Origin of the sequence: Asticcacaulis sp. EMRT-3 (assembly GCF_030027245.1) — a bacterium.
Classification (GTDB): Bacteria; Pseudomonadota; Alphaproteobacteria; order Caulobacterales; family Caulobacteraceae; genus Asticcacaulis.
The window spans coordinates 1,942,084-2,403,456 of the sequence record NZ_JASERT010000001.1; the positions used below are offsets into that span (position 1 = coordinate 1,942,084).

Annotated in this window: 403 protein-coding genes, 2 tRNA genes, 6 pseudogenes, 1 CRISPR repeat array and 2 other annotated features (2 of these 414 cut by a window edge); of the genes and pseudogenes, 215 read left to right on the top strand and 196 right to left on the bottom strand. The window is 60.5% G+C overall.

Going from position 1 to position 461,373, the window contains the following annotated elements; all coding sequences use genetic code 11:
- From QB905_RS09375 to moaA, 9 genes are all read right to left on the bottom strand, one after another.
- On the bottom strand, positions 1–162 hold the 5' end (the start) of the coding sequence (locus QB905_RS09375) for an arsenate reductase/protein-tyrosine-phosphatase family protein (RefSeq protein WP_282974646.1). 366 nt of this gene lie to the left of the window's left edge; only the first 162 of its 528 coding nucleotides appear in the window; it begins with the start codon at positions 160–162; its stop codon lies off the left edge, out of view.
- 202 nt (positions 163–364) lie between these two features.
- Positions 365–1,066, bottom strand: coding sequence for a response regulator transcription factor CtrA (gene ctrA / locus QB905_RS09380; protein WP_282974648.1), 702 nt, complete (start codon positions 1,064–1,066; stop codon positions 365–367).
- Between the two features lie 313 nt (positions 1,067–1,379).
- Positions 1,380–1,703: a hypothetical protein gene (locus QB905_RS09385; protein ID WP_282974650.1), complete on the bottom strand. Its 324-nt coding sequence runs from the start codon at positions 1,701–1,703 to the stop codon at positions 1,380–1,382.
- A 98-nt stretch (positions 1,704–1,801) separates the two neighbouring features.
- Positions 1,802–2,185 (bottom strand): response regulator, encoded by a 384-nt coding sequence (locus tag QB905_RS09390; RefSeq protein WP_282974651.1) that lies wholly within the window; start codon positions 2,183–2,185, stop codon positions 1,802–1,804.
- 119 nt (positions 2,186–2,304) lie between these two features.
- Complete coding sequence (locus QB905_RS09395) at positions 2,305–3,906, bottom strand: response regulator (RefSeq protein WP_282974653.1); 1,602 nt, start codon at positions 3,904–3,906, stop codon at positions 2,305–2,307.
- Positions 3,903–4,478 (bottom strand): chemotaxis protein CheB, encoded by a 576-nt coding sequence (locus QB905_RS09400; protein WP_282974654.1) that lies wholly within the window; start codon positions 4,476–4,478, stop codon positions 3,903–3,905. Before QB905_RS09400 ends, QB905_RS09395 begins: the two co-directional genes overlap by 4 nt.
- On the bottom strand, positions 4,478–5,347 hold the full coding sequence (locus QB905_RS09405; protein WP_282974655.1) for a CheR family methyltransferase: 870 nt from the start codon (positions 5,345–5,347) through the stop codon (positions 4,478–4,480). Before QB905_RS09405 ends, QB905_RS09400 begins: the two co-directional genes overlap by 1 nt.
- Positions 5,332–8,850 carry a response regulator gene (locus QB905_RS09410; protein WP_282974657.1) on the bottom strand — a complete coding sequence of 1,173 codons (3,519 nt, stop codon included), beginning with the start codon at positions 8,848–8,850 and terminating at the stop codon, positions 5,332–5,334. Before QB905_RS09410 ends, QB905_RS09405 begins: the two co-directional genes overlap by 16 nt.
- 202 nt (positions 8,851–9,052) lie before the next feature.
- Positions 9,053–10,078: a GTP 3',8-cyclase MoaA gene (gene moaA, locus QB905_RS09415; RefSeq protein ID WP_282974659.1), complete on the bottom strand. Its 1,026-nt coding sequence runs from the start codon at positions 10,076–10,078 to the stop codon at positions 9,053–9,055.
- Between the two features lie 179 nt (positions 10,079–10,257).
- Between moaA and QB905_RS09420 the strand changes: the two genes are divergently transcribed.
- From QB905_RS09420 to lpdA, 20 genes are all read left to right on the top strand, one after another.
- Positions 10,258–10,860: a histidine phosphatase family protein gene (locus QB905_RS09420; RefSeq protein ID WP_282974660.1), complete on the top strand. Its 603-nt coding sequence runs from the start codon at positions 10,258–10,260 to the stop codon at positions 10,858–10,860.
- 85 nt (positions 10,861–10,945) lie between these two features.
- Complete coding sequence (rbfA, locus tag QB905_RS09425) at positions 10,946–11,449, top strand: 30S ribosome-binding factor RbfA (RefSeq protein ID WP_282975609.1); 504 nt, start codon at positions 10,946–10,948, stop codon at positions 11,447–11,449.
- A 175-nt stretch (positions 11,450–11,624) separates the two neighbouring features.
- Entirely contained in the window at positions 11,625–12,575 is a 951-nt protein-coding gene (gene truB, locus QB905_RS09430; protein ID WP_282974662.1) for a tRNA pseudouridine(55) synthase TruB, read from the top strand.
- A 23-nt stretch (positions 12,576–12,598) separates the two neighbouring features.
- A complete protein-coding gene (gene rpsO / locus QB905_RS09435) occupies positions 12,599–12,868 on the top strand; it encodes a 30S ribosomal protein S15 (RefSeq protein WP_282974663.1) in 270 nt (89 codons plus the stop codon).
- A 218-nt stretch (positions 12,869–13,086) separates the two neighbouring features.
- Positions 13,087–15,336, top strand: coding sequence for a polyribonucleotide nucleotidyltransferase (pnp, locus tag QB905_RS09440; protein ID WP_282974665.1), 2,250 nt, complete (start codon positions 13,087–13,089; stop codon positions 15,334–15,336).
- A gap of 177 nt (positions 15,337–15,513) precedes the next feature.
- Positions 15,514–15,837 carry a hypothetical protein gene (locus tag QB905_RS09445; RefSeq protein WP_282974667.1) on the top strand — a complete coding sequence of 108 codons (324 nt, stop codon included), beginning with the start codon at positions 15,514–15,516 and terminating at the stop codon, positions 15,835–15,837.
- 93 nt (positions 15,838–15,930) lie between these two features.
- Positions 15,931–16,269, top strand: a complete 339-nt coding sequence (locus tag QB905_RS09450) for an ArsR/SmtB family transcription factor (protein ID WP_282974668.1) — start codon at positions 15,931–15,933, stop codon at positions 16,267–16,269.
- 11 nt (positions 16,270–16,280) lie between these two features.
- Positions 16,281–16,874, top strand: coding sequence for an SRPBCC domain-containing protein (locus QB905_RS09455; RefSeq protein ID WP_282974670.1), 594 nt, complete (start codon positions 16,281–16,283; stop codon positions 16,872–16,874).
- A 3-nt stretch (positions 16,875–16,877) separates the two neighbouring features.
- Positions 16,878–17,339 (top strand): SRPBCC domain-containing protein, encoded by a 462-nt coding sequence (locus QB905_RS09460; protein WP_282974672.1) that lies wholly within the window; start codon positions 16,878–16,880, stop codon positions 17,337–17,339.
- A gap of 90 nt (positions 17,340–17,429) precedes the next feature.
- Positions 17,430–18,143 carry a YceI family protein gene (locus tag QB905_RS09465; protein ID WP_282974674.1) on the top strand — a complete coding sequence of 238 codons (714 nt, stop codon included), beginning with the start codon at positions 17,430–17,432 and terminating at the stop codon, positions 18,141–18,143.
- Positions 18,140–18,604, top strand: coding sequence for an SRPBCC family protein (locus tag QB905_RS09470; protein WP_282974675.1), 465 nt, complete (start codon positions 18,140–18,142; stop codon positions 18,602–18,604). The genes QB905_RS09465 and QB905_RS09470 overlap by 4 nt, the downstream gene beginning before the upstream one ends.
- 11 nt (positions 18,605–18,615) lie before the next feature.
- On the top strand, positions 18,616–19,035 hold the full coding sequence (locus tag QB905_RS09475; protein WP_282974677.1) for a VOC family protein: 420 nt from the start codon (positions 18,616–18,618) through the stop codon (positions 19,033–19,035).
- Between the two features lie 32 nt (positions 19,036–19,067).
- Positions 19,068–19,553, top strand: coding sequence for an SRPBCC family protein (locus tag QB905_RS09480; protein WP_282974678.1), 486 nt, complete (start codon positions 19,068–19,070; stop codon positions 19,551–19,553).
- Between the two features lie 393 nt (positions 19,554–19,946).
- The gene (gene sucC, locus QB905_RS09485) at positions 19,947–21,149 is read left to right on the top strand and encodes an ADP-forming succinate--CoA ligase subunit beta (protein WP_282974680.1); all 1,203 of its coding nucleotides are present in this window, start codon (positions 19,947–19,949) and stop codon (positions 21,147–21,149) included.
- Positions 21,150–21,154: 5 nt separating this feature from the next.
- Positions 21,155–21,514, top strand: coding sequence for a hypothetical protein (locus QB905_RS09490; protein WP_282974681.1), 360 nt, complete (start codon positions 21,155–21,157; stop codon positions 21,512–21,514).
- A gap of 2 nt (positions 21,515–21,516) precedes the next feature.
- Positions 21,517–22,404: a succinate--CoA ligase subunit alpha gene (gene sucD / locus QB905_RS09495; RefSeq protein ID WP_282974683.1), complete on the top strand. Its 888-nt coding sequence runs from the start codon at positions 21,517–21,519 to the stop codon at positions 22,402–22,404.
- A 212-nt stretch (positions 22,405–22,616) separates the two neighbouring features.
- Positions 22,617–25,574, top strand: a complete 2,958-nt coding sequence (locus tag QB905_RS09500) for a 2-oxoglutarate dehydrogenase E1 component (protein WP_282974685.1) — start codon at positions 22,617–22,619, stop codon at positions 25,572–25,574.
- A gap of 48 nt (positions 25,575–25,622) precedes the next feature.
- On the top strand, positions 25,623–27,134 hold the full coding sequence (odhB, locus tag QB905_RS09505; RefSeq protein ID WP_282974686.1) for a 2-oxoglutarate dehydrogenase complex dihydrolipoyllysine-residue succinyltransferase: 1,512 nt from the start codon (positions 25,623–25,625) through the stop codon (positions 27,132–27,134).
- A 147-nt stretch (positions 27,135–27,281) separates the two neighbouring features.
- A complete protein-coding gene (locus tag QB905_RS09510) occupies positions 27,282–28,187 on the top strand; it encodes a hypothetical protein (protein WP_282974687.1) in 906 nt (301 codons plus the stop codon).
- 97 nt (positions 28,188–28,284) lie between these two features.
- A complete protein-coding gene (lpdA, locus tag QB905_RS09515) occupies positions 28,285–29,694 on the top strand; it encodes a dihydrolipoyl dehydrogenase (protein WP_282974689.1) in 1,410 nt (469 codons plus the stop codon).
- Positions 29,695–29,736: 42 nt separating this feature from the next.
- Here lpdA and QB905_RS09520 read toward each other — a convergent pair whose 3' ends face one another.
- From QB905_RS09520 to QB905_RS09530, 3 genes are all read right to left on the bottom strand, one after another.
- Positions 29,737–31,284: a tryptophan halogenase family protein gene (locus QB905_RS09520; protein WP_282974690.1), complete on the bottom strand. Its 1,548-nt coding sequence runs from the start codon at positions 31,282–31,284 to the stop codon at positions 29,737–29,739.
- A gap of 74 nt (positions 31,285–31,358) precedes the next feature.
- A complete protein-coding gene (locus tag QB905_RS09525) occupies positions 31,359–32,285 on the bottom strand; it encodes a tyrosine recombinase XerC (RefSeq protein WP_461781780.1) in 927 nt (308 codons plus the stop codon).
- Between the two features lie 221 nt (positions 32,286–32,506).
- Positions 32,507–33,190 carry a DUF484 family protein gene (locus QB905_RS09530; protein WP_282974692.1) on the bottom strand — a complete coding sequence of 228 codons (684 nt, stop codon included), beginning with the start codon at positions 33,188–33,190 and terminating at the stop codon, positions 32,507–32,509.
- Between the two features lie 91 nt (positions 33,191–33,281).
- Between QB905_RS09530 and QB905_RS09535 the strand changes: the two genes are divergently transcribed.
- Together QB905_RS09535 and QB905_RS09540 are read left to right on the top strand one after the other, a co-directional pair.
- The gene (locus QB905_RS09535) at positions 33,282–35,468 is read left to right on the top strand and encodes a primosomal protein N' (protein WP_282974693.1); all 2,187 of its coding nucleotides are present in this window, start codon (positions 33,282–33,284) and stop codon (positions 35,466–35,468) included.
- A gap of 66 nt (positions 35,469–35,534) precedes the next feature.
- A complete protein-coding gene (locus QB905_RS09540; protein ID WP_282974695.1) occupies positions 35,535–35,804 on the top strand; it encodes a DUF3144 domain-containing protein in 270 nt (89 codons plus the stop codon).
- A gap of 5 nt (positions 35,805–35,809) precedes the next feature.
- Here the strand turns inward: QB905_RS09540 and QB905_RS09545 are convergent, their stop codons facing one another.
- Positions 35,810–38,359, bottom strand: a complete 2,550-nt coding sequence (locus QB905_RS09545; RefSeq protein ID WP_282974696.1) for a family 20 glycosylhydrolase — start codon at positions 38,357–38,359, stop codon at positions 35,810–35,812.
- Positions 38,360–38,703: 344 nt separating this feature from the next.
- Between QB905_RS09545 and QB905_RS09550 the strand changes: the two genes are divergently transcribed.
- Complete coding sequence (locus QB905_RS09550) at positions 38,704–39,441, top strand: GntR family transcriptional regulator (RefSeq protein WP_282974697.1); 738 nt, start codon at positions 38,704–38,706, stop codon at positions 39,439–39,441.
- 104 nt (positions 39,442–39,545) lie between these two features.
- Positions 39,546–39,701 carry a DUF3309 family protein gene (locus QB905_RS09555; RefSeq protein ID WP_282974699.1) on the top strand — a complete coding sequence of 52 codons (156 nt, stop codon included), beginning with the start codon at positions 39,546–39,548 and terminating at the stop codon, positions 39,699–39,701.
- Positions 39,702–39,753: 52 nt separating this feature from the next.
- Here the strand turns inward: QB905_RS09555 and ahpF are convergent, their stop codons facing one another.
- The 3 genes from ahpF to QB905_RS09570 form a co-directional block, all read right to left on the bottom strand.
- Positions 39,754–41,343, bottom strand: a complete 1,590-nt coding sequence (gene ahpF / locus QB905_RS09560; protein ID WP_282974700.1) for an alkyl hydroperoxide reductase subunit F — start codon at positions 41,341–41,343, stop codon at positions 39,754–39,756.
- A 162-nt stretch (positions 41,344–41,505) separates the two neighbouring features.
- The gene (gene ahpC / locus QB905_RS09565; RefSeq protein WP_282974701.1) at positions 41,506–42,069 is read right to left on the bottom strand and encodes an alkyl hydroperoxide reductase subunit C; all 564 of its coding nucleotides are present in this window, start codon (positions 42,067–42,069) and stop codon (positions 41,506–41,508) included.
- A 79-nt stretch (positions 42,070–42,148) separates the two neighbouring features.
- Positions 42,149–42,754, bottom strand: coding sequence for a carboxymuconolactone decarboxylase family protein (locus tag QB905_RS09570; protein WP_282974702.1), 606 nt, complete (start codon positions 42,752–42,754; stop codon positions 42,149–42,151).
- A gap of 193 nt (positions 42,755–42,947) precedes the next feature.
- On the opposite strand from QB905_RS09570, the gene QB905_RS09575 reads away from it, so the two are divergent.
- Both QB905_RS09575 and QB905_RS09580 read left to right on the top strand, forming a co-directional pair.
- Entirely contained in the window at positions 42,948–43,865 is a 918-nt protein-coding gene (locus QB905_RS09575) for a hydrogen peroxide-inducible genes activator (RefSeq protein ID WP_282974704.1), read from the top strand.
- A gap of 17 nt (positions 43,866–43,882) precedes the next feature.
- Entirely contained in the window at positions 43,883–44,269 is a 387-nt protein-coding gene (locus tag QB905_RS09580) for a hypothetical protein (RefSeq protein ID WP_282974706.1), read from the top strand.
- 2 nt (positions 44,270–44,271) lie between these two features.
- Here the strand turns inward: QB905_RS09580 and QB905_RS09585 are convergent, their stop codons facing one another.
- Genes QB905_RS09585 through QB905_RS09595 form a run of 3 tightly spaced genes read right to left on the bottom strand, consistent with a single transcriptional unit; the run spans position 44,272 to position 46,914 of the window.
- A complete protein-coding gene (locus tag QB905_RS09585; RefSeq protein WP_282974708.1) occupies positions 44,272–44,652 on the bottom strand; it encodes a type II toxin-antitoxin system death-on-curing family toxin in 381 nt (126 codons plus the stop codon).
- The gene (locus QB905_RS09590; protein WP_282974709.1) at positions 44,649–44,876 is read right to left on the bottom strand and encodes a hypothetical protein; all 228 of its coding nucleotides are present in this window, start codon (positions 44,874–44,876) and stop codon (positions 44,649–44,651) included. The genes QB905_RS09585 and QB905_RS09590 overlap by 4 nt, the downstream gene beginning before the upstream one ends.
- A gap of 43 nt (positions 44,877–44,919) precedes the next feature.
- The gene (locus QB905_RS09595) at positions 44,920–46,914 is read right to left on the bottom strand and encodes an NAD(+) synthase (RefSeq protein ID WP_282974710.1); all 1,995 of its coding nucleotides are present in this window, start codon (positions 46,912–46,914) and stop codon (positions 44,920–44,922) included.
- 234 nt (positions 46,915–47,148) lie between these two features.
- Between QB905_RS09595 and QB905_RS09600 the strand changes: the two genes are divergently transcribed.
- Entirely contained in the window at positions 47,149–48,360 is a 1,212-nt protein-coding gene (locus QB905_RS09600; protein ID WP_282974712.1) for a threonine ammonia-lyase, read from the top strand.
- Positions 48,341–48,880: an FKBP-type peptidyl-prolyl cis-trans isomerase gene (locus tag QB905_RS09605; RefSeq protein WP_282974714.1), complete on the top strand. Its 540-nt coding sequence runs from the start codon at positions 48,341–48,343 to the stop codon at positions 48,878–48,880. Before QB905_RS09600 ends, QB905_RS09605 begins: the two co-directional genes overlap by 20 nt.
- 49 nt (positions 48,881–48,929) lie before the next feature.
- On the opposite strand, the gene pgi is transcribed toward QB905_RS09605, so the two are convergent.
- The 5 genes from pgi to QB905_RS09630 form a co-directional block, all read right to left on the bottom strand.
- Positions 48,930–50,543 carry a glucose-6-phosphate isomerase gene (gene pgi / locus QB905_RS09610; RefSeq protein WP_282974716.1) on the bottom strand — a complete coding sequence of 538 codons (1,614 nt, stop codon included), beginning with the start codon at positions 50,541–50,543 and terminating at the stop codon, positions 48,930–48,932.
- 31 nt (positions 50,544–50,574) lie between these two features.
- The gene (locus tag QB905_RS09615) at positions 50,575–51,540 is read right to left on the bottom strand and encodes a glycosyltransferase family 2 protein (protein ID WP_282974718.1); all 966 of its coding nucleotides are present in this window, start codon (positions 51,538–51,540) and stop codon (positions 50,575–50,577) included.
- A gap of 151 nt (positions 51,541–51,691) precedes the next feature.
- Positions 51,692–52,846, bottom strand: a complete 1,155-nt coding sequence (queG, locus tag QB905_RS09620) for a tRNA epoxyqueuosine(34) reductase QueG (RefSeq protein WP_282974719.1) — start codon at positions 52,844–52,846, stop codon at positions 51,692–51,694.
- Positions 52,847–52,848: 2 nt separating this feature from the next.
- Positions 52,849–53,550 (bottom strand): FtsZ-binding protein FzlA, encoded by a 702-nt coding sequence (fzlA, locus tag QB905_RS09625; protein WP_282974720.1) that lies wholly within the window; start codon positions 53,548–53,550, stop codon positions 52,849–52,851.
- Between the two features lie 9 nt (positions 53,551–53,559).
- Positions 53,560–54,555: a cation diffusion facilitator family transporter gene (locus QB905_RS09630; protein WP_282974722.1), complete on the bottom strand. Its 996-nt coding sequence runs from the start codon at positions 54,553–54,555 to the stop codon at positions 53,560–53,562.
- A gap of 219 nt (positions 54,556–54,774) precedes the next feature.
- Here QB905_RS09630 and QB905_RS09635 point away from each other — a divergent pair, with 219 nt between their 5' ends.
- Together QB905_RS09635 and QB905_RS09640 are read left to right on the top strand one after the other, a co-directional pair.
- Complete coding sequence (locus QB905_RS09635; protein WP_282974724.1) at positions 54,775–55,971, top strand: citrate/2-methylcitrate synthase; 1,197 nt, start codon at positions 54,775–54,777, stop codon at positions 55,969–55,971.
- A gap of 464 nt (positions 55,972–56,435) precedes the next feature.
- Complete coding sequence (locus tag QB905_RS09640) at positions 56,436–57,239, top strand: undecaprenyl-diphosphate phosphatase (protein WP_282974726.1); 804 nt, start codon at positions 56,436–56,438, stop codon at positions 57,237–57,239.
- 10 nt (positions 57,240–57,249) lie between these two features.
- Here QB905_RS09640 and QB905_RS09645 read toward each other — a convergent pair whose 3' ends face one another.
- Positions 57,250–58,236, bottom strand: a complete 987-nt coding sequence (locus tag QB905_RS09645; protein ID WP_282974727.1) for a complex I NDUFA9 subunit family protein — start codon at positions 58,234–58,236, stop codon at positions 57,250–57,252.
- Positions 58,237–58,481: 245 nt separating this feature from the next.
- On the opposite strand from QB905_RS09645, the gene QB905_RS09650 reads away from it, so the two are divergent.
- The 9 genes from QB905_RS09650 to QB905_RS09690 all read left to right on the top strand — a co-directional run bounded on the left by QB905_RS09650 (position 58,482) and on the right by QB905_RS09690 (position 68,526).
- Positions 58,482–58,568: transfer RNA gene (locus QB905_RS09650), tRNA-Leu, on the top strand.
- Between the two features lie 174 nt (positions 58,569–58,742).
- Positions 58,743–59,960 carry a tyrosine-type recombinase/integrase gene (locus QB905_RS09655; RefSeq protein WP_282974729.1) on the top strand — a complete coding sequence of 406 codons (1,218 nt, stop codon included), beginning with the start codon at positions 58,743–58,745 and terminating at the stop codon, positions 59,958–59,960.
- Positions 59,908–60,507, top strand: a complete 600-nt coding sequence (locus QB905_RS09660) for a hypothetical protein (RefSeq protein WP_282974730.1) — start codon at positions 59,908–59,910, stop codon at positions 60,505–60,507. Before QB905_RS09655 ends, QB905_RS09660 begins: the two co-directional genes overlap by 53 nt.
- Positions 60,508–60,693: 186 nt before the next feature.
- Positions 60,694–60,888, top strand: coding sequence for a helix-turn-helix domain-containing protein (locus tag QB905_RS09665; RefSeq protein ID WP_282974731.1), 195 nt, complete (start codon positions 60,694–60,696; stop codon positions 60,886–60,888).
- Between the two features lie 34 nt (positions 60,889–60,922).
- A complete protein-coding gene (locus QB905_RS09670) occupies positions 60,923–61,384 on the top strand; it encodes a helix-turn-helix domain-containing protein (RefSeq protein ID WP_282974732.1) in 462 nt (153 codons plus the stop codon).
- Positions 61,381–62,478, top strand: a complete 1,098-nt coding sequence (locus QB905_RS09675; RefSeq protein ID WP_282974733.1) for a site-specific integrase — start codon at positions 61,381–61,383, stop codon at positions 62,476–62,478. The genes QB905_RS09670 and QB905_RS09675 overlap by 4 nt, the downstream gene beginning before the upstream one ends.
- Before the next feature lie 201 nt (positions 62,479–62,679).
- Positions 62,680–64,476 (top strand): site-specific DNA-methyltransferase, encoded by a 1,797-nt coding sequence (locus tag QB905_RS09680; protein ID WP_282974735.1) that lies wholly within the window; start codon positions 62,680–62,682, stop codon positions 64,474–64,476.
- A gap of 4 nt (positions 64,477–64,480) precedes the next feature.
- Positions 64,481–67,057, top strand: coding sequence for a DEAD/DEAH box helicase (locus tag QB905_RS09685; protein WP_282974736.1), 2,577 nt, complete (start codon positions 64,481–64,483; stop codon positions 67,055–67,057).
- A gap of 461 nt (positions 67,058–67,518) precedes the next feature.
- Positions 67,519–68,526, top strand: a complete 1,008-nt coding sequence (locus QB905_RS09690) for an FUSC family protein (RefSeq protein WP_282974738.1) — start codon at positions 67,519–67,521, stop codon at positions 68,524–68,526.
- A gap of 4 nt (positions 68,527–68,530) precedes the next feature.
- Here QB905_RS09690 and kdsA read toward each other — a convergent pair whose 3' ends face one another.
- The 3 genes from kdsA to QB905_RS09705 are packed head-to-tail and all read right to left on the bottom strand — an operon-like array spanning position 68,531 to position 71,162.
- Entirely contained in the window at positions 68,531–69,394 is an 864-nt protein-coding gene (gene kdsA / locus QB905_RS09695) for a 3-deoxy-8-phosphooctulonate synthase (protein ID WP_461781781.1), read from the bottom strand.
- Positions 69,394–70,176 carry a 3-deoxy-manno-octulosonate cytidylyltransferase gene (locus QB905_RS09700; protein ID WP_282974739.1) on the bottom strand — a complete coding sequence of 261 codons (783 nt, stop codon included), beginning with the start codon at positions 70,174–70,176 and terminating at the stop codon, positions 69,394–69,396. The genes kdsA and QB905_RS09700 overlap by 1 nt, the downstream gene beginning before the upstream one ends.
- Entirely contained in the window at positions 70,173–71,162 is a 990-nt protein-coding gene (locus QB905_RS09705; protein WP_282974740.1) for a KpsF/GutQ family sugar-phosphate isomerase, read from the bottom strand. Before QB905_RS09705 ends, QB905_RS09700 begins: the two co-directional genes overlap by 4 nt.
- Positions 71,163–71,295: 133 nt before the next feature.
- Between QB905_RS09705 and QB905_RS09710 the strand changes: the two genes are divergently transcribed.
- From QB905_RS09710 to QB905_RS09725, 4 genes are all read left to right on the top strand, one after another.
- The gene (locus QB905_RS09710) at positions 71,296–72,258 is read left to right on the top strand and encodes a DUF817 domain-containing protein (protein WP_282974741.1); all 963 of its coding nucleotides are present in this window, start codon (positions 71,296–71,298) and stop codon (positions 72,256–72,258) included.
- A 215-nt stretch (positions 72,259–72,473) separates the two neighbouring features.
- Complete coding sequence (locus tag QB905_RS09715) at positions 72,474–73,370, top strand: DUF3034 family protein (protein WP_282974742.1); 897 nt, start codon at positions 72,474–72,476, stop codon at positions 73,368–73,370.
- A gap of 96 nt (positions 73,371–73,466) precedes the next feature.
- The gene (locus QB905_RS09720; protein WP_282974744.1) at positions 73,467–73,973 is read left to right on the top strand and encodes a group I truncated hemoglobin; all 507 of its coding nucleotides are present in this window, start codon (positions 73,467–73,469) and stop codon (positions 73,971–73,973) included.
- A 15-nt stretch (positions 73,974–73,988) separates the two neighbouring features.
- Positions 73,989–74,360 carry a c-type cytochrome gene (locus QB905_RS09725; RefSeq protein WP_282974745.1) on the top strand — a complete coding sequence of 124 codons (372 nt, stop codon included), beginning with the start codon at positions 73,989–73,991 and terminating at the stop codon, positions 74,358–74,360.
- Between the two features lies 1 nt (position 74,361).
- On the opposite strand, the gene QB905_RS09730 is transcribed toward QB905_RS09725, so the two are convergent.
- From QB905_RS09730 to QB905_RS09740, 3 genes are all read right to left on the bottom strand, one after another.
- Positions 74,362–76,152, bottom strand: coding sequence for a bifunctional protein-serine/threonine kinase/phosphatase (locus QB905_RS09730; RefSeq protein ID WP_282974747.1), 1,791 nt, complete (start codon positions 76,150–76,152; stop codon positions 74,362–74,364).
- A gap of 291 nt (positions 76,153–76,443) precedes the next feature.
- A complete protein-coding gene (locus QB905_RS09735) occupies positions 76,444–78,423 on the bottom strand; it encodes a M1 family metallopeptidase (protein ID WP_282974749.1) in 1,980 nt (659 codons plus the stop codon).
- Between the two features lie 141 nt (positions 78,424–78,564).
- Positions 78,565–80,328, bottom strand: coding sequence for a DEAD/DEAH box helicase (locus QB905_RS09740; RefSeq protein ID WP_282974751.1), 1,764 nt, complete (start codon positions 80,326–80,328; stop codon positions 78,565–78,567).
- A 660-nt stretch (positions 80,329–80,988) separates the two neighbouring features.
- Here QB905_RS09740 and QB905_RS09745 point away from each other — a divergent pair.
- The 3 genes from QB905_RS09745 (at position 80,989) to QB905_RS09755 (ending at position 83,344) form a co-directional block, all read left to right on the top strand.
- On the top strand, positions 80,989–81,474 hold the full coding sequence (locus tag QB905_RS09745; protein WP_282974753.1) for a hypothetical protein: 486 nt from the start codon (positions 80,989–80,991) through the stop codon (positions 81,472–81,474).
- Between the two features lie 74 nt (positions 81,475–81,548).
- Positions 81,549–82,118 carry a molybdenum cofactor biosynthesis protein B gene (moaB, locus tag QB905_RS09750; RefSeq protein WP_282974755.1) on the top strand — a complete coding sequence of 190 codons (570 nt, stop codon included), beginning with the start codon at positions 81,549–81,551 and terminating at the stop codon, positions 82,116–82,118.
- A complete protein-coding gene (locus QB905_RS09755; protein WP_282974757.1) occupies positions 82,118–83,344 on the top strand; it encodes a molybdopterin molybdotransferase MoeA in 1,227 nt (408 codons plus the stop codon). The genes moaB and QB905_RS09755 overlap by 1 nt, the downstream gene beginning before the upstream one ends.
- Positions 83,345–83,388: 44 nt before the next feature.
- Here QB905_RS09755 and QB905_RS09760 read toward each other — a convergent pair whose 3' ends face one another.
- Positions 83,389–84,387 (bottom strand): sugar kinase, encoded by a 999-nt coding sequence (locus tag QB905_RS09760; RefSeq protein ID WP_282974758.1) that lies wholly within the window; start codon positions 84,385–84,387, stop codon positions 83,389–83,391.
- Between the two features lie 272 nt (positions 84,388–84,659).
- Positions 84,660–86,582, bottom strand: coding sequence for a phosphoglycerate dehydrogenase (gene serA, locus QB905_RS15325; protein WP_282974760.1), 1,923 nt, complete (start codon positions 86,580–86,582; stop codon positions 84,660–84,662).
- Positions 86,583–86,790: 208 nt separating this feature from the next.
- Here serA and QB905_RS09770 point away from each other — a divergent pair, with 208 nt between their 5' ends.
- Complete coding sequence (locus QB905_RS09770) at positions 86,791–87,693, top strand: Hsp33 family molecular chaperone (protein ID WP_282974762.1); 903 nt, start codon at positions 86,791–86,793, stop codon at positions 87,691–87,693.
- Between the two features lie 24 nt (positions 87,694–87,717).
- On the opposite strand, the gene phoB is transcribed toward QB905_RS09770, so the two are convergent.
- The 5 genes from phoB to proB form a co-directional block, all read right to left on the bottom strand.
- Positions 87,718–88,407 carry a phosphate regulon transcriptional regulator PhoB gene (phoB, locus tag QB905_RS09775; RefSeq protein WP_282974765.1) on the bottom strand — a complete coding sequence of 230 codons (690 nt, stop codon included), beginning with the start codon at positions 88,405–88,407 and terminating at the stop codon, positions 87,718–87,720.
- Between the two features lie 79 nt (positions 88,408–88,486).
- Positions 88,487–89,182: a phosphate signaling complex protein PhoU gene (phoU, locus tag QB905_RS09780; RefSeq protein ID WP_282975612.1), complete on the bottom strand. Its 696-nt coding sequence runs from the start codon at positions 89,180–89,182 to the stop codon at positions 88,487–88,489.
- Positions 89,183–89,327: 145 nt separating this feature from the next.
- Positions 89,328–90,893, bottom strand: coding sequence for a sensor histidine kinase (locus QB905_RS09785; RefSeq protein ID WP_282974767.1), 1,566 nt, complete (start codon positions 90,891–90,893; stop codon positions 89,328–89,330).
- 98 nt (positions 90,894–90,991) lie between these two features.
- Positions 90,992–92,269: a glutamate-5-semialdehyde dehydrogenase gene (locus tag QB905_RS09790; protein ID WP_282974769.1), complete on the bottom strand. Its 1,278-nt coding sequence runs from the start codon at positions 92,267–92,269 to the stop codon at positions 90,992–90,994.
- 333 nt (positions 92,270–92,602) lie between these two features.
- Positions 92,603–93,745: a glutamate 5-kinase gene (proB, locus tag QB905_RS09795; protein WP_282974771.1), complete on the bottom strand. Its 1,143-nt coding sequence runs from the start codon at positions 93,743–93,745 to the stop codon at positions 92,603–92,605.
- Between the two features lie 151 nt (positions 93,746–93,896).
- Between proB and thrC the strand changes: the two genes are divergently transcribed.
- The gene (gene thrC / locus QB905_RS09800; protein ID WP_282974772.1) at positions 93,897–95,303 is read left to right on the top strand and encodes a threonine synthase; all 1,407 of its coding nucleotides are present in this window, start codon (positions 93,897–93,899) and stop codon (positions 95,301–95,303) included.
- 95 nt (positions 95,304–95,398) lie between these two features.
- Positions 95,399–96,952, top strand: coding sequence for a hypothetical protein (locus QB905_RS09805; protein ID WP_282974774.1), 1,554 nt, complete (start codon positions 95,399–95,401; stop codon positions 96,950–96,952).
- Here the strand turns inward: QB905_RS09805 and thrB are convergent.
- Together thrB and QB905_RS09815 are read right to left on the bottom strand one after the other, a co-directional pair.
- Positions 96,949–97,920 (bottom strand): homoserine kinase, encoded by a 972-nt coding sequence (gene thrB / locus QB905_RS09810; RefSeq protein ID WP_282974776.1) that lies wholly within the window; start codon positions 97,918–97,920, stop codon positions 96,949–96,951. The genes QB905_RS09805 and thrB overlap by 4 nt on opposite strands.
- A gap of 134 nt (positions 97,921–98,054) precedes the next feature.
- On the bottom strand, positions 98,055–98,306 hold the full coding sequence (locus QB905_RS09815) for a GlsB/YeaQ/YmgE family stress response membrane protein (protein WP_461781782.1): 252 nt from the start codon (positions 98,304–98,306) through the stop codon (positions 98,055–98,057).
- Positions 98,307–98,632: 326 nt separating this feature from the next.
- On the opposite strand from QB905_RS09815, the gene QB905_RS09820 reads away from it, so the two are divergent.
- Complete coding sequence (locus QB905_RS09820) at positions 98,633–99,622, top strand: cysteine synthase A (protein WP_282974779.1); 990 nt, start codon at positions 98,633–98,635, stop codon at positions 99,620–99,622.
- 91 nt (positions 99,623–99,713) lie between these two features.
- Here the strand turns inward: QB905_RS09820 and gcvA are convergent, their stop codons facing one another.
- Positions 99,714–100,676 carry a transcriptional regulator GcvA gene (gene gcvA / locus QB905_RS09825; RefSeq protein ID WP_282974781.1) on the bottom strand — a complete coding sequence of 321 codons (963 nt, stop codon included), beginning with the start codon at positions 100,674–100,676 and terminating at the stop codon, positions 99,714–99,716.
- A 106-nt stretch (positions 100,677–100,782) separates the two neighbouring features.
- Between gcvA and QB905_RS09830 the strand changes: the two genes are divergently transcribed.
- Positions 100,783–101,871: an NAD(P)/FAD-dependent oxidoreductase gene (locus tag QB905_RS09830; RefSeq protein ID WP_282974782.1), complete on the top strand. Its 1,089-nt coding sequence runs from the start codon at positions 100,783–100,785 to the stop codon at positions 101,869–101,871.
- A gap of 100 nt (positions 101,872–101,971) precedes the next feature.
- Positions 101,972–102,493 carry a YcxB family protein gene (locus QB905_RS09835; protein ID WP_282974783.1) on the top strand — a complete coding sequence of 174 codons (522 nt, stop codon included), beginning with the start codon at positions 101,972–101,974 and terminating at the stop codon, positions 102,491–102,493.
- A gap of 176 nt (positions 102,494–102,669) precedes the next feature.
- Here the strand turns inward: QB905_RS09835 and QB905_RS09840 are convergent, their stop codons facing one another.
- The 3 genes from QB905_RS09840 to QB905_RS09850 are packed head-to-tail and all read right to left on the bottom strand — an operon-like array spanning position 102,670 to position 103,784.
- Positions 102,670–103,056 carry a type II toxin-antitoxin system VapC family toxin gene (locus QB905_RS09840; RefSeq protein WP_282974785.1) on the bottom strand — a complete coding sequence of 129 codons (387 nt, stop codon included), beginning with the start codon at positions 103,054–103,056 and terminating at the stop codon, positions 102,670–102,672.
- A complete protein-coding gene (locus QB905_RS09845) occupies positions 103,053–103,286 on the bottom strand; it encodes a type II toxin-antitoxin system Phd/YefM family antitoxin (protein WP_282974788.1) in 234 nt (77 codons plus the stop codon). Before QB905_RS09845 ends, QB905_RS09840 begins: the two co-directional genes overlap by 4 nt.
- 36 nt (positions 103,287–103,322) lie before the next feature.
- The gene (locus QB905_RS09850) at positions 103,323–103,784 is read right to left on the bottom strand and encodes a group III truncated hemoglobin (RefSeq protein WP_282974790.1); all 462 of its coding nucleotides are present in this window, start codon (positions 103,782–103,784) and stop codon (positions 103,323–103,325) included.
- A 176-nt stretch (positions 103,785–103,960) separates the two neighbouring features.
- Here QB905_RS09850 and cysG point away from each other — a divergent pair, with 176 nt between their 5' ends.
- From cysG to QB905_RS09890, 8 genes are all read left to right on the top strand, one after another.
- Complete coding sequence (gene cysG / locus QB905_RS09855) at positions 103,961–105,367, top strand: siroheme synthase CysG (protein ID WP_282974791.1); 1,407 nt, start codon at positions 103,961–103,963, stop codon at positions 105,365–105,367.
- On the top strand, positions 105,364–105,663 hold the full coding sequence (locus QB905_RS09860) for a DUF2849 domain-containing protein (RefSeq protein ID WP_282974793.1): 300 nt from the start codon (positions 105,364–105,366) through the stop codon (positions 105,661–105,663). The genes cysG and QB905_RS09860 overlap by 4 nt, the downstream gene beginning before the upstream one ends.
- 14 nt (positions 105,664–105,677) lie before the next feature.
- Complete coding sequence (locus QB905_RS09865; protein WP_282974795.1) at positions 105,678–107,321, top strand: nitrite/sulfite reductase; 1,644 nt, start codon at positions 105,678–105,680, stop codon at positions 107,319–107,321.
- Between the two features lies 1 nt (position 107,322).
- Entirely contained in the window at positions 107,323–107,859 is a 537-nt protein-coding gene (locus tag QB905_RS09870) for a DUF934 domain-containing protein (protein WP_282974797.1), read from the top strand.
- A 26-nt stretch (positions 107,860–107,885) separates the two neighbouring features.
- Complete coding sequence (locus QB905_RS09875; RefSeq protein WP_282974798.1) at positions 107,886–108,632, top strand: phosphoadenylyl-sulfate reductase; 747 nt, start codon at positions 107,886–107,888, stop codon at positions 108,630–108,632.
- 420 nt (positions 108,633–109,052) lie between these two features.
- Positions 109,053–110,474 carry an allophanate hydrolase gene (gene atzF, locus QB905_RS09880; RefSeq protein ID WP_282974800.1) on the top strand — a complete coding sequence of 474 codons (1,422 nt, stop codon included), beginning with the start codon at positions 109,053–109,055 and terminating at the stop codon, positions 110,472–110,474.
- Entirely contained in the window at positions 110,471–114,040 is a 3,570-nt protein-coding gene (uca, locus tag QB905_RS09885; protein ID WP_282974801.1) for an urea carboxylase, read from the top strand. The genes atzF and uca overlap by 4 nt, the downstream gene beginning before the upstream one ends.
- A gap of 74 nt (positions 114,041–114,114) precedes the next feature.
- Positions 114,115–114,258, top strand: coding sequence for a hypothetical protein (locus tag QB905_RS09890; protein WP_282974803.1), 144 nt, complete (start codon positions 114,115–114,117; stop codon positions 114,256–114,258).
- On the opposite strand, the gene QB905_RS09895 is transcribed toward QB905_RS09890, so the two are convergent.
- On the bottom strand, positions 114,215–116,134 hold the full coding sequence (locus QB905_RS09895; RefSeq protein WP_282974804.1) for a glycoside hydrolase family 2 protein: 1,920 nt from the start codon (positions 116,132–116,134) through the stop codon (positions 114,215–114,217). The two genes, QB905_RS09890 and QB905_RS09895, sit on opposite strands and share 44 nt — an antisense overlap.
- Positions 116,135–116,270: 136 nt before the next feature.
- Between QB905_RS09895 and QB905_RS09900 the strand changes: the two genes are divergently transcribed.
- From QB905_RS09900 to QB905_RS09910, 3 genes are all read left to right on the top strand, one after another.
- Positions 116,271–116,579 (top strand): 4a-hydroxytetrahydrobiopterin dehydratase, encoded by a 309-nt coding sequence (locus QB905_RS09900; protein WP_282974805.1) that lies wholly within the window; start codon positions 116,271–116,273, stop codon positions 116,577–116,579.
- A gap of 131 nt (positions 116,580–116,710) precedes the next feature.
- Positions 116,711–117,406 carry a response regulator transcription factor gene (locus QB905_RS09905; protein WP_282974808.1) on the top strand — a complete coding sequence of 232 codons (696 nt, stop codon included), beginning with the start codon at positions 116,711–116,713 and terminating at the stop codon, positions 117,404–117,406.
- A gap of 182 nt (positions 117,407–117,588) precedes the next feature.
- The gene (locus tag QB905_RS09910; protein ID WP_282974811.1) at positions 117,589–117,771 is read left to right on the top strand and encodes a DUF1328 domain-containing protein; all 183 of its coding nucleotides are present in this window, start codon (positions 117,589–117,591) and stop codon (positions 117,769–117,771) included.
- Between the two features lie 77 nt (positions 117,772–117,848).
- On the opposite strand, the gene QB905_RS09915 is transcribed toward QB905_RS09910, so the two are convergent.
- The 5 genes from QB905_RS09915 to QB905_RS09935 form a co-directional block, all read right to left on the bottom strand.
- Complete coding sequence (locus QB905_RS09915) at positions 117,849–118,601, bottom strand: sensor histidine kinase (protein WP_282974812.1); 753 nt, start codon at positions 118,599–118,601, stop codon at positions 117,849–117,851.
- 242 nt (positions 118,602–118,843) lie between these two features.
- Positions 118,844–119,191: a hypothetical protein gene (locus QB905_RS09920; protein WP_282974813.1), complete on the bottom strand. Its 348-nt coding sequence runs from the start codon at positions 119,189–119,191 to the stop codon at positions 118,844–118,846.
- An 8-nt stretch (positions 119,192–119,199) separates the two neighbouring features.
- On the bottom strand, positions 119,200–119,409 hold the full coding sequence (locus QB905_RS09925; protein WP_282974816.1) for a hypothetical protein: 210 nt from the start codon (positions 119,407–119,409) through the stop codon (positions 119,200–119,202).
- Positions 119,410–119,465: 56 nt separating this feature from the next.
- Positions 119,466–119,612 (bottom strand): hypothetical protein, encoded by a 147-nt coding sequence (locus tag QB905_RS09930; RefSeq protein ID WP_282974818.1) that lies wholly within the window; start codon positions 119,610–119,612, stop codon positions 119,466–119,468.
- A 186-nt stretch (positions 119,613–119,798) separates the two neighbouring features.
- A complete protein-coding gene (locus QB905_RS09935; RefSeq protein ID WP_282974820.1) occupies positions 119,799–121,103 on the bottom strand; it encodes an OmpP1/FadL family transporter in 1,305 nt (434 codons plus the stop codon).
- A 198-nt stretch (positions 121,104–121,301) separates the two neighbouring features.
- On the opposite strand from QB905_RS09935, the gene QB905_RS09940 reads away from it, so the two are divergent.
- On the top strand, positions 121,302–121,655 hold the full coding sequence (locus QB905_RS09940) for a DUF2147 domain-containing protein (protein ID WP_282974822.1): 354 nt from the start codon (positions 121,302–121,304) through the stop codon (positions 121,653–121,655).
- An 81-nt stretch (positions 121,656–121,736) separates the two neighbouring features.
- Positions 121,737–122,297: a lipocalin family protein gene (locus QB905_RS09945; protein WP_349252565.1), complete on the top strand. Its 561-nt coding sequence runs from the start codon at positions 121,737–121,739 to the stop codon at positions 122,295–122,297.
- 337 nt (positions 122,298–122,634) lie between these two features.
- On the opposite strand, the gene urtE is transcribed toward QB905_RS09945, so the two are convergent.
- The 6 genes from urtE to QB905_RS09975 form a co-directional block, all read right to left on the bottom strand.
- Positions 122,635–123,351 (bottom strand): urea ABC transporter ATP-binding subunit UrtE, encoded by a 717-nt coding sequence (gene urtE / locus QB905_RS09950; protein ID WP_282974823.1) that lies wholly within the window; start codon positions 123,349–123,351, stop codon positions 122,635–122,637.
- Positions 123,348–124,094: an urea ABC transporter ATP-binding protein UrtD gene (urtD, locus tag QB905_RS09955; protein WP_282974824.1), complete on the bottom strand. Its 747-nt coding sequence runs from the start codon at positions 124,092–124,094 to the stop codon at positions 123,348–123,350. Before urtD ends, urtE begins: the two co-directional genes overlap by 4 nt.
- Positions 124,091–125,134, bottom strand: coding sequence for an urea ABC transporter permease subunit UrtC (urtC, locus tag QB905_RS09960; RefSeq protein WP_282974826.1), 1,044 nt, complete (start codon positions 125,132–125,134; stop codon positions 124,091–124,093). The genes urtD and urtC overlap by 4 nt, the downstream gene beginning before the upstream one ends.
- Before the next feature lie 10 nt (positions 125,135–125,144).
- On the bottom strand, positions 125,145–126,038 hold the full coding sequence (urtB, locus tag QB905_RS09965; protein WP_282974828.1) for an urea ABC transporter permease subunit UrtB: 894 nt from the start codon (positions 126,036–126,038) through the stop codon (positions 125,145–125,147).
- Between the two features lie 321 nt (positions 126,039–126,359).
- The gene (gene urtA, locus QB905_RS09970) at positions 126,360–127,601 is read right to left on the bottom strand and encodes an urea ABC transporter substrate-binding protein (RefSeq protein WP_282974829.1); all 1,242 of its coding nucleotides are present in this window, start codon (positions 127,599–127,601) and stop codon (positions 126,360–126,362) included.
- 110 nt (positions 127,602–127,711) lie between these two features.
- Positions 127,712–128,422, bottom strand: a complete 711-nt coding sequence (locus tag QB905_RS09975; RefSeq protein WP_282974831.1) for a TorF family putative porin — start codon at positions 128,420–128,422, stop codon at positions 127,712–127,714.
- Between the two features lie 286 nt (positions 128,423–128,708).
- Between QB905_RS09975 and QB905_RS09980 the strand changes: the two genes are divergently transcribed.
- Positions 128,709–131,894 (top strand): hybrid sensor histidine kinase/response regulator, encoded by a 3,186-nt coding sequence (locus tag QB905_RS09980; protein WP_282974833.1) that lies wholly within the window; start codon positions 128,709–128,711, stop codon positions 131,892–131,894.
- The gene (locus QB905_RS09985; protein ID WP_282974834.1) at positions 131,891–132,802 is read left to right on the top strand and encodes a DNA-binding response regulator; all 912 of its coding nucleotides are present in this window, start codon (positions 131,891–131,893) and stop codon (positions 132,800–132,802) included. Before QB905_RS09980 ends, QB905_RS09985 begins: the two co-directional genes overlap by 4 nt.
- Positions 132,803–133,026: 224 nt before the next feature.
- Here the strand turns inward: QB905_RS09985 and QB905_RS09990 are convergent, their stop codons facing one another.
- On the bottom strand, positions 133,027–134,052 hold the full coding sequence (locus tag QB905_RS09990; protein ID WP_282974835.1) for an alpha/beta fold hydrolase: 1,026 nt from the start codon (positions 134,050–134,052) through the stop codon (positions 133,027–133,029).
- A gap of 199 nt (positions 134,053–134,251) precedes the next feature.
- Between QB905_RS09990 and QB905_RS09995 the strand changes: the two genes are divergently transcribed.
- Entirely contained in the window at positions 134,252–134,773 is a 522-nt protein-coding gene (locus QB905_RS09995) for a hypothetical protein (protein WP_282974837.1), read from the top strand.
- A 10-nt stretch (positions 134,774–134,783) separates the two neighbouring features.
- Positions 134,784–135,641 (top strand): bifunctional DNA-formamidopyrimidine glycosylase/DNA-(apurinic or apyrimidinic site) lyase, encoded by an 858-nt coding sequence (gene mutM / locus QB905_RS10000; protein ID WP_282974839.1) that lies wholly within the window; start codon positions 134,784–134,786, stop codon positions 135,639–135,641.
- Positions 135,642–135,662: 21 nt separating this feature from the next.
- Here mutM and QB905_RS10005 read toward each other — a convergent pair whose 3' ends face one another.
- Positions 135,663–136,220, bottom strand: a complete 558-nt coding sequence (locus QB905_RS10005) for a TlpA family protein disulfide reductase (RefSeq protein WP_282974841.1) — start codon at positions 136,218–136,220, stop codon at positions 135,663–135,665.
- Between the two features lie 238 nt (positions 136,221–136,458).
- Here QB905_RS10005 and rpsT point away from each other — a divergent pair, with 238 nt between their 5' ends.
- The 6 genes from rpsT to QB905_RS10035 all read left to right on the top strand — a co-directional run bounded on the left by rpsT (position 136,459) and on the right by QB905_RS10035 (position 144,511).
- Complete coding sequence (rpsT, locus tag QB905_RS10010; protein ID WP_282974843.1) at positions 136,459–136,728, top strand: 30S ribosomal protein S20; 270 nt, start codon at positions 136,459–136,461, stop codon at positions 136,726–136,728.
- A 962-nt stretch (positions 136,729–137,690) separates the two neighbouring features.
- A complete protein-coding gene (dnaA, locus tag QB905_RS10015; RefSeq protein ID WP_282975614.1) occupies positions 137,691–139,115 on the top strand; it encodes a chromosomal replication initiator protein DnaA in 1,425 nt (474 codons plus the stop codon).
- Positions 139,116–139,228: 113 nt separating this feature from the next.
- Positions 139,229–140,350 (top strand): DNA polymerase III subunit beta, encoded by a 1,122-nt coding sequence (dnaN, locus tag QB905_RS10020; RefSeq protein ID WP_282974845.1) that lies wholly within the window; start codon positions 139,229–139,231, stop codon positions 140,348–140,350.
- A 216-nt stretch (positions 140,351–140,566) separates the two neighbouring features.
- On the top strand, positions 140,567–141,718 hold the full coding sequence (gene recF / locus QB905_RS10025; protein ID WP_282974847.1) for a DNA replication/repair protein RecF: 1,152 nt from the start codon (positions 140,567–140,569) through the stop codon (positions 141,716–141,718).
- Between the two features lie 14 nt (positions 141,719–141,732).
- Positions 141,733–144,210 (top strand): DNA topoisomerase (ATP-hydrolyzing) subunit B, encoded by a 2,478-nt coding sequence (gyrB, locus tag QB905_RS10030; protein WP_282974849.1) that lies wholly within the window; start codon positions 141,733–141,735, stop codon positions 144,208–144,210.
- Positions 144,211–144,361: 151 nt separating this feature from the next.
- Positions 144,362–144,511: a hypothetical protein gene (locus QB905_RS10035; protein WP_282974851.1), complete on the top strand. Its 150-nt coding sequence runs from the start codon at positions 144,362–144,364 to the stop codon at positions 144,509–144,511.
- Positions 144,512–144,632: 121 nt separating this feature from the next.
- Here QB905_RS10035 and purU read toward each other — a convergent pair whose 3' ends face one another.
- The 5 genes from purU to rimP form a co-directional block, all read right to left on the bottom strand.
- Positions 144,633–145,511 carry a formyltetrahydrofolate deformylase gene (gene purU, locus QB905_RS10040; RefSeq protein ID WP_282974853.1) on the bottom strand — a complete coding sequence of 293 codons (879 nt, stop codon included), beginning with the start codon at positions 145,509–145,511 and terminating at the stop codon, positions 144,633–144,635.
- A gap of 94 nt (positions 145,512–145,605) precedes the next feature.
- Positions 145,606–148,662: a translation initiation factor IF-2 gene (gene infB, locus QB905_RS10045; protein WP_282974855.1), complete on the bottom strand. Its 3,057-nt coding sequence runs from the start codon at positions 148,660–148,662 to the stop codon at positions 145,606–145,608.
- Positions 148,663–148,837: 175 nt separating this feature from the next.
- Entirely contained in the window at positions 148,838–149,599 is a 762-nt protein-coding gene (locus QB905_RS10050) for an RNA-binding protein (RefSeq protein ID WP_349252566.1), read from the bottom strand.
- The gene (gene nusA / locus QB905_RS10055; RefSeq protein WP_282974857.1) at positions 149,571–151,217 is read right to left on the bottom strand and encodes a transcription termination factor NusA; all 1,647 of its coding nucleotides are present in this window, start codon (positions 151,215–151,217) and stop codon (positions 149,571–149,573) included. Before nusA ends, QB905_RS10050 begins: the two co-directional genes overlap by 29 nt.
- A gap of 3 nt (positions 151,218–151,220) precedes the next feature.
- Positions 151,221–151,850 carry a ribosome maturation factor RimP gene (gene rimP / locus QB905_RS10060; protein WP_282974859.1) on the bottom strand — a complete coding sequence of 210 codons (630 nt, stop codon included), beginning with the start codon at positions 151,848–151,850 and terminating at the stop codon, positions 151,221–151,223.
- Between the two features lie 180 nt (positions 151,851–152,030).
- Between rimP and cimA the strand changes: the two genes are divergently transcribed.
- Positions 152,031–153,617: a citramalate synthase gene (cimA, locus tag QB905_RS10065; protein WP_282974861.1), complete on the top strand. Its 1,587-nt coding sequence runs from the start codon at positions 152,031–152,033 to the stop codon at positions 153,615–153,617.
- A gap of 218 nt (positions 153,618–153,835) precedes the next feature.
- On the opposite strand, the gene trmB is transcribed toward cimA, so the two are convergent.
- The 16 genes and pseudogenes from trmB to QB905_RS10145 all read right to left on the bottom strand — a co-directional run bounded on the left by trmB (position 153,836) and on the right by QB905_RS10145 (position 169,137).
- The gene (gene trmB / locus QB905_RS10070) at positions 153,836–154,522 is read right to left on the bottom strand and encodes a tRNA (guanosine(46)-N7)-methyltransferase TrmB (RefSeq protein WP_282974862.1); all 687 of its coding nucleotides are present in this window, start codon (positions 154,520–154,522) and stop codon (positions 153,836–153,838) included.
- 187 nt (positions 154,523–154,709) lie between these two features.
- Positions 154,710–155,885, bottom strand: a complete 1,176-nt coding sequence (gene metK / locus QB905_RS10075; protein ID WP_282974864.1) for a methionine adenosyltransferase — start codon at positions 155,883–155,885, stop codon at positions 154,710–154,712.
- A gap of 176 nt (positions 155,886–156,061) precedes the next feature.
- Positions 156,062–156,481 carry a helix-turn-helix domain-containing protein gene (locus QB905_RS10080; RefSeq protein WP_282974866.1) on the bottom strand — a complete coding sequence of 140 codons (420 nt, stop codon included), beginning with the start codon at positions 156,479–156,481 and terminating at the stop codon, positions 156,062–156,064.
- A gap of 81 nt (positions 156,482–156,562) precedes the next feature.
- On the bottom strand, positions 156,563–158,203 hold the full coding sequence (gene lnt / locus QB905_RS10085) for an apolipoprotein N-acyltransferase (RefSeq protein ID WP_282974868.1): 1,641 nt from the start codon (positions 158,201–158,203) through the stop codon (positions 156,563–156,565).
- Positions 158,196–159,080, bottom strand: coding sequence for a hemolysin family protein (locus tag QB905_RS10090; protein ID WP_282975616.1), 885 nt, complete (start codon positions 159,078–159,080; stop codon positions 158,196–158,198). The genes lnt and QB905_RS10090 overlap by 8 nt, the downstream gene beginning before the upstream one ends.
- Positions 159,073–159,585 carry an rRNA maturation RNase YbeY gene (gene ybeY, locus QB905_RS10095; protein WP_282974869.1) on the bottom strand — a complete coding sequence of 171 codons (513 nt, stop codon included), beginning with the start codon at positions 159,583–159,585 and terminating at the stop codon, positions 159,073–159,075. Before ybeY ends, QB905_RS10090 begins: the two co-directional genes overlap by 8 nt.
- Before the next feature lie 5 nt (positions 159,586–159,590).
- Positions 159,591–160,565 (bottom strand): PhoH family protein, encoded by a 975-nt coding sequence (locus tag QB905_RS10100; protein WP_282974871.1) that lies wholly within the window; start codon positions 160,563–160,565, stop codon positions 159,591–159,593.
- Positions 160,566–161,948, bottom strand: coding sequence for a tRNA (N6-isopentenyl adenosine(37)-C2)-methylthiotransferase MiaB (miaB, locus tag QB905_RS10105; protein WP_282974873.1), 1,383 nt, complete (start codon positions 161,946–161,948; stop codon positions 160,566–160,568).
- Between the two features lie 162 nt (positions 161,949–162,110).
- A pseudogene (locus QB905_RS10110) lies at positions 162,111–162,709 on the bottom strand (transposase); the annotation flags it as partial.
- 1 nt (position 162,710) lies between these two features.
- A pseudogene (locus tag QB905_RS15330) lies at positions 162,711–162,803 on the bottom strand (transposase); the annotation flags it as partial.
- A 426-nt stretch (positions 162,804–163,229) separates the two neighbouring features.
- Positions 163,230–163,739, bottom strand: a complete 510-nt coding sequence (rimM, locus tag QB905_RS10120) for a ribosome maturation factor RimM (RefSeq protein ID WP_282974876.1) — start codon at positions 163,737–163,739, stop codon at positions 163,230–163,232.
- A 96-nt stretch (positions 163,740–163,835) separates the two neighbouring features.
- Entirely contained in the window at positions 163,836–164,297 is a 462-nt protein-coding gene (rpsP, locus tag QB905_RS10125; RefSeq protein ID WP_282974879.1) for a 30S ribosomal protein S16, read from the bottom strand.
- Positions 164,298–164,320: 23 nt separating this feature from the next.
- Entirely contained in the window at positions 164,321–165,910 is a 1,590-nt protein-coding gene (ffh, locus tag QB905_RS10130; RefSeq protein WP_282974881.1) for a signal recognition particle protein, read from the bottom strand.
- A gap of 227 nt (positions 165,911–166,137) precedes the next feature.
- Complete coding sequence (locus QB905_RS10135; RefSeq protein ID WP_282974883.1) at positions 166,138–167,406, bottom strand: glycosyltransferase; 1,269 nt, start codon at positions 167,404–167,406, stop codon at positions 166,138–166,140.
- 57 nt (positions 167,407–167,463) lie between these two features.
- Positions 167,464–167,691 (bottom strand): hypothetical protein, encoded by a 228-nt coding sequence (locus QB905_RS10140; RefSeq protein WP_282974885.1) that lies wholly within the window; start codon positions 167,689–167,691, stop codon positions 167,464–167,466.
- Positions 167,692–167,937: 246 nt separating this feature from the next.
- Complete coding sequence (locus tag QB905_RS10145) at positions 167,938–169,137, bottom strand: LL-diaminopimelate aminotransferase (protein WP_282974887.1); 1,200 nt, start codon at positions 169,135–169,137, stop codon at positions 167,938–167,940.
- Between QB905_RS10145 and QB905_RS10150 the strand changes: the two genes are divergently transcribed.
- Positions 169,136–169,267 (top strand): hypothetical protein, encoded by a 132-nt coding sequence (locus tag QB905_RS10150; RefSeq protein WP_282974889.1) that lies wholly within the window; start codon positions 169,136–169,138, stop codon positions 169,265–169,267. The two genes, QB905_RS10145 and QB905_RS10150, sit on opposite strands and share 2 nt — an antisense overlap.
- Positions 169,268–169,332: 65 nt before the next feature.
- Here the strand turns inward: QB905_RS10150 and QB905_RS10155 are convergent, their stop codons facing one another.
- Entirely contained in the window at positions 169,333–170,985 is a 1,653-nt protein-coding gene (locus tag QB905_RS10155; protein ID WP_282974890.1) for a methyl-accepting chemotaxis protein, read from the bottom strand.
- Positions 170,986–171,074: 89 nt separating this feature from the next.
- Positions 171,075–171,473, bottom strand: a complete 399-nt coding sequence (locus tag QB905_RS10160; protein WP_282974892.1) for a hypothetical protein — start codon at positions 171,471–171,473, stop codon at positions 171,075–171,077.
- 250 nt (positions 171,474–171,723) lie between these two features.
- On the opposite strand from QB905_RS10160, the gene QB905_RS10165 reads away from it, so the two are divergent.
- From QB905_RS10165 to QB905_RS10175, 3 genes are all read left to right on the top strand, one after another.
- Positions 171,724–172,029, top strand: coding sequence for a hypothetical protein (locus QB905_RS10165; RefSeq protein ID WP_282974893.1), 306 nt, complete (start codon positions 171,724–171,726; stop codon positions 172,027–172,029).
- Positions 172,030–172,086: 57 nt separating this feature from the next.
- Positions 172,087–172,401, top strand: coding sequence for a hypothetical protein (locus QB905_RS10170; RefSeq protein WP_282974895.1), 315 nt, complete (start codon positions 172,087–172,089; stop codon positions 172,399–172,401).
- Positions 172,402–172,494: 93 nt separating this feature from the next.
- Positions 172,495–173,199 (top strand): SURF1 family protein, encoded by a 705-nt coding sequence (locus QB905_RS10175; RefSeq protein ID WP_282974896.1) that lies wholly within the window; start codon positions 172,495–172,497, stop codon positions 173,197–173,199.
- Positions 173,200–173,462: 263 nt separating this feature from the next.
- On the opposite strand, the gene QB905_RS10180 is transcribed toward QB905_RS10175, so the two are convergent.
- A complete protein-coding gene (locus tag QB905_RS10180; RefSeq protein ID WP_282974898.1) occupies positions 173,463–174,494 on the bottom strand; it encodes a cellulase family glycosylhydrolase in 1,032 nt (343 codons plus the stop codon).
- An 89-nt stretch (positions 174,495–174,583) separates the two neighbouring features.
- Between QB905_RS10180 and dnaG the strand changes: the two genes are divergently transcribed.
- The 4 genes from dnaG (at position 174,584) to QB905_RS10200 (ending at position 181,002) form a co-directional block, all read left to right on the top strand.
- A complete protein-coding gene (gene dnaG / locus QB905_RS10185) occupies positions 174,584–176,464 on the top strand; it encodes a DNA primase (protein WP_282974900.1) in 1,881 nt (626 codons plus the stop codon).
- Between the two features lie 128 nt (positions 176,465–176,592).
- Positions 176,593–178,689 carry an RNA polymerase sigma factor RpoD gene (rpoD, locus tag QB905_RS10190; protein ID WP_282974902.1) on the top strand — a complete coding sequence of 699 codons (2,097 nt, stop codon included), beginning with the start codon at positions 176,593–176,595 and terminating at the stop codon, positions 178,687–178,689.
- Between the two features lie 159 nt (positions 178,690–178,848).
- A complete protein-coding gene (locus tag QB905_RS10195; RefSeq protein ID WP_282974904.1) occupies positions 178,849–179,958 on the top strand; it encodes an N-acetyltransferase in 1,110 nt (369 codons plus the stop codon).
- A 207-nt stretch (positions 179,959–180,165) separates the two neighbouring features.
- On the top strand, positions 180,166–181,002 hold the full coding sequence (locus tag QB905_RS10200) for a sulfite exporter TauE/SafE family protein (RefSeq protein ID WP_282974905.1): 837 nt from the start codon (positions 180,166–180,168) through the stop codon (positions 181,000–181,002).
- Positions 181,003–181,098: 96 nt separating this feature from the next.
- Here the strand turns inward: QB905_RS10200 and QB905_RS10205 are convergent, their stop codons facing one another.
- From QB905_RS10205 to QB905_RS10220, 4 genes are all read right to left on the bottom strand, one after another.
- Positions 181,099–181,581, bottom strand: a complete 483-nt coding sequence (locus tag QB905_RS10205; protein ID WP_282974906.1) for a hypothetical protein — start codon at positions 181,579–181,581, stop codon at positions 181,099–181,101.
- A gap of 89 nt (positions 181,582–181,670) precedes the next feature.
- The gene (locus QB905_RS10210) at positions 181,671–182,201 is read right to left on the bottom strand and encodes a hypothetical protein (protein WP_282974908.1); all 531 of its coding nucleotides are present in this window, start codon (positions 182,199–182,201) and stop codon (positions 181,671–181,673) included.
- Positions 182,198–183,832, bottom strand: coding sequence for an alpha-L-fucosidase (locus tag QB905_RS10215; RefSeq protein WP_282974910.1), 1,635 nt, complete (start codon positions 183,830–183,832; stop codon positions 182,198–182,200). Before QB905_RS10215 ends, QB905_RS10210 begins: the two co-directional genes overlap by 4 nt.
- On the bottom strand, positions 183,829–185,259 hold the full coding sequence (locus tag QB905_RS10220; protein WP_282974912.1) for a sialate O-acetylesterase: 1,431 nt from the start codon (positions 185,257–185,259) through the stop codon (positions 183,829–183,831). The genes QB905_RS10215 and QB905_RS10220 overlap by 4 nt, the downstream gene beginning before the upstream one ends.
- Before the next feature lie 337 nt (positions 185,260–185,596).
- Between QB905_RS10220 and QB905_RS10225 the strand changes: the two genes are divergently transcribed.
- From QB905_RS10225 to QB905_RS10255, 7 genes are all read left to right on the top strand, one after another.
- A complete protein-coding gene (locus QB905_RS10225) occupies positions 185,597–186,649 on the top strand; it encodes a LacI family DNA-binding transcriptional regulator (RefSeq protein ID WP_282974915.1) in 1,053 nt (350 codons plus the stop codon).
- A 270-nt stretch (positions 186,650–186,919) separates the two neighbouring features.
- Positions 186,920–188,092 (top strand): fumarylacetoacetate hydrolase family protein, encoded by a 1,173-nt coding sequence (locus QB905_RS10230; RefSeq protein ID WP_282974917.1) that lies wholly within the window; start codon positions 186,920–186,922, stop codon positions 188,090–188,092.
- 31 nt (positions 188,093–188,123) lie between these two features.
- On the top strand, positions 188,124–188,873 hold the full coding sequence (locus tag QB905_RS10235; protein ID WP_282974919.1) for an SDR family NAD(P)-dependent oxidoreductase: 750 nt from the start codon (positions 188,124–188,126) through the stop codon (positions 188,871–188,873).
- Positions 188,874–189,060: 187 nt separating this feature from the next.
- Positions 189,061–190,002, top strand: coding sequence for an SMP-30/gluconolactonase/LRE family protein (locus tag QB905_RS10240; protein WP_282974921.1), 942 nt, complete (start codon positions 189,061–189,063; stop codon positions 190,000–190,002).
- Between the two features lie 14 nt (positions 190,003–190,016).
- Complete coding sequence (locus QB905_RS10245) at positions 190,017–191,801, top strand: IlvD/Edd family dehydratase (RefSeq protein WP_282974924.1); 1,785 nt, start codon at positions 190,017–190,019, stop codon at positions 191,799–191,801.
- 247 nt (positions 191,802–192,048) lie between these two features.
- Entirely contained in the window at positions 192,049–193,485 is a 1,437-nt protein-coding gene (locus QB905_RS10250; protein WP_282974926.1) for a sugar porter family MFS transporter, read from the top strand.
- A 73-nt stretch (positions 193,486–193,558) separates the two neighbouring features.
- A complete protein-coding gene (locus QB905_RS10255) occupies positions 193,559–194,404 on the top strand; it encodes an aldose 1-epimerase (RefSeq protein ID WP_282974928.1) in 846 nt (281 codons plus the stop codon).
- Positions 194,405–194,418: 14 nt separating this feature from the next.
- Here the strand turns inward: QB905_RS10255 and QB905_RS10260 are convergent, their stop codons facing one another.
- The 18 genes from QB905_RS10260 to QB905_RS10345 form a co-directional block, all read right to left on the bottom strand.
- The gene (locus QB905_RS10260; protein WP_282974930.1) at positions 194,419–195,399 is read right to left on the bottom strand and encodes an aldo/keto reductase; all 981 of its coding nucleotides are present in this window, start codon (positions 195,397–195,399) and stop codon (positions 194,419–194,421) included.
- 118 nt (positions 195,400–195,517) lie between these two features.
- Complete coding sequence (locus tag QB905_RS10265; RefSeq protein WP_282974932.1) at positions 195,518–195,796, bottom strand: hypothetical protein; 279 nt, start codon at positions 195,794–195,796, stop codon at positions 195,518–195,520.
- A gap of 133 nt (positions 195,797–195,929) precedes the next feature.
- On the bottom strand, positions 195,930–198,638 hold the full coding sequence (locus QB905_RS10270; protein ID WP_282974933.1) for a glycoside hydrolase family 3 C-terminal domain-containing protein: 2,709 nt from the start codon (positions 198,636–198,638) through the stop codon (positions 195,930–195,932).
- A 104-nt stretch (positions 198,639–198,742) separates the two neighbouring features.
- Positions 198,743–199,294 carry a molybdenum cofactor guanylyltransferase gene (gene mobA / locus QB905_RS10275; RefSeq protein WP_282974934.1) on the bottom strand — a complete coding sequence of 184 codons (552 nt, stop codon included), beginning with the start codon at positions 199,292–199,294 and terminating at the stop codon, positions 198,743–198,745.
- Positions 199,291–200,070 carry a uroporphyrinogen-III C-methyltransferase gene (gene cobA, locus QB905_RS10280; RefSeq protein ID WP_282974936.1) on the bottom strand — a complete coding sequence of 260 codons (780 nt, stop codon included), beginning with the start codon at positions 200,068–200,070 and terminating at the stop codon, positions 199,291–199,293. The genes mobA and cobA overlap by 4 nt, the downstream gene beginning before the upstream one ends.
- A gap of 247 nt (positions 200,071–200,317) precedes the next feature.
- Positions 200,318–202,987 (bottom strand): nitrate reductase, encoded by a 2,670-nt coding sequence (locus tag QB905_RS10285; RefSeq protein ID WP_282974937.1) that lies wholly within the window; start codon positions 202,985–202,987, stop codon positions 200,318–200,320.
- A gap of 175 nt (positions 202,988–203,162) precedes the next feature.
- Positions 203,163–203,498, bottom strand: coding sequence for a nitrite reductase small subunit NirD (gene nirD / locus QB905_RS10290; RefSeq protein ID WP_282974938.1), 336 nt, complete (start codon positions 203,496–203,498; stop codon positions 203,163–203,165).
- Positions 203,495–205,990 (bottom strand): nitrite reductase large subunit NirB, encoded by a 2,496-nt coding sequence (gene nirB / locus QB905_RS10295; RefSeq protein ID WP_282974939.1) that lies wholly within the window; start codon positions 205,988–205,990, stop codon positions 203,495–203,497. The genes nirD and nirB overlap by 4 nt, the downstream gene beginning before the upstream one ends.
- A 231-nt stretch (positions 205,991–206,221) precedes the next feature.
- The gene (locus tag QB905_RS10300) at positions 206,222–207,436 is read right to left on the bottom strand and encodes a nitrate/nitrite transporter (protein ID WP_282974940.1); all 1,215 of its coding nucleotides are present in this window, start codon (positions 207,434–207,436) and stop codon (positions 206,222–206,224) included.
- Between the two features lie 12 nt (positions 207,437–207,448).
- The gene (locus QB905_RS10305) at positions 207,449–208,579 is read right to left on the bottom strand and encodes an alginate export family protein (RefSeq protein ID WP_282974941.1); all 1,131 of its coding nucleotides are present in this window, start codon (positions 208,577–208,579) and stop codon (positions 207,449–207,451) included.
- Between the two features lie 660 nt (positions 208,580–209,239).
- The gene (gene purH, locus QB905_RS10310) at positions 209,240–210,853 is read right to left on the bottom strand and encodes a bifunctional phosphoribosylaminoimidazolecarboxamide formyltransferase/IMP cyclohydrolase (protein ID WP_282974942.1); all 1,614 of its coding nucleotides are present in this window, start codon (positions 210,851–210,853) and stop codon (positions 209,240–209,242) included.
- Between the two features lie 242 nt (positions 210,854–211,095).
- Complete coding sequence (locus QB905_RS10315; RefSeq protein ID WP_282974943.1) at positions 211,096–211,512, bottom strand: glycine zipper 2TM domain-containing protein; 417 nt, start codon at positions 211,510–211,512, stop codon at positions 211,096–211,098.
- 222 nt (positions 211,513–211,734) lie between these two features.
- Complete coding sequence (locus QB905_RS10320; protein ID WP_282974944.1) at positions 211,735–213,009, bottom strand: MFS transporter; 1,275 nt, start codon at positions 213,007–213,009, stop codon at positions 211,735–211,737.
- 6 nt (positions 213,010–213,015) lie between these two features.
- Positions 213,016–213,567, bottom strand: coding sequence for an isochorismatase family protein (locus QB905_RS10325; RefSeq protein ID WP_282974945.1), 552 nt, complete (start codon positions 213,565–213,567; stop codon positions 213,016–213,018).
- Positions 213,568–213,579: 12 nt separating this feature from the next.
- Positions 213,580–214,044: a MarR family winged helix-turn-helix transcriptional regulator gene (locus tag QB905_RS10330; RefSeq protein ID WP_282974946.1), complete on the bottom strand. Its 465-nt coding sequence runs from the start codon at positions 214,042–214,044 to the stop codon at positions 213,580–213,582.
- Positions 214,045–214,294: 250 nt separating this feature from the next.
- The gene (mtgA, locus tag QB905_RS10335; RefSeq protein ID WP_461781799.1) at positions 214,295–214,966 is read right to left on the bottom strand and encodes a monofunctional biosynthetic peptidoglycan transglycosylase; all 672 of its coding nucleotides are present in this window, start codon (positions 214,964–214,966) and stop codon (positions 214,295–214,297) included.
- Positions 214,967–215,086: 120 nt separating this feature from the next.
- A complete protein-coding gene (locus tag QB905_RS10340) occupies positions 215,087–216,076 on the bottom strand; it encodes a WD40 repeat domain-containing protein (RefSeq protein ID WP_282974948.1) in 990 nt (329 codons plus the stop codon).
- Positions 216,077–216,263: 187 nt separating this feature from the next.
- The gene (locus QB905_RS10345; protein WP_282974949.1) at positions 216,264–217,328 is read right to left on the bottom strand and encodes a CobW family GTP-binding protein; all 1,065 of its coding nucleotides are present in this window, start codon (positions 217,326–217,328) and stop codon (positions 216,264–216,266) included.
- A gap of 301 nt (positions 217,329–217,629) precedes the next feature.
- Between QB905_RS10345 and QB905_RS10350 the strand changes: the two genes are divergently transcribed.
- From QB905_RS10350 to QB905_RS10405, 12 genes are all read left to right on the top strand, one after another.
- Positions 217,630–217,929, top strand: a complete 300-nt coding sequence (locus QB905_RS10350; protein WP_282974950.1) for a hypothetical protein — start codon at positions 217,630–217,632, stop codon at positions 217,927–217,929.
- A gap of 210 nt (positions 217,930–218,139) precedes the next feature.
- Positions 218,140–218,658, top strand: a complete 519-nt coding sequence (gene rplU, locus QB905_RS10355; protein ID WP_282974951.1) for a 50S ribosomal protein L21 — start codon at positions 218,140–218,142, stop codon at positions 218,656–218,658.
- 25 nt (positions 218,659–218,683) lie between these two features.
- Positions 218,684–218,953 carry a 50S ribosomal protein L27 gene (gene rpmA, locus QB905_RS10360; RefSeq protein ID WP_282974952.1) on the top strand — a complete coding sequence of 90 codons (270 nt, stop codon included), beginning with the start codon at positions 218,684–218,686 and terminating at the stop codon, positions 218,951–218,953.
- A gap of 262 nt (positions 218,954–219,215) precedes the next feature.
- Complete coding sequence (locus QB905_RS10365; protein WP_282974953.1) at positions 219,216–219,818, top strand: GNAT family N-acetyltransferase; 603 nt, start codon at positions 219,216–219,218, stop codon at positions 219,816–219,818.
- A 72-nt stretch (positions 219,819–219,890) separates the two neighbouring features.
- On the top strand, positions 219,891–220,931 hold the full coding sequence (gene obgE / locus QB905_RS10370; RefSeq protein WP_282974954.1) for a GTPase ObgE: 1,041 nt from the start codon (positions 219,891–219,893) through the stop codon (positions 220,929–220,931).
- Between the two features lie 74 nt (positions 220,932–221,005).
- Entirely contained in the window at positions 221,006–221,629 is a 624-nt protein-coding gene (locus tag QB905_RS10375; RefSeq protein ID WP_349252567.1) for a nicotinate-nucleotide adenylyltransferase, read from the top strand.
- Positions 221,630–221,804: 175 nt separating this feature from the next.
- Positions 221,805–222,191: a ribosome silencing factor gene (rsfS, locus tag QB905_RS10380; RefSeq protein WP_282975617.1), complete on the top strand. Its 387-nt coding sequence runs from the start codon at positions 221,805–221,807 to the stop codon at positions 222,189–222,191.
- On the top strand, positions 222,191–222,682 hold the full coding sequence (gene rlmH / locus QB905_RS10385) for a 23S rRNA (pseudouridine(1915)-N(3))-methyltransferase RlmH (protein WP_282974956.1): 492 nt from the start codon (positions 222,191–222,193) through the stop codon (positions 222,680–222,682). The genes rsfS and rlmH overlap by 1 nt, the downstream gene beginning before the upstream one ends.
- Positions 222,683–222,760: 78 nt before the next feature.
- Positions 222,761–223,912, top strand: a complete 1,152-nt coding sequence (locus QB905_RS10390) for a murein hydrolase activator EnvC family protein (RefSeq protein ID WP_282974957.1) — start codon at positions 222,761–222,763, stop codon at positions 223,910–223,912.
- A 117-nt stretch (positions 223,913–224,029) separates the two neighbouring features.
- Positions 224,030–225,559: a S41 family peptidase gene (locus tag QB905_RS10395; RefSeq protein ID WP_282974958.1), complete on the top strand. Its 1,530-nt coding sequence runs from the start codon at positions 224,030–224,032 to the stop codon at positions 225,557–225,559.
- Positions 225,560–225,769: 210 nt separating this feature from the next.
- Positions 225,770–226,927: a divergent polysaccharide deacetylase family protein gene (locus QB905_RS10400; protein ID WP_282974959.1), complete on the top strand. Its 1,158-nt coding sequence runs from the start codon at positions 225,770–225,772 to the stop codon at positions 226,925–226,927.
- Between the two features lie 2 nt (positions 226,928–226,929).
- Positions 226,930–227,418, top strand: a complete 489-nt coding sequence (locus QB905_RS10405) for an RNA pyrophosphohydrolase (protein WP_282974960.1) — start codon at positions 226,930–226,932, stop codon at positions 227,416–227,418.
- Positions 227,419–227,565: 147 nt separating this feature from the next.
- Here the strand turns inward: QB905_RS10405 and QB905_RS10410 are convergent, their stop codons facing one another.
- The 6 genes from QB905_RS10410 to QB905_RS10435 form a co-directional block, all read right to left on the bottom strand.
- Positions 227,566–228,576, bottom strand: coding sequence for a cupin-like domain-containing protein (locus tag QB905_RS10410; protein WP_282974961.1), 1,011 nt, complete (start codon positions 228,574–228,576; stop codon positions 227,566–227,568).
- Positions 228,577–228,582: 6 nt separating this feature from the next.
- Entirely contained in the window at positions 228,583–230,478 is a 1,896-nt protein-coding gene (locus tag QB905_RS10415; RefSeq protein ID WP_282974962.1) for an NPCBM/NEW2 domain-containing protein, read from the bottom strand.
- Between the two features lie 14 nt (positions 230,479–230,492).
- Entirely contained in the window at positions 230,493–231,347 is an 855-nt protein-coding gene (locus QB905_RS10420; RefSeq protein ID WP_282974963.1) for a spherulation-specific family 4 protein, read from the bottom strand.
- Complete coding sequence (locus QB905_RS10425; RefSeq protein ID WP_282974964.1) at positions 231,344–232,855, bottom strand: tryptophan halogenase family protein; 1,512 nt, start codon at positions 232,853–232,855, stop codon at positions 231,344–231,346. Before QB905_RS10425 ends, QB905_RS10420 begins: the two co-directional genes overlap by 4 nt.
- 490 nt (positions 232,856–233,345) lie before the next feature.
- Complete coding sequence (locus QB905_RS10430) at positions 233,346–236,729, bottom strand: TonB-dependent receptor (RefSeq protein WP_282974965.1); 3,384 nt, start codon at positions 236,727–236,729, stop codon at positions 233,346–233,348.
- Between the two features lie 277 nt (positions 236,730–237,006).
- Positions 237,007–239,892 carry a TonB-dependent receptor gene (locus QB905_RS10435; protein WP_282974966.1) on the bottom strand — a complete coding sequence of 962 codons (2,886 nt, stop codon included), beginning with the start codon at positions 239,890–239,892 and terminating at the stop codon, positions 237,007–237,009.
- A gap of 280 nt (positions 239,893–240,172) precedes the next feature.
- Between QB905_RS10435 and agaR the strand changes: the two genes are divergently transcribed.
- The 8 genes from agaR (at position 240,173) to QB905_RS10475 (ending at position 250,603) form a co-directional block, all read left to right on the top strand.
- Positions 240,173–240,961, top strand: a complete 789-nt coding sequence (agaR, locus tag QB905_RS10440; RefSeq protein WP_282974967.1) for a transcriptional repressor AgaR — start codon at positions 240,173–240,175, stop codon at positions 240,959–240,961.
- 334 nt (positions 240,962–241,295) lie between these two features.
- The gene (locus QB905_RS10445) at positions 241,296–243,410 is read left to right on the top strand and encodes a glycoside hydrolase family 36 protein (RefSeq protein ID WP_282974968.1); all 2,115 of its coding nucleotides are present in this window, start codon (positions 241,296–241,298) and stop codon (positions 243,408–243,410) included.
- Complete coding sequence (locus tag QB905_RS10450) at positions 243,407–244,327, top strand: EamA family transporter (RefSeq protein WP_282974969.1); 921 nt, start codon at positions 243,407–243,409, stop codon at positions 244,325–244,327. The genes QB905_RS10445 and QB905_RS10450 overlap by 4 nt, the downstream gene beginning before the upstream one ends.
- A 111-nt stretch (positions 244,328–244,438) precedes the next feature.
- Positions 244,439–245,734: a D-tagatose-bisphosphate aldolase, class II, non-catalytic subunit gene (locus QB905_RS10455; RefSeq protein ID WP_282974970.1), complete on the top strand. Its 1,296-nt coding sequence runs from the start codon at positions 244,439–244,441 to the stop codon at positions 245,732–245,734.
- Positions 245,727–246,914, top strand: a complete 1,188-nt coding sequence (locus tag QB905_RS10460; RefSeq protein WP_282974971.1) for an SIS domain-containing protein — start codon at positions 245,727–245,729, stop codon at positions 246,912–246,914. Before QB905_RS10455 ends, QB905_RS10460 begins: the two co-directional genes overlap by 8 nt.
- A 2-nt stretch (positions 246,915–246,916) precedes the next feature.
- Entirely contained in the window at positions 246,917–247,900 is a 984-nt protein-coding gene (locus QB905_RS10465; RefSeq protein ID WP_282974972.1) for an N-acetylglucosamine kinase, read from the top strand.
- Entirely contained in the window at positions 247,897–248,535 is a 639-nt protein-coding gene (locus QB905_RS10470) for an HAD family hydrolase (protein ID WP_282974973.1), read from the top strand. Before QB905_RS10465 ends, QB905_RS10470 begins: the two co-directional genes overlap by 4 nt.
- An 82-nt stretch (positions 248,536–248,617) precedes the next feature.
- On the top strand, positions 248,618–250,603 hold the full coding sequence (locus tag QB905_RS10475) for an enterotoxin (RefSeq protein ID WP_282974974.1): 1,986 nt from the start codon (positions 248,618–248,620) through the stop codon (positions 250,601–250,603).
- Positions 250,604–250,895: 292 nt separating this feature from the next.
- On the opposite strand, the gene QB905_RS10480 is transcribed toward QB905_RS10475, so the two are convergent.
- The 8 genes from QB905_RS10480 to QB905_RS10515 form a co-directional block, all read right to left on the bottom strand.
- Positions 250,896–251,777, bottom strand: coding sequence for a MurR/RpiR family transcriptional regulator (locus tag QB905_RS10480; RefSeq protein ID WP_282974975.1), 882 nt, complete (start codon positions 251,775–251,777; stop codon positions 250,896–250,898).
- A gap of 43 nt (positions 251,778–251,820) precedes the next feature.
- Entirely contained in the window at positions 251,821–253,098 is a 1,278-nt protein-coding gene (locus QB905_RS10485; RefSeq protein WP_282974976.1) for a sugar MFS transporter, read from the bottom strand.
- 34 nt (positions 253,099–253,132) lie between these two features.
- Positions 253,133–254,605: an N-acyl-D-amino-acid deacylase family protein gene (locus QB905_RS10490; protein WP_282974977.1), complete on the bottom strand. Its 1,473-nt coding sequence runs from the start codon at positions 254,603–254,605 to the stop codon at positions 253,133–253,135.
- A gap of 12 nt (positions 254,606–254,617) precedes the next feature.
- The gene (locus QB905_RS10495) at positions 254,618–255,892 is read right to left on the bottom strand and encodes a type III PLP-dependent enzyme domain-containing protein (protein WP_282974978.1); all 1,275 of its coding nucleotides are present in this window, start codon (positions 255,890–255,892) and stop codon (positions 254,618–254,620) included.
- Positions 255,892–256,662 (bottom strand): SDR family oxidoreductase, encoded by a 771-nt coding sequence (locus tag QB905_RS10500; protein WP_282974980.1) that lies wholly within the window; start codon positions 256,660–256,662, stop codon positions 255,892–255,894. Before QB905_RS10500 ends, QB905_RS10495 begins: the two co-directional genes overlap by 1 nt.
- 140 nt (positions 256,663–256,802) lie before the next feature.
- Positions 256,803–257,192, bottom strand: a complete 390-nt coding sequence (locus QB905_RS10505; protein ID WP_282974981.1) for a RidA family protein — start codon at positions 257,190–257,192, stop codon at positions 256,803–256,805.
- Between the two features lie 463 nt (positions 257,193–257,655).
- Positions 257,656–258,495, bottom strand: coding sequence for a TonB-dependent receptor domain-containing protein (locus tag QB905_RS10510; protein WP_349252580.1), 840 nt, complete (start codon positions 258,493–258,495; stop codon positions 257,656–257,658).
- Positions 258,492–260,399, bottom strand: coding sequence for a TonB-dependent receptor (locus tag QB905_RS10515; protein ID WP_282974982.1), 1,908 nt, complete (start codon positions 260,397–260,399; stop codon positions 258,492–258,494). Before QB905_RS10515 ends, QB905_RS10510 begins: the two co-directional genes overlap by 4 nt.
- 60 nt (positions 260,400–260,459) lie before the next feature.
- Between QB905_RS10515 and QB905_RS15250 the strand changes: the two genes are divergently transcribed.
- From QB905_RS15250 to QB905_RS10590, 15 genes are all read left to right on the top strand, one after another.
- Positions 260,460–260,750, top strand: coding sequence for a hypothetical protein (locus QB905_RS15250; protein ID WP_349252568.1), 291 nt, complete (start codon positions 260,460–260,462; stop codon positions 260,748–260,750).
- A 176-nt stretch (positions 260,751–260,926) separates the two neighbouring features.
- Complete coding sequence (gene cas3, locus QB905_RS10525) at positions 260,927–263,575, top strand: CRISPR-associated helicase Cas3' (RefSeq protein ID WP_282974983.1); 2,649 nt, start codon at positions 260,927–260,929, stop codon at positions 263,573–263,575.
- Positions 263,576–264,388: 813 nt separating this feature from the next.
- Entirely contained in the window at positions 264,389–265,945 is a 1,557-nt protein-coding gene (casA, locus tag QB905_RS10530) for a type I-E CRISPR-associated protein Cse1/CasA (RefSeq protein ID WP_282975619.1), read from the top strand.
- Positions 265,945–266,529 (top strand): type I-E CRISPR-associated protein Cse2/CasB, encoded by a 585-nt coding sequence (gene casB / locus QB905_RS10535; protein ID WP_282974984.1) that lies wholly within the window; start codon positions 265,945–265,947, stop codon positions 266,527–266,529. The genes casA and casB overlap by 1 nt, the downstream gene beginning before the upstream one ends.
- 31 nt (positions 266,530–266,560) lie before the next feature.
- Positions 266,561–267,655, top strand: a complete 1,095-nt coding sequence (cas7e, locus tag QB905_RS10540; RefSeq protein WP_282974985.1) for a type I-E CRISPR-associated protein Cas7/Cse4/CasC — start codon at positions 266,561–266,563, stop codon at positions 267,653–267,655.
- A 3-nt stretch (positions 267,656–267,658) separates the two neighbouring features.
- Positions 267,659–268,480, top strand: a complete 822-nt coding sequence (gene cas5e, locus QB905_RS10545) for a type I-E CRISPR-associated protein Cas5/CasD (RefSeq protein ID WP_282974986.1) — start codon at positions 267,659–267,661, stop codon at positions 268,478–268,480.
- Positions 268,477–269,148: a type I-E CRISPR-associated protein Cas6/Cse3/CasE gene (gene cas6e, locus QB905_RS10550; RefSeq protein WP_282974987.1), complete on the top strand. Its 672-nt coding sequence runs from the start codon at positions 268,477–268,479 to the stop codon at positions 269,146–269,148. Before cas5e ends, cas6e begins: the two co-directional genes overlap by 4 nt.
- Positions 269,149–269,150: 2 nt before the next feature.
- Positions 269,151–270,008: a type I-E CRISPR-associated endonuclease Cas1e gene (cas1e, locus tag QB905_RS10555; RefSeq protein WP_282974988.1), complete on the top strand. Its 858-nt coding sequence runs from the start codon at positions 269,151–269,153 to the stop codon at positions 270,006–270,008.
- Between the two features lie 72 nt (positions 270,009–270,080).
- Positions 270,081–270,368 (top strand): type I-E CRISPR-associated endoribonuclease Cas2e, encoded by a 288-nt coding sequence (gene cas2e / locus QB905_RS10560; protein ID WP_282974989.1) that lies wholly within the window; start codon positions 270,081–270,083, stop codon positions 270,366–270,368.
- Positions 270,369–270,486: 118 nt separating this feature from the next.
- Positions 270,487–272,888: direct repeats of the CRISPR family, unit length 29 nt; unit sequence CTGCTCCCCGCACCCGCGGGGATGAACCG.
- 59 nt (positions 272,889–272,947) lie between these two features.
- Positions 272,948–273,127 carry a GTP cyclohydrolase II gene (locus tag QB905_RS10565; protein ID WP_282974990.1) on the top strand — a complete coding sequence of 60 codons (180 nt, stop codon included), beginning with the start codon at positions 272,948–272,950 and terminating at the stop codon, positions 273,125–273,127.
- Between the two features lie 106 nt (positions 273,128–273,233).
- On the top strand, positions 273,234–274,235 hold the full coding sequence (locus QB905_RS10570; RefSeq protein WP_282974991.1) for a YncE family protein: 1,002 nt from the start codon (positions 273,234–273,236) through the stop codon (positions 274,233–274,235).
- Between the two features lie 2 nt (positions 274,236–274,237).
- Positions 274,238–275,590 carry a TolC family protein gene (locus tag QB905_RS10575; protein ID WP_282974992.1) on the top strand — a complete coding sequence of 451 codons (1,353 nt, stop codon included), beginning with the start codon at positions 274,238–274,240 and terminating at the stop codon, positions 275,588–275,590.
- Positions 275,587–276,624, top strand: coding sequence for an efflux RND transporter periplasmic adaptor subunit (locus tag QB905_RS10580; protein WP_282974993.1), 1,038 nt, complete (start codon positions 275,587–275,589; stop codon positions 276,622–276,624). The genes QB905_RS10575 and QB905_RS10580 overlap by 4 nt, the downstream gene beginning before the upstream one ends.
- Positions 276,624–279,713 (top strand): efflux RND transporter permease subunit, encoded by a 3,090-nt coding sequence (locus QB905_RS10585; RefSeq protein WP_282974994.1) that lies wholly within the window; start codon positions 276,624–276,626, stop codon positions 279,711–279,713. The genes QB905_RS10580 and QB905_RS10585 overlap by 1 nt, the downstream gene beginning before the upstream one ends.
- Before the next feature lie 91 nt (positions 279,714–279,804).
- On the top strand, positions 279,805–280,122 hold the full coding sequence (locus QB905_RS10590) for a PepSY domain-containing protein (protein WP_282974995.1): 318 nt from the start codon (positions 279,805–279,807) through the stop codon (positions 280,120–280,122).
- Between the two features lie 61 nt (positions 280,123–280,183).
- On the opposite strand, the gene QB905_RS10595 is transcribed toward QB905_RS10590, so the two are convergent.
- Together QB905_RS10595 and QB905_RS10600 are read right to left on the bottom strand one after the other, a co-directional pair.
- Complete coding sequence (locus QB905_RS10595) at positions 280,184–281,533, bottom strand: ATP-binding protein (protein WP_282974996.1); 1,350 nt, start codon at positions 281,531–281,533, stop codon at positions 280,184–280,186.
- 7 nt (positions 281,534–281,540) lie between these two features.
- Positions 281,541–282,194, bottom strand: coding sequence for a response regulator transcription factor (locus tag QB905_RS10600; RefSeq protein ID WP_282974997.1), 654 nt, complete (start codon positions 282,192–282,194; stop codon positions 281,541–281,543).
- 231 nt (positions 282,195–282,425) lie between these two features.
- Here QB905_RS10600 and QB905_RS10605 point away from each other — a divergent pair, with 231 nt between their 5' ends.
- Positions 282,426–284,717, top strand: coding sequence for a TonB-dependent receptor (locus QB905_RS10605; protein WP_282974998.1), 2,292 nt, complete (start codon positions 282,426–282,428; stop codon positions 284,715–284,717).
- Positions 284,718–284,786: 69 nt separating this feature from the next.
- Complete coding sequence (locus tag QB905_RS10610) at positions 284,787–286,178, top strand: metallophosphoesterase family protein (protein WP_282974999.1); 1,392 nt, start codon at positions 284,787–284,789, stop codon at positions 286,176–286,178.
- A gap of 334 nt (positions 286,179–286,512) precedes the next feature.
- Here the strand turns inward: QB905_RS10610 and QB905_RS10615 are convergent, their stop codons facing one another.
- The 5 genes from QB905_RS10615 to QB905_RS10635 form a co-directional block, all read right to left on the bottom strand.
- Positions 286,513–286,806 carry an ATP synthase F1 subunit epsilon gene (locus QB905_RS10615; protein ID WP_282975000.1) on the bottom strand — a complete coding sequence of 98 codons (294 nt, stop codon included), beginning with the start codon at positions 286,804–286,806 and terminating at the stop codon, positions 286,513–286,515.
- A gap of 1 nt (position 286,807) precedes the next feature.
- Positions 286,808–288,256: a F0F1 ATP synthase subunit beta gene (atpD, locus tag QB905_RS10620; RefSeq protein ID WP_282975001.1), complete on the bottom strand. Its 1,449-nt coding sequence runs from the start codon at positions 288,254–288,256 to the stop codon at positions 286,808–286,810.
- Between the two features lie 69 nt (positions 288,257–288,325).
- On the bottom strand, positions 288,326–289,201 hold the full coding sequence (locus QB905_RS10625; protein ID WP_282975002.1) for a F0F1 ATP synthase subunit gamma: 876 nt from the start codon (positions 289,199–289,201) through the stop codon (positions 288,326–288,328).
- 134 nt (positions 289,202–289,335) lie between these two features.
- Positions 289,336–290,868 (bottom strand): F0F1 ATP synthase subunit alpha, encoded by a 1,533-nt coding sequence (gene atpA, locus QB905_RS10630; protein ID WP_282975003.1) that lies wholly within the window; start codon positions 290,866–290,868, stop codon positions 289,336–289,338.
- Positions 290,869–290,873: 5 nt separating this feature from the next.
- Positions 290,874–291,428: a F0F1 ATP synthase subunit delta gene (locus QB905_RS10635; protein ID WP_282975004.1), complete on the bottom strand. Its 555-nt coding sequence runs from the start codon at positions 291,426–291,428 to the stop codon at positions 290,874–290,876.
- A gap of 315 nt (positions 291,429–291,743) precedes the next feature.
- Between QB905_RS10635 and QB905_RS10640 the strand changes: the two genes are divergently transcribed.
- The gene (locus QB905_RS10640; RefSeq protein ID WP_282975005.1) at positions 291,744–292,478 is read left to right on the top strand and encodes a TerC family protein; all 735 of its coding nucleotides are present in this window, start codon (positions 291,744–291,746) and stop codon (positions 292,476–292,478) included.
- Positions 292,479–292,586: 108 nt separating this feature from the next.
- Here the strand turns inward: QB905_RS10640 and QB905_RS10645 are convergent, their stop codons facing one another.
- Entirely contained in the window at positions 292,587–293,456 is an 870-nt protein-coding gene (locus QB905_RS10645; protein WP_282975006.1) for a glutamate racemase, read from the bottom strand.
- A 151-nt stretch (positions 293,457–293,607) separates the two neighbouring features.
- Here QB905_RS10645 and QB905_RS10650 point away from each other — a divergent pair, with 151 nt between their 5' ends.
- Together QB905_RS10650 and QB905_RS10655 are read left to right on the top strand one after the other, a co-directional pair.
- Positions 293,608–294,843, top strand: coding sequence for an argininosuccinate synthase (locus QB905_RS10650; RefSeq protein ID WP_282975007.1), 1,236 nt, complete (start codon positions 293,608–293,610; stop codon positions 294,841–294,843).
- 215 nt (positions 294,844–295,058) lie between these two features.
- Positions 295,059–295,595, top strand: a complete 537-nt coding sequence (locus tag QB905_RS10655; protein ID WP_282975008.1) for a CC0125/CC1285 family lipoprotein — start codon at positions 295,059–295,061, stop codon at positions 295,593–295,595.
- Positions 295,596–295,633: 38 nt separating this feature from the next.
- On the opposite strand, the gene QB905_RS10660 is transcribed toward QB905_RS10655, so the two are convergent.
- Positions 295,634–296,401 (bottom strand): DUF6065 family protein, encoded by a 768-nt coding sequence (locus QB905_RS10660; protein ID WP_282975009.1) that lies wholly within the window; start codon positions 296,399–296,401, stop codon positions 295,634–295,636.
- 62 nt (positions 296,402–296,463) lie between these two features.
- On the opposite strand from QB905_RS10660, the gene QB905_RS10665 reads away from it, so the two are divergent.
- The 4 genes from QB905_RS10665 (at position 296,464) to QB905_RS10680 (ending at position 298,733) form a co-directional block, all read left to right on the top strand.
- On the top strand, positions 296,464–296,973 hold the full coding sequence (locus QB905_RS10665) for a prolyl-tRNA synthetase associated domain-containing protein (RefSeq protein ID WP_282975010.1): 510 nt from the start codon (positions 296,464–296,466) through the stop codon (positions 296,971–296,973).
- Between the two features lie 207 nt (positions 296,974–297,180).
- Positions 297,181–297,555 carry a GxxExxY protein gene (locus tag QB905_RS10670; RefSeq protein ID WP_282975011.1) on the top strand — a complete coding sequence of 125 codons (375 nt, stop codon included), beginning with the start codon at positions 297,181–297,183 and terminating at the stop codon, positions 297,553–297,555.
- A gap of 85 nt (positions 297,556–297,640) precedes the next feature.
- Complete coding sequence (gene trxA / locus QB905_RS10675) at positions 297,641–298,513, top strand: thioredoxin (RefSeq protein WP_282975012.1); 873 nt, start codon at positions 297,641–297,643, stop codon at positions 298,511–298,513.
- A gap of 10 nt (positions 298,514–298,523) precedes the next feature.
- Positions 298,524–298,733 carry a Trm112 family protein gene (locus tag QB905_RS10680; protein ID WP_282975013.1) on the top strand — a complete coding sequence of 70 codons (210 nt, stop codon included), beginning with the start codon at positions 298,524–298,526 and terminating at the stop codon, positions 298,731–298,733.
- Between the two features lie 581 nt (positions 298,734–299,314).
- On the opposite strand, the gene QB905_RS10685 is transcribed toward QB905_RS10680, so the two are convergent.
- On the bottom strand, positions 299,315–300,595 hold the full coding sequence (locus QB905_RS10685; protein WP_282975014.1) for a UbiH/UbiF/VisC/COQ6 family ubiquinone biosynthesis hydroxylase: 1,281 nt from the start codon (positions 300,593–300,595) through the stop codon (positions 299,315–299,317).
- A gap of 180 nt (positions 300,596–300,775) precedes the next feature.
- Between QB905_RS10685 and QB905_RS10690 the strand changes: the two genes are divergently transcribed.
- From QB905_RS10690 to QB905_RS10705, 4 genes are all read left to right on the top strand, one after another.
- Positions 300,776–303,208, top strand: coding sequence for an FtsK/SpoIIIE family DNA translocase (locus QB905_RS10690; RefSeq protein ID WP_282975015.1), 2,433 nt, complete (start codon positions 300,776–300,778; stop codon positions 303,206–303,208).
- 405 nt (positions 303,209–303,613) lie between these two features.
- Positions 303,614–304,282, top strand: coding sequence for a LolA family protein (locus QB905_RS10695; RefSeq protein ID WP_282975016.1), 669 nt, complete (start codon positions 303,614–303,616; stop codon positions 304,280–304,282).
- 205 nt (positions 304,283–304,487) lie between these two features.
- Complete coding sequence (gene xth / locus QB905_RS10700; RefSeq protein ID WP_282975017.1) at positions 304,488–305,288, top strand: exodeoxyribonuclease III; 801 nt, start codon at positions 304,488–304,490, stop codon at positions 305,286–305,288.
- A gap of 1 nt (position 305,289) precedes the next feature.
- The gene (locus QB905_RS10705; protein ID WP_282975018.1) at positions 305,290–305,712 is read left to right on the top strand and encodes a hypothetical protein; all 423 of its coding nucleotides are present in this window, start codon (positions 305,290–305,292) and stop codon (positions 305,710–305,712) included.
- A 221-nt stretch (positions 305,713–305,933) separates the two neighbouring features.
- Here the strand turns inward: QB905_RS10705 and QB905_RS10710 are convergent, their stop codons facing one another.
- Both QB905_RS10710 and QB905_RS10715 read right to left on the bottom strand, forming a co-directional pair.
- Positions 305,934–306,371 carry a ribonuclease E inhibitor RraB gene (locus QB905_RS10710; protein ID WP_282975019.1) on the bottom strand — a complete coding sequence of 146 codons (438 nt, stop codon included), beginning with the start codon at positions 306,369–306,371 and terminating at the stop codon, positions 305,934–305,936.
- Positions 306,372–306,392: 21 nt separating this feature from the next.
- Positions 306,393–307,079, bottom strand: coding sequence for a response regulator transcription factor (locus QB905_RS10715; RefSeq protein ID WP_282975020.1), 687 nt, complete (start codon positions 307,077–307,079; stop codon positions 306,393–306,395).
- A gap of 47 nt (positions 307,080–307,126) precedes the next feature.
- Between QB905_RS10715 and QB905_RS10720 the strand changes: the two genes are divergently transcribed.
- Positions 307,127–307,666: a L,D-transpeptidase family protein gene (locus QB905_RS10720; protein WP_282975021.1), complete on the top strand. Its 540-nt coding sequence runs from the start codon at positions 307,127–307,129 to the stop codon at positions 307,664–307,666.
- 4 nt (positions 307,667–307,670) lie between these two features.
- Here QB905_RS10720 and QB905_RS10725 read toward each other — a convergent pair whose 3' ends face one another.
- Complete coding sequence (locus tag QB905_RS10725) at positions 307,671–308,357, bottom strand: YggS family pyridoxal phosphate-dependent enzyme (RefSeq protein WP_282975022.1); 687 nt, start codon at positions 308,355–308,357, stop codon at positions 307,671–307,673.
- Between QB905_RS10725 and QB905_RS10730 the strand changes: the two genes are divergently transcribed.
- Positions 308,351–308,986 (top strand): thiamine phosphate synthase, encoded by a 636-nt coding sequence (locus tag QB905_RS10730; RefSeq protein WP_282975023.1) that lies wholly within the window; start codon positions 308,351–308,353, stop codon positions 308,984–308,986. The genes QB905_RS10725 and QB905_RS10730 overlap by 7 nt on opposite strands.
- Here the strand turns inward: QB905_RS10730 and QB905_RS10735 are convergent.
- Positions 308,983–309,435 carry an NtrZ family periplasmic regulatory protein gene (locus QB905_RS10735; protein WP_282975024.1) on the bottom strand — a complete coding sequence of 151 codons (453 nt, stop codon included), beginning with the start codon at positions 309,433–309,435 and terminating at the stop codon, positions 308,983–308,985. The two genes, QB905_RS10730 and QB905_RS10735, sit on opposite strands and share 4 nt — an antisense overlap.
- Positions 309,436–309,915: 480 nt before the next feature.
- On the opposite strand from QB905_RS10735, the gene QB905_RS10740 reads away from it, so the two are divergent.
- The 6 genes from QB905_RS10740 to QB905_RS10765 all read left to right on the top strand — a co-directional run bounded on the left by QB905_RS10740 (position 309,916) and on the right by QB905_RS10765 (position 317,684).
- The gene (locus QB905_RS10740) at positions 309,916–310,455 is read left to right on the top strand and encodes a DUF3576 domain-containing protein (protein WP_282975025.1); all 540 of its coding nucleotides are present in this window, start codon (positions 309,916–309,918) and stop codon (positions 310,453–310,455) included.
- A 28-nt stretch (positions 310,456–310,483) separates the two neighbouring features.
- Entirely contained in the window at positions 310,484–313,039 is a 2,556-nt protein-coding gene (gene leuS / locus QB905_RS10745; protein WP_282975026.1) for a leucine--tRNA ligase, read from the top strand.
- A 1-nt stretch (position 313,040) separates the two neighbouring features.
- Positions 313,041–313,619, top strand: coding sequence for an LPS assembly lipoprotein LptE (lptE, locus tag QB905_RS10750; RefSeq protein WP_282975027.1), 579 nt, complete (start codon positions 313,041–313,043; stop codon positions 313,617–313,619).
- Entirely contained in the window at positions 313,616–314,668 is a 1,053-nt protein-coding gene (gene holA / locus QB905_RS10755; RefSeq protein WP_282975028.1) for a DNA polymerase III subunit delta, read from the top strand. Before lptE ends, holA begins: the two co-directional genes overlap by 4 nt.
- 205 nt (positions 314,669–314,873) lie before the next feature.
- A complete protein-coding gene (locus tag QB905_RS10760; protein ID WP_282975029.1) occupies positions 314,874–316,430 on the top strand; it encodes an alpha-N-arabinofuranosidase in 1,557 nt (518 codons plus the stop codon).
- A 36-nt stretch (positions 316,431–316,466) separates the two neighbouring features.
- Positions 316,467–317,684, top strand: coding sequence for a glycoside hydrolase family 27 protein (locus QB905_RS10765; protein WP_282975030.1), 1,218 nt, complete (start codon positions 316,467–316,469; stop codon positions 317,682–317,684).
- Positions 317,685–317,741: 57 nt separating this feature from the next.
- Here QB905_RS10765 and QB905_RS10770 read toward each other — a convergent pair whose 3' ends face one another.
- The 3 genes from QB905_RS10770 to QB905_RS10780 all read right to left on the bottom strand — a co-directional run bounded on the left by QB905_RS10770 (position 317,742) and on the right by QB905_RS10780 (position 323,085).
- A complete protein-coding gene (locus QB905_RS10770) occupies positions 317,742–319,676 on the bottom strand; it encodes a glycoside hydrolase family 127 protein (RefSeq protein WP_282975031.1) in 1,935 nt (644 codons plus the stop codon).
- 173 nt (positions 319,677–319,849) lie between these two features.
- Positions 319,850–320,923: an alpha/beta hydrolase gene (locus tag QB905_RS10775; RefSeq protein ID WP_282975032.1), complete on the bottom strand. Its 1,074-nt coding sequence runs from the start codon at positions 320,921–320,923 to the stop codon at positions 319,850–319,852.
- 23 nt (positions 320,924–320,946) lie between these two features.
- Positions 320,947–323,085, bottom strand: a complete 2,139-nt coding sequence (locus QB905_RS10780; protein WP_282975033.1) for an alpha-N-arabinofuranosidase — start codon at positions 323,083–323,085, stop codon at positions 320,947–320,949.
- Positions 323,086–323,652: 567 nt separating this feature from the next.
- Between QB905_RS10780 and QB905_RS10785 the strand changes: the two genes are divergently transcribed.
- A complete protein-coding gene (locus QB905_RS10785) occupies positions 323,653–326,304 on the top strand; it encodes a glycoside hydrolase family 3 C-terminal domain-containing protein (protein ID WP_282975034.1) in 2,652 nt (883 codons plus the stop codon).
- Positions 326,305–326,591: 287 nt separating this feature from the next.
- On the opposite strand, the gene QB905_RS10790 is transcribed toward QB905_RS10785, so the two are convergent.
- The 10 genes from QB905_RS10790 to hemE form a co-directional block, all read right to left on the bottom strand.
- The gene (locus QB905_RS10790) at positions 326,592–327,491 is read right to left on the bottom strand and encodes a ParB/RepB/Spo0J family partition protein (RefSeq protein ID WP_282975035.1); all 900 of its coding nucleotides are present in this window, start codon (positions 327,489–327,491) and stop codon (positions 326,592–326,594) included.
- Between the two features lie 43 nt (positions 327,492–327,534).
- On the bottom strand, positions 327,535–328,326 hold the full coding sequence (locus QB905_RS10795) for a ParA family protein (RefSeq protein WP_461781800.1): 792 nt from the start codon (positions 328,324–328,326) through the stop codon (positions 327,535–327,537).
- A 52-nt stretch (positions 328,327–328,378) separates the two neighbouring features.
- Positions 328,379–329,005: a 16S rRNA (guanine(527)-N(7))-methyltransferase RsmG gene (rsmG, locus tag QB905_RS10800; RefSeq protein ID WP_282975621.1), complete on the bottom strand. Its 627-nt coding sequence runs from the start codon at positions 329,003–329,005 to the stop codon at positions 328,379–328,381.
- A gap of 14 nt (positions 329,006–329,019) precedes the next feature.
- Positions 329,020–330,882, bottom strand: coding sequence for a tRNA uridine-5-carboxymethylaminomethyl(34) synthesis enzyme MnmG (gene mnmG, locus QB905_RS10805; RefSeq protein ID WP_282975036.1), 1,863 nt, complete (start codon positions 330,880–330,882; stop codon positions 329,020–329,022).
- Between the two features lie 84 nt (positions 330,883–330,966).
- On the bottom strand, positions 330,967–332,295 hold the full coding sequence (gene mnmE / locus QB905_RS10810; protein WP_282975037.1) for a tRNA uridine-5-carboxymethylaminomethyl(34) synthesis GTPase MnmE: 1,329 nt from the start codon (positions 332,293–332,295) through the stop codon (positions 330,967–330,969).
- Between the two features lie 14 nt (positions 332,296–332,309).
- Complete coding sequence (locus QB905_RS10815) at positions 332,310–332,570, bottom strand: DUF6489 family protein (RefSeq protein WP_282975038.1); 261 nt, start codon at positions 332,568–332,570, stop codon at positions 332,310–332,312.
- 213 nt (positions 332,571–332,783) lie between these two features.
- Positions 332,784–334,193 (bottom strand): transcription termination factor Rho, encoded by a 1,410-nt coding sequence (gene rho, locus QB905_RS10820; protein ID WP_282975039.1) that lies wholly within the window; start codon positions 334,191–334,193, stop codon positions 332,784–332,786.
- 367 nt (positions 334,194–334,560) lie between these two features.
- Positions 334,561–335,019 (bottom strand): CopD family protein, encoded by a 459-nt coding sequence (locus QB905_RS10825; RefSeq protein WP_349252569.1) that lies wholly within the window; start codon positions 335,017–335,019, stop codon positions 334,561–334,563.
- A 2-nt stretch (positions 335,020–335,021) separates the two neighbouring features.
- On the bottom strand, positions 335,022–336,068 hold the full coding sequence (gene hemH, locus QB905_RS10830) for a ferrochelatase (RefSeq protein ID WP_282975040.1): 1,047 nt from the start codon (positions 336,066–336,068) through the stop codon (positions 335,022–335,024).
- A 1-nt stretch (position 336,069) separates the two neighbouring features.
- Entirely contained in the window at positions 336,070–337,113 is a 1,044-nt protein-coding gene (gene hemE, locus QB905_RS10835; RefSeq protein ID WP_282975041.1) for a uroporphyrinogen decarboxylase, read from the bottom strand.
- A gap of 526 nt (positions 337,114–337,639) precedes the next feature.
- On the opposite strand from hemE, the gene QB905_RS10840 reads away from it, so the two are divergent.
- Genes QB905_RS10840 through dnaQ form a run of 5 tightly spaced genes read left to right on the top strand, consistent with a single transcriptional unit; the run spans position 337,640 to position 341,340 of the window.
- Positions 337,640–338,506, top strand: coding sequence for a pyruvate, water dikinase regulatory protein (locus QB905_RS10840; RefSeq protein ID WP_282975042.1), 867 nt, complete (start codon positions 337,640–337,642; stop codon positions 338,504–338,506).
- A 47-nt stretch (positions 338,507–338,553) separates the two neighbouring features.
- Entirely contained in the window at positions 338,554–339,150 is a 597-nt protein-coding gene (locus tag QB905_RS10845; protein ID WP_282975043.1) for a Maf family protein, read from the top strand.
- A complete protein-coding gene (locus tag QB905_RS10850; protein ID WP_282975044.1) occupies positions 339,147–340,004 on the top strand; it encodes a shikimate dehydrogenase family protein in 858 nt (285 codons plus the stop codon). Before QB905_RS10845 ends, QB905_RS10850 begins: the two co-directional genes overlap by 4 nt.
- Entirely contained in the window at positions 340,001–340,600 is a 600-nt protein-coding gene (gene coaE / locus QB905_RS10855) for a dephospho-CoA kinase (RefSeq protein WP_282975045.1), read from the top strand. The genes QB905_RS10850 and coaE overlap by 4 nt, the downstream gene beginning before the upstream one ends.
- Before the next feature lie 41 nt (positions 340,601–340,641).
- Entirely contained in the window at positions 340,642–341,340 is a 699-nt protein-coding gene (gene dnaQ, locus QB905_RS10860) for a DNA polymerase III subunit epsilon (protein ID WP_282975046.1), read from the top strand.
- Positions 341,341–341,402: 62 nt separating this feature from the next.
- Here dnaQ and secB read toward each other — a convergent pair whose 3' ends face one another.
- On the bottom strand, positions 341,403–341,936 hold the full coding sequence (gene secB, locus QB905_RS10865; protein ID WP_282975047.1) for a protein-export chaperone SecB: 534 nt from the start codon (positions 341,934–341,936) through the stop codon (positions 341,403–341,405).
- Between the two features lie 184 nt (positions 341,937–342,120).
- On the opposite strand from secB, the gene QB905_RS10870 reads away from it, so the two are divergent.
- Positions 342,121–342,738 carry a Tim44/TimA family putative adaptor protein gene (locus tag QB905_RS10870; RefSeq protein WP_282975048.1) on the top strand — a complete coding sequence of 206 codons (618 nt, stop codon included), beginning with the start codon at positions 342,121–342,123 and terminating at the stop codon, positions 342,736–342,738.
- Positions 342,735–343,961: an MltA domain-containing protein gene (locus tag QB905_RS10875; RefSeq protein WP_282975049.1), complete on the top strand. Its 1,227-nt coding sequence runs from the start codon at positions 342,735–342,737 to the stop codon at positions 343,959–343,961. Before QB905_RS10870 ends, QB905_RS10875 begins: the two co-directional genes overlap by 4 nt.
- Positions 343,962–343,966: 5 nt before the next feature.
- Here the strand turns inward: QB905_RS10875 and QB905_RS10880 are convergent, their stop codons facing one another.
- Together QB905_RS10880 and QB905_RS10885 are read right to left on the bottom strand one after the other, a co-directional pair.
- Positions 343,967–344,371: an MAPEG family protein gene (locus QB905_RS10880; protein WP_282975050.1), complete on the bottom strand. Its 405-nt coding sequence runs from the start codon at positions 344,369–344,371 to the stop codon at positions 343,967–343,969.
- 219 nt (positions 344,372–344,590) lie between these two features.
- Positions 344,591–347,941 carry a TonB-dependent receptor gene (locus tag QB905_RS10885; RefSeq protein WP_282975051.1) on the bottom strand — a complete coding sequence of 1,117 codons (3,351 nt, stop codon included), beginning with the start codon at positions 347,939–347,941 and terminating at the stop codon, positions 344,591–344,593.
- 461 nt (positions 347,942–348,402) lie between these two features.
- Here QB905_RS10885 and QB905_RS10890 point away from each other — a divergent pair, with 461 nt between their 5' ends.
- Positions 348,403–349,980, top strand: a complete 1,578-nt coding sequence (locus tag QB905_RS10890; protein WP_282975052.1) for an alkaline phosphatase D family protein — start codon at positions 348,403–348,405, stop codon at positions 349,978–349,980.
- 217 nt (positions 349,981–350,197) lie between these two features.
- Here the strand turns inward: QB905_RS10890 and QB905_RS10895 are convergent.
- From QB905_RS10895 to QB905_RS10910, 4 genes are all read right to left on the bottom strand, one after another.
- Positions 350,198–351,441, bottom strand: a protein-coding gene (locus tag QB905_RS10895; protein ID WP_282975053.1) for an IS3 family transposase whose coding sequence is annotated in 2 segments (ribosomal slippage) — positions 350,198–351,150 and positions 351,150–351,441 — 1,245 coding nt in all. Because the reading frame shifts where the segments join, the coding sequence is not laid out codon by codon here.
- Positions 351,029–351,157, bottom strand: a sequence feature (AL1L pseudoknot). Its footprint overlaps the gene before it by 129 nt.
- A gap of 306 nt (positions 351,442–351,747) precedes the next feature.
- Positions 351,748–351,823, bottom strand: a tRNA-Ala gene (locus tag QB905_RS10900).
- A gap of 53 nt (positions 351,824–351,876) precedes the next feature.
- Positions 351,877–352,047: a hypothetical protein gene (locus tag QB905_RS10905; protein WP_282975054.1), complete on the bottom strand. Its 171-nt coding sequence runs from the start codon at positions 352,045–352,047 to the stop codon at positions 351,877–351,879.
- 114 nt (positions 352,048–352,161) lie between these two features.
- A complete protein-coding gene (locus QB905_RS10910; RefSeq protein ID WP_282975055.1) occupies positions 352,162–354,192 on the bottom strand; it encodes a potassium transporter Kup in 2,031 nt (676 codons plus the stop codon).
- Positions 354,193–354,408: 216 nt separating this feature from the next.
- On the opposite strand from QB905_RS10910, the gene QB905_RS10915 reads away from it, so the two are divergent.
- The 5 genes from QB905_RS10915 (at position 354,409) to QB905_RS10935 (ending at position 359,108) form a co-directional block, all read left to right on the top strand.
- Positions 354,409–354,858, top strand: coding sequence for an Rrf2 family transcriptional regulator (locus tag QB905_RS10915; protein WP_282975056.1), 450 nt, complete (start codon positions 354,409–354,411; stop codon positions 354,856–354,858).
- A gap of 10 nt (positions 354,859–354,868) precedes the next feature.
- Positions 354,869–355,666: an SDR family NAD(P)-dependent oxidoreductase gene (locus QB905_RS10920; protein WP_282975057.1), complete on the top strand. Its 798-nt coding sequence runs from the start codon at positions 354,869–354,871 to the stop codon at positions 355,664–355,666.
- A gap of 162 nt (positions 355,667–355,828) precedes the next feature.
- Complete coding sequence (murJ, locus tag QB905_RS10925) at positions 355,829–357,481, top strand: murein biosynthesis integral membrane protein MurJ (RefSeq protein ID WP_282975058.1); 1,653 nt, start codon at positions 355,829–355,831, stop codon at positions 357,479–357,481.
- A gap of 8 nt (positions 357,482–357,489) precedes the next feature.
- On the top strand, positions 357,490–358,509 hold the full coding sequence (gene trpS / locus QB905_RS10930; RefSeq protein WP_282975059.1) for a tryptophan--tRNA ligase: 1,020 nt from the start codon (positions 357,490–357,492) through the stop codon (positions 358,507–358,509).
- Positions 358,510–358,550: 41 nt separating this feature from the next.
- Entirely contained in the window at positions 358,551–359,108 is a 558-nt protein-coding gene (locus QB905_RS10935) for a copper chaperone PCu(A)C (RefSeq protein WP_282975060.1), read from the top strand.
- Between the two features lie 183 nt (positions 359,109–359,291).
- Here the strand turns inward: QB905_RS10935 and QB905_RS10940 are convergent, their stop codons facing one another.
- Positions 359,292–360,002, bottom strand: a complete 711-nt coding sequence (locus QB905_RS10940) for a MarC family protein (RefSeq protein ID WP_282975061.1) — start codon at positions 360,000–360,002, stop codon at positions 359,292–359,294.
- Positions 360,003–360,082: 80 nt separating this feature from the next.
- Between QB905_RS10940 and pyrF the strand changes: the two genes are divergently transcribed.
- Positions 360,083–360,778 (top strand): orotidine-5'-phosphate decarboxylase, encoded by a 696-nt coding sequence (gene pyrF, locus QB905_RS10945; RefSeq protein ID WP_282975062.1) that lies wholly within the window; start codon positions 360,083–360,085, stop codon positions 360,776–360,778.
- Here the strand turns inward: pyrF and QB905_RS10950 are convergent.
- Positions 360,775–360,996 carry a DUF1674 domain-containing protein gene (locus tag QB905_RS10950; RefSeq protein WP_282975063.1) on the bottom strand — a complete coding sequence of 74 codons (222 nt, stop codon included), beginning with the start codon at positions 360,994–360,996 and terminating at the stop codon, positions 360,775–360,777. The genes pyrF and QB905_RS10950 overlap by 4 nt on opposite strands.
- 116 nt (positions 360,997–361,112) lie before the next feature.
- Between QB905_RS10950 and QB905_RS10955 the strand changes: the two genes are divergently transcribed.
- From QB905_RS10955 to QB905_RS10970, 4 genes are all read left to right on the top strand, one after another.
- Positions 361,113–362,537, top strand: a complete 1,425-nt coding sequence (locus tag QB905_RS10955; RefSeq protein WP_282975064.1) for an RsmB/NOP family class I SAM-dependent RNA methyltransferase — start codon at positions 361,113–361,115, stop codon at positions 362,535–362,537.
- A gap of 241 nt (positions 362,538–362,778) precedes the next feature.
- Positions 362,779–363,444, top strand: coding sequence for a ribulose-phosphate 3-epimerase (gene rpe, locus QB905_RS10960; protein WP_282975065.1), 666 nt, complete (start codon positions 362,779–362,781; stop codon positions 363,442–363,444).
- Positions 363,445–365,193: a heparinase II/III family protein gene (locus tag QB905_RS10965; RefSeq protein ID WP_282975066.1), complete on the top strand. Its 1,749-nt coding sequence runs from the start codon at positions 363,445–363,447 to the stop codon at positions 365,191–365,193. It abuts the gene before it with no gap.
- Positions 365,194–365,281: 88 nt separating this feature from the next.
- Positions 365,282–365,662, top strand: a complete 381-nt coding sequence (locus QB905_RS10970) for a glycine zipper 2TM domain-containing protein (protein ID WP_282975067.1) — start codon at positions 365,282–365,284, stop codon at positions 365,660–365,662.
- Positions 365,663–365,718: 56 nt separating this feature from the next.
- Here the strand turns inward: QB905_RS10970 and QB905_RS10975 are convergent, their stop codons facing one another.
- Positions 365,719–367,920: a glycoside hydrolase family 3 C-terminal domain-containing protein gene (locus QB905_RS10975; RefSeq protein ID WP_282975068.1), complete on the bottom strand. Its 2,202-nt coding sequence runs from the start codon at positions 367,918–367,920 to the stop codon at positions 365,719–365,721.
- Positions 367,921–368,166: 246 nt separating this feature from the next.
- On the opposite strand from QB905_RS10975, the gene QB905_RS10980 reads away from it, so the two are divergent.
- Positions 368,167–369,429, top strand: a complete 1,263-nt coding sequence (locus tag QB905_RS10980) for a cyclopropane-fatty-acyl-phospholipid synthase family protein (protein ID WP_282975069.1) — start codon at positions 368,167–368,169, stop codon at positions 369,427–369,429.
- A 26-nt stretch (positions 369,430–369,455) separates the two neighbouring features.
- Here QB905_RS10980 and QB905_RS10985 read toward each other — a convergent pair whose 3' ends face one another.
- From QB905_RS10985 to QB905_RS10995, 3 genes are read right to left on the bottom strand one after another with little or no spacing between them, the layout of a single operon-like run.
- A complete protein-coding gene (locus QB905_RS10985; protein WP_282975070.1) occupies positions 369,456–369,869 on the bottom strand; it encodes a DUF2177 family protein in 414 nt (137 codons plus the stop codon).
- Positions 369,870–369,872: 3 nt separating this feature from the next.
- A complete protein-coding gene (locus QB905_RS10990; protein WP_282975071.1) occupies positions 369,873–370,532 on the bottom strand; it encodes a ChrR family anti-sigma-E factor in 660 nt (219 codons plus the stop codon).
- Positions 370,529–371,170, bottom strand: a complete 642-nt coding sequence (locus QB905_RS10995) for a sigma-70 family RNA polymerase sigma factor (protein ID WP_282975073.1) — start codon at positions 371,168–371,170, stop codon at positions 370,529–370,531. Before QB905_RS10995 ends, QB905_RS10990 begins: the two co-directional genes overlap by 4 nt.
- A gap of 197 nt (positions 371,171–371,367) precedes the next feature.
- Between QB905_RS10995 and QB905_RS11000 the strand changes: the two genes are divergently transcribed.
- The 9 genes from QB905_RS11000 (at position 371,368) to QB905_RS11040 (ending at position 385,653) form a co-directional block, all read left to right on the top strand.
- Positions 371,368–372,777 carry an NAD(P)/FAD-dependent oxidoreductase gene (locus tag QB905_RS11000; protein ID WP_282975074.1) on the top strand — a complete coding sequence of 470 codons (1,410 nt, stop codon included), beginning with the start codon at positions 371,368–371,370 and terminating at the stop codon, positions 372,775–372,777.
- A complete protein-coding gene (locus tag QB905_RS11005; RefSeq protein ID WP_282975075.1) occupies positions 372,774–373,571 on the top strand; it encodes a DUF1365 domain-containing protein in 798 nt (265 codons plus the stop codon). Before QB905_RS11000 ends, QB905_RS11005 begins: the two co-directional genes overlap by 4 nt.
- A 2-nt stretch (positions 373,572–373,573) precedes the next feature.
- The gene (locus tag QB905_RS11010; protein ID WP_282975076.1) at positions 373,574–374,428 is read left to right on the top strand and encodes an alpha/beta hydrolase; all 855 of its coding nucleotides are present in this window, start codon (positions 373,574–373,576) and stop codon (positions 374,426–374,428) included.
- A 77-nt stretch (positions 374,429–374,505) separates the two neighbouring features.
- A complete protein-coding gene (locus tag QB905_RS11015; RefSeq protein ID WP_282975077.1) occupies positions 374,506–375,849 on the top strand; it encodes a glycoside hydrolase family 53 protein in 1,344 nt (447 codons plus the stop codon).
- Positions 375,850–376,004: 155 nt separating this feature from the next.
- Positions 376,005–376,586, top strand: a complete 582-nt coding sequence (locus tag QB905_RS11020; protein WP_282975078.1) for an RNA polymerase sigma factor — start codon at positions 376,005–376,007, stop codon at positions 376,584–376,586.
- Entirely contained in the window at positions 376,573–377,520 is a 948-nt protein-coding gene (locus QB905_RS11025) for a FecR family protein (RefSeq protein ID WP_282975079.1), read from the top strand. The genes QB905_RS11020 and QB905_RS11025 overlap by 14 nt, the downstream gene beginning before the upstream one ends.
- Before the next feature lie 188 nt (positions 377,521–377,708).
- The gene (locus QB905_RS11030) at positions 377,709–380,612 is read left to right on the top strand and encodes a TonB-dependent receptor (protein WP_282975080.1); all 2,904 of its coding nucleotides are present in this window, start codon (positions 377,709–377,711) and stop codon (positions 380,610–380,612) included.
- Positions 380,613–380,878: 266 nt separating this feature from the next.
- Positions 380,879–383,350: a beta-galactosidase GalA gene (gene galA, locus QB905_RS11035; protein ID WP_282975081.1), complete on the top strand. Its 2,472-nt coding sequence runs from the start codon at positions 380,879–380,881 to the stop codon at positions 383,348–383,350.
- Positions 383,351–383,538: 188 nt separating this feature from the next.
- Entirely contained in the window at positions 383,539–385,653 is a 2,115-nt protein-coding gene (locus QB905_RS11040; RefSeq protein ID WP_282975082.1) for a right-handed parallel beta-helix repeat-containing protein, read from the top strand.
- Between the two features lie 146 nt (positions 385,654–385,799).
- Here QB905_RS11040 and QB905_RS11045 read toward each other — a convergent pair whose 3' ends face one another.
- From QB905_RS11045 to QB905_RS11060, 4 genes are read right to left on the bottom strand one after another with little or no spacing between them, the layout of a single operon-like run.
- Positions 385,800–386,213: a Fur family transcriptional regulator gene (locus QB905_RS11045; protein WP_282975083.1), complete on the bottom strand. Its 414-nt coding sequence runs from the start codon at positions 386,211–386,213 to the stop codon at positions 385,800–385,802.
- 10 nt (positions 386,214–386,223) lie between these two features.
- Entirely contained in the window at positions 386,224–386,682 is a 459-nt protein-coding gene (rimI, locus tag QB905_RS11050) for a ribosomal protein S18-alanine N-acetyltransferase (protein WP_282975084.1), read from the bottom strand.
- Entirely contained in the window at positions 386,682–387,326 is a 645-nt protein-coding gene (tsaB, locus tag QB905_RS11055; protein WP_282975085.1) for a tRNA (adenosine(37)-N6)-threonylcarbamoyltransferase complex dimerization subunit type 1 TsaB, read from the bottom strand. Before tsaB ends, rimI begins: the two co-directional genes overlap by 1 nt.
- A 1-nt stretch (position 387,327) precedes the next feature.
- On the bottom strand, positions 387,328–387,894 hold the full coding sequence (locus tag QB905_RS11060; protein ID WP_282975086.1) for a NifU family protein: 567 nt from the start codon (positions 387,892–387,894) through the stop codon (positions 387,328–387,330).
- Positions 387,895–388,146: 252 nt separating this feature from the next.
- Here QB905_RS11060 and QB905_RS11065 point away from each other — a divergent pair, with 252 nt between their 5' ends.
- The 10 genes from QB905_RS11065 (at position 388,147) to rpoN (ending at position 397,760) form a co-directional block, all read left to right on the top strand.
- Complete coding sequence (locus QB905_RS11065) at positions 388,147–388,812, top strand: dienelactone hydrolase family protein (RefSeq protein WP_282975087.1); 666 nt, start codon at positions 388,147–388,149, stop codon at positions 388,810–388,812.
- Positions 388,813–389,767: 955 nt separating this feature from the next.
- Positions 389,768–390,160 (top strand): IS66-like element accessory protein TnpA, encoded by a 393-nt coding sequence (gene tnpA / locus QB905_RS15335; RefSeq protein ID WP_461781760.1) that lies wholly within the window; start codon positions 389,768–389,770, stop codon positions 390,158–390,160.
- A complete protein-coding gene (gene tnpB, locus QB905_RS11070) occupies positions 390,157–390,510 on the top strand; it encodes an IS66 family insertion sequence element accessory protein TnpB (RefSeq protein WP_282972945.1) in 354 nt (117 codons plus the stop codon). Before tnpA ends, tnpB begins: the two co-directional genes overlap by 4 nt.
- A gap of 68 nt (positions 390,511–390,578) precedes the next feature.
- Entirely contained in the window at positions 390,579–392,117 is a 1,539-nt protein-coding gene (gene tnpC, locus QB905_RS11075; protein WP_282972944.1) for an IS66 family transposase, read from the top strand.
- A gap of 88 nt (positions 392,118–392,205) precedes the next feature.
- Positions 392,206–393,096 carry an HNH endonuclease gene (locus tag QB905_RS11080; protein ID WP_282975088.1) on the top strand — a complete coding sequence of 297 codons (891 nt, stop codon included), beginning with the start codon at positions 392,206–392,208 and terminating at the stop codon, positions 393,094–393,096.
- A gap of 236 nt (positions 393,097–393,332) precedes the next feature.
- Positions 393,333–393,953: a ribonuclease D gene (locus QB905_RS11085; protein ID WP_282975089.1), complete on the top strand. Its 621-nt coding sequence runs from the start codon at positions 393,333–393,335 to the stop codon at positions 393,951–393,953.
- 25 nt (positions 393,954–393,978) lie between these two features.
- A complete protein-coding gene (gene lptC / locus QB905_RS11090; RefSeq protein ID WP_282975090.1) occupies positions 393,979–394,680 on the top strand; it encodes an LPS export ABC transporter periplasmic protein LptC in 702 nt (233 codons plus the stop codon).
- Positions 394,681–394,717: 37 nt separating this feature from the next.
- Positions 394,718–395,290 (top strand): LptA/OstA family protein, encoded by a 573-nt coding sequence (locus QB905_RS11095; RefSeq protein WP_282975091.1) that lies wholly within the window; start codon positions 394,718–394,720, stop codon positions 395,288–395,290.
- An 83-nt stretch (positions 395,291–395,373) separates the two neighbouring features.
- Positions 395,374–396,096 carry an LPS export ABC transporter ATP-binding protein gene (gene lptB, locus QB905_RS11100; RefSeq protein WP_461781801.1) on the top strand — a complete coding sequence of 241 codons (723 nt, stop codon included), beginning with the start codon at positions 395,374–395,376 and terminating at the stop codon, positions 396,094–396,096.
- Positions 396,097–396,239: 143 nt separating this feature from the next.
- A complete protein-coding gene (rpoN, locus tag QB905_RS11105) occupies positions 396,240–397,760 on the top strand; it encodes an RNA polymerase factor sigma-54 (RefSeq protein ID WP_282975093.1) in 1,521 nt (506 codons plus the stop codon).
- 254 nt (positions 397,761–398,014) lie between these two features.
- Here rpoN and QB905_RS11110 read toward each other — a convergent pair whose 3' ends face one another.
- Complete coding sequence (locus QB905_RS11110; RefSeq protein ID WP_282975094.1) at positions 398,015–398,266, bottom strand: hypothetical protein; 252 nt, start codon at positions 398,264–398,266, stop codon at positions 398,015–398,017.
- Positions 398,267–398,659: 393 nt separating this feature from the next.
- On the opposite strand from QB905_RS11110, the gene hpf reads away from it, so the two are divergent.
- Together hpf and ptsN are read left to right on the top strand one after the other, a co-directional pair.
- The gene (gene hpf, locus QB905_RS11115) at positions 398,660–399,274 is read left to right on the top strand and encodes a ribosome hibernation-promoting factor, HPF/YfiA family (protein ID WP_282975095.1); all 615 of its coding nucleotides are present in this window, start codon (positions 398,660–398,662) and stop codon (positions 399,272–399,274) included.
- A gap of 146 nt (positions 399,275–399,420) precedes the next feature.
- Complete coding sequence (ptsN, locus tag QB905_RS11120; RefSeq protein WP_282975096.1) at positions 399,421–399,885, top strand: PTS IIA-like nitrogen regulatory protein PtsN; 465 nt, start codon at positions 399,421–399,423, stop codon at positions 399,883–399,885.
- Between the two features lie 28 nt (positions 399,886–399,913).
- Here ptsN and glmS read toward each other — a convergent pair whose 3' ends face one another.
- Positions 399,914–401,752, bottom strand: a complete 1,839-nt coding sequence (gene glmS / locus QB905_RS11125) for a glutamine--fructose-6-phosphate transaminase (isomerizing) (protein ID WP_282975097.1) — start codon at positions 401,750–401,752, stop codon at positions 399,914–399,916.
- Positions 401,753–402,047: 295 nt separating this feature from the next.
- Between glmS and glmM the strand changes: the two genes are divergently transcribed.
- Positions 402,048–403,673: a phosphoglucosamine mutase gene (gene glmM / locus QB905_RS11130; protein ID WP_282975098.1), complete on the top strand. Its 1,626-nt coding sequence runs from the start codon at positions 402,048–402,050 to the stop codon at positions 403,671–403,673.
- Positions 403,674–403,914: 241 nt separating this feature from the next.
- Here glmM and fsa read toward each other — a convergent pair whose 3' ends face one another.
- Both fsa and QB905_RS11140 read right to left on the bottom strand, forming a co-directional pair.
- Entirely contained in the window at positions 403,915–404,568 is a 654-nt protein-coding gene (gene fsa / locus QB905_RS11135; RefSeq protein ID WP_282975099.1) for a fructose-6-phosphate aldolase, read from the bottom strand.
- 40 nt (positions 404,569–404,608) lie between these two features.
- The gene (locus tag QB905_RS11140) at positions 404,609–404,818 is read right to left on the bottom strand and encodes a hypothetical protein (RefSeq protein WP_282975100.1); all 210 of its coding nucleotides are present in this window, start codon (positions 404,816–404,818) and stop codon (positions 404,609–404,611) included.
- On the opposite strand from QB905_RS11140, the gene rimO reads away from it, so the two are divergent.
- Positions 404,817–406,223, top strand: a complete 1,407-nt coding sequence (rimO, locus tag QB905_RS11145; protein ID WP_282975101.1) for a 30S ribosomal protein S12 methylthiotransferase RimO — start codon at positions 404,817–404,819, stop codon at positions 406,221–406,223. The genes QB905_RS11140 and rimO overlap by 2 nt on opposite strands.
- 50 nt (positions 406,224–406,273) lie before the next feature.
- Here the strand turns inward: rimO and trxA (QB905_RS11150) are convergent, their stop codons facing one another.
- Genes trxA (QB905_RS11150) through QB905_RS11180 form a run of 7 tightly spaced genes read right to left on the bottom strand, consistent with a single transcriptional unit; the run spans position 406,274 to position 416,259 of the window.
- Positions 406,274–406,600 carry a thioredoxin gene (trxA, locus tag QB905_RS11150; RefSeq protein WP_282975102.1) on the bottom strand — a complete coding sequence of 109 codons (327 nt, stop codon included), beginning with the start codon at positions 406,598–406,600 and terminating at the stop codon, positions 406,274–406,276.
- 54 nt (positions 406,601–406,654) lie between these two features.
- Entirely contained in the window at positions 406,655–410,161 is a 3,507-nt protein-coding gene (addA, locus tag QB905_RS11155; protein WP_282975103.1) for a double-strand break repair helicase AddA, read from the bottom strand.
- Entirely contained in the window at positions 410,154–413,168 is a 3,015-nt protein-coding gene (gene addB / locus QB905_RS11160; RefSeq protein ID WP_282975104.1) for a double-strand break repair protein AddB, read from the bottom strand. Before addB ends, addA begins: the two co-directional genes overlap by 8 nt.
- Positions 413,165–413,875 carry a nucleotidyltransferase family protein gene (locus tag QB905_RS11165; RefSeq protein ID WP_282975105.1) on the bottom strand — a complete coding sequence of 237 codons (711 nt, stop codon included), beginning with the start codon at positions 413,873–413,875 and terminating at the stop codon, positions 413,165–413,167. The genes addB and QB905_RS11165 overlap by 4 nt, the downstream gene beginning before the upstream one ends.
- Positions 413,872–414,975: an N-acetylmuramate/N-acetylglucosamine kinase AmgK gene (gene amgK, locus QB905_RS11170; protein WP_349252570.1), complete on the bottom strand. Its 1,104-nt coding sequence runs from the start codon at positions 414,973–414,975 to the stop codon at positions 413,872–413,874. Before amgK ends, QB905_RS11165 begins: the two co-directional genes overlap by 4 nt.
- A complete protein-coding gene (gene tsaE / locus QB905_RS11175) occupies positions 414,972–415,451 on the bottom strand; it encodes a tRNA (adenosine(37)-N6)-threonylcarbamoyltransferase complex ATPase subunit type 1 TsaE (protein ID WP_282975106.1) in 480 nt (159 codons plus the stop codon). Before tsaE ends, amgK begins: the two co-directional genes overlap by 4 nt.
- Positions 415,444–416,259, bottom strand: a complete 816-nt coding sequence (locus QB905_RS11180) for a 1-acyl-sn-glycerol-3-phosphate acyltransferase (RefSeq protein WP_282975107.1) — start codon at positions 416,257–416,259, stop codon at positions 415,444–415,446. The genes tsaE and QB905_RS11180 overlap by 8 nt, the downstream gene beginning before the upstream one ends.
- Positions 416,260–416,338: 79 nt before the next feature.
- Between QB905_RS11180 and QB905_RS11185 the strand changes: the two genes are divergently transcribed.
- Positions 416,339–416,476 (top strand): hypothetical protein, encoded by a 138-nt coding sequence (locus tag QB905_RS11185; protein WP_282975108.1) that lies wholly within the window; start codon positions 416,339–416,341, stop codon positions 416,474–416,476.
- Between the two features lie 173 nt (positions 416,477–416,649).
- The gene (locus QB905_RS11190; RefSeq protein ID WP_282975109.1) at positions 416,650–417,414 is read left to right on the top strand and encodes a hypothetical protein; all 765 of its coding nucleotides are present in this window, start codon (positions 416,650–416,652) and stop codon (positions 417,412–417,414) included.
- Positions 417,415–417,782: 368 nt separating this feature from the next.
- Here the strand turns inward: QB905_RS11190 and rplS are convergent, their stop codons facing one another.
- From rplS to QB905_RS11220, 6 genes are all read right to left on the bottom strand, one after another.
- Entirely contained in the window at positions 417,783–418,226 is a 444-nt protein-coding gene (rplS, locus tag QB905_RS11195) for a 50S ribosomal protein L19 (RefSeq protein ID WP_282975110.1), read from the bottom strand.
- 44 nt (positions 418,227–418,270) lie between these two features.
- A complete protein-coding gene (gene trmD, locus QB905_RS11200; protein WP_282975111.1) occupies positions 418,271–419,011 on the bottom strand; it encodes a tRNA (guanosine(37)-N1)-methyltransferase TrmD in 741 nt (246 codons plus the stop codon).
- A 26-nt stretch (positions 419,012–419,037) separates the two neighbouring features.
- On the bottom strand, positions 419,038–421,377 hold the full coding sequence (locus QB905_RS11205; protein ID WP_282975112.1) for a TonB-dependent receptor: 2,340 nt from the start codon (positions 421,375–421,377) through the stop codon (positions 419,038–419,040).
- A 212-nt stretch (positions 421,378–421,589) separates the two neighbouring features.
- A complete protein-coding gene (locus QB905_RS11210) occupies positions 421,590–422,279 on the bottom strand; it encodes a pentapeptide repeat-containing protein (RefSeq protein WP_282975113.1) in 690 nt (229 codons plus the stop codon).
- Between the two features lie 331 nt (positions 422,280–422,610).
- A complete protein-coding gene (mdh, locus tag QB905_RS11215; protein WP_282975114.1) occupies positions 422,611–423,573 on the bottom strand; it encodes a malate dehydrogenase in 963 nt (320 codons plus the stop codon).
- Positions 423,574–423,701: 128 nt separating this feature from the next.
- Positions 423,702–424,205, bottom strand: coding sequence for a hypothetical protein (locus QB905_RS11220; protein WP_282975115.1), 504 nt, complete (start codon positions 424,203–424,205; stop codon positions 423,702–423,704).
- Between the two features lie 395 nt (positions 424,206–424,600).
- Between QB905_RS11220 and sdhC the strand changes: the two genes are divergently transcribed.
- From sdhC to QB905_RS11250, 6 genes are all read left to right on the top strand, one after another.
- Complete coding sequence (gene sdhC, locus QB905_RS11225) at positions 424,601–425,056, top strand: succinate dehydrogenase, cytochrome b556 subunit (RefSeq protein WP_282975116.1); 456 nt, start codon at positions 424,601–424,603, stop codon at positions 425,054–425,056.
- Positions 425,053–425,439 (top strand): succinate dehydrogenase, hydrophobic membrane anchor protein, encoded by a 387-nt coding sequence (gene sdhD, locus QB905_RS11230; protein ID WP_282975117.1) that lies wholly within the window; start codon positions 425,053–425,055, stop codon positions 425,437–425,439. Before sdhC ends, sdhD begins: the two co-directional genes overlap by 4 nt.
- Before the next feature lie 3 nt (positions 425,440–425,442).
- Positions 425,443–427,245: a succinate dehydrogenase flavoprotein subunit gene (gene sdhA, locus QB905_RS11235; RefSeq protein ID WP_282975118.1), complete on the top strand. Its 1,803-nt coding sequence runs from the start codon at positions 425,443–425,445 to the stop codon at positions 427,243–427,245.
- Complete coding sequence (locus QB905_RS11240; protein ID WP_282975119.1) at positions 427,245–427,772, top strand: hypothetical protein; 528 nt, start codon at positions 427,245–427,247, stop codon at positions 427,770–427,772. The genes sdhA and QB905_RS11240 overlap by 1 nt, the downstream gene beginning before the upstream one ends.
- Before the next feature lie 13 nt (positions 427,773–427,785).
- The gene (locus QB905_RS11245) at positions 427,786–428,562 is read left to right on the top strand and encodes a succinate dehydrogenase iron-sulfur subunit (protein WP_282975120.1); all 777 of its coding nucleotides are present in this window, start codon (positions 427,786–427,788) and stop codon (positions 428,560–428,562) included.
- Between the two features lie 215 nt (positions 428,563–428,777).
- Positions 428,778–429,098: a 2Fe-2S iron-sulfur cluster-binding protein gene (locus QB905_RS11250; protein ID WP_282975121.1), complete on the top strand. Its 321-nt coding sequence runs from the start codon at positions 428,778–428,780 to the stop codon at positions 429,096–429,098.
- Between the two features lie 3 nt (positions 429,099–429,101).
- Here QB905_RS11250 and QB905_RS11255 read toward each other — a convergent pair whose 3' ends face one another.
- From QB905_RS11255 to dapF, 5 genes are all read right to left on the bottom strand, one after another.
- Positions 429,102–429,788, bottom strand: coding sequence for a MarR family winged helix-turn-helix transcriptional regulator (locus QB905_RS11255; protein WP_282975122.1), 687 nt, complete (start codon positions 429,786–429,788; stop codon positions 429,102–429,104).
- Between the two features lie 115 nt (positions 429,789–429,903).
- The gene (locus QB905_RS11260; RefSeq protein ID WP_282975123.1) at positions 429,904–430,635 is read right to left on the bottom strand and encodes an inner membrane-spanning protein YciB; all 732 of its coding nucleotides are present in this window, start codon (positions 430,633–430,635) and stop codon (positions 429,904–429,906) included.
- A complete protein-coding gene (gene ftsY / locus QB905_RS11265; RefSeq protein ID WP_282975124.1) occupies positions 430,632–431,582 on the bottom strand; it encodes a signal recognition particle-docking protein FtsY in 951 nt (316 codons plus the stop codon). Before ftsY ends, QB905_RS11260 begins: the two co-directional genes overlap by 4 nt.
- Positions 431,579–432,850: a tRNA (N(6)-L-threonylcarbamoyladenosine(37)-C(2))-methylthiotransferase MtaB gene (gene mtaB / locus QB905_RS11270; protein ID WP_282975125.1), complete on the bottom strand. Its 1,272-nt coding sequence runs from the start codon at positions 432,848–432,850 to the stop codon at positions 431,579–431,581. Before mtaB ends, ftsY begins: the two co-directional genes overlap by 4 nt.
- Positions 432,847–433,680, bottom strand: coding sequence for a diaminopimelate epimerase (gene dapF / locus QB905_RS11275; protein WP_282975126.1), 834 nt, complete (start codon positions 433,678–433,680; stop codon positions 432,847–432,849). Before dapF ends, mtaB begins: the two co-directional genes overlap by 4 nt.
- A 92-nt stretch (positions 433,681–433,772) precedes the next feature.
- Here dapF and QB905_RS11280 point away from each other — a divergent pair, with 92 nt between their 5' ends.
- Complete coding sequence (locus QB905_RS11280) at positions 433,773–434,147, top strand: DUF1330 domain-containing protein (protein WP_282975127.1); 375 nt, start codon at positions 433,773–433,775, stop codon at positions 434,145–434,147.
- Here QB905_RS11280 and QB905_RS11285 read toward each other — a convergent pair.
- Both QB905_RS11285 and QB905_RS11290 read right to left on the bottom strand, forming a co-directional pair.
- Positions 434,122–435,321: an IS256 family transposase gene (locus QB905_RS11285; protein ID WP_282973492.1), complete on the bottom strand. Its 1,200-nt coding sequence runs from the start codon at positions 435,319–435,321 to the stop codon at positions 434,122–434,124. The genes QB905_RS11280 and QB905_RS11285 overlap by 26 nt on opposite strands.
- A 370-nt stretch (positions 435,322–435,691) precedes the next feature.
- Positions 435,692–436,024 (bottom strand): annotated as a pseudogene (locus QB905_RS11290) (transposase); the annotation flags it as partial.
- 55 nt (positions 436,025–436,079) lie between these two features.
- On the opposite strand from QB905_RS11290, the pseudogene QB905_RS11295 reads away from it, so the two are divergent.
- Positions 436,080–436,528: pseudogene (locus QB905_RS11295) on the top strand (transposase); the annotation flags it as partial.
- Positions 436,364–436,492: a sequence feature (AL1L pseudoknot), on the top strand. Its footprint overlaps the pseudogene before it by 129 nt.
- A gap of 71 nt (positions 436,529–436,599) precedes the next feature.
- Here the strand turns inward: QB905_RS11295 and QB905_RS11300 are convergent.
- On the bottom strand, positions 436,600–437,799 hold the full coding sequence (locus QB905_RS11300) for an IS256 family transposase (protein WP_282973106.1): 1,200 nt from the start codon (positions 437,797–437,799) through the stop codon (positions 436,600–436,602).
- Positions 437,800–437,952: 153 nt separating this feature from the next.
- Here QB905_RS11300 and QB905_RS11305 point away from each other — a divergent pair.
- Both QB905_RS11305 and QB905_RS11310 read left to right on the top strand, forming a co-directional pair.
- A pseudogene (locus tag QB905_RS11305) lies at positions 437,953–438,639 on the top strand (IS3 family transposase); the annotation flags it as partial.
- A gap of 57 nt (positions 438,640–438,696) precedes the next feature.
- Positions 438,697–439,670, top strand: a pseudogene (locus tag QB905_RS11310) (IS3 family transposase); the annotation flags it as partial.
- Positions 439,671–439,918: 248 nt separating this feature from the next.
- Here QB905_RS11310 and QB905_RS11315 read toward each other — a convergent pair.
- On the bottom strand, positions 439,919–440,425 hold the full coding sequence (locus QB905_RS11315) for a TIGR02300 family protein (protein WP_282975128.1): 507 nt from the start codon (positions 440,423–440,425) through the stop codon (positions 439,919–439,921).
- Positions 440,426–440,580: 155 nt separating this feature from the next.
- On the opposite strand from QB905_RS11315, the gene aroA reads away from it, so the two are divergent.
- The 7 genes from aroA to mscL all read left to right on the top strand — a co-directional run bounded on the left by aroA (position 440,581) and on the right by mscL (position 446,075).
- Complete coding sequence (aroA, locus tag QB905_RS11320; protein ID WP_282975129.1) at positions 440,581–441,813, top strand: 3-phosphoshikimate 1-carboxyvinyltransferase; 1,233 nt, start codon at positions 440,581–440,583, stop codon at positions 441,811–441,813.
- 56 nt (positions 441,814–441,869) lie between these two features.
- Positions 441,870–442,100, top strand: coding sequence for a type II toxin-antitoxin system Phd/YefM family antitoxin (locus QB905_RS11325; RefSeq protein ID WP_282975130.1), 231 nt, complete (start codon positions 441,870–441,872; stop codon positions 442,098–442,100).
- Positions 442,097–442,516 (top strand): type II toxin-antitoxin system VapC family toxin, encoded by a 420-nt coding sequence (locus QB905_RS11330; protein ID WP_282975131.1) that lies wholly within the window; start codon positions 442,097–442,099, stop codon positions 442,514–442,516. The genes QB905_RS11325 and QB905_RS11330 overlap by 4 nt, the downstream gene beginning before the upstream one ends.
- Entirely contained in the window at positions 442,513–443,127 is a 615-nt protein-coding gene (gene cmk, locus QB905_RS11335) for a (d)CMP kinase (protein WP_282975132.1), read from the top strand. The genes QB905_RS11330 and cmk overlap by 4 nt, the downstream gene beginning before the upstream one ends.
- Before the next feature lie 48 nt (positions 443,128–443,175).
- Positions 443,176–445,068 carry a 30S ribosomal protein S1 gene (rpsA, locus tag QB905_RS11340; protein WP_282975133.1) on the top strand — a complete coding sequence of 631 codons (1,893 nt, stop codon included), beginning with the start codon at positions 443,176–443,178 and terminating at the stop codon, positions 445,066–445,068.
- Positions 445,069–445,338: 270 nt separating this feature from the next.
- Positions 445,339–445,635 (top strand): integration host factor subunit beta, encoded by a 297-nt coding sequence (locus QB905_RS11345; protein WP_282975134.1) that lies wholly within the window; start codon positions 445,339–445,341, stop codon positions 445,633–445,635.
- Positions 445,636–445,664: 29 nt separating this feature from the next.
- Positions 445,665–446,075, top strand: coding sequence for a large-conductance mechanosensitive channel protein MscL (gene mscL, locus QB905_RS11350; protein ID WP_282975135.1), 411 nt, complete (start codon positions 445,665–445,667; stop codon positions 446,073–446,075).
- A gap of 33 nt (positions 446,076–446,108) precedes the next feature.
- Here the strand turns inward: mscL and QB905_RS11355 are convergent, their stop codons facing one another.
- Complete coding sequence (locus QB905_RS11355) at positions 446,109–447,056, bottom strand: glucokinase (protein WP_282975137.1); 948 nt, start codon at positions 447,054–447,056, stop codon at positions 446,109–446,111.
- Positions 447,057–447,189: 133 nt separating this feature from the next.
- Between QB905_RS11355 and QB905_RS11360 the strand changes: the two genes are divergently transcribed.
- The 5 genes from QB905_RS11360 (at position 447,190) to QB905_RS11380 (ending at position 452,483) form a co-directional block, all read left to right on the top strand.
- A complete protein-coding gene (locus QB905_RS11360) occupies positions 447,190–447,840 on the top strand; it encodes a phosphoribosylanthranilate isomerase (protein WP_282975138.1) in 651 nt (216 codons plus the stop codon).
- Positions 447,841–448,045: 205 nt separating this feature from the next.
- Positions 448,046–449,263, top strand: a complete 1,218-nt coding sequence (gene trpB / locus QB905_RS11365) for a tryptophan synthase subunit beta (protein WP_461781802.1) — start codon at positions 448,046–448,048, stop codon at positions 449,261–449,263.
- Position 449,264: 1 nt separating this feature from the next.
- Positions 449,265–450,083, top strand: a complete 819-nt coding sequence (gene trpA / locus QB905_RS11370; RefSeq protein WP_282975140.1) for a tryptophan synthase subunit alpha — start codon at positions 449,265–449,267, stop codon at positions 450,081–450,083.
- 37 nt (positions 450,084–450,120) lie between these two features.
- On the top strand, positions 450,121–451,047 hold the full coding sequence (locus tag QB905_RS11375) for an acetyl-CoA carboxylase carboxyltransferase subunit beta (protein WP_282975141.1): 927 nt from the start codon (positions 450,121–450,123) through the stop codon (positions 451,045–451,047).
- 134 nt (positions 451,048–451,181) lie between these two features.
- Positions 451,182–452,483, top strand: a complete 1,302-nt coding sequence (locus QB905_RS11380) for a bifunctional folylpolyglutamate synthase/dihydrofolate synthase (protein WP_282975142.1) — start codon at positions 451,182–451,184, stop codon at positions 452,481–452,483.
- A 19-nt stretch (positions 452,484–452,502) separates the two neighbouring features.
- Here QB905_RS11380 and QB905_RS11385 read toward each other — a convergent pair whose 3' ends face one another.
- The 3 genes from QB905_RS11385 to QB905_RS11395 all read right to left on the bottom strand — a co-directional run bounded on the left by QB905_RS11385 (position 452,503) and on the right by QB905_RS11395 (position 454,555).
- Positions 452,503–453,411: an aldo/keto reductase gene (locus QB905_RS11385; protein ID WP_282975143.1), complete on the bottom strand. Its 909-nt coding sequence runs from the start codon at positions 453,409–453,411 to the stop codon at positions 452,503–452,505.
- A gap of 180 nt (positions 453,412–453,591) precedes the next feature.
- The gene (locus tag QB905_RS11390) at positions 453,592–454,212 is read right to left on the bottom strand and encodes a carbonic anhydrase (protein ID WP_282975624.1); all 621 of its coding nucleotides are present in this window, start codon (positions 454,210–454,212) and stop codon (positions 453,592–453,594) included.
- Positions 454,213–454,276: 64 nt separating this feature from the next.
- Complete coding sequence (locus tag QB905_RS11395; RefSeq protein WP_282975144.1) at positions 454,277–454,555, bottom strand: hypothetical protein; 279 nt, start codon at positions 454,553–454,555, stop codon at positions 454,277–454,279.
- A gap of 136 nt (positions 454,556–454,691) precedes the next feature.
- Here QB905_RS11395 and QB905_RS11400 point away from each other — a divergent pair, with 136 nt between their 5' ends.
- Positions 454,692–456,344: an MFS transporter gene (locus QB905_RS11400; RefSeq protein WP_282975145.1), complete on the top strand. Its 1,653-nt coding sequence runs from the start codon at positions 454,692–454,694 to the stop codon at positions 456,342–456,344.
- Positions 456,345–456,347: 3 nt separating this feature from the next.
- On the opposite strand, the gene QB905_RS11405 is transcribed toward QB905_RS11400, so the two are convergent.
- The 4 genes from QB905_RS11405 to QB905_RS11415 all read right to left on the bottom strand — a co-directional run.
- The gene (locus tag QB905_RS11405) at positions 456,348–456,629 is read right to left on the bottom strand and encodes a BrnA antitoxin family protein (protein ID WP_282975146.1); all 282 of its coding nucleotides are present in this window, start codon (positions 456,627–456,629) and stop codon (positions 456,348–456,350) included.
- Positions 456,595–456,867 carry a BrnT family toxin gene (locus tag QB905_RS15340; RefSeq protein WP_461781783.1) on the bottom strand — a complete coding sequence of 91 codons (273 nt, stop codon included), beginning with the start codon at positions 456,865–456,867 and terminating at the stop codon, positions 456,595–456,597. Before QB905_RS15340 ends, QB905_RS11405 begins: the two co-directional genes overlap by 35 nt.
- Before the next feature lie 106 nt (positions 456,868–456,973).
- Positions 456,974–459,076 (bottom strand): penicillin-binding protein 1C, encoded by a 2,103-nt coding sequence (pbpC, locus tag QB905_RS11410; RefSeq protein WP_282975147.1) that lies wholly within the window; start codon positions 459,074–459,076, stop codon positions 456,974–456,976.
- A gap of 192 nt (positions 459,077–459,268) precedes the next feature.
- Positions 459,269–461,373, bottom strand: the 3' end of a protein-coding gene (locus QB905_RS11415; protein ID WP_282975148.1) for an alpha-2-macroglobulin family protein. The gene runs 2,881 nt beyond the window's last position; 2,105 of the gene's 4,986 nt are visible here — the last part of the coding sequence; its start codon lies off the right edge, out of view — the gene reads right to left on this strand; the stop codon is at positions 459,269–459,271.

Sequence of the window (461,373 nt, forward strand, 5' to 3'; positions counted from 1 at the left end):
ATAGGGGCTGATGGCCGGAACCGGCGAAAACCCCGCCGACCAGGCCTGAAAACGCCCCGCGCCTAAGCGATTGAGCAGGGCTTCGGCCAGAATAGAACGCGCCGAATTGTGGGCGCAGATGAACAGCACATTATAGGCACGCAAACTCTCAGTCATCGTCATACCACCCCATTTTGCAAAAAAGACCGTTTCTTTTTCGCCCTATGCGGATAAGACTACCACTAAGAGTTTATTCCCGGATTGACGAACAGTATGAAGAAAAGAACAATGTTTTGCTTTCCGGGTTCGCCTTTCCAGAGTTCCAAACGCAAAAAACCCGCCGCGAGAGGACGGCGGGTTTTTTATCTTGTATAACCGGCAGGGATCAGGCGGCGACGATCGAGCCCTGATCGTGCGGATCGCGCAGCACATAGCCGCGGCCCCAGACGGTTTCGATATAGTGGTTGCCATCGGCGGCCACGGCCAGCTTCTTGCGCAGCTTGCAGATGAACACGTCGATAATCTTCAGTTCGGGCTCATCCATCCCGCCATAGAGATGGTTGAGGAACATTTCCTTGGTCAGCGTCGTGCCCTTACGCAGGGACAACAGCTCCAGCATTTCGTATTCCTTGCCGGTCAGGTGAACGCGGTTGCCCGCCACTTCGACCGTCTTGGCGTCGAGATTGACCAGGATGTCGCCCGTACGGATGACCGACTGGGCGTGGCCCTTGGAACGGCGCACCACAGCATGGATGCGGGCGATCAGCTCATCCTTGTGGAAGGGCTTGGTCATGTAGTCGTCGGCACCAGAGCCGAGCGTCTTGACCTTGGTGTCGATTTCCGACGTGCCCGACAGGATCATGATCGGTGTGTTGATCTTGCCGACGCGCAACTGGCGCAGCACTTCCAGACCCGACATGTCGGGCAGGGAGAGGTCGAGCAGGATCAGATCATAGTCATAGATCTTGCCCAGATCGATGCCTTCCTCACCGAGGTCGGTCGTATAGACGTTAAAGCCTTCCGATTTGAGCATCAGTTCGATGCTCTGAGCGGTCGCGCTGTCGTCTTCAATCAGCAGTACGCGCATATAAGCCCCTCCCGGCTTGAGGTAACAGGATGGCGAAGGCCAACATGCTCTCGCCTGTTAACCTTCATGCTAAACAGGAAATCCCTTAAGATTCGTTAAGCTTAACATCTGCTATTTGGGGTAAGGTGATTTGCGAATCGGCGGCAAGGGGCGCGAGTCAATGATTCTCTTTATTCACAGGATTTTTACGAGCCTTTTTTGCAACTGAGTCATTTGAATCACACAGGTGATATTTTTATCCGCAGACAGGCCTGAAACGCAAAACGCGGAGGCCGTGCGGCCCCCGCGCTGCATACTATCAAGACGGCTGTATTTATTTCGCCGCGACAGGCGGTTCACACAGCGTTTTGAGCCGGTCGGCAAAGTTCGGCTCGTGACGTTCCGAAGCGCCAGCGGCATCCACCAGGCAGGCGCGCGCCCGGCTAAGATCGATCGTGCCATCGTCCACCGCCGTCAGCACGCGCGTCAGATAAGCCTGCAAAGCCGGTATATCCTTCTGACCTTCGCCGGTAAAAAACCGGGTCAGGGATTCCGCCGTCTGCGCCGGATCGAGTACGCTGGTTCGGAACATCTCCAAAACGCGACCAATATTGATATCGAGTCCTTGCTGGTCGGACTCTTTCTTCATGAAGAACATAGGCAGCCTCCTAACCGAATGGACGCCTAAGATAACACAGCTATGTCACGCCTTGAACCCAGGCCGTATCTTGCGCGATCACGAAACCGCGACTGACTTTACGCCACCTTTGTCCGGGCGATGTCGCCCAGCACCGCTTCCAGTTTTTCGATGGCGAGCGGCTTGACGAGATGGTGGTGAAAGCCCGCCTCGGCGGTCAGGCGGCGGTGTTCGCTTTCGCCCCAGCCGGTCTGGGCGATAAAGATCGTGTCGGCCAGTTCGGGCAGGGCGCGCAAGGCCCGGCACAGATCATAGCCGCTCATGCCGGGCAGGCCTATATCGAGCATCATCACATCGGGACGGAAATCACCGGCCTCTTCCAGCGCCGCCCTGGCGGTCAGGGCCAGCCGGTAGTCGTAGCCGAGCACCTCCACCAGCCAACCCGTGGTCTGCGCCAGCGCCTCGTTGTCCTCAACGATCATCACGCGCATCGGATCGGCCATGTGTTTCCTTTCAGTTGGCGGGAAGAACTGTCCGCACAATGGTAATTATCGCGTAAGGACAAAGTAGCAAGCCCGGTGGGTCTTTGCAAAAAAGCCATAATGGCCCGTCGCCGGTCTGATCAGAATGTCGCCCGCTCCAGTAGTTCGACCAGCTTGTCCAGACTGACCGGCTTGGTGATATGGTGGTCGAAACCGGCGTCGAAAGCTTTTTGCCGGTCGCTTTCCTGCCCCCAGCCGGTCTGGGCGATGATCAGCTTACCGGCGGTTTCCGGCATGGTGCGTAAGGCACGGCACACCTCATAACCATCCATGCCCGGCATCCCGATATCAAGCAGAATGACATCGGGCCGAAGCTGGCGCGCCACATCCAGCGCCGTGTGCCCGTCATGCGCCACGGTCGATATATGGCCGGTCAGATCGAGCATCCAGCGCGTGGTCTGGGCAGAATCGACATTATCATCGACGATCAGCACATTGAGCGGGCGCTGGCTTTCCGGCGCCACCGCCACGGCGGCGCTGACCGCCTCGCCCTCGCCGCGCGCCAGAGGCAGGCTGACCGTGAAGACCGAACCCTTGCCAGCCCCTTCCGAGGTGGCGCGCGATGTGCCGCCGTGCATATCGACCAGCTTGGCCACCAGAGCCAGACCAATGCCAAGCCCGCCTTGCGAACGGTCGAGGTGACGGTCAGCCTGGGTGAACAGCTCAAATACCCTCGGCAGCATATCGGCGTCGATGCCGAGGCCATTATCCTTGACCGCAATATCGACAAAACCACCGCGCGGCGTGATGCTCAGACCGATGTCGCCGCCTTCGGGCGTATATTTGGCGGCGTTATTAAGCAGGTTGGACACCACCTGAGCCAGGCGCGTCAGATCGCCATCGACCCACAGGGGCATTTCGGGCACATCATAGCTGAAATGGTGGTGATTGGCATCGATCAGCGGCCTTGAGGTTTCGATGGCGGCGTGGATCGCCTCTTGCAGGCTCATGCGCACGCGCCGCAGATCGATCTTGCCACGGCTGACGCGCGACACATCGAGCAGGTCATCGATCAGCCGCACCAGATGGGTAAGCTGGCGATCCATCATGCCGCGCACCTCTTCGGCGCGCGGGCCTTCGGGGGCCATGCGCAGGATTTGCAGACCATTCCGGATCGGGGACAGCGGGTTGCGCAGTTCGTGCGCCAGTGTGGCCAGAAACTCATCCTTGCGCTGATCAGCCGCCTTCAGCGCCTCGGCGTGAGCGCGGCTGTCCTTGAGCAGGCGGACATTTTCCTCGGCGAACGCTTTGAGATTGTCGCGCTGCACGGCGATCTGGCGGCGCTGGGCGTACAGCTCACAAAACACCGCCACCTTGGAGCGCAGAATATCGGGCTCCAGCGGCTTTTCGAGAAAATCGACCGCGCCCGTTTCATAACCGCGAAACCGGCGCTGACGGTCGGTGGAACCCGCCGTCAGGAAGATGATCGGAATCTGCCGGGTGCGCACATTGCCGCGCAGGGTTTCGGCCAGCTCGAAGCCGTCCATGTCGGGCATCTGCACATCGAGCAGGGCCAGGGCCACCTCATGTTTGAGCAGGAGTTCCAGCGCCTCGGTGCCGGAGCTGGCCTTGAGCATCTCCAGCCCGTCACGTCGCAAGACCGCCTCCAGCGACAGGAGGTTTTCCTCGCGGTCATCGACGATCAGTATCTGCACCGGTTTGTCGTAAGGGGCGAAGCTCATGCGCAGGCCACCCGGATCAGTTCGGAGGCGATCATGTCCGGCATCAGCACATGCGCCTGCGGCACCGCGACCAGCGCCGCCTCCGGCATGGCAGAGGCAAAGGCCGTCTGCGGATCCTGTACGATCACCCGGCCACCCGCCTGCGCCACAGCGCGCGCACCGGCGGCCCCGTCTTCGTTGGCGCCGGTCAGCACCACCGCCATCAGGCCCTCACCATAGACATCGGCGGCGCTTTCGAACAACACGTCGATCGACGGCCGCGAAAACAGCACCGGCTCGTCGGCGGACAGCGACAGCCGCCCATTGGCCTCGACCAGCAGGTGATAATCGGGCGGCGCAAAATAGATATGACCGGGCAGTATGTCCTCCTTATCCTCGGCTTCACTGACCGTCAGGGCGCAGGTTTCCGACAAAAGCTCGGCCATGATGCTCTTGCGGTCGGCGGGCAGGTGGATCACCACCATGACCGGCAGGGGAAAGGTTTTCGGTAAGGCTGGCAGCACGCTCGACAAAGCGCCCAAGCCCCCCGCCGAGGTGCCCATCACCACCGCTTTCAAAGCCTTTGCACCCATCAGGCGCGCTCCCGCTTCTGATAGATGCGCTCTTCACGCGCGAAATCGGCAAAGGCGTCGGCATGGCGCGAAAAGCGCAGGGTTTCCTTGGAGCCGAGGCCCAGAAAGCCCTTATGGGCCAGCGAGCCCTTGAACAGGCCGATGGCGCGATCCTGCAATTCGCGGTCGAAATAGATCAACACATTGCGGCACGAGGTCAGGTGGGTTTCGGCGAACACCGCGTCCGTGGCCAGACTGTGATCGGAAAAGACGACATTCTTGCGCAAGGATTTGTCGAACGAGGCCGCACCATAGGCGGCGGTATAATAGTCGGACAAGGATGAACGCCCGCCCGACAGCCGGTGGTTTTCGGTAAACAGCCGGATGCGGTCGAGGCCATAAACCCCGGCCTCGGCGCTGCGCAGGGCCTCGGCATTGATGTCGGTGGCGTAGAAGAGGGTACGGCTTTCCAGCCCCTCTTCGCGGAACAGGATGACAAAGCTGTACAATTCCTCGCCGGTCGAACAGCCGGCAATCCATACTTTAAGCGACGGATAGGTTTTCAGATGCGGCACCACCTTTTCGCGGATGGCGCGGAAATAGGCCGGATCGCGGAACAGTTCGCTGACCTGCACGGTCAGGAACGGCAGAAGCCGGCCCATCATACCGTCATCATGCAGCACCAGATCCTGCAATTGCGAGAAGGTGGCGCAGGCAAAATGTTCGCGCGCCTGACTGAGCCTGCGCTTGACCGAGGCCATAGCGTAACCGCGAAAATCGTAATGATATTTCTGAAACACCGCCTCCAGCAGCAGGCGCAGTTCGATATCTTCCGTCTTGAGCGGGATGGCGGCGCGCGGCGACAGCGCGGCGTTTAACGGGGCATCCATACACGCACCAGAGAAATCAGCTTCTCGACATCGATCGGCTTGGCCATATAGTCGTTCGCACCGGCATCGAGGCAACGCTCCTGATCGTCCTTCATCGCCTTGGCGGTCAGCATGATCACCGGCAGGCGCGCCCATTCGGGCCGCTTGCGGATTTCGCGCGTGGCCGTCAGCCCGTCCATTTCCGGCATCATCACATCCATCAGCACCAGATCGATAGCGTCCGGCGCGTGCTCGCCTTTTTTGAGCTTGCCATTGGCGGTCTGCAAGGCTTCAAGCGCCTCCTTGCCATTGCGCGCGATCTGCACAATGGCACCGAGCGGCTCGAAAATATTGGTGACGGCATAGACATTGCGCACATCGTCCTCGACGATCAGAATGCGGCGGCCTTCCAGCATGGCATCACGGTGGCGTGCTTTTTTGAGCAGGCCCTGCTGTTCGCTCGACAGCTCCGACACGACCTGGTGCAGGAACAGGGTCACCTCGTCGAGCAGGCGTTCGGGCGATTTGGCGCCCTTGATGATGATCGAACTGGAATAGCGGCGCAGGCGCTGCTCATCATCATAAGACAGATCGCGCCCGGTATAGACGATGACCGGCGGGAAGGAATAGGCGTCTTCCTGACTCAGGGTTTCGAGCAGGGAATAGCCGGTGGCGTCGGGCAGGTTGAGATCCAGCACCATGCAGTCAAAGGTCTGGGACTTGAGCAGTTCGAGACATTCCGCCGCCGTGCCGACCGCCACGGTTTCGACATCGCCGCTTTTGAGCAGGCGCGCCACGCTGTCGCGCTGCACGTCGTCGTCCTCGACGATCAGGATGCGCCCCACCTGACGCGACAGGCGCGTTTCGAGCTGCGAGAAGGCATCCACCAGCTCCTCGCGCTTGACGGGCTTGAGCATATAGCCGACCGCGCCCAGCGAAAGCGCCGTGTGCATATAATCATTGCCCGATACCACATGGACGGGAATATGGCGGGTCTTGACGTCGCGCTTGAGGTAATCGAGCACCGAAAGGCCGGAATGATCGGGCAGGCCTATATCGAGCAGGACGGCATTGGGCTGATATTGCGTCACCGCCGCCAGGGCTTCTTCGGCACTGGCGGCCACCACGCACTGAAAGCCCTGCTCACAGGCCAGGTCATACAGGATGCGAGCGAAGAGGTCGTCATCCTCAACGATCAGCAGCGTGCGGCGTTCATGGCCCAGCACCTCGCGGTCATCGCTGAAATGCCCGGCAGTCCGCCCGCCCGATTTCGCCATTTTCCCCGATTTCACCGCTTCGCTCAGAGCGGCCAGATCGTTCAGGGCCGGATCATTCCGCGTCGCCGCTTTCGGCTCAGCCGAGGCCACGGGCAGGATTTCGCGCATCGCCACCAACGAGGGATCAAAGGCCAGTGGAATATCGATCGAGAAGGTTGAGCCCTTGCCCGGCACGCTGGTCAGGCTGACCTGTCCACCCAGCAGGCGCGCCAGTTCGCGCGAGATCGACAGGCCGAGGCCCGTGCCGCCATAGCGGCGGTTGATCGTGCCGTCCGCCTGGCGAAAGGCGTCGAAAATTTCCTGCTGATGTTCCTCGGAAATACCAATGCCGGTGTCGGTCACGGACAGTACAATGCGATCCTTGCCCGCCGGTGCCAGCTTCAGTTCGACCGAACCCTTGCCGGTGAATTTGAAGGCATTGGATAACAGGTTCTTCAGCACCTGTTCGAGGCGCTGGCGGTCGGTGTCGATGGAATCGGGCAGGATTTTGGCGATGTTCGTCTTGAAAGCCAGCCCTTTTTGTTCGGCCACCGGCTCGAACAATTGCTGCATATCGCGCACCAGACGGCGCAAAGATACCGGTTCGGGGCGAATATCCATCTGACCGGCCTCGATCTTCGACAGGTCGAGAATATCATTGATCAGGGTGAGCAGATCATTACCCGATGACTGGATGGTGCGGGCGAACTTGACCTGCTCCACGCTCAGATTACCATCGGGATTATCGCTGAGCAGCTTGGCCAGAATCAGCGACGAATTGAGCGGTGTGCGCAGTTCGTGGCTCATATTGGCCAGAAAGTCCGACTTGTAGCGGCTGGCCTGTTCAAGTTCGGCGGCCTTGACCTCCATATCCATTCGGGCGCGGTTGAGGTCGTCCTTCTGGCTTTCGAGAATGCTGGCCTGTTCTTCGAGCTGGGCATTGGTCTGTTCAAGCTCGGCCTGCTGCTGTTCGAGGCGGGCGTGCGATTCCTTGAGGGCGCGGCTCTGCTCTTCCAGCTCTTCATTATTGACGCGCAATTCCTCGCTCTGGCTTTGCAGCTCTTCTGACTGACGCTGTGTTTCTTCGAGCAGGTTTTGCAGGTGAACGCGGTAATTGGCCGATTGCACGGCCACACCGATCAGTTCGGACAGGCGGCGCAGCAATTCTTCGGTCTGGGGTGGCACGGGGTGCAGGAAGCCCAGTTCGATCACGGCCTGCACACGGCCCTCATTGACGGCTGGCGCGATCATCAGATGGCGCGGCCGCCACTGACCGAGCGCTGCGCCGAGCGCCAGGTGGCTTTCGGGCAGGTCACGGACGATGACCGTCCGGCCTTCATCGGCCACCTCGCCCAAAAGGCCGTCACCGAGGCTGAAATGACTGGGCACATCGTTCTTTTCCGGCACGCCATAGGTGCTCATGCGCTTGTAAAGCCCGGCGCCTTCGCTACCGACATTGAGCGTGTAAAAAGCGCCGGCCTGGGCACCCAGATATTCAGCCAGGAAGCTGAGCAGACTTTCGCCAAGCTGATCGAGACGCTGCTCGCCAACCCCGACTGCGCTCATGCCGACCACGCCCGTCTGTAACCAGGCCTCACGCCTGCGCTGGGCCGCAGCACGCATAATCATCCAGGTAATCAGCCCGGCCAGCAAAACACCGATCAGGGCCGTAACGGCGATACTGACCACGGCCACATCATAGGCCCGGGCCATTTCGCTGACGCGAAAGACCCGTTCCTTCTGCACTGAGGTCTGCATCTGCGCCACCTGATTGCGGATGGCGTCCATATCCTGCTTGCCCTGATCGCTCTCGACAATGCCCACGGCTGCCGCCGCCCCAGACTGGCGGCGCACCTGGATGCTTTCGCCCAGCTCCTGCAATTTGGCGGCGATATGCAGCTTCATCAGCGCCAGGCGCTGCTGGATTTCCGGGTTGTTTTTTGTCCGCGACTGAACCTTGAGCACCTGCTCCTCGATCACGGTCAGGGCTGCGTCATAGGGTGCCAGATAGCTGTCCTGCCCGGTCAGCAAATAGCCGCGCTGGCCGGTTTCGGCGTCCTTCATCGTCGATAAAATCTGATTGAGGCCCAGCAAAATGTCATGGGTCTTCGAAATCTCGGCGGAATCACGACTGAGTGTACGAATATTCAGATAGGAAACGGCACCGCTGATCACGAAGAACAGGGTCACCAATGACAAACCCAGCGACACGGCCATATCCGTCCGCACCTGGCGTTTGCCCTGAGGCGAAGTCGTCTTGTTACGCATTCAGTATTTTCCTGTCCCGCCCCGTACATCCTGTTTCGGCTGACGCCAGCAGGCTTTAATCGCCCGTGTCAAGACAGGTCATCGCCTGACCACCTCTTACCCTGTTCCCTGACGCGACCCTATGGGGCTCGGCGCAAGCATCCAATAAGAAGGCGCATCATGAAAGTAAAATTTCTATAAAGATAGACACTTGACGCCGTTGTTACCCGCCCGTCATCGACATGGTGCGCGCCGGACTGTAGCGGTGCAGCGGCGCATCCATGCCCGGCGCGGCGATATAGAAATCATGGGCGCGCGGCTTGTGCGCCAGTGCCTGGGTCACGGCCGTTTCGAGCGCCTTGTCCGCATCCGGCGCATCACGCAGGGCCGCGCGCAGATCGACATGATCCTCCTGGCCAAGGCACATATAGAGCCTGCCCGTACAGGTAATCCTGACCCGGTTGCAGGTATCGCAGAAATTATGGCTGAGCGGGGTGATCAGGCCGATCTTACCGCCGGTTTCGGCGATGCTGTGATACCGCGCCGGGCCGCCGGTAGTTTCATCGAGCGCCTCCAGCGTCCAGAAGCTTTTCAGTTCCGTCAGCACATCTTGTAGCGACACGAACTGGTCTTCGCGCCCGCCCACATCCTCGCCGAGCGGCATGGTTTCGATCAGCGATACCGCCATATCATTCTGGTGGGCGAAGGCGATAATGGCGGGAATTTCAGCGCGATTATCCTGCGCCAGTGCCACCACATTTAGCTTGACGCGGACGCCGCAGCCTTGCGCGGCTTCGATGCCCGCCAGCACGCGCGCCAGATCGCCGCCGCGCGTCAGCCGCCGGAACACATCGGGTTGCAAGCTGTCGCACGACACATTGATGCGCCGGATGCCCGCCTGCGCCAGTCGTTCGGCGTGGTGTTCGAGCTGGGTGCCATTGGTGGTCAGGGTCAGTTCTTTCAGACGCCCGGCATGGACGTGCTCACCCAGTCGCAGCAGGAAATCGCCGATGCCCTTGCGCACCAGAGGTTCGCCGCCCGTCACGCGCAGGCGCTCGACACCGCGCCCGATCAGGAAGGCGCACAGACGTTCCATCTCGTCGAAGCTCAGCAGGTCGCGGCGCGGCAGAAAGGCCGGATGTTCGCTCATGCAGTAGGTGCAGCGCAGGTCGCAACGGTCGGTCACCGACAGCCGCACATAGCTGATGCGGCGGCCAAAGCCATCGATGAGGGGCGCGTGCACGGACATGGCCCTAAGCTAGGGCCGTATGGCAGCCTGCGCAATATAGAACAGACTTACAAAGCCAGAAAAGCCTCATCTTGCCTTTACCGCCGCGCCTGATCGCTGCTACGGTCGCGCCGCATGGGCGGCTGACCGGTTTGCTCCCCAAAGGGTCAAACCGCAATCTTCGATCAATTGGAGTGATTATGAACGCATCAAGCCCAAACAGGCCACACATCTATCTGATCCGCCACGGCCGCACCGAATGGTCGGTGTCGGGCCGCCATACCGGCCTGACCGACCTGCCGCTCACCGCGCAGGGCGAAGATCAGGCGCGCATGATAGCACCGCGCCTCGGCAAGATCGATTTTGCCCACGTCCTGACCAGCCCTTTGCAACGCGCCCACCATACCTGCCAACTGGCGGGCCTTGGCGCGCAGGCCGAGATCACACCCGATCTGGCCGAATGGGATTATGGCGACTACGAAGGGCTGAAATCGCCGGAAATTCAGGCGAAGCAACCGGGCTGGACTATCTTTCGTGATGGCGGGCCTGACGGCGAAAGCGCGCAAGCCGTCAGCGATCGCGCCGACCGGCTGGTGGCCAGACTGTCCGGCATGGAAGGCAATATCGCCCTTTTCTCGCACGGCCATTTCGGACGCGCCCTGGCCGCCCGCTGGATCGGCCTGCCCCTGATCGAGGCTGAACATTTCACGCTGGGCGAGGCCGCCATGAACATATTGGGCTATAATCCCAGCCACCCCGATGTGCGGGTGATTTCGCTGTGGAACCTGCCGCCGGAACTCTGACTGCGGGCGTAGATGTGGCGGGTGGCGCGAAGCTGTCAGGTCACGTCCGGCATTTTTGCATGGAAAATCCACCAAAAACGCCTATATGGGCGCGATGAAGAAAGCTTATCCTAAAGACAAGGGGGCCGGACGCGGTTCTGCGAGCCGCCCCCCCGCCGATCTCGGCCCGACCCAACGCCAGTTGCGCGCCGGCGAACTGGTGCGTCACGCCCTGGTCGAAATCCTGCGCGAATACGAGATTCACGACGAGGAACTGCAAGGCGTCTCGATCACCGTCACCGAGGTGCGCTGCTCGCCCGACCTGCGCCACGCCACGGTGTTCGTCGAGCCGCTGGGCGCGGGCTTAGGCGGCGTTACCATCGCGCCTGAGAAGATCGGCCCCGCCGTTGAGGCGCTCAACCGCCACGCCAAGTTCCTGCGCGGCGTGCTGGGTCGCGTGATCGACATGAAGTTCACGCCCGCCCTGCGTTTCCTGCACGACGAAAGCTTCAACGAAGCCGCCCGCATCGATGCCCTGTTCATGCGCCCGGAGATAGCGCGTGATCTGCGGCATGATGATGGGGACGAAGGCGAAGACAGCGAAGATTAAGTCAGAGCCCCCACCACCCCGCCCTTCGGGCGCGGCCCCCCGCCCCACCAAAGGTGGGGAGGTATAGAAACCGGCGCATCTTCCTTATACCTCCCCAGTTTTACTGGGGAGGGGGACCGTGAACGCAGCGAGCGGTGGTGGGGTTTCTTGCTTCCTTTTAACACAACGGAATCCCATGCCCCGTAAGAAAAAAGGCGAACCGATCCACGGCTGGATCTGCTTCGACAAGCCGCTCGACATGACCTCGACCTCGGCGGTCGGCAAGATTCGCTGGCTGTTTCAGGCGCAGAAGGCCGGGCACGCCGGTACGCTCGATCCGCTGGCCACCGGCATCCTGCCGATTGCGCTCGGCGAAGCCACCAAGACCGTGCCCTATCTGATGGAAGCCGACAAAACCTACAGCTTCACGATTGCTTTCGGCACCACCACCGACAGTTATGACGCCGAAGGCCGGGTCACCGCCACATCTGATGCGCGCCCGACACAAGAGGCCATCGAAGCCGCCCTGCCCGCCTTTATCGGCGTGGTCGAGCAGGTGCCGCCCGCCTTTTCGGCGATCAAGGTCGATGGCCAGCGCGCCTATGATCTGGCCCGCGCCGGTGTCGAGGTGGAGCTGAAAGCCCGCGAGGTCGAGATTTTCGACCTGACGCTCGACGCCTTTCATGGTGATTCCGCCGATTTTACGCTTCATTGCGGCAAGGGCACCTATGTCCGCTCGGTGGCGCGTGATCTGTGCCTCGAACTCGATGTCTGCGGCCATGTCAGCCGCTTGCGCCGCGAAAGCGTCGGGGCGTTTGAAACAAAAGATGCAATAACGCTGGAAAAGCTGGAAGATTTGGTGCATAGAGGCGCCCATCTTGAGGCTTTGCTTGCCGTCGGGACAGCGCTGGACGACATCCCGGCTCTGCCCGTGACGCAGGACGAGGCTTCCAGATTGAAGCAGGGCCGTGACCTTGCCCTCTTGCCCCGCCAGATAGATTTTATCAGTGAGGCGCTCAAGGCCCGCCGCGCGGCTGGCTATGAGGCGTTTCCCGATACGGTTCAGGCAGTGCTGAAGGGTCAGGTGATCGCGCTTTGCGAAGCGCGCGGCGGGCTTTTACACCCGGCGCGTATTCTCAACCTTTAGCCCTTATTTGAAGGAGCATCACGATGTCGATTACTGCTGACCGCAAGTCGGAAGTCATCAAGGCCCACGCCCGCACGGAAAATGACACCGGCGGCGCAGAAGTGCAGATCGCAATCCTGTCGGAGCGCATCGCTAACCTGACCGAGCACTTCAAGGAACACAAGAAGGACAACCACAGCCGTCGCGGCCTCCTGAAAATGGTGTCGCAACGCCGTCGTCTCCTCGACTACCTGAAGAACCGCCACGCGGACCGCTATCAGGCGATACTCGAAACCCTCGGCCTGCGCCGCTAGGTTTCACACTCTCTTAAGGGCCTGAAGGCGACTTCGGGCCCTTAAGCTTATTATCCCCTCCCCACACATGGGGGAGGAAAAGCTACACACCCCGCGAAGCCATGACGGTTTCGCCGACACATACGGGCTGATTACGTAAAGCCCTTATCCCGCGCTGTCCCGATGACAGCAGGTGCGGACGGCATGGGGCCGTCACGTACCGGAACGAAAGAAACGCAATGTTTGACATCAAAAGAAAATCCATCGACTGGGCCGGCCGTAAGCTGACGCTCGAAACCGGGCGCGTCGCCCGTCAGGCCGATTCGGCCGTGCTGGCTACCTACGGTGAAACCACCGTTCTGGCCACCGTCGTGTACGCCCGCAAGCCGAAGCCCGGTCAGGACTTCTTCCCGCTCACCGTCAATTATCAGGAAAAGACCTTCGCCGCCGGCAAGATCCCCGGTGGTTATTTCAAGCGCGAAGGCCGTCCGTCGGAAAAAGAAACCCTGGTTTCGCGCCTGATCGACCGCCCGATCCGCCCCTTGTTCGTCAAGGGCTTCAAGAACGAAGTGCAGGTCGTCTGCACCGTCTTGTCGCACGACATGGAAAATGATCCCGACATCGTCGCTATGGTTGCTGCTTCGGCGGCCCTGACCTTCTCCGGCGTGCCCTTCATGGGCCCGATCGGCGGCGCGCGCGTCGGCATTATCGACGGCGAATACGTGCTGAACCCGACCGTTGACCAGATCAAGGAGTCCGACCTCGACCTCGTTGTCGCCGGTACGCAGGACGCCCTGATGATGGTGGAATCGGAAGCCAGGGAATTGTCGGAAGACAAGATGCTCGGCGCTTTGATGTTCGCGCACCGTGGTATGCAGCCGGTGATCGACGCCATTATCGAAATGGCCGAACACGTCGCCAAGGAGCCTTTCGACTTCGAACCGGAAGATTTCTCCGGCATCGTGGCCGACATCAAGAAGCTGGTCGGCCAAGACATTCGCAACGCCTACACGATTCAGGAAAAGCACCCGCGCCACGAAGCCGTCGGCGCCGCCAAGTCGAAGGCCGCCGAAGCGCTGGTCGTTTCGGAAGCCAATCCGAATGGCGTCGATGCCGCCAAGTTCGGCGCGGCCTTCAAGGAATGTGAAGCCGACGTGCTGCGCCGCGACATTATCGAACACGGCAAGCGCGTTGACGGTCGTGCCGTTGACAAGGTTCGCTCGATCGTTTCGGAAGTCGGCATCCTGCCGCGCACCCACGGTTCGGCCCTGTTCACGCGCGGCGAAACGCAGGCTCTGGTCGTGGCCACGCTGGGCACCGGCGATGATGAGCAATATATCGACTCGCTGGAAGGCACCTACAAGGAGAAGTTCCTTCTCCATTATAACTTCCCTCCGTATTCGGTTGGCGAAACCGGCCGTATGGGTTCGCCCGGCCGTCGCGAAATCGGTCACGGCAAGCTGGCCTGGCGCGCGGTTCGTCCGATGCTCCCGTCTGCGGCGGACTTCCCCTATACGATCCGTCTCGTGTCAGAAATCACCGAGTCGAACGGTTCCTCCTCGATGGCGACCGTCTGTGGTTCCTCGCTGGCCCTGATGGACGCCGGCGTGCCGCTGAAGTCGCCGGTTTCGGGTATCGCTATGGGCCTCATCCTGGAGCCGTCCGGCGAATACGCCATCCTGTCCGACATCCTGGGTGACGAAGATCATCTGGGCGATATGGACTTCAAGGTGGCCGGTTCGGCAGGCGGCATCACGTCGCTGCAAATGGACATCAAGGTGGCCGGCATCACCGAAGAGATCATGACCAAGGCGCTTCGCCAGGCCAATGCAGGCCGTCTGCACATCCTGGAAGAAATGAACAAGGCGATCTCCGGTGCCCGCGAAGAACTGGGCGAGTTCGCGCCCAAGATCGAAACCATCAAGATCCCGACCGACAAGATCCGCGAAGTGATCGGCACCGGCGGCAAGGTCATCCGCGAAATCGTCGAAAAGACGGGCGCGAAGATCGACATTGCTGACGATGGCACGATCAAGATCTCGGCTTCGGAACAATCGAAGATCGACGCCGCCCGAGATTGGGTGAAGTCGATTACCTCCGAACCCGAAGTGGGCGCCATCTATAAGGGCAAGGTCGTGAAGGTCGTTGATTTCGGCGCATTCGTGAACTTCTTCGGCGCCAAGGACGGCCTCGTCCACATTTCGCAGATCAAGGCGGAAAAGGTCGGCAAGGTTTCGGACGTGCTCAACGAAGGCGACGAAGTGAAGGTGAAGTTCCTCGGCTTCGACGATCGCGGCAAGACCAAGCTGTCGATGAAGGTTGTGGATCAGGAAACCGGTGAAGACCTGACGGAAAAGCTGGAAGCTGAACGCGCGGCGCGTAATGCCGAGCGCGCGGCTTCGGGCGAAGAGCCGGAGCTGGAAACGGCTGACGGCGGCGAAGAGCGTGGTGAGCGTTCGCGCCGCCCCCGCCGCCCCCGCCGCGACTAATGACGGGGTGCCTTGGTTCCTTCGTCTTTGATTTAAATAAAGAAAAGGCGATCCCAGTGATGGGGTCGCCTTTTTCTTGATCAGCGACAAGGCCCGCACCGCCGGTATAATTCCTGATGGCAATTTTACGTGACGGGCGGCAAATTGGCATATTCGTTACTGCACAGGTTGTCCGCCATGAAACCCCGTCATCTGCTCATCTTCACCTTTAGCGCCGCCGCCGTGCTGGCCCTGTCAGCCTGCGCCACCCGCCCGATGGGCCATGCCTCTGATCCGGCCTTTCTGCGCGGTCTGATCGATGGCCTGCTGGCGCCGATCTCATTCGTCCTGTCGCTGTTTTCCAATACGATCCGCATGTACGCTTTTCCCAATATCGGGCGCTGGTACGATTTCGGCTTCCTGATCGGCATCTCGGTCTGGGGCGGCGGCGGGGCCACAGTGACGCGCAACATCTATATCGACCGCCGCACGGGCCGGAAGATCGAGGAAATCGACACCTGATACCAGCGGGAAAATCGGGCCGGAAAATCGAGCTTGACACCCTTTGGTCGGGGCACTACTTAACCAAACAGTTATTTAACCACTGAGTTAATCATGACCGAAGACTCTCTCAGTCAAACCCTGACCGCGCTTGCCGATCCGACGCGGCGTGCCATACTGGCGCGGCTGGCTCTGGGCGAGGCCTCGGTCACCGAACTGGCCACGCCGTTTGATATGAGCCTGCCGGCTGTTTCCAAGCACCTTAAGGTTCTGGAAAAAGCCGGGCTGATTTCGCGTGGCCGCGAAGCCCAGTGGCGGCCCTGCAAGCTGGAGATGGCACCCTTAAAAGCCGTCGATAGCTGGATCGGCGACTACCGTAAAATGTGGGAGGCCCGCCTCGACCGGCTGGACGCCTATCTCAAAACCCTCAAGCCCGATGGCGAACTGAATTAAGGAGAGACGCCGTGACGCAACTGGAACAGCCTGCCTCAGAGGCCGAGGTTTTCACCCTTGAGCGCGTCTTTGCCGCCTCGCCCGCCTTGCTCTGGGACGCCTGCACGAAGCCTGAGCATCTCGGCCAGTGGTTCGGCCCTCCGGGCACTACGGTCAAGGTGAAGACGCTCGACCTGAAGCCGGGCGGCGTATTCCTGTACGGCATGGAAATGCCCGGCGGCGTCGTCATGTGGGGCAAGTGGGTGTTCCGCGAGATCGACGCACCGCACAGGCTGGCCTATGTCGTGTCCTTCTGCACGGAGGATGGCACGCCCGTGCGCCATCCGATGGCCCCTTTATGGCCGCTGGAGGTGCTGGCCGTGCAGACTTTCGAGGCCCTGCCCTCAAGCAGCGAAGCGGTAGGGCAAAAGGAGAATCCGCCCTCAAGCAGCGAAGCGGTAGGGCAAAAGACTCTCGACAAGACTTTGATGAAAAGCCGTTCTTACCCGATCAACGCTACGTCTGAGGAACGCGCCGTCTTCACCGCCGGTCACGCCTCGATGCAGATGGGCTTCAGCGGCGCGTGGATGCAGCTCGACGCCTGGCTGGCCAGGCACAAGGATTAGATCATGCGCTCCGCCAATCCCGACACCTTCGCCATCGAACGCAATTTCGGCCATTCGCTGAAGCACCTGTTCTGGGCCTTCGCCACACTGGAAGCCAAACGCAAATGGTTTGGCAATGAAGATACGTGGGAGGTCGAGCACCATCTGCTCGATTTTCGCCCCGGCGGCTCGGAAAGCTGGTACGGTCGCCAGGGTCCGGATGCGCCGTGGATGCGTAATATCATGCACTATTACGACATCCTGCCCGATGAGCGCATTATCGTCGGCTACAGCGTGGAGATGGACAGCAAGCTGATCACCGTGTCGCAGCAGGTGCTGGAATTTACGGCGCGCGGCGCGGGCAGCCGCCTGCGTCTGACGGAGCAGATTCTCTATCTCGACGGCCATGATCACCCGCAGGAGCGCTTTGCGGGCACGCAGGGCATACTGACGGCGCTCGATCACTGGCTCGCCAGCAGGCTGTGACACCATGCTGATCGTCATCGTCCTTTTCGCCGCCGCCTTCATCGTCACCTGGCTGATCCTCAGGCTTTTCCGTCCAAAGGAACCGAACGCATGAAACCCTCCTTGTCCACGCTTGTGCCCGTCGCGCTGATGGCGGCTCTGGCGGCCTGTTCGCCGCCCGCGCAAAAGACAGGGCCGACGGCCTCCGCCAGCGCCTCGGCCTTAGCAGCCCCTTCCGTGGCTGGCCTGCCCGCCGGGGTCTATCATAGCGACCCCACCCACACTTCGCTGACCTTCGAGGTCAGTCATATGGGATTCTCGCACTATACGGCGCGCTTTGCCAGTATCGACGCGCAGATGCAGTTCGATCCCGCCCATCCCGATCAGGCGCAACTGACGGCCATGATCGACCCGCAATCTCTGCAACTGAACGCCCCGCCCAAGGGCTTTCATGACACGCTGATGGGCAAGGGCTGGTTTGAAGCGGGCCAGTTCCCCGACATCCGCTTCATCTCAACGAACATAGCCATGACCGGCCCGGACACCGCCGATGTGACCGGCAATCTCAGCCTGCACGGCGTCACCAAACCGGTGGTGCTGCATGTCCGCTTCAATGGCGGCTATCCCGGCATGGCGGTTTATGACCCACACGCGCGGCTCGGCTTTTCGGCCACCGGCCAGCTCAAACGCTCGGATTTCGGTATCAGCTTTGGCATTCCGCAGCCCGGCTCCAGCCTCGGTGTCGGCGACACGGTCGATTTCCAGATCGAAAGCGAATTCACCGGCCCGGCCCTCGCCAGCGCACAGGACACAGCCTCGTCATGACCTATTCCAGCCTGCACCACACTTTTGTCATCGAACGCCTGATCGCGGCTCCGCCCGCGCTCGTCTTCTTCGCCTGGGCGGATGGCGCGGCCAAGGCGCAGTGGTTCAGCGGCCCGAACGACTGGAGCCTGATCGAACGTGTACATGATTTCCGCGAAGGCGGCGTGGAGCGGCTGAAAGGGCGCTGGCCCAGCGGCAAGGTGGCCGATTTCCAGTGCCGTTTTCATGATATTGTGCCCGACAAACGCATTGTTTATTCATACGACATGTATCACGACGACAGGCGTCTGTCGGTGTCGCTGGCTACACTTGATCTTAAGCCGGAATCGGACGGCACACGGCTGACACTCACTGAGCAGATTACCCATCTTGACGGCTATCCCACCCCGGAAGACCGCGAAGAGGGCACCCGCCATCTGATCGAAAGAGCCGCCGCCTTTATCGAGGCGCAAACCCAATAGAGGATACGCCCATGATTACCAGCATCATTCCCCACCTCGCCTTCGATGGCACCTGCGCTGAAGCCTTCGCCTTCTATGTCGGGGTTTTAGGCGGCGAAATCACCTTCATGATGACGATGGGGGAATCGCCGATGGCCGATCAGGTGCCGGTCGAGCAGCACGGCGCCATCATGCACGCCACGATCAAACTGGGCGATGGCCTGCTCATCATGGGTGCCGATGCGCCTTCGCAGATGTACCACGCGCCCGCCGGCACCAGCGTCAACCTGACCTATCCGACGGTCGAGGAAGGCGCGCGCGTTTTCAAGGGATTAAGCGAAGGCGGTCATGAATATATGGCGTTCGGCGAAACCTTCTGGTCGAAGGGATTCGGCATGTGCATTGATCGCTTCGGCCAGCACTGGATGGTCAATTGCGGCGAGGTGATATGATGGAAACTCAAGCGGAGCGACTGGAGTTTTCCATGTCGCGCGTCTTTGCGGCGCCGGTAACGCGGCTGTGGCACGCCTGGACGAACGACGCCGTCATGACCCGGTGGTGGGGGCCGCATGGCTATACCGCCACGGTGCGCATGGATGTGCGCGAAGGCGGGGCTTTCGAACTGACCATGCACGGCGATGATGGCGTGGCCTATCCGATCGAGGGCATCTATCTGGCGGTGAATGCGCCACACAGCCTGGTGATGGAGATGCGGCTCGATAATCATCCGGCCAACTGGCATGATTATCTGGCCGAGCTTTATACCAAGGCCGGTGGCCTGCCGGAAGACCGGCTCAGCCTGCGCGTCGTCATGCGCGTCACCTTCACGGCGCAGGACGATCAGCACACGCGCCTTGATCTGGTGCAGACCTACGAAAATGAAGCCATGCGCGACGCCTTCGTACAGATGGGCAATGCCGGTGGCTGGGCCCAGAGCTTTGAGAAGCTGGACAAGTTGCTGGCCGGTTAGCGTGGCCGACGGCGCACAAAAATAATTTTTGCATCGCGTCTAAAAACACCTGACAGCGCTGTCTGGCAGGCACGCCTTGCGTTAGCGCTAACATGCTTGTCCCATCAGGGGCGGCGGCACATTCATTTTTGCTGATCCCGCTCAAATTTTTGTGAGTGAGCGGTTGCACACAGGCGCTGGGGTCTTTATAAAGCGGGCCGATCACAAGATGCGTCTCAGGGGACGAGCCCACGCCCATTTTTCAACACGGCGTTCGCCCTGATGTCGTCTGAGCCGGAATTTCCAGCTCTTTAACGTCAACATCAGAGCCGATTTCGCTCAATTTTAACCAATTGAGCAGACCAGCTCTTCCAGTTTTGAATTTGCCAGTTTTAAATTAGCAAGATCGGTTTCATGAATATTCACGAGCATCAAGCCAAGGCCGTCCTGAAAGAGTTCGGCGTGGCCGTTCCGCGCGGTTTTGCCGCCTTCTCCCCCGAAGAGGCTGAAAAGGCCGCCAGGGAACTGGCCAAGGACGGTTCCAAGGTCTTCGTCGTCAAGTCGCAGATCCATGCGGGCGGGCGCGGCAAGGGCAAGTTCGAGGGCCTCGGCCCCGATGCCAAGGGCGGCGTGCGCGTCGTCAAGTCGCCGGAAGATGTCAAGGCCAATGCCGATGAAATGCTGGGCCGCGTGCTGGTAACGCACCAGACGGGCCCTGCCGGCAAGCAGGTCAATCGCCTCTATATCGAAGAAGGCGCGGACATTGCCAAGGAACTGTATCTGTCCTTGCTGGTGGATCGCGTATCGTCGCGCGTTTCGGTCGTCGCCTCCACCGAAGGCGGCATGGATATCGAAGACGTGGCGCATAATACGCCCGAAAAGATTAACAGCTTCACCATCGACCCGGCCACCGGCGTCTTCCCGACCCACGGCCGCACGCTCGCCAAGGCGCTGGGCCTGAAGGGCGATGTCGCCAAGCAGGGCGCGAAGCTGCTCGGTCAACTGTACGCGGCGTTCAACGCCAAGGACATGGACATGCTGGAAATCAACCCGCTGATCATCACGGGTGACGACAAGCTGATCGTACTCGACGCCAAGGTGTCGTTCGATTCCAATTCCCTGTTCCGCCACCCCGACATTGTGGCTCTGCGCGACGAAAGCGAAGAAGACCAGAAGGAAATCGAAGCCTCCAAGTACGATCTCAGCTACATCGCGCTCGATGGCGAAATCGGCTGCATGGTCAATGGCGCAGGGTTAGCTATGGCCACGCTCGACATCATCAAGCTGTACGGCTCCGAGCCCGCCAACTTCCTCGATGTCGGCGGCGGCGCTACCACGGAAAAGGTGACGGCGGCCTTCAAGATCATCACCTCCGATCCGAAGGTGAAGGGCATTCTCGTCAATATCTTCGGCGGCATCATGAAGTGCGACATCATCGCCGAAGGCGTGATCGCTGCTGTGAAAGAAGTCGGGCTGAAGGTGCCGCTGGTCGTGCGCCTCGAAGGCACCAATGTCGAGCTTGGCAAGACAATCATCAATGACAGCGGGCTGAACGTGATCGCCGCTAACGATCTGGCCGATGCGGCCGCCAAGATCGTCAAGGCTGTGAAGGGTTAAGTTTAATGTTTTCAGCAGATGAGCGCGTTTACCCATACTTTGTGTGTTGGGACAAAAAACCAAACCCACTAAAAGACGTCGCTCGTCACGCTGCTAGATTTGATGACTATGATGAGGCGAAAGATTTCTTCGACATAAAATGCAAAAATTTACCTGACGAGTACATCTGGATGGGAGTCATCGGATGTTCGGCTGGTGAGCATGGTGCGGTCGAAGACTATTTCTATCTCGACTGGTCGAAAAATGTCACCACTGCGGCAACTCCAATCAAAGGTTTGGGCGTCAAGCATGACGACTGGAAGCCATTCACAAATCCGCCAGCGGCAATTCGCTTCACGCCGCAAGTCGCACTCTCGAAAGTTTAACTATGTCCGTCCTTATCAATTCTGAAACCAAGGTTATCTGTCAGGGCATTACCGGCGCTCAGGGCACCTTCCACTCGCAGCAGGCCATCGCCTATGGCACCAGGATGGTCGGCGGCGTCACGCCGGGCAAGGGTGGCCAGAGCCACCTCGACCTGCCGGTGTTTGACACTGTGGCCGAGGCGCGTGAGCGCACGGGTGCCACCGCCACCGCCATCTATGTGCCGCCCCCCTTCGCCGCTGACTCGATTCTGGAAGCGATCGAAGCCGAGATGGAACTGATCGTCTGCATCACCGAAGGCATTCCGGTGCTGGATATGGTCAAGATCAAGCGCGCCCTGTCGGGCTCGAAGTCGCGCCTCATCGGGCCCAACTGCCCCGGCGTTCTGACCCCCAACCAGTGCAAGATCGGCATCATGCCGGGCAATATCTTCTCGCCCGGTTCGGTGGGCGTTGTGTCGCGCTCCGGCACCCTGACCTATGAAGCCGTGTTCCAGACCACCAATGCGGGCCTCGGCCAGACCACGGCGGTCGGCATCGGCGGCGATCCGGTCAAGGGCACTGAATTCATCGACATCCTTGAAATGTTCCTGGCCGACGAAGCCACCAAGTCGATCATCATGATCGGCGAAATCGGCGGCTCGGCCGAAGAAGACGCCGCCCAGTTCATCGCTGATGAGGCGAAACGGGGTCGTAAAAAGCCGATGGCCGGTTTCATCGCGGGCCGCACGGCCCCTCCGGGCCGCCGCATGGGCCATGCCGGTGCCATCATCTCCGGTGGCAAGGGTGGTGCGGAAGACAAGATCGCCGCGATGGAAGCGGCGGGCATCAAGGTCGCCCCCTCCCCGGCGGCACTCGGCGAAACGCTTCTGAGCGTTTTGAAGGGTCTTTAAATAGTCTGATTCATGCCCCAGAGCCTTATGGCCCTGGGGCATGATTTCAGGTATAATGTCAATCGAGGCGGTGTCGTCATTGGCCCCTCTCTTAACCCGCTCTCAAGCCCTAAGGGTGGTTGAGCAACACAGTCCTGACGCAGCAAACCGGCAGGGCTACATATGCAGAAAGGGAGGCGGTGTCGTCATTGGCCGTCTCGATGGTTGCACACATGGCAGACGATTCCAGTCGGCTTAATCAGGTGTTCGCGGAGACTTCGTTTCTCTACGGTACGAACGCCATCTTCATCGAACAAATGCAGGAACAGTGGGCGCGCGATCCAAATTCGGTTTCCCCCGAATGGCGCGCCTTTTTTGATTCCCTGATGGATCGTCCCGATACGGTCAACGCCAATGCGGACGTTGCCGACTGGGCCAGACCCTATGCCGGGCCGCGCGATGAGCTGACCTCGGCGATGGACGGCATGTGGCCCGCCGTGCAGGCCAAGGTCGAAAAGGGCCTCGCCGCCAAGACCCCCGCCGCCAGCCCCGCCGATCTGCAAGCCTCGTCGCGCGATTCGATCCGCGCCCTGATGCTGATCCGCACCTATCGTATCCGCGGCCATCTGCAATCGAACCTCGATCCGCTCGGCCTTGAGCCGAAGGGCGACAATCCCGAATTGCACCCCGGCTATTGGGGCTTCACCGACGCCGATATGGATCGCACCATCTTCATCGATGGCGTGCTGGGTCTGGAATCGGCCACTTTGCGCGAAATCCTGGCCATCGTGCGCCGCACCTATTGCGGCAATATTGGCGTGCAATATATGCACATCGCCGATCCGGCGGAAAAGGCCTGGGTGCAGGAACGCATCGAAGGCCGCGACAAGGAAATCACCTTCACCAAGGAGGGCAAGATCGCCATCCTGAAGAAGCTGATCGAAACCGAGGGTTTTGAACGCTTCTGTCACCGCCGCTTCCCCGGCACCAAGCGCTTCGGTCTCGATGGCGGCGAAGCCATGATCCCGGCGCTGGAGCAAATCATCAAGCGCGGCGGCGCACTGGGCCTGAAGGACATCATCTTCGGCATGGCCCACCGTGGCCGCCTCAATACGCTGGCGGGCGTGATGGGCAAGCCCTACCGCGCCATCTTCCATGAATTTCAGGGCGGCACCTCCCTGCCTTCGGACATCGAAGGTTCTTCGGACGTGAAGTATCATATGGGTGCGTCTTCCGATCGCGCCTTTGATGGCAATAATGTCCACCTGTCCCTGACCGCCAATCCGTCGCACCTCGAAATCGTCAACCCGGTCGTGCTGGGCAAGACGCGCGCCAAGCAGGCGGCGCATCTGAAAACGCGCGAGATCGAGGTCAATCCCGACCGCAGCATGGCGATGGGCCTGCTGATCCACGGCGATGCGGCCTTTGCAGGTCAGGGCGTCGGCATGGAATGTTTCGCCCTGATGGACCTGAAGGGCTATCGCACCGGCGGCACGATCCACTTCGTCATCAATAACCAGATCGGTTTTACCACGGCGCCGCGCTTCTCGCGTTCCTCGCCCTATCCGTCCGATGTGGCCCTGATGGCGCAGGCGCCGATCCTGCACTGTAATGGCGACGATCCCGAAAGCGTGGTCTTCGCGGCCAAGATGGCCACCGAATTCCGCCAGACCTTCGCCAAGGACGTGGTGATCGACATGTTCTGTTATCGCCGCTTCGGCCATAATGAGGGCGATGATCCGACCTTCACCCAACCGATCATGTACGCCAAGATCAAGAACCATCCGTCAACGCGCGAGTTGTATGCGCAGCGGCTGGTCAGTGAGGGCGTGCTGTCGCAGGCGGATGTCGATGGCTTCATCGCCGAGTTCGACGCCTTCCTCGACGCCGAATTCGACGCTGGCAAGAGCTACAAGGCCACCAAGGCCGACTGGCTGGACGGCAAGTGGTCGGGCCTTGGCCTGCCCGAAGAAGACGAGCGCCGTGGCTCCACCTCGGTGCCGCGCGCCAAGCTTATTGAAATCGGCACCAAGATCACCACCATTCCCAACCATATCGACATCCACAAGACCTTGAAGCGCGTCATCGAAGCGCGTCAGCAGATGATCGCCACCGGTGAGAATATCGACTGGGCCACGGCGGAATCTCTGGCCTTCTGCTCGCTGCTCGACGAAGGCTTCCCGGTGCGCCTGTCCGGTCAGGATTCGATCCGCGGCACCTTCTCGCAGCGCCATTCGGCCTTTGTGGATCAGACGACGGAAGACCGCTACTTCCCGTTCAACCACATCCGCGACGGTCAGGCCATGTATGAGGGCATTGATTCGGCCCTGTCGGAAGAGGCGGTGCTCGGTTACGAATACGGCTATTCGCTGGCCGATCCGAACACGCTGACCCTGTGGGAAGGCCAGTTCGGCGACTTCGTCAACGGTGCGCAGGTCATTATCGACCAGTTCATCACGTCGGGCGAACGCAAGTGGCTGCGCATGTCGGGCCTCGTCATGCTGCTGCCGCACGGCTATGAAGGCCAGGGCCCCGAACACTCTTCGGCCCGCCTTGAGCGCTTCTTACAAATGTGCGCCGAAGACAATATGCAGGTCGCCAACTGCACCACGCCGTCCAACTATTTCCACATCCTGCGCCGCCAGATTCACCGGCCCTTCCGCAAGCCGCTGATCCTGATGACGCCGAAATCGCTGCTGCGCCACAAGAAGGCCGTGTCGTCGCTGTCGGAAATCGCCGAAGGTTCTAGCTTCCACCGCGTCCTGCACGACGACGCCGAGCGCAGACCCGACGTGGCGGGCATCAAGATCGCCGCCGACGACAAGATCCGCCGCGTGGTGCTCTGCTCCGGCAAGGTCTATTATGACCTGCTCGAAGACCGTGAAAAGAAGGGCATCAAGGATGTCTATCTGATGCGTCTGGAGCAGTTCTATCCGTGGCCGATGAAATCGCTGATGACCGAGCTTGGCCGTTTCAAAAACGCCGAACTGGTCTGGTGTCAGGAAGAGCCGAAGAATATGGGCGGCTGGACTTTTGTGGAACCGTGGCTCGAAATCACGCTCGACAAGCTGAACATCAAGGCCAAGCGCGCCCGCTATGTCGGTCGCCCGGCCTCGGCCTCGACCGCTGCCGGTACGATGAGCCGCCACCTCAAAGAACTCGAAACCTTCCTGAATGAGGCCTTCGCGTAAAGCGCGAGGATCTTCCTTTCCGATCTGAATTTCTGGAGCCTGATACCTATGGCTGACATCCTCACTCCCGTTCTGGGCGAATCCGTCACCGAAGCCACCATCGCCAAATGGGCCAAAAAGTCCGGCGAAACCGTCAAGAAGGACGAAGTCCTCGTCGAGCTGGAAACCGACAAGGTTTCGCTCGAAGTGGCCTCGCCCGCTGACGGCACGCTGCAAATCCTCGTCGGCAAGGGCGAAACCGTCACGCCGGGCACCGTGCTGGGTTCGGTGGGCGGCGCATCCGCTACCGCTTCGGCTCCTGCCGCTGCGCCCAAGGCCGCTGCCGCACCGGCCGCCGCAGCCCCCTCTTCTGGCACCCCGGCTTCCAGCAATCTGATCGAGGTGAAAACTCCGGTCATGGGTGAATCGGTGGCCGAAGGCACGATCGCCACCTGGTCGAAAAAGGTCGGCGACGCCGTCAAAAAAGACGAAATGCTGGTCGAGATCGAAACCGACAAGGTGGCCGTCGAAGTGTCGGCCCCTGCCGATGGCGTGCTGGCCGAAATCGTGTCGCCGGATGGTGCCACCGTCACGCCCGGTCAGGTGATCGCCCGGCTCTCGACCGATGGCAAGGTGTCCGCCGCAGCCCCGGCGGCTGCCGCTCCGGCACCTGTGGCTGCCGCTGCCGCCACCTCCACAGACAAGCCTCTCTCTCCCGCCGTGCAGCGCATCGTGTCGGAAACCGGCCTCAACCCCAATACGGTTGACGGCACCGGCAAGGATGGCCGTGTCACCAAGGGCGACGCTTTGGCGGCGCTGTCAGCAGCACCTGTTGTTTCGGCTCCCACCGTGCCCGCCGCTTCGGCTCCGCGCCCGGCAGCGGCCCGCGAAGACCGCGTGAAGATGACGCGTCTGCGCCAGACCATCGCGCGCCGCCTCAAGGAATCGCAGAATATCGCCGCCCAGCTCACCACCTTCAACGAGGTGGATATGAGCACGGTCATGGCCCTGCGCTCCACCTATAAGGACGTGTTTGAGAAGCGTCATGGTGTGAAGTTGGGCTTCATGTCCTTCTTCGCCAAGGCCGTTGTGGCGGCGCTGAAGGATATTCCGGCGGTCAATGCCGAAATCGATGGCACCGATCTGATCTACAAGAACCACTATGATCTCGGCATCGCCGTCGGCACCGAAAAGGGTCTGGTCGTGCCGGTTCTGCGCGATGTTGACACCCTGTCCCTGGCCGGTATCGAAAAGGGTATTTCGGCGCTCGGCAAGCAGGCGCGCGACGGCACCCTGACCATCGACCAGCTTCAGGGCGGCACCTTCACCATCACCAATGGCGGCATCTATGGGTCTTTGATGTCCACCCCGATCCTCAACATGCCGCAGGCCGGTATTCTGGGTATGCACAATATCGTGCAGCGCGCCGTGGTCGTGAACGGTCAGGTCGTGGCGCGTCCGATGATGTATCTGGCCCTGTCCTATGACCACCGCATCGTCGATGGCAAGGAGGCCGTGACCTTCCTCGTCAAGATCAAGGAAGGGCTGGAAGACCCGCAGCGCTTCATCCTCGACATCTAGTTTTATCAACTATTGATTACAAACAGCCCCGTGCCTTTCCGGCGCGGGGCTTTTTTGCGCCCCCGATTGGCACCCTCAAAACGGCGTCTGGCGTAAAGGCAGAAAATGGATTAGATTCTGGCTATATAAAAAATAAGGGGGAATAGGATGCGCCATTTTTCCATCAAAGCCGCATGGCTTTGCGCGGGGCTTCTGGCCGGGGCTTTTCCGGTCGCCGCCATGCCGCATCAGGTCAGCCATCTTGATAATTTCACGCAAGACGACGCGGTCAAGGCCCTGCCGTGGGTTCAGGCGGCCATGACCACGCCGATGATGGATATGCTGGCCAAGGCCAATATTCACAATCCGCAGATCATGCTGGAATATGGCCTGGCCCTCGAACTGGGCAGGCCTTCGGTTTCGCAAAACATGGCTAAGGACGACCGCGAAAAACTGAAACGCGGTTTCCGCGCCATGCTCGATCTCTATCTCAACAAATCGGATAAGTTCGACATCAATTTCGACGAAGACGCCATGCTCGACCAGCCGGAATTCTGGAGCTATCTGGCCAAGCACGTCGGTCGCCCCAAGCCGCTTGTCGATGTGCGTGCCGCCGCTGAGGCCGCGCAACAGGCCACAAATGCCATGAGTGCGAACGCATCCGATCCGACCGGCGCCGATCTGGTCTGGCTGCCGGATGTTGATGATCAGGATCAGGAATTCAACCTCGGTGATAATGATCTTGTTCTGCCGCCGCATGTGGTCAATGCCGCCATCAGTTGCGCGGAATCGGCCATGGGTTTTGCCCGCATGGGCAAGATCCAGACGATTGCCATTGCCGCCACCAAACTGACCCCCGGCCAGTTCGCCACAGTGCAGCAAAATGCCGCAACGGCCTACCGTACGGCCTATGCCGAGGGCGTCATGGCGTGCAGTTCGCCCGACGCCTTCATGCAGGTGGCCGGTTTCGCCCGCCAGCATCTGGGGGCGCTCGGCGCCATGACCGACGATCCCAATGCCCGGCCGGTGAGTCTGACCGCCACGCCGGTGCCTGCTTCGCAGGCCACGCCCTGAAAAAATTCGCCTTTTCCGCGTTTTAAAGGCTTGACCATTGCGGTGCAGGCTCCTAGCTACGAGGCAAAGATTTCCTTGTACTGAAAAGGGCCACAACATGGCTGACGACCTCAATTTCGACGTGGTGATCATCGGCGGCGGGCCGGGCGGTTACAATGCGGCGGTGCGCGCCGGGCAACTGGGCCTGAAGACGGCCATTGTCGAGATGCGCGGCGTGCTGGGCGGCACCTGCCTCAATGTCGGCTGTATGCCGTCCAAGGCTCTGCTGCACGCCTCGGAATTGTTCGATCAGGCGGCCCATGAATTTGCCGGCATCGGCATCGAGGTCAGTGCGCCCAAGCTCAACCTCGTCCAGATGATGAAGGCCAAGCAGGACAGCGTCACCGCCCTGACCAAGGGCGTGGAATTCCTGATGAAGAAGAACAAGGTCAGCTATTTTGTCGGGCGCGGCCAGATTGCCGGTGCAGGCAGGGTAACGGTGACCGGCACTGATGGCGCGACCCAGACCCTGGCCACCAAAAACATCGTCATCGCCACCGGTTCGGAGCCGACGCCTCTGCCGGGTGTCGATGTTGACCAAAAGCAAATCGTCGATTCCACCGGCGCGCTGTCGCTGCCCGCCGTGCCGAAATCGCTGGTCGTGGTCGGGGCCGGTATTATCGGCCTTGAGCTGGGTTCGGTCTGGCGTCGTCTGGGCGCGCAGGTGACCGTGGTGGAATTCCTTGACCGCATCACGCCGGGCATGGATACCGAAATGGCCACCGCCTTCCAGAAGTCGCTGACCAAGCAGGGCATCAGCTTCAAGCTCGGCACCAAGGTGACGTCTGCCAAGACCAGCCCCAAGGGCGTCGATCTGACGCTGGAGCCCTCAGCCGGTGGCGCGCAGGAAAAACTGACCGCCGATGTGGTGCTGGTGGCGATTGGCCGCCGCCCGTTCACCAAGGGGCTGGGCCTCGATACAGTCGGCGTGGCCACCGATGCGCGCGGCTTTATCCCGACCGATCATTTCAAGACCCAAGCACCGGGCGTCTGGGCGATTGGCGATGTCATTCTGGGCCCCATGCTGGCGCACAAGGCCGAAGAGGACGCCGTGGCCTGTATCGAGCTGATCGCTGGCAAGGCCGGTCACGTCGATTACAATCTGGTGCCGTCGGTCGTCTATACCGCGCCGGAAGTGGCCTGGGTGGGCCAGACCGAGGAGCAGGTCAAGGCGTCGGGTGTGGCGTATAAAACCGGCAAATTCCCGTTCACCGCCAATAGCCGCGCCAAAATCAATCACGAAACCGACGGCTTTGTGAAGTTCATCGCCGACGCCAAGACCGACAAGGTGCTGGGCGTGCACATGATGGGCCCGCAGGTCGGCGAAATGATCGCCGAAGCCTGTGTGCTGATGGCCTTCTCCGGCGCTTCGGAAGACCTGGCGCGCATCTGCCACCCGCACCCGACGCGCTCGGAAGCCGTGCGCCAGTCGGCGATGGGCGTCGAAGGCTGGGCGATGCAGATGTAGGAATAGCTCCAGAAGGTTCGCCGGTTTCGACCCGGCGGCCTTTCAGGATGCGCTGGCGAAACCGTGGGCGCGTAACCGTTCGATCAGGGCACGATTGTCGGGCAGATCGCGCGCCGCATAGGCGCCGAAATTCTTCACACGCTCAAAAGCACGCTCGGCAGCCTCGACTTGTGGAAAGCTGGGTCTTTGCGCCTCGATGTCGGTGGGGTAGCCAAGGCCATAAAGAATATACTGGTAGCTGCCGAGCGGAAACGGATCGATCTCGCTGTTAATGTCAAAGCGCGACGGCGGGCGGTGCTTCCACATCTCAAGCAACTCAGCCAGGTGGTCGGGCAGGCTGGCCGGATCGGCATTGTCGCGCCAGAACGGCTCCTCGCGCTGACTCAGGCAATAGTGTAGCTTCAGGAAATTCAGAACGCTCTGGCAGCGTGCGTCCATCAGGGCATTAAACTGGCGCGCGGCGGCATCAATAGGCCCTGAGCGCGGCAGGAAATCGACCAGATAGCTGATGGCGACCTCGATGAGCAGGATGCCGGTCGCCTCCAGCGGCTCGAAAAAACTACCCGACAAGCCGATGGCCACGCAGTTCTTGACCCACGGTGTGGTGCGATAACCGGCTTTGAACCGGATCACGCGCGGTTCCAGATCGCGTGCGGCCGCGCCGATATAGTTTTTGAGAACCTCAACCGCCCGCTCGTCGCTCGAATGCTGCGAAGAATAGACGTAGCCGATGCCGCGCCGGTTGCCGAGGCCGATGTCCCAGGTCCAGCCCGCCTCATGCGCCGTGGATAGGGTGAAGCTGGGTATGGGCGCGTCAGGCGTCGCATAGGGGGCCTGCAAGGCAACGGCGCGATCGGTCAAAAGGTGTCTGCCGACGCTGACAAATGGCGCCTTGAGCGCATCACCGATCAGGCGGGCACGAAACCCCGTGCAATCGACGAAAAAATCAGCCTCCAGCTCACCGTGTTCCGCTGTGGTGACGCTGGCAATCGCGCCATCGGAGTGCAGGCGCACATCTTCGATGCGGCCTTGCAGGTGGCGCACGCCCAGGTCTTTGGCGCGGCGTGTCAGGAGGGCCGCAAAACGCGCGGCGTCGAAATGGTAGGCATAGTTGAGGCGATGACCGTAAGAACCATCGGCCAGGGTTTTGGGGGCGCGGTGCTTATGGGCCGCCGCACACTGAAACGCCACAGCCTCGGCATAGGGCAGGCGCGTCTTCGGGTCCTGCAACAGCCAGTACGGCATGAGCCCCGCCCCCTCAGTGGGATAGGGCGCGTCGAAAGGATGCAGATAATAGCTGTGCTGGCCATCCTTTGGTGTATGCAGCCAGTCGATGAACTTGACGCCCTGCTTGAAGGTGGCGTCAGCCTCGCGCATGAACTCGCTCTCGTCGATGCCCAATGTCTGAAGCGTGATGCGCAGGGTGGGGAAGGTGCCCTCACCCACGCCGATCGTGCCGATGTCGGGGCTTTCAACGAGCGTGATGCGCGGGCACCCCGCCCCATTGCCATAGACCTTGGCCAGATAGGCCGCCGTCAGCCAGCCCGCCGTGCCGCCACCTGCGATCAGAATCTCTTGTAACCGTTTCATGCGGGCGCAACTCGTCTGGATCTATGTCTCAGGCGTAACATGCCGATAATGTGGCGACAAGTTGATGAGGTGGCTCACCCCTTCGGATGGGCCGCCGCGTAGGCTGTGAGCAGTTTTTCGGTATCGACCTGGGTGTATTTCTGCGTGGTCGAAAGAGAGGCATGGCCGAGCAGTTCCTGAATCGAACGCAGATCGGCCCCCGAACCGAGCAGATGGGTGGCGAAGGAATGGCGCAGGGCGTGCGGCGTGGCGCGGTCGGTCAGGCCCAGCCGTGAGCGCAGATGCTGCACCGAGGCCTGCACATGGCGCGGCGATAATGCACCACCGCGTTTGGCGCGAAACAGCCGGTCTTCTGCCTGCAAAGCGAACGGCTGTTTGGCCCGATACATTTCGACCGCCTCGCGCACAGCAGCCAGAACCGGCAGGACGCGCATCTTGTTGCCCTTGCCCGTGATGCGCAGCGTATCGCCCAAAGGCGCGTCCTTCACCCGCAGCGACAGCGCCTCGGAAATGCGCAAACCCAGCCCATAGAGCAACAGATAAACCGCTTCGTCGCGGGCCTTTTCCCAAGGCTCGCGGTCTGAATCCATGCGCGTTTCATTGAGCAGACCACGCGCTTGATCCTCATTGAGCGGTCGCGGCAGGGTGGCTTTCAAACGCGGCCCGCGCATCAGGCTGACCTGTGCATTGGGCCGGTCGTGGTGCAGGTCGAGATAGGTGTGAAACGATTTGATGGCCGACAGATGCTGGGCCAGAGAGCGCGCCGACAAAGGTTTTTCCTTGCCGCGCAAATGGCCCATCCAGCCGCGCAGATCGCCGCCCGACACCATCACCACATCCTCAAGCGTCAGGGCCGCGGACACCGTGCCGCCCAGCCAGGCCAGATAGCCGCGAAAGGCGTGGGCATAGGCTTCGAGGGTGCGCGGGGAATAGCGACGCGCCTTCAGGCTGTCGAGCCAGGCGCGTTCGGCATCCGCCAGATTGAGAGGGGTCACAGACACAAAAAACACCCCTCTGCGCCGGGGCGGCCTCCCTCCCCGTCCTTGCGGACTGGCGGGAGTGGTGAGAGGGCTGTCTCCTTGCCGAACCTTGGGGGGGCGTCGGGAAGGGAGGCCTCATAGGCGCAGAGGGGCATCTTATGATCTCAGATATAGGCCGACTTGTGGGTGATTTTAAGACCAAAGCGTAAGGAAATCTTTATCCTCACGTCAAGTTGACCGGATCAGGCCAAAACAGGCCAGCGCTCGGCCACGCGCTCCACCACGCGCGCCACAAAGGCCACCAGTTCGGCCCCCATATCGGCCGAAAAGCCGTCATAATCACTGGAACCAAAAGCCACCAGTCCTGGCCGGCCTTCGCGCCACAGGGCAATGCGCAGCACAGCGGCGCTCTTGACGCGGCTGACCTCTTTATCGAACAGGACACGGCAGACCCCTTCGGGGCCGAGCAGCGACAGAGCATTTTCGCCGATAATATAATCGACGCCGCCATAATCGAGCGTTTTCCAGCCCAGCGGCACGGGCGCTGTGTCTTCCATGGCGATGACGGCGGCGGTCAGGCCGAAGCGGTGGCGCGCCTCTTCATTGAGCCGGCGCGCCAGATCGGAAGGATTGCGCGCCTCCATCAGGCTCAGCACCAGGCCGTGGGTTTCGCTCTGGGCGTCGAAATTGGCCTTGGCGGTCACTTCGAGCTGACGGCGGACATCCATATCCTTGAGCGCGCGCTGTTCGAGGCGCGACAAGGCCGCCGGGCCAAAATCGATCAGATGACGCTGGCGCGCCTGCAAACCCAGAGCTTCGAGCAGGGCCTTGTCACTTTTCAGGGCGTCGGCGTGCTTCATCAGATGGCGGCGCAGGGCCTGCCAGTCGTCAAGATCGGGATATGTCACGCCGCCTTCTGTGCTCATCGGGCCACCTTAGAATGGCCATTCCGCTCTGTGAAGCGCTTTTGCTGCGCGGTTGTGACAAAGCGCGAAATTTCGTGTTAGAGGCTTGTGGATGAGTCCCGCTCCTGCCTCCATTGCCCGCATCGTTGTTCTGGCGCCGATGAATGAAGCGCTCGATTACCGCGTGCCCGAAGGTATGACGCTTATGGCTGGCGATCATGTCATCGTGCCTCTTGGCCACACGAAGGTGCGCGGCATGGTGATCGGTTTTGCGCCACCCGAAGACGAAGAGCGCCCCAATCTCAAGGCCGTTGAGCAAAGGCTGGACGATCCGCCCGCACCTGAAAATTCGCTGCATTTCTGGCTATGGGCGGCCAACTGGACCCTGACCCCGCCGGGCGTGTTTCTCAATGGCTGTTTGCGCGCGTTGAAAAACCCGCGCCCGCAGGCCAGACAGGGCTATGTGCTGACCGGACAAGCGCCCTCACGCATGAGCAAGGCCCGTCAGGCGGTGATCGATACGGCCCTGATGCCGATGGGTCTTTCCGAACTGGCCCTGGCGGCGGGGGTTTCGACCGCCACGGTTTCCGGGCTGGAAAAGGACGGCGTGCTGCGCAAGATCGACCTGCCGGGCGCGCAAAACCTGCCCCAGCCCGATCCTGATTTCGCCCCGCCGCGCCTCAATGAAAGTCAGGCGGCAGCGCATGAATTGCTGCGCATGGAACAGGCGAAGCACGGCTTTGCGCCGGTGCTGCTCGATGGCGTTACCGGCTCCGGCAAGACCGAGGTCTATCTCGAAAGCGTCGCCGATGTGTTGCGCGATGACCCCGACGCGCAGGTGCTGATCCTGCTGCCGGAAATCGCCCTCACTCAGGCGGTGATGGGGCGATTACAGGCGCGTTTCGGGGTGGAGGTGGCGCAGTGGCACGCCGACATCGCCAATTCGGGCCGCCGCCGCATCTGGGAGGGGGTGGCCGAAGGCCGGGTAAGGCTGGTGGTGGGGGCGCGTTCGGCCCTCTTCCTGCCCTATCGGCGGCTCGGCCTGATCGTCATCGACGAGGAACATGACGGCTCCTACAAGCAGGAAGAAGGCACACGCTATCACGCCCGCGATCTGGCCGTTTTCCGCGCCCGCCTCGATGGGGCGATGGTGATCATGGCCTCGGCCACGCCGTCGCTGGAAACCCTGACCAATGCGCAAACGGGCCGTTATGGCTGGATCCGGCTGGAGCAGCGCCACGGCACGGCGCGCCTGCCCGACATCGGCCTGATCGATATGAAGGCGCACCCGCCGGAGAAGAATCGCTGGCTCAGTGATCCGCTGGTGGCGGAGATTCAGGCCACTTTGCAAAGAGGCGAACAGGTGATGCTGTTCCTCAACCGGCGTGGCTATGCCCCGCTGGTGCTGTGCAAGGCGTGCGGTGAGAAGATGACCTCGCCCAAGACCGATTCCTGGCTGGTTGAGCATCGCGGGTCTTCGGGTTCGAGTGGACGGCTGGTCTGTCACCTGACCGGCTTTTCGATGCGCAAACCCAAGGCCTGCCCGCATTGCGGCGCTGTTGATAGTTTGATGGGCGTCGGGCCGGGGGTGGAGCGGATTCTGGAGGAGGTGACCGAGCGTTTTCCTGAGGCGCGGGCCGAGATTTTCTCGTCCGACACCACGCCCGATCCCGGTACTTCGGCCTCACTGATCCGCCGCATCGAAGACCACGAGATCGATATTGTCATCGCCACCCAGGCCGCCGCCAAAGGGCATAACTTCCCTCATCTGACGCTGGTCGGCATTGTCGATGCCGATCTCGGCCTGAAGGGCGGCGATTTGCGCGCCGCCGAGCGCACCTTCCAGCTTTTGCAGCAGGCGACGGGGCGGGCCGGGCGCAAGCTGAAGCCGGGGCGGGCCATTATCCAGACCTATGCGCCCGAACATCCGGTGATGCAGGCCCTGATGCGACAGGATCGGGACGCTTTTTATGCTTACGAATCCATGTCGCGCGAGATGGCGAAATTCCCGCCCTTCGGACGGCTGGCCGCCTTGATACTTTCCGCGAAAGATCAGGATCTGCTCAATAGGTTTTCGCGCGAACTGGCTTTGTTCATCCCCAATAGCGACGGCATCGAGGTCTATGGCCCCGCTGATGCGCCGCTTGCTTTGGTGCGCGGCCAGTGGCGCAAGCGCTTTTTGGTGCGCGCCGACCGCAACCGCGATGTGCAGGCCTTCGTGACCCACTGGCTGGCGGCGATCAAGCGCCCCAATGCGGTGCGGCTGGTCGTTGACATCGACCCCTACAGCTTCCTGTGATTGACTTAAGTCCTACTTCGCGCATATTTGATCATAAATAGTCAATTTACATCAGGAGACGCGCCAATGGCCGCATCGGATCAGGAACAGTTTGTCAGCATGGCCTCAAGCCATATAGATCTGGCCAACAGCCACCATAAAAGCGCCGATCCCGAACTGGTGGCCGTGGCCTTCAACCATGCCGCCGCGCGCTATTCGGTGTTTGTCGTCTCGCAGGTGGAGGGCGACAATCTGGTGCCCGACCGCGACACCATTATCATGCGCCTGACTGACCAGTACCGCGACATGCTGAACCAGCATTATGACGAATATGCGCGCTTGGCCGGGGCCGGATAGCCCGTTTACGGCACGCTGACCGTCCGGCTATAGCGCTTGCCGTCCGGCGATACCGACCTGAGCGCCACCGGGCCGCTCACCGCCACCGCGCCACGGTAAGTCTGCCAAGGGCCATTATTCACGCGATATTCGATAGCCAGATCACCATAGGCGATATTGGCCTCCAGCACACCGCCCGTAATACGCGCGCCCGGCGGCGGCAAGCGGTAGATGATCCCGGCGCGGTCCAGTTCGGCCAGATGTGGCGTCAGCTTGGCGTTAAAGCTCTGCCAGTCGGCGTCGAGCGCGGCTTGCGACACCTGACCATCGCCATAGCTGTAAGACGTGCCCGGTTTGTAATCAGGCTCCCAGTCCGCCCTGTGCCAGGCGCGTTCGGCCAGAGCCAGGGTACGCGGGAACAGCATGTAATCGGCAATGGCGTTGGAGCGCACGGTTTCGCTCCATAACTGGCCCTGCATACCGGCAATCTTGTGGCCATCGGTCAGCGGCGTGGTGTCGGCGATGGTGGCGGGCTGGTCGAGCCCGTTCTTCATCACCGAGGCATTGGCGGGCAGATTGGCCGGCAGGAAGCTGAACACCTTGTACAGCGAGGTGCCGCGCGACGCCCAGTCATAGCCGCGCTCTTCGGGATCGGGCGCATAGGGCATGTCGAAATAGAGGACTTCCGGCGTTGACATCACCACGTCCCAGCCCTGATTGGCCTGGCGCTGCGCATCGGCCACGCCGCCGGAAAACAGTCCGCCCCACGAATTGGACTGCACGCGCGCGGGCATTTGCGCCGGATCGACCGAGCCCATGCCGTCGCTCCACCCCGCCGGTTCTATGCCCTTTGAAGCCAGAATCTGCGACACCTTGACGATGAAGCGATTGCCCAATTGCTTGAGATCGACGCCTTCCTCCTGCATCAGCGTCTGACAGGCGGGCGAATCCTTCCAGGCACCGGCGGTTTCATCGGTGCCGATATGATAGATGCGCAAAGGCGCGCCCGCCTCTTCGTACATGGCCTTGATGGCGTCGATCACATGGTCGATGAAGTGATAGGTCGAGGGCAGGCAGATATTGAGCGTATTGTCGTCATAGTGTTGCACGCTGTCATAGACGGTGGTGTCGGCCGGATCGATCAGGCGGTATTCGGCGGCGGCCTCAGGCTGACCGGCGGCGATCAGGCGGCGGTAACGCGCCTCCATCGCACGGATAGCGGCGCGCGAATGACCCGGCATGTCGAACGACGGGATCACCTCGATATGACGCGCTTTGGCGTAGCGGAGGATGTCGATATAGTCAGCGCGCGTCAGATAGCCATTGACGCCGCCATCGCTATTGGGCTTTCCAGTTGGCCCTGCGCCCAGTTCCGGCAGCAGGCAATGGTTCTCAGCCATGTCGTTACAACGCTGGCCGCCAATATCGGTCAGTTCGGGCAGGCCGGGAATGACCAGCCGCCAGCCCTCATCGTCACCGAGATGCAGATGCAGTTTGTTCAGCTTGTCGCGGCCCATTTCGTCGATGATTTTCAGAATCTGCGCCTTGCTCTCGAAATTACGCGCCAGATCGAGATGCAGGCCGCGAAAGCCAAAGCGTGGCGCATCCGTTATATCGAGCGGACGCAGGCGATCATGCTCATAGGCGGCCTGCTCACCCAGCGATTCCAGTGCGTAAAAAGCCCCGGCGGAATCCGCAGCGGTAATGGCGATGCGGCCGTTTTGCGCCAGCATATGATAGGATTCGGGCGCGCCCTCACCCGTCACGCTAATGCTGACCGGCAGGCCTTTGGCGCTTTCACGGAAGGGCAGATCGGCCAGGGCGGCGGCAATATCGGCGCGCTCCAGCCCCTTCAGGTTCAGATGGATGCCGCGGCGCAGATCAAGCCGCGCGCCGGGCAGGTGCTTCGCCGCTAATGGCGTCGGCAGGATGATGACATCGGGCGCAGACGCGGCGGCTTCATGGGCGACATTTTCGGCGAAGGCGCGCTGCGGCGTCAGCCAGCGGGTTTCGTCGCCCGCTATAGCGGTTTCCAGCCTGGCCGCGTCGGTCATGGGGGCGACGAAGGGCAGGTTTTCCATATCGGTGGCCGGATCATAGACCGGCTTCGTGGCGGCGATGATGCGCGCCTTCAGGCCATCGGCGGCGATATAGGCATTGGGCATGGCGTGAAAACGCGAATAGAAATGCCCCTCGGCCATCAGTTTCAGCGCATAGGTCTGGCCCGGTTGCAGCACCGCATCCGGCTTCGGCGTCAGGCGGTACAGATCGCCATTGATGTGGGTGAGGTCAAACGGGCCGGTATCGGTGCCCGCCGCGTGGATGGCATTGACCATGCCGAAATAAAGCGACCAGCCGGATGGCGGCAAGGTGGCAGGCAGGGTCAGGTCGATCTCACTGGCGAATTCCGCCGGGCCTGCATGATTATCGAGAATCGTATAGCGATAGCCGAGATGATCAGCAAAGGCATCGAGCGCGGCCTGACCTTGCGCCGGGGCCGCGACGGACGAAGAGGCGGGCATGAGGATCAGCAGAGCCAGACCGGCCAGCTTCGTTGCATTGCCTATGGTGATCATGCGGCCCTCCCGGCTTTATCGTCATGGCAAGGTGGCGCAGGGCCGATGACTTGTCAATCGCCGCGATAATACCTCTATGGAATAAATTTATATCCTATGTAATACCAATTGGCGTCACACATCGACCATACCCGACTCCATGCGATGGCTTTTCCGCGCAATTCGCTTGAAAAGTAAGCCGTCTGTTGGCCCGAAGCCTCGAATAACCGCACTCGCCAAACTTGACGCGACCATACCAATGCCCTAGGGTCAAGCCGGGTGGAAAGCTGTGCGATCCCCCGCTCAACGGATGCCGCCGTCAGAATTCGAGCATTCGCCCTAAAAGCGTTCGCAGGAGAGCGAAGATGTCATTTGTCGATACGGTCGGCGCCCTTGTGGCCGACGATCCGGCACCGCTGTACATGCAGTTGCAGAAGATCCTGCGCGACGCCATTATAAGCCGCCTCATCAATCCCGAAGCCGCCATTCCGGCTGAGCGCGATCTGGCCGAAGAGTTCGGCGTGTCGCGCCTGACCGTGCGCAAGGCCGTGGACGGACTGGTCAGCGAGGGCCTGATCACACGGCGCAGGGGAGCAGGCACCTTCGTGGCGGCGCGCATCGAAAAGAGCTTTTCCAAGCTGTCATCTTTTTCCGAAGATATGATTTCGCGCGGGCGCAAACCCCATTCGGAATGGCTGGCGCGCTCGGCAGGGGCTGTGACGCCGGAAGAATCGCTGTCGCTCGGCCTGTCGCCCGGCAGCCTCGTCTATCGCTTTCAGCGCCTGCGCTATGCCGACGGCCTGACGATGGCGCTCGAATATTCGACCATCCCGGCCTATTGCCTGCCCTCCATCGAAAGCGTGGGTGAGTCACTTTACGGCGCGCTGGAAGCCGCTGGCCATCGCCCGGTGCGCGCCCTGCAACGCCTGCGCGCCATCGCTTTCAGCCATGATCAGGCGCATAGTCTGGGCATCAAACCGGGCGATCCGGGCCTGTTTATCGAGCGGCGCGGCTTTCTGGCCGATGGCCGGGCGGCGGAATTCACCCATTCGTGGTATCGCGGTGATGCCTATGATGTGGTGGCCGAACTGAACCGCGCCTGATCAGAGCCACGCTGGGTTTTTATATACCGCCCCGCCCTTGCCCATATCGCCCTTACCGGCGCGCCCCTATTCTGCCTCTTATCATCATAAGAGGAAACACGCCCATGCTCGGCACCATTCTGCTCGTTGTTCTTATACTGTTGCTGCTTGGCGCCCTGCCGACCTGGCCACACAGCCGTAGCTGGGGCTATGCACCGAGCGGCGGCCTGGGTCTGGTGGTCGTCGTCGTCATCATTCTGGTCTTGCTGGGCCGGATTTAGACATCGGGAAAATCGCGGGGGCGCGCCTGAGCGCCCCCTTTTTTCATGTCCGTCAGGCGGCTAAGGTATCCGCCGGAGCGGTTGAGCGGATCAGGTAATCGAAGGCCGACAAAGCCGCTTTCGAGCCTTCGCCCATCGCGATGACGATCTGCTTATAGGGCACAGTAGTGGCGTCGCCCGCCGCGAAAATACCCGGCACGGACGTTTCGCCGCGCGCATCAACCTCGATCTCGCCGTGCTTCGACAAGGCAACCGCCCCGCCTTTCAGCCATTCGGTATTGGGCACCAGACCGATCTGGACGAAGATGCCTTCCAGTTCGATGTCGTGCAGCGTGTCATGCAGACGGTTTTTATAGGTCAGGCGCGTCACCTTATCGCCATCGCCCTGCACTTCGGTCGTCTGGGCTTCGGTCAGCACGGTCACGTTCGGCAGGCTATAGAGCTTGCGTTGCAAAACCGCGTCGGCGCGCAGTTCCGGAGCAAATTCCAGCAGGGTGACGTGAGACACGATACCGGCCAGATCAATGGCCGCCTCGACGCCGGAATTGCCGCCGCCCACCACCGCTACGCGCTTGCCCTTATACAGAGGGCCATCGCAGTGCGGACAATAGGCCACGCCCTTATTGCGGTATTCGGCCTCACCCGGCACACCCATCTGACGCCAGCGCGCCCCGGTGGACAGGATGACGGTACGCGCCTTGACCGATGCGCCGTTTTCCAGCTTCACCTCGGCCAGGCCGCCCGGAACCGCCGCCGGGATCAGGGCCGTGGCCCGTTGCAGGTTCATGACATCGACCTCATAGTCGCGCACATGCTGCTCCAGCGCCGTGACCAGCTTGGGGCCTTCGGTGTGCGACACCGAGATGAAGTTTTCGATCGCCATCGTATCGAGCACCTGCCCGCCAAAACGTTCGGTCAGCACGCCCGTGCGGATGCCTTTGCGCGCCGCATAGATGGCCGCCGCCGCGCCGGCAGGGCCGCCGCCGACGATCAGCACATCGAAGTCCGACTTGGCGCTGATCTTCTCGGCCTCACGCTTTTGCGCGCCGGTGTCGATCTTCGCCAAAATTTCTTCCAGCCCCATGCGGCCCTGCGCAAAGGGCTGGCCATTGAGGAGGACGGTCGGCACGGCCATGACCTTGCGGTCTTCGACCTCCTGCTGAAACAGGGCGCCGTCGATAGCCACATGGCTGATCTTCGGATTGAGCACGCTCATCAGGTTCAGCGCCTGCACCACATCGGGGCAGTTCTGGCACGACAGCGAGAAATAGGTCTCAAAGCGCAGCTCGCCCTCGATCTCCAGCGTCTTGACCTGTTCGATCACATCGGCTTCAACGCGCGGCGGATGGCCGCCCACCTGAAGCAGGGCCAGCACCAGCGAGGTGAATTCGTGGCCCATCGGCAGGCCGGCAAAGGTGATGGACGCATCCGTACCGGGGCGGGTAATGTCAAACGACGGCACGCGCGCGCCACCTTGCGACACATTGAGGCTGACCTTATCGGAGGCCGCGACAATGTCTTCGAGCAGGTCGAGCAGTTCGCGCGATTTCGCCCCCTGATCGACATGGGCGATCAGTTCGATGGGCACGCGCAGGTTCTCAAGATAGGCTTTCAGTTGGGCCTTCATGCCGGAGTCAAGCATGTTCGTACTCCTTCAAATTTAAGGAAATCATTGTCCATATTCAGGCTCCGCGAAGCCCGGATAAGGAGAATGTGAAAAGCGCCCGAAGGGCCGCCCCAAGGGGCGCTTTTCTCACCGTCAAAGGGGGTTCGTGGGGGAAAGATCGTTTCCCCCACGCCTTAATTAGATCTTGCCGACCAGATCAAGCGAAGGCGCCAAAGTCTTTTCGCCTTCTTCCCACTTGGCCGGGCACACTTCGCCGGGGTGCGAGGCCACATATTGCGCAGCCTTGACCTTACGCAGCAGTTCGGCGGCGTTGCGGCCAATGCCCTCGGCGGTGATTTCCATGAACTGGATCACGCCGTCGGGATCGACGAGGAAGGTGCCACGGTCGGCCAGACCGATACCTTCGCGCATGACCTCGAAATTGTTGGTCACGACGCCGGACGGATCGCCGAGCATGGCATAGTTGATCTTGCCGATGGCGGGCGAGGAATCGTGCCAGGCCTTGTGCGAGAAATGGGTGTCGGTCGAGACGGAGTAGATTTCGACGCCCATCTTCTGGAAGGTGTCATAGTGATCGGCAAGGTCTTCCAGCTCGGTGGGGCAGACAAAGGTGAAATCGGCCGGATAGAAGAAGAAGATCGACCACTTGCCCTTCAGATCGGCTTCGCTGACATCGAAAAACTTGCCCTTTTGATAAGCGGTGGCCTTGAACGGTTTGATGGTGGTATTGATGAGGGCCATAGACATTTCCTTATGGGATCGGGGTGGGTGGGGTGGTTGACAGATGGGAAACTAGAGTCGCTTGCGCAACAAGTAAAATCTATTTTATTTTATTTGTCGATAAAATATTTTTATTCTGAGTGGCCGAAATCGACTTGGTTGCTGGAATAGACAGGGGCGCCAGGCTGGCCTCGGCGCGCAAAACGGCCGATATGGCATTGACCACCGAGGCAATGCGCAGAGCAGTCTGAATCTGGATGAGACTGACCTCATGTTCACGCAGCACCTTTTCGTGGCTGTCAAGGCACAGGCCGCAGCCATTGACCGCTGACACGGCCAGCGACCACAGTTCGAAATCGATCTTGCTGACGCCGGGATTGCGCAGGATATTCATGCGCAGCTTCGATGGCAGGCCTTCATAGGCCTTGTTGTGCAGCAGATGCAGCGAACGGTAATAGACATTGTTCATGCCCATGATCGCCGCCGCCGCCCGCGCCGCGATCACCGCTTCGGGTGACAAGAGCGTGGCCGCCTGGGCTTCGAGATGATGCACGACGGGCATAACCCCGATGGCATGGGCCGTGGCTAAAAATGTGCCCCATTTCTGCTGATCGTCGAGCGTCGTCTCAGCGGCCAGAACGGTCAGATTCTGGGCCAGATCGGCGGCATAGGGCGGGATCAGAGCGCACAGGGTATCGAGCGACATTGTGTCAGATCATCCTTGGGCATAGGGAAAAGGCCGATTTTACACGCGGCCAGTCAGACTGTTTAAGTGTGGCACGTCTAAAAATCCAATTAAATGTTTTTGGCATTTTTATAAATTTGTCTTATCTTAATACGGGCCGAAGAGATCGGCCATATTTATAGTTGCTTGCCACTTTTTGGGAAACCGCTTTTCCATGCTCCCCACCTTGCGCCAATTGCAATATCTGAAACTGCTCGCCGAGCATAAGAGCTTCATGGCGGCGGCGGAAGCGGCGTTTGTGTCGCAGCCCGCGCTTTCATCCGGCATGGCCGAACTGGAAAAGACACTGGGCGTGCGGCTGGTTGACCGGTCGCGCGGACAGGTGATCCTGACAGCGGTCGGCGAAGAAACCCTGAAACGCGCCGAAGACATATTGGCGCGCAGCGAGGATCTGGTCGAGGCGGCGCGCGGTGCCAACCAGCCCTTGACCGGGCGCTTCCGGCTCGGCGTCATCCCGACCATCGCGCCTTTTTTGCTGCCTAAGGCTTTGATGCGTCTGCGCGAAGAGTTTCCGCAGCTTCGCCTCTTCCTGCGCGAAGACCAGACGGCGCGCCTGATCGCGGCGTTGAAATCGGGGGCGCTCGATGCCGCCGTCATCGCCCTGCCCTATGACCTGACCGGCCTCGACCACGCCTTTATCCTGAAGGACGAAATCCTGGCCGCCATGCCGTGCAATCATCCGCTGGCGCAAAAGACGCGCATTTCGCCCGAAGCGCTGAAAGGCGAGGAACTGATCCTGCTCGAAGACGGCCATTGCCTGCGCGATCACGCCCTGGGCGCCTGTTCGTGGACATCGCCTTCCGGCACGGCGGAGACGCTGGCCACCTATAACCATAATGGCGGCGGCTTCGCGGCCACTTCGCTGAATACGCTGGTGCAGATGATCGGGTCGGGGCTGGGCGTGTCTTTGCTGCCGGCGATGGCGGTCGAAGCCGGACTGGTGCCTGCCGCCGATGTCAGCGTGCGCCCGCTCGAATCCGATCATGCCTTCCGCGACATCGTCGTCATCTGGCGGTCGGGTTCGAGCCGCGCCACCGAGGCAAAGCTTCTGGCCGAAAAGCTGAAGGCGTAGGGATGCGGTTTATCTGTTTGTCATTAGCTATGCTGGCGCTCGCGGCCTGTTCCAAACCAGCGCCGCAAGCGCCTGCGCCCGTGGCCGCGCCTGCCCCGGCCTATGATCCCTGGCCCGGCACCTATGAGGGCGACCTGATGGTGCGGATTTCCAATATCCACAAAGTCACGCTCGTGGCGGCCAGCAAGGACTGCACCGGAGATGTCGGCCTGGCAGGCGGTGAAACGCCGCAGGACATAGCGCCCGATCACTTACGGCTGGTGCTGAAACCCGACGCCGCCACCACCTGCACCATCGATATAGTCCGCGCGGGCGACAAGGTGACCGTCAGCGAAAGCGGCATCTGTGCGGCTTATCACGGCCTGACGTGCAGCTTTAACGGCACGGCGACGCGGGTGAAGTAGGGTCAGAGCGCCAACGGAACGGCATGTTGCCGCAGCCACGGCTCCAGGGCTTCAAAACGAAAACTGTGCGTTTCGTAAAGGCCCGTGACGAAGGAGATGGTATCGGCGACGTCTGTTTGCAAACGATAGCCGTTTATGATCAGAAAAACGTGCATGGCGGCAAAGGCTGTCCGCTTATTGCCATCAATGAAGGGATGGTTTTGCGACAGGCTTTCCCACAGCGCGGTCGCTTCCGCGATCAGATCGTCGTAATAGCCCGTTTGCGGACGGAAAAGCGCCGCCTGCAACTGGCCGGGATCACGAACGCCGCTGGCACCGCCGAACCGGGTCAGTTGCACATCATGGATAGCCAGAACATCCGCGAGAGTCAGGTAGCGCGTCACTCAGCCAGCTTCTTATAAAGTGGGCCGAACTGATCCAGACTCATATTTAAGGCATCTCCAACGGAAATTGCAGGCGTTTGCCGCGTTTCCAGCAGCTTGCCAACCGCCTCCTCGATCAGGGACTGCAACTGGCGGCCTTCTGATCGGGCCAGGGCGCGCAGTTCGGCCAGCAGGGCGCTGTCCATCTGGGTGGCGAATTTCTCACGGGGCTGATGTTCGGTCATGACGCTCTCCTGCCTGTATCCTATCATGAAATTTCATGACAAGCTAGAGTTCGGGTACATGGGCCCGCAGCTCATCGAGCCATATTTTCGCATTCGCATCCGACGGCATCCGCCAGTCGCCGCGCGGGCTGAGCGCACCGCCGGTCAGAAGCTTGGGGCCATTGGGCATGGCCGAGCGCTTGAACTGCGACACGGTGAAAAAGCGCCAGACGAAAACCTCCAGCCATTTTCGGATCATCGGCAGATCATATTTATCGCGCCATGCCTGCCAGCTCAGGAAGGCCACTTTCGAGGGTTTCATGCCATAGCGCGTAATATAATAGAGGTTGAAATCCTGAAGCGCGTAAGGCCCGACCTTGTCCTCGGTCTTCTGCACCACCCCGTCCTCGACCGGCACCAGTTCGGGTGAGATTTCGCGCGTCACCACCGAGTCCAGAATCCGTGCGGTTTTCGTGTCGAACTCTTTCCGCGCCGCCCATCGGATCAGGTGCTGGATCAGGGTCTTGGGCGCGCCGCCATTGACATTATAATGGCTCATCTGGTCGCCCACTCCGTAGGTACACCAGCCGAGCGCCAGTTCCGACAGATCGCCCGTGCCGATCACGAAGCCCTTTTTCTCGCCCGCCAGCCGGAACAGCAAATCGGTGCGCAGCCCCGCCTGGACATTCTCGAAATTGACATCATAGACGCGCTCACCGCGTGAAAACGGATGGTCAATATCCAGCAGCATCCGTTTGGCGGCGGGGCGAATATCGAGCACATTGCTGGCAACGCCCAGCGCCTTCATCAGCTTTAAAGCGTCATTGCGCGTGCCGACCGTGGTGCCGAAACCGGGCATGGTATAGCCGTGAATCTGCGCGCGCGGCAGGCTTAAGCGATCAAATGCCTTGCAGGTGACGATCAGGGCGTGGGTCGAATCAAGCCCGCCCGACACCCCGATCACCACGTTCTGCGTGCCCGTGGCGGTCAGGCGCTGCATCAGCCCATGTACCTGAATATTGAAGGCTTCATAACAGTCTTCATCCAGCCGTTCGGGATCATTCGGCACATAAGGAAAGCGCGCTACGCTGCGATGAAAATCAGTCAGGCCGTGCGGCTGATAAGCGAACATCTGCGGCGGCAGCGACAGCGGCGGCAGGGACTTCTGCGCATCATGAAAGGTGCCGGTGCGCAGGCGCTCAGACACGATGCGCGTGGCATCAACATCAGCCAGTGTCATCGTATCGGAACGGAAGCGCACCCCCTCGGCGATCAGCCCGCCCATCTCATAGACCAAGGACTGGCCATCCCAGGCGAGGTCGGTAGTCGATTCCCCCGGCCCGGCGGCGCTATAGGCATAGGCGCAGAACAGCCGCTCCGACGCGGCGGCGCACAGGGCTTTGCGGGTACGCGACTTGCCGACCGTGACCGGTGAGGCCGACAGATTGACGATGACGGTGGCACCATTCAGCGCCAGCCGCGTGGACGGGGTTTGCGGCACCCAGACATCTTCGCAGATTTCGACGCCGAAGGTGAAGGCCTCAAAACCGGCCGCCGTGAAGACCTGATCCGTACCCACCTGTGTCGCCGCATCGTTCAGATTGATCAGGACGGATGGCAAATCCGCACCGCTGGCGAAGTAGCGGCGCTCATAATATTCGCGGTAATTGGGCAGATAGGTCTTGGGCACTACGCCGAGCGCCCGCCCCTGATGGATGACGACGGCGCAATTATAGACCGCGCCCCTGATCAGCAGCGGCGCGCCCGCCACCAGCACCGGACGGATGTCAACTGAGGCGCGGATCAGCTCATCGACCGCCGCCTTGACTGCGCCGAGCAAGACTTCCTGCGTGAACAGATCATCAATCGCATAGGCGCTGAGACTGAGTTCGGGGAAGACAACCAGATCGGCCCCCGCCGCATCGGCGCGCCGCGCTAAGCTAAGATGTTCGGCCAGATTGGCGCCGGGATCGGCGATATGCACCTTCGGCGTCACGCAGGCGATGCGCACAAAGCCATGTGTGGCGGGCGAGAAAAAATCCGGCTGTTTTTGCGGCATTTTGAAAATCCGAAAGCGAGTATGGCTCTTTAAATAGGCAATTTATGTGTGCATATCACGTCCAAAGTGAAAACAAGGTTCTATTTCGACATTTTTCTACGTGCTCATGCTCATATTGATATTTTTAATATCATACGAAACCATAATCTTTGCCGCACAGGCCGCATTTTTTCAAAGCCTTGCCCGTGCGGCTCTGGTAAGAGGACGGCCTTATTCCTTAGCTACCCACAGATCATGACCGAACCGCGCGTCACATTCGCCGATATTGAAGCCGCCGCGGCGCGGATTAACGGTCATATCGTCCAGACGCCTTGCGCCTTTTCGCAGCGCCTGAGCCATGCCTTTGGCAGCAAATTGTGGGTCAAGGCGGAAAACCAGCAATATACCTCGGCCTTCAAGGAACGCGGCGCGCTCAACAAGCTGTTGCAGCTCGATGCCGACGAGCGCAAGCGCGGCGTTTTCGCGGCCTCGGCGGGCAATCATGCGCAAGGTCTGGCTTATCACGCCACGCGGCTCGGCATTCCGGCCACCATCGTCATGCCCAGAGGTACGCCGTTTGTGAAGATCGAGAAGACGCAAGGCTTCGGCGCGCAGGTGGTGATCGAAGGCGACGATTATGACGCGGCTTCCGCCGCCGCCCACCAGTTGTGCGCGGAAAAAGGCGGCGTCTATGTCCATCCGTTCAATGATGCGGACGTGCTGGCCGGGCAAGGCACGCTGGCCATCGAAATGCTGGCCCAAGCCCCCGAACTCGACACGCTTCTGGTGCCGATTGGCGGCGGCGGACTGATCGCCGGTGTGGCCATCGCCGCCAGGGCCATCAAGCCGTGGATCCGCATTATCGGTATCGAAGCGGCCATGTATCCCAGTTTTTCGGCGCGCCGTCAGGGCCTGCCCGCCATCAGCGGCGGCTCAACCATCGCCGAGGGGATTGCGGTCAAGGCGGTCGGCGACCTGACCTTTGCACTGGCCAATCCGCTGGTGGATGATGTCATCGTCATCGATGAGGCCGATTTCGAGAGCGGCATAGCGGCCTTCGCCAATATCGAAAAAACGGTGGCCGAAGGGGCGGGCGCGGCGGGTCTGGCAGCGGTGATGCGCTATCCCGAACGCTTCAAGGGCCAGAATGTCGGCCTGATCCTGTGCGGCGGCAATATCGATATGCGCCTGCTGGCCTCGGTGCTGCAACGCGAACTGGTGCGCGGCAAGCGTCTGGTCACCTATCGGATTTTGGGTGATGACCGCCCCGGCATGTTGTCTCTGGTGGCCGATGCCATCGCCAGCAAGGGCGGTAATATCGTCGATGTGGCGCATAACCGGCTGGGGCTGGATGTGCCGGCCAAGGGGGCCGAGTTCGACATCATGGTTGAGACGCAAGGCCCGCGCCACGCCTTTGAAATTTCTGAAGCCCTGAGGAGCACCGGCTATGCGTTACGCATGGATTAAAAAGACACTTCTGCCATCCCCCCTGTTTCTGGCCCTCGCCTTAACAGCCTGCGGTCAGGCCATGGATAAAAGCGCCAATGCCCAGGCGATGGACGCCTATGAGGCGTCGGTCGATGCCGCCGCTGCCGCCAATCTGAAGACCGGACAGGCTTTTCTGGCGAACATCGCCAAGCAGCCCGGCGTGGTCAAACTGCCTTCGGGCGTGATGTACAAGATCATTTCGCGTTCGCCCAATCCCGGCCCGCAGCCGACGATCGACGATACGGTGACCATCAATTATGAGGGCAAGCTGGTCGATGGCACGGTATTCGATTCCTCCTACGCCCGCAACCAGCCCGCCACCTTCCCGCTCAACCGGCTGGTGCCCGCCTGGCAGCAGGCGATTCCGCTGATGCATGTCGGCGACGAGATCATGCTCTATGTGCCATCGAGTCAGGGCTATGGCGAGCGCGATATGGGTGAAATTCCGCCCAATTCGGCGCTGGTCTTCCATATCCAGTTGCTGGCCATACCGAAATAGGCTTCGCCCTCTCATGTGCAGGCGGGCCAATGACCCGCCTGTAACCGTCCTAGCCCTTGATGCGTTCGATCAGGGCGGTTGTGCTGGGATCGTGGGGCGCAATGTCTGCGCCTTGAATATCCTTGAGCACCTTGACACCCAGCGTCTTGCCCAGTTCCACGCCCCACTGGTCGAAGCTGTTGAGCCCCATCACAATGCCTTCGGCGAAGGTCTTGTGCTCATAAAGCGCCAAAAGCGCGCCAAGCGTTTCCGGCGTCAGCGCGTCAAGCAGGACGACTGTTGAGGGCTTGTTGCCAGGGCAGACCTTTTGCGGGGCGATCCGGGCGGTTTTTGCGGCGTCCAAACCTAAGCTGCGGCACTCTTCCTCGGAGGTTTCGAGCGACTTGCCGACCATAAAGGCCTCGCTCTGGGCGATGACGTTCGACAGCAGTTTTTGCTGCATGTCGAGCGGAGCCTCGGCATTTTTGGCGGCGGCGATGAATTCCAGCGGCACCACGTCTTCCGACTGATGCAGCATCTGGAAAAAGGCGTGCTGGGCATTGGTGCCTTCGTCGCCGAACACGACAGGGCAGGTCTTGTTGTCGAGCAGGACGCCTTGCGGCGAGGTGCGCTTGCCGTTCGATTCCATCTCAAGCTGTTGCAGGAAGGCGGCGAGGCGGCGCAGGCGGTGCACATAGGGGATGACGGCGCGCACAGGGCGATCCAGGCCGATGCGGTTATAGATCTGCGCGGCGGCCAGCAGGACGGGGGCGTTTTTCTCAAGCGGCGCATGGAGGAAATGCTGATCCATCTGGTGCGCACCGTCGAGCAGGCGCTGATAGACATCGAAGCCGAGCGCGATGATCACCGACAGACTGACCGCCGACCACAGCGAATAGCGTCCGCCCACCCAGTCCTTGAAAGCGAACACGCGGTCGGGTGCGATGCCATAGGCACCGGTCTTGTCGGGCGCGGCGGACACGGCGGCCATATGCGATGTGGCGGCGGCCTCACCCAGCCCCGTCACCAGCCAGTTGCGGGCCTCGATGAAATTGGTCAGGGTTTCCTGCGTCGAGAAGGTTTTCGACACGGCGATGACGAGGGTTTCGGCCGGATCAAGGCCCGTCAGGGCCAGGGCCAGTTCCGAGCCATCGACATTGGCGACAAAGCGCACATCGATGTCAGGCTGCAAGGGCTGCAAGGCCTGAAAAACGAGGCGCGGGCCAAGATCGGAACCGCCGATACCAATATGGATGATGGTCTTAAAAGCTTTGCCGGTCGCGCCGGTGATCTTGCCTGAGCGAATACCCTCGGCATAGTCGCGCATGGCGTCGCGCGCCGATTTGACATCGCGGGCAATCTCAGCGCCGCGCAGGCGCAGGTTTTCAGCGTCACTGTCGCGCAAGGCGACATGCAGCACGGCGCGGCCTTCGGAGACATTGATTTCCTGGCCCGCCCACATCTTGTCGCGCGCCGTCGCCAGACCGCTTTGAGCGAACAGGGCGATGGCCGTATCAAAGCCCGCCTTCGTCCAGCTCTGCTTTGATACGTCGATATGAATACCCGCCACATCAAGGCTCATATGGCTCAGGCGCTGCGGATCGTCACGAAACTGATCGACGATTTTCGCATTCGCGTCGGCATGGGCCTGGGCGTTCAAGGCGGCGAAAGTGGACGAGGTCATGGGCTGTCTCCTGTTTTCGGTGAGATGCGATTTAACGGAAATCCGTCTCTCGCCGGGCGATCCTGACCGGGTTCCATGTCAAGCTTTTGGCCAGTCGTAAAGCCGTTATCGTGCGCGTCGCCTGAATATTTTTACGCGCCCGCAAAATGGGTCCGATGCCCGAAAGCGCCGCCGCCAAAGCTCGCCACGGCAAGCCGCCACGGCCTTTCAGCGTGTCTTTTATCGCGCCCAGAAGCGTAAGACCAATATGGATTGGCAGGCTGATCCATAAGAAGGGCGATGGCATGGATTTGATATAGAGCCACAGGCGGTTGCGGTAGCCGTGCCACAGGGCGAAATCGGAACGCACGCCGCTGGAGGCCGAACCGACATGCAGGGTGCGCGCCTGCGGCACGAACAGGGTGCGCTCACCGATCAAGCGGGCACGAAAGCCGAGATCGGCGTCCTCGCAATAGCAGAAGAAATTTTCATCAAAGCCGCCCAGGCGTTCAAACAGGCTGCGCCGGATGATGAAGGCCGCGCCGCACGGCGCAAAGACCTCGGCTATGCGCAAAGCGTGAGGCACACGATGACCAATCCCGGCGCGATAGGGGAAGCCAAAAAAGGTCAGGGCGTCGCCGGCCCCATCCATGACCAGCGGGTTTTCGGCGCTCAGTTGCAGGGCGGTGAAGATCGAGACATCGGGATGGGCCTCAATGGCCTCCTGCATGGCCGCCACCCAGCCGGGCTCTATAAAGGCATCGGGGTTGATAAAGCCGATCCATTGCGTAGTGGCTGTCGCGGCGGCCAGATTCATGCCGCGTGCAAAACCGAGATTGTCACCGTGGGCGATCTGGCGCACCGCCGGAAACCGGGTCGCCAGCGCCTTCAGATCGAGATCGTCCGAGCCATTATCGGCGTGGATGACCGCCGCTTCCTGAGCAACGAGCGCCGACAGGCAGCGTTCGATCAGCGCGCCGGATCTATAGCTTAAGGTGATCAGGGTCAGGGTGCTCATGGCATATACCTTCCCCCTCTCCCCACCCGAGGGGAGAGGGTTGGGGTGAGGGGTAGAATTACGAGGGCACGCAGATCAGGCGGCCGCAACCCCTCACCCGGCCCTGACGGGCCACCCTCTCCCCTCAGGCGGGGCGAGGGATGGAGCCAGATCATGCCCATGCCGCCTCCCATTCCGCCCGCAACTCCGGGTCGGTTTCAGAGGGCGCATAATGGCGCTTTATTTCGGAAAATTCCGTAGCATTCACCCCCTGCCGCAGGGCCCAGACCGCCGCGCCGCGCACCACAGGGCTTGATTCCGCAAGCTTTTCCAGCAGCACCTGTTTTATTTCTACGTTTTCAGAATTATAAAAAGCATTGCCGAGCGCATAGACGACATTGCGCACAAACGACTCGCGGCCAATACGCTTGACCGGTGATTTGGAAAACAGCGCGCGAAATCCGGCGTCATCGAGTCGCGCCAGATCGGTCAGGCGTAAGCCATCAAAACCTTCACGGGTGTGCAGGCGAATATCGTGCGCAGTTTGCGCGAACTTGTTCCACGGGCAGGCGGCCAGACAGTCATCGCAGCCATAGATGCGGTTGCCGGTGGCGCGACGGAAATGTTCCGGCCATGCGCCGCGATATTCGATGGTCAGGTACGAGAGACACTTGCGCGCATCGAGCCGGTAAGGGCCATCAAAGGCTTCGGTGGGGCAGATGTCGAGGCAGGCGCGGCACGACCCGCAATGATCGGCCTCAGGCGCCTCTTCGGCCAGCACGCGGTCGAACAGGATGACGCCTAAGAACAGCCACGAGCCAAAATCGCGCGACACCAGATTGGTGTGTTTGCCCTGCCAGCCCAGCCCCGCCAGTTGCGCCAGCGGCTTTTCCATCAGGGGCGCGGTATCGACGAACACTTTCAGCTCGCAGCCCGTTCTGGCCACGATGGCGGTGGCCAGTGTTTTCAGCTTTTTCTTGATCAGATCGTGATAATCTTCGTTGCGTGCATAGACGCTGATATTGGCAAGATCCGTATGGGCCAGCTTGGCCAGCGGGTCAGAGTCCGGCCCATAATTATAGCCGAGCACCAGCGCCGATTGCGCGTTCTCCCACATGTGGCGCGGGTGTTTGCGCCGCTCCAGCGTCTCGTCCATCCACTGCATCTGGCCGTGATAACCGGCGGCCACAAAGGCTTCGAGCCGCTGCGACGCCGCCCAGATTTCGGGCAGGGCGGTAAATCTCGCCACCGAAAAACCGAGCGCAAAAGCCTGCTGACGGATCGCCTCGACTTCGACCTGCGAAGAGGCTTGGGCGGGCGCGTCCACGGCTAGAAGTCGAGTTCTTTATAGTGGGCGGAAGCGGGCACGCCGGGCAGTTTATCGGCCAGAAGCGGGCGGAAACAGGGGCGCGACTTGATCACCATGTACCAGGTCTTGAGATGGGGATAGCGCGTCCAGTTAATCTCGTCGAAATAGTCGATGATGCTGAGCTGGGCGGCGCAGGCGAAATCGGCATAGCTGAGCGTACGCCCCGCCAGCCAGTTGCGCGCCATGAGCAGGCTTTCGAAATAGCGCAGATGGTCTTTCAGCGCCTCACGGCCCTGACGCATGGCGGCAATGTCGGGCGCGCCCGCCCCCATCAGCCGTTTTTCCATTTTTTCATGCAGCAACAGCGCATTGACCTCGTAATCGAACTTGCGCTCGAACCAGCCGACCAGACGCCGCGCCTCGGCGCGCTCATTGACATCGGCAGGCAACAGCCTCGGTTCCGGCACCGTCTCTTCGAGATGCTCTAAGATCGCGCGGTTTTCGCAGACGCGGCGCGTCGGGCCGGGCGCGCCCTCTTCCGGCGTTTCGATCAGGATCGGCAGCAGGCCCGATGGATTGAGGTGCAGGATGTGATCGTCCGGCTCCCAGTAGCGCACCGGGATTTCCTCGAAGCCGAGTTTTTTCTCGCCCAGAGCCAGGCGCACCAGGCGCGAATGCGGATCGAAGGCGAAATGATAGAGCTGGCGGACAAGGGAGGTCATCGCCAAAGCTTATGCCTTATTCGCCTGAGAGGAGTCAAAGCGTGTTACGGCCTGCGCGTCGTCTTCCTGTTGGAAAACGCCGCTGTGCGGCTCGGCCTGACCTTTCGGATCGGGATGGATGATGATGTCGGCATTGGGATAGGCGTCGAGCAGGCGTTTTTCAGCCGTAATGATGATGTGATGCGCCTCCACCAGGTTGAGGCCCGGCGGCATTTCGATATGGGCCTGAATAATGATGTAAGGCCCCGCCAGCCGGGTGCGCAGGTCATGCACGCCGAGGATGGCGGCGTCGGCAAACAGAAGCGCCTTGATGCGCGCCACATCCTCATCGGCCAGCGCCTCGTCCATCAGGTGCGAAGCGGCCTCGCGCAACACCTGCACGGCACCCCACACAAACCAGCCCGCCATGACAAAACCGGCCACGGCGTCGAGAAACGCAAAGCCGAGGATCGCCGCGACCACGCCCATGACAGCGATCAGATTGGTGATCAGGTCGGTCACGTAATGCATTCGGTCCGCCGACACGGCGACGGACTGACGGGCGCGCAGGGCCATATTCTGTACGGCCACCAGCCCCAGTGTCAGCACGATCGAGATCAGCAGGACGGCAATGGCCAGGCCCGTATGTTGCAAGGGTTCGGGATGCAGGATATGGCGCACGCAATCCTGCATGACCAGCGCCGCCGAAAAGAAGACGAGCCCGGCCTGAAACAGGGCGGAAAAGGCCTCGGCCTTGCCATGCCCGAACGGGTGCTCCTTGTCGGGTGGGGTCTTGGCGTAGCGCACGGCGAAGAAGGTGATCAGCGAGGCGATCAGGTCGAGGCCGGAATCGGTCATCGAGGCCATTACCGACAGCGAACCGGACAGGATCAGGGCATAGAGCTTGACCAATACCAGTACCAAGGCCACGCATACCGACAGGCCTGAGGCCAGCATGACCAGGCGTTCGGGGTTGAGGGTGTGAAAATTCAGCCCATTAAGGCGCGTCTGTGGCGATCCGGTCATGCAAATGTCTTATCATCCCGCCAGTGTGACGCAAAGCCTGTAAGCAGGTCGGCACCCCTGAAATCTTCTGCTAAGATGCTGGCCGGGAAACTTTTATTGCGTACACGCAAAACTTGTTAACAATAGGTAAATGCGGCGTAGCCAGACTTGGCAAAACGTGGCAAACTGCCGAAATCAATCTTGATTTTAATCAGAATTAAAGTTTGCAGGGCGCGTATCATGTCACGAGTCTGGATCAGCCGCTCCGAAGCGCTCAAGCGTCTCGAAGTCAAGCCGCAAACCCTCTATGCCTATGTCAGCCGGCAGCGCATCGCCGCCAAGAATGATCCCGCCCATCCACGCATGAGTCTGTATGCGCTCGATGATGTCGAGCGGCTGACGCGGCGCGCGCCGGGGCGCAGCACCCAGCGCGCCCAGGCCCCCACCCCCATGCCCAGCCTGTCCGGCGGCACGGTGACGCGCGGCGAGGCCGCCATCGATACCGAGATTTCGATCACGCTGGAGGGTCGCCACTATTATCGCGGCCATGACAGCCTGAAACTGGCGGCGCGCGACAATTTCGAGGCCGTGGCCGCCCTGCTCTGGCAAAGCCCCACCCCCAATCCGTTCGGCCCGCTCAAACCGCGCCCCGATGTCAATTTTCCCGGCGGGCCGCGCACGCGCGTTTTGTCGATGCTCAGTCGCCGCATGGAGGAAGACGCGCTGGCCGATGTCGATCCGCAGCGCGATCTCAGGCTGGAAGCCGCCAGCCTGATCAATGAAATGGTCGATTCGGTCACCAATGGCGGGCCGCGCCTGTTCTTCCACCAGCGACTGGCCCGCGCCTGGAAGGTGTATGACAATGCCGATGTCGATCTGCTGCGCCGGGCGCTGGTTTTATGCGCCGATACCAGCCTTGATGACTCCACCCTGGCCGTGCGCGTCGCCGCCGCCGCGATGGGGCCGCTGGCCGGGCCGGTGATGGCCGGTTTCGCCACATTGATGGGGCCACGCCTCGGCGGACGGATTTCGCGTGCCGAATCCTATGTCACCCAGGTGCGCCGCCACGGCAATCCGCAGGTGCTGGCCAGGTCGTTGCTTGATCGTGGCCTCGAACTGCCCGGTTTTGAAAAGGGCCCCATGCCGTCGGAGCAGGATCGGGCGCGCAACCTGATCGACGCCGCGCCGCAAATGGGTGCCGATCTCAAGACTATTCTTAAAGTGGGCGAAGACCTGACCGGCCAGAGCGCCGGCATGTCGCTGGCCCTGGCCCTGATCGGCCGCCATCTCGACCTGCCGCGCGAAGCTCCCATGACGCTTTACGGTCTGGGCCGGAGCGCCGGCTGGCTGGCCCATGCCATCGAGCAGATGCAGACCGGTGCCGCGCCGAGGGCCCGCCTGCGCTATATCGGCACCTATCCTGAGATCGAAGCCTAGAGCGGGTTGCATTCTGATTGAATCGGTCAAAGGCATGCAACCCGCTCTACATTTTACGTTTTTCCGCATCTCGCATTCAATTTGTAAGTCAAATGAAACGCTCGTTGCTCCAGGACGGATGGAGACGGTTACGGCGGCTTTAGAGCCAGATGCCCCACCACCACGAGCCCTTCTTTGCGCGGCTTAACCGTGAGCTGGCTCGCGGTCCCCCTCCCCGAATTTGAAGACAAATTCAGAGAGGTATAGGAGGTTGACGATCTATACCTCCCTGAAATCCTGATTTTGGGGAGGGGGACCGCACGAAGACGCGAAGCGGCTGAGATGTGGTGGTGGGGGTTCTTGAGACGCAAGGCTAAAACCATCGGCAAAGACTTTAAGCGCTGAATGTCGATCCGTTCTAAATTTCAGTACCCCGCCGTGCAAAATCCCTCTAAGAGGATTTTCGTCGGTAACAGGGGATATTCATGCATAATCTGATCGCAGCGCTGCTCGGCCTGATAGAGGGGCTGACCGAGTTTATTCCGGTGTCGTCCACCGCCCATCTGCTGATCGCCGCCAAACTGCTGCACTTTGAATCCGCCGCCGATGCGTTCGAGGTGCTGATCCAGCTCGGCGCGATTCTGGCCGTGGTCGTCTTCTATTTCGCCAAGCTGTGGAACGCGGTCGTCACCCTGCCCAGTTCCGCCGATTCGCGCCGCTTTGCCTTAAGCGTGCTGATCGCCTTCGCCCCCGCCGTGGTGCTGGGCGTGGGCCTGCATTCGGTCATCAAGGCCATGTTCGAGCGCATCGACATCATCTGCTACGCCCTGATTATCGGCGGCATCCTGTTGTGGGCGGTTGATCGTTTCGCGCCCAGACCCGTGCATGACGACGCCACCAAGCTGGATCTCAAGACCTCGATTGCCATCGGCTTTTTCCAGTGCCTGGCCATGATTCCCGGCATGTCGCGTTCGGGATCGACCCTGATCGGGGCGCTTCTGTTCAAGGTGGAGAAACGCGCCGCCGCCGAATTCAGCTTCTTTCTGGCCATCCCCACCATGCTGGGCGCCTTCGCCTTCGATTTTTTCAAATCCTACAAGCTGATGAGCGCGGATGATTACGGCGTCATCGCCATCGGCTTTGTGGTCGCCTTTATCTCAGCCCTGTTCGTCATCAAGCCGCTGCTGGCCTTTGTCAGCAAGCGCGGCTATGGCGTCTTCGCCATCTGGCGTATCATTGTGGGCGGCGGCGGGCTTTTGCTTTTGCACTTCACCCATCTGCTCGGCTGATACGGACTTTTCAGGCCTGGCTTTCCGCCATAACAGCAAACTGGCCGTTCTTGCGGAAGCGCCACAGATAGGTCGGCACGATCGATTCCACCGCCGTGGCGGCGATACCGAGATCCCTGAGCCCCAAGGCATTGGCGGACACCACATTGTCGGTTTTCAACATGATCACCTGATCGCTGGTCAGCGGCGGGGCGGGCACCAGCAGCGGCAGAACGCCGTGCAGACCGGCCTGAATGTCACCGGCCACGCCGATCAGGCTGGCCACGGCGAACGGCATCCACACCTGCGCACGCGGCGTCATGATTTCCTGCGCCACATATTTGACGAGCTGGCTATAGGTCAGCACTTCCGGCCCGCCCAGTTCATAGGTCTGGCCATAGGCGTCCTCATTGCCGACCAGACGGGCAATGGCCTGAGCCACATCACCGACATAGACCGGCTGGAATTTGGTGGTGCCGCCACCGATGGCGGGCATGACGGGCAGGCTCTTGACCTGCCTGGCCAGCGAGGTGAAGAAACCGTCCTGCGGCCCGAAGATCAGGCTGGGGCGCACGATCACCGCCGAAGGCATGGCCTTGCGCACGGCCAGTTCGCCCTGCCCCTTGCTGGCGGCGTATTTCGAGGGCGATTTCGGATCGGCACCCAGGGCCGACATCTGCACAAACGAGGTGATGCCGCGCGCGGCGGCCGCTTCGGCGATGGTGGCGCTGGCTTCGCGGTGCAGGCTGTCAAAGCTCTGACCGCCGCCCTGCAACAAAATGCCGGTCAGATTGACCACGGCGTCGGCGTTTTCCAGCGCGGCAGCCACCTGATCGGCCTTGCGCGCATCGCAGCGCACCACCTGAATTTGCCCCACATCGCCCATCGGCTTGAGATCATAGGCGATGGTCGGTTTGCGCACGGCCACGCGCACGCGCCAGCCCTGCTTCGCCAGGGCGCGAACCACCTGCTTGCCGACAAAACCCGAACCGCCGAAAACCGTGACCAGTTGCACCATGCGCGACATCCTCAAAAAAGCGGGCTTAAAATTACACCGAAATTCTGGCGCGACGCCTTGCGCCCGCAAAGCGCACGCCGCAGAATGTCTCGATAACCCAAGGTTTTGATGCAGGCAACCGGTTAAGGCCGCCCATCGGAAACTTTTGTGAAAACTTGGCACAAAAGCCGTTGACCACCGAAATTTTTCCCCCTATAGGTCGCCGCCTTCACTGGCAACGGTGAGGACTACCACCTAAGAATAGTGCCCAGGTGGCGGAATTGGTAGACGCGCTGGCTTCAGGTGCCAGTGGCTTAACGGCCGTGAAGGTTCGAGTCCTTTCCTGGGCACCATTAGGTTATCCGGCAATGTCCGGATTTGTTTGAAAATCCCTTTAAAATATGGTAGTTTGGCGGAATAAACATCCGTCCAAATTCGTTTGCGTCCGGCTTCATCCGGTACAATTGCGGGTAACGGTGCGGGTAACAAGGCCCCTTTACCCATCGCCAGCAAATGTCGTTACCCACATGCCCCTTTCCGACACCGCCATCAGAAGCGCTAAACCCGGCGCAAAGCCTTACAAGCTATCGGACGGCAACAGCCTCTATCTCCTGGTGATGAAAAACGGCAGCCGCCTCTGGCAAGTCCGTTATCGCTTCGACAGCAAGGAAAACGTCCTTTCGCTAGGGCAATACCCGCACGTTACCCTCAAGACGGCACGGCAGAAGCGGGATGAGGCCAAGGAATTGCTGGCGCGTGGCATTGATCCTAATGCGGATAAAAAACGCAAGGTTGTTGAAGCGGCTGTCGCGGCAGGCAATACGTTCGACACCGTAGCGCAGGAATTCATAGACCTGAAAGTGCGTGACGGACTTTCAGACGCCACCACTATCAAGCTTAAATGGTTTAGATCGCAGCTTGAAAAAGACATTGGCGGGCGGCCCATTGCCGAAATTGAGCCATTGGAGATTCTGGCCGCGTTACGGAAGATCGAAAAGAAGGGTAATTATGAAACCTCGAAACGCACGCGCGCCTTTGCCGACCGCGTTTTTCGCTATGCCATCATCACAGGGCGCGCAAAGACCAATCCCGCAAATGGATTAGGCGACGCGCTTATTTCGGGCAAGGTCAGGCACCACGCGGCCTTGATTGCTCCTAAGGCTGTGGGAGACTTGTTACGCGCGATAGAGGCTTACGATGGCAGCATCTTGACGAAACTGGCCCTGAATATGCTGGCGCATGTGTTTGTCCGTCCGGGTGAGTTGCGCCATGCCGAATGGGCGGAATTTGATCTTAAACGAAAGGTTTGGCTTATTCCGGCAGCCAAGATGAAAATGCGCGCCGATCATGCCGTGCCACTGTCAACGCAAGTCCTGGCGCTTCTGGAGCCATGCGCAAAATTCAAAACCGCCAGCAAATATCTGTTCCCGTCCTTCATGAGCGGCTTGAAACCCATGTCGGAGAACACGCTGAACACGGCTTTGCGTCGCATGGGCTATACGAATGATGAGATGACGTCTCATGGTTTTCGCAGCACGGCCAGTACCCTGTTGAACGAATCGGGCAAATGGTCGCCGGACGCCATAGAGCGCGCTCTTGCCCATAAGGACAGCAATACCATAAGAGGTATCTACCATAGGGGCGCGCATTGGGATGAGCGCGTGCAGATGATGCAATGGTGGAGCGACTACCTTGAGCAACTCCAAACCGGCGGTGAGGTCATCGCCCTACGCCGCGACGGCTAGAAAGCATCCGGGCTACAAATATCGCAAACGCGATCCGGGTTCTGGTGGTGCGCGCACAGGTGCAGGGCGGCGACCTGATCTGTCGCCAGCTCTGCGGCAAATTCTTTTGAACCGTTGCGAAACCTTGTATGGAAACGAGGCGCGCACATACGGATTAAGGGTCTGGGCAAGCGATATTTTGAGCATCTGGCTAGAAGAAACCTATCCGCCCCGTGCAAATTATGTTTGGTATCAACTCACTCGCCGCAATGTTCGCATACAAGATCATGAATTCCTGCTACAACTGATCTATAGCCCCGAACAGTTATACAGCGATGACGGCAAGCTGAACTTCGATGTAGCCTTCCGCCAAAATATCCTGCGCAATTTCGCCAACATAATTGAAGTATCCGTCCCCTTGACGGACGAATTGCCCTTAGGGACAAGAAAGGCCGTTCGGCGACGGATAGCCGTTCGCGTCATTGACGAAGCGAAAATCGAGCCACCCTTATCCGTGGACTTCGTTTTGAATGCCTGGAGAACCTTCCGCGCCACCGCTCGCGATTAGAATTATCCCCAAGCTTATTACCCATCTGTGGATACAGTGAACAAATTAACGCCATTTGTGCATAGATTTTTAAAAAATCACATTATATTCTTGATTATATTTATATATTTGACCTTTCTATATGCCTTGGCTTGGTCAACGACTCTTGGCTCTTTGGTTGCACCCCCCAACTTCAGGTGCATTCACATGGACGCTTTCCCTTCTGAAAAACTCACTTTCCGCGTTGACGAAGCCATCAAGGCCACCGGCCTTGGTCGCTCCCTTTTGTACGAAGCCATGAAGTCCGGGCTTCTGGAATCCTTTAAGGTGGGCGGTTGCCGCCTGATCGCGCGTAACGCCTTGCTGGACTTTCTTGATCGACATTCACGAGGCGGGCATTAGGCCGCCCGCATTGGCACGCTCATATAAGCTGCGCATGGCTGGTATCCGGCGACACCGTAATTACACGGTTGAGGAACTGGCCCGCGCCCTTGGCAAAACCACACAGACCATACGACGCTGGATCAAGAACGGCCTGCCCGTCCTGACGGACATTCGCCCCGGCCTGATCATGGGTGTGGACGTGATCGACTATATGGCCAGTCGCAAGCCTACCCGCCAAACCTGCGCGCCGGACGAATGCTATTGCTTCCGTTGCCGCATACCCCGGCCCTGCGCGGGCGGCATGGCGGAATTTGTGCCGATGACCGCCACCACAGGCGATTTGCGCGCCCTGTGCCCGCATTGCTCCACCCTGATGCACAAGCGGACGTCAAACGCCGCCCTTTCTGTCTTGAGCGCTCTTTTGGATATTTCATTTCCGCAAGGCGTCCCAACTCTAAGCGCACCCTTGCCACCCTCCCTAAATGATCACTTCAAGACAGGAGCCAAATCTTGAAAAAGTTTCACCCGAAAAACGAACGCATCAAGCACGAATATATGGGCTATCTGGAGGGGCCAAAGCAGATGAGCGCCGCCAGTGTGGATCAGGTTGCCGCCGCTCTGGCGCAGTTTGAAAACTTCACCCGGCACAAGGATTTTGCCACCTTCAGGAACGAACAGGCCACGGGATTCAAAAACCATCTGGCAGGGATGATCAATACCGCCACCGGCAAGCCTCTGGCGACCTCTACCCTTCATGCACGCCTGATGGCCCTGAAGGCGTTTTTTGAATGGCTATGCTGGCAACCGGGCTACAAGTCCAAAATCCGCTACCATGACATTGAATATTTCAATCTGTCGGCCAATGACACGCGCATCGCCAAGGCCAGCCGGGAACGGCCTGCGCCGTCTATGGAGCAAATCCGCCACGCCCTGTTCGCCATGCCGCATGAAACCGATGTGCAAAAGCGTGACCGCGCGGTGGTGGCCTTCACGATCCTGAGCGGTGCGCGCGATAATGCCATTGCCTCGCTGAAGCTGCGCCATATGGATATGGTGACGGGCAAAATCCATCAGGACGGGCGCGACGTGCGCACCAAAAGCCGCAAGACCTTCACCACCGTCTTTTTCCCCGTGGGTGACGATATTGAGGCGGTGGTGCGCGAATGGGTGACTTTTCTGACGACAGAGCGCCTGTTCGGCCCGGACGATCCGCTTTTCCCGGCAACAAACGTGAAGTTAGGGTCAAGCGGGCAGTTTGAAGCTGCGGGCTTACGTCGCAAGCCCTGGGCCAGCGCGGCGATGATCCGTAAGATTTTTCAGCGCGCGTTTGAGGCCGTGAATCTGCCCTATTACAATCCACACAGCTTGCGCAAAACACTGACCATCCTGGGCGAATCGGTCTGCATAACCCCGGAAGACTTCAAAGCCTGGAGCCAAAACCTGGGCCACGAACAGGTCATGACCACCTTTTACAGCTATGGCAAGGTGTCGCCACACCGGCAGGCGGAAATCATTGCGGGCTTGGGCAAGGGGGCAAATGATCGTGACGGAGACGTTTCGATGGAGGAGGTGGACAGGGTTTTGAATTATTTACGCAAAAACGCCTAACGAGGGGGGGGCACTGTCAAAACCTGTTTCGATCTGACGGACGACCGGTGCAACCTACAGCGCAAGCCCTAACACAGATTTTTGCCCCTGTGCCTGTGTAGGGCTTGGCCTGACTTTTCGCTTCAAACTCTTCACGCCGCTTGCTTTGCGGGCCAAATGCCGATTCTATGCGCCAGACGCATAATGACGGGGTGGCCGGACGTGACCGAACTGAATTTCAAGGGCAAGGAATTTGTCTATAACCACCATCTGGCGGTGCCGTTCCGGCCTCTGGAGCCGGATGCGGCCAAGGGCATTGGCCCGGTTGATCTGAGCGGCAATCTGATCATTCAGGGCGATAATCTGCACGCCCTGAAAGCCCTTCTGCCCATGTATGCGGGTAAGGTGGACTGCATCTTTATCGACCCACCTTACAATACCGGCAACGAAGGCTGGGCCTATAACGATAACGTCAATGCGCCGATGATCAAGGCATGGCTGGAGTCCAACCCTATCGGCATTGAGGATGGCCTGCGCCATGACAAATGGTGCGCCATGATGTGGCCGAGACTAAGGCTGCTACATGAGCTTTTGGCGGAGACAGGTAGCATCTGGATTACGCTAGACGACAATGAAGTGCAGCGAGGCCGAGAAATTCTCGATGAAATTTTCGGCCCGGATAAATTCATAGCTTGTTGTGTATGGCAAAAGAGATATTCAAGAGAAAATCGTGAAGCAATAGGTGACGTACACGATTACGTACTCGTTTACTCAAAATCTCCCGGCGCTTTTAAAGCGCTCCGCAATAAGATTGAACCCACCGAAGAACAGCTCCAAGTATACAAGAATCCAAACAATGATCCCAAAGGTCGGTGGCGCGGAATTCCGATGACTGCTCAAGGGTTCAGAAAAAATCAAATGTACACTGTCACGACGGACACTGGGGTGGAGCATATTCCACCAGAAGGTCGTTGTTGGAGTATGATTGAAAAGGAATTCAATCTGTTGCGTGAACAGGGAAGAGTTTGGTTTGGACAAGATGGAAATGGTCAGCCTAACATCATTCGTTATGCAGATGAGATTGAAGGTTTTGTGCCTTGGACTTGGTGGCCAAGTTCAGAAGTTGGACATACGGACGAAGCGAAAAAGGAAATGCACGAAATTTTTGGACGTGAAGATGCCTTCTCCACCCCCAAACCTTTGCGTCTCATCTCTCGAATTGTCGGAATTGCCACCAAAAAGGATTCAATCATCCTCGACTCCTTCGCCGGATCAGGCACCACCGCCCATGCCGTTTTGGAAGCCAATCGGCGCGACGGTGGCAATCGCAAATTCATCTTGGTCGAGATGGAAGACTATGCCGACCGCCTGACCGCCGAGCGGGTGCGGCGCGTGATCAAGGGTTATGATTTTCAGGGCACGCAAAAGACCGAACTCTTACGTGAATCCCTAAACTGGCGCACGCTGACCAGGGCCGCCGATCTGGTGCATAGGGTGGACGGGATCGAAAACCTGCACGCCCATGAATATGACGCCATCAAAAAGACGGTGAAGGACGGCGAACTGATCGTCACTGGCGAAAAGACGGTGGCCGAGCGCACCGAGGGCTTAAGCGGCAGCTTCACCTATTGCACGCTGGGCGCGGCGATTGATCTGGACGCGATCCTGACCGGCGATGCCTTGCCGTCCTTTGCCAATCTGGGTGCGGCCCTGTTCCATATGGCAACCAACCGCGCCTTTGAACCTTCCGGCATGGAGGAGGCCAGCTTCTATCTGGGCACGACCGAAAGCCAGCATGTGTGGCTGATCTATCAGCCTGATCTGGAGTGGCTGAAATCGCCAGATGCGGCCCTGACCTTGAGCCGCGCCAAAGCTTTCGCCGCCGCAAAAGCGGATGGCAAAAAGCATCTGGTCTTCGCGCCCGCGCGCTATGTCAGTCAGAAGCTGCTGGCCGAACAGAATATCCCGGTTGAATTCGTGCCCCTGCCGTTTGCGCTCTATCGTATGGAGCAGGTATAGGGCCATGCTCAGGACGCTGGATTATCAGGACAGGGTGCTGAAGGCGCTGGACGCCTATCTGGACGCGCTCAATGACGAAAAGCAGAAGGCGGACAAGATTGCCGAGGTGGCGGCAAGCGCCGGTATCGACATTCCCATACCTGATTTTGCCGAAAAGACATGGAACCGCATTAACCGCCCGCGCGGCCATATCGCCTATTCACCGCGTCATGATGGCGTGGGGCGGCCCGTGCCGGACGTGGTGCTGAAAGTGCCGACCGGTGGCGGCAAGACCCTGCTGGCCAGCTATGGGCTGTCGCGCGTGTTCGGGCGTTATCTCAACCGCACCACCGGCTTTGTGCTGTGGATCGTGCCCAATGAAGCCATTTACACGCAAACTCTGAAGGCGCTGTCTGACCGGCAGCACCCTTACCGGCAGGTGCTGGATCGCGCCGCCGCCGGTCGCGTCAGGATCATGGAAAAAACTGACCGGCTGGACGCGCGCGACGTGGAGGGCCAGCTTTGCGTCATGCTGCTGATGCTGCAATCGGCCAACCGCGAAACGCAGGACTCGCTGAAGATGTTTCAGGAGCGCGGCGATATTCATGGCTTCTTTCCGCCCGAAGGCGATCAACTGGCCCATGCTGAATTGCTAAAGCAAGTGCCGAACCTTGACGCCTATGGCGGCACGCATTGGGCGCTGATCAAGGATTCGCTGGGCAATGCGTTGCGCATCACCCGACCGGTGGTGGTGCTGGACGAAGGGCACAAGGCTGTATCCGATCTGGCTTTCAGAACGCTTTACGGCTTCAATCCGTGTTTCGTGCTGGAACTGACCGCAACGCCGCATGACGTACAGCCCAAGGGCGGCAAAGACCCCAAGGCCGCGCGCTATGCTAATGTGCTGGTGGAAGTTTCCGGCAAGGAACTCGATAATGAGGGCATGATCAAGATGCCGCTCAATCTCGATACCCGGCAGGGCACGGACTGGCACGCCACGCTGAACGTGGCCGTGGACAAGCTGAACACATTGGATCGTGACGCCCGCCAGTTGCAGGCCGATAGCGGCAGATATATCCGCCCTATTATGCTGGTGCAGGCGGAGCGCGTCGGCAAGGATCAGCGCGACAGTGGCCGGATACATGCCGAGGACGTGCGCGAATGGCTGATGAAGCTGGGCTTTGATGAAGCTGAAATCGCGGTCAAGACCGCTGAAACGAACGACCTCAATCAGCCCGAAAACCAAGACCTGTTATCGCCGCTCAACCGCGTGCGCGTGATCATTACCAAGGCCGCCCTGCAAGAAGGGTGGGATTGCCCGTTTGCCTATGTGCTGTGTTCGCTGTCGGCCAGTTCTAATCTCCGCGCCATGACACAGCTTGCGGGCCGAATCTTACGCCAGCCGCACGCGCTCAAAACCGGCGTGGCCGCACTGGACGAATGCTACATCATTACCCATCACGCCGAGACGGCAACGGTGGTGAGCGCCGTTAAGGAAGGTCTGGAGCGGGACGGCCTGGGCGATCTGGTGGTGGAGGTCAATCAAACGACCGGCGACGCCGAAACACGGCCTGCCCGCCGCATCGAACGGCGCGGAACATTCAAATCGCTACATATCTATCTGCCCAAGGTTTTATGGGTGGAGGATGGCCGCGCGCGCGATCTGGATTATGAAACCGATGTGCTGGCCGCTATCGACTGGCGCGGTTTCGATCCGGCGCACATTGCGGACACTGTTCCCGAAAATGCCCGATCCGCCGAAAGCCAGCTTCAGAAAATCAGCCTGACCGATACGCCCGAACATTTCACCACCACCGACCTGACAAGCGGCGCTGAAGCCATGCGTTTCGATCCGGCCTATGCGGTGCGGGCCATATCCGATCTGGTGCCCAATCCTTTCGTGGCGCGTGATATTGTCGGCTCTATGCTCTCACAACTGAAGGCAAGGGGCTTTACGGCGGATAAGATCGCCGCCCTGTCTGGTCTGATTGTTGATGAGCTGCGCAAGGGGCTGGAAGTCGAACGCGACCGGCGCGCCGAAAGTCGATTTAAGGCGCTTGTGGCCGATGGCCGGATTCAGTTCCGACTGCGCACAGATGGCAATAACTGGCCCATGCCCTTCACAATGGAGACGGTGGAACCGGAAAATGCGCGACAGCTATTGGGCAAGACCGGCGGCCCACTGGAGCGAAGCCTGTTTGCGCCGGTCTATGAAAACGAACTCAATGGCGAAGAACGAAACGTCGCCGTGCATCTGGACAGCGAAAAGACCCTGATCTGGTGGCACCGCAACGTCGCGCGCGCGCAATATGCGCTTCAGGGATGGCGGCGCGGGAAAATCTATCCCGACTTTGTTTTCGCCGTACAGCGCACAGGCATGGCAAACCGTATTGCCCTGCTGGAAACCAAGGGCGACCATCTGGACAATGGCGACACCGCTTATAAACGCGACGTACTGGCGCTTATGTCGGATAGCTTCGCCTGGGATCACAGTGTGAGCGCCGGAACTCTGGAACTGGTGAATGAGGGTGAAACGGTGGAATGCGCGCTGATCCTGATGAGCGATATTCAGACGAAGTTGCCGAAATATCTGGCGTCATAGGGGACAAAGGCACCGAAAAAGTATATGATGTGGCATGGCTGCCTAAAAAACGGTAAGCCTATGATTTAAAAGGACTCGTACCTGCACAGCAAATAGGTTTGCGGGTAACAATGCGGGTAATAGAGAATTTTTGAATTCTCTTTAAATATTGAATTCAAATAGTTATTTGCCCATTGTGAGTCCTTTCCTGGCACCATCTTTCTTCGTAACGATGATTTTCCGTTACCAAACAAGTCATTACAAACATTCCCCACCATCAGACTCACCTACTGTCACAGCGCTCTGTCACAGCAGGACGGTCTTAGATCTTCCGAAAACTGTTACAAGGCAACGGTTAGACAGCTTTCTGACTGTTGCAGCAAACTGTATCCGCATGCGGTAGAACCCGACGATTCTGACGATCTGGCCTATGATGGTGCCTGCCCATCGTCTTTTTATCGCTACGCCTGTAGATTGTCCGCATGACCCGTCTGAAAGCACATGCTGAAAAGCTGATCGGTTATTTCCAGCCGTTCGACTGGCACCATGCGCTGGTGGCGGCGCCTGGCATGGCGGCCTGTCTGATCTATGGCCTCGTCACCGGCGACACCCTGACCGCCGCCATTGCTGCTGGCAGCGCTTTTTCCGTCGGCTTCGGCCTGCGCCGTTATCGCCAGACGCGCTCCATGCTGGGCTGCGTGGCGCTGATGACGGTGGCGGCGCTGATCGGTTCGCTGACCGCCGGAAATTTCGTCATCTATCTGGTACTGATGGCGGCGGCTTCGGCGGCCTGCGCCTGTTGCGCCCTGATCGATGACGACCTGTGGTGGGTGACGTTACAGGCCACGATCGCGCTCTTGCTGGCCAGTCATTATGCCGGGGATGCCCACGCGGCTTTCTTACGCGCCGGCATCGTCATGGGGGCGGGCCTGTTCCAGATGGCCTGCGTGATGATCCTGTACCGGCTCATTCCGCTCAGCCAGCCGAAACCTGTTCTCAATATCCCCATCCCGGCGACACGCAAGGCCCTGACCATCTATGGGTCGGTGGCAGCGCTGAGCGTGGTCGTGGCCATGCTGGTGGCTTACGGCGTGCATCTCGACAAGGCCTATTGGGCACCGATGACGGCCCTGATCGTGCTGAAACCGAAATACCACCTGACGCGCCAGCGCGGCTTGGAGCGTTTGATGGGCAATCTGGCCGGTTGCACGGCGGCAACGGGGCTGACCTTCCTGTTGCCGGTCGGGGCGCGGCTCGATATTCTGCTGTGCGTGCTGGGATCGGGTGCGGCCTATGCGCTGATCAAGGCGCGTTATGCGGCCTTTTCGCTGGCGGTGAGCTTTACGGTCGTGATGCTGCTCTATTCGGCGCACGCTTCGGCTCTGGCCGGTTCGGAACAAAGGCTCTACGCCACGGTGATCGGCGGGGTGATCGCGATTGCGGTCATGTGGCTGGCCAGCCGGACGGTGGCGCGCGACTACGCCATGTGAGGCGCTACTTCCCCTTGGCGAGATCATCAAACGCCCGCAACACGCCGATCAGTGCCTGCATCTGGTCGATCTGAATCATATTGAGGCCATCCGAAGGCGCATGATCGGGATCTTCGTGGGTTTCGATAAACACCGCCGACACGCCGATGGCGCAGGCGGCGCGCGCCAGCACCGGCGCAAATTCGCGCTGGCCGCCCGAGGTCGTGCCCTGACCGCCCGGCTGCTGCACCGAATGGGTGGCGTCGAACATCACCGGATAGCCGCTGCGCGCCATGATCGGCAAACCGCGGAAATCGCTGACCAGCGCATTATAGCCGAAACTGGTGCCACGGTCGCACAGGATGATGCGTTCATTGCCGGTCGAGGCGATCTTGCCCGCCACATTCTGCATGTCCCACGGGGCCAGAAACTGGCCCTTCTTGACATTGATGGCGCGGCCGGTTTCGCCCGCCGCCAGCAAAAGATCGGTCTGGCGGCACAGAAAGGCCGGGATTTGCAGCACATCGACCACTTCGCCCACCGGCGCGCATTGATGCGTATCATGCACATCGGTCAGCACCGGACAGCCAAACTGTTCGCGCACGCGCGCCAAAATGTTGAGCCCCTCGTCCATGCCGATGCCGCGCTGCGTGCCGATCGACGAGCGATTGGCCTTGTCATAGCTCGACTTGTAGATGAATTTCGTGCCCGTCGGCGCGCAGGCCTCGGCGATCCGTTCGGCCATCATCAGGGCGTGGTCGAGGCTTTCGATCTGGCAGGGCCCGGCGATCAGGGCGAAGGGTTCATCGCCACCGATCTTGATCTTCGGCTGGCCGAAATCACCGACCTCGATGACGCGGGTTTTGACGTGTTGCGGCTGGATGGACATTATAAAACACTTTCAATTCTGGCCACATCGACCGGGTTGTTCAGCTCCCAGAAAACGCGCCCGCGCCCGTCCACCTCGACGCATCGGATCGGCGTGCCGTTTTCGAGAAAACGCAATTGCTCCAGCCCTTCATGGCTTTCCAGCGGCCCGACCGGCCAGCCGCCATAGGCGCGCAGGGCCTCGGCGCGATAGGCATAGACCCCGACATGATGAAACACCGGAATGATGTCGTCCGGGCCAAAAACCCGACCCGTATAGGGAATGACTTCCTTGGAAAAATAGAGCGCATTCATATGCTTGTCAAAGACCGCCGTGGTGCCGCCGACGCGGCCCGCCTGACGATCCTCAACGAAATTGGCATGGGTGACCGCGTCGCAACGCAGCACCGGCGTGGCCATTTCGACATTCTTATGATCGCGCATTTCATGGATCAGCGCCTCGACGAACCATGAGGGCGTCAGGGGCGCATCGCCTTGCAGATTAACGTAGAGATCAGCACCTTCCGGTAGCTTGCTCATCGCGTCGGCGCAGCGCTCGGTGCCGTTGGCGCAAGCTTCCGAGGTCATGATCACCTTCGCGCCAAAGGCTTCGGCGGCGTCTTTGATGCGCGTATCATCGGTGCAGACATAGACACTGTGCGCATCGGCCACCGAACTGGCCGCCTCATAGCTGCGCTGGATCAGGCTCTTGGCCACGCCATCCTTGCCCGTCAGCATGACCAGCGGCTTGCCGGGATAACGCGACGAAGCATAGCGCGCCGGGATCAGGATAATCGTCTTCATGCTACACCGGCCCTCAGGCAATCATGGATATGGATCAGGCCGAGCGGAGTCCTGTCCGCATCGACGACGAAAAGCGAGGTGATCTTGCGCTCGTTCATCACGCCCAGCGCCTCGGCGGCCAGGGCGTCGGGCGCGATGGTCAGCGGGCCTCTGTGCATCACCTGAGCGGCGGTCTTGTCCATCAGCCCGTCCATATGGCGGCGCAGATCGCCATCGGTGATGATGCCGGACAGCTTGCCGTCTGCATCGGTAAGGCCGACCGCGCCGAAGCTCTTGGCGGTCATGACCAGAAGCGTATCGCTCATCGGCGTGGTGGCGGGGGTCAGCGGCAGGGCGTTGCCCGCGTGCATCAATTGCTCCACCTTCAGCAGTTGCGCGCCCAGCTTGCCGCCGGGATGGAAGGTCTTGAAATCGGTCGGCTGAAAGCCGCGCTTTTCCATCAAAGCCACGGCCAGAGCATCACCGAGCGCCAGCGTCATGGTGGTGCTTGTGGTGGGCGCCATGCCGATGGCGCAGGCTTCGGGCGCGGCGGGCAATAACAGCGCGACATCGGCCGATTTCAGCAAGGTGGAACCGGGGCGCGAGGCGATGCCGATCAGCGGAATGGCGAAGCGGCGCGTATGGGCGATGATGTCGGACAGTTCTGCCGTCTCGCCCGAATTGGACATGACGATCACCACATCGTCGGGCGTAATCATGCCGAGATCACCGTGCGACGCCTCGGCGGGATGGACGAACTGCGCCGGGGTGCCGGTCGAGGCCAGTGTGGCGGTGATCTTGGCCCCGACATGGCCCGACTTGCCCATGCCCGACACAATCACCCGGCCTTTAGCGGCGAACATCACCTCAACGGCGCGCACGAAGCTTTCGTCGAGCAGCCCGGCGAACAGCAAAAGCGCCTCGCCCTCGGTGCGCAAAACCCGCGCCCCGGTGGCCAGCAGGGCGGTGCGGCTGTTGATGTCGGCGGCGGGCGCAAGCTTGGTCATTCAGGTTCTTCCGTTTCCAGCCTATATGGCGGGTGCCGCCGTCTTAGCAAGATCGGCGCACACGGACAATGACGATCATCTTCCCTCAAGCGGTATAACCGTGTTAGTCATATCCAAAACGGGGGCAACATAGATGACTGAAACACACCCGAACCTGAAGGGTGGCATGACCCCACCCGTTCATCCGCTCGCCCCCTATCTGCAACCCGTCAGGCGCTGGATACGCATCACTTTACGCCGCCTGCCCGCGCCTCTGGCTGAGTTTGTGCTGTTCGGCCTGAAAATGGCGTGGTCGTGTTTGTTTGGTGCCGCCATGCTGACGCTGATGATCGTCAGTTATTTTCTCTGGCATTTCATCTGGCCCGCCCATCCGCTCATTTACCGCTATGATTTCCTGTTCGGGGCGGCGCTGGTCATACAGGCCCTGATGCTGTGGACGCGGCTGGAAACCTGGGACGAGATGAAGGTGATCGGCCTCTATCATCTGACCGGCACGGCAATGGAGGTTTTCAAAACCCATATGGGGTCGTGGACCTATCCCGAACCATCGCTTTTTCATATCGGCGGCGTGCCCCTGTTTACCGGCTTCATGTATGGCAGCGTCGGCTCGTTTATCGCCCGCGCCATCCGCGTATTCGACATGCGCTTCTCGCACTATCCGAAGCCTTGGGTCACGTGGCTGCTGGCCATTGCCATCTATCTCAACTTTTTCAGCCATCACTATATCTATGATTTCCGCTGGCTGATTTTCGCCGTTCTGGCCGTGGTCTTTTTCCGCTGCTTCGTGTTTTTCCGCGTCGATCGTGAAACCCGATCCATGCCGTTTTTGCTGGCGGGCACATTGACCGCCTTCTTTTTGTGGCTGGCCGAAAATATCGGCACCTATACCCACACCTGGCGCTATCCGGGTAAGCACTGGCATCTGGTATCGATCCAGAAGATGAGCGCGTGGGGACTGCTTTTGGTTCTGGCCTTCGTGACGGTATCTTTGGTGTTTCCGGTCAAAGCACCCGATACCCAGGCCCAGCGCAGCGGCGGCTATCGCCTGTGGTGGGCCGGTTTATTCCGGTCGTCAGGGCGTGCGGTTTCGGAATAGATTTCAGGCCGCGCCCTATCCCAACCAACCTCCAAAAATATTGACGCAAGGGAATCTTTCCGCATTCGCGATCCAATCTGTCCAGCGCGGCGTAGATTGTGACAGGTCAGAAACCTGCAAGGCCACAAACCTGCAAGGCTTGGAAACCTGTTCGAAGGGAAATGCGGCCCATAACAGCCACCTTCCCGCCACGGCAGTCTTGGAGAGGGCACGCCATGTCAATAAAAAAACGAAAATACGGCCTGCTGTTGAGCGCGGCCGCGCTTGTGGTCGGCTTAGGTGCGGGTCTGGCAGCCGCCGCCGACGCACAGTCGCTGGATACCAGCGGCAAGTTATTGCTGACCGGCGGGGTCAGCCAGATCGAAGGCGCGGCAGGCGGCGGATTGACGCCGTGGGCTGTCATCGGCGGTTACGAAACCGACGGCCAGATCGGCGGCAATGTCTTTTACACCGATGTCGGCACGCAGGATTACAACATCAAATCCTATGGTGCTCTGGTCGGCATCCATAACCGCGTCGAATTTTCCTATGCCCGGCAGGATTTCGACACGCGCAATGTCGGCGCAGCACTCGGCCTCGGCTATGGTTACACGATCAGCCAGGACACGTTTGGCGTGAAGGTGCGCGTGCTGGGTGACGCCATTCTCCAACAGGATTCGTGGTTGCCGCAGATCTCGGTGGGGGCGCAGTTCAAGTCGAACAAGAATGGCGCGCTGGTCAAGGCGCTGGGCGCGCGCGATGATCACGGCACCGACTATTATGTCAGCGCCACCAAGCTGTTTCTGGCCCAGAGCCTGCTCGTCAATGCCACGGTGCGCGAAACCAAGGCCAATCAGTTCGGCATTCTCGGCTATGGCGGCATCGATGATCATTACCATACCGAAGTGGAAGGCTCGGTGGCCTATCTGCTGACGCGCCAGATCGCCATCGGCGCCGAATTCCGCGCCAAGCCCGACAATCTGGCCGTGGCCCACGAAGGCAATGCCTATGACGCCTTCGTCGCCTATGCCCCCACCAAGAACCTGTCTTTCACCCTCGCCTATGCCGATCTCGGCAATATCGTCACCCGCAAGCAGCACGGTCTTTACCTGTCGCTGCAAGCCGGTTTCTAAAGCGCGGAACGCACTTTAGATTTTTTTGTTTTAACGCGCATCTCGATCCAAAAAGTGCATCACACTTTTTGGGATGCGCTTGAGAGGAACGCCGCTATGAAAATGTCCCTGTTCAGCGCCGTTGCCGCGGCAGCCCTGATCACCGTCTCCGCCCATGCGCAAATGGCCGATTCCTCTGCCATGAGCGCCGCGCCAGCCGCCAGCATGACGCCTTCCGCCGCCACGGCCCCGGTGGTTTCGCCCGATGGCTCGCTCTATAAGACCTTCGGCGGTCATGACGGTCTGGTCAGCCTGATGAACGATACGATGGATAATCTGGTCGCCGATCCGCGTACCCACGACTTCTTCGTGGCCGCCGATCAGGCCCACATCAAGGCCGAACTGGTCGATCAGTTCTGCCACATCATGGGCGGCGGATGTGAATATACGGGCCGCGACATGAAGACCGTCCATGCCCAGCTTGGCATTACACACGCCGATTTCAACGCCCTGGTCGAAGACCTGCAAAAGGCGATGGACAAGCACAAGATTCCGTTCGCGGCGCAAAATAAGCTGCTGGCGGCGCTGGCGCCCCAGCACCGCGACATCGTCACCGCGCCCTGATCCGAAGATCATCCCATGAAAATCCAGACCTGCATGGCCACCCTCGCGGTGGTCATGCTGACCTGCGCCCCGGCGCTGGCCGCCGATAACCCACAGGCCGCTTTGGGCGAAAAGCTCTATCAGCAGCGCTGCGCCGCCTGTCATGCGATAGATAGCAATGGCTATGCGCCGCGCCATCGCGGCGTGGTGGGCCGCAAGGCCGGTTCCCAGCCCGGCTATAACTATTCCAGCGCGCTTAAAAACTCCGGCATTGTGTGGAGCGAGGCCAATATCGACCTGTGGCTGCAAGGCCCATCTAAGATGGTGCCGGGCACGCGCATGGGCTTTCACGACGACAATGCCACTGAGCGCGCCGCCATCATCGCCTATCTGAAAACGCAGAAATAGATCACCCGTTGGGGTGGGCCAGCCACGCCAGCAGATGCACCAGCCACGGATCGGGCTGCCAGCCGGTGCGCCAGCCCGCAATGACCAGCGCCAGAGCCACGGCCAGAGCCAGACTGATGCCGCGCCAGATGCCGACCTGATGGCGGGCAAACCACGAATGCTTGCGGAAGAAATCGGGCGAGGCTCCGTAAGCCCCGGTTTCCAGCTTGAAGGCCATCTCAAAGCCATCCTGAAAACGGTCATCGGGATTGGGGGCCAGCGCCTGCACGATCAGGCTGTCGAGCCATGACGGCAGATCAGGGCGCTTTTCGGTCAGCGGCGCGGGCCGCGCAAACACCGGCTTCTGGCCCGTTTCGATCTCGCCAAACGGATAGGCCCCGCCGGTGAACATGCGATAGAGGGTGACACCCATCGAAAAAATGTCGGAGCGTTCATCGCCCGGCTGGCCCTGAAATTGTTCGGGGGCCTTATAGCTGGGCGTGCCGGGCACAAACACCGTGTCCTTGTCGAGATTGGGGATGCGCGATACGCCCAGATCGACCAGTTTGAAGCCGCCATCCTGCATCAGGATGATGTTTTCCGGTTTAACGTCGCGGTGAATAATGCCCGCCCGATGCAGCGAACCCAAGGCCTTGGCCAGACGGGTGGCGATGCCGATTCCCTCGTTCAGGCTGATTTTCGGGGTGCGCAGCAGGCGATGTTCGAGGGTTTCACCGACATAGAATGGCTGGGCGATATAGAGGCAGGTCTGGCGGCCCGTCGGCAATTGCAGCACCGTGCCGACCCACATATGCTGAACGCGCGACGCCACCCATGCTTCGCGCATAAAGGCCGAGCGCGCCGACGATTCCGCACCGATCGTATGGGGCTTGGGGAATTTCAGCACCACCATCGCCTGGCCGGGGCGCGGCTCTTTCAGGTCGCGGGCGCGGAAAACCCGCGAATAGAGACCGTCGGCCAGTTGTCTTTCCAGCCGGAACCCATCGACCAGATCGCCGACACTGGGCGGATCGAGCATGGGCAGCCTGGCGATGGCGGCGTCGAGATCCTCAATCGAGGCCGGGGCCAGGTCGATAATGTCGATGACCAGCGCGGTGGTGTTGTCGTCGCCGCCGCGCCCGATGGCGCTGGCCACCAGCTTTTGCGCGGTTTCCTCCGCAGAGGTGCGCCCGTCGAGGATCAGGCCAATATCGGTATTGCCGAGCATCCCGTGCACACCATCGGAACACAGCATCAGCCGGTCATGCGGGGCCAGATCATAGGCGCCGTAATCGATGCGCACCGCCTCTTCGGCCCCGACGGCGCGGCTGAGCAGGGTCGTGTCCTCGCCGCTGCCTTCGGGGCGATGATCCTGGGTCAGTTGTTCGAGCTGGCCTTCGCGCAAACGATAAAGCCGCGTATCGCCAACGTGGAAGCTGTGCAGCCGCCGCCCCTTGATGACCACGCCGGTAAAGGCGCAGGCCATACCCTTCAGGTTTTCATTCTTCTGGCCTTCGCGGAACAGCCAGTAATTGATGCTTTCCAGCGCGCGGGCGGCGGTCTTGCGCGGTGACAGAATTTCGCTCTGGCCGAGATAATCATCGATGAAGGTGCGCACCGACAGCTCGGCGGCCACGCGCCCACCCTTGCGCCCGCCCACGCCGTCGGCCAGCGCCGCCACCGCCCCATGATGGTTACCCGCAGCCTCATCGAGATAGAGGGCGGCGAAATCCTGATTATCGTCGCGTTTGCCGATGTCGGAGGCGAAACCGGAGGCGATGTTCAGGCGCGAACTGGCGGTGACGGGCGTCATGCCCCATTACTGGACGAGGTTGCGCGTTTCGTAAATACGCGAACTGTGCACCGCCGTAAAATCACCGGCCCGGCGTGGCTTTTATGCCTCCTCGTCCTGCCCCGTTTCCGGGAAGGTGGATTTTTTCACCACGGATAAGACAGATTCATCTTCCCTTATCCGTGGCCAGTCTTCCGGTTGAATGGAGTAAGATTTGGGCCACGAAAAACTTTTGCAAGCCTTCCCGCGACGGAGCCTTGGCAGACAGGCGCATCGGAACTCACTGGCCTGAGCGAAGAGGCTGATCCGCGCTTACGGCATCAGTTTTTCAACACTGGCGCGCGTGATCTGGTGATAGCCCGGCCTGGCTTCGGCATAGGTCTTTTTCGCCATATCGACGCCCCAGTCCGCCTGCGCCAGCAACGCCTTATAGAGCGGCATGACATATTTCAGACGGCCCTGCGCGATCAGGAAATCGTGCAAAACGGGCATGGCGGGCAGATAATGATGCTGCACGGCCAGCATCAGCCAGTCGAACAGGATGTCGTCATTATGGCTTTCGGTAAAGGCAAACGCTTTGTCGAGCGCCGCCATCTGATCAAGGCTCAAGGTGTCGGGCAGTTGCGTCAGGAAATACTGCCATTGTGGCGATGTCCAGTCGGTGGTGACGAGATCGTCCGGGGCCGTGCCGTTCATAAAGGCATCGGCCTGCGCCTTCACCTGATCGAGCAGGCGCGAGGTCGGTGCCACGGCATTATCGGGCAGGCCCTTATCGTAAAGCCACTGGCGAATCTTCAGCGATTTTTCGAGATTGGCGTCATTGTGCAGCAGGTTTTCGCGCAGATCGACCACAAAGGCATCGGTGGTCATGCTGTGGAAGGCATAGCGCTGAAAATAGCCCTTCAGATAGGCATCGAGCCGGGCGCGTCCGAAATGGGCCTCCAGCATCCGCAGGAAGGCCGCGCCCTTTTGATAGGGAATGTCGCTGACATAGTCTTCAGGATTGACGCCGCTGAGATCGGGATGCAGGCGCGTGAAATCGCCGTGGTTTGATTCACTCAGCTCCTTCAGCGTGGCCTGCAAATCCTGCCAGCCCAGCACCCTTTGCATATCGGCGCGATCCTTGCCGTACACCGCCTCCATGATGCGGTTTTCCGCATAGGTGGTGAAACCCTCATTGAGCCAGAAATCTTCCCAGGTGGCATTGCTGACCAGATTGCCCGACCACGAATGGGCCAGTTCATGCGCCACCACCGATACCAAAGAGCGGTCGCCCGTCAGGACGGTGGGGGTCACGAAGGTCAGGGTCGGGTTTTCCATGCCGCCATAGGGGAAGGACGGCGGCAGAACCAGCACATCATAGCGACCCCACGGATAGGGGCCATACAGCTTTTCAGCGGCATCCAGCATGGCCTGCATATCGGCGAATTCATAGGCCGCCTTGTCGAGCACGGCGCGCTCGGCATAGACGCCGGTGTTGCGGCCCTCAGATTTAAAGCCGATGTCGCCAATGGCCAGGGCGATCAGATAGGGTGCCACCGGCTTGTCCATATCGAAGCGGAAGGCGCGCAGCGAAGGATGGCCATCCACCGGCTCGCCCTTCGGCGTCAGCCGGTCGCCCCCCATCACCGCCACCAGATTGGACGGCACGACGATACGCGCCGTATAGGTCTGGCGGATGGCGGGCGAATCCTGCGTCGGGATCCAGCTTCTGGTGTTGATCTCCTCGCCCTGGCTGAACAGGAAGGGCAGCTTCTTACCGGCGGTCTGGGCCGGATCGAGCCATTGCAGGGCCGTGCCGCCCGCTTCGGTGGCGTAACGCACCACCACGGTCTGCGCGCCCTGCGGCAGTTCGATGGTCAGAGGGCGGCCCATTATCTCATTGCCCTTGCCGAGCGTGTATTTCAGCGGCGCACCGGCGGCATCCGTCACATCCTGAATATCGAGGGCGCGTGTATCGAGGATCACCTGCTTGGCATTGGCCTCGGTCACCAGGGTCAGGGTGGCGGTGCCCTCCAGGGTTTTCTTGGCAAAGTCCGCCGTCAGGTCGAGATCGACATTCTTGACGCGCGCCTCCTGCGGCCGCGCCCACGAATGATCATCGAGCGTGCGCGCCACCATAGCCATCGGATCATTATTCTGCGCATTTTTGGCGGTGCAGCCCGTCATAACGAAAAGCGCGATCAGGATCAGTCCGAACAGGACGAGGCTCGCCGGAGCGGTGAATCCGGCCACGCTGAAACGGATCCCGGCGAAGGCTGTCGTGCGGGCGGCCGGTTGGGCGGCTTTCATCTGGGGCGGAATCCTGGTTAAAACGCGTGCGCGGCTATTTAAGGGCAAACCACCTCATCACACAACCGTGAAAATGGCGCAAAGGCCCGCCGATGGTCGCCATCGGCGGGCCTTTGCTGCTTTTCAGATTTTAAGCGCAGATCAGGCGCGCGAACGACGCTTGAACTGGGCACCTTCCGAACGCGGCTTGGGCGGTTCGGAATAGTGGGTCGCGCGATCACCGCCGAAGCCACCCTTGCCCATGCCGCCCTTGGACGCATTGTCCTTGCGGCCGTGGGCGGGCTTGCCGCGCGGCTTGACCTTAACGGGCTGGCCATCGACGTGCGAGCGGGCCGGACGGTCATCACGGCGATCATCACGATTAAAGGCTGCGGGGGCGCGCGAAGGCTCAGCGCTACGCGCCTTGAAAGGCTTTTTCGCCTTCTGGTCGGGGCGCAGCGTATCGAGCGCGCCGCGTTCCGTGGCCATCGGATCATAACGTTCACCCGCCGGGCGCTCATTGCGCTCACCGAACGGCTTGCCGCCCGGCTTGCCTGCATAGGGCTTGCCAGCAAAAGACGGACGGCCCGCGGCATGATCGGGGCGGTTACGGCCGCGCTTATGGACGAATTCGGCGTCCGGGTCGGAATGGCGCGCTTCGGGATTCGGGCCACGGCCACGACCGGAACCGGGACGCGGATCGCCCTTCTTGCGGTGTTCGGGCAGGCGGTCGGGCGTCGAGGGCTTTTCGGTATTGCCCGAAGCCAGAATGGCCTCGTCGAGCAGTTTCAGCGCATTGTCCTTGCGGCGGTCGAACGACGGAATGCGCTGGCGCGTGACGCGCTCGATGTCTTTCAGCAGACGGCGTTCATCATCGGCGCACAGGGTGATCGACACGCCCGATTTACCGGCGCGCGCTGTGCGGCCGATGCGGTGGACATAGGCTTCGGCCACGTTGGGCAGCTCGTAATTGATGACGTGCGACACGGCATCAACATCGATACCGCGCGCGGCGATGTCGGTGGCGACCAGCGCGCGCACCTTACCGGCGCGGAAGGCTTGCAGGGCGCGTTCGCGCTGGCTTTGATTCTTGTCGCCGTGGATGGCGGCGGCTTCGACGCCACCGGCCTGCAAATAGGCGGCGACGCGGTCAGCCGAACGCTTGGTGCGGGTAAAGACCAGGGTGCGGTCGAGCTTGGCTTCGGCATAAAGCTCGCTGAGCAGAGCACGCTTGCACTGGGCTTCGATGAAGATGACGCTCTGCTCAACGCGCTCCGCCGTGGTGGCTTCGGGCGTGACCTCGACCTTTTTCGGATCGGTCAGCAGTTCCGAGGCCAGAACACCGGCCTCCTTCGGCATGGTGGCCGAGAAGAACAGGTTCTGGCGCTTGTGCGGCAGGCGGGCGGCAATCTGGCGGATCGGCTTGACGAAGCCCAGATCGAGCATCTGGTCGGCTTCGTCGAGCACGAAGAAACCGACGCCGCGCAGATCGACGCTCTTTTGTTCGATATGGTCGATCAGGCGACCGGGCGTGGCCACCAGAATATCGAGACCGGCATTGAGCGCCTTATATTGCGGGCCGTATTTGACGCCGCCATAGATGGTGGCGATCGACAGGCCCAGGCCATGCGAATAGGTTTTGAAGCTTTCGGCGATCTGCGAGGCCAGTTCGCGCGTCGGCGACAGAACCAGCACGCGGGCGGTCTTCGGCGCCGGAATCTGGCGGTTGGTCAGGATATGTTGCAGGATCGGCAGGGCGAAGGCCGCCGTCTTGCCGGTGCCGGTCTGGGCGATGCCCAGCAGGTCGTGTCCGGCCAGCAAATGGGGGATAGCCTGGGCCTGAATCGGCGTCGGCGTTGTATAGCCCTGCTTTTCGAGGGTCATCAGAAGGGTGGGCGACAGGCCCAGGTCTTTAAAGTGCGTCACGCAAGGACAGCTTTCTACAGAACGGCGTACACAGACGCCGCGCCCGTCTCCGGTCAGCGGAGGGGCGATGAATGGGCGAAGCGTTCGCGTGACACGGTTCGGATGACATAGACAGGCCATCATGAAAGACGGCCTTGAGTGCTGGCGATATGCACCCGCCATTCAGCGGGCATATCTCACGCGGCCAGCGGCGCCTCGGAGGAAGCGCTTTATATTTTTCGCAACTGCGAAGGGCGCTACATGCACCCAAGTGCAGAGAAAGTCAAGAGTGGTAATATAGTATAAACGTCTCTTTTAAAAACTGACTTCGCGGTCACAATATCACAACGGTTTGTAAACCAAGGCCCGCTAAACTGAACACAGGCGTCGCCTTCAGGCGGCCAGCGGACGAAGATTCGCCTGCCGACCCCAGCCGTGCCTGACAAAAAGGTCGGGCAAAAAAATCAGGGCAAAAAAGCCCGAAAAAGTGCCGTTTCAGTAATCCAGCTTATAAGTATCAGCGTATCCCCTATTGGCCGATTTTGCGGTCGATCGCTTAGAGCGCTTTTCGATCTGATAGACTCAAGATCGGCGCTCTCAGTTTTGTTTTATCGCTCTTCCTTATCCAAAAAGTGGAGCCACTTTTTGGGGAAACGTTCTAATTGCAGGGTACAGACCGCCATGACCACGCCTTTCCGCCGCCCCGTTTCCGTTCCCGGCCAGCCCGCTTCCGGCCAGTCCGCTTTCGGCCAGCAGGCAGACAAGGTTGAAATCATCATGCCCGATCAATATGCTGACCGCCGCGCCGAACCGCGTTTCGTCTGCGATGATCGCGGCGCGCTGCTATTGCTGGCCGAGAACAAGACCGTACCCTGCCGCATCCTCGATCAGAGCGCTTCGGGGGCGCGCGTGGCGATGGAAAACCTGACCGAAATCCCGGCGGAAATCTGGCTGCTCGATCTCGACACCCATACGGTCAGGCGCGGCACGGCGGCCTGGAGCATGGCCAACCGCATGGGGTTGAAGTTCAACTTCGTGCAAGGCCTGAAACCCGGCGAACCGCGCCCGGCCAAGGTGCCGCAGGGCGTGTTCGACGCCTGGCTGCGCCTCAGCAATGCGCCAGACCCAAAGGGCGAAGACGACAGCGACACCCTTTATTTCGATTGATAAAAGGCAATGGCTTGAGCGCCGCTGCCGCAGGCGCTACATCTGCCTCTCAGCATCGGGATGAAGAGGCGATCATGACGGCGATCACGGATAAGGACAGGCTCTGGCTCGGCGGCGGGCGCATCGACGAAGACCGCGCCTTCAAACCGGTCAACATCGCCGTCCTGACCATTTCCGACACGCGCGACGCAGACAGTGACACATCCGGCGATGTGCTGGCGGCGCGCATCGAAGCCGCCGGTCACCATCTGGCGGGCCGCGCCATTGTGCGCGACGACATTGAGGCCATCCGCTCTCAGGTGAAGGCCTGGGTGAAAAGTGGCGGGATCGACGCCATTGTTTCCACCGGCGGCACCGGCATTACGGGCCGCGATGTCACGCCCGAAGCGGTTGAGCCGATCCTTTCCAAGCGCATCGAAGGTTTTTCGACCCTCTTTCACATGCTCAGCTATCAGACGGTCGGCCTGTCCACCCTGCAATCGCGCGCTCTGGCCGGGATCATCGATGGCGTCTTCATCTTCTGCCTGCCCGGTTCGAACGGGGCGGTGAAGGACGGCTGGGACAAGGTGATCCGCTGGCAGCTCGACAGCCGCCACGGCCCCTGCAACATGGTGGAACTGATGCCCAGACTGAAAGAAGTCTGATGGGCCAGATGCTCACGATTGACGAGGCCATCGATCTGGTGCGCAAAGCCGCGCCGCTGATGCCCGAACAGGAGGTGGCGCTGCACAAGGCGGCGGGCCGCGTTCTGGCTGCACAGGTATTAGCCCGCCGCGATCAGCCGCCCTTTGCCGCCTCGGCGATGGATGGTTATGCGGTTGTGGCCGACAGCCTGACCCCCGACATCCCGCTGCTGCGCCTCATCGGTGAAAGTCAGGCGGGCCAGCGCTTTTCCGGCAAGGTGGGCGTGGGCGAGGCCGTGCGCATCTTCACCGGCGCGCCCGTGCCCGAAGGCGCCGACACCATCGTCATTCAGGAAAACACCGAACGCCATGATGACTGGCTGACCATCCTGCCCGATGGCCGCACCACCGCCCCGCGCCATATCCGTCCGGCGGGGCAGGATTTCCGCGCCGGCGAAGCCCTGCTTGAAACGGGCCTCAGGCTCGACGGCTGGCGGCTGGCGCTGGTGGCGGCGGCGGGTCTGGCCGAGGTCGCCGTGCGGCGCAGGCCCGAAGTGGTGATCTTATGCACCGGCAATGAACTGGTGCAACCCGGCGAAACGCCGAGGCCCGACCAGATTTTTGAGTCCGGCTCGCACGCCCTGATGGCCCTGATTACGGCCTGGGGCGGCAAGGCCAGCTTTGTCGGCGTGGCGGGCGATCATCTCAAGGGCCTGCACAAAGCGTTGAAAAAGATCATCAAAGAGGATGCGCCCGATCTGATCGTCACGGTCGGCGGGGCCAGTGTCGGTGATCTTGATCTGGTGCGTCCGGCGCTCGATAAGCTGGGCCTGGAACGCGCCTTCGACAGCGTGAAAGCGCGCCCCGGCAAGCCGACCTCGTTTGGCCAACTGGCGGGCGGCACGGCGGTTTTGTCCCTGCCCGGCAATCCGGCCTCAGCGCTCGTCATGGCGCAATTGCTGCTCAAAACCTGGCTGGAGGCGGCGCTTGGCATGAAGGCGGGGCCGCAATTCGTCAGTGCCGTGCTGCAAGGCCCCGTTTCGGCGGCCGGGCCGCGCGAAACCTTCCTGCGCGGCAGCCTGACCTCCTCCTTGCAGGGCCAGTTGCAGGTCAGGGCTTTCGCCGATCAGGATTCGTCGCTGGTCAGCGTGTTTGCCCAGGCCGATGCGCTGATCCGCCTGCCTGCTAATACCCCGCCGATGAGCGCCGGGGCGCGCGTCGAGGTGCTGCCGCTGGAAAGGCTGTAGGTTTTCACCACGGAAACGAAGTTCGTTTCCGTGGTGAATCTCGCTTACCGCCGCACGTCAAAGCCGCCATCGCTCAAAAAACCGTCGAGATCGGACGCCGTGGCCAGTGACAGATCACCGGGCTGGGCGTGTTTCAGGCAGCCATTGGCAATGCCGTAATCGAGCGCCTTCTGGTCGCTATTGCCGTGGATCAGCCCGTGCAGCACGCCTGCGGCAAAGGCGTCGCCGCCGCCGATACGGTCGATAATGCCAGCCACGTCGTACATGGCGGTTTCCAGCGTATCGTCGCGCGTGAACATCAAACCCGCCAGACGGTTATGGTCGGCGCTGACCTGTTCGCGGCGCGTGCAGACCAGACGCTTCAGGCGCGGCCAGGTCAGGAAACCATGATCGGCGGCGGCGCGCGCATCGGCGAATTTTTGCCCCGATACCAGCTCGATGTCGCGGTGACCGCCGAAGATCAGATCGGCCTCATTCATCAGTTGGCCGATCAGTTTCGGCGCATCACCGCCCCAGGCCTGCCAGAGCTTGGGCCGGTAATTGCAGTCGAACGACACGGATATGCCCTGCTTCTGCGCCGCCTGCATGGCGGTGAGCGCGGCGCGGAAACTGGCTTCGCCGAGCGCCGCCGTAATGCCCGACACATGCAGCCAGCAGGAGCCCGCAAGCGCGGCCTTCCAGTCAAAGGCGCTGAAATCGGCCTCGGCAAAGGCTGAGCCTGAGCGATCATAGACAATATCGGACGGGCGATGAATCGCCCCCGGCGTCAGGAAATAGAGCCCCATCCGGCCGTGCGCAAAGGCCACCTGCGCCGTATCGACGCCCCAGCGGCGCAGTTCGTTGCGCGCAGCAATGCCGAGCGGATTTTCCGGCACCACGCTGATCATGCGCGTGGCATGGCCCAGCCGGGCCAGGCCGACGCAGACATTGGCCTCGGCCCCGCCGACATGCAGGGCGAGATCGGGCAGGGTTTCCAACTGGCGGCCTTCAGTGGCGCTCAGACGGATCAGCAGTTCGCCAAAGGCGGTGAAGTCGGTCGGCATGGCATGTTTCCCTTTTCGGGTTTTTTAGAGCGGTCTGCATTCTGATTGAATCGGTCAAAGGCATGCAACCCGCTCTACATTTTACGTTTTTCCGCATCTCGCATTCAATTTGTAAGTCAAATTAAACGCTCGTTGCTCTAGTGCGCCGGAGCGGGAATGAGAAGCTGCTTTGGTGTTCCGGTCGCGGAAACTACCCCACCACCACATCTCAGGCGTCACCATGTACGGTGACGCCCTCGTGCGGCCCCCCTCCCCTGCGATCTGGGGAGGAGCTAAATCAGCGAACGGAACTTCAGCGTACCACCCACCGCCTTCAGCTCTTCGAGCGCTTCCTTCGGATAGCCGCGATCGACATCGACGATGACATAGCCGAGGCTTTCATTGGTTTTCAGGTGCTGGGCCAGCACATTGAGATCATACTTGGCCATGATGGCGTTAATCGCGGCCATGACGCCCGGCACGTTCTGATGCAGGTGTAAGAAGCGATGGCGGCCCTGCACTTCCGATAGCTGGACGTGCGGCATATTGACCGAGAAGGTGGTGTCGCCGCGATTGAGGAAGTTGAGCAGACGTTCCGAGGCGAACTGGCCGATGGCTTCCTGCGCCTCTTCGGTCGAACCGCCGATATGCGGCGTCAGGATGAGGTTTTTCAGGCCCATCAGCTTTGACTCAAACGGATCGTCATTGGTGCGCGGCTCTTCGGGGAAGACATCGACCGCCGCGCCATACAGCTTGCTCGAGTCGAGCGCTTTCGCCAGCGCATCAATATCGACGACATGGCCGCGCGACAGGTTGATGAACAGGGCATTGTCCTTCATGCGGGCAAACTGCGCCGCACCGAACATATTCTTGTTTTCCGGGCGGCCATCGACGTGCAGGCTGACCACATCGGCCTCGGCCAGCATGGCGTCGAGCGAGCGATAACGGCGCGCATTGCCGAGCGTCAGTTTTTCGGCCAGATCATAATAGATGACGCGCATCCCGAAGGCTTCGGCCAGAATCGACAATTGCGAACCGATGGCGCCATAGCCGATAATGCCGAGCGTCTTGCCGCGCACTTCGTGGGCGCCGGTGGCCGACTTGTCCCACTTGCCCTGGTGCATGGCCACCGACTTGTCAGGGATGCTGCGCGTCAGCATGACGGTCAGGCCCATCACCATCTCCACCACCGAGCGCGTATTGGAATAGGGGGCGTTGAAAACGGCGATGCCCTTTTCCGAACAGCCCTTCAGATCGATCTGATTGGTGCCGATGCAAAACGCGCCGACCGCCATCAGCTTGTCAGCGTGGTCGAGCACCTTCTTCGTCAGATTGGTTTTGGAGCGCAGGCCCAGCACATGCACGCCCTGAATGGCCTCGATCAGCGCATCCTCGTCGAGCGCGCCCTTGACGGTGGTGACATCATAGCCTTCTTCGCGGAAGGCGCGGATGCCGTCGGGGTGGATGTTTTCGAGCAGCAGCACCTTCAGCATCGAGCGCGGGAAGGAATAGCGGCCCTCATAGCCCTCGGCGTGCAAAACCTCATCGAACGAAGCGGCGACATGGGTGGAAACGCCATCGACCGCGCCGACGACGCGCGGGCGCGCCACGTTTTCGGTGAAGGCGTAAAAGCGTGTCGCCGCCCCGCCCTGATAGACTTCGTAATCGGTCCAGCCATCGCCGATCATCACGATGTCGCCCGACAGGCCAAGCTGGCGCACAGCCGCGATCTTGCCGCCGTCCTGCGACAGGGAATTGGCCTGATCGACGCCGGTGGCCACGCCATCGGCATTGAACAGCAGGCGGTTGGCCAGCACATATTCGGCCTCGATGCCCAGTTCGGCTACCACGGGATCGATAAATTCGTGAAAACCGCCTGAAATGATGCGAAACTTGCCGGGATTTGCCGTGAAAACCGCCTTATTGCGTTCGATCGAGGCCGTGATGCGGCCCTTCAGCACCTCGATCAGCGAGGCAATATCCTCGCGCGTCGGTTTCAGGATCTGCACGCGGCGTTGCAGGGCGTCGGCGAAGCTGATCTCGCCCGACATGGCCTGATCGGTCAGGGCCTTGATGCCGGCCACATCGGCCTGACGGGCCGGATCGGCCGCCGACAGCAACTCGGCCAGCACGTCGAGCGCCTCGACCTGTGTGAAGGTCGAGTCGAAATCGAGCACCAGTGTGGCGTGGTTCGGAGCGGAGAAGCTTGCATTCATGTCGGTCACGCCTATCTTAGGCAGCGGCCGCGCTCAACGATGACGGCGACCGTCGCCCTGTTCTGAATTTGTGATTGCCGATAGGCCAAAAGTGCCCGCCGCACAACCCGCCACGGTCATTTATTATGGCGCGGCGGCAGCGAATTCTTTAAGAGGGGCGCAAATCCCGAATAGCTAAAGTCCCATCCGTCCTCCTCCGTGTGTTTTTATGTCCGAAATCGAATATCCATTTGAAGATTATTCCGCCCGTTTCGTCATCGAAACCCATCCGGTGCATGGCCGTCTGGTGCGCATCGGCGATACGCTCGACCAGATCCTGAAAGCGCATGATTATCCTGACCTGATCGCCGGATTGCTGGGCGAGGCCTGCGTGCTGGCCGTGCTGGTCGGTTCGTCGCTGAAGTTCGAGGGACGGCTGATCATGCAGGCGCAGGGCGATGGGCCGGTGCGTTACGTGGTGGCCGATTACGATACGCGCGGCGGTTTGCGCGGTTTCTGCCGCTTCGACGCCGGTGAGCTGGAGGCGCTGGTCGCCGCCCATGAAGGCAGCTTCGTGCGCCCCGGCGCGAAAGACCTGCTGGGCAAGGGCACCTTCATCATGACGCTCGATCCCGAAAACCAGATGGATCGCTATCAGGGCGTCACGCCTATTGAGGGCGAAAGCCTGGCCCTGTGCGCCGAACACTATTTCGCCCAGTCCGAACAGGTGCCTACCCAGGTCAAGCTGGCCGTCGCCGAAGTGAACGGGCCGGACGGGCCGAAATGGCGCGCCGCCGGCGCCATGATTCAGGCCATAGCCGGTGACCAGACGCGCGGCGAAACCAAGGAATCGTTCGATCATATCCGCGCCCTGTTCGCCACATTGGGCGAGGACGAACTGACCGATTTCGACCTGACCGCCGATAAGCTCCTGTACCGGCTGTTCCACGAAGACGGCGTACGGCTGGCCCCGGCCAAGCCGGTTTTCCGCCTGTGCCGCTGCTCGCAGGAACGGGTCGAAGATCTGGTTCTGTCGTTTTCCGAGGACGAGCAAAGGGAGATGCGCGAGGCCGATGGCCGGGTGCATATCACCTGCGAATATTGCTCGAAGACGTTTTACGTCGAGGGCTGATACACCAGACGGGCAGCGAGGTTCTTAACCTTGCAGGTCGAGGGAATAACCCGCCGAGCGCACCGTGCGGATCGGGTCGAAATCGTCGCGGTCATTGAGCGCCTTGCGCAGGCGGCCGATATGGACATCGACGGTACGCGCCTCGACATAGACATCATTGCCCCAGACGGCGTCGAGCAGTTGTTCGCGTGAAAAGACGCGCCTCGGATACTGCATCAGATAATCGAGCAGCTTGTATTCAGTAGGGCCTAAGTGAATATCGCGGCCGGCGCGCTGCACGCGATGCGACAGGCGGTCAACGATGATCTCGCCAAACTCGGCGCGGTCTTCCGACAGGGCCGGGCGGATGCGGCGCAGGACGGCGCGGATGCGCGCCATCAGTTCGGTCATCGAAAACGGCTTGACCACATAGTCGTCGGCGCCGGTATCGAGACCGCGGATACGGTCGCTTTCTTCCGAACGCGCCGTCAGCATAACGATGGGCAGATTGCGCGAGGCGGGCACCTGACGCAGGCGGCGGCACACTTCTATGCCCGACACCTTGGGCATCATCCAGTCGCAGACCAGAAGATCGGGCTGACGCTCCTTGACCATGACCAGCGCCTCGTCGCCATCGGTGGCAATGCCAACCTCATAGCCTTCTTTTTCGAGATTATAGCTGAGCAGGGTCGCCAGAGCGTCTTCGTCTTCGGCGATGATGATGTAGGGCTTCATGCAGGGCTTCCAGCTTGGTATTTGGCAAGGGCGACTGCCCGCCGCCGCTGACGCGGCGAGCCTCGCGGCCTTTGAGCGGTTAAGACGGCGACAGCGTATCGCCCTTGGGACGATCCTCGACATAGTCTTCGCCGGTCAGCTCGTAATGGATATGCTCGGCCATATTGGTGGCGTGGTCGCCGATCCGTTCGAGATTCTTGGCCATGAACAGAAGATGGGTGCAGGCCGAAATCATGCGCGGATCGCCCATCATATAGGTCAGCAGTTCGCGGAACATGGCGTTGTAATGCTCGTCCACCTCGGTATCGGAGGTCCAGACGCTTTGCGCCAGATCGATCTTGCCGCCCTTATAGGCGTCGAGCACATCGCGCAGGCGCGACGACACCAGCTTGCCCATGCGCTCGATCGAGCGCGTCAGCGGGGCCATCGGCTCGGCTTCGGAAATGACGATGGCGCGCTTGGAAATGTTCTTGGCCAGGTCGCCGATGCGCTCCAGCGAGGTGGCGATCTTCATGGCCGCCACGGTCTTGCGCAGATCGTCGGCCATCGGCTGGCGCAGGGCGATCAGGCGGATGCACTTGCGCTCGACATCCTTTTCCAGTTCGTCGAGGCGGTGATCGCGCGCCACGACACTCTGGGCCAGCGCCACATCGCGGCGGGCTACGGCCTCAACAGCGTCGGCCACCTGTGCCTCGGCCAGGCCGCCCATCAGAACGACCTCTGCCGATAACTGGTCGAGTTCGTCGCCATAGGTTTTGACGATATGCGGATTCATGTTCAGGGCCACCGTTTGTCCTCGAAATTCAGGGTTACAAGACGCCGGATAAGCGTCGCCATAATCCCGGATCATAGCCCACATACGGGCATTCTGTGACAGTTTTATAATGACAGGGCTGATGAACCCTTAAAATTATGACAGTTCAGCCCGCATCCTTGAATTCGCCAGCCGCGCCCTTTCTTTCGTCTTCCACCACGAGGCGCGGCACGGGCTGGCCGACCCCGTAAGCGCCCTTTTGCGGCAGCCACACCGAAAAGGCCGTATAGGTGGCGGGCGGCGCGGCGGGCAGGCTGGCTATATGGCTGTCCGCAGCCCCGCCTTTGGGCGCAGGCGGCGTGCGTTCGAGATGGGCCAGATCCTCATCGCTGAAACCATTGGCGCCGATGCTTTCGACCGCCAGTCCGCCGCGATGGCGGTTGACGATGTGCTTGACGATGGCCAGACCCAGCCCCGTGCCCAGCCGGTCGCCCGATTTCTGGCCCTCGACACGGTAGAAGCGTTCGGCCAGTCGCGGCAGGTGTTCGCGGCGGATGCCGGGGCCCTGATCGCGGATGGTGATGCAGGCATAATAGTCGTGCATATTGCGGTCGGGCCGCAGCAGAACCAGACGCGCCGCCTGCGGTTCGCACGGCGTGGCCGCGTCCTGAAGCCGCATGTCGAAGCGCACCTTCACACTGACCTCGCTGCCAATGGGAGCATATTTCAGGGCATTATCGACGAGATTCTGCACCACCTGCACGATCTGATCGCGTTCGCCGGTAATCGGATAAAGACCGGGGCGCGGACTTTCCAGCTTCAGCCGCACCTTCTTCTGCTGGGCGATCACGGTCAGGCTGTCCACCACGTCGCTGACGGCCAGCACCAGATCGGTTTCGCCCGCAGGCGGCACATGCTCGTTCATCTCGATGCGCGACAGGGACAAAAGATCATTGATCAGCCGCCCCATGCGCTCGGCCTGAGCCGCCATGATCGGCAGGAATTTCTCCCGCGCCATCTCGTCGTCACGCGCCGGGCCGCGCAGGGTTTCGATAAAGCCGCTGATCGAGGCCAGCGGCGTGCGCAGTTCGTGGCTGGCATTGGCCAGAAAATCGGCGCGCATCTTTTCCATGCGGCGCACATCGGTTTCATCGCGGATCACCACCACGGCCAGACGCTGAAAACTGGCCTCACCTTTCATGGCGCCATCGACCGGCAGGGGAGCGGCGAAGGCCCGCCAGAAGCGATCACGCGCGCCGCCATTGGTGTCGAAATCGACGCTGCCGGTCAGGCCGCCGAACAGGGCTTCATCGACGCATTCCAGCACTTCGGGATTGCGGATGGCGCTGACCAGACTGCCGCCTTCGCCGCGAATCTGAAACGTGGCCTGCGCCGCCGCATTGGCGAACACGATCCAGCGCGCGGCGATGTCGTCCGGCTCATAACCGGCCACCACCATGACCGGCTCAGGCAGGGCGCGCAGCACCTCCTGAAAGCTCGGCCCCTGCGGCTGCACCTTGACCAGCTTTTCCGGCGCCTTCAGCGCGGCGATGCGATCTTCGGCGTCCGACGCCTGCACCACCGAACGGAACAGGGTGTAGGCGATCACCAGCAGGGCCACATAAACAATGAACGGCTGCAACTCGGCCACAAAAGCCATAGCGATCAGCACGGCCACGCCGATGACCGTGCTGAAGGGGATCACGTCCCAAAGAGAGCGCCGCTTCGTCATGAAGGCCCTTGTCGGTTTACGCATAATGTTCAGAGAACAGCGTCATTAACCTGATACGGCGAAGATTGTGTGACGGGATCGTAAAGGGCCGGTTAAGTTTACGGCCGCACCTGACCATCGCCGCGCACCACATATTTGAAGGTGGTGAGCTGCTCGACCCCCACCGGGCCGCGCGCGTGCAGGCGGTCGGTGGAAATGCCGATTTCCGCGCCGAAACCGAACTCGCCGCCATCGGCATATTGCGTCGAGGCATTCCAGATCACGATGGCCGAATCGACCTCATTGAGGAAGGTTTCGGCAGCTTGCGCATCCTCGGTGATGATGGCTTCGGTATGGCCCGAACCATAGGTCTGGATATGGTTGATGGCCTCGGCTTCGTTCGCCACCACGCGCACCGACAGGATGGGCAGCAGATATTCGGTGCGCCAGTCCTCTTCGGTAGCCGGCTTCATCGAGGCGACGATAGCACGCGCCGCATCGTCGCCGCGCAGTTCGCAACCCTTCGCTTCCAGCGCCGCCGCAATGTCGGGCAGCAGGGTTTGCGCCACCGCCTCGTCGATCAGCAGGGTTTCGGTGGCCCCGCATACCGAGACGCGGCGCATCTTGGCATTGACGACGATCTCGACCGCTTTTTTGGCATCAGCGGCAGCGTGGACATAGGTGTGGTTCAGCCCTTCGAGATGGGCCAGAACCGCCACGCGCGCCTCGCGCTGCACGCGCTCGACCAGTGAGCGCCCGCCGCGCGGAATGATCAGATTGATGGTGCGCTCAAGCCCGCCTAAGATCAGGCCCACGGCGTCGCGGTCGGAGGTCGGCACCAGTTGCACGCAAGATGCGGGCAGACCCGCCGCCCGGAAGCCGTCCTCAAAGGCCGCATAGATGGCCAGGGCCGAATTGAGCGCTTCCGAACCGGTGCGCAAAATGGCGGCGTTCGACGAGCGGATGCACAGGGCGGCGGCATCCGCGGTGACGTTGGGGCGGCTTTCATAGATGATGGCGATCACGCCAATCGGCGTGGTGACGCGGGCGATGTCGAGCCCATTGGGCCGCGTCCAGCGCGCCAGTTCGCGCCCGACCGGATCGGCCAGAGCCGCGACCTCTTCAAGGCCCTTGGCCATCGCCTCGACGCGCGCCGGATTAAGGATCAGGCGTTCGATCATGGCGTCGGTCAGGCCCTTATTGCGGGCAAAGGCCTGATCTTTTTCATTGGCGGCCAGAATTTCGGCTTCACGCGCCCGGATGGCTTTGGCGGCCTCGACAATGGCTTTCGTGCGCACATCTGGCCCGGCCAGACGCAGGGCTTCGGCCCCGGCCCTGGCTTTTTCCGCCATGCCGGTCATCAATTGCTGTAATGATAAGGCGCTCTGGTCGTCCATGTCGAAATCCTTGTTACGCCGCGACTATATAGCGCAAAATCAGGAAAATACGAGATGTTCCGTGTGAATATCGTTTGTTGTCATACCTCCCCACCTTTGGTGGGGAGGGGGACCGCGAGCCAACACAAGACTTCACCGCGCAAAGAAAGGCTCGTGGTGGTGGGGTTCTTCACTGACTTTCTGAAAATTAGAGAAGCAAAAACCCCCACCACCGCATCTCAGCCGCTTTGCGGCTTCGTGCGGTTCCCCTCCCCGGCAAGCCGGGGAGGTATAAGAAGAATTTTTGAATGTAATCAGAGTCGCTTCGGCATGATGAGTTTCTGAATGCGCCCCCTACACCAAAGCCATATCGTCACGATGGATCACTTCATCGCCGGACGTGTAGCCCAGTATCCCCTCAATCTCCTGGCTGCCGTGGCCGCGAATGCTGAGAATGGCTTCGGACGAATAGGTGACGATGCCGCGCGCGATTTCCGTGCCCGCAGGCGTGATGATCGATACGCTGTCGCCTTTTTCAAACGTGCCCGTCACCTCGACAATGCCTGAGGGCAGAAGCGATTTTCCATTACGCAGCGCCTTTACCGCGCCGTCGTCAAGCCTCAGCTTACCCGCCGGTTCCACCGTGCCGGCGATCCACGCCTTATAGGCGGCGCTCAAACTGGCCTGCGGCAGGAACAGCGTGTGTTTGCCCATCCGGGTCAGGGGGTGGGCAATGTCACCAAAGGCGATCAGGGTGGCGCAGCCCGCCGATCCGGCGATTTTGGCGGCGGCGATCTTGGTGGCCATGCCGCCCGTGCCGACGCCCGCCGCGAGATTGGCGCCGCCCGCCATCGCCTCAATCGACGCATCCAGCTTTTCGACCACGGCCATATGCTGCGCATCCGGGTTGCGGCGTGGATCGTCCGTGTACAGACCATCAATATCGGACAACAGCACCAGCGCCTCGGCCCGCACCAGTTGCGCGGCGCGCGCCGCTAATCTGTCATTGTCGCCATAACGGATTTCTTCGGTCACCACCGTGTCGTTTTCATTGACGATGGGCACGCAATCGAGGCCCAGCAGGGTGTCGATGGTGGCGCGGGCATTGAGCCAGCGGCGGCGTTTTTCGGTGTCTTCGCGCGTCAGCAAAACCTGCGCGGTTTTCAGGCCCACGGCGGCAAAGGCGGCGTCCCACGCGCTCATCAGCTTGGGCTGACCGGCGGCGGCGGCGGCCTGTTTTTCATCGAGTTTCAGCTTTTTGCGCGTGAGGCCGAGATAGCGCCGCCCCAGAGCCACCGCACCCGACGACACCAGCACGACGGCTTTTCCTTGCGCATGGAGCGCATCAATGTCGGTGGCCAGACCGCGCATCCAGCCATCGCGCGTGTCACCCGAAGCGGCATCGACCACCAGGGCCGATCCGACCTTGATCGTGACGCGCGTGGCGGTGCGCAAAACGTCCGGCAGGCCCAGCGGCGAATTTACGGTATCCGACATCTAAAGACTTTTCCTGACCGGCATAAAATGTTAGGGCGCGCTTTGAAAACTATCGCGCTTTTACCGGCAAAGGCCGAAGCTGCGCAAGCTGCAATCAGCCATGCGGGGCCTTAAGCTGTCTCAGAGCCCCGTCACAGGAAATGGTCATAACATGAACTATATCGGCACAAGAGGCTTTCACGAACCGCGTAGCTTTGCAGGCGCGCTGCTCGATGGCTTAGCCCCCGATGGCGGGCTCTATGTACCGCAAACCTATCCGAAGCCCGGTTTCGACCTGGCCGCCAGCGCGGCGGGCGATTATGGCGCGCTGACCGAAAACCTGCTCAATCTGTTCGGCGTCGATGTGCTGGGGGCTGAGGCGGTCAAACTGGCGGCGGCGCGCACCAAGGCGGCCTTTCTGCGTGACGGTCAGACGCCGCTGACCCAGCTTGACGACAATCTGTGGCTGCTCGAACTTTATCACGGCCCGACGCTCGCCTTCAAAGACATGGCGATGCAGATGATCGCGCCGCTCACCGACGCGGCCCTGGCGCAGAACGGCGAAAAACTGACTCTGGTGACGGCCACGTCGGGCGATACAGGGGCCGCCGCTGTGCGCGCCTTTGCGGGATCAAAGCACGTCCGGCTGGTGGTCTTCCATCCGCTCGGCCGTGTGTCGCCGGTGCAGCGTTTGCAGATGACGACGGTGGAGGCCGATAATGTGCTCAATGTCGGCGTCGAGGGCGATTTCGACGACTGCCAGCGCATCGTCAAGCGCCTGCTCGGCGAAGCGAGTTTGAAAGAACGCGGCCTGATTTCCAGCGTCAATTCGATCAACTGGGGCCGTCTGCTGGGCCAGACGCCCTATTATCTGGCCGCGGCAGCAGCCAGCGGCGCGGATAAGCCCGATTTCGTGGTGCCGACCGGCAATTTCGGCGATGCGTTTGCGGGCTGGGTGGCGCGCAGGATCGGCGGTAATGTCGGCGATCTGCACGCGGCGGTCAATTCCAATGACGCCCTGGCGATGGTGATCAATTCCGGCCACTATCTGCGCCGTCAGGCCGTGGAAACCGCCTCGGTGTCGATGGATGTGCAAGCCCCGTCCAATTTCGAGCGGCTGGTGTTTGAAGCCTCAGGCCGTCATGCGGCGGGCACGCAAAGCTTATTCAACGATTTCAACGCCACCGGTGATGTGCATCTGTCGCCCGATCTGCAAGCGTCTCTGCAAGCCGAGGTGAGCGCCAGCAAGGTCGATGAGGCCACCACCAAGGCGACGATCAAAACCGTTTATGAGCGCTATGGCAAGGTGATCTGCCCACACACGGCGGTGGCTGTGGCGGCGGCTTTTGAGCGCGGTTCGGCCTCAAGAAGCGAAGCGTCAGGCCAAAAATCTCATCAACCTCAAATCGCTCTGGCCACGGCCCATCCGGCCAAGTTTCCGGCTTTTGTCACCGATGCGCTCGGCTTCGCCCCCGAAGTGCCCGAAGCGATTGCCCGTCTGCACGGCCAGAAGGAAACCATTCAGGTCATTCGCAATGACGAATTCGCCGCGCTGGAAGTGGTCAAAAGTTTCGGTTAGGGCTTTCGGTTAAGCGTTTCATATCTGACATATTTCCCGCATAGTCTTGCCGGGATCGCTTGTTAAGCCTGCGACCTGATTATGGGAGCCTGTTCATGCGTCATCATCTCTATCTCGGCTGCGCCCTGCTGGCCCTGACGACTTTCGCACCTACAGCCTTCGCCCAGATGGGCGGCGGCATGGGCGGTGAGGGCATGGGTGGCCAAGGCATGGGCGGAGGAGGCCGGGGCGGTGGCGGTCATCATCGTGGCGGCGGCCAGTCGGGCGATGCGCAAAAAGATGCCCCCCCGATAAACGCCATGCCTGCGCCCCCGCCGCAATTGCCGGTAGCCATGCGTCTGACCGGCGTGGTCAATATTATCGGCGAAAGCAAGGCGGGCTCGGATGTGACGCTCAACAGCGACAAGCCCGATGTGTCGGTCATCTTCATCAGCCGCGGCGGCAGCCTCACCTTGAAAAACGCCACCCTGACCAGCCACAGCACGGTATCCCTGCTCGATGACAGCCGGGGCAGCGGCCTCAATTCGGCCCTGTTGCTCAATGAAGGCAGCAGCGCAACTCTAACCGGCGGCAGCATCACCACCACGGGCTCCGGCGGCAATGCCGCCTTCGTGGTCGGGCCGCAATCGCGCCTTGACCTGCAAAACCTCACCATCACCACCCGCGCCGGCAATGCTTACGGCGTCGAGGCCAGCGCCGGGGCGCAGTTGAACGCCACGGGGCTCACCATCCACACCGAAGGCGATCAGTCGCCCGCCATCGCCAGCCAGGGTGGCGCGCCGATGACCCTGTCCAGCCTGATCCTGCATACGATGGGCCCCAATTCACCGCTGGTACTGGCCGGTGGCGATATGACCGGCGACGGGCTGAAGGGCATGGCCGAACGTTCAGACGGTCTGGCTGTTGAGGGCGCGCACAAGATCAGCCTCAGCCATGCCGACCTGCAATCGGCCAACTATGCCGTTTCGGTATCCGGGGCCGAAACTCATGCCGGCGCGCCACGCGGCGCGGCGGGCCATGCGCACCCCGCCGGGGACGATCAGGACATGGACGGGCCGGATGCGCCTGCCGATGAGTCCACCGATCCCGATGCCGGCAAGGTGGTGCCGATTGACAAGCTGCTGATTCCCGCGCCCGATGCCGCCGTGCACCGTGCCGAGCTTGATCTTCACGACAGCCATCTGGCGGGCAGCGAAGCCGCGCTTCTGGTCAGCAATGCCCGCGCCCATATCGTGCTGACAGGGGTCACCCTCGACAGCCCCGTCATCCTGCGCGCCGCCGCCGGACAGGGGGGCGAACTGGGCCGCAATGGCGGCGAGGCCGAGCTGGAGCTGCACGGCGAAACCCTGACCGGCGATTTCGCCACCGATGTGATTTCAAGCATCCGTGTCAGCCTGCTCGACCAGTCGCACCTGACCGGCAAAACCACAACCAATACCGATGTAACGCTTGACGCGGGCAGCGACTGGATCCTGCCCGGCGACACCCATGTCGGCAAGCTGGTCATCACGGGCACGACCGCGCCCGATGCCATCAGCAATATCCAGTCGGGCGGCCACACCCTCTATTATGATCCGCACCGCAATCCGTGGCTGGCGCACAAGAGCTGGCCCCTGCCCGGTGGCGGTCAGCTCACACCGGACATCTAAACTGTGAAATAGGCGTGACCGTCGCCGATACTGCGATGATAATCGAGACGGCGATAGAAGGCTTCCGGGTCTTTCGGCTTCACCACCCATGACGGATCGTGGTTGAGCAGATCATAAAGCCGCGTCAGGGTAAAGCGCACCGCCGAGCCGCGCGCCAGCAGGGGCAGGGCGGCAATCTCGGCTGCGGATAAGGGACGCGCGGCGTGATAGGCGCTGATGAAGGCCGCGATCATATCGGGTTCGGCCTGCCCGCCCGGCGTAAAGCCCCAGGCATTGAGCGCCACGGCCAGATCATAGGCGAAGCTGTCGGTGCAGGCATAATAATAGTCGATGACGCCGGTGACGAGGCCGTCATCGCTCATCAGCACATTGTCGGGAAAATAATCGGCGTGGATCGCGCCTGAGGGCAGGTTCTGCGGCCAGCTTTCACGCAAGACCGCCAGTTCGGTGCGAAACTCAGCCAGAATATCAAGGGGGCGCGGCGAGGCGGTGGCCTTCGGTTCGCAGCGCGCGATCAGGTCTGGCCAGACCTGCGGCCCCATCGCATTGGCCTTGAAAACCGGAAAATCACCGCCCATCAGGTGCAGTTTCGCCAGATATTCACCGGCGGATGCGGCGTGGCGCGTATCGGGATTGCGCGGCCAGCGGCCCGGCAGCCATTTGATCAGGGCGCAGGGCTTGCCATTGATCTCACCCAGCGCCTGACCATCGCGCCTGAGCGCAGGCCCCGGTGCCGGATAGCCTTTTTGGTCGAGATAGAGGGTGTAGTCCATGAACCACGGCAGGTCATCGATGGGCGTGGCCGCCTCGAACAGGGTCAGGGCGTAAAGCCCGCTGGTGGTCTGCACCTTGAAATTGGTGTTGGAAACGCCTTCCTCAATGCCTTCGAGATGCACCAGTTCGCCGATGTCGTAGGCGCGCAGATAGTTGCGGGCGTCCTCCGGCGACACTTGTGTAAAGACGGCCATGAAAAAGATACCTCAGGAATTGGCTGCGCCCGCAGCGCCGATGCGCGGCTTAAAGCAGGAAAGCCTGCCATAGTCGAGACTATAGCAGGCTTTTTAGGCTTCGATAAAGCGGGCCGATTCCGGCAGGGCCGTCCTTAAACCGTCCGGTTGCGGTTAACCGCCCCGAACAGAAACAGAAGCACCACGGCGCCAAGCGTCGAGATCAGGATCGAACCGACAAAGCCGTAAAAGGCGATGCCCAGCAATCCGGCGATAAAACCGCCGATGACCGAGCCTAGCAGGCCGATGATCAGATTGCCGATCAGTCCGCCGCGTCCGCCGGTGATCATATGGGCCAGCCAGCCGGCAATGAGGCCGACCAACAGGGCGGCGATTAATCCATCCACATGCATAGCTTATCCTCCAGTAAGATTGAACCTGAGCCGAGGCTACATCCTTGCGGCGTAAAAAGGCGATACGCTTCCGAAACCGCGAATGATGGGGATGCAGAGCCTGCCGCACCCGGAGAAACACTAAATCACGCCATTAGAATCCATCGCTTGGGTTCGGCGGGCATTTTTGCTAGAGCGGTTTGCATTCTGATTGAACCGGTCAAAGGAATGCAACCCACTCTACATTTTACGTTTTTCCGCATCTCGCATTCAATTTGTAAGTCAAATTAAACGCTCGTTGCTCTAGCAAACTGCGGCTTTCCATCAAAAAGGACTCCGACATGCCCGACATCGCACCTTCCGTCGTCGATCTGATCGGCAATACGCCCCTGATCCGCCTCAAGATCGCCTCTGAAGAAACGGGCTGCGAGATTTACGGCAAGGCCGAATTTCTCAATCCGGGCCAGTCGATCAAGGATCGCGCCGCGCTGTGGATCATCCGCGCCCATGAAAAATCGGGCGCGCTGAAGCCCGGCGGCACGATCGTCGAAGGCACGGCGGGCAATACCGGTATCGGTCTGGCGATGGTGGCCAATGCGCTGGGCTATAAGGCCGTGATCGTAATCCCGCGCACCCAGGCGCAGGAAAAGAAGGACGCCATTCGCGCCTTCGGGGCCGAACTGATCGAGGTCGATGCCGCGCCCTATGCCAACCCCAATAATTATGTGCGCTATTCGGGCCGTCTGGCCGAGGAGATGGGCGCTGTCTGGGCTAATCAGTTCGATAACACCGCCAATCGTCAGGCCCATTTCGACAGCACCGCCCCGGAAATCTACCGCCAGACCGATGGCAAGCTCGATGGCTTCATCTGCGCCGTCGGTTCGGGCGGCACGCTGGGCGGCGTCAGCCTGTATATGAAAGCGCAAAATCCTGCCATCCATATCGGTCTGGCCGATCCTTATGGCGCGGCGCTCTACAGCTATTACACGACCGGCGAACTGAAATCGGAAGGCTCGTCCATCTCCGAAGGCATTGGTCAGGGCCGCATCACCGCCAATCTGGAAGGCATTACGGTCGACCGCAGCTACCGCGTGGCCGATGAGGAATGGCTGCCCCTGCTTTACCGTATGATCCGCGAAGAAGGCCTGTGCCTCGGCACCTCGGCGGCGCTCAATATTGTCGGCGCGATGAAGATGGCCCGCGACCTCGGGCCCGGCAAAACCATCGTCACCGTGCTGTGTGACTATGGCAACCGCTACGCCTCGAAAATCTTCAACCCGGAATTCCTCAAGGAAAAGGGTTTGCCCGTGCCGGAATGGCTTGCGGCCTGATCAAGTGACGTTTGCGCAAACAGTTTTGGCCCCTTCATCCTTCCCCGTTTACGGGGAAGGTGGCGGCGCGTCAGCGCTGACGGAAGGGGGATTAAATGTCCATTGCCGCGAAGACCGGGCGTTCGCCGGTGATCGCCGGGGCCGAACCGGCATCGGCGGCCTGTTCGCGCAGCCAGTCCATGAAACGCACCTGACCGGGGCTGGGATCGCGCGTCTGCGGCCAGACCAGATAATAACCGTATTGCAGGGGCGCATCCTGCTCATCGAACAGGACGCGCAGACGGCCCGCCGCCAGATCGGCCTCGGCAATCGTGCGCTTGGCCAGGGCGACGCCGCGACCGGCCACCGCGCCTTCGATCACCATCGACGACTGGTTGAAGCGCGGGCCGCGCGACGCATCGACGCCTTCAACGCCGTGCGCCTTCAGCCACATCGCCCAGTCGGGGCACGACGGATCAGTCTCGAAACCGACATCGTGCAGCAAAACATGGTGGGCCAGATCAGCCGGTTTTCGGATCGGCGCGGCGTCAAACAACAGCGGCGAGCAGACGGGCAGCACCGACTCGGTCAGCAAATGCTCGACATGCAGATTGGGATAATGGCCATTGCCGTAGCGCACGGCCAGATCAATATCGGACACGGCGAAATCGACAGGCGCCATGTCGGCGCTGACCCAGACATCAATATCCGGATTAGCGGCGCTAAAGTCATACAGGCGCGGCATCAGCCATTTGGCGGCAAAACTGGGTGCCGCCGACACGGTGACGCGGCCCTTGGTAACGCCCGATTTCATCAGCCGCGTGGCCTCGAACATCTTCTCGAAGGCTTCGCGCAGGATCGCCGCCGACGCCTTGCCCGCTTCGGACAGCACCACGCGGCGGCCATCGCGTACGAACAGCTCGACGCCGACATGCTCTTCCAGCAGGCGGATCTGCTGCGACACCGCGCCGGGGGTAACGAACAGCTCCTCGGCGGCCTGTTTGAAACTTTCATGCCGCGCGGCGGCTTCGAACACCCGAAGCGCCGACAACGGCGGCAGACGATCTCGTGACATGATCTACCCTTGAACTTCTCTCTTCACCGCGCCCTCTATAGCGCATTATCAGTTTAAAAAAACTAATCTTGCCTTAGGGCCAAGCGAAAATCCGGAGACTATCAAAATGACTGACGCCAATCCGCTGCACCAGATCGAGGCGCTTGAAGCGGGCCAGAGCTGGACCACCGACGTGGTGGTGATCGGCGCAGGGCCCGTGGGCCTGTTCAGCGTGTTCGAACTGGGCCTGCTCGACATCAAATGCCATCTCGTCGATATTCTCGACAAGGTAGGCGGGCAATGCGCCGAACTTTATCCCGAAAAACCGATCTATGATATTCCGGCCTGGCCGATCATTTCCGGCGACGACCTGACCAAGCGTTTGCTGGAGCAGATTCATCCGTTCGGCGCGAAATATCACCTGGGCGAAATGGCCGTGGCCATCCGCAAGCTGGAAGATGAAGACCTGTGGGAACTGACCACCGACCAGAAGACGGTGATCCGCGCCAAGTGCATCGTGGTGGCGGCGGGCGGCGGTTCATTCCAGCCGAAAAAGCCGCCCATCCCCGGTATTGACGGTTTTGAGAACCTCGGCGCGGGCAAGGGCGTCCATTATGCCGTGCGCAAGATGGACGCCTTCCGCGACAAGGAGATCGTCATTTCCGGCGGCGGCGATTCGGCGCTCGACTGGGTGCTGAATCTGCAACCGATCGCCAAAAAAGTGACGCTGATCCACCGCCGCGATGATTTCCGCGCCGCGCCGCACAGCGTGGCCAAGATGCGCGAACTGGTGGCCGAAGGTAAGATGGACCTCGTCATCGCTCAGGCCACGGCGCTGAAGGGCGAAACCTCGCACTATCTCGACGCCGTGCTGATCGAAGACGCCAATGGGGTGGAATCGGAACTGAAGGCCGACGCCTTCCTGCCCTTCTTCGGCCTGACCATGAAGCTGGGCCCTGTGGCCGAATTTGGCCTGAACCTACATGAAAACCTGATTCCGGTCGATACGGAAAAGTTTGAGACATCGACGCCGGGCATCTTCGCCATCGGCGACATCAACCACTATCCGGGCAAGCTGAAGCTGATCCTGTCGGGCTTCCACGAAGCCGCCCTGATGGCGCAAAAAGCCTTCCGCTATGTCTATCCCGACAAGAAGCTGCGTTTCCAATACACGACCTCGTCGTCGGAACTGCAAAAGAAGATGGGCGTGAAGTAATGGGGTTTGGGGCCTGTGGCCCCAAGTTATCAGCGCCCCTTCGTCATCGACGGAGGGGCGCTGTCATGATAATGCCTGTCTAAAATACCAGGAGGGGAAAATGATCGAATGGCAAACAACGCCGTATGTCCTGACGAAAGAGGAGTTTCTGGAATTTCAGAAATTTCATTCGCGCCAAGGCAAGACAAAACTTGCCAACCTGTATATTCGTTTACCGGTTTACGCACTCCTGCTCGGCCTGCTTGTGTGGGCAGGCATATTAGGCATCATAAGTTTTTGGGCGATATTGCCGTTGGTCGTAATTATTGTCGGATTTACCTTCTATTCTGGCTACACAAACAAAGTCGCATGGCAGCGCATACAGTCAGACCCTGCCTTCGGCTACCCTTCCACCGCACGTATCAACAAGGATGAGATCAACTGGGGCAATCACGCATCACAGGGAAATCGAACCTGGATAACAATCTATAAAATCGCCGAAACTGATAATGCGATCCTGATTTATATCCGTGAAAATATGGCGATCATTATTCCCAAACGCGCCTTTGCAACCTCCGATGAAGCCAGCGCATTTTTTCACAAGGCGATTGAGTTTCAGCAGGCTGCGCAATCCGTATTTTGATATTACACCAGCCTGCCCGCGCCGGACGTTTACCGCGATCCGGATGCGACTGCCGACGGCGTAAGGCTTCTGGCCTTGCAGCGATCCCAGCGCCGGTAAAGATACCCCACCACCACATCGCTGCGCTCGTGGTCCCCCTCCCCGAAATCAGGGATTTCAGGGAGGTATAGGTCTTGTCACACCAGCCTGACCGGCCCCGGATATTGCGCTACCACCGCATCCGAGGTCAGCAGCGTAATCCCCTCGTGCTGCGCCTGCGCCACCAGTATCCGGTCAAACGGATCTTTGTGAATCTCCGGCAGGGTATCGACCATGACAGCGTGGGCCGACAGGATGGGTACTTCCTCATAACCATTATCGAGCAGGCCGCGCCGCAACAACCGCGCATCGACGCGGAAATCCTCACGTCCCAAGCCGCTCTTGATCGCCACCTCCCACAGGCTGGCGGCGCTGAATAAAAGCGTGTTGGCCTCGTCCTCGATCAGGCGCACGGCTTCAAGCGGCAAGCGGTCGGGCATCCCCGCCGCCCACAGCAGCAGATGTGTGTCGAGCAGCAGTTTCACAGGCCAAACAGGCCGCTGATCTCAGCCTCCGCCATGCGATCAAAATCATCCGGCACCTGGATGTTTCCGGCCATAAACCCCAGGCGTGTCTTGTGCGGCGGCGCATCAATGGCCGTTACCTGCGCCATCGGTTTGCCCGCCTTGGCGATGACAAAACCCTGCCCTTTGGCGGCCTGATCGACAAGGCGCGACAAATGGGTCTTGGCTTCGTGAATATTGACGGTCGGCATGGCTGGCATTCCTAAACTAAGTCCGGTTAGTCTAGTCTATTTTCCGCGCGCGTGCAAATCCTGCTCCGGGCGATAGAAAAGCCCCAGTTTCAGGCTTTCGCCGATGCGGCTGGCGCGCACCATGAAATAGTCAACGGCACGTTCATCAGGGGCCAGATCGCGCAGGGTCTGCTCGAACAGGAACAGCCATTCGCCGAAATGCGCCGCTTCGATGGTTTTGACGCGCATATGGGCCTGCATCGGCCTGCCCGTATAAACGCCTGCATTCAGCGCCACCGATGCCCAGAACAGCTTCAGCCTGGCCAGATGATCGGGCCAGTCGTGCACCGCGCCATCAAACACCGGCCCAAGATGCGGATGTTGGCGCACGCGGCGATAAAATTCATCGACCAGACGCGCTATAAAGGCTTCGTCGATACCGATGGCAGCCGCATCTTCACGGATTTTCTGACGGGCTTCGAGGGCCTTGGGCGAGGTTTGCGGCGGTGTTTCGATCATGGCAATACCTTAGCGTCTTAGTCGGAATTGACAAGATGCTGCACCGCGACCGATTGTCGCCCGTTTAGTGCGCCTAAACCTATCCGCCATAAAGGATCGCTTTTCTTTATCGGCCCGGAACCTTAAATACACGTCTCAAGCCCGCATGGTGCGGGCGTTTTCGGATGAAGCCCGTCATGTTGTCTTTGCCCCTGTCCTGGCCGTTGCAAGGCAAGCATGTTGTGCTGGTCGGTGCGGGCGCGTGGGCGGTACGCAAGCTGAACCTGCTGAGCCGCACCCCCGCTACCCTCACCGTTTTCGCGCCCACCGAGCCGCTGGACTTCAGCGGCGCGCGTATTGAGGCGCGCTGGCCCGAAGCCGCCGATCTGGAAGGTGCGGCGCTGATCGTCGTCGCTTTCGAGGATCGTCCACTGGCCGAACGGGGCGCTGATTTGGCCCGCGTCGCCCGCGTGCCGCTCAATGTGGTTGATTATCCTGACCTTTCCGATTTCCATTTTCCGGCCATTGTCGATCGCGGCGCTATCAGTATCGGCATTGCGTCAGGCGGCACCGCGCCGGTTCTGGCGCGCGAAACCCGCCGCAAAATCGAAGCGGCCATCCCGCCTTCGGAAACGCATGTCGCTGAATTTGCGCAAGGCCTAAGCGCGCCCCTGCGCCAGATGTTCGCCAATGTCGATGATCGCCGCCGCGTCTGGGAAGAGGTGCTGGCCTCTCCCGCCGCCGAACTGGCCCGTTCCGGTCAGGTGGCTGAGGCGGTAGCTCTGGCTTTGGCGTCGCTTGAAAACCCTAAAGCCCGCACCGGCATTGTTCATCTGGTCGGCGCAGGCCCCGGCGATCCCGAACTGCTGACCCTGAAGGCGCTGCGCCTGCTGTCCGAAGCCGATGTCATCGTCTATGACCGGCTGGTCGGTTCGGCCATCATGGATCTGGCGCGCCGCGATGCCGACCGGTTTTATGTCGGCAAGGCGCGTTCCAACCATTCGGTGCCGCAGGAACAGATTCACGAACTGCTGGTCGAACAGGCGCGTCTGGGCAAGCGCGTCGTGCGCCTCAAGGGCGGCGATCCGTTCGTCTTCGGGCGCGGCGGCGAAGAGGTGCAGGCCCTGCGCGACGCGGGCATCGAGGTGCAGGTGACGCCGGGCATTACGGCGGCTCTTGGCTGCGCCGCCTCATCGGGTGTGCCGCTCACCCACCGCGACCATGCCCAGAGCGTCACCTTCGTCACCGGCCACCTGAAAGACGGCGACCCCGCCAATCCGCTGTCGCTCGACTGGTCGGCCCTGTCAGCCCCGCATCATACTTTGGTGGTCTATATGGGCGTGGCGACGGCGCACGAGATTTCGACCAAGCTGATGCGTCATGGCCGCCTGCCCGATACGCCGGTTCTGGTCATCGAAAACGGCACGCGCGCCGATGAGCGCTGCACGCTTTCGCAACTGGACGGGCTGGAAAGCGCCGTCGCCGCCATTACCGGCCCCGCCCTGCTGATCATCGGCGAGGTGGCGGGCCTTTATCACGACAAGGCGGCGCTCCACGCCGTCATCGCCGAAGCTGACAAAGAACAGATGAGACTGAACGCATGAAACTTCTGACCGCAAACCGCCTGTGGGACGGCACGACGCTATGGTATGGCGCCGATGGCTGGGTTGAGGACGGGGCGCTGGCCGTGTCGCTTGAGGATGAACGCGCCGACGCCTTACTCAAAGACTGGCTGGCGCGCGAAACCGAGGTGGTCGGCCCCTATCTGATCCCGCTGACGCCCGAAGATGTGCCGGTGCAACGCGAGCATGTGCGCGAATTTGTCCGCGCCAATGGCCCGACCACCGGCCCCCTGACCGACGGCATTGCCCGCGCCTATCAGCGCGCCGATATATTTTAAAGGTTCCGTTCTGCATGTATATTTATGACGATTTCGATCATGCCTTTGCCCGCGAGCGCGTGGCGCAGTTTGCCGATCAGGTGAAGCGCCGTCTGGCCGGTGAGATCACCGAAGATCAGTTCAAGCCGCTGCGCCTGATGAACGGCATCTATCTGCAACTGCACGCCTATATGCTGCGCATCGCCATCCCTTACGGCCTTTTGTCATCGAAGCAGGTGCGCAAATTAGCCCATATCGCCCGCACCTATGATCGCGGCTATGGCCACTTCACCACGCGCACCAATCTGCAATTCCACTGGCTGAAACTGGCCGACGCGCCGAAGATTCTGGAAGAGCTGGCCGATGTCGAAATGCACTGCCTGCAAACCTCAGGCAACTGCATCCGCAACACCACCACCGACCAGTTCGCCGCCGCTGCGCGTGACGAGATCGAGGACCCGCGTCCGTGGTGCGAACTGATCCGTCAGTGGTCGTCGAACCACCCGGAATTTTCGTTTTTGCCGCGCAAGTTCAAGATCGCCGTCACGGCTGCCAAAAAAGACCGCGCCGCCATCCGCCTGCACGATATTGGCCTGCACCTGACGAAGGACGGCTTCGATGTCTATGTCGGCGGCGGCATGGGCCGTACCCCGGCGCTGGCCCACTGCATCCGCAAAGCCTTACCCGGCAGCGAACTGCTCAGCTATCTCGAAGCCTGCCTTCGCGTCTATAATCGCTATGGCCGACGCGACAACAGCTACAAGGCGCGCATCAAGATACTGGTCGCAGCCCTCGGCCCCGACGAATATAAGCGTCAGGTCGAGGCAGAATGGGCCACGCTCGACAAGAGCCTGATCGACCCGCCGCAAGCCGAGATCGAGCGCATCCGCGCCTTCTTCCCCATGCCCGAACTGGCTCCGCGCCCGTTCGATCAGGCGGCGCTTAACCGCGCCCGCGCCGCCGATCCGCAATTTGCCCGCTGGGTGAAGAATAACCTCAATGCGCACAAGAACGACGATTATACGTCGGTCACCGTGTCGCTGAAGCCGATTGGCAAGACGCCGGGCGATGCCTCGGCCGACCAGATGGATTTGCTGGCCGATCTGGCCGACCGCTTCGGCAATGGCGAACTGCGCGTGACGCACGAACAGAATGTCGTGCTGCCGCATGTCGCCAGGGCCGATCTGTATGCGCTGTACAGCCAGCTCGATACGCAGGATTTGAGCACGGCCAATATCGGCAAGATCACCGACATTATCTGCTGCCCCGGCCTCGACTACTGCTCCTTGGCCAATGCACGCTCGATCCCGCTGGCGCAGGCAATCTCGAAGCGTTTCGATGATGCCGAAGTGAATGACAGGATCGGCAATCTGTCGATCAAGATGTCGGGCTGCATCAATGCCTGCGGCCACCACCATAATGGCAATATCGGCATCCTGGGCGTCGATAAGCAGGGCGTCGAATTCTACCAGATCCTGCTCGGCGGTCGCGCCGATGAAAACGCCGCGCTTGGAGTCATCACCGGCAAGGGCCTGCCCGCCGAAGCCGTGCCCGCCGCCATCGAGCGCGTGGTGCAGCTTTACCTGCAACTGCGCACCGATGAGTCCGAGCTTTTCATCGACACACTGGCCCGTGTTGGCCGCGACGCCTTCGCCGAAGCCCTGCATGAGCCCGCCTGATATGAGTTCCGATATGAACCTGCCCACGCCCAATTCCGCCTCCGCCCCCACCCTGATCACGGTTAGCGGTGACACGCCTGCCAATGACTGGGTTGTGCTGGCCGATGACGAGCCCATCGGTTCGGATGGCCCCTATGTGCTTGGCTTTGATCGTGCCTTGTCCGAGTTGGACGGGCTGAATGGCCGCTATGGCGTGCGCGTCCTGCCCGGTCAGGATGTGCGTCAGCTTGCGTCCTGGCTCGACAAGATCGCCCTGTTCGAGGTGGCCTTCCCCGGCTACCGCGACGGGCGCGGCTATTCGACGGCGCGCATCCTGCGTCAGGACTTAAGCTTTACCGGTCCCGTCCGCGCTGTCGGCGATGTGCTGCGCGACCAGCTTTTGCTGATGGCGCGCTGCGGCTTTGATCAGTTCGTGATCAAGGATCACGACCCGGCGGGCGCGCTGACATGGGCGCTCGGCAGCTTTACGACCTATTACCAGAGCGCGGCGGACGCCCATCTGCCCACCTGGGCCCTGCGTCACCAGATTTCGGCGTAAAATAAAAACGCCGCAAGGACAATACCATGACGGTTTTGATCGATATTCTGAAAGACCAGACACGCAGCGACAACAGCCTGCGCGCCGAAGCCTTGAGTGCGCAATATGAAGGCATGAGCGCGCAGGACATCTTGCGCGACGCCATTCGCAACCAGTTTTTGGGCGACATTACCCTGTCTTCGTCGTTCGGAGCCGATTCGGCGGTGCTGCTGCACATGGTGTCGGAGATCGATCCGGGCCTGCCGGTCATCTTCCTCGATACCGAGCGCCATTTCTTCCAGACCCTGCAATATCGTGACGAGTTGCAAAAGCGCCTCGGCCTGACCCATCTGATCAATCTGCGTGCCGACAGGGACGAGGCTGCGGAAGAAGACGCCAAGGGAACGCTGTGGCGCTCCAATCCCGATGCCTGCTGTGATCTGCGAAAGGTGCGCCCGCTCAACCGCCTGATGGAGGGCTACGGCGCGTGGATTTCGGGCCGCAAGCGCCACCAGAGCGCCACGCGCACCAGCCTGCCCATCGTTGAATGGGATGGTAGGCATTTCAAGGTCAATCCGCTGGCCAACTGGACGGCTGACGACATCAGCGCCTATTTTCGGGCCCACGATCTGCCGCCGCATCCGCTGGTGGAGCAAGGCTTTCCGTCCATCGGCTGCTTTACCTGCACCAAGCCGGTGGCGGCAGGCGAAGATGCGCGCTCAGGCCGCTGGGCCGACTCGGAAAAGGTCGAGTGCGGGATCCACAATCCGATCTATGGCGGCGACGGAATCTAAGCTATTTACATTTTTCCGCATCTCGCATTCAATTTGTAAGTCAAATTAAACGCTCGTTGCTCTAGGCGCTCTGGGACGGATCGAGATTCACCCTCCTCCCCTGTAGCACAGCGTACGGGGGAGGTGCGTTGCCTGCTTTCAAATCTCCAGGCCGCTATTCAGGAAAAGTGACCCCGTCAGCTTTCGCCGACACCACCCCATCTTCAATTCGCTCGACAGGAGGGGTGTGCCGCTTGTCACCCGCCTCTCCATTCATGGGAGGTGTCGAGCCAGCGAAGCGCGTCGAGACGCAAGCGGTCACTTGCTTCAGCAAGGGGCTGAATGTCGATGCCCTCGGCGGGTTACATACGTCAATCGACGTATGTAACCCGCCCGCCCGGAATGCCAGTTTTACGGACAAGACCTGTGCGTGGAGTTCCGATGGCCGACCCTTCTTCTTCTGATCTTACAGGCCGCAGTCTCGATGACTGGGTGATGGCGGGCAGCGATCCCACGGCTTTGCGCGCCGATCTGCTGGCGCTGGTGGCCGCGCTTGATCCCGCCGATCCGGCCTGGATCAGCCGCGTGACGCCAGAGGCGTTGATGGCGCAGCTTGACGCCGCCGCGCGCCGCCAGGACGCCGGGGCGGATATGCCGCTGTTTGGCGTGCCCTTCGCGGTCAAGGACAATATTGACGTGGCGGGATTTGATACCACGGCGGCCTGTCCGGCCTTTGCCTATAGACCGGACAAAAGCGCCACCGTGGTCGAACGCCTGATGGCGACGGGCGCCCTCATGATCGGCAAGACCAATCTCGACCAGTTCGCCACCGGCCTTGTCGGTACACGCAGCCCCTATGGCGCGGTGCCCAACAGCTTCGATCCAGCCTATGTGTCGGGCGGTTCCAGTTCCGGCACAGCGTCTGTGGTGGCGCGCGGTCTGGTGCCGTTCGCGCTCGGCACCGATACGGCGGGTTCGGGGCGCGTCCCGGCAGGGGCCAACAACCTCGTCGGTTTCAAACCGACACGCGGCGCGTGGAGCACCAAGGGTCTGGTGCCCGCCTGCCGCACGCTTGACTGCATCACCGTCATGACCACCTGCGTCGCCGACGCCGTGCGCGTTGATGAAATTGTGCGCGGCTATGATGCGGGCGATGCGCTGTCGCGCCAACCCTTGCGGGCGCGCGAACTGCCTGTGCGTCCGCGCCTGGCCATCCCCGCCGATCCGCAGTTTTTTGGCGATGCACAGGCCAAGGCGGCGTGGGCGGTCAGCCTTGCCAAGCTTGACGCCGAACTGGTGCCGGTCGATTTCGCGCCGCTGCATGCCGTCGCTGCCCTGCTCTATGAGGGGGCGTGGGTAGCCGAACGGCTGGCGGCCATAGAGGGCTTTTTCGATGCTCACGCCGCCGAGATGGACCCGACCGTGCGCGCCATTATCGGCGGGGCCAAGGGCATGAGCGCCACTGACACCTTCCGCGCCTTTTACCGGCTGGCCGAACTGGCAGGCCCGGCGCAAGCGCTGATGGCCTCGGTCGATGCCCTGCTGGTGCCGACCGTGCCGGCTCACCCGACCCTCGCCGCCGTGGCCGCCGATCCGGTGACGCTCAACAGCCGCCTTGGCACCTACACCAATTTCGTCAATTTGCTCGACTGGAGCGCCGTGGCCGTGCCTGCCGGTTTCCGCGCCGATGGCCTGCCGTTCGGCCTGACCCTGATCGGCCCCGTCTGGGCCGAGCGCGCCCTGGCCTCAGTGGCCGCCCGCTGGGAAGCCCGCTTCAACCTGCCACGCGGCGCTTTTTCACGCTTGAGGCCCAAGGAGATTACCACCATGCCCGCACACCCCGGCGCTGAGGCCGCGCAATGATCCATACCGTCCTGATCGCCAATCGCGGTGAAATCGCCGTGCGCATTATCCGCACCCTGAAAAAAATGGGCGTGCGCAGCATCGCCGTCTATTCCGAACCCGACCGCAATGCGCGTCACGTCCGCGAAGCCGATCTGGCCGTGGCGCTGGGCGGGGAAAAGCCCGCCGAAAACTATCTGCGCGGCGAAGCCATCATCGCGGCGGCCAAAGCCACCGGTGCGCAGGCCATTATCCCCGGCTATGGCTTCCTGTCGGAAAACGCCGATTTCGCCGATGCCTGCGAGGCAGCGGGTCTGGCCTTTTGCGGGCCAACGGGCGACCAGATGCGCGGCTTTGGCCTGAAACACGCCGCCCGCGCCCTGGCCGAAGCCGCCAATGTGCCGCTGACCCCCGGTTCTGGCCTGCTCAAAGACCTCGATGAGGCGCGCGCCGTGGCGGCACGGCTGGGCTATCCCGTCATGCTCAAAAGCACGGCGGGCGGCGGCGGCATCGGCCTGACGCGCTGCGACGACGAGGCGGCGCTTGATCACGCCTTTGAAAGCGTGCGCCGTCTGGGGCAGAATTTCTTCAGCGATTCCGGTGTCTTTCTGGAACGCTTCGTCGAACGCGCCCGCCATGTCGAGGTGCAGATTTTCGGCGACGGCAAGGGTGGCGTGGTGGCTTTGGGCGAGCGCGACTGTTCCTTGCAGCGTCGCAATCAGAAGGTGGTGGAAGAAACGCCCGCGCCGCGCCTGCCGCCTGCCACAAGGCGGCATCTGCTCGACTGCGCCGCCGCCCTGGCGCGTTCGGTCAATTACCGCTCAGCCGGTACGGTCGAATTCATCTATGACGAGGCCGTCGATCAGTTTTACTTTCTGGAGGTCAATACGCGCCTTCAGGTCGAACACGCCATTACCGAGGCCGTGACCGGCATTGATCTGGTCGAATGGATGATCCGCACGGCGCAGGGCGATGCGCCCGACCTGTCACGCGATTATCCGGCCAGCGGCGCGGCCATCGAGGTGCGCATCTATGCCGAAGACCCGATCCGCAACTTCGCCCCCAGTCCCGGCCTGCTGACCGAGGTGGTCTTTCCGGCGGAGGCCCGCATCGACACCTGGGTCGAGGCGGGCACCGAGGTGTCGTCCTTTTATGATCCGATGATCGCCAAGCTGATCGTCAAAGGCGATGACCGCGCCGACGCCATTGCCCGCCTGAACGCCGCTCTGGCCGCCACGCGACTGGGCGGGATCGCCACCAATCTCGACTATCTGCGCGCCATCGCCGCCGACGCTGAATTCGCCGCCGGACAGGTTTCGACGGCCCGGCTCAACAGCTTTGTCTATACGCCGAAAGCCATTGAGATCATCGAACCCGGCACCTATACCACGGTTCAGGACTATCCGGGCCGGGTCGGGCTGTGGGACATCGGTGTGCCGCCGTCCGGGCCAATGGACGACCGCGCCTTTCGCCTCGGCAACGCCATTGTCGGCAATGACGAAAGCGCGGCGGGCTTCGAGGCCACGATCAGCGGGCCGGCGCTGAAATTCCACGCCGATGGCGTCATCGCCCTGACCGGCGCGGCCTGCGATGCGCGGCTTGATGATCAGCCGATCGGCTTCTGGCAGCCGGTGGCGGTGAAGGCCGGACAGGTGCTGCGTATCGGGCGGGTATCGAGCGGCTGCCGCACCTATCTGGCGGTGCGCGGCGGGCTGGACGTGCCCCTGTCGCTCGGCAGTCGCTCCACCTTTGTGCTGGGCCATTTCGGCGGCCATGCCGGGCGCACCCTGCGCGCGGGCGACATCCTGCCGGTGGGCGGACTGGAAACCGCCGAACCAAAAGCGCTCGATGCGGGGCTGATCCCGGCCTATGGCGATCACTGGGAGATCGGGGTTTTATACGGGCCGCACGGTGCGCCCGACTTCTTTACCGAAGCCTCGATGGACGCCTTCTTCGCCGCCGACTGGACCGTGCATTATAACTCGAACCGCCTTGGCGTCCGGCTGGTGGGGCCAAAACCCGAATGGGCGCGCAGCGATGGCGGCGAGGCGGGGCTGCACCCGTCCAATATCCACGATTGCGAATATGCTATCGGCAGCATCAACTTCACCGGCGACATGCCGGTCATCCTGACGCGCGACGGGCCGAGCCTCGGCGGTTTTGTCTGTCCGGTGACCATCGCCCACGCCGAATTGTGGAAGGTCGGCCAGGTCAAGCCCGGTGACCGCATTCGCTTTCGCCGTATGGATTTCGCGCAGGCCCTGGCGCAGGAACACCAGCAGAATGCTGAGATCGCCAGGCTGGAACCCGTGGCCGCGCCCGCGCCCTTGCCATCAGCGCTTTCAGGGCCAGTGCTGCACCGCATCGAGGCAACCGGGACGACACCACTCGTCACCTACCGGCAGGCGGGTGACAAATATATCCTCCTCGAATATGGCCCGGTCGTGCTCGATCTGGCCTTCCGGCTACGCATCCACGCCTTGATGGAAGACCTGACAGCGCGGCCCGTGGCGGGCATACTGGAACTGTCGCCCGGCGTGCGTTCGCTGCAAATCCATTATGACAGTCTGGTCATTGATCAGCCGGCCTTGCTGGCGGCCCTGCTGGCGGCGGAGGCACGGTTACCCCCGGCGGACAGCATGAGCGTGCCGAGCCGCATCATCCATCTGCCGATGGCCTTTGAGGATTCGGCGACGCTTGGCGCAGTCAAACGCTATCAGGAGACGGTGAAACCGACAGCGCCCTGGCTGCCCAGCAATACCGAATTCATACGTCGTATCAATGGCTTGGATACGGTCGATCAGGTGCGCGACATTCTGTTTTCGGCCAGCTATATGGTGTTGGGTCTGGGCGATGTCTATCTTGGTGCGCCGTGCGCCGTGCCGGTCGATCCGCGTCACCGGCTTTTGACCTCGAAATATAATCCCGCCCGCACCTATACGGCCGAAGGCACGGTCGGGATCGGCGGCATCTATATGTGCATCTACGGCATGGACTCGCCGGGTGGTTATCAGCTTGTCGGGCGCTCCCTGCCGATCTGGAATCAGTTCCTGAAGAATGAGGCCTTCATCGACGGCAAGCCGTGGCTGCTGCGCTTCTTCGATCAGGTGCGGTTCTATCCTGTCAGCGAGGCGGAACTGGAGGTTTTACGGGCTGATTTCCGCGAAGGACGGCATAAAATCGAGATTTCCGACAGCGTTTTCAGCCTGGCTGAGCATAAGGCCTTTCTGGCCTCGATTGCCGATGAACTGACCGGCTTCACGGCGCGTCAGCAGGTGGCTTTCGCTGCCGAGGTGGCCTTGTGGGGCGAAGAAGACACCAACGGCGTGATCGAGGACAGGCCGCCGGAAGCGGTGGTTGATGCGGGCCATATCGGGGTGTCGGCGGCGATCAGCGGCAATGTGTGGAAGATCGCGGTGGCGGAAGGGGCGAGTGTCAAATCCGGCGATGTGCTGGCGGTGCTGGAGGCGATGAAGACCGAGTTTCATATCTATGCCCCATCGGATGGGGTGATTAAAAACCTGTCGTGCCGTGAAGGCCGCCCGGTCGATGCCGGCGCGATCCTGATGACGCTGGCACCCGTCTAATTGTGCAGGCGGCGGTTCCTTCGGACTGGACGCCGCCGCTTTGCTGCTGCACAACAAGGCTACGGAGATACGCCATGCCCTATGTCTTAAGCCCGTTCGATGCCGCCTCGACCGACTGGCGGCGGCTGGTGGGGCGGCTGATCGTCAAATGGACGAAGGCGGCGGGCGCGCCGCTTATTTCGCTGCGGCGGCGGCCCTGGCCTTGTAATAGTCGCTGAGCACGAAGAAGGCCATTTTGCGGTTGCCGTTTTCGTCCATCAGGCCTTTGCGGTTCCAGCCCTGCTGATAGATGTTCTGACGGCGCGGCGAACGGAAGTCCTTGAGAATCCACGGCGACATTCCCGCCAGAAACGTCATATTATCGGCCATAGCCAGGGTCGCCTTATAATAGCTGGCCTGATAATCCTCGCTGAAACGGTGCTGCTGCTCAGGATCGTGATAGCCGAATTTCGCACCCGCGCCGAATTCGGAGAAGATGACCGGCTTGTTATAGTCGGAATGCCAGACGGTTTTGCGCACATCGGCAAGCGTATTGCTGCCATACCAGCCATTATAGGTATTGATGCCGATCACATCGAGATCGGCGGCCAGCGGATCCTTGATCGAGATGTCGGTCGGGCCATTGACGGTCGCCGTGTTCAGCGCCGCCGTCACCAGCCGCGTGCCGTCCAGATCGCGGGCTTCTTGCGCCAGCGTGCCGAGGAAATGGTTGCGCGCATCCGATATGGGCGTTTCGTTGCCGACGCTCCACAGGGCGATGGAGGCGCGGTTGCGGTCGCGCAGGATGTTTTCGGCCATCATGGTCTGGGCGGTTTTCAGCGTGGCCGGACTGGTGAAATTGACACTCCAGTAAACCGGGATTTCGCTCCACACCAATATGCCCATCTTATCGGCCATGCGCGTGGTGATTTCATTGTGCGGATAGTGGGCGAGGCGGACATAATTGCCGTGCAGCCCGTCCTTGATCTCGGTCAGCAGGGCGCGCGACGCTTCTTCGGTGATGCGCCGTGATGGATTGGGGCCGAACTCTTCTTCGTGCATCGAAATGCCGCGCAGGAAGATCGGCTTGCCATTGAGCAATATCTTGGTGCCCTGCACTTCGATGGTGCGGAAGCCGATCTGGTCGGTCAGGGAATCCTCGCCTGCTTTCACCGTTACATTATAGAGGACGGGCGTGTCCGGGCTCCATAAACGCAGGCCCTTCGGCGCGGGCGCGCTTAAACTGACGCGGCCATTGGCGTCGGTCGTGCCCTTCATGTCGAGCTTCGTGCCCGCCACCGTCACCTCGACGGCCTGACCGGCTTTTCCACCTTTAGTATTTGGGCCATCCAGCGCCACATCGGCCTTGATCTGGCCGTCCTTGGTCAGGCGGATGAAGTCGTCGTCAATATAGGTGGCGGGGGTGGCGATCAGCTTCACATCGCGGGTAATGCCGCCATAGGTTTCCCAGTCGGTGACGGTCGGCGGAATCGTGTCGGGCGTGCGCGTGGAATCGACACCGACGACGAGATTATTGTCCCTGGCCCGGAGAATGCCGGTCACTTCAAAGGTGAAGGGCGTGAAGCCGCCATCGTGTTCACCCAGCCGATGGCCGTTCAGATAGACCATCGTGTGGTAATCGGCGGCGTCGAAATGCAGGAAGACGCGCCCATCCTTGCGGATCAGGCCGGGGCTGGCATCGAAGCGTTTCTGATACCACATCAGGCCATTATAATAGCGCAAGGTCGGATCATAGGCGATCCACGACGACGGCACCTCGCCCAGCGGCGCACTGCCGAGATCATATTCAAACAGGGCGTTGGGATCGGCCTTTTCAGCATCGGCCACCACGATGTCGGCGCCGCGTCCGTGGCGTACATCGGTCGATTTGCCGAGGAAATCGGCCAGCCCGTCCTTGTAGGGATCAACCGAATAGTGCCAGGCACCAGCCAGATCGAGGCCTGTGCGCAGATCGGCATCGACCATGACGAGGGGGGGCACGATGGCGCTGTAAGCGGGATTGGCCGCCGGGCCTGCCGGATTGGCGTGCGCGGCGGCAAACGGCGTGGCAGCCAGCCACAGAGTGGTGAAAAACAACGCTTTGCGTGCGGCCATGATCGGTTCCTCTTATATATTTGCCGGAGACGCTACCCCCGGATGTCACCGGTGGCAAGTCCGCCAGCTTCTTTTGTGCGACCGCCGTGACCCCGGCCTTAAAAGGGTCTATAGAGGTGCGGAAGGAGTATGCGCCATGCCCGGATGGCTAAGCCCGCAAGAGGTCGATGCCCTGATCGCGTCGCTTGACGGCTGGCAACTGGAAGCCGAGGGTAAGGCGCTGCGCCGTGAGCTGACCTTTGCCGATTTTCGCACAGCCTGGGCTTTTATTCAGCTTGTGGCGACCGAGGCTGACCGCATGGATCACCATCCCGACTGGTCGAACAGCTATAACCGCGTCTCGATCCGCCTGACCTCGCATGATGCGGGCGGATTGACGGCGCGCGATGAATCCCTGGCCCGCTTCATCGACCGGACGCTGCGGGAACAGGCTTCTGTCGTTTAAGTTTTTTTGCGTTTTCAAGGCGTTTGACTACCGCATTTTATTTTTATTTTTCTGCCCCTAAATCCTATCCATCCCCAGCGGTTACGCATGGGTCATATCAGCCTCCGCTTTTATTAGTTACGGAACCTGCGATGCTCGAAAAGAAAAACACGATTCTGATTGTGGATGATGAAGAAGAAATCCGCAAAATGCTGAGCATTTTTCTCGACGCCGCCGATTTCAAAGTGTGCGAATGCGATTCAGGCAAACAGGCCCTGCGTATGAGCGCCTCGGTGCGTCCCGATCTGATCTTGCTCGATCTCGGCCTGCCCGACATCGACGGCAAGGACGTGATCACCAAGATCCGCGAATGGTCGAATGTGCCGATCGTGGTGCTGACGGCGCGCGCCGAGGATATGGACGCCGCCCCGGCGCTCAATGCCGGTGCCGATGATTACGTCACCAAGCCGTTTTCCGCCGAAGTGCTGCTGGCGCGCATCAATGCCAATTTGCGCAAATCGGCGGTCAAGGAGGTCGGCGATCCTGAAATCGTGCATGGCCCGATCCGCATGGATCTGGTGCGCCACGAAGTCTTTATCGACGATGAAAAGGTCGGCTTCACGCCCAAGGAATACGATCTTTTGCGTTTCTTCCTGGTCAATCGCGGCCGGATGCTGACCCACAAGCAAATCCTCAAAGAGGTCTGGGGCCCGGCCCACCTCGAAGACACGCAATATTTGCGCGTCTATATCGGCCAGGTGCGCGACAAGCTGGAAAGCCGCGAAGGTCTGGGCAAGTCGATCGTATCGGAATCGGGTATCGGCTACCGCATGGATCTGGTGATGTAACACAGGTCGCAAGGTTAATTTAGCTGCAACCTTGTCGTTTATTCTTTTCTTACGCCATAGGTTGCCGCAGGCTTTGTATCCTTACCGGCATTTTCCTAATCTTAGCAAGAGTCCGCTGCTCAAACGGGGGACGACCATGAGTGACCCCGCCCGCTGTGGCGTATGGGCTTTAGGAGAATACCATGCTCAACTGGATTATCACCTTTTTTGTACTGGCGGTTATTGCAGCCTTTTTCGGCTTTACCGGACTGGCAGGCACGTTTGCTGAAATCGCCAAGTTCATCGCCGTCATCTTCGTCGTGCTGTTCATCGCCAGCCTGGTGTACCGTATGATCACCGGACGCAGCGCCAATCCACCGGTGTGACGCAGCGTTTGCCGCAATAAAAAAGCCGCCCTTCTGGAAAACCCAGACGGGCGGCTTTTTTATGGATTGGTGTGGGGCTACAGCTTTTTCTGATCGGGATAGAAGAGGGTGAAGATGGCTCCGCCGTCCGGGTGGTTGGCCACCTCGATGCGCCCGCCGAGCAGGCGCATGATCGACTGGCAGATGGTCAGGCCGAGCCCTGTGCCGGCATTTTGCTGATCGGTTTTTTGCAGGCGCATATATTTATCGAACACGGCCACCTGCTGGCTGTCGGGAATGCCGTCGCCGTGGTCTCGGATGCGCACAAAGCCTTCGCCATTGGCCACGCCGTACTGCACCTCGATCACGGGCGATTCGGTGACGCGCCCCTCCCGGCGACCGCCGAATTTGAAGGCATTGTGCAGCACCAGACCGATGGCACGCGAACCGAGCATCGGATCAGTGGTCAGCTCATCGCGGGCGGCGGTGGCCGTGATGCGGATTTCGCCTTTGGTTTTGAGCGGCCCCATGCGCGCCAGGGCGTCCTGAATCATCTGGCCCAGACGCGCCGCCTCGAAGCGGGGCTTAACGGAATCGGCCTCGAACTTGGCCATGTCGAGAATATTGGTGATGAAATAGTCGAGCCGGAAGGCCTCGGTCAGGGCCGATGAAATCAGCGATTTGCGCTTTTCCTCGCTCAGGCGGTCATACAGCATGGTCATGACTTCCAGCGAGCCGATAATCGTGGCCAGCGGCGTTTTCAGATCGTGCGACACCGACGACAGCATCTGCCTGTGCAGGTACTCACGGATTTCGTCGTGGGTTGGCGAGGACAGATCATCGGGAGTCATGAAGCTATATTACCAGTCACGCTATATGAAGGAAACCTGCTGTGCCTTCAGTTGTCTCTAAATGCAAACAGATGCCCTGAAAAAGTGATCACAAAAGAGGAGAATTTCTAAAAGACGTAAACGAAAAAAGAAAGAGGGAACAAGAGCGCGGCCCTTGCTCCCTTCACGCTGTCATAAGCCATACGGTCGGAGGAGGGCCGTAGCGCTGTAACAGGTCAGGTGAGGTGTGCGTTTCGTTTTTATCAATAGGCCGCGCGCGACGAGCTGCTGGCGTTTTGCTGCTTTTGCTTATTGACCGCCGCCTTGATGTCAGCCGAGGTTTCCGAAACCGCCGAGGAGGCCGCAGCCCCCGTTTTCGATACGGCGCTGGAAGCGGCTTCGCCCGCCGTGGAATAGGCTGAGGAATCGGTCAGGTCAGCCGTCGCACTCGATACAGCAGGCGGGATGGCGTCGATGGCCTTGCCGATCTGCTGACCGGCGGTGGGCCGGTTATGGGCGTTATAGAGCCAGACACCCGCCACGACCACGATGACCAGCAGGATGATGATGAGCAGGGTTTTTGCGAATGAGCCGCCGCCGGTCTGTGCCATGATGTGCCTCAATCGTTCCAGTGATCGGCCATCTGGACATAGACGCCCAGTTCATAGGCCAGGTCTTCACGCTCTTCCTCGGCATCGAACAGCACGGGCGGCAGATCGTCCTCGAAATATTCGCCGTCGATACTGACCTGACGAATAGGCGCTTCGCCGCGCGGCGCGTGTTTTGGGCCGGAGATAATCTGTGGGAAAGGAATGATCTGGGCTTGCATGGACGCATATCCTCTAAAGCTGGCTGCACGGTTTTCATCCCGGCGCGATCACCGGATTACATTTCGGGATCAGATACGGGCGGGATTTCCGACGGCAGTTCGGGGTTTTCCGCGGGCTCAGGTGACGGATTGTTTTCGGGCTCAGGCGCGGGCACGCCGTCGGGCGTTTCAGACGGACTGGCCATGATGTGCGGATCGGTCATAAACGGAACTCCTGACAGGGCGGGTTTGCCTGATCAGGTGTAGGCCAAAAGCTGCAAAGGCTCAGTGCCTAAGGCCGGGAGTGGCGGTAAGCGCGCGGTAAAAGAAAAACCGTTACGCGGGGTTATGCGCGTAACGGCTGAAGGTGGGAATCGCGGTTTCAGTCAGGCAGATCAGAATCAGGCGGATCAGAAGCTGTAATGGCCGCCCAGCATGAAGACGGTGGCCTTGGCATCATTGACCGCGCCATTGATGAGGATCGGCGTCTGGGCCGCCGTTCCGGCATAGGCGGCGGTGGTATAGTCGAGCTGGGTTTTCTTGAAGCCGACATAGGTGAAGGCGGCGTCGATGGCGAAGGCGGGCGTCATCTGCCAGGTGGTGCCGATGGCATAGTCGATGCGGTCAGAATCGGGCACGCGCGCATCGCGGTGGCCATCGCGCGTCGGGGTCGGGTCGGTCTGCACGCCGGCGCGTACCGTCCACTTCGGGTCGATCACATAGTCGAAACCCACGGCCACGCTGGTGGTGTCGCGGTAATCTTCGGGAATGGCCTGATTAAACGGCGCGCCCAGGGTGATGGCGTCGAACTTGCTCCAGCCGAAATTCGTCACCTGACCATGCAGGGCCAGCCTGTCCGTGGCCTGATAGGACAGGCCCGCCGTCAGTTGCGACGGCGTCGAGAAATCGGCGGTCACGCCGTCCTGCGTCATATTGGAGGCGGCCAGCGGCCCCAGCAGGCCCGATATATTCACCGTGCCTTTGAGATTATGCTTGATGGCCGACTTGTAACTCAGGCCCGCCACCAGCTTGCCGGAATGGGCCTGGGCACCCACCGACCAGCCGGTGTCCCAGCCATCGCCTTCCAGCACCTGATCGCCATCGGGCAGGGCAGGCGACAGGTTGGGCAGCTTGTTGCCGAGCGTGGCCTTGGTATATTCGGCATTGATCCCGACGCCGACATTCAGCCAGTTATTGAGCTTGAAGGCTATGGTCGGCTGGATGTCCACCGTGGTCAGGCGGGTTTTCTCGGCATTGTAACGCGCCCAGCTATCCCCGGTATAGTGTGTCTCGAAACTATAGGGGGCATTGACGGTCAGCCCCACGGCGACGCGGTCATTGAGCGGCATCGAAAACGAAACATTGGGCAGGACGCCGTTGAGGATCGGGCCTTTCGCCGACGGATTGCCGCCCACCGAGGCCGGAGCCTGACCGGGCCGCACGATGACCGAACCCGTATCATTGACCGTGCCCTTGGGCGCGATATAGGCCGCGCCGAACGACAATTGTTTCGTCGTGGTGCCGGCAATCGAGGCCGGGTTCCACCACAGGGCGTCAGGCCCTTGCGCCGTGGCCGCGCCGGAAAAGGCGCTGCCCGCCTGCCGGGCGGACAGGTCTTGCAGATAAAAACCGGCGGCCTGGGCCGCACCGGTCATGAGGGCGCTGCATCCCAGGCCAAGGGCCAGAGCCGAAGCGGCGGTCTTGATGGCAGTCATCGGAAGTCTCCTGAAGCGCAATCTACCTGTTGGATATTTCAGTGCCGTTGTGAAAGCTCGGCCTGCACGAATGATCCCACACTTGACGAAAGCGTCAAGTTTTAACTGACGCTAACGTCAAGATTTCGAAATTATTTTACGTTTTCGTCAACGTCAGTTACTCTGCGGCCACACCAGGTCTGTGAGGAGACGACGAATATGCTGCCCAAAACGGTTTTCGCGGCCGCCGCCCTTCTGCTATGGGCCGGGCCGGCCCTGGCCGCTCAGCCCATTGAGGGCAACTGGAAAACGCTGAAAGGCGATACGGCGCGCATCGCGCCCTGCGGCGACAGCTTCTGCATCACGCTGATGGACGGCAAATATGCCGGCAAGCAGATCGGCATCCTGAAAGGTCAGGGCGGCCTCTATACCGGTCAGGTCACCGATCCCGAGGCTGACAAGACCTATGAGGGTTCGGCCACTGTCACCGGCAATGCCTTGAAATTGCAGGGATGCGTCATGAAAATATTTTGCAAATCGCAGGTCTGGACGCGCGAACAGGCCCCCGGCTAGACCCGGTCACGGCAAGGCTCCCGCATTGTATTCTTACGCCGCCTGAGCCATGCCTGAATGTCAGATTTCGGGAGATAGTCCATGAAGCTTCATCCTCTTGTCCTGCCGCTGGCCGCCGGAGTCGCTGTCGTGGCCGGAATGGCTTTTCTGGCAGGATGCGCCGACATGCCGGTCGGCAACCGCGCCGTGCCGCAACCGGCGCGCGATGTGGACATCAAGGCCTATGCCGGATTATGGTATGAGATCGGCCGTTACGAAAATCGTTTCGAGCGCGATTGCGAGGCCGTGACCGCCAGCTATAGCTTAAGCGATGACGGCAGGATCGACATTACCAATAGCTGCCGCTCAGGCGGGCTGGATGGCCGCGAAAAAGTGGCGCACGGCAAGGCGAAGGTGGTGCCGGACAGCGGCAATGCCAAGCTGAAAGTCTCGTTCTTCGGGCCGTTTTATGTCGGCAACTATTGGGTGCTGGATCATGCGCCTGACTATAGCTGGTCGATTGTCGGCGAACCTTCGGGCCGTTATCTGTGGATATTGAGCCGCGTGGCCCATCCCGATCCGGCGACGCGCGCCATGATCGATACGCGCGTCCGCCAGCTCGGCTATGACCAGAGCCTGATCCGGCCCACCTTGCAGCCCTAGAGCAACGAGCGTTTCATTTGACTTACAAATTGAATGCGAGATGCGGAAAAACGTAAAATGTAGAGCGGGTTGCATTCCTTTAACCGATTCAATCAGAATGCAGACCGCTCTAGAGCAACGAGCATTTAATTTGACTTACAAATTGAATGCGAGATGCGGAAAAACGTAAAATCTAGAGCGGGTTGCATGCCTTTGACCGATTCAATCAGAATGCAAACCGCTCCAGGCTGAATATCGATCCGTCCGAGAGCGCTTACCCAAAAAGTGGTTCCCCTTTTTGGGTAAGAAAGAGCGAAAAAAACTTAGAGCGTCAATCCGATTTCAGAAGATCGGCGTTTTAGACATGAACGAGATGCGCCACGGTGTCGGCGCTGTCGTCGGCGGTCTTGCCCTCCTTGACGATGCGCCCGCGCTGCATGACGAAATAGCGGTCGGCGAACGACCAGGCGAAATCGAGATTCTGCTCAACAATCAGGATGGCGACATTCAGTTCGGTGCGCACACGCCGCAAAGACTCCTCGATCTGCTGGACGATATTGGGCTGGATGCCCTCCGCCGGTTCATCGAGCAACAGGAGCGACGGCTGACCGGCCAGGGCGCGGCCAATCGCCAGTTGCTGTTGTTCGCCGCCGCTCAACACGCCCGCCTTGCGGTGGGCGATCTGGGCCAGTTTCGGAAACAGGTCAAAGACGTATTCGGGCACTTTTTTCGGGCCGGTAAAGCCCTTGCGGCTGAGGGCCGACAGACCGACCTCCAGATTTTCGGTCACGCTGAGATGCGGAAAAATATGACGGCCCTGCGGCACGAAGCCGATCCCGGCGCGCGATCTTTCATGCGCCTTCATGGCCGTGACATCATGGCCGCGAATATAAATATTGCCATCCAGCACGGGCAACTGGCCCATGATCGTCTTCATCAGGGTCGTCTTGCCGACGCCATTGCGGCCCAGCACGGCCACCGCATCGCCTGGGCGAATATCAAAGGCCACGTCCCACAGCACCTGACCCTTGCCATAGGCGGCCCCCACCATGCGCAGATTGACGAGATCGGTCATTTGGCTCTCCCCAGATAGATGGCCGCCACCTCTTCATCGGCGCGGATTTGATCGAGCGTGCCTTCGCGCAGCAGCTTGCCCTGATGCAGCACCACCACATGGCCATTGAGCTGCGACACGAAATCAATGTCATGGTCGATGACCAGAACGGCATGGCGGCCCACCAGTTTCTTGACGATCTCGGCGGTCAGGGTGCTTTCCGCCGCCCCCATGCCCGCCGTCGGTTCATCGAGCAGCAGAAGCTCGGCTTCGGTGGCCACCACCATGCCGATTTCCAGCCATTGCTTTTCGCCGTGCGACAGCTCGCCCGCCAGAGCTTCGCGCCGTTCGGTGAGGCCGACCGTTTCCAGAATTTCTTCGGCGCGCGCGCGGGCCTGCGCCTCGCCGGAACGGCCGAAACTTTTCCACCAGCGCCGGTCGCGCGTGGCGGCGATCAGCAGGTTATCGAAGACGCTGAGCGCCACCAGCACGCCTGGCGTCTGGAACTTGCGGCAGATACCGCGCCCGACAATGCGATGTTCCGGCTCGCGCTCAATGGCCTCGCCATGAAACAGCACCCGGCCCGACGTGGGGCGCACCCGGCCGATCACCGCGTCGCACATGGTCGATTTGCCCGCGCCATTGGGGCCGATCACTACGGTCATACTGCCTTTTTCGATGGTCAGGCTGAGATTGTCGATAGCCTTGAAGCCGTCGAAATCGACCGTGATATTTTCCAGTTGCAGCAAGGGGGCGGTGGTCATGACCTCACCTCCCCCTTGCGGCCCTCGAAAGCGGCAAACATGCCGGCTATGCCCTTGGGCATCACGGTGACGGCGATGATGAACAAAAGTCCGAGCAGATAGAGCCAGACATCGGGCAGGGCCGTCGAAATGGTATCCTTGGCGAAATTGACCAGAAGCGTGCCGATAATGGCGCCCGCCAGACTGTTGCGCCCGCCGATGGCCACCCAGATCACCATTTCGATCGACGGCACCACACCGATCAGGGCGGGCGAGATCACGCCGGAATGGAGCGTGAAAAGCGCGCCCGACACGCCGGTCAGCAGCGCCGCCACGGTAAAGGCCACCACCTTATAGGGCATGGGGTCGTAGCCTAAAAAGCGGATGCGGTTGGCCCCGTCGCGCGCGGCGCGCAACAGCTTGCCAAAGCGCGAGGCCAGCAGCCACCTCACGCCGAGATAGGCCGCCACCACGAGGCCGAGCGTCAGCCAGTAGAGCGCCAGTATGGTGGCGTGGGCGTTGAGATCGAAGCCGAACAGGGTGTGGTAATCGGTCAGGCCGTTAAAGCCGCCGGTCGTGCCCTGCTGGCTGATCACCAGGGTCGAAAAACCGAGCGCCAGGGCCTGGGTGATCAGGGCGAAATAGACGCCGCCGATGCGCCTGCGGAACATCGCCCACGAAAACAGGGCGGCCACGGCGGCGGGGATGATAAAGACGCCCGCCACCGCCACGAACGGATTGCGAAACGGCGCCCACCACGCGGGCAGGTGGCTGACGCCCGACCACATCATGAAGTCCGGCATGTCGCCGGGAGCCAGATCGGCCAGCTTCAGGTTCATGGCCAGCACATAGCCGCCGAGGCCAAAGAAGATGCCCTGCCCCAGACTGAGGACGCCGCCTTCGCCCCACAGCAAAGACAGGCCGATGGCGGTCAGGGACAGGGCCAGAAAGCGCGCCGTCAGGTTCAGCTCATAGCTGGGCAGCCACCACGGGGCGGAGATGGCCAGCATGACGGCCAGAACGCCAAAAACCGCGAAGAATGGAAATTTTTTCAACGACATATGACGCGCCTCACTCGGTATCTAATGCGCGGGAGCGAACCGCAATAACGCCCTGAGGCCGGAACTGGAGGAAGATGATGACGAACAGAAGCGTCAGAACCTGCGCCATGCTGACATCGACGAAGATCTGGGCCAGGGCCATGAACAGGCCGATCATGATGGCGGCAATCGTGGTGCCGATAAGGCTGCCCAGCCCGCCCAGAACGACAACCAGAAAGGCCGTCACAATATAGCTCTGGCCGACATTGGGCGTGACCGGCCCCAACAGGGCCAGCATGACGCCGCCGACGCCTGCCACTGCCGCCCCCAGCGCGAAGATAAAGGCATCGACCTGACGGACATTGACCCCCATCGCCGAGGCCGTGGCGCGATCCTGATTGACGGCGCGCACCAGAAGCCCCACACGCGTCGAGCGCAGAAACATGGCCAGTCCGCCCAGAACCAGCACGGCGGCGGCCATGATGAACAGGCGCGTCAGTGGAAATTGCAGCGAGCCCAGACTGACGGCCCCGTCGAGCCAGGCAGGCGCGGTGACCGAAACACCGGTCGCGCCGAATATATTGCGCGCCGCCTGTTGCAGGATCAGGCTCACCCCCCAGGTGGCCAGCAATGTATCGAGCGGGCGGGCCGTCAGCTTGCTGACCAGCGTCACCTCCAGAAAACCGCCCAGCAGGCCCGTGCCGAGAAAGGCCACCACGACGGCGGCGAAAATGCCCAACGGCCCCGGAATAAAGTGGATGGTCAGATAGGCGAGGTAGCTGCCCACCATCAGGATTTCGCCGTGCGCCATATTGATGACGCGCATCAGGCCAAAGCTGAGCGCAAGGCCGAGCGCCGCCAATATGTACAAAGAGGCGACGCTGAAGCCGTTAAAGACCTGACCCGTTAGAAAGGTGATGTCCATGAGGGTGTGAAATCCGGTTCAAAAAAATACGCTTGTGGCGAACGGCCCGCCCGTTCCGCCAGCGCCGTGGATCAGGCGATGACGGAACGGACAGACGCCCCCCATTTGGTATCAGGGGCTCGGGAAGGCCCCTTGCTATCTCTCCCCTCCCCTCTCCCCACATGTGGGGAGAGGACGGGAGCTGAGCCTTGGCGAAGGCGACCGGGTGAGGGGCATTCCTGATGCCTGACCAAACCCCTCATCCGGCCTCCACTGTTCCGGCCACCGTCTTCTCTTAAACAAGGAGAAGGGAAGATGTCGGTGATGCAGGAATCATGGCCCCTAGTTGATCGTGCAGGTCTTGCCGGGGAAGGCCAGCGGATCATAGGGGTTGGGGTCAATCGGGCCTTTCGAACTCCACAGGATCTTGAACTGGCCCTTGGCGTCGGCCTGACCGATATAGCCGGTCTGGACGAGGCTGTTATTGGCGATGAACTTGACGTCGCCAATCGGGGTGGGGATCGCGTCGAGCGTCACGGCGGCGGCGCGCACCTTGGCCGGATCGAAGCTGCCCGCTTTTTCGACGGCGGCCTTCCAGATATAGACATCGAGATAGCCGTGGGCCATCGGATCGGTGGTCACAGCATCCGCGCCGAACTTGGCCTTATAGGCGGCCACGAACTTGGCGTTTTCGGGATTATCGAGCGACTGGAAGTAGTTCCAGCCGGCATAGCTGCCCTGAACCAGCGACGGCCCCATCGCCTGAGCCTCCTGTTCGCCGATCGAGAAGCTCATCACCGGCATCACCTTGGGGCTCAGGCCCGCCGCCGTGAGCTGCTTGAAGAAGGCGACATTGGAATCGCCGTTCAGCGTGTTGAAGATGACATCGGGATGGGCGGCGCGGATCTTGGCGATCACGCCGGAGAAGTCGGTGCCGCCGAGCGGTTGATATTCCTCGCCGCTCAAGGTCAGTTTGTCGGCCTCGATATGCTTTTTGAGGATCAGATTGGCGGTTCTGGGGAAGACATAGTCGGAGCCGACGAGGAAGAAGGATTTATAACCCTTTTCCTTGGCCCAGTCATAGGCGGGCAGGATCTGCTGATTGGGTTGGGCGCCCGAATACATGATGTTGGGCGAACATTCATTGCCCTCGAACTGCACCGGATACCACAGCAGATTCTTGTCCTTTTCAAAGACGGGCAGCATGGCCTTGCGGCTCGATGAGGTCCAGCCGCCGAAGACGGTGACCACATGGTCGCCCTCGATCAGCTTGGCGGCCTTCTGGGCGAAGATGGCCGGATCGGATGCGCCGTCCTCGACCACGGCGGTGATCTGCTTGCCCATCACACCGCCCGACGCATTGATCTCATCAATGGCCATCTGGGTTGAGTTTTTGACGGTCACTTCGCTGATCGCCATCGTGCCCGACAGGGATTGCAGGATGCCGACCTTGACGGGGCCGTTGGCGTCGGCGCTGGCCGAAGCGGCAGGCGCGTCAGAGGCGGGCTTGTTGCAACCCGAAACCAGTACCGTGCCCGCCATCATAAGGGCCAGGGCCGATACCCCAAGGGATTTATGTAACATGTTGATCTCCGTTATGTTGTGCGGGCCGTTTTAAGCCGCGCCACGGGCCGTTTCCGGCAAAGGGTATGGCGCGCCCGCAGGCCCCGCCATGTGTCATTTGACGTATGGGCTCAGAAGCCGGCGCTGGCCGACAGGATCACGGCACCGCCCGCGCGGTTCTTGCCTTTGGAATTGAGGGAGGTCTTGTTGGTATCGACGTAATTGGCGCCGAAGGTGACCTTCTTATAGGTATAGAAGGCGCCCAGTTCCCAGTTCTGCTTATTGTCCCAGTTGATGCCGTCTTCGTGGCCGATCAGCGCCTTGATGGTCAGGGGGATGTGCGGCAGGGTGTAGGCGGCGGTGCCATATTCATAGGTGCTGTCGCCGACCTTATAGTCATCATGCACGACGCCTAAGCCCAGATTGAACGGCCCGACCGGCGCGCCAATCGAGGCGGCATACTGGTTGAAGCTCAGCGTATTGGCGTCCTGAAAATCGATGCGCAGATAGCTGGCCTTCCAGTCGGCCACGCCCAGCTTGCCGCCGACACCGGCATAGAGATCGGTTTCATTAGCCCCGGCGCCGGCCTGCGTATCAAGGCTCGACCCCCAGATACCGGCAAACACTTTAAAGCCGGTCGTGACCGGCACGTCGAGTTCCAGACTGCCCTGAATCACCGGCTGGTTGTCGCTGACCGATGCGCCGCGCAGGCGATAATCGCTGGCGAAGGTGACGCCACCGCTTAAAGTCGGCCCCGATGTGGTTTCGGCGCTGGCCGCGCCAGCCATCGCCAGAAGCGCCAACGTGCTGACAAGGCCCCCGGCCAGAAGATAGTTTTTCATCACTTTTTTTCTCCGCATGTGCAACCCAACCCCTCCGGTTGGCTGGGCTTTAGTGTGCAGTGCGAAATGAATGACGCTATGGGGTGTTTGACGTAGGCGGATGCAGGGCGGCCTCAATCCGACCGGCAATACGTCAAATGACGCATCCGGACGTTTTTGCGGTCATGGACGAAGCGATAACTTGCCGCTAAGGTATGAAATAGCTTCAATAATACAGGCGGACACCGCACCCGGAGATGATGATCATGGCCCTGCACATCCGCGTTACCGGCTTGCGCCCCGATTCATGCGGCAGAGGCTTATCTGGCATTCGCGGATGCGGGAGGCCGGGGTGACGGGCGAAGAGGCTATTTCCACACGCCGCCAGAGGATTGTCCGCACGCGGCGCACCTATAATCAGTGGGTCGCCAACGAAACCCTCGAAGACTATGCTCTGCGCTACACAGCCGAAAAGGCGCGCAACCGCAGCACCCGTTATGTCGCCAATGCGGCCTTAGGCTCCATCGCCTTTCTGGCCTGCGAAGCCATTGGCGCCACGGTGACGCTCAATTACGGCTTTGGCAATTTCGCCGCCGCCCTGGCGCTGGTGGCGGCGATCTTCCTGCTGTGCGGCCTGCCCATCTGCTATTATGGCGCGCGCTACGGCGTTGATATGGATCTGCTGACGCGCGGCGCAGGTTTTGGCTATCTCGGCTCCACCCTCACCTCGTCGGTCTATGCCTCCTTCACCTTCATCCTGTTTTCCATCGAAGGCGCGATTCTGGCGGGGGCGCTCAAGCTATGCCTCGGCCTGCCGCTGTGGCTTGGCTATATCATCGCCGCCGTCATTGTTTTGCCGATTGCCGCCTATGGCTTCCGGCGCATTGGCCGCCTGCAAAACTGGACCCAGCCGGTCTGGCTGATCCTGCAATGCGCACCGCTGATCTATCTGGCCCTGCATGGCCGCGAAACCCTGGCGCTGTGGGTGGGGCATAACGGCCTGCACGATCAGGCCGCCGGTCAGGCCACCGATATTGTCGGTTTCGGCGTCGCCGTGGCCGTTTTGCTGTCCTTCCTGCCGCAGATCGGCGAACAGGTTGATTATCTGCGCTTTCTGCCCACGATGGAAAAGGTCGGCAAGGGCCGCTGGTGGTCGGCCCTGTTGCTGACCGGGCCGGGCTGGATTCTGCCGGGCGGCGTCAAGATCGTGATCGGCTCGGTGCTGGCCGTCCTGATGATACACGCCGGTTTTGCCTTCGTCGATGCCGCCAACCCGACCATGCAGTATTTCGGCGTGTTCAAGGCCCTGTTCGGCAACCCGGTACTGGCCCTGCTGCTGACCGGCCTGTTCGTGGTCATTTGTCAGGTCAAGATCAATGTCACCAATGCCTATGCCGGTTCCATCGCCTCGTCGAACTTCTTTTCGCGCCTGACCCACCGCCATCCGGGGCGTGTGGTGTGGCTGATCTTCAACGTCATGGTGGCGCTGATGCTGATGGAGTTCGGCATCCAGAATGTGGTCGAACACATATTATCGCTCTACAGCAATTTCGCCGTGGCGTGGTTTGGCGCCGTCACCGCCGATCTGGTCATCAGCAAGCCGCTGGGTCTGTCGCCGCGCGGCATCGAATTCAAACGCGCCCATCTGTACGACGTCAACCCGGTCGGCATCGGGGCGATGGCCCTGTCGCTGGTCGCCTCGACCCTGTGCTTCACCCATGTGTTCGGGCCGGTGATCGCCGTGTTTTCACCGCTGATCGGGCTTGGCACCTCCTTCGTGGCCGCGCCGCTGATCGCCTGGGCCACCAAGGGCCGCTATTATCTGGCCCGCCAGCCCAGCGCGCCCGCAGGCAAGGCCAGCCTGATGTGCGTCGTCTGCGAAAACAGCTTCGAGCCCAACGACATGGCCCATTGCCCGGTCTATGCCGGGGCCATCTGTTCTTTGTGCTGCACGCTGGAAGCGCGCTGCCACGATGCCTGCAAACCGGGGGCGGGCGTGGTCGATCAGGCCGCCGGGCTTTTCAGGCGCTTCATTCCGGCCAAATTCGCCGAATCGACCTACGGGCTGCTGGCGCGCTTCGTGATGATGTTCACGGCCATGATCTGCATCATCGCCCTGATCCTGTTCCTGATCGAGCAACAGCCGGTGGGCATTGCCGACCGGGCCGCGCTCGGCAATCTGTTTCGCTATGTGTTTTTGTGCCTCGTCGCCGTCAGCGGTTTCGCGGCCTGGTATTTCGTGCTGGCGCAGGACAGCCGCCGCGCCGCCGAAGAGGAAACCGAGCGCCAGACGGCCATGCTCAATGAGGAGATCGAGGCCCACCGCCGCACCGACGAAGCCCTGCAACAGGCCAAGGAGGTGGCCGAAACCGCCAATCTGGCCAAGAGCCGCTACATTGTCGGGGTCAGCCACGAAATCCGCGCCCCGCTCAATGCCATTGCCGGTTACGCCCAGTTGCTGGAGCGCGATCCGGGCCTGCATCTCGATAATGCCGTGCGCGTCATCCGCCGCTCCAGCGCCCATCTGGTCCACCTGATCGAGGGGCTGGTCGATATTTCGCGCATCGAAAACCGCTCGATGCGGATCGAGCGCGCCGCCACGCCGCTTGCCGAATTGCTGGATCAGATCGCCGAAATGTTTCGCCTGCAAGCCACGGCCAAGGGCATCCGCTTCGTCTATGACCCCCTGCCCGCCATGCCGTCGCACGTCTTTACCGACGAGAAAAAACTGCGCCAGATCGTCATCAATCTGGTGTCGAACGCCATCAAATACACATCCGAGGGCGAGGTGCGGCTCAGCGTCCGCTGGCGTAATCCGGTGATGGAGATCGAGGTCACCGATACCGGCGTTGGCATCGCGCCCGCTGATCTGGCGCGCATTTTCGAGCCCTTCGAGCGCGTCGGCACGGTGCGCGAAGAGCCGGGTATCGGGTTGGGCCTGACCATCACCCGGATGCTGGCCGAGATCATGGGTGGCGACATCACCGTCCATAGCGAACCGGGCAAGGGCAGCCGGTTTTGCCTCAAAATGCTGTTTTCCGAGGCACCGTCGTCCGCGCGCAGCACTAAGTGCCGCATCACCGCCTATACCGGGCCGCGCCGCTCGGTGCTGGCCGCCGACGACGATCTGCAACAGCTTGACCTGCTGCGCAATCTGCTGGCACCGCTCGGTTTCGACTATCAGGGGGTCGGCGATGGCGAGGCCTGCCTGGCCGCCTGTGCGCATGCCCTGCCCGATCTGGTGATCCTCGACATCGCCATGCCCGGCATGGATGGCTGGGAAACGGCGCGCATTTTGCGCGCAACCTATGGCGACGACCTGACCATCCTGATGATTTCGGCCAATGCCCATGATTTCCAGCGCCCGCGCCGCGACGACGATCCGCACGATGATTACCTGACCAAGCCCTATGAACACGAGGCCCTGCTGGAACGGATCGGCACGCTGTTGGCGGTGGACTGGGCGCAGGCGGAGGCGGAGGCCACATCATGACGCATGGCCTTATCATGGTCGTCGATGACGATGGCGATTCGCTCGATATGCTGGTGTCAGCGCTGGGCGGTGCGGGCTATACCGCCGTGCCCGCCCGTGATGGCCATGAGGCGCTGGCCAAACTGGCTACCCTCATGCCCGATCTGGTGCTGCTCGATGCTTTGATGCCGGGGCTTGATGGTTTTGAAACCTGCCGCCGCATCAAGGCCGCGACGGAAACGCAGCATCTGCCCGTCGTCTTCATGACCGGCCTGACCCAAACCGAGCATGTGCTGGCCGGGCTGAAGGCGGGCGGCGTCGATTATGTCACCAAGCCGGTGGTCATTGATGAATTGCTGGCGCGCATCGCCATCCACCTGGCCAATGCCCGCGCCACACTGGGGGCGCGAAGCGCGCTCGATACGGCCGGGCGGCGGCTGATGGCCACAGGTGCTTCCGGCCAGATGCTGTGGCTGACGCCGCAAGCATCGGGCCTGCTGGCCGAATGGGCCAGCCTGCTGCCCGACGCCGACGCCATAGGTCAGGCGGCGGCACGGCTGATCGCCCAGTCCGGGGCCGCGCCTCTGATGGCCGAACAGCCCGCCTGCAAGATGAATGCGGGGGCGCGCGAGCTGGACATCACCCTGCTCGGTCAGGCCTCGACGCGCGAATATCTGTTCCGCCTCAGTGAAACCACGCCCGGCATGGAACAACGCGCCCTTCAGGACATGCTGGGCCTGACGCCGCGCGAGGCCGAGGTTCTGTTGTGGATTTCACGCGGCAAGACCAACCGCGACATCAGCGAAATCCTCAATATCAGCGCCCGCACGGTCAACAAGCATCTCGAACAGATCTTCGTCAAGCTGGGTGTCGAGAACCGCGCCGCCGCCGCCGGAATCGCTGCGCGTATCGCTTCGGTGCAAGGTTAGAGGGTTTCCCCAAAAAGTGAATCCGCTTTTTGGATAAGGAAGAGCGATAAAACAAAAACTTAGAGCAACGAGCGTTTAATTTGACTTACAAATTGAATGCGAGATGCGGAAAAATGTAAAATCTAGAGCGGTTTGCATGCCTTTGACCGATTCAATCAGAATGCAGACCGCTCTAGAGCGCAGGGCTTTCGATATATCCGAAAAACCGGAATCTTCCTCCGCCTTTACGCCAGCGAGGTCAGAAAATCCTGAAGCGCGAGACGCGCCTGGGTTTCGGTCAACAGGGGCGCATGGCCGACATGGCTGACATCTGCGCGGGTCAGATGATCCGACATGGCGGTCATGACAGCGATTTCGTCTTCGCCCAACAGATCGGACAGCTTGCCGTGGATCAGCAGCAGGGGCCGGGCGGCGGCCAGGCTGGCATAGCAGGGCATCAGATCATAATGATCAATCGCCACGGTCAGGCTTTTGAAAGCCGCCGTGATGCGCGGGTCATAGGCCAGATGCAGCAGGCCATCGCGGCCCTTGCGATAGGCGCGCCGCGCGAATTTCAGCCAGTCGGCCTCGGCAAATTTGGGATGGTGAGCGCCGTTTTGTTCGGCCATGACGGCGGCGGCTTCAGGCCATGTGCGCATCGCCACCTGCGGCTGATCGGCCAGTTCGGACAGGCGGGCCAGTCCTTTGGGGGCCAGCGCAGGCCCCACATCATTGAGCACCGCCGCCCTGATCAGATTGGCGCGCAGGGTGGACAAGACCATCGTCACCAGCCCGCCCATCGAATTGCCGATAAACACCGCCTGACCTATACCCAGCGCATCGCACAGGCTTAAGACATCGCGCGCATAGGCCCACAGATGGTAATGGCTGGCATCCGGGTCATTTTCCGACAGGCCGCGACCGCGAAAATCGGGCACGATCACCCGGCGCTCCATAGCGGCGATATAGGGGGCCACCTCGTCGAAATCGGCGCTGTTGCGCGTCATGCCGTGCAGACAGATCACCGGCAGGCGCACGCGCCCGGCCACGGCGGGATAGTCGCGCGCATAAAGCCGCAGGCCGTCCTCGCTCTGCCACCAGCGGTCGGCATAGGCGTCAGGCCGGCGCACCAGTAGCTGACGCGCATCGGGGCCGTCAGCCTCCGTTATGTCGGGAACGCCTTGGGAAGCCGGGAGGTTTTCGCCTGAGCTGCGCACGTCGAATCCGTGATAATTCCTGGTGTCGCCATCATTGGCGCAGGAGGTGAACATAATCCTAATGAATGGGTTTTGAGCCGCCCCTTGCCTTTTGGGCGCGCCGGGCGTAAAGGGCTTGCGCATCGGGCCTGTCGGGAAGGCCCTGCCCCGCGAAAGGCGTGCGCCATCCCGATCGACAGGACTGCCGATGACAATCTGCTCTTTTGTGGCCTTTCCGGGTTGGGGATGAGGCCTTTCGCAAAGGAGACTTCCCATGCCCGAACACGGCACCCCTTCCCTCGATTCTTACCGGCGCGACGCCGTGCGGCTGCTGAAGGCCATGCGCGGCGATGACGAACTGCGTCACGCCGAGGCCATGCAGCGTTTTGCGCGTCTGGCCAGCCGGCGCACACCCGACCGGATGCAGCTCAAGCACGCGCTGGCCGTCATCGCCACCGAAGCCGGTTATGACAACTGGACTTCGCTCAAGCTGGCCTGCGAAGGCGTCGATTTTTCCGACATCTTCGCCGCGCCCGGCCTGAAGGATTCGCTCAATGCCTGGTTTGCCGGTTATGACGAGGCGCGCACCCATCATCAACAGGCGGGCGGTGTCCTTCTGCCCTACCGCCATCAGGTTTTCGTCACCTCAATGGCCATCCTGCCGCGCCTCGGCTATGAACCGGACGATCCCGACTGGCGCGCCATCGGCTATGATTTTGTCAGGCCCGCCTCGACTGACGCCCATGCCCGCATCCGGGCGGCCCTGACCCGCCGCTTTGTGCAACGCCCGAACTAAAGGATAAGCCATGCCCGAACTGCCCGAAGTCGAAACCGTCAGGCGCGGGCTGGCCCCTGTTCTCGAAGGCGCGAAACTGTCGGATGTGCGGCTGTTTCGCGCCGGATTACGCTATCCGTTTCCGACCGATTTCGCCGAGCGGCTTAACGGGGCGTCTGTCGTGCGGCTGGAACGGCGGGCCAAGTATCTGCTGGCCTGGCTCGATACACAGGCCGTCTGGGTGACGCACCTCGGCATGACCGGGCGGTTTCGTGTCGATGAAACGCCGGTGTCCAATCCTTATTATCAGACAGCCCCCGACCAAAAGCATCTGCATGTGCAGCTTTTGGCCAGCAAGGATGGCCATACGGCGCGGATCGATTATTTCGACCCGCGCCGCTTTGGCTTCATGCTGTTGCTGTCGCCTGATGAACTCTATGCAAGCAAGTGGTTTCAGGGGCTGGGCGTCGAGCCCCTGTCCGATGATCTGACGCCCGCCTATCTGCTGGAACGCGCGCATGGCCGCGCTCTTAATCTCAAGGCGCTTTTGATGGCGCAGGGCCTGATCGCCGGACTTGGCAATATCTATGTCTGCGAAGCCCTGTGGCGGGCGCGCCTCAGCCCTGACCGGCTGGCCCGCGACCTGACGCCGGAACAGGCCGAGGGGCTGGTGGCCGCCATAGGTTCGGTTCTGACCGAGGCCGTGGCGGCGGGCGGCTCATCGATCAGCGATTTTGCCGCCGCATCGGGCGAGCTTGGTTATTTCCAGCATCATTTCTGCGTCTATGACCGCAAGGGCCAGCCCTGCCCGCGTCCTGACGGCGGGATCATCGAACGCAAGATTCATCAGGGCCGTTCGACGTTTTTTTGCGCGACGTGCCAGGTTTAGATCCACTTTTTGGGAAACGCTCTAAATCTGGCCCGAAGACAGATCGGGCGCGGGCGCGGCCAGCAGCGGCCCCACCGTGGCGGCAAAGCTGTCATAGTCAAAGGCCGCGGCCCTGGCATAGCGCAGCACACCTGAGCGATCGATGACGTAATTGCTCGGCACGGCGTCATCGATCGTGCCGTAATTGCCGTCGATGCGGGTGACGAGCGGAAACGACAACTGATCGGCCAGCGGCTGAAGCTCGGCATCCGGTACGGTATTGTCCACCGTGACGGCAAAGACCATCAGGTCATGGCGGGTGTGCGTCTTGTTATACTGGCGCACATAGGCATCGATCAGAGGCATCTCATGCTTGCAAGGCCCGCACCATGTCGCCCAGTAGTTGAGCACCACCACCTTGCCGCTCAGATCGGCCAGGGTCACGCGGCGATGATCGAAGGTATAAAGGGTAAAGGCCGGGGCCACCGCGCCGATGCGCGGACGGGCCTGCGCCACGACGGGCCACAGGCCAGGGGACGCAGCACCCAGGGCCAGCAGGCCGGTCATCACGGCGCGGCGATCAAATTGCGCTTTCGGCATGAATGTCTCCCCTTTGCCCGCTTTTATGCGCTATAAGGGCGGCCTGCAAGAGGCGGCGATAAGGCCCACCATCCACGCATGTGCATAAATATTCGCACGTTGCGACGAAAAGCGCCGGGCCGTGCATTGACCGGGGCTGGATCATCGGTTATATCCCGCCCCCTTGAAATTCACGTTTTCGTCCGTTTCTGACGGCACGAAGGCGTTTCCTTTTATACTCGTCAGTTTTAGGTGATGAATGGCCAATAATCCCGGCGCCCGCAAAGCGATCCGCAAGATCGCCCGCCGTACCGAAGTCAATACGGCGCGCCGCTCGCGCGTGCGTACCTTCATGCGCAAGTTTGAAGAAGCCCTGTCCGCCGGCGATGCCGCCGTGGCCAAGACGGCTTTCATCGAGGCGCAGTCCGAACTGATGCGCGCCGTGTCGAAGGGCGTGGTGCACAAGAATACCGGCGCGCGCAAGGTGTCGCGTCTGGCCGCTCGCCTCAAGAAGCTGAGCCTGGCCTGAAGCCTGTCTGAGCGGCAGGCCAAAGGCGTGTGAAAACCCACGCCCGGCGCTGCCACGAACGGCTTTATCTGCCTATCAACTATCATAACAAATCTCACGCACGCACCTGCGGGCGCGGGATTTGTTGCGTCTGTTATCGGCCCCTGTGGCGATAAAAAACTCTCACTTAAAATTGTCTTAATTTCTCTTTGCGGGCGAACGGCTTATAGGAGTCAACAAAAATATCAGCCCTTGGGGATAAATAAGGCCATTGACCCCGGCCTCAAGCGCGTTAATTTGGCGCTCTCCCCGCTCAACTCATCCCGATACGGAGGATTTGGGCGGCGTTTGGAGCCTTACCGGCAGCCAGGGACACGGGGCGTGAAAAACCCCGCCGGACACTGACGGAAAGGTTTTCGGAAACCGGGGCTTTACATAGCTTTGCGACCTTTTTCGGGGTCGCTTTCCGAACGGCGTGCGGATGGCGGTTTTGCCGCCTCCACCGGCGATTCGAACGCGAGAGTTCAGCTTTATGTGGCAGGTGGCGAGGCCCATTCCTCGCCTGTCCTGCGGACCCCTGTCCGCTGGCCGGGATCGCTTTGTCTTTGCGGTCGCGGCGCGGGTCAAACGGTTCAAACCAGCGGCACCCCATTCGCCTTAAGCGCGAAAACGGCGTTCCGGCACGGCACACAAGCGAGCGGCGAAAACTGAGAGATATATGCCAAGACTGCCCGTCGGCACGACCGGTAGCGGAGGCGGCAAGAGGCCAGTCCGGCGCGCGCCGGACATGACATTGATCCGGTGAGCAGACGGCGGCCTGTGGTGAGGGCGGCGGATGCGAGCCAGAACCTGTGACGGAAAGACACGGGGCCGGTGGCTGTTTCGGCCGGTGGCTGTTTCGGCCGGTGGCTGTTTCGGGTATGTAGTATGTAGGCGTAGAGTGGTGAGGGCAAAATGATCGGGGCGAAACAACAATGCCAAGCATGACAAGCTGGTCGCCGATCCTACCTGAAACGGTATGGTCTAAAGTGGCGTCCATCCTCCGGCGTGAACTGGGAGACGGGCCGTTCAATTCCTATGTGGCGCCGTCGTGCGTCAAGCCGGGCCCCTATGGCGATCCCATTCTGGTGACGCCCACCATCTATGCCCGTGACTGGCTGTCCAAAAACGCCATGCGCCGCGCCCAGGAACTGTGGAGCGAACACGATTCAGAATCGCGCATCCTCGATATCAAGGCGCGCATCGAATATGAAGAGGCTGTGCGCGATACCACAGCCGTGCCCCAGATGGCCGCAGCGCCGGCTCCCCTTCCCGTCGCGGCGGTGGTGCCCCCGGCAGGGCGGGTTAATGGCTTGCAGGAACGCCTGACCTTCGACAGCTTCGTATCCGGGCGCGGCAATGAATTTGCCTATTCGATGTCGCGTCAGGTGGCGAGCTGGGCCGATGGCCATTTCAACCCGGTCTTCTTTCACGGCCCCTATGGCTATGGCAAGACGCACCTGCTCAACGCCATTGGCTGGGAGGCCAGGGAACGCCGCCCCGATGCCAAAATCGTCTATCTGACGGCGGAAAAATTCACCTCCACCTTTGTACGCGCCCTGATGGATCGCTCGACCTCGGCCTTCAAGGAAGAGGTGCGCGGCGCGGATCTTCTGCTGGTCGATGATGTCCATTTCATCGGCGGCAAGACCTCTTCGCAGGAAGAGCTGTTTCACACCCTGACGGCGCTGATCGAGAATAACAGCCGCGTCGTCTTCACCGCCGACCGGCCGCCGTCGCAACTGACCGAGATCGAGGCGCGCCTGCGTTCGCATCTGTCGTCCGGGCTGGTCTGCGCGCTCGATGTGGCCGATCAGACTCTGCGCATGGGTATCGTCGAGCGCAAGCTGGCCCAGCTTTCGCAGCGCCTCGGCGCCATGAATGCAGGCTCTGAGGGTATGGCGCATCCGCGCGCCGATGTTTTACATTTTCTGGCCGAGCGTGTGCCGGGGTCGATCCGCGAGCTTGAAGGTGCGGTCAATACCCTGGTGGCGTCCGCTGGGCCGCGTCTAGGGAGTTTGACTTTGGAAGAAGCTATGGCCTTGCTGCAACCGAACCTGAAGGTGGCGGTGGAACGCCGCGTGACGGTCGATGAGATTCAAAAACTGACCTCCGACCATTTCGGTCTGAAGCAAACCGATCTCCTGTCGGAACGCCGCACCCGTTCGGTGGCGCGCCCGCGTCAGGTGGCCATGTGGCTGTGCAAGCAGCACACCACGCGCTCCTATCCCGATATTGGCCGCCGCTTCGGCGGGCGCGACCACACCACCGTGCTGCACGCCGTCAAGAAGATCGAGGAATTGCTGACCTCAGATGATCAGATCGCCCGCGATGTCGAGGCCCTGACGAGAAAACTCAGGAATAGTTAAAGACCTTGGGGCCACAGGCCCCAAACCCCATTCATATTCTTGATATTTCTGCCTGATCGTCTAATCTCCGCCTCCCGGCCCGGGCCGAACACAGATTCCAACAGGACTGCAAGATGCAATTCACCATCGAACGCGGCGCTCTGCTCAAGGCCCTGGGCCACGTCCAGAACGTCGTTGAACGCCGCAACACGATCCCCATCCTGTCCAACGTCCTGTTGTCCGCCGAAGGCCATACGGTCGCCTTCTCGGCCACCGATCTCGATATGGAAATCGTCGATACCGCCGAAGCCATCGTCAACGTGCCGGGCCAGATCACCGCGCCTGCCCATACTCTCTATGAAATCGTTCGCAAACTGCCCGAAGGTGCCGATGTCGAGCTGAAATTCTCGGCGGGCGACGATCCGCGCCTGTCGGTTTCAGCCGGACGTTCGCGTTTCGCCCTGCCGGTGCTGCCCGCCGGCGATTTTCCGATTATGTCGAACGAAAACGACGGCGTCACCTTCGCCATCCTGCGCGATGATCTGAAACGCCTGATCGACAAGACGCGCTTTGCCGTCTCCACCGAGGAAACGCGCTATTATCTCAATGGCCTGTTTCTGCATTCGTTGAGCGAAGACGGCTCCAACTACTTACGCGCTGTCGCCACCGATGGCCACCGCCTGGCGCTGGCCGAAATGCCCGCCCCCGAAGGCGCTTTAGGCGGCCCCGGCGTCATTATTCCGCGCAAGACGATTGATCAGGCCCGCCGCCTGCTGGATGACGGCACGGGCTATGTTGACCTGACCATTTCACCGGCCAAGATTCGCTTCCAGTTCGGCGCGGCGTCGCTGACCTCGAAGATCATCGACGGCTCCTTCCCCGACTATGGCCGCGTCATCCCCAAGAATAATGACAAGGTGATGACGGTCGATACCGGCGTTCTGGCCAAGGCGGTTGATCGCGTCTCGACCATTTCGGCGGAAAAATCGCGCTCGGTGAAGATGACGATCGAAGCGGGTCGCCTCACCCTGTCCGTGCGCAATATCGAAGCCGGTCAGGCCGTCGAAGAGGCCGAGATCGACTATGACAACGAGTCGCTCGATATTGGCTTCAATGCCCGCTACATCCTCGATGTTATGGGCCAGATCGGCGGCGATACGGTCGAGCTGCGCTTCTCCGACGCCTCCTCGCCAACCCTGGTGCTCGATCCGGTCGATAATGGCGTGCAATATGTGCTGATGCCGTTAAGGGTGTAGGAAAAGGCGCGATATGGGCAACCTTCACCCTCCTGCCCCGTTTACGGGGAAGGTGGATTTTTGGCCGGAGACATCCGGCCAAAAAGACGGAAGGGGCTATTGGCGCGGGACGCCGCCATCCGGCTTGAGCTACCTAAGAATTCCCCCTTCCGTCATCCGCCACGCAAGGCGCTGCGCCTGCCACCTTCCCCGTAAACGGGGCAGGAGGGTGTTGTCATGACCGCGCCCACGCCCCACGCCCTGCAACACCTGTCCCTGACCGAGTTTCGTTCCTATGAACGGCTCGATTTCGCCGTGGCCGGGCGCAGCGTCTATCTGTATGGCCCCAATGGCGCGGGCAAGACCAACCTGTTAGAGGCCATCAGCGTGCTTAATCCCGGCAAGGGCCTGCGCGGCGCGGCCTTTGCCGATCTCGGCCGCCGCCTGCCCGATGAGGCGCGCGGGCGCGGCTGGGGCGTGGCGGCGCGGCTCTGTGCGGGCGAGGACGAGGTACGGCTATCGACCGGCTCCGATCCCCGCGATCCGGCCAAGCGCCTGATCCGGCTGGAGGGCGAAACCGTCACCGCCGCCCGCCTGCTCGATCACGTCCGCCTGATCTGGCTGACCCCGGCGCAGGATCGTTTGTTTATCGAGGCGCGCGCCGAGCGCCTGCGCTTTTTCGACCGCCTCGTCTATGCCGCCTTTCCCGCCCATGCCACCACGGTCAGCGCCTATGAAAAGGCCCTGCGTGAACGCCTGAAACTGCTGACCGAAGGCCTTTATGACGAGGCCTGGCTGGCCATCCTCGAACAGCGCCTTAGCGAACACGGCGCGCGCATGATGTCGGCCCGCCACAGCGCGCTCGACGCCCTGCAAGCCGAGATCGAAACCCATCATTCGGCCTTCCCCAAGGCCGATCTGTCATTGATCAATGCCGCCGCGCCAAATGATCCGAACCCGGACGATTTAGCCTCAGGCTTTCGCGCCGCCCGTTCGCGCGATGCGGCGGCAGGCCGTTCGCTGTTCGGGCCGCACCGCGCCGATCTGGCCGTCGTGCATCGTGACAAGAAGCGCCGCGCCGCCGATTGCTCGACCGGCGAGCAAAAGGCCTTGCTGCTCAATATCATCCTGGCCCAGGGTGCGAGACTGGCCAAGGGCAAGGGTGCGAGGCTGGCGGCCAAGCCCAATGCCGCCTCCCCGATCCTGTTGCTCGACGAAGTGGCCGCCCATCTCGATCCCTTGCGGCGTCACGCATTGTTTGACGAGACACATGCTTTGGGCCTACAAACCTTCTTTACAGGCACCGATCTGGGCCTGTTCGACGGCCTGAAATCGCGCGCGCTGGGTGTAGCGCTAGAGGCCGGGCAATTTATTGATTTTATTGACTGAATGGATTATTTTGCATGAGCGACGACATGCCGGAAACGACAGAAGCGATGCAGGGCGAATATGGCGCTGATTCGATCAAGGTTCTGAAGGGTCTCGACGCCGTCCGCAAACGCCCCGGCATGTATATCGGCGACACGGATGACGGCTCCGGCCTGCACCATATGGTCTATGAAGTGGTCGATAATGCCATTGACGAAGCGCTGGCGGGCCATGCCACGCGCGTCGAGGTCATCCTCAATGCCGATGGCTCCTGTTCGGTCAGCGATGACGGACGCGGTATGCCGGTCGGTATCCACGAAGGCGAGGGTGTTTCCGCCGCCGAGGTCATCATGACCCAGCTCCATGCCGGCGGCAAGTTCGACCAGAACAGCTACAAGGTGTCAGGCGGGTTGCACGGCGTCGGCGTATCGGTGGTCAATGCCCTGTCCGATTTCGTTGATCTGAAGATTTACCGCGACGGTAAGATGCACGAGGGCCGCTTCGAGCTGGGCGATACGGTCGAGGCGATCCACGTCACCGGCGATGCGCCGATCCGCACCGAAGGCCCGCGCGCGGGCCAGTCCCTGACCGGCACGGTGGTCACCTTCCTGCCCAGCCTGAAGACCGGCCCTGATACCGGCACCTTCGCTTTTATCGATTTCGACCGCAAGACGCTCGAACACCGCCTGCGCGAATTGGCCTTCCTCAATTCCGGCGTCCATATCCGCTTCGCCGACCTGCGCGATGCCGAACCCTATGAGATCATCCTGCACTATGATGGCGGCGTGGTCGAATTTGTGCGCCATCTCGACAAGGCCAAGACCTCGATCATGAAGGAGCCGATTTCTGTGCGCGGCGTGCGCGACAAGATCGAGATCGATCTGGCCCTGCAATGGAATGACAGCTACCACGAAACCATGCTGTGCTTCACCAACAACATCCCGCAGCGCGACGGCGGCACCCATCTGGCCGCCTTCCGTGGCGCCCTGACGCGCGTTATGGGCCAGTATATGGAATCGACCGGCACCTCCAAGCGCGAAAAGGTGACCATGTCGGGCGAAGACGCCCGCGAGGGCCTGACCTGTGTCCTGTCGGTGAAGGTGCCCGATCCGAAATTCTCGTCGCAGACCAAGGATAAGCTGGTATCCTCCGAAGTGCGCCCCGCCGTCGAGGGTCTGGTGCACGACAAGCTGGCCCAGTGGTTCGAGGAGAATCCCGCTGAGGCCAAGATGGTGGTGTCAAAAATCGTCGAGGCCGCCGCCGCCCGCGAAGCCGCCCGTAAGGCGCGCGAACTGACACGGCGCAAATCGGCGCTCGACATCAATTCCCTGCCCGGCAAGCTGGCCGATTGTCAGGAACGCGACCCGGCCAAGTCGGAAATCTTCATCGTCGAAGGCGATTCCGCCGGGGGTTCGGCCAAGCAGGGCCGTAACCGCGAAAATCAGGCCATCCTGCCTTTGCGCGGTAAGGTGCTGAACGTCGAGCGCGCCCGTTTCGACAAGATGCTGTCGTCCGAGCAGATCGGCACACTGATCACGGCGCTGGGCGCCGGTATCGGGCGCGACGACTTCAATATCGAAAAGCTGCGCTACCACAAGATCATCATCATGACCGATGCCGATGTCGATGGCGCGCACATCCGCACCCTGCTGCTGACCTTCTTCTACCGCCAGATGCCGGAACTGATTGATCGCGGCTATCTCTATATCGCCCAGCCGCCGCTCTATAAGCTGGCCAAGGGCAAGACCTCGCGCTACGTCAAGGACGATAGCGAGCTCGATAATTACCTGATCGAAGAAGGCATTGGCGACGCCATGCTCGAACTGCGCAATGGCGAACGGATCGCCGCGCGCGATCTCGACGGTCAGGTGCGCGCCGCCAAATCCTTCAAGGCGACCGTGGATCGTTTGTCGATGCGTGCCCCTGCCTTCGCGCTGGAGCAGGCGGCGCTGGCGGGCCTGTTCAGTGCCCGGTTTGAAGGTTCCGAAGCCGATCTGGCGCGCGTGGCCAAACGCCTCGACCGGCTGAATCAGGATGGCGATGGGCCGTGGACGGTGGAAGCCGGGGCCGTCGGCGCGGGCGGCTATGTCTTTTCGCGCACGCGGCGCGGCGTGACGGAAAAGATCGCGCTCGATGATACGCTGACCCACAGCCTCGACGCGCGCCGTCTGGGTGAGCGCGCTGAGACGCTGGGTGATCTTTATCATGAAATCGGCATTTTCAACCGCAAGGACAAATCGACCGACATTCGCGGCCCGCTCGATCTGGTGGCCGCCGTGCTCGATGCCGGGCGCAAGGGCATGTCGATCCAGCGCTATAAGGGTCTGGGCGAGATGAATGCCGAGCAGCTTTGGGAAACCACGCTCGACAAGGATGCCCGCACACTTCTTCAGGTCAAGGTCAATCATGCCGACGAGGCCGACGAAATGTTCGCCAAGCTGATGGGCGATCTGGTGGAGCCGCGCCGCGACTTCATTCAGGAAAACGCCCTCAATGCCGAGGTTGATGCGTAAACTTGAGGGGAGACGCCTGCGTATCTATGTCTCAGGTCAGACTGTCATCCCCTGATGTGTCGGCTTTTCCATCCTGTGCATATTTTTTGACATATATGTCAATTTATGCTAGATTAGCACCATCCTTTCCTCAAAAAAGGAGGTGGTTGTTATGGCAAAGGATATACCCACACGTCCGGCGGAAAATGTCGAGCCTGAAAAAAGCGCGCCCGACCTGACCAACACCTGCGCGGTCACGTTTTACGCCGCCATCTGGCTGGTGGTGGCCGCTCTGGTCAGCCATATGTTCTGGCGGTATTAGAGCGGTCTGCATTCTGATTGAATCGGTCAAAGGAATGCAACCCGCTCTACATTTTACGTTTTTCCGCATCTCGCATTCAATTTGTAAGTCAAATTAAACGCTCGTGGCTCTAGGCTTAGACTTAGCTGAAAACGACCGTCTTGCCGCCATTGATGATGACGCGACGCTCGGCGTGCCAGGTGACGGCGCGTGCCAGTACGCGGGCCTCGATGTCCTGGCCGATCACCACCAGTTTTTCCGGCGTATGGCCGTGATGGACGCGCTGCACGTCCTGCTCGATGATCGGGCCTTCATCAAGATCAGATGTAACATAATGGGCGGTGGCGCCGATGATCTTCACGCCGCGCGCATGGGCCTGATGATAGGGCTTTGCACCCTTGAAGCTCGGCAGAAACGAATGGTGGATATTGATGCAGCGGCCTTCGAGGCGGCGCGCCAGATCATCGGACAGAATCTGCATATAGCGCGCCAGCACCACCAGATCGGCGCGGCTGTCCTCGATCACGCCCAATAGCGCGGCCTCCTGCGCGGCCTTATCGGCCTTATCCACCGGCAGATACACATAAGGGATGCCGTTCCATTCAACGAAGGAGCGCATATCCTCATGGTTGGATACCACGCAGGCGATCTCGACCGGCAGCAGGCCCGATTGCCAGCGGTGCAGCAATTCATACAGGCAATGGCCAAATTTCGAGACGGCAATCACCACGCGCGGCTTGATCGCCAGATTATGGATCGACCAGTCCATGCTGAAACGATGCGCAATCGGCTTGAAACCGTCGCGCAGGGTGTCCATCGGCGGCATTTTCGGCCCCGCCTGCTTGAAGACCACGCGCACATAGAACATGTCACCGTCCGCATCATTGAACTGATGCGACTCGACGATCGAAATATCATTGTCGTTGAGATAGCCCGATACCGCCGCCACAATGCCGCGCGTATCGGGGCATTTGATGATCAGGACGTGATGGGCAGGATCGAAGGCGGATGTGTCGAGCATGGTGCGCTTATAGCAGAAACGTCTCAAGAAAACATAAAGTTACCGCGCAAGAAAAGGTGTGGGTTTAAAGCCCCCACACCCATACCCGTCGATACTAAAGCGTGCGCTTGATCTCTTCGACCGTGAAGCATTCGATGAAATCGCCCGCTTTGAGATCCTGGAAGCCATTGAAAGCCATGCCGCACTCCTGTCCGACAACCACTTCATTGACCTCGTCCTTGAAGCGCTTGAGCGTTGAAAGCACACCCATTTCCTGAATGACCACGTCATTGCGCAGGATACGGATGCGCGCGCCCTTCTGGACACGGCCTTCGGTGACGCGACAACCAGCGACGCGACCGACCTTGGAAATGTCGAAAACTTCGAGGATTTCGGCATTGCCGAGGAAGGTTTCGCGCTGGATCGGCGACAACAGACCCGACATGACGCCCTTAATATCGTCGATCAGGTCGTAAATGATCGCGTAATAGCGGATTTCCACGCCTTCGCGTTCAGCCAGATCGCGCGCCTGCTTACCGGCCCGCACATTGAAGCCGATGATCGGCGCGTTCGAGCCCTTGGCCAGTTGCACGTCCGACTCGGTGATGGCCCCGGCACCCGAATGGATGACGCGGGTGCGCACCTCATCGGTGCCCAGCTTGTCGAGCGAGCCGACAATCGCTTCGGCAGACCCCTGAACATCGGCCTTGATGATCAGTTGCACTTCCTTGGCCTTATTGGCCGCCAGTTTCGACATCATGTCGCTGAGCGACACGGCCCCGACCGGTGCCAACGTCTTTTCACGGCGCACACGCTCACGATATTCGGTGATTTCGCGGGCGCGCGCTTCGTTTTCCACCACGGCCAGAGCTTCGCCCGGATCGGGCGCGGCATTGAGGCCAAGGATTTCCACCGGCATGGAGGGGCCGGCTTCGGCAAGCTGTTCGTCACGCTCATTGATCAGGGCGCGCACACGGCCAAAAGCCGCACCCGCCACGACAATATCGCCGCGCTTCAAGGTGCCGCGCTTGACCAGAACCGTCGCCACCGGGCCACGGCCCTTGTCGAGCTTGGCTTCGATCACCACGCCTTCGGCGGTGCGGTCGGGATTGGCGCGCAGATCGAGCACTTCGGCCTGCAACAGAACAGCCTCGGTGAGCTGATCAAGGCCCTGGCCGGTCTTGGCCGAAACCTCAACAACCTGCGTGTCGCCGCCTAAGCTTTCCACCACGATTTCGTGCTGGAGCAGCTCATTGATGATGTTCTGCGGCTTGGCGCCGGGCTTGTCGATCTTGTTGATCGCCACGATGATCGGCGTACCCGCCGCGCGTGCGTGGTTGATGGCCTCAATGGTCTGCGGCATGACGCCGTCATCGGCGGCCACGACCAGAATCACCAGATCGGTGACATTGGCACCGCGCGCCCGCATCGACGAGAAGGCGGCGTGGCCCGGCGTATCGAGGAAGGTGATGCGCTCACCCGTGGCCAGCCGCACCTGATAGGCGCCGATATGCTGGGTGATGCCACCGGCTTCGCCACCCGCCGTATCGGTTTTGCGCAGAGCATCGAGCAAGGAGGTCTTGCCGTGGTCAACGTGACCCATCACGGCCACGACCGGCGAACGCGGCAGCGTATTTTCGCCGTGATCGTCGGACGAAATAAAGCCCTCCATCACGTCCGATTCCGACACGCGGCGCACGGTATGGCCGAATTCCGAAGCCACCAGTTCGGCGGTGTCGGTATCGATCACGTCATTGATCTTGAGCATCACGCCCTGCTTCATCAGCAGCTTGATAATATCAACGGCGCGCACGGCCATCCGGTTCGACAGTTCCTGAACCGTGATGACATCGGGGATGATGACTTCGCGCGAAACACGCGCCTGTTCGACCTGATGGCCCTTGCGCTTTTCGCGTTCACGTTCGCGGGCGCGGCGCACCGAGGCCAGCGAGCGCATCCGGTCGGCGGCGCCCTCATCATCGCCCACCACGGCTTGCAGGGTCAGGCGGCCTTCGCGGCGCTTGGGCTCGCCGCGCGTTTGCGACACGGCCTTGACCGGCGCACCGGCCTTGCCGCGCTTGACGCCGCGATCATCGTCATCGCCCGCCTTGCGGACATCGGTGGCCTTGTTGAGGCCGGTAGCCCCGCGCGAAGAACGGATGCGGTCCACTTCCGGCGTGGCCGGTGCATTGGCGGCGACACCCACGCCGGGACGCGACGGGCGCGGCGAATTGGCGCTATAGCGCACGGTTTCACCGGCGCGCGGCGCATTGGCATCACGAGGCGGGCGCGGCGGCGCATTGGGGTCACGCGGGCCACGGTCGGTTCGGGACGCATCTCTGGGCGCATCGCGGTTAAAGGCCTGACGCGGCGCATTGGGATCGCGCGGACCACGATCTGGGCCGCGATCGGTTCTGGGTGCATCTCGGTTAAACGCCGGACGATCACCTTGCGGGCGATCCGACGATGGCCGGTCGGTTTGCGGGCGCTCAGCCTGCGGGCGTTCGCCTTGAGAACGGTCAGGGCGCTGATCATGACGCGGCGCACGTTCGTTACGGAAGGCAGGGGCTGCCGGGCGCTCGACACGCGGCGCACGCACCGGCGCAGGACGTGCCTCGGCGGCGGGCGCGGGTGTTTCCGCAGCCGTCACTTTCGTTTCAGGGGCCTTCACTTCAGGCGCGGCGGCGGGCGCTGGCGGCGCTTCGGCTGCCGGAGCTGCCGGTTCAGCGGGGCGCGACTGAGCGGCGGCAGCGGACTGGGCGGCGGCAGCCTTGGCGGCGGCGGCGCGCGCCTCGGCGTCACGGCGCTGCTGTTCGACAAGCGCAGCCTGAATGGCGCGCTGGCGGGCGTCCTGTTCTTCCTGGCGCAGACCCGAACCACCACCACGCGGGGCGGAAGCGTTCTGGCTGGGGCGCGGCGTTTGCTGCGGACGGGCGAGGTTGAGATCGACCGAAGGGCGCACATGGCCGGGCGCACCGGCAGGCGGCGTGCCGACGCGGCGTTTGGTTTCCACCACCACGGTCTTGGAACGGCCGTGGCTGAAGCTCTGTTTGACCGTGCCGCTGGCGACATTCCCGCCGGCGCGCGGCTTGAGGGTCAGGGGCGCGCGTTCATTGCGGGAACCATCATTGCGGTTCTGGTCGTTGGTCTTGTCGTCTGTGGCGTCGCTCATCCGGCTTGCTTACTAACCCTTGCGAGGCCGATCCCGTGATCCGCCTCTGTTGTAAAATAGGTGCCGATGCACAAGGTTTTTCAGACCCTTGCGATAGGCATTCGAAATTCGATCCGCGCTGTGCGGACCATCACCGTGACCTCAGAACGTCAAGGTGTGGAAGACATCCATCCCGTCACGGCTCTGACTCCCGGCCCCGGCCCGGCAATCCGCCCTGCGGCGCCCCGCTCAGTGCCCAGCCCGGAGGCGTCAGAGGCATAAAACCGGACAAACGCTGCATTTCCATAGACCAACGCTGCACGCGCCGCCCCGAAAGCATGGCTGCGTGTATGGCATTTTCCTGCCCCAAAGCCAAACTTAATTCCGCATTGCCGAAGCATCCGCACAGCTTTGGTGGCGAAACCTGCGCCGCCATCGCCGTCAGCAGGCGCTTGCGGCCATCCTCGGCGCTGTCACTGGCTTCGATCAGCCAGGCGCAGCGGCCCGATTTGACCGTCGCCAGCACTTTTTCAAAGCCATTGACGATCTGGCCTTCGCGGCGCGCCAGCCCCAGAAGATCGAGGCAGCGGCGGCGCAAGAGATCCTGCACCAGAGGGATCAGTTCGGGCGCGACCTTGACCTGACGGCGGGCCGCCCGGCTAAATATGTTCTTTTTGATCGCGATTTCAAGGCTTGTGCGTTCGCAAGCCACCCATAAACCGCGTCCCGGCAGCTTATGGGCGATGTCGGGCGTCAACAGGCCCTCCGGCGACACGACGAAACGGATCAGTCCTTCGGCATCAACCGAGCGACCACTGGCCAGATCACGACGCAGGATCAGCCGCCCGCGATGGTCTTCGGGCACAACCTCAACCCCCGTCGCCTCATCGGCAACGGGTTCGTACTCAGCCGTCTTCAGAGACGCGGGCTCATTGTTCGAGTTCGGCGACGTCATCATGCGTCTCGCCCTCCTCGTCATAATTCGTATCGTCTTCCGCTTCAGCTTCCACGTCCGGGGCTTCGATCCAGCCCGCTGTGATGCGCGCATTGAGGATCAGGGCCTCGGCGTCGGGCACGGCCAGATTGAAGCTTTCCAGCGCGCCGGGAACGCGAACACGTTCGCCATTCTTGTGTTCGAAACCGCCGCGCAGTTCGTCGGTGGCCAGATCGGCCAGATCCTCGACCGTCTTGACACCGGCCTCGCCCAGCGCCACCGCCATCGGCAGGGTGATGCCCGGCACGGCCAGAACACCGTCCTCGACGCCCAGTTCGCGGCGTTTGGCGTCCTGTTCGGCGGCTTCGCGTTCCAGGAAATCACGGGCGCGCGCCTGCAATTCGAGAGCCGTCTCTTCGTCAAAGCCCTCGATGGCGGCGATTTCGTTGTCATCGACATAGGCCAGGTCTTCGACCGTCGAGAAACCTTCGGTGACCAGAAGCTGGGCGATGACCTCATCGACATCGAGCGCTTCCTGGAACAGGGTGGTGCGCTCGGCGAATTCCTTCTGACGGCGTTCCGAATCCTGAGACTCGGTGATGATATCGACCTGCCAGCCGGTCAGTTGCGAGGCGAGGCGGACATTCTGGCCACGACGGCCGATAGCCAGCGACAATTGCTCATCAGGCACCACCACCTCGACGCGGTCTTCTTCTTCGTCGAGCACCACTTTCGAGACTTCGGCCGGAGCGAGCGCATTGACGATGAAGGTAGCCTCGTCCGGCGACCACTGGATGATGTCGATCTTTTCGCCCTGCATTTCGGCGACGACCGCCTGAACGCGCGAACCGCGCATACCGACGCAGGCCCCGACCGGATCGATCGAATTGTCATTGGACAGCACGGCCATCTTGGCGCGCGAACCGGGATCGCGGGCCACCGATTTGATCTCGATCACGCCGTCATAGATTTCCGGTACTTCCTGCGCGAACAGCTTGGCCATGAAGCCGCCGTGGGCGCGCGACAGCATGATTTGCGGCCCCTTGGTTTCGCGGCGCACATCATAGATATAGGCGCGGATGCGGTCATTGACCTGAAAGGCTTCGCGCGGGATCGACTGGTCGCGGCGCATAATGCCTTCGCCCTTGCCGAGATCGACAATCACATTGCCATATTCGACGCGGCGCACCGTGCCGTTGACGATGTCACCGACGCGATCCTTATATTCGTCATACTGATGCTCGCGCTCGGCTTCGCGCACCTTGTGCGTGACAACCTGGCGGGCCATCTGGGTCTGGACGCGGCCCAGTTCGAACGGCGGCAGGGTTTCCGAATATTCCTTGCCGACAAAGGCCTCCTTGTCGGTGGACAGCGCGTCGGTCAGGGTGCGCTGGGCGTATTCGTTTTCGAGCAGTTCGTCCTCGACCACGGTGATGACGCGGGTAATGGCCATTTCGCCGGTGCGCGGGTCGATAAAGACGCGGATGTCGTGGTCAGCGCCATAACGCGAACGCGCCGCCTTCTGGATCGCTTCCTCGATGGAGGCGATGACGACCGACTTATCAATCGACTTTTCACGCGCCACGGCTTCGGCAATCTGAAGCAGTTCCTGACGGTTGGCGCTGATACCGGTAAAGCTCATGGCTTAATCCTTTTCTTCTTCGTCGTCATATTCGTCGTTATCGGCGACGAGATCTTCATGGTCTTCGGCGTCTTCGTCATCGAAGCCGTCCGTTACATCGTCGTCTTCGCCGCGCGCCGCTCTGGCTTCAGCGCCGCGCTTCATCAGGGCGTCGGTCAGCACCAGCTTGGCCTCGACCACCCAGGCAAACGGGATGAGCGCCGTCTCGGCCTCGCCTTCCAGGTCGATGGCGATATGGTCATCTTCCGTACCGGCCACAATGCCGCGAAAACGCTTGCGCCCCTCGGCCAGACGATCCAGCTCGATGCGCGCCTCCAAGCCTTCGTAGGTGTCGAAATCCTTCAGGCGCGTCAGGGGCCGGTCGATACCGGGCGATGACACCTCCAGCACGAATTCGCCGGGGATCGGGTCAATTTCGTCGATCATGGCCGAGACGGCGCGCGACAGGCGCGCACATTCGGCCACGCCAATATCGCCGTCGGTCTTGCGCTCGGCCATGATTTGCAGGCGGCGCACCCCGTCCGGACGGCTGGAACCCATCAGGCGTATGCGCACAATATCAAGCCCCTGCTCTTCGGCCAGAGGGTCGAACAGCTCAATCAGCTTGCGGTCTTCTGCGGTCTTGGCGCGCATCGAATCCTTGATTCAGATAATAAAAAAAGCGGCGAGCCGCTTAAGGCCGCCGCCGAAGCCCAGCGGCTATCGACAATGTTGCCCCCTTTATAGGCGTGAATGCCACGCTTGCCAAGCGCATTTTCAAGCACGCGCGCCGGATTCCGGTTGCCGGGGGCGTGGCTGCGTTATAGATGGATCATGGCTGAACGCATATATCTTTATGACTCAACGCTGCGCGATGGCGCGCAGGCCCAGGGTATCGATTTTTCCGTAGCGGACAAGCAGGCGATTGCCGCCGCGCTCGACGCCTTCGGCATCGACTATATCGAAGGCGGCTGGCCGGGGGCCAATCCGACCGACGACGCCTTTTTTGCCGCACCGCCCGCCATGAAAGCGTCAAAGCTGTCGGCCTTTGGCATGACGCGGCGCGCCGGACGCTCGGCCTCCAATGATCCCGGCCTGCAAGACCTGCTGGCCGTGGGCAGCCCCACCATCTGCCTTGTCGGCAAGACCTGGGACTGGCAGGTCGAGACGGCGCTGAAGGTCAGCACGTCCGAAAACCTGCGCATGATCGGCGAGTCCATCGCCCATATCGTGTCGAGCGGGCGCGAGGCGGTGTTCGACGCCGAACATTTCTTCGATGGCTATAAGGCCAATCCGGCCTATGCGCTCGACGCCCTGAAAGCCGCCCATGAAGCCGGGGCGAGCTGGCTGGTTCTATGCGACACCAATGGCGGTTCGCTGCCCTCGGAGGTGAAGCGCATCGTCTCGGCCGTGCGCGAAGCCCTGCCCGATGCGCGCCTCGGCATCCATTGCCATAACGACACGGAACAGGCCGTGGCCAATTCTCTGGCGGCAGTCGAGGCGGGCGTGCGTCAGGTGCAGGGCTGCATCAACGGCATTGGCGAGCGCTGCGGCAATGCCAATCTGATCGCCATCATCCCGACCCTGATGCTGAAAATGGGCTATGATACGGGCATGAGCGCCGAACAACTGACGCATATCGGCGATCTGTCGCGTCTTGTCGATGACCGGCTCAACCGCACGCCCGACCGCCATGCCGCCTATGTCGGGGCCTCGGCCTTCGCCCATAAGGGCGGGCTGCATGTCAGCGCCATGAACAAGGACAGCCGCTCCTATGAACATATCGACCCGGCCCTCGTCGGCAATTCGCGTCTGATCCTGGTGTCCGATAAGGCCGGTCGCGCCAATGTGCTCAATCGCCTGCACCAGATGGGTATTGAGGTGGCCGATGATGATGCGCGCATCGCCGAGCTGGTCAGTGCCGTCAAGGCGGGCGAGGCGCTGGGTTACGCCTATGAGGACGCCAGCGCCAGTTTTGAGCTGATGGCGCGCAAACGGCTGGGCGTCCTGCCCAACTATTACGAACTGCAAAGCTACCGCACGCTCGACGAAAGCCGCATTGATGCTAAGGGCGAGCCTGTCGCGGTGGCCGAAGCGACGGTCAAGCTGAAGATCGATGGCGAGAGCGTCATGACGGTGGCCGAGGGCAATGGCCCGGTCAATGCGCTCGATGCTGCCCTGCGCAAGGCGCTGTTGCCGCACTATCCCGAACTGGCCGCCATGCACCTCAATGACTACAAGGTACGCATCCTGACGCCTTCGGAAGCGACGGCGGCGCTGACCCGCGTCATGATCGAAAGCCGCGATGATGCGGGTCACACCTGGAATACGCTCGGCGTCAGCCACAATATCATCGATGCGTCCAACAAAGCCCTGTTCGACGCCATCACCTATTTCCTGATGAAACGCCGCGCCGTTTAAAAAGCGCATAAGATTTTAACCACGGAAAACACGGATCGCCGCTAACGCGGCGGCACGGATGAAAAGTGCAGGATGGAGATGTTCGCGCACCTGCTTATCCGTGTCATGGCCGAAGGCCATGATCCGTGGTTTCCGTGGTTCAAAGTCTTAGATGATGAGGATTGCGCCGGCAGCAGGGGCTTTGCGCCTTACGCGTCCTAAGCTTGTCAGCCTAAAGGCTACGCCCGCATAAAATCGAAAAAGACCGGCTTGCAGTCGCCCAGACCCTTGGTTTCATAGCGCGTGGTAATGTGATCGGCAGGCGGGATCGTCCAATCAGCAGGGCTTTGCGCCCGCCAGTCGAAATCGGCATTGGCGATGAAACGTTGCAGGGCCCAGTCGGCATAGTCGGCCCAGTCGGTAGCGAAACGCACCGTGCCGCCCGGCTTTAACACGCGCGCGAAATCGGCGACGGTTTCCGTCTGGATAAAGCGGCGCTTATTGTGACGCGCCTTGGGCCACGGATCGGCAAACAGGATGAAGATACGATCGAGCGATGCGTCGGGCAGGCTGTCGAGCAGGGGCCGTGCATCGGAGGCCAGCAGGCGCACATTTTGCAGCCCCGCATCGTCGATATGGCGCAGAACACTGCCGACGCCATTCAGGAAAGGTTCGCAGCCGATCAGGGTGATGTCTGGATGGTGGGCCGCCTGAGCGGCCAGATGTTCGCCGCCGCCAAAACCGATTTCGAGCCACAAGGGTTCGCCCGCCGCCACCAGCGCCTGAACGCGCTCCGGCGTGGCCTCGATCTGCGGCAACAGGGTATCGAACAAAGTGGCCTGACGCGGCTTTAAGGTGCGCGACTTGATGCGCCCGAAAGAGCGCATGGGCCCCCATGTCGGGCTTACGGATGTATCTTCAGTCATGGCCGCGTCAGTAGCGGCCTTATCGCCAAAATGCAATCGCGGCGGAGCCATCTGAGTCCGCCGCGACAAAACAGGCTGGAAAAAAGCTAGAGCAAGATGACTTTAGATAGACTCGTCATCTCGCTCTAAGTCTTTGCTTACGCATCATTTTTTCCAAAAAGTGGTATCCGCTTTTTGGCATGATGCTCTAGAACTGGCGCTTCAGTTCTTCCACCAGATCGATCTTTTCCCATGAAAAGCCGCCCTCGGCATCGGGTGTGCGACCAAAATGGCCATAGGCCGTGGTGCGCTCATAGATCGGCTTGTTGAGGCCGAGATGGGTGCGGATCGAACGCGGCGTCAGGCCGCCGATCAGTTCGGGCAGGATAGCCTCCAGCTTTTCCTCATCCACCTTGCCGGTGCCGTGGGTATCAACATAGAAGCTGAGCGGCTTCGACACGCCGATCGCATAGGCGGTTTGCAGCGTGCATTTGTCGGCCAGACCCGCCGCCACGACGTTTTTCGCCAGATAGCGCAGGGCATAGGCCGCCGAGCGATCGACCTTGGTCGGGTCCTTGCCGGAGAAGGCGCCGCCGCCATGCGGGGCCGCGCCGCCGTAGGTATCGACAATGATCTTGCGTCCGGTCAGGCCGGCGTCGCCGTCCGGGCCGCCGATGACGAAATTGCCGGTCGGATTGACCAGCCATTCCGTCTCGTCGGTCACCATGCCGGCGGGCAGGATTTCGAGCGCATAGGGCTTGATGATCGCCTCAACATCCTTCGGCGTCAAACCGTCCTGATGCTGGTGCGAGACGAGAATCTTCAGAATGCGCGCGGGCTTGCCGTTTTCGTACTGCACCGTCACCTGAGATTTAGCGTCCGGTTCCAGTTGCGGGGCCTGACCGGAATGACGCACCTCGGCGAGGCGGCGCAGGATATTATGCGACCATTGCAGCGGCGCCGAGGTCAGTTCCTCGGTTTCATTGGTGGCGTAACCGAACATAATGCCCTGATCGCCCGCGCCTTCATCCTTGTTGTGACCGGCATCGACGCCCTGCGCGATGTCAGCCGACTGGGCGTGCAGGTGGCAGGCATAATCGGCCGTCGCCCAATGGAAGCCTTTTTGTGCGTAACCGATCTTTTTGATGGCGTGGCGCACCTTGTCTTCAAGACCATTGATAATGCCCTCGATCTCATTGTCACCGGCGCGCACCTCGCCCGCCAGCACAATGCGATTGGTCGTCACCAGAGTCTCGCACGCCACGCGCGCTTCGGGATCGCGGGCCAGAAAGGCATCGACCACCACATCGGAGATGCGGTCGGCCACCTTATCGGGATGGCCCTCGGAAACGCTTTCGGAGGTGAAGATATAGGAAGGACGCATGGCCAGACTTTCCACTGTGAGACAAGTTGGCATAACCATATAAAGATATGTTTATATGGGCAAGCGAATTTTACCCGTAGTCGGCTTTCTTCCTGGAACGCGGCCCAAATGCAAAAACCCCGCCTGGGGGGAAGGCGGGGTTTTTGTTGTCATATTTAAGAGTCGCACGCTTTAGATCAGGCGTCGTCGTCTTCGGCCAGTGCGCGCACCAGCTCCAGAATGCGGCGGCGATGCTTGGCGTTTTTGATGCGCGGAAAGGCTTCCGCCAGTTCGATACCTTCGGTGGTCATCAGAAAACCATGCACGAACTGTTCGGATTCGGACTCGCTAAAGCCTTCGACAAGCTCATTTTCGCCATAACCTTCAAAGAAGTAGGCGACCGGTGCTTTCAGGGCCTTCGAGATTTCATAGAGCTTGGAGGCGCTGATGCGGTTGGAGCCGCGCTCATATTTTTGCACCTGCTGAAACGTCAGTTCGATGGTTTCGGCCAGCCCTTCCTGACTCATGCCCAGAAACTTGCGACGCATCCTGACACGGGCACCGACATGCAGGTCAACAGGATTCGGGCCACGCTCTGCTTTAAAATTATCGTCCAACTTAGCCTCTTACACAATTTTGAACCGGCCTTCATACACCGGCATCAAAGGTTATACGTTTGATCGGCATCAAACAGTTCCTTAGCGCCCGAAAAAACGGACAACTAGGTTTTTTTTGATCGACGGCATACAAGTATCAAATCCAGCAATAATCAAGCCCATAAGAGTAATAAGCCATAGACTTATATTGCGCTCCGCCTCATATGCGGTAACCTTTGCCGGGTCGGGCAGTCTTACGTCCCTATAACCGCGTTGGCCCATAGCGATTTCACTACCCGGCACCACACGCCCCAGGGGATCAACCACAACAGATATTCCCGTGGGAGTTGATCTAATCATTGGCAAACCTTCTTCGATGGCACGATAACTGGCCAGATTAAGGTGTTGCCTTGGCCCGGTTGTTGGGCCGAACCAGGCGTCATTAGAAATATTAACAATCCATCTGGGCCGTAATGTGTCATTGTTTATTCTGTATTTGGTTGTATCCAGACCAGGAAAAATCCCCTCATAGCAGATTAAGGGCAGAAACCTCGGAATACTGCCTACTGTCATCGCTCTTGTTCGCCGCCCACGGGTAAAACTGTCGTCAAAGTGGGTCAGGGCCTTGATGCCGAGCGGATCGAGCAGGCCGGCAAACGGGGTGAACTCTCCAAACGGCACCAGTTTGAACTTGTTATAGGCACCTTCAATCTGTGTCTGGTCGCCGTGACGGGTCAGAACCAGCATCGAATTGCGCCACACGCCGTGGCCCTGACCATCGAGATCGCGCCGTGTCAGGCCGAGGATCAGCGACTGATTGTCGCGCAGCAAACCGGCCATGACCGGTGCCGTCCAGGAATCATCGGCAAACACGGCTTCCGCCGGAAAAGGCAGCGCCCCCTCCGGCCAGATGATGATGTCAGGCACAGGCTTGCCCGGCGCGGGCGGGGCCTTGCTCATCTCGACATAGCTCATGAACAGGTCGTCGAAATTGCCCGATGTCCATTTGGCGGCCTGACCTATATCGGGCTGAACGAGGCGCACCGTTAAGGCACTGAACTTCACCGGCGTGGTGTGCAGGCGGATTTCGCCCAGCGTAAAACACGAGGCCAGCACCAGCGCGCTCCAGATGACGGGCGCATAGCCGCGCAGGCCTTTGCGGCCCGGTTCGATCACCGCCACGCTGCAAAACACCAGCACGGTGATGAAACCCAGCCCATAGACCCCGACGAAGGCTGCCATCTGCGACATGGCGTCGCCTGCCCGCCAGGTGGAACCCGCCGGATCCCACGGGAAACCCGACAGGATCATGCCGCGCATCACTTCAAACGTCGAAAACATACAGGCGAAAAAGACAAACCGCTTCATGCCTTTCGGCGCGAAACAGCGATAGACCAGAGCGAACGCGCCCCAGAACAGACCTATGCCCGACGGCAGCAAAATCGCGGCGAACGGCGCCATCCAGCCATAGGTCTTGGCATCGACCAGAAAGGCCTCGGCCACCCAGAAGCAACTGACGAGAAAATAACAAAACCCGGCCAGCCAACCCATGAAGAAGGCTGTGCGTTTCGGGCGCGGGCCGAGATCGCGCTCCAGAATCCATAAAAGCAACGCATAGCCGAACAGGCCGGGCAAAAAGGAAAAGGGCGGCTGGGCCAGGGCAATAACCAGCCCTGACAGCGCCGCCAGCAGGCGCGGATGTTTATTCAGGCCGCTCAGCCGGGTACGCAAGACTTCAATCATCGGCGGCGGTCAGGTCCGGCAAGGCGGTCTGGCTGACGGGGCCACGGCGGTGCAGGCGCAGGCGCTTGATACGGCGGGCATCGGCATCGACCACCTCAATATCAAGGCCTGCCGCCGGATAGGGGATGACCTCGCCGCGCTGCGGTACGCGACCCGCCAGCACGGCCACCAGACCCGCCAGCGTATCGATTTCTTCTTCGGTATCTTCGGGATAGAGGCTCAAACCCAGCCGCTCTTCCAGCTCGGTCAGTTCCATGCGGCCATCGGCCTCGATCTGGCCGCCCGGCAGTTCGCGGTAGCCTTCGGGCTCAACCTCGTCATATTCGTCCTCGATGTCGCCAACCACGGCCTCCAGCAGGTCTTCGAGCGTGACCAGCCCGTCCGTGCCGCCGAATTCATCGATCACCAGCGCCATATGGATGCGCCGCGCCTGCATCCGTAGCAACAGATCGGCGGTGGTCATGGAGGATGGCACATACAGCGCTTCGCGGCGCAGGCGGTGCAGCACCGGCTCGGCCCAGTTGGGGGCAGCGCGGCCCGTCTCAGGGCTCATCAGCTTCAGCACGTCCTTCATATGGATCACGCCCACCGGATCATCGAGCGTATCACGGTAGATGGGCAGGCGCGAATGCTCGCTCTCGACGAAGATGCGCACCACATCGGCCAGCGTTGCGGACAGATCGACGCCGATAATATCGACGCGCGGCGTCATCACATCGGCCACGGTCATGGTCTGGAAGGCGCGGGCGTGGCGGATCAGGTCGCCATCGCTGCCCGCCGCTTCGGCGGATTGCAGTTCTTCTTTGGTTTGCGGCTTTTTGCCGAAACCGAAAAATGATAAAAAGGAGCGTTTCTGCGGGCCGTCCGGGTCAGGCATCGTGTCCATTGTCCGAGTAGGGGGTGTCCGAGTAGGGGTCGGATACGCTCAAACTGCTCAATATTGTGCGTTCGAGCGCTTCCATCTCTTCGGCCTCGTCGTCGCGGATATGATCATAACCCAATAAATGCAAAGCGCCATGCACACTGAGGTGCAAAACGTGATTTTTCAGGCTCTTGCCCTGTTCGCCCGCCTCACGGACGCAGGTTTCCAGTCCCAGCGCCATATCGCCTAAGTGCGTCATGCCGGGGCCGATCTTCTGCATCGCCTTGGGCGCGGGGAAGCTCAGCACATTGGTGGGGGCATTTTTCTGGCGGTATTCTGCATTGAGGCGCTGCATTTCGGCGTCATCGCACAGTAGCACCACCACATCGGCTTGGTCGCTGAGCTCCACCGCCTTCAGCGCGGCGGCAATACCGGCCTCCACCACTTCGCGGACATCGGGCAGCACGTCGAGCCAGCCCTCTTCCTCGATTTCAATATCAATAAGCGGGTCGGCAATCATGTGATTCAGCCCTTGAATTCATTATCATAGGCGCGCACGATCCGCGCCACCAGTTCGTGACGGACAATATCCTCGGCGCTCAGCTCCGACATGCCGACGCCTTCGACATGATCAAGCAGATGGACGGCATGGACAAGGCCGGAATCGGCGCGATTGGGCAGGTCGATCTGCGACGGATCACCCGTCACCACCATTTTCGAGCCTTCACCCAGCCGCGTCAGGATCATCTTCATCTGCATCCGCGTCGTATTCTGCGCCTCGTCGATAATGACATAGGCAAAGGACAGCGTGCGTCCGCGCATATAGGCCAGAGGGGCCACCTCGATTTCACGGCTTTCGCGCTTCTTGGCCAGCACTTGTGCACCCAGAATATCATCAAGCGCCTGCCAGATCGGCGTCAGATAGGGATCGATCTTTTCATTCAGATCACCGGGCAGAAAGCCGAGACGCTCACCGGCCTCGACCGCCGGGCGAGTGATGATCAAACGGTCAACCGCGCCGCGCAGCAAGAGCGAAACGCCATGCGCCACGGCCATAAAGGTCTTGCCCGACCCGGCAGGCCCCGTGGCGAAGCACAGATCATGGCTTTGCAAATTTTTCAGATAGGCGGCCTGGCCCGGCGTCTTGGCCACAATCGCGCCGCGCCGCCCCATCACCACCGCATTGAGCGAATCATTGGCCGAGGGGGCGCGGCGATGGCCTTTTTCGACCGGATCACGGCTTTCGGGATTATGGATCAGGCGGCGCACATCGTCTTCGCTGATCTCGACGCCCTGATCAAAGCGGTCACTCAGGGCGCGGATCACCGCCACGGCCTTGTGACGATGGCGCGCATCGCCCGAAACCCTTAGGCCATTGCCCGGCATCTCGATCAGCACCGAAAAGGCGCTTTCGATCAGGGCCAGATAACGCTGGGCGGGGCCTGCCACAGCCAGCACGCAATCGGTATGCAGGTCGATGAAATCTTCCTTGCCCGCCAATTAAACCCCCACCGGCGCGGCGATCAGCTCACCCTGCAAACTGTTGGGGCCGATGGCGACGATCTTCACCGGATGAATGCCGCCGATCAGGCCCGCCGCCCCTTCAACGAAGACAGATTGCAGATAGGGTGAGCGGCCAATGGCCTGACCCTCACGGCGGCCCGGTTTTTCAAACAACACGTCGAGCGTGCGGCCGACAAGAGCGGATTTGAAGGCCTGCTGCTGGTCATTGATCAGGCTTTGCAGGGCTTGCAGGCGCGCATCCATCACATCCTCAGGCACCTGAGCGGGCATAACGGCGGCGGGCGTGCCGGGACGCGGCGAATATTTGAACGAAAAGGCGGCGGCGTAATTGACCTGACGGATCAGGTCCATCGTGTCCTCAAAATCCTTGTCGGTTTCGCCGGGGAAGCCGATGATGAAATCACCCGACAGGGCTAGATCAGGGCGGGCTTCGCGGATCTTAGCAATCAGATCGAAGTATTTTTGCCGACCATGCTTGCGGTTCATGGCGCGCAAAATCCTGTCCGAGCCCGACTGCACGGGCAGGTGCAGATAGGGCATGACGGCAGCCAGATCGCGGTGAGCCTCGATCAGGTCATCGCCCATATCATTGGGATGCGAGGTGGTGTAGCGCAACCGGTCAATGCCGGGCACTTCGGCCAATGCGTACATCAGCTTCGCCAGTGTCGATTGCGCACCAGCAACATCAGCACCATTATAGGCATTGACGTTCTGGCCAAGCAGGGTCAGTTCGCGCACGCCCTTATCGGCCAGACGACGCGCTTCTTCGACAATGGCCGCCACCGGGCGCGACCATTCCGCGCCGCGCGTATAGGGCACCACGCAGAAGGTGCAGAACTTGTCGCAGCCTTCCTGCACGGTCAGAAAGGCGGTGGGGCCGCTGACGGCGCGATCGGAGGCCGCCAGATCAAGCGCATCGAACTTGGCATTGGGCGCGAAATCAGCGGCCAGACGCTCACCCTTGGCGCGGGCCGTGCGGGCGATCAGTTCGGGCAATTGGTGATAGGCCTGCGGGCCGATGACCAGATCGACGGCGGGGGCTCTGGTCATGATTTCAGCACCCTCGGCCTGCGCCACGCAGCCAGCGATGGCGATGGTCATGCGGCCTTCGCCCCGTGCTTCTTTTTCTTCGCGCAGTTCCTTCAGGCGGCCAATTTCGGAATAGACCTTTTCCGAAGCCTTTTCGCGGATATGGCAGGTATTGAGCAGGACGAGGTCGGCCCCTTCGGGCCTGTCGGACACTTCGTAGCCGAGCGGCAGCAACAGATCGACCATGCGTTCGCTGTCATAGACATTCATCTGACAGCCATAGGTCTTGATATGCAGTTTTTTGAGGGCGGGTTTGGCGTGCGCGTTCATCAGCGCCTTATGAGCGTGTATAGAGGAAAATTCAAGACGCACAAAAACGGCCCCGCTAAAACGGAGCCTCAGACTGCTGACAAACCTCGTCATATTTGGCGGGGTTTTGTTTTGCGGGCCCCATTCGTAAGATGTTTGGGCGGGCAAATTGGTTTGCGCGATCTATGCGGCGCTCAGCCTTGGCTCATTGGCCATCATGAGGGCGATTTTCTTGATATTCTGGGCGGTTGCGGCGAGCAGACACGGCCATTTGACGCGGCTTAGAGCGGTTTGCATTCTGATTGAATCGGTCAAAGGCATGCAACCCGCTCTCCATTTTACGTTTTTCCGCATCTCGCATTCAATTTGTAAGTCAAATTAAACGCTCGTTGCTCTAGGGTTCGGAACCTGGCGTAACGGTGTCCGTGGAGGTTGCTTGGCGTCGGCGAAGGAGCGTTCAACCGTTTCCTTTCGTCGCTTGTAGATGGCCTTGCCGCGCAGGGTAAGGCGCTGGGCGTCATTACGTTCACGGGCTTCCTGCCAGACGTGACGTGTCAGGGCGCGCTGGGCCTTGGGGTTGGCCGTGCATGAGGCCAGCAACGGGCAGGTCTTGCAGATACGGGGATCGCTTTTGTAGTGACGATAACCTGTGCGGTCGGTCGTCGCATAGGGCAGAAGCTGACCCTGCGGACAACGATAGCCATCGGCTTGCGGCTCATAAACAAAGGCCTTCGGTCCATCATACCTTCGCGCGGTGGCGTCGGTCGGCGATAGCCGGTGACGAAACCAGCGATAGGCGACATTGACCTCGATCTCGCGCACCAACTGACGTTCAGAGCGGACACCGAACAGGTAGCCGATGAACAAAGCCTTGAACCTGCACCCAAATAGGCTCTGGGTTGCGCAAGTTGGTATAAAAGTGTGCGCTCATGGATGAAAGCGCGGTTAATCCTTAAAAATATCTTGTGAAGCAAAATAGTTTGTGCATAATTATAAGGAAGCGTTTTCAGAACCTCGTGGATGCGGGATTTGGACAGCGCTTTTGTTTTGTAACGTCGCTGCAAACGTTTACATCGCGTTATTCGGGCTGAAATCCGGCAATTTTTCGCTCTGGTTCTGGCCCTATCGTCATTTCGGTTGTTGTGACGCAACCGAAATACGCCAATTACAGGGTGTAAGGCTTTGTAAGTGGTATCTTCTCAACATAAACTTCCCCTTGTTCGGTGACGGGCAAGGGGATTTTTTTTACCCTACTCCATATTTGAGAAAATGGAAGCGCTTTCATGCAGCATTCGCATTTTTTCAAATACCACTTAAATCGACAATGATCGTCCGCTCGGTCAGCCTGACGTCGGGCACGTTTTCCTGTGAGAATAACAGGTAGAAATTAGCGCCTTCCAGCGGCTGGATGTCGAGCAGATCACCCGCCCCGAAGTTCTCGACATTGACCACGCGGCCCACCGGCTGACCAGCGCTGTCACGAACCGCCATGCCAATCAGATCGGTAATATAGTATTCGTCCTCGTCCGGTTCCGGTAAGTCGGCGCGGGCGATATAGAGCTGCAAACCCTTCAGGCGCTCCGCCGCCGTGCGATCGGCTACCTCGGCGGCCCGCACAATCAGCGCGCCCTTATGCTCGCGCGCCGCCGTGATGGTTAGGGCCGCCTGACCCTTGTCATTGAGCAACGGCGCATATTCGAGCACGGCCACCGGCTCATCCATGAAGCTCAGCAGCTTGAATTCGCCCTGAATGCCATGCGCAGCGCCGATTTGCGCCACGAGAACGAGATCGGAAACGGGATTTTGGGTCATGTTAAAAAATCTGCCGAAAAAAAGGTATTCGCCACATACAGTAAAGGGCCGGGATTTGCACCCCGGCCCTTCAAACCTGCAACAGGATGACCCTGCTTATTCCGAAGCGGCGGCTTCTTCAGCAGGCACTTCCTCAGCGGCAGCTTCTTCAACCGGGGCCTCTTCCGCCGGAGCGGCGGCAGCGGCGGCGGCTTCTTCACGGGCGGCGGCTTCGGCGTCGAGACGGTCCTGTTCGCGCTGGGCGCGTTCGGCGGCACGTTCCTGCGCCTTCTTGCCCGGCAGGCCCTTCTTCGGATTATTGCCGTGCTCCCACTTGACCAGGCCTTCCTGAGCCAGGAAACGCGCCACGCGATCGGTAGGCTGCGCGCCCTTCTTCAGCCATTCGGCGATGCGCTCGGCCTTGAGCGTGACGCGCTGGGCGTCCTTGGGCAGCATGGGATTATAGGTGCCGACCTTTTCGATGAACTTGCCGTCACGCGCTGCCGTGACATTGGCGATGACGATGGTGTAGTAGGGGCGCTTCTTGGAGCCACCACGGGAAAGACGAATCTTCAGCATTTTCAGTATCCTAAATTAAAAGACTATTTTTTGGTCGGGTTGAAAGGCTTTGCGCCCGGCAAACCGGGCAGGCCGCCGAACAGGCCCGAAGAGGGTGAAGCGCCGGGTGATTTGCCCGCGCCGAGATTTTTCAGTTTTTCGAGATCGAGCGCCGGATTGAGGCCGGTCAGCGGATTGGCACCGGGCGCGCCCTGGCCCATCTTCTTGGCCATTTCCGCCATATCATCCATAGAACCGGGCATCGAGCCGCCACCGGGCATGGCCCCGCCGCCGAACATCCTGGCCATCTGGCCCATCGGCCCACGGCCATTGGAGCGCGCCATCATCTTGAAGGTGTCGGCCATCTGGCGGTGCTGCTTGAGCAGGCGGTTGATGTCCTGCACCTCGACGCCCGCCCCTGCGGCGATACGGCGCTTGCGCGACGCATTGAGCAGTTCGGGCTTCTTGCGCTCGGTTTTTGTCATCGAGGTGATGATGGCCACCTGACGGTCAAACACCTTATCGGAGATGTTCATCTCGTCGATCTGCTTCTTGACCTTCTGCACGCCCGGCAGCAGGCCCATAATGCCCGACATGCCGCCCATCTTCTTCATCTGGCGCAACTGGTTGGCCAGATCATCGAGATCGAACTGCCCCTTGGCCATCTTCTTGGCCATAGCGGCGGTCTGGGCGGCGTCGAGTTCCTGCGCGGCCTTTTCGACCAGGGCGACAATATCGCCCTGACCGAGAATCCGGCCCGCGATCCGGCGCGCATCGAAGACATCGAGCGCATCAACCTTTTCGCCAGCGCCGAGATATTTGATCGGCAGGCCGGTCGTGGCGCGCATCGACAACATGGCCCCGCCGCGCCCGTCGCCATCGGCGCGGGTCAGGATCAGGCCGGTCAGCGGCAGGCGTTCGTGAAAGGCCGTGGCGGTACGCACCGCATCCTGACCGGTGAGCGAATCGGCCACCAGAAAGGTTTCGGTCGGTTTGGCGATCCTGGCGATTTCCGCCGCCTCGTCCATCAGCTCGTCGTCGAGCGTGGTGCGGCCCGCCGTATCGAGGATCAGAACGTCAAAACCCTGTAATTTCGCCGAGGTCAGGGCGCGCCGGGTGATCTCGACGGCGCTCTGGCCCGTCACGATCGGCAGAAACTCAACGCCAACCTGATCGGCCAGCAGCTTCAACTGCTCCATAGCGGCGGGACGGCGCGTATCGAGCGACGCCATCATGACCTTCTTGCGGTCGAAATTTTTCAGGCGCAGGGCCAGCTTGGCCGAGGTGGTGGTCTTGCCGGAGCCTTGCAGACCGGCCATCAGGATCACCACCGGCGGCACGGCGTTAAGATTGATCGGCTCAGGCTCTTCGCCGCCCAGCATGTCGATCAGGCCGTCATAGACGATCTTGACCACCTGATCGGCGGGACGAACGGCCTTGATCACCGCCTCGCCCGTGGCCAGTTCCTTGGCCTTGGTCATGAACTGGCGCACCACCGGCAGGGCCACATCGGCCTCCAGCAGGGCTACCCGCACTTCGCGCAGCGCCGCTTCGACATCCTTTTCCGAAAGGACGCCGCGACCCGAAAGGCTGTCAAACAGACCGGACAGGCGTTCGTTGAGCGTGTCGAACATGAACCAAAAACCTTTTATCTTCAGCGTATCAGGTGCGCACCCATCAAACAAAAAACCCCCGAGGGCGCAACGCGCTGTCGGGGAGCCTTCCCTGCCTCTGCCGAACCGAAGTCCGAAAAACCGTGCAGCCGAAGGGGTCTGTTATCGGGGCGCGCATAGCCTTGCGCGCGGATGTGGCCGGTTCAATGACGCAAATGCCGGAAAGAGTCAAGCCGGGCCAAACCCGCTCACGGTTTCGGCGCTTCCAGCCAGGCCGTAAACGGCAGGCACGCCAAAGCCTGCGCGCTCCAGCCCTTCGACAGGTTGCGTAAGCTCCGCGCTCCGGCCCGCGCCAAGTCATTGCGTTGTCGGTCAGAGCCTGTCAGCTCGATCAGGGCATCCGCCGCCGCATCGAGATCGGGATCGGCCCACACCTGACCGGGCTGGCCGCTTTGCCGGCAATAGGGGCCGTCGGGATCGCGCAGGGGTATAAGCCGGATCGGAACCAGACGGCTGTTCTCGGCATTCATAAACTCAAGATTGCCCGACCAGCCGGTGGCGATCACCGCCACCTCGGCCATCATCGCCTCGGCCAGCGGCAGGCCAAAACCCTCGGCGCGGTGCAGCGAAATCAGAATATCAAAGGCGCCGATAAAGGCCTGCATATCATAGGCATTGAGGCGCTCGCTCATCAGGCGCATATCGGTACGGCCCTCCAAGACCCTGACCAGCCGCCGCGAGGTGACCGGATCGCTGTCCAGATCGGACACTTTCAGCGTCAGGCGCGCGCGATCCGACGAGGCCGGAAAGGCGCTTTTCCAGGCGGCCAGCACGCCCCACGGATGTTTGCGCGCCGCCGAGGATTTGGTATCGAACAGACAGACCACCTCGCACAATTCCGGCTCCATGCCGAAGCGGCCATGCACATATTCATAGGTGACCGGTGGCGAAGGCGGCGGCGCTACCGGATGCGCCATAATGCGCAGGCGCGCGCTCAGATCGCTGCGGCCCGCCTTGTCGAAAGCCGCCGCCAATGCCTCGCGCACAAACTGGCTCGGCACCCAGATTTCGTGCAGGTAATCGGCCAGCCATACCCAGTCCGGCGGGGCCAGAGGTGTCTCCCACGCCCAGTAGCCGATGCGGTAACGATGGGCCCATTGCGCGGGCGCATGGGCCAGCAGCGCCACCAGCACTTCGGGGGCATTGGCGTGGATGAACCAGACGCCGCCCGACCCCGGCAGAGCCGCCTTGCCGCGCCAAAGCTGGCGAAAGGCCGGGCGCAGATTATGGCGGATGGGCGCAAAACCCGCTGCGGCAAAGGCTTCGGCACTGAGACGACCCGCCTGACCTATGCCGAGGCTTTCTTCCAGAAAACCGGAAACGACAAAATCACCCGGCTGCGGCTGGCTGTCCTGCGCCTTCGGCCAGGTCTTACTGCGCCGACGCGCCAGCCAGGCCAAGACCCCGTGGATCAGGGGCAGGCGGTATTTGAGAGGAAGGTGCCGGATGCCGAACATAGGCAAGCCTACAGGCAAAAGCAGCGCATTTTCAAGCGGTTTCGTGGAGGGTTTGTGTCAGAGTCCGAGCCAGCGGCGGCGCTGCGACCAGTAGGACTGGAACTGATCGGCCTGCATGGCGTCTTCAAAGGTGACGACCTTGGTTTGCTGGCCGCCATTGGGATCAGAATGGACGGAGATCGAGTCAGTATCAGCAATCGACGCCGCTTCAACGAATTTGAAAAAGGCACCGAAAAAAGCATCGGTTTCCGATTCTGTATTCAGATCAAATTCGACACTGACCACGCGGCACTCTCCTGAAACGGGTGAGTTAAGATGACCGATCCCCATACGAACAGCCATGCGGACGCTCGGGCCTTGCCGTTAAATTTCAGCAAAGATGTGCGCTGCACAATGAAGAGTGAAGCCCAGATCGGCGCGGGAGTCAAAAGGAATAAATGAAACCTTAATACCGGGGCGACCGGTTTTGCCGTTATGTCGCAAAAATACCGGACGACACGCCGGTGTCATCCGGTATTTCAGGCCAGTATTTCAGGCGATTTTGGCAGCGCGTCCTGTTTCGGGCAGCAACAGCTTTTTGACATTGCGCGCCGCTTGCCGGATGCGGTTTTCGTTTTCGACCAGACCGAGCCGCACATAGCCTTCGCCATATTCGCCAAAGCCCAGACCCGGCGCCACGGCGACATGGGCTTCTTCGATCAGCATCTTGGCGAAGTCCATCGAGCCCATATGCTCAAACTTTGGCGGAATTTTCGCCCAGGCGAACATCGAAGCCGGCGGCGGCGGAATATCCCAGCCCGCGCGCTTCATCGAATCGATCAGCACATCGCGGCGCGACTTATAGGTGGCGCGAATCTCGGCGACATTGTCCTGCGGCCCATTCAGCGCGGCGGCGGCAGCCACCTGAATCGGCGCGAAACCACCGTAATCGAGATAGGATTTGACACGGGCGAGCGCCGCGCAAATCTCAGCATTGCCGACCACCATGCCGACGCGCCAGCCGGCCATCGCATAGGTTTTCGACAGCGAATTGATCTCGACCGAACGCTCCATCGCGCCCTCGACCTGCAAAAGCGAAGGCGGCGGATTGTCCTCGAAATAGATTTCCGAATAGGCGATGTCGGACAGCACGATCAGGTCGTGCTTTTTGGCGATGCGGATCACCTCTTTATAGAAGTCGAGATCGACCCATTGCGCCGTCGGATTGGACGGATAGGACACGATCATCACGGTCGGCGTCGGCACCGAATGCTTGACCGCCTTATCGATGCCCGACAGATACTGCTCCGGCGACAGGGCGGGCACATGGCGGATCACGCCGCCCGCCATCAGGAAACCAAAGGCATGGATCGGATAGGCCGGATTGGGGCAGATGACCGTATCGCCGGGCGCGGTGATCGCCATAGCCAGATTGGCAAAGCCTTCCTTGGAGCCCAGCGTGGCCACAACCTGCGTATCGGGATTGAGCTTCACGCCATAACGGCGGTCATAATAACCGGCCATCGCCTTGCGCAGGCCATGCACGCCCTTTGATACCGAATAGCCGTGCGTTTTTGGCTTCTGCACCGTTTCGATCAGCTTATCGACAATGTGCGGCGCAGTGGCCATGTCGGGATTGCCCATGCCGAAATCGATCACATCCACGCCTTGCGCTCGCAGGCGTGCCTTGACCTTATTGACTTCTTCGAAGACATAGGGGGGCAGACGGCGGATGCGATAAAAGTCGCGCATGGCGAAACAGGACCTCAAACAGGGGTTGGATGGAAGCGCCCATATGGCGCATCCGGCCGCTTTTGTCATCCTTTTCACGCAAAAATTTTTGCTGCTGCCGCCGCAATTCGGAAATTATTGCGTGCCTTAAGATATTTGTGCGCAAAACCCCGGCTTTTGTCAGGCCGGGGTCGCAGTCTTTTACTCGATCGGGCCTCAAGCCGCCCTGACATTGGCCAGGAAGCGGTTCATTTCGTGGTTCAGCCGTTCGGCCTGTTCGGCCAGTTCGCCTGAAGAACTCAAGACCTGGCTGGCGGCGGCACCGGTCTGTTCGGCAGCTTCGGCCACGCCCGAAATATTGGAAGTGACCTCCGACGTGCCGATCGAGGCCTGGGCCACGGCCTGCACGATTTCCTGCGTGGCGGCGTTTTGCTGCTCCACCGCCGAAGCGATGGCGGTGCTGGTAGAATTGATCTCGGTAATGGTGCGGGTAATGCTCTGAATGGCCCCGACCGCCCGGCTGGTGGTTTCCTGAATCTGACCGATCTTGTCGGAAATATCCGTGGTCGCCTTGCTGGTCTGGCCAGCCAGCGCCTTGACCTCCGAGGCCACCACCGCAAAGCCCCGCCCGGCTTCTCCGGCGCGCGCCGATTCGATGGTGGCGTTGAGCGCCAGCAGATTGGTCTGGGCGGCGAGGCCGGAAATCGTATCGACCACGCTGCCGATTGAGGCCGCCACCGCGCTCAGTTCGGCCACCACCTGGGCGGCGCGGTCGGCTTCGTGCACCGCTTCGCTGGAAATGCCCGCCGAGGTTTCGACCTGGCGGCCGATTTCCGATACCGAAGCGCCCAGTTCTTCCGCCGCACTGGCCACCGAGGTGACATTGGCGCCCGCCTCTTCTGCGGCGCTGGACACGGCCAGGGATTGCGCCGAAGCCTCATGCGCCGTGGCGGAAAGCTGCGAAGCCGCCGCCTGCATTTCCGTGGCCGCCGACGACACCATCGAGACAATGCCACCGACCGATCTTTCGAAATCGTCGGCCATGTCGAGCATGACCTTCTTGCGTTCGGCTTCGGAACGCAGCTTTTGCGCGCTGGCCTCGGCCTCCAGATCGCGTGCCTTGACGGCATTATCGCGGAAAACCATCAGTCCCTTGGCAATGTCGCCGCATTCATCGCCGCGCTCCACACCGCTGATATTGGTGTCAAGACGGCCATCGGCCAGCTTGCGCAGCTCTTCCACCGAGCGGTTGATCGGCTTTGAAATGCCGTAGGTGGCCAGCAGCCAGCCAATCACCATGCCAAACACGATGCCGCCGATGGCCACGCCGATCATCAGCACAATGGCTCCGGCGGCGGCGGATTGCGCCTGCCGGACGATCTTGTCACCACGCTGACCGACATGATCGGCATAGGATTTCACGTCCGCCTCCAGCGTATTGGCGAGTTGGCGATTGGCCTGCACCTGGGCGTCGATCTGCTTTTGCTCGTCCGTCAGGTGGATGGCGGAACTCAGCTTTTCCTCGACATCGTAGCCCTTGACCAGTTGCGCCGTATAGGCCCGGTATTCCTCTTCGATCTTGTCGAGCATGGCCTGCTCACTGGCGTCGGCGCTGCCCCGCGCTTCCTGAAGCCGCTTATGGAAATCCTCTTCATTCACCTGCGTGCTCTGGCGGGCCGATGCGATACTGGCCAAAGACGGATCGGCCGCGACACGGTATTCAGTCCGGTTCATGGCGATGACATTCTGATTGATACGCGCGCCACGGGTGGCGTCATTATCGACGGTCACCACCGTGGTCAGGCTGGACGTCATGTCGTGAATACGGGTCACGCCGAAATAGGCGACGATCACCGTGGTCAGACTCATCAATCCGATCAGGTACAGTAGTTTGGTTTGATCTTTAGGTCTTGCAGTTTCATTCCAGGCCCCCTTGCTGCCATAAGAATTGAATACGCTTAGTCGTGCCCCGGAAGTCTCTCGTCCAGCCAGTCCAGCGCCGCGTAAGTGGCCTGAAAGGCTTTCATGTCGTCATAAGGAAACAAGTGCGAAACCGTTGCCACCCGCGCCCGGTCATAGGGTCGGCGTGAAACGACCGCCACCCTGCCTGTATAGTCCAGCGCCTGCGTCAGATGCGCCCACTGTGCCGCCAGATGCTCAAAGTCATGATAGTCGATCTGGCCGTGATATTTGCGCAGGTCGAGCAGGCGCCGCCACGCCCATATCTGCTCGGTCTGCCTGTAGATGGCGATGAGCCGATCCACCGCCTCATGGCCCGGCATGTCGCCGATCAAACGCAGGGTCAGGATATTGCGGCGGTCATCGCGGTCGGTGTGGATATGACAAGTCTCAGGCATATGAAGACTTTCTGTGTCGGCGGCCCCGAATTGCCGCCAGAAAGACGACGCTCCGGCTCCGACCGAAAATAGACACATCCGCCCATTGTTCCACCCTGTCCGAACGTCAACTTCAGGGTGAGCAACTATGGCCGAATCGCTTGATTCGATAATTCGATTATCGAATTGAGGTCTTAAGAATATATTACCGTTAACGCCCGCCTTCCGGCAGGCCGCGAATCCTTGTCATGAAACTTCGAGAAAATGCTCCATGCTTTACGAGACCGTTCTTATTCTGAACCCGGCGCACGAAAATGTCGCTGAAGCATTTGAATTTAAAGCATTTCTTGACAATGTGGCAGGTCGAGGCGACTGGCTGATCCTGGAGGGGCCCAAGGCGGCTGACGGCCAGGGCGACATCCGTCTGCGGCTGCTCTGTCCGCAGGCCGCCCTGATGCGTTTGCAATGGGCAGATATTACCGAAGGGAAAAAGCGCGTCGTCAGCGACCGTCCGCTCAGCGATGACGAAATCGCCCGCCATCGACAATCCTTTAATGGGCGCTTTCCGTGGGAATAGCGATACGGCAGTGTCAGCTTTTCAGGCGTCGCGCGGGCGTTTTCGGCACATCCTGCCGTGGATATGCGCAATGGTCGCCGCCGGATCGATTTCGAGAATGATACACAGATCGATGAATTCGATCAGCTCAAGCCGTCGATCACAGGTTTCGATTTTGGCAATCACGCTTTGGTGGCGGTTCCATTTCCGGGCGAGATCATATTGGCTCAGGGCAAGGCCTGTCCGCGCCTTGATAAGCGCATCAATCGCCATTTGGTAAAATTCGCTCGGAAGACTCTTGGTGGTACGACTCAATGCGATTATCCGAAAGACAAGAGTTTACACGTGATCACAAAACACGATTCGCCCTTATGGCGAAACCAGATCCTGTAAATAATACCATAGATTTCAGACAGGCGGCGCTGAGGACACGATTGCGCCGGGCCGCTCAAAAGCCCATATTGACGACCTGAAAAGGAGGCCGCCATGCGCCGTATTCTGCTTGCTGTTCTGGTGATTGTTCTGGTGGGCCTGCTGACCGGACTGGGCATATGGCAGGTGCAGAGGCTGGCCTGGAAAACCGACCTGATCGCGCGCGTCAATGCCCGCGTTCATGCGCCGGTCACGCCGCCGCCCGCTGCGGGGGTAGCCGTGACGCGCGAAGGCGATGAATACCGCCACGTCCGGGTCAGTGGCCACCTGCTCAATAAGGATGAATCACAGGTCTATACCTTAAGCGAACTTGGGGCCGGTTACTGGGTGATGACGCCGCTGAAGACCGATGACGGCCGCATCATCTATATCAATCGCGGCTTTGTGCCGATGGACAAAAAAGCCCCGTCCACCCGCCCGCAAGGCCAGACCGAAGGCGAGGTGACCATTACCGGCCTGTTGCGCATGAGTGAGACGAAGGGCTGGCTGTTCCAGCAGGCCAATGACCCGGCCCATGATCTGTGGTATCGCCGCGACATCGCCGTCATGGCGCAAAAGCACCATCTGGGGCCGGTGGCGCCCTATTTTATCGATGCCGACACCACACCTAATCCCGGCGGCTGGCCAAGGGGCGGCCTGACCGTGATCCATTTCCCCAACAGCCATCTGCAATATGCCATCACATGGTTTGCTCTGGCCATCATGCTGGCAGGCGCATCAATCTGGCTGACATGGTTCCGCAAGCCGGACGAGGAATAAGGAAGATTTTTTACCACAGAAAACACGGAAAGCACGGACGCCTTCGGGCGCAGGCCACGCCTTCTGATGACGCGCACAGTACGACAATTTGGTGATCCGCGTCTTAGTATTCAGGCAAACACGATTATCCGTGTTTTTTGTGCCTTTCGTGGTTCAAATCCTTAGAGCAAGATGACTTTAGATAGACTCGTCATCTCGCTCTAAGGATTTGCTTACGCATCATGTTTTTCCAAAAAGTGGCATCCACTTTTTGGCATGATGCTCTAAAACGCCGCCTTCGCCGTCGCTTTCAGACCGTCCGGCCCATTGACCACGTCCTCGCCATGCTGCGTCAGCCGGGCCTTGCCGTAATCGCGCGACATATCAAGCACCTGCGAAGCCCCGCCATTGCCCTTCCAGCTCCAGGCGATCCAGCCCACACCCTTAGCTTGCGCCTCGTGCATCAGATACAGATGATCGACGCTGCTGCCGTCCTCGACCAGTTGGCTGGAGCCGAATTCGCCGATGATGAAGGGCACGCCGGTGGCTTTCAGCGCATCGATATTGGCGTCGATCTTCTCGCGGCTGTTCCACGGTTTATTATAGGCATGGACGCTGAGGATCAAATTGTGGCGCGGATCGGCGGCCTGTAACGCCGCGCCGCGTCCTTCCAGAAAACTGGAAACATTCTGGCCACAATCGGCGGCGTCGATCACCAGCGGCATCCGATAGCCGTGACCGCGCAGGGCGCTGACCAGCTCGCTATAGGTCGAGATATAGCTGCGGAAATGATTATCCGACGTGCCCCATTCATTGGCGATATTGAGCATCAGATAGGGCTGGTATTTGCGATCATTCAGCACCTGCGCCCAGCGGTTCATCCACAGGGCCTGAACGTGAAAACGCAGGGCCGTGCTGTCGTGCGAGCAGGTGACATCCTGCTCCCACAGCATCACCATGACCGGCATTTTTAAGCGCACCGCCTGATTTAACGCCCGGCGCAGATCGTGGGCCGAGGTATTGGCGCGCAGTTCGAGGCGGATGATATTGGCGCCGCTGGCCTTGATGGCCTTGATGGCCGACCAGGCGCGTCCGGGCCGGTCGCCATATTGCAGATTGACGCCGCGCATGATGAAGGGCGCGCCATCGGGCGTGAAAATCTGACCGTCACGCGCCTCAAAAACCGCAGGCGGCGGGCCGCGCTCCGGCAGCAGGCCGAAACCGTTGCGCCAGACGGAGGCGCAGCCCGTCAGGCCGTAAATTATCAGGTTTACGGCCAGCAAAGCGGTCAGGATGCGGCGCAGGCGTGTCGTCATCAGGCTTCCTTCCCGCCCATGGTGCAGCAAAAAGCTGAACGAAGCTTAAAACCCTTCGCAAAAGCCGCGAGTCCGCCTATATTTCGCCGGTGCGGTTCGACGATCATTTCCTTGAAGAGTTAAAAACTCGCCTGAAGCCTTCAGAGGTGATCGGCAAGAGCGTCAAGCTGCGCCGTCAGGGCCGCGAATGGGTGGGGCTGTCGCCCTTCACCAAGGAGAAGACGCCCTCCTTCTATGTCAACGACCTGAAGGGCCAGTTCTTCGATTTTTCGTCGGGCAAGAATGGCGACATCATTTCCTTTTTACAGGAAACGGAGCGCCTGAGCTTTAACGAGGCGATCGAAAAGCTGGCGGGGATGGCGGGCATGGCCCTGCCCGCCGTCACCCCGCAGGCCATCGCCGCCGATATGAAGCGTCAGGGGCTGGGTGACTGGATGGAATTGGCGCACAAATGGTTCATGGCGCGCCTGCACGACAAAAATCCCGCCGCGCAAAACGCCCGCGACTATCTGACAAAGCGCGGCCTGTCGGCGGAAGACATCGCCACCTTCGGCCTTGGCTATGCGCCGCGTGACCATACCGCCCTCAAAGACGCGCTGGTGCAGAAAGGCGCGAAAGTCTCCGAACTGGTCGAATGCGGCCTGCTGATCGAGGTCGAGGGCAAGGCCCCTTATGACCGCTTCCGCGACCGGCTGATGTTTCCTATCGAAGACCAGCGCAATCATGTGGTGTCGTTCGGCGGGCGCGCCCTTAATCCCGATGACAAGGCCAAATATCTCAACGGGCCGGAAACACCACTCTTTCACAAGGGCCATATGCTGTTTGGCCTGCCGCGCGCTCTGAAAATCCTGGGGGCCGAGGAAAAACACGCCGATCTGGTGGTGGTGGAAGGCTATATGGACGTGCTGGCCTGCCAGCGCGCCAAAATCGCCGCCGTCGCCCCGATGGGCACGGCGCTCACCGAGGAACAGATCGAGCTGTTGTGGCGCAGGCACGACGAACCGGTATTGTGCTTTGATGGCGACGCCGCCGGTCAGCGCGCCGCCTATCGCGCGCTCGACCGCGCCCTGCCCAATCTGAAGGCCGGTCGCTCGTTCCGCGTTTGCCTGCTCACCGGCGGCAAGGATCCCGATGAGGTCTTGCGCGAAAAAGGCGCTCTGGCTTTGCGCGAGGCGCTGAAGGATACCCGGCCCTTCGTCGATATATTGTTTCAGCGCGAAGCCGAACTGGAGCCGCTCGATACGCCGGAACGCAAGGCCGGTTTCAAAAAGCGCCTGCGCGCCCTGGCCGCCCAGATCGAGGATAAGGACTTAGCCGAGGCCTACCGCGAAGACCTGATGGGCCGCTACACCACCCTGATTGCCCCGCCACGCGCCCAGACCCCCTTCACGCCCTTTACGCCTTCTGAACGCAAGGCCTGGAAGCCGGGGCAGAAGCGCGAGGTTTTCCTGCCGCCGGTCATGCCGGAATCGAAGGCGGCGGCCCACACCCTGTCCACCTCGCTCGATCCGACGGGTGCCGCTCTGGCGCAGGGCCTGATCGATCAGCCGGACTGGATGGCCGATCAGGTCGAGGCGCTGGAGGCCTATGGTTTCGGCGATCCGGCCCTCGATCCGCTGGCGCGCGCGCTGGTGGGGCTCAGTTTCCAGCACGAGGGGCTTGACAGGGAAGGATTGAGTCGCCATCTGCACAGGCACGGACTTGGAGCATTATTAGGCGAGATTCAAAAGGCGGCCCTCAGATCAGGCGCGCCATTCCTCTCAGGGGATTCATCTCAGGCCGATGCTCATGACCGCTGGTTACAGGCGTTCAACGCGGTATCGCGTTTGACGGCTTTGGATCGTGCCTTGAATTCAGCCCGCGATCAGGTGGGCACAGAATTTTTTTCACGGCTCAAGCTGGAGCGCGACAGCTTGCGGCGGTCCTTGAGAAGCGGACAAATCTGGCAGGACGAAAGCACGGAACCTTAAGCAAATTCACATTAAGCTTTTGATTTTCGTGTATAAAATCCTCAATAATGACATATAGCGGCAGGTTTTTCAAAAAGCCCGGACGCGGAGACACAAATGAACGTGACAGCCTTTTCGAGTGTGGCAGAATGAGCACAGTGACAGAAAAACCTGAAACCGAGGCCAATTCCGACGGCCCCTTGCTCGACCTGACCGATTCCGGCGTCAAGAAGTTCATCAAGGCCGCCAAGGCGCGCGGCTATGTGACGATGGACGAGCTGAACAAGGTTCTGCCATCGGAAGAATTCACCTCGGAACAGATCGAGGATACGCTGGCCATGCTCACCGAAATGGGCGTGAATGTCATCGAATCCGAGGAAGAGGCGGCCGAGGGCGGCGAAGTGGCGGTGCGCGAGGAAGCGGGCGCCATTATCGAAACGCCGAAAACCTCCAACTATGACCGCACCGACGATCCCGTGCGCATGTATCTGCGCGAAATGGGCTCGGTCGAGCTTCTGTCGCGCGAGGGCGAAATCGCCATCGCCAAACGCATCGAGGCCGGGCGCGACACCATGATCCGTGGCCTGTGTGAATCGGCCCTGACATTCGAAGCCATCATGGTGTGGCGCGAGGAACTGGGGTCGGGCCGTATCCTGCTGCGCGAAATCATCGACCTCGAAGGCACCTATGGCGGCGGCCCGAATGACGGCCCGACGCCTGCCGACCTGAACGGCGAGAGCGAAGACGGCGAAGAGCCCGCTGATGGCGTCATCGTCGCGCCCGTTTTCAAGGCCCCCGAAGCGCCCAAACCGGAAGCCCCCAAGCCCGAAACACGGGCCGTGGCCGAAGCCGTGGCTGCGCCTAAAAAAGCGACGGGCGACGACGAAGATGACGACGATTCCTACGTGCCGATGGACGAGGAAGAGAAAAAGCCCGAAGCCGCCGAAGAAGAAGACGAAGACGATTTTGACGATGGCGCGGGCCCCACGGTGTCGGCGATGGAATCGGAACTGCGCGAAGGCGTGATGGCCACGCTCGACGCCATTGCCGGCGAGTTCGAAACCTATCGTCGCACACAGGAAAAAATGCTGACCGCCAAGCTGGAGGGCACGCCGCTCGATCCGGCCGACCGTCAGGCCTATGATGATGTGACGGCGGCGATCACCCGCCACCTCAAGACGCTGAAGCTCAACAATCAGCGGATCGAAGCCCTGGTCGAGCAGCTTTACGGCATCAACAAAAAGCTGATGGGCCTCGAAGGCCGCCTGCTGCGTCTGGCCGATTCCTACGGCATTTCGCGCACCGAATTCTTAAGCGCCTATTATTCGCGCGAACTCGATCCCGCCTGGTGCGACAAGGTGCGCGACATGGGCATTCGCTGGCAGAAGTTCGTCGATAATGACGCCACCGCCATCGACCGTATTCGCGGCGAGGTGACGACGCTGGCCACCGATATGGGCGTGGCGGTCGATGATTTCCGCCGCATCGTCGGCACCGTGCAAAAGGGCGAGCGCGAAGCCCGTCAGGCCAAGACCGAGATGGTTGAGGCAAACCTGCGCCTCGTCATTTCCATCGCCAAAAAATACACCAATCGCGGCCTGCAATTCCTCGACCTGATTCAGGAAGGCAATATCGGCCTGATGAAGGCGGTCGATAAGTTTGAATATCGGCGCGGCTATAAGTTCAGCACCTACGCGACCTGGTGGATTCGTCAGGCCATTACGCGCTCGATTGCCGATCAGGCGCGCACCATTCGTATCCCCGTGCACATGATCGAAACGATCAACAAGATCGTGCGCACCTCGCGCCAGATGCTGCATGAAATCGGCCGCGAACCGACGCCGGAAGAATTGTCGGAAAAGCTGGCCATGCCGCTCGAAAAAGTGCGCAAGGTGCTGAAAATCGCCAAGGAACCGATCTCGCTCGAAACGCCGATCGGCGACGAAGAGGATTCGCACCTCGGCGATTTCATCGAAGACAAGAACGCCATCCTGCCCATCGACGCCGCCATCCAGAGCAATCTGCGCGAAACCACCACCCGCGTCCTGGCCTCACTGACGCCGCGCGAAGAACGGGTTTTACGGATGCGGTTCGGCATCGGCATGAACACCGACCACACGCTCGAAGAAGTGGGCCAGCAATTCTCGGTGACGCGCGAACGTATTCGCCAGATCGAGGCCAAGGCGCTGCGCAAGCTCAAGCACCCCTCACGCTCGCGCAAACTGCGCAGCTTCCTCGATTCGTAAGGCTCGTATTAAGACATCTTGCTTCACCCCGCCGGATCGCTCCGGCGGGGTTTTGCATTTCATGAAGCGAACCATAACAACCTGAAGATGTATTTTGTAAGAATTATATAAAGCTTATGCCTATAAAAAGGCTTCAGGATCCATATCGGACATTCCCTCATGCAGGTGCGCGAAATCATCCACAACGACCACGATGCCGTCAATGCCTTATGGGGGCAGGTCTGGTGGCCGACGCGCAGCGAGGCGGGCTGGCGCTGGCTGGCCGCCAATCCGGTGTTGCGCGAACGGCCCGCGCCGCAGGGCTGGGTGATCGAGGACAAGGATGGCCGGATCGCGGCGGTTCTGGGCGCGCTGGCCCAGCGTTACTGGCGCGGACATGAGGTCTGTTACGGCCTGACCGGCCATTCTCTGGTGGTATCGCCGCATCTGCGTGGCGCCAGCCGTCATCTGATCACGCGCATTATCTCCGAACCGGGTTTCACCGCCTGCTATACGCTCAACGCCAATATATTGTCGCACCGCCTGTATGGCCGTTTCGGCTTTCGTGCGCCGCCCGCCGCCGTCGCCGACCGCAAACTGGCCTGGGTGATCGATCCACTGGTCTGCATGACCGCGCGCGCCTTACGCCACGCGCTCGACGGGCGGCCCCGGCTGGCGCGGCGCGTGGGCGAGCAGTTGCGGCCCAAAGCACGGCTGTGGCGCGATCCGGTCTTTAAGCTGCCGCACGATGTGACGACTTTTCAGCCCGGCGCGGCCTATGCCGAATTCTGGACGCGGCTGCGCGATGAAGGTGGCTGGCTGGCCGATCGCGGCCCGCATGTGCTGGAATGGCGGCTGCAAGACCCCGACCTGACCACGGCCCCCGTCATGCTGGCCTTCCAGCGTGGCGGCGAAATCCTCGGCTATGCCTGCGCCATGTTTGCCAAGGAAAACCCTATCGAGCCGCTGGTGCTGGAAATCATCGATCTACAGGCCCTCAATACGGCACCTCTGGCGGTGGCGCGCCTGATGGACGCCCTGATGGCGGTGGCGCGGCAAGGCGGGGCGGCCAAGCTGCGCCTTGGCATGTTGAGCCCGCGCCTGCATAGCCAGCTTGGCCCCCACGCCGTCACGGCGCGCAGCGAAGGCGGCTGGCAGCACGCCCATGTCCGCATCGCGCCAAATGCGCCCGACCTGACGAGCTGGGCCCCAACCCCCTATGATGGCGACCTGTTCATGAGCCTGCGCCCGCCGCCGCGCCCGTCCTTCGCGGCTTTGAAGGCGGCCTGAGCCCTTACGCCAGCCCGCCTAACCGGTTCAGCGAATTAAATTCGTTTGTCTTAGAACCATCTCACCGTAATGTGGCAGCCTTCGCTTAGAGCGTGTTCCGATCTGATGGGATCAGATCGGCGCTCTCAGTTTTTGTTGTAACGCGCATCTCGATCCAAAAAGTGCGGCACGCTTTTTGGATGCGCTCTAACGGACACATTCCGCCTTATGATCCACCTCATCTCGTCCTCCCTGGCTGGCGTGCATGTCAATCCGTTTTACGCGCTTGCCGGGCTGCTGGTGGGCGCTCTGGTGGGCCTGACCGGCGTGGGCGGCGGCTCGCTGATGACGCCGATCCTCGTGCTCTTGTTCGGCATTCATCCGGCCACGGCCGTCGGCACCGATCTGCTCTATGCCGCAATCACCAAGGGCGTCGGTACGGCTATCCACGGTTCGCGCCGCACGGTGGACTGGCGCGTGGTGGGCCTGCTCACCCTGGGCTCGGTTCCGGCCACCCTGCTCACCCTGTTCGGCATCGCCCATTGCGGCAAGAGCGCCGCCATGTCGTCGCTGATCACCCACGTTCTGGGCTATGCTCTGTTTCTGACGGCCATCATGCTACTGCTGCGCGGCCGCATCCGCCGCTACGCCGAACGCCAGCAGGCTGCGGCTCTGGCTGAGGGTGCCGATGAAAGTAAGCTGCACGCCCGCCGCATCGCCCTGACCATCATGGTGGGTCTGCTCCTCGGTTTTCTGGTGTCGCTGTCGTCGGTGGGGGCGGGCGCGCTGGGCGTGACGGCGCTGATCCTGCTCTATCCGCAATTGCCGACCGTCAAGATTGTCGGCTCCGACATCGCCCACGCCGTGCCCCTGACCTTTCTGGCCGGCGCCGGTTATTTCTTTCTCGGCAAGGTCGAGGTGTCGCTGCTGATCTCGCTGCTGATCGGCTCCCTGCCAGGCATTATACTGGGCAGCCTTTTGGCGCCGCGCGTGCCCGAAAAAGTGCTGCGCATCGTGCTGGCAACGGTTTTGAGTCTGGTCGGCATCAAGCTGGTGACCGGTTAAAACCCTCACCTAGAGCAACGAGCGTTTCATTTGACTTACAAATTGAATGCGAGATGCGGAAAAACGTAAAATGGAGAGCGGTTTACCTGATTCCGCTTATTTTTTAAGATCGCATTGAATAGTGACCGGCTTGGCCTGAGCGCCGCTCAGCAGGCCGTCATACTGGTTACAGGTGAGGATATTTGCCATGCCCGCCGCCGGATCGAGATAGGCGCGCACCGTAACCGACAAGGTGCCGTCCTTGATCCTGCCCTTCATGTCCGGCGCGAGGCCATTGCCGGTCATGACCACGGTCTGGTCATGACCCTCCACCATCACCTGATCCTCACCCATATTGATGTGACCCGTATCATCAACGCGGTCAGCCGAGGCGGGCACCGGATCGGCATAATAATAGCCATCCACCACCACCTGCTTGCCCAGCGCCTTTAATTGCGCGGCGGCGGCGGGGGTGAAGCTTAAGGCCACCTGATAGCCGTGGGCGGCCTTCGGCTGGCTGCATTGGTTGAGCATCAGGCCGGTCAGGATGGCGGCAGCGGCGGCAAAGCCCGCCTTGATCAGGGTATGGTTGCGCAACATAACAGTCTCCGAAAATCAGGAGGCTGTGTTTATACCATGCGCGGAAAATGCGCCAGAGACAAATATTCCGTGTACGGAAGCTTGCGCTTTCAACCCGCCAGATCGCAGCTCAAAACGATGGGCCTTGACTGGGCCGTAAAGACATAGTCCTGAAATATATCGCATTGCAGGACGCCTTTCTTGTCGGCCACAGCCTCGACCAGCACCAGCGGCTTGCCGCTATTGATGCTTTTGAGCGCCTCCGTCGGTACATCCTTGCCGTCGAAATTGACCTTCGCCGAATAGGTATAGGCGTGACCATTGACCGTGTACGGCGTATCGGTTGGCGTCACCTCAACCGTATCGGTCTTGATGTCGATCACGCCGAACTTATCGACCTGACTGGCCGTGGCCGGGATGGGCAGGCCGTAATAACGCGCCGACACCCTCACCTTCTGGTGCAGCTTTTTCAGCCTGGCCACGGCCTGCGGCGTGAAGGTCAGGGTGACGCCAAACGCATAGGGCGGCGGCGGCGGGGCCACAGGCGCGCTGGCCTTATCGTCGGTCTTTGCCTGACATTGCACAAGGCTTAAGGCCAGCAGTGCGGCCATACCCAGCTTCATAAGGTTCGAATAGATCATGCCACCAGCCCCGTTCCCATGATTTTCAATACCGGCGTAAAGGCCGGACGCGCATCGGGCAGTTTCACCGTCAGCCCGCCCAAGCCTAGCTCGAAATCGAGCGGCTGGCCATGCCCCAGCAGTTCGATGCGCCCTATGCTGCCTTTACGCTGCGGGCTGCCCTGCGCCATCGCCGTAATGACCATATAACCACTGTCAGGCCACGCCTGCCCCAGAACATAGAGGATGCCCTCCTTCGTAGTGAAACGGATGTCCTCATAGGTGAAGGGCTTGACATCACCTTCATTCATCGCCCCCTCAACCGGATGGAACGGCCCCTCGCCGTAAATCTCCCACGGGCGGGTAGCGAAGATGGCGTCGCCATTGACGGCCATCCAGTCGGCCATTTCAGCCAGAATCTTTTCTTCCTTATCGTCGATCGCGCCATTGCCGCGCACCGGAATACTGAGTAGCAGATTGCCGTTTTTCGACACCACATCAATGAGGCGCTGGATCACGTCCTTTGCGGTTTTATAGCCATTGCGCTCATAGAGCGGGCGATCATAGTGCCAGTTGCCGATGCAGGTATCGGTCTGCCACGGGATCGGGCGCAGATGATCGGAAAAACCGCGCTCGACATCCTCGGTCATGGCGTGGCGCTGTAAATCGCTCAGCTTCTTGCCGGTGGCGATCACATCGGGCTTGCCGTGCCATTTCAGGCCCTGATTGTAATAATAGGCCGTGGCGTCCAGCCCTGCCTGTTCGAGCGGCAGGCCGGTATCGTCATAATAGACGAGATCGGGCTGATACTTGTCGATCAGGTCATTGGAACGCGCCAGCCATTTCTTGACATAATAGGGATCATGGGGCGGCACCGTCTCCAGCCACTGACCGGAATGGGCGTCCGTATAGGCGTCCATCGCCTTGATCGAGTCGATGCCGTCGGGCGCCACCATATCGCCGTGGGGGCCGGTATAAAGCTCCTGCGGATCAAAACCGTCCCACCACTGACCCTGACCATCGGCTTTCTTCAGTCGGTAGGCGTCATAGCGCAGGCCGCGCACCGCACCTTCCGGGTCATAACCATAGGCGGTCTGCCACCAGTGCCAGGCATGGGCCATATGGTTGGACACGCCGAATTTCAGCCCCTGCGCCCGCGCCGCCTTCGCCCAGCCCGCCATCGTATCGACCTTGGGGCCCAGCTTCGTGATGTTCCACGCCTGATATTGCGAATCGAACATATCGAAATTGTCGTGATGCCCCGCCAGGGCCATGAAATATTTCGCACCGGCCTTTTTATAAAGGCCCATCAGCCGGTCAGGATCCCACTGGTCGATCTTCCAGTCTTTCAGGAACTGCATAAAGCCGAACTGCGCCGGATGGCCGTAGGTGGCGACATGGTGATCATAAAAGCGATTGCCCTGCTGGTACATCTGGCGGCCATACCAGTCGCCCCATTCAGGGATGCACTGCGGCCCCCAGTGCGCCCAGATGCCGAGCTTGGCGTCGCGGAACCAGTCCGGTGTCTGGTAACCGGCGGCCAGCGAGTCCCATGTGCCGGTAAAGCGTTCGGTCTTCGCCCTTGCAGTCGTTCCCGCCATCAGGCCGGTGGCCGCGCCTGCACCAAGCAGGCCGCGCCGTGAAACTCTCATTGCGCAATCTCCATCTCGCCAATCTTCATCTCAAAAGGAACGGCGGGCAGGTCGTCGGCACTATACAGATTGACATAGGGGGCATCGGCCCAGGCGTAGCGCACCTTGATCGTATCAGGCGTATCGGCGCCTTTCAGCACCACGGTCTGACCATCGGGTATGGCCGTGACATAATGACAGGCGTCCTTGATGTCGCAGGCCTCAAAACCGATGGCTGTACTGGCGCTATAGGTTTTCAAACCAGCCCCGGCATAGCGAAAATGCACGACCAGATCATCGCCCGAACGGCTGACCGAGGTGGCTTCAGGGCCGGTGGGCGTGACGGCCTGACCGAAGGCGATGGCGTCGGCGGCGCGCGCCAGACGATTACCGACAATGGTTTTTTCGGTCGGATGAATGTCGTTGCGGTCGCCGAAATCAAAGCTGACAGCCAGTGCCGCGTGCGGATCGGCATCGACCGCACGGCGCTGCACCTCGCGCACAGCCGCCCAGTCGGATTTTCCCGGCTGGCTGGCGGGCGCGCCGAAAGATGACAATTGCACGATCAGAAACGGCATGTCGGGCCGGTTGAAAGCGCCGCGCCAGTCGGCCATCAGGGTCGGCAGGAGCTGCGCATATTCCTGCGGATTGTCGGTATTCGATTCGCCCTGATACCAGGCAATCGCCTTGACAGTGTAAGGGGCCAGAGGCGCGATCATGGCATTGTACAGCGAAGACAACTCGTTCGGTGCCCATTGTGTCGCTTCGATATGGCCGTGATAGCCGATGCGCTGCAAGGCTCCGGCACTGATCCACGCCTGAATCGTGGTGCCGCCCCAGTAGGAATCGATGAAGCCGACGGGCACGCCATGCTCTTTTTGCAAGGCCTTGCTCATATAGTAACAGACTGCCGAGGCGTCGCCCGTGCTATCCGGCCCGGCCACGCGCCAGCTTGCCGGTTTCGTCAGTTCGGTTTGCGGCGTGCTGGCACTGGCCGTATCGATGTTGATAAAGCGCAAATTGGCATTGGCCGAGGCGCCGACCTCGTTCCAGGCATTGGTGGCGAACTTGACCGGAAACTGCATGTTCGACTGGCCGGTGCACAGGAACACATCGCCGATCATGATGTCGCTGAGCGTGGTGCTGCCCGCCGCATCTGTCGCTGTCAAACTGTAGGGGCCGCCCGCGCTCATGGCCGGCAGATCGGCCTGCCAATGGCCCTTCGCATCGGCGCTGACCAAGGCCTGCTGGCCATTCAGGTTCAGGGTGAGCTTGGCATGGGCAGGGGCCGTGCCCCACAGATGCAGCGGACGGTCGCGTTGCAAAACGCCATGATCGCCGAAAATCCCTGCGAATCTTAGGTCAGAATTTTGCGCCAGAACCGGGCTGGCCGCCGCAGCCAGGCCTATAGCCAGAACCGAAAAGGCGCGGATATATCGTAAAACCATCTGGCAACGTCTCCCTTCAGAGGCAAAACCTTGAATCCCTTGCGCATTTTAAACCGCTTGTCGTGCGCCGGGCGGTCGTTTCCTCTATTTGTTTTATTTATCTGCGGACGGACTGTGATGTCTGTCAATCCCGATAACGGCAAAAAAACGCCGTATCTTCAAGCTATTTTGCGAACATGCATTGTGGGTCGCATTATTCATTTTTGCATAACAAATATATTTCACAAGCAAAAAACATGGGACTTAACCATTTGCCAAGCGGCGCAAGCCGTCCTATACACAGATAAATCTAAGCAAAACGGCCATGTGAATGCCGTATCGGGTAAAGGACTGTAGGGTGGCGCGAAAGGTTGGTCGGCGCGGGGGCAATATCGTCACCATTCATGATGTCGCGCGCCATGTCGGCGTTTCACCCATGACGGTGTCGCGCGTCATCAATGGCGAAAAAAATGTCCGTGAGGAAACGCGGGCCAAGGTGATGGCCTCGGTCGAGGCGCTCAACTATTCGCCCAATCTGGCGGCGCGCTCGCTGGCCACCCAGGATTCGGCGCGTATCGGCCTGCTCTATTCCAACCCGTCCGTGGCTTTTTTAAGCGAATTCCTGCTCGGCATCCTGTCGGAAAGCTCGCAGGGCGGCGCGCAATTGCTGATCGAATCGTGCGAAGGCCCCGAAGGGGCTACCACCGCGCTGGAAAAGATGAAGGCGGGCGGTTGCGATGGTGTCATCCTGTCGCCGCCCCTGTCGGATTCGACGCGCGTGGCCAGAACCCTCACCGAAATGAACCTGCCCTTTGTCGGCGTGGCGATGGCGCGTCTGGCCGATGATGTGTCCTGCGTCATGATCGACGATTTTAAGGCCGCCAAGGCCATGACGCGGCGGCTGCTCGAACTGGGCCACCGCAAAATCGCCTTTATCAAGGGCCCGCCCAATGCCTATGCCAGCCAGAAGCGCTTCGAGGGCTTTGAAGCCGCCATGCTCAAGGCAGGGCTGGAGGTTGAGGCGACCGCCGTGGCGCAGGGCTCCTTTACCTACCGTTCCGGCTTCGACGCCGCCGAACGCCTGTTGAGCCAGAAAATTCGCCCCACCGCCATCTTCGCCTCTAACGATGACATGGCCGCCGGTGCCGTGGCCGCCGCCCACCGTCTGGGCCTTGATGTACCGACTACCGTCACCGTGGTAGGGTTCGACGATACGGCAATGGCCTCATCGGTCTGGCCCGAACTGACCACGGTGCGCCAGCCCATCGCCGATATGGCGGGGCTGTCGGTGCGCGTCCTGCTTGACGCCATTCGCGCCCACCGCCAGGGCAGGTCGTTCGAGCCGGTGCGCGAAATTCGTGACTTTTCCCTGATCGAGCGCCAGTCATCGGCGAACGCAGCGGAGCCCTGAATTCCAGAATCGCAGACGGTGAATCCGGTTGTTATCGTCGGCGATATGGCATATTTTTCTTGACTCATGCTGCTGATTGCCAGATTGGTAGCGCTAACACAAAAGAAGCCCGTGAGCGGTGCAAGCCACTCTTGCAGGGTCTGACAGGTTGAGACGAAGGCGAGCAACCGCCACCCACAAAACGCACATCGCCTTATCTTAAGGAATTCGACGACTATGCCCGAAACCGCGCCCCAAAACGTGTCCCCCAGCACGTCCCCAAATGCGTCTATGGCCTTTTTGCCGCAGGACTGGCGTGACGCCACCCTGATCGGCCGCATTGAACTGCCCGAAGGCCCGACGCCGATCATGGTCAGGGGCGGCGAGGTGTTCGACATGACGCCGGTGGCCCCCACTGTGTCGCAGCTTCTGGCCGTCTGGCCGCAGGCGGGTGTGCCTGCGGGCGGCAAGAGCCTGGGCAAGATCGAAGATTTCCATTTCGGCAAGCTGTGGAGCGGCGCGCGCGACGGTGCGCAGCTTTTGTCGCCGGTCGATCTGCAATGCGTCAAGGCAGCGGGCGTCACCTTCGCCGTGTCGGCGGTTGAGCGCGTCATCGAAGAACGGGCGCGTGGCGATGCCGATAAGGCGCAGGCCATCCGCAACGATCTGGCCGAACGGGTCGGCGGCGACATCCGCTCGGTCAAGCCGGGTTCAGAAGCCTCGGCCAAGCTGAAGGCCGCCCTGATCTCGGATGGTTTGTGGTCGCAATATCTCGAAGTGGCCATTGGCCCCGATGCCGAGGTCTTCACCAAGTCGCCGGTGCTCTCTTCGGTCGGCTGGGGCGAAGAGGTCGGCGTGCGCTCCGATTCGACCTGGAACAACCCCGAACCCGAAGTGGTGATGGTGGTGACGCCGGAAGGCCGCGCCGTCGGTGCCACGCTCGGTAATGATGTCAACCTGCGCTGCTTCGAGGGCCGTTCGGCCCTGCTGCTCGGCAAGGCCAAGGACAACAATGCCTCCTGCGCCCTGGGTCCCTTTGTGCGCATGTTCGATGACAGCTTCACGATAGATGATGTGCGTTCCGCCGTGCTCGACCTGAAGATCGACGGCCCGGAAGGCTATGAGCTGGTCGGCCGCTCCACCATGAGCGAGATCAGCCGCGACCCGCTCGATCTGATCGCTCAGGCGATGAGCGAGCACCATTACCCCGATGGCTTCGTGCTGATGCTCGGCACCCTCTTCGCCCCGACGCAGGATCGTGACGTGCCGGGACGCGGCTTCACCCACAAGATCGGCGATGTCGTCAAGGTGGCCACGCCGAAGCTCGGCTGCCTGGAAAACCGTGTCACCACCTCAAAGGACGCGCGCAACTGGACGTTTGGTATCGCCGCCCTGATGCAAAATCTGGCCGATCGCGGCCTGTTGCGCCCGCGCAGCCCCGAAGCCGCCCGCAAGGCTGGCTAAGCCCCCCTGTTTTTGGAAAAGTGAGTTCTTAATGTCGTCTGCAATCTATCCCAGCCTGAAGGGCCGCAAGGTGCTGATCACCGGCGGCGGTTCCGGCATCGGCGCCGGGCTGGTCACCGGTTTCGTGCGTCAGGGTGCGCATGTCCATTTTATCGATCTGGTCGATGAGGTCACAGCCACACTCGATGCGGGCGTGATGGGCACGGCCCCGGTCTTCCACAAATGCGACCTGACCGACACCCCGGCGCTGGAAAAGACGCTCGCCGCCATCCTGGCCGACGGGCCGGTCACCATCCTGCTCAATAATGCCGCGCGCGATGATCGTCATTCCCTGTCGGAAGTCACCTCGGAATTTTTCGACAAGAGCATCGCCGTCAATCTCAAGCACATGGCCATGTGTACCCGCGTCATCGCACCGGGCATGAAGGCGGCAGGCGGCGGGGCCATTATCAATTTCGGCTCGATTTCCTGGCACTTAGGCCTGCCCGATCTGGTGCTGTACGAAACCGCCAAGGCGGCCATTGAAGGCTTTACGCGCGCCCTGGCCCGCGAACTGGGCCCCGATAATATCCGCGTCACCACCATCATTCCCGGCAATGTGAAGACGCCGCGCCAGATGAAGTGGTACACACCCGAAGGCGAAAAACAGATTGTTGACGCCCAGTGCCTGACGGGCCGCATCGTGCCGGAAAACGTCGCGTCTCTGGCCATGTTCCTGGCGTCGGACGACGCCGCGCTCTGCACCGGCCACGGCTACTGGATCGACGCGGGATGGCGGTAGGCTCAACGAAAAGTTCGGCCCTTTGGGCCGATACATTTTCGTTGGTCTTCATTTTCGGCACATCAAAACTCGGGGCGGCCCTTCGTTTTGATGTGACTTCCCTATACCTCCCCGGCTATGCCGGGGAGGGGGATCATTTGCGGAGCAAATGGTGGTGGGGGTTCTTACCTTTAATAGAGTCCGCAACATGACCGACCTTTTCCAACCCTCCTGCATCTGGGATCTGAAGGCCACACTCGGCGAAGGGCCCGTCTGGTCGGCGCGCGATCAGGCCGTCTGGTTCGTGGACATCAAGCAAAGCCTTGTCCACCGCTATAATGTGCAGACCGGCGCGCACCAGAGCTGGACGGCGCCTTCGCCGTGCGGCTTTCTGGCTCCGAAACGTGACGGCGGTTTTATCGTCGGCTGCAAGACCGGCCTTTACGATTTCGATCCGGCCACCGGTCATTTCAGCCTGCTCAGTCATGTCGAGCCCGGCCTGCCCGGCAATCGCCTCAATGACGCTTGCGTCGATCATCAGGGTCGCCTGTGGTTCGGCTCGATGGACGATGCCGAAGAGCAGGCCAGCGGCAAGCTTTATCGCTATGATGCGCGCGGCCTCAAGATGATGGACGAGGATTACGTCATCACCAATGGCCCCGCCGTCAGCCCGGATGGCCGGACGCTCTACCACAATGACACGTTGAAAAAACTGATCTACGCCTTTGATCTCAGCGAAGACGGCGACATCAGCAACAAACGCATCTTCGCCCGTCTCGATGCCGATCAGCCCGCCGACATCAGCAGCGCGCCCTGCTACGCCCATGAGATGGCCATACAAAAAACGCATGGCGACGGCTATATGGATGGGCCGGTCGTCGATTCCGCCGGCAATGTGTGGAACGCGCTTTTCTTTGGCTGGGGCGTCAACTGCTATGCGCCCGATGGCCGTCTGCTGCGCAAGGTGCGCTTCCCCGTTTCCAACGTCACCAAGATCGCCTTTGGCGGCGATGACCTCAAGACCGTTTACGCCACCACCGCCGCCAAGGGCCTAAACCCCGATGAACTGAAATCGCAGCCGCTGGCCGGTGGCCTGTTCAGCTTCCGCGCCGATATAGCCGGTCAGACCCAGAATTTGTTTTTCGCTTAAAAATGAGAACGCCCATGTCCAGACAACCCGCCACACCCAATGGCCGCTTCCGTTCGCAGGAATGGTTCGATGCGCCCGGCCATATCGACATGGCCGCCCTCTATCTTGAGCGCTTCATGAATTACGGCATCACGCCGCAGGAACTGCGCTCAGGTCGTCCGATCATCGGTTTTGCCCAATCGGGCAGCGACATCGCGCCGTGCAACCGCATCCATCTGGAGCTGGCCAAGCGCACGCGTGAAGGCATCCGCGATGCAGGCGGCATCTGCATGGAATTCCCGACCCATCCGATTTTCGAGAATTGTCGCCGCCCCACCGCCGCCATCGACCGCAACCTGTCGATGATGACCCTGATCGAGATCCTGCATGGCTATCCGCTCGACGCCGTGGTGCTGACCACCGGCTGCGACAAGACGACACCCGCTGGCATCATGGCGGCTACGGCGGTCGATATTCCGTCCATCGTGCTGTCGGGCGGCCCGATGCTTGATGGCTACCATAATGGTGAACTGGTCGGCTCCGGCACGGTCATCTGGCGGTCGCGCCGCGCCCTGGCGGCAGGCAAGATCAGCGAGGAAGAGTTCTTCGACGCCGCCTGTTCATCGGCCCCTTCGGCGGGCCATTGCAACACGATGGGCACGGCCTCGACCATGAACGCCGTCGCCGAGGTGATGGGCCTGTCCCTGCCCGGCTGCTCGGCCATTCCGGCGCCCTACCGCGAACGCGGCCAGATGGCCTATGAAACCGGCCTGCGCATCGTCGAAATGGCCTATGAAGACTTAAAGCCGTCGAAAATCCTGACCAAGGCGTCCTTCCTCAACGCCATCGCCGCCGTGGCCGCCATGGGCGGCTCGACCAACGCCCAGCCGCACATCATCGCGATGGCGCGTCATGCCGGGATCGAGCTGACCGAGGCCGACTGGATGGCGGCGCACGATATTCCGCTGATCCTCAATATGCAGCCTTCGGGCAAATACCTGGGCGAACGCTTCCATCGCGCCGGTGGCGTACCGGCCATCCTGCACGAGCTGATGGTGGCGGGCCGCCTTGACGGCACGGCGAAAACCGTGACCGGCAAATCCATCGCCGACAATATCGCAGGCCGCGAAACCCACGACCGCGAAATGATCACCACCGTGGCCGAGCCTTTGATGGAGCGCGCCGGATTCCTGCTGATGAAGGGCAATCTGTTCGACGTTGCCATCATGAAGACCAGCGTGATTTCGGATGAGTTCCGCCAGCGTTACCTGTCGCGCCCCGGCCATGAAAACGTCTTTGAATGCAAGGCCGTCGTGTTCGACGGTTCGGATGATTATCACAAGCGCCTCAATGATCCGGCGTTGAATATCGACGAAAACACCATCCTCGTCATTCGCGGCGCGGGTACGATCGGCTGGCCCGGTTCCGCCGAGGTCGTCAATATGCAGCCGCCCGATGCTCTGCTGAAGCGCGGCATCACGAGCCTGCCAACGCTTGGCGATGGCCGCCAGTCGGGCACCTCGGATTCGCCGTCCATTCTCAATGCCTCCCCGGAAAGTGCGGCGGGTGGCGGTCTGGCCTGGTTGCGCACCGGCGACATCATTCGCGTCGATCTGAATAAGGGCGAATGCAATATGCTGGTCAGCGAAGATGTGATCAATGAGCGCAAAAAAGACGGCCTGCCGCCGATTCCGGCCTCAATGACCCCCTGGCAGGAGATCTATCGCGCCACGGTTTCGCAATTGCACACCGGTGGCGTGATGGAACCGGCCCTGAAATATACGCACATTGCCGACAAAATGCCCCGCCATAACCACTGACGGCCGGGCCTGACATGCTGCAATGCACCGCTGGTAGCGTTAACAGATTGCGCCCGTTTTGCAGGTGAAAACGGGCGCAAAGCCTTAAAATATCTCGCTTATCTGGATAGGAGCGCTTGCCTAGAAGCGGCCTTGCCATTAAGGGTTCCTTAAGCGGTGACCACAAGCGGACGAAGTTCCGTGGCAGCCACATAGACCGCGATTTTCGGTAAGGACGATAACGTCCTTCAGTAGGGAGAGATTGAGGATGACCTCAACCACTAAATCCGTGAACATGGGTCTGGTCATGGGGCTCGCCATCGGCGCGGCTCTGGGCGGGCTTTTGTTCGGCTACGACACCGCCGTGATCAATGGCGCGGTCGAATCCATCAAACACAATTTTATCGATCCGCGTACCGCTCTGGACGAATTACAGCGCAACAATCTGTTTGGCTGGGCGACCGGCATAGCCCTGCTTGGCTGCGTCGTCGGATCGGCCATTGCAGGCCCGCTGGCCACCAAGATCGGTCGCCGCGGCGGCATGATGATCGCCGCACTCCTGTTCTTTGCTTCTTCACTCCTGTCAGCCTATCCCGAAACCGCCCTGGCCCCCATCGGCCATATGGGCGTTGACGCGCTCACCCCCTTCATGGTGTACCGCTTCCTCGGCGGCATCGCCATCGGCATGGCCTCACTGATCTCGCCCATGTATATTGGTGAAATTGCGCCCGCCAAGTCTCGCGGTATGCTGGTCACCTTCCAGCAGCTCGCCATTGTCGGCGGCATCCTGCTGGTGGCCATCGTCAATCTGTATATTTCGCGCGCCGGCGGCGGCAGCGACACCTGGATCGACGCGGTCGGCTGGCGCTATATGCTGGCCTCCTGTGCGCTTCCGGCTGGCCTGTTCTTTCTGGCCGCCTTCTTCATGCCCGACACGCCGCGCTGGTATGTCATGAACGGCCACGAAGAAAAGGCCATGAAGCTCCTGACCTCGCTCGACGGCATCGACGACGCCACCGCGACGATGGCAGAGATCAAAGGCAGCCTGAATCAGCATTCGGGCAAGCTGTTCTCGTTCGGCGTCGGCATCGTCGTCATCGGCATCTTCCTGTCGATCTTCCAGCAGTTCGTCGGCATCAATGCCGTGCTCTACTATTCCAACATGATGTTCAAAAACATCGGTCTGGGCAATGACGCCGCCTTCCTGCAAACCGTCATCATCATGGCCACCAATGTGGTCTTTACGCTGGTGGCCACCTTCACGGTCGATCGCTGGGGCCGCAAGCCGCTGCTCATTCTGGGCGGTATCATCATGGCCGTGGCCATGCTCGGCATGGGCTTCATGTTCCAGAGCCATATGGAAGGCACGGCGCTTCTCGGCGCGGCCATGCTCTATGTCGCCGGTTTCTCGCTGTCGTGGGGTCCGGTGGTCTGGGTCATGCTGTCCGAGCTGTTCCCCAACTCGATCAAGGGCAAGGTCATGGCCATCGCCGTGGCGGCGCAGTGGATCGCCAACTTCCTCGTGACCTGGTCCTTCCTGGTCATCGACGGCGACACCCGCCTGAACGCCGTCTTCAACCACGGCTTCGCCTATTATGTCTATGGCGCCTGCTCGATCCTGGCGGCTCTGTTCGTCTGGAAGTTCGTGCCGGAAACCAAGGGCCGCACACTGGAAGCCATCGAAAGCTTCTGGAAGAAGTCGTAAGTTTTATGCGTATGGGGGCGGAATCTGGCCACGGATTCCGCCCCTTTTCTTTTAAGCGACGAAAGGCAGGATAATGCTGCGCTTAAGCTCAGGGGACAGCGTCCTCGATCTCAATCCCGATCTCGGCGGGTCGATTGCCCGTTTCACGCATAAGGGCGCTGACGTGATGCGCGCCACGCCCGAAGACGCCGACGACGCGCTGCAAACCGCCTGTTTCCCGCTCGTGCCCTTCTGCAACCGCATCCGCGATGGCCGTTTCGTGCTGGAAGGCCGCAAGGTGCAGCTTTCGCCCAATCTCGGTGACCACCCCCACGCCCTGCACGGTCAGGGCTGGCGCAATGGCTGGCAGGTGATCGAGGCGTCGCCGTCGCGCGCCGCGCTCAGCTATCGCCATGCCGCCGATGAATGGCCGTGGGACTACGAATCGACGCTCGTTTACGAACTGCGCCCCAAGGGTTTGCGCATGTTCCTCAATGTCAAAAACCTGTCGGGTGGCCACATGCCCGCTGGCCTCGGTTTTCACCCCTATTTCAACCTGACGCCGGATACGCGCCTGAAGGCCAGCGTTGACGGCGTCTGGATTTCCGACGAAGACACCCTGCCGCGCAACTGGCACGCCGGTGCGCTGTACAAGGACTGGACGCACGGCGACCGGCTGGTTTTCGATAAGCTGATCGACAACTGCTATACCGGCTTTAAGGGCCGCGCCGAAGTTTTCGAAGGCGAGCGCCTGACCCACACGCTTCGCGCCTCGCCCGATTGCCACTGGCTGCATATTTTCGTACCGCCTGGCGAGGCCTTTTTCTGCGCCGAACCGGTCAACCACATGCCCGATCCGTTCAATCAGCCCAATTCCGGCATGAAGTGCCTGAAGGCCGGTGAAACGCGCATGATCTGGATGGATATTGCGATCGCGTGAGAACGGTCTGCAACTTATTCAGAACACGGAGCATCCTGCCGGATCAGTCCTTCGGTTTTCAGCGCCGCCCATAAGGCCGCCGGGATCGGCGTCTGCATCAGGGCCAGATTGGCGCGCACCTCAGCGGGCGAGGCCATGCCTGCCACCACCACGGCCACCGCCGGATGGGCCAGCGGAAATTGCAGGGCGGCCGCAGCCAGCGGCACGTCAAACGCCCGGCACACCGCCTCCAGACGCGCCACGCGGGCACGCACGCTGTCCGGCGCGGGCGCATAATTATAGGCCGCCCCGCCGCTCAATATGCCGGAATTGAATGGCCCCGCCGCCAGAATCTGCACGCCGCGCGCCGCGCACAACGGCAGGAAATGGTCGAGCGCCCCCTGCTCCAGCAGGGTGTAGCGCCCCGCCAGCATCACCATATCAAGATCGGCATGACCGAGCACGGTTTCGGCGATTTCTGTCTCGTTGATGCCCAGACCGATGGCGGTAATGCGCCCCTCAGCCTTCAGTTCGCACATGGCGGGATAGCCGCCCTCCAGAAAGTCCCGCAGGTGACGGGGATGCGCCTCGCCATGCGTCAAGGCACCGAGATCATGGGCCAGCAGGATGTCGATTCGGTCGCGTTTCAGGCGTTTCAGGCTGTCTTCGAAGCTGCGCAGCACGCCATCACGGCTGTAATCGAACTCCGGCTCGAACGGATCGCCATCGACAAAGCCGTGGCGTTCGGTGCCCAGCGGCGGCGCGGCAATCGGCCTTAACACCCGCCCGACCTTGCTCGACAGGATCACGGCCTCGTCAAGCTGCGCCAGACGGCGCTCAGACAGGCCCTGACCATAATGCGGCGCCGTATCGACATAGCCTATGCCACCGGCAAGGGCGGTATCGCGTGTTGCTTTCGCTGTCTCGTCATCCAGCGCGCGATACAGATTGCCAAGTGTCGCCGAGCCGAAGCCAAGGCGATGGGCGGGCGGCCAGGAAGCCAGCGAAACGGTCATGAAAGGCCCTGCTGAATGTGTTTATCTTTAAAAATCCTTCTTAAGAATAAAAACGCTCGCCGACAAGACATGAAAAAGGCCCGGTTCTGACACCGGGCCTTTTTTCATCTGTGACCGCTTACTTACGCGGTACGTCTTCCGTATAGGTGGGTTTCAGGGTCGGATCGTTCCAGATTTTTTCGTCTTCGTCGGCGATGGTTTTCGGATTACGCGGATCGATGCGGCGGGCGGCGTCAACATCCTCGGCTTCATCGCTATAGGCTTCGCTGGCCGGTTTCGGCCCCTTGGCGACGCTTTCGTCGTCTTCGTCGCGATCCCACGGTGTGACCTGCGGTTCATAGGTCGGGCCGCTGTTGGAAATGCCGCTGGGCGGCGTCTGGACATAGGTTTTCGGCATAAGACGTCCTTTCAGTAAAGGGGGGGGGCTTTCGGTAAAAGCGGGCAAAGGCTTGTCCGTTACCACCAGCTTAGACCGAAAGCGATAAGGACAGGATCGCTAAGCCACCCTGTCCTTATCAGCAGGACGTAAGTTATTTCGGCAGATCGGCCTCACCGCTGACGCTTAAGGTGGCGCTGACCGTCTGGGCGTCGCCCGGCTGGCCGCCACCGAGGCTGATCACGTAATCACCGGCCATGACCTTACGTGCGCCATCGCTCATGACCTGCGACAGATCGCGGGCATCGAGCGTAAGCGTGACGGGCAGGGTTTCACCGGCTTTCAGATGGATGCGCTGGAAACCGGCCAGAACCGGATGACCGGCCGCGCCCGGACGCTTTACATAAAGCTCGACCACCTCATCGCCATCAAGCTTGCCCGTATTGCTGACCTGCACCGTGGCCGTGACCGGATCACCCGCCTTGATGCTCGATGCCGACAGGCTGGGCGCGGCATAGGCAAAGCGGGTATAGCTGAGGCCCTGACCGAACGGATGCAGCACCGCCCCATCGAAATAGCGATAGGTGCGCCCCTTCATGCTGTAATCGACAAACGGCGGCAATTCGCTGATGTCCTGATAGATGGTGTAGGGCAGACGGCCCGAAGGATTGTTCTGGCCGCTCAAGGTGGCGGCGATGGCATGACCGCCCTCCTCGCCCGGATACCAGGCTTGCAGGATGGCGTCGGCGTTTTTTTCCACCCACGGATCGGAGATTTCGCCGCCGGTGACATAGACCACCACCAGAGGCTTGCCGGTCGCCTTCACCGCTTCGAGCATTTTCTGCTGCGCTTCCGGCAAGGCCAGGTTGGTCCGGTCGCCGCCATTGAAGCCGGGCAGATCGACCTTCATCTCCTCACCTTCCAGATCGGGCGACAGACCGACAAAGGCGACCACCGCGTCGCTGGATTTGGCGGCGGCCACGGCCCCGTCGATCAAAGGCTGGGCGGGCGCCACCCAGTCAAACGACGAGGCGCGGTCTTCGGTCGTGCGCACATAGTCGATGCGTACCGTATGGGGTTTTGTATCTTTGAAATCGACCTCGACCGGATGGCCGGGCTGGGCGCACATGCCGGAATTGCAGGCGGGCGGCGGGGCCGAGCTAATGCCCACCAGCTCCGGTGTCACCACCAGCTTGCCATCGATCCACACCTTGACATCGGGCTGCGGCTGGCCGGGACGCGACGGAGTCATGCGGAAGCCGATCTCATATTTCCCCGGCGCGGGCGGCGTGATGACGCCGGTCCAGCGCACGGAAAAGCCGAGCGGCTTCAGGCCTTGCGGCGCGGTGTGATACCAGTCGAAATTGATCACCCGGTCGGTGCGGGTCATGGCGGGCGCGCCGCTGAAATCCTTATTGTCGAAATATTCAGCCCTAAGGCCATGATCGGCGCTATCGGCGGCGGGCTTCAGATAGGTTTCCGGCACCGGCATCCGCATCGTGGCGGTCAGGCTCGCACCGGGCGCATAGGCGACATGGCCGGCACCAAAGGTTTCGCGCATGGCCTCCAGCGGCAGGGACGGGACGAGCGGAGAGCCGGTATAATTGCCTTCGATGCTTTGCAACAGATCGGCATTAGGCCCGACGACCGCGATCTTGGCATCGCTCTTCAGCGGCAGCACACCGCTGTTTTTGAGCAGCACCATTGCCTCTTCGGCGGCGCGCAAGGCCAATGCGCGGTGTTCGGACGAATTCAGTTCGCTGGCCGGGATGGCGTCATAGGGACTGCCATCGATCAGCCCCATGCGGATGCGCGCCACCATCAGGCGCTCAAGCGAAGTATCGATCTCGGCCTCGCTGATCAGCCCCTCTTTCACCGCCTGAGGCAGGGCGGCATAGGTGGTGCCGCAATCGAGATCGGTGCCCGCCTTGACCGCCGCCGCCGCCGCATGGGCGGCATCGGGCTCCGACTTATGGCCGGTCACCATATCATCGACCGCATCGCAATCGGAAACAATGAAACCCTTGAAATTCCAGTCGCCACGGATGCGCTCGGCCAGCAGCGGGCTAGCGCACATCGGGTCGCCATCGGTGGCGTTATAGGCGCACATGGTCGAATAGGCGTGGCCTTCGGTAAAGGCGGCGCGGAAGGCCGGCAGATAGGTGTCTTCAAGATCGAACGGTGACACCGGCACATTGAAACCGTGGCGCAGCGGTTCCGGCCCCGAATGGACGGCGAAATGCTTGGGCGTGGCCACGCCCTCGAAAATACCATTAGCTTGCGTCTGGATACCGGTGATGAAACCCACCGCCATCTTGCCGGTCAGGTAGGGGTCTTCGCCATAGGTTTCCTGGCCACGACCCCAGCGCGGATCGCGGAAGATATTGATATTGGGCGACCAGAAGTTGACACCGTAATAGCGGTCGGTGCCGCTCGGATCACGCTTCAGGGCCGCATTATGATTGGCGCGCCCCTCATCGGCGATGGCCTGGCCGATGTCGTGCATCAGGGCTGGGTCCCAGGTGGCGGCCATGCCGATGGCCTGCGGATAGACGGTGGTGTGGCCAGCGCGCGCCACGCCATGCAGCGCCTCATTCCACCAGCCGTAACGCTTGAGGCCGAGGCGCGGAATCGCCGGGGCATTATCCTGCATCTGGGCCGCCTTTTCCTCCAGCGTCATGCGCGACACGAGGTCTTTGGCGCGCGCTTCGGGCGTCAGGGAGGTATCAAGATAGGCGCAGGGCGCATCCGCGCAGGCAGGCGGCGGGGCATCCGCAGCCATAGCCGGCAAGGCGAGGGCTGGCAGGGCCGATACCGATGTCAGCAAAAGGGCGAGCGAAAGGGGTGTAGTGAATTTCGACATGTGACGTCTCTCTGTTGGCGCGCGCACGACAGCGCTGCTTTTTTATTACCGGCATTGGTATGACCAATTAAGCAGAGAGTCCATAGTTTTCGCACAAACCGGGCTCAGGCGCGGTTAATATTGGCAAAATCGGCCTCATGCGCCACCGCCACGATATGGACGACATGGGCCTTGATGAAATCCATGACGCGCAGGCCCGAAGGGGCCGCCCGCAAAGCCTTTTCAAGCGCCGGGCGTAAGGCCGTTTGCCAGCGCGCGCACAAAGGATAGTCACGTTCTCCGGCATAACAGGCAATGGCCGTTGCCGGGGCCTGTTCAAGCCGCGCCACATAATCATCGGGCAAGGCGGGCATGTCGCATGGGCAGGTGATGATGTGCGGCCAGCCGCTCTGTTCGGCCCGTTCGAGCGCGCTCAATACCCCGCTTAATGGCCCCCGCCACGGCAGGTCGTCATAAATCATCGGCAGGCCAAGCCCTGCCAGCCGCGTCACCCAAGGGCCGTCGATGGCTCCGGCATTAATGATCAGATCATCCGTGTACGGAGACAGGCGTTCGAGCGTGGCTTCGATCAGCGTGGTCTGACCCCAGGCATGGAAGGGTTTATTGCCCGCCATGCGCGCGCCGCGCCCGCCCGCCAGCACCACAACCGGCATCATGCCTGCCGCGCCGCCATCCCGGCCATCTCCGCGGGCAGGCGGGCATGGGCGAAGGCGCTGCCCACGCCGATCAGCACCGGCCCGTCCCAGTTTTGCGCCGCGATGACAGCGGCAAGCTGGGCCAATGTAGCGCGCACAGACCGCGCCTGTGGTCTGCCAGCATTTTCCACCGCCATGACGGCTGTGTCAGGCCCGCGCCCGGCGGCGGCCAGTGAGGCCTGAATATGGGCAGCATTATGCGACGACATGTAAAATACCAGACTGGCGGAAGGATCGGCCAGAAGCCCATCCCGAAAATCGATGCTGCCATCCTGGCCGCGTCCGGTCAAGAAGGTGACCGAGCGCGCTTCGCCGCGATGGGTGAGCGGAAACGAAAACTGCGCCGCCGCCGCCGAGGCCGCCGTCACCCCCGGCAGGGTCTTATGGGCGATGCCCTGGCGGTCGAGATGCTGGCGTTCTTCTTCCACCCGTCCGAACACGGACGGATCGCCGCCTTTCAGCCGCACCACATGCAGTCCGCGCCGCGCCAGACGCACCATCAGATCATTGGTCTTGTCCTGCGAGACGGACAGCCGGTCGCCGCGCTTGCCGACGCAGATCTTGACGCAGCGCTGCGGAGCCAGCGCCAGAATATCGTCGCTGACGAGGGCATCATACAAAAGCGCCTGCGCCGATTGCAGGGCCTTCAGCGCACCCAGCGTCAGGTGATCGACATCACCGGGCCCTGCGCCAACCAGCGATACGAAGCCGGGTTTTTGTGGATCCCTCTCGGACACATCTGCTCGGTCAAACTTTTGGACGGTAAGATTTGTCTCATACGAATATCTAATCTTTCCCCTCTCCCCGCCTGAGGGGAGAGGACGAGAGGCGAGCGTAGCGAAGGCGATCGGGTGAGGGGTAAAGCCACCCGCCATTTGCATAGCTATTGACGGTGAAGAACCCCTCACCCCAACCCTCTCCCCTTGCAAGGGGAGAGAGGGCTTTATAGCTATAGACACCAAGCCCGTTACGGGAACGACATCATCACGCGGCATGGCGCGCCTCCTTCTTTGCGTGGGACCGCAGGCATTGCTTCAGTTCACCCTTGCACGACCCGCAGGATGTACCAGCGCTGGTGGCCTCGCCGATGGCCTCCACCGTCAGCGCCCCGTCATCAATGGCCGCCGTGATGGTCTTTTCACCGACGCTGCGGCAGGCGCAGATGATGCGGCCCTTGTCTTCGACCCCCGGCAGGCGGCCAATCAGCAGGGCGGCGGTGCTGACCGCATCAAGCGCCGCATCGCCGAAGCGTTCCAGCAGCCAGTCGCGCGGTGGCAGGGGCTTGTCGATGGGGGCGATGAAGATCACGGCGGTCAGGCGGCCTTCATCGATCCGTACACGGCGCGTCAGGCCCGCCGCCGGATCATCAAGGCTCTGGCTGACGACGATGGCCGACAGATCAAGCGGCGCAATGCCCGACAACTCAAAAGCCTCGGCATGGGCGTGGCTGGAGCGCCGCCAGATGGCTTCACCAAAGTCCGGCAGCTCACCATCAAAATCGCGCGGCGTCAGGATAAAGCCGTGCCACGCTTCGCCAAAGGCAGCCACCCGCGCCGGGGTGTGCTTGAATTCCGGCTGGCCCGACAGGGGATCGACCGCCGGGCTGACCACCGGATTGGAACGGCCATAGGGGGCGAACTGGCGCGTCCAGTGCATCGGCACGCTGAGGTTTCCTTCGCGCACATCATCGGTGACGCGCGCTTTCAGGATCGCCTCGCCATAGGCGGTGGTGAGGCGGGCCAGACGGCCATCACGGATGCCAAGACGCCGCGCGTCCTTCGGGTGGATGTCGAGCAGGGGTTCGCTTGCATGGCGGTTCAGTTGCGGGGCCAGCGCCGTGCGCGTCAGGGTGTGCCAGTGATCGCGCACGCGGGTGCTGTTGAGGCTGAACGGATAATCGGGCGAGGTGGCGTGGGCCGGGCCGCTGGTCTTCGGCGCGATCAGGCGGGCGCGGCCTTCCGGCGTGGCGAAGCGGCCATCAGCAAACAGCCTGTGCGTCGAACCGCCTGCGGTAAAGGGCCAGCGCGTCGGCACCATGCCGTTATAATCATCACGTCCGATACCTGCAAAGCCCGACAGGTTGAGAAAGCGCTCGCCTTTGTTTTCAAACGCCGTCAGTCCGGCATGTTCGGCGAAGACCTCATGCGGCCCCTTCCACGCAAAAGCCTGATCCCAGGCAGCATTCATGCGCCGCGCCACATCGGCGATAATCTGCCAGTCGGGGCGCACCTCACCGGGCAGGTCGGCCATGCGGCGCTGGCGCGAAATCACGCGCTCGGAATTGGTGACCGTGCCGTCTTTTTCGCCCCAGGCGGCGGCAGGAAGCTGGATATGCGCCATGTCCATCGTATCGGTGCGCGCCATCACATCGGACACCACCACCAGCTCACAATTGGCCAGAGCCGCATGGATCTTGTTCGTGTCGGGCATGGACACCATCGGATTGGTGGCCATGATCCAGATGGCCTTGATCTGGCCGCTGCGCGCCGCTTCGAACATATCGACGGCCTTCAGGCCCGGCTTTTGCGCGATGGTCGGCGACTGCCAGTAACGCTGCACCCGCGACTTCGACGCCTCGTCGAAATCCATATGGGCGGCCAGCATATTGGCCAGCCCCCCCACTTCGCGCCCGCCCATCGCATTGGGCTGGCCAGTGATCGAAAAGGGTGCGCCCCCCGGCTTGCCGATCTTGCCCGACAAAAGATGGGCATTGATCAGGGCCAGCCCCTTATTCACGCCCTGCGCCGACTGGTTGGAGCCCTGCGAAAACAGACTGACCACTTTTTCCGTGTGCAGGAAGGCGTCATAAAAATATTTGAGATCAACGACCGAAATACCGCAATCGGCGACAATGGCTTCAAGGCTCTGATCGTCGGCGCTCAAAGCCGCCATCAGGCGCGAAAACCCTTGCGTGTGGCGGTCGATGAAATCGTGATCCACGGCGTCGCGCGCAATCAGATGGGCGCATAAACCGTTCCACAGCCGCACATCGGTCTGTGGTTTGATCATCAGGTGCAGGTCGCAGGCCTTCGCCGTATCGGTGCGCTTCGGGTCGATGCAGATACGCTTCTGGCCTTGCCTTCCCTCGATGCGGCGATACAGCACCGGATGCGTCCAGGCGGCATTATGGCCGGAAAAGACCAGCACATCGGCCTGTTCAAGATCATCATAGGTGCCGGGCACCAGATCAGCGCCGAAGGCCAGCTTGTGCGCCGCCACCGCCGACGACATGCACAGGCGCGAATTGGTGTCGATATTGGCCGTGCCGATATAGCCCTTGGCCAGCTTGTTGACGGCGTAATAGTCCTCGGTCAGCAACTGGCCCGACACATAAAAGGCCACGGCGTCCGGGCCATGCTCATGGATGATGGCGTTAAATTTTTGCGCAATCGTATCGAGCGCCTCGTCCCAGCCCGCCCGTTCCATACGGCCATTTTTGCGCATCTTCGGGGTCAGCAGACGCCCTTCCAGTCCGAAGGTCTGGCCGAGCGCCGTGCCTTTTGAGCACAGACGTCCGGCATTGGCGGGATGGGTTTCATCGCCGGTCACGCGCAGATCCCGCCCGCCATCCAGCCTTGCCTTCACGCCGCAACCCACGCCGCAATAGGGGCATGTGGTCAGGGTCGTTAAAGCGGGTACGGCGGGATCGAACAAGGACGGGACTCCAAATTTTTATCCCTCTCCCCTCCATGAGGGGAGAGGACGAGAGCCGAGCGTAGCAAAGGCGATCGGGTGAGGGGCTTTATGCATCTGACCACCAGCCCCTCACCCGAGGATCGGCGGCTTCGCCTTGCTCCTCGTCCTCTCCCCATTCTCATGGGGAGAGGGGTTACACAGGCAGGCTTAAAAAGATTTGGCCATTCTCGACCTTCAGCGGCACAGGGGGAGCGCAGCCCTTGCCCGCATCGACCCCTTGCGCCTCACCCGATTGCAGACTGATCGACCAGTTGTGCAGCGGGCAGGCAATCGACCGGCCGTGAACAATGCCTTCCGATAACGGCCCGCCCTTATGCGGGCACTTATCCATGACGGCATAATATTCGTGATCGACCGTGCAGAAGACGGCGATAGCACCCATATCGGTTTCGATGCGGCGCGCGCCCTGATGCGGTATGTCTGAGGTATGGCCAACATCGACCCAGTTCATAAGGCTGATGGCGTTCATTGTGCGCACTCCTTTAATTGATCTTGTGAAACACCATTGCGCAGGTCGGCCATTGGCGAAAACACCTTGGCAGGTTCGGATTTCGGCGCATGTTCCGCCCACGGATCAATTTGATAAACGGCCTGACTTTCCAGAAAACGGGCCACAAGAACAGCGCGCATCTCCGGCTCGGCCAGCCCGTCTTTCACGAATTGCAGCCCCACCCGTTCGATCCACGGCGCGGTGCGTTCCAGATACCAGGCGTCTTCGCGGTAGAGCTGAACAAACGCCATTGACCATTCCAGCGCCTCGGCCTCGGTCGCCACCTTGGTCAGCAGTTCGGTGCCGCGTAAGTGGATACCGGCATTGCCGCCGACATGCAGCTCATATCCGGAATCGACGCAGATCACGCCGAAATCCTTGATCGTCGCCTCGGCGCAGTTACGCGGGCAACCCGACACGGCCATCTTGAACTTGTGCGGCATATAGCTGCCCCAGGTCGCCTGTTCGAGTTTGATCCCCAGCCCCGTCGAATCCTGCGTGCCGAAGCGGCACCATTCCGAGCCCACGCAGGTCTTGACCGTGCGCAGCGCCTTGGCATAGGCGTGACCCGAAACCATGCCCGCCGCATTGAGATCGGCCCAGACGGCGGGCAGATCCTGCTTTTTGATGCCAAACAGATCGAGCCTCTGGCCGCCGGTCACCTTGACCATCGGCACGTCGAACTTATCGACCACATCGGCGATGGCGCGCAATTCCTTGGCGGAGGTCACGCCGCCCCACATGCGCGGCACCACGCTATAGGTGCCGTCCTTCTGGATATTGGCGTGGTTACGCTCATTGACGAAGCGCGAGCGCGGATCATCGTGATAGTCGCGCGGCCAGGCGCAGAGCAGGTAATAGTTGAGCGCCGGACGACACGAAGAACAACCGTCGGGCGTCTGCCATTTCAGCGCCTGCATCACGTCGGGAATGGTCTTCAGCTCAAGGTCGATAATGGCTTTACGCACCACGGCATGACCATGTTCAGTGCATTTGCAGATAGACTTCGGCCCGGTCTGGGCCTTGAAGCTGTCGCCGAGCGTCACTTTCAGCAGGCTCTCGACGATACCGGTGCAGGAACCGCAGGAGGCCGAAGCCTTGCACGCGCCGCGTAACCCATCGAGCGTGGTATGGCCAGCGCAGATCGACGCCACCACCTGACCCTTGGTTACGCCATTGCAGCCGCACACTTCCGTGGCGTCGGGCCATGCTGCAACGGCGTCAGAAGGGTCCTGACCGGCCAGGGCATGGGTGACGGCCTGACCGAAGATCAGGGTATCGCGGATACCAGCGACGCTTTCGGCCTTCTTCATCAGGTCGAAATACCAGCCGCCATCACCGGCTTCACCGAACAGAACCGTGCCGACCAGCCGGTCGTCCTTGATGACGATGCGCTTATAAACGCCACGGCCCGGATCGCGGAACACGATGTCCTCGCAGCCCTCGCCGCCACCAAATTGCCCAGCGGAATAGAGATCGACGCCGGAAACTTTCAGCCGCGTGGCCAGCGAGGTGCCAAGATAGGCGCTGTCCGGGTTTTTGGCGGTCAGCACATCGGCAAGCGTCCGGCACATCTCCCAGATCGGCGCCACCAGACCATAGCACTGGCCGCGATGCTGGGCGCATTCGCCGACCGCAAAAATATCGGGATCAGAGGTGCGCATCTGGTCATCGACCACAATGCCGCGCTCGACCACAAGGCCCGCCGATTTGGCCGGTTCGACGTGCGGACGGATACCCACGGCCATGACCAGCAGCGAGGCTGGAATGACGCGGCCATCCTTCAGCCTCAGCCCCTCGACATGGGTTTCACCCAGTATGGCTTCGGACTGGGCATTCAGCACCGAAATGACGCCACGATCCAAAAGCGCCTTTTCGAGCAGGCGTCCGGCGGCCTCATCCAATTGCCGCTCCATCAGCACATCGACCAGATGGATGACGGTCGCCTTCATGCCGCGTTTGGCCAGCCCGTAAGCGGCTTCGAGGCCCAGAAGCCCGCCGCCGATCACCACCGCCTCACCGCCTCGCTCCGCCGCTGCCTGCATGGCATCGACATCGTGCAGGTCGCGGAAAGCCACCACGCCGTGCAGATCGGCCCCCGGCAGGGGCAGACGGATCGGGTCGGAGCCCATAGCGAGGATCAGCTTGTCGTAAGGGATGCGCTGGCCATCATGCAGCACCACTTCTTTCAGGGCGCGATCCACCGACTGCACCCAGTAGCCGAAATGGGTTTTCACGCCATTGGCGTCGTACCAGTCCTGGGAATGGGTGACGATCTGGTCGAACGTCTTCTCACCGGCCAGCACCGGCGAAAGCTGGATGCGGTCATAGGTGGGCAGGGATTCGGCGCCGATGATCGAAATCTCGAACAAGCTATCCTTGCGCTTGAGTATCTCTTCAACAATGCGTCCGCCCGCCATGCCGGCGCCGATAACGACGATACGCTCTTTGGAAGCTGTTTCCGGGGTCATGTCTGAACCTTTGAGCAAAAAAAAGAGCCCCGAAGCGCACCATCTCATTGCTGAGATAGCCGCTTCGGGACTCCGTTGTCCTGATGGTGCGCGGCAAAAACCGCCATTGGTTTTTGCCGCGCGAATGGGTTTGATCAAACGCTGATCAGGCTTTCGAGAGTATGACAAAAACAGGGTTTGTCAACGCGGAAATTTGCGGCGCAAAAAATTTGTGCGCCGCGAAAATCAGACTCATATCTTGGCGTCGAGCGCACCATAGACGTGCCAGGTGGTGCGCCAGGTTTTCTTGACGAGGGTAAGGCCGATCAGAGCCACACAGGCCAGGGCGGCGAAGATCAGCAGGCTTGTCATGTAAGAGCCCGTCAGTTGCCGTGAAAGCCCCATGCTGGCGGCCAGGTAGAAGCCGCCAATGCCGCCGCACATGCCGACCAGCCCCGTCATGACGCCGATTTCGGCGCGGAAGCGTTGCGGCACAAGCTGGAAGACCGCACCATTGGCCATGCCGAGCGCCACCATCGCCGTGACGATAAACAGGGTGCCAAGCAGAATATTGCCGAAACCGAAGCTCATCAGCAACAGCGCCACGGCAGCAATCGAATACATGATCGACAGGGTGCGGATGCCGCCCATCTTATCGGCCAGCCCGCCGCCTACCGGCCTAACGATCGAGCCGAAGAAGACGCAGAAGGCCGTAAACAGACCCGCCGTCACTGGCGACAGGCCATATTGCGTGTTGAAATAGATGTTGAGCGACGAGGACAGGCCGACGAAGCCGCCGAAGCTGACGCCGTAAAACAGCATGAACCACCAGGCGTCAACGTGTTTCAGAACGCTGAAATATTCCGACGTCTTCTTCGGCGCGGGCTGATCAGGCGAATCCTTGGCGAGGACCTGATAGATGATGAAGGTGATGATCAGCGGGATGGCCACAAAGGCGAAAACCGTGGTCCAGCCATAGGTTTTGGCCAGGGTCGGCAGGAAAAGCGAGGCGAACACCGTGCCCGAATTACCGGCCCCGGCAATGCCCAGCGCAATGCCCTGATATTTCGGTGGATACCAACGAGAGGCCAGCGGCAAAGCCACGGCGAACGACGCTCCGGCCACGCCCAGCACCACGCCCAGCCCCAGAACCGACATGTAGGAATGGATATGGAAGGCCCAGGCCGCCAGCAGGCCGCCGATGACGATCAACTGCCCCACCGTGCCGGTCAGCTTGGGGCCGATGCGATCCACCAGCAGACCATTGACGACGCGCAAGACAGCCCCGGACAGAATGGGCACGGCCACCATCAGCCCCTTTTCCGCCGGAGTCAGACCCAGTGAGGCCGCGATCTGCACGCCCAGCGCCCCCAGCAATACCCAGACCATGAAGCTCATGTCGAAGTAGAGAAAGGCCGAAAACAGGGTGGGCGTGTGCCCGGATTTGAGAAAATCTTTCGAGAGCATGGGTTTATCCTCTTAAAGTTTAAAGCTAAGCGCAAGCCAGGTTTTGCGACGCGAAGCGGGGGCGAGCGGTGAGTCACTCGCGGAAAAATCGGCATATTTGGCCAGCAAGGACAGATGTGGCGAAAGCGCGATCGTGGCCACGGCGTCCCATTCATGACCGAGTGAAGTATCGAGCCGCGCCGTCGAAAGATCGTGATAAATCAAAGTGATGGACGGTTGGTGCCGCAGGGGCAGGTTGAAGGTGGCGGCGTAATTCAGATCATCGAGGCCGTTCACAGTTGTCTTGTTGCCGCCCGTGCCGGAAAAGGCGTCTGAAAAGCCATCAAAGGCATGGGTGGTGCCCAAAGGCGTGATGAAGCCGACCAAACCATTACCGCCAAGGCTCTCATAATTGATCTTGAAGCTGGCTATTCTGTAGGCCGCACTGATCTCGACCATGCTTTCAGCCAGATCGAAATCCGCCGGATTGTTGCGATAATCTGTCTGACGGGCATACTGACCGGTCAGGCCGAATTTCACTGGCCCGGCGGTAAATCCACCCGCAGCGCGCGCGCCATAGGTCTGGGTGGAAGAGGCCGCCGCATTGGAAAAATCGAGCGCATAATCAAAGCCGGTCAGCTTGATGCCATACGCAAAGCCATAGCTGGCATGGATCAGGTAGCTGTCCGAATTCCAGTCCCTGGTTTCGGCCAGAACGCGGTTGATCTTGCTGAGATAAGCCGCCGTCAGGTCGAAGGCGCCGGTTTTCAGGTCATAGCGCACGCCGTCAAAGGTCTGTTCGTCCTGCCGCCAGCCGACATTGCCGACAAAACGCGCGTCATCAAGAATGATGCGCTGGCGGCCCACGGTCAGGGTGGAATGCTCGTCCGGCGTCCACATGATCTGGGCGCGGTTCAGTTCGGTGACTTCGGGATCGGGCTCGGTCGGATAGGCGGTGCGGCCATTGGTGGTCGAATTATAATCGGAGACGAGCGCGGTGACGTTCTCGAACTCGATCAGGCCGCTTAAGTGGTGGATCGGCTGGCTTTGCAGGCCGATGCGGTTGCGCCAGGTCAGGGCGTCGGCGTCATTGGCAAAGCCCGACTGCTCGATATGGGCGTAACGCAGATTGGAATCGATGATGGGCGTGATGACGGGGAACAAGGGGCGTTGTCCTTCCTGCGCATAAAAAAACGCCTCAAGATGTAAGCAAACCCTTGCGGTGTCAGCCTGTCCTGAGACGTCATTGTCTGAATGGGGGTGTTAAGCCGTTCATGCCATCTTTGGCATCGAACCGGCCTGTCGGGCGATCATCGTTGACCGCATGGTGTCAGACTGTGGCTGAACCGCATGGCCGTCAAGCATGGCGATGGCTCAAAGCCATATTTGTTGCTTTGCACAAAAAGAGTGCGGCAGATTTGTCACGAAGCGGCCATTGTACGCCAGATTTTGGCCCATATGGGCGCTAAGGTGCGGAGACAGCGATTATGTTGCACATGAAACTAAATATGCGTCTCGTTCCTGCGCTCAGAGGTGTGATTTTAAGGCTTGCGGCTAGGGTTTTTGGGCGTAATCTCAACCTACGGGATAAAGCCCATATAAACTCCCCGAACTCTCGTTCAGGGCTTGGGCACAGGCTCATGTGCCAAATATGAAAAGGCCCCTCAGGCAACTGGGGGGCCTTCATTATTTTAGAGCGGTTTGCATTCTGATTGAATCGGTCAAAGGCATGCAATCCGCTCTATATTTTACGTTTTTCCGCATCTCGCATTCAATTTGTAAGTCAAATTAAACGCTCGTTGCTCTAGCAGCTCAGACGAAAGATTAGTGCCGGAAAACGCGCGTGCCGGTAAACACCATCGCCAGACCGGCGGCGTCGGCGGCGTCGATCACCGCCTGATCGCCGATCGATCCACCCGGCTGGATCACCGCCGTGGCCCCCGCCGCCGCCGCTTCGAGCAGGCCGTCGGGGAAGGGGAAGAAGGCTTCCGACGCGCAGGCCGAACCCTTGGCCAAACTGTCGGCCAGACCCAGTTTTTCGGCAGCTTCGGCAGCGCGCAATGAGGCGATGCGCGACGAATCGCGGCGGTTCATCTGGCCCGCGCCGATACCGACCGAACGGCCTTCCTTAGCATAGACAATGGCGTTGGATTTGACGTGCTTGGCCACGGTGAAGGCGAACAGCATGTCCTCGATTTCGGTCGCCGTCGGCTGGCGTTTGGTCACCACCTTGAGGTCGGCAGGCGTAATGCGCGCCGTGTCGCGGCTCTGGATCAGCAGGCCACCGGCCACCGAACGAAAGACCTGACCACCAGCCAGCGGATCAGGCAGGGCACCCGTCACCAGCAAGCGCAGGTTTTTCTTGGCGGCAAATACGGCCACCGCGTCGTCATCGACTTCGGGGGCCACCACGACCTCGGTAAAGGTTTCGACGATCTTTTCGGCGGTCGCCTTATCGAGGCGGCAATTGAGCGCCACAATACCGCCGAAGGCCGACACCGGATCGCATTCCAGCGCGCGGCGATAGGCGGTGATCAGATCGGAAGCCGTGGCCACGCCGCACGGATTGGCGTGCTTGACGATGACGCAGGCCGGGCCTTTGGACGGATCAAATTCGGCCACCAGCTCGATGGCCGCATCGGTATCGGCGACATTGTTGTAGCTCAGTTCCTTGCCCTGCAATTGCTTCGCCGTGGCCACGCCGGGGCGGTTTTCGCCCGTGCGGTAAAAGGCCGCCGACTGGTGCGGGTTTTCACCGTAGCGCATGGTTTGCAGACGCTCGCCGGCGATGGTTTTGCGCTCAGGATAGGCATCATTCAGTTGTCCGGCAAACCAGGTCGAGACAGCCGAATCATAGGCCGCTGTGCGCGCAAAAGCCTTGGCCGCAAGGGCTTTGCGCAAGGCCATATCGGTCGTGCCCTTGGCCTTAATCGCCGCCAGCACTTCGTCCATGCCCGCCTTATCGACGCAGATGGCGACATAGGGGTGGTTCTTGGCCGAGGAGCGGATCATGGCCGGGCCGCCGATGTCGATATTCTCGATGGCCGCTTCGAAAGCGCCGCCGCCCGCCACGGTTTTTTCAAACGGATAGAGGTCGATCCACACGATGTCGATCGGCTGAATATTATGGTCTTTCAACGCCTTGGCGTGTTCTGGCGCATCACGATAGGCAAGCAGTGCGCCATGCACCATCGGGTGCAGGGTCTTGACGCGGCCATCCATCATTTCCGGAAAACCGGTTATGTCGGCCACGTCTTTGACCGGCAGGCCCGCCTTTTCAAGGGCGGCGCGCGTGCCGCCGGTTGAGATCAGCTCGATGCCTGCCGCCACCAAAGCCTGGGCGGCCTCAACCAGACCGGCCTTGTCCGACAGCGAAATTAGGGCGCGTTTGGGCGTAACGCGGTCGGCGGCGGGGGGGAAATCGGGCGCGGCGGGCATGGCGGTTCCATTCGGTATGGGGGAGGAGGAATGGGCGCGGTTTACACGACCCAGCCTGCCTTGCCAACCCGCACCAAAAGCATCTTGTTCCAAGGTGCATCTATTGCGCCTTGGCAAGGGCGACTGCCCGCCGCCGCCAATGCGGCGAGCCATGCGGCATCTGAGCTGAAAGACAAGAAAAAGGCCCCGCCACCTCTGAATGGGCGGGGCCTTCCTGATGACCGGGTGCTCAAGCCGCGATTTTAGCGACGAGCGTCGTAGTGGCCATCATTGCGGCTGTAGCTGTTGTAGCTGCGTTGGTTATTATAGTTGTGGCGGTCATAGTTTTGGTAACGCACCGGCGGATGGCGATAGTCGTTGCGCGCCTGCTGGCAATCCTCGCGGCCATTATCCTTGCCGACGCTGTTGCCGACCAGACCACCGACCACAGCCCCGGCCACCGTGCCCAGACCCTTATTGTGCGTATTGGCCACGCTGCCGCCGATAGCACCGCCCAGCAGCGCACCGATGATGGTGCCGTTTTGCGCCTTATGCTGCACCACCGCATGGCAGCCATAGGCCGGACGGGCTTCGGCGGCGGCAGGGATGGCCGTGACGGAAGCGGCGATCAGGCCGGTGGTAACAACAGCGGTCAATATTTTTTGCGCGAACTTTTGCATAACTGAAATCCTTTGACTTCCGGCCCCTTGACCCTCCCCGATGGAGGAGGTGGTGACCGATCATGGGATTAGTTATAGCCCTCTCAACCTGAACGCAGCTTGAGCCGCCCGTTCATACTGGTTCAGCTAGAGCAACGAGCGTTTAATTTGACTTACAAATTGAATGCGAGATGCGGAAAAATGTAAAATGTAGAGCGGTTTGCATTCCTTTGACCGATTCAATCAGAATGCAGACCGCTCTAATATTATCTCTGGATCGAGTTGAAAACGCCAGCGCCCGTCTTCGCGCACAAGCCGCGCATGACGATGAACAACCAGATAACGCAGCCCCACCAGCAGGGCGCAGAAGCCGCCACCCGCGCCGATCACCATCGCCCAGCGCGGCCCGAAATGGTCGGCGGCCCAGCCGATAATCGGCCCGCCCACCGGCGTGGTGCCGAGCGCCACCGCCACATAGATGGCCATGACGCGACCGCGTAAGGCCGGATCGGTCGAGAGCTGCATCAGGCTGTTGGTGCTGGTGGTGAAGGTCTGCACCGACATGCCGACAATGACCAGAACGGGGGCGAACAGTCCATAGCTGGGCATACAGGCAGCCAGAGCCATGCCTGCGCCGAAAAAGCCCGCCCCCGCCAGCAACAGGGTGATGCGTGGCCGCGCCCTGCGTGCCGCCAGCAGCGCGCCGGTGACCGACCCCACCGCCAGACACGAGGTCAGAAGACCGAACTGCCCGGCCCCCTTGTGGAAAACACCCACCGCCATCGTGGAAACAAAAATCGGAAAATTGAGGCCGAATGTGCCCAGGAATAACAGCATCAGCAGGCAGGCCTTCAGATCGGGCCTCTGCCAGATATAGACAAAGCCTTCCGACAGCTTGCCGCGCACCCGTGGCCGTTCGCGCCGGTGCAGATCCTGAACGCGCAGACAGCCCATCGCCACCAGCACCGCCACGAAGGAGACGGCATTGATCAGGAACACCCAGCCCGTGCCGACCGTGGCGATCAGCAAACCGGCAATGGCGGGGCCGATCATGCGCGCGCCGTTGAACGAGGTCGAGTTGAGCGCCACGGCGTTCGACAAATGCACCTCATCGACCAGCTCAGACACGAAGGTCTGGCGCGCCGGGGCATCGATGGCGGCCAGGCAGCCCTGCACGAAGGCGAACAGATAGACTTCCCACAGGGTGATCAGGCCGGTGACGGTCAGAAGCCCCAGCCCAAGGGCCAGCAGACCCATGCCGCCTTGCGTAACGATCAGGGTGCGGCGGCGATCAAGATGATCGGCAATATAGCCCGATAGCGGCAGCATCAGAAGCTGCGGCCCGAACTGACACGCCATGACCAGACCAACCGCCTGGGCATTATGATGGGTGAGCTGCACCAGCACGATCCAGTCCTGCGCCACGCGCTGCATCCATGTGCCGATATTCGACACAATGGCCCCGATGGCCCAGACGCGGTAATTATAGTGCTGGAGCGCGCGAAATGTGCCGATCACCGCCGCCTATTCCAGCAGGGCCAGAATCTCCGCCACCGTGCCGGTTTCGCCCAGCCGCGGGAAGATGCGCGCGACGCTGTTTTGGTGCGCCTCGGCCTGCATATCGGTCATGGCGTCGCTGGCCAGTGTGACGTTCAGGCCCGCCTCATGGGCAAAGCGCGCCGTCGATTCAACGCCGATGGAGGTGGCCACGCCGCAGATCACCACCTGAGTGACGCCCGCCTTTGCCAATATGTCGCCAAGGCCGGTGCCGGTGAAGGCGCCCCAGGTGCGCTTGGTGACCAGATGATCGGAAGCCTGTGGGTTCAGTTCGGGCACAAGGTCAGCGAAATCAGCCGGAAAGTCACGCGGCGGACGCGGCGTTTCGCTACGGCCGGGCGCGCCCCCGGTCACATTGACCAGCACCACCGGCAGGCCCTTGCGGCGAAAGGCCTCTGTCAGTTGGGCGGCCTTTTCGATCACCCCGGCAATCGGGTGGGCGGTCGGATAGGCGGTAATGCCTTTTTGCAGATCAACGACGATCAGGGCGGTTTGGGCATCAAGGGTGGTGACGGTCATGGGGGAGGCCTTTCAGCTATTCGGGTTTAGCAAACGGTGCAGTAGCGGGATCAGAGCCGCCAACTGGCCTTGTTCGGTTGTATCGAGTTGTGAGCGGATGGCGCGCAGCAGCCAGTCGTCGCGCGCCGCGCGGCTGAGCTGGATCAGTTCCTCACCGGCAGGGGTGAGCGATAACAGGGTCTGGCGGCCATCGGCGGGATCGGGCGCGCCGCGCACCAGCCCCTTGGTTTTCAGCGCCGCCACGCTTTCGCCCATCGATTGCGGACGCATACCGGCGATGCGCGCCAGTTCGGTGACGGTGGTGGCCCCTTCGCGGGCCAGATGGCCCAGAACCACGCGCTGCGGTTCGCTGAAGGCGTTGATCTGCGATTCTTCGCGCAGGCGGCGGCGAAACTGGCCGATCAGGGCGCGCAATTGCGCCGCCGTCTCGTGCATCCGGGCGGCAGGATCAGGATTTTCGGCAGGCGGATCGGACATGGCGGGGGCTTCGCAGACTATGAAGGTTATCTACAAAGGTTACCTTCGCATGTCAAGCGGCTTGGAGCGTTCGGCGGATTCACTCTTAAAGCAAGAAACCCCACCACCACTTCGCTGCGCTCGCGGTCCCCCTCCCCAGTAAACTGGGGAGGTATAAGTCAGTGAGGTGCATGGCCTATACCTCCCCAACTTTGGTGGGGGGCGCGATTTATCGCGGGGGTGGTGGGGGTCTTCCTTTAACTTTGGCCGTCTAATCCGCCGCGCAGTTATCCAGACCCTGATGGCCCACCACACGCGCCCGCGCCTGAATCCGCCCCGAACGCTGGCCGCCACGCGCCTTCCATTTGAGCGGATCAGGCAGGATGGCCGCCAGTTTCGCGGCCTCGGCAGGCGTAAGCGTGCGCGCCGAATGGTGGAACCAGTATTGCGATCCGGCCTCGGCCCCATAGACGCCCGGCCCCATCTCGATCGAATTGAGATAGACCTCCATGATGCGGTCTTTCGTCCACAAATGCTCGATCAGGAAGGTGTACCAGACCTCGAAACCCTTGCGCACCCAGGAGCGCGACGGCCACAGAAAGACATTCTTGGCCGTCTGCTGAGAAATGGTGGAAGCGCCGTGCTTCTTCTTGTGGGTGGCATTCCAGGCCTCGGCCTTCTTGATAGCGTCGTAATCAAAGCCATCATGCGTGCAGAATTTGGCGTCTTCCGAGGCGATAACGGCGGCTTTCAGATTATCGGAAATCTGCGAGGCCGGCACCCAATGGTGGTGAAGACCGTGGCCCTCAGACAGGCGCTCGATCATCAGGATGGTGATCGGCACCGGCACAAAGCGATGGATGGCCACTGACAGCACGGAAAAGGCGATAAAGGCGGCCACGCACAGGCCGAAAAAACGCAGAGGACGAAACTTTTTACGCATAGGTTTTACTAAAGAAGGGCTTTCCGCTTGGACAGCATCGTACATGACCTCTTCGCTCAGGCCCGGTATGGTGTCTTCGGGTTCCTGATCGTCGCTCATGTTTTCCCCCCATCGGCCAGCCTAGACCGCGGATTCGAAGATATAGACCATTCCATCCTCATCGCCAATCAGCAGGCGATTGGCTTCACCGGACAGGGCCAGAGCCGTGATCGGACTGCCCTTTTCAGCCTTCACCCAGTCAATGCCGGTCGATTGCAGTTCGGCCAGCCAGACGCGGCCATCTTCGGTGCCCGCCGCCATCAAGGTGTCTTCGGGCGCACCCGCCACCACCGACACCAGAGTCGATTCGTCCGGATTGATCTCGGAAGCCTCCTCGCCCATCGGCCCATTGGCTTTCAGGAACGGCCAGACCACCGCCCCCATCGCCCCCGACGTGGCCAGAAGCTTGCCCCTGGCGAAGAACTGCATGGATTTGATCTTGGCCGGATAGCCGCCCATGCGCATATCCTTGGAATCCTTCAGTCGCCAGCCGTGCAGGGCGTTTTCCTGCATGGCGGTGACGAGGAACTCACCCGACGGCGCCATAGCGATAGATGTGTGCGATCCGGCCCAGTTGAGCTTTTGCGGCTTCTGGTCGCCAATGCGCGCATACCAGACCACCACGCCATTATAGGTGGCGCAATAGAGCTTGCGGCCCTTGGGATCGAAGCACAGGCCCGATACGCTATGCTCATGCGCAAAGGTTTTCGTGTCTTTTTTCAACAGATCCAGCACATAGGCCTTCTTGGCGGCCGCATAGGCGACGAGCTGGCCTTCCGGCGCGGCGGCAATGGCGTCGATCCACGCGCCCTTGTGATGCGCCAGTTCGACGGGGCCGGTGTCCTTCGTCGTCCACACCACGCGGCCATCATCGCCGCCGCTGATCACGCCAAGGCCGGTGGGATGCACCACCGCACACAGGATAGCGGCATCGGGATGGGCGTCGAACACCGCATCGGCGTCGGGGAAGACGATGCGGCCATCGCCCAGCGCCGCTATCGGCTCATCCAGCGCATCGAACAGGGTGGCGACGACATAGGCGTCGAAGGATTTGGAATAGGCAAAGGTCATGGGGACAGGTCTATAAGGCTGAGTTGGATGTTTGGCCATCAAGAACTCCCCCTGAAATCAGGGGGAGGTGGCGCGCCTGCGCCGGAGGGGGTTATTCCGGCGGATGTACGCGCCTTAACTCAGGCTTTTAACCCCACCCGGCCCTCTGGGCCACCCTCCCCTAAAATCAGGGGAGGTTATTTTTGGATCACACCATGAGGGTGGCGTTGAAACCGGCCTTGAGCGCTGCCTCATCAAGGTGACGGCCGATAAAGACGGCGCGCGACACGCGCTTTTCATCCGGTTTCCATGCACCCTGAAGCTCGCCTTCGAGGATCATGTGGACGGCCTGAAAGACGAGCCGCTTGTCCTCGCCCTGCACATTCAGAATCCCCTTGGCGCGCAGAATATCGACGCCCTTTTCAGCCAGCAGCTTATCGAGCCACATCGTAAACAAACGGCCATCAATCGGCTTTTCGCTGCTCAGCGACACCGATTTGATCTCTTCGTCGTGGATCGGATTGATGTGGTGGCTGCAATGTTCATCATGAACGTGACCGGCCTCGCCATGCGCCGGGCCATGATCATGGTGGTGGTGATGATCGTGGTCATGATCATGATCGTCGTGGCCGATCATGGCCATCTTCGTCAGGTCGAAATTGTGCTGATTGAGCAGGCTTTTGATGTCAACGCCCGAACGCTCGGCGCGGGTGATGCGGGCCAGCGGGTTCAGGCCCTTCAGGCGCGCTTCGATCTCATCCAGCTTGTCCGGCGTCACCAGATCGGTCTTGTTGAGAATGATATGGTCGGCAAAGGCCACCTGTTCCTTGACCACGCGGTCGCTGGTCAGCGCTTCTTCGAAATGCAGGGCATCGACCAGAGCCGTCACCGAATCGAGATAGGTTTTCGCCTTGACCTCATCATCGACGAAGAAGGTCTGAGCCACCGGGCCGGGATCGGCAAGCCCGGTCGTCTCGACGATAATGGCGTCGAATTTCCCTTTGCGTTTCATCAGGCCCGACAGGATGCGGATCAGGTCGCCGCGCACCGTGCAGCACACGCAGCCATTATTCATCTCGAACACTTCTTCATCGGCCCCGACGATCAGGTCGTTATCGATGCCGATTTCGCCGAACTCATTGACGATGACCGCGTATTTCTGGCCGTGATTTTCCGACAGGATGCGATTGAGCAGGGTCGTCTTGCCCGCGCCGAGATAACCGGTCAGGACGGTGACAGGGGTTTTTTGTGAAGCAGGAGCGGTGTCGGCCATGAGCGTGTTACTTTAATAATGAAAAAAGGATGATACCAAGCGGTGATGAGCAAAGCGCATTGCAGCCTGGCAGCGTGCGACCGCACGCCGCCGCTGATGCGGCGAGCCTGCGCGGCCTTTTGAGCGCATTCGCTTTAGTTAAGCCTTCGAGGTGCGAAATCAAGACAAACCGGCGCTGGCGGCCAAATTTCCCGCTAACAGACCGCGTTAAAAGCGACACATGATTTGACTTTTGAATTTTCGCAAAAATGCGTTATATTGCGATGCACAATATTGAGTAAGCTAACAGGGACATTTTCCAATGGCCGATACCGCCGAAGTTCACACCCGGCAGCGCCCGCAATTGCTGACACCCACCGAGTTCGCCCGCATCGCCGATCTGGCCTGGCGCACCGATCCGCGCAAGAGCCTGTCGCGTTCCGTCTCCGAAGCCACCGGCGTGTCGGAAAGCTCGGTCGAGCGCTGGCTGAAGGACGAAAACCATCCGGCCCCCGCCAACCGCATTGCCGAGGCGCTGAAACTGGCCAATGAGCGCATGTATGATAATGCCGACCTCCTGATGAAGGTGGCGATGACTCTGGCCAATACGCCGGAGTCCTGACGAAAGCGGATCAGCGGCTGTCATGGAATCCGGGCTTGAAAACAGCCATAAAACATGGACAAAGCCCGCTTGACTCTCAGGCGCAGCCCTGTATAAGTCGCCGCCTCTCGCCCAGAGCCTTGCGGCTTTCCGGGGCGTTTTTCCTATTCTCTCGCGTGGCTCTTGCTTGCAAGATCAGGGTCTGCGCCCAGGTTCAAAGGTTTTACGACCATGTACGCGGTCATCAAAACGGGTGGTAAGCAATATCGTGTTTCGGCAGGCGATCTGATCAGGGTCGAAAAGCTGGAAGGCGAAGCGGGCGCCGCCGTGAAGTTCAACGAAGTGCTGATGCTCGGCGATGTGGCTGGCGCAGTTGTCGGCAGTCCTCTGGTGGATGGCGCCGTGGTCGAAGCCACCCTGATCGAAACCCGCAAGGGCGAGAAGGTGCGTATCTTCAAGAAGACGCGCCGTCAGGGCTATCGCCGCACCACCGGCCACCGCCAGTTCGAATCGGTTCTGCGCGTCACCGGCATCAATGGTGCTGGCAAGTCGGCGGCATGGGAAGGCGAAGTTTCGCTGACCACCAAGGCCGAGCTGAATGCCCGCGCCCGTAACCTGGCCCCGCGTAATTTGGGCGCTGCGATCGAAACGCCTGTGATCGAAGCTGCCCCGGCTGCCGAAGCCCCCGCCAAGAAGAAGGCTGCGCCGAAGAAAAAGGCCGAAGCCACCGCCGATACCGGCGAAGCGTAAGATTTAGATTTAAGGAGATCCTCCCATGGCTCACAAAAAATCTGGCGGTTCATCCCGCAACGGCCGCGATTCAGAAGCCAAGCGCCTTGGCGTGAAGCGTTTCGGCGGCGAAGCTGTCCTCGCAGGCAACATCATTGTTCGCCAGCGCGGCACCAAGTTCTGGCCGGGCACCAATTGCGGCCTTGGCCGTGACCACACCCTGTTCGCCACGGCCACAGGTCATGTGAAGTTCACCACGAAGCGCGACAATCGCTGTTACGTGTCGATCCTTCCGATGGCGCAGGCCGCCGAATAAGCACATTCGATGATTTTCGGGTCGTGCTTAAGTTTTTAAGCCGATCCGGACCGAATTTGAGCGGGAGTCCGGATATTTTCCGGGCTCCCGTTTTTGCATTTCCGTCCCTGCGGTTCCTTTTTGGCCCGGCTACGCAAATGTGATCCCGCTCAAAATCCCCCTGTGGTGGAACTGACACAGTTCGACCCTAAATAGGCCCCAGACTTCGACGAAAGAAGAGATCGGCGAAAACGTCCGCTGACCGGGGTTAAAGGAGACGAGTATGATCACGCGCATTCAGGAAACCGGCCCCGAATCCGGCCATCAACCCCGTCGGCCTTCGCCACACCAGGTCGAGGCCAGCATCGAAACGACGCGCCTGAGCCTGACGGCCTTGCGCAGCGATGATCTCGAAGACTATATCGCCATCTTTGCGGCGCGCGATTCGGCGCGCATGAGCCACGGCGTGCCCCACCCCCTGCCGCGTGAGGCCGCCCTGGCGCGCCTGACCGGCATGATGGCGACGAAGCAGACCCACTGGGCCATCCGTAACGAAGACGAACGGCTGATCGGCGTGATCAGCCTGACGCGCGGCACCTGCGGCACCGGCCCCGATTCGCAGAGTTTCGGCCCGAATTTGAGCATCTTCATCGCACCCGGCCAGCAGGGTCAGGGCTATGCGCTGGAGGCGATGCACGGCCTGCTGCGCTGGGTCAAGAAGCACCATCTGCACCGCATCATTCATGCCGCGCATTTTGCCGACAATGCCGCCTCGGCCAGTCTGCTGGTGGCCGGCGGCTTCCTCTATACGGGCCGCCGCACGCTGGAGACATCTCTGGCGCGCGAAGGCCAGTGCGAGGCGCTGCATATGATAAGGATATTGTAGAAACCAGCCAACACGACCACCCACGCGCGCAGGATCATTGATCTTGCGCGCGTTTTCGTTCAAAGAAGCGCGATGAAATTCCTCGATCAGTGCAAAATCTATATTCGTTCCGGTAATGGCGGCGCGGGTGCCGTCTCGTTCCGGCGCGAAAAGTTCATTCCCAATGGCGGGCCCGACGGCGGTGACGGCGGCAAGGGCGGCGATGTGTGGATCGAGGCCGCCGACGGGCTGAACACCCTGATCGATTATCGCTATCAGCAACATTTCAAGGCGAAAACCGGTGAACACGGCAAGGGCCGCCAGATGCACGGCGCCAATGCCGATGATCTGGTGCTGCGCGTGCCGGTCGGCACCGAGGTGCTGGATGAGGATCAGGACACCTTGATCGTCGATATGGACGAGGTCGGCAAACGCTATCTGCTTGGCCGCGGCGGCAATGGCGGCTGGGGCAATACCCGTTTTAAAGGCCCGGTCAATCAGGCCCCGACCTTCGCCCTGCCCGGTCAGGATGGCGAGGAGCGCTGGGTGTGGCTGCGCCTCAAACTGATCGCCGATGCCGGTCTGGTGGGCCTGCCCAATGCCGGTAAATCGACCTTTCTGGCCGCCGCCTCGGCCGCCAGACCCAAGATCGCCGACTATCCGTTCACCACCCTCACCCCCAATCTCGGCGTCATCGATCTGGGGCCTGAGCAGCGCTTCGTGCTGGCCGATATTCCCGGCCTGATCGAGGGTGCGTCCGAAGGTGCGGGGCTTGGCACGCGCTTTCTGGGCCATGTCGAGCGCACCAAGGTGCTGATCCACCTGATCGACGGCACGCAGGATAATCCGGTCGAGGCCTATAAGGTCATCCGTCACGAACTGGCGGCCTATGATCCCGAACTGGCCGAAAAGACCGAGCTGGTGGTGATCAACAAATGCGACGCCATCGACGCCGATACACGCAAAAAACTGGCCGCCAAAATCAAGCGCGCCTCCGGCCAGACCCCCTATCTGATTTCCGGCGTTTCGGGCGAAGGCGTGCGCGATCTTCTGTTCACGGCGCTGGACACCATCCATCAGGGCAGGATCAAGCCGACCGCCGCCGATACCGCCTATACCCCGTGGGATAACTGATTTGCACGCGCGCCTTCTGACGGCCGGATACTGAAACCATGTGGTTCGCCGGTCTTGCCCCCACGTCTCAGTCTATGCGGTCAGGCGCGCTGCGTCCCGGCTTTCATCTTGAGCGCGGCATGAAGATCGGCCTGTTCGGCGGTTCGTTCAATCCGGCCCATGCCGGTCATGCCCATGTCGCCGAAACGGCGCGGGGGCGGCTGGGGCTGGATCGTGTCATCTGGCTGGTATCGCCGCAAAACCCGCTGAAAAGCCGGGCGGACACAGCACCTCTGGCCGAGCGCATCCGTCAGATCGCCCCCTTTATCGGCCCGCGTGACGTGATTTCAGATTTCGAAACGCGCATCAAGGCCAGCTATACGCTCGATACGCTGCGCGCCCTGAAAGCCCGCTATCCCGGCGTCCATTTTGTCTGGATCATGGGCGGCGATTCGCTGGCCGGTTTCCACCGCTGGCGCGGCTGGGTGCAGCTCATGCACATGGTGCCGGTGGTGGTGGTGTCGCGGCCCGGCACGCTGATGAAGGCGCGCTTTTCGCCCGCCGCCCACCGCTTCGCCCGTTTCCGCACACCGGCACGCGCCGCCCCCGTGCTGGCCCGCAGATGCGCCCCCGCCTGGACCTATCTGAAAGGCCCGCTGCACAGCCATTCCTCATCTGAGATCCGGGGCGCGATCCGGGCCAAGGCTTCAAATATCTAATTTTTCGCGGTGCGCCATATCGGCGGATGACCGGGGCGCGCTTTTGTGCTAGGGTCGTGGCCATATCGTTCATAAAGGAACCCACGCCCTGTCTCGCCAAACCGCGCCGAGTGCGCCCTCCGCCTCCCCAGCCCCCGCCGTAGCCCTTACGGACGCCGACTCCCAAGGTCAGGATCTGGCTGAGGACGCCGCCTCCGGTGACGAATCCGAAGGCCTTTTGCCGCTTGAAAGCCTGATCGTCGAACGTCTTGACGACGACAAGGCGCAGGACATTGTCTGCATCGATCTGAAGGGCAAGTCCTCGGTGGCCGACACGCTGATCATCGCCTCAGGCCGTTCGCATCGCCACGTCGGCGCCCTGGCCGACCATGTGCTGCGCGCCCTGAAGGATTCCGGTTTCGGCAAGGCCAAGGTCGAAGGCCTGCCCACCTGCGACTGGGTGCTGATCGACGCCGGTGACGTGGTCGTGCATATCTTCCGCCCCGAAGTGCGCAGCTTCTACAATATCGAGAAGATCTGGTCGCTGGCGGCAGAAGGTGTGGGCCACACGATCGAAGCCTGATGAAGCTGACCCTGTGCGCCGTTGGCAAGCTGGGCGCGACGGTCGAAAACAATCTCGCCCGTGACTATCTGAACCGCGCCGGGCAAACCGGGCGCGGCTTAGGTGTGTCCGGCGTCGAGCTGATCGAGGTCGATAACCGCAAGGCGGCCAGGGCCCAGACCTCGGCCCTGTTGAAAGCGCAGGAGGCCGAGGCGATCCGCGAAGCTTTAGGCGACCCCGGCATTCTGATCACCTGCGACGAACATGGCGAGGCCCTGACCTCACGCGCTATCGCGGAGCGTCTCAACACCTATAAGGATCGCGGTGAGCGCCGCGTCACCTTCCTGATCGGCGGGGCTGACGGGCTCGATCCGGCGCTGCTCAAGGCCGCAGCTTTTTCGCTGGCTTTCGGCCCGCAAACCTGGCCGCACGCCCTGGTGCGCGTCATGCTGGCCGAGCAGATGTACCGCGCCACCACGATTCTGGCCGGTCTGCCCTATCACCGGGATTAGGGGGCATCGCGATTAGGGGGATGAAATCGCGTTACGGAGACGGTTGAGCCTGTCGCCAAACCGGCCTATCTAAGCTCCATGCCCGCCGCGCGCCCATCGCTGATCCTCGCCGCCCTCGCCGCCGCCATCCTGATGGCGGGCGGGCATTCGGATGTCGATGCGCAGAACAGCCAAAGGGCCCTGACCCCCGACGAACAGGCCACGCTCGATGATCTGGAGGCTCAGGGCCGCGCCGATGTACGCAAGAGCGATGCCAATCGCCAGACGGCGCGCCAGATCGGTCAGGAAATCGAAGACCTGCGCCAGCAGATCATTGATATTTCCAAACGCCAGGGCGCTTCGGAGCAACGCAGCGCCATCTACCACGCCCGCCTTGAAACGCTCAATCTTCAGGAAACCGACATTACACGGCGGCTGACGGCGGCGCGGGTGCGCGAGGCCCGCCTGCTCAGCGCCCTGCAAATCTATTCGCGCAATCCGCCACCTGCGCTTTTTCTGGCCCCGCGTAAGGCCAATGATGCCGTCATGGCCGCCATCATCATGAAGGCGATCACGCCGGAGCTGAAAAAGCGCACCGATATTCTGGTGCAGCAAAACGCCGATCTGATCAATCTGCGCCGTCAGGCCGCTTTGCAAAACGAGGCCCTGCTGGTTACCGACAGCGATGTGTCGGAGCAGCGCGACCAGATCGAAAACCTGATCAGCCAGAAGATGGCGCTCGAAGATCAGCTTCTCGGTCAGGCTGACGCCATGCAGGCCCACGCCATCGAACTGAAGGCCCACGAAGACCGGTTGCGCGACCATGCGCCTTTGCGCGGCCTGATGAATCTGATCAGGCCGGAGGATCGCAACCATTTGCAGCCACCCGTGGTCGGCGATCTGGTGCGCATCTTCGGTCAGGCCGATGGCGGGCCCGAACCCAGCCGTGGTGTAACCTATCTGGCCCAGCCCGGTTCGCAGGTGACGGCCCCCGCCGAAGGCGAGGTCGAGTTCGTGGGCCCCGTCAATTCGTATGGCCAGGTCATCATCATCAATATCGGCCATAATTATCGCGTCGTCATCACCGGCGTGGGGCGCACCTATGTTGAAAAGGGCCAGACCGTGGCCCTGCACGAACCGCTGGGCCGCCTGCCCAATCTGTCCGACAAGAAGGTTCCGCTCTATCTCGAACTGCGCAAGGGCGATGATGTCGTCAATCCGACAGGGGTGATCCAGCTTGCAGCAAATTAGGCGCGTCCCGTTTACGCCACACTTATACTCTTATATGAAGATGAGGATGACTGTGGCTTATATGAGGACTATGGCCGGAGATTTCCTTCCAGCACGGCCCGCCCTTTTGAGGACTTTATGAAGACGATCTATTTAGGCGGCATTGCCGCTCTCGCCCTGGGCATCGGGGCCGTGGCCTATGCCAGCCAGCCAGCCTTTTCACCGACATCGCAGGATTACGAGCAGGTGGCGCTGTTTGGCAATGTGCTCAGCCTTGTTGAGCAGGACTATGTCGTCAAGGTCGATTCGAAAAAGCTCGTCACGGCGGCCTTGCAGGGTATGCTGGCCAGCCTCGATCCGCATTCCAACTATCTCGATGGCGATGATTATAACAGCCTGAAGGAACAGACCAGCGGCACCTATGGCGGTATCGGCCTCGAAGTGACCGGCGAGGACGGCGCGGTCAAGGTGGTGACGCCGATGGACGACACGCCCGCCTCAAAGGCCGGGCTCGAATCGGGCGACTATATCACCGCCATCAACGGCACCTCGATCCTCGGCATTCCGCTCAATGACGCCGTCAGCAAGATGAAGGGCGACGCGGGCAGCAAGCTGACCCTGACCATTGTGCGCACCGGCAAGGATCAGCCGTTCGATGTCACCCTGACGCGCGAAGTTATCACGGTCAAATCGGTCAAGGCCCGGATGGAGGGCGATTACGGTTACCTGCGCATCGCCTCCTTCCAGGAAAACACCGCCCAGGACGCCAAAAACGCGCTCAGCGATCTGATGAGCAAGAACCCGAACATGAAGGGCCTCGTGCTCGACCTGCGCAATAATCCCGGCGGCCTGCTCGAACAGTCGGTCGGCGTGGCCGACATGTTCCTGAACGGCGGCGAGATCGTCAGCCAGCGCGGACGCAACCCTGACGACATCACCCGCTATCAGGCCAAGAAGGGCGATATGCTGCATGGTCTGCCCCTGGTCGTCCTGACCAATGCCGGCACGGCCTCGGCGGCAGAAATCGTGTCCGGTGCCCTTCAGGATCAGCACCGCGCCGCGATCATCGGTGAAACCACCTTCGGCAAGGGTTCGGTGCAGAGCGTGATCGATCTTGGCCAGAATCACGCCATCAAGCTGACGACGGCGCGCTATTACACGCCTTCGGGCCGCTCGATCCAGAAGACCGGCATCACGCCCGATCTGGTGGTGGCCCAGACGCGCGACCAGGCGAAATATATCGCTACCGCCGCCCTGCAATATACCGAGGCCGCCTACGCCAATGCGCTCGACGCCGACGAAGGCAAGGTGCGCAAACCTCCGGTCGAACAGGAAGTGCCGCCTGAGGGCTTCGATACCAAGACCGGAGATTTCGAGCTGACGCGCGCCCTTGATGTGCTGAAAGACGGCGGCAATGTCGCCGAAGCCAGGGCCCATCCGCGCGGCGTCGAACTGCTGACCGCCGATCTGGTCGATAAACCGGGCAGCCGCTTCACCAAGGCCCCCGACACCAAGGCCCCCGACACCAAGGCCTCCGACGCCAAAACCACGGCCACCACACCGGCGGGCGCCGCCGCGGCCAGCTCGTCTTCGGCAAAGCCGGAAGCCCCCGCTTCCAAGGCCCCGCCTTCGGGTGCCGCGTCCAGCGCCGCACCGGCGTCGAAATAGGCAGGATCGAAAAACAGCAGGCCCACGAAATTCGTGTTAATTTCACGTAATTTCCTGGGCCTGTTCAGCTTTCGTTAGGCTTTGTTAACCCTAAACCGTCACATTTACGGACACATCCCTGTCTTCATTTAAGGCGTTCCGTACAGCCGCATGTTCGCCAAGCCCAAAAATTCCACCGCCTCTCCACGGCCCGCCGCGCGCGGCGGCCCGATGGCTGGGCTGCGTGCTTTCGGCGACACGGTGATGGCCTTTTTCCGGCGGCCCTATGTAGCGCCTGCCAGCGCCGCAGCGGCTCTGGTGGCCCTTATCTTCATCTTCCTCAATGTGGCGGGCGATCCCAATGCCGGTTCGCCCAGCGTGCGCATCCTGCTGGCCAAGCCGAAGGCCGCCGCGCCGTCTTCGGCCATCGCGCCCGATGACAGCCAGGCCGGGATGCAGGGTTTCACCCTCGATTCGCTCGGCATGTTTCAGGACGCCTCGGCCGATACGTTTCTTTCCAACAGCGCGGACGATCCCGCCCCTTCCGGCACCGCCGTGATCACCCTGCCCGGTGACAATGACGGCAGTACCGCCACGGCCAGCCCGAAAAGCGCGCCTTCGCCCCTGCCGGTGGCCCCGATCAGCGGTCTGGTTCAGGCCACCAATAATGGCCCCCTGCCCGTCATCGCCCCCAATGGCCAGACCCCGGCCTCGGCCTATGCGCGCCCGTTCCGAAGCGATGGCCGCCCGATGGTGGCGCTGATCATTGGCGGACTGGGCCTCAATCCGGCCACCACCAAGCAGGCTATCGACGATTTGCCGCCGCAGGTCACCCTGTCCTTCGTGCCTTACACGACCGGCTTGCAGGGCTGGATCGATCTGGCGCGCGCCTCCGGCCATGAGGTGATGATCGAGGTGCCGATGCAGCCAACCAACTATCCCGACAATGATCCCGGTCCACAGACCCTGATGGCCAATGCCCGCCCTGACGATCTGATCAGCCATCTCAACTGGGCCCTGTCGCGCGCCACCGGCTATTTCGCTGTCTCCAACTATCAGGGCAGCGCCTTTTTCAAGGATCACGCCGGCATGGCCATGTTCCTGAGCAATCTTAAGCAACGCGGCGTCGCCTTTATTGATGACGGTCAGGCGCGCGGCCAGAACGGTGCCTGGGGCCGCGCCTCGGCTGACCGCATCATCGACAACCAGATCAATGCCTCCGCCATCGCCGCACAATTATCAGGCCTTGAATCGACGGCGAAAAGCCGCGGTCAGGCGCTCGGCACCGGTTTTGCCTATCCGGTGACGCTGGCCGAAGCGATCCAGTGGACGCGCGGCCTCAATGCCAAGGGACTGCAACTGGCCCCGGCCTCGGCCCTGGCGCACTGATCATGTCCGAAACCCGTCACCTCGCCGATTATCGCCCCAATGTCGGCATTGTCGTCTTCAACCGCGCGGGTCAGGTCTGGCTCGGCCACCGTTTCGGCGTCAGCGGTGACTATGCCTGGCAGTTTCCGCAAGGCGGAGTGGACGAAGGCGAGGATTTGCAAAGCGCGGCCCTGCGCGAGCTTTATGAGGAAACCGGCCTGCGCTCGGTCGAGATTCTGGGCCAGACCCATGACTGGATCGTCTATGATTTTCCGCCGGAGGTGCTGGCGCAAAAAAAGATCGGCCGCAATTTCAAGGGCCAGAAGCAGATCTGGTTTGCCATGCGCTTTACCGGCGACGACAGCGAAATCGATCTGCAAACCCACGGCGAGCAGGAGTTCTCGCGCTGGGAATGGTGCGATCTCGACGCTGTGCTGGCCCGCGTCGTCCATTTCAAGCGCGGCAGCTATGCCGAGGTCATCGCGCAGTTCGCCGGATTCGTGACGCCCTGATGCGGCGAGCCCATTCTTAATCAAAGAAGACTGGCTTAATCAAAGAAGACTGGCTTAATCAAAAAAGATTGGCGACGCTTGAGTTGCAAAAAAACGAATACCAACTTGCAGCCAAATAGGTTCTGGGCTGCGAAAGTTGGTATAAGATCAGCTCAATGACTTCCTAAAGCCTGCCAGCACATATTCCAGCGCTTTGCGGTGCTGAGCCGGTGGTAATGTCGCCATCGCCCCGCGTTCGTCAGGGGCGAGGTGCGCGCCCGGATCGCCGTGGGCGCAGAACACAAAATGCTCGAACATATGGCGCCAAACCTCGCGCTGGCGCGGCGGCATGTCGCGCACGGTCAGCATGGCCAGCAGCAGAGTGCCGTAAGGGGCCTGCACATGGGCAGGCGCTTCGTTCCACCAGTAGTTGGCCAGCATATTGACCGCCGACAGGCTGCGCACATGATGCCACCAGCCATAGGGGATGAAGATGGCGTCGCCCGGTTCCAGCTCGGCGGTCAGGCCCGCCGCTAAGGCGTCACGCAGGCGCGGAAAGCGTGCGAAATCGGGGTTTTCGATGTCGGCCAGACTGACGGGTGATCCAGCCAGCGTGGCCTCGAACGGGCCCATATAGAGGTTAGGCAACTGATCGGGCGGAAACAGGGTAAAGCGCCGCCGCCCGGCCACCACGACCGCTATATTATCCGACAGGTCATAATGGGTCTGAACGCGCACGGCATTGCCGATCCAGACGCGCGGTCGCACAGCCTCAGGCAGCAGCGGATTGGTGTTGCGGGCGCTGAAACCGGGCAGGCAGGCCTCGGCGGGCGTGGACTGGATATAGACCGCCGGTGGCGAGGCCGTGTCCGCCAGCGCCAGCAATCTGTCCATCACCGCAGCGAGCGTCATCTGCGCCGTGTTAAAATTGCGGGTGCGTAAACTCTCGCCGAAGAAGAATGCGCCCTTCACCTCAGGCGGCGCGGTCATGACAGCGAGCGGTGCAGGGGTGGCGAAACCGGCCAGATAATCGGCCAGTCTGCGGTCTGAGCCGCGCGCCACCGCCACCGCTGGCCAATCGGCGCACAGGCCGCGCAGCACGACCGGCGCATTGGCCGGTGCGATCTCATCGCGGAACATCTGTGGCGTCACCGCCTCAAGCTGTGAGCACGGCTGCATCGGGCGTTATTTCTCCAGCCGCGCCATGCCCCAGGTGACGACGACCGGGATTTCGTCCTGCGCCGTGTCATTAACGGCTTGCAGCTCAATAATATGATGACCGGCTATGTCGGCGTCGATGTCACGCGGCGCATCGCCGAACCTCATCGGCGGGGTCTGGCGCACCAGTTTACCATCGGCCCAGACCGAAAAGATGACGGCGCGGTCGCGGTTGCGCGTTGAATCGTCAACCCCCACCGTGGCGCGGAAATGGGCGTAACCGCCGATGTTCTTGACCTGCAACAGCGAATTGCCAAGAACGCCGATACCACTTTCATAGGGCGTGCCGTCGATTTGCAGGGTCTGGCCATAGGGCGTCATGTCAGCCTGCGCCCCACCCCAGCCGGCATACATGGGCCGCGAGCCGCCCGAGCGCGTACCGGCCCACGGGTCGATATTGCGGTGGATGAAGGGGTCGGCTTCAGGATGGCGCACCCCGTCATCGGCGACATTGACCGACCCCGGCATTTCCGACAGATACATGCCATCCGCCAGTTGGCGCGGGCCCTGCACCGAAAAGACGCGCGTTTCATGCGGAGCCAGCGTGATCGTGGTGTCGCCGGTGAAACGGGTTTGTGCCTTCGACCACAGATCGGTCAGGCTGATGGGCGCATCAGAGCGCAGCTTCAGATGGCTGGCCATCAGCGTTACCTTTTGCGGCGAGGCGGTGCGGTTGAACAGGGCCGTCACCTTATGGCCATCGGCCATCGTCTTGACCAGAATCTGCGCATCTTCGGAATCATAGGCGATGGTGGCCTGATTGCCCGCCCTGTCCTGATCGACGGCCACCAGATCGGCATTGCCCCAGATGTCGAGCAGGGATTTGGGCGCCTTGCGCAGATCGTAGCTGATCAGAAGCGGCGCATCCAGCATCGCCCACAGTGAGAAATGCGTGCGCGCTTCGGTCAGGTGATTGGCGTCAAAATCGCCCTCGCCGATATAGAGGATGTCGGGGTCGTTCCAGTGACCGGGCCCGGCATAGAGGGCGCGGCCCACCGCGCTGTCATAATTGTGCAACATGCTCGACCAGCCCGGCGTAATGTCGCTGGAGGTGCGCCAGCTTGAGCCGACATCCTTGCCCCAGCGGCGCACATCGGCCATGCCCCAGTCGCAGATCGAAAACACGTAGTTGTTGTCCGGTTTGGCGGCTTTCAGGGCGGCGGCTACCTCGGCATAGCGCGCCTCGACCTTGGCGTCGTCGGTGCGATTGAGCGAAGAGCGGTCGATTTCGGGTGTCAGGCCGATATAGTTGTTGTCGATGACGCGCTTCGAGCCCGGCGCATAGTCGGCCAGACCGCAGGCGTCGATCTTGATGTAATCAAAGCCCCAGTCCTTGAAATAGAGACCGATGTCCTGTTTCACGTGGCCATCCAGCCCGACCTGACGTTCCTGCGGCGTGCCTTCGGGCAGGTTGGGCGAATCGAGATTATAGGCCTGCGAACAGGCATTGCGGCCAATATCGGTATAGATGCCCGCCTTCAGCCCCATAGCGTGCAGCCGGTCGGTGAACGGGCGAAAACTGCTGGCACCGTCCGCTGTGGCCGCCGAAGGAAAGATGCGCGTGCGGATGATCATGCGGCCGTCGGGCTGACGGCGCTTCAGCCACCAGCCGTCATCGAGATTGACGTAAACATAGCCAAGCTTTGCCAGACCGTCATCGACCAGGGCCTGCGCCGCCCCCATCACCTTGTCTTCATCGACCTCGGTGCGAAAGGCATTCCAGCTATTCCAGCCCATGGGCGGGGTTTGCGCCGCGCCGTCATCATGGCCCAGCCAGACGCCTTTCGGTGTGGTTTCGGCGTGAGCAGGCAGGGACAAAAGCGCGATCAGGGCGGTCGTGGCCAGCAGGCTTATCGGTTTCAAATCTCTGTTTCCTCTTATTTACTGCCGCCGTCGAGCGCCTTGACCTCAGCCTGCCAGTAGGATGGCAGATCGCCATAGGTGTCATAGCCCGCCTGCCAGTCGCCGCTGACATCAATGACATAGAGATAGTCGGGCGCATAGATATGGGCGGCCTTCAGGGCCGTGTCGAACAGGGCTTTGGTGGGGACATTATTGACGATATGCCAGACCCTGACGCCCTGAGCGTGGGCCAGATCGGTGGCCGTTTTGATTTTCGCATAATTATCGACATAGTGCGCGCCGTCGTCCTCGAACAAAACGATCATTTCGCCGCTTTTCACGGCCTTGACGGCGCAGGTGTCGGGCATACCGACATTGAAAATAATCTGACCGCCGGGACGGTATTTTGCCACCAGATCGCGCAGCCTTTGGTACTCCGCGCCATAAGCATTGCAATCATATTGGGCCGGTGCAGTTTCATCGAAAAAGATGCCGGTGAGGCTTGGCATGGTCTGGAAATAGGTCTTCACCTGCGCCTCGATGCGCTCCCAGGTCTGGCACTTGCCTTCGATATTGCAGACATGGCTGAAATAGCCGGTCGGCACATAGCCATAGAGGCGGATGTCGTGTTTTTTCGCCCGCCGCAGCACGGGTTTATAGACATCGAGGCCATCGACGGCGGGGCCGGTCTGGCCCGTCACCAGAATGCCGCTGTTCGGATTGATCAGGGCGATGGTGTGGTCGGGTATGCGCGCAAAATTGTCGATTCTTTGCCCCCAATAGCTGACGACAGCCAGTTTTGGAGCCGGTTGCGGGGTGGTTTGCGGCTGGGCCGGGGCGGAAAACGGCGCAAACGCCAGCAGGGCGGCGAACAGGAGGATAGGCTTCATGACCGGCGGGCCTTCTTTTGCTGATCTATATAGGCGGAATGGCTAGGCAGGCCTTGCGCGCGCTGCATGATCATGCGGCGCAACTGCGTCATGCGCTTGAGAAACTCGTCGCGCGGCAGGGCATCGGCCAGCGGATGATAAGATTTCGGTTGTATCCCCTGCCCCATCAGCACCGAAAACCAGCTCGTCTCCTTGAACAGGTCGAACGGATATTCGAGCAAAAGCCCATCGCTTGCGAACGCATCCAGCCGCACCTTCAGACTGTCGGGGATAGCCATATTACGGCACATCTCCCAGAAGGGCGTATCATCGCGTCCAGTGAGCTTATAGTGGGCGATCAGGAAGTCGCGGATGCGCGCATATTCGGCAATCGCCTCATCATTGAACTTGTCGCGGACATGCGGGTTGATGGTTGTGCGCGGAAACACCGTCATCAGCCGCGCCAGCGTGCTTTGCACCATATGGATCGAGGTCGATTCCAAAGGTTCCATAAACCCTGAAGCCAGTCCCAGCGCAATGACGTTCTTCTCCCAGATACGGGCGCGATGGCCCGTGGTGAATTTGAGCAGGCGCGGTTGGGCCAACGCCTTGCCGTCCAGCCGCGCCATCAGCTTTTCGCTGGCCTCGTCCTCGCCCAGAAACGCATCGCAAAACACATAGCCATTGCCGATGCGGCTTTGCAGCGGAATGCGCCATTGCCATCCGGCTTCGCGGGCCGTAGCGCGCGTGTAAGGAATCGGCGGGCCGGACGGTTCGCAGCCGACGGTGACGGCCCGGTTGCACGGCAACCACTCCGCCCAGTCGCGGTATTCGACGCCCAGCGCCTTGCCGATCAGCACGGCGGCAAAGCCCGAACAGTCGATAAACAGATCGCCGCCAATTGTGCGGCCATCCTCAAGCGCCAGAGCAGCGACATCGCCAGAAGCGGGATCGAGCTGCACGTCCCTCACCCGGCCTTCGATGCGCGTGACGCCGCGCGCCTCGGCATAGCGGCGCAAAAAACCGGCATAGAGGCCCGCGTCGAAATGGAAGGCCTTGTTCAGCTTGATATGCGGCAGGTCGGTGGCGGTGGGGCCGCAGCGCCCGGCGCGCAGGGCCAGCGTCTCCATATTGAACTGACCGTAATCCTTAGCACCCTCGTGCTGCGCCAGCCGCAGCCAGTAATGATGAAAGCCGATCCCCTCCATATTGATGCCATAGGCACCAAACGGATGGAGATAGCTGTGGCCGATCTGGTGCCAGTCGGCAAATTCGATGCCGAGCTTGAAGGTGGCGTCGGTTTCTCGGATCAGATCGGATTCGTCGATACCAAGTATGTGGTTGAACAGATTGATCATCGGGATCGTGGCTTCGCCAACGCCGACCGTGCCGATAGCGTCCGATTCGACGAGGGTGACGCTGAGATTGTCACGGCCAAAGACCTTGGCCAGACAGGCCGCCGCCATCCAGCCCGCCGTGCCGCCACCTAAGATGACGACGTTTTGAGGTTCGGCAGGCGGTTCGCTCATGATCATTTACCGATTATATCGTGAAAAAGCAGGCGCGCAGCCTGTTCATGCGAATGGCCGCGCGCCGGAAGTTTACACCCGCCTTGGGGAAGAGTCAGGGAACAGGCGGTGTAGGCGACCCGTCCGAGACGGGAATCTGGTCAATCTGCACAGAGCAAACCTCTGTTCGGGTGCAGCCTGACAAAACAACAGGGCATACCGTGATGCGCTTTCCTTCCCCTCTCCCCTCCGGGAGGGGAGAGGGCGGGAGCTTTAAGCGTAGCGAAAGCGACCGGGTGAGGGGCAATTTTGGTGTACCCGCCAAGCCCCTCATCCGGCCCTCGTTTCACTCAGGCCACCTTCTCCCCATTCAATGGGGAGAAGGGAAGGTCAGGCTCTAGAGCGGTTTGCATTCTGATTGAACCTGTCAAAGGAATGCAACCCACTCTACATTTTACGTTTTTTCCGCATCTCGCATTCAATTTGTAAGTCAAATTAAACGCTCGTTGCTCTAGTACTTGAAGCGGATGCTCACCGAAAGGCGGCGGTCGAAATCGAACGTACCGGCGGGCAGGAAGACCGGGGTGGCGTTCGGGCTGGCATTGGTAGGCCCCTCCACCTCCTGATAGATTTTCGGGCGGGTCTTCAGCAGGTTGCTGCCCTGAATATCCATTTCCATATGCGGCGTGATCGCATAGCGCAGCGAACCGTCGAGGAAGCCTTCCGCCCTGTTCCAGACCGGGAAGCCGATGCAGCAGTCATTGACCGAATTGACGTATTTCGAACGCCAGTTATAGGCCAGACGCGCGCCGATCGGGCCCTTGTCATACATCAGGATCAGGTTGTAGCTGTCGTCCGATAGCTGCTCCAGACGGCCTGCATTGATCATGCCGTCCTGCGCCGAACGGGCCACGGTATTGCCGCCCGCATCATCGAGATACAGGTTGGAATTCTTCACGCCCTCATTATGCAGGTGCGTGTAGTTCGCCTGGATGCCGAGGCCGTCGAACGGCTTGGGCAGGGCGGTGAAATAGCGCTGATAGGCAACTTCAAAGCCCTTGACGCTGGCGCCTTCGCCATTGACCGGGCCGGTGATCACCGCATTGCGGGTGACGCCATTATTGGTCAGCGGCACGACGAAGGTGCTGTTCTGGATATAGTCGTAGAACGTCTTGGTGAAGATGTCGAAGCTGAACGACCCCACCGCCGCGAAGTAGTGCTCCAGCGACAGATCGAACTGGTCGGCCTGAATCGCCTTGAGGCGCGGATTGCCGGTCGAGCCTGAATAGCCGTAAATATAGCTGACCGGCTGGCCGGAACCATTGAGCACGATGCTGGGATTACCCTGAGTGATCGCCGATTGCGGCACATAGCTGCGTTGCAGGGTGATGTAGTTCTTCAAAAGGCCCATATCGGGCATCGACATGCCGCGCGACGCCGCGAAGCGCACAATCCAGTCACCGGGGAAGGCGAAGGCCAGGTTCAGGCTGGGCAGGTTATAGGTATGCGAGGTCTTGACCGTCGAACTGGCATAGCCGCCGTTCGAGAAGGCCTGATCATCGGTCGAATTGACGGCCAGACATTGCGGCGAGATGGCATATTGACCCGTTTGCAGGGAAGCAATCTCTTCGGGGCTAAGCGGTTTACAGTTCAGGTCGTCCGCCGTGAAGGGGGTGGCGAAATTGGTGGCCCCCACGCTGGTCAGGTCGGTCTTGACCAGACGCATCCCGATATTGCCCGACAGGGTGATGCTGCTGCCGAACAGGGTGGCGTCAGGCCCGCCGAACTTCAGCATCACATAGGCCGAATCCTCCTTCTGGGTGACATTGAGGATTTCGCCCGGCTGGAAGCAGCTTCCGGCGATATTGGCCGCCCGCATACAGATCGGATCCCAGGTGGAGGACGGCGTCTTGCCGCCCGCTGACTGCGCCGTCATGCCGAAGGTGGACTCCATCAGATTGATGTCCTTCAGATAGGACGGATTGATGGTGACGAACTGATCCTGACCGATCAGACCCTTCAGCAGACCGCTGTCGCCGAAATTGGTCGTCTGCCAGTAGGTGCCGGGATAGCCGGCGAAACTGGCCGTGGCCGGCGCATCGAGGTGGAAGGAATCGGCCGGATTGGCCCCCCAGTTGCTCGAAATCGGCTGCCAGTCATAGGCCGACCACTGGTTGAGCTGGTCGCGCTCGGACGTGCGCACGCCTGCCCGCAATTCGTTGAGCCACGGGCCGTCGAAGGCATAGGCGCCGTCGATCTGGAAGGCGTTCATCGTCGCCTTGCTGTCTTCCAGATGATCCATGATCGATTCGTTGAAATAGTTGCGATAATCGGCCAGCGGATCGGTGCCGACCACATTATAGCCCGACGGTGCTTCAAAATTCAGCTTGGGCAGGTCGCCGGTCAGATCGACATTCAGATTGGCATAGGTGCCGTTGCGATAGGTGATGTCGTAATGGGTGTTAGTCGACAAAACGTGCTGAGCGTCGAAGGTCAGCTTCAGCTTGTCGGTCGGCATCCAGATGAAGTTGAGCGCCGTGTCCTCGACATTGCGCTTTTCGGTCGAATAGCGCGTGGCCAGATTAACGGCGGGCGCGATGCGGCACGGCACATTGGCGTGGGTCGAATCGGAATCTAGGCAGGGCTGATAGATCGGTTCGTTAATGCCATACTGATCATAGGTGCCGTATTGATCGGTCGAGCCGGGCAGATAGGTGACCGGATTGGCGCTCCAGTCGATGCCGCCATAGCCCCAGTCGCCCGCCGAGGAGGTGATGACGCCCTTCTGGAACATGCCATTGCTGCCGAAAGTGAACGGCGTGCCGCCGCCCGCCTGATTAATGCCAAGGCCCGGCGCATCGGGCGGGGCGATAATGGAAGGATCGGTCCAGACGGTCGATTGCGTGGTGATCGACGGATCGACATAGGCCCAGTAGCTGAGCAACTGGTCTTCGTTCCAGCTATTCTGATAGCTCGACTTGTTATATTGCAAAGTCGCCTTGAAGTGATTGTCGGTGCTGGCCCATTGTCCGGCCAGCGACAGGCCGCGGCGCGTGCGGTCATAGACGGTGTTGTTATAGCTGATGCCCGACGGGATGTAGTTCATCTGGTCGGTATAGGTGCCTGCTGCAAATGGCATCATGCGTGGCAGGATGGCGCCCTGGCTGGTCGTTTCGATCTTGGAATAGGCGATGTCGGCCAGGAAGCCGAAATCACCGAGATCGGTGCTCCAGCGATTGGAATAGAGCACCGAACCCGACGGCGTCCACGTCTTGCTCAGATCGCCGTAATCGCCCTCAATCGTGCCCGAAATCAGTTGTCCCTTCTGATCGAACGGCAGGCGCGTGCGCAGATTGACCGTACCAGCAATCCCGCCTTCCAGCATATCGGCGGTCAGGTTCTTGTAGGTATCGACGCCCGACAGCATTTCCGGCGACACATCTTCCCAGCTCAGGCCCGAAGCATCGCCCGCGCTGAAGATGTCGCGGCCATTGAATTCCGATTTGACCTGTTGCAGGCCACGAATGATCACGCCGGTCGGCTCAGCCGGAAAGTGCATGACATCGCCGCCCGCCACCGAGCGGATCACCGTCACGCCCGGCACGCGCTGAAGCGCCTCGGCCACCGACTTGTCGGGGAAGGCGCCAATATCGGTGGCGGTGATCGAATCGACGATGGTATCGGCTTTTTTCTTGATGTCCTGCGCGCTTTGCAGCGCCTTGCGCGAACCGACGACGACGACCGTGGTGTCGTCCGTGGTGGCGGCCTTATCTGCGGTCGTATCTGTCCCGGCCGTCTGCGCCAGCGCATGACCCGCCCCCCCAAGCACGCCACACAGCAGGGCTACCGTCAGGGCGGTGCGCGAAACACCGCAATTGTTCCTCTTGATTCTCATCGTCCTAACACCCTCTGATATTGTTTTATGTCGCCCCCAATTGAATTGGGCTACATTCAATATGCTACATTTACTACAGGGCGTCAAACCCTGTTATGCGGGTGTGAAATAAATATGACAATTAACGAAAGCTGTTGCAATTCGGCAATAGTCAGATTGATGAGGTGCGATAAGATATTGAAATTGCATAAAAAAACGGAACACGACAGTTAAGTCGTGTTCCGTCAGGTCTATGAAAACGGCGGCAATTCCGTTTTCATTCGTAAAGGTGCCGGTTTTAGAAGCTCATGCCCACGCCGACCGTGATGGTGCGGCCAAAGGCGCTGTAGCCGGAATCGACGCCGCTGCCCGTGCCGGTGGCGCCCGCCGACCAGATGGCGTTTTCATCGCCATTAAGGAAGGTTCTGACAATCGTATTGGTCAGGTTCTTGCCTTCTATATAGACCTTGATGCGCGGGGTAACGGCATAGGAGGCGGTGGCGTTCAGCCAGCTCGTCGCCTTGGAAATGGCGGGCCAGCCATCCACTTCGGTATAGGTGGACTGGGTGAAGGAACCGGCATAATCCCATGATACGCTGGCCAGGATCGGGCCGTGTTCATAAAAGACATTGGCCGAGAAGGTGGTGGGCGATACGCCCGCTTCCGGCCCTGCCGACTGGCCGTCGATCACCGTCTTGCTCCAGGTATGGGTATATTCGGCGTGGACGCCAAAGCCATTATCAAGAATGTGCTGCCAGCTCAGTTCGATGCCGTAAATATCGGCCTTGTCGCCATTGACCGGCTGATTGATGCTGAATGGCAGGGCCGTGCAGGGGTCGCCGTTAAAGCAGCCGACCGCGCCAATATCGACATTATTGGTCTGGGCGGTGGTAATATCGTCGCGCAGGCGCTTGTCGAACAAGGCCACCGACAACAGATCGCGCGGCTGGTAATACCATTCCAGCGAGGCGTCGAACTGGTCGGCCTTGATCGGACGCAGATCGGCATTGCCGTCATAATAGAGGATATATTCCTGATTGATGGCGTTGTTGGTCGAGGTCGGCACAAGCTGGTTGAGATTGGGGCGCGACATGACCTCGGCGGCGCCTAAGCGCAGTTGCAGGTCGGGGCGGATATGGTAGATCAGGTTCAGCGACGGCAGGGCCAGGGTGTAATGGCCCTTGGCATTGACCGGGGTGATGTCGGAATATTGCACCACGCCCGGATTGGTCGGGTTGGACGTGTCCGCCACGGTCACCGACAGGATCTCATTGGTGGCGGTTGTGGCGTGCGTCCGGGTCGACACCATGCGCAGGCCCAGATTGCCGTCCCATTTCCCGATGCTGAAACTGCCTTCAATAAAGGCGGCGAAGGTCTTTTCATTCACATCGTAGGAATTGGTCGGATTATATTGCGGCGCGGTCAGGCTGAAATCATAGACGCCCTCGCCGCTCGTATAGTTGGGCGTACCGTCGAGATTTTTCAGTCCTGCCAGCAGGGCATTGGCGTTGAGCAGCGCCATCGTCATCGGGAACTTGCCGCCCGCCCCTTCCATGAAGTGCGGGAAGTTGAAGGTGGAGATGACATCAGCTCCCATTGTGGCGAAGGTGATCGGCCCCGGCTGACCATCCAGCGTATTATAGAGTGAGCCATACTGGTTCGAGCCGTTGTTCCAGTCATTGCTGATATCGCGGCGCGACTTGGAGCGGTCGGTATAGTTGACGCCGAAGGTCACCTTTTGCAGCCAGCCCGTATCCTGATGCCAGGTGCCATTGAGCTTCAGGCCGGTAATCTTGTCCTGAATCGAAAAACCACTCAGGCCGACATAGTGGGTGCTCCACAGGCTCTGGTCATTGAGCTGGCCCGAAGCCAGGGCTGTGGCGTAATCGACGCCGCCCGGCAGGGTGATCGTCATGTCCGGCAACCCGCCCGGATTGGCGGTCATGGTGATCGTGTCCTGATTATAGGGGGTGGGCGACACAAGGCCTGCGGTGACGAAGGTGTCGGTGCCGCCTTCGGGACGGTCGGCCTTCGAATAATAGGCGTCGCCGTCAAACGTCAGGTGATCATTGACATTCCAGCTTCCGTTCACGCCGAACAGCGAGGTATCGACGATGCGGTTGACGGTCTGGTTCACGACTTCCGGCGTGAAATTGGTGCCGGTAAACGAGGTGATCAACCCGTTATTGACGGTGACATGGCTCCATTCGGGATTGCCATTCGCATCATAGGTGAAATCGGGATAGAAGGAGTGGTTATAGGCCACCTGCGGATCGCGCAGGCGCGTAAACATCAGGTCAGCGACGATATGGATGTCGTCGGACGGCCGCCATTCCAGCGTGCCGGTCAGCGCCGTGCGTTTTTTCTCGTCAACGATGGAGCCATACGAGATGCAGCATTCGGCCACCACGGCATTGTTGGAATTAAGCGGCCAGACACCGGGACTGGCCGGGTCATAGGTATTGTAGTTGAGCGAGTCGCTGCGCGTCTTGGTGTCGGAATAGACGGCGCCCAGCAGGAAGCCGAAATGGCCGCCATCCGTGGTGTCGCTGATAAAGCCGGAAACCTTGTCGCCATAATATTCCGACATGTCATTATAGCTGCCTTCGGCGCGCAGGGCGGCGTGGAAGCCTTTGTGATCAAAGGGGCGCGCCGAGCGCAGATTGACCGTGCCGCCGATACTGCCTTCCATCGCCGAAGCCTGTGGCGATTTCAAAACGTCAGCGCCGGAAATAATATCCGACGGCAGGATGTCGAAGGCGAAGTCGCGGCCATCATCATCGGTGGCCAGGATGCGGTCGTTCAGGGTGACGATATTATATTGAGAGCCTAAGCCGCGCACGCTGACATATTGCCCTTCGCCGCCCGTCGTGCGGTTGATGGTGATGCCGGTAATATGGCTTAAGGAATCGGCGACATCATTATCGGGAAAGCGCCCCAGCTCGGTGGCATTGATCGAATCGGTAATGACGCTGGCGTCGCGTTTGATATGCAGCGACTTGGCCAGACTGCCACGCATCCCGACCACCACCACCTCGGTTGTGTCAGAAGCGGAGGTTGGCGCAGCGGGGGCTGGCGAAGCGGCGGGGGCGCTGTCCTGCGCCGCGGCCAGGGCCGGATACGCCACAGCGACCAGAGCGACACCGCCCATGAGCGCATTTACGAGGTTTTTCTTTACACGCATCGTTTCGCCTCCATCATGCGGCCTACCGGAAAGGCAGTGCCAATCTTTCGTTATCTTTCGTTACGCACCACTTCCTCGCTGTCAACAGATAAAAACCGCAATTAGGCCATCTATTTTCGACATCGCAACGAAATGAAACAAATATGTCACGTTTTTTCATTCTGTCCGGCGGTTTTGACCAGGCAAAGCACATCCGCATTGAAATTTGGGCGTCATTTAGGGATAACGGACGAGATAACGACTCACAAAGCGCCTGTGTGCGCAGCCGAAAGACCGACACATGACCGCAGCGACACGGGTTACGCGCGACACCAGCGAACGCCGCCGCCAGATTACCCATATGATCAAATCGCGTGGCAGCGTGCAGGTTGCGTCCTTGTCGGATGTGTTCGGCGTGTCGATGCAGACCATCCGCAAGGATCTGCACTTCCTTGAAATGCATGGGGTTGCGGCGCGCGCCTATGGCGGGGCCATCGCTGCCGAAGTGGTCAATATTTCTGAGCCGCCGATTGAGGCCAAGCGCGTCACCCATACGGAAGAAAAGGAACGCATCGGTCGGCTGGCCGCCGCCCTGGTGCAGCCGGGCGACTCGATCATGCTCGATTCCGGCACGACCGCCATGCAGATTGCGCGCTTCCTGCCCGATGATGACGGCATCACCGTCGTCACCAATGATTTCGACGTGCTGGGTGCGCTCAGCCAGAAGCGCAACCTGAAGATCGTCATGCTGGGCGGCGAACTGCGCCGCAAGAACATGGCCTTTTACGGCGCGCAAACCCTGGCTGCGCTTGATGATCTGCTGCTCGACAAGCTGTTTCTCGGCGTCGATGGCTTTGATGTTGAGCGCGGCATCACCACCCATTTCGAACCCGAAGCGCAACTGAACCGCAAGATGGTGGAGACGGCGCGGCGCATTATCGCGGTGACGGACTCATCGAAATTCGGCAAGGTCTGCCTGCACCGCATCATCGACATCAGCGAAATCGATGACCTGATCACCGATTCCGATGCGCCCGACTATATTCGCCAGCCCGAAGCCCATCTCGGTTTCCGCGTCCATCTGGCTTAGAACGGCGTAACCTTTAAAGCTTGCGTTGAAGAAAGTAACCCCTCCGTCTCGACGCGCTTCGCTGGCTCGACACCTCCCCATGAATGGGGAGGAGGGATGTGCCGTCTGCCTCCCTCCTCCCTATCGAGCAAAGCGAAGATGGGGAGGTGGCGGCGAAGCCGTCGGAGGGGTCGTTTTGAATCTTGCCCATATCTCAAACGACAGACCACTGCGCCGAAACTTTTTCTTTCGTTTTGTTATCTTTTTGTTGCGTTAGGCAAAAATTCCGTGCAGCATCGCAAGCAACGATGTCACGCCGCACCCGAAGCGGCCCCGCGCCGGAGCCTGCGAAACCATGACCGCACACGCACCTATTCGCCGCCGCACCCTGTTGTCGCTGCTGGGCGGGGCCGCCCTGACACCGATGCTGATGCCGGAAATGGCGTTTGCCAGACAAAAGGCTGCCCTGCCCGTCGCCGCCGCGTCTGACAGCGCCATCAACATTGCCTTCGACGCCCGCCTCTATAGCCGCGTATCGATCCGGCAGGACGGCGCATGGCTGCAACTCAGCGATTTTGCGCCGAGCGATTATGTTAGCCTGAAAAGCGTCGATAAAGCGGGTAAAGCGCCCGCCGTTCGCATCGATACCTTTCATTTCGTCAGCCGCAAAAACGAAGCGGTCAGCGACATTCACGGCGCGGGCCAGCGCTTCACGATCACCGGACGCTCTCCCGAAGGACTGGAAAAAACGGTCAGCCTGACCTTTTATGACCGCTATCCGGGCTTTGTCCTCCAGCAGGTCAGCTATCGCAATGCGGGCGCGAAAACGCTCGACATCGCAAGCTGGGCCAATGGCGCCCACACGCTGAAAGACGGCGAACACGGCTTCTGGTCGTGGTCGGGTTCATCGCACGAAGACCGCCGCGACTGGGTGCAACCGGTCAAGTCCGGCTTCGACCAGCCCAATTTCATGGGCATGAACGCCTCGGATTACGGCAGCGGCACGCCGGTCGTCGATGTGTGGCGACCCGATGCGGGGCTGGCGGTCGGCCATGTCGAGCCCGTGCCGAAACTGGTGTCTCTGCCGCTGGTCGCCATGCGGGCGGGCGCCGCCATCGCCGTCAATATGGAGCATGTCGTCACGCTCAAACCGGGCGACAGCTTTGCGACGCTCGACACCTTCGTTACGGTGCATCGCGGCGACTATTTTGTGACGCTCGACACCTATCGCCAGATCATGTCGGAGCGCGGACTGGCCTCGCCCGTCACGCCCGCCGCCTCCTATGAGGGCATCTGGTGCGCCTGGGGCTATGACCGCGTCGGCACGCCCGAAGAGGTGGAGGGCACGCTGGCCAAGGCCGCCGATCTTGGCCTGACCTGGGTCGTGCTCGATGATGGCTGGCAGACCTCGGAAGGCGACTGGTATCTCAATCCGAAGAAGTTTCCGCGCGGCGATGCCGACATGCGCGCCTTCACGGCGAAAATAAAGGCGGCGGGCATGAAGCCCCGGCTGTGGATCACGCCCTTGGCCGTCGAACCGGGCACCGACCTTTTGCACGATCACAGCGACATGCTGCTGCTTGATCAGAACGGCGCGCCGCAACTGATTTCATGGTGGAACTCCTTTTACCTGTGTCCGGCCTATCAGCCGACCATCGACTATACCGAGGCCCTGTTCACCAAGATCTTCAGGGACTGGGGCTATGACGGCGTCAAGATCGACGGCCAGCACCTGAATGGCGTCGCACCCTGCTATAATCCCTTGCACAATCACGCTTACCCGGAAGAATCGGTCGAAAAGCTGCAAACCTTCTGGCAATGCGTTTACGATACGGCGCAGGCCGTCCATCCTGAGGCCGTGGTCGAGCTTTGCCCATGCGGCGACTGCTATTCCTATTTCAACTTCCCCTATATCAACAATGCCCCGGCCTCCGACCCGACCTCATCGTGGCAGGTGCGCCTGAAAGGCAAGTCGCTGAAGGCGCTGATGGGGCCTTCAGCACCGTTTTCCGGTGACCATGTTGAGCTGTCGGATGGCGGCGATGATTTTGCCTCGACGGTCGGCATCGGCGGGATTGTTTCGACCAAGTTCACCTGGCCGCACGAGGGCCGCGCGCCCGGATCCAACTTCCTGCTGACGCCGGAAAAAGAGGTTTTGTGGCGCAAATGGATCGCCATCTATAATGAAAAGCGGCTGGCGCAGGGCATTTATCGCGGCGAGCTGTACGACATCGGTTTCGACAAGCCCGAAGCCCATGTCGTCGAAAAAGACGGGCGGCTATACTATGCTTTTTACGCCGAAAACTGGCGCGGGCCGGTGGAATTCCGGGGCCTGAAGGGCGCTTACCGCTTGCGCGACTATTTCAATGACCGCGATCTGGGCAACGTGTCGGAGACTAGCCCGCACCTCGATCTCGCCTTTGAGCGTTTCCTTGTTATCGAAGCCATTCCTGCCGGGGCTACAGCATGACCGATCCCGTAATCACCGCCGTGCCGCCCGCCGATGCGACACCCGAAACCGGTGGCCGCCGCTGGCTGTGGTTTGCCCTCGCCACGGTCGTTTTATGGGGCGTCTGGGGCGCCTTTGCCGGGATTTCGGCGCAGCGCAGCTTTCCCGAAACCCTGACCTACTGCGTCTGGGCCGTCACCATGATCGTGCCCGCCGTCATCGTCATGCAGCGTGAGCGCTGGAAGCTCGACATCCACCCCAAGGCCATCGCCTATGGTCTGGCCATCGGGCTTCTGGGGGCGGGCGGGCAGATGGTGCTGTTCTATGCCGTCTCGACCGGCCCGGCCTATCTGATCTTTCCGGTGATTTCCTTGTCACCGCTGATCACCATCGTCATGTCTTTCCTTATCTTGCGCGAACGCACCAATTGGCTGGGCGCGCTCGGCGTGGTGCTGGCCCTGCTTGCCCTGCCGATGTTCGATTACGATCCGGGCGGCACAGCGGTCGTGCATGGGGTGGGCTGGTTCGTGCTGGCCCTGATCGTCATGCTGTGCTGGGGCATACAGGCCTATTTTATGAAGAGCGCCAATAATGTGATGAGCGCCGAAAGCATCTTCTTTTACATGATGATTTCGGGTCTGGTGCTGATCCCGGCGGCCCTGCTGATGACCAATTTTTCCCGTCCGATCAACTGGGGATGGGACGGGCCGTGGCTGGCCGCCACCATCCAGATGCTCAATGCCGTGGGCGCGCTCCTGCTGGTCTATGCCTTTCGTTACGGCAAGGCGATTGTGGTCGCCCCTTTGAGCAATGCAGGCGGCCCGCTGATCACCGCCATCCTGTCGCTGCTGCTCGAAGGCATTGTGCCGGGGGCCTTGAAGGCCGTCGGGCTGGTACTGGCGCTGTTGGCGTCGATCTTTCTGGCCCTGGCACCCTAAATTTGACGCCCTAAACCGAAATTTATAAGTTTCGTTTTCATTGTTTTTGTTGCGTATCATTGCGGCGCGGGCTATGAAGGCCACAACATCATCGTTTGAAAGGTTTCTGCCATGAGAGCCATGCTCGATCTGGTGGCGCGCCATAAAGCCGGCGTACCCTGTGGCATCGTCTCCGTCTGCTCGGCCCATCCGCTCGTCGTCGAGGCATCCTTACGCCACGCCCTGACGCACGATGCGCCGATCGCCCTGATCGAAGCGACCTGCAATCAGGTCAATCAGGACGGCGGCTATACCGGTATGCAGCCCGCCGATTTTCGTGATTTCGTCTTCGTCATCGCCGACCGGATCGGCCTGCCACGCGCGCGCATCCTGCTGGGCGGCGACCATCTGGGGCCGAACCCGTGGACACACCTGCCTTCCGCCGAGGCGATGGACAAGGCGGAGGTGATGGTGGCGGCCTATGTCAGGGCCGGTTTCCGCAAGATCCACGCCGACTGTTCGATGTCATGCGCCGATGATCCCGTGCCGCTGGCCGAAAAAACCATCGCCGAACGCGCCGCGCGCCTGATCGCTGTCTCCGAAGCGGTGTGGCGTGAAGCGGGCGGCGAGGCCCCCGTCTATGTCATCGGCACCGAAGTGCCCGTGCCCGGCGGCGCGTCCGAAGACCTGCCCGAACTGGAAGTGACATCGCCCGAAGCGGCGCTTACCACCATCCGCACCCATGAGCGCATCTTTCGTGAGCGCGGCCTGACCGCCGCCTGGCCGCGCGTCATCGCCGAGGTGGTGCAGCCCGGCGTCGAGTTCGACCACCATAAGGTCATCGACTATGATCGCGCGAAAGCGAAAGCCTTAAGCCGCGCTATCGAAACCCTGCCGACGATCCTCTATGAAGCCCATTCGACCGATTACCAGACACCGCAGCATTTGCGCGAACTGGTCGAGGACCATTTCGCCATATTGAAGGTCGGCCCCGGCGTCACCTTCGCGCTGCGTGAAGCCTTGTGGGCGCTTGACGCCATTGAGCGCGAATGGATCGCTGCGGATCGCTCCAATTTCCGCGACGTGGTGCTGGAACGGATGCGCGCCCTGCCGCACAACTGGTCGAAATATTATCACGGCGAAGGCCACGCCCTGGCTTTCGACCTGCAATATTCGCTGAGCGACCGCATCCGCTATTACTGGCCCGACGCTGAGATCATGGCCGCCCAGCAACAGATGTTTGACAACCTGACCGAAAACCCGCCGCCACTGGCCCTGATCAGCCAATATATGCCCGACGCCTATGCCGCCATACGCGGTCAAGGTCTTGTCTGCACCCCCGCCCATCTGGTCATGGCCCATATCAGCGTCGTGCTGGATGGCTATTCTGCGGCAACCCAAGGTCAGGTGGAGATGCTCGATGCCTGATATGCCTTTTCCACATACCCACGCCGTGCCCGCCCTGCCCGGTTATGACGAAGCCTGGCTTTCGGCGCATGGCGGCTTCTGGACGGCGCGCGAAATCGCCCAGCAGCCCGACCTGCTGCGCCGGACGCAAGACCTGCTCGGCGCGCAGCAGACCAAGATTGAGGCCTTTCTGGCCCCGCTTCTGGCGCGCCCTGACCTGCGTATCATCCTGACCGGAGCGGGCACCTCGGCCTTTATCGGCGACAGCCTGGCCCCCTGGCTGACGGCAAGGATGCAGCGTCCGGTCGAATCGATCGCAACCACCGATCTGGCCTGCGCGCCCGATCTCTATTTTGCCAAAGCCGCGCCGACGCTTCTGGTGTCGTTCGGGCGTTCGGGCAACAGCCCCGAAAGTCTGGCCGTGGTCGATCTGGCCGATCAGTGCGTCAGCGAAATCCATCACCTCGTCATCACCTGCAATGCGGACGGCGAGCTGGCGCGCTTCGCCGAAGGCCATGCGCGTGGCTTTGGCCTGCTCCTGCCCGAAGAAACGCATGACCGCAGCTTTGCCATGACGTCGAGCTTTAGCTGCATGACCTATGCGGCCCTGGCGATGTTCAGCGGCATCGACGCCATGCCGTCGCGCAACGCCGCTCTGTCCGCAGCCGTGGCTGAGGTGATCGAGACGCGCCTGCCGTTTTTGCAGCAGGTGGTGGCCGAGGATTACGACCGTGTCGTCTATCTCGGCAGCCATATCTTCAAGGGGCTGGCGCGCGAGGCGGGGCTGAAACTGCTCGAACTGACCAATGGCGGCATCGCCACCCTGTTTGATTCGACGCTCGGTTTTCGCCACGGCCCGAAAACCTTCGTCACCGGGCGCACGCTCGTGATCATCTTCGTGTCGAACGACCCCTATACGCGGCAATATGACATCGATCTTCTCGATGAGCTGAGGCGCGATGGCGAGGCGGGGCGCGTCATTGCCGTCACCGCGCAAGACGGCCTTGAGGCCTATGATCATATCCGCATTCAGGGCATGGAAGAGGCGCAGGACATCGACCTGATCTTCCCCTATATTGCCGTGGCGCAGATCTTCGCCTTCCAGCAATCGCTGAAACGCGGCCTGACGCCCGACCAGCCCAATATCAAGGGCACGGTCAACCGCGTCGTGCAGGGCGTGCAGATTTATAAGCGGACGTAAAAATGACAGAGCGGACGGGGCTTTATCTCGGCGTCGATGGCGGCGGCACCAAGACCGAATTCATGCTGATCGACGCCGAAGGCCATGTGCGCGGTCGTCATCAGGGCGGCAGCAGCTATTATCTGCAAACCGGTTTTGACGGTCTCAACCATGTGCTGGGCGCGGGCGTGGCGGCGGTGCTGGCGGCAGCAGACGCTCAGGCCAGCGACATCCGCCATGCCTTTTTCGGTCTGCCCGCCCACGGCGAGGATTCGCAAACTCAGCCGCTTCTCGATGTCATGCCCGAAGCCGTACTCGGCCATCGCCGCTATCTGTGCGGCAATGACATGATCTGCGGCTGGGCCGGTTCGCTGGCGGGCGGTGACGGCATCAATATTGTGGCGGGCACTGGCTCGATTGCCTATGGCGAACGCCACGGCCTGAAGGCGCGCTGCGGCGGCTGGGGCGAGGTGTTCAGCGACGAAGGCTCGGCCTACTGGATCGCCATTCAGGGGCTCAATGCCTTTGCCCGTATGAGCGATGGCCGCCTGCCGAAAGGCATTTTATACGCCATCCTGAAAGCACATTACGGCCTGTCCGCCGATCTCGACCTGTGCGGTCGCGTCATGGGTGACGGCCCGCTGCCGCGTGATCAGATGGCCGCCCTGTCGCAGTTCGTCGCGCAGGCCGCGCGCGATGGTGACGCCGAGGCCTTGCGCATTTTCGGACGCGCTGCCGACGAACTGGCGGCGATGATCGAGGCGATCCGGCAGGCGCTTGACTATCCGTTAGGTGAGGCCGTGCGCGTCTCCTATTCGGGCGGTGTATTCAACAGCGAAGACCTGATCCTTGCGCCTTTAAAGCGCGCGCTGGCCGCCTTTTCCGACCAGTACGACCTGACGCCGCCCCTCCTGTCGCCCGGACTGGGCGCGGCGCTTTATGCGGCGCGGCTGGCGGGCGAACCGCTTGCGCCGGACGCCCTCGACAGGCTACAAAGCCTGGTATGAAAGCCCTTTTGTTCGATATGGACGGCACGCTGGCGGACACCGAACCGCTGCATCTCGACGCCCTGCGCCACATGCTGCGCGAGCATGGCGTCGATCCCGACATGTCCGATTTTCACAGCCGCATTGCCGGTCGCACCAGCGACGCCGTGGCCGCCGTCTTCTTCCCCGATGCGCCGCCTGCCGATCTGCGCGCGCGGGTCAATGCCAAGGAACAACGCTTCCGCGATCTGGCGGCGAATATAGCGCCCGCGCCCGGCCTTCTCGACCTGCTCGACAGGGCCGCGAGGGATGAGATCAAAACCGGCCTCGTCACCAATGCGCCGATGGAAAATGTACGCTTCATGCTCGCGGTGCTCGGTCTTGAAGGCCGCTTTGACACCATCGTGGTGGCCGCCGATCTGCCGCGCGCCAAGCCCGACCCCCTGCCCTATCTGACGGCGCTGGATAAGCTATCGGTGCGGGCCGATGAGGCACTGGCTTTTGAGGATTCTCTGCCCGGCATCCGCTCGGCCACCGGGGCCGGTTTGCGCTGCATCGGCATCAGCACCAGCCTGACGCCAGCGGCCCTGCTGGCAGGCGGCGCGTTTCGGGTCATGGCCAACTTTACGGGCTTCTCGCTGTCGGCGGCGGCCTGACAGGTGACGGTTTTTTGCATTGACATTTGCATCATTTTGTAGCGCATATTATGTAGTGAAGCTACAAAATGGGTGAGGCCGCATGTCCGTACAGAAATTATCCGTCCTGAAAATGTGTGCGGCCCCGCTGGCCATCCTTGCGCTTTTGGGTGCGGGCGCGGCCCACGCCGATGCGCCGGTGCAAGCGTTCGGCAATGCGGACAGCGCCGTGAGCTGGACGCAAACGCAAAACCACCTGACGGATTTTCAGTTCCGCGATAAGCTGAATGGCCGCGATCTGAAAATCGTGTCGCCCTTCACCCTGACGCTCGATCATGGCCCGGCTCTGACGGCTTCGGATCTCATTTTGAGCGCACCTTTGCGCCTTGTCACCGTGGCAGGCGATCCGAAAGCCTCGCGCCTGTCGGACAGCGAAACCCGGCAGGAGGTTGAGGGCACTTTTACCGACACGGAGGGCCGCGTCAGCATCGACTGGCGGCTGGTGCAGCCGCAGGGCGCGAAATATCTGCGCGAAGTCATCACCATCACGGCGCTCAAACAGGACGAGATGATCCCTGAGGTGCGCCTGCTCGACCTGATCGCACCGGGCGCGGAAGTGTCGGGCAAGGTGACCGGCTCGCCCGTCATCGCGGGCCCCGACTATATGATGTTTGAAAACCCGCTGGCCAACAGCCACGCCATTATGGAAGAGGACGAGGCCTGGACGTGGATCGACAATGCTTTGCCGCTGCGCAAGGGGCAAACTATTACCTATTCGGCGGTGATCGGCGTCAGCGCGCCCGGTCAGTTGCGCCGCGATTTCCTGACCTATATCGAGGCCGAACGCGCCCACCCCTACCGCACCTTCCTGCACTATAATTCGTGGTACGACATCGGCTATGACACGCCCTACACCGAGGCCGACGCGCTCGACCGCATCAACGCTTTTGGCGAGGAACTGACCGTCAAGCGCGGCGTCAAGATTGATTCCTTCCTGTTCGACGACGGCTGGGACGATCTCTCCGGCACATGGGCCTTCAGCAAGGCCTTTCCGAACGGTTTTCTGCCGCTGAAGGCCGCCGCCGCGAAATATGGCGCCGCACCCGGCGTCTGGCTGTCGCCGTGGGGCGGCTATAATGTCGCCAAGGACAAGCGCATCGCCAGTGGCAAAAAGCTCGGCTATGAGGTGATCGATGGCGGCTTTGCCCTGTCCGGCCCGAAATATTACGACAACTTCCACAAGGCGACGCTCGATCTGGTCACCCAGCAAGGCGTCAACCAGTTCAAGTTCGACGGCACGGGCAATGCCGACAAGGTCTTTCCCGGCAGCCGTTTCAACAGCGATTTCGATGCCGCCATCCACCTGATCGACGATCTGCGCGCCGCTGAACCAAACCTGTTCATCAATGTGACGACCGGCACCTATCCGTCGCCCGCCTGGTTGCGTTATGCCGACTCGATCTGGCGCGGCGGGCAGGACCACGCCTTTACCGGTGTCGGCACGGCGCGTCAGCGCTGGATCACCTATCGTGACCGCGAGGAATATGAGAATATCGTCATAGGCGGCCCTTTGTTTCCGCTCAATGCCGTCATGCTGCACGGCCTGATCTATGCCCGGCACGCGCTGGGGCTGAACAGCGATCCGGGCCATGACTTTCCTGACGAAGTCCATTCCTATTTCGGGTCGGGCACCGCGCTTCAGGAAATGTATATCACCCCGTCCCTGCTGACGCCCGCCGACTGGGACACGCTGGCGCAGGCCGCCAAATGGTCGCGCGCCAATGCCGATGTTTTGCGCGACACCCACTGGATCGGCGGCGATCCGGGCCGTCTCGATGTCTATGGCTGGGCCGCCTGGGCACCGCGCAAGGGCATTATCACCCTGCGCAATCCATCCGATAAGGCGCAGGATTTCGCGCTCGATATTGGCATAGCGCTGCAATTGCCGAAGGGTGCCGCTGCCACCTACTCCGCCCATAGCCTGTGGGACACGGATCAGGCGGACGCGACGATAAGCGCTGGCCAGCCGGTCACGATCCACCTAGCGCCGTTTGAAGTGCTGACGCTGGAGCTGACGCCACACCCATAAGGCCCCTCACCCGATCACCTTCGCTGCGCTCGGCTCTCGTCCTCTCCCCTCATGGAGGGGAGAGGGGAAGGGCGCATTAGAGCATCATGCCAAAAAGTGGATGCCACTTTTTGGAAAAAAAATGATGCGTAAGCAAAGACTTAGAGCGAGATGACGAGTCTATCTAAAGTCATCTCGCTCTAGAGCAACGAGCGTTTCATTTGACTTACAAATTGAATGCGAGATGCGGAAAAACGTAAAATGTAGAGTGGGTTGCATGCCTTTGACCGATTCAATCAGAATGCAGACCGCTCTAATCGCCCGTAGGCAGGTAATGCTGCTGCGGTGATACGGCCGAGGAGACACGGCGCAGAGTTTCGACCGCAGGTTTGCCGATCATCAGGGCCACCCGGTCGGCGATGCAGTCCAGCACGAACATCTGGGCGAACCGCACCGGATTGGGCTGGTGATAGGGAATATCCATCGCCAGTTCGATGGGGATGAGAATATCGACCAGCCCCGCCAATTGGCTGTTTTCCGGCGCCATTGCGATGCAGGTCGCGCCATAATTGCGGGCGATACGCGCGCTTTCGGCCAGGGGTTCGGGCTGGCCGGTCGAGGACACGAACAAGACCGTATCGCCTTTTTTCAGCGTGGCGGCGGTCATGCGCTGCATGTAGCTGTCAACGTGCGCCACGGCGCGCAGACCCAGCCGGAATAACCGGTTCTGGCCTTCCATGGCCAGCACGGCGGAGCTGCCGCCCAGGCCGAACACGGCAATCATCTGCGACGACATCAGAACCCTGGCTGCCGCGTCGATGCGCTCGAAATGGCGGGTGCCGCTGACTGAGCGCAGGGCCGTGGCGACGCTTAAGCTCACCCGGTCGAAGCGCTCATCGCCGAGCGCGCCATCCGCGCTCAGACCGGCGGGGGTTTCGCGCGCGAATTTTTGCTCAAGCACCAGTGACTGGGCCAGGTATTTCTTGAATTCCTTGAAGCCTTCGCAGCCGATCGAGCGGCAATAGCGGATCACTGAAGGCTCGCTGACGCCGACGCGATTGGCGAAGCTTTTGATGCTGACATCAACGACCGAACCGGGATCGCGCAGGATCTCCTCGCCGATTTTCAAGTTGACCCCGTCTTCATGCGGGGCGCGGTCGCGTATCGTGGTGAGAATATCGTTCAGAGTTGCCATGACCAATTGTAGCAAAATTACATGGGGTGGCAATATAGGCTTTTTACACCCGGTCGGTGCGAGTATCGCGCCGCGCCGCAAACAGGCCGAACAGCAATATATAGAGGTAGGACGGCACCATCAGGGCGGCGAAGACGAGCTGGAAATCATAGACCGACTTCATGGCGGCAAAGATCTGCGGAATCACCGCTCCGCCGGCAATGCCCATCACCAGTATGGCCGAGCCGGTTTCGGTGTGCCGCCCCAGCCCCTTGATGCCGAGCGGAAAAATGGCGGGCCACATCATCGCATTGGCGAAACCGAGCGCCGCCACGAAGCCGACACTGACATAGCCGCGCGTCAGATAGGCGCAAAGGGTAAGGATCACGCCCAGCACGGCGGACACGGCCAGATAGCGCGCCTGACTGATGAAGCGCGGAATCAGCGCCAGCCCGACCGCATAGCCGGCCAGCATGGCGATCAGCGTGCCTGAGGTGAAATATTTGGTCACGTCCAGCGACAGGCCGAAACCGCGCCCATATGTGCCGATGGCGTCGCCCGCCATCACCTCGACCCCGACATAAAGGAAGATGCAGAGAAAGCCGAGCCACAGATTGGGATGGGCGAACAGGCTGCCGCTTTTGGGCGCATCATCGGCATTGGCCTTGTCGGTCACTTCGGGCAGGGGCGACAACAGCGTGGCGACGGCCAGGACGGCCAGCAGGGCGGCCATCGCCATATAGGGCAGATATACCTTATGGGCGAAGGCATCGAGCAGCACGATGCGGGCGGCAGGGCTGGCGGCGGCTACGCGGTCGGCCAGACCGCTGACCCCGCGCATCACCACAAAGGCAAAGGCGACCGGGGCCAATGCGCCCGCCAGCTTGTTACAGATACCCATGAAGGCGATGCGCTGGGCGGCGGAATCGATGGGGCCCAGGATCGAGATATAGGGGTTGGAGGCGGTTTGCAGGATCGACAGGCCCGCCCCGATGATGAACAGGGCCGTCAGCGCGCCCGGAAAGACGCGCATATCGACGCATTGCCCAAATAGCGCCGCGCCCACCGCCATGACCGCCAACGCCAGGGCCATGCCTTTTTTCATACCGATACGACGCAGGATGAAGGCGGCGGGCAGGGACAGGAAGAAATAGGACATGTAAAAGGCCATCGGCACCAGAAAGGCCGAAACATCATCGAGCGTGAAGGCCAGCTTGACGAAGGTGATCAGCGGGCCGTTGAGCCAGGTGACAAAGCCGAAGATAAAGAACATGCCGCCGATAATGGCCATCGGCATCCGGGTCGATTGTGGAGCGCCATTTATTTTCGTGGCATCGGTCATCGTACAGCCCCTTTTTCTATCTTGTTATGCCTTGTTATGCGCCCGCTGCGGCGTCGGCATGAAGGCCCGCCCCGCGTATAAATCGCCCGCTGCGTTCGCCGGTGGCCCGGCCCTGCGACCAGCTCTGCACGCCGCCGACAAAAACCTCTTCGATCCCGGCGGAAATCTGCACGGGTGCCTCGAACGTGGCGCGGTCGGCCACGGTGGCCGGATCGAAAACGGTGATGTCGGCGGCCAGACCCGGCTTGATGCGGCCACGATCTGAAAAGCCAAAGCGCCGCGCCGTGAAGCCGGTCATCTTGGCCACGGCCTCAGCCAGCGGAAACAGGTCGAGATCGCGCGCATAGTGGCCCAGCACGCGCGGAAACGTGCCCCACAGGCGCGGGTGCGGATTGAGATCATTGGGCAGGCCGTCTGATCCGACCATGCACAGAGGATGCGACAGGATGCGCTTCATATCGTCTTCGTGAATCTGGAAATAGCAGGCATAGCCGGGCATCATGCGCCGGGCGGCTGCGCGCTCGCTTAAGCCCCATTCGGCGGCGATCTCCTTCAGATAGCGGCCTGCCATCTCAGGATAGGGCTGCGACGAATTGATCAGCACGCGGATTTCACCGTCGCACAGATCGGGATTGAGCACGCTCGATCCGGCTGTATAGGGGTAGCAGTCCATGCAGACGGGCTGAGTTTTGGCCGCCGTGCCGATCAGGCCGAGCGTTTCCGCCGAACGGCCCCAATTATGCACGCCCGCGCATTTGTGGTGCGAGATGATCAAGGGCGTCCGGGCGGCGCGCGTGGTGGCGAAGGCCTCTTGCAGCGCCTCGGCCACGCCGTCATATTCGCTGCGGATATGGGTGGCATAGACGCCGCCGTGCGCACTGACCGTTTCAGCCAGCGCCGTCAGTTCGGCCAGATCGGCGGCATAGGCGGGCGGATAATAGACGCCGGAACTGAGGCCCGCAGCACCTGCGCGCAGCGCATTGGCCAGCAGATCCTGCATGGCCTTGCGCTCATCGGGCGAGGCGGGCTTTGTCAGGTCGTTCATGCAGATCTTGCGCAAGGTGGTGTGGCCGACCAGAGCCGCCACATTGACCGCCGGGCGGGCAGCGCTGATCGCCTCGGCATAGGCGGCAAAGCTGGCATAGGCGAAGGCTTTTTCATCGCCGAGCAGATTGAACGGCTCCTCGACCGCCCCTTCAAAGCGCAGAGGTGCGATCGACAGGCCGCAATTGCCGACCACGACCGTGGTGACGCCCTGACTGATCTTGGCCGTCATGTCGGGCGTGCGGATGCAGGCATAGTCGTCGTGCGAATGCGAGTCGATGAAGCCGGGCGCTACGGCCTTGCCGGTCACGTCGATCTCGCGGGCGGCACGGACGTTTTTCAGATCGCCCACCGCCACGATCAGGCCGTCGCTGAACGCGACATCGGCCTGAAAAGGCGTTCCGCCGTCGCCGTCAAAGACGAGGCCCCCACGCAGAACATTATCAACAACTTCAGGAAACATGGTGAGTACTCGTCAGAAAAAGGTCTTGAGCGCGCCCACGACGCGGTAGGCGTCATCGACTTCCAGCAGCAGCGGCCAGCGGTCAAAGGTGGTGCAGGGATGGGAAATACTGAGGGCGATGTAGTCACCGACCGCCACAGCGGCGTCTTCGGGCACGCGGACATAGCCGTGCTGGTCATTCATGCGGGTGAAGTTCCAGCCGCTGACCGGCTGGGGCTGGGCGTCCTTGCCGGGGCGCGCCCACACCTCGACCCTGGGCAGGCCCGAATCGTCGGACAGGTCGCGCCGTCCGGCATTGACCAGGATCAGGCCCGCTTCGGGGCGCGACACGACCTGCGCCCACACTTCCAGCGCGGGCTTCAGCGCCGGTGCGGGGCCCAGACCAGAGCCCTGAACCGCGCGTTCACCGACATGGGCGAGCAGCCTTTGATAGAAACCGGTGTCGTGGGTCAGGTAGCAGCCGCTGCGCACCAGCGTGGTGACACCTTCGGTTTTGAGACCGCGCGCCACCAGATCGAAATAGGCCGAGCCGCCTGCGCTCAAAATAGGCGCATCAACAAACAGTCCCTCGGCGCGGCAGGTTTCAAACAGATGCTTGAGATCGCGTAAGAATCCATCGACGCGCGCGGCATCGGCCACGGCATCGCCGGTGACGATCAGGCCCTCATAGCCCTCGACCCCGGCCAGTGCCAGCACAGGCGACTGCGCCACGCGCCGCGCCACATCCATAGCCACCGCAGCGCCCCTTGCCCCGGTGCGGCCACCCTCTATGCCAAGCTCGACCAGCACGCCGAACGGCTTTTGCACACCGGCATTTTGCAAAATCGCCTCAATGCGCTCGACACCCGCCACGCTATCGACCAGCGACAGGATATGCGCGTCCTCGACCGCCGCCAGGGCGCGGATTTCCGTCTCGCCGACCAGTTCATTGGCGATCAGCAGCCGCTTGACGCCATAACGCAAGGCCGTGCAGGCCTGGGCGAAGGTGGCCACCGTCATGCCCCAGGCCCCGGCCTGCAATTGCCGGTCGAACAGTTGCGGGCACATGCTGGTCTTGCCGTGCGGCGCTAATTTCACACCCGCCTGGTCGATATAGGTCTGAAAGGCCATCAGATTATCATGCAGGGCCGAGCTGCGCAGCACGGCGGCCGGCATGGGAATGGAGCCATCGAGCAGGTTCCAGCCTTGTGCGGCCACATCACGGATCATGACGCCCTCGCCCGATGGCGGCACGCCCTTGGTGCCGGTGGACAGGCGGGAATCGAGGATCGGGTTCAGATCGAGCATCAGAACTGTTCCAGAGTCAGCTCAGAAGCCAGCACCGGATTGCCCGCCGTCAGACCGGCATCGACCGGCAGCACCACGCCGGTGATCATGCGGCCAAGGTCGGAGGCCAGAAAGGCGACGGCGTTAGCGATGTCCTGCGGCGTGGCGAAATCGCGCAACGGATACCATTTTTTCAGATCATCGAAGACTTCGGGCTTTTGCGCCGCGCGGGCGTTCCAGGCCTGCGTCTTGACCGTTCCGGGCGCCACCAGATTGGCGCGCAGGCCGCGCGGGCCATATTCGACGGCCAGCGCTTTCGTGTAGCTGACCAGCCCGGCCTTGGCGGCGCTATAGGCCGGGTGGCCGATGGCCAGCATGGCATTGACCGTGCCAATATTGATGACGACGCCCGATCCGCGTGCGAACATGGCCGCCTTGGTGGCCTCGACACAGTGATAGGCGGCGCTTAAGTTAATGGCCAGATCGTGCGCCCAGTCGTCGGGGGTCAGGGTGGACAAAGACACCGCCGCCGCCGCACCGGCATTATTGATCAATATATCGACCGGGCCGGTTTTGGCCGTCAGCGCCGCTACCGCCGCCTTGACCGCTTCAAGATCGGTCAGGTCGGGCGTGGCCTTGTGCAGGCGTGCGTCCATGCCGTCCAGCGTCTCGGCGGCACGGTCAAAGGCCAGAACCGTGGCGTTCCAGCCAAGGAAAGCCTCGCACAGCCCCTGGCCTATACCGCCCGCCGCACCGGTGATCAGCACCACCTTGCCGGAAAAATTAAACATACCGCACCTGTTCGGTAGGGACATTGCGCAACCACCACTGATCGGCGGGGCGCCACATGCCCGGATTTATAAAAAGCGAAATCGGCACCACCCCCGCCCGCTGAAGTAGCGCCGATGCACCCCTGGTCGGGGCTTCTGGCCTAAGTCTCAGGCCTGTAGGCGATGACGTCGATCTCGACCTTGGCGTCGATCATGATCTGCGAGCGCACGCATGAGCGCGCGGGCAGTTCATCCTTGAAATAGCTGGCATAGACGCGATTGAAGGCGGCAAAATCGCGCGTATCGTCGAGCCAGACACTGGCCTTGACCACATCGTTCAGCGTGCAGCCCGCCTCGGCCAGAATGGCGATGATATTGTCCATCGTCCTGCGCGTCTCGGCCACGATACCGCCCTGAACGATCTCGCCCGTCTCATCCATGCCGACCTGGCCGGAAACGAACACGAAACCGCCCGCCACCGTGGCGCGTGAAAAGGGCAGGATTTGGCCGCCGCTGCCCGATTTGGCCCCGCCTATACGCCTGATACTCATGGTTCCTCCGATGATCTGTTCAGTAGGTAGCTTAGCTACATTTAATAAACTACACAAGCGTCGTTAGTCAAATGGCATTTGTAAGACATAACCTGCCCGCACAGCTTGCAGGTGAAAAAAATTGCGGCACGCCCGAAGTGAAGACGTGCCGCAACAAGGTCTTGCCGACGAACAGAACGCATCGCCGGCAAGGGGAGGAAAAGGTTTTAGAGCGTGATGACATAGGTTTGCATCGTTTAACCTTCCCTTCTCCCCTTAGCTTAAAAGGGGTTTGACGGTAACAAAACGCATGTCGTTTTGGCCGTCATGGGTGGCCTGAGTGAAACGAAGGCCGGATGAGAGGCTTGGCAGACGCAATAAAGATGCCCCTCACCCGGTCACCTTCGCTCTGCTCGGTTCCCGCCCTCTCCCCTCATGGAGGGGAGAGGAGAGGAAAAGCGATTCCAAGTCATGTCATCTTGCTCTAGCGGAATTTGTAGCGCACACCGAAATCGATGCGGCGGCCATCTTCTTCCAGCATCAGGAAGTGCGAACGATCGACCTCGTATTCATGCACGAGGCTGTCGGTCAGGTTGATGCCGTCGACATAGAGTTCGATGCGGTCGTTAAGATTATAGCGCATACTGAAGTCAAGCTGGCCATAGGCGGCGCGGTCACGCGGCAGAAGCCCCGAACCGAAGCAACTGACCAGGAAGGCCGAGCGCCAGTTATAGGCCAGACGTGTCTCAAACGTGCCATTCTCGTAGAAACCGACGACATTGTAGGAGTCGGGCGAAAGCCCGTCATAACCGCACTGGTTGGCGTCGTCGGCGCGCTTGGCCGTGGCGTCGATGTGGGTATAGTTGGCCGAGACGCCAAAGCCATTGGCCCAGCCAGCCTGTTCGCCCAGCGCATATTGCGCTGAGATTTCATAGCCATTGATCGTGCCGCTGGCACCATTGCGCGGCCGGGTATCATAGACCTGTTCGGGGATAACCGGCTCGGTCTGCAACACGGTCGTCGTTTCGATAAAGTCGGAAACGTCCTTGCGGAAGCCGGCCACGGCCACATAATTGATCTTCGACAGATACCATTCCCACGAAATGTCGTAATTGTTGGAATGCATCGCCTGAAGATCAGGATTGCCGCCGCTTGAGGTGGGCGCGCCGTAATAGCCGCCATAGGTATTGCTGATGCCGACATCGGTCAGGGTGGGCCGCGTCAGGGTGCGCGAAGCCGCCAGACGCAACAGCATATTGTCGGTCAGATGATACTTGAAATTGGCCGAAGGCAGGACATCGGTATAGCTGTGGCTGCTCGTCAGTTCGGTGGGGGTGCCATAGTATAGATATAGCCTGAATCGGCCGGATAGTTGGTGATGGCCGTCAGAAGCGGCGTGCCATAACCGATCGAGCGCGACTGGACATTGACGATACGGACACCGGCATTGCCCGACCAGCGATCGCCGCCCCAGTAGCTGTCGGCATAAAGCGCGGTCACTTTTTCGGTCACATTGATGGTGCCGCCCGGCTGGGCTTGTGGTGAGATCGGGCCGCCTGCATAGGATTCCGCCAGGGCCGGATCGCTCGACTGCGCCAGATTGACCGGTTCCTGCAACCAGGCGATGACAGCATTAGGATCATAGGTGAAGTGCGCCGCCACCGGCACCTGCACCCCGCCGATGAAGCCGGAGAAGGACTGGAGCTGCAACAGGGTGGCATTGGCCGGATAGGTGTAGCCGCAATAGGCGCAACCGTCCGGCGAGGCCGAGTAATTGTCGATCTTCTGGCGGTCGGAATATTCGATACCGGCAGACAGGCTGCGGAAATAGCCCGCCTCATGCGTCCATTTGGCGCTCAACTGGCCATCGAGAATATCGTCGCTGATGCTGTCGCCGCTGACGCCCGTATAGTGGGAGCGCATCAGGCTGGGATCGGTGACTGTGTCGGGGATGGTCAGGATCGGCGTCTTGCCACCCGGATTGAGGTCGAAGGTCTGGCCATTGACCGACTGTTCACCGATCACGACATAGGGATTGACCGATGTGCCCGTGGCCCGCGAATAGGACAGGTCGCCTTCAAGATGAAGCGTGTCCGACACGTTCCACTTGGCATTGGCACCAAACACATAGGTATTGGCCAGACGATTATTGGTGGTGACGATATTGTCGTTCTGCGAGGCACCGACCTGCGAAGCCAGGGCCGGATTATTATTCACAAAGGTCGTGCCAGGGCGCGTAAAGCTCTGCACCGTGCCGTCCGAACCGATGACCGGATTGATGAAGGCCGGATTGAAATAGGCGCTGTAGATCGAATCGGTCATTTTCTGATCGAGATGCGAATACAGGGTATCGACCGTGATCAGCCAGTCGGCATTGGGCTTATACTGGAAGGTCAGGCTGCCGACCGTCCGTTTGCGCGAGGCGGCTTCCTGATGGAAGCCGAGATTGCTGGGCATCAGGAAGCTCTGGGTCGAGGCGGCACTGGCGGGCAGGCCCACCGACGATTCCGAGCCGGTGACGACCGTGGCCGGACGATTTACCCAGATGTCGGTCTGCACCGAATCCTGCTTCGATTCACGATCCGTATAGGACAGCGAGGCGGCGACTCCGAACGTATGATCCGGATTGGCATAGGAATAGACGCCGCTGAAATTGGGCGTGAAATCCTTGGTCATCGAATCGTAGGAACCGTACAGGTTCAGGCTGGCGTGTGTGCCCCTGGTATCCAGCGGGCGCGTGGTGGTGATATTGACCGTGGCGCCAATGCCGCCTTCGGTCAGTTCAGGCAGCGAGGTCTTGTACACATCGGCGCGCGAAATCAGGTCTGCCGACAGAACGTCAAACGAAAATTCACGGCCCTGATTATCGGTCGGCAGGGTGCGGCCATTGAGCAGCACATTGTTGAATTCCGGCCCCAGACCGCGCACGGTGATGAACTGGCCTTCGCCGGCATTGCGCTGGATGGCCACGCCCGGTACACGTTGCAGCGATTCCGAAACATTGGTGTCGGGAAACTTGCCAGCCTCTTCGGCGGTGATCGAATCGACGACCGCCGGGGCATTGCGCTTTTCCGCCAGGGCGCTTCGCAGGCTGGCCCTTATGCCGGTGACGATCACCGTGGTCGCGTCGTTTGTCTTGGCCGTATCGCCTGAGTCAGATGTCTGAGCCAGAGCCGAGAACGGCATCAGAGCGGCCAGAGCCACCCCCGCACATAAAACCTTTTTCATAGTTGCCTTCCAATGAGCGAGCCCCACGCATGTGTAATTGCGCTACACCAAATTAGCTACATGAGCTACGAAACGTCAAACGCGAAAAGGCCGGACGGGCGGCTATCAGAGAGATTATGGCCGTTATGTTGCAAAATTACATACATTAGGCTTCAAGAAAATAAAGCCCGGCAATCCAGCCGCCTCGGTGTTGACGGCTTCATGTCGGAATGCCGGGCCGTCACCAATGTCATCAGCAATGTGGCGGCCACCATCGTCGTCAGCCGCTGGCAGGGCTTGTTGGATCAGGCCTTGTTGCGCGCTGCCTTATTCGGCACCAACCGCCCTGCCGCGGGGCGGCGCAAAACATAGGGCGCGCCCTTTTTGAACCTCGCTGAGCATTTTGTGCCGAGATCGTGATTGACAGCCAGGTAAACCAAATCGAGGCGTCCGAGATCGTCGACCTTGACTTTGGAATCAGGTTTGGCGTTCGTTCGTTAAAAAATGCAATATATTGACTCTAAGGCCATTTCGCCGATTGTCACCCTATGCGGTTTATAACCAACTACTGGGGCAAGGCGAGGCCACCTGAAGGCATCAACGGACCTGCCTGGCATCCACTTGCCTATCATAGTCTTGATGTGGCGGCGGTCTTATCGGCTGTTCTCGATCTTCGTCCATGCCTGTTGCAGACAGTTTCCGCCCGCACGGGCCTGAGCGAAGCCGACACGCGGCAATGGATGCTGCTGGTGGCGGCCCTACACGATCTGGGCAAGTTTGCCGAGAATTTCCAGACCAAGGTGCCGGAACTCGCGGAAACGCTCGGTCATGCCCCGCAATCAAAATGGGGGCCATGGGGCACGGATGGTCATGGCGATGTCGGACATGCCCTGTGGCAAAAGGACTATAGGTCTGCCTGCCCCGCAGATTTCAACCAATGGCTCCATGCCGCCGTTTCGCATCATGGCGTACCCGCTTCCGACAACGTTCCACTGAATAATGTGATCAGCGATCCCGCCCGTACCGATGCAGGCACCTATGTTGAGGCCGTATTCTCCCTATTGGGCAAGCCTGCCGATCAAAGACCGCGCGCCAGCGCTCAGGCCGAAATCTGGCGCGTGGCCGGGCTGGTCATTCTCGCCGACTGGATAGGGTCAAATGCCGAGGATCGCTGGTTCCCTTACGAAAAGCCCGATTATTTAACCCTTGAGGCATACTGGCCGGTCGCGCTGGAGAAGGGCCGCAAGGCCGTGTCGCTGGCTGCCTTGGCCGAGGCCGAAGCCGCGACCCATTTTAACCTTGCGCACCTGTTCGACACACCGGTGACCGCCTCGCCGCTGCAAGACTGGGCCGCCGCACAAAACCCGGAAAATGGGCCGAATCTTTATATTATCGAAGACCTGACCGGTTCCGGCAAGACCGAGGCGGCGCTGCTGCTGGCCCATCGCCTGATGCGGGCGGGCGCCGCCGAGGGGCTGTACTGGGCCCTGCCCAGCATGGCAACAGCCAACGGGCTTTATGATCGTCTGGAAAAAACCTACCGACGGCTGTTTGAGGGCGAGTCGGAACCCTCGCTGATCCTGGCCCACAGCGCCCGCGACCTGCACATGGGTTTTCAGGCCTCCATTCGCGGCGGCAGGTACGCACCCACCGCCCAGGCCGACGATCTGAGCGCCGAAGCCAGTTGCGCCGCCTTTCTGGCCGAAGACCGCAAGCGCACCTTTCTGGCTCAGGTGGGCATCGGCACGATCGATCAGGCCTTGCTGGCCGCCCTGCCCGTCCGGCACAATGCCTTGCGGCTGGCCGCCCTGTCGCGCCGGGTGCTGGTGATCGACGAGGTTCACGCCTTCGATGGCTACATGACGGCGGGCATTGAAAGCCTGATCCGCTTTCAGGCGGCGCTCGGCGGTTCGGTGATCATGCTTTCGGCTACGCTGACCCTGGCGCAACGGCAAAAATTCATTCGCATCTTCGGTGGAAAGCCGCTTACCGACCCGTCCGCCGCTTTTCCGCTGATCAGCCATGTCGATCCGCAAAAGCAGGTTCACGAAACGGCCGCGCCCGCCCATCGCGGCACACGGCGCGATCTGAAAACCGTGCGCTACGATACCTCCGAAAGCGTCATGCAGGCTTTGCTGGACAAGGCCGAAGCGGGGGCGTGCTGCCTCTATATCCGCAACACCGTGGCCGAAGCGACCGAGGCCTATGAATGGCTGTCGCGCAAGGCTGGCCCAAAGATCGGCCTTCATCTGTTCCATGCCCGTTTTTGCTTGCAGGATCGCATCCGGCGCGAACAGGCGGTTTTGAAACAGCTCGGCAAGCACAGCACGCCCGACACGCGCAAGGGCCAGATTATTGTTGCGACCCAGGTGGTGGAGCAGTCGCTCGATCTCGACGCCGACTACATGGCCACCGACCTGTGCCCGATGGATCTGCTGATCCAGCGCGCCGGGCGGCTGCACCGCCATGACCGCCCGGACAGGGCCGAACCGGAACTTTGGGTTGTCAGCCGCCCCGCCGTGCCCGATGCCGGTGAAGACTGGTATGGCGGGCTGTTTTCCAAAGGCCAGTATGTTTATGAAGACCACGGCCAGCTCTGGCGAACCCAGCGCATACTCGAACAGACGGGCGGGCTCAATTGCCTGAGCGCGTCGGTGCGTGATCTGATCGAGCCGGTTTTTGATCGTGACGGCGATTGCCCCGAGGGTTTGCGCACAAGCAGCGATCAGGCGCGCGCCAGAAACGATGCCGACCGCGCCGTTTCCAAACTCAACTTCATCCATTGCAAGGATGCAAATACCCCGCCAGCCGGATTTATTCACGACGCCAAATGGGCGCCTGATACCAAAACCCCGACCCGGCTTGGTGAGGCCTCGATCACCGTGCGTCTGGCCAGATGGGCAAATGGTGCGCTGACGCCGTGGGCCGAGGCGGACAGAGCGCCCTTAAGCTGGCGTCTGTCGGAACTGAGCCTGCGCGCGGCGCGCTTCGCCGAGGCCGTTTATCCGGATGAGGCTTGCCGCGCAGCGGTCGCCGCCGTGCAGGCGGGCTGGCCGCAAAGATACGACCCGCCGCCCGTTCTGGCGCTTATCCCATCAGATACGCCCGGTTTGTGGCAAGGCCAGATCAAGGATCACAGGGATCGCGTCGTCAGTGTTAGGTACAGCATGGAGCAAGGATTGGTGATCGAGAATTAAATCTGCCCAGAATGAAACTCTTGACCAAACCGTCCTTCATGCCTATTTAAGTTGCACTACTCCCCCGCACGACTATAGTCGTCGGGCGCGCGGCGGGCGAAAGCCCGCCGTTGCTCTTTCGGGATTACGTTTCCTTGCATACACATATCTATATTGACGGCTTCAATCTGTATTGCGGCTTGCTGAGAGGCACACCATTACAAATGGATTGATCTTGAAAAAATGTGTGATCAACTTTTGCCTAAAAACGAGGTTGAGAAGAATTTGGGAATGGCGCGGTGCTTTGCCGGAAATGGGTTGTAAAAATTTTAGCTTTCTCTACAATTACTTAAGTTCGCTCCCCGCATCTGCGGGGATGAACCGGTACTTTCTATACAAACCATCTGATCCCCGCATTTGCGGGGACATTCAAAATATACAAGGTACTATCTATACAAATACATGTTGAGATCATAAGAATTGATCATTAATGTAAAAAGCCCCGCTAGGCGGCAACCTAACGGGGCTAAATCGAAACTACCCACAGTCGCTAGAAAGGAGGCGTGTTTCATGGTCTGGCTATCCAGCAACATAATATGACGCTTAATTACCAGAGGCCGTCTGTTGGCGGCATCTGGTAATTCTCTCATTTTTTTCACACACTTTCAACCCTCCGCCATCCCGCTTGTCGGAGCGTTGGACGGTATTGCGCGCCAACCAACAATTCCAGATTGTGCCGCAATATCTCCCGGTTGAAAATCTGACGAATCAGGCGCAGTCTCGCCTTGGGCGAGGAGGGATTTCATGACATTCAATCTATAGACCGACCCCTGGCTGGAGGTCAGGCGGGCATCGGGTGTGCGCGACCGCGTCCGGGCCTGCGACATCACGGGCGGCGATGACCCGGTCATGGCGCTGGATTTCCCACGTCCCGACTGGAACGCCGCCGTGACGGAGTTCCTGATCGGCCTCACCTATCTGGCCCTGCCTTGCGATGATGTTGATGAATGGGAAGCCCATTTCGTTACCCCGCCCGCGCCGGATGCGCTGCTGAAGGCGTGGCAGGCCCTTGTGCCGTGCTTCAATCTTGATGGCGAAGGGCCGCTGGCCTTTCAGGATTTTGACGATCTGGTCACGCAGGACATCAAGCCGGTCAGCAGTTTGCTGATCGACGCCCCCGGCGAAAACGCCCTGCGCAACAATTCCGATCTGTTCGTCAAGCGCGATGGCGTTACGGCCCTCAGCCTGCCTCTGGCGGCGGCGGCCCTGATCACCCTGCAAACCTATGCGCCTTCGGGCGGGGCCGGGCACCGCACCTCCTTGCGCGGCGGCGGGCCGCTGACCACCCTGGTGACGCCGCGCCGCAAGGGGCAGAATGTGACGACCTTGTGGGATCGGATCTGGGCCAATGTGCCTTACCGCGATGACAATTTCAGCCTGAGGCCGCAGGATTTGTTTCCGTGGATGCGGCCTACCCTGACCTCGGCCAAGAATGAGATTGTGACACCGGAAGACCGTCCTCTGGCCCTCAACTTCTTTGCCTGCCCGCGCCGTCTGCGGCTTGTGTTTTCTGAAGGTCAATGCAGCCTTTCCGGTGCGGCAGGCGCCGTGGTAGCAGGTTTCCGCACCCAGAATTACGGCGCCAATTACCAGTTCTGGCAGCACCCTCTGTCGCCCTATTACGAGGATAAAAAGTCCGGCAAATTGCCGTGCCATCCCCATGCCGGCGCTTCCGATTACGGCGACTGGCTGACCTGGTGGGGATTTGACGGTTATCCGGCAACCGTGGTCAGGCTGTGGGAAGGGCGGCGTCATATCCTGACCCCGCATCTTGATCCGTCATCGCCCGACGGCATTGAGGCCTTCGGCTTTGATATGGATAACATGAAGGCCCGCCAGTGGCTTGAGGCCCGCGCGCCGTGGTTGCCGGAAGGCTCTGCGGCGCTTAAAGCCTCAGTCAAAGCTTTCATCGAAGCCACGGACGAAACCGCGCGCGCCGCCACCTATGCCTGCCGCACAGCTCTTTATGGTCAGAAAAAAGCGGACGACCATTACCGCGTCGAAGGCGCTGACAGCTTCAAGACACCCGGCGAACAGGTATGGGCCGTGACTCAATCCCTTTTTGAGGCCCAATTGACGCACCTCATCGCCCGCGCCGCAACTGAGGATGGCGACACCGATTTGCGCGAGGCATGGATCGCCACCTTACGCAAGCAAGCCTTCCGCGTTTTTGAAACCTTTGTCGATGTCGATGGCCTGACCGACGAGGAGCCGCGCCGTCTGCTTTATGCCCGCAATCAGCTCAATAACCTCATCATGAGCAAGGCGCGCACGGCCCTGGGGCTGGCCAAGCCTTCCAAATCCAGCAACAAAACGGAGGAAACCGTCTGATGGCCGATCCCACGCACATCTATCGCACGGTCTTCCATGACTGGTGGGAAGATAGCATTAAAGCAGCACGTGAAGGTACAGGTGATCGTGCATCCGCCGCAGCCCTGCGCCGTCTCGATCTGATCGAGGGCTTAAGCGGCCCCGAACCGGACGTCCTCAGCGCTCTGATGGATCCGACCTTCCGACACCTCAGAGAGAGGATCGCGAGAGTTGAAAAAGCGGACGGTTACAAGATGACAGATGAAAAAGAAATGGCCCTGACCATCGCCGCGCGTGCCTTGGCTGGTGTGCGTTCGCATCAGCCCCTGCATCCTGCGTCGGTTATCGGGGGCGAAATGCCGGATCTAAGTGAATCCCGCTTCAAAGCGCTGATGCGGGTCGAAACCGATGCCGATCTGTTCGATCAGGCGCGACGTATTTCAGCGCTGATCTGCAAGACCGCCGCCGACACTGGCATGCTGGGGGCCTCGCTCTACTTGTGGCGGCGCAGACCCGCCATCCGCCGCGATTGGGCGCGTCATTATTACGGACTGGATCTCTACGGGGTGGAAACCCCCGGCAATGCGGCAGCCGCACAGACCTGATTTACATCACAATTTTCGAGAGACGAACCTCATGACTCACTTTATCCAACTGCACCTACTCACCACCTATGCCGCAGCCAATCTCAATCGTGACGACACGGGCCGCCCGAAAACGTTGAAATTCGGCGGTGCCGAACGCCTGCGTGTGTCGTCGCAAAGCTTAAAGCGCGCCTTCCGCACCTCGGATATATTTTTCCAATATGTCCCAACTGCCATTGGAATCCGCTCCAAATTTTTTGGAAAAGTACTCCGTGATGAACTCATCCGTCTTGGTGCCTCTCAGGAAGAAGCGGAAAAAATGGTCGTAGATTCTATTGGAAAATCGTCTAATACAGACAAGGGAAAGAATAAACTCGCCACTTGGGATGGAGGAAAAAATTTAACTCACTCTCAAATTGTATCTTTGAGTCCTGAAGAGTTGGCGTTGTTAAAAAAAATTGCAGAGTCGCTTCTTGCTGGAACTGAAATATCTAGAAAAGACGCTGTAATTCTGACGGAAAAACCGCGTGCAGTAGATATTGCTATGTTTGGTCGCATGTTGGCAGATAACCCCGAATTTAATGTGAATGCTGCGGTGCAAGTAGCCCACGCTTTCACCACGCACCGAGCAACCGTTGAAGATGACTTTTTCACTGCTGTGAGTGACCTTCTTGACCCTGATGATGAACACAATGCAGGGGCCGCGCACGTAGATAACCAATATTATGGCGCGGGTACATTTTACCTCTATATCTGCATCGACGCTAATCTGCTGCTGGCCAATCTGGCGGGTGACAAAGCGCTGGCCAAAAATACACTGGAAGCCCTGATCAAGGCCGCCGCGAAGGTCAGCCCCAAGGGTAAGCAAAACAGCTTCGCCAGCCGTTCTATGGCCAGCTACATTTTGCAGGAAACGGGCGAAGACACGCCGCGCTCGCTGGCCGCGGCCTTTCAGAAGCCGGTCGGCGGTGATGGCGAAAATGACCTCGCCGCCGCTTCCGTAGGCCGTATGGTTGAACTGCGCGATGGCTTTGCCCGCGCCTACGGCCTGAAACCCGATCATCTCATTATGGATGTGACCGATCCCGAAAGCGCCACATTGCAAGACCTGGTTCATGCCGCTCAGGCCATGATCGACCGGATCTGAGCCATGAGCGAACGCGACTTCCTCATTTTCCGCCTGCGCGGCCCGATGTCGGCCTTTGGCGAGATTGCTGTCGGCGAACGGCGCAGCCTGTGGGATGCGCCGTCTAAATCCGGCGTCTTAGGTCTGCTGGCCGCCAGCCTTGGCATCGTCCGCGAAGACCAGACAGCCCTTGCCCGCCTCGATACAGAGCTTGGCTTTGCCGTCCGCATTGATCAGGCGGGCCAGCCTCTGCGTGATTACCATACGGCTCAGGCGCCCACAGAAGCCAACCGCACACGCCGCCGCAAACAAGGCCATGATCTCTCCACGCGCAAAGGCGATCTGGATACCGACAAGGACGATCTCAACACCGTGTTGTCCGAACGCTTTTATCGTCTCGAAGCCGCTTTTACGGTAGCCTTGTGGGCAAGGCCGGACAGCACGCCTGATCTTGCCGCCCTTGGCGAGGCATTGAAACGTCCGGTCTTCACCCCCTATCTGGGTCGCAAGGCGTGTCCGTTGAGCAGCCCTCCCCTGCCTCATATTGCGCGCACAGACGGGCTTTTAGCGGCTTTGTCGGCCTATGATGCCCATTGGCTGACCCGCGACCAAGCCCTTAGCAAACCCTTTGCCTTTCGCGGCCTGAGTCTGAACGCCGATTCCCGGCCCGTCTGGTTTGAGATGCAGGCGGGCCTTGATGCGGAAGACGCCGGCGCCCAGCCCGTGCGCTGGCGGCGCGATGCCCTGCGCAATCGTCCCCTGTGGCAATTTGCCGACCGGCAGGAGGGCCGCCTGACCTGGCAACCGCCAGTCATCGGCGCTCCAGATCGGGAAGACGCAGCATGAACTGGTTCACTCACGCCACTTTGCGCCGCGACACCCCTCAGGCACGCGAGCGCCTGAAAGAAAGCTTGCGCCGCCGCCCAGCCTTTGACGCGCATCACAGCCTTGTCTGGCAGATTTTCGACCGCGATCCTGAGGCGCCGCGCGATTTCATCTACCGCGAAATGCGGCCCGACAATTTCCTGATTGTCTCGGCGCGCACACCCGAAGCCGACCCCGAACTCTGGCATCTGCGCAGCAAGCCTTATGCGCCCGTCTTGCCAAAGGACGCCAGGTTCGGCTTTTCGCTTCGCGTCAATCCCACGGTTTCGCAACCGCAACCAGAGGGAAAGCGAGGCGTGCGAAGGGATGTTCTGATGAGTGCCAAACGTGACGCCTCCGCCGCCCTGCGGCCTGAGGAACGCGAAGACATCGCCTTGCACTGGCTACGTACCAAGCTGGAACGTTGCGGGGCCGACCTCGACACAGACCTCAGCCAGTTGCTTGATTACGACCAGTTACGCCTGCGTCGCAAGGGTCAGACGGAGCGCGCCACCCTGTCCTATATTGACGTCGAAGGCGTCCTTTCCGTGCGCGATCCCGATAGCCTGCAAGCCGCCCTCGTCTCAGGCATCGGCCACGGACGCGCCTTCGGCCTTGGCCTGCTTCTGCTCAGGCCCCTCGGAGACTGACCATGGCCAATCCGGATTACATCCCGCTGCGCCCCATTCCCCTGAAAGACCGCTCGGCGATCGTCTTTCTTGAATATGGTCAACTGGATGTTCTGGATGGCGCTTTCGTGCTGGTCGATCAAAACGGTGTGCGCGTGCAGATCCCGGTGGGCGGTCTGGCCTGTCTGATGCTGGAGCCGGGCACGCGCGTCTCCCATGCCGCCGTGGTTTTGTGCGCACAGGTCGGTTGTTTGCTGGTCTGGGTCGGCGAAGGCGGGGTGCGGCTCTATGCTTCGGGCCAGCCGGGCGGCTCAAAGGCCGAAAAGCTGTTGTTCCAGGCACGTAACGCGCTTGACGACAATGCGCGGCTCAATGTGGTGCGCGAAATGTATCGCCGCCGCTTTGACGAAGAACCACCCGCCCGGCGCAGCGTCGATCAGTTGCGCGGCATGGAAGGCGTGCGGGTACGGGAAATCTACAAACGTTTGTCTCAGCGCCACGGCGTAAAATGGAGGGCGCGCAACTATGATCAGGCCGATTGGGATTCCGCCGATATTCCCAATCGCTGCCTGTCTTCGGCCACGGCCTGCCTGTATGGCCTGTGCGAAGCGGCCATTCTGGCGGCGGGTTATGCGCCGGCCATCGGCTTCCTGCATCGCGGTAAACCCCAGAGCTTCGTTTATGACATAGCCGATCTGTACAAGTTTGAAACCGTTGTGCCCATCGCCTTTGCGACCGCCGCCAAGATTGAAAGGGTCCGGGCAGTCAGATGCTGCCTGAACGCCAGGTGCGCATCGCCTGCCGCGATATGTTTCGCAAATTCGGCCTGCTGGAAAAAATTATCCCGGATATCGAGACCATTCTGCTGGCGGGCGGTCTGAAACCTGTTGATGAAGGCGAAGACGCCCCCGAAGCCGCCGAACCGGCCATACCGCGCAAGGAGGCAGGCGGCGATGATGGTCATCGTAACTGAAAACGCGCCGCCGCGGCTGCGGGGGCGGCTGGCACTCTGGCTGGCCGAAATCAGAGCCGGCGTCTATGTCGGCGTCTATTCCAGACGCACCCGCGAACGCATCTGGTCGGAGGTGGAACAGATGATCGGTGATGGCAATGCGGTCATCGCCTGGAGCGCGCCGACCGATTCCGGATTTGCCTTTCAGGCTATCGGCGCCAACCGCCGTAAACCCGCTGATTTCGACGGCCTGACACTGGTGCGTTTCAAACCGGTCGAAACCGGCTGATCAGACCGAATGGAAACGGCATTTGTGTGGTTTAATGTTACCACATTAAACAAACGCAGAACTTCGGTAGTTTTTTGACATTGTAAATCTACATAGAAATCAGTAGGTTTCAGCATGTCTGCTCCCCGCACCCGCGGGGATGAACCGAAATTCCTCTCCGCGTTTTGGGTCTGCGCTCCCTGCTCCCCGCACCCGCGGGGATGAACCGGCGCAGTTGCTGGAGGGTGCGGAGGGCGTTTTCTGCTCCCCGCACCCGCGGGGATGAACCGGCGGGAGAGTGTGGGCTAGCCTATCCGAGGTGCTGCTCCCCGCACCCGCGGGGATGAACCGCCAGGTGGAGCGTCAGAATGGTTCCAGTTTCTCTGCTCCCCGCACCCGCGGGGATGAACCGCTGCGGGCAGGCGGCACGAATGCCACGAGCTGCTGCTCCCCGCACCCGCGGGGATGAACCGTCTTCGAGCCAGTCTTCGATAACGCCCTGCATCTGCTCCCCGCACCCGCGGGGATGAACCGAGGCACGGGTCTGGGATGATAACGATTTTGGCCTGCTCCCCGCACCCGCGGGGATGAACCGATCGCCCAGATGCAGGTGCGACAGGCGCGACACTGCTCCCCGCACCCGCGGGGATGAACCGCTGAGCGTCAATGTCGGGCCGCGTCCAGTTCCCTGCTCCCCGCACCTGCGGGGATGAACCGTGTCGCCTGTGAAATTCCGATAGCGACAGCAACTGCTCCCCGCACCCGCGGGGATGAACCGGCGCTGGGGGTTACCGGCGAATTGGTGCGGCGCTGCTCCCCGCACCCGCGGGGATGAACCGTCTCCCGCCTGCCAGCGACAGCCTTTAGGCGCCTGCTCCCCGCACCCGCGGGGATGAACCGGATTCAGACTTTCCAGACCCGCGACCGCCATGCTGCTCCCCGCACCCGCGGGGATGAACCGATGCTGACCGGAATCACCTTCGCCTAGGCGAACTGCTCCCCGCACCCGCGGGGATGAACCGTTAACAAAACACGGAAAAACGAACATGACTGACTGCTCCCCGCACCCGCGGGGATGAACCGTCTATCTCGAATGGGTACGACCTCACGCTTCTCTGCTCCCCGCACCCGCGGGGATGAACCGCCGCTATTGCCCGCCTGCCGTGCCGCGCCGACCTGCTCCCCGCACCCGCGGGGATGAACCGCCTATCCCTCGCCCATTCGCGGCCCCAATTTGCTGCTCCCCGCACCCGCGGGGATGAACCGTCATTTTTTTGTCTCGGTGGTGGGGGCGTGGCCTGCTCCCCGCACCCGCGGGGATGAACCGGCCGAAACCCAAATCATCTATATCCATGACAACTGCTCCCCGCACCCGCGGGGATGAACCGCAGTCGCTTGCCAATGCAGCATCAACGGATGGCTGCTCCCCGCACCCGCGGGGATGAACCGCGGACATTTAGGCGTCGGGATAATTCAGCACGCTGCTCCCCGCACCCGCGGGGATGAACCGGGCGATAAATATCTCCCTCAATATCGCCAAATCTGCTCCCCGCACCCGCGGGGATGAACCGTCTTGATCGGCTCGACCGTCTGTCTCGTGAATCTGCTCCCCGCACCCGCGGGGATGAACCGACATCGCAACTAACCATAACCAGAACCTGCTCCCCGCACCCGCGGGGATGAACCGAGCTGGTATTCGGTCGCGGCACAGTCTGGCCACTGCTCCCCGCACCCGCGGGGATGAACCGGCCTGCATGTTGATGTCGAAGAACAGGTGCATCTGCTCCCCGCACCCGCGGGGATGAACCGTCCCAGTCTTCCCGACTGCCATCTGACCCGCTCTGCTCCCCGCACCCGCGGGGATGAACCGCTTGCTGGTACGGTTGCCAACTGCCACAAATCCTGCTCCCCGCACCCGCGGGGATGAACCGGCCATCCGGCGAATATCCAAGCATAAAGCCCCCTGCTCCCCGCACCCGCGGGGATGAACCGCCTGCTTATTGATCATTGCTATCATAGCGCTTCTGCTCCCCGCACCCGCGGGGATGAACCGGATGGACAGTTCGGCCCGTTCCTGGACAGTTTCTGCTCCCCGCACCCGCGGGGATGAACCGACCTCCCTTAAATCTTCGCTGACGCCCTTGCGCTGCTCCCCGCACCCGCGGGGATGAACCAGGGGCGGATGGTGCGGGATCGGCGGTGATGGCCTGCTCCCCGCACCCGCGGGGATGAACCGGCGCACAACTCATCTTCGTCATTTGGTAGAGACTGCTCCCCGCACCCGCGGGGATGAACCGGTTATTGAGCCTCGCTCAGACCAGATCAATGCCTGCTCCCCGCACCCGCGGGGATGAACCACAGCCAGCATATCGCGGCGGGGAATAAAGGCCCTGCTCCCCGCACCCGCGGGGATGAACCGATACCCAGCCGCGCCGGTCCATGTGTAAAAACCTGCTCCCCGCACCCGCGGGGATGAACCAGCCGCGATTTGCCATTTTGGGATTCCGTGATTCTGCTCCCCGCACCCGCGGGGATGAACCGATGCGAACCGCCTTCTCAGTCTGGCTGATGACGCCAGAACCTATGACCGCGCCGCCAGATTGCTGCTGGGAGCGCACATTTCGCGTGTACGGCTGATGACCAATAATCCGGCCAATATCGGTGACCTTATCAGCGAAGACATCGAAGTCACGGAGCACCTGCCTCTCACCGTTGCGCCTCCGCCCGACGGCCGCGCCTATTTGTCAGCCAAGCGCGCCCGCATGGGCCATCTTGGCTAAGGCGCGACCGCCCGGTGAAAATATTTTGCGGCGATACGGCAGTTTTCAGTTTCACTTCAGATTGAACGGGTAAAAGCCTTGCATCCTTCACGCGAAAGCCGGATTCATGAAACGCCTGACTGCCGTTGCCTCCGTTCTGGCTCTGCTGTGTGCCTCCTCTGCCCATGCCGGTGACAGCGGCCTGAAGATCGTCGATACCTACAGGATCGGTGGCGCGGGCGGCTGGGACTATGCCAGTTTCGACTTAGGCACCAAACGCCTCTATGTCACCCACGCCACCAGCATCGCCGCCATTGATACAGCGACCGGCACGGTGACGCCCAACCTGGCCGAAGCGGATGGTGCCCATATCGCCCTGCCGCTTGATGGTGGCAAGACCCTGCTGGTCACGCAGGGAAAACTCGACAAGGCCAGTTTTATCGACGCCCTGACCGGTGCCGATCTCGGCGATGTGGCCACCGCCGCCAAACCCGACGGGGCCATTTTCGATCCGGCCACGGGGATGGTGTTCGTGCTCGGCAATGGCGGTGACGAGATTGACGCCATCGATCCGGCCAGCCGCACCCTGACGGGCAGGATACCCCTTGCCGGAGCGCCGGAAAGCGGCGCGGCGGATGGCAAGGGCCTGATCTATACCCATCTCGAAGACAAGGACGCCCTTGTCGTGATCGATAGCAAAACGATGCGGGTCAAGGCCACCTTTCCGCTCGATGACTGCCCTGAGCCTTCCGGTCTGGCGCTAATCAGCGATCAGAACCTGATCCTGTCGGCCTGCAAGAATGGCTTTGCCCGCATCAGCAAGGCCGATACCGGCACTGAAGTGGCGCGCCTGCCGATTGGCCTGCACGCCGACGGGGCGCTTTATGACGCCAGAACCCAACTCGGCTATGTGCCTTCCGGCGCGGGCACCCTGACCGTGATCAGCTTCAAAAGCGCGCCGAAGGTGCTGGATGTGATCACCACCAAACCCGGCGCGCGCACCGCCGCCCTCGATCCCGATACGGGCCGCCTCTACCTGCCCTATGCCGACTATGGCCCGCCGGAAGCGCCGGGTAAAAAACCGGGCATCGTGCCGGGTACATTCGCCGTTCTCGTAGTGGGGCCCTGACTTTGTCGGCTCGCTGGTTACATTATTCCTGCGTACGGCCCCTGCTGTTTTCGGCGCTGGCCGTGACCTTAAGCGCCTGCGCCACCTATGCGCCCGATCCGCTTGGCACAAAGCCGCCCGACACCACAGCGGCGGAACTGACCGCCGGGGCCAGCCGCCCCTATCTGACGCCGGTCACTATCGACCTGTCGCAACCGCTCGACGGCAATGCCATCGCCACAGTGGCCGTGATCGCCAATCCCGATCTGAAAGCCTTGCGCGCCCGCGCCGATGTGGCCGATGCGCAAGCCTTCAATGCCGGTCTGCTGCCCGATCCCAGCTTCAGCCTCGGTGCGGACAGCGTTCTGTCCGGGCCGGACACCAAGACCAATCTGACGGCGGCGCTCGGCCTTGATCTCAATGCCCTGCGCACACGCGGCGTCGTCAGGGCGCAGGCCGAAGCCGCCCGCCATCAGGTGCATCTCGATCTGGCCTGGGCGGAATGGCAAACCTCCGGTCAGGCGCGTTTGCAGGCCGTGCGTATCGAGATGCTGGAGCGGCAACTGGCGCTCAATACCGCCAGCCGAGAGGCGCAGGACAGCCTGTTACAACGCACGCTCAAGGCCGCCGGGCGCGGTGATGTGGCCGCTGCTCAGCTCCAGACGGCGCAAACCGCCGATGCGGCGGCGCGTCAGGCCGCCACGGCCACCGAACGCAGCCTGGACGCCGCGCGCTTTGAGCTGACGCGCCTGATGGGCCTGCCGCCCGAAACACCCCTGCAACTGGCGCCCGTCACCCTGCCTGCCGCCCCGCCGCCAGCCGAGGCGCTGGTCAGCCTCGCCATTGATAACCGCAGCGATCTGGCCGCCTTGCGCGCAGCTTACAGCGCGCAGGAAAATGCGCTGCACAAGGCGGTGCTCGATCAGTTTCCGGCCCTCAACCTGACCCTCAATGCCAATCGCGATTCCGCCAATAATATGCTGGTTGGGCCAGCGGTAGATTTCACCCTGCCGCTGTGGAACCGCAATCAGGGCGGCATCGCGGTCGAGCGCACGACGCGCGCTGCGCTTAAGGCCGAATATGAGGCCCGCCTGTTCCAGACGCGCGCTGAAATCACCGCCGCGGTGGCCGATATTACGCGCCTGCGTGCGCTGCATGACCGCCTGAACGCCGAACTTCCCGCTGTTCAAACCTTCGCGGCTGTCACCCAAAAAGCCGCCAGCCGAGGTGATCTGTCACCCGCCACCGCCGAGGCGGCGGCGCAAACCCTGCGCGACCGGCAGGGCGAGATAGATCAGACCGAACAGAACATAGCCGAACTGACCATCAGCCTCGAACTGCTGACCGGACTGCCACAAGGACGCTGGCCGATATGAGATTTTTCCCCCGCACAACAACCGCCTGTCTGACTCTGGCCACCCTGATGATGCTGGGCGGCTGTTCGGACAAGGCCGCCGATGATGCGGCTGCCAATCCCGTGGCGCTGGTCACGCTCGGTCAGGCCGAAACCGGCCGTATCGACCAGACCGTGCCGGTGTACGGCGTCATCGATAGTGGTGCCGACGGCACCTCTGTCCTCGTCGCGCCCAGCGAGGCCATTGTGGCCTCGGTCGATGCACCGGTCGGCAGCGCGGTCACGGCGGGCCAGGCGGTCATTCATCTGGTGCCGAGCCCCGCCACGCGGCAGGACACGGTCAGGATCATGGCCGACGCCACCTCCGCCGATGCCGCCTATGCCCGCGCCAAACGGCTGCGCGCCGACAATCTGGTCAGTGACGCCGATGTCGAAAGCGCCGCCGCCACCGCCCGTGCCGCCGATGCGGCCCTAAGCGCCGCACAGACGCGCAATGCCGGCCTGATCCTGAAAAGCCCGAAGGACGGCTATGTCGTGGCCGTGACGCAAAACCCCGGCGACATGGTGGCGGCGGGCACCAGCCTGGCCACCATTTCCTCGACCGGCCATCTGCGCGCGCTTTTCGGCGTCGATCCGGCTCTGGCGCAAAAGGTGCGTATCGGCGCACAAATCCACATCACGCCCGAAAGCGGCCCGGCCTTCGAGGCCTCTGTCGTTTCGGTCAGTCCGGTGGTCGATCCGGCCACCCATCTCGCCCCGGTCGTGGCGTCCATCCCCGCCGATACCGGCCTTGGCAGCGGTCAGGCCTTGAGCGGCGAACTGCCGGTCAGCACCACATCGGAGGCCCTGACCATCCCTTACTCGGCCCTGCTCGATGATGGCGGCCAGCCCTATGTGTTTGTCGTTAAGGACGGGGTGGCCCATCGCGCCGATGTGACGACCGGCGCGCAAAGCGGCCAGCGCATCGCCATCCTCAAGGGCCTGCACAGCGGCGATCAGGTCGTCACGGCGGGCGGCACGGCGCTGGAGGACGGCATGAAGGTGCGGTTGAAATAATGACGCAGGATTCAAAAACACGCCTGCAAAAACTGGCTCCGGCCATCTGGCTGGCCGTCCTCCTGCTCACCCTGGGCGGGGTGATCGGCGCCCTTAATATGCCCGTCAGCCTGTTTCCGCATATCGATTACCCCCGCGTCGTCGTGGCCATCGATGCCGGTGACCGCGATGCCGACCAGATGGCGGCGGAAATCACCCGTCCGGTCGAAATCGCCCTGCGCGCCGTGCCCAATGTCACCCGCATCCGCTCCACCACCAGCCGCGGTTCCGCCGAAGTGGCCTTAAGCTTCGGCTGGGGCGACGACATGGTGGCGGCCAAGCTGGCCACCGAAGGCGCACTGGCCACGCTGATGACCGACCTGCCGCCCGGCACACGTTTTACCGTCACGCGCTCCGATCCGACCGTCTTCCCGGTGCTGGGTCTGGCCCTGACTTCGAAAACCCTCGACCAGACCGCCTTGCGCCAACTGGCCGAACTGAAGGTGCGACCGGCCCTGACCGGTGTGCCGCAGGTGGCGGGGGTGGAAATCCTCGGCGGTGCGCCGCGCGAAATCGCCGTCGATATCGATCCGGCGAAATTGCAGGCGCTCGGCATCAGCATCACCGATGTCAGCGCAGCGCTTGGCAAGGCCAATCAGGTGACGGGCTTAGGCCGTATCGAAGACCGCCACCGGCTCTATCTGGTGCTGGCCGAAAACCGTCTGGCCAGCCTCAAGGATCTGGCCGCCACACCGATTAAGATGGCAGCGGGCAAGATGGCAGCGGGATCGGCGGGCGTGGTGACTCTGGGTCAGGTGGCCCGTATTCACCCTTCCACCGAACCCAGCTATACGCGCGTCACCTCCAATGGCACCGATGCCGTGCTCGTTAATATCCATCAATCGCCGACTGGCGACACGGTCAAGATCGTCAAGGCCGTCACGGCGCGCCTGAAGTCTGCGGGCCTGCCACCCAGCGTTACGGTCACGCCCTTTTATGACCAGTCCGAACTGGTGACAGGCGCAGCCAATTCGGTGCGTGACGCCATCCTTCTGGGGGCGCTGCTGGCCGGGATCGTGCTGTTCTTCTTCCTGCGCTCAGTACGGCTGATGCTGATCACCGGCCTGATGCTACCCGCCGTTCTGGCCGCCACCTGCCTTCTGCTGTTTGCGCTCGGCATGAGCTTCAACATGATGACTCTGGGCGGCATGGCCGCCGCTGTCGGCCTGGTGGTCGATGACGCCGTCGTCATGCTCGAACACATGATGCGGCGAATGCAGGAAGGAAGAGGAAAAGATCGCAAGGGTCTTCTTCTGGCCGCTTCTGAGATGGGCCTGCCGCTGCTTGGCTCGACCGGCGCCACCATCATCGTCTTCCTGCCGCTCGCCTTCATCAGCGGTGTGACCGGTGGCTTCTTCAAGGCGCTGGCCATCACTATGGTGGCCGCCCTTGTGGTGTCCCTGCTCTATGCCCGCTTCGTCATCCCGCTGCTGGCGGCCAACTGGCTGCGCGAAAAGGACGCCGCCGCCGCCGAACGCGCCAATGGCGTGATGGGCCGTCTGATCGGCCTTTATCACAAGGCCAGCGCGCCTTTGTTTGGCAGGCCCGGCCTGTTTGCCGCTGTCACCGCGCTCGTTTTTATCGTGGCCGGAGGACTGGCCTGGACGCATGTGCCGTCCGGCTTCATGCCGAAAATGGATGAGGGCGGCTTCATCCTCGACTACAAGGCGCAATCCGGTGCGGCCTTAAGCGACACCGACCGGCTGCTGCGTCAGGTCGAAACCATCATCACCCACACGCCCGAAGTGGCCAGCTATTCGCGCCGCACCGGTGCCCAGCTTGGCGGCGGCCTGACCGAGGCTGACGAGGGCGATTATTTCATCCGGCTCAAATCCGGCCACAGGCGCAATATCGAGGCCGTCATGGCCGATATTCGCCAGCAGGTCGCCGCCAAGGTGCCGGGACTCGAGATCGAAACCGCTCAGTTGATGGAAGACCTGATCGGTGACCTGACCGCCGTGCCGCAACCGATTGAGGTCAAGCTGTTCGGCGATGATCCCGCCGAATTGAGTGACGCGGCCAAAAAGGTTGGCGAATCGATTAGCAAAATACCGGGCGTGGTCGAGGTAGTTGATGGCCAGCGCGTGGCGGGCGATTCGATCCGCATCCAGGTCGATCCCGGTCTGGCCGCCCAGCAGGGCCTCGATGCCGAGGCGGTGTCCTCGCAATTGCAAAGCCTGATCGGCGGCACGCCCGCCACCCAGATGCGCCTCGGCGAACAACTGATTACCGTGCGCGTGCGCGGCCCGCAGGATCTGCGCCAGCGCGCCGATATGCTGGCCAATCTGCCGCTGACCGCCCCTGATGGCCATGCTCTGTGCGTCAGCCAGATCGCCACCGTCTCCGTTGTCGCCGGTCAGAAGCAACTGACCCGCGAAGACCTGGCACCCTTCGTGGCGGTCACGGCCCGTCTCGAAGGCCGCGATCTCGGCTCCGCCATGAAGGCCGTGCGCGCCTCTGTGGCGGCCCTGCACCTGCCCGCTTCGGTGCGCGTCGATTATGGCGGCCTCTATGCCCAACAGCAAAAGAGCTTTTCCGATCTGGCTATGGTGTTCAGCGCCGCCCTGCTGCTGGCCGCCCTGCTGCTGACCGTGCTGTTCCAGCGCGTGAGCTGGACCATCGCCACACTCGGCACAGTCCTGTTGTCCGTGGCCGCCGTCCTGTGCGGCCTGTGGATCACCGGCATCGAACTCGATATTTCGGCCTTGATGGGCCTGACGATGGTGGTCGGCATGGTCACCGAACTGGCCATCTTTTATCTGGCCGAAATCGACACGGGCGGTGAGATCACCATCCAGAGCTTACGCGACGCCGGAGAAAAGCGCCTGCGCCCGATCCTGATGTCGGCCCTGATCGCCATCCTGACCCTGTCGCCGCTGGCGCTGGGCTTAAGCCGGGGCGCGGGCCTGCAACAACCACTGGCCACGGCGATCATTTTCGGCCTGATCGCCGCCGTGCCGCTTTTGCTTCTGTTCCTGCCCGCCATGATACTGGTCTTGTCGCGCGAGGCACCCCAAGCAGCGGATCACGCCGCAATTGACCCGAAATGACCCTGCTTTCGCCTGTTTTGCTTCAGCGTAGCTTCAGTCTGCGGGTGCAGTTTGTTTATGGCAGGGCCCTTCCTGCGATAAGGAGATGAAGATGAAAACCGCAATTATTATTGCTCTTGCGGCAACCGCACTGTTTGGCACTCAGGCGATAGCGGCAAATAGTCCTGCCCATTATGATGGCGAAAAGCTCGCCAAACATGCCAGGATAACGGTCGACCAGGCCAGACAAATTGCGCTCAAGGCGCGGCCCGGTACGGTTACCGATCAGGAACTGGAAAAAGAAAATGGCGGCAGCGGTCTGCGCTATTCCTTTGACATCAAGGTCGATGCCAAGACCTATGAGGTCGGCGTAGATGCGAAAACCGGCAAGGTGCTGGAAAACGCAACCGAGGGTGCGAACCCGGATTAGAGCGGTCTGCATTCTGATTGAATCGGTCAAAGGAATGCAAACCGCTCTAAGTGCTTGACCCTCAAATAGAAAAGTTGAGGCGCACGCCCAGCCCCACACCATCGTCAGGCGTGAAAAACCTGACCTCAGCGCCGGTCTGGGCGGCAGCGATACGCACGATCGCCAAACCCAGACCGCTACCCTGAGCGCGCGAGCCCTTGATGCGGTAAAAGCGGGCGAACACTTTTTCGCGTTCGTCTTCGGCGATGCCCGGCCCGCGGTCACGCAGGCAGATCGCGCCTTGCGACATCGCAATATCGATGTCGCTGCCTTCGGGGGCATATTTGATGGCATTGTCGATCAGATTGCGCAGGATAATACCGACGAGGCCCAGATTAGCGGTGGCTTGCGCCTCGCCGCTGATATGAAAACCAATCCGGCGGGCATGGGCTTCGGGATAGAGATCCCTGACCGCATCAGACACGCATTGCGAGAGACTAAGCCACATCACCGGCGGGGCGTTCTGGCGCAGCCGCGCCATCGTCAGGAGCTGATCCATCAGACGCGCGGCGCGGTCCACGCCCTTGGTCAGTTCAGCCAGCGCTGCCTTGCGTTCCTGAGCATTGCGCGCACCCGTCACCACCTCGGTCTGGGTCTTGACGACCGCCAGAGGCGTACGCAGCTCATGGGCGGCATTGTCGGTGAACAGACGCTCCTGCTCCAGCGAAGCGGCGATGGTGGTGAGCAGGCCGTTGATCGAAGCCGCCAGGGTCTGCAATTCCGCAGGCGCGCTTTGCGTGTCGATTGGCGTCAGATGATCGGCCGAACGTTCGCGCACCGAGGCGGCGAAGCTGCGCAAATCCTTCAGGCCCCACACGATGCCGAGCCACACGGCCAGACCCAGCAGCGGCAGGGCCAGGCTGAGCGGCAGGACCAGGCCCCAGAAGACGCGCGCGATGAGTTCGCCGCGCGCCTTGATATTTTCACCCACCGCGATGACTTCATGGCTTTCAGGCAGATAGAGGGTGAAATAGCGCCATTGGCCATCAGCATCCGTCAGATCGCTGTAACCCGGCGGCAGGGGCGCGCCAACAGGACGGGCATTGCCTGCCATCAGCACCAGCCTGCCGTCGCGCCAGACGCGAAAGCGCCGCCAGCGTGAATATTCGGCCAGACCGTGGCGCGCCACCGGGCTGAGATCGCTGCTGAGCGTGCCGATGGCGGCGTTTCCGCCATTATCAATGTCGCCATTATAATAGCGCAGGAAATTGGCCGCAGTGGCCAGTTGCGCGTCATAAACCTCGTTGATTTCGGAATGGGCGCTGATATTGGCCACCACGCCGATCAGAACCACGATGGCGATGATGGGCAGAACCACCCCGGCCAGCAGACGGGCCGTCAGGGAACGATGTTTCGGGCGCGAGGCGGGCATGCAGGCGTCAATCCGAAATGACGTAGCCGACGCCACGCACATTGCTGATCAGATCCTTACCGAGCTTTTTGCGGATCGTATAGACCGCTGCCTCTATGGTGTTGCTCTCGACCTCGCCCTCCCAGCTATAGACCTGCTCCTCGATCTCGCTCTTGCTCATGATACGACCGATGCGCGTCATCAGCAGAGCCAGTATCTTATATTCGCGCGCCGTCAGTTTCACCCATTTGCCGGCGCGCCGCACGGTATGGGCGGTCATGTCCAGCTCGATGTCGCGGTGCACAATGACGGATTGCGCCAGACCCTGAGCGCGGCGTACCACGGCGCGAATCCGCGCCAGCAGCTCGATCAGCTTGAACGGCTTGACCAGATAATCGTCAGCGCCAAGATCAAGCCCTTCGATGCGCTGCTCCAGTGCGTCACGCGCGGTCATGATGACAATCGGCATGGCCGAGGTCTGGCGCACCTTTTTCAGCACATCAATCCCCGACATGCCCGGCAGATTGAGATCGAGCGCCATGACAGCGAACGGACTGGTGCGCAGGGCTTCGAGCGCGGTTTCGCCATCGGTCACCCATTCGGGATTATAGTCCGCCTGTTCGAGACCGGTTTTCAGCGCCCGCCCCAGCAGCTCATCATCTTCAACCAGCAAAACGCGCATTGTCCGTCAGCACCTTTTTCCTGTTTGACGCATAGCACGCAAAACTGAAGCGAAACTGAAGGATATGCTGGCTGAAATGCCACAGATCGCCCGTGCGCGCTTTGCGGCGCATAATGTCGCCAAAGCGTCACCAAACCTCAGTCTCATTGTCATACTGCGGTGACATCAGCCCCTGCACGCCGGATGACCATACCCGGCGGCACGCATTTTCATACCAAGGGGCTGTAACCTATGTCATCCACTTTCCGCCGCGCGGGCCGTCTGGGCTTGCTCGCTTCCTCCGCCATCACGTTATCACTGATCGCCGGTGTGGCCTTTGCGCAAGATTCCGCCAGCCAACCCGACCAGCCCGACGTTTCGGACAGCGCCATCAAGACCATTATCGTCAAGACCGAGCGCTCGAAAGCCGCCGCCACCGCGCCCACGAAAGCCTCGGTGGACGCCACCCAGCCGCAATCGATCATTTCGCGCCCCTATATCGACCTCGTCGTGCCGGAAACCGGCGACTTCACCAGCGTGGCCCAGATCGCGCCGAGCGTGTCGGGCACCCAGGGCAATGGCGCCGGTTATGGCGACGCCAAGCTGGTCTTACGCGGCTTCCAGGACGGCGAATATAATATCACCTATGACGGCATCGCCTATGGCGACACCAATGATCCGTCGCACCACTCCAACACCTTCTTCCCGGCCTCGACCATCGGCGCGCTCGTCGTTGATCGCGGCCCCGGCATGGCGGGCGATCTCGGTCAGGCCAATTTCGGCGGCGCGATCCACATGTATTCCAACAAGGTGACCGACGATACCAGCTTCACGCAGAAGCTGTCCTATGGCTCGTTCAATTCGTATCAGGCCGTGTCGATCATCCAGACCGGCATCATCCCCGATACGGGCGGTGCAAAGGCGCTGGTCAATCTGCAAACCCGCAAGACCGACGGCGCGCTCAGCTATTTCGGCCTGAAGAGCGATAACTGGGAATTCAAGATCGAAAAGCCGTTCGGCGACAACTGGAAACTGACGGTTCTGGCCACGCATAACCAGAATTTCAGCTATCAGCCCGATAATGACGGCGCCACCCTGGCTCAGGTGGCGAAGTACGGCAAAGACTTCTACATGACCAATGATCCGTCGAGCCCGACCTATTACAAATATAACCGCATCCTGAAGAACACGGCCTTTGCCTATGCCAAGCTGGAAGGCGATCTCGGCCACGGCTGGTCACTCGACGATACGGTCTATACCTACTACTATTCCAACAAAACCCTGTCGGCGCTCGATGTCACCGGCCAGACGCCGCTTGGCACCTATGGCTATGCGGCGGGCGTCGATCCGCTGACCTCGACCGCCAAGCCGACCATTGCCAATGGCGACCCGACCGGCATGAGCGGCTATGACAAGTTCAACTATTACGACGTCAACGGCAACATCCTGCGCGTCAATAAGCAATTCAGCTTCGGCACGCTGAAAATGGGCGGTCTGGCGGAAACTTCGGACACCTTCCGCCACCGTTATGATTATCAGATCAATCCCAATGATCCTTATGACACCAGCATCAAGGATTACCGCGAAAAGAACTGCGTCACGGCCGAAACCATCGGCACCACCAATGTCAAGTGCAACCCGGACGACCGTTCGGTGCAGTATGATGAGCGCTCGTGGTGGACGCAGTATCAGCTCTTCGCTGACTTCATCTGGACGCCGACCGACAATCTGACCATCACGCCAGGCCTGAAGAACATCCAGTTCACGCGCAATCTGGCCGGCAAGATCAAGGCCAAACCGACCCTGTCCTATATTTCGACGCCGGAAGCGGAAACCTTCCGCAAGACCCTGCCCTTCCTGACCGTCAATTACAAGCTGCGCAAGAACTGGTCTGTCTATGGCCAGTACGCCCAGGGCTTCCTGGTGCCGCCGCTGAAGGATCTGTACGTCAACGATGTCAGCCAGAACACGGTCGAACCCGAACAGACCACCAATTACCAGTTCGGCTCGGTCTATAATGGCAGTCATGTTTCGCTCGATGGCGATGTCTATCAGATCGACTTCAAGAACAAGTTCGCCTGCAATAATGTCTATTGCTACAATCAGGGCGCCGTTACCTATAAGGGCATTGAAGGTCAGGCGGCCTATGCCTTCGATTTCGGCCTGACCGTCTTCGCCAACGCTTCGATGAACTCGGCCAAGTCGGACACGAGCCACCTTCAGATCGGTCAGGCACCGAAATCAACGCTCGGCTTTGGCGGCATCTATCACTCAGGCCCGGTCAAGGCGGCCCTGACCTTCAAGCAGGTCGGCGAGCAATGGGCGGATGACGGCGAACCGGCTGATTACAAGATCAAGGCCTATAATAATGTCAACCTGGCCCTGTCCTATGATTTCGGCCAGCGTTACACGGCCAAGATTCAGGTCGATAATCTGCTCGACAGCCGCAACATCACCAAGATCACCATCAATGGCGCGCCTTACGACCAGTATTATTATCAGGCCCCGACCAATGCCATGCTGACCCTGTCGGCCAGGTTCTAAACCTACTTCCCAGACCCCCGGCGGGGCGGCCCCTTGGCTGCTCCGCCCTTTTTCATGTGTGGTGATATGATGAAAACGCTGAAAGTTCTTGCAAGCCTTCTGGCGGTCAGCAGCCTGAGCGGGCTGGCCCCTATGGCCCATGCCGAAGATACGGCTTATGTCGTGCTGGGCGCAGGCCGCACCGCCGAGGCGCGCCTGATCACGCAAAGCGCGCATTGCCCGAACATCACCATTGACGGCCGCAAGCGTCAGATGCAGGCGCGCGCCCTGCCCGCCACCGAAGCGCAGCGCCCCACCCAGTCCAAACCCGAACTGTCCAAACCATCCGCATTTCCTGTGCTGGTTTGCGAAGCCCCCCTGCCCGCCGGTACGCGCACAGCCCTGATCGGTCATCAAACCCTGCCGGTGCGCAAAGCCCGTCTTGACCGCCTCGTCGTCATCGGCGATACCGGCTGCCGCCTCAAGGACGCCGACCACGCCTGGCAGGCCTGCAACGACCCGAAAGCCTATCCGTTCGCCCAGGTGGCGCGCGAAGTCGCCGCCTGGCACCCCGATGCCGTCATCCATGTCGGCGATTATAATTACCGCGAAAACCCCTGCCCCGCTGATCAGAAAGGCTGCACCGGATCACCGTGGGGCTATGGCTGGGATACATGGAACGCCGATTTCTTCGCGCCGGGCGCACCGATGCTGAAGGTCGCGCCACTCATTCTGGCGCGTGGCAATCATGAAAACTGCTCACGCGCCGGCCAGGGCTGGTGGCGTTTCCTCGATCCGCGCCCGCTGGAACGACACCATGACTGCAATAATCCGGCCTATGATGCTGAGGGCGATTACAGCCCGCCCTATGCGGTCGATTTTGGCGGCGGCGCGCAGATTGTGGTGATGGATCTGTCGCACGCTGGTGGCACGGCGATCCCTCAGCATGACCCGCGTTTCGCGCAATATACGGCCACCTATGATCAGGTGGAGGCGATGACGAAACACGCCCGCTTCACCTTCACCGTCGATCACTATCCGTTTCTGGCCGTCGCCGCCGATGAGATCACCCACGCCATCGTGGCGGGCAATGCGGCGCTGGCCTCCACCTTCGGCGCGCGTAATCCCTATATCATGCCAAAGGGCGTCGATGTGCTGCTGTCGGGCCATGTCCATCTGTGGGAACAGGTCAGCTTCGCCAAGCATTTCCCGTCGCAGTTCGTGGCCGGGTTTTCCGGCACGCAGGAAGATATTGTGCCCCTGCCCGCCAAGGTGCCCGCCGGTCTGGAGCCGGTGCCCGGCGCGGTCATCGCCCATTTCAGCTCGTGGATCGACGGTTTCGGCTTTATGACACTGGAACGCACGGGCCCTACAAGCTGGCGCGCCGAAGTGCATGACGGCATGGGCCGCGTCGTCAATACCTGCCAGATCAGGGGCCGCATCTCGACCTGCGTAAAGGCGGTCGTCCAAGAGGCCAGATAGGGCGTGTCCGCGAACCTTCGGCGACATCAATATCAGTGGCGCGGACGATGACGAACAGCATCAGACCGAGAATATCCGTGATAATGTGCCCCCGATACCAACTTGTGCAGACCAGAATCTATTTAGGTGCAAGTTGGTATAAGCCCAGACGCATCGAAATCTGTTCGCAGCTTTACCGCCATGTCAAACGCCTCCCCATCAGAGGGGCGAGTCAGGGTTCGTCAGCTTCCGAAAATCACAAACGAGTCAAAGGTCGCGCACCTCGGTTCCAGCAAGAAAAAAGCCCCTCGGCGGCAACCGAGGGGCTTAATTGATAAGACCTTCTCCCCGTCCTTCAGTGGACGGTTTCGAGATACTCGACCGCGTGTTCGGCCAGAATGGTCATGCCGTCTTCATTGACATCGGCAAAACCGCCCTGCACCTGAAAGACGCGCTTGCTATTGCCATCCAGAATGGTCACCGAGCCTTCGGCCAGTGTGGTCATAAACGGCGCATGGTGGGCCAGCACGCCGAATTCGCCTTCGGAACCGGGCGCGACCACCTGATCGACCTCGCCTGAAAACAGTTCGGCTTCGGGCGTCACCAGCGAGACGTGCAGCTTGCCCGATGTAGAATTTGGGTCAGCCATCTTACTTGCCTTCGCCAGCCAGGCGCTCGGCCTTGGCGATGGCGTCTTCGATGGTGCCGACCATGTAGAAGGCGGCTTCCGGCAGATGGTCGTATTCGCCATCGCACAGACCCTTGAAGCCCTTGATCGTGTCTTCGATCTTCATCAGCACGCCCGGCGTACCGGTGAAGATTTCGGCGACGTGGAAGGGCTGCGACATGAAGCGCTGGATCTTGCGGGCGCGCGCCACCACCAGCTTGTCTTCTTCGGACAGTTCATCCATGCCGAGAATGGCGATGATGTCCTTCAGCGCCTTGTACTGTTGCAGAATCTGCTGGACGCGGGTGGCCGTGTCGTAATGTTCCTGACCGACGACGCGCGGATCGAGGATGCGCGAGGTCGAATCGAGCGGATCAACCGCCGGATAGATGCCCTGTTCGGCAATCGAGCGCGACAGGGTGGTGGTGGCGTCGAGGTGGGCGAACGAGGTGGCGGGCGCCGGGTCGGTCAGGTCGTCGGCGGGCACGTACACGGCCTGAACCGAGGTGATCGAACCCTTGTTGGTCGAGGTGATGCGCTCTTGCAGCTTGCCCATTTCGGTGGCCAAAGTCGGCTGATAGCCCACGGCGGAAGGAATACGACCGAGCAGCGCCGACACTTCCGAACCGGCCTGGGTGAAGCGGAAGATATTATCGACGAAGAACAGAACGTCCTTGCCTTCCTGATCGCGGAAATATTCGGCCTGAGCCAGACCGGTCAGGGCCACGCGCGCGCGCGCGCCGGGAGGCTCGTTCATCTGGCCGTACACCAGCGTACAGCGCGACGTGCCGCCGCCGCCCAGTTCGTTCACCTTCGACTCGATCATTTCATGATAGAGGTCGTTGCCTTCGCGCGTACGCTCACCGACACCGGCGAACACCGAATAGCCGCCGTAAGCCTTGGCGATATTGTTGATCAGTTCCTGAATCGTCACGGTCTTGCCAACGCCCGCGCCGCCGAACAGGCCGATCTTGCCGCCCTTCGAATAGGGGCAGATCAGGTCGATCACCTTGATGCCGGTGACCAGCAGCTCCGCCGAAGTGGCCTGATCGGCGAAGGCCGGGGCATCGGCGTGGATCGGATTGAAGAACGGGGTGTCGATGGGGCCCGCTTCGTCGATCGGCTCGCCGATGACGTTCATGATGCGGCCCAGCGTGGCAGGGCCAACGGGCACGGTGATCGGCGCGCCAAGATCGGTGACCGGCTGGCCGCGCACCAGACCTTCGGAGGCGTCCATAGCGATGGTGCGGACGGTGTTTTCACCGAGGTGCTGGGCCACTTCGAGCACCAGGCGCGTGCCCGTGGCCGTATTGGTGGTTTCCAGCGCATTGAGAATGGCGGGCAGCTTGCCGTCGAACTCGACGTCAACGACAGCGCCGATGATCTGCGAGATCTTGCCGGTGGCGGCTGTGATCTTTTGTTGAGCGGACATGGATTTTATCCTTAAAGCGTTTTCCCAAAAAGCGGCTGCGCCTTTGGGATAAGAAAGAGCGACAGGGACTTACAGGGCTTCCGCGCCGGCGATGATCTCGATCAGTTCGGTCGTGATCTGGGCCTGACGCTTGCGGTTATACTGAAGATTGAGGGCGTTGATCATTTCACCGGCATTGCGCGTGGCATTGTCCATAGCGCTCATCTGAGCGGCATAGAAACCGGCATTGTTTTCGAGCAGGCTGGCCAGAAGCTGCACGCCGAGATTCCGCGGCAGCAGGGTTTCCAGCAGCTCTTCCTCGCTCGGCTCATATTCATAGACCGCGCCGTGAATATCCTCGGCGGCGTTGAGATCAACCTGAGCAGGGATCAGGCGCTTTGAATCCGGCACCTGAGCGATCACCGACTTGAAGTGCGAATAGAAGAGCGTCACCACATCGGCACGGCCTTCTAAGAATTCGCGCGTAATCAGCTCGGCAATCGGCTTGACCACATCCATCGTCAGCACCTTGGTGCCCGACAGATCGAAGCTTTCCAGCATCCGGTCGGCATAGGTGCGCTTCATCTGGTCGCGGCCCTTGCGACCGATGCACAGGATGCGCACGGTCTTGCCTTCGGCGATCTGGGCATTGATGAATTCACGCGCGGCACGCACGATGTTCGAATTGAACCCGCCCGCCAGACCGCGATCCGCCGTGGCCACCACCACGAGCTGGTGGCTTTGCGAACCATTGCCAACCAGCATTTGCGGCGCGGAATCGCCACTGATGCCCTTGGCCAGATTGGCGATCACCGCCGCCATATGCCTGGCGTAGGGACGGGCGTTTTCCGCCGATTCCTGCGCGCGCTTCAGCTTGGCCGCCGCCACCATCTGCATCGCTTTCGTGATCTTCTGCGTGGCTTTCACGCTTCCGATCTGATTGCGCATGTCCTTTAAGCTAGCCATATAATTATCTCACCGCAAAATGCTGACAGGAGCATTTTGCGCTGGCTCCATATTGCCAATCCGAAGCTTGAAGCGTTTCATCGCTTCGGATTGACGTTTTTTGTTGAAGAGGTTTGATCAAGATCAAACTTTCCTTAAGCGAAGTTGGCGGCGAAATCGGACACGATGCCCTTGAGCTTGTCTTCCAGATCGGCCGACAGCGCCTTTTGGGTGCGGATGGCGTCGAGCAGGTCGGTGTGGCGCGTGCGCAGCAAAGACAGGAATTCCTTTTCGAAACGACCCACTTCACCGACGGCAATCGCGTCGAGATAACCGCGCGTACCGGCATAGATCACGCAGACCTGTTCCTCGACCTTCAGCGGCGAATATTGCGGCTGCTTGAGGATTTCGGTCAGGCGCGCACCACGGGCCAGCAGGCGCTGGGTGGCGGCGTCGAGATCGGAGCCGAACTTGGCGAAGGCCGCCATTTCACGATACTGGGCCAGATCGCCCTTGATCGCGCCAGCCACCTGTTTCATCGCCTTGATCTGGGCGGACGATCCGACGCGCGACACCGACAGACCGACGTTCACAGCCGGACGGATGCCCTGATAGAAGAGGTCGGTTTCGAGGAAGATCTGACCGTCGGTGATCGAGATCACATTGGTCGGGATATAGGCCGACACGTCATTGGCCTGGGTTTCGATGATCGGCAGGGCGGTCAGCGAGCCCGAACCATTCTCTTCATTGAGCTTGGCGGCGCGTTCCAGCAGGCGGGAATGGAGGTAGAAGACATCGCCCGGATAGGCTTCGCGGCCCGGCGGACGGCGCAGCAGCAGCGACATCTGGCGATAGGCGACGGCCTGCTTGGACAGATCGTCATAGATGATCAGGCCGTGCATACCATTATCGCGGAACCATTCGCCCATCGCGCAACCGGCGAACGGCGCCAGGAATTGCAGCGGGGCAGGCTCGGACGCCGTGGCCGACACGATGATCGTGTAGTCGAGCGCGCCGTTTTCTTCCAGCGTCTTGACGATCTGGGCGACGGTCGAACGCTTCTGGCCGATGGCGACATAGATACAATAGAGCTTGGCTTTTTCGTCGTCGCCCGCATTGATCGCCTTCTGGTTCAGAATGGCGTCGATGGCCACGGCGGTCTTGCCGGTCTGGCGGTCACCGATGATCAGTTCGCGCTGGCCACGGCCCACCGGGATCAGGGTATCGATGGCCTTGATGCCGGTCTGCACGGGTTCATGCACCGACTTGCGCGGGATGATGCCGGGCGCTTTCACGTCGACGCGGCTATATTCGGTGGCGGCAATCGGGCCCTTGCCGTCGATCGGCTCACCCAGCGGATTGACAACGCGACCGAGCAGGCCACGGCCCACCGGCACCTGCACGATTTCGCCGAGACGGCGCACTTCGTCGCCTTCGGCGATTTCGCGGTCTTCGCCGAAGATAACGACGCCGACATTGTCCTTTTCGAGGTTCAGGGCCATGCCCTTGACGCCCGCCTTGGGGAACAGCACCATTTCACCGGCCTGAACCTTGTCCAGCCCATAGACGCGGGCGATGCCGTCGCCGACCGACAGAACCGAACCGACATCGGAGACATCGACGTCTTCGCCGTAACCGGCAATTTGTTGCTTGAGGATGGCCGAGATTTCGGCAGCGCGAATGTCCATGATCTTTACGCTCTCTTAAGGGCGAATTTGAGGGAATCGAGTTTGGTTTTCAGGCTGGCGTCAAACAGACGCGAACCGACGCGGACCTTGAGCCCGCCGAGAATGGCCGGATCGACGCGCGTGTCGATGTCGGCCTGATGACCGAGCGCCTTGGCGAGGGTCTTTTTGAGGTCTTCGGCCTGCGGCTCCGTCAGGGCCACAGCCGTCGTCACTTCGGCGCTGACAATGCCCTTATGGGCGGCATAAAGCCTGCCAAACGCCGTGATGAAGGGAAACAGATGATCGAGGCGGCGATTGGCCGCCAGAACGCCGAGCGTCCTTTTGGTGAGATCCTGAAGCTTCAGCTTTTCCGCCACCGCCAGCAGGCCGTTCAGCTTCACATCCGACTTATAGACATGCGAGGTCAGGAAGGCGCGCAGTTCCGCGCTCTGTTCGAGCAGACCCTTCAGCGCCGCCACATCCTTCTGCACCTTGTCGAGAACCTTGTTGTCCCCGGCGAGATCGAAGGCGGCGCGGGCATAACGCTCGCCGGCTTCCGTTTCTCGAAATTGATCGTTCACGCCAAATTCCTAAAATAAAAGGGCGTCCCTTGAACGGGGCCCCAATGAAGACTTGTCCCCAATGAAACTTTCTCCAACAGAAAGACCTGGGGTTTTACAGAGACACGGAAAGGCGGGCGCAAAACCAGCGCCTCCGGCCTCCCTCAAGCCGCGCGCGTCCTTAGCATAGGCTTTTTGGCACCGCAACTGATCCGGCTGGCTTTTGTCCAAAATATCTTTTGTCATCCCACCTTGAGATTTAAGGCTTTTCTTTTATTTAAAAGAGGCTGTTACCTGACAGCACAAAAGACCTGATTTAAGGCGCGAGATAGTTTCATGGACGTTATAACGGCACTTATACTCGACCCCGCAGCCTGGGCTGCGCTTTTGACTCTTATTGTCATGGAAATTGTCTTGGGGATCGATAATCTGGTCTTCATTTCGATCCTGACCAATAAACTGCCGGAACACCAGCGCGGCAAGGCGCGCGCCATCGGTATGTTTGCTGCCCTGGGCCTGCGCGTGGCCCTGCTCGGCTCGATCTTCATCATCGTATCACTGAAAAAGCCGATCTTCGAGCTGTTCGGCCACGGCTTTTCGTGGCGCGACCTGATCCTGATCGCAGGCGGGCTGTTTCTTTTATATAAGGCCATCACCGAGATCATCGAAAGCACGGAAGGCCACAAGAAGGCCAGCGACGAAAAGCCGCAGGTGCGGGTGCCCGGCATGGCGGCGGCCATTGTGCAGATCCTGCTGCTCGATCTGGTCTTTTCGGTCGATTCGATCCTGACGGCGGTCGGCATGACCGATCACCTGCCGATCATGATCGTGGCGGTGCTGGTGGCCGTGGGGCTGATGTTCGCGGCTTCCGGCCCGATCTCGGCCTTCATCGCCAGCCGCCCGTCCATCGTCATGCTGGCGCTCGGCTTTTTGCTGATGATCGGCGTCATGCTGGTCATGGAAGGCTTCGGCCAGCACGTCGATAAGGGCTATATCTATGCCGCTATGGCCTTTGCCGGTTTTATCGAGGTGTTGCAGATGCTGCGCCGCAAGGCCCCCGATAAAGACTAGAGCGGTTTGCCTTCTGACTGAATCGGTCAAAGGAATGCAACCCACTCTACATTTTACGTTTTCAGGATCTCGCATTCAATTTGTAAGTCAAATTAAACGCTCGTTGCTCTAGGCGGCCCTGACGACATCCGCGCTTTCAAACACAAGCGGCGCACCCCAGAAGCTGGCCGCCAGGGCCGAGGCCGGGCCGGGCTGGCCGGTGGTCAGGAAGACGCGCCCGCCGCCGTGCCCGATCTCATAATCCGGGTGGCGCTCTATATAGCTGCTTAAGGCCCGCGCCACCGCTTCGGGCTGGCCGATCAGTTGGGTGGTGTCCGGCAGGTTTTCGCGGAACAGATCGGCAATGATCTCATAATGGGTGCAGCCCAGAATAGCGCGGTCGGGATAACGGCCAATCCGACTTTTCAGCGCCGCGACATGGCTTTTGATGACAGCGCTCAAATCCTTGCGCGGCGCGTCGCGTTCGATCATATCGGCCAGACCCGAACAGGCCTCGGTGAAGACACCGATATCGGGTCGGCGCTTGTCGATCTCGATCTCGTAAACGCGCGACCGCGCCGTGGCGGCGGTGGCGAAAATCCCGACCACATCACGCTTTTCCAGCGGGGTCAGGCTCGGTTCGGCCTCATGCGCCCACGGCAGACCGGTGGCGGCCTCGATGGTCGGCACGATAATGCCGAGAATATTGACCGGACGGCGACTGACCTTGCGATAGTGCATCAGCCAGTTTTCCTGCAAACGGCGCAGCGCCGCCGCCGAGGCCGTGTTACAGGCCAGCACCACCAGAGACGCCCCCGCATCGAACAGGGTTTCGCAGCAGCTTTGCGTCAGGGCGACGATCTCTTCGCCGGGCCGGTCGCCATAGGGGGTGTTTTTCTGATCGGCCAGATAGAGAAAATCAGCCTGCGGCAGGTGGGCGGTCAGGGCGCGGTGGATGGACAGGCCGCCAATGCCGGAATCGAAAACGCCAATGGCCATGCAACGCACCGAAAATTTAGAGAAATATCGCTTTTAAGCCTTCTAGTGCTTTTGCCCTGATCCGTAAAGCGGGCGCGCAGCCGGATTTGCCCTTGCATCCTGACGGCCAAGCCCGTAAATCGCGCCACAAACTCATACAAGGTTCAAGGCCATGTCCGCTCCCACAGATAAGCCCGTCCGTAAAGTCGTTCTCGCCTATTCGGGCGGCCTCGACACCTCGATCATCCTGAAGTGGCTGCAAACTGAGTATCAGGCCGAAGTGGTCACCTTCACCGCCGATCTCGGTCAGGGCGAGGAGCTGGAACCGGCGCGCAAAAAGGCCGAGCTGCTCGGCATCAAGCCGGAAAACATCTTTATCGAAGACCTGCGCGAAGAATTTGTCCGCGATTACGTCTTTCCGATGTTCCGCGCCAATACGGTCTATGAGGGCCAGTATCTGCTCGGCACTTCGATTGCCCGCCCGCTGATCGCCAAGAAGCAGATCGAGATTGCCCGTAAGGTGGGCGCTGATGCGGTGTGCCACGGCGCCACCGGCAAGGGCAATGATCAGGTGCGTTTCGAGCTGGGCTATTATGGTCTTGAGCCCGACATTCGCGTTATTGCGCCGTGGCGCGAATGGGAGTTCGCCTCGCGCGAAGCCCTGCTCAACTTCGCCGAACAGCACCAGATCCCCATCGCCAAGGACAAGCGCGGCGACGCGCCGTTTTCGGTCGATGCCAATCTGCTGCACTCCTCCTCCGAGGGCAAGGTGCTGGAAGATCCGGCGGTCGAAGCGCCGGAATTCGTCTATCAGCGCACGATTGCCCCCGAAGCCGCGCCGGACACCCCGACCGTCTTCACCATCGATTTCGAACGTGGCGACCCGGTGGCCATCAATGGCGAGGCCATGTCGCCCGCCACCCTGCTGGCCAAACTGAACCAGCTTGGCCACGATAATGGCGTCGGTCGTCTCGATCTGGTTGAAAACCGCTTTGTCGGCATGAAGTCGCGCGGCGTTTATGAAACACCGGGCGGCACCATCCTGTTGGCGGCGCACCGTGGCATTGAATCGATCACGCTCGACCGTGGCGCCATGCACCTGAAGGACGAGCTGATGCCGAAATACGCATCCATCGTCTATAATGGCTTTTGGTTCTCGCCGGAGCGCGAAATGCTGCAAGCGGCCATCGACTATAGTCAAGCCAAGGTGACGGGCCGCGTCACGGTCAAGCTTTATAAGGGCAACACCACCATCATCGGCCGCGAGAGCCCCTATTCGCTGTACGATCAGGAACTGGTGACGTTCGAAGAGGGCAAGGTGGCCTATGATCACCGCGATGCCGCCGGTTTCATCAAGCTCAATGCGCTGCGCCTTCGCGTGGCCGCGAAGCGCGATCGGCGCGGCTAACTGATGGGGTTTGGGGCCCGAGGCCCCAAGTCTTCCTCCTTCTTTTCCGTCTTTCGCCCGCAAGGGGCGGAAGGCGGAAAAGAAAAGATGCAGGTTTGTGGGGTCGCCGACCCCACGCCCCATCAGTTGGTCAGCGCCACCCCCAAAATTGCCACATTGACGGATCAAACTCCTGATCCATAATGATAAGCATCCGTTGTGGGGAGAATCTGTAAATGAAACGTCTTGGTATCGCCTTGGCCGCCGCGGCCAGCCTGACCCTTCTGTCCGCCTGCGCCACCGCCACCCCCTATCAGGCGGCCAGCCTGACCTCCGGCAGCTATCATCCCGGCTATACCGATACCCGCATCGAAGACGACCGCTACCGCATCGGCTTTTCCGGCAATGACCTGACCTCGCGCGAAACGGTCGAGAACTATATGCTCTACCACGCCGCCGAACTGACCCTGAAGGCCGGTTATGACTGGTTTGAGGTCATCAAGCGCGACACCGACCAGAAAACCCGCACCGTCTCCACCCCCGATGACCCGCTGTGGGGCAATATGTCGTGGCGCTTCTATGGTCGCAGCCGCTGGAGTGGCTGGGGCATGGGCTTCGATGACTGGGATTCGGTGCAATATACGCGCTATGAAGCCAATGCCGAAATCCTGATGCACAAGGGCGCCAAACCCGATGGCGACCCCGCCGCCTATGACGCCCACGCCGTCAAGGCCAATCTCGAACGCCAGATCGTCCGGCCCGTTCCGAAATAGCTTCAGCAAAAAGGCCGGTGCTGAACCGGCCTTTTTTCTTATCTGCGTGATTTGGGGCGAAGAATTTTCGGGGTCTTGAGGCGGCGCTTATTCATGTGCTCCTCGATCTTCTCCACCCCGCCTGACGGGGCCGGCTTCTCGCCACGGAAATAGAACTTCTGCCACTGTTCCTTAACCGCTTCGGGATCGCGGCGCGTCAGGCTGTCATTAAATTCGCTGCGCATCTTCGCCCAGGCCTGAAACTGGTTTTTCAGATCGGGATCGCTTTCCAGCGTCTTGATCACCGGCTGAATCTCGTCCTGCTTTTTGTGCTCGACCACCTGAATGAAGCAAAACGGCTCGCCCTTCTTGAAGCTGACCGCGCCGGGGCGCGTCATCAGCCAGTTCATGGTGAAGGGAAAGGGCAGCCAGTCGGTTTCGACCAGCCCATTGAGCGGCTGGATGCCGTCCTTGACATGGTTGGGCGCACCCGATGCCTGCACCGCAAAGCCCGGCGGCGTGCGGAACATATAGCCGGTGTGAAACGTCACGACGCCGTGCGTAAAGTGCGATGTCACCAGATGTTCGAGATTATAGTTCGGGTCGGTGTCACAGCCGATAATCAGGTCGTCCTTGCCCTTGCCGCCATTCCAGATAATGGTGAAATCGACCGGGCAGAGGATTTCCCAGCCGGTCGTATTGGCCATCGTCAGGGGCAGGCAGCGATAGGGAAAACGCGATTGAAACGCATCCATCCAGTCGCGCTCGGGCCGTCCCGGCACGATTTCGGGCGGATAGGTGGTCATGACAAAGCATTCAAGTTCCATCATTTGCCTCTTGATGATTCCGGCTTTTCTATCTCAGGCGATATGGGTAAGACTTGGGCCGCATGACCGGCACCCGTTACACGCCTGAAAAACTGCTCGCAGCCTTAGACGATTTGGGGCTGAAAACAAGCACGCATCACCACGAAGCCGTGTTCCGCGTCGGCGAAGGCGACGACATCAAGGCGCAACTGCCCGGCGCCCACACCAAAAACCTGTTTTTGAAGGACGATAAAGGCCAGCTCTGGTTGATCTCCGCCGAACAAACGACGCAGATCAACCTGAAAGCCCTGCCGAAAATGATCGGTTCCGGGCGATTGAGCTTCGGCTCGGAGCAGCGGCTGTTCGATGCGCTGGGCGTGCGTCCCGGTTCGGTGACGGCGCTGGCCCTGATCCATGATCCTGAGCATAGGGTGAAATTCCTGCTCGATAAGGTGCTGGCCGAGGCCGAAACCGTCAACTTCCATCCGCTCACCAATACCGCCACCACCGCCCTGAGCCAGAGCGATTTCCGCGCCTTTCTGGCATCCTTGGGCCGCGAACCGGTGGTGGTGGATTTCACGACGGTGGTTTGAGGGAATCCACAGATGAACACAGATATTCAGGCCTGTTTCACGCTACCGCTATCGTAATAGCGCGACAGGCTATGAACGGCGCGAAGCGCCTGATAGCCATGTCCTGGGCAACGCCTTTTTGCACAGTGGTCGCGAATCATCTGTGTTTATCTGTGTGCATCTGTGGATAATAAACAAAGCGTGACACAAGAATCTAGGGGGGAAGGTATGTCTCAAAGCGATCGTGATCCACAAACCTACGCCGTCATCGGCGCGGCAATGGAAGTTCATAATATACTGGGCATGGGTTTCCTCGAAGCTGTCTATCAGGAAGCCTTGGCCGTGGAATTCGCGGATCAAGGCATACCTTACAGACGCGAACATTCTCTGCCTGTCCGGTATAAAACAACAGTTCTGGCCTGCGCCTATAGGGCGGATTTCGTTTGCTTTGATAACTTTATCGTCGAGATCAAGGCTTTGTCGCGTCTTTCAGGCGCTGAAGACGGCCAGATGCTGAATTACCTCAAAGCGTCCGGTATCAAAAAAGGCCTGCTTCTGAATTTCGGAACCAGCCAATTGGCTTATCGTCGCTTTGTCGTGTGACATCTGCGCGTTCGCTTCGGTTGGTCGCTTGACTCCGCTGCCTCGGAAGACCATCTGACAAGCATACAGTTTGAGAGGCGACAGCATGGCCAGCAACGATCCCAATATTATCGACGGTTCCGAACAGACCTTCATGAACGATGTCGTCGAGGCCTCGATGACCACGCCGGTGATCGTCGATTTCTGGGCGCCGTGGTGCGGGCCGTGCCGTCAGTTGGGCCCCGCGCTTGAAAAGGTGGTGGGCGAGCAAAAAGGCAAGGTGAAGCTGGTCAAGATCGATGTCGATCAGAACCAGGCCATCGCCGCCCAGCTTCGCGTCCAGTCGATTCCCACCGTCTATGCCTTTGTCGGTGGCCGTCCGGTCGATGCCTTTATGGGCGCGAAATCGGAAACCGAACTGCGCACCTTTATCGAGAAACTCGGCATTGCGGACTCAGGCCCGACGGTCGAGGACACGCTGGCCTTGGGCGCTCAGGCGCTGGCGCAGGGCGACGTCACCTCGGCGCTCGAAGCCTACAGTTTCATCCTGGAGCAGGACCCGGAAAACCCCAAGGCGCTGGCCGGTATGGCGCGCGTCTATCTGAAGACCGGTCAGGCCGAGCAGGCGCGCGCCTTCCTCGATCAGGCCCCGAAAGACATCAACGACCCCGACATCGCCGCCGTGCGCGCCATGCTCGAACTGGCCGGCGACGGGCCCACCGACATCCCGGCCTTACGCGCAAAAGTGGCCGCCAATGACCGCGATTTCGAGGCGCTGTATGATCTGGGCCGGGCATTGGCAGCCCAAGGCGATACCTCGGAAGCCATCGACACCTTGCTCGAAATCGTCAAATACGAGCCGGACTGGAACGGACAGGCGGCGCGTCAGTATCTGTTCAAGATTTTCACAGCAGTCGGTAATGACTCCCCCGTCGTCAAGGCGGGCCGCCGCCGCCTGTCCTCCATGCTGTTTTCGTAAAGAGATAAAGATGAGCGACCTTGATTCCGCCAAGCCCGATGCCGAAATCGACCCGCGCCTGCTGGAGGCGCTGGTCTGCCCGGTCACGCGCCGCCCGCTCACCTATGACAAGGCGGCCCAGGAACTGATCAGCCCCACCGCCGGCCTGGCCTTTCCGGTGCGTTCCGGGGTACCGATCATGCTGGTCGATCAGGCGCGCCGGTTCGATCCGGTGAAGTAATAAGAACCCCGCATCATTTTTGATGCGGGGCCATTTTATTCCCTAGCGTTTGCTATTGGGAGTAATACGTATCGGCTTCCAGGTTGCCCCCGGAGTAGTTGTGGGAGGCAAAGGCTTGTTGTCGGGAACCGTCGTAAAATTTGGACGAGGCCCGCCACGGGGGCCGACTTCTTGAAAAATTCCACCTTTGTTGCCGGTGGATTGGCCTGGTTTCTGACCCATAGGTCAAGCTCCTTAGAAATAAGAATAATATTCTGCGAAGCATTGCTATTTTAGAGCTTTTAAAAGCTGCAATTTGAACTAGAATCCAAACTTAGGAGATGCTTCGCGTCTTCTGCTAGAGGGGAGGATCGATTTATGCCGCTAAACATTGGATCGACCTTCCCTCACACTCGTTTTGATCGCTAACGCCAACCGCTACGAATAATTTGGTTGATTTTCTGGGCAGAACACCTCCGACTCGCATATGTTGTATACAAGCGATAATAAACCACAAAATGCGGTTATGTTGGAGTCGATTTGTTGGTTTCGTTGTGACTTTTTAGTTAATGCACAGTTAAAAGCATAACCAATTAAAATTACTACACATTTTCGCCCTTCAGCAACCTCGGCAAGTCACCCGTGGCGGCACCCGCATCCTCCATCACGAAGGTGCGCAAGGCTGGCACGCGGTTGAAGATGCCCATGCCGACATCGCGCACCGTGCGCACCAGCGGGTTGCCGGTCGAAAACAGCCGCACGAAACCATCCATGATCGCGGCGGTCGAGACATTATCGAAGCGCCGCCATTTGGCATAACGCTCCAGCACCAGATCGGAGCCCAGGTCTTCGCCCAGCCGCGCCGCTTCGATTAGCACTTCGGCGAGGGCCGCCACATCCTTCAGGCCGAGATTAAGCCCCTGTCCGGCAATCGGATGGATGCCGTGGGCCGAATCGCCCACCAAAGCCAGCCGCCCCTTGTGCATCTCCTGCGCTAATCCTAAGCCCAAGGGATAGATGAACTTATCGCCTATCAGCTCGACCTCGCCCAGGAAATCACCGAAACGCGCCATCAGATGCGCATGGAACAGTTCGGGCCGCACGCTCATCAGCGCCTTCGCCTTGGCGTGTTTTTCCGACCAGACGATGCAGGCGCGGTTCCCGGTCAGAGGCAGGATGGCGAAAGGCCCGGTCGGCAGGAAATGCTCATAGGCCACATGGCCGCGCTCAAGAAGCGAAGCGTTAGCGCTACGAGAAACTGGCGGCTTTTCCATCTTCACCGTGCAGACCACGGCGCTCTGGTCGTAGTTCCAGTGGATGTGGTGAATGCCCGCCTTGTCGCGCAAAGAGGAACGCCGCCCTTCCGCCGACACGATCAAAGGCGCACGCAAAACCTCACCCGTATCAAGTTCGATCTCGGCCATCGACGCGGTTTCACGGCTGTCGCTGACCGATACCGGGCTGAACAGATCGACGCCGCTTTGGGTGATCGCCTCGTACAGCGCCTTCCGGGTCTGGCGGTTTTCGACCATATAGCCGAGCGGCTCATCGCCGGTACTATCTGAGATTTCACTCGCCGTAAAATGCAGGAAAAACGGCAGGGGCTTGGGCGAGGCCGCCCCCGGCAAATGGCCATCGCTGACCACAATCTCATCCATGCGGCAGGCATGGTGTTCCAGCACCTGACCGACGCCGAGCGCCTGCCATTGCCGGAAACAGGCATAGGCAATCGCCGAGGCGCGCCCGTCATAGGCCACATCGAGTATATCATCAAACGACTGGCGCTCGACCAGCGCCACGTCCAGCCCGCCCTGCTTCAGGGCCAGGGCCAGGGTCATGCCGGCCATGCCTGCGCCTGCGATCACCACATCATAGTTTTTCATGAAAAACACCTCTGCCTTTTATCATAGAGGCCGCCCCGAAAAGCGCAATGCACAGAGGTCGCGTGCCCCTTTCCGCCGTCGAAAAATGCGCGCCCATCGCACATCGTAAACAGGTTTTAACCATTTCCGTGGCAAGTGGGAGCCTTGCTGCTTCCTCTCTCTTCCTGTTTTGAATGTGATATGGCCACACTGACCGCAACCCTCTGGACCGCTTTTGATACGCACCTGCGCGCCATCTGGCGCTCGGCACCAATGGCGCGGATGCGGGGTGCCTTTATTACGCTGGCCGGAGCGGTGGGCATGGTGTCGCTGGCCACCTATAATGCCGACGATCCCAGCCTCAACACGGCGTCGAGCGGCGAAGTCCATAATGCGCTTGGCTATTACGGGGCGATCATGGCCGACATTGCCGCCCAGTCGCTGGGGCTGGCCGCCTGGCCCGCCGCCGCCCTGATGGTCTATTTTGGCCTGCAACGCACCTTCCATCCCGATCCCGACCAGACGCGCGGCAAGCTGCGCCTGCACGCCTTATGGGCCGTGCTGTTCGTGCTGGCCCTGGCCGCCGCCATCGCGCCGCTCAACAGCGGCAGCGATCCGGTGGTGGCGCGCAGCTTTGGCGGTTTCTGGGGCGCGGGCCTTAACCACCTGCTGTTCGCCCTGTTCGATTTCATGCACCTGCCGGGCGCGCTGATCGTGGCCAGCCTGATCTTCGCCGGTATCGCCGTCTTTGCCTTCAACCAGACCTTCAGCCTGAAATTCGACGCCTATTTGCGCGCCGGTCAGGCTACGGCCTCGATGCTGGCCGAGGCGATGGGCCGCCTGACCCACCGCGCCACCTCACCCGATGAGGATGCCGCGCCCGTGCGCCCGAAACGCGCCCGCAAGACCAAGACCTTTATCGATGAAGGCGCCTATGACGGCGCCATCGACGAAGATCCCGGCTTTTCACCGCGCATGGCCTTTTCGCCGGAAGACGACAGCGTGCCGGACTTCGCGCCGCGCATCCTGTCCGATAAGCCGGTAGCCGCGCCTGTGGTCAGCGACATCAAACCGCTGAAGCCCTCAGCCCGCGAAGCCGCTGAAAAACAGCCGGAATTCGAATTCCTGCGCCCCGGTCATTTCCGCCTGCCTGAGCTGTCCATCCTCGCCAAGCCCAAGCCGCGCAGCCATACCTTCGACGAAGACTCCTTGCGCCAGAACGCCCGGATGCTGGAAAGCGTGCTGGCCGAATTCGGCGTCAAGGGGGTGATCGACCAGATCCGGCCCGGCCCGGTGGTGACACTCTACGAACTGGCCCCGGCGGCGGGTGTGAAGGGCGCGCGCGTCGTGGCCCTGGCCGACGACATCGCCCGCAACATGTCGGCGCGTTCGTGTCGCGTCTCGATCGTGCAGGGCCGCAACGCCATCGGTATCGAACTGCCCAACCAGAAGCGCGAAACCGTTTATCTGCGCGACCTGCTGGCCAGCCGCGAATATGAAAATACCGGCCACACCCTGCCGATGGCGCTGGGTGAATCGATCGGCGGCGACCCCTATATCACCGATCTGGCCAAGATGCCGCACCTTCTGATTGCGGGCACCACCGGTTCGGGTAAATCGGTCGGCGTCAATGCCATGATCCTGTCGATCCTGTACCGCCTCGATCCTGAGCAGTGCAAATTCATCATGATCGACCCCAAGATGCTGGAACTTAGCGTCTATGACGGCATTCCGCATCTGCTGACCCCGGTGGTCACCGATCCGAAAAAGGCGGTGGTGGCGCTGAAATGGACGGTCAAGGAGATGGAAGACCGCTATCGCCGCATGTCGAAGATCGGCGTGCGCAATGTGGCCAGCTATAATGAACGCGCCCGCGCCACCGCCGCCGAGGGCAAGAATTTCGTGCGCAAGGTGCAGACCGGTTTTGATGAAACCGGCCAGCCCGTCTATGAAATCGACGAAATGGTGCCCGAACCCATGCCCTATCTCGTCGTGGTCATCGACGAGGTGGCCGACCTGATGATGGTGGCGGGCAAGGATATTGAGGGCGCGGTGCAGCGTCTGGCTCAGATGGCGCGCGCCGCCGGCATCCACCTGATCATGGCCACGCAGCGCCCGTCGGTCGATGTCATTACCGGCACGATCAAGGCCAATTTCCCGACGCGTATCTCGTTTCAGGTCACATCGAAGATCGATTCGCGCACCATTCTGGGTGAACAGGGGGCCGAACAACTGCTCGGCCAGGGCGACATGCTCTATATGGCGGGCGGCGGGCGCATCACCCGCCTGCACGGGCCGTTCGTCTCCGATGAGGAGGTCGAGGCCGTGGCGCAATATCTGCGCGATCAGGGCACGCCCAACTATCTCGAAGACGTCACCTATGGCGGCGATGAGGAGAGCAGCGAAGGCGGCGCGGGCGAAGGCGGCGGATCGGGCGATGATCTTTATGACAAGGCCGTCTATTACGTCACTTTTGATCGCAAGGCCTCCACCTCCTATATCCAGCGCAAGCTCCAGATCGGTTATAACCGCGCTGCCTCGCTGATGGAGAAGATGGAGATGGAAGGCGTGGTCGGCCCGGCCAACCATGTCGGCAAGCGCGATATTCTGGTCGGCCCGCCTCCGGGGCATTAGGGGTCAGCGGCGGGGGGCTTCGCATCGGTCGTTCGATCCGTGCTTGCCTTTCGTTCACTCCGGCTTCACTTTACGGCCACTTTCCGGCGCTGAAATGTCTTTTTCGCGCCCTGCAATTGCCTTGGCGGGCATTTAGGTTGCTAGAGCCTGATGCATAGGTTCTAGAGCCTGATGCATGGGTTTGCATCGCTTACTTCCCTTCTCCCCTTGGCTTAAAAGGGGAGAAGGTGGCCTGAACGGAGTGAAGGTCGGATGAGGGGCTTGATGGGTACACAAAGAATGCCCCTCACCCGGTCGCCATCGCTGCGCTTGGCTCCCGTCCTCTCCCCGCTTCGCAGGGAGAGGGGAAGACAGCGATTCCAAGTCAAATCATTCTAGACAATCGCCAAACACGAAAGACACCGCATGTCCCTGACCCGCCGCCTGTTGCTGACAGCCTTAGCCGCTGCCGCCCTGTCATCCACCGCCCTGCCCGTCATGGCGCAAAGCGGCAAGAACCAGTTCTCCGGCCTGATCGCCGTGCCCAGTTTCAATGCCGCCGACAAGGCGCGCATCGCCGAGGCCACGCGCAGCCTGCAAGACATTTCGAGCGCATTGGGCCGGTTCGAACAGACCGATTATCGCGGTCGTATCACCCACGGCACCTGGTATCTGCAACGCCCCGGCAAGATGCGCTTTGAATATGATCCGCCCTATTCGGTGGTGATCGTCTCCGATGGCAAAACCGTCAGCATGTGGGATCCGCGTCTTGAAACCGTTGATCGCGTCCCTCTGAGTGAAACCCCGCTGTCGCTGTTTCTGGCCCGCCAGGTGCGTCTCGATCAGGGCGTGGTGGTGACCGCCGTCACCTCCGATGCGCACGGCTTCTTCCTGCGCGCCCGCGACCGCCGCCAGCAGGTGGAGGGCTCGGTCACGCTCGGCTTTGATCAATTGCCGGGTGGCAAGGCCCGCCTGCGCGAATGGACGATCATCGACGCCCAGAACCGTTCGACCAATGTGCGCCTGACCAGCTATGGCCCCGGCGTCAATCGCCCGGATTTATTTGTGCTTAATAAGCATCAGGTCGAAAAATAACGGCCAATTCACATTTTATCTTGCAGTTTTTTTCGTTGAGTGTTATTTTTCACACATCGGATCGCACTTCGGTCGGTCAGGCGTTCAGCGCTTTCTGAACATACGTTTTTTCTTTTTTCTCTTCGTGTTATGTGCCAAATCTCGCCCGGTTCCCCTCTCAGGAACCGGGCTTTTTTGCGCCCGTCTCTGGAATTTTGGAGGTCTTGTGCGGCTCAGCCTTGCTTCGTGGAATATCAATTCGGTGCGGCTGCGCATCGATCAGGTGGCGCGCTTTGCTGCCGAACAGGCGCCTGATGTCCTGTGTTTGCAGGAGATCAAGTGCCAGAGCCACGAATTTCCGCGTGAAGCTTTTGAGGCGATGGGCTATCCGCACCTGCTGGTCACCGGCCAGAAGGGCTGGCACGGCGTGGCCTTGGCCTCAAAAATCCCGTTCGAGGTGCTGGAAACCCCGGCCTTTTGCCGCCGTGGCGAGGCGCGCGCTCAGGCGATTACAATCGGCGGGGTGGAGATTCAGAACTTCTATATTCCGGCGGGCGGCGACATTGCTGACCGGATCGAGAACGACAAGTTCGACCACAAGCTGACCTTTTACGAGCGCCTGACCGAAAGCCTGTATAACCGCCCTGCCGATGCGCCCCTCTTGATCTGCGGCGATCTCAATATTGCACCGGGCGAATTCGACGTCTGGGGCCACAAACAGATGCTGAAAACGGTCAGCCACACGCCGCCGGAACTGGCCGCCTTCCAGATATTGATGGAGGCCGGTGACTTTCACGATCCTTTCCGCGCCGCCTATCCCGACCCGCAGAAGATTTTTTCGTGGTGGAGCTATCGCGCCGCCGATTTCCGCAAATCCAATCGTGGCTTGAGACTCGATCACATCCTGCTCAATCCGGCCTTGCGCGCCCAGATCAAGGGCGAGGTGCAGGCCGTGATCCACGACACGGTGCGCGAATGGCAGCGCCCGTCCGACCACGCTCCGATCCAGGTCAGTTTCGAGATTTAGAATGCCCGACTTAGCCGAGAGCCTGTTGCCCGCCGGGATTCTGGCGAAAGCCGATTTTCGCTTCAACGAATATGCCTGGCGCGTGGCCGACCTGCCCGACGTGATTGCGGCGGCGCAAGAGATGGGCCTGCTCAATCTGGGCGGCCAGTTGCAGATTCGTACGCCCGAAGCCATCGGCGAATGCTATTGGGTGGCCACCGACCCGTGCGCCCATGTGGCCGAAGACCTGCCGTGGGAGGTGCGTGTGCGCATGTCCGCTGAATTATCGTTGCGCGATCTGGCCGAGATTCAGGCCGAGTTCGACTTCGCACAGGAGATAACCGAAGCCTTCCCCGAACCGGTGGCGGCCTTTATCGCCGCGGGCGGCGATCTCAACGCGGCCATCTGGTTTACGTGGTATGTAGCAGAGGAAGAGGCGAGCTGAAATTGCCAAGGCCTGATGCCTTGTTCTGAAATTGCCTTCCTCCCCTCTCCCTGCGAAGCGGGGAGAGGACGGGAGCCAAGCGCAGCGAAGGTGACCGGGTGAGGGGCATTCTTTATTTGCCTGCCAAACCCCTCATCCGGCCTTCACTATGTTCAGGCCACCTTCTCCCCTCACGAGGGGAGAAGGGAAAATCAGGTGATGCACGTTGATATTCTCGTGCTTTAATTGCGCAGCGTCCAGCCATCATATGTGCCGTCTGCATGTTTGGCGGCAGCGGAAAGCTCATGCCGGATTTCATCCATCTTCTCAGATGACGGAATGAGTCTCAGAGTAATCGTCAAGCCCCAACCATGATCGTTTTTATCGATATGGCTTTCGATCATATCGAAATTACGCGTGAGTCCAAAGGACACTTCACCAGCCTTTTCTTCACTGTCAAACGACATGTGGAAATCAACAAGCTGCTCAGGCTTGAGATCATAACCATCGTGCCAGTAATCGTAGAACCTTTTGCCATCTTCAGAATTATAGCGCTTAGAATTCTTCTGTTGGCCAGATTTGGCGGCATAAATGATCACGCGGACAAGCCGGATACACAGGAAAGCAGCCCCAACCGCCCAGAGCCAGTGGCGATACCTGACCAAAAAATCCCAGACCATGCGTTCCCCCCAAAACGATCATTAGAACTGCAATCTATACCCGCCCGCATCGGTCATCAGCAGGCGCGCATTGGCCGGATCGGGTTCGATCTTTTGCCGCAGACGATAAACATGCGTTTCGAGCGTGTGCGTCGTCACTCCGGCATTATAGCCCCAGACCTCGGTCAGCAATTCCTCGCGTGACACCGGCTTGCCGCCGGCGCGATACAGATATTTGAGGATATTGGTTTCTTTTTCGGTCAGGCGCGTCTTCTTGCCGTTCTGATCGACCAGCACCTTCAGGGCCGGTTTGAACTCATAGGGCCCGATGCGGAAGGTGGCGTCTTCCGAGGTTTCGTGGCTGCGCACCTGGGCGCGGATACGCGCCAGCAGAACCGCAAAGCGGAACGGCTTGGTGACATAGTCATTGGCCCCGGCATCGAGGCCCAGGATCGTGTCGGAATCCGATACCTGCCCGGTCAGCATGATCACCGGCGTGGTCAGGCCGCCCTTGCGCAACATGCGGCAGGCTTCGCGGCCATCCATGTCGGGCAGATCGACATCGAGCAGGATCAGGTCGGCATTGATGCTCTTGCCCAGCTTCAGACCTTCGGTGCCGTTCGACGCCTGAACCACCTTGAACTCTTCGTGCAGTTCGAGCTGCTCGGCCAAAGCCTCGCGCAGTTCGTCGTCGTCATCGACAATGAGGAGGGTTTTTTGTTGAACCATGATCCTGTATCTTGGGTTTTTTGTTATGGTTGAGCGCAGACGGCACCATGGTCAAGATGTTTACCGCCCGTGCGGATGGCACGTTTTTCTCAGACCAACATAAGGTGCGTTGCGCGCTGGGGAAAGGGGGCGTTCGTCCTGCAAACGAGAAAAGAGAGGGGGATGGCGCGTCACCGGCCGGAATCTGGCCGATTCGCCACGTTTTTTACCGTCCCGACCGGCTGGCAGCCCCCGAAACGCAGCTTAAACTTATACCACTCACCCCCGATGATGGCTGGTGTGACGATTCGAAAGCCGCCCAATATAATCGCCACGTCAGATTGCCGTTTGCCGCCAGCCACGAAACCCTGTGGCGCGACGATCATCTGTACGACGTGATCGTGGTGCTCGGCCATAATGACGACCCGCCCGTGCCCGGCATGGGTTCGGCCATTTTCGCCCATATCGCCAAGCCCGATTACAGCGGCACCGAGGGCTGCGTGGCGCTGGCCCTGCCCGACATGCTGGCCTTACTGCGCGTGGCTGAACCGGGGGACGCGATTGAGATTGTTACGGGGCGTGGGGTCGATTGGCCCCAAACCCCGTAGCGTCTCACCGCGCGCCGAACAGCGCCGAACCGACGCGGATTTCGTTGGAACCGAAAGCCAGAGCCGTTGCAAAATCATCGCTCATCCCCATGCTGAGATGGCCCATACCGTTGCGCGCCGCAATCTTGCCCAACAACGCAAAATACGGCCCGCGCGGCCCCTCCACCGGAGGGATGCACATCAGGCCTGTAATATTCAGACCATAGGTGTCGCGCGCCGTTTTCAAAAACGCATCGGCTTCTCCCGGCAAAACGCCCGATTTCTGCGTCTCCTCGCCGATATTGATCTGCACAAAAAGCGCCGGATGGCGGCCCTGTTTCTGGATTTCATCAGCGATCGCGCGGGCGATCTTGTCGCGGTCGAGGCTTTCGATCACGTCGAAAAACGTCAGGGCCTCGGCGGCCTTATTGCTTTGCAGAGGGCCGATCAGGCGCAGATCGAGATCGGGATAGGCACCGCGCACATCGCCCCAGCGCGTCATGGCCTCCTGCACGCGGTTTTCACCAAACCGGCGCTGTCCGGCCAGTAATACCGGCTCAACCGCTTGCCACGGCTGGTTTTTCGATACCGCCGTCAGATAAGCTGCATCGGACGCGCGGCCCGCCGCCTTCAGGGCCTTGTGCATCCTTGCCATCAGCTTAAGATAGGCAGAGGCTGTTTCGGCTTCTGGCCCGGTATCTGGCAATGACATATGCAACCCGTTTTCAATATCTCTATGACAAGGCGCGCCTTTTAGCGCATAGCGGCCCTGCGATAAAGCCGGGCGCCTTGCCGCCTCTGTTTTTCTTCACCGACCCCAAGCGCACGCCTCACCCCGAAGACATAGCCAGCCTGCTGCCGATGGGCTGCGGTATCGTCTATCGTCATTTCGGCGAGACTCATGCTCTGCAACGCGCCCGGCTTTTGCGCCGCATCGCCGATGATCGCGGCCTGACCCTGCTGATCGGCGAGGATGCGGCCCTGGCGCTGGAGGTCGGTGCCGACGGTATCCACCTGGCCGAACGCAGCCGGGCCCGCGCCGAAAGCCTGAAACTGGCCGCGCCCGAACTGATCCTGACCATCGCCTGCCATGAGGCGGACAATCTGCAAGATTTGCCGGAACGTGATGTTCTGTCTGCCGTCTTTATCTCGCCGGTCTTCGCCAGCCATAGTCCGTCAGCACAGGGCAAGGCGGCGCTCGGCCTCAAGGGCCTGCGCGCCTTCACCGAGGCGACCAGCCTGCCCGTCTATGGTCTGGGTGGCATCAATTGCGACACGATTACGCAACTGCACAACAGCGGACTGGCCGGGGTGGCCTGCATCGATGCGTTTACGGCCTAAAATTTAAACGTGGTTTCGAGGCGGACGCGCGGCTGCTTTCTGGCGTCCTGCGCCACCACCGCATTACCGGCTTCCGATTTCAGCGGGTCGGATTTTTCGCCGAAACCGAGGCTGCCGCCAACGCGCAGCGAGGGGGTCAGCTTATAGAAGGCGCCTGCGTCAATATCATTGATACCCGACGGGCTCATCTCAGGCTGGCTGACATCGAACTTGACGCCCCACTTGCTGCTGAGATCGAACTGATAGGTCTTGGACTGCAATTTGTTGAAACTGGTCGAAGAGTCGCTGATATAGCTGTCGGAACCGGACGCCATCGACGTCAGGGCCAGCGAAGAACTGGCACTATTGGCCCTGACCGTCTTTTGCGCCGTCACGGCCAGAGCATGGCTGGAGGTTCCGGCCAAAGCCAGAATCACCGCACTCAGCATCAGGTTCGTTACAGGTTTCATCGCCATTAAAGATCAGGTTACAGGTCGCAGTCAGTGTTTTTTTGGGGGTAGCCAGTCTGAAAAACAGACAAGTTACACATACTTACACACACATTTTGACATGCATGTGTCAAAAACCGATTAAGCCTTCTTGCCGCAGCGGTCAATTTGATATGGGGGCAAAAACGCCTCATGGATGTTTTCGCGCAGTTGATGTGTTGATTCCGCCACGCTTCTCACAGTTACAGTTTGGATCTTCGGCAGGTGCGCACGTTTGTCTGTTGCGATGGCGACGTAATTCCGGCGCAGAAATATCCCGCCTGCCGCATATCCGCCCTTATTTGCTGTTGAGTTAACAAACTTGTGAGCGCCCTCTTGTCACACCCCCCGACCGCCATGCTATAGAGGCCGGGCGCTGTGCAACGGCGGGAAAATAAAAAGACTTCGCGTCGGCAGGCACTTGCCGCTCGCGGGTTGCGAAAGATGCGGAGCGATCTTTTCATGATAAGCATGCGTAAACCTGCCCTTAAGGCCGCCATGGCGATGGCCGCGCTCGGCATGTGCCTGAGCTTCACCGCCTGCGCCAGCATGGGCAGCAAGGGCGGTGCCACCACTGCCTCGGCCAATACCACCGAGCCGGAGCAGGATCAGAAAATTCCCCTGTCGCATCTGTTTGGCGGCGGTCACAAAAAGACCAGCGCCTACAATGCCCAGGCCGGGATTGGCGTCAATGCCTATCTGTGGCGCGCCTCGCTCGACACCATCGCCTTCATGCCGCTGGCCTCGGCCGATCCGTGGGGCGGCACCATCATCACAGACTGGTACGCCAATCCTGAAAAGCCCGACGAGCGCTTCAAGATCACGGTCTATATCCTCGATTCACGCCTGCGCGCCGATGCGCTCAATGTGACGGTCAATAAGCAGGTTCTGCAAAATGGCCAATGGGTCGATGCCGATGTGTCGCAGCAGACACAGATCGACATTGAAAATGCCATTCTGAGCCGTGCGCGCGAACTGCGTCTGTCGGATGTCAAAAACTAAACCCACCTGCCGGATCCCCTAAAAATTAATGGCACGCTACAATCCTAAAGACGCCGAACCCCGACAGCTCAAACGTTGGGATGAAGCCGAGCTGTTTCTGACCAAAGTCGATCCGGTTAAGCCGAAATATTATGTGCTTGAGATGTTCCCCTATCCTTCGGGGCGCATCCATATGGGCCATGTGCGCAACTATGCGATGGGCGATCTGGTGGCCCGTTTCAAGCGCGCGCGCGGCTTCAATGTGCTGCACCCGATGGGCTGGGACGCCTTCGGTATGCCGGCGGAAAACGCCGCCATGGAGCGCAAGATCCACCCGAAGGGCTGGACCTACGATAATATTGCCAATATGCGCGGCGAGTTAAAGCGTCTGGGCCTGTCGATTGACTGGTCGCGTGAATTCGCCACCTGCGATCCGGCCTATTATGGCCAGCAGCAGAAATGGTTCATCGAACTTCTGAAAAACGATCTTGTCTATCGCCGGGAAAGCCAGGTCAACTGGGATCCGGTCGATATGACGGTGCTGGCCAATGAGCAGGTGATCGACGGCAGGGGCTGGCGTTCGGGGGCCGTGGTCGAGAAAAAGAAGCTGACCCAGTGGTTCATGCGCATCACGCGCTTTGCCGATGACCTGCTGGAGGGTCTGTCCACGCTGGAGCGCTGGCCCGAAAAAGTCCGCACCATGCAGGCCAACTGGATCGGCAAGTCGCTCGGCCTGAAGATGCGCTTCCCGTTTGCAGGGCGAGACGGTGCGGTCGAGGTCTATACCACGCGGCCCGACACCCTGTTTGGCGCATCCTTCATCGCCATCGCCGCCGATCATCCGCTGGCCATCGCTGAATCGGAAAAAAATCCCGAACTGGCGGCCTTTCGTAAATCGCTGGCCACGGGCGGCACCACCCAGGCCGAGATCGATACCGGTGAAAAGCTCGGCTTCGACACCGGGCTGAAGGTGGAGCACCCGTTCAAGCCCGGCGAAACCCTGCCCGTCTGGGTGGCTAATTTTGTGCTGATGGATTACGGCACGGGCGCGATTTTCGGCTGCCCGGCCCACGACCAGCGCGACCTCGATTTCGCCCGCAAATACGGCCTGCCGGTGCGCGAAGTCGTTCTGCCGCAAGGGGCGGACGCCGACAGCTTCACCGTCGGCAAAGACGCCTATACCGGCCCCGGCCACATCTTCCGCTCCGGCTTTCTCGACGGACTCGACATCGAGGCCGCCAAGCAGGCGGCGATCGACAAGATCGAAGCCATGCAGCTTGGCGAAGGGGCCACTGTGTTTCGCCTGCGTGACTGGGGCGTGTCGCGCCAGCGCTACTGGGGCTGCCCGATCCCGATCATCCACTGCGAAGCCTGCGGCGTCGTGCCTGTGCCCGACGACCAGTTGCCGGTGGTGCTGCCCGAAGATGTCACCTTCGATGTGCCCGGCAACCCGCTGGAACGTCACCCGACCTGGAAACACGTCAAATGCCCGCATTGCGCAGGTGACGCGCGGCGCGAAACCGACACGCTCGATACCTTTGTCGATTCCTCGTGGTATTTCGCCCGCTTCACCGATCCGAAATCACCGACCCCGATCAATAAGCAGGCTGCCGATTACTGGCTGCCGGTCGATCAGTATATTGGCGGCATCGAACACGCTGTTTTGCACCTGCTCTATGCCCGCTTTATCACCCGCGCCCTGAACCATTGCGGTTATCTCGACGTGAAGGAGCCGTTCGCGGGCCTGTTCACGCAAGGTATGCTGACGCACGAAACCTATAAGGACGCCGCCGGTCAGTGGGTTGAGCCCGCCGATGTCGATGTGATCAGCGAAGACGGCGCACGCGTGGCCAAACGCCTGTCGAGCGGCGAAATTCTGACGATTGGCGACATTGAAAAAATGTCGAAGTCGAAGAAGAACACTGTCGCGCCCGAAGATATTTTCAACACCTATGGCGTGGATTCGGCACGTCTTTTTGTTTTGTCCGATTCGCCTCCCGAACGCGATGTGCAGTGGTCCACCTCCGGCGTCGAGGGTTCGTGGCGCTTCACGCACCGCGTCTGGGATCAGTTCGACGGCCTGCCTGATGAAGATGTTCCGTGTACGGACGAAGCCGCCGCGCTGGAGCTGCGCAAGGCTGCCCATAAGGCCGTCAGCTTCGTCACCGATGGTTTTGAAGGCTTCCGTTTCAACGCCGCCATCGCCAAACTCTATGAGCTGGTGACGATCATCCGTAATGTCGAAATCGCCGTGGTCGGCTCTGCCGCGCGCCGCGAAGCGCTGGAGCTGCTGGTCGGTCTGATCGCGCCGGTCACACCGCATCTGGCCGAAGAATGCTGGACGCGCCTGGGCAAGCCGGGCCTGATCGCCGACGCGCCCTGGCCGAAATTCGATCCGGCCCTCGCCCAGGATGACGCCTATGTCATGCCGGTTCAGGTCAATGGCAAGCGGCGCGGCGAAATCCTGATCCCGGTCGGGGCTTCCGAAAGCGAAATTCGTGAAACCGCGCTTGCGGACGAAGGCGTTAAGCGTCATCTTGACGGCGTTTCGATCCGCAAGATCATTATCGTGCCGAACCGGATCCTCAATTTCGTGGTGGGATAGAATGCGCAGACTGTCACGATTGTCCGGCCTTGCTGCCGCCCTGACCCTGGCCGTGGCTCTGCCTTTGTCGGGTTGCGGATTCGTGCCGCTCTATGCCCAGAAGGGCGTCACATCGGGCCTGTCGGAGATCGATCTCGTGGTGCCACAGACGCGCACCGGCTATTTCCTCGAACAGAGCCTGCGCAACCAGTTGGCCAATGACGCCGCGACTCCTAAGCTGTACACGCTGAAAATCGCGCTCAAGGAAAACCATTATGGCATCGGCTATCAGGTCGATGACACCTCGACGCGCTCGGAAATTACGGCATCGGTCAGCTATGTGCTGATCGACAAGGCCAGCGGCAAGACCCTCTATCAGGACGGTTTCAGTGACACGGTCACCTATGACACCACCCGTTCGCCCTTCACCGGCGTGGTGTCGCAGCAGGATGGTCAGAAGCGTATAGCCACCGATATTTCGCAGAAGATCCAGACGGCGCTGGCCCTCTATTTTCATGGCGATGCGCCCGCGCCGAATGTTGTGAACAGCTTGCCCGGCGATGGCGACTCGACTTCTGAAACGGCCAAGCCTGCGTCATGAAGCTCGCCAAACGGGCCGAGATCGACGCTTTTTTCGCCAAGCCCTCGCCTGCCATTCTGGGTGCTCTGATCTATGGCAAGGATCGCAGTCAGGTGATCGAACGCGCCACGGGACTGGCCCGGCAGATCGTCAGCGACATCAATGATCCGTTCAATGTGTCGGTGCTGACCGATACCGACATCGACAACGATCCCGCCCGTCTCGAAGGCGAATTGCAGGCCCTGTCAATGATGGGCGGGCGGCGTCTGGTGCGTCTGAAATTCTTTTCCGAAAAAGCGGCGCTCGACAAGGCGGTGGCCGCCACCCTGAAAGCCCATGCCGCCGGTGATTTCAACCGCGAGGCCTTTATCGTCATCGAGGCCGGGGGTCTGGGGGCCGATTCTGCCCTGCGCCGTCTGGCCGACAGCGATAAGAGCCTCGTCAGCATCGCCTGTTATGAGGATGAAACCGGCGATGTGGTGCGCATGGCGCGCGAAACCCTGTCGGCCAATGGCGTAGCCCTATCAACCGCCGCGATGGATATTTTCGTGCAGCGCCTGCCCAAGGAGCGCGGCATTGCCCGTCAGGAAATCGAACGCCTGATCCTGTTTATCGGCCCCGGTTCGCACAAGACCTTGAGCGAAGTCGAATTGCAGGATTTTCTCGGCGTCGAGCCCGAAGCCTCTTTGTTCAAGGCGGCGGCTGATGCGTTCGGCGGCCGCATGAAGGCGACCCAGGCCGGCTTGCGCCGCGCCTTTGCCGAGGGCGAAAGCGGCGCCGATGCCCTGCGCGCCTTAAGCCAGCATTATAACAAGCTGAAGCTGCTCAAAAGCCTGCTCGAAAAGGGCGCGGGCACCAAGGAGGCAACACGCGCCGCCGGGGTTTTCTGGAAGGACGAAAACGACATGCTGCGTCAGGCCCAGGCCTGGAGCTTTCCTCCGCTTGACGCCCTGGCCGCCGACCTCATTCAGGCCGACAAGGCGTGCAAATCGACCGGCATGCCCGATCTGCTGATTTCAGAGCGCCTCTATCTGCAAGTGGCGGGCAAGGCGGCGCGCGCCGGATTGTAAACGTCCGCGCTTTTGCTTTCTGCGGATGCGTCCTCCAGACACAGCAAGACAATTGCCGGTTCCGGCAGAGTGTGTTATCGCTCCGGTAATACTCAGACATATAAACATGGCAGGGACGTAATTTCAGGACGCCATCACCGCCATGCTGATGAGGCGCGCCCTGAACACAAATATAAACATGCGAGGAAACACCATGAAATATGCCATGACCGCCAGTCTTTTCGCACTGGCCGCGGCCTTCGTCCTGCCGGTCATGGCGACCGCAGCGCCAGCAATCCAGCTCACGGTCGATGGCGATAAGCCCGGCGCCACCATCGACCGCCACATCTTCGGCCAGTTCGCCGAACAACTGGGTCATGGCATCTATAATGGCATCTGGGTCGGCAAGGATTCCTCCATCCCCAATACGCGCGGCATCCGCAATGACGTGGTGGCGGCGCTGAAAGCCATCAAGGTGCCCGATGTGCGCTGGCCGGGCGGCTGCTATGCCGACAGCTATCACTGGCGCGACGGCGTGGGGCCTGAACGCACCACGCGCGTCAATACGGCCTGGGGCAATGTGGTCGATTCCAACGCTTTCGGCACCGATGAATATATGGACTTCATCCACCAGATCGGCTCCGAAGCCTATGTGTCGCTCAATGTCGGTTCCGGCACGGTGGGCGAGGCGCAGGACTGGATGGAATATATGACCGCCGACCAGCCAACCACCTTGGCGAAAATGCGCGCCGCCAATGGCCACCCCGCGCCGTACCGCGTGGCCATGATGGGGATCGGCAACGAAAGCTGGGACTGCGGCGGCCTGATGACGCCCGATGAATATACGGCTGAGTTACGCAAATATGCCCGTTTCGTCGGCAGCTATAACAGCAAGGAACCGACGCTGAAAATCGCTGTCGGCCCCGGCACGGACGACACCACCTGGACCGAGGCGGTGATGAAAACATGGAAGGAACGGCGCGGCTGGTCGTTCGATTTCCAGGGCCTGTCGCTGCATTCCTATACGGTCTATGACGGCTGGCCGCCGCATATGCCCTCCACCGGTTTCGATGAAGACGCCTATGCCCATGTGCTGAAGGAAACCCTGAAAATGGGGCCGCTGATCGACAAGCAGGCCGCCGTCATGGACAAGTATGATCCTGACAAGAAGGTGGCGCTGGTGGTCGATGAGTGGGGGGCGTGGCTGGCCCCGACGCCGGGCTCAAACCCCGCCTTCCTGATGCAGCAGAACAGCCAGCGCGATGCTGTGCTGGCTGCGCTCAATATCAATATTTTCGCCCGCCACGCCGACCGCGTGCGCATGGCCAATATCGCCCAGATGATCAATGTGTTGCAGGCCATGATCCTGACCGATGGCCCGAAAATGGTGCTGACGCCGACCTATCATGTCTTCAAAATGTACGTGCCGTTCCAGGACGCCACCTTCATCCCGGTCACCTATGATGCAGGCGCTTACGTGCATGGCGACACCACCCTGCCGCGCCTCGACGCCATCGCCGCCCGTGATAAGAACGGCACGATCTGGCTGTCCCTGACCAATCTCGATCCCGACCAGCCGCTGGAGGTCGATGCCGCCGCGCTCGGCTTCAAGGCCAGCTCGGCCAGCGGCCAGACTCTGAGCGCGCCTGCGGTGGACAGCGTCAATGATTTTGACCACCCCGACACGGTGACGCCGAAAGCCATCCGCGGCAAGTTGAAGGACGGCGCCATCATGCTGACCCTGCCGCCCGCCTCGGTGACCGTGGTGTCGCTACAGCCGTAACCGGCCCCGCGGATCGCATCTGACAAGGAACGAAAAATGAAGATTTTACGCGGTTTGGCGCTGTTTCTGGTGGTCGGTCTGCCACTGACGGGCTGGTCGGGTACGGCCCTGGCCCAGCACACAACTGAATATGCGCAGCTTCTGCCCAAGCCCGAAGTGGCCATGACGCCACCGATGGGCTGGAATTCATGGAACCATTTCCAGTGCAATATCGATGAGGCCAAGATCAGGGGTGCAGCCGATGCGATGGCGGCGTCGGGCATGAAAGACGCTGGCTATCAATATGTCATCATCGATGATTGCTGGCAGGTGGGGCGTGATGCGCAGGGCAATATCGTCGCCGATCCGGTCAAGTTTCCGTCCGGCATCAAGGCTTTGGCCGATTATATTCACAGCAAGGGCCTGAAGTTCGGCATCTATTCCGATGCGGGCACCAAGACCTGTGGCGGACGGCCCGGTTCGCGCGGCCATGAGTTTCAGGATGCGAAGCAATATGCCGCCTGGGGGGTCGATTACCTGAAATATGACTGGTGCTATACGGGCAGCGACGACGCCCGGGCCAATTACGCCATCATGGCCACGGCTTTACGCGAATCAGGCCGCGACATCGTGTTTTCCATCTGTGAATGGGGCACGCATAAGCCCTGGGAATGGGCGGCGGCGGATGGCCATCTGTGGCGCACCACCGGCGATATTACCGACGCCTTTTATCGTGGCCATCATAAGGGCTGGGATAATGGCGTGCTCGATATTCTCGATGAGCAGGTCGGCCTTGAAAAATACGCCGGGCCCAATCACTGGAACGACCCGGACATGCTCGAAGTCGGCAATGGCGGCATGACCGATAATGAATACCGCGCCCATTTCAGCCTGTGGGCCATGCTGGCCGCGCCTTTGATCGCCGGCAATGATCTGTCAAACATGAGCGAGGCCACCAAAACCATCCTGCTCAACAAGGACGTGATCGCCGTCGATCAAGATACACTCGGCCGCGAAGGCCATCGCGTCTCGAAGGACGGCGATTTCGAGGTCTGGGCGCGTCCTCTCAGCAATGGCGACACGGCGGTCATCCTGCTCAATCGCTCAGCCGCCATGCACCGCATGACCGCCGACTGGAAGGCGCTGGGCTTAACCAACAAGGCTGACGTGAAGGATCTGTGGTCGAAGGCGGTCAAAAAGAACGTCCAGACCGGCTATACAGCGGATGTACCCTCGCACGCCGTGGTGATGATCCGCGTCACGCCGAGGCCATAAAAGCAAAAGAGAGCGCCGGTGGCAGACACCGGCACTCTTTTTATCAGGCTTTCTTTTTCAGGTCTTGGCCGTATTGAGATAGACGGCGAAACGGTTCCATGAGTCCGACAGGGGCGCGAAACGCACCTCTCCGCCATCGCTGGCCGCCACATAGGTGAGCGGCGCGCCCGCCACGGGCCTCGCCAGTTGATCGAGCGGCTGACCGCTTGTGAAGGCGGGGATCGCCATCGGCAGCTTGGCGACATCCGGCCCCTGAGCCTGGCTTAGTTGCGCAGATATGTCGCCACGCGGCAGTTGCGCTGCCAGCACGACCGGGCCGTAGGTCAGAGCCTGCAAGGCGGGCCGGTCTTCGAAGCCATCGGCACCCAGCTTCATCGGCAGGCGCAGTTCGATGTGGTCGCCCTTTTGCCAGACGCGCGACAGACGGGTATAGCCGCCCGGATCGGCCACCGCATCCACCGCCTGTCCGTTGAGGCGCAAACCGGCCTGGCCGTCCACCCAGGCCGGAATACGGATATGCAGCGGCCAGGCCTTGCCATTGCTGGCCTCGACAGTCAGGGTAACGGTATCGGCGCGCGGGAAATCCGTGACCTGGCTGAGGCGCACCCCCTGTTCGCGCCAGTCGAGCGTCGAGGGCATGAACAGATTGACCCAGACGCCGTCATGATCGTGCAGATAGATCATGTCTTCCAGCTTGGAAAACTCTTCAATGCCCGTGCCGGTGCAGCACCAGTAGGTGTCTGTGTCGGTACACAGCGTCTTCCAGGCACCCGGCGCCATCGACAGGAAATAGGTGGTGTTGCCGGTCTGCGGATCGATCGTGCCAAGGCGGTGATTGAGCAGGTTGCGCTCATAATAGTCCATATAACGCGCCTGAGGTGCCTGCATGAACAGGGCGCGCGTCAGTTTGAGCATATTGTAGCAACAGCAGCATTCCTGATGATTGGGGCTTTCGGCCCATTCGGCGGCAAGCTGGCCCGGCGGCTTGAGCCAGTGTTCCTTATTGCTGGAGCCACCGGTGACATAGCTGCGCGACTGGGTAACCGTGTCCCAGAAGAAGCCGGAAATACCGTTGTAATAGGCATCGCCGGTGATGTCGTAACGCCGCGCCGCGCCGATCACCTGAGGGATGTGGGTATTGACGTGCAGGCCGGTCAGTTCATCGACGCGCGCTGCCAGAGGCACGAACAGCCGATCCTTGCTGAAACGGTCGCCAACCGCGATCCAGCGCCGGTCACCACTCAGCCGGGCGAGATTATAGAGCGCCTCGTTCATGCCGCCGAACTCATCGTTCATAATGTCCTGCATGTGGGCGCGCGTCTTGTCCTTCGTCCAGTTATCGACCCATTCGCCCATGCCGGTGGCGACGGTAAGCGCCTGAGCGTTCTGCGCGTGTTCGTGCATATCGAGCAGCCCGGCCAGAATCTTGTGATAGGTATAGAAGGGTGCCCATACCGGCTGGCGCGCATCGAGCCGGACGAACAGTTCTTGCGGAAAAGCGCTGAGATAGCCGCCCTGATTGAGCGCTGTCTGGCAGGCGGCCAGGGCGGCCACCAAGGCGTCGCCGCGCGTCTTCAGATCGGCATCGCGGCGATGGCCATAGGCCAGCGCGCAGGCCGACAGATAGTGGCCGGTGAAGTGGCCGCGCAGCTCGCAGGACGGGTCTTCCCAGCCGCCGAGCGGTTGCGCCTTTGTTGGCAGGCCGGCATTGAGCCGGAAGGTGTGCAGCAGACGCTCAGGATCCTGACGCAGCATGAAGGCGCGGTTGGCCTTTTGCGCGTCCAGAAACGGGCCGCTATTCAGACGAACCTGTCCGCCGCCAAATGGTGCGAGGCGCGGCCCACCAGCCGAATCGCCGATCGGCAGGGCGCGCGCACCTGTAGCGCCCAGTGCGTACAGGGCCAGTGGCGCGGCCATGAAGCTCCGGGTGAGGGTGCGGCGTGTCAGTCCGCGTTGAGGGCCGTAGGGCTTGCCATGTTTTTCAGGTGTCATTCTGGCCTCGCTAGAGCGGTTTGCATTCTGATTGAATCGGTCAACGGAATGCAACCCGCTCTCCATTTTACGTTTTTCCGCATCTCGCATTCAATTTGTAAGTCAAATTAAACACTCGTTGCTCTAGCTGAATCGCTGGGCGGCGGGCAGGCTTTCCGCCCGCAGCCTGATGCCTATTGCGCGTCGTCGAACTTCAGGTGCTGGCTGAAGAAGGGTAATACATGGTTCTGGAAGCGGTCGGCCACGGCGCTGGTATGGGTGCCGCTATACAGTTCGAAACTGTTGGCGATGCCATAGCTGTCCAGCACCTCATGCAGCTTCTTCGTATCGACATTGAGCCCGTCCTGATCGCCGACATCCATCGCGATGGCGTTATATTGCCTCAGGTTCGAGATATACTGGTCGATCATGGCCAGAGGTGCATTGGCCGCCCATTTGGCCAGAATGTCGGGCTGCGCCACGCCATCCCTGGTAGGCAGATCAAGATAGAGGGGCGGTTTTTTCGGATCGGGCGACCAGGCCGCCGCCGTCGCCAGTGTGGCGCGCGCGAACCAGTCGGCCTTGACGGCCTCGTCTTTCGTCGTGATCGCTTCCAGCTTTTTGGCCATCTCGGCGTCCGGGGCGGCGCGCGCCGACAGGCAGCACGGGCTCATAATATAGAGGGCACCAAAGACATCGGGATATTTCATGCCGATGCGTGTCGTGCCGTACCCGCCCATCGAATGCCCGGCCAGACCGCGGCTGTTGCGATTGGGGATGGTGCGGTAATGGGCGTCGATATAGGCGACCAGATCATGGGCGATGAAGCCCTCGAAATTGCCGACCGTCGGTGAGTTGGAATACATTGAGCCATTATGCAGGGTGCGCCCGTCGGGCAGGACGATGATCATGCCCTTCGTGCCCGTGGCGAAGGCCCCTTCGATGGTTTGCGGCGTGTGGATTTCATGCGTCCACATCTCATTGTCGATTGAATAGCCGTGCAGGGCATAGACGACCGGATAGTGCTTGTTCGGGTTCTTGTTATAGTCGGGCGGCAGATAGACGATCACCTTGCGGTCGGGCGATTCGCCTTCGAGATTGCCCTCCAGCGCCTTGGAGTGGACGATGATGTTCTGCACAATGACCGGTGCCGCACCCGGCACGACGGCAGGCACAACGGTCTGTACCTGCGCCCATGCCGGCAGAGCCGGTAAGGCGATGGCCAGCGTCGCCGCCAGCAGCCCCTTGAGAAGGAAAGATGTTTTCATGACGTTTTCCCTGATGCGATGGCTTAAAGCCCGCCGGTTATATCAAATTCATAGATGACGGTGGAGGTGGCCGGCACACTGAGTTTGCCATCATTCAGCGCCGCCGGGCTGGTGGCGATGGTGACGCCGGGCGTTTGTCCCACCTTGTTGGCGGCATCGAGCGTGGCGCCCGCCAGCCGGTAGGCCGTGCCGGTGGCGGCCAGTTTCAGCCTGCCCAGGGTCAGCACCAGATCGCGCGGCTCGTAGGTGGCGTTGACCGTGCCGATAATCAGCTTCTTCTTGTCGGGGCTCAAGGCCGCGATCACATCCACCGGCCAGGTCGGGCTGCCCGCCACCACCTGCGGATGATCGAAGCCAACCGGATATTTCGGGTCGGGCCAGGGCGTGCCGCCGGTTACCTTGACGGGAATAACGCCCGCGCCGAAATGCTCACCATACAGCTTGAACACCAGACCGGTTGTGTTCAGCGTCGAGGCGCTGGGCGTCTGGTCGAGCGTGGCCGGCCCCATCGTGAAGGCCGACATGCGGATGGCGTCGGTATGGCGCAGCATTTCCTGCAACACCATCGAATAGGCCAGCGATGTCTTCAGATCGGGCGGCGACGGGAAATAGGCATATTCGTCGATCGACAGGAACATGTCCTTCTTGTCGATCACCGGATATTTCTGGCGGTAGATGTTCCACTCATCGGCCTTCATCAGCACATTATTCGAGGGCTGACGGGCGAATTCGATCAGCTCGTCATCGGCCGGCGCATCGGGTCGTGCTTCGGCCGTGTCATACCAGTGTTCGGTGACGCCGCTGAAATAGTCCGACGCCTTGGCCAGCAGGCCGCCCGTCCAGTCGAGTTCGGTGCCGAATTTCGGCAATATGCTTTGCAGATTGGAGTTTTCCTTGTCCACCCCCGGCCATTTGCGCTGGTCGGGCATGGCCCCGGAAGCCAGCAGGATGATCGACGGATCGGCCTTCTTCATGCGTTTGGCGAAGTCGATATGCTTATAGATGTAATATTGCAGAGTCGTCTTGCCGATCTGCCAGTCGCCATAAGGCTCGTTGCCAATGTCCCAATAGGTGATGCCATAAGGGGCCGGATGGCCGTTTTTGGCGCGCAGGCCGCCCCAGTAGGAACTGGCCGGGCCGTTCAGATATTCGACCTCCTCGGCGGCGGAATTGGCGTCGCCCAGACCCGCATTGACCGTGACATAGGGCATGGTGCCGATCAGGCGGCATAGTTCCATCCATTCGTCCATGCCGATGTCATTGGTCTGCATGGCATCCCAGGCGTGGTCGAACATCGGCGGGCGCTTGTCCTGCGGGCCGATGGCGTCGTGCCAGTCCCAGTTGGACAGATAATTGCCGCCCGGCAGCCGCCACATGCCCGAATGCAGGCTTTTCAGTTGCGCCACCGCGTCGGCGCGCCAGCCATCGAGATTATCGGCGGGCATCAGCGACACCGCGCCGATACGCAGATCGCCCGTGCCCGTGCCCGTGCCCGTGGCAGTGATCTCCAGCCGGGCCTGGTCGCTGGCGGCTGAGGGCTTGAAGCTGAAACTGACCGTCTTCCACGCGCCGCCCGTGGCGGGCAGCTTCACGCTCTGCCGGTCGTTCGGCCCGTCGCCCCAGACGAGGCTGACCTGACCTTGCGCGCCCGAAGGTATGGCCACCACGATGCGGCCCGTATAGGCCTTGTCCGCCACCACGCTCAAACCCGATTGCGAAATGCCGCGCGGATCGCTGCCCGCCAGGCTGATGCGCGGGCTCTGATCGCCGACGTAAGCATCTTTCGTGTCCATCACCACGGCATCAGCGGGGCCAACGGGCCGCCAGTGCTTGTCGGGGCCGGTGCGTGAAGGGCGGGCGGGCGGCGCATCCTGGCCTTTCGGCACGATGGGGAAGTAGAATTTGCGGTCGTCGAGCATTTCGGCCCAAAGCGTGCGATCCACGGCGCGGCCAATCGGCTCGACGAACATGCCGTACTCATAGGGGCTGATGGCGCGCTCTGTCTGGCTGGCGTCGATGCCGACCGTGATCGGAAAGAGCGGGATCGAAGGCGAGGTCGCCGGGCTTTGCGCCTGGGCGGCCAGCGGAGCCAGACCGAGCGGGCTCAGGCACGCCATGACGGCCAGCCCACTGGTCAGCCTGTATAATAAACCCTTTTTCATGAATTATAGTCTCCCTGTATGGATAGATGACGGCGTCTTTTTATGTGATGGTTGTGCCGTAACGTTTTTGATAGCGCTATCATGACATAGCTGCCTTGTCCGCCTGCCAGCCATAATGGCCGAATTGCACATGCACGGTTCATAAATCGTCCCTGTCGCGCCTTACCGGCGTTCTTTAAGCTTATGTATCAGCATACCGCGGAGCGCCTCCCGAAAATGCGTCGCGCTTTCGCAATAGACCCCATTTGTCAGACTAAACTCTGAGTTTCTCCGTTTTTCAAGTAAAATAGATTGAATCGAAAGCGGCACGCAGAGGATGGGCGCTGGACGGTAAGCCATATTCAGGCGCGAATTTCCCGACAATCACACGGCAAACCATGATCTGCACCGGTTTCAATCCCATCTGAATCCAGAAAATCCTTACGTCTGTCCCTGACCCTCCGGGCGGAACGGAAAAGTGTCGCTTGTAAAATTAACTTTCATTTGTAGGACTTATGCGCTAAAAATGGTGGTAGCGCTATCATCTGCACGATGCGGCCTTATAAATATAAATCAGGGAAAAATCAGATGTTACGATTGGGTACTTCCACCTTGGCCATCGCCTTCTGCCTGGCGTCATTGCCGCTTTCACCCGCTATGGCGCAGGACGCGACGACCGGATCATCGGTACGCGATGAAGCCAATAGCAAGGCCGAGGCGATTGTGGCGCAGATGACGCTCGATGAGAAGATCGGTCAGCTCGTCAATGTCGCCCCCGCCATTCCGCGCCTCCATATCCCGGCCTATAACTGGTGGACTGAATCCTTGCACGGCGCACTGGGCGCGGTGCCGACCACCAACTTCCCCGAACCGATCGGTCTGGCCGCCACCTTCGATGCGCCGCTGGTCGGCGATGTGGCGGGGGCCATCTCAACGGAGGTGCGCGCCCTGCATACACTGGGCCGCCAGACCGGCAAGCTCGGCCATATCGGCACGGGGCTCGATACCTGGTCGCCCAATATCAATATTTTCCGCGATCCGCGCTGGGGCCGCGGTCAGGAAACCTATGGCGAAGACCCTTATCTGACGGCGCGCATGGGCGTGGCCTTTGTTAAGGGGATGCAGGGGCCCAACCCCGACCTGCCCTATGTCATCTCCACGCCCAAGCATTTCGCCGTCCATTCCGGCCCTGAGCCGACGCGCCATATTGCGGATGTCTTCGTCTCGACCCACGACATCGAAGACACCTATCTGCCCGCCTTCCGCGCCGCCATCGTCGAGGGCAAGGCCGGTTCGATCATGTGCGCCTATAACAGCATTGACGGCCAGCCGGCTTGCGCCAATGACCTGCTGCTGAAAGATCACCTGCGCGGCGACTGGGGCTTCAAAGGCTATGTCGTCTCCGATTGCGACGCCGTGACCGACATATCCGAGCACCACAAATATGCCGCCGATCCGGCGGAAGCCGTGGCCGTGGCGCTCAAGGCGGGCGTCGATAATGAATGCAATACCCAGACCCTGTCCGACACGCCGGGCCTCGGCAAACGTTATAAAGAAGCCTATGAGCGCGGCCTGATCGGCATGAACGACATCGACCGCGCGCTGGTGCGGTTGTTCTCGGCGCGCCTGCGCAATGGCGATCTGCCGGGCATCCGCACCGATGCGCCCGTGCCGGTCAGCGCCATCAATACGCCCGAACATCAGGCCCTGGCGCTGAAGGCCGCTATCGAGAGCCTTGTCCTGCTCAAAAATGACGGCACCCTGCCCTTCAAACCCGATGTGAAGATCGCCTTGGTCGGGCCTCTGGCCGATGCCACCCGCGTGCTGCGCGGCAACTATTCCTCACCGCAGAGCGCGCCGCCGATCTCAGTGCTGGCGGGCTTACGTCAGGCCATGCCGGACGCCAAAATCGCTTACGCGCCCGCCGCGCCTTCGATTACCGACGGCAATCCGATCCCGGCCTCGGCCTTTATTGGCCCCTATGGCAAGCCCGGTCTGCAAGCCGACTATTATAATGCCAGCGGTATTGGCGCCGACGGCAAGGCCACCGGCTATGAGGACAAGCCCGCCGCCATCCATAGCGAAGCCGGTCTGGCCTCATCCGCCGATCAGCTCAAGGGCGTCAGCGAACACAATAAGATCGTCTGGACGGGTGATCTGGTCGCGCCGGAAACGGGCACCTATCGCATCGGCGTTTCGGGCGTGATCGGTACGATGCAGGTGGACGGTAAGCCCGTCATCAATGTTACCACCTATTCCAACTGGGGCGATCCGATCAATCTGGTTGAGGTGAGCCTGAAAAAAGGCCAGCACTGTCCGCTGCATTTCGAGATGGCCTCGGACAAGTCGTTCGGCGCGTCGATTGTCTGGCAGCGCGTCTCGGCCCACCCGGACGCCGAGATGCAGGCCGCCGCGAAGACCGCTGATGTGGTGGTGGCCGTGGTCGGCCTGACCTCCGATCTGGAGGGCGAGGAGAGCAAGCTGCACGTGACCGGCTTTGATGGCGGCGACCGCACCTCGATCGACCTGCCTGCCGATCAGATTGAACTGCTGCAAAAGGCCAAGGCGCTGGGCAAGCCTTTGGTGGTGGTGCTGATGAATGGCAGCGCCATCAATCTGGCCTGGGCCAAACAGAATGCCTCAGCCATTGTCGAGGCCTGGTATCCGGGCGAATCGGGCGGGCTGGCCGTCGGCAAGGTGCTGGCGGGTGCCGCCGATCCGGGCGGGCGTTTGCCGCTCACCTTCTATGAAAGCGTCAAGGATCTGCCGCCGTTCGATGATTACAGCATGAAGGGCCGCACCTATCGCTATTTCACCGGCACGCCCGTCTATCCGTTCGGCTATGGCCTGAGCTATACCAGCTTCGCCTATGGCCCGCTGACAGTGACGCCGGTAAATGGCGCGGTTGAAAACGGCGTCACTGTTACCGCCGATGTCAGCAATACCGGCACGCGCGAAGGCGGAGATGTCGCCGAACTGTACCTGACGCCGCCCGCCTTCGATGGCGCGCCGCGTCTGGCCCTGCGCGGCTTCACGCGCGTCTCGCTCAAACCCGGCGAGCATCAACAGGTCACTTTCACCCTGTCGCCGCGCGACCTGAGCTTCGTCACGCGCGACGGCATCCGCCAGCTCACCCCCGGTCACTATATGATCAGCGTCGGTTCCGGCCAGCCGGAAAGCGGCAGCGCGAATCAAAGCGCGCCGCTCGACATCAGCCGGCAGGTCAAGATCGCCGACTGATACCAACTTGCGCAGCCCAGAACCTGTTTGGGTGCAAGTTGGTATCAGTATTATTTGCAGCTCAAACGCCGCCATTTCTTTTAAGAAGAATGGGCTCCTCGCATAAGCTCGGACGGCCAGTCGGCCAGATTGGTATGAGACATCCGCCCATGAAAAATGCCGACCTGACGACATCAGGGCGGCATTTTTTTTGTTCGCGCCACGGCCTCTGTCGTGAATTTAATCGTCCCTGTGCACAAGGACTGCGGTCAAATTCGCCTGAGACGCTGTTATGCGAAAATATATAATTATTTCATTAGCTTACGGCACAAGTCATCGAGCTGTTCGAGGCTGGCATAGGTCAGGCGCAGCTCCCCCTTGCCGCCACGGTCATCCAGCTTAACCTTGAGGCCCAGCGCCTCCTGCAAATCCTGTTCGAGCGACAAGGTGTCGGCATCGCCGGAGGACGGCGCTGGTCGCTTCGCCGATTTCGTTTCCGGCGCGTCGCCATCGCGCACCAGAGCCTCGGTCTGACGCACCGACAGGCCCTTGTCGATGATAATCTTCGCCAGCCCTTCCGGGTCAGCCGCCGTCACCAGGGCGCGGGCATGGCCCGCCGACAGGCGGCCCTGAAGGACATGATCCTGCACCGCTTCCGGCAGATTGAGCAGGCGCAGCACATTGGCGATATGGCTGCGGCTCTTGCCGACCACCTGCGCCAGCGCATCCTGGGTACGGCCGAAGCGATCCATCAGCACCTTATAGGCGCGCGACTCTTCAATCGGGTTGAGATCGGCGCGCTGCACGTTTTCGATAATGCCGATTTCCAGCACTTCAAGATCGTCGAGTTCGCGGATGATGACCGGCACCGTATGCAGACCGGCGCGCTGGGCGGCGCGCCAGCGGCGTTCACCGGCGATGATCTGGAATGACCCGGCCTGACCGGGGGCCGACCGGACGAGGATCGGCTGCAATACCCCCTTCTCGCGGATCGACGACGCCAGTTCCTCGATGTCCGCCTCATTGAACACCCGGCGCGGCTGATCGGGGTTGCGCACCAGCAATTCAATCGGCTGTTCCAGCCCCTTGCCCGTGTCGCGCCCCGTTTCGCGCGTCGAGGCGGGCGCTTCCGCCGTCACCGCCGCCGCGCCCTGATCGCCCAGAAGGGCCGACAGGCCGCGACCCAGACCTCTTTGTTTTTCCGACATATTTACCTTTCCTGTCAGGCCCTCGCCTGATTAGGCCGCCAATTTAAGCTGCCTGGGCCTTGCGTGAGCGTTCACGCGCCACCAGCTCCTTGGCCAGCTTGATATAGGCCTGACTGCCCGAACATTTCATATCATAGATCAGGGCCGGTTTGCCGAAGGACGGCGCTTCGGACACCCGCACATTGCGCGGTATGACCGTGTCATAAACCAGCTCACCGAAGTGCGAACGCACGTCGCGCTCGACATGACCGGACAGGGCGTTGCGCCGGTCGAACATGGTCAGCACAATACCTTGCAGGCCCAGTTTAGGATTGAGACTGCCGCGCACCAGATCAATGGTGCGCATCAACTGGCTTAAGCCTTCCAGCGCGAAGAACTCACATTGCAGCGGCACCAGCACGGCATCGGCGGCGCTCATGGCATTGACGGTCAGAAGATTGAGCGAAGGCGGGCAATCGATCAATATATAGTCATAGGGCGGAGCGGCCTGATCGAGGCCATCCAGCGCATCGCGCAGCCGGTAGGAGCGGCGCTCCGCCTGACCCAGTTCGATTTCCACGCCGGACAGATCAGGATCGGACGGCAGCAGCCACAGGCCCGGCACCGATGTTTTAACAGCCGTATCACCAATCGGTCTTTGATCGACGATCACATCATAGAGCGAACTGGCGCGTTGCGAGCGCGGTACGCCTAAGCCCGTTGAGGCATTGCCCTGCGGATCAAGATCGACCAGCAGGACGCGCTGGCCGATAGCCGCCAGGGCGGTGCCGAGATTGATCGCCGTTGTCGTCTTGCCGACGCCGCCTTTTTGGTTGGCGACGGCCAGAACGCGGATTTTACGGTCTGCATTGAGCAAAATATCTTTAGACGGCGTTTCTGACGGCAGATTATCGGGCACGGCGCAGCCTCTCGATATGGATCAGGCGACCACGCGGGTCGCTTAAGGAGTCATAAATCTCTACGTCAAAGTGCCAGCTTTTACCAGCTTCCGCCAGTTCACTTTCGACGTTTTCCCCTTTTAAAAACCACGCATCGGCACCATTGCCGATAAGGGTTTCAGCAAAGCCGAGTAGCTTCGTCATCGGGGCCACGGCACGCGCCGTCACCACATCGACCTTGAGGTTAATTTTTTCGGCGCGTTCATTAACCACCTTGGCCGGAAGCTCAAGCCGATCCACCACCATTTGCAGAAAGCGGCAGCGCTTGATCAGGGATTCGACCAGCCAGACGCACGGTTCCGGCCCCTGCGAATGCTTGAGGAGGATGGCCAGCACCAGACCGGGAAAGCCCGCCCCCGCCCCCAGATCGGCCCAGCGGCGCGCATCAGGGCGGCGGTCGAGCAACTGCGCTGAATCGAGCACATGGCGCGACCAGTAATCGGGCAAGGTGGCGGGCCCGACCAGATTCATCACTTCATTTTGCTCGGCCAGAATCTCATAAAAGGTTTGCAAATCCTCGATAGCCGCCTGTTTCACGTGAAACACCAGCCGCGCCGCCATCTCGGTCGGCGTCATCCCCATCGCTGCGTTCATGCCGAACGCTTGCCCTGATTGCGGACGTAAAGCAGCAGGGTTGAGAGCGCGCCCTGCGTCATGCCTTCGATGCGCCCCGCCTGCCCCAGGGTTTGCGGGCGAATGCGGTTCAGCTTTTCGCGCGCCTCATTCGACAGGCCCGCAATCGCCAGATAATCGAGATCATCCGGCAGGGTCAGGTTTTCATCCTTGCGGAAATTGTCGATCTCGGCCTTTTGCCGCGCCATATAACCGGCATAGAGGGCGTCGATTTCGATCTGCTCGAACAGGGCCGCATCCCACTCAGCCACTTCCGGCCACAGGGCTTCCAGCCTTTGGCGCGTGCAGCTATCATAGGCCATGAGTTGCATCAGATTGCGTCTCTGGCCATCACCATTGACTAAAATACCCTGCGCCAGCGCCTCTTTCGGCGTGGCGTTCAGCTCCGCCGCCCGCGCCCGGATAGCGGCCAGAGCCTCACGTTTCGCCACCCATGCCGCCTGACGCACCGCCCCCACCACGCCCATCGCCATACCGCGATCGGTCAGGCGCTGATCAGCATTATCGGCGCGCAAACTGAGGCGAAATTCGGCGCGCGAGGTGAACATGCGGTAAGGTTCGGTCACGCCGCGCGTCACCAGATCGTCGATCATCACGCCGATATAGGCCTCATCGCGGCCCAGAAGCACCGGCTGCGCACCCCCTGCCCGCGCCGCCGCATTGATGCCGGCCATCAGGCCTTGCGCCCCCGCCTCCTCATAGCCGGTCGTGCCATTGATCTGACCCGCCAGAAACAGGCCCGACAGGCGCTTCAGTTCCAGCGTCGGATTCAGTTCGCGCGGATCGACATAGTCATATTCAATCGCATAGGCGTAGCGTCGCACCACCACGTCTTCCAGCCCCGCAATGGTGCGCAGGAAAGCATCCTGCGTCGCCTCGGAAACGCTGGTCGAAATGCCATTCGGATAGACGGTGTCGTCGTCATAGCCTTCGGGTTCAAGGAAAATCTGGTGCGAGGTCTTGTCGGCAAAACGCACCACCTTGTCCTCGATGGACGGGCAATAGCGCGGCCCGCGGCCCGAGACATGCCCGCCATAGACCGCCGATTCCTGAAGGCGTTCGGCGATGATGGCGTGGGTTTTTTCATTGGTATAGGTGATGCCGCAGGCGATCTGCGGACGGTCAATCGCCGCCGTCATGGTCGAAAACGGCTGGATAAGCTCATCGCCCAATTGCTTTTCGAGCCGGTCCCAGTGGATAGTGCGGCCATCAAGCCGTGCCGGCGTACCGGTTTTCAGCCGCCCCATATCGAGTTTGAGATCATAAAGCCGCTGTCCCAGCCCATTGGATGGCGCATCACCCCAGCGACCGGCGGGTGTGCGCTGATCGCCGATATGGATCATGCCGCGCAGGAAGGTGCCCGTGGTCAGAACCACGGCCTTCGCCTGATAGCGGAGGCCCGCACCGTCGATCACACCCGTCACCACGTCATGATCAACGATCAGGTCTTCGACGGCGGCTTCGATAATGGTCAGGTTCGGCGTTTGCGCCAGTTCGGCCTGCATGGCCTCACGATAGAGCTTGCGGTCGATCTGAGCGCGTGGGCCGCGCACGGCGGGCCCCTTGGAGCGGTTCAGCACCTTGAACTGCATCCCGGCCTTGTCGGCCATGCGGCCCATCAGCCCGTCCAGCGCATCGATTTCGCGCACCAGATGGCCCTTGCCAAGGCCGCCAATCGCCGGATTGCACGACATTTCGCCAAGCGTTGCGAATTTATGGGTCAACAAAAGCGTGTCCGCACCCATGCGCGCCGAGGCCGCCGCCGCCTCGCAACCGGCATGGCCGCCACCGACCACAATCACATCCCAAAGCTTCGTCATTCTTACGCACCATACCCGACAGGAAGCCACGGCCTATAGCAGATCGGGCGCGTCCGGTCGAATCGCAATGGCCGTCAAATGATGCTATTTGCCGATACAGAAGGTCGAAAAAATGATGTCGAGCACGCCTTCGACATCATAGCGGCCAAACAGGGCGTCGAAGCTGGCCAGCGCCGAACGGACATTTTCCGCCGACAGTTCGGGTGCGGCAGACAGCGCACGCGCCGCCTGTTGCAATTGATCGCGTGCCTCGTTCAGCCGGTCGATATGGCGCTGCCGCGTCGCCGCCGGGAAGGTCTGGTTGGCCAGTGCTGACCCGACCCGCTCTTCAATGGCCGCCACGCAGTCTTCCAGCCCCTGCCCGAGCGCCACACTGACGGCGAACAGCGATGTTTCACGTGAAACACGTAAACCTGCGATGGCGGCGCGCTCGCCCTCACCGGCCTCATCGAGCTTGTTAAACACCATCAAATCTTCGTGTCGCCAGTCGTCCGGCAGGGCGGGGTTGGTGGCGTCGATCACCCAGATGCGTAAGTCGGCCTCGTCGGCCTTGGCGCGTGCCCGCCTGATCCCCTCGGCCTCGACCGGTTCGGCGGTTTCGCGCAAACCCGCCGTGTCGTAGAGCAGCACGGAATAGGGCCCGACGCGGAGTTGCGCCTCGATGATGTCGCGTGTCGTACCGGCAATCGGCGTGACAATGGCAGCCTCGGCCTTCAGCAGCGCATTGAACAGGCTCGATTTACCGGCATTGGGTTCGCCAAGGATAACGATGCGGTAGCCTTCGCGGATCTGCCGTCCGCGCTGCGCATCGCTTACCGCAGCGCCCAGCCGCAGCGCCAGACCGTCGATGCGTGCGCGAATGGCCTCGGCCAGTTCGTCGGGCAGGTCTTCATCCGGGAAGTCGATATAGACTTCGAGGCGCGCCAGCAGATCGAGCAGTTCGGCGCGCCACTGTTCATATTGCGCTTTCAGCCCGCCGCCAAGCTGGGTCAGGGCCTGTCTGCGCTGGGCTTCCGTTTCGGCATCGACCAGATCGGCAATCGCCTCAGCCTGAGTCAGGTCGAGCTTGCCATTTTCCAGCGCTCGCCGTGAAAACTCACCTGGCCCGGCCAGCTTCAGACCCAGTTCGGTCAGGATGGCGTAAAGCCGATCGAGAATGGCCCGTGCGCCATGCACATGCAGCTCAACGCACTCTTCGCCGGTAAAGCTGTGCGGCGCTTTGAACCATAGCACCACGGCCTGATCAATCAACTCACCCTGATAGATGAGCGGCGTATAGCTGGCGTGACGCGGCTGCAAAACCTTGTCCGTCAGGTGGCCGACGGCCTCAAGCGCGCGCGGCCCGGACAGACGCACCACCGCCACCCCAGCGCGGCCCTGCGCGCTGGCCAGGGCAAAAATCGTCTGTTTCACGTGAAACACGGCGCTTATTTATCGGCCTTATTGCCGAAGCTGTTCATGCTGGCCGTGGCCGCCGATTGCATCAGTTTGAAAAACTGGTCCTGCGCCGTGACACCGAGGCTTGACCAGTTTTTGAGCATCTCATCCGGTTGCATGGATTGCATATTCTGCGCCATGCGCGCCTTCATCTGCTCCATCATATAGTCGTTGAGCGGTTCAACATCCGGCAAGCCTAAGAAGGTGCGCGCCTCTTGCGGCGTACATTCGACATTGACCGTGACCTTCATGTGGGATGCTCCCGATGCGGACGAATCGCCCTGATTGAAACAGACAACCCGATATGAGCCTGTCATATCGGGTTGGCAAGTCTTCTCCCCCGTCCCTGTAAGGTCTGGGTATATATAAGTTTCCGATTTGCGTAGCAAATCGGCAAGCGCGACTGCGCGTCCGAGCCTTTGCGAGGCACTCTTCTTTAGCTAAAATACATAAGGCCAAAGGCCTTATGTATTCATGCTCTGGAAGAATTCGCCATTGTTCTTGGTCTGGCGCAATTTATCGCTGAGGAACTCAATCGCGTCCTGTGCCCCCATCGGGTTGAGGATGCGGCGCAGCACATAGGTTTTTTGCAGGTTCGACTTGTCGGTCAGCAATTCTTCCTTGCGCGTGCCGGATTTCAGCACATCCATCGCCGGGAAGACGCGCTTGTCGGCCACCTTGCGGTCGAGCACGATTTCGGAGTTACCCGTGCCCTTGAATTCTTCGAAGATCACTTCGTCCATGCGCGAACCGGTATCGATCAGGGCGGTGGCGATGATGGTCAGCGAGCCGCCTTCTTCGATGTTACGCGCCGCACCGAAGAAGCGCTTCGGGCGTTGCAGGGCGTTGGCGTCAACACCACCGGTCAGCACCTTGCCGGAGGACGGCACCACGGTGTTGTAGGCGCGGCCCAGACGGGTGATCGAATCGAGCAGGATGACGACATCGCGCTTGTGTTCGACCAGGCGCTTGGCCTTTTCGATGACCATTTCGGCCACCTGAACGTGGCGCGTCGCCGGTTCATCGAAGGTGGACGAGATGACCTCGCCGCGCACGGTGCGCTGCATGTCGGTCACTTCTTCCGGGCGTTCGTCGATCAAAAGCACGATCAGATAGCAATCGGGATGATTGGCGGCCACCGACTTGGCGATGTTTTGCAGCATGACCGTTTTGCCGACGCGCGGCGGGGCCACGATCAGGCAGCGCTGGCCCTTGCCGAGGGGGGCCACGATGTCGATGATGCGGCCGGAGCGGTCTTTCAGGGTCGGGTCTTCGATCTCCATCCACAGGCGCTCATCGGGATAGAGCGGGGTCAGATTGTCGAAATGCACCTTGTGGCGGATGTTTTCGGGGTCTTCGAAATTGATCGTCTGCACCTTGGTGAGCGCGAAATAGCGTTCGCCTTCGCGCGGTGAGCGGATCAGGCCTTCTACGGTATCGCCGGTGCGCAGGCCGTGGCGGCGAATCTGCTGCGGGCTGAGATAGATGTCGTCGGGGCCGGGCAGATAATTGGCTTCGGGCGAGCGCAGGAAGCCGAAGCCGTCCTGCAACACTTCGACCACGCCGGAGCCGGTGATTTCGGAGCCGTCATCCGCCAGCGCCTTCAGCACGGCGAACAACAGGTCTTGCTTGCGCAGGTTAGAGGCGTTCTCGATGCCCATGCCTTCGGCGAAGGTGACAAGCTCGGTCGGGGTCTTGTCTTTCAGGGTTTGCAGCGACATTTTCTGGCCGCTTAAGGGGCCTACGCCGTCTTCGGAATCGTCGTCGCCTTCGCCTTCGTCGCTGTCGAGGTCGTTATCCAGTGATTCACCCAGAGTCTCACCAAGCGTCTCAGCGGGGGTGTCGGGCAGGTCGTTGTCGGTTTCGTCGCTCATGACGGGTCTTTCTGTAAAGGACGAACAGGCGCAGGTCTTGGCGGGCTTGTCAGCCTGCCGGTTGCGGTGGTGTTCATGTGCCTTTCAATATAAGGTCTTGAAAAGGCTATGGTTTTTTAAAGGATGCGGCTCTTCCACAGAACATGGCGCCGTGAATTGGGTCTTGCGCGGCAGGGGGTGGGGTCGCCTGCGCAAAATCAGGGTGATCTGTACAGGATTGGCGGCAGGCGTCAAATGAATTTTCGGGGCGTGGGGTCCGTGACCCCACATCTGTCTTTATCTTTTCTTGGGCCTTTGCCCAACGGGCAAGGCCAAAGAAAAGACAGAGGAAGGCTTGGGGCCACAGGCCCCAAACCCCGACGATCCTTCAACGCGCCCCATATTCCAGCGTTACCGACAACACCATGATGATGGCCAGCACGAACGGCACCTCATTGATCATCCGCCAGAACTTCTCCGTGCCAATGTCTTCGCCGCGGTCGAGCTTTTTGAAGCGCACACTGAGGAAATGGTGATAGCCGGTCATCGCCACAACCCCCAGCAGCTTGACGATAATCCACGTCCCCAGCAACCCGACCCAGTGATTATGAAAGCGCAGCCAGATCAGGCTCAGGCCAAAAATCCACGCCGCGATCATCGACGGGTTCATGATCAGCCGCAAAAGCTTGCGTTCCATCACCCGGAAAACCTCGGTCACCTGCGGCTTGTCACGGTTCTGGATGTGGTAGATGAACAGGCGCGGCAGATAGAGCAGCCCCGCCATCCACGCGATCACCGCCAATATATGCAGGCCGCGCGCCAGATCATACCAGTTCACCGAACCCATAACTATCTCCGTTTCGGACAAAATCTGTGACAGGCGGCGCAGTCATGATCGCCGATAATCGCCGCCTCGGTGCCGATCGCCTTCAGCACTTCGTCATTCAGCGCCTTGATATAGTCGCCATTCACGCCCAGCGCCGGCACGCGGATATAGTCCGCCACCCCCGCCTCACGCGCCAGATGCCCATATTCAATATCCAGTTCGACCAGGGTTTCGATATGCTCCGACACAAAGGCCACCGGCACCACAATCACCGACTTGCCATCCCTGCCCGCCTGACGGATCGTATCGTCCGTCGAAGGGCCGATCCATTTTAACGGCCCCACCCGGCTCTGATAACAGATGGTGTGTTCGACATCGGTATTCAGCATGGCCATGATGCGGGCCACCGACGCCTCAACCTGTTCAGAGTAAGGATCACCGCGCTTGACGATAGTCTCCGGCAAGCCATGCGCCGAAAACAGGATGCGGTAGTTTTCCGGCGCGCTCAGGCGCTTCAATACCGCCGCCACCGCATCGGCATGGGCCTTGATGAAATGGCCATTACCGGCATAGCAGCAGACATAATGCACCTTCGCCTTGCCGCGATAGGCCTTCTTGAAGGCCTCGAAACCCGAAAGCGTGGTGGTTGAGGAAAACTGCGGATAGAGGGGCAGCACCACAATCTGGTCGGACCGATAGGCCTCGATCTCACGCACCGTCTCGGCGATGAACGGATGCCAGTAGCGCATACCGGTAAAGACGCGCGTCTCCATGCCTTGGGTGTTTTTGCTAATATAGGTTTCCAGCGCCTGCCTCTGCGCCTCGGTTTCCTTCAGGATCGGCGACCCGCCCCCCATCAGGGCATAATTGGCCCGCGCCATCGGGGCACGGCGGCTCGAAATCAGCGCCGCCACGCCCTGGCGCAAACCAAAAGGCAGGTTGATAATATAACGGTCGGCGAACAGATTATAGAGAAAGCCCCTTACATCCTCAGGCTTGTGCGGCCCACCCAGATTGAACAGCAAAACCGCTGTCCGCTTCGGTGCCGTTGTGCTTATCTTACGATCCATATCAGGCTCTGATCCTTTGCAAGGCCTGCTCGACATGGGCTATCGGCGTATCGGGAAAAATGCCGTGGCCGAGATTGAAAATAAACGGCCCCTGCCCCCAGGCTTGCCTTATACGTTCGATCTGGTCATCCAGAGCTTTGCCGCCGGAACGTAAGGCCACCGGATCGAGCGCGCCCTGGATCGTCACCTTCTTTTGCAGTTCCACACCCAGCTTCAGCGGCGTGGCCGTGCCGAGCCCCAGAGCCTGCACCTCAACCGCGTCGATATAGTCGTGGCAGCGCGCCTCAGCGCCACGCGGAAAGCCGATGATCGGCAAGGTCACACCCAGTTCGCGCACGCGCCGGATCAGTCGGATATGCGGCTGAATGATCAGTTGATCGAACAGAGGATCGGGAAAGCCCTCCGCCCAGCTCTCGAAGATTTTCAGCACCTGCGCCCCGTGATCAGCCTGCATCTTCAGATACTGGGCCGAGGCCTCGATGACGATGTCGATCAGCGATGCCACAAGCTCCGGCTGCTCATAAACGAAGGCGCGGATCAGGCTGCGGTCATGCGCCTTCTTGCCATTGAGCATATAGGTCATCACCGTCCACGGCCCGCCGCAAAAGCCGATCAGCGTGGTGCGGGCCCGATCAAGCTGCGCCGCCACGCGCGCAACCGTTTCACCAACATTTTTCAAAGCCTCGCCCGCCTGCCCGGCCTTGTCACGCATAGCCTCTAACGATGGCAGGTCACCGAGGATCGGCCCTTCACCCGCCGCAAAGGTCAGATCCTGACCGAGCGCCAGCGGGATCATCAGGATGTCCGAAAAGAGAATGGCGGCGTCGAAACCGAAACGCCGTATCGGCTGCAAGGTGGCCTCAGCCGCCTTTTCGGGATTGAGACAGAAATCAACAAAGCCCGAGGTGGAGGCACGTAACTCACGGTATTCCGGCAGGTAGCGCCCGGCCTGTCGCATGAACCAGACCGGCGGCGTTGTCAGGGTCTGGCCCGAAAGCGCGTTTAACAGAGGGGCCGCAACAATCGATGCCAGAGGAAGGGTCATAAAGTCAACTCGTATGAAAAGCGCCTTCCTTCATGACCTATACTAAAAGAAAAGAAAAGGGTTTGAAGTGGTTATAGAGGGCCGGACAAGTCGGAAAACCGGCGCAGATTTGGCGCGATTCACGGCTTTTTCACAAGCGGCAGCGGACAGGACAAGCGCCTTTTCACAGCCTGGGGAGAGCGTGGATAATTAACCAAATATTAGGATTGCTTAAGAATTCCTTAACGCACCTCCAGCAGAGCCTGTGCAGGGTTAATGAAAGATTAACTTACGCACATGGTCACCGATCGTCTTTATACATTTTTAACTTTTTGCCGAAGACCGGGACAAAATGCCGCCTTATCCACCCCTATCCACCGGCGAACCGGCTTTTGGCTTTTTCGCCCCAGGTTTTCCCAAACAGCACCCGCAACTGTCCCCAAAACAACGCACATATTTTTTGCATTTTCAGGCGGACCTTATTTTTGCGCGGGCGTGACGCGCGAAAATTGGTTATGAACCTGCATATATCTGAAAGGTTCAGCCCATGGTCGCCCTGCCGCCCAAGTCATCGCTTTCGAAAATCGGCACCTATTTCCACGTCCACCTTGTCTCCGATTCGACCGGCGAAACCCTGAATGCCCTGGCCAAGGCGGCGGCGGCGCGTTTTGAGGGTATCCTGCCGATTGAGCATATCTATGTGCTGATCCGTTCGGAAAAGCAGCTAGAGCGCAGTTTGCAGGAAATCGAGAGCTTTCCCGGCATTGTGTTGCACACCATGGTCGATGTCGAACTGCGCACCATGCTGGAAACACGCTGCCGCGAACTCGATATTCCGGCGATTGGCGTACTCGATTCGCTGGTGGTGGCCTTTTCGCGTCATCTGGGCGCGGCTGTCTCCAAGCGGGTGGGCGCGCAGCATAATCTCGACAATGAATATTTCGAGCGCATTGAGGCGCTCAACTATGCCATCGCCCATGATGACGGCGCGATGGCCGACAAGGTGCGTCAGGCCGATGTGGTGCTGGTCGGGGTGTCGCGCACCTCAAAGACACCGACCTGTATCTATCTGGCGCATCGCGGCATCAAGGCGGCCAATATTCCGCTCGTCCCCGGCCATGAACCGCCCGAAGAACTCGATCAGCAGGATGTGCCGTTGATCGTCGGCCTGATCGCCTCGCCGGAACGGCTGATCCAGATCCGCAAGAACCGCCTGCTAACGCTTAATGACGACAAGCCCTCCTCCTATACCGATCAGGAAGCGGTGCGCGAAGAAATTATCCGCGCGCGCCGGCTGTTTGAGCGCAAGGGCTGGCCGGTGATCGATGTGACGCGGCGCTCGATCGAGGAAACCTCGGCCACCATTATCAGCCTGCTCAATGAAAAACGTACCGGCAGGCTTGGTGGTATATAGGTGTGCGGCATATAGCCATTATCCCTGTCCATCACATATAAGACTGCATGACCCATCACCTGACCCTCGCCTCCGCCTCGGCCTCGCGCGCTGCTCTGTTGAGCGGTTCGGGCCTCAGCTTTGCTAAGATTCCTGCTGATCTCGATGAAGAGCAGATCAAGGACGATGCCCTGGTGCGCGGCTTGAGCCCGAAAGCCATCGCGCTCGAACTGGCGCGCGCCAAGGCCCTGCATGTGTCCTTGCGCACCTCCGGTCTGGTTCTGGGCGGCGATCAGGTCTTGCAGCTTGACAACGACCTGATCAGCAAATCGGCCTCGCTTGATGAGGCGCGCGCGCTGCTCAAGCGCATGAGCGGCCAGAGCCATTATCTCCATGCCGGTCTGGCACTGGCCGAAAACGGCCAGTTGATCTGGTCGCATGTCGAAACCGCCGAAATGACCGTGCGCACACTGAGCGACGCCTTTATCGACCACTATCTCGACCAGACCGGTGACAAAATCTTATCGAGCGTCGGCTGTTATCAGCTCGAAGATATGGGTATTCATCTGTTCGACGCCATTCGCGGCGATTATTTCACCGTTCTTGGCCTGCCGCTGCTGCCGCTGCTGGCCCAGCTTCGTCATTTGAAGGTTATTCCGGCATGAGCACGCTGATCGAAACCCTGCCGACGGGTGCGGCTCTGGTGGCCGGTATCGTCGGCCAGCCCGTCCATCATTCCTTAAGCCCGTTCCTGCATACGGCCTGGCTGCGCCAGATGGGGCTGAACGGCGTCTATGCACCGTTTGGCCCGAAGGACGAGCACGGTTTTGACCGGCTGATCCTGTCGTGCCGTTCCAATGGCATCAAGGGCCTGAACATCACCGCCCCTTTCAAGGCGCAGGCCCTGGCCCTGGCCGATACGGTCAGCGAGACGGCGAAAAAGGCCGGTTCGGCCAATCTGCTCACCTTTGATGACGAAGGCTATATCCATGCCGATTCCACCGATGGCCACGGCCTGATCCGTGCTTTTGAGCTACAGGCCCCCGATTGCGATCTGGCCTCGGCCCCGGTGGTGGTGCTGGGCGCGGGCGGTGCGGCGCGCGCCGTGGTGGCGGCCCTGCTGGATCGCGGCTGCCCGGAGGTGCGCATCGTCAACCGCACCCTGGCGCGCGCCGAAGAGCTGGTTTTCGCCTTTCAGAACAACGTCACCGCCTTTGATCTGAGCCAGACCACGCGCGCCTTTGAGGGTGCCGCCGCCGTCATCAATGCGGCGTCCGGCGGGCCGCATCCGCCACTCGAAGCCCTGCCCGCCACTGCCGCCGTGATGGACATGACCTATCGCCCGCTCAGGACGGCGTGGTTGCAGGCTGCCAGCGCGCGTGGTCTGGTCACGGTTGATGGCCTTGATATGCTGATCGAACAGGCCCGCCCGTCGTTTCAGGCCTTTTATGGCGTTGCGCCGTGGCCCGGTTTCGATATTCGCAAACTGGCGCTTGAGTTTCTGGGGGAAGCCAGGTGATCCGCCGCCTCCCCATAAAAATCGGCCTGACCGGCTCGATCGGCATGGGCAAATCGACCATCGCCGCCATGTTCGCTGCCGAAGGCGTGCCGGTCTGGGATGCCGACGCCGCTGTGCACCGGCTCTATAGCGGTAATGCGGCGCTGATCGACGAACTGAGCGCGGTTTTCGGCGATGTGGCGGGCGAGGCGGGCATTGACCGCGCCAGACTATCGGCTGCCGTCCACGCCCTGCCGGAGGGCTTCGACCGGCTCAATGCGCTGGTGCATCCCCATGTCGTGGCCGACCGTGAGGCCTTCATCGCCGCCCACCCCGATGCGCCCGTCGTGCTGGCCGATATTCCGCTTCTCTATGAAACGGGTGCCGATCAGCATCTCGACAAGGTGGTGGTGGTCAGCGCCCCGCCTGAGGTGCAAAGCGCCCGCGTCCTGGCCCGGCCCGGCATGGATCAGGCCCGTTTCGCCGCTATTCTGGCGCGGCAAATGCCCGATGTGGAAAAACGCGCCCGCGCCGACTATCTTATCGATACAGGCCAAAGCCTTGAGGCCTGCCGCGATCAGGTGCGCGCCATTCTGGCCGATCTCAGCGCCTCATAAACCGCTGGACAAATCACCCGCCGTTAAAGCACTAAAGGATCATGGCCCTCGAAATCGTCCTCGATACAGAAACCACCGGCATTGACCCCAAGCGCGGTCACCGCCTGATCGAAATCGGCTGCATCGAGATCGAGGATCTGTTGCCGACGGGCCGCACCTTTCACCGCTATCTCGATCCCGAACGCGAGATCGAGGCCGATGCTATCCGCGTCCACGGCATCAGCAACGAAAAGGTGCGCGGTATGCCAAAATTCGCCCATATCTGCGATGAGATGCTCGATTTCATCGCTGACCGCAAGATCATCGCCCACAATGCCGCCTTCGACCGCGGCTTCATCAATATGGAGCTGGAGCGCCATAACCGCGCCGTCACGCCGGACGAACAATGGATCGACACACTGGCCATTGCGCGCGGACGGTTTCCCGGCGCGGCCAATTCGCTCGACGCCCTGTGCCGCCGCTTCAATATTTCCCTGGCCGAACGCGATCTGCACGGCGCGCTGATCGATGCCCGCCTGCTGGCCTCGGTCTATCTCGAACTGCTGGGCGGCAAGGAGCGTGGCCTCGATCTCGAAATGGTGGGGGCGCGCGCCGAAGCCGCCGCCGCCGCCAATCATATAAGCTATGGCCCGCGCCCGCGCCCGCTGAACAGCCGCATCACCTCAGCCGAGGCCGAGGCGCATGAGGCCTTTGTCAAAAAATACCTGAAGGACAAGGCGCTGTGGACTTATTCGCAATAAAAAAACCCGGCCTTGCGACCGGGTTTTTCGATAAAATTACCTGAAAAATCAGGCCCAAAAAATCAGGCATTCCCGGCCACGGGCCCGCCATTGGCGCGTTGTGCTTCGAGCTGGGCGCGTTGCTGCATATAGAGCGTGCCGAAATCGATCGGATCGAGATAGAAGGGCGGGGTAAAGCCGCCATCTGCCGTGGCGTCGGCCACGATGCGGCGGGCGAACGGGAACAGATAGCGCGGGCATTCGACCAGCAGCGTCGGCTCCACCAGGGCTTCGGGCATGTTGCCGAGCTGGAACAGGCCGCCATACACCAGTTCGATGGCGAACATCGCGCCTTCGCTGGTCGAGGCCTTGACGTTGAGCTTGATATCGACTTCGAACAGGCCATCGGGGCGACCCTTGGCGCTCATCTCGACGCCGAGATCGACATCGGGGCGCGATTCCACGCGCAGGCTATTGGGGGCGCGCGGATTTTCAAACGAAAAATCGCGGATGAACTGAGCCAGAACCTGCATCTGGGCGGCGGGCGGCTGCTGAGACAGGTCGGCGTTCTGATCGGGGTTTTGTGCGGCGGGGGTCGTCGTATCGTTATCGGTCATGAAATTCAGGGCTCCGAAATGGGTCAGGCAAGGCGCTCCAGCGCGTCACCGGCGGCGTGTGACACGCCTGCTAACAGATAAGAAAATTTTAAGCAATCAAACGAAGAGTTCACCTTCTCAACTTTCTTCCTATATATGGGTCAGGTGCGGCATAAAAGACCGCGATCAAGCCGAAGAGAATACCGTGAACAATGTTGCCGTCCTGATTATATTCGCTGTGCTGGCCCTGGTCATTCTGGTGAATCTCTACAATGTGCTGGGCCGCAAGGTGGGCTTCCGCTCCGAAGACAAGGCTCTGGGCGCGCAAAAGCCAAACGAGATCGAATCGGGCGGCAAGCTGGAACGGCCCGCCGAATCGCGCAATCCGAGCCTCGATGCCTTGAAAGCGCGCGATGTCAATTTCAACGAGACGAACTTTCTCGAAAAGGCGCGTGAAACCTATGAGCAGGTGGTGCTGGCCTTCCACAAGGGTGAGCTTGAGCCGGTGAAGGATCGCCTGAGCGAGAAGGTATATGCGAGCTTCAGCGACGCCGTGGCGGCGCGCACCGAAGCGCCGAAACAGATCCTGAGTTTTGTCGAGTCGCCCAAGGCCGACATCGACACCATCGAATATAAGGACGAGCAGGCGCAGTTGCGCGTGCGCTTCCTGTCGGAAATGGTTTACGAAACGCAGGCGGGTGAAAACGGCGAGGCGGCGCAAAAGCTCTATCGCCGCGCCGCCGAATACTGGACCTTCCAGCGCGCCTATAAGAATATGAACGGTTCGTGGATCCTCGCTCGCGTCGAGGCGGCCAAGGCGTGAGGCTTGGGCTTGTCTTAAGTGCAGGGCTGGCTCTGCTGCTGGCGGCGTGCGCCACTGTGCCCGTTACGCCGCCCGTTACGCCGCCCGTGACCTCCCCTGTTTCGCCGTCTGTCAGCCCCGAAAGCCCGAGTCTCGGGGCGGATCAAACACCCGGTTCGCCCTCGCAAACCTATAATCCTGTCGCCATGTCGCAAAGGCTCGACACCCTGCCGGGCTGGAGCGGCACCGATCCGTTTATCGCCATTGAGGCCCTGCGCGCGGCCTGCGCCTATAAGAATGGCGGCCCCTATGCGGCGGTGTGCGCCTCTATGGCCCGGCAGGATTTTGAAAGCCCTGAGCAGATCATGGCCTTTCTCGACAGCCATTTGCAGGTCGAGGCGGTGTCGTCTGCCGATCAGACAACCGGCACCCTCACCGGCTATTATGTGCCTGATTACGATGCGCGCCATCAGCCCGATGCCGAGTTTTCGCAAGCTGTGCGCGGCAAGCCGTCTGATCTCGTCTATGTTAATGGCGCGCAGATGACGCCTGCACAAACGGGCAGCCATGTGGCGGCGCGCAAAGTGGGCGGCCTTTATCTGCCCTATTATACGCGCGCCGAGATTGAGGCCCAAACCCCCAGCCAGATGCCTGCCGATCCGATGACCGACTATTATATGCGCCCGGAAGACTATTTCTTCATGCAGCTTCAGGGTTCAGGCTTTCTCGACCTGCCCGATGGCAGCCGTGTCTATGCCGCCTATGCCGCCGATAATGGCCAGCCCTTCGTCGGTATCGCCAGGGTGATGGTGCAGCAGGGCTTACTGGCACCGGGCGCCACGTCGGGCGACAATATCCATGCCTGGCTGGCTGCCCATCGCGGCCCGGAAGCGCAGGCCCTGATGAACGCCAATCCGCGCTATGGCTTTTTCACCATCCAGCCTGACCAGACCGAGCCTCTCGGTGCGGCGGGTCTGGCCTTGCCGCCCGGTTCGGCCATCGCCGTCGATCCGGCCTACCATCATCTCGGCGACCTGTTCTGGATCGACGCCCATGCCGGGGCTGCTGGCCTCGATAATGCCTTCCCGGCCTATCAACGGCTGGTGGCGGCGCTCGATACCGGCGGGGCGATTAAGGGCGATGTCCGCGCCGATCTCTATGTCGGCCACGGTCAGCGCGCCGGCACGGAAGCGGGCCGCATCAAGCATGTGCTGCGCATGTACCGTATCGTACCGGCGCAATAACCGTTTTAAAACAGCAACATCAAAGCGCGCACGCACAAAACGCCCAGCACACCGGAGCTGGCCAGAAACAGGCAAAAGCGGATGGTGGTGATATTGCTGGTCGATTGCACCACCGAATGCAGCACACGCAGGGCCACATACAGCCAGGCCAGATATTCGAGATCGAGATTGCTCATGCCGCTGATGTGAATGCCCAGGCACAGGGCATAGAACAGGGTGGGCTGCTGCATCAGATTGTTATAATTATCCGCCGACCATTGCACCTGCGGCGGCAGACGGCGCACGGCCTCACCGCTGTGCAGCCGCGCCTCGCTCAGCGCATAGCGCACAAGCGAAGGCAATCGCCTGACATAGAGCCAGATGAGCATCACCATCGACCAGGCAACAAGAGCGAGAACGGGTTTGATCATACAGGCCGGATTATGGGCCTAAATGCTAAAATAAGGTTGAGTTAAGCTTATTTTTTAACCTTTTCCCGCCGCCCGCATCACGAAAAGCGTGAAGAGCCGCGAGTCCGGCGCCAAGCCATGAAAAGGGTGCCGGCGCCATTCGACCTGGCTGAGTAGCAAAAAGCGGCCCCTGAATGATTCAGGGGCCGCTTCATTACGTGGTCTTCCAATTCATGGGGGTCAGAACTTGTAGGTGACGCCCACCTTCACCTGATACAGACCCGATGTGTAATAGGTCGGCGACTTTGTCTGATAGGAGTTATACTGGTAGTAGTTACCAGACGCCGCACAGCTATTATCGACGTTTTTGGGCGGATTGCCATTGCCTACGGAGGTAGCTGCCGCCGCCTGACAGTTGGTCGCAACAACCGCTCCGTAATTATACGGGTAGCTGTATTGTGCCACAGTGCCCCACTTCGGGTTAATCAGGTTGCCAAGGTTTTGAACGTCCAAATAGAGTTGAAACTTACCCCAGCGTGAGCTGATAGCCGGCAGTTCCTGCGTTATGCGCAGATTGGTCAGGAAGGTTGCCGGTGATTTGAAGGCGTTGCGCGGAGCGATGGATCCGGCGTACTTGATCAGGCCTGTGTCGTGCAGGAACTGATTGAAGCCCGATACATCGAAGCCTGCCTTGTAATGGACGCGGGCGTCGGAATTCGCCGTCACATTACCGCTAGAGTCGGACGCTGGAACGTAGAGAAGTTCAGTGTCATAACCGGTGTAGGTTGCGTTTTGACCATAAAGGCCCGTGCCATTATTTGCCGAACTTGATGTGTCGTCAAAAGTGAAGCTGTAATGCTGACCGGTTCGGTATTGGTTGTAGAGGTATATGCCCGTCACATTGTCGCCAAAGAATTTGTGCTGATAGCTGACCGTCAACTTGGCCATCCGGTCAATCATGTAGTTCGAATTGCTGGCAACTGGGTTGGCATAGTCTGAGGTCGAAAGGGACTTCATATTTGATGTGGCAATCGAGCTGGTTCCAGAGTTCACATCCGTCGAATTCGAACTGACGGCACTCAAGTCTAGGGACAGCCCGTTAGCCCAGCCCGCATGCCACGCCTTGCTTAGGGTCACAATAAGCTGGTCGGCCTTGCCGAGACCCACGGTATCCAACACAACATCCTGACGATTGGCACGAGCTATGCCTTTCGCTGTCGTGTTGAAAAACTCCGGTCGACCATCCGGCGCACTGCCACTGTAGAACTGCTCTTGGTAAATATCATACCAATACGTGGCCGCATCGAACTTCGTCGCGTCGTATTCCATCGAAAAATGGTAGTTGTCACCAAGGCTGCCCATGTCAAAGGTTTTGGCAAAACCAAGAGAGGCTTTCCAGACACTCGGTATCTTGAAATCGGGCGCAATCGCGTTGGTCGTACCGGTTCCGGCCCCAGCATTGGCCGCATTCACGCTTTGCAGATAGGTCCCGACGTCAGTGCCGCCGACATTGGTAAGAGCTGCCAGGCAGTCCGGCGTAGTCGGTGTTTTGGCACTGCCGGCATAACAGTTGGCGTAACCCAAAAGGTTTCCGGTATTGGAATAGCTGTCAGAAATCCACACATTGGCCTGACCGCCCTGAAACTTGCCGATGCCACCATATACAGTCAGGGTATCGTCGATTGCCGGGTGCCAGGTGAAGCTGACGCGGGGTTGCAATGAACTCAGACCGTCAAGTCCCTTGGTATTGCTGAAACCGTAATTGGCCAGGAAGGTGGGATTCGCCTTCGGTTGTTGATTGGAGCTGTAGCTGTCATAGCGCAGGCCATAGGCTAGGGTGAAACGCGGAGTGACGCGCCAGGTATCCTGAATGTAAGCGCTGTTGGTACTATAGCTGAAGCTGGCAGCGCCGTCGGCTTTGACGTTGTCATACGAATTATCATACGAAACGGAGTTCGCATCACCTGCTGCTAGAGCATCAATGCCCGATGCATATTTTGCAGTCCCCGAAGAGCCATTTTTGTTGAAGGTGTAAACACCATTCGAATAGGCAACGAACGCATTGAAGATGTCGACTTTTTCATGTTCGACGCCGAAGAACAGGGTATGTTTGTCCAGGCGATACTTGCCCTTGAAATCGAAATGAGTGTTGTTATTGGTCAGGATATTGTAGTGACGATAGCGGTCCGGGCCGAGATAGATATAGCCGCCTTCAGGAGTCACAATCCGGAATTCGGCGAAATCTGTACCGCCCATGGACACCGGAATAGCCGAGACTTCCTTCTTGGAGGCATTGAATTCAGTGCTAAAGGCATCGGTCCAGTTGGACAGAACCTGCAGCTTGTAAACCTTCAGATCCGTCTCATTGGTGTACCAGTGTGATTGCAGGGCGAGATCACCATAGCTGGTCGAATTATCATAGTCGCTGATCGACTGGCTCTTAGTGTCCTGATAGGACAAGGTAGCCCGTTGATTGTCATTGATCTGCCAATCGAGCTTGCCGAAATATTTCTCGTCCGTATAGGGCTCAGACCCGCTCCAACCCAGCGGATCATAGCCATATTTCGACTTCATGATGCTCGTGACCTGGTCGATATCGGCCTGGCTGACCCCTTTAATAATATTACCTGCACCCGAACCAGCCGGGCCATAGGTTGCCGGAAGAGAACCCTCAAACTTTTCATAATCGACGAAGAAAAACAGCTTATCCTTTACGATAGGGCCAGACAGATGGGCGCCGTAGGTTTTTTCCGAGAAGTCCCCTGTAACGGTTTTCGTAGCCCAGTTGCCCGAGCTATTCTTGTAGTCAAGCTTCTTGCCCCGCATGTTGTTATTGGTTTCTTCGTAAACCAATCCACCATGGAAATCGTTACCGCCTGATTTGGTGACGAAGTTGATCACGCCGCCCTGGAAAAAATCGTACTGGACGTCATAAGGTGCCGTATCGACATTGACCGCTTCCAGTGTATCCACGGAAATCGGCGAACGCAGGGTTGGCAAACCGTTAGCGTTCAGACCGAAGTCATCGCCTTCCTTGACGCCATCAATGAGAATGGCATTAGAACGGCTGTTTTGACCGCCGAGTGACAGGGCGCCGGAGTTGGTGGAATCTTCCCAGGCCGTGGGTGACTTTAGGGCATAGTCGCGAATATCGCGCTCAAGCGTCGGTTCGGCAGCGATTTCGGCGGCCCCAATATGGGTCCGGCCGGCAACCCGTGACGCACGCACGCCGCGCACGGTAACTTCAGTTGGCGCCGAAGATGACTGAAGCGCCACATCGGCCTCCGTCGCTTCACCGATGCCGACAACCGGAACCGTAACTTTGGTTACTGCCTCTGAGTCAGTGGACACCGACACAGTGTAGGGGCCACCAACGCGCAATTGATCAATGGCGTAGTAACCCGTCGAATCCGTGGTGGCTGTAGAGGTCATGCCGGTTGGCGTATGGACGATGGTTACCCTGGCACCAGCAACAGCTTTTCCGCTGGCATCAGTGACGTAGCCCTTCAGCCCCCCAGTTGTCTGCTGAGCATAGACGGTACTTGCCGAAATAAGGGCGAGTACAGAAGCCGCCGCGGCAATTTTAAACATATTTCTCATCAGGAGTATCCCCTCTCCAGGTTAATTTGAAAATCAGTAAATTATTTCCTGAAAATGGCTTGATATCTTCGTGCAAAACAGACAGCACAAAGCAGTCGATAAGGTTTACGTCAGCAAACCATTCGACATATATCGAATTCTATTATATTTTATGTGCCATTTTACAGGCATTCGCCTGACAATATGTTTTGTAATTGCTTTTTGTGACGACAGGTTTGAAGATTTGCAAAGCTTTCACGTAAATTGAGCAGCAGTTCTACGACAAACGCAAGGGAACCGGCCACGATCGTCCGAACCGGGTCATAGAAGTGTCAACGAACCATTCTATTGTGCAAACTGATAGGTTCAACTCCCTCTCCAAGGCGTGTTCGTAATCATAAATGAGTCCGGCTCGGCTGTACTTTTGAGGCTGAGCGATGCTCGGCAAGGCCCTTGATTTTCAAGAGACGTACATGACCTTAATCACACCCTCCCGCCGCCAGTTCCTGACAGGCGGGCTTACCGTTCCATGCGTTGCCGCCCTTCCTCTATGCAGCCTGGCGCAAGGCGCGCTCGGGCCGTTCACCCTTGGAGTCGCCAGCGGTGATCCGGCCAGCGATGGCTTTGTTATCTGGACGCGGCTGGCACCAGACCCACTGGCCCCTGACGGCCTCGGCGGCATGACGACGCCGACTAAGGTGCGCTGGTTCGTATATGACGACGAGGCCATGAGCCGACCGGTGGCGCAGGGCGAGATTTCGACATCGCCGCTCGCCGCCCATGCTGTGCATGTCGAGGTGGCTGGATTGAAACCCGACCGTTTTTACAACTACCGTTTTGAAGCGCTTGGCGCGCGCAGCGCCACAGGCCGGGCGCGTACCCTGCCGCTGCCTTCTGCGAAGCCGCAGCGGCTGAAGCTCGCCTACGCCTCGTGCTCGCACTATGAAAAAGGCTGGTTCAGCGCCTATCGCCATATGGCCGATGAAGACCCGGACTATTCGGTCTTCCTGGGTGATTACATCTATGAATATAGCTACAAAAAGCCCGACGGGCTCGTGCGCCATCACGAACAAATTGGGGATGTGCGCACCCTGTCGGAGTTCCGGCGTCGCTACGCGCTGTATCGCCTTGATGCGGATCTTCAGGCCCTGCATGCCCGCACCACTTCTTTGATCACCTGGGATGATCATGAAGTCCAGAACGACTATGGCGGCTTTCTGTCTGAATATATGGACGATGACGTGAACATGCTCTCCATTCGTCAGGCCGCTTATCAAGCCTTTTATGAAATGATGCCGCTACGCCGTACATCGCGTCTGATCGGTACTCATGTCCATCTCTACAAGGCGTTCCGCTTCGGCGATCTGGCCGACATTACCTTGCTGGACGGCCGGCAGTATCGTTCGCCTGCGGCCTGTCCGGTCAATGGGGTACGCAAGGGCCATGTCGTCACCGACGCCTGTATCGACCGGCTCGATCCGAAACGCTCTATGCTCGGCATTCAGCAGGAAGCTTGGCTCTATGATCGATTTGCGAAATCGCACACCACATGGAACATCATCGCGCAGGATCTTCTCGTGGCGTCCTTCACACAAACGGGCAGAGATAAGGCTGGCAATACTATCGTCGGTCACTGGACCGATGGATGGGACGGTTATCCGGCGACGCGCGACCGCTTACTGGCCGCGATCCAGTCTACGCGGCTGAAAAACCCGGTCATGCTGGGCGGGGACATCCATTCCTTCTGGGCGACGGACCTGAAGGCAGACTTCAGCAATCCCAATTCTGCGACCATCGCCACCGAATTCGTCGGTACATCGGTAACGTCAGACGGGCCGCCACGTAAGGCCTTTGCTGACCGGCTTCCCGAAAATCCGCATATCAAATATTTCAATAGCGGCACACACGGCTATGTTGTGGCCGAGGTCACGCCGCAACAAATGGCGGTGCGCTTCCGGGCGATTTCTGATCGTGCCGACCCGAATGCCACGGTGGCGACAGAGCGCGCCTTTACTGTCGAAAATGGTCGCGCTGGGGTAATAATGGCCTAACCTGAGCTGAGGCTGACCATTTGTCCCAATCAGCCGAGAACTCCGGATAGCGCGACGGAAGGCGTGCGCTTTGCCCGGTCATGCCAACATAGACCGACTTGCGATCGTAACTGAAGGTACTGAACTGGCGCTGTTGCAAAATTTAAAACTGGCAATAGTCTGTTTAAGCTACGCGGTCTGAACCGCCCCGGATTTGCCGGAGGCCGGTTTATAAAAGTTACGCGGCCATCTCTTCGGTGTCGAGAGCGGCATAGTACATTTGTTCAGCCTCAGCCGGCGGTATATTGCCTATAGGCTCAAGGAGCCTTCGGTGATTGAACCAATCGACCCATTCGAGGGTGGCAAACTCAACGGCTTCAAAGTTGCGCCACGGCCCTTTGCGATGAATGACCTCGGCCTTGTAAAGCCCGTTGATGGTTTCAGCCAGGGCGTTGTCGTAGGAATCCCCAACACTTCCGACCGATGGTTCGATACCCGCTTCAGCCAGACGCTCAGTATACTTGATCGAAATATACTGACTGCCCCGGTCTGAGTGATGCACCAGGCCGCCGCGATGAACAGGCCTGCGATCATGGATCGCCTGTTCCAGCGCATCGAGGACGAAACTGGCATGGGCCGTACGACTGGCGCGCCAGCCGACAATGCGGCGGGCGTAGGTGTCGATGACAAATGCCACATACACAAAGCCCTGCCAGGTGGCGACATAGGTGAAATCCGATACCCAGAGCCTGTTGGGCGCCGGTGCACGGAATTGCCGGTTCACATGGTCCAGCGGGCAAGGTGCCGCCTTATCGGAAACCGTTGTACGAACAGGCTTTCCGCGGATTATACCCTGCAGACCGAGGCCGCGCATCAATCGCTCGACCGTGCATCGGGCAATGTCAAAGCCCTCCCGATTCATCTGGCGCCAGACCTTGCGGACGCCATAGACCTCGTAGTTCTCGGCAAACACACGCGCGACCTCCGGCTTGAGTTCCAGATCACGCTTCGCCCGCGCCGACAGTCGAGCCGGATCATTACGCTGAGCGATGCGTTCGAAATAGGTAGATGGGGCAATCGGCAAAACTCTGCAGATCGGCTCGACCCCGTACGCCTCCCGGTGATCATCGATGAACGCAGTCATCGCTTGAACGGGCGCCCACTCTTTCAGGCTCGCTCCGCCTGGGCAAAATAAGCGCTGGCCTTGCGCAATATCTCGTTGGCCTGCCGCAACTCCCGGGTCTCGCGCTCCAGGGCCTTCATCTTCTCGGCCAGATCGGTCGGAACGCCAGCGCGCTTGCCGGTATCGACCTCAGTCTTCTTGATCCAGTCGTTCAGGGTGCCCGGCGCACAACCGATCTTCTGAGCTACCGACAAGATGGCTGTCCATCGCGAAGGGTAATCGGCTTCATGTTCGAGAACCATCCGTACAGACCGTTCGCGGATCTCAGGGGAAAATTTATTCGTCGTTTTGTTCGTCATAGCCCTATCTACTCACGAGTTAGGGCCTCCGGCAAATCCGGGGCGGTTCAAACGCACGGTCGAAACACTGTGGAACAGGATCGGCAAGTTGCTCGACCTCTTCTCTCAACAAGAATGTGCGAATTATCTCAGAAACTCAGGGTATGCGTAAACCTAATCACAAAAGAGTCTAGCAGAAGTCGTTACCGGTAGCCCTCCAACAGACCTCTATCAAAAAGGACGCCTATGAAGAAAAATTTGAATGATTCTAGCGCATTGCCCGCAAGCAGCAACGCTTCGCAGCAGGTGCCCATTTTTGAACAGGAATGGTGGAGCTTAGCGGAGTCGAACCGCTGACCTCTTCAATGCCATTGAAGCGCTCTACCAACTGAGCTAAAGCCCCATCCATCAAGATGGCCCCGGAAGGCATGACCCGCCGAGGCCGCGACTTCTATTTCAAGGCTTGGTCTGGTGCAAGTCCTTTTGCGCACTTTTTTGCATTTTTTGTTTTGCAGCGAAAATAGCAAGACAGATCAGCCAGATAATCCATCGTTTTACAGTCCGGCCAGCCGCGACACGCTCAGAGGGTGAAAAGCGTCCGGTCATAAAAAAGCCGGCGGAGGACATCCGGCGGCTTCATTTTCAGCTCAAAGCGCCGCCACTCTCTCTGCTAAGAATGGGCTCCTCGCATAGGCTCGGGCGGCCAGTCGGCCTTGCCCAAGGCATAAACGTGCCTTGGGATTACACCGTCACCTGTGTGCCCAGTTCGACGACGCGGCCCGGCGGGATATGGAAGAATTCGGTCGGGTTGGTGGCGTTTTTCATCAGGAAGATGAACAGCTTGTCCTGCCAAAGCGGCATACCCGAATTGGCCGACGGCACCACCGAGCGGCGGCCCAGGAAGAAGCTGGTGGCCATGATGTCGAACTTCAGGCCCAGCTTGCGGCACAGACCCAGCGCGCGCGGCAGGTTGGGGCTTTCCATAAAGCCGTAGGTCAGCGTCACTTTTTTGAAGTCGGCATTGAGCACTTCGATCGACACGCGGTCCGATTCCGCCACACGCGGCGTATTGGCCGTCCTGACCGTCAGGATGATGTTCTTCTCGTGCAGGATTTTATTGTGCTTGAGATTGTGCATCAGCGCCACGGGGGCCGCGTCGGAATCCGAGGTCAGGAAGATGGCGGTGCCCGCCACGCGGTGCGGCGGACGCTTTTTCAGCATTTCGATCAGGTCGGTCAGCAAAACCGAATCGCGGCGTGTCTTTTCGGTGAGGGTGCGCGTACCGGCGGCCCAGGTCAGCATGACCAGTACCAGCGCCGCACCCAGCGTCAGCGGCAGCCAGGCGCCCTGCGGAATCTTGAGCAGGTTCGAGCCAAAGAAAACCAGATCGAGCGCGCCCAAAGGCAGCAGCAAAAGCCAGGCCTGCCAGCGCTTCCATTTCCAGACATGGCGCAGGAACACATAGGCCAGCAGCGTATCGACCATCATCGCGCCGGTGACGGCGATGCCGTACATCGAGGTCAGGCGGTCGGTGGACTGGAACAGCACCAGCAGTAACAGAACACCGACCATCAGCATGGTGTTGATCTGCGGCACAAAAATCTGTCCGGCCTGAGTCTCCGACGTGCGCTTGATGTCGATGCGCGGCAGAAGGCCCAGTTGCACGGCCTGTTGGGTCATCGAAAAGGCGCCGGTGATGACGGCCTGCGAGGCGATGACCGTGGCCATCGTGGCCAGAACGAAGATCGGCCAATAGGCCACTTCGGGCACCATGCGCCAGAAGGGATTATCGCGCGCCGAAGGATCGTGCAGGGTCAGAGCGCCCTGACCGAGATAGTTGAGCATCAGGCACGGAAACACAAAAAACAGCCAGGCGCGCTGGATCGGTTTCTTGCCGAAATGGCCCATATCGGCATAGAGGGCTTCGGCACCGGTGACGGCCAGAAACACCGAACCCAGAATCACAAAGCCGGTAAAGCCGTTGGCGAACAGGAATTCGATGCCGTATTGCGGCATGAGCGACACAAGAATTTGCGGCTGGTCGAAAATATGGACGAGGCCAAGGCCGCCCAGCGCCAGAAACCAGATAACCGTGATCGGGCCGAACAGGCGCGCCACCTTGGCCGTGCCTTTCGACTGCACCATGAACAGGATGATCAGGATAATGGCCGAAATCGGCACGATCAGGTGCGACAGGGAATGGCCGAGGCCCGGCGCGTCCCTCAGGCCTTCCACCGCGCCCAGAACAGAAACCGCCGGGGTGATGATGCCGTCGCCATAAAACAGCGACGCCCCGCAAATGCCCAAGAAAAACACGGTCGGCGAATATTTGCCGAGCGCTTTTTGCGCCAGCGCCATCAGGGCCAGGGTTCCGCCTTCGCCCTTATTGTCGGCGCGCATCAGGAACAGGACGTATTTGACCGTCACCACCATGACCAGCGCCCAGAAGACGAGCGAAATCACGCCCTTGACGGCCAAATCGGCGCTGGTGCCTTCGCGCGTGTGGCGCAGGGCCTCGCGCATGGCATAGAGGGGGCTGGTGCCGATGTCACCAAACACCACGCCAATGGCCCCCACGCACAGGGCCCAGAAACCTTCCGCGCCATGTCCGTGACTGGACACGGCTTCGGCTTCGCTGGGATGGGCGTGACCTGAACCGTTTTCGGATTCGTGGCGGGGAGAGTTGTGGGTGGTGGCGAAATCCGAAGTTTCCGCCGAAGTGTCCGGGCCGGAGGCTGAGGCCAGCGGTTCGGGAGGGGTATCCCCATTCATGCATACTCTCCTGAGGGGGCTGGACACACAGTCTTCATATCCCTCGCTTGAACCCGGCGCTCTTACGCCTATTTATAACGACATTCAACCTCATTAGGCTGGCCTGTGCGCCGCCGGGGCCGAATCCAGCCGGAATGCGGGGTTTGCTCCTCCCAAACCCCGCCTTGCGCAAACACCGTTTGACGCAGGGTGAAACCTGCGTAAGAATGTCCTGAAATGTCTGACAGCCAAAGATTTCCCGTCGCCGCGCATACGCTGGCCTATCTGGCCCACCGCAACGCCTATACGCGCGAGCGGGCCGTGTCGTCGTCGGTGCTGGCCGCCTCGATCCCGACCAATCCGGTGGTGATCAGGCGCATGACCACGCAACTGGCGCGGGCGGGTCTGCTGGCCACCTGTTCGGGCGTATCCGGCGGGGCGTGGCTGTTGAAGCGGCCCGAAGACATCCGGCTCGATGAGGTGTTGCGCGCCGTCAATGGCTGCGCCCACTTAGGTTCGGTGCCGCTGGGGGCCGAGGGCTGCCCCGTTAGTCAGGCCATACCAAAAGCGGTGCATGACGCCATGCAAAAAGCCAATGCCGCCGCCAGCGACAGCCTGTCCACCATCACCGTCGCCGATCTGCTTGCCCATACCCACAGTTTGCCGGTCGAGCCGGTCACAGCCTGAGGTCGCCCGCTTGCCACGCCGCCTTGCCCTGATTACCGGAGCCTCGTCGGGTATCGGCATGGCGTTTGCGCGCGTCTATGCCGCGCAGGGCTGGGACGTGGCGGTGACGGCGCGGCGCGCTGACCGGCTGGATAAATTGTGCGAGGAAATACGCCTGCGCTATGGCGTCGAAGCCCATGCCCTGCCCGGTGACCTCAGCGATCCGGCCACGCCGGAAAAGCTGTATGACGGCGTAATGGCGCTGGGCCGCAACATCGATGGTCTGGTCAATAATGCTGGCTATGGCCAGCCGGGCGGCTTCGCCGGCAATGCACTGGAAGATCAGCGCGCCATGATGCAGGTGATGATGCAGGCCCCGATGGAGTTGACCCACCGCGTTTTGCCCGGCATGATCGCTGAAAAATTCGGTCGCATCGTCAATGTCGCGTCGCTGGCCGGTTTGCTGCCCGCCTCGCCGGGGGAAACCCTGTATGGCCCGATCAAAACCTTTCTGATCCGCTTTTCGCAGAGCCTGCACCTCGAAATGCGCGACCACGGCATCCATGTCAGCGCCCTGTGCCCCGGCTTTACCTATAGCGAGTTTCACAATGTCACGGGCCAGACCGGCAAGCTGTCGAAAACCGTGCCCGAATGGTGCTGGATGGGGGCCGATGAGGTGGCGCGCGAAGGTTTCATGGCGGCGGAGGCCAATCGCGCGGCCTGCGTGCCCGGTGCGCCTAACAAGACGGCGGCGGCGCTTCTGAAGGTGCTGCCTGATGACTGGACGATGGAAGTACTGGCCGGACAGTTACGCCGCTTCCACCGTTAACCTCTTAAATATGCACTCAGAGGCCGTGCAGGCTCGCTGCAGGAGCGGCGGCGTGCGGTCGCACGCTGCAAGCTGCGATGAGTCAAGCTCATCACAGCCTGTTATCCGCGCTTGCGGTAAATCTGCGTCCGGCTTACACCGGTGGCTTCTCTTTTGCCGAGCATGTCCGTGTCTGAAATTCCGCCTGTCGCACCCGCTGTACGAAAATCCGGCCTGGTGCGCAATTCGCTGATCAATGCCGGCTTTACCCTGATTTCGCGCCTCGCCGGTTTTGCCCGCGATCTGGTCATCGCCAACTATCTCGGCGCATCGGCCAATATCATGGCCGACGCCTATGCCACGGCGCAGCAGTTTCCCAACCTGTTCCGGCGCATCTTCGCCGAAGGGGCGTTTTCATCGGCCTTCGTGCCCGCCTATGCAGCAGCGCTGGAACGCGACGGGAAAGAAAAAGCCGACAAGATGGCGCATGACGCTATGGCCACCCTGGTCTTCCTGACAGTGGGCCTGACCCTGTTGTGCGAACTGACCATGCCGTGGCTGATGTTCGTTTTCAAACACGGCTTTTTCGCCGACCCGGAAAAGTTCAAATGGACAGTGATCCTGACCCAGATCACCATGCCCTATCTGCCGTGCATGGCGATCGTGGCCCATCTGGCCGGGGTTTTGAACACGCGCGGCAAGTTCATGCTGTCGGCGGGCGCGCCGATCCTGCTCAATGCTGTGACTCTGCTTTTCATCATCCCCACCCATTCACCGTTTCAATCAGCGCTATGGGGATCGATCGGCACACTGGTGGCGGGCGTGCTGCAAGCCAGCCTGCTTTTGTGGGGGGCGCGCAAAACCGGGGCCCATGTCAGCCTGTCGATCATTCCGGTTTTCTCGAAGCAAATTAACGCCTTGCTTTTGCTGGCCGTTCCCGGCGCTCTGGCCGCGGCAGCCACACAGGTTAATGTGTTTGTGTCGCAGTTCTTTTCCTCAAACGTCAATGGTGCCACCATGTGGCTGACCATCGCCGACCGCTTCTACCAGTTGCCGCTGGGGCTGGTGGGGGTCGCCATCGGCACGGCGCTTTTGCCTGCCCTGTCGCGCGCTGTCCATGCCGGGGATCATGATCACGCACAAAGAACGATGGATCAGGCCGTCGTCTATGCCTTCGTCTTCGCCCTGCCCGCCGCTGTGGCTCTGGTGGCCATGCCGTTTTTTCTGGTCGATGGCGTCTATACGCGCGGCGGTTTCCACGTCCTCGATTCGCTGTGGACGGCGCGCTGCCTCTATTATTACGGCTGGGGCGTTCCGGCTTTTGTGCTGACGCGCATCCTCAATCCGGCCTTTTTCGCGCGCAAGGACACGTTTGGCCCGATGAAGTTCGCCGTTGTGTCGGTGGTCGTCAATATCGTGGTCGGGGTCAGCATGTTCCACCTTATTGGTGTACCGGGACTGGCCATCGGCACCTCGGCGGCGGCGTGGGTCAATGCGCTTCTGATGATCTTCACCCTGGCGCGGCGCGGCACATGGACCATTGGCAAGGGCGCACTGGCCCGCGTGCTGCTGGTGCTGGCGGCCAGTGTCGGCATGGCGGTCTTCTGCATGGCGGCCACGCATTTTCGCCCGTTCATTCAGGACGCCATCGGCGGCTTCCTGCCCGTCCATAAGGGCGTCCACGACCTGACGATTCTGGGTCATAAGGCCATTGGTACGAAGGAAATCGCCATTGTGCTGGTTTCCCTGTGCGGCGGTCTGGTCTATATCGGGCTGCTTTTCATGACTGGGGCCGTGCGGCCCGCCGAACTGAAGGCGATGCTGAAGCGTCGCTAAGGATTTTTATGACTGATCAAGCTGCCCCTATCAAACGCATCCTGTCCGGCATTCAGGCGTCCGGCTCGCTGCATCTCGGCAATTATCTCGGTGCTTTGAAAAAATTCGCCGACATGCAGACCGAAGAGGCCGAGCGCTTCTTCTTCATCGCCGATCTGCACGCCATCACCGTCTGGCAGGATCCGAAAAAGCTGCTCGACCAGACGCGCGAAATCGCCGCCTGCTATCTGGCCGCCGGAGTCGATCTCGAAAAATCGGCCATCTTCCCGCAATCGGCGGTGACCGGCCATTCGGAACTGGCGTGGATCTTCAACTGTGTGGCGCGCCTCGGCTGGCTCGACCGCATGACCCAGTTCAAGGACAAGGCGGGCAAGGATAAGGAACGCGCCTCGGTGGGCCTCTATACCTATCCGGTATTGCAGGCCGCCGATATTCTGCTCTACAGGGCCACCCACGTGCCGGTGGGCGAGGATCAGCGCCAGCACGTCGAACTGACGCGCGACGTGGCCAAGAAGTTCAATCACGATTTCGGCGTCGATTATTTCCCCATCCCCGAAACCCTCTATCAGGGCCCCGGCGCGCGTATTATGAGTCTGCGCGACGGCACGGCCAAGATGTCGAAATCCGATCCGTCCGACAATGCGCGCATCAACCTGACCGATACGGCCGATATGATCGCTTCCAAGATCAAGAAGGCCAAGTCCGACGCCGAAGTGTTGCCCGAAGAGGCGGCGGGCCTCGAAGATCGCCCGGAAGCCAAGAATCTCGTCGGCATCTATGCGGCGCTGGCCGGTGTTTCGGTGGCCGATGTGCTGGCGCAATTTGGCGGCAAGGGTTTCGGCGCCTTCAAACCGGCCCTGGCCGAAGTGGTGGTTGACAAGATGGCCCCGATCTCGGATCGTTTGCGCCGCCTGTTAGGCGATCCGGCGGAGATCGACCGCGCCCTGACCCTTGGCTCGGACAAGGCCAATCAGGTGGCGGCACCCGTGGTCAAGGATGTCAAAAAAATCGTCGGTCTGTGGGGTTGATCACGCAAAGTATCGCCGTCTGGAATAGGAAGGTTTAGTCTATGAAACCGTTGATGATCACCGCCGCAGCGGCCTTAATTGTATCGGGCTGCACAGCCAAGACCGAGGTGTCGAAAGCGACTTCCGATAATGGCGTCACCTCGGTTTCAACAACGGTGACGATCAACGGCAATAAACAGCACACGGCCCTGAAGCTGACCGACTATGCGATGCGCGCAGCACTCGGCAATAATCCCAATACCGCCGCCTATGTCACGGTCAGCAATACCGGCGACAAGCCCGACCGGCTGGTGTCGGCGGCCTGTGCCTGTGCCACGACGACCAGCCTGCACACCATGACGATGAACGGCACCATGATGGAGATGGGTGACGCGAAGAATGGCTTCGTTATCGCACCGGGCCAGACGATCACGCTGAAACCCGGCGGCAACCACATCATGCTGATGGGCCTGACCGAGCGCCCCAAGGACGGCGATGTTGTCGATGTGACGCTCAATTTCGAAAAGGCCGGGCCGATCACCCTGCACATGCCGGTATCGATGACGCCGCTGGCTTCGCAAGGCGCGGGCGGCGACGATATGTCGGGCATGAAGATGTGATCTGATTCCAGATGGCGAAGCGATCTGGCAAGGCCAAGTGGCCGCCCGAGCCTGTGCGAGGACTCTTCTACTAGAGCGGTCTGCATTCTGATTGAATCGGTCAAAGGAATGCAACCCGCTCTACATTTTACGTTTTTCCGCATCTCGCATTCAATTTGTAAGTCAAATTAAACGCTCGTTGCTCTAGCCGTAAGGATGCGCCGCTGCGGGCAGGATCAGCCCGTGCGTGATACCGCTGAGCGCTGAAATGAAGATCTGCACCGACAGGGCGCACAGAACCAGGCCGAGCACGCGCACCACCACCACCATGCCGACGCGGCCAAAGATGCGCGAGATCGCATTTGAGAATAACAGCACCACCAGAATGGCCAGGGCGGCGCTGACAATGGCGGCTACCCCGACTGCATAGCCGATCATGCCAAAGGTCTTGGCGGCGACGGCCTGAATCACCACGCCGGAAATCGCCCCCGGCCCCACCATCAGCGGAAAAGCGAACGGCACGACCAGCTTCTCGAAGCTTTTCTTGGCCGTTTCGCGCGGGCCCAGCGGCTTGACGCCGATGGCGTCGCCGCCCTCCTTGACCGCGTCGGCGTGTTCGAAGGTGGCCAGAAAATTACCACGCGCCATGTCCAGCCCCATCAGGAACAGCAAAAAGCCACCCGCGATGCGAAAAGCATCCATCGAAATGCCGAAGAATTTCAGGATGCTCAGGCCGCAAAAGAAGAAAAGCGTCAGGATCAGCGCCGTAAATAGCGAGATATAGAGCGACACCCAGCGGCGCGCCCCCGCGCTCTGGCTCTGGGTGGCGGCGGCATAGATGGGCACATTGCCGATCGGATCGATCAGGGCAAAAAGCGTAATGAAAAAGTTGACGTAGAAGGCGAGGAGAGTCATGTGCAGCCCATGCGGCTTGCCTTAAGGATGGCGATGCCTCTTCATAGCAAATGCCTGGCCTCAGTTACAGAAGAAACCTTATGACCTTCAATGCCGACCCGCGCCTGATCGTGGCCCTTGATGAACCTGATCTCGCCTCCGCCCGCGCCCTGATCGACAGGCTGGGCGACAGTGTCAGCTTTTACAAGATCGGCCTGACCCTGCTGGCGCAAGGTGGTTTGTCACTGTGCGAGGAACTGGCGGCGCAGGGCCGACAGGTTTTTCAGGACTGGAAGCTGCACGACATCGGCGCGCAGGTCGAGGGCGCAGCGCGCGCAGCGGCCTCAGGGGCCTGCCATCTGCTCACCGTTCATGCCGAGCCGCAGGTGATGAGGGCGGCGGTGGCCGGCCGGCAAAATGCCGGTTGCAAAATCATCGGCGTCACCGTCCTGACCAGCCTCAGCCAGACCGATCTCGACCATATGGGCTACGGCCTGAAGCTGAACGACCTGATCCTGCGCCGCGTCGATCAGGCGGTGGAATGCGGGCTTGACGGCGTAGTGGCCAGCCCGCAGGAGGCCGAAATGATCCGCGCCCGCGTGCCCGCCGATTTCCTGATTGTTACACCGGGTGTACGCCCGGTCGGGGCTTCGCTGGATGACCAGCAGCGCGTGGCTACGCCGCAGGACGCCCTGCGCAATGGGGCCTCGCATGTGGTGGTGGGCCGTCCGATCACCCGCGCCGCCGATCCGGTTAAGGCCACGCAAGACATACTGGCGGCGATTGAGGGTATCTAAAAATCGACAGCAATGCCCTTGCGTTCCCAGTCACCGAAGCGCGTCGGCTCCGGGCCATTGGGGCCACCCAGCTCTATGGCTTTTTGCGCCTCGGCCTCAGCCTTGGCGCGACGTTCAGCGGCTTCGGCCAGCGCGCGTTGCGCCTGCGGCGTCAGCACCTTTTTTGGCGTAAGCGCCGACAGGTCTTCGGGCGCGGTATCTTCGTGAGTCTGGGTCATGGCGGCATTTTACGCGCAAGCGGCTCCGGCGGCAATGACAAAGACATTTACGGATGCGGCGCAAGCGCCTATGACGCCCACTGACATTCCCCAGCATCTTAAGGTAAAGCCTGCTCATGGCCTCTCCGCCCGTAAAATCCGGCAAACCGACCTTTCAGCGCAAGCTGGCCCGCCAGAAGGCCGTCAATAAAGCCGTCATGGCGGCGCGAAAACCGGCCAGACCGGTCGATGCCCCCACCCCCTACGTCGATGACGGCGGCGACATCGGCCTGAAGGCGCGCACTGCCGCACTCGATCTGGTCAAGGCGGCGCTCGAAAAACGCTCCGGCTTCGATGAGGCTGTGACGCGCTCGGAATTTCTGGCCTTGAGCGATTCCGAACGCGGCTTTGCCCGCGCCCTGGCGCTTCTGATGCTGCGCCGTCTGGGCCAGCTTGATCATATCATTGCTAAAAAAACCAAGAAGCTGCCCAATCATGAGGTGATTGACCTGCTGCGCCTCGGTCTGGCGCAGATCGGCTTCATGCAGGTGCCGGACTTCGCCGCCGTCTCCACCACCGTTAAACTGGCCGACCGCAGCACGGCCACACGGCCCTTCAAGGGGCTGATCAATGCCATCCTGCGCGGCGTGGTGCGCGAAGGCGGCCTGCCCGCCCCCGTGGTCTCGAAACTGGCTCCCGACTGGCTGTTTCAGCGCTGGAAAATGACCTATGGCGAAGCCGACGCCGAGGCGATGGCGATGGTGCTGACGGGCGAACCGGCCACCGATCTCAGCTTCAAAACGCCTGCGGCCCTCAGCGAACTGGCGCCTGCACTCGAAGGCGAGACGCTTGGCCCGCTCACCTTGCGCAGCGCCTTACGCGGCGATGTGCGCGACTGGGCGGGCTATGGCGAAGGCGTTTGGTGGGTGCAGGATGCGGCGGCCAGCGTGCCGGTGAGCCTGCTTGGTGATCTGAGCGGCAAGACCGCCATCGATCTGTGTGCCGCGCCCGGCGGCAAGACCCTGCAATTGCTGGCGTCGGGGGCCTCGGTGGTGGCGCTCGACCGCTCGAAAAACCGCTTAAAGCGCGTCGAGGAAAATCTGGCCCGCATCGGTTACATTGCCGAACTGGCTATGGCCGATGCCGAGGGATTCGAGGATGCGCGTCAGTTCGACGTGGTGCTGCTCGATGCGCCATGCAGCGCCACCGGCACCTATCGCCGCCAGCCCGATGTTCTGTGGGGCACCCGGCCTTCGGACATTGCCAAGCTGGCCGATGTTCAGCACCGTCTGCTCGATTCGGCGGCAAGGCGCGTCGCCCCCGGCGGCGACCTGATCTATTGCACATGCAGCCTGGAGCGCGAGGAAGGCGAAACCCAGGTTTTGGCCTTTCTGCGCCGCAATCAAGCCTTCGAACTGGTGAAAATCGCCCCCGATCTGGCCGAAAGCTTAGGTGTTCCCTCAGCCAGCCTGCGCCCCGAAGGCTGGCTGCGCCTGTTGCCGCATCAGCGCGATGGTGGGCAAGACGGCTTCTTCGTGGCGTTGCTGAAACGTTGTGCATAAGACTTTTGGCCACGAAAGACACGAAAGGCACGAAATGAAGGCGTGTCGCCAATGCGTCATGGCGTGCTTCCCCGAAGAGATGTCGCCTGATCGCGGATTTTCGAGCCATTTTCGTGTTTTTCATGCCTTTCGTGGTCAAGCCCCTCTCCATCTCCGCCTGCCAGCAGGGCCGGAAAACGGTTGACCCGCCCCCTGCAATGACGCTTTAACTGCCATACCCCAATTCCGCGAGTTTGCCGCCATGCCATCCGTTACCCCGCTGATTTGCCCCTCGATTCTGGCCTCCGACTTTGCTTCGCTCGGTGCTGAAGTGAAGGCCATTACCGAGGCAGGCGCTGATTTCGTGCATATCGATGTGATGGACGGCCATTTCGTGCCCAATATCACCATCGGCCCCGATGTGGTGAAGGCGCTGCGCCCCCACACCGCCCTGCCGTTTGATTGCCACCTGATGATCTCGCCGGTCGATCCCTATCTGGAAGCCTTCCGCGAGGCCGGGGCCGATCTGATCAGCGTCCACCCCGAAGCGGGGCCGCACCTCGACCGCACGCTGAAATATATCCGCCAGCTTGGCGCGAAAGCCGGGGTGGTGCTCAATCCGGCCACGCCGATCGATATTCTTGACTGGGTGCTCGATGATGTCGATCTCGTTTTGGTGATGAGCGTCAATCCCGGTTTCGGCGGCCAGAAATTTATCGACGGCCAGTTGCGCAAGGTCGCGGCCATTCGCAAAAAGCTCGACGCCATCGGCCATCCGGCCATTCTGCAAATGGATGGCGGCGTCAATGCGCAAAACGCTGCCCGGTGCGTTGAGGCGGGTGCCACGGCCCTGGTGGCGGGCACGGCGGTCTTCCGCGGCGGCCCTTCGGCCTATGCCGCCAATATCAAGGCGCTGAAGGGTCTGTAAATGCAGACCACCCCATCTGCGCCTGCTGAGGTCGGCCATCATCCCAGCCCATCGACGCGCCCCACGGTGGGGCGCGTGCTGCTGGCCTGGCTGAAGATTCAATTGGGCGCCGAGCTTTTCGGAATGCCCGGCTATCGCCTGACCTTGCGCGGGCGCACGCCCGATGGCTTTCTGGCCGCGCCGCACGATGTCCGCTCCGCTAAAGCGGCCACCGGGCGCGCCATGCTGTCGGGCCGCTTCGCCCTGGCCGATGCGCGCATGAGTGTTCAGGGCAGCGGCGACCCGTGGAACCGCCCGTCGCCGACGCGCGCCTTCGCCCTGCAACTGCACCGTTTCGCCTGGTTACCGCCTCTGATGACTCAGGGCGAGGACGGCGCGAAAGAGGCTTTGCGCCTGTTTTTGCTGTGGCAAAAAACCTTCCGCAACTGGACGCCGTTTGCGTGGAGCCCGGCGGTTCTGCCGCGCCGCCTGATCCAGCTTTCGGGCTTTGCCCGCAAACTGGCGGCGCAGGGCACGCCCGAAGACAGCCTGATCATGGCGCAATCCATGAGCGAACAGGGCCGCCACCTGTTGCGCCTGCATAATGATCCGGCCACCCAGGCGACACGCGCCGTGGCTCTGGTCATTCTGGGCTGCGTCCTGGCCGGACGTGTCGGCGATGGCTTTCGCCGCAAGGGCTTGAAACGCCTGCCTGCCGCGCTGAAACGCACCGTTCTGGCCGATGGCAGCCATGCCTCGCGCAGCCCGCAGGCCGCGCTGGAGCTGCTTTATGATCTGATGATGCTCGAAGACGCCCTGGCCCAGCGGTCGCAGCCTGTACCTGCAAGCGTGGAGCAGGCCATTCAGCTTTTAAGCCGTTTCGTGCGCGTCATGTCGCACCCTGATGGCAGTCTGTGCGCCTTTCAGGGTGCCGAAAGCCTGCCCGAAGACCGCATCGCTCCGGCGCTTGTCCACACCGATAATCGCGCCGATGCCCGCGCCGCCGCCCTGCCGATGGCGCTGGAACAGGGCCGCTATCACCGCCTGCTTGGCCGTTCGCTCAGTGTTTATGTCGATGCGGGCGAGGCGCGCGCCGATGCTTTTGGCGTGGCGGCCTGCGACCAGCCGATGAATTTCGAGGTGTCGGGCGGGCGCGACAAGCTGATCGTGTCGCCGGGCTGGTCGCCATTGCAGGCTGACCGGCAGGCCTTTCGCGTTATCGGCGCAGCCAATGGCTTAAGCCTCGGCGAAGATGTCATTCTGGCCCCGGTCAGCGGGCGCTTCGGCGACCTGCTCGATCATGCGCTCGAAGGGCCGCGCTATAAGGTGCGTTCGCGCCGTGTCGAGGCCGGGGAGTCGGGCGCCCTGCTCGAACTGGAGCACGATGGCTGGAAGCCGAAATATGGTATGCGCCATGAACGCCGCCTCTATGTCGATGTGCAGCGCGACGAATTGCGCGGCGAAGATCGCCTGACCCCGATCGAATCGCGCAAGGACATGCCGGTGGCGGCGCCATTCGCTATCCGCTTCCTGCTCCATCCCGAAGTGCAGGCCTCGCTGGCGCGCGACCGTAAGAGCATACTTTTACGTGGCCCCGGCGGGCGCGGCTGGTGGCTGCGCCACGATGCGCGCGATGTAACGCTGGAGGAAAACGGCGTGGTGTTTGAGGGTGCATCGGGCCGCCGCACCACGATGATTGCGCTGCGTGGCACCTGCCGACTCGATGCGCCGACGCGGGTGCGCTGGAAACTGTCACCTGCCGAATCCTGAAGCCTTCTTTACCCGGCAGCGTATAATCATGACTGTATCCTTATACTCTTAGGCGGATAGTGGCCGCTCAAAGTAAAAGGAGACAGTCATGTCCAGATTTTATCATAAGGCCGCCGTCGCGGTTTTCAGCGCCAGCCTTCTGACAGGAGCGCTGGCCATCCCCTCCATCGCCAATGCCACCAGCTATGTCTGTAAATATCAGGAAAAGCACAGCAGCAAGACCGGTACGGTCGTCGGCGCTGTGGCGGGCGGGGCCATCGGCGGCTCGCTGGCCGACACGCACAATAAGGGTCTGGGCACCGTGGCCGGTGCCGTCGTCGGCGGGCTGATCGGCTCCAAGGTTGGCAGGAACCACGGCAAGGAAAGCTGCGAGAACGAACGCGCCTGGCGCGAGCGCACCGTCTGGGAAAAGGACAGCCACGGCCATCGCCACAAGGTCGTCTATAAATATGTCGATCCGCGCCGTTAAACGCCTGCGCATCGGAAAGATCGAATAGGGCTATGGTCGCAATGACCATAGCCCTTTTATTGTACCGCTATATCCATTGTCTCGCCCGGATCGGTCGAGGATTGCCCCACCACCAGCCGCACGGTTTCCGTCTCAACAACAAACCGGTTCTGCGCCTCATCCCAATAGGCAAGCTGGGCGGCTTTCAGCGGAATCGTCACCGTCTGGTTTGCGCCCGCCGCCAGATGGACGCGCTTGAAACCCTCCAGTTCGCGCTCGGGACGCGATACTTTCGAATGCGGATGCTGAACATAGAGTTGCACCACCGTATCGCCGGCGCGCGCGCCCGTATTGCTGACATCGACGCTGACATTGAGCGCGCCGTCCCTGGCCAGTTGCACCTGATCGCTGCGCAGATGGCTGTAATGGAAGGTGGTATAGCTAAGCCCATAGCCGAACGGATAGAGGGGCTGGCCCCAGTTGCCCTTGCTGAAATACATATAGGTGCGGCCATGACGGATATTATAGTCCATCATCGGCGGCAGTTGCGCCTCCGAAGCGGGCCAGGTTTCGGTCAGGTGGCCGCCCGGATTATAATCGCCGAAAATGACGCTGGCCAGGGCCGTGCCCTCGTCCTGCGAGGCGTGCGTCATGTGCAGGATTGCCGGTACATGGCCCTGCGACCAGGTAATCGTGTAGGGGAAACTCGACACCAGCACCATGACGGTTTTCGGATTGGCCGCCATCACCTGCTTGACCAGAGATTCCTGCGCTAAAGCAAGCGTCACACGGTCGCGGCCCTCGCGGCCATCGCCGGGATCGGCGCACGGCTTGGTGCCGTCGGCGATCCAGTCATGCGCCATATCGGGCCCGCAGGTCGGGTCATTGCCGACCACCACAATAGCCACATCGGACGCCTTCGCCGCCGCAATGGCCGCATCGCCACCAGCAGCATAATGAACGATCACACCGGGGCCGAGCAGGGCCTTGATGCCCTCAAGCGGAGTGACGGCATGGGGCGGCAGCCCGCCATACCAGTCCCAGTGGACACTGTCGGCCAGCGGCCCGATCACCGCCACCGATTTCAGCTTCGTCCTGTCGAGCGGCAAAAACGCATCGGCATTCTTCAGAAGCGTCACCGATTCGAGCGCCATCTGTTTCGAGATGTCCTGATCCTTAGCCGTCGTCCACGGTTCCGACCCTGAGCCAATCGACGCATAAGGCACGCGGTCGGGCGGATCGAGCAGGCCCAGTTTCAGTGTGACGCGGAACTTACGGCGCAAGGCGGTATCGAGATCGGCCTCTGTCAGCGAACCGTCCTTCAGGGCGGCGTGCACCTCATCCTTATAGGTGTCGAGAAACTGGTTGATACCCGCCTTCAGACAGGCCACCACGGCAGCTTCCTGCGTCGGGTAGCGCTTATAGAGCTTGACCAGATTGGTCACCGCTCCGCCATCGCTCGATATGACATCGGCGCCCCACTGGTCGATCACCAGACTTTGCAGCACGGGATTGACCGCCATCGGCGTGCCGTTCCACGCATTATAGGAGGCCATGACGCCGCGCGCCCCGCCGTCTTCAAAGCCCATGCGAAACGGCACGGCGTAATATTCATGGAACAGGCGCGCATCGAAATTCGAAGAAGACGAGCCACGGCCATTTTCATTGGAATTGGCCAGAAAGTGCTTCATCAGCGATGCCGCCTGCCAGTAATGCGGGTCATCGCCCTGCAAACCGTGCGCGAAGGCCGCCACCATGGTGCCATTGAGGAACGGGTCTTCGCCATACACCTCTTCGCCGCGTCCCCAGCGCGGATCGCGCGCCAGATCGGCCTGCGGCCCCCACAGCATCAGGATCGGATGGTGATAGCTGGCCGTGGTCTGGGTGATATAGCGGCCCTCATAGCCCTCGACCCCGCCCGCCTGACGCACCAGATCGGGGTCCCAGGTTTCGCCCATGCCCGGCGGCTGCGGAAATTGCGTCGTCGTGACAGGGGCCAATCCGCGTTGGGCATTGCCGCGCTGCACCACGCCATGAATGCCTTCCGAAGAGCCAAAGCTGGGAATGCCAAGGCGCGGCACGGCGGAATTGGTGCTGAGCGCGTCGATCTTTTCATCGACCGTCATCAGCGACAGGATATTATCGATGCGCTGGGCGGCAGGCAGGTCAGGATTCCGGAAGGGGTAAGCGGTTTGCGCGGCGGCGGGCAGGGCCATCCCTATCAGAGCCATCGCCATAAGGCTGCACAGGCTGGTCAGATGAGTCAGGGGCTTGGCCATCCATATCTCCCGCAATGCGCCACCTCTTCATCCGGGCGGCTGTGCAAAGGGTCGCACAGGCAGGCAGGGCCGCAAGTCGCAAAAAGCGGTGACGACTGCCCGCATTTACCGCTTCCTTATGCTTCGGATGACCTTTCCCATCGGCATTTTGCACTTTCGCCCTTCCTCTGCTAAGCTTGGTGACCCATGCGCAGACCGGGGCTGCGCATGACGTCTGGTTTCACACCTTATCTGAAGGGAAACAGGATGTTACATGCGTATCTGTCCAAACTTATCAAACGGGGCCGCCTCACGGTTCGGGTCAATCCCAATACGAGGTGGCAGTTCGGCGAGGTGATCCCTGACCGTCCCGACCTCGATGTCGCCATCTGGTTCAGCAGCCGCTGGAGTGCGATCAAGGTGGGCCTGAATCCCTATCTCTTTTTCGGCGAGGCCTATATGGACGGCGACCTGATCGTTGAGAAAGGCTCGCTCTGGGATCTGATGGAACTGGTCGGCCTCAATATGCGGGCCCTGCCGCGCCGCCCGGCGCTTTTTCGCCTGTTCAACCGCCTGAAGCAATTTTTGCCCGCCCATTCGCTGGCGGCATCGCGGCAGAATGTGGCCCACCATTATGACCTGTCGGAGCGGCTGTATCGCCTGTTTCTCGACGAGGACATGCAATATTCCTGCGCCTATTTCCGCGATCCCGGCATGACGCTGGAAGAGGCCCAGACCGCCAAGCGCGACCACATCGCCGACAAGCTGATGCTGTCGCCCGGCCAGAATGTGCTTGATATTGGCTGCGGATGGGGCGGCATGGCCCTGCATCTGGCCAAACGCGCCCAGGTCAATGTCACCGGCGTCACCCTGTCCACCGAACAGCTCGCCGTGGCCGAACAGCGCGCGCAAGGCCCGGACGTCAATGCCCGCGTCCGCTTCGCGCTCTGCGATTACCGTCAGGTCGAGGGCCAGTTCGACCGCATCGTCAGCGTCGGCATGTTCGAACACGTCGGCAAGGCGGCGTTCGACACCTATTTCGAGACGGTTTATGACCGGCTGAAGGATGACGGCGTGGCCCTGATCCACACCATCGGCCGACGCGGCGAATCGGGCGCGCGCTCGGCCTGGCTCGACAAATATATCTTCCCCGGCGGCTATATTCCCAGTTTATCGGAAATAACAAAATCGGTGGAACGCGCTGGCTTGTGGATCACCGATGTAGAACCTCTGCGCCTGCACTATGCCGAAACCCTGAAATGCTGGCGCGAACGCTTTATGGCGCACCGCGCGGAAATCCAAGACCTGTATGATGAGCGTTTCTGCCGCATGTGGGAATTCTATCTCGCCTTCTGCGAACTGGGTTTCCGTCATGCCGACCTGATGGTTTTCCAGGTGCAGATCGCCAAGCGTATCGACACCCTGCCGATGACGCGCGACTATATGATGGCGCGTGAGATGTCGGCCGAAGTGGTCAGTTTCGAGGAGGAATCGCGCAAACTGCGCGAACGGCCGCGTCGGGTGCAATAGCTTATAATTCCATTTATATGGAATGATCAGGCTTTACGCTTTAATCCCATGATCATGGCGACGATATGGGCGGTCAGCACGGCGGCGAACGTGCCCCAGCCCATATCGATAAAGCTTAAGGCGTGCGGCCAGTCGGTGATGACGGCAAGGCCCGTCAGATCATAGGTTGAAAAGGCGGCCAGCCCGAACAGCCCGGCGCGCACGGTCAGATCAAGCCGGTTGAGGCCTGCGCCCGTCTTGATGGCGGGCCAGATCACCAGCCAGTGCAGGGCGAAACCATAGATCAGGTAAAAACCCGCCGCCGCGAAGAGATTGGCGTCAGGGCGCATCAGCGCCCCCATCGCCGGACGGTAAAGCGTCTCCGCTGTCGTCCCCAGCCATATAAAATCCAGACCGAGCAGAACCAGCAGAACCAGCAGCAGGCTTAGGGCGAAACGCATCGCTCAGACCCGCGAAATGGGCTGGATCAGTCTGCCGAGCCAGGTCAGGGGCAGGATCGACGCTTCCAGTGTCACCAGACACAGGCAATCTTCCTGAATGGACGGGGAGTGATGCACGACCTCGTCGCACACGGTCAGGTCGCCCACCTCATACTGGCCGAGCGCATCGCTGAACCGGCCCTTCAGCACCAGGGTCATTTCGCGGCCACGGTGGGTGTGTTCGGGCATGGTCATGCCCTTTTTGACGTGCATCAGGAAGGTCTTGGCGGTTTTTGAGCTGTCACCGGCCTCTACCGGTGCCATCCAGACACCGGGCGCCGCCCAGTAACGCTTCTTCACCACCACATCGCGCAGCGACTCCGGCAGCTCAAACCCCTGCAAGAAGGCCGGACGACGCGGCAACGCTGGCATTGTTTCTGTTTCCGCCTCCACAGGCCGTTCGATACGCGCCAGCGCCAGATCGAGCGCATTTTCCGACATGGCTACTTCGTCAGCCGTTTCCAGCATCGCCCCGCCCACGGCATCGAGCAGGCGCAGATCGGCGCGGCACTGAGCGCAGGTTTCCGTATGGGCGCGCATGATCAGCGCCTGCCCGCCGGACAGCCGACCGCAATGATAGTCCCACAAAACATCTTCACCCGGATGGTGACGGACGCTACTCATAAAGTGTCTCCTGAAACCGTAACAAAGGCGGCGCGCAGGCGGGTCAGGCCCAGGCGCAGGCGCGATTTGACCGTGCCCAGGGGAATAGACAGGGCGCGGGCAATATCGCCATGCGACAGGTCTTCGTAAAAAGACAGGCGCAGGATGGCCTTCTGCTCCTCCGGCAGTCCTTCGATCAGGGCCGACAGGGTGGTGGCCGACTGGGCATCGACCAGTTGCTCATCGGCGGACTTATCATTTTCCGGCTGCCACAGATCTTCGGGCAGGGCCTTGACGCGCTTGACTTTTCGCGCCTGATCGATGCGCAGATTGCGCGTGATCGAATAGATCCAGGTTGAGGCCGCCGCCTTGGCGGGGTCGAACATATGCGCCTTGCGCCACACATTGAGCAGAGCGTCCTGCACCAGATCCTCGGCCTCGGCAGCATTCAGCCCCTGCCCCATCACAAAGGCCTTGAGCCTCGGCGCAAAATGGCTGAACAGTTGCGCATAGGCGGCGCGATCCCTGTGTTCGGCGATGCGCACGATCAAGACTTCCGCCGAAACTTCCGTTCGGACGGCAGCCACATCAGAGGTCGTTTCGATCTTCTCATTCATCCGTGCAGAAGACCTGATTGTCAGGGCCTGGTCAAAGGTCATTTTGCCTAATTCATCTTACCCCGGACGAATGACCTGAGAAAGGTGATCCGAAGGGGTGGTTCGAGAGAGCAGACTGGTGAAATTCTGTGCAATCTACGCACATCTCGGTCAATCGGATCACCGCAAAGACGCACGGGTGATCCGTCATGGCGGCGGGGGCGTACACAATCTGTAAATAAAATCACGGAAACCAGTACATGCACGACGGCTTCAGTTCGCATCCTCAGTCCCGCAACGCGCCGCCCCTTTCCGTCAAGGCGGGCGGCACGCGACGCATCGCGGTGATCGGTTCGGGCATTGCCGGGCTTTCCGCCGCCTGGATGCTCGATTCCCACGCCGAGGTGACCGTGTTCGAGGCCTGCGACCAGATTGGCGGCCATAGCCACAGCGTTAATGTCGGCACCGACGCTGATCCCCTGTGGGTCGATATGGGCTTTATCGTGTTCAACGAGCCCTGCTATCCCAACCTCGTGCAGCTTTTCAAAACGCTTGATGTTGCGCACCAGCTTTCCGACATGTCGTTCGGCGTCTCGATGGATAAGGGGCGGCTCGAATATTCGTCGCTCGGCCTGCGCGGCCTGTTCGCCCAGACGCGCAACCTGTTCCGCCCACGTTTTTTAAGCCTGCTGCTCGATGTCGTGCGCTTCTACCGCGAAGCCCCACGCGATCTGGCGGCGCGCAACCGGCCCGGTTACCGCCTCGGTGATTATCTGAAGGATCGCAATTATGGTCGCGCCTTTATCGACGACCATCTGTTGCCGCAGGCCGCCGCCATCTGGTCAAGCTCGGCGGCGCAGATCATGGACTATCCGTTCCGCGCCTTCATCACCTTCTTTGAAAACCACGGCCTGCTGCAAATCACCGACCGCATCCTGTGGCGCAGCGTGATCGGCGGCGCTCAGGCCTATCTGGCCAAACTGAGCGCGCCCTTCGCCCACCGCATCCGTACCTCAACCGCCATTACCGGCGTCAAACGCCATGCCCGCGGCGTCACCCTGCGCGATCAGCATGGCCAGAGCCATGAATTCGACGAGGTGATCTTCGCCACCCACGCCAATACCACGCTGAAAATTCTCGGCGACGAGGCCAGCCTTGATGAGCGCGCTGTGCTGGGTGCCTTTGAATATACGGTCAATGAGGTGGTGCTGCACACCGATGAGAGCCTGATGCCCAGGCGCAAGGCCGCCTGGTCGAGCTGGAACTATATTGGCGAACGGACCGAAGACAGCGCGCGCCAGCTCTGCGTCACCTACTGGATGAACCTGTTGCAGGTGCTGAAAACAAAGCAGAATTACTTCGTGACGCTCAACCCCACCCATCCGGTCGATCCACAAAAAACCCTCAAACGCATCGCCTTCGATCATCCCCTGTTCACTGCCGAAGCTATCGCGGCGCAAGCCGAGCTGGCCAGCCTTCAGGGCGTCCGCCATAGCTGGTTCTGCGGGGCCTATTTCGGTTCGGGCTTTCATGAAGACGGCCTGCAATCGGGACTGGCCGTGGCCGAAGCCCTTTCGGGCCAGCGCCGTCCGTGGGATTTCGACTGGGCACAAAGCCGCATCGGCTATAATCCGTGGGTGAAGGATTCGCTGTTGCAGGCGGCAGAATGAGCATGGAAGCGGCCATCTATACCGGCGACGTCGTTCATCAGCGCTTTGCGCCGAAGCGACACCGCCTGAACTATCGCATTTTTCAGGTGCTGTTCGATCTCGACCGGCTGGATGAGCTGAAAGCCTTGCGGCTTTTATCGCATAACCGCTTTAATTTGTTCGGTTTTTATGATGCCGATCACGGCCCCGACAAGGCGCAGGCGAAGGCCGCACCGCTGAAAGACCGCATGGTGGCGCTGCTGCGCAGCCACGGTCTTTATGAGCCGGGCGACCGTTTGTTCCTGCTGGCCATGCCGCGCGTGCTCGGTTTCGTATTCAATCCGATCAGCCTCTATTTCGTGCAAACCGCCGATGGCGCGCAGCGCGCGATTGTTTATGAGGTCAATAATACGTTTGGCGACCGCCATGCTTACGTCTTGCCCGTTTACAGCCAGAACCGCCATATCCGTCAGACCAGCGACAAAAAACTGCATGTGTCGCCCTTTATGGACATGGACATGACCTATCGTTTTGATCTCAATGCGCCCGATGAGCGCTTTTGGCTCAATATCCGCGTCGATCAGCAAAAGACTGATACGCCGATGCTATTCGCCGCTTTCACCGCCGTCCGCCGCCCGCTGAAGGACGCCGAACTGTGGCGGCTGTTCATTGTCATGCCGCTGCTCACCCTCAAGGTGGTGGCCGGGATTCACTGGGAGGCGGTTTTGCTGCTGGCCAAGGGGCTGCGCCTCAAACCGGATCCTAAAAAGGCCGCAGCGGCTGCCGAAAACGCCAAGTTCAGCGCGACACAATGACGATGAGCCGACGTAACCTGCTCAGTTTGCTGGGGCTGGGGCCGCTGCTGGCCGCCTGCAATACGCTCAGCCTGTTTAATACCTTCACCCCCAAGGAGAGCGGCGTCAAACGCATCGCCCGCGACATCGCCTTTGGCGCTGATCCGCGCCAGACCTATGATCTCTATGCGCCGAAAGACGCCACAGGCCCCTTGCCCGTACTCGTCTTCTTCTATGGCGGCGGCTGGAACAGTGGCTCGAAAAACGACTATGTCTGGATGGGCCACGCCCTGGCCGCTATGGGGTATCTGGTGGCCATTCCCGATTACCGGCTGGTGCCGCAGGTCGTCTATCCGGCCTTTCTCGACGATAATGCCGCTGCCATTCATCACCTGATGGCCCATGCGGCCGATCATGGCGGCAATCCGGCCCGGCTTGGCGTTTGCGGCCATTCCGCCGGTGCCTATGCAGCGGTGATGATGGCGCTGGATCCGGCCTATTTTGGCCCGAGGAGCGGCCATTCAGCCATAGCCGCCTGCGCCGGGATTTCGGGCCCCTATGACTTCTATCCGTTCGATGTGGCAGCCTCGGAAGATGCCTTTGGGGCTTGGCCGCACCCGCTGGAAACCCAGCCCGTCGCTTACGCCGCGCCCACAAATACGGCCTTTTTGCTGATGCAGAGCCGCGCCGACAAGATCGTCGGCACGCGCAATGCCGTCAATCTTGAGGCCAGACTGAAAGCGCAAGGTTGCGATGTCCGCCTGCTGATGTTCGAGGATTTAAGCCACGAAGATATGGCGGCGGCCTTTTCCCTGCCGTTTCGCGGCAAGGGGCCACTCTATACCGATCTGCAAACCTTTCTGGCGCGTACGCTTTAGGCGCATGACCTATTGATGAACGAGCCGAGGTCTGCGCTGGTTCGGCGGAAAAGCCGCCGCCGTTCATCCTTACCCTTATGAAACATCTCGTCCTGCCTGCGCTGGCTACCGCGCTCATAAATATCCCCGCCCCTGTTCTGGCCCATGATATCTGGTTTGGCGCCGACCTGTCTTACGTCAATGAGATGAAGGATTGCGGCGCCCAATACAGCTATGAGGGCCTGAGCGACCCCTATGCCATCTTCGCCAAAGCCGGCACCAATCTCGTGCGCGTGCGCATCTGGGTCAATGCGGGCTGGACCCACTATTCCAACCTTCCCGATGTCGAAAAGACCATCCGCGCCGCCCGTGCCAACGGCATGAAGGTGCTGCTTGATTTCCACTATTCCGACGACTGGGCTGATGGCGGCAAACAGATCGTGCCCGCCGCCTGGGCAAGGCTTGACGAAGACGGACAGGTGAAGGCGCTTTACCACTATACGCTGAACACGCTCGACGCCCTGAAGGCCCAGGGCCTCATGCCCGATATGGTGCAGGTGGGAAACGAGACTAATGGCGAAATCCTGCAAACCGAGCCACAAAAGGACGTGCCTATCCACTGGGCGCGCAATGCGAAGCTGTTCAATGCCGGAATCAAGGCCGTGCATGAGGCTTCCGCCGACAGCGCCATCAAGCCGCAGATCATGCTGCATATCGCCCAGCCGGAAAATGTCGAGGCGTGGTTCGATGCCGCCACCAAAGCGGGCGTCACCGGTTACGATATTATCGGCATGAGCTATTACAGCAAGTGGTCAGAGGAAAACCTGACAGGGCTTGCCGCCACGATCCGCCGTGTTCACGCCAAATTCGGCAAGGCGGTGGTGGTGGTCGAAACCGGATACGCCTTCACCGACGCTTTCAATGACAAAGCCCCCAATCTGCTCGGCTCCGATTCGGCCCTGAAAGGCTATCCGGTCACGCCGCAGGGGCAGGCCCTTTATATGCACGATCTGATGCAGGATGTGCTCGATGCGGGCGGCGAAGGCGTCGTCTATTGGGAACCGGCCTGGGTCTCGACCAAATGCCATACGCGCTGGGCGCAAGGGTCAGACTGGGAAAATGCTGCCTTTTTTGACTTTAAGGGCCAGGCCCTGCCCGCGCTCGACTGGGCGAAAGCCGCCTATGTGCTGCCGGTCGAGGTCAGATTCAGCGTGCCCGATACGGGCCAGTCCGCGCAATATGTGGCGGGTGACTTCAGCGGCGGCATCATCGTGACCATGCAGCGCGACGGCGCGAATTTTACCTACCGGACATGGTTGCGTCCCGGCAGCACGGTTGTGGCCGCCACCGCGACAAGCGCCGAAGCTGTGGGCGATGCTGAAGCCCTGAAGATGACCATTCCGCAAGCTGGCGGCACGCTTGTGCTGGCCGCGCCACATTGATTTTAATTATCATATAATATCCTGACACGAGTCAAAAACCATGTTACCTATCCTGTATAAAACCGGCATGGCCGCGCTCAGCGCGCCACAAAGCCGCGACAGGGTCAAAGGCCTGGACAGGGCCAAAGGCCTCGACAGGGAAAGTGGAAAAGACAATGGCGGATGTCTTGGAAGGTGTAAGTGCAGGCGGGGTTGCAGCGGAAAGAGATCTGCGTCACGCCGAACTCCTGGCCTTTGTGGCCGCTCATATATTGCCGCACGAAAGCGCCTTGCGCGGCTGGCTGGCGCGCTTGGGTGTCAAATCCGGCGAACGGGATGATATTGTGCAGGAAGTCTATTGCCGCCTTTTGCGCCTTGATGCCGTGGCGCACATCACCGAACCGCGCGCCTATCTTTTTCGCAGCGCGCGCAATGTCGTGCTGGAGCAGGCGCGGCGCAACCGCGTCGTTTCGATCACCACCATGCAGAATATAGATGAGCTGGGCATGGCCGATAGTGGCCCCGATCCTGAGGCCGCCACCTCTGTGCGCGCCGAGCTGAAGCGCGCGCTGGGCCTGATCGCGCGCCTGCCCGAACGCTGCCGGCGCGTCTTTGAGATGCGCAAAATCCACGGCCTGTCGCAGATGGAGACGGCGCGTGCCCTGCATGTCAGCGAAAATATCGTCGAAAAGGAAACGGCGCGCGGCTTAAGCCTCGTTCTGCGCTATCTGGGTGAGGCCGGGCATGTCGCGGATTGACGAAGAGGCCGCCGCCTGGCTGGCGCGCCGCCGCAGGGCACGAAGTCCGGACGCGATTCACCCCGATGATGCCGCCGAAGCCCGTTTCCGCCTGTGGTATGAGGCCGATCCGCGCCATCGCGGCGCTTATCTGCGCGCCGAGGCCGCCTGGCTGATGCTCGATTCTGCGCGCGGCATGGCGCTGGCCCAACGCAAGCCCGGCATTGATCGCCGCCTGCTGCTGAGCGGGGCCGCCGCCGCCAGCCTGGCCGGGGTCGTGGCGGTTGGTATCAGCCGTTCACGCCTGAGCTTTGCCACCGAACGCGGCGAACTGCGCAATGTGCCGCTGGGCGACAAATCTCTGGCGGCGATCAATACCGATAGCCAGATCGAGGTCGATATGACCGAAAGTTTGCGCCATGTGCAGCTTGTCAAAGGCGAGGCGTGGTTTCAGGTCGCCAAAAACCCCGATGCGCCCTTCGTGGTGTCGGCAGGCGATGTGCGCGTGCGGGCGGTCGGCACAGCCTTTGGCGTACGCCGCCATGATCATGGCGCCGATGTGCTGGTCACCGAAGGCACGGTCGAAACCTGGCGCGTTGGCGAACCCGGCAAGCGCACACGCCTGACTGCCGGCAACGAAGCCTTCGTGCCCTATGCCGCCGCCACGGTGGATGTCGCCTTCCATCCCGGTGAGGTGACGCGCAAACTGGCCTGGCGCGAGCGTGAGATCATCCTCAAGGAAGAAAGCCTGGCCGATGCGGCAGCGGAATTCAACCGCTACAACACCACCCAGATCGTCATCAGCGATCCCGAACTGGCCAGTCGCAAACTGGTGGGCGGGTTCCGTGTTGACCAGCCCGACAGTTTCGCCCGCGCCGTCCATGCCGCGCTCGATGTGCCGGTCAGCATCGCCGATGACCGCATCACGATTGGCGTGGCAAGCGGCGTCTCATAATTGTCACAAAAATGATTGACCTGAAAATTTATCGTATAATTTCGGCGGAAACTCCCTCGCCTTGCATCTGATCCTTGTGAAGGCGGCCACAACGCCTTTTGACCAAAGCGCTGTTCAGGCAGATCTGGAGAGCGTGGCAAAGCAAAAATCAGGGCGCTCAACGCCCTGAAAACAACAGGGAACAGATTATGTCCGTCTTTAAATCCGGGGCGTTGCGCAACCTTTTGATGAGCGGTGCGGCGGCCATGACCGTCATGTCAGCACCCGCCTGGGCGCAAACCGAAAAAACCTTTCAGATTCCCGCGCAGGATGCCACCACGGCCGTGCCTCTTTTCGTGCAGCAGTCGGGGCTTCAGGTGCTGGCCACAGCCGAAGATCTGAAGGGCATCCGCACCCATGCCGTGCAGGGCACGATGACCGCTGATGCGGCGCTTGACGCCCTGATCCGCAATACCGGCCTCAGCATACGCACGCGCGATGGTAATTCCGCCGTTCTGATGCGCACGGCGGCACAGACGGCACCCGCCTCCACCACAACCCCTGCCGCCACCGAGCCTGACACACAGGAGGTCGTTGTGGTGGGTATGCGCAAATCCCTGCGCGATGCTCTCGACATCAAGCGCCGCCAGACCGGCATTGTCGAGGCCATTTCCTCGAAAGACATCGGTGCCCTGCCCGATGTCACCATTGCCGAGGAACTGAACCGTCTGCCGGGCGTCACCACCTCGCGCGACCGCGGCAATGCCAGTCAGGCCTCGATCCGCGGCCTGGGTACGCGCATGGTTCTGGGCACGGTCAATGGCCGCGAAGTCGCCTCCTCCGAGCCGGATCGCAGCGTGCGCTGGGAAATCTATCCGTCTGAAATGGTGGCGGGCGTCGAGGTCTATAAATCGTCGGAAGCCAGGCTGATCTCCGGCGGCATTTCGGGCACGATCGATCTGCGTACCATTCGCCCGCTCGACTATAGCGGCCCAAGCCTCGTGGTGCGCGCAGGGCCGCTCGATTACGAAGGCGGCAAGGCTTTTCCGGGCTATGACGGCATGGGCTATCGCGGCTCGCTGTCCTATGTGTTCAAGCCCGCGCCCAATTTCGGCGTCGTGATCGGTCTGACCTCGCAAAAGCAGAAGAACGGCTATGAGTCGGTGCAGGGCTGGGGTTATAATGACGGTGCCGACAATGGTGCTGTGCTGGCTGGCAACGCCACCAAATACAACACGCCGTGGGGCAGTCAGGCCGAAGGCGACAAGCTGACCGAAACCCGCATGGGCGCATCGCTCGGCATGCAATGGAAGGCGTCGGACAATTTCGAACTGGCCTATGACCTGCTTTATTCCGACATCAAAATCGACGAAGATCAGGATCAGGCCTGGTGGGGCAATAATGTCTGGGGCAACTGGGACGGCGGCAACACGCAAAACTATATTGACGGTGCAGCCGCCTCCGGCAAGGCCCCGGTCATCAACAGTAATGGCGATGTGGTGGCGGCTACCGTCACCTGGGCACCCGATGAATCGGTGGTTGCCAAATATAAGGAAGACAAGACCCTTATCGTTACCGGCCTGAACGGCAAGTGGACGACCGCCGACTGGACCGTGGTGGCCGACGCCTCCTATTCCAAGGCCGAGCGTTATAATAGCTGGGCCGCCGACAAGTTCCAGTACTGGCCCGCCACCATGTCGTTCGATTTCACCGGCAAGCCAAGGGTTTCGGTATCGAGCGCGCCACAGGATAACACCCAGACGCCCGATGCCGGTCAGTGGGAAACCGGCCATGTTGCCGATACCCTAAGTGCGGCGCAGGTGGATGCCACCCGTCACTTCGACAAGGGCTTCTTTACCTCCTTGATGTTCGGTGCCCGTGTCGCCGACCGCCGCAAGGTGCTGGGCAATGTCACCGGCACGGTGGCGGCCCTTTCGGGCGTCACGATCGATCCCTCGCAACTGGATACCTACCAGTTCAAGAATTTCGACATCCCGACCATGCTGACCGGCGATTTCGACGCCATTGCCCAGCAGATATATGGCCGGACTCTCCATTATGACCCCAAGGCCGAACCGGATAGCGACCGCGTTGAGGAAAAGGTGGCTGAGGCCTATATCGAAGGTGCCTACGCCACCAATTGGGGCAGCATACCTGTCGATGGTAATTTCGGCGTGCGCGTGCTCGACGTGAAGACAGACAGCCACGGCACATCCACCCAGGCCGGGGACTGGGTGGAAACCCCGCCGGGCAGCGGCACCTGGGTGCAGCAAATGGTCACCACGCCGGTTTCGGGCGGGGTCAGCTACACCAAGCTTCTGCCTTCCGCCACTGCGCGTCTTGATTTTGGTAATGGCCACTATCTGAAACTGTCAGCCGCCGAAGTGGTGTCGCGTCCGCCGCTCAACGATATGATCATCACCCGCCAGATCTCGGCTTCGGCCCCCTATACGGGCAGTTCGGGCAATCCTTACCTCCAGCCGTTCGAGGCCACCCAGCTCGATGCCAGCTATGAATGGTATTTCAGCAAGGATTCGCTGTTCGCCCTGGCCGGCTACTACAAGGATGTGAAGCACTATATCGGCTATGCCTCGCGTAATGAGACGATCAACGGCAATGCCTATACCCTGACCTCACCCGTCAATGCGAGCAAGGGCGGCTATATCAGCGGCTTAGAGCTGACCTACCAGACGCCATTCAGCTTCATTCCGGGCGGCGAGCATTTCGGCATCTATTCCAACTATGCCTATGTCAGTTCCGACCTGAAGGAAATGAGCGCCAACCTGCCGCTCAATGGTCTGGCGAAAAACACCGCCACGCTCGACTTCTGGTATTCCAACCACGGCATAGATGCGCGGCTGGGCACCAAATACCATTCGACCTATACGGCCATCTATGGCTGGAATGATTCGGCTCTGGTGCGGATCAGGCCGGAAACGACGATGGATTTCAGCGTTTCCTACCAGATGACCGCGCACCTTCAGGTGCGTTTGCAGGCCGCCAACCTGCTCAATACACCGCTCAAGACCTATGAAAACAATATTGCCGACCGCCTTGGCCGCTGGGACTATTATGGCCGCAACTTTCTGGTCGATCTGACGTTTAAGTACTAGAGCAACGAGCGTTTAATTTGACTTACAAATTGAATGCGAGATGCGGAAAAAACGTAAAATGTAGAGCGGTTTGCATGCTTTTGACCGATTCAATCAGAATGCAAACCGCTCTAAAATAAACGCTTCGCCTCTCCCTGCTTGCGGGGAGAGGACGGGAGCTTAAGTGAAGCGTAAAACGACCGGGTGAGGGGCATCTGTTCTGGTGGATTACCCTCGCCCGCTTTTCGTTTCACATTGTCTGCACCGCCTTGCCCACAGGAAGAATCATGCCAAACCCCGCCCGCCGCGACATCTTGCTCAGTGCGTCCGCCCTGGCCCTGCTGCCCGCCCTGACCGTGCCCGCCAAGGCGCAAGGCTTGGCTCCCGCTGATGAGCGGCGCGTCAGCTTCGATGACGGCTGGAAGTTTGCCTTCGGAAATCTCGATGACGCAGATAAGGACTTCGGCTGGGGCAAGGATCAGCGCACCTATGCCAAGCAGGGCCCCGATTCAGGCAATGCCGCACAAAGCGGGTTCGACGATTCAGGCTGGCAGGATGTCACCCTGCCGCACGACTGGGCCGTGGCCCTGCCTTTTGTGCATAAAGAACCCAATCCGCCGCTCAAACCCGACGATCACGGCGCGGTCTGGGACCCCGCAGCCAATCATGGCTATAAGCCGCTCGGCCGCGACTATCCCGAAACGAGCATCGGCTGGTATCGCAAGAGCTTCGGCCTGACGCCCACCGACAAGGGCAAGAAGGTTTTCCTTGAATTTGACGGCGTGTTCCGCGCCTGCGTGGTGATGATCAACGGCTATATCGTCAAACAGCACGATGGCGGCTATACGCCCTTTGCCATCGACATTTCAGACTTCCTCAACACCGACGACAAGCCCAATGTGGTGGCTGTGCGTGTTGATGCCTCGCTCGGCGAAGGCTGGTTTTATGAGGGGGCGGGGCTTTACCGCCATGTCTGGCTGGTCAAGACCAACCCGGTCTATATTCCGCAATACGGCGTCTGCGTGCGCGCTAAGACGGATGGCACGGTCGAGGTCACAACGACGGTTTGCAACGATACGGATCAAACGCAAACGCTCACGATCATTGCACGAGTGGCGCCGGCGACAGAAAATGATGTTCCCGGGTTCGATTATTCCGAAAAAGGCCTAACTATCGCGCCTTTTTCATCCGCTGATGTAACGCAGACGGTCAAGTCAGGAATATATAAGCTCTGGTCGCTGGACGACCCGCGGATAACGTATGCCATGGTCGAGATCAATGATGCGCAAGACTCGCCTCTCGATTATATGCCTTGCCGCTTCGGCTTCCGTGACATCCGCTTCGATCCCGACAGCGGCTTTTTCCTCAATGGCCAGTCGGTCAAGCTGAAAGGCACCTGCAACCATCAGGATCATGCGGGTGTAGGCTCGGCTGTGCCCGACGCCATCCAGCGCTTTCGCCTGCAAACCCTGAAAAGCATGGGCTGCAACGCCATCCGCACCGCGCACAATCCGCCGACGCCGGAGCTTCTGGATATGTGCGACGAGATGGGCATTCTGGTCATCGACGAAACGCGCATGATGACCTCTTCGCAAGCCGGGCTTGACGATCTGGCCACCATGATCCGCCGCGACCGCAATCACCCGTCGGTCATCCAGTGGTCGATCGGCAATGAGGAACCGCAACAGGGCACGGAGCGCGGCGCTATCATCGCCCGCCATATGAAGCGCGTCTGCAATGATCTCGACCCCACCCGCCTGATCACCGCCGCGATGGATAGCGGCTATGGCAAGGGGATCAGCGATGTGCTGGATGTCATCGGTTTCAACTACCGCGACCAGTTGATCGACGCCTATCACACCGACCATCCGCATCAGCCGATCATCGGCACGGAGACGGCCTCAACCGTTTCGACGCGCGGCGAATATATCAAGAATGACGCCGCCCATATCGTGCCCGCCTATGACACGACCGCGCCGTGGTGGGCGACGACCGCCGAGGGCTGGTGGCCGCATTTCGATGCCAAACCGTTCATTGGCGGCGGCTTCATCTGGACGGGTTTCGATTATCGCGGCGAGCCGACGCCCTATTCGAGCTGGCCCTCCATCTCTTCGCAATTCGGCGTGGTCGATACCTGCGGCTTCCCGAAAGACGCCTATTATTACTACCGTGCCTGGTGGCGTGATGAATCGCTTTTGCACCTGTTTCCGCACTGGAACTGGCAGGCGGGCGACACGGTTGCGGTCTGGGCCTATTCCAATGCCGATGAGGTCGAGTTGTTCGTCAATGGCCGCTCGGCTGGCAAAAAAGCGGTGGCAAAGGACATGCACGTGCAATGGGATGTGCTGTTCGCCCCCGGCAAGATCGAGGCCTTTGCCTATAAGGCTGGGAAGGTGATCCTGAAAGACATGCGCGAAACCACCGGCGCGCCGGCCAAAATCGTACTTTCCTCCGACCGAACACAGCTTACTGGCGATGGCCGTGATTGCGCCGTCATCACCGCCACTGTGGTCGATGCGAAGGGCCGCATGGTGCCAAACGCAGGGGACATGATCCGGTTTTCACTCAGCGGCCCGGCGGAGGTGATCGGCGTCGGCAACGGCGATCCCAACTGCCACGAAGCCGATAAGGCCAGCCAGAGATCGGCCTTCAACGGCTTATGCTGTGCTATCGTGCAAACGCGCGCTGCCGGTGCGATCAAAGTCACCGCCACCGCAGCCGGGCTCGTATCGGGTGTGGTGAAACTGAAGGCTGTCTGATCGGTTGCGGCGACCGCACTGGAATGTCTTTACGGCACCACCCGTTTCGTCAAGATCGATTTTCTCGGGCCCACGCCTTCCAGATGCCGGCCATGCCGTCCATGTGACCCCATTTTCAAGCAAAGCCATAATTGAAATATCATTCATATGATGTTTCAATTATGGCTTAATAAATACACAGGGACAGCATGACCAGAACATCTCGCCGCGCCACGCTTCGCGCCCTGCTTCTGCCGGTCTTTATCCTCTCCGTCAGATCGGCTCCGGCTTTCGCGGAACTTCCGCCCGCCCCGCAGATCCCCGTCGTGGCCCCTCCCAAATCGGATCGCCTGTCCGGTGGGGTGCATCTGGCGCTTCGCCCCGCCCCTGTGCCCGCCATGATCTATGTTTCGCCGCAGGGCTCGGATGAGAATGACGGCTCTTCCGCCCATCCGTTCGCCACGCTTGCACGGGCGCAAATGGCCGTGCGCGGCCTGAACCAGGATCATGATGTTACGGTCAGTCTTGGCGATGGAGTCTATCGCCTCGATGCGCCGCTGCGCTTTACCGCCGCCGATGGTGGCCAGAACGGCTTCAAGGTGCGCTATCAGGCCGCACCCGGCGCGCATCCGGTACTTTCGGGGGGGATGCGTATCGCGGACTGGAGCCTGGCCGATCAGGGCCGCAATATCTGGGTGGCCGACATGCCCAGAGGCATGGATCCGCGTCAGATCTGGGTCAATGAAAAGCTGTCGCGCCGCGCCTTGGTCATCGGGCCACGCAATGCCTTCGAATTTTACGACTGGGGCCTGAAGATCGTCGATCCGGCCTGGGACTTCCTGTCCGGCCTGCCTGACCAAAGCCGCCTCGAAATCGAAAACCTCGGCTGGTTCACCGACCGCCACGCCACCATTCAGCGCATCGAGGGCGACCGCATCATGATGCAGCAGCCCGGCTGGCGCGACAATATCATCGGCTATGACACGCTGGCGCGCCCTGTCTCGCCCGACAATGCCCGGCTTGAGTTCGTCAATTCACTGGCCTTTCTGCGCAACGAAGGCGAATGGTACGCCGATCCGAAGGCCGGAAAAATCTATTACAAGCCCCGCAAGAGTGAGGTCATGGCCTCAGCCGATGTCGAGGTGCCGCATCTCGAATGGCTCATGTCGATCAGCGGCGCTTATGAAAGGCCGGTGGCCGATCTCGACTTCACGGGCCTGAGCTTCGAATATACAAGCTGGCTTCAGCCCTCCGGCCCCAATGGCTATGCCAGCCAGCAAAGTGGTGCCTATATTGCGGGCGAGATACCCAATTATCCCAAGGATCCGATCCGTGACTGTAGCTGGGGGTGCCCGGCCTTCGAGGCCATGCGCAACAGATGGAGCCAGCAGCCCGCCGCCATTCAGGTTTCGGCGGCCGAGCGCATCACCTTCTCGCACGACCAGTTCACCCACCTCGGCCAGATCGGGCTGGGCATTGGCAATAATGCCGACGCCAATGCCAGCGGCATCGGCCTGGGTGCCAGCACGATTGACGTGGTGCGCAGCCGCTTCAGCGATCTGGCCGGAGGCGCAATCATGGTGGGCGGCGTCACGCCCGACGCGCACCATCCGTCCCGCCCGGAAATGACCGTGGCCGATATTCTGATTTCGAACAATCTGGTGCAGAACATCTCTCAGGACTATCACGAACAGGCCGCCATCATGGTGACCTATGCGGCGGGCGCGGTCATCAGCCACAATGATGTGTCACAGGCGCCCTATGACGGCATCGACACCGGCTGGGGCTGGGGGGCGAACGATCCCGGCGGCTCCGCAGCCTATCGCACCGCCAACCGCGACTATTATGACCAGCCGGGCAATCTGGTCTATAATACACCTACCATCCTGCACGACACGGTCGTCTTCGCCAACCGCGTACACGAGGTCAAGCAGTCCTTCCCCGATGGCGGCGCCATCTATCATCTGTCGGCCGATCCCGGCGCGCTGATCGCCGAAAACTATGTTTATGATGTGCCCGGCGGCATCGCCCTCTATCTCGATGAGGGTTCACGATACGTGACTGTCCGCAACAATGTGGTCAGCCATGTCGGCATCTGGCTGAACCTCAACTCCCAGGACAATCTGGCGCCACGCCGCACCGCAATGGATAATGTCGCCAAAGGCAACTGGTATGATTCCGGCCTGCGTTCCGGTTCATGGGCCGACTATCTGAATAACCAGTTCAGCGACAATACCGAGGTCAAGGGCGATACCTGGCCCCAGGACGCTCAGGCCGTTATCGCGCGATCCGGCATCGAGCCGGAGATGGCGACGCAAAAGTGATCAGCGTGACGCGCAGCCTGTTGTGGGAAATATCCGCTACCGGAGTGACGCCTGTCACGATACGGGGCTGTTGATAGCGGCTTTTTTAAAAATCACATATCAAAACATGCCAAGGGCTGGATGATTTTGGATGGCCATATTTTATATTATTTGTCGTCTTCCAGCGGCACGCCATACAGCTCCAGCTTATGGCCGACCAGCTTATAGCCGAGCTTGCGCGCCAGAGCCTCCTTCATCACCTCGATCTCCTTATCGAAGAACTCTACCACCTGACCGGTTTTGATATTGATCAGATGATCGTGGTGATCATCGCCCGCCTGTTCATAGCGCGAACGGCCATCGCCGAAATCGTGGCGTTCCACCACACCGGCCTCTTCGAACAGGCGCACCGTGCGATAGACGGTGGCCAGCGAGATATTGGGATCGACGGCGGCGGCGCGGTGATACAGCTCCTCGACATCGGGATGGTCATCCGCCGCTGACAGAACGCGCGCCACAACGCGGCGCTGCTCGGTCATCCGCATACCTTTTTCGATGCATTTTTGTTCGATACGATCCATGCCGCTAAATCTAGGCTGTCCCGTCCTGCAAGGCAAGCCTCAGAATATGGGCATCGACCGGCGCGCCATTGCGGCGTGAATAATAGGCCTTGCGTCGGCCCGTGCGTTTGAAACCGCAGCTTTCATAAAGCCGGATGGCGGCGTCATTATCGGTGGCCACTTCGAGAAACAGGCTGTCCGCCCCTTCCTTTTGCAGCCGCCCGATCACCTGTTGCAGCAACAGCCGCGCCAGCCCTTTTCTCTGGAAGGCGGGGTCGGTGGCGATGGTCAGGATTTCGCCCTCGCCCACCACCACAGCCATGACGACGAAGCTGACAATTTCGCCATCGCTTTCAAACACATAGGTGCGGTGATGCGGCTTGATCAGCAGGTCGGCGAACACCTCTTCGCTCCAGCCAAAATCGAAGCAGCGCGTATGGATCAGGGCCAGTTGCTGCGACGGCGCGGTGAGCTGACGGATCGTAGTCATCAGGCCTCGTTTAAGCTGATCATGCCGCGTGTTGACGCCACGGCATCGGCATCACCCATATAAAGCGGCGTCACATCATCATGGCCGCCGCCAAGAGTCAATTCGGCCAGCGCATCCAGCGACGGCCACGGCTGATCGAGCACCGGAATACCGGGCAGGAACGGCCTGATCAGATCAGCGGCAGGGCCGGTCAGCACCTCAACCGGGCGGGTGGCCAGCCATTCCGCCAGCTCATCGCGCGCCAGGCTTTGCGCGGCCTCGTCCGCATATTGCACATAGATGCGTCCGCGCCCGCCATCGATGGCGGACAGCGTTGCGCGCCCAGTGAGGTCGGGATGGTGGCCCAGCGCAGCAAGCGTGCCCACGCCCTGCAATTTGAGGCCAAGCCCCGTCGCCAGCCCTTTTGCAAAGCTCAGACCGATACGCATACCGGTGAAGGAGCCGGGGCCGAGCGTGACGCCAATGTGACCGAGATCACGCGGCCCGCAACCGGCCTCGGCCAGCACATCCGCAACCATCGGGCCGAGACTTTCCTGCTGACCGCGCAGCATCGCCTCTGACCGGGTGGCCAGCGCCAGGTTGTTACGAAACACGCCCGCCTGACAGGCCGCCAGCGAGCTGTCAATGACCAGAGTCAGCGTCACCTTAAAGAACAGCTTCGATCGATTTTACTTCGGGCACATAATGTTTCATCAGGCTCTCAACCCCCTGACGCAGCGTGGCCGAGGACGACGGACAGCCCGAACAGGCGCCGCGCATATGCAGATAAAGCGTGCCGGAATCCAGGTCGAACGAGCCGAATTCGATGTCGCCGCCATCCTGCGCCACGGCGGGGCGGACGCGGGTTTCGAGCAGGTCTTTGATCTCAGCGACGATCTGGCCCAGCTCCCCTTCATAAACAATCTCATCGGCCACCGCTTCGGAGCGCAGGATCGGCTGGCCGGAGGTGTAGAAATCCATGATGGCGGCCAGAATCGGCGGCTTGAGCTGCGCCCAGATCAGGCTTGATTCGGGCGAACGGCGCACAGTCAGGAAATCGGAACCGAAAAACAGCCCGGCCACGCCGTCAATGGCGAACAGGGCCTCGGCCAGCGGCGACACCTTGGCCTCCTCGGCGGAGCGCAGTTCGCGTGTGCCCGTCTCCAGCACGGTCTTGCCGGGGATGAACTTGATGACATCGGGATTGGGCGTGGCTTCGGTCTGGATAAACATGGCGCAAACTCATATGACGAGAGCGTGTTCCGATCTGATGGGATCAGATCGACGCTCTAAGCTTTTGTTTTGACGCACATCTGAATCCGAAAAGTGCGTCACACTTTTCGGGATGCGCTCTAGAGCGCACAAATGGGCGCAAACGGGGCGCAAAACAAGTGGATTTGTCATCCAGACGGATTGTACCGGCGTAAAAGGCGGCTATAACCGCAACAGCATCTCTTACAGAACTTTTTGCAAAGGATTAAGCCTATGGGCCAGATGATCACCCTGAAACGTCCCGATGGCGGCAGCCTTGATGCCTGGCTGTCCGGCGACGACAAGAGCCGCCCCGGCATTATCGTTATTCAGGAATGGTGGGGGCTGAACGACCACATCAAGTCGATCTGCGAGCGCTTTGCTGAGGCGGGCTATAATGCGCTGGCACCTGATCTCTATCATGGCCGCATCGCCAAAGACGCCGACGAGGCCAGCCATATGATGGACGGGCTCGATTTTCCCGGCGCCGTGCATGAAGACATCGCTTCGGCGCTCGCCTATCTGAAAACGATCAACGAAAAAGTCGCCGTCATGGGCTTTTGCATGGGGGGTGCCCTGACGATTGGCGCCGCCGCCCGGCTGAGCGGCTTTGGCGCGGCTGTCTGTTTCTATGGCGTGCCGCCGCGCGCGTTCGCCGCCCCCGAACAGATCAAGGTTCCGTTTCAGGGCCATTTCGGCGCACAGGATCACTGGATAACGCCCGCCGTGGTGGCCGGTCTGGAGGCCGAAATGCAGGCGGCGGGCAATGTGCCCGAAATCTGGTCTTATGACGCCGACCACGCCTTCTTCAACACAACGCGCCCGGAAGTCTATAACCCGCAGGCCGCCGAACTGGCCTGGAGCCGCATGATGGCCTTTCTGAAGGCGAAGCTGAATTAAGATTTCACCACGGAAAACACGGATCATGGCCTGCGGCCATGTCACGGATACGTGGTGGGCCTTCACTCAGCGTCAGAGCGGAACGAGTTGATGTGAATCGCCTTCTTCCCCTCTCCCCTTAATAAGGGGAGAGGGCGGGAGCCAAGCGTAGCGAAGGCGACCGGGTGAGGGGCAGTCTTAATGTACCCACCAAGCCCCTCATCCGGCCTTTGTTGCACTCAGGCCACCTTCTCCCCTCACGAGGGGAGAAGGGAGGGTTAAATGTCATCAGGCTCTATAATACTTTCCCTTTTCATCCGTGTCATATCCGTGTCTATCCGTGGTTCAACTTTTACACAGATTCCCTTGGCCGCATTCGCGGAGCCTGCGACATTGACCTGAACCACATTTGGGCTTAGGCGAAAAGCCTGATAAGCTTGACGTTCTGAAAGGCCGCGCATCTTGACCATTCTCTTCCATAATAGATTTTTTAGCCCGGAAAACACGGATCATGGCCAATGGATTGGCCTCCCTGATAGCGGTAGCGTGCGACGATCCTGAATATCTGTGTCTATCTGTGGATTCACAAATCCTACGCTTGCGGCGGCGACTGCCGGGAAGAAGGGATCCACAGATGAACACAGATGTTCAGAACGGATTTCACGCGACCGCTATCGGCATAGCCTGTTTCAGATGAGAGATCGCGCTCTGCCGGGGGAGAAGCTTTTCATGTCCGTAAAATCTTGTCTGCCCGCATGATTGCCATTTTAAATGGCAAAGTTATAAATTCATTTATTTGCAGCTTTAAGATTCCTAAATCGGCCACAAAGGTAATCTGAGTGGGCTCAAGGGTGTGCATACACGCCTTTTTGATTAGTCGTTTAGTTAATGGTAAGCGGTGTTCTGCCCCCACGTTCCCTTTTCGGCATTGATCTGCGCATGGCTTGTTCAGAGTTGAACGAGAGGGACTTTCTCCATGGAGACTACACCGGAGATTCTCACTGGAAGGGCGGTCCGCAGTGGGACCCGGCGTTCGCGCCGATGGCCGGATGAGGTCAAGGCGCGGCTTGTTGCAGAGACCTTGCGGCCTGGGGTAAGCGTCAATGAAGTGGCGCGCCGTGCCGGGGTAAAGGCGAACCACCTGTCTTCATGGCGCACCTTGGCGCGGAGGGGCAAGTTGATCTTGCCGGCGCCTGAGGACGACGTTGAATTTAGCGCTCTGGTGGTCAGCGAACCGGCCCCGGTCGCGGCTACGCATCCGGCTATCAGGCCTGAGATCGTGGTCGGGAATGTGACGATCCGTCTTGAAGACGACGCTTCAGCAGATCGTATTGCGGCAGTTGCGTGTGCCATGATGGCGTCGGTATGATCTTCCCGTCAAACCGGGTACGGATCATGGTGGCGACCAAGCCAATCGACTTCCGTAAAGGGCATGATGGTCTTGCCGCACTGGTGAAGAACCAATTGCACAAAGACCCCTTCACCGGCACGGTCTTCGTCTTCCGGTCGCGCAAGGCGGACCGCCTGAAGTTGCTCTATTGGGACGGCACCGGACTGGTGATGGCCTATAAACGGCTGGAGGCGCATGTGTTCACCTGGCCGGCGATCAAGGACGGACTTATGAGCCTTAGCCATGCTCAGTTTGAGGCGTTGTTCTCGGGGCTGGACTGGCGCCGAGTCCGGGCCCTGGAGGCGCGTGCACCGGAGGCGGTGGAATAGCTGCGACAAGATGACTCGGGGGGCATTTTAGGCAGGAAGGTAAAAGCGGATTTTGTTAGATTGCCGTCATGCTCAACCCCGCCAATTTGCCTGATGATATAGCGGTTCTCAAAGCCATGCTGGTGGCTTCTGAGGCCCGCAATCTGCGCAAGGATGACCGGATCGAGCGATTGGAGAAGCTGGTCGCCGCCTTCAGGCAGGCCGCCTTCGGGCGCAAATCCGAGAAGGCCGAGCCGGGTCAGTTTGAACTGGCCCTGGAAGACCTTGAAACCGCTATCGCCGCGATCCATGCTGAGGAAGAGGCCGATGCGCCTTGTGGTAAACGGGCTGCAAAGTCTCGCGCTGGCAATCGCGGGGCCTTACCCGGCCATCTGCCCCGCATCGAAGAGGTTATTGAGCCTGACAGTCTGCTCTGTGCCTGCGGCAACGGCTTACATTGCATTGGTGAAGACAGGTGCGAGCGGCTGGACGTGATCCCGGCGCAGTTCCGCGTCATCGTCACCCGCCGCCCCAAATATGCCTGCCGGGCCTGCACGGATGGCATAACTCAAGCCTCTGCTCCGGCGCGCCTCGTTCCCGGTGGCCTGCCGACTGAGGCGACTGTGGCTCATGTGCTGGTCAGTAAGTATGCCGACCATCTGCCCCTGTATCGGCAGGCCCAGATTTATAGCCGCCAAGGCGTTGACCTTGACCGGTCTACGCTGGCTGACTGGGTTGGCCGGGCCGCGTTCGAGTTGCGCCCGGTGTGGGGCGCCCTGATCGCCAATCTGAAGCAATCCACCAAGCTCTTTATGGATGAAACCCGCGCCCCGGTACTTGATCCCGGCGCACGTAAAACAAAAACCGGATACTTCTGGGCCCTGGCCCGCGATGACCGACCGTGGAACGGTGCGGCGCCGCCTGGTGTCGCCTTCACCTACGCGCCCGGGCGTGGCGGGCAGTATGCCGAACATATCTTGCAGGGCTTCACCGGCATTCTGCAGGTCGACGGCTATGCTGGTTACAATCGCCTGATCGCACCCGACCGTATCGGCCCGGCAATCCGGCTGGCCTATTGCTGGGCGCATGCCCGTCGTAAGCTGTTTGAGATTACCCGCGCCGGTCCGGCGCCAATCGCCGAAGAGGGCCTCAGGCGCATCGCCGATCTCTACAAGATCGAAGGGGACATCCGCGGTAGCGATCCGGCGGTGCGTCTGGCTGCACGACAATTACGATCTGGCCCCGTAGTGGCCGATATAGAGGCATGGCTCAACAATCACCGCAGCCGTGTCGCCGCCAAATCGCCGCTTGGCGAGGCATTGAATTACATCGCCAAATACTGGGGCGGCCTCTGCCAGTTCCTCGACGACGGCTGCGTCGAGCTGGACAACAACACTGTTGAACGCACGATCCGGCCTATCGCCCTGAACCGGAAAAACGCTCTCTTTGCAGGCCATGACGCCGGCGCTCAAAACTGGGCCATCATCGCGTCACTGATCGAAACGTGCAAACTGAACGGCATCGATCCCCATGCCTACCTGACCAACACCCTAAGGGCCATCGCGGGCGGACATAAGCAAAGCCAGATCGACCACCTTCTCCCTTGCAACTACGCCGTCAAGGTGTGAGCGAAACACCGCTTACAGTTAATGGCATGATCCATACATAATCTGCTTGCCTTAAAAAGGCATTTCTTGATTGAAGGGGGTTTTTAAAATGTCAGACGATACTAAGGAGCTCGTCAAACAAGCAGCCGACCAATTGGCCAAAAAATTAAACATCAAATCACCAAACTTGCTAGTCGGTAAGCCTAAAGTTACAGAAACTGCTGGGTCGCACATAACTGTCGTGAAGACAAATTGGCCAGAATTGACCATCAGAGTTTGGTGCGACAAGGTTATGGATGGTAAATCCATTTCCTATTGGAGTGGCTTTGGCTCAATAAACTATGAACCAATTGAGAAATTGTTGTCACTTTGCGGCGACCGCATCGACAAACCGCTTCATCGCGGTTCAAATGATATGGAACCATATGGAGATGGTAAGAACTATAGATTCAAAAAATCTCTAACTGAGAATGAGATGCTTCAAGCATTTACGGAAAAATATCCAAGGTCTTGTGGATTTGGCGTATATAATAGTGGTGACATCTATGATGTTAATCGAGCATATAATTTTATTTCTAATATCATAAACCTTGTTTCTACATTGAGTATAGACATGGAAAGCGATTTATTTGTTGAAGAGTTTGGAGTCAGCGAAGGTGAAAAAATTGCTCACAAGAGGTCAGAAAAGATTAAACGAAATTCAAAGATCATCCGCAGAAAAAAAGCAAGCACTATGGAATCTTACGGGCAATTAGCCTGCGAGGTATGCAATTTTGATTTCCGTAAAAAGTATGGCGAATTAGGTGATAGCTTTGCTGAGGTTCACCATCTAAAGCCAATCGCCGAGAATACAACTGCAACCATTACAAAACTTGATGATTTAGCCATCGTCTGTGCAAATTGCCATAGAATGTTACACCGGAAAAACTTGTTGAGCATTGACAAACTGAAACAGCTAATTTCGGCAGCCGAGATTTCAGATACTCGTGCATCAAGCTAGCCATTTGTTTTTCCATTGGCAGCAGTACACTTTTCAAATCTAGGCCAACCAAAATCGAGAGCATGGTCACGGATATGTTTTTTCGAAGCAATCTTTATGCCTCCCTTCCGACGAGACGGGCTAGCTACCTTCACCGTAAATGGGGAAAGATGAAAATGCTCGGGCCGTTGACCTGAACCACATTTGGGCTTAGGCGAAAAGCCTGATAAGCTTGACGTTCTGAAAGGCCGCGCATCTTGACCATTTTCTACCATGAAGGCGACCTGCCCGATGGCCTTGACCTCGGCGCTTCGGTGGCCATCGATTCCGAAACCATGGGCCTGCGTTTTCGCCGCGATGAGCTGTGCGTGGTGCAGTTGTCGGCGGGCGACGGCCATGCCCATGTCGTGCGCATGAACCGCCCCGGCTATGACTGCCCCAATCTGAAGCGCCTGCTGGCCGACGAGCAGGTGTTGAAAATCTTCCACTATGGCCGCTTTGACATCGGCATGTTCGAGCTGCATCTCGGCGTCACCACCACCCCCGTCTATTGCACCAAGATCGCCTCGAAACTGGCGCGCACCTATACCGACCGCCACGGCCTGAAGGATCTGGTGCGCGAGCTTCTGAGCGTCGATCTGAGTAAGGCGCAACAATCGAGCGACTGGGGGCAGGCCACGCTGAGCCCTGAGCAACTGGCCTATGCGGCATCTGATGTATTGCATCTGCACGCCCTGAAGGACAAGCTCGACATGATGCTGGTGCGCGAAGGTCGCAACCATCTGGCCGAGGCTGCGTTTGCCTATTTACCGCACCGCGTCAAACTCGATTTGGCAGGCTGGGAAGATTGCGATATCTTCGCCCATTCGTGGTCATAACCGGCCCTGATTTTTAAGCGCGCACATGAACCTGTCCGATCTGTCCCTGCCCCCTACCGGCCATTTGCCCGGCGCGCAACGTCTCGATGCCGAGACGGAAACCGCCCTGCGCCACGCCAGGCTGGCCAAGCAGGCGATCATGGTCCGGCGGCGTTCGCGGCGCATCAAGTCGCTGCGTTATCTGTTTCCCGGCGCGGTGATCGCGCTTTTGCTGCTCAATATTGGCTGGATCACGGTTCAGACCATCATCAATTCGATGAACATCTATGGCAGCAATGATGCCGAGATCCGCATGACCAATCCGCGCTATTTCGGACGCAATGACAATGGCGAGCACTATACGATCGGCGGGCTGGAGGCTGTGCGTAAGGGGCCAAATTCGGTCACAGTCACTTTAAAAGCGCCCAATATCGATTTCCGATCCGATTCAGGCAGCACCACCCACGTCACGGCCGCCAACGGGGTTTATGACCAGACGACGCGCCGCCTGACCCTGATGGGTCATGTGGTGATGGTGTCGAGTAGCGATAATATGAACCTGAAAACCGACGAGGCGGTGGTTGATATGATCAATTCCACCATATCGGGTGACAAACACGTTGAAGGAACCAGCACTTCGGGTCATATAGTGGCCGAATCCTTTGCCCTGTCGGACGATGGCAAGCAGTCCATCTTCCACGGCAGGGGCGACACGAAGGTCTGGATTACGATCAATCAGACGAAATAGCGCCATATATTCAGCTATCGGCGAGGAACGGGACGACATGAAGATGCAGAAGATGGGCGTGGCCGCAGGTGTGCTGACGCTTCTGGTAGCCGCCGCCGGACTGGCCCAGGCGCAGGTGTCGTCGCAGGGCGGGCCGGTCATGATGGGCAGCGATACCGCCTCGATGAATCAGACCGACCGCACCTCTACCCTCGACGGACGGGTCGAGATCATCCAGAACGATTCACGCCTGCGCGCCGATCACGTCGTCATCACCTATCTGCCCGGCCAGACCGCCAATAGCATGGGGCCGATCGACACCATCACCGCCACCGGCAATATCTATTATGTCACGCCTGATTCGACCATGAAGGGCGATAAGGCCGTCTATACCAAGTCCAACGACACGATGGTCGTGACCGGCGATGTGATCCTGCAACAGGGCCAGAATGTCATGACCGGCAACCGGCTGGTATCGCAGGTCAGCGCCCATATCACCACGCTCGACGCCAATCCGACTTCGAGCGGCCCCGGCCGCGTCCACGCCGTCTTCTATCCAGACGACAATGGCAAAAAGGGCACCGCTCCGGCAGCCAAGGCCGCCGCCTCTTCAAGTGCTTCGGGCAAATAACGCCGCCTCCCTCTTTCAGCCACCGCCAAGGATTGATCCGCGTGATCTCAGAGCCTCCCTATTCGTCCGGCCCATCGAACGACATCACCGATGGTATTGTGGTTGAGGGCATCGGCAAGACCTATAAGGAACGCGCCGTCGTCAAGAGCGTGTCGCTGCGGCTTGGCCGTGGCGAGGTGGTCGGGCTGCTCGGCCCGAATGGCGCGGGCAAGACCACCTGCTTCTACATGATCACCGGCCTGATCGAGGCCGATTACGGCACGATCCGGCTTGATGGCCAGGACATCACCCACCAGCCCATGTACCAGCGCGCCCGCATGGGGCTGGGCTATCTGCCGCAGGAAGCCTCGATCTTTCGCGGCATGTCGGTGGAACAAAACATCATGGCCGTGCTGGAACTGCATGAAAAGAGCGAGCAGCGCGTGGCCGACGAAACAACGCGCCTGCTCGAAGAACTGCGCATCACCCATATCCGCCACTCCCCGGCCACCGCGCTGTCGGGCGGCGAACGCCGGCGCGTCGAAATCGCCCGCGCCCTGGCCGGGCAGCCATCGTTTATCCTGCTCGATGAACCTTTCGCCGGTATCGATCCGCTGGCCATTTCCGACATCCGCGACGTGATCACCTATCTGAAAAGCCGCGGCATCGGTATCCTGATCACCGACCACAATGTGCGCGAAACGCTGGAAATCGTCGATCGCGCCTCGATCATCCATTCGGGCGAGGTGCTGTTCGAAGGCACGGCGCAGCAGATCACACATGACCCTGAGGTCAAGCGCGTCTATCTCGGCGAGTCTTTCGCTTAAAGAGGTTTTGCTCCTGGGCAAAAAACGTGCCACGGCGGACAAATCTTAACCGTTCCAAGCAAATATTAACGAAAGCGTGCGAATCTCCCCTTGCCCGGCGTCGTGGTGACGCGGGCGATTCGCAAAGGTTTCGGTGACGACGCATGGCGCTCGGTCAAAGGCTCGAACTCAGACAGGGACAGGGGCTGGTTATCACGCCCCAGTTGCAGCAGGCGATCAAGCTGCTGCAACTGTCGAATCTCGAACTCGAAGCCGTGATTGAAACCGAGCTGGAACGCAATCCGCTCTTGCAGCGTGACGACGCCGATCCGTCATCGGAAGCCCCTGACGCTCCCGATTCCACGCCCGAAACGCCTGACGGCGACGTGCACGAACTGACACTCGGCGACCGTGACGCCGCCACCGCCAATAGCGAACTCGACGCCCATCACGATGATGTCTATGGCGAAGACACGCCCCGCTTGCGCGAGCGCGAGGCCGTGGCCGAAGGGGCCGAGGGGCCGGTTGTGGACTGGTCGAAGGCCAGCAAGAGCGGCGGCGGTTTCGATGGCGACGAGGATGGCCTTGAACGCGCCCTGTCGCGCGAGAAATCGCTGGCCGAGCACCTGACCGATCAGGCCCTGATCGCCCAGTTTTCGCCCCCCGAAATGGCCATTGCCCAGATCCTGATCGATGCCGTCGATGAGGCCGGTTATCTGCGCGTTTCCCTGCCCGAAATCGCCGAACGGCTGGGCTGCGAACTCTCCCTCGTCGAAAAGGTTCTGACCGCCTGCCAGGGTTTCGAGCCCACCGGCATCATGGCGCGCAGCGTGCCCGAATGCCTGAAGCTGCAACTGATCGAGCGTAACCGTTTCGATCCGGCCATGGCGGCGCTGATCGACCATCTCGAACTGCTGGCGCGCCGCGACCTGTCGGCCTTGCGCAAGGTCTGCGGGGTCGATGATGAAGACCTGACCGAGATGATCGCCGAGCTGAAATCGCTCAATCCGCGCCCCGGTGCGGCCTTCAGCACTGAGGCCTCGCCCGCCGTGGTGCCCGACGTCTTCGTGCGCCCCGATGCCGGTGGCGGCTGGCGCATCGATCTCAATTCCGACACCCTGCCGCGCGTGCTGGTCGATCAACGCTATCATGCCCGCGTGGCCGGATCGGCGCGTTCCGAGGCCGAAAAAAACTACCTGCATGAATGCCTGAATCAGGCCAACTGGCTGATCCGCAGCCTCGACCAGCGGGCGCGCACCATCCTCAAGGTGTCGTCGGAAATCGTGCGCCAGCAGGATGCCTTCTTCGTCTATGGCGTCGAATATCTGCGTCCGCTCAATCTCAAAACCGTGGCCGAGGCGGTGGGGATGCACGAATCGACTATATCGCGCGTCACCTCCAACAAATATATCGCCACGCCACGCGGCGTTTTCGAGCTGAAATTCTTTTTCACCTCGTCCATCGCCTCATCGGACGGCACGCCCGCCCATTCCGCCGAAGCGGTGCGCCACAAGATCAAGAGCCTGATCGACGGCGAAAAGAGCGCTGGCGAAATCCTGTCCGACGACCGTATCGTTGAAATTCTCAAAGAAGCCGGGGTCGATATTGCCCGCCGCACCGTGGCCAAATACCGCGAAGCCCTGCGCATCCCGTCTTCCGTCGAACGTAAGCGCCAAAGCCGGTAGAGCGGTTTGCATTCTGATTGAATCGGTCAAAGGCATGCAACCCGCTCTACATTTTACGTTTTTCCGCATCTCGCATTCAATTTGTAAGTCAAATTAAACGCTCGTTGCTCTAGGGCTTAATGACCATGATGACCACGCACGGAGGCGATGCTTGACGCAACCGTTCCCCCTCCGCACACGCACCGTTACAGATGTTTTCATCAAATGTGAGACAGTATCTTAGCTTTTCCTCTTTCTCGCACATGCGAGATGTGTTATGACAGCGCTGTCATCAACATTCGGATTGCATTGATCCCATGAAAAACCTGTTCGATCGTATCGCCGCCGCCCTGTTGGCCTTTGGCATGGCGCCCGGTTCGGCCACCTGATCTCTTCTGTTCGTCACGAAAGCCAATACCATGAAAACCGTTTATAATCTGATTTCGCGCCTTGTCGTTCTCTGGGCCCGCGCCCACCGCCTGCCGGTTGTCGACTAGAGCGGTTTGCATTCTGATTGAATTGGTCAAAGGAATGCAACCCGCTCTACATTTTGCGTTTTTCCGCATCTCGCATTCAATTTGTAAGTCAAATTAAACGCTCGTTGCTCTAGGCACATCTTATGAGGCGCGCGGCGGAATCCTGCGCATCTTAAAGCCGGTCGGCAATATGACCTTATAGCCATCGGCCTGCCACGCGCTTCGGTTTATCGTGGCCACAGCCCTGCGCCCGTATCAAACATAAAATCGTTAAAATTCAAGTGCAACTGCGCGCGTTTTCGCCGCAGGGCCTACACAGATTAGTGACTCGCCACGCCTCATGAAAGGCGTAAAGTCAGCTCAGTATCCCAAAGGGTACAGGCTTGGCGGGGGTGATCCGCCCCCGGCAGCCGGTTCTTACACCAAGAACGGAGCGTGCATCATATGCAAATACAAATCAGCGGAAAACAGGTCGAAGTCGGTGAAGCTCTGCGTTCGCGCATTGAAAGCGAACTGACGCAGGGCGTCGCCAAATATTTCGAGCGCGGCGGTTCAGCCGAGGTCACCATCTCCAAAGAGGGTTACCTTTTCAAGGCCGATTGTCTGGTGCGTCTGGCATCTGGCCAGGTGCTCGTCTCCCATGCCTTTGGCGGCGACGCCCATTCCGCTTTTACCGGTACATTGGAAAATATCGAAAAGCGCGTGCGCCGCTACAAGCGCCGTCTGAAGAGCCATCATAATGGCACGCCGCAAAAGGAAGAAACCGCCAATGTGACGGTGTTGCGCGCCATCGATCTCAGCGATGTGGCGCTCGAAGAAGACGATGACGACGGCATGGACCATTCCGTGCCGCCCCAGGCCATGATCATTGCCGAAACCGAAGCGCCCTTGCGCACCATGACCGTGTCATCGGCCGTCGCCGAAATGGAGATGTCCAACTATCCGGTGATCATGTTCCGCAATGCCGCCCATAACGGCTTTTCGGTCATCTATCGCCGCCCCGACGGCAATATCGGCTGGATCGATCCTGAGCGCACACGCGCCCGCGCCGACGCCTGACCTCCTCATTGGGGAATCCGGCAGAAGGCCGTTCAAAAACTTGTCATCATCGGGTGGGTTGACCTGCGCGGCCCACCCCTTTAAGGCATCGCCGCTGCGATGGCGCGTTTTCACGCCGATGCAGGTTACGCTTTTATGGACGCATTATGTTTCTGACCCATCTGCTGGACCGGCACGCCATCCTTGGTCATGTCAGCGTCAATTCCAAGCGACAGGCTTTGCAGGTGGTGGCCGATATGGCCGCCCGCCAGCTTGGCCTTGAAGCCGCCTATATCCATCAGGCTCTGCTGGAGCGCGAAAAGCTCGGCTCGACTGGCGTGGGCATGGGCGTGGCCGTGCCCCATGCGGCGCTCAAAGGGCTTGATCGCATGTATGGCGTTTTCGTCCGCCTCGAAACGCCGGTGGCCTATGATTCCATCGACGACATGCCGGTTGATCTGATCTTCGCCCTGCTGGCCCCGGAAGACGCCGGCACCGAACATTTGCGCGCCCTGGCCAAGGTGTCGCGCGTGCTGCGCCAGAAGGATCTGCGCGAACAGTTGCGCGCCATTGAAAACCCCGACGCCATCTATGCCCTGCTGACCGAAATGGCCGACAGCAACGCCGCCTGAGCTGACGGCCCCCGACCCCGACAGTGCCCTATTCGACCGTCACCGACTTGGCCAGATTGCGCGGCTGATCGACATCCGTGCCCTTATGCACCGCCGTATGATAGGCCAGAAGCTGGATCGGCACCGAATAGACGAGCGCCGCCACGAAGGGATGGCAATCGGGCGCCTTGATGATCTTCAGATTTTTGGCCGCATCACCCGACAGCGACGGCACTTTCGACGGCGCATTGGTGATCATCACCACCCGTCCGCCGCGCGCCGCCACCTCCTGAACGTTTGAGGCTGTCTTCTCGAACAGCTCATCATCCGGCACGATCACCACCACCGGCGTGTTTTCGTCGATCAGGGCGATGGGGCCGTGCTTCAGCTCGCCCGCCGCATAGCCTTCGGCGTGGATGTAAGAGATTTCCTTCAGCTTCAGCGCGCCTTCCATAGCCAGCGGGAACATGTCGCCCCGACCGAGATAGATGACATCGCGCGCCCGTGACAGCTCATAGGTGACGCGGGCGATCTCGGCATCCATGCTCAGAGCTTCGGCGATCAGGCCCGGCGCTTCGAGCAGGTGACGCACCAGATGCGCCTCGCCATCGGCATCGATGCGCCCGCGCTGCGAAGCCGCCGCCACCACCAGCGACAGAAGCGCCGACACCTGCGCCGTGAAGGCCTTTGTCGAGGCCACGCCGATCTCCGGCCCGGCATGGGTGGGCCACAACAGATCGGCCTCACGCGCCATGGTCGAGCTATGGACATTAACCAGCGCCGCCGTCTTCAGACCCTGATCCTTGCACCAGCGCAAGGCCGCCAGCGTATCGGCGGTTTCGCCCGATTGCGATACGGCCACGGCCAGGGTGCCGGGCGTCATGGCGGGGCTGCGATAGCGGAACTCCGACGCCACCTCGACATCGACCGGCAGGCCCGCCAGTTTTTCAAAGGCATAGCGCGCGATGCAACCGGCATAATAGGCGGTGCCGCAGGCGATGATCTGGATGCGCGTCACCTTTGCGAAGTCGATCCCGGCCTTGATGTCGGCGCGCACCGCACCGGCCACCGGATCGAGATAGGCCGAAAAGGTGCGCTGGCAGCTTTCGGGCTGTTCATGCACTTCCTTTTCCATAAAGTGGCGATAAGCCCCCTTTTCGACCAGCGCCGCCGAGGCCGACACCGTGACCACCGGGCGGTTGACGAGGAAGCCACCGGCATCGCGCACCTCGGCGCTGTCGCGGTTGAGGATCACCCAGTCGCCTTCTTCGAGATAGGTGACGCGGTGGGTGAACGGCCCGACGGCCAGGGCATCTGAGCCCAGGAACATTTCGCCCTCACCCCAGCCAATGACCAGCGGCGAACCGCGCCGCGCGCCGAACAGGGTTTCGTCCTCGCCACGGATCAGTATGGCCAGGGCATAGGCGCCGTGCAGCCGGTCGAGCGTCGCCTTGAAAGCGTCACGCGGGCTTGCGCCACCTTGCAGGGCTTCGTCGAGCAGATGGGCGATGACCTCGGTATCGGTGTCGGACTCAAACACATGGCCGCGCGATTGCAGATCGGCCTTCAGTTCGGCGAAGTTTTCGATAATGCCATTATGCACCAGCGTCACCGCGCCATAGGCATGGGGGTGGGCGTTGCGCAGGCTGGGCGCGCCGTGGGTGGCCCAGCGCGTATGGCCGATGCCGACACGGCCCTCAATCGGCTGGTCGGCGATAACGGCTTCCAGATTGCGGATCTTGCCCTCGGCGCGGCGGCGCTCAGGGCCTTGCGGCGTCACCACCGCGATGCCGGAGCTGTCATAGCCGCGATATTCAAGGCGGCGCAAGGATTCCAGCAGGCGAGGCGCCACAGGTGAGGTGCCGATAATGCCGATAATGCCACACATGAACGGGAATCCTCTCGCTTTGAAACGGCAGACCAGCCTGCGATTTGCACGCTTCAAATAGCATACCAATTTTGCAATTGCTATAAATATGAGTGACAAATCATTACAGGTTTCGGCTAAACCTGCCGGAATGCACCATAAAACTTCGCCAATATGGCGAAACTGAGCCTTATTGCGTCATAATGAATGCAATATTAAGACTTATTGGGCTGTCAGCATGAATTTTACGCAATGAAAAATTTGCAAATTGCGAATAAGTCTCTATTCTGATCCTATTAACGGGAATGCAAGCGCCATGAGCGATACGAAATGGGACAGGCTACAGGCGGCGGTGAACGCTTCGGGCCTGTCGATCAAGGATGTGGCCGAGGCGGCGGGTATCGCGCAATCGAGCCTCTTCCGGGCGCTGAATGGCTCCACCAAGGCACCGCGCCCCGAAACAGCCGACAAGCTGGAGGCCGCCTTCATCGCCCTGGTGACCGGCAAGCTTGCCGATTACCGCAACGCCCTGTCCATCTATGGTTACAATCCCATCCGCAACAAAAATGAGGAAATGGCCGCCCACATGCCCGCTTTGAACAAGACCCGCACCTATTTCGGCACGGACGGCATCCGGGGCCGCGCCAATACCTTCCCCATGACCGCCGAAGTGGCTTACCGGGTCGGCATGGCGGCGGGCAAGATGTTCATGTCGGATAATGATCGCCGCCATATGGTGGTGATCGGCAAGGATACGCGCCTGTCGGGCTATATGATCGAACCGGCTCTGGTGGCCGGTTTCACCTCGGTCGGCATGGATGTGCGCCTGTTCGGGCCTTTGCCGACGCCCGGCGTGGCCATGATGACGCGCTCGATGCGCGCCGATCTGGGCGTGATGATCTCGGCCTCGCATAATGGCTTTGCCGATAATGGCATCAAGCTGTTCGGCCCGGATGGTTACAAGCTGTCCGATGAGGTGGAGCTGGCGATCGAGACACGCATGGACGGCAATATCCTCGAAGGCGTCGCCGATCCGGCCCGGCTTGGCCGGGTGCAGCGGGTCGATGACGCGCAATGGCGCTATGTCGAGATCGCCAAGGCCACCTTCCCGCGTCACCTGACGCTGGCGGGTCTGCGTGTGGTTATCGATTGCGCTAATGGGGCGGCCTATAAGGTGGCACCGCTGGCCTTGTATGAACTGGGGGCCGAGGTCTTCCCGCTCGGCGTGACGCCTGATGGCATCAATATCAATGAGAAGTGCGGCTCCACCCAGCCGCAGGCGATGGCGCAGAAGGTGCGCGAACTGCGCGCTGACATCGGTATTGCGCTCGATGGCGATGCCGACCGGGTGGTGATCTGCGATGAGCACGGCAATATCGTCGATGGCGACCAGATCATGGCCATTGTGGCCAGCGCTATGGCGCATAAGGGCCAGCTTAAGAGCGGCGGGCTGGTGGCGACGGTCATGTCCAATCTGGGGCTGGAGCGCTTTATGGAGAAGAAGGGCCTGAAGCTGGAGCGCACCAAGGTGGGTGATCGCTATGTGATGGAAAAGATGCGCGAGGGCGGCTTCAATATCGGCGGCGAGCAGTCGGGCCATGTGATTTTGAGCGATTACGCCACGACGGGCGACGGCCTGATCGCCGCCTTGCAGGTGCTGGCCGAGCGCGTCGAAACCGGCAAGCCGATGAGCGAACTGGGCAAGCAGTTCGATACCGTGCCGCAACTTCTGAAAAATGTGAAATATTCCGGGTCGAGCCCGATGGAGCGCGATGATGTCAAGGCGGCGATTAAGGCGGGCGAAGAGGCTTTGAAAGGCACGGGTCGCGTTCTGGTGCGGGCCTCAGGCACGGAACCGCTGATCCGGGTGATGGCCGAGGGCGACGATGCGGCTCTGGTCAAGTCGGTGGTGGAACAGATCGCCGCGACGATGGCCGGGTAGCACTGGTAACTTATGGGGCGCGGGGTCTGCGACCCCACATCGTCTTATTTCACTAAAAAGCCCTGCCTAGAGCAACGAGCGTTTAATTTGACTTACAAATTGAATGCGAGATGCGGAAAAATGTAAAATGTAGAGCGGGTTGCATTCCTTTGACCGATTCAATCAGAATGCAGACCGCTCTAAAGGCGGGGCTTTTTTAGTGAAGGAAAGGCGTGGGGCCACAGGCCCCAAACCCCATCAGTTACAGGATGCTCTGGCCCGTCTTGGCCCAGTCGGCCAGAAACGTCTCAAGCCCCTTATCGGTCAGCGGGTGCTTGAACATATCCTTGAAGGTCTGCGGCGGCAGGGTGGCGCAATCGGCCCCCGCCAAAGCCGCCTGCGCCACATGGGCCGGATTGCGCAAGGAGGCCGCCAGAATTTCCGTGTCGAATTCGTAATTGTCATAAAGCTGGCGGATGTCATGGATCAGTTGCATCCCGTCCGCGCCCTGATCATCCAGCCGGCCCACGAAGGGCGACACGAAGGTGGCCCCGGCCTTGGCGGCCAGCAGCGCCTGATTGACCGAGAAGCACAGGGTCACATTGGTCATCAGACCCTGCGACGAAAACTCCTTGGTGGCCTTCAGCCCTTCCAGCGTCAACGGCACCTTGATCACCACATTGGAAGCGATTCCGGCCAGCTTTTCGCCTTCCTTGATCATGGTGGGCGCGTCGGTCGCCGCCACTTCGGCGGAAATCGGCCCGTCGATCAGGTCACAAATCTCCTTGATCACCTCAAACATGTTGCGGCCCGACTTGGCGATGATGGTCGGATTGGTGGTGACGCCATCAATCAGGCCGGTCTCTTTCAGTTCGGCCAGAACCTTGGTGTCGGCGGTATCGGCAAAAAGCAGCATGGTGTTTTTCCTGTGTGACGAAGCTGACCTGAACGGCGGGTCAGGAATAACTTTCAAATCGGACGGTTTTGTGATTATGCAGGGCCATACAACAAAATCGCAGGAATGAAACCTGCCATTTTGTTGTATGGCTTTTTTTGCGTTCAGTCGCCACGCAGGCTTTCCTCGCAAACGGCTCGGACGCGCCGTCGCGCTTGCCGGTTGTTCCAACCGGAAAATCTCCAATTTCAAACAGCAAGTTCCAGTTCATGACCACCTCCTCGTCCGCGCAACCCAGCGTCGGTTTTGTCTCCTTAGGCTGCCCCAAGGCGCTGGTCGATTCCGAGCGCATCCTGACCCGCCTGCGCGGCGAAGGCTATGCCACCTCGGCCTCTTACGGCGGCGCGGACGTGGTGGTGGTCAATACCTGCGGCTTCCTCGATTCGGCCAAGGAAGAAAGCCTCAATGCCATCGGCGAGGCGCTGAACGAAAACGGTAAGGTGATCGTCACCGGCTGCATGGGCGGCGAAGAGGCCATGATCCGCGCCCGCTTCCCCAATGTGGCGGCGGTGACCGGCGCACACCAGTATGATGCGGTGATGGACGCGGTTCACAAGGTTGTGCCGCCGAAGCCCGACCCGTTTCGCCCGCTGGTGCCCGAAAATGATGCAGGCGTGCGCCTGACGCCGAAGCACTATGCCTATCTGAAAATCTCCGAAGGCTGCGACCACCGCTGTTCCTTCTGCATCATCCCGTCTTTGCGCGGTGACCTGGCTTCGCGCCCGGTGGCCGATGTGCTGCGCGAAGCCGAAACCCTGGCCAAGTCTGGCGTGAAAGAATTGCTGGTCGTGTCGCAGGACACCTCCGCCTACGGTCTCGACATCAAATATGCCCAGAGCGAATGGCGCGGCCAGAACTGGCACGCCTCGTTCGAGGATTTGTCACGCGGCTTAGGCGAACTCGGTATCTGGGTGCGGATGCACTATGTCTATCCCTATCCGCACGTCAATGCGGTGATTCCGCTGATGGCCGAGGGCAAGATCCTGCCCTATCTCGACATACCGTTTCAGCACGCCAGCCCGAAAATCCTCAAATTGATGAAGCGGCCCGGCAATCAGGATAAGACCCTGCAACGCATTGAATCGTGGCGCGAAATCTGCCCCGATATTACCCTGCGCTCGACCTTTGTGGTCGGTTTTCCCGGCGAAACCGAGGCCGATTTCAACCTGTTGCTCGACTGGCTGGAAGCCGCGCAACTCGATCGCGTTGGCGCTTTCGCCTATGAGAATGTCACCGGCGCAGCGGCGCAACACCTGCCCGATCATGTGCCCGAAGAGGTCAAGCAAGACCGGCTCGCCCGCTTCATGGCCGCCGCCTCGCGCATTTCGGCGGCGAAGCTGCAAGCCAGGGTGGGCCGCATCGAAGAGTGCCTTGTCGATGACATCCGCAATGACGGCACCGCCATCGCCCGCACGCGCGGCGATGCGCCCGAAATCGACGGCCATATCTTCCTGAAGGGCTTTAACGGGCTGAAGGCGGGCGATCTGGTCAAGGCGAAAGTCACGTGGGCCGATCATTACGACCTGTGGGGCGAACCCGAAGGCCTGATCAAGCTGAACCGCGTCCCCGGTGCGGTGCCGAAGCGCCGGATGCACAACCTGATTTCACGTCTTTAAAGCGCGTTTCGATTCGACAAACGCAAATCGAAACGCGCCCCAGCGCCAAATCAGGCGATGCTGTTTTCGCTCAACCACTCGACCAGCTTGGCCTTGGGCATGGCGCCCACCTTCATCGAGGTCATCTGGCCGCCCTTGAACAGCATCATGGTCGGGATGCCGCGCACGCCAAACCGCGACGGCGTCATGGGCGAATCTTCGATGTTCAGTTTGGCGATCTTGACCTTGTCGCCCAGCCCTTCGGCCAGCTCTTCGAGGATCGGCGCGATCTGCTTACAGGGCCCGCACCATTCCGCCCAGAAATCGACCAGAACCGGCGTGTCGGAATTGAGCACGTCGCTCTCAAAGCTTTCGTCAGTGATCTTATGCGTCGCCATCATGGGCTCCTTTTCAATACTTGGCTTCATATGTAAGCGTCATGAGGGCCGAAATCAACGCGCCAGAATCTCCGCGAGGCTGAGATTTACTAAAGCCTCGCTTAAGGGTGTTAATCTCGGCCCGTCCGTCCATAAAAGCGCCGCCTCCACCATCTTGTCGGGGTGGATACGCCGCAACAGGGCCACATATCCGGCCATCTGGCGCTGATAGGTTTTTGAGGCGTCTTCGGCGCGATCAGGGGCCGGACGGTTGGATTTATAATCGATGATCAGTACACGGTCTTTCGTGATCACCAGCCGGTCGATGCGGCCCGACACCTTCACCGCTTCGCCCGACGCATTGACGCCGATCTGTCCGGCCAGCGCCACTTCCGGGCGCGAATTGGGCCCGAAGGCCTCGGTAAAGTGCGGATGATCGAGCACGGCCAGCACAGCCCCCGCCATCTCCGTACGCTGGGCGGCGTCAAGGTCGTCCTGCCGCCCCAGATAGCGCGCCGCCACATCGCCGCGCCGTTCTGGCGTCACTTCGGGCAGGATTTCGAACAGCTTGTGGATCAGTTCACCGCGCCGGTAACGCCCCAGACCCTTTTGCCGGGAAAGCGGTGATGGCGCGCGCTCATCCTCCTCGCGCTCATCATCGCCCATTTGCGAAATGGCCCGCCAGCGTTCGAGATCGACCTCGGCCTGCGCCACATCCGCCAGCGCAAAATCAGGCAGGATCACCGCCTCTGTCCTGCGCTCTGCTTCCGGCGTCAGGGCCGGGGCGCGCTGGCCAAAGGTGCGGATGACCGCCTTATCGGTCATCTCCATATCGTCGAAAGGCCGCTGCAAGGCCATGCTCTCGCTGCCCGCTTCCGGCAAGCGATCAAAAGCCTGATCGAGCAGATCGTACCAGGCGCCAAACTGCCCCGGCTTCGGCGTCTTCTTGCCGGCAAAACCGCACAGGGTCAGGCGGTCACGCGCCCGCGTCAGGGCCACATAGAGCAGGCGCAGCCCCTCCTGTTCGTCGCGCATCGTTTTAGCATCGCGCAGAGCGCTGATCGCCTGCACGTCACCCTTGCGGCTGGCGCTCAGGAAGATGTCACCCTCTTCACCGAGCATCAGCAGGTCGTCCTTGCTGGCGCTGGTGTGCTGCGGGCCGATCGGCAGGATCACCCACGGCGCTTCCAGCCCTTTTGATCCGTGTACGGTCATCACCCGCACAGCCCGCCCGCCCTCTTCCTGTTCGCGCTTGATCTGGGCGGCGCGAAATTCAAACAGATCGAGGCAGGCCACCAGTCCGCTTTCACCCGCCGTCTCGCCTTGCAGGGCCAGACCCAGGGTTTCATCCAGCACATCCTCGCATTCATCGCCCAGCCGCGTCAGGAAGCGCTGCTTCATGCTGCGGCCAGCCATATCGCGGCGATTGAGCACGCGCGCCAGAAAATCAAAGGCGCTCAAACCGCGCGACAGCCGCAAGGCCCAGCCGAGCAGGGCGCGCGCCTCGGCAAATCGGCCTGTCTCTTCGGGATAATGGCGCAGCGCACTCCATAGCGCGCCCTCGCGGCCCTGCGCCAGTTGGTAGAGATCGTCCTCGTCGAGATCGCACAAGGGGCTGCGCAAGCAACAGGCCAGCGATAAATCATCTTCGGGACGCAGACAAAAGCGCAGCAGGGCGCGTAAGTCCTGAAAAGCGATATGATCGCCAAGTTTCAGCCGGTCAGCGCCCGAAACGGCCACGCCAGCCATCTTCAGTTCACGGATGATGTGTTCGAACAAGGCATCGCGTTTGCGCACCAGTATCAAAACGTCCCCGGCGTGCAGCGGGCGCGCGGCCTCGCTTTTCTTTTCATAGACGGCGCGGCCCGCCTGAATTTCGGCGCGCACCACCGATGCGATCTGACGCGCCAGCCTTTTAGCCGCCGGTTCGCTGTTCGGCTGATCGACGGGGGCGATGTCGAGATCATCAGCCGACGCATCGGGTGCATCGATCGGCTGGACCAGCGGCCACAGCTCGACAAAGCCATGCGGGCCGGAACGGCGCGCCCGGTGCTGAATCAGATTGCCGGTGAAATTGAGCGCATGGGCCAGATCAGGGGCCGGGAAGACGGCATCGACGAAGCCCAGCAGTTCGGGCAGGGTGCGCCAGCTATCGATCAGATCGGGGGCGACGAACTTTTGACCCGCCCCGCGCACCAGCCCATCGAAATACCGTCCGGCCTCGATAAAGCGGTCGGGCCGCGCGCCCTGAAAGCCATAGATGGATTGCTTTTCATCGCCGACGGCAAAGACGGTGCGCTCCTCCGCACCCTGGCCTCGCCCGGAGAAAAACTCGCCCGACAGCGCTTTCACAATCTCCCACTGATCATCGGATGTGTCCTGCGCCTCATCGACCAGAATATGCTCGAGCCCGCCATCCAGCTTGAACAGAACCCAGATCGACATGTCGCTATCGGCCAGCAAACCCTTGGCCCTGTTGATCAAATCCTGAAAATCAAGCACGCCTTCGCGCTGTTTCAGGGTCTGATATATCTCGCTAAATTCAAGAAACAGGATGATGGCATCAAGCGTGTTTTGCGCAACTTCGGCGGCTTTTTTACGGGCCACGACTTCAGCGACGGCCTCAGCCAGACGGTGCAGATGCTGCTTGTCCGATTCGCTCGCCTTGCCGCTGTAAGTATGATCGCTGAAGGTATCTTTGTCGGTATAGAAACATTTGTAATAGAGGTGCAGATCGAACGCCCCATTGCGGCTGGCCTCGATAACCGCCAGTAATTTAGCGCCGGTTTTTTTATTGTTGGCACCGTCTGTATTGGACATGGAGTTTGCCAGATCAGCAATTGACGGCCAGTGCAGCTCTGCTTCAAAGCGCGCTACGATCATCTCTGGCGCAAGCGTCTCTTCCAAACCGAGACTGGCATAAATCGCCTGCGCCAAAGCACTGCCATGACTCACGCGAAACCGGTTTAAAGCTGCCGCAATCGTATCGTGCTGGATAACGAACTGCGCCAATAGCCGCTCGAAACCGGAAACCTTCAGCTTACGGATCAATCGGTCGCGCGCTTCGGTCAGGCCTTCGGGTTCGGAAAGTGTGAGCAGGGCGTCGGTGGCGGCTTGCGCCAGCGCCCGGCCTTTCAGATCGTCCATCACCTGAAAGGCGGGCGATAGTCCGGCTTCGAGCGGAAAACGGCGCAGCAGCTTCTCACAAAAAGCGTGCAGGGTCTGAATCTTCAGCCCGCCCGGCGTTTCCAATGCGCTGGCGAACAGGGCGCGGGCGCGGGCCAGATCGTGTGTCGCTTCGCCAATCTCGATCAGGTCTTTGGCCAGGGCTTTGTCATCGGCCACCGCCCAGCCGCCCAGGTGTTCAAACAGACGCCCCTGCATTTCGGCGGCGGCGGCCTTGGTATAGGTGACGCACAGAATGCGTTCGGGTTTCGCACCATTGAGCAGCAGGCGCGCCACGCGATTGACGAGGGTGGAGGTCTTGCCGGAACCGGCATTGGCGGTCAGGAAGGCCGAAGCGCCGGGATCGGCGGCAACGTTCTGGGGGTTATTTTGGGGGTTATTTTGAGGGTCAGGCATCGGCGTCCTCAGCATCCGCACCGGCCTCCTCATCGCCCAGCACATGCCACTCATAAAGCCGCGCCAGATGGTCGTAATCGCCGCCGCGCGTTTTCAGAAACTTTGGCGCGAACCACGACACATAACCCTTATTCGCATCGGCATAGGCATCGAGGCGCCGTTGCAGACTGGTTAGGGCCGCGTCCGCCGCTTCATCGGCAATGGCTTGCCGCTCAATCGCATTGCGCGGTTTGGCGCTGTCAGGCGTGACGCGGACATAGACCAGCTCACCCATCGGCCGGTCGGGCAGGCCGGCAAAACCGCCACCGCGCACAATGGCCGCCGTCAGGGTCAGTTGCGGATAAAAGCCCGCCATGACTTCTTTAACGGCAGGAAGTTGGCCGGTCTTGAAATCGAGAATATCAATGGCCTCATCGCGCACCTCGATACGGTCGGCGCGGGCGGTCAGAAGAAAAGGCCCGGCGGCGGTGGACAGGCTCAGTTCGCCGCTCTGCTCAACCCATATGCGCGGCCTGTGCGCCCGGCGCTTTTGTTCGAAATCGACATATTCGCGCGCCAGTCCGGGCAGCAGCGGCCTTTGCAGCGCCATCTGGGCAGGCGACAGGCGCGTGGCGGCCAGTTCGGCATCCAGCACTTCGGTCAGTTGCTCTATACCGGCCTCGCCGAGCGGCAGATTCTCCACCACGAAGCGCTCAAGGCTCCTGTGGATGGCCGTGCCGCGCTGGCGCGCCTCGACCGGCTCATTGGGGCGGTCGAGCGTGCGCAAGGCCAGAATGCGCCTTGCATAGACCGCGTAAGGGTCGCGCACAAAGGTTTCGACCTCGGTGACCGGCATCCGGCGCGGGCGCACCTCAAGCGGCGGCTTTGGATCGGGCCGCGCGGCGGGCCGCAGGCGGTCGGGCCGTTTGGCAAGGCCCGCATCGAGCGCGCGCGCCCAGTCGAGAATTTCAGGCCGCGTCGGCAAGTCCAGCCCCGCGCCCTTGCACAGGGTTTCCAGCCGCCACAGCCAGCGCGACGCCACCTGCGGCTGGCCTTCGCGGCGATGGCGCGTGATCAGCCACGCTTCGGGTGCGCAGGCCGCCTGCACAAAATCATGGGCCGAAAGACCGGTGCGCCGTTCAGGCGAAGGCAGGCCCAGACGCTGGCGCATTGGCCGCGACAGGAAGGGGTCAAGCTCCGGCGCCTGCGGCCACACGCCTTCTTCGAGGCCCGCCAGAATCAGCCGGTCGGCGCTGACAAGGCGCGCTTCGATGGCCCCCAGAATGCGCAGGCGCGGATGGGTATTGCCGCCGGTGCGCATCTTGGTCTGTTGCAGCATCTGGCCGAGAATATGGGCCAGATCGGCCAGATCGCGTAAGGCAAAGCCCTGACCTTCGCGGATCAGTTCGGCCAGCAAGGCCGATGCCTGCGCCCCCGGCGCGCCCGCCCACAAAACCTGCCCGTCTTCACGCGCCATCGCTTCGGCCAGAGCGATAAAGCGATGCAGGCCCGCGCCGAAATCGATGTAATCGGCCTGGGCTTCGGGCAGGATCAGAGCCAGATAGTCCGTCCACAGACGAATGGCCTCTTCGTCGCGCTTTTCGCAGGCCTCCAGCACGGCCATGACATCATCCGGGCCATTGGGCGTGGCTCCGCGCAGAGCGCGGCGCTCCAGTCCGGCCAGTCCGGCATGGCCGCTGAAGCGGCACAGAGGATTATTGAACAGACCCAGCAGGCGCACAGGATCGGCAGGATCTTGCACCAGCGCCAGCAGATCGCTCAGGTAACGCCCGACCGGCGTATGGGCCAGCGGTTCGCCCGCCGAGGAATCGGGTTGCAGACCCCAGCGTGACAAACGCGCCGTCACCCGGCGCGCCAGTGTGATGTCGGGCGTGATCAGGGCCGCCACCTTGCCCGGCATTTCCAGCGTTTCGCGCATCAGAAGCGCAATGACCGTGGCGGCCTCTTCATCGCGGCCCGTCTCTATCAGATTGAGGCCCTGCAAGCCTTCGGCCAGCACATCGCCTTGCGCGCCGCTGCGCAAGATGGCGATCTGGGCCAGCCAGTCGCGGGTGGCCTCCGCCGGTCGCAGGGCTTCGTTGAGCAGGCGGCGGCGCGCTTCCGGGGCGCGCTGCGTCCGGGCGGCAGCGGGCCAGATTCGCACCTGTTCGCGCCCAACCCCATTGCGTTCGAGCGCCCGCTTCATGGTATTTTGCGGGTGGGAATCGCCAATCTGCGCCCAGGCCTCATCGGCCAGAGACAGATCAAGCCCCGGCAGCAGCACCGCACCACGCGGCGCGCGCGCCACCAGCCCGGCCAGATCGGCCATTGAAGGTGCAGACCCCGTAGTGCCCGCCAGAACCAGCGGCATTTCGGGCGGATGCTCCGTCCACTGATCAATCAGCCTGCGAATCAGCGCCACCTGCCGCTGCGACGGATCCATCAGGCCGAGATCATGCAGTTTTTCCGGCCAGCTTTTAACGGCAATGGCCAGAAAGCGCGCTGATACCTGCCAGTGCTCGGCCCAAGATTCCAACACATATTGCGCCTCGCCAACGCCTTGCACCAGCGCATCCAGCTTGTCGGTGGCGTCAATCTCTTCCAGCGCCAGCGAATCGAAAAAACCGGCCAGACTGTCAGCCAGTTCGAGCGCACGGCGCGCGCTTAAGGCGCTGTCATGATGGGCGCTGACCAGACGCGCCAGTTCGAAGCGGCGGCGCAGGGGCGACAACGCAGGCGGCAGATCGAGCGCCAGCGCATCAAGATCAAACGGCGGTTCGCCCTCATCGAGATCACCGATGGCGCGGATCTGCGGCAACAGCAAAGCGCCGTCTCCGGCCAGAGCCGAAAAGGCGCGGGCCATAGCGCGCGCCCCGCGTCGCGTCGGAGTCAGCACCTGCGCTTCGGACAGCCGCGCCCCCAGCGCCGCGCTTAAGCCCTTAGCCAGATCATCCAGAAAATCGCGCCCGGCAGGCACGGTAAACCAGCGTGGGCCCGGAATGGCAAAGATGTCGGTCGGTAATATCACGCCGCTCGCCGCAACCGCGCCTCGGCCACGTCACGCGCCGCCGGATCACCAACGTGCATCCAGTCGCCCGTCATCAGCACGCCGGAAAGATGGCCCAAAGGTGCGGCCTGCCGCCAGATGTTCGCCAGCGAAAAGGCATCCTCCGCCACATTATCGGTGATGGAAGGATGGGTGATATGCACGCCCATATAATTATACGGCGCGGCTTCGGCCTCGCCACGAAAGCGGAGGCAGCCATCACCGGCCATGAAGAAATCACCCGCCCCGTCAAAGCCTGAGGTGCGCTCCATGCGCGCCAACAGCAGACAGGCCGCCATATCATCACGCCAGGCGTCGGCCAGCCGCGGCAGGGCCTCATCATCGCCGATCCACACGCTGTCCGTATTGGCCACCCAGATGGGGGCGTCGCCCAGCAGGGGCCGCGCTTTTTTCAGTCCCCCGCCGGTTTCGAGCAGGCTTGCGCGCTCATCCGATATGATAATATCGAGATCGCGGCGGCTTTTCAGATGGGCCTCCAGCTTGTCGGCGAAATAATGGACATTGACGACGAAACGCCTGGCGCCCGCCTGCGCCAGCCGGTCGAGCATATGGTCGAGCAGGGTCTTGCCGCCCACCTCGACCAGCGCCTTGGGCCGGTCATCGGTCAGAGGCCGCATCCGCGTGCCGAGGCCTGCGGCCAGAATGAAGGCGGTTTCAGGCGTGGTCATGGGGCAATATGCTCGCGGAAATCATGACGCTCGAACCAGCCGAGCAAGCCCTCCATGCCGGGCTGACGCAGATTGCGGCTTAAGTGACGCCACATGCGCGGCATGAAATCCGCATAGCGCGGCTTATGGTCACGCACGATCAGGCGGGCGAAAATCCCTAAGATGCGCGCCTCATTGAGCGTGGCCAGCGCCGTATAATCGGCCATAAAGGCTTCGCGGTCGAGCTGCGGGCGCAGGGCGAAATAATGATTGAGCGCGGCGGCTTCCAGTTCGGGCGCCACATCGCGGCGCGCATCCTGAAGCAAAGAATGCAGGTCCCAGCTCGGATGGGCGCGCAGGCAGTCCTGAAAATCGATCATACCGACGCGCGCTGCGCCCTCACGATCGGGCAGCCATAACAGGTTTTCGGCGTGGTAATCGCGGTGGGCAAAGACGCTGGCCCCCTGCTCGGCACGCTGGCGCAAGGGGGCCCACAGGGCTTCCCATTCTGCCAGCGCTTCGGGGGGAAGGGGCGGGGTATGAGCGAATTTCGGATACCATTCGACGAACAGATCGGCCCCGGTTTTCAGCGCCAGATCATCATAGGACAGCAGCGGCCAGCCATATTCACCATCGGGCGATAAGATTTCCGGCGGGGTCTGTTCGTGCAGGCGGGCCTGCGCCTCGATGGCCGACAAATAGAGCGGGGCCTCATCCTGTCCGCTGGCGATCAGGCGGGCGAACAGATCATCGCCGAGGTCTTCGCTGATCAGAAGCCCGTTCGCCGCATCGACCTCGTAAATCTGCGGTGCGGAAAGACCGTGATGGCGCAGAAAATTCGAGGCTGCCACGAAGGCTTCCATGCGGCCCGCCGCCAGCCGCGCCATCGCATTATAGCCCGAAGCCTTGCGCTCGGCTGGCGTTTCGTGCAGGCGGCAGGGCTGGGTTTCGAGCGCTGGCGGCTGATCCATCAGCATAAAGGTCAGGCCATCGGGGCGGGTCAGGCGTTCATAGCGGCGCGTCGAGGCGTCACCCGGCAGGGGCTGGCGCAGCGCATCGGCAAAACCGGCGCTGAGGAGAAAGCGCGCCTTGATCTCTTCCCGGTCATTCATAGCATTCATAGACGGTCCCTGAACCGGCCGCACGGCGTCAGCGTGGCGATACGCCCGTGGCCGGTTTGCGGAAAATTGGTCTTATCATCCTGTTCTAGGCTGATCTCCAGCCGGTCGTCAAAGCCCAAATGGCCGAGCCGGTCGGGCCATTCGATCAGCAGAACCGAACCGGCCAGAGCTTCATCAAGGCCCAGTTCATGCACCTCTTCCGGGCCGGGCAGGCGGTAAAGATCGAGGTGCCAGATGTCGAAGGCGGGCGTCTCATAGATCTGCATCAGGGTGAAGGTGGGCGAAGGCACCTCCTGATCGGGGTGGGTGAGGGCGCGGATCAGGCCGCGCGCCAGAGATGACTTGCCCATGCCGAGCGCGCCGGTCAGATAGACCACGTCCCCCGCCTTGAGCTGCGGCGCGATGGCGGCCCCCAGATTCATCGTGGCGGCCTCATCGGCCAGATGCAGATGTTGGTTGTGTGCAATATCAGCCATGAAAAACCTCGTCGGGGTGAAGCGGCAGGGTGTGTTCGACATAGGCTTTCAGCCGCTCGACCGTCAGATCGTCCGCGTTCGGATCAATAGGGGGGCCAAGGGTCAGGTCGAAGCGTTTTCCGGCCTTATTGAGCAGTTCGTGAAACAGGGTGATGTCGCGCAATTCCTGCGAAAAGCGGTTGAACAGGTGAAACCAGAAGGAATCGGGCCCGGCCACATGGACGGGAATGATCGGCGCGTCATATTTCTGCGCCAGCGATACGCAAGTGGTGGCCCAGGCCGGATCGCTAAGCTGGCCCGATCCATCGCGCCGCGCCAGCCGGCCCGCCGGAAACATGACCACGCAGGCCTCGCGCGCGAAAGCGTCACGGGCGGCGTGTAGCGTGGCGCGCGTCTTCTCGCGCGTCCGCCTGGCCTCGACCCATTCGACAGGGATCAGGCTTTCATCGAGGCGCGGATTGACGCGCAGCGCATCGGCATTGGCAAAGAAGATGAGGTCTTCGCGGCGGCGCAGCAGGGCGTCGCGCACGGCCAGCCCGTCGGCAATGCCGGTGGGGTGATTGCACACGACGAGGCAGCGGCCTGTGGCGGGCAGATGATCGAGGCGGCGCGCCGCCACCTCCAGATGCAGCAGGCCGGATACATGATCAAGCGCCGCATCGCCGCTCAAATCGCGGATGGCATCGGCCATGCCGACAGCCTTTTGATAACCGAGCACGGCATAGAGCAGGGGCCTGAGCACCCGCCACCAAGGCGTGCGCACAAGGCGCGGGGCGCGCTCCCAGATCAGTTGCTCAACAATATGCACGTTTAGTTTCCAGCCTGTTCCTGATCTGGAGCCATTTTCGTTTCTTGGCAAGCCCGATGATCCGGGTTACATTTCGGCCATGTCTGACAGGATAGAGCCCGATACCATCAGCGAAGACCGCCGCAGACCCAAGGCGCGCCTGCCCTATGCCCTTTTATGGCTGGCTGTGCTCGCCGGACTGGTTTTTGCCGCCACGGCGATAATTTTGCGTAGCTGAGGCCGTATTTTCGCGCCTCGACAGGGTTTCCTGCCTTAAGAAACTGTAAAGCCTCATAATTTTCAGGTCGCTGCGCGGTCTGCGCACAAGCCTTTGCGCGCGCGCCATTAACCACCTATAGTGGGGGTTGAAAAGAGCGGATAGGTCGCGGAATCTGGCGCTGCGGGGGTATAATGAACCGGAAAACCCTGTTGTGGGCGATGGCTTTGGTGGTGATCGTGCCGGCTGTGCTGGGCGGGGCCTACTGGGTCTATTGGGATCAGGTTGTGCGCTTTGCACCCGTGGTGATCAGCAATCCCGATGATGTGCCGAAAATCCAGTCCCTGCTCGACCGCGTCGATTATGTGTCGCCCGGCCCGCAAACGCGCTTTGTTTATCTGGTCACCTATCGCAACTGCGTGCCGTGCAATGATTATCAGCGCAAGGAATTCCCCAAACTGCAAGCCGCGGGCGTCGAAACGCGCGTCATTGTTTTCGCCCGCCCCGACAACCAGAATATCGCCCAGTCCTCGCCGGAAGAACGCTCCACCGTCGCCGAGCTGTGGCTGAACCGGAGCTGGCCGCTCTATGTGCAGTGGTTCAACACCCCTAATGAAAACTGGAAGGCCACGGGTCTGCCGGTTGCCGATAAGGACATGGCGCGGTCGGGCGTGGTGTGGGCATCGCGCGATTTCGTCGATGAACTGGGGCCGATCCTGCGCCGCAATAAGGTCAATGTCGGCTATCCGCTGATCATCTGGCGCGACGGCGATCATCAGCTCAAGGTCTGTAACTGCGCCTCCGAAAAAGCCTATCCGTTCATCCGTCAGGATTTCGGCATCGACAGCGATCTGGAGGCCGCCGCCAAGGGCTTGCTCAACTTACCGGCCAGGGTTTTGTCGCCGGGCAGCGAGGCGTCGAGCGCCTCGGTCGATGACGGCCCGGATGGCGGGCTGTAGTTTAGAGCGCTTTTCGATCTGATCGACTCAGATCGAAAAGCGCTCTAAGTTTTTGCTTACGCATCATGCCAAAAAGTGGCATCCACTTTTTGGCATGATGCTCTAGAGTCCACAGATGGACACAGATTTGCGAATGTCTTGCACGCTACCGCTATCGATGGAATTATGGCTCGAAAGCATGGCGCGGAGCGCCGGGAAAGCTTATCGGCTTGCTTTATAGATAGAGGTAGCGTGGCCCATGCGTTGAATATCTGTGTCCATCTGTGGATAAACCCTCTTGGCCCGCGCGCCGCTTAGACCGGGCAGCCAGCAAAAACCCCGCCGGTGAAAACCAGCGGGGTTTTGCCTTCAGATGGCCTGAAGGGATTTTAGGCTTCGGCGTCCGGGTTGCCGGAGGTTTCGGCGGCGGCCATCTGGGCGCGCAGCTCGGCGCCCTTGGAGCCGCGTGTCGAGCTCATCGAACGCTCGACGATACGGGCCGACTTGCCGCGACGGTCGCGCAGATAATAGAGCTTGGCGCGCCGCACGACGCCGCGACGCTTCACTTCGATCGATTCGATATTGGGCGACAGGATGGGGAACTTACGCTCGACGCCTTCGCCGAACGAGATCTTGCGGACCGTGAAGGTTTCATTGATGCCGGAACCGGCGCGGGCAATGCAGACGCCTTCAAAGGCCTGGATGCGCTCGCGCTCACCTTCCTTGATGCGGACATTGATGCGCAGCGTGTCGCCGGGCTGGAATTGCGGGAAGGTCTTGTCGCCTTTCAGCTTGGCGACTTCTTCGGCTTCGATCTGTTGAAGCAGGTTCATGGTCTTTATCCTTGTTTGTGGCGCTGCATGAACGCCGTTGAGGCTTACTTCCTTTTGGAAGCGCCGCTTAGCTGTAATTTGGAAAGATGGGCGGCCCACAGATCGGGTCGTCTCTCTTTCGTAACCGCCTCTCTTTGCTGCTGCTTCCAGACGGCCATCTTTTTGTGATCGCCGCTTAAAAGCACTTCGGGGATGTCGAGGCCCTCAAAACTGCGCGGTCTTGTGAACTGCGGCTGTTCGAGGAGGCCATCCTCAAAGCTTTCGTTATCGAGACTGGCGGACGCGCCGAGAACCCCCGGAATAAGCCGCACCACCGCCTCAATCGTTACCATCGCCGCCGCTTCTCCGCCCGCAAGGACGGCGTCGCCGACGCTGATTTCTTCGAATCCGCGCGCATCGAGCACACGCTGATCCACCCCTTCGAACCGTCCGCACAGAACAATCAGTCCCGGCTTTTCGGCCCATGCCTTAACCTTCGCCTGCGTCAGGGGCCTGCCGCGCGCGCTCATATACACCAAGGGGCGCTCGGAAATCTCAAGCGAATCAAGCGCTTTGGCGATCACATCCGCCTTCAGAACCTGACCCGGCCCGCCGCCTGCCGGGGTGTCGTCAAGAAAGCCGCGCTTATCGCTTGAATAGTTACGAATGTCCAGTGTTTCCAAGGCCCAGCGCGCAGATTCTTTCCATGCCGTGCCGATCAGCGATACGCCAAGCGGCCCCGGAAAGGCTTCGGGGAACATGGTCAGGACGGTGACCTGATAAGGTTTTGGGGCGTCGTCGGACATGGTGCGCTGCCCTTACAGGAAAGCGCTCAATACTGCAACCTGAGGGTCAGGCCCCAGGTGCGCGGCAGTCCTAAGAAGGCGTCATAGGTGCCGCTCTGGAAGGGGGCGGCGAAGGCCACCTGCTCATAGGTGACATTGGTCAGGTTCTGGCCCCACAATTCGAGCGACCAGCCATCATCAGGCGAACTGAGCGCGATGCGCCCGCCCACCAGCGTATAGGCCTTCTGTTCCTTGACTGGATTAAGGTCTGAGCCGGTATTATAGGCGCTGTTATATTTGGCGCTGACGGTGATGCCTAAACGCAGATCACCGATGGGGTGGCTATAGTCCGCGCCATAAGCCGCCGACCATTTCGGCGCGAACGAGGCCGTGCCGTTTGCGATCAAAGGCAGGCCGGGTACGGCTTCGGAGCCGAACCTGGCCTCATCATAGGTGACGCCGCCATTCAGGGTCAGGTCGCCCATATAATAAAGCCCGTCCAGTTCGACGCCTTTCGAGCGCAGGTGCGGCACGGAATCGACGACGAAGGTGGTGCCGAGATAGGTGTTGAGCTGGAAGTTGTTGAAGGCTTCATCGAAGGCCGCCAGATTGAGGCTCAGGCGATTGGCCAGCCAGCGGCCCTTGGCGCCGATTTCATAGGAGCGCGAGGTTTCCGGCTTGAACGAGGAATCGCGATCCACCGTATCGTCGGGGTTTTGCTCGCGGTCGAGATTATAGCCCGTGCCCTTCCAGCCGGTGGCGTAGGACACATAGGTCATCAGGGTCGGCGTGGCCTGCCATTTCAGGCGCAACGAGCCGGTGGTGGCGTCCTCAGCATTGCGCTGGAACAGGACGAGGCCATTATAGGCCGGGTTCGACCACGGCAGGCACAAGACACTCAAACCACCCGTGGCCAGAGAACAGGCCTTGCCGCCATCGGAATTGGAAAAGCGGCTGGTCAAGAACTTGTCCTGATGGTTCCAGCGCAGACCGCCCAGCAGGGTCAGGCTGTTGGTCAGCTTCCAGTCGGCATGACCAAACAGCGCCACATTCTTGTCGCGCTGCTCATAGACATCGTGGCTGCCCTGACCGGCCACGAAGGACTGACCGACGGGCAGGCCGGTATAGCCGGACACCTTGGCGGGATCGGTTCCGCCCGACAGCAGCAGGCTGAGATAGGCCTCGTAATCGCTGCCATACAGGGTTTCGTCGTGGCGGCTCAGATCGTTCTGGTCGATATAGACACCGGCCATCCAGTTGAGCCGGTCGCCCGTGCCATTGAAACGGATCTCCTGCGACACCGTATCGAACTGGTTTTGCAGGCCGCCAATGTCGCGGTACAGGATGTCGGCGGCGGTGAAATCGCCGTCATAGCCGTTTTTGTCGGTCCAGCGGCGCACGGCGGTGATCGAGGTGAGCTGCACATGGTCGGTCAGTTTGAGATCGACCTGGGCCGACACGCCTTCATCGGTAATCGTCTGGTTAAGCGGGCGGTTCGACCAGACCTGACGCGCCTTGGGATCGGCGGTCATGGCCGTGCCGTCACCACCGGCGAGCTGATTGATATAGGCGGCGGTCGGGCCGACATTGAGGCCGACGGCGGCGCAGCAGGCCTCATCACGGTTGGTATAGTCAGCGATCAGGCGCACCGAGGCGCGGTCATTCGGCACATAGAGCAACTGGCCGCGGCCCGACCCGTAGTTCTGATCGGCATCATCCTTGCGCGTGGCCGGGCCATCGCCGGTATGGACATGGTATTGCCCGTCGCGCTGGCGTTTGGTGAGGAAGAGCGACCCGGCCCAGTGATCGCTGATCTTGCCGGTGGTGTAGAGCGAGGCACCGTAAGCCCCCATAGTACCTGCGTCGAGCGTCACATCGGCTTCGGGCGTGAAGGAGGGCCGCTTTGACACCACCTGAATGACGCCGGCCGAAGCGCCCTTGCCATAGACATCCGACTGCGGGCCTTTCAGGATTTCGATGCGGTCAAGCGGGCCCAGATCGCTCATCGCCGTGGCGGTGCGGGCGCGCGAAACGCCGTCGATCACCACGCCGACCGACGAATCGAGGCCGGGATTATCGCCCACCGTGCCGACACCGCGCAGGCGCGCCGTGGTCTGGGCTTCATTGGCGTCGGCGATGACGAACAGCGAAGGCGTCAGGTTTTGCAGATCGCGCAGATCGTGCGCCCCGGCCTTCTCCATCTGCTCGCCGCTGACCACGGCCATAGCCAGAGGCGTGCGGCTCAGGGGTTCGGGACGCTTTTGCGCTGTCACGATAATTTCGGTGATCGGGGCTTGCGCCGACTGCGCCAGAGCGGGCACGGCGTTGAAAACGAGGCCAGACAGGGCTGTGAAAGCCATCAGTCGTGAGGTCAGGAGCAGGGACATGTAACCATCTCTTGATGACGCAGGGGCAGGATGCCCGCCGCCCTATGTGCTTTGTGCGCCTTTCGCAAGTGCGCAAAAGACGTAGAGGCGCAGGCGTGAACCGGGGGAAGTTATAATCCCTAAGCCTATAACGAAATCGAAACCGCTGTTACTTGATGACGTTCATCGTTTTTCGCCGACTGTGGCGATGCGAAGACAGTCGGCACCACGGATTACCTGACCTTCAGGCCCAGTTCGGACAGCAGTTCGGCGGCCTGACCGCGCGAAATCGTGGCCCCTTTGAAGCGCCTTGCATCTTCGAGCCTTACGCCGCCAATGTCGCTGCCGCGCAGATCGCTGCCTTCGAAGCGCGCGTCCGACAGATCGGCATCGCGCAAACTGCAATCTTCAAAGACGGCATGGCGGAAATCGCAGGTGCGCAGGTCGGCATTGTGCATGTCGAGCGATTTGAGCGTCTGCTTGTTGAAATTGAAGCCGCGCAAACGGGCGTCATTGAGGCGGCATTCTTCAAACGTGGCGTCAAGCGCGCGTGCATCGTTGAAATCACAGCCGGTCAGCTTGCAGCTTTGAAAGCGCGCCTGCGCCAGGTGCGCGCCGCGAAAGCGCGCATTATTGACATCACAGCCGGAAAAGCGCGCTTCATTGAGGCTGGCGCTGGTGAAATCGGCGTGCGCGCCCTTGCACTTGATGAACTGCGCCTGTTCCAGCCTGGCCGAGGTGAATTTGGTCTTTTTGAGAATGCAGTCCTCGAACACCCAGCCATTGAGGATCATGTCGGACAGATCCAGCTCTTCCAGCTCGCAGCCGGTGAGCGTGACGGGCTGGCCCTGATTGGCCAGCAGCAGTACGCCTGCGCGGTTCAGTATCTGGTCGGTGACGATATGGGCGGGCGCTTCGATCATGGCCGCAGCATAGCGGTGTTGCGCCACCGCGAGAAGTCAAGAAACGATACGGAAAACAGAAACGCCCGCGCAAGGCACAGGCTTGCGCGGGCGTTGTCAGGTTTGTCGCCGGATCCAAAAGCGTGATGTTTTGATTTGGAAACACTTTAACTTCCCCTCTCCCTGCGTAGCGGGGAGAGGGCGGGAGCCTTAGCAAAGCGCAGGCGACCGGGTGAGGGGCATTCTTTATGCGCTTGCCAAGCCCCTCATCCGCCCTTCACTACGTTCAGGCCACCTTCTCCCCTTAAAAGGGGAGAAGGGAGGGTTGGGTGACGCAAACCTGCGATCAGGTCTAAGCCAGCGCCGGTTCGATGGTCTTGCAGGCCGCGATCAGGCCCTGCACGCTCTCAACCGACTTGGCGAACATCGCCTTTTCCTCGTCATTGGTCGAGAACTCAACGATGCGCTCGGCACCGTCCTTGCCGATCACGACCGGCACGCCGACATAGAGCCCACGCAGGCCATATTCGCCGTTGAGATAGGCGGCGCACGGCAGAACGCGCTTCTTGTCGAGCAGGAAGGACTTGGCCATCGCAATGGCCGATTCCGCCGGGGCATAGAAGGCCGAGCCGGTCTTCAGCAGGGCGACGATCTCGCCGCCGCCACCACGGGTGCGCTTGACGATGGCGTCAAGCTCGTCCTGCGTAAACCAGCCCTGCGCCACGCATTCCGGCAGGGGCAGGCCGCCGATCGTCGAATGGCGCACCATCGGCACCATGTCGTCGCCGTGACCGCCCAGGGTCCAGGCGTGGATGTCTTCGACCGACACGCCGGTCTTTTCAGCCAGGAAATAGGCAAAACGCGACGAATCGAGCACGCCCGCCATGCCGACCACTTTGGCGTGGGGCAGGCCGGAAAATTCGCGCAAGGCCCAGACCATCGCGTCGAGCGGGTTGGTGATGCAGATCACGAAGGCATTGGGCGCGTGCTGCTTGATGCCTTCGCCAACGGCCTTCATGACCTTCAGATTGATGCCGAGCAGATCGTCGCGGCTCATGCCGGGCTTGCGCGGCACACCGGCGGTCACGATGCAGACATCGGCGTCGGCGATACCGGCATAGTCGTTAGCGCCCTTCAGCGAAATGTCCTTGCCGAAAACGGCGGTGGCTTCGGCGAGATCGAGCGCCTTGCCTTGCGGCGTGCCTTCCATGATGTCGAACAGGACGATGTCGCCCAGTTCCTCGCGGGCGGCGATGTGGGCCAGCGTGCCCCCGATCATACCCGAACCGATCAAAGCAATTTTCGCGCGTGCCATGCAGGCTCCCTTCACTTGGAATGTACCGTGAAACGTTGTGCCGTTTGATGTGCAGCGCAACGCAAATCCGTGTTTGCGATCTAATCCTTAAGACTGCCGTGCGCAAGCCCCCTTTGTGGGGTGGATTTTCAGCCGGGGTGGCCGAGATGCACTTTTTCAAGACGTATCGGGGTTCTTTCCCCGCTGACCGACAGCATATGGCCGCTCCATTGGCCATCGGCCCCCTTGTGCAGATGCAGGACGGTCGGCGAACGGGCATGACCGGCAAAATAATTGATTTCGAGATCGTCGCCCTTCAGGGTGAGGTCGGAGATAAAGCCTGCCCGGTTGATACCGGCCCCGGCCAGAAATGAACGCCATGCGCCGCTCAGATCGTCGGAGGCCTTGCGTCCGGCGCGCAGTTCCAGACCGAGCAGTTTGCGGCCCGTGTCGTCTCTGACCAGCCACGAGCCTTCCATGTCGCTGGCGCGGGCCTGTCGCGCGCGATAGGCGGCGATGATGTCGGCGTTGAAACGTTGTTCGCGCTCGCTCTGCGGCCGGGCATAATTGCCATGATAGGCATTAACATCGACCGGGGCATCAATCGGGGCCGTTGACGGGCTGGCGGATTGGGCGGCAAGGGCGGCGGACATCAAAAGGACAGGCAACACGGGGCAGGCACTCGCAGGATAGGTTTGGGCAATGAAAGCGGGGGAACTTATCGAGACGCCAGCTTAAAACTTTGGACGCCGACCAGCAACCCGCCACCGGATATCCGCCGCCTTTGCGCGGAAAATGGGGCAAAGCTTGGGCGGAACGACCGTCCTCACGCGCCTGTGAACACGCTGTCCACCCCTTGGCGCGCTTGACACAGGACAAAAAATCCGCATCGCAACTGCGAAGCTTGATTGACAGGGCGGTGTCAGGGTCTAAAAGACCCGCAAGTGTAACCTTCCCGATCACTGTGTCGGGGCCTGTTTTTGCGTGCGATGCGTCAGCCGATGCGGAGCACCTGTATTCAAAGACCGTGGATCGAGGCTTATTCGCAATGTCCCAAACGGCTTCCAACAAGACGGCTGCTGATAAGACGGCGTCCGGCACCCCGTCGCCGACGCCCCGCCGCCCCCTGTCGCCGCACCTTCAGGTCTGGCGCTGGCACATCACCATGTTCACCTCGATCCTGCATCGCGTCACCGGCTTCGGTTCGGTGGCGGGACTGGTGATGATCGCCGCCTGGCTGGTCTGTCTGGCGCTCGGCCCGCAGGCCTATACGGGCTTTATGCTGTTCGGCAAAAGCCCGCTTGGCCTTCTGATCTGGTTCCTTTTGTCACTGGCAGGCTTTCTGCATATGACCGGCGGCATCCGCCACTGGGTCTGGGACATGGGCGCGGGCTTCAAACTGCCGCAGGCCGATGCGCTGGCCTTGTGGTTCATGATTCTGGGCGTCGTCCTCACCCTGGCCTTCTGGGCCTGTCTTCTCTTCAGCGGAAAGGTGATCCTGTGAGCAAGCGCGACCTGACCGGCCGTTCGGTGGCCGACTGGAAAAAATCCGAGCATCACGGCGCCCTTACCTGGCTGGCCGAACGCTTTTCGTCCATCGTCCTTCTGCCGCTGACCCTGTGGGCGGCCTGGGCGGCCTTGCAGATTTCGGGCGGCGGCCTCGAGGCGGCGCTGCATTTCGTCAGGGCACCGCTCAATGCGGGCCTGATCGCCCTGACCGTGCTGTTTTCGGTCTGGCACATGTATATGGGCCTGCGCGTCGTCGTTGAGGACTATATCAGCAAGGAAGAGGGCTTAGGCGTCTATCTGTTCCTCATCTTTCTTTTCAGCCTCGCGCTGCTGCTGGCTTGCGGCGGCGCGCTCTGGCTTGTCCATCAGGCGGCGTAAACCATGTCAGACTCGCAGAAAAAACCCTATAATATCATTCATCACGACTATGATGTGGTGGTGGTCGGCGCGGGCGGTTCGGGGCTTCGTGCCGCGCTCGGCGCTGGTCAGGCCGGTTTGAAAACCGCCTGTATCACCAAGGTCTTCCCCACCCGCTCGCACACAGTGGCAGCCCAGGGCGGCGTGGCCGCTTCGCTCGGCAATATGGGCGAGGACAAGTGGCAATGGCATATGTACGACACCGTCAAGGGGTCGGACTGGCTGGGCGATCAGGACGCCATCGAATATCTGGTGCGTAATGCGCCCAAGGCCGTTTACGAGCTTGAACACTGGGGCGTGCCGTTTTCGCGCACCGAGGACGGCAAGATCTATCAGCGCCCGTTCGGCGGCATGACGCGCAATTTCGGCGAAGGCCCGGTGCAGCGTACCTGCGCTGCTGCCGACCGCACCGGCCATGCCATGCTGCACACATTGTACGGCCAGTCGGTGCGTGAAAAGGTCGAATTCTTCATCGAATATCTGGCGCTCGACCTGATCATGGATGGTGATGTCTGCCGTGGCGTCACCTGCTGGCAGCTCGATAATGGCGACATCCACGTCTTCCGCGCCCAACTCGTCATTCTGGCGACCGGCGGCTATGGCCGCGCCTATTTCTCGGCCACCTCGGCCCATACCTGCACGGGTGACGGCAATGCGATGGTGTTGCGCGCCGGCCTGCCGCTTCAGGACATGGAGTTCGTGCAGTTCCACCCGACCGGCATCTATGGTTCGGGCTGTCTGATCACCGAGGGCGCGCGCGGCGAAGGCGGCTACCTGACCAATTCGGCGGGCGAACGCTTCATGGAACGCTATGCGCCCTCGGCCAAGGATCTGGCCTCGCGCGATGTTGTGTCGCGCGCCATGACGATGGAAATCCGCGAAGGGCGCGGCGTCGGGCCGAAGAAAGACCACATCTTCCTGCACCTCGATCACCTGCCGCCGGAAATTCTGCATAAGCGTTTGCCGGGCATTTCGGAATCGGCCAAGATTTTCGCCGGTGTCGATGTCACCAAGGAGCCGATCCCGGTTATCCCGACCGTCCACTATAATATGGGCGGCATCCCGACCAATTATCACGGCGAAGTGCTGACCCTGAAAGACGGCAATGCTGATACGGTGGTGCCGGGCCTGATGGCGGTCGGCGAAGCGGCCTGCGTGTCGGTGCATGGCGCCAATCGCTTAGGCTCCAATTCGCTGATCGACCTGGTGGTGTTTGGCCGCGCGGCGGGTCTGCGCGCCAAGGAGCTGGTGACGCCCGGCGCAGCCCACAAGGACATCGGCACGGCTGAGGTTGACAAGCATCTGGCCCGTCTCGACCGCTTCCGCTACGCATCGGGTTCCACCCCGACCGCAGAGTTGCGCCTGAAAATGCAGCAGGCCATGCAACAGGACGCCGCCGTCTTCCGCACCGGCGAAACCCTGCAACAGGGCGTCAAGCGCCTTGATGACGTGTTTCAGGGCGGGGCCGACATCGGCATCAAGGATCGCGGCCTGATCTGGAACACCGACCTGATCGAGACGCTCGAATATGACAATCTGATCAGTCAGGCCGTGGTGACGGTCAATTCCGCGGCCAACCGCGAGGAAAGCCGTGGCGCTCACGCCCGCGAAGATTTCGCCAGCCGCGACGACGAAAACTGGATGAAGCACACCCTGACCTGGATCGATCCGAAGACGGGCAAGACCACCATCGATTATCGTCCGGTTCATGCCTATACCATGACCAACGACATCGCCTACATTCAGCCTAAAGCCAGAGTTTATTGATGACAATCGAGCTGACATGGCTTCATTTAGATGTCATAGCGCGGTGGCGAAATGAATCTATCGGAATGGATATTGGAGAATTTCCAGCCGACATTGGTTATGATGCTGAGCGGATAGTGTATGTGATTAGGCTCAAACGTCCTTGCTACGTCGAATATAACAATGGTCGTTCTCCAGTGTGCTATATCGGCTCTGGGAGGGGTTGGCGTATTTTTACTCATCGTGAAGGATGGCTTGCCAAGCTTCCATTATTACTTGATGATTTTAAGGGTTATGACATTAAGCTTTCGAAGCCAAGACGTAAAGGGCCGGGAAATTTTGATGCCTATAAGGTTGTTGAGGCCGATATGATTCGTCAGTTCAAGGCAAGATATGGCGAGAGGCCATTATTCAATAGATCTCTAGGATCAGGTGATTTGAAATTTGAATATGCGCACTCAGAAGACGTCTTTGGACTCGGAAGTGGTCCGGGTTATACGGTTCCAATTAAAAGTACCCAGATGCGTCGCTCTGGATTGTTAGCTTAGACATAGGTGGTCCATGGTTGAATTAGCCCTTCCCCGCGACTCGCAGATCAAGTCCGGCAAGCGTTTCAAGGCCGCCAAGCGGACGAAGACGACGCGCACCTATAAGATTTACCGCTTCGATCCCGATTCGGGTGAGAATCCACGCTGGGACACCTATGAGGTCGATTCCGCCGAGCACGGGCCGATGATGCTCGACTCGCTGATCTACATCAAGAACCACGTCGATTCGACGCTTTCGTTCCGCCGCTCGTGCCGCGAAGGCATTTGCGGTTCGTGCGCCATGAATATCGGCGGGCGCAACACCCTGGCCTGCACCAAGGGTCATGACGAGTTTTCCGGCGAGATCACTGTAGCGCCTCTGCCGCACATGCCGGTGGTCAAGGATCTGGTGCCCGATCTGACCGGTTTCTATAACCAATACGCCTCGATCGAGCCGTGGCTGGAATCGAAGACGCCCGATCCCGAAAAAGAACGCCTGCAAAGCCCGGAAAACCGCGACAAGCTGGACGGCCTTTATGAGTGCATCCTGTGCGCCTGCTGCTCGACCTCGTGCCCCAGCTACTGGTGGAATCAGGACAAGTATTTAGGCCCCGCGGCCCTGCTGCAAGCCTATCGCTGGATCGCCGATTCGCGCGACGAAAACACCAAGGCGCGCCTTGAGTCGCTCGAAGACCCGTTCAAGCTCTATCGCTGCCACACCATCATGAACTGCGCTCAGGTGTGCCCGAAGGGTCTGAACCCGGCCAAGGCGATTGCCGAAATCAAAAAGATGATGCCTGCAAAGGGGTAAGGGCATGGGGGAAACGAACTTTCCCCCATGCTCCCTTTTCAACAGGGGAAAAATTTTCTAGGGCGGCCCGTCGAAAATTTTTGCTTTATGTGTAAACGTCGCTTTGCGACGCAACTTAAAATGCCAGATCGGGCGCGAAGCCGCCTTTAGCCCGATCTGTCCGCATTGCTCCGTGGAAAAGTACACCGAGCGCAGCGAAGGACTTTTCCACGAGTATGGCCAAGATCACCTATATCGAAAACAACGGCACCGAACACATGATCGAGGTCAGGAATGGCCAGAGCGTGATGGAAGGTGCGGTCAAGAACAATATTCCCGGCATCGACGCCGATTGTGGCGGGGCCTGCGCCTGCGCCACCTGCCATGTCTATGTCGATGAGGCGTGGACGGACAAGACGGGCACGGCTTCGGTGATGGAGGAATCGATGCTCGATTTCGCCAATGAGCTTCAGCCCAATTCGCGCCTGTCGTGCCAGATTATCGTCAAGGACGATCTCGACGGCCTGATCGTGCGGATGCCCGCCGACCAGCACTGATCATCATTCGGCGGGCTTGTCTTCCGGCGTGACAGCCGGTTCTTCCGCATCCGCGCCTTCTGACAGATGCGGCATGGGCAGCTTTTTCAGCTTGCGCGCCGCCTTGGCCGATTTAGCCGCATCATCGGGCTTCTTCTTTTTCTTGTCGGCCTTTTTTTCAAGCCGCTTCAGGGCCTTGGCCTTTTTCTCATCGTCCTTGCCGGGCTTGTCCTTCGCGGCGTCGCCCTGAGCGGCTTCGCTTTCGCGCATATGGACAACTTTACGCAGCAGCTTGACGAAGCTTTCGCGTTTGGGCGGCGACAACAGGCTCAAAATCTTCTCGTCGGCGGCCAGGACGCGCGGTTCGGCATCGGCCAGGGCGGCGCGGCCCGCCTCAGTCAGTTGCACCAGATTGGCGCGGCCATCGGTAACTGAGCGCTCGCGCGCCAGCAGGTTTTTGGTCGTCATGCGCGCCACCAGATCGGCCAGGGTCGAGCGGTCAATACCTGTGAGCCTGACCAGATCGGCTTGACTCAGTCCGCCGCTTTCGCCGCCCTCCAGCGCCTTGAGAACGGCATATTGACGCTGCGAAAGCGCGTCCTCGCCCATTTCGGCATTGTAAATATCGAGCGCGATTTGCAGCACACGGTGCAACAGGTGGGCCGGCGAATCCTCAAGACTGGCAGCGCTATGGGCGGGCTTATCAAACATCGATCTCTTCCGTCCGGCATGTTTCATTGTCAATCCCCCTGATTGTACCATCAGGAGCATGACACGGATTGATGACGCATTTGCGACAGTTTCCTCCGCATACGGAAGGACTATATCAGACCTGTTCGTCCGCGTCCGGTTCCGTCACCAGATTTTTCATCAGGAAGGGTAGGAGCGCCAGGGTCAGCACCACCGGCCCCCCGACGATAGAGATAATTTTCCAGGTCGCCCAGATATCGGTTGTATAGGCCCGTCTGACAAATTCATTGATGGCCGCCATCGCAAAATAAAACAGCGCATAATAAAGGGTCAGGCGTGGCCATGCCGCGTCTTTCAGCTTCAGGCTTTCGCCGAGCAGGGCCTTTAATGGTTGCTTTTTGAGTAACAGGCCACCGATCAGGATGGCGCCGATCAAAGCATCGAGAATGGTCATCTTGACTTCAATGAAGGTGGGATTGTGGAATATGACCGTCAGGATGGAGAAGGGAACAGACAGCAAACAGGATACCAGCGGAATCCACGCAATACGCTTTTCCAGCGCAAGACCGGCTACTAAAGCGACGACCGAAGCCACACCCAGGGCTGCGCTGGCATAGATGATGCGATCATCCTTGGCCCCGATCTTGAGAAGATTGGAGATCAGCAATGTCAGCCCGAACAGGATGATCGGGCCATAATCGACCGCCATCTTGACGTAGTTCTGCTTCGGCTCGCCCGTTTTCAGCGCCAGTTCGGGATTAACCTCGCCCAGCTTTTCCGCCATGTGCGCACCGGCCTTGTCAACGGCGGCATCGGCGGCGCGGATGGCTTCAGGTGTTATTTCCGGCTTTTCGGATTCGTCCGTCATGCGTCACCCAGCGGCTCAAGGCCGACCATCGAGCGGGCGAAATCGCGCGCCTTGAATTCATGCAGGTCTTCGATGTCTTCACCAACGCCGATCAGCTTGATCGGGGCGTCCGAAGCCTTGGCGACCGGGATCAGAATGCCGCCGCGCGCCGTGCCGTCCAGCTTGGTCATGACCAGCCCCGACACAAAGGCCTGACGGCCGAAAATCTGCTCCTGACTGAGCGCATTACGGCCTACCGTGGCATCGAGTACCAGAAGCGTTTCGTGCGGCGCGTCCGGGTCAACCTTCTTGATGACGCGCACGACCTTCAGCAGTTCGTCCATCAGGGCCTGCTTGTTTTGCAGGCGGCCCGCCGTGTCGATCAGCACGACATCATAGTTTTCTTCGCGCGCCCTGACAAAGGCGTCATAGGCCAGACCCGCCGCATCGGCACCGGTCTTGCGGCCCATGAAATCGGCTTTGGCGCGCTCGGCCCAGATTTTGAGCTGTTCGACGGCGGCGGCGCGGAAGGTATCGCCCGCCACCACCAGCACCTTCGCGCCTTTGGCGGTCAGCGAGGCGGCAATCTTGCCGAGCGTCGTCGTCTTGCCGGAACCATTGACGCCAACGAACAGCACCACATAGGGTTTGGGCCCGGACAGGGGATCGAAGGTCGCTTCATGGCCGACCAGTTCCTCGGCCAGAGCCTCGGCTAGCGCCGTGCGCACGGCATTGGGGTCTTTGGCCGAATTGAAGCGGGCGCGGCTCATCTTGTCGGCGATGGTGGCGGCCACGGCAGGGCCGAGATCGCTCTCGATCAGCAGGTCTTCCAGTTCCTGAAGCGCGTCGTCATCGAGCGCCTCCTTCTGCACGAACACCTGCGTCACCTGTTCGGTCAGATTGGCCGAGGTGCGCGACAGCCCTTGCGTCAGGCGCTGGAACCAGCCCTTTTTCTTCTCTTCGGTCATGCGATCTTCGATAGCTCGGTTTGGGCGATTTGGCCCGTGGCGTGTTTGCCATCATGGCCGGTAATGGTGATGGCGCTGATCCCGCCCACAATGGCCGCCCCGTCAAACACCACCTCGGTGAAATCGGCGGCGCGCGCGAAACCGGGCTTTTCGATCACGCAGGACAGGGTGCGGCCCAACTGGCGGTCGAGATGGCGGTGAAGCGCCGCCTCGGCCTTACCGCGAAGCTGGGCGGCGCGTTGCTTGATCAGGGCGCGTGGCAATTGCGGCATCTTGGCCGCCGGGGTTTGCGGGCGCGGACTATAAGGAAAGACGTGGACGAAGCTCAAATCCGCCTCATCGACCAGCGACAACAGGTTGGCGAAGGCCTCTTCGCTTTCGGTCGGGAAACCGGCGATCAGATCGGCCCCCAGCGAAATGTCGGGACGCGCTTTGCGCACGGTTTCGACCAGACGCAGGGCATCGGCGCGCAGATGGCGACGCTTCATGCGCTTCAGGATCAGGTCGTCACCATGTTGCAGCGACAGGTGCAGATAGGGGGCGAGGCGTGCTTCATCGCGCAGCGCCATCAGCAGCGTATCGTCGATCTCGGCGGCATCGATCGAGGACAGCCTGAGGCGCTTCAGGTCGGGCACCAGTTTTAAAATGCGCGTCACCAGATGGCCGAGTTGCGGCTGGCCGGGCAGATCCTGACCCCACGAGGTCAGATCGACCCCGGTCAGCACGATTTCCTGATAGCCCTCGGCCACCAGTCTTTGGGTTTGCGCGATTACATCACCCGCCGCCGCCGAGCGCGAATTGCCACGGCCATAGGGGATGATGCAGAAGGTGCAGCGGTGGTCGCAGCCGTTTTGCACTTCCACAAAGGCGCGGGCGCGATCCTTCAGCCCGTCGATGAGATGACCGGCGGTTTGCTGCACCGAGAAAATATCATTGACGACGATGCGGGCCGAATCCGGCGTCAGCCGGTAGGCCCCCGCCTTTTGCTTGTCGCCATTGCCGATAATGAAATCAACCTCGCCCATTTCGGCAAAGGTATCGGGATCGGTCTGCGCCGCGCAACCGGTGACAATCAGCCTGGCGTCGGGGTTTTCTTTCCGCGCGCGGCGAATGGCCTGACGGGCCTGACGCACCGCCTCAGCCGTGACGGCGCAGGTGTTGAAGATGATGGCATTATCCAGCCCGTCTTCCGCAGCCGTTTTGCGGATGACCTCGCTCTCATAGGAATTGAGGCGGCAGCCAAAGGTGACGACATCAACCTTATTCACAACGTCCCCTCGAACTCGACCTCGACCGGGCCGGTCATGAAGACGTGGTCATTCTCAGCCCACTGAATATGCAGCGGCCCGCCATCCATGATGACGCTGGCCGTGCGCTCGGTCAGGCCGCGCCTTGCGCAGGCCACGAGCGTGGCGCAGGCGCCGGTGCCGCAGGCCTTGGTGATGCCTGCGCCGCGTTCCCAGACGCGCATACGGATGGTGTTGCGGTCGATGACTTGCGCGAACTCGACATTGACGCCTTCGGGGAAGAGCGGATGGTTCTCGATCAGCGAGCCGGTGGCGGCGACATCGACGGAGGCCACGTCATCGACGAAGAAAACGACATGCGGATTGCCCATCGAAACAGCGCACGGCGTATGATAGAGGGGCGCATCATAGGGCCCGACCTTCAGCTCCAGCCGCAGCGTGTCCATCTCTTCCGACAAAGGGATTTCGCGCCAGTCGAGACGCGGCCTGCCCATATCGACGCTGGCCGTGCCGCTGGTGGCGTCGGCGCGCAACATCCGCGCACGGGTGGGGCCGCCCAGCGTATCGATCTTCAGCGTGCGGTCAGAGGCATCGCGGTTCAACACCCAGGCGACGCAGCGCAAGGCATTGCCGCAGGTTTCGACCGTGCCGCCGTCACTGTTCCACACGCGCATGAAGGCGTCGCCCGCGGGCGCGCTCTCGATGCTGATCAACTGATCAAAGCCGATGCCCGACGCGCGATCGCCCCACGCCCGGATCTGATCCGGGGCGGGCGCGAAGGCGTCTTCGCGGGCATCGATGACAATGAAATCATTGCCAAGGCCGTTCATCTTCAGAAAGGGACGGGTCATAACTGCCGCTATATAGTCATAAAGCCGCGCGACTAACAGGCTTTTCAGCAAATTGATGTCAGGCTATGGCTGAAGACACACAGGAGTTCATCATGCCCAAAGCCTATCTGATCGCCCAGGCGACCGTTTCCGACCCCGAAGCCTATGGCCGCTATGTCGCAGGCACCAAGGCCGCCTTCGACAAATATGGCGCAAAACCATTGGCGCGCGGCGGGCGCACCGAGGTGATGGAGGGCCACGGCCGCCCGCGTGTTGTGGTGCTGGAATTCGCCGATCTCGATATGGCGCGCGCCTATTACAACTCGGCGGAATATCAGGCGGCGCGGGCCGAGCGCATTGGCGCGGCTGAATTTGACTCAATCATCGTCGAGGATCGTGCCCCAGGGCGTGGTGTAATTGAGCGCTTGGCATCAATGACTTCCGGACAGGTCCGGGTTTCGCTCAGTTTGCCACGGCTGGCATGCTGAGAAGTGGATCATCGCTGAGTTGTGCGATGGTTTCAAGGGTAATGTAGCGTCCGCGCTGAACCGCCCATTCGTCATTTTGTTCGAGCAGGATGGCGCCGACCAGTCTGGTGATGGCATCGTCGTTTGGGAAGATGCCCACGACATCGCAGCGACGCTTGATTTCGCCATTGAGCCGTTCAATGGGGTTGGTTGAGTGCAGCTTGATGCGGTGTTCCTTCGGGAAGGTCATATAGGCCAGGACATCGTGCTCAGTCTCGTCCATGATCGTGGCCAGCTTTGGCATTTTGGGCCTGAGCTGGTCGGCGACGTTTCGCCATTGGGTACTCGCCGTTTCCGCCGTCTCCTGGGCGAAGGCCGTGCCGATGAAGGCAGAGACGACGCGTCGCCCGCTCTTGCCGGCATGGGCGCAGACATTGCGCATGAAGTGAACACGGCAGCGCTGCCAGGTGGCGTTGAGAACCTTGGAGACGGCACCCTTGATCCCGATGTGGGCATCAGAGACCACAAGTTTGACACCACGCAGGCCCCGGCGTGTCAGGTTGCGCAGGAACTCTGCCCAGATCGGTTCGGCTTCCGAGGTGCCGACCTCCATGCCCAGCACTTCACGCCTGCCGTCGCTGTTGACGCCAACGCAGATGATGACGGCGACCGAGACGATACGGCCGCCCCGGCGCACCTTCAGATACGTAGCGTCAATCCAGATGTATGGCCATTCCCCTTCAATGGGGCGGTTCAGGAAAGCCTTCACACGGTCATCGATCTCTTCGCACAGCCGACTGACCTGACTCTTGGAGATGCCGCTCATCCCCATCGCCTTGACCAGATCATCGACAGAGCGCGTCGAGATACCCTGAACGTAAGCCTCCTGGATCACAGCCGTCAGTGCCTTCTCGGCCATGCGCCTGGGCTCCAGGAAACCCGGGAAGTAACTGCCTTTACGAAGCTTCGGGATCCGAAGCTCGACCGTGCCTGCGCGTGTTTCCCAGTCTCGGTCACGATAGCCGTTGCGCTGGACCAGCCGGTCGCCGGTTTTCTCATGGTAGCCGGCACCGGTCATGCCGCTCACTTCCAATGCCATCAAGCGTTCAGCCGTGAAGCTGATCATGTCGCGCAACAAATCGCTGTCTGAGGTCTTTTCAACAAGCCCTTTCAGGGCCATCATATCGTCGGTCATCGGTGTTCTTTCGTTCTGGAATGAGTGTCGCAACCCAAACCTATCCGAAAATCACTGATGACCAACCCGCTACGCTAAGGCTCGCTTTGCCCTTTTGAATGGGCAGCGAGCCATGCGCTACGCTCTTACCCAGTTACACCACTCGCTGGGACACGACCTCGTCGAGGGCGTGGAATAAAAAAGCCGCCGTATGAAATCGGCGTATCAGACTGCTGACAAACCCCTGGCGTAAGCCGGGGTTTTGTGATTCACCAGGCTATGCTCAAGAAACCCAGTGCTGAACAAACCGCAAACCCAGTGCTGAACAAACCGCCCTAGCAGTCTGTCGGATTGGGTTTGTTTGGATTGGGTTATGCACGTGCTATTGCTCTCAGATGGGCTTGAGAGCGGTCATTCGCTTGCAGTTGTACGCCAGGGCGAGCAGTGCCCATTCGCATTTGACCTTTTGCAGTCCACGCATTGAGAAGCGTCGGAAACCGAGGACGGATTTGATGATGCCGAAGACGGGTTCGACGGTCTGCTTTCTGAGCTTGTACTTGGCTTTTGCGTCCTGGGTTTCCAGTTTTGCCTTCATGGCCAGCCTCCAGGGTTCGTTGATGGCGCGTTGCGGCTTAGCGTCTGTCGGAGGCGGTCTAAAATCGTAGGGTCTTTGGGGCTGTGTTCTGGCAATGGCGACCAAAGCTTCAACCTTCATGGCCTCAATGGCGGTGAACCGCCCCGGATTTGCCGGAGGCCCTAACTCGTGAGTAGATAGGGCTATGACGAACAAAACGACGAATAAATTTTCCCCTGAGATCCGCGAACGGTCTGTACGGATGGTTCTCGAACATGAAGCCGATTACCCTTCGCGATGGACAGCCATCTTGTCGGTAGCTCAGAAGATCGGTTGTGCGCCGGGCACCCTGAACGACTGGATCAAGAAGACTGAGGTCGATACCGGCAAGCGCGCTGGCGTTCCGACCGATCTGGCCGAGAAGATGAAGGCCCTGGAGCGCGAGACCCGGGAGTTGCGGCAGGCCAACGAGATATTGCGCAAGGCCAGCGCTTATTTTGCCCAGGCGGAGCGAGCCTGAAAGAGTGGGCGCCCGTTCAAGCGATGACTGCGTTCATCGATGATCACCGGGAGGCGTACGGGGTCGAGCCGATCTGCAGAGTTTTGCCGATTGCCCCATCTACCTATTTCGAACGCATCGCTCAGCGTAATGATCGATCGTGCCCCAGGGCGTGGTGTAATTGAGCGCTTGGCATCAATGACTTCCGGACAGGTCCGGGTTTCGCTCAGTTTGCCACGGCTGGCATGCTGAGAAGTGGATCATCGCTGAGTTGTGCGATGGTTTCAAGGGTAATGTAGCGTCCGCGCTGAACCGCCCATTCGTCATTTTGTTCGAGCAGGATGGCGCCGACCAGTCTGGTGATGGCATCGTCGTTTGGGAAGATGCCCACGACATCGCAGCGACGCTTGATTTCGCCATTGAGCCGTTCAATGGGGTTGGTTGAGTGCAGCTTGATGCGGTGTTCCTTCGGGAAGGTCATATAGGCCAGGACATCGTGCTCAGCCTCGTCCATGATCGTGGCCAGCTTTGGCATTTTGGGCCTGAGCTGGTCGGCGACGTTTCGCCATTGGGTACTCGCCGTTTCCGCCGTCTCCTGGGCGAAGGCCGTGCCGATGAAGGCAGAGACGACGCGTCGCCCGCTCTTGCCGGCATGGGCGCAGACATTGCGCATGAAGTGAACACGGCAGCGCTGCCAGGTGGCGTTGAGAACCTTGGAGACGGCACCCTTGATGCCGATGTGGGCATCAGAGACCACAAGTTTGACACCACGCAGGCCCCGGCGTGTCAGGTTGCGCAGGAACTCTGCCCAGATCGGTTCGGCTTCCGAGGTGCCGACCTCCATGCCCAGCACTTCACGCCTGCCGTCGCTGTTGACGCCAACGCAGATGATGACGGCGACCGAGACGATACGGCCGCCCCGGCGCACCTTCAGATACGTAGCGTCAATCCAGATGTATGGCCATTCCCCTTCAATGGGGCGGTTCAGGAAAGCCTTCACACGGTCATCGATCTCTTCGCACAGCCGACTGACCTGACTCTTGGAGATGCCGCTCATCCCCATCGCCTTGACCAGATCATCGACAGAGCGCGTCGAGATACCCTGAACGTAAGCCTCCTGGATCACAGCCGTCAGTGCCTTCTCGGCCATGCGCCTGGGCTCCAGGAAACCCGGGAAGTAACTGCCTTTACGAAGCTTCGGGATCCGAAGCTCGACCGTGCCTGCGCGTGTTTCCCAGTCTCGGTCACGATAGCCGTTGCGCTGGACCAGCCGGTCGCCGGTTTTCTCATGGTAGCCGGCACCGGTCATGCCGCTCACTTCCAATGCCATCAAGCGTTCAGCCGTGAAGCTGATCATGTCGCGCAACAAATCGCTGTCTGAGGTCTTTTCAACAAGCCCTTTCAGGGCCATCATATCGTCGGTCATCGGTGTTCTTTCGTTCTGGAATGAGTGTCGCAACCCAAACCTATCCGAAAATCACTGATGACCAACCCGCTACGCTAAGGCTCGCTTTGCCCTTTTGAATGGGCGGCGAGCCATGCGCTACGCTCTTACCCAGTTACACCACTCGCTGGGACACGACCTAATGATCCGGCTCGACTGTCGGCGCGGGCGAAGCGTGATCTGGAACTCAAGCCGGAGGTCGCGCGTGTGTTTGCCGAGAACTACGAGGTCTATGGCGTCCGCAAGGTCTGGCGCCAGATGAATCGGGAGGGCTTTGACATTGCCCGATGCACGGTCGAGCGATTGATGCGCGGCCTCGGTCTGCAGGGTATAATCCGCGGAAAGCCTGTTCGTACAACGGTTTCCGATAAGGCGGCACCTTGCCCGCTGGACCATGTGAACCGGCAATTCCGTGCACCGGCGCCCAACAGGCTCTGGGTATCGGATTTCACCTATGTCGCCACCTGGCAGGGCTTTGTGTATGTGGCATTTGTCATCGACACCTACGCCCGCCGCATTGTCGGCTGGCGCGCCAGTCGTACGGCCCATGCCAGTTTCGTCCTCGATGCGCTGGAACAGGCGATCCATGATCGCAGGCCTGTTCATCGCGGCGGCCTGGTGCATCACTCAGACCGGGGCAGTCAGTATATTTCGATCAAGTATACTGAGCGTCTGGCTGAAGCGGGTATCGAACCATCGGTCGGAAGTGTTGGGGATTCCTACGACAACGCCCTGGCTGAAACCATCAACGGGCTTTACAAGGCCGAGGTCATTCATCGCAAAGGGCCGTGGCGCAACTTTGAAGCCGTTGAGTTTGCCACTGGACTTGCCCGGAAAAAGTGGAGAGCGAACTTCTAAAATTTGCTAGGAGTTTGATCCATGAAGGACGAGAAGAAAACATTAGGCGGGCGTGGTCGCCATGCTGGTGTGACGCCGGAGTTCCGTGCTGAGGCTGTGCGTCTTGTTGAGACGAGTGGCCGATCTGTTGCCGCAATTGCAGAAGATCTGGGTATTGGAAAATCGACGCTGACGCGCTGGCTGACGCAACATCGGGAGGCCGATCTTTTGTCGGGGCCGCACTCAGACGTCAGCAAGGAGCTGGCGCGGCTTCGCAAAGAGAATGAGATTTTGCGCCAGGAGCGCGACCTTCTAAAAAAAGCAGCCGCCTTCTTCGCGCGGGAGACCACGAAATGATATTTCGGGTCATCGATGCGGAGAAGGCCACCGTTCCTGTCCGCCGCAGTTGCGCCCTGTTCGGCGTCAGCATGAGCGGCTTTTACGCCTGGAAGGGCCGTGCGCCCAGCCGTCGTCAGAAGGATGACCTGGTGCTTCTGGCGCATATCCGGTCGCAGTTCGCCACGTCGCATGAAACCTATGGCAGCCCGCGTATGACGGTCGAATTGCAGGAAGACGGCGTCGAGGTCGGGCGCCATCGCGTTGCCCGTCTGATGCGCGACAACGGTTTGAAGGCCTTGCAGACAAGGCGTTATAAGAAAACGACCGACAGCCATCATGGCGGGCCTGTGGCGCCCAATATTCTGGATCAGGACTTTGAGGCGTCAGCGCCTGACCAGAAATGGGGTGTCGATATCAGCTATATCTGGACGGCGGAGGGTTGGCTTTACCTGGCGATCGTGCTCGATCTTTATTCCCGCCGGATTATCGGCTGGTCGGTCAGCGACCGGTTGAAGAAGGATCTTGCCCTCAATGCCCTGCAACGCGCCATCGCCATACGCAGACCGCCGCGTGGCGTTATTCACCACTCCGACCGCGGCAGCCAATATTGTTCCGAGGCCTACCAAAAGCTCTTGACGGGCCGAGGCTTTATCCTGTCCATGTCGGGCAAGGGCAACCCCGCTCTAAGCCGCGTCAAATGGCAGTGTCTGCTCGCCGCAACCGCCCAGAATATCAAGAAAATCGCCCTCATGATGGCCAATGAGCCAAGGCTGAGCGCCGCATAGATCGCGCAAACCAATTTGCCCGCCCAAACATCTTACGAATGGGGCCCGCAAAACAAAACCCCGCCAAATATGACGGGGTTTGTCAGCAGTCTGAATGGCCATCGGTCACCCGATGGCCATTGTGCATTTTGTCGGCGATTTTAAACGATGTCTTCGTCGTCATCCTTGCCGGGCAGGTCTATGTCTTCATCAAAATCGTCGTCGTCGTCTTCGAGGAAGGGCACGTCGTCGCCATCATCGTCGTCGCCAATATCGGCGTCCTCGATTTCCATATCGACCGTATCGGGCGCATTGACACGGGCCGGATCGGCAGGGTCGAGATCCTCGTCCTCATCAACCAGCAACGGATCGTCGGTCACCACTTCGTCGATTTCGGGTGCCGTGACTTCGGGCTCTTCGTCATCGTCGTCCTCATCGCCGGGGGTCTTGCCCTTGGCCTTGGTCTTGGCCAGCTCTTCGCCATCCTCGTCCGTATCTTCGTAATCCGGCTCGACCGGGCGGGCGCGCGAACGGCGGGTGCGCACGACCTCTTCCTGATCGAATTCGAAATCGCAGCGCGGGCAATGCGCCGGATGCTTGCCGAGATCATAGAATTTCGCCGTGCAGTTCGGGCAAACTTGTTTGGTACCTAAGGCAGGATCAGCCACGGGACGTCCTTCTTTCAGTCTGGAAATTTTCTGTTGCTTTGGCTCCCCTGCCACTAGATAAGCCTCCTGTCAAAGCCCCTTTTGCGGGGGCTGTTTATTTTTTGCTCAAAAACCGAGACTTTCCCGTGCCCAATCAAACAAATGCGGTGAGACTTGTGCCCGTTCGGACACGGATCGCCGGAAAAATCGCCCTGCCCGGCTCGAAGTCGATCACCAACCGCATCCTGCTGATCGCCGCCCTCGCCGAAGGCACGAGCCATATCAGCGGCGCGCTCAAAAGCGACGACACCACCTATATGGCGCAGGCCCTGCGCCAGCTCGGCGTCACGGTCACGCAAAGCGGCGAAAGCGATTTTACGGTGGTGAGCACAGGCACGCTTAAGCCTTCGCCAGAGCCATTGTTTCTTGGCAATGCCGGAACCGCCGTGCGCTTCCTCACCGCCGCCGCCGCCCATATGGATGGCACCACCGTGCTGACCGGCGACGCGCATATGCAGAAACGGCCAATCGCGCCTTTGGTGGAGGCGCTGAACGCGGCGGGCGTGACGGCCGCGGCCCCCACAGGCTGTCCGCCGGTGACGGTGACGAGCAAGGGCGGCTTTTCCAGGCGCGCCGTTTCTGTCGATGCCAGCCTGTCGAGCCAGTATGTCTCGGCCCTGATGATGGCCGCCACCAGGGGCGATGCGCCCTTTCGTTTAAGCGTCCGTGGCGGTGACATCGGCGCGCGCGGCTATATCGATATTACGCTGGCCTGTATGCGCGCCTTCGGGGCCGAAATCACCCAGACCGAGGCCCTGGGCTGGGAAATTGCCAACACGCCTTATGCGGCGCGCGACTACCGGGTGGAACCCGACGCCAGCGCCGCCACCTATCCGTGGGGCATCAATGCCTTGCTGGGTGCAGACATCGACATCGGCATCGCCCCCGAAGCCATGATGCAGCCCGACGCCAAAGCCTATGACTATATAAAGCAATTCCCCAACCTGCCGCCCGTGATCGATGGCAGCCAGATGCAGGACGCCATCCCCACCATCGCTGTGCTGGCCGCGTTTAACCATCATCCCGTCCGCTTCGTCGGTATCGCCAACCTGCGCGTCAAGGAATGCGACCGCATCAATGCCGTGGCCACCGAACTGAACCGCATCCAGCCCGGTCTGGCGCAGGAAATCGGCGATGATCTGCTCATTACGCCCGACCGCAGCCTGATGGGTCGCAAGGTTGAGGCCGACATCCACACCTATCATGACCACCGCATCGCTATGGCCTTCGCACTGGCCGCGCTGGTCATCGATGGCCTGCGCATTCTCGATCCCGGCTGCACGGCCAAGACCTGGCCCGGCTACTGGCGCGATCTGCAAAGCGTCGGCGTAGAGATGCGTTTTGATTGAATTTGCCCGTCATTCATGGTATATATGACCATAGACTGTGACTATGGACAAAAATCATGGATGACGCTTCAATCGGTGCCGGCGATTTTAAAGCCAAATGCCTGAAATTGCTGGATGAGGTGGCGGAAACACGCCGACCTCTTATCATTACCAAGCACGGCAAGCCTGTGGCGCGGCTCGTGCCCATGCCGCCGAAGAAAAGCCTTTTCGGCTTAATGGCGGGTAGTGTTGTCTATGAGGGCGATATTATCTCGCCCATAGACGTGGAATGGGATGCAAATAAATGAGTCTTGTCCTGCTGGACACGCACGTCCTGATCTGGACCGTCACTCAGTCACACCGTATTGGCCCGCAAACACAAGCCCTGCTTGAGCGCGCATCGGTCCATAGTGAGGTCTGCATTTCGGCCATCACCATTTGGGAAATCGCCATGCTGGAATCGAAAGCGCGCCTCAATCTGGATCGGGATGCGGAAAAATGGCTTGAGACTATCTTCGAGCAAGGCGGTCTTTCGCTCATTCCTCTCGCACCCGCAATCTCCTTTGATAGCACAAGGCTTCCAGGGAATTTTCACAATGATCCCTCTGACCGACTGATCGTTGCAACGGCACGTTATCTTAACGCGCACCTTATTACTGAGGACGCAGCCATTCTGGCCTATGCGCGTCAGGGTCATGTCAAAGCTGTGAGTCCAAGCCTGTGAATTCCCCCCTCATCATCGCCTTTGATGGCCCCGCCGCTTCGGGCAAGGGCACTTTGGCCGCGGCAATCGCCGCCGATTACGGCCTGCCGTGCCTCGATACGGGGCTTTTGTATCGCGCCGTCGGCCATATCGCCCAGACGAAAAACATCGACCCGGCCCTTGCCGCCGCCCATATCGACGCTGACCTGCTGGCCGATGCGGTTTTGCGCGGTCGCCACGCTGGTGAGCTGGCATCAAGAGTGGCCGCCATCCCCGAAGTGCGCGCCGCCCTTTGGCAGTATCAGGTCGATTTCGCCCGTCAGCCGGGCGGGGCGGTGCTGGATGGCCGCGACATCGGCACGGTGATCGCGCCCGATGCGCCGGTCAAACTGTTCGTCACCGCAGCACCTGAGGTGCGCGCCGCGCGGCGCTGGAAGCAGTTGGTTCAGGCCAATCCGGCGCTGACGCTCGACGAGGTTCTCGAAGATATTCGCATCCGTGACGCGCGTGATTCGTCGCGGTCAAGCGCGCCTTTGGAAAAAGCCGCCGACGCGCTCTTGCTAGATACGACCGACTTGGGTATAGAAGCGGCCATCGCAACTGCGCGATCCCTTGTGAAAAGCCGTTTGTAACGCGCCAAAAAATTCCAGAATGGCGCGTTAAATCCCAACATCGGCTGTTTGAGGCAGCACACGAGACGCCAGCGGAGCCGTTTTACGGCTTGCAGTTTACAATTTGGGGCCCGCCTTTATGGCTGCCTCCCAATCCAACCCAACTTTACAAAGTCGCACCCCCGCGCCCTTTCCCCGTCTGCGTCACGGCCTCACTGCCGTTTTCGGGATCATGAAAGCCGGGACACGCGCCAACCCGAAACAAGAATGCTTATGAGCGATTATAATCCTTCCCGCGACGATTTCGCCGCCCTGCTCGATGAATCGATGCATGGCCGCGACATGCTCGAGGGTCAGGTCATTCACGGCCTCGTCGTCGCCGTTGAAAAAGATTATGTCATGGTCGATGTCGGTCTGAAGACCGAAGGCCGTATCTCGACCAAGGAATTCGGTGCCGAGGGCGCCAATCTCAAGGTCGGCGACAATGTCGAAGTCTATCTTGAGCGCGTCGAAAACGCGATGGGCGAAGCGGTCATCAGCCGCGACAAGGCCCGCCGCGAGGAAGCCTGGACGCGCCTCGAAGCCATCTTCAACAAGGGCGAGCCCGTCATGGGCACCATCGTCGGCCGCGTCAAGGGCGGCTTCACCGTCGATATGGACGGCGCTTCCGGCTTCCTGCCCGGTTCGCAGGTCGATATTCGTCCGGTGCGCGATGTCGCGCCGCTGATGGGTAAGGAACAGCCTTTCGCCATCCTGAAAATGGACCGTCCGCGCGGCAATATCGTTGTGTCGCGCCGCGCCATCCTCGAAGAAGCCCGCGCCGAACAGCGCACCGAACTGGTGGGCCAACTGGCCGAGGGTGAAATCCGCGATGGTATCGTCAAGAACATCACCGATTACGGCGCCTTCGTCGATCTCGGCGGCATTGACGGCCTGCTGCACGTTACCGACATGTCGTGGAAGCGCGTGTCGCATCCGTCGCAGGTGCTCAATGTCGGCGACAGCGTCAAGGTTCAGATCATCAAGATCAACCCCGATACGCAGCGTATCTCGCTCGGCATGAAGCAGTTGCAGTCCGATCCGTGGGAAAATGTCGACGTCAAATATCCGGTCGGCGGCAAGTTCTCCGGTCGCATCACCAACATCACCGACTATGGCGCTTTCGTCGAGCTGGAATCGGGCGTCGAAGGCCTGGTGCACGTTTCGGAAATGTCGTGGACCAAGAAGAACGTCCATCCGGGCAAGATCGTCTCGACCTCGCAAGAGGTTGAGGTTGTCGTGCTCGAAGTCGATGCCGCCAAGCGCCGCGTTTCGCTCGGCCTCAAGCAGGCCCAGGAAAATCCGTGGGATGCTTTCTTAAGCGCCCATCCGGTCGGCTCCACCATCGAAGGCGAAGTCAAGAACGCCACCGAATTCGGCCTGTTCATCGGCTTCGAAAACGACATCGACGGCATGGTTCACCTGTCGGATCTCGACTGGAACCTGCCCGGCGAAGAAGCCATCGCCAAGTACAAGAAGGGCGACATCGTCAAGACGAAGCTGCTCGATGTGGATGTTGAAAAAGAGCGTATCTCGCTCGGCATCAAGCAACTGGGCTCCGATCCGATGACCGGCGATACCTTCCGCAAGGGCCAGACCGTCACCGTCACTGTATCCGAAGTCACGACCGGCGGCATCGAAGTGCGCTTCGGCGACGACGATGCGCCTATGTCAGCCTTCGTGCGCAAGTCCGACCTGTCGCGCGACCGTAACGAGCAGCGCGTTGAGCGCTTCGCTGTCGGCGACCGCATCGACGCCCAGGTGACCAATATCGACAAAGCGGCCCGCAAGGTCTCCGTGTCGATCAAGGCGCTGGAAATGTCGGCGGAAAAAGAAGCGATCGAGCAATATGGTTCGCAGGATTCGGGCGCTTCGCTCGGTGACATCCTGGGTGCCGCCCTGCGCGACAAGGCCGGTTCTTAAAAACCTGCCAGACGTCATCTGAAAAGAAGCCGGAGCCTTCGGGTTCCGGCTTTTTTTGTGCCTGAAGGCCGCCGACATTTTTAATTCACGCAAACAGAGACGTTTTCCAACCGGGGCTTCGGTGTGACCTTTGAGGCATAGAGCCTTACGTGTGGTAAGAAAATTTCAGTTGTTACCGCTACCAGTGCGTTAATTAGTTTCCAACCCCTTGAACTCTTTTTCTTTTTCCATCATGCTCAGTTTCCAGGTTCACCAACCGGGGGAGACTCGATGCTGAAATCCGAACTCATAGAGCGCCTGGCTTCCGAATACCCGCACCTTACGCAAAAAGATGTGGAGCGCGTGGTCAATCTCATCCTGGAATCGATGGTGAGCACGCTCGAAAAAGGTGGCCGTGTCGAGCTGCGCGGCTTTGGGGCCCTGTCGGTGCGGTCGCGCCCGGCGCGCGCCGGACGCAATCCGCGCACCGGCGAGGCGGTCAATGTGCCCGCCAAGCACGTGCCCTTCTTCAAGAGCGGCAAGGAATTGCGCGAGCGCCTGAATCTGTCGGGCGACGATAACGCCTGATGCTATTCTGAAATCGAGCGGGGAATGTCATGAGCATTGCATCCGAATTTAAAACCTTCCTGATGCGCGGCAATGTCATCGACCTCGCCGTCGGTGTGGTGATCGGCGGCGCCTTCGGCAAGATCGTCACCTCGCTGGTCAATGACATCATCATGCCGCCGATTGGAATCCTGACCGGTGGTGTCGATTTTTCCAAGCTGAAATGGGTGCTGAAAGCCGCCGATCCGCTGACCAAAACGCCGGAAACGGCGATTGGCTACGGCATGTTCATCAATACGCTGATCCAGTTCCTGATCATCGGTGCGGCTATTTTCATGGTGGTCAAGGCGATCAACAAGCTGATGCCGCCACCCCCGCCGCCGCCGCCCGCCAATACGCCGAGCCAGGAAGAGTTGCTGGCCAATATTCTGGCCGAACTGAAGGCGCAAAACGCGAAATAAGCAAAGGCCGGTGGTGACACCGGCCTTTCTTTATCAATCGAAAAGCGTGGCCAGGCCGATGACCTCCATATCGTGGGCGGCGGGTTTGAAAACCGGTATCTCCGCCACATAGCCGCTCAAACGCCCCTTGTCGCTGTAGCGTTTGACAAAGGCCTCGACATCGAACAGATCGCCGATCATATCGAGCAGGTCGCCGGACAGATAAACGCCGCCGCGCGCCCCCAGAATCAGCGCCACGTCCGAAGCCATAGCGGCGAACCAGCCCATGCTCAGATCGATGACCTGATGGGCGCGCGTATCCTCAGCCGAGGCGCGGGCGATAATCTCCTCCGGGCTCGGCGCTTCGTTCTCATCGCCGTCGATAATGGAAAGGGCGCGCCACAAATCGCTCAGACCCGGAATCGAAATGACCCGTTCGCGCGACACATGGCCGTATTTTTGGGCCAGAACGCGCAAGACCTGATCTTCGAGATCATTGGTGGCGGCCAGATCGGAATGGCCGCCCTCTGTCGGCATAGCCGTCCAGTTGCCCATGCCATCGGGTGCCAGAGCTGACATGCCCAGCCCGTTATGCGGCCCGATGACGGCGATCACCTGTTCCTCAACCGGATCGCCGCCACAAATCTGCACACGCTCGCTGTCCTTCAGGCGCGGAATGGCCAGGGCCTTGGCGACGAAATCATTGACCAGATTGACGCGCTGCGTATCGAGAAAGGCGCGCATGTCATTGCGGTTGATCGAAAACCCATGATTGGGCAGCTTGATCACCCCGCCGCGCTCCCAGCCGGCGGCGGAAATGGCCGCACCGGCCAGTTGCGGCTTGCCCCGATCATCAAGAAAATCGCTGATGGCGGTTTTAAAACCATCAAGACTGTTACAGGCATATTGCGTCGTGGCGTCAGGTCTTTGCCCGCGCCGCGCCAGTGCCAGTTTTAAAGAACTCCCATTACTGATATCGCTCAACAACACGAAATCGGTCATTTATCTGCCTGCCCATTGTATGATTATTACGGTTCGTGACGAAACCGCTGTTATTTAAGTTTGAAATCTATAGCCCAAACCTTGATTTTTGCTAAAGCTTCCTCCACCTGAGGCAAGGATTTGAGGTGTTTTTGTGCAACCGGAAATAAAGATTTGCGGAATTTCGACGCTGGAGGCAGCCAAAACGGCCCTCAATGACAGCGCTGACTTTCTCGGCTTCATTCATTTTGCCAAAAGCCCGCGCCATTTATCCGTTGAGGCCATGTCGGCATTGGTGCGACAGGTGCGCCAGTATCGCCCGGATGCACGCCTTGTCAGCGTTGTCGTCGATCCCGATAATGCGCTGCTGCACGCCTTGAAATCCGAGGTGGCACCCGATCTGATCCAGCTCCACGGTCAGGAAACGCCGCAGCGCGTGGCCGAGGTGGCGCAACTCATGGCCGTGCCGGTCATCAAGGCGATCAGCTTGGCGGAAAAGGCCGATCTGACAGCGGCTGACTCTTACGAACGGGTGGCCGACTATCTGTTGTTTGACGCCAAAACCCCGAAAGGCGCTGATCTGCCGGGCGGCATGGGCTTAAGCTTCGACTGGGCCATCATGCGCGACTATGCCGGCGCGAAACCGTGGTTTCTGGCGGGCGGGCTGACGGCGGAAAATGCCCGCGACGCTATGCGTTTGAGTGGCGCGCACAGGCTGGATGTCTCGTCCGGCGTCGAATCGGCCCCAGGCGTCAAAGACCCGGCGTTGATTTCACGCTTTCTTCGCGCCGCAAAATCGCTATAAAGCCAGTCTCTTTGCGATCGCCCGGCGTATAAGAGGGCAATCCGAAAAGTGTGACGCACGTTTCGGATTCAAATGCGCGTAAAAACAAAAGTTTAGAGCGTCGATCTTGAGTCGATCAGATCAGCGCTCTGAAGAACCAGACCGGTCTTGCATGGTGCATGGCCGGTGCCCTCAGAAGGACTGTATTTCGGTGGACGAGCCCGTTCTGCGACCCAATACCTATCATCAGCCGGACGCCCACGGGCGCTTCGGTTCTTTCGGTGGCCTCTATGTGCCCGAAACCCTGATGCCGCTGGTGCTGGAACTGAACGAAGCCTGGCAAACCGCGCGCAATGATCCCGCCTTCTGGGCTGAATATCATTCGCTGATGAAGTTCTTCGTCGGTCGTCCCTCGCCGCTCTATTTCGCCGAGCGCCTGACCGAGCATTTCGGCGGGGCGAAGATCTATTTCAAGCGTGAGGAACTGAACCACACCGGCGCGCACAAGATCAATAACTGTATCGGTCAGGTGCTGCTGGCCAAGCGCATGGGCCGCACACGCATTATCGCCGAAACGGGCGCGGGCCAGCATGGCGTGGCTTCGGCCACGGTTTGCGCGCGCTTTGATCTGCCGTGCATCGTCTATATGGGCGCGCTCGATGTTGAGCGTCAGGCACCCAATGTCTTCCGCATGAAGCTGCTCGGCACCGAGGTCGTGCCCGTCACCAATGGCAATGGCACGCTGAAGGACGCGATGAACGAGGCCCTGCGCGACTGGGTCACCAATGTGCATGACACCTATTATATGATCGGCACGGCGGCGGGGATGCACCCCTATCCCGAAATGGTGCGCGAATTCCAGACCATTATCGGCAAGGAAACGCGCCAGCAGATACTGGAACAGGAAGGCCGTTTGCCGGATGCGGTCATCGCCTGCGTCGGTGGTGGCTCCAATGCGATTGGCATGTTCCATCCGTTTCTGGATGATGACGGCGTGAAAATCGTCGGGGTCGAGGCATCGGGCCACGGGCTGGAGGTCTATAATGGTCACGCCGCCTCGCTGAATGGCGGTCGCCCCGGCGTGCTGCACGGCAACCGCACCTATCTGCTTCAGGACGACGACGGCCAGATTCTCGAAGGCCATTCAATCTCGGCGGGCCTTGATTATCCCGGCATCGGCCCCGAACACGCCTATCTGTTCGATACCGGACGCGCCCGCTACGTCACGGCCACCGACAAGGAAGCGCTCGAAGCTTTCCAGCTCACCTCAAAACTCGAAGGCATTATTCCGGCGCTCGAATCGTCGCACGCCATTGCCCGCGTCGGCGATCTGGCGAAAGAGGTCGGCAAGGGCGGTATCGTCGTGCTCAATCTGTCGGGGCGCGGCGATAAGGATATTTTCACCGTTGCGAAAGCGATGGGTGAAGGCATGGGAGGTCTGTAACATGGGCGTTTCACGTATTGATGCCTGTTTTGCAGGCCTGAAGTCGCAAAACAAGGCGGCCTTTATCGCCTATATCATGGCGGGCGATCCCGATCTGGAGCAGGCATTTGCCACTCTGAAGGGTCTGCCTGAGGCGGGTGCGGACATTATCGAACTGGGTTTTCCCTTCTCCGATCCGATGGCCGAAGGCCCCACCATCCAGCACGCCGCCGAACGGGCCCTGAAAAACGGCACGAAGATCGCCGATGTGTTCGAGCTGGTCAGGCGCTTCCGCGAAACCGACCAGACCACGCCGATCATCCTGATGGGCTATATGAATCCGGTCGAATCGCGCGGCCCCGCTGTCTGGGCGCAGGCCATGCACGATTGTGGCGCCGATGGGCTGATCGTCGTCGATTGCCCGCCGGAAGAGGCCGATCCGTTGAGCGATGCGCTTGATGTCCACGATCTGGCCCTGATCCGTCTGGCCACCCCCACCACCGACGCCGCTCGTCTGCAAACCCTGGTCAAACGCACACGCGGCTTCATCTATTATGTCTCGGTGGCGGGCGTCACCGGCGTCAAGGAAGCCGATGCGAACGCTGTGGCCGGTCAGGTGATCAAGGTGCGCGAAGCCTCCGGCCTGCCGGTAGCGGTGGGCTTTGGCATCCGCTCGCCGGAACGCGCCGCCGAAGTGGCCCGCGTGGCCGATGCCGCCGTCGTCGGCTCGGCTCTGGTGGACGAAATCCACACGTCTTTACTTGAAAATACACTCGCCAGCGCAAAAGTTCTGGAAAAGGCCGCCATTTTGGCTAAGGCTGTTCACAGCGCCAGAAACTAGAGACTTGCGATTAAGGTTTACGGAGTACCCTATGCCTATGGCCGATTCCTCAAACAAAGGTCCGAAATTGCCCCCCAATGCCCGTCCGGCCGAGCGCCGTGACCGTGGCGGCTGGCTGGCCAAGATTGCCCCCGGCGTGTCGAAATTCGTGTCGCGGCGCGAAACGCCCGAAAATCTGTGGGTCAAATGCCCCGATACGGGTGAAATGATCTATCGTTCCGATCTCGAAGCCGCCCTGTGGGTGACGCCTTCGGGCCGCCATATGCGCATCGGGGCCGAAGCGCGCATGAAGTTCACCTTCGATGACGGCCAGTGGGAAAGCCTGCCGACGCCGGAAGTCATCGAAGATCCGCTGCAATTCTCGGACGGCAAGCCCTATGTCGAGCGCCTGAAGGCCGCCCGCGCCAAGACCGGTGCGCGCGATGTCATGGCGATTGGCTATGGTAAGATTCAAGGCATCGATTGTATCGTGCTGGTGCAGGATTTTGCCTTTATGGGCGGCAGCATGGGCACGGCGGCGGGCGAAGCCTTCATCGCCGCTGCCCGCGCCGCGATTGGCCGCAAATGCCCGATGGTGGTCTTCACCGCCGCCGGTGGCGCCCGGATGCAGGAAGGGGCTTTGTCCCTGATGCAGATGGCGCGCACCACCCTGGCCATTCAGGAACTGAAAGCCGCGCAACTGCCCTATCTGGTGGTGCTGACCGACCCGACCACGGGCGGCGTTACGGCGTCCTATGCCATGCTGGGCGATATTCATCTGGCCGAACCGGGCGCGCTGATCGGCTTTGCCGGGCGGATCGTGATTGAGAACACCATCCGCGAAAAACTGCCCGAAGATTTCCAGACCGCCGAATATCTGGTCGAAAAAGGCATGGTCGATCGCGTGGTGCCACGCGGCGAACTGCCCGAAGTGCTGGGCGCGCTGATGTCGATGCTGATGGGTGGCCGCCGCCGCGCGGCATAAGTTTCGGGGTTTGGGGCCAATGGCCCCAAGCCTTCCTTTATCTTTCACGCCCTCCGCCCATTCGGGCGGGAAGCGTGAAAGATAAGAAAGTTTGCGGGGTCACAGACCCCACGCCCCATAACTTAGCCACTGACATGACCGACCGCCTCCTTCCCTTTGACGCCCCGCTGGAACGCCTCAAGGCGCTGCACCCCAAACTGATCGACCTCAATCTCGACCGGATGCTGCGCGTCTGCGCCGCGCTTGGCGATCCGCACATGCGCCTGCCGCCCGTGGTGCATGTGGCGGGCACCAATGGCAAGGGCTCGACCATCGCTTTTTTGCGCGCCATGTGTGAGGCCGCCGGTCTGCGCGTCCATACCTATATCTCCCCGCATCTGGTGCGCTTTGCCGAACGCATCCGTCTGGCAGGCACTCTGATCACGGACGATTATCTGGCCGATGTGCTGGCCCGCGTCGAAGCCGCCAATGCCGGACAGCCGCTGACCTTTTTTGAATCGACCACTGCTGCGGCTTTTCTGGCCTTTTCGGAAACCCCCGCCGATCTTTTGCTGTTAGAGACGGGGCTGGGCGGGCGGCTCGACGCCACCAATATCATCGCCGCGCCGCGCCTGACCCTGATCACCCCGATTGACTATGATCATCAGGCCTTTCTCGGCACCGAACTGAACCAGATCGCCCGCGAAAAAGCCGGTATCTTCAAGCGCGGCACGCCCGCCCTGTCCGCCCGTCAGGCCGAAGAGGCGCGCGATGCGCTGGAGCGTCAGGCGCTGAAACTGGGCGTGGATTTAGGCTTTCTCGGTGAAGGCTTCGATGGCTGGCGCGAAGGCGAACACCTGATATTTCAGGATGATGCGGCGCTTTATGACTTTCCCCGCCCATCGCTGGCCGGGGCGCACCAGTTCGATAATGCGGCCCTGGCCATCAAGGCGGCGCTGACGCTTGGCCTGCCGCCGGAAGCCATCGAAAAGGGCCTGAAGGCCGCGCAATGGCCGGGCCGATTACAGGCGCTGAAGGCCGGGCCGCTCTATGACGCCCTGCCCGACAAGGCTTCCGAACTGTGGCTTGATGGCGGTCACAATCCCCATGCGGCGCGCGCCTTGCGGCACTTTATCGAAGAGATGGCGGCGCGCGATCCCAAACCGCTGAAAATCATCTGTGGACTGATCAATACCAAGGATACGTCAGAATTTTTCGCTGGTTTTGAAGGGCTCGACGCCGATTTTTCGTGCGTCGGCTTTTCCAGCGACGCCGCCATCCCGCCTGCCGAACTGGCCGAGGCCGCAAAAGCGCATGGGCTGAGGGCCGGTGTCGCCGATAGCCCGCTGGCGGCGATCAGGGCGCTCACGCCCGAAGCCTGCCGCGTCATTATCTGCGGCTCGCTCTATCTGGCGGGCGATGTGCTGGCCCTGTCACCGGCCACCTGGCCGGTCTGATCAAACCGCGCACCAGACCTCAGGCGACGCGCACCAGACGGCGCGGAGCCTGTTCACCCAGGTCAGCGAACCATTGCGTGGGGTCGAGCGCCACCTCGTCGGTCAGGGCCAGGGCGTCCCAGTTGATGCGCGGGGCCTTGCGTTCGGATGCGGCCACAATAGCGCGCAGTTCGGCGGCCGAGGTCACCCCCACCATGACGGTGGAGACGCCTTCGATATTGAGCGCGTAAGATAAGGCGGCGTGCAAAGGATCAGCGCCGCTTTCGGCCATGATACGGCGCACGCGCGACAGGTGCGGCCCGATGGCCGTGAGGTTGTTCGGCAGGGCTTCGCGCGGCAGGAACAACAGCCCCTGCAAAAAGACCGACCTGATCTGCACCTCGACGCCGAGATCGCTCATCGCCTTGATGTCGCCACCGCGTACCAGACGCTGATCGAGGATTGAGGCCGGCACCTGCATGATGTCGGGCTTGAAGCGCTTCGCCAGCAACAGCGGCTGGTCGGCATGGCTGGCCGAAATGCCGATCTTGCTGATCAGCCCCTCGGCCTTCAGCTTTTCCAGCCGCGCCCACAGGGCATTGCCCTGATCGCCGGTCAGATCTTCGGCATGATCGACAAGCGCGGCGTGAGCGCGCACCAGACCCATATGGTCGATGCTGCGGCGCAGGCGTGATTCCAGCCAGTCGAGCCCCTTTTCGAGGCGCAAAGTGCGGATCTGCGGCCTGAAAGGTGAGGGAAACGGCCAGTTGCGGCCCAGGATGCGCTCGACATCGCCATCATAGTGCGAGGCGTCGATATTGAGCACCTTGCAATTGGCGGCATATTGCAAAATCTGACGCACCTCGTCCTCGCCCACGCGCCCGCGCGTGTTCGATATGCCGTAATCGCCGCCAAATTGCGCCGAACCAAGACCGAGGGTGGCCGTCATGCCGCTTCAGTAACCTGTCATTAACCCTAGCCCTTAACCACAGGGCAATGGCTCGACTTTGCGGCTGAAATGCTGAAGAAGGTCTTTACACCGGATAAAAAACCTGTGTGGTTCGGTCTTTTTTGGCGTTAAAAATCAAGGGTTAACGCGCATTAACGGCTATGGCGAAATTGTGAGGCGTCAGATGCCGAAAACCTGCATCCGCTCTGCGAACGACGATACGGTCACACCCTGATCGGTGACCAGGCCATCGCTCAGGGCATAGACCCAGCCGTGAATGGCCAGGGACTGGCCCTCGCTCCACGCCCGCTGAACAATCGGATTGACCGAGACATTGCGCACCTGCTGGATGACGTTCAGTTCGCACAGACGGTCGAATTTCGCCTTGTCTTCGTGCAGATGCGCCAGCTCGTCGGCGTGATTGTGCGCCACTTCGCGGATCGGGGCCAGCCAGTGATCAATCAGGCTGTCGCCCTTCGATTCGATCGCCGCGCGCACGCCGCCGCAGCCATAATGGCCGACCACGAGGATGTGCTTGACCTTCAGAACCTGCACGGCGAACTGCAAGACGCTTAAGTAATTGGCGTCCTGCGACGGGGCCATATTGGCGATATTGCGGTGAACGAACATTTCACCCGGATCGAGATCAACGATTTCGGTGGCGGGGACGCGCGAATCCGAACAGCCGATCCATAAATATTCGGGCGATTGCTGCGCCACCAGACGGCGGAAGAAGTCGGGATCGACCTCGGTCTTGGTGCGGGCCCAATGGCGGTTATTGTCGATGAGTGCGTTCAGCATGGCCATGCATGTTCTCCCAATCAAAACCTGATGGAGCTATATACGGCCAGATGTGCGGATCAAGTCATTTTTGCTGCATTGCATCAGGCTTTGGCGAAGCCATGACCGGACAGGCGAGGTGCTCCAGCCCATGCACGATGCAGCCCAGCGAATCATCGAGCGCCTGTCCGGCCCTGGTGAACGAACCATAATGGACGGCCAGAATGATCACCACCACACCGAGCAGACTCAGGATCGCTTCGATCAGATTGATCAGCACCAGCACGGGTCGCACCCGCACCTTGCGGGCATAGGAGGCCAGACCTTCCGAGGCAGGCGCACGCACCGGTTCGGAAAACTTCATGCTTCATCCCCTCCTGAATGACCCTGCATCAAAAGCTTAACCGCAAAACAGACGGCGCGCCAGCCGGTATTACATCTTGTCAATAACGCTGATTTCGATCAAATGACGGCATAAAAATGAAAAACAGGGGCAGGATATGGCGGATAAGAGCGCAAGCAAAAGCTTTGGCGGCCTCAAAACCATCGTGGCGGCATCGGCAGCGGGCACCACGTTTGAGTGGTATGACTTCTTCATCTTCGGCACCCTGACCGCCACCATTGCCAAAAACTTCTTCGCCAATGCCGGTGCGCTCGGCACGATACTGGCGCTTGCCACCTTCGCCGTCGGCTTTATCGCCAGACCGGTGGGGGCTCTGGTCTTCGGCCATATCGGCGACCGCAAGGGGCGCAAGGGCACATTTTTATACACCATCCTCGTCATGGGTCTGGCCACCATCGCCATTGGCCTTTTGCCCACCCATGCCCAGATCGGCAATCTGGCCCCGCTGCTGCTGGTGGGTTTACGCATCATTCAGGGCTTTGCGCTCGGTGGTGAATATGGCGGAGCGGCCATCTATGTGGCCGAACACGCGCCGGCTGATCAGCGCGGCCTCTATACGGGCTGGATCCAGACCTCGGCGGCGTTCGGCCTGATCGCCGCCCTGATCGTGATCCTGATCACCCGCAAGACCATGACGCCCGCCGCTTTTGACGACTGGGGCTGGCGCATTCCATTCATCATCTCGTCTGGTCTGCTGGCCGTTTCGGTCTATATCCGCGCCCGCACCGCCGAAAGCCCGGCCTTCAAGGCCCTGCATGAGGCCGGTCAGGTGGCCAAGGCCCCTTTGGCCGAAATCTTCACGCGCTGGCGCCATCTGAAAGGGATGCTGATCGCCCTGTTCGGCTTCATGACCGCTCAGGGCGTGATCTGGTACACGGCCTTCTTCTACACCCAGGTTTTCCTGACCTCGATCGTCAGGCTCGACGCCGCCCTGATGAATGGCCTGATCATGGGCATGACTCTGGTTTCGGCCCTGCTCTATATCGCCTTTGCCGCGCTTTCGGACAAAATAGGCCGCAAACCGGTTTTGCTGTTCGGCATCATACTGGCCGTGGTCAGCTTCTTTCCCGGCTTTCACGCCTTGATGAAATACGGCAATCCCGATCTCGAAGCCGCCATGCGCAGCGCGCCCGTGTCGGTGGTGGCCGATAGCGCGCAATGCCACTTCCAGTTCGACCTGATCGGCACCCATGCCTTCACGGCCCCCTGCGACGTGGCCAAGGGCATCGTCACCAGCGTCAATGTGCCCTATGCCAGCGAGCGCGCGCCGGGACAGGCCGGAGCCTTTATTCGCGTCGGCGGCCAGACTATCGCCGTGCCCTCGGCGGACGGGCTCGATCCGGCGGCGCTCAAGGCCATGAAGGCCAAGACCGCCGCCGCGCTGAAAACCGCCCTGAAAGCTGCGGGCTATCCTGATAAGGCCGACCCGAAAAAGGCCAACCTGCCGATGATGTTCGCCGTGCTTGTGCTGTTCGCCATCGCAGCCTGCGCGCTCTATGGCCCGATGGCCTCGCTGCTCGTTGAAATGTTCCCGACGCGCGTGCGCTATACGGCCATGAGCCTGCCCTATAATATCGGCACGGGCTGGTTTGGCGGCATCCAGCCTGCCCTGTCGTTCGCTATGGTCACCGCCACCGGCAGCATCTATTTCGGCCTGTGGTATCCGGTGATCACCGGCGGCGTGGCGGCGGTGGTTACGCTGTTCTTCCTCAAGGAAACCAAAGGCCGCGACTTAAGCGAGATTGAGTAGCGGTTAGCCCGCTTTGCGTGCGTTCATATAGGCTTTCAGCACGTCTTGCATCCGGGTCAGGTGTCCTTTGCCGTTCGTTTCGGCGACAAAAAAATCAAAGACCTCCGGGTCGAGTTTCAGATGGATCGAACGTGGCTTTTTAGGTTCCTGAATCTTGGCGCTTGCCCAGAAATCCGCACCCAGAGGCTCACCTTCCGGCGCATCCGGATCATGGAAAAGTTCACCTCTTTCATACATCGCCTCGATGTCTTCAAGCGATGCTGTCTTGATACCGCTTTTTGTCATCACGACCACCTTTCCACGCAGTTATCAGCCGAAGACTATCGCCTCTCTGAGTGTGAATCACGACGAAACATTCGCCACCAACCATGCCCACAGACATGAGCCGCTCCTCACCATAGTCCTTTCTATCATCGATGCTGGTCAGAACATGCCCCTTAAATATTCGAGCGGCATAAAGTATGTCCACATTCCGGCGTTCGATAACCTCTCGTCGCTTACTCTCATCCCATTGAAATTGCATGAGTTCATTCCAAAAATATAAATCAGCATAAACCCACCTGTTTGATGGTGACCGCTAGATAACGGCGATAATATAATTGTTAAGTGTACACTTTTGTGTACATATGTCAAGGCGCATCCGCCGACCTGATCGCCACCACACGGACATGGCTTTTGGCCGACTGGCCGTCGCCGCCGGTGACAGTCAGGTCGTAAAAGCCCTCGCTGGGCGGTGACCAGTTGAACGCGCCGTCATCATCTGCTTTCAGCGGCGCGCCATCGACATACCACTGGATCGGGGCCTTGCCGTGCGCCGATAATTTGAGCGGGCGCGTCACCTTCAGATGCTCCTCGCGCGCCCGTCCTGCCGTCTCGACATAGACGGTCGCACCCGATGGCGGGAACAGGATCGACATATGATCCGACGCCGCATTCAGGCTTTGCAGGGCGACGGGCGCCACCGGCGGCGCGATGGCCTGCGGCACTTGCGACGGGGCGCGGAGCTGATCAAAGACATCGAACAAAAGCGGTGCAGCGTCGTCACGGCCCGTTTCATCGGCGCGCGCCCCACCATCGGGCCTGCCCGTCCACACCATCACCGCATAGCCGCCCGCCACCCCGACGGCCAGGGCGTCACGATAGCCGTAGGAGGTGCCGGTCTTATAGGCCGGACGGCGTGACACGCGCATCAGCGGCCCCGGCAGGCGGCCCGGCGGCGGCGGGGTTTCGCGTAAAATGGCCAGCACCTTGTCGGCGGCCTCGGCGCGCATCAGCCTCTGGCCCGACGCCGCCGCACTGGCCTTTTCATCGTCCAGTCGATAGACGAGCGGCTTGACCAGACCATGATCGCCCAAGCCCGCATAGAGCTTGGCCAGATCGTCGAGATGAATACCCTCACCGCCCAGGGCCAGAGCCAGACCGGCATCATTGAGCGCCGATTTCGGCCGCACCAGCTTCACCCCCACCGCCGCCAGCCGCGCCTGAAACACATCCGGCCCGATACGGTTGAGCACCGCCACGGCGGGCACATTGAGCGAATTGACCAGCGCCTCCTTCACCGAAACCTCGCCGTGGAAATTGCGGTCGAAATCCTCCGGCTGATAGTCGCCAAAGCGCGTCGGCGCATCCATCAGGCGCGTATCGGGGGCCACCACGCCGTTTTCAAAGGCAAAGCCATAGATGAAGGGCTTGAGCGCCGAACCGGGCGATCTGAGCGCGCGCGTCATGTCGATCCAGCCGCCCGGGCGATCAAGACCGCCACCGCCGACACTGGCCAACACGCCGCGCGTATGAATATCGACCACCAGTATGGCCGCCGACACATTGGGGCCTTGCGCCTTCGCCGTGGCCGCCGCCATCGCCTCCAGCCGCGTTTGCAGACCGGCATCGAGCGTGGTGACGAGCGTGGCTTGCAGGCCGGTGACGGTGCGCGCCAGACGGCCCGCCGTCTGCCAGGCGATGGCCGGGAAAGGCAGGCGCTGATGTGCCACCGGTTCCTGCAAGGCCTCATGCAGGGCCTGTGCGTCGATCAGGCCGTTCTGCGCCATGCGGTCGAGGATCAGATCACGCGCGGCCTGCGCTGCCTTCGGGTGCAGGTCGGGGCGGCGCGCCTCAGGGGCTTGCGGCAATGAGATCAGTTGCGCCTGTTCGCCCAAAGTCAGGGTTTCCGGTTCATGGCCGAAATAGGAGAGCGAGGCGGCGCGCACCCCTTCGAGATTGCCGCCATAAGGGGCCAGCGTCAGGTAAAGCTGCAAGATGTCGTGCTTGGAATAGCGCAGCTCCAGTTGCAGGGCGCGCAGGGCTTCGATGGCCTTGCCGCCATAGGTGCGCGGGTGCGGCGACAACAGGCGCGCCGTCTGCATGGTGATGGTCGAGCCGCCCGACACGATGCCGCCGGCATGAAAATTCGACAGAAAAGCGCGCGCCACCGCCGCCGCATCGACGCCGGGATGGAGATAAAAACGCGCATCCTCAATGCCGAGCAGATGGTGGAGAAAGGCCGGATCGGTGCGGTTAAGGTCGGCGCGGAGACGCCAGCGCCCGTCATCGACGGGCAGGGCGCGCAGGAAAACGCCGTTGCGGTCGAGCACCACGGGCGAGGCGCGGTCCGCTTTTGCCATATCGGGCGGACAGACAAGGTTCACCACGGCCAGCAGCACCTGCAAGACCATCAGGACGATCAGGCCCTTGACCAGCCGGGGGATGAGGGAGTCGGTTTTAAGCTTGGGCAAGGCGCGTCACTTTCCCCTCTCCCCGTTTACGGGGAGAGGACGAGAGCCGAACGTAGTGAAGGCGATCGTGTGAGGGGTTGGGCGGTGACGGAGCATAAACGTCCGGCGGGCCCTCACCCGAGGATCGGCGGCTATGCCCTGCTCCTCGTCCTCTCCCCTCGTTGAGGGGAGAGGGGAGTTCAGCGGTTTTTTTCACCTTGGCGCAATCACGGTGCGGCTGCCCCCGGTGCGGCCATAGGTGTCGGTGCGGTAGAAGTCCTTCGCCTCAGCCCCCGGCAGGTAATAGTCACCCTGCGTCACCGCCCGCGCAATATAGGCCAGGGTAAAGCCTTCACGCGAAGACACATCAAGCGCCGCCACATAGCGGTCGTCGCGCGCCTCGGAGACTTTCAGGTCGCTGAGCTTGCCGATAAAGCCGAACGGCCCGTTCTGCGCGTCTTCCGGGCTCAGGGTCGAGTCGATCTCAAAACCGGCGGGCAGCGGATCATCGATGACAATCGGCCTTTGCTCGGCGCGGTCGGAATGGCCGGTGATGACCACCAGCACCTTCTGCCCTTGTGTCAGGTGCGACGGATCGATGCGTGATCCATCGAGCGCATAGAAGCTCTTGGTGAGCGACAGGCCATGACTGTCCGCGCCGGGGCTTGTGCCGGGTGTGCCGATCACCGTCACCGTGCGCCAGATCGGGCCGGAGCCTGTGTTCTTCAGCCGCGCCGCGCTCAAATTGCCGATACCATAATGCAGGCCCGAACCGGGCAAGGCCGTGACATTTTGCGCATCGATCTTGGGCACGCCCGCCGCCTTTAACATATAGGAGGCGGCGCGCAGCACATAGGCGTCTTCTTGCGTATTCATCTGGGCGGGTGACTTCATGGCGTTTTCGAGCCGCGGAATCAGGCTCTGCGCGATGTCGGGCTCGCCCGCCTCATAGGCCAGCGCAATCACACCGGCCAGATCGCGCAGCGGCGACTGATACCAGTCGTTCGGATCGCTGTAGCCGAGCTTCTGGATCGCCTGCCGGAAGGCCAGACGCGCCCGCGCCCGGTCGCCCATCATGGCCAGACCGGCGGCCACCTGCGCCCGCGAAAGCGGCGAATCTTCAGCCTTGAACTGCACGTCCTGATACCAGCGCAGCCGCGCCAGATCGCCGGAATGACCCTTGGCCAGCACATAAAGCGCATAGGCCGAGGCGCGCGAGCGTAACTGCTTGGTCATCTGGTCGCTTGAAACGCCCAGCCAGTTCCAGTCATCGGGCACGCTTAAGCGATAAGTGATGCTGGTATAGCCATCTGGCCTGGCCATATCGCGCATGGCGTTCAGCGCCTTGTCGATGGCGTCCTGCGGCACGAAGACACCGCGCGCCCGCGCCTCCAGCAGGAAGTCTGTGGCATAGGCGCCGATAAAGCCATCGGCCTCGCCATCGCCCGCCCGCCACAGGCCAAAGGCCCCATCGGCGCTTTGCCGGTCGAGTATCCTGGTCACCGCCTGTTTGAGCGCGGCTTCGGCGGGCGCAGACTCTGACTTGCCGACCATCGATTCGCTGACGAACAGCCAGGGCGTCGCCGCTGAGGTCACCTGTTCGGTGCAGCCGTAAGGATAGCGGCTGAGTGACGCCGCCAGAGGCGCCGGATCGATATTGCGGAAGGGCGAATAGCTGACCTCGACCGTGGCCGAGCCGGGTTGCAGGCCGTTCAGCAGGTTGGCGGGCGGGGCCCAGACCTCACCCGGTTTTTGCAGGGCGGTATCGATCTCGGTTTGCGGCCCCCAGCCATTGCGCGTCTCGATGTTGAAGCTGTCATCGAAATGATAGCCTTGCCCATCGAGGCCCAGCTTGACGGTGGAAATGCCGGTGGTCTGCGGTGCATTGATCGCCACGCTTTCAATCGTGCGGTCGCCTTTATTCAGGTGGAAGGCCTTCTCGAAGGCCACCACCAGTCCATTCAGCCCCTTGATGACGGCCTGATAGAGTCCGGGCTTGCCATCGACATTATCGAGTTCGAGCGTCGCCATCGCCTTGTCGCCGGGGGCTAAAAAGCGCGGCAGCGACAGATCGGCCACCACCGGTTCGCGCACGATCATCCTGGCTTGCGCTGAACCGACCGCATTATCGGTCCAGGCCACGGCCATGACGCGCAGTTCACCGGAGAATTTGTCGATCGGCAGGCGCACCACCGCCTTGCCGTCCATACCGGTATAGATGACGCCCGACCACAGGGCCACGGTGCGGATCGGCGTGGTGGTCAGGCCCTCGCCGCCGATCTCGTCAGCCCCGTATTCGAGCGGAGACGCCGCCCCCA

What these genes read in the sequence shown, in the direction of transcription:
- ctrA (WP_282974648.1), bottom strand. Translation starts at nt 1,066, where the DNA reads ATGCGCGTACTGCTGATTGAAGACGACAGCGCGACCGCTCAGAGCATC.
- QB905_RS09385 (WP_282974650.1), bottom strand. Translation starts at nt 1,703, where the DNA reads ATGTTCTTCATGAAGAAAGAGTCCGACCAGCAAGGACTCGATATCAAT.
- QB905_RS09390 (WP_282974651.1), bottom strand. Translation starts at nt 2,185, where the DNA reads ATGGCCGATCCGATGCGCGTGATGATCGTTGAGGACAACGAGGCGCTG.
- QB905_RS09395 (WP_282974653.1), bottom strand. Translation starts at nt 3,906, where the DNA reads ATGAGCTTCGCCCCTTACGACAAACCGGTGCAGATACTGATCGTCGAT.
- QB905_RS09400 (WP_282974654.1), bottom strand. Translation starts at nt 4,478, where the DNA reads ATGGGTGCAAAGGCTTTGAAAGCGGTGGTGATGGGCACCTCGGCGGGG.
- QB905_RS09405 (WP_282974655.1), bottom strand. Translation starts at nt 5,347, where the DNA reads ATGGATGCCCCGTTAAACGCCGCGCTGTCGCCGCGCGCCGCCATCCCG.
- QB905_RS09410 (WP_282974657.1), bottom strand. Translation starts at nt 8,850, where the DNA reads ATGCGTAACAAGACGACTTCGCCTCAGGGCAAACGCCAGGTGCGGACG.
- moaA (WP_282974659.1), bottom strand. Translation starts at nt 10,078, where the DNA reads ATGTCCGTGCACGCGCCCCTCATCGATGGCTTTGGCCGCCGCATCAGC.
- QB905_RS09420 (WP_282974660.1), top strand. Translation starts at nt 10,258, where the DNA reads ATGAACGCATCAAGCCCAAACAGGCCACACATCTATCTGATCCGCCAC.
- rbfA (WP_282975609.1), top strand. Translation starts at nt 10,946, where the DNA reads ATGGGCGCGATGAAGAAAGCTTATCCTAAAGACAAGGGGGCCGGACGC.
- truB (WP_282974662.1), top strand. Translation starts at nt 11,625, where the DNA reads ATGCCCCGTAAGAAAAAAGGCGAACCGATCCACGGCTGGATCTGCTTC.
- rpsO (WP_282974663.1), top strand. Translation starts at nt 12,599, where the DNA reads ATGTCGATTACTGCTGACCGCAAGTCGGAAGTCATCAAGGCCCACGCC.
- pnp (WP_282974665.1), top strand. Translation starts at nt 13,087, where the DNA reads ATGTTTGACATCAAAAGAAAATCCATCGACTGGGCCGGCCGTAAGCTG.
- QB905_RS09445 (WP_282974667.1), top strand. Translation starts at nt 15,514, where the DNA reads ATGAAACCCCGTCATCTGCTCATCTTCACCTTTAGCGCCGCCGCCGTG.
- QB905_RS09450 (WP_282974668.1), top strand. Translation starts at nt 15,931, where the DNA reads ATGACCGAAGACTCTCTCAGTCAAACCCTGACCGCGCTTGCCGATCCG.
- QB905_RS09460 (WP_282974672.1), top strand. Translation starts at nt 16,878, where the DNA reads ATGCGCTCCGCCAATCCCGACACCTTCGCCATCGAACGCAATTTCGGC.
- QB905_RS09465 (WP_282974674.1), top strand. Translation starts at nt 17,430, where the DNA reads ATGAAACCCTCCTTGTCCACGCTTGTGCCCGTCGCGCTGATGGCGGCT.
- QB905_RS09470 (WP_282974675.1), top strand. Translation starts at nt 18,140, where the DNA reads ATGACCTATTCCAGCCTGCACCACACTTTTGTCATCGAACGCCTGATC.
- QB905_RS09475 (WP_282974677.1), top strand. Translation starts at nt 18,616, where the DNA reads ATGATTACCAGCATCATTCCCCACCTCGCCTTCGATGGCACCTGCGCT.
- QB905_RS09480 (WP_282974678.1), top strand. Translation starts at nt 19,068, where the DNA reads ATGTCGCGCGTCTTTGCGGCGCCGGTAACGCGGCTGTGGCACGCCTGG.
- sucC (WP_282974680.1), top strand. Translation starts at nt 19,947, where the DNA reads ATGAATATTCACGAGCATCAAGCCAAGGCCGTCCTGAAAGAGTTCGGC.
- QB905_RS09490 (WP_282974681.1), top strand. Translation starts at nt 21,155, where the DNA reads ATGTTTTCAGCAGATGAGCGCGTTTACCCATACTTTGTGTGTTGGGAC.
- sucD (WP_282974683.1), top strand. Translation starts at nt 21,517, where the DNA reads ATGTCCGTCCTTATCAATTCTGAAACCAAGGTTATCTGTCAGGGCATT.
- QB905_RS09500 (WP_282974685.1), top strand. Translation starts at nt 22,617, where the DNA reads ATGGCAGACGATTCCAGTCGGCTTAATCAGGTGTTCGCGGAGACTTCG.
- odhB (WP_282974686.1), top strand. Translation starts at nt 25,623, where the DNA reads ATGGCTGACATCCTCACTCCCGTTCTGGGCGAATCCGTCACCGAAGCC.
- QB905_RS09510 (WP_282974687.1), top strand. Translation starts at nt 27,282, where the DNA reads ATGCGCCATTTTTCCATCAAAGCCGCATGGCTTTGCGCGGGGCTTCTG.
- lpdA (WP_282974689.1), top strand. Translation starts at nt 28,285, where the DNA reads ATGGCTGACGACCTCAATTTCGACGTGGTGATCATCGGCGGCGGGCCG.
- QB905_RS09520 (WP_282974690.1), bottom strand. Translation starts at nt 31,284, where the DNA reads ATGAAACGGTTACAAGAGATTCTGATCGCAGGTGGCGGCACGGCGGGC.
- QB905_RS09530 (WP_282974692.1), bottom strand. Translation starts at nt 33,190, where the DNA reads ATGAGCACAGAAGGCGGCGTGACATATCCCGATCTTGACGACTGGCAG.
- QB905_RS09535 (WP_282974693.1), top strand. Translation starts at nt 33,282, where the DNA reads ATGAGTCCCGCTCCTGCCTCCATTGCCCGCATCGTTGTTCTGGCGCCG.
- QB905_RS09540 (WP_282974695.1), top strand. Translation starts at nt 35,535, where the DNA reads ATGGCCGCATCGGATCAGGAACAGTTTGTCAGCATGGCCTCAAGCCAT.
- QB905_RS09545 (WP_282974696.1), bottom strand. Translation starts at nt 38,359, where the DNA reads ATGATCACCATAGGCAATGCAACGAAGCTGGCCGGTCTGGCTCTGCTG.
- QB905_RS09550 (WP_282974697.1), top strand. Translation starts at nt 38,704, where the DNA reads ATGTCATTTGTCGATACGGTCGGCGCCCTTGTGGCCGACGATCCGGCA.
- QB905_RS09555 (WP_282974699.1), top strand. Translation starts at nt 39,546, where the DNA reads ATGCTCGGCACCATTCTGCTCGTTGTTCTTATACTGTTGCTGCTTGGC.
- ahpF (WP_282974700.1), bottom strand. Translation starts at nt 41,343, where the DNA reads ATGCTTGACTCCGGCATGAAGGCCCAACTGAAAGCCTATCTTGAGAAC.
- ahpC (WP_282974701.1), bottom strand. Translation starts at nt 42,069, where the DNA reads ATGGCCCTCATCAATACCACCATCAAACCGTTCAAGGCCACCGCTTAT.
- QB905_RS09570 (WP_282974702.1), bottom strand. Translation starts at nt 42,754, where the DNA reads ATGTCGCTCGATACCCTGTGCGCTCTGATCCCGCCCTATGCCGCCGAT.
- QB905_RS09575 (WP_282974704.1), top strand. Translation starts at nt 42,948, where the DNA reads ATGCTCCCCACCTTGCGCCAATTGCAATATCTGAAACTGCTCGCCGAG.
- QB905_RS09590 (WP_282974709.1), bottom strand. Translation starts at nt 44,876, where the DNA reads ATGACCGAACATCAGCCCCGTGAGAAATTCGCCACCCAGATGGACAGC.
- QB905_RS09595 (WP_282974710.1), bottom strand. Translation starts at nt 46,914, where the DNA reads ATGCCGCAAAAACAGCCGGATTTTTTCTCGCCCGCCACACATGGCTTT.
- QB905_RS09600 (WP_282974712.1), top strand. Translation starts at nt 47,149, where the DNA reads ATGACCGAACCGCGCGTCACATTCGCCGATATTGAAGCCGCCGCGGCG.
- QB905_RS09605 (WP_282974714.1), top strand. Translation starts at nt 48,341, where the DNA reads ATGCGTTACGCATGGATTAAAAAGACACTTCTGCCATCCCCCCTGTTT.
- pgi (WP_282974716.1), bottom strand. Translation starts at nt 50,543, where the DNA reads ATGACCTCGTCCACTTTCGCCGCCTTGAACGCCCAGGCCCATGCCGAC.
- QB905_RS09615 (WP_282974718.1), bottom strand. Translation starts at nt 51,540, where the DNA reads ATGAGCACCCTGACCCTGATCACCTTAAGCTATAGATCCGGCGCGCTG.
- fzlA (WP_282974720.1), bottom strand. Translation starts at nt 53,550, where the DNA reads ATGACCTCCCTTGTCCGCCAGCTCTATCATTTCGCCTTCGATCCGCAT.
- QB905_RS09630 (WP_282974722.1), bottom strand. Translation starts at nt 54,555, where the DNA reads ATGACCGGATCGCCACAGACGCGCCTTAATGGGCTGAATTTTCACACC.
- QB905_RS09635 (WP_282974724.1), top strand. Translation starts at nt 54,775, where the DNA reads ATGTCACGAGTCTGGATCAGCCGCTCCGAAGCGCTCAAGCGTCTCGAA.
- QB905_RS09640 (WP_282974726.1), top strand. Translation starts at nt 56,436, where the DNA reads ATGCATAATCTGATCGCAGCGCTGCTCGGCCTGATAGAGGGGCTGACC.
- QB905_RS09645 (WP_282974727.1), bottom strand. Translation starts at nt 58,236, where the DNA reads ATGGTGCAACTGGTCACGGTTTTCGGCGGTTCGGGTTTTGTCGGCAAG.
- QB905_RS09655 (WP_282974729.1), top strand. Translation starts at nt 58,743, where the DNA reads ATGCCCCTTTCCGACACCGCCATCAGAAGCGCTAAACCCGGCGCAAAG.
- QB905_RS09665 (WP_282974731.1), top strand. Translation starts at nt 60,694, where the DNA reads ATGGACGCTTTCCCTTCTGAAAAACTCACTTTCCGCGTTGACGAAGCC.
- QB905_RS09670 (WP_282974732.1), top strand. Translation starts at nt 60,923, where the DNA reads ATGGCTGGTATCCGGCGACACCGTAATTACACGGTTGAGGAACTGGCC.
- QB905_RS09685 (WP_282974736.1), top strand. Translation starts at nt 64,481, where the DNA reads ATGCTCAGGACGCTGGATTATCAGGACAGGGTGCTGAAGGCGCTGGAC.
- QB905_RS09690 (WP_282974738.1), top strand. Translation starts at nt 67,519, where the DNA reads ATGACCCGTCTGAAAGCACATGCTGAAAAGCTGATCGGTTATTTCCAG.
- kdsA (WP_461781781.1), bottom strand. Translation starts at nt 69,394, where the DNA reads ATGTCCATCCAGCCGCAACACGTCAAAACCCGCGTCATCGAGGTCGGT.
- QB905_RS09700 (WP_282974739.1), bottom strand. Translation starts at nt 70,176, where the DNA reads ATGAAGACGATTATCCTGATCCCGGCGCGCTATGCTTCGTCGCGTTAT.
- QB905_RS09705 (WP_282974740.1), bottom strand. Translation starts at nt 71,162, where the DNA reads ATGACCAAGCTTGCGCCCGCCGCCGACATCAACAGCCGCACCGCCCTG.
- QB905_RS09710 (WP_282974741.1), top strand. Translation starts at nt 71,296, where the DNA reads ATGACTGAAACACACCCGAACCTGAAGGGTGGCATGACCCCACCCGTT.
- QB905_RS09715 (WP_282974742.1), top strand. Translation starts at nt 72,474, where the DNA reads ATGTCAATAAAAAAACGAAAATACGGCCTGCTGTTGAGCGCGGCCGCG.
- QB905_RS09720 (WP_282974744.1), top strand. Translation starts at nt 73,467, where the DNA reads ATGAAAATGTCCCTGTTCAGCGCCGTTGCCGCGGCAGCCCTGATCACC.
- QB905_RS09725 (WP_282974745.1), top strand. Translation starts at nt 73,989, where the DNA reads ATGAAAATCCAGACCTGCATGGCCACCCTCGCGGTGGTCATGCTGACC.
- QB905_RS09730 (WP_282974747.1), bottom strand. Translation starts at nt 76,152, where the DNA reads ATGACGCCCGTCACCGCCAGTTCGCGCCTGAACATCGCCTCCGGTTTC.
- QB905_RS09735 (WP_282974749.1), bottom strand. Translation starts at nt 78,423, where the DNA reads ATGAAAGCCGCCCAACCGGCCGCCCGCACGACAGCCTTCGCCGGGATC.
- QB905_RS09745 (WP_282974753.1), top strand. Translation starts at nt 80,989, where the DNA reads ATGACCACGCCTTTCCGCCGCCCCGTTTCCGTTCCCGGCCAGCCCGCT.
- moaB (WP_282974755.1), top strand. Translation starts at nt 81,549, where the DNA reads ATGACGGCGATCACGGATAAGGACAGGCTCTGGCTCGGCGGCGGGCGC.
- QB905_RS09755 (WP_282974757.1), top strand. Translation starts at nt 82,118, where the DNA reads ATGGGCCAGATGCTCACGATTGACGAGGCCATCGATCTGGTGCGCAAA.
- QB905_RS09760 (WP_282974758.1), bottom strand. Translation starts at nt 84,387, where the DNA reads ATGCCGACCGACTTCACCGCCTTTGGCGAACTGCTGATCCGTCTGAGC.
- serA (WP_282974760.1), bottom strand. Translation starts at nt 86,582, where the DNA reads ATGAATGCAAGCTTCTCCGCTCCGAACCACGCCACACTGGTGCTCGAT.
- QB905_RS09770 (WP_282974762.1), top strand. Translation starts at nt 86,791, where the DNA reads ATGTCCGAAATCGAATATCCATTTGAAGATTATTCCGCCCGTTTCGTC.
- phoB (WP_282974765.1), bottom strand. Translation starts at nt 88,407, where the DNA reads ATGAAGCCCTACATCATCATCGCCGAAGACGAAGACGCTCTGGCGACC.
- phoU (WP_282975612.1), bottom strand. Translation starts at nt 89,182, where the DNA reads ATGAATCCGCATATCGTCAAAACCTATGGCGACGAACTCGACCAGTTA.
- QB905_RS09785 (WP_282974767.1), bottom strand. Translation starts at nt 90,893, where the DNA reads ATGACGAAGCGGCGCTCTCTTTGGGACGTGATCCCCTTCAGCACGGTC.
- QB905_RS09790 (WP_282974769.1), bottom strand. Translation starts at nt 92,269, where the DNA reads ATGGACGACCAGAGCGCCTTATCATTACAGCAATTGATGACCGGCATG.
- proB (WP_282974771.1), bottom strand. Translation starts at nt 93,745, where the DNA reads ATGTCGGATACCGTAAATTCGCCGCTGGGCCTGCCGGACGTTTTGCGC.
- thrC (WP_282974772.1), top strand. Translation starts at nt 93,897, where the DNA reads ATGAACTATATCGGCACAAGAGGCTTTCACGAACCGCGTAGCTTTGCA.
- QB905_RS09805 (WP_282974774.1), top strand. Translation starts at nt 95,399, where the DNA reads ATGCGTCATCATCTCTATCTCGGCTGCGCCCTGCTGGCCCTGACGACT.
- thrB (WP_282974776.1), bottom strand. Translation starts at nt 97,920, where the DNA reads ATGGCCGTCTTTACACAAGTGTCGCCGGAGGACGCCCGCAACTATCTG.
- QB905_RS09820 (WP_282974779.1), top strand. Translation starts at nt 98,633, where the DNA reads ATGCCCGACATCGCACCTTCCGTCGTCGATCTGATCGGCAATACGCCC.
- gcvA (WP_282974781.1), bottom strand. Translation starts at nt 100,676, where the DNA reads ATGTCACGAGATCGTCTGCCGCCGTTGTCGGCGCTTCGGGTGTTCGAA.
- QB905_RS09830 (WP_282974782.1), top strand. Translation starts at nt 100,783, where the DNA reads ATGACTGACGCCAATCCGCTGCACCAGATCGAGGCGCTTGAAGCGGGC.
- QB905_RS09835 (WP_282974783.1), top strand. Translation starts at nt 101,972, where the DNA reads ATGATCGAATGGCAAACAACGCCGTATGTCCTGACGAAAGAGGAGTTT.
- QB905_RS09845 (WP_282974788.1), bottom strand. Translation starts at nt 103,286, where the DNA reads ATGCCGACCGTCAATATTCACGAAGCCAAGACCCATTTGTCGCGCCTT.
- QB905_RS09850 (WP_282974790.1), bottom strand. Translation starts at nt 103,784, where the DNA reads ATGATCGAAACACCGCCGCAAACCTCGCCCAAGGCCCTCGAAGCCCGT.
- cysG (WP_282974791.1), top strand. Translation starts at nt 103,961, where the DNA reads ATGTTGTCTTTGCCCCTGTCCTGGCCGTTGCAAGGCAAGCATGTTGTG.
- QB905_RS09860 (WP_282974793.1), top strand. Translation starts at nt 105,364, where the DNA reads ATGAAACTTCTGACCGCAAACCGCCTGTGGGACGGCACGACGCTATGG.
- QB905_RS09865 (WP_282974795.1), top strand. Translation starts at nt 105,678, where the DNA reads ATGTATATTTATGACGATTTCGATCATGCCTTTGCCCGCGAGCGCGTG.
- QB905_RS09870 (WP_282974797.1), top strand. Translation starts at nt 107,323, where the DNA reads ATGAGTTCCGATATGAACCTGCCCACGCCCAATTCCGCCTCCGCCCCC.
- QB905_RS09875 (WP_282974798.1), top strand. Translation starts at nt 107,886, where the DNA reads ATGACGGTTTTGATCGATATTCTGAAAGACCAGACACGCAGCGACAAC.
- atzF (WP_282974800.1), top strand. Translation starts at nt 109,053, where the DNA reads ATGGCCGACCCTTCTTCTTCTGATCTTACAGGCCGCAGTCTCGATGAC.
- uca (WP_282974801.1), top strand. Translation starts at nt 110,471, where the DNA reads ATGATCCATACCGTCCTGATCGCCAATCGCGGTGAAATCGCCGTGCGC.
- QB905_RS09890 (WP_282974803.1), top strand. Translation starts at nt 114,115, where the DNA reads ATGCCCTATGTCTTAAGCCCGTTCGATGCCGCCTCGACCGACTGGCGG.
- QB905_RS09895 (WP_282974804.1), bottom strand. Translation starts at nt 116,134, where the DNA reads ATGGCCGCACGCAAAGCGTTGTTTTTCACCACTCTGTGGCTGGCTGCC.
- QB905_RS09900 (WP_282974805.1), top strand. Translation starts at nt 116,271, where the DNA reads ATGCCCGGATGGCTAAGCCCGCAAGAGGTCGATGCCCTGATCGCGTCG.
- QB905_RS09905 (WP_282974808.1), top strand. Translation starts at nt 116,711, where the DNA reads ATGCTCGAAAAGAAAAACACGATTCTGATTGTGGATGATGAAGAAGAA.
- QB905_RS09910 (WP_282974811.1), top strand. Translation starts at nt 117,589, where the DNA reads ATGCTCAACTGGATTATCACCTTTTTTGTACTGGCGGTTATTGCAGCC.
- QB905_RS09915 (WP_282974812.1), bottom strand. Translation starts at nt 118,601, where the DNA reads ATGACTCCCGATGATCTGTCCTCGCCAACCCACGACGAAATCCGTGAG.
- QB905_RS09920 (WP_282974813.1), bottom strand. Translation starts at nt 119,191, where the DNA reads ATGGCACAGACCGGCGGCGGCTCATTCGCAAAAACCCTGCTCATCATC.
- QB905_RS09925 (WP_282974816.1), bottom strand. Translation starts at nt 119,409, where the DNA reads ATGCAAGCCCAGATCATTCCTTTCCCACAGATTATCTCCGGCCCAAAA.
- QB905_RS09930 (WP_282974818.1), bottom strand. Translation starts at nt 119,612, where the DNA reads ATGACCGATCCGCACATCATGGCCAGTCCGTCTGAAACGCCCGACGGC.
- QB905_RS09935 (WP_282974820.1), bottom strand. Translation starts at nt 121,103, where the DNA reads ATGACTGCCATCAAGACCGCCGCTTCGGCTCTGGCCCTTGGCCTGGGA.
- QB905_RS09940 (WP_282974822.1), top strand. Translation starts at nt 121,302, where the DNA reads ATGCTGCCCAAAACGGTTTTCGCGGCCGCCGCCCTTCTGCTATGGGCC.
- QB905_RS09945 (WP_349252565.1), top strand. Translation starts at nt 121,737, where the DNA reads ATGAAGCTTCATCCTCTTGTCCTGCCGCTGGCCGCCGGAGTCGCTGTC.
- urtE (WP_282974823.1), bottom strand. Translation starts at nt 123,351, where the DNA reads ATGACCGATCTCGTCAATCTGCGCATGGTGGGGGCCGCCTATGGCAAG.
- urtD (WP_282974824.1), bottom strand. Translation starts at nt 124,094, where the DNA reads ATGACCACCGCCCCCTTGCTGCAACTGGAAAATATCACGGTCGATTTC.
- urtC (WP_282974826.1), bottom strand. Translation starts at nt 125,134, where the DNA reads ATGTCGTTGAAAAAATTTCCATTCTTCGCGGTTTTTGGCGTTCTGGCC.
- urtB (WP_282974828.1), bottom strand. Translation starts at nt 126,038, where the DNA reads ATGGACATCACCTTTCTAACGGGTCAGGTCTTTAACGGCTTCAGCGTC.
- urtA (WP_282974829.1), bottom strand. Translation starts at nt 127,601, where the DNA reads ATGTTACATAAATCCCTTGGGGTATCGGCCCTGGCCCTTATGATGGCG.
- QB905_RS09975 (WP_282974831.1), bottom strand. Translation starts at nt 128,422, where the DNA reads ATGAAAAACTATCTTCTGGCCGGGGGCCTTGTCAGCACGTTGGCGCTT.
- QB905_RS09980 (WP_282974833.1), top strand. Translation starts at nt 128,709, where the DNA reads ATGCGGCAGAGGCTTATCTGGCATTCGCGGATGCGGGAGGCCGGGGTG.
- QB905_RS09985 (WP_282974834.1), top strand. Translation starts at nt 131,891, where the DNA reads ATGACGCATGGCCTTATCATGGTCGTCGATGACGATGGCGATTCGCTC.
- QB905_RS09990 (WP_282974835.1), bottom strand. Translation starts at nt 134,052, where the DNA reads ATGTTCACCTCCTGCGCCAATGATGGCGACACCAGGAATTATCACGGA.
- QB905_RS09995 (WP_282974837.1), top strand. Translation starts at nt 134,252, where the DNA reads ATGCCCGAACACGGCACCCCTTCCCTCGATTCTTACCGGCGCGACGCC.
- mutM (WP_282974839.1), top strand. Translation starts at nt 134,784, where the DNA reads ATGCCCGAACTGCCCGAAGTCGAAACCGTCAGGCGCGGGCTGGCCCCT.
- QB905_RS10005 (WP_282974841.1), bottom strand. Translation starts at nt 136,220, where the DNA reads ATGCCGAAAGCGCAATTTGATCGCCGCGCCGTGATGACCGGCCTGCTG.
- rpsT (WP_282974843.1), top strand. Translation starts at nt 136,459, where the DNA reads ATGGCCAATAATCCCGGCGCCCGCAAAGCGATCCGCAAGATCGCCCGC.
- dnaA (WP_282975614.1), top strand. Translation starts at nt 137,691, where the DNA reads ATGACAAGCTGGTCGCCGATCCTACCTGAAACGGTATGGTCTAAAGTG.
- dnaN (WP_282974845.1), top strand. Translation starts at nt 139,229, where the DNA reads ATGCAATTCACCATCGAACGCGGCGCTCTGCTCAAGGCCCTGGGCCAC.
- recF (WP_282974847.1), top strand. Translation starts at nt 140,567, where the DNA reads ATGACCGCGCCCACGCCCCACGCCCTGCAACACCTGTCCCTGACCGAG.
- gyrB (WP_282974849.1), top strand. Translation starts at nt 141,733, where the DNA reads ATGAGCGACGACATGCCGGAAACGACAGAAGCGATGCAGGGCGAATAT.
- QB905_RS10035 (WP_282974851.1), top strand. Translation starts at nt 144,362, where the DNA reads ATGGCAAAGGATATACCCACACGTCCGGCGGAAAATGTCGAGCCTGAA.
- purU (WP_282974853.1), bottom strand. Translation starts at nt 145,511, where the DNA reads ATGCTCGACACATCCGCCTTCGATCCTGCCCATCACGTCCTGATCATC.
- infB (WP_282974855.1), bottom strand. Translation starts at nt 148,662, where the DNA reads ATGAGCGACGCCACAGACGACAAGACCAACGACCAGAACCGCAATGAT.
- QB905_RS10050 (WP_349252566.1), bottom strand. Translation starts at nt 149,599, where the DNA reads ATGATGACGTCGCCGAACTCGAACAATGAGCCCGCGTCTCTGAAGACG.
- nusA (WP_282974857.1), bottom strand. Translation starts at nt 151,217, where the DNA reads ATGAGCTTTACCGGTATCAGCGCCAACCGTCAGGAACTGCTTCAGATT.
- rimP (WP_282974859.1), bottom strand. Translation starts at nt 151,850, where the DNA reads ATGCGCGCCAAGACCGCAGAAGACCGCAAGCTGATTGAGCTGTTCGAC.
- cimA (WP_282974861.1), top strand. Translation starts at nt 152,031, where the DNA reads ATGGCTGAACGCATATATCTTTATGACTCAACGCTGCGCGATGGCGCG.
- trmB (WP_282974862.1), bottom strand. Translation starts at nt 154,522, where the DNA reads ATGACTGAAGATACATCCGTAAGCCCGACATGGGGGCCCATGCGCTCT.
- metK (WP_282974864.1), bottom strand. Translation starts at nt 155,885, where the DNA reads ATGCGTCCTTCCTATATCTTCACCTCCGAAAGCGTTTCCGAGGGCCAT.
- lnt (WP_282974868.1), bottom strand. Translation starts at nt 158,203, where the DNA reads ATGATTGAAGTCTTGCGTACCCGGCTGAGCGGCCTGAATAAACATCCG.
- QB905_RS10090 (WP_282975616.1), bottom strand. Translation starts at nt 159,080, where the DNA reads ATGCCTGACCCGGACGGCCCGCAGAAACGCTCCTTTTTATCATTTTTC.
- ybeY (WP_282974869.1), bottom strand. Translation starts at nt 159,585, where the DNA reads ATGATTGCCGACCCGCTTATTGATATTGAAATCGAGGAAGAGGGCTGG.
- miaB (WP_282974873.1), bottom strand. Translation starts at nt 161,948, where the DNA reads ATGAACGCGCACGCCAAACCCGCCCTCAAAAAACTGCATATCAAGACC.
- rimM (WP_282974876.1), bottom strand. Translation starts at nt 163,739, where the DNA reads ATGACCCAAAATCCCGTTTCCGATCTCGTTCTCGTGGCGCAAATCGGC.
- rpsP (WP_282974879.1), bottom strand. Translation starts at nt 164,297, where the DNA reads ATGCTGAAGATTCGTCTTTCCCGTGGTGGCTCCAAGAAGCGCCCCTAC.
- ffh (WP_282974881.1), bottom strand. Translation starts at nt 165,910, where the DNA reads ATGTTCGACACGCTCAACGAACGCCTGTCCGGTCTGTTTGACAGCCTT.
- QB905_RS10135 (WP_282974883.1), bottom strand. Translation starts at nt 167,406, where the DNA reads ATGTTCGGCATCCGGCACCTTCCTCTCAAATACCGCCTGCCCCTGATC.
- QB905_RS10150 (WP_282974889.1), top strand. Translation starts at nt 169,136, where the DNA reads ATGGCGAAACAGGACCTCAAACAGGGGTTGGATGGAAGCGCCCATATG.
- QB905_RS10145 (WP_282974887.1), bottom strand. Translation starts at nt 169,137, where the DNA reads ATGCGCGACTTTTATCGCATCCGCCGTCTGCCCCCCTATGTCTTCGAA.
- QB905_RS10155 (WP_282974890.1), bottom strand. Translation starts at nt 170,985, where the DNA reads ATGAGTCTGACCACGGTGATCGTCGCCTATTTCGGCGTGACCCGTATT.
- QB905_RS10160 (WP_282974892.1), bottom strand. Translation starts at nt 171,473, where the DNA reads ATGCCTGAGACTTGTCATATCCACACCGACCGCGATGACCGCCGCAAT.
- QB905_RS10165 (WP_282974893.1), top strand. Translation starts at nt 171,724, where the DNA reads ATGCTTTACGAGACCGTTCTTATTCTGAACCCGGCGCACGAAAATGTC.
- QB905_RS10175 (WP_282974896.1), top strand. Translation starts at nt 172,495, where the DNA reads ATGCGCCGTATTCTGCTTGCTGTTCTGGTGATTGTTCTGGTGGGCCTG.
- QB905_RS10180 (WP_282974898.1), bottom strand. Translation starts at nt 174,494, where the DNA reads ATGACGACACGCCTGCGCCGCATCCTGACCGCTTTGCTGGCCGTAAAC.
- rpoD (WP_282974902.1), top strand. Translation starts at nt 176,593, where the DNA reads ATGAGCACAGTGACAGAAAAACCTGAAACCGAGGCCAATTCCGACGGC.
- QB905_RS10195 (WP_282974904.1), top strand. Translation starts at nt 178,849, where the DNA reads ATGCAGGTGCGCGAAATCATCCACAACGACCACGATGCCGTCAATGCC.
- QB905_RS10200 (WP_282974905.1), top strand. Translation starts at nt 180,166, where the DNA reads ATGATCCACCTCATCTCGTCCTCCCTGGCTGGCGTGCATGTCAATCCG.
- QB905_RS10205 (WP_282974906.1), bottom strand. Translation starts at nt 181,581, where the DNA reads ATGTTGCGCAACCATACCCTGATCAAGGCGGGCTTTGCCGCCGCTGCC.
- QB905_RS10210 (WP_282974908.1), bottom strand. Translation starts at nt 182,201, where the DNA reads ATGATCTATTCGAACCTTATGAAGCTGGGTATGGCCGCACTGCTGGCC.
- QB905_RS10215 (WP_282974910.1), bottom strand. Translation starts at nt 183,832, where the DNA reads ATGAGAGTTTCACGGCGCGGCCTGCTTGGTGCAGGCGCGGCCACCGGC.
- QB905_RS10220 (WP_282974912.1), bottom strand. Translation starts at nt 185,259, where the DNA reads ATGGTTTTACGATATATCCGCGCCTTTTCGGTTCTGGCTATAGGCCTG.
- QB905_RS10230 (WP_282974917.1), top strand. Translation starts at nt 186,920, where the DNA reads ATGGCCTTTTTGCCGCAGGACTGGCGTGACGCCACCCTGATCGGCCGC.
- QB905_RS10235 (WP_282974919.1), top strand. Translation starts at nt 188,124, where the DNA reads ATGTCGTCTGCAATCTATCCCAGCCTGAAGGGCCGCAAGGTGCTGATC.
- QB905_RS10240 (WP_282974921.1), top strand. Translation starts at nt 189,061, where the DNA reads ATGACCGACCTTTTCCAACCCTCCTGCATCTGGGATCTGAAGGCCACA.
- QB905_RS10245 (WP_282974924.1), top strand. Translation starts at nt 190,017, where the DNA reads ATGTCCAGACAACCCGCCACACCCAATGGCCGCTTCCGTTCGCAGGAA.
- QB905_RS10250 (WP_282974926.1), top strand. Translation starts at nt 192,049, where the DNA reads ATGACCTCAACCACTAAATCCGTGAACATGGGTCTGGTCATGGGGCTC.
- QB905_RS10255 (WP_282974928.1), top strand. Translation starts at nt 193,559, where the DNA reads ATGCTGCGCTTAAGCTCAGGGGACAGCGTCCTCGATCTCAATCCCGAT.
- QB905_RS10260 (WP_282974930.1), bottom strand. Translation starts at nt 195,399, where the DNA reads ATGACCGTTTCGCTGGCTTCCTGGCCGCCCGCCCATCGCCTTGGCTTC.
- QB905_RS10265 (WP_282974932.1), bottom strand. Translation starts at nt 195,796, where the DNA reads ATGCCGAAAACCTATGTCCAGACGCCGCCCAGCGGCATTTCCAACAGC.
- QB905_RS10270 (WP_282974933.1), bottom strand. Translation starts at nt 198,638, where the DNA reads ATGTCGAAATTCACTACACCCCTTTCGCTCGCCCTTTTGCTGACATCG.
- mobA (WP_282974934.1), bottom strand. Translation starts at nt 199,294, where the DNA reads ATGATGCCGGTTGTGGTGCTGGCGGGCGGGCGCGGCGCGCGCATGGCG.
- nirD (WP_282974938.1), bottom strand. Translation starts at nt 203,498, where the DNA reads ATGAACGCCATCAGCCTTATGAACTGGGTCGATGTTGGCCATACCTCA.
- nirB (WP_282974939.1), bottom strand. Translation starts at nt 205,990, where the DNA reads ATGACCCCGGAAACAGCTTCCAAAGAGCGTATCGTCGTTATCGGCGCC.
- QB905_RS10300 (WP_282974940.1), bottom strand. Translation starts at nt 207,436, where the DNA reads ATGCTCTCGAAAGATTTTCTCAAATCCGGGCACACGCCCACCCTGTTT.
- purH (WP_282974942.1), bottom strand. Translation starts at nt 210,853, where the DNA reads ATGCCCGCCGCGCCCGATTTCCCCCCCGCCGCCGACCGCGTTACGCCC.
- QB905_RS10315 (WP_282974943.1), bottom strand. Translation starts at nt 211,512, where the DNA reads ATGCAAAAGTTCGCGCAAAAAATATTGACCGCTGTTGTTACCACCGGC.
- QB905_RS10325 (WP_282974945.1), bottom strand. Translation starts at nt 213,567, where the DNA reads ATGACCGTCACCACCCTTGATGCCCAAACCGCCCTGATCGTCGTTGAT.
- QB905_RS10330 (WP_282974946.1), bottom strand. Translation starts at nt 214,044, where the DNA reads ATGTCCGATCCGCCTGCCGAAAATCCTGATCCTGCCGCCCGGATGCAC.
- mtgA (WP_461781799.1), bottom strand. Translation starts at nt 214,966, where the DNA reads ATGCGTAAAAAGTTTCGTCCTCTGCGTTTTTTCGGCCTGTGCGTGGCC.
- QB905_RS10340 (WP_282974948.1), bottom strand. Translation starts at nt 216,076, where the DNA reads ATGACCTTTGCCTATTCCAAATCCTTCGACGCCTATGTCGTCGCCACC.
- QB905_RS10345 (WP_282974949.1), bottom strand. Translation starts at nt 217,328, where the DNA reads ATGGCCGACACCGCTCCTGCTTCACAAAAAACCCCTGTCACCGTCCTG.
- QB905_RS10350 (WP_282974950.1), top strand. Translation starts at nt 217,630, where the DNA reads ATGGCCGATACCGCCGAAGTTCACACCCGGCAGCGCCCGCAATTGCTG.
- rplU (WP_282974951.1), top strand. Translation starts at nt 218,140, where the DNA reads ATGTACGCGGTCATCAAAACGGGTGGTAAGCAATATCGTGTTTCGGCA.
- rpmA (WP_282974952.1), top strand. Translation starts at nt 218,684, where the DNA reads ATGGCTCACAAAAAATCTGGCGGTTCATCCCGCAACGGCCGCGATTCA.
- QB905_RS10365 (WP_282974953.1), top strand. Translation starts at nt 219,216, where the DNA reads ATGATCACGCGCATTCAGGAAACCGGCCCCGAATCCGGCCATCAACCC.
- obgE (WP_282974954.1), top strand. Translation starts at nt 219,891, where the DNA reads ATGAAATTCCTCGATCAGTGCAAAATCTATATTCGTTCCGGTAATGGC.
- QB905_RS10375 (WP_349252567.1), top strand. Translation starts at nt 221,006, where the DNA reads ATGCGGTCAGGCGCGCTGCGTCCCGGCTTTCATCTTGAGCGCGGCATG.
- rlmH (WP_282974956.1), top strand. Translation starts at nt 222,191, where the DNA reads ATGAAGCTGACCCTGTGCGCCGTTGGCAAGCTGGGCGCGACGGTCGAA.
- QB905_RS10390 (WP_282974957.1), top strand. Translation starts at nt 222,761, where the DNA reads ATGCCCGCCGCGCGCCCATCGCTGATCCTCGCCGCCCTCGCCGCCGCC.
- QB905_RS10395 (WP_282974958.1), top strand. Translation starts at nt 224,030, where the DNA reads ATGAAGACGATCTATTTAGGCGGCATTGCCGCTCTCGCCCTGGGCATC.
- QB905_RS10400 (WP_282974959.1), top strand. Translation starts at nt 225,770, where the DNA reads ATGGCTGGGCTGCGTGCTTTCGGCGACACGGTGATGGCCTTTTTCCGG.
- QB905_RS10405 (WP_282974960.1), top strand. Translation starts at nt 226,930, where the DNA reads ATGTCCGAAACCCGTCACCTCGCCGATTATCGCCCCAATGTCGGCATT.
- QB905_RS10410 (WP_282974961.1), bottom strand. Translation starts at nt 228,576, where the DNA reads ATGCAGCCGTGCTCACAGCTTGAGGCGGTGACGCCACAGATGTTCCGC.
- QB905_RS10420 (WP_282974963.1), bottom strand. Translation starts at nt 231,347, where the DNA reads ATGAAGCCTATCCTCCTGTTCGCCGCCCTGCTGGCGTTTGCGCCGTTT.
- QB905_RS10425 (WP_282974964.1), bottom strand. Translation starts at nt 232,855, where the DNA reads ATGAGCGAACCGCCTGCCGAACCTCAAAACGTCGTCATCTTAGGTGGC.
- QB905_RS10430 (WP_282974965.1), bottom strand. Translation starts at nt 236,729, where the DNA reads ATGAGAATCAAGAGGAACAATTGCGGTGTTTCGCGCACCGCCCTGACG.
- QB905_RS10435 (WP_282974966.1), bottom strand. Translation starts at nt 239,892, where the DNA reads ATGCGTGTAAAGAAAAACCTCGTAAATGCGCTCATGGGCGGTGTCGCT.
- agaR (WP_282974967.1), top strand. Translation starts at nt 240,173, where the DNA reads ATGACCGCAGCGACACGGGTTACGCGCGACACCAGCGAACGCCGCCGC.
- QB905_RS10445 (WP_282974968.1), top strand. Translation starts at nt 241,296, where the DNA reads ATGACCGCACACGCACCTATTCGCCGCCGCACCCTGTTGTCGCTGCTG.
- QB905_RS10450 (WP_282974969.1), top strand. Translation starts at nt 243,407, where the DNA reads ATGACCGATCCCGTAATCACCGCCGTGCCGCCCGCCGATGCGACACCC.
- QB905_RS10455 (WP_282974970.1), top strand. Translation starts at nt 244,439, where the DNA reads ATGAGAGCCATGCTCGATCTGGTGGCGCGCCATAAAGCCGGCGTACCC.
- QB905_RS10460 (WP_282974971.1), top strand. Translation starts at nt 245,727, where the DNA reads ATGCCTGATATGCCTTTTCCACATACCCACGCCGTGCCCGCCCTGCCC.
- QB905_RS10465 (WP_282974972.1), top strand. Translation starts at nt 246,917, where the DNA reads ATGACAGAGCGGACGGGGCTTTATCTCGGCGTCGATGGCGGCGGCACC.
- QB905_RS10470 (WP_282974973.1), top strand. Translation starts at nt 247,897, where the DNA reads ATGAAAGCCCTTTTGTTCGATATGGACGGCACGCTGGCGGACACCGAA.
- QB905_RS10475 (WP_282974974.1), top strand. Translation starts at nt 248,618, where the DNA reads ATGTCCGTACAGAAATTATCCGTCCTGAAAATGTGTGCGGCCCCGCTG.
- QB905_RS10480 (WP_282974975.1), bottom strand. Translation starts at nt 251,777, where the DNA reads ATGGCAACTCTGAACGATATTCTCACCACGATACGCGACCGCGCCCCG.
- QB905_RS10485 (WP_282974976.1), bottom strand. Translation starts at nt 253,098, where the DNA reads ATGACCGATGCCACGAAAATAAATGGCGCTCCACAATCGACCCGGATG.
- QB905_RS10490 (WP_282974977.1), bottom strand. Translation starts at nt 254,605, where the DNA reads ATGTTTCCTGAAGTTGTTGATAATGTTCTGCGTGGGGGCCTCGTCTTT.
- QB905_RS10495 (WP_282974978.1), bottom strand. Translation starts at nt 255,892, where the DNA reads ATGCTCGATCTGAACCCGATCCTCGATTCCCGCCTGTCCACCGGCACC.
- QB905_RS10500 (WP_282974980.1), bottom strand. Translation starts at nt 256,662, where the DNA reads ATGTTTAATTTTTCCGGCAAGGTGGTGCTGATCACCGGTGCGGCGGGC.
- QB905_RS10505 (WP_282974981.1), bottom strand. Translation starts at nt 257,192, where the DNA reads ATGAGTATCAGGCGTATAGGCGGGGCCAAATCGGGCAGCGGCGGCCAA.
- QB905_RS10515 (WP_282974982.1), bottom strand. Translation starts at nt 260,399, where the DNA reads ATGAAAAAGGTTTTATGTGCGGGGGTGGCTCTGGCCGCTCTGATGCCG.
- QB905_RS15250 (WP_349252568.1), top strand. Translation starts at nt 260,460, where the DNA reads ATGAGCTACGAAACGTCAAACGCGAAAAGGCCGGACGGGCGGCTATCA.
- cas3 (WP_282974983.1), top strand. Translation starts at nt 260,927, where the DNA reads ATGCGGTTTATAACCAACTACTGGGGCAAGGCGAGGCCACCTGAAGGC.
- casB (WP_282974984.1), top strand. Translation starts at nt 265,945, where the DNA reads ATGGCCGATCCCACGCACATCTATCGCACGGTCTTCCATGACTGGTGG.
- cas7e (WP_282974985.1), top strand. Translation starts at nt 266,561, where the DNA reads ATGACTCACTTTATCCAACTGCACCTACTCACCACCTATGCCGCAGCC.
- cas5e (WP_282974986.1), top strand. Translation starts at nt 267,659, where the DNA reads ATGAGCGAACGCGACTTCCTCATTTTCCGCCTGCGCGGCCCGATGTCG.
- cas6e (WP_282974987.1), top strand. Translation starts at nt 268,477, where the DNA reads ATGAACTGGTTCACTCACGCCACTTTGCGCCGCGACACCCCTCAGGCA.
- cas1e (WP_282974988.1), top strand. Translation starts at nt 269,151, where the DNA reads ATGGCCAATCCGGATTACATCCCGCTGCGCCCCATTCCCCTGAAAGAC.
- cas2e (WP_282974989.1), top strand. Translation starts at nt 270,081, where the DNA reads ATGATGGTCATCGTAACTGAAAACGCGCCGCCGCGGCTGCGGGGGCGG.
- QB905_RS10570 (WP_282974991.1), top strand. Translation starts at nt 273,234, where the DNA reads ATGAAACGCCTGACTGCCGTTGCCTCCGTTCTGGCTCTGCTGTGTGCC.
- QB905_RS10580 (WP_282974993.1), top strand. Translation starts at nt 275,587, where the DNA reads ATGAGATTTTTCCCCCGCACAACAACCGCCTGTCTGACTCTGGCCACC.
- QB905_RS10585 (WP_282974994.1), top strand. Translation starts at nt 276,624, where the DNA reads ATGACGCAGGATTCAAAAACACGCCTGCAAAAACTGGCTCCGGCCATC.
- QB905_RS10590 (WP_282974995.1), top strand. Translation starts at nt 279,805, where the DNA reads ATGAAAACCGCAATTATTATTGCTCTTGCGGCAACCGCACTGTTTGGC.
- QB905_RS10595 (WP_282974996.1), bottom strand. Translation starts at nt 281,533, where the DNA reads ATGCCCGCCTCGCGCCCGAAACATCGTTCCCTGACGGCCCGTCTGCTG.
- QB905_RS10600 (WP_282974997.1), bottom strand. Translation starts at nt 282,194, where the DNA reads ATGCGCGTTTTGCTGGTTGAAGATGATGAGCTGCTGGGGCGGGCGCTG.
- QB905_RS10605 (WP_282974998.1), top strand. Translation starts at nt 282,426, where the DNA reads ATGTCATCCACTTTCCGCCGCGCGGGCCGTCTGGGCTTGCTCGCTTCC.
- QB905_RS10610 (WP_282974999.1), top strand. Translation starts at nt 284,787, where the DNA reads ATGAAAACGCTGAAAGTTCTTGCAAGCCTTCTGGCGGTCAGCAGCCTG.
- QB905_RS10615 (WP_282975000.1), bottom strand. Translation starts at nt 286,806, where the DNA reads ATGGCTGACCCAAATTCTACATCGGGCAAGCTGCACGTCTCGCTGGTG.
- atpD (WP_282975001.1), bottom strand. Translation starts at nt 288,256, where the DNA reads ATGTCCGCTCAACAAAAGATCACAGCCGCCACCGGCAAGATCTCGCAG.
- QB905_RS10625 (WP_282975002.1), bottom strand. Translation starts at nt 289,201, where the DNA reads ATGGCTAGCTTAAAGGACATGCGCAATCAGATCGGAAGCGTGAAAGCC.
- atpA (WP_282975003.1), bottom strand. Translation starts at nt 290,868, where the DNA reads ATGGACATTCGCGCTGCCGAAATCTCGGCCATCCTCAAGCAACAAATT.
- QB905_RS10640 (WP_282975005.1), top strand. Translation starts at nt 291,744, where the DNA reads ATGGACGTTATAACGGCACTTATACTCGACCCCGCAGCCTGGGCTGCG.
- QB905_RS10645 (WP_282975006.1), bottom strand. Translation starts at nt 293,456, where the DNA reads ATGGCCATTGGCGTTTTCGATTCCGGCATTGGCGGCCTGTCCATCCAC.
- QB905_RS10650 (WP_282975007.1), top strand. Translation starts at nt 293,608, where the DNA reads ATGTCCGCTCCCACAGATAAGCCCGTCCGTAAAGTCGTTCTCGCCTAT.
- QB905_RS10655 (WP_282975008.1), top strand. Translation starts at nt 295,059, where the DNA reads ATGAAACGTCTTGGTATCGCCTTGGCCGCCGCGGCCAGCCTGACCCTT.
- QB905_RS10660 (WP_282975009.1), bottom strand. Translation starts at nt 296,401, where the DNA reads ATGGAACTTGAATGCTTTGTCATGACCACCTATCCGCCCGAAATCGTG.
- QB905_RS10665 (WP_282975010.1), top strand. Translation starts at nt 296,464, where the DNA reads ATGACCGGCACCCGTTACACGCCTGAAAAACTGCTCGCAGCCTTAGAC.
- QB905_RS10670 (WP_282975011.1), top strand. Translation starts at nt 297,181, where the DNA reads ATGTCTCAAAGCGATCGTGATCCACAAACCTACGCCGTCATCGGCGCG.
- trxA (WP_282975012.1), top strand. Translation starts at nt 297,641, where the DNA reads ATGGCCAGCAACGATCCCAATATTATCGACGGTTCCGAACAGACCTTC.
- QB905_RS10680 (WP_282975013.1), top strand. Translation starts at nt 298,524, where the DNA reads ATGAGCGACCTTGATTCCGCCAAGCCCGATGCCGAAATCGACCCGCGC.
- QB905_RS10685 (WP_282975014.1), bottom strand. Translation starts at nt 300,595, where the DNA reads ATGAAAAACTATGATGTGGTGATCGCAGGCGCAGGCATGGCCGGCATG.
- QB905_RS10690 (WP_282975015.1), top strand. Translation starts at nt 300,776, where the DNA reads ATGGCCACACTGACCGCAACCCTCTGGACCGCTTTTGATACGCACCTG.
- QB905_RS10695 (WP_282975016.1), top strand. Translation starts at nt 303,614, where the DNA reads ATGTCCCTGACCCGCCGCCTGTTGCTGACAGCCTTAGCCGCTGCCGCC.
- QB905_RS10705 (WP_282975018.1), top strand. Translation starts at nt 305,290, where the DNA reads ATGCCCGACTTAGCCGAGAGCCTGTTGCCCGCCGGGATTCTGGCGAAA.
- QB905_RS10710 (WP_282975019.1), bottom strand. Translation starts at nt 306,371, where the DNA reads ATGGTCTGGGATTTTTTGGTCAGGTATCGCCACTGGCTCTGGGCGGTT.
- QB905_RS10715 (WP_282975020.1), bottom strand. Translation starts at nt 307,079, where the DNA reads ATGGTTCAACAAAAAACCCTCCTCATTGTCGATGACGACGACGAACTG.
- QB905_RS10720 (WP_282975021.1), top strand. Translation starts at nt 307,127, where the DNA reads ATGGTCAAGATGTTTACCGCCCGTGCGGATGGCACGTTTTTCTCAGAC.
- QB905_RS10730 (WP_282975023.1), top strand. Translation starts at nt 308,351, where the DNA reads ATGACATATGCAACCCGTTTTCAATATCTCTATGACAAGGCGCGCCTT.
- QB905_RS10725 (WP_282975022.1), bottom strand. Translation starts at nt 308,357, where the DNA reads ATGTCATTGCCAGATACCGGGCCAGAAGCCGAAACAGCCTCTGCCTAT.
- QB905_RS10735 (WP_282975024.1), bottom strand. Translation starts at nt 309,435, where the DNA reads ATGAAACCTGTAACGAACCTGATGCTGAGTGCGGTGATTCTGGCTTTG.
- QB905_RS10740 (WP_282975025.1), top strand. Translation starts at nt 309,916, where the DNA reads ATGATAAGCATGCGTAAACCTGCCCTTAAGGCCGCCATGGCGATGGCC.
- leuS (WP_282975026.1), top strand. Translation starts at nt 310,484, where the DNA reads ATGGCACGCTACAATCCTAAAGACGCCGAACCCCGACAGCTCAAACGT.
- lptE (WP_282975027.1), top strand. Translation starts at nt 313,041, where the DNA reads ATGCGCAGACTGTCACGATTGTCCGGCCTTGCTGCCGCCCTGACCCTG.
- holA (WP_282975028.1), top strand. Translation starts at nt 313,616, where the DNA reads ATGAAGCTCGCCAAACGGGCCGAGATCGACGCTTTTTTCGCCAAGCCC.
- QB905_RS10760 (WP_282975029.1), top strand. Translation starts at nt 314,874, where the DNA reads ATGACCGCCAGTCTTTTCGCACTGGCCGCGGCCTTCGTCCTGCCGGTC.
- QB905_RS10765 (WP_282975030.1), top strand. Translation starts at nt 316,467, where the DNA reads ATGAAGATTTTACGCGGTTTGGCGCTGTTTCTGGTGGTCGGTCTGCCA.
- QB905_RS10770 (WP_282975031.1), bottom strand. Translation starts at nt 319,676, where the DNA reads ATGACACCTGAAAAACATGGCAAGCCCTACGGCCCTCAACGCGGACTG.
- QB905_RS10775 (WP_282975032.1), bottom strand. Translation starts at nt 320,923, where the DNA reads ATGAAAACATCTTTCCTTCTCAAGGGGCTGCTGGCGGCGACGCTGGCC.
- QB905_RS10780 (WP_282975033.1), bottom strand. Translation starts at nt 323,085, where the DNA reads ATGAAAAAGGGTTTATTATACAGGCTGACCAGTGGGCTGGCCGTCATG.
- QB905_RS10785 (WP_282975034.1), top strand. Translation starts at nt 323,653, where the DNA reads ATGTTACGATTGGGTACTTCCACCTTGGCCATCGCCTTCTGCCTGGCG.
- QB905_RS10790 (WP_282975035.1), bottom strand. Translation starts at nt 327,491, where the DNA reads ATGTCGGAAAAACAAAGAGGTCTGGGTCGCGGCCTGTCGGCCCTTCTG.
- rsmG (WP_282975621.1), bottom strand. Translation starts at nt 329,005, where the DNA reads ATGACGCCGACCGAGATGGCGGCGCGGCTGGTGTTTCACGTGAAACAG.
- mnmG (WP_282975036.1), bottom strand. Translation starts at nt 330,882, where the DNA reads ATGACGAAGCTTTGGGATGTGATTGTGGTCGGTGGCGGCCATGCCGGT.
- QB905_RS10815 (WP_282975038.1), bottom strand. Translation starts at nt 332,570, where the DNA reads ATGAAGGTCACGGTCAATGTCGAATGTACGCCGCAAGAGGCGCGCACC.
- rho (WP_282975039.1), bottom strand. Translation starts at nt 334,193, where the DNA reads ATGAGCGACGAAACCGACAACGACCTGCCCGACACCCCCGCTGAGACG.
- QB905_RS10825 (WP_349252569.1), bottom strand. Translation starts at nt 335,019, where the DNA reads ATGGGTTCGGTGAACTGGTATGATCTGGCGCGCGGCCTGCATATATTG.
- hemH (WP_282975040.1), bottom strand. Translation starts at nt 336,068, where the DNA reads ATGGATCGTAAGATAAGCACAACGGCACCGAAGCGGACAGCGGTTTTG.
- hemE (WP_282975041.1), bottom strand. Translation starts at nt 337,113, where the DNA reads ATGACCCTTCCTCTGGCATCGATTGTTGCGGCCCCTCTGTTAAACGCG.
- QB905_RS10840 (WP_282975042.1), top strand. Translation starts at nt 337,640, where the DNA reads ATGGTCGCCCTGCCGCCCAAGTCATCGCTTTCGAAAATCGGCACCTAT.
- QB905_RS10845 (WP_282975043.1), top strand. Translation starts at nt 338,554, where the DNA reads ATGACCCATCACCTGACCCTCGCCTCCGCCTCGGCCTCGCGCGCTGCT.
- QB905_RS10850 (WP_282975044.1), top strand. Translation starts at nt 339,147, where the DNA reads ATGAGCACGCTGATCGAAACCCTGCCGACGGGTGCGGCTCTGGTGGCC.
- dnaQ (WP_282975046.1), top strand. Translation starts at nt 340,642, where the DNA reads ATGGCCCTCGAAATCGTCCTCGATACAGAAACCACCGGCATTGACCCC.
- secB (WP_282975047.1), bottom strand. Translation starts at nt 341,936, where the DNA reads ATGACCGATAACGATACGACGACCCCCGCCGCACAAAACCCCGATCAG.
- QB905_RS10880 (WP_282975050.1), bottom strand. Translation starts at nt 344,371, where the DNA reads ATGATCAAACCCGTTCTCGCTCTTGTTGCCTGGTCGATGGTGATGCTC.
- QB905_RS10885 (WP_282975051.1), bottom strand. Translation starts at nt 347,941, where the DNA reads ATGTTTAAAATTGCCGCGGCGGCTTCTGTACTCGCCCTTATTTCGGCA.
- QB905_RS10890 (WP_282975052.1), top strand. Translation starts at nt 348,403, where the DNA reads ATGACCTTAATCACACCCTCCCGCCGCCAGTTCCTGACAGGCGGGCTT.
- QB905_RS10905 (WP_282975054.1), bottom strand. Translation starts at nt 352,047, where the DNA reads ATGTCCTCCGCCGGCTTTTTTATGACCGGACGCTTTTCACCCTCTGAG.
- QB905_RS10910 (WP_282975055.1), bottom strand. Translation starts at nt 354,192, where the DNA reads ATGAATGGGGATACCCCTCCCGAACCGCTGGCCTCAGCCTCCGGCCCG.
- QB905_RS10915 (WP_282975056.1), top strand. Translation starts at nt 354,409, where the DNA reads ATGTCTGACAGCCAAAGATTTCCCGTCGCCGCGCATACGCTGGCCTAT.
- murJ (WP_282975058.1), top strand. Translation starts at nt 355,829, where the DNA reads ATGTCCGTGTCTGAAATTCCGCCTGTCGCACCCGCTGTACGAAAATCC.
- trpS (WP_282975059.1), top strand. Translation starts at nt 357,490, where the DNA reads ATGACTGATCAAGCTGCCCCTATCAAACGCATCCTGTCCGGCATTCAG.
- QB905_RS10935 (WP_282975060.1), top strand. Translation starts at nt 358,551, where the DNA reads ATGAAACCGTTGATGATCACCGCCGCAGCGGCCTTAATTGTATCGGGC.
- QB905_RS10940 (WP_282975061.1), bottom strand. Translation starts at nt 360,002, where the DNA reads ATGACTCTCCTCGCCTTCTACGTCAACTTTTTCATTACGCTTTTTGCC.
- pyrF (WP_282975062.1), top strand. Translation starts at nt 360,083, where the DNA reads ATGACCTTCAATGCCGACCCGCGCCTGATCGTGGCCCTTGATGAACCT.
- QB905_RS10950 (WP_282975063.1), bottom strand. Translation starts at nt 360,996, where the DNA reads ATGACCCAGACTCACGAAGATACCGCGCCCGAAGACCTGTCGGCGCTT.
- QB905_RS10955 (WP_282975064.1), top strand. Translation starts at nt 361,113, where the DNA reads ATGGCCTCTCCGCCCGTAAAATCCGGCAAACCGACCTTTCAGCGCAAG.
- rpe (WP_282975065.1), top strand. Translation starts at nt 362,779, where the DNA reads ATGCCATCCGTTACCCCGCTGATTTGCCCCTCGATTCTGGCCTCCGAC.
- QB905_RS10965 (WP_282975066.1), top strand. Translation starts at nt 363,445, where the DNA reads ATGCAGACCACCCCATCTGCGCCTGCTGAGGTCGGCCATCATCCCAGC.
- QB905_RS10970 (WP_282975067.1), top strand. Translation starts at nt 365,282, where the DNA reads ATGTCCAGATTTTATCATAAGGCCGCCGTCGCGGTTTTCAGCGCCAGC.
- QB905_RS10975 (WP_282975068.1), bottom strand. Translation starts at nt 367,920, where the DNA reads ATGGCCAAGCCCCTGACTCATCTGACCAGCCTGTGCAGCCTTATGGCG.
- QB905_RS10980 (WP_282975069.1), top strand. Translation starts at nt 368,167, where the DNA reads ATGTTACATGCGTATCTGTCCAAACTTATCAAACGGGGCCGCCTCACG.
- QB905_RS10985 (WP_282975070.1), bottom strand. Translation starts at nt 369,869, where the DNA reads ATGCGTTTCGCCCTAAGCCTGCTGCTGGTTCTGCTGGTTCTGCTCGGT.
- QB905_RS10990 (WP_282975071.1), bottom strand. Translation starts at nt 370,532, where the DNA reads ATGAGTAGCGTCCGTCACCATCCGGGTGAAGATGTTTTGTGGGACTAT.
- QB905_RS10995 (WP_282975073.1), bottom strand. Translation starts at nt 371,170, where the DNA reads ATGACCTTTGACCAGGCCCTGACAATCAGGTCTTCTGCACGGATGAAT.
- QB905_RS11000 (WP_282975074.1), top strand. Translation starts at nt 371,368, where the DNA reads ATGCACGACGGCTTCAGTTCGCATCCTCAGTCCCGCAACGCGCCGCCC.
- QB905_RS11005 (WP_282975075.1), top strand. Translation starts at nt 372,774, where the DNA reads ATGAGCATGGAAGCGGCCATCTATACCGGCGACGTCGTTCATCAGCGC.
- QB905_RS11010 (WP_282975076.1), top strand. Translation starts at nt 373,574, where the DNA reads ATGAGCCGACGTAACCTGCTCAGTTTGCTGGGGCTGGGGCCGCTGCTG.
- QB905_RS11015 (WP_282975077.1), top strand. Translation starts at nt 374,506, where the DNA reads ATGAAACATCTCGTCCTGCCTGCGCTGGCTACCGCGCTCATAAATATC.
- QB905_RS11020 (WP_282975078.1), top strand. Translation starts at nt 376,005, where the DNA reads ATGGCGGATGTCTTGGAAGGTGTAAGTGCAGGCGGGGTTGCAGCGGAA.
- QB905_RS11025 (WP_282975079.1), top strand. Translation starts at nt 376,573, where the DNA reads ATGTCGCGGATTGACGAAGAGGCCGCCGCCTGGCTGGCGCGCCGCCGC.
- QB905_RS11030 (WP_282975080.1), top strand. Translation starts at nt 377,709, where the DNA reads ATGTCCGTCTTTAAATCCGGGGCGTTGCGCAACCTTTTGATGAGCGGT.
- galA (WP_282975081.1), top strand. Translation starts at nt 380,879, where the DNA reads ATGCCAAACCCCGCCCGCCGCGACATCTTGCTCAGTGCGTCCGCCCTG.
- QB905_RS11040 (WP_282975082.1), top strand. Translation starts at nt 383,539, where the DNA reads ATGACCAGAACATCTCGCCGCGCCACGCTTCGCGCCCTGCTTCTGCCG.
- QB905_RS11045 (WP_282975083.1), bottom strand. Translation starts at nt 386,213, where the DNA reads ATGGATCGTATCGAACAAAAATGCATCGAAAAAGGTATGCGGATGACC.
- rimI (WP_282975084.1), bottom strand. Translation starts at nt 386,682, where the DNA reads ATGACTACGATCCGTCAGCTCACCGCGCCGTCGCAGCAACTGGCCCTG.
- QB905_RS11060 (WP_282975086.1), bottom strand. Translation starts at nt 387,894, where the DNA reads ATGTTTATCCAGACCGAAGCCACGCCCAATCCCGATGTCATCAAGTTC.
- QB905_RS11065 (WP_282975087.1), top strand. Translation starts at nt 388,147, where the DNA reads ATGGGCCAGATGATCACCCTGAAACGTCCCGATGGCGGCAGCCTTGAT.
- tnpA (WP_461781760.1), top strand. Translation starts at nt 389,768, where the DNA reads ATGGAGACTACACCGGAGATTCTCACTGGAAGGGCGGTCCGCAGTGGG.
- tnpB (WP_282972945.1), top strand. Translation starts at nt 390,157, where the DNA reads ATGATCTTCCCGTCAAACCGGGTACGGATCATGGTGGCGACCAAGCCA.
- tnpC (WP_282972944.1), top strand. Translation starts at nt 390,579, where the DNA reads ATGCTCAACCCCGCCAATTTGCCTGATGATATAGCGGTTCTCAAAGCC.
- QB905_RS11080 (WP_282975088.1), top strand. Translation starts at nt 392,206, where the DNA reads ATGTCAGACGATACTAAGGAGCTCGTCAAACAAGCAGCCGACCAATTG.
- lptC (WP_282975090.1), top strand. Translation starts at nt 393,979, where the DNA reads ATGAACCTGTCCGATCTGTCCCTGCCCCCTACCGGCCATTTGCCCGGC.
- QB905_RS11095 (WP_282975091.1), top strand. Translation starts at nt 394,718, where the DNA reads ATGAAGATGCAGAAGATGGGCGTGGCCGCAGGTGTGCTGACGCTTCTG.
- rpoN (WP_282975093.1), top strand. Translation starts at nt 396,240, where the DNA reads ATGGCGCTCGGTCAAAGGCTCGAACTCAGACAGGGACAGGGGCTGGTT.
- hpf (WP_282975095.1), top strand. Translation starts at nt 398,660, where the DNA reads ATGCAAATACAAATCAGCGGAAAACAGGTCGAAGTCGGTGAAGCTCTG.
- ptsN (WP_282975096.1), top strand. Translation starts at nt 399,421, where the DNA reads ATGTTTCTGACCCATCTGCTGGACCGGCACGCCATCCTTGGTCATGTC.
- glmS (WP_282975097.1), bottom strand. Translation starts at nt 401,752, where the DNA reads ATGTGTGGCATTATCGGCATTATCGGCACCTCACCTGTGGCGCCTCGC.
- glmM (WP_282975098.1), top strand. Translation starts at nt 402,048, where the DNA reads ATGAGCGATACGAAATGGGACAGGCTACAGGCGGCGGTGAACGCTTCG.
- fsa (WP_282975099.1), bottom strand. Translation starts at nt 404,568, where the DNA reads ATGCTGCTTTTTGCCGATACCGCCGACACCAAGGTTCTGGCCGAACTG.
- rimO (WP_282975101.1), top strand. Translation starts at nt 404,817, where the DNA reads ATGACCACCTCCTCGTCCGCGCAACCCAGCGTCGGTTTTGTCTCCTTA.
- QB905_RS11140 (WP_282975100.1), bottom strand. Translation starts at nt 404,818, where the DNA reads ATGAACTGGAACTTGCTGTTTGAAATTGGAGATTTTCCGGTTGGAACA.
- trxA (WP_282975102.1), bottom strand. Translation starts at nt 406,600, where the DNA reads ATGGCGACGCATAAGATCACTGACGAAAGCTTTGAGAGCGACGTGCTC.
- addA (WP_282975103.1), bottom strand. Translation starts at nt 410,161, where the DNA reads ATGCCTGACCCTCAAAATAACCCCCAAAATAACCCCCAGAACGTTGCC.
- QB905_RS11165 (WP_282975105.1), bottom strand. Translation starts at nt 413,875, where the DNA reads ATGACCACGCCTGAAACCGCCTTCATTCTGGCCGCAGGCCTCGGCACG.
- amgK (WP_349252570.1), bottom strand. Translation starts at nt 414,975, where the DNA reads ATGAATGCTATGAATGACCGGGAAGAGATCAAGGCGCGCTTTCTCCTC.
- tsaE (WP_282975106.1), bottom strand. Translation starts at nt 415,451, where the DNA reads ATGGCTGATATTGCACACAACCAACATCTGCATCTGGCCGATGAGGCC.
- QB905_RS11185 (WP_282975108.1), top strand. Translation starts at nt 416,339, where the DNA reads ATGTCTGACAGGATAGAGCCCGATACCATCAGCGAAGACCGCCGCAGA.
- QB905_RS11190 (WP_282975109.1), top strand. Translation starts at nt 416,650, where the DNA reads ATGAACCGGAAAACCCTGTTGTGGGCGATGGCTTTGGTGGTGATCGTG.
- rplS (WP_282975110.1), bottom strand. Translation starts at nt 418,226, where the DNA reads ATGAACCTGCTTCAACAGATCGAAGCCGAAGAAGTCGCCAAGCTGAAA.
- trmD (WP_282975111.1), bottom strand. Translation starts at nt 419,011, where the DNA reads ATGTCCGACGACGCCCCAAAACCTTATCAGGTCACCGTCCTGACCATG.
- QB905_RS11205 (WP_282975112.1), bottom strand. Translation starts at nt 421,377, where the DNA reads ATGTCCCTGCTCCTGACCTCACGACTGATGGCTTTCACAGCCCTGTCT.
- QB905_RS11210 (WP_282975113.1), bottom strand. Translation starts at nt 422,279, where the DNA reads ATGATCGAAGCGCCCGCCCATATCGTCACCGACCAGATACTGAACCGC.
- mdh (WP_282975114.1), bottom strand. Translation starts at nt 423,573, where the DNA reads ATGGCACGCGCGAAAATTGCTTTGATCGGTTCGGGTATGATCGGGGGC.
- QB905_RS11220 (WP_282975115.1), bottom strand. Translation starts at nt 424,205, where the DNA reads ATGTCCGCCGCCCTTGCCGCCCAATCCGCCAGCCCGTCAACGGCCCCG.
- sdhC (WP_282975116.1), top strand. Translation starts at nt 424,601, where the DNA reads ATGTCCCAAACGGCTTCCAACAAGACGGCTGCTGATAAGACGGCGTCC.
- sdhA (WP_282975118.1), top strand. Translation starts at nt 425,443, where the DNA reads ATGTCAGACTCGCAGAAAAAACCCTATAATATCATTCATCACGACTAT.
- QB905_RS11240 (WP_282975119.1), top strand. Translation starts at nt 427,245, where the DNA reads ATGACAATCGAGCTGACATGGCTTCATTTAGATGTCATAGCGCGGTGG.
- QB905_RS11245 (WP_282975120.1), top strand. Translation starts at nt 427,786, where the DNA reads ATGGTTGAATTAGCCCTTCCCCGCGACTCGCAGATCAAGTCCGGCAAG.
- QB905_RS11250 (WP_282975121.1), top strand. Translation starts at nt 428,778, where the DNA reads ATGGCCAAGATCACCTATATCGAAAACAACGGCACCGAACACATGATC.
- QB905_RS11255 (WP_282975122.1), bottom strand. Translation starts at nt 429,788, where the DNA reads ATGTTTGATAAGCCCGCCCATAGCGCTGCCAGTCTTGAGGATTCGCCG.
- QB905_RS11260 (WP_282975123.1), bottom strand. Translation starts at nt 430,635, where the DNA reads ATGACGGACGAATCCGAAAAGCCGGAAATAACACCTGAAGCCATCCGC.
- ftsY (WP_282975124.1), bottom strand. Translation starts at nt 431,582, where the DNA reads ATGACCGAAGAGAAGAAAAAGGGCTGGTTCCAGCGCCTGACGCAAGGG.
- dapF (WP_282975126.1), bottom strand. Translation starts at nt 433,680, where the DNA reads ATGACCCGTCCCTTTCTGAAGATGAACGGCCTTGGCAATGATTTCATT.
- QB905_RS11280 (WP_282975127.1), top strand. Translation starts at nt 433,773, where the DNA reads ATGCCCAAAGCCTATCTGATCGCCCAGGCGACCGTTTCCGACCCCGAA.
- QB905_RS11285 (WP_282973492.1), bottom strand. Translation starts at nt 435,321, where the DNA reads ATGACCGACGATATGATGGCCCTGAAAGGGCTTGTTGAAAAGACCTCA.
- QB905_RS11300 (WP_282973106.1), bottom strand. Translation starts at nt 437,799, where the DNA reads ATGACCGACGATATGATGGCCCTGAAAGGGCTTGTTGAAAAGACCTCA.
- QB905_RS11325 (WP_282975130.1), top strand. Translation starts at nt 441,870, where the DNA reads ATGGATGACGCTTCAATCGGTGCCGGCGATTTTAAAGCCAAATGCCTG.
- QB905_RS11330 (WP_282975131.1), top strand. Translation starts at nt 442,097, where the DNA reads ATGAGTCTTGTCCTGCTGGACACGCACGTCCTGATCTGGACCGTCACT.
- QB905_RS11345 (WP_282975134.1), top strand. Translation starts at nt 445,339, where the DNA reads ATGCTGAAATCCGAACTCATAGAGCGCCTGGCTTCCGAATACCCGCAC.
- mscL (WP_282975135.1), top strand. Translation starts at nt 445,665, where the DNA reads ATGAGCATTGCATCCGAATTTAAAACCTTCCTGATGCGCGGCAATGTC.
- QB905_RS11355 (WP_282975137.1), bottom strand. Translation starts at nt 447,056, where the DNA reads ATGACCGATTTCGTGTTGTTGAGCGATATCAGTAATGGGAGTTCTTTA.
- trpA (WP_282975140.1), top strand. Translation starts at nt 449,265, where the DNA reads ATGGGCGTTTCACGTATTGATGCCTGTTTTGCAGGCCTGAAGTCGCAA.
- QB905_RS11375 (WP_282975141.1), top strand. Translation starts at nt 450,121, where the DNA reads ATGGCCGATTCCTCAAACAAAGGTCCGAAATTGCCCCCCAATGCCCGT.
- QB905_RS11380 (WP_282975142.1), top strand. Translation starts at nt 451,182, where the DNA reads ATGACCGACCGCCTCCTTCCCTTTGACGCCCCGCTGGAACGCCTCAAG.
- QB905_RS11385 (WP_282975143.1), bottom strand. Translation starts at nt 453,411, where the DNA reads ATGACGGCCACCCTCGGTCTTGGTTCGGCGCAATTTGGCGGCGATTAC.
- QB905_RS11390 (WP_282975624.1), bottom strand. Translation starts at nt 454,212, where the DNA reads ATGCTGAACGCACTCATCGACAATAACCGCCATTGGGCCCGCACCAAG.
- QB905_RS11395 (WP_282975144.1), bottom strand. Translation starts at nt 454,555, where the DNA reads ATGAAGTTTTCCGAACCGGTGCGTGCGCCTGCCTCGGAAGGTCTGGCC.
- QB905_RS11400 (WP_282975145.1), top strand. Translation starts at nt 454,692, where the DNA reads ATGGCGGATAAGAGCGCAAGCAAAAGCTTTGGCGGCCTCAAAACCATC.
- QB905_RS11405 (WP_282975146.1), bottom strand. Translation starts at nt 456,629, where the DNA reads ATGACAAAAAGCGGTATCAAGACAGCATCGCTTGAAGACATCGAGGCG.
- QB905_RS15340 (WP_461781783.1), bottom strand. Translation starts at nt 456,867, where the DNA reads ATGCAATTTCAATGGGATGAGAGTAAGCGACGAGAGGTTATCGAACGC.